Origin of the sequence: Sedimentibacter acidaminivorans (genome assembly GCF_017873955.1) — a bacterium.
Lineage (GTDB): Bacteria > Bacillota > Clostridia > Tissierellales > Sedimentibacteraceae > Sedimentibacter > Sedimentibacter acidaminivorans.
Window position 1 is genome coordinate 346,029 of sequence record NZ_JAGGKS010000001.1, and the last position, 351,278, is coordinate 697,306.

330 protein-coding genes, 1 tRNA gene, 5 pseudogenes, 2 riboswitches and 3 other annotated features (1 of these 341 only partly in view) are annotated in these 351,278 nt (G+C 30.8%); of the genes and pseudogenes, 55 read left to right on the top strand and 281 right to left on the bottom strand.

Annotated features, from left to right (window positions below):
* The 13 genes from J2Z76_RS01530 to J2Z76_RS01590 form a co-directional block, all read right to left on the bottom strand.
* Positions 1-4,793: the 5' portion of an S-layer homology domain-containing protein gene (locus J2Z76_RS01530; RefSeq protein WP_209510218.1), read on the bottom strand. It extends 1,525 nt beyond the left edge of the window; 4,793 of the gene's 6,318 nt are visible here — the first part of the coding sequence; the start codon lies at positions 4,791-4,793; its stop codon lies off the left edge, out of view.
* Positions 4,794-4,856: 63 nt separating this feature from the next.
* The gene (locus J2Z76_RS01535) at positions 4,857-10,874 is read right to left on the bottom strand and encodes an immunoglobulin-like domain-containing protein (RefSeq protein ID WP_209510219.1); all 6,018 of its coding nucleotides are present in this window, start codon (positions 10,872-10,874) and stop codon (positions 4,857-4,859) included.
* A 315-nt stretch (positions 10,875-11,189) separates the two neighbouring features.
* Positions 11,190-12,104, bottom strand: coding sequence for a S66 peptidase family protein (locus J2Z76_RS16945; protein WP_209510220.1), 915 nt, complete (start codon positions 12,102-12,104; stop codon positions 11,190-11,192).
* A 72-nt stretch (positions 12,105-12,176) separates the two neighbouring features.
* Positions 12,177-12,971, bottom strand: coding sequence for a M55 family metallopeptidase (locus tag J2Z76_RS01545; RefSeq protein ID WP_209510221.1), 795 nt, complete (start codon positions 12,969-12,971; stop codon positions 12,177-12,179).
* Between the two features lie 32 nt (positions 12,972-13,003).
* Positions 13,004-14,185, bottom strand: coding sequence for a M20 metallopeptidase family protein (locus J2Z76_RS01550; RefSeq protein ID WP_209510222.1), 1,182 nt, complete (start codon positions 14,183-14,185; stop codon positions 13,004-13,006).
* Between the two features lie 18 nt (positions 14,186-14,203).
* On the bottom strand, positions 14,204-15,358 hold the full coding sequence (gene alr, locus J2Z76_RS01555) for an alanine racemase (RefSeq protein WP_245210264.1): 1,155 nt from the start codon (positions 15,356-15,358) through the stop codon (positions 14,204-14,206).
* Positions 15,359-15,483: 125 nt separating this feature from the next.
* A complete protein-coding gene (gene lysA / locus J2Z76_RS01560) occupies positions 15,484-16,764 on the bottom strand; it encodes a diaminopimelate decarboxylase (protein ID WP_209510224.1) in 1,281 nt (426 codons plus the stop codon).
* Positions 16,765-16,857: 93 nt separating this feature from the next.
* Positions 16,858-17,790, bottom strand: a complete 933-nt coding sequence (locus tag J2Z76_RS01565; protein ID WP_209510225.1) for an ATP-binding cassette domain-containing protein — start codon at positions 17,788-17,790, stop codon at positions 16,858-16,860.
* Entirely contained in the window at positions 17,783-18,862 is a 1,080-nt protein-coding gene (locus tag J2Z76_RS01570) for an ABC transporter ATP-binding protein (RefSeq protein ID WP_209510226.1), read from the bottom strand. The genes J2Z76_RS01565 and J2Z76_RS01570 overlap by 8 nt, the downstream gene beginning before the upstream one ends.
* A 12-nt stretch (positions 18,863-18,874) precedes the next feature.
* Positions 18,875-19,843 (bottom strand): ABC transporter permease, encoded by a 969-nt coding sequence (locus tag J2Z76_RS01575; RefSeq protein WP_209510227.1) that lies wholly within the window; start codon positions 19,841-19,843, stop codon positions 18,875-18,877.
* Entirely contained in the window at positions 19,843-20,784 is a 942-nt protein-coding gene (locus tag J2Z76_RS01580) for an ABC transporter permease (protein ID WP_245210265.1), read from the bottom strand. The genes J2Z76_RS01575 and J2Z76_RS01580 overlap by 1 nt, the downstream gene beginning before the upstream one ends.
* Before the next feature lie 124 nt (positions 20,785-20,908).
* Positions 20,909-22,834, bottom strand: a complete 1,926-nt coding sequence (locus J2Z76_RS01585) for a peptide ABC transporter substrate-binding protein (RefSeq protein WP_209510228.1) — start codon at positions 22,832-22,834, stop codon at positions 20,909-20,911.
* Positions 22,835-23,453: 619 nt separating this feature from the next.
* Positions 23,454-25,313: a sigma-54 interaction domain-containing protein gene (locus tag J2Z76_RS01590; RefSeq protein ID WP_245210266.1), complete on the bottom strand. Its 1,860-nt coding sequence runs from the start codon at positions 25,311-25,313 to the stop codon at positions 23,454-23,456.
* A gap of 271 nt (positions 25,314-25,584) precedes the next feature.
* Between J2Z76_RS01590 and J2Z76_RS01595 the strand changes: the two genes are divergently transcribed.
* Positions 25,585-26,286 (top strand): gamma-glutamyl-gamma-aminobutyrate hydrolase family protein, encoded by a 702-nt coding sequence (locus J2Z76_RS01595; protein WP_209510229.1) that lies wholly within the window; start codon positions 25,585-25,587, stop codon positions 26,284-26,286.
* 77 nt (positions 26,287-26,363) lie between these two features.
* Here J2Z76_RS01595 and J2Z76_RS01600 read toward each other — a convergent pair whose 3' ends face one another.
* Together J2Z76_RS01600 and J2Z76_RS01605 are read right to left on the bottom strand one after the other, a co-directional pair.
* Positions 26,364-27,341: an LCP family protein gene (locus J2Z76_RS01600; RefSeq protein WP_209510230.1), complete on the bottom strand. Its 978-nt coding sequence runs from the start codon at positions 27,339-27,341 to the stop codon at positions 26,364-26,366.
* Between the two features lie 62 nt (positions 27,342-27,403).
* Positions 27,404-28,390 carry an LCP family protein gene (locus tag J2Z76_RS01605; RefSeq protein WP_209510231.1) on the bottom strand — a complete coding sequence of 329 codons (987 nt, stop codon included), beginning with the start codon at positions 28,388-28,390 and terminating at the stop codon, positions 27,404-27,406.
* 297 nt (positions 28,391-28,687) lie between these two features.
* On the opposite strand from J2Z76_RS01605, the gene J2Z76_RS01610 reads away from it, so the two are divergent.
* Positions 28,688-28,888 (top strand): cold-shock protein, encoded by a 201-nt coding sequence (locus J2Z76_RS01610; protein ID WP_209510232.1) that lies wholly within the window; start codon positions 28,688-28,690, stop codon positions 28,886-28,888.
* A gap of 162 nt (positions 28,889-29,050) precedes the next feature.
* On the top strand, positions 29,051-29,251 hold the full coding sequence (locus J2Z76_RS01615; RefSeq protein WP_209510233.1) for a cold-shock protein: 201 nt from the start codon (positions 29,051-29,053) through the stop codon (positions 29,249-29,251).
* A 73-nt stretch (positions 29,252-29,324) separates the two neighbouring features.
* On the opposite strand, the gene rbsK is transcribed toward J2Z76_RS01615, so the two are convergent.
* From rbsK to murB, 15 genes are all read right to left on the bottom strand, one after another.
* Complete coding sequence (rbsK, locus tag J2Z76_RS01620) at positions 29,325-30,221, bottom strand: ribokinase (protein WP_209510234.1); 897 nt, start codon at positions 30,219-30,221, stop codon at positions 29,325-29,327.
* Between the two features lie 29 nt (positions 30,222-30,250).
* Positions 30,251-31,198 (bottom strand): nucleoside hydrolase, encoded by a 948-nt coding sequence (locus J2Z76_RS01625; RefSeq protein ID WP_209510235.1) that lies wholly within the window; start codon positions 31,196-31,198, stop codon positions 30,251-30,253.
* A 21-nt stretch (positions 31,199-31,219) separates the two neighbouring features.
* Positions 31,220-32,143, bottom strand: a complete 924-nt coding sequence (locus J2Z76_RS01630) for an ABC transporter permease (RefSeq protein WP_209510236.1) — start codon at positions 32,141-32,143, stop codon at positions 31,220-31,222.
* A 1-nt stretch (position 32,144) separates the two neighbouring features.
* Positions 32,145-33,215 carry an ABC transporter permease gene (locus tag J2Z76_RS01635; protein ID WP_209510237.1) on the bottom strand — a complete coding sequence of 357 codons (1,071 nt, stop codon included), beginning with the start codon at positions 33,213-33,215 and terminating at the stop codon, positions 32,145-32,147.
* Positions 33,205-34,758 carry an ABC transporter ATP-binding protein gene (locus J2Z76_RS01640; protein WP_209510238.1) on the bottom strand — a complete coding sequence of 518 codons (1,554 nt, stop codon included), beginning with the start codon at positions 34,756-34,758 and terminating at the stop codon, positions 33,205-33,207. The genes J2Z76_RS01635 and J2Z76_RS01640 overlap by 11 nt, the downstream gene beginning before the upstream one ends.
* A gap of 138 nt (positions 34,759-34,896) precedes the next feature.
* Complete coding sequence (locus J2Z76_RS01645) at positions 34,897-36,063, bottom strand: BMP family lipoprotein (protein WP_209510239.1); 1,167 nt, start codon at positions 36,061-36,063, stop codon at positions 34,897-34,899.
* An 11-nt stretch (positions 36,064-36,074) separates the two neighbouring features.
* Positions 36,075-37,466: an ADP-ribosylglycohydrolase family protein gene (locus tag J2Z76_RS01650; protein WP_209510240.1), complete on the bottom strand. Its 1,392-nt coding sequence runs from the start codon at positions 37,464-37,466 to the stop codon at positions 36,075-36,077.
* A 47-nt stretch (positions 37,467-37,513) separates the two neighbouring features.
* Positions 37,514-38,215 (bottom strand): purine-nucleoside phosphorylase, encoded by a 702-nt coding sequence (deoD, locus tag J2Z76_RS01655; protein ID WP_209510241.1) that lies wholly within the window; start codon positions 38,213-38,215, stop codon positions 37,514-37,516.
* 277 nt (positions 38,216-38,492) lie between these two features.
* Positions 38,493-39,422 carry a CvfB family protein gene (locus tag J2Z76_RS01660; protein ID WP_209510242.1) on the bottom strand — a complete coding sequence of 310 codons (930 nt, stop codon included), beginning with the start codon at positions 39,420-39,422 and terminating at the stop codon, positions 38,493-38,495.
* Between the two features lie 50 nt (positions 39,423-39,472).
* Positions 39,473-40,753, bottom strand: coding sequence for a glucose-6-phosphate isomerase (locus J2Z76_RS01665; protein WP_209510243.1), 1,281 nt, complete (start codon positions 40,751-40,753; stop codon positions 39,473-39,475).
* Positions 40,754-40,774: 21 nt separating this feature from the next.
* The gene (locus tag J2Z76_RS01670) at positions 40,775-41,869 is read right to left on the bottom strand and encodes a SpoIIE family protein phosphatase (protein ID WP_209510244.1); all 1,095 of its coding nucleotides are present in this window, start codon (positions 41,867-41,869) and stop codon (positions 40,775-40,777) included.
* A complete protein-coding gene (locus J2Z76_RS01675) occupies positions 41,841-42,854 on the bottom strand; it encodes a gluconeogenesis factor YvcK family protein (RefSeq protein WP_209510245.1) in 1,014 nt (337 codons plus the stop codon). Before J2Z76_RS01675 ends, J2Z76_RS01670 begins: the two co-directional genes overlap by 29 nt.
* 24 nt (positions 42,855-42,878) lie before the next feature.
* Positions 42,879-43,733 carry an RNase adapter RapZ gene (rapZ, locus tag J2Z76_RS01680; RefSeq protein WP_209510246.1) on the bottom strand — a complete coding sequence of 285 codons (855 nt, stop codon included), beginning with the start codon at positions 43,731-43,733 and terminating at the stop codon, positions 42,879-42,881.
* Between the two features lie 12 nt (positions 43,734-43,745).
* Positions 43,746-44,483, bottom strand: a complete 738-nt coding sequence (locus tag J2Z76_RS01685; protein WP_209510247.1) for a PHP domain-containing protein — start codon at positions 44,481-44,483, stop codon at positions 43,746-43,748.
* 193 nt (positions 44,484-44,676) lie between these two features.
* Positions 44,677-45,603 (bottom strand): UDP-N-acetylmuramate dehydrogenase, encoded by a 927-nt coding sequence (gene murB, locus J2Z76_RS01690; protein WP_342455000.1) that lies wholly within the window; start codon positions 45,601-45,603, stop codon positions 44,677-44,679.
* A 229-nt stretch (positions 45,604-45,832) separates the two neighbouring features.
* Here murB and J2Z76_RS01695 point away from each other — a divergent pair, with 229 nt between their 5' ends.
* Positions 45,833-46,999: a M20 family metallopeptidase gene (locus J2Z76_RS01695; RefSeq protein WP_209510248.1), complete on the top strand. Its 1,167-nt coding sequence runs from the start codon at positions 45,833-45,835 to the stop codon at positions 46,997-46,999.
* A gap of 151 nt (positions 47,000-47,150) precedes the next feature.
* Here J2Z76_RS01695 and J2Z76_RS01700 read toward each other — a convergent pair whose 3' ends face one another.
* The 9 genes from J2Z76_RS01700 to greA form a co-directional block, all read right to left on the bottom strand.
* Complete coding sequence (locus J2Z76_RS01700; RefSeq protein ID WP_209510249.1) at positions 47,151-48,311, bottom strand: NAD(P)-dependent malic enzyme; 1,161 nt, start codon at positions 48,309-48,311, stop codon at positions 47,151-47,153.
* 26 nt (positions 48,312-48,337) lie between these two features.
* A complete protein-coding gene (locus tag J2Z76_RS01705; RefSeq protein ID WP_209510250.1) occupies positions 48,338-49,942 on the bottom strand; it encodes a M20/M25/M40 family metallo-hydrolase in 1,605 nt (534 codons plus the stop codon).
* Between the two features lie 11 nt (positions 49,943-49,953).
* Positions 49,954-51,336 (bottom strand): argininosuccinate lyase, encoded by a 1,383-nt coding sequence (gene argH / locus J2Z76_RS01710; protein ID WP_209510251.1) that lies wholly within the window; start codon positions 51,334-51,336, stop codon positions 49,954-49,956.
* 251 nt (positions 51,337-51,587) lie between these two features.
* Positions 51,588-52,124 (bottom strand): rubrerythrin, encoded by a 537-nt coding sequence (gene rbr / locus J2Z76_RS01715; RefSeq protein ID WP_245210267.1) that lies wholly within the window; start codon positions 52,122-52,124, stop codon positions 51,588-51,590.
* A gap of 125 nt (positions 52,125-52,249) precedes the next feature.
* On the bottom strand, positions 52,250-52,489 hold the full coding sequence (locus J2Z76_RS01720) for an RNA-binding S4 domain-containing protein (protein WP_209510252.1): 240 nt from the start codon (positions 52,487-52,489) through the stop codon (positions 52,250-52,252).
* A gap of 54 nt (positions 52,490-52,543) precedes the next feature.
* On the bottom strand, positions 52,544-53,614 hold the full coding sequence (prfA, locus tag J2Z76_RS01725; RefSeq protein ID WP_209510253.1) for a peptide chain release factor 1: 1,071 nt from the start codon (positions 53,612-53,614) through the stop codon (positions 52,544-52,546).
* Positions 53,615-53,656: 42 nt separating this feature from the next.
* Positions 53,657-54,538: a peptide chain release factor N(5)-glutamine methyltransferase gene (prmC, locus tag J2Z76_RS01730; protein ID WP_209510254.1), complete on the bottom strand. Its 882-nt coding sequence runs from the start codon at positions 54,536-54,538 to the stop codon at positions 53,657-53,659.
* Positions 54,532-55,479, bottom strand: coding sequence for a DUF1385 domain-containing protein (locus J2Z76_RS01735; RefSeq protein WP_209510255.1), 948 nt, complete (start codon positions 55,477-55,479; stop codon positions 54,532-54,534). Before J2Z76_RS01735 ends, prmC begins: the two co-directional genes overlap by 7 nt.
* 138 nt (positions 55,480-55,617) lie before the next feature.
* Positions 55,618-56,088: a transcription elongation factor GreA gene (gene greA / locus J2Z76_RS01740; RefSeq protein ID WP_245210268.1), complete on the bottom strand. Its 471-nt coding sequence runs from the start codon at positions 56,086-56,088 to the stop codon at positions 55,618-55,620.
* A 195-nt stretch (positions 56,089-56,283) separates the two neighbouring features.
* Here greA and J2Z76_RS01745 point away from each other — a divergent pair, with 195 nt between their 5' ends.
* Positions 56,284-58,992 carry a calcium-translocating P-type ATPase, PMCA-type gene (locus J2Z76_RS01745; RefSeq protein WP_209510256.1) on the top strand — a complete coding sequence of 903 codons (2,709 nt, stop codon included), beginning with the start codon at positions 56,284-56,286 and terminating at the stop codon, positions 58,990-58,992.
* Positions 58,993-59,075: 83 nt separating this feature from the next.
* Here J2Z76_RS01745 and J2Z76_RS01750 read toward each other — a convergent pair whose 3' ends face one another.
* The gene (locus J2Z76_RS01750) at positions 59,076-60,098 is read right to left on the bottom strand and encodes a branched-chain amino acid aminotransferase (RefSeq protein WP_209510257.1); all 1,023 of its coding nucleotides are present in this window, start codon (positions 60,096-60,098) and stop codon (positions 59,076-59,078) included.
* 196 nt (positions 60,099-60,294) lie between these two features.
* A riboswitch (THF riboswitch) is annotated at positions 60,295-60,388 on the top strand.
* Positions 60,389-60,455: 67 nt separating this feature from the next.
* Here J2Z76_RS01750 and J2Z76_RS01755 point away from each other — a divergent pair.
* The 6 genes from J2Z76_RS01755 to J2Z76_RS01780 all read left to right on the top strand — a co-directional run bounded on the left by J2Z76_RS01755 (position 60,456) and on the right by J2Z76_RS01780 (position 67,310).
* Complete coding sequence (locus J2Z76_RS01755; RefSeq protein ID WP_209510258.1) at positions 60,456-61,214, top strand: folate family ECF transporter S component; 759 nt, start codon at positions 60,456-60,458, stop codon at positions 61,212-61,214.
* A 207-nt stretch (positions 61,215-61,421) separates the two neighbouring features.
* Complete coding sequence (locus tag J2Z76_RS01760; protein WP_209510259.1) at positions 61,422-62,714, top strand: sensor histidine kinase; 1,293 nt, start codon at positions 61,422-61,424, stop codon at positions 62,712-62,714.
* On the top strand, positions 62,689-63,528 hold the full coding sequence (locus tag J2Z76_RS01765; protein WP_209510260.1) for a response regulator: 840 nt from the start codon (positions 62,689-62,691) through the stop codon (positions 63,526-63,528). The genes J2Z76_RS01760 and J2Z76_RS01765 overlap by 26 nt, the downstream gene beginning before the upstream one ends.
* Positions 63,529-63,707: 179 nt before the next feature.
* Positions 63,708-64,745 (top strand): TAXI family TRAP transporter solute-binding subunit, encoded by a 1,038-nt coding sequence (locus tag J2Z76_RS01770; RefSeq protein ID WP_209510261.1) that lies wholly within the window; start codon positions 63,708-63,710, stop codon positions 64,743-64,745.
* A 30-nt stretch (positions 64,746-64,775) separates the two neighbouring features.
* Positions 64,776-65,315 (top strand): DUF1850 domain-containing protein, encoded by a 540-nt coding sequence (locus J2Z76_RS01775; RefSeq protein WP_209510262.1) that lies wholly within the window; start codon positions 64,776-64,778, stop codon positions 65,313-65,315.
* 30 nt (positions 65,316-65,345) lie between these two features.
* Complete coding sequence (locus tag J2Z76_RS01780; RefSeq protein ID WP_209510548.1) at positions 65,346-67,310, top strand: TRAP transporter permease; 1,965 nt, start codon at positions 65,346-65,348, stop codon at positions 67,308-67,310.
* Positions 67,311-67,387: 77 nt separating this feature from the next.
* On the opposite strand, the gene fabG is transcribed toward J2Z76_RS01780, so the two are convergent.
* From fabG to J2Z76_RS01825, 9 genes are all read right to left on the bottom strand, one after another.
* On the bottom strand, positions 67,388-68,110 hold the full coding sequence (gene fabG, locus J2Z76_RS01785; RefSeq protein WP_209510263.1) for a 3-oxoacyl-ACP reductase FabG: 723 nt from the start codon (positions 68,108-68,110) through the stop codon (positions 67,388-67,390).
* 11 nt (positions 68,111-68,121) lie between these two features.
* Positions 68,122-68,736, bottom strand: a complete 615-nt coding sequence (locus tag J2Z76_RS01790; RefSeq protein WP_209510264.1) for a flavodoxin family protein — start codon at positions 68,734-68,736, stop codon at positions 68,122-68,124.
* A 23-nt stretch (positions 68,737-68,759) separates the two neighbouring features.
* A complete protein-coding gene (locus tag J2Z76_RS01795) occupies positions 68,760-69,770 on the bottom strand; it encodes a 3-oxoacyl-ACP synthase (protein WP_209510265.1) in 1,011 nt (336 codons plus the stop codon).
* Positions 69,771-69,787: 17 nt separating this feature from the next.
* Entirely contained in the window at positions 69,788-71,350 is a 1,563-nt protein-coding gene (locus J2Z76_RS01800) for an AMP-binding protein (RefSeq protein ID WP_209510266.1), read from the bottom strand.
* 81 nt (positions 71,351-71,431) lie between these two features.
* A complete protein-coding gene (locus J2Z76_RS01805) occupies positions 71,432-72,925 on the bottom strand; it encodes a sodium:solute symporter family protein (RefSeq protein ID WP_209510267.1) in 1,494 nt (497 codons plus the stop codon).
* Positions 72,925-73,392 (bottom strand): hypothetical protein, encoded by a 468-nt coding sequence (locus J2Z76_RS01810; protein WP_209510268.1) that lies wholly within the window; start codon positions 73,390-73,392, stop codon positions 72,925-72,927. The genes J2Z76_RS01805 and J2Z76_RS01810 overlap by 1 nt, the downstream gene beginning before the upstream one ends.
* A gap of 232 nt (positions 73,393-73,624) precedes the next feature.
* A complete protein-coding gene (locus J2Z76_RS01815) occupies positions 73,625-74,218 on the bottom strand; it encodes a TetR/AcrR family transcriptional regulator (protein ID WP_209510269.1) in 594 nt (197 codons plus the stop codon).
* Positions 74,219-74,385: 167 nt separating this feature from the next.
* On the bottom strand, positions 74,386-75,585 hold the full coding sequence (gene gltS, locus J2Z76_RS01820) for a sodium/glutamate symporter (protein WP_209510270.1): 1,200 nt from the start codon (positions 75,583-75,585) through the stop codon (positions 74,386-74,388).
* Between the two features lie 127 nt (positions 75,586-75,712).
* On the bottom strand, positions 75,713-76,945 hold the full coding sequence (locus J2Z76_RS01825; protein ID WP_209510271.1) for an ATP-binding protein: 1,233 nt from the start codon (positions 76,943-76,945) through the stop codon (positions 75,713-75,715).
* A 169-nt stretch (positions 76,946-77,114) separates the two neighbouring features.
* On the opposite strand from J2Z76_RS01825, the gene J2Z76_RS01830 reads away from it, so the two are divergent.
* A complete protein-coding gene (locus J2Z76_RS01830; protein ID WP_209510272.1) occupies positions 77,115-77,957 on the top strand; it encodes a response regulator in 843 nt (280 codons plus the stop codon).
* 97 nt (positions 77,958-78,054) lie between these two features.
* Here the strand turns inward: J2Z76_RS01830 and J2Z76_RS01835 are convergent, their stop codons facing one another.
* The 6 genes from J2Z76_RS01835 to J2Z76_RS01860 all read right to left on the bottom strand — a co-directional run bounded on the left by J2Z76_RS01835 (position 78,055) and on the right by J2Z76_RS01860 (position 85,802).
* Positions 78,055-79,245, bottom strand: coding sequence for a glycine C-acetyltransferase (locus J2Z76_RS01835; RefSeq protein ID WP_209510273.1), 1,191 nt, complete (start codon positions 79,243-79,245; stop codon positions 78,055-78,057).
* Positions 79,246-79,263: 18 nt separating this feature from the next.
* On the bottom strand, positions 79,264-80,298 hold the full coding sequence (tdh, locus tag J2Z76_RS01840; protein WP_209510549.1) for an L-threonine 3-dehydrogenase: 1,035 nt from the start codon (positions 80,296-80,298) through the stop codon (positions 79,264-79,266).
* A 184-nt stretch (positions 80,299-80,482) separates the two neighbouring features.
* Complete coding sequence (locus J2Z76_RS01845; protein WP_209510274.1) at positions 80,483-81,172, bottom strand: metallophosphoesterase; 690 nt, start codon at positions 81,170-81,172, stop codon at positions 80,483-80,485.
* 16 nt (positions 81,173-81,188) lie between these two features.
* Entirely contained in the window at positions 81,189-83,903 is a 2,715-nt protein-coding gene (locus J2Z76_RS01850) for an ATP-binding protein (RefSeq protein WP_209510275.1), read from the bottom strand.
* 2 nt (positions 83,904-83,905) lie between these two features.
* Positions 83,906-85,006 carry a metallophosphoesterase family protein gene (locus J2Z76_RS01855; protein ID WP_209510276.1) on the bottom strand — a complete coding sequence of 367 codons (1,101 nt, stop codon included), beginning with the start codon at positions 85,004-85,006 and terminating at the stop codon, positions 83,906-83,908.
* Positions 85,007-85,112: 106 nt separating this feature from the next.
* Positions 85,113-85,802: a Crp/Fnr family transcriptional regulator gene (locus J2Z76_RS01860; RefSeq protein WP_209510277.1), complete on the bottom strand. Its 690-nt coding sequence runs from the start codon at positions 85,800-85,802 to the stop codon at positions 85,113-85,115.
* A gap of 103 nt (positions 85,803-85,905) precedes the next feature.
* Here J2Z76_RS01860 and J2Z76_RS01865 point away from each other — a divergent pair, with 103 nt between their 5' ends.
* The gene (locus J2Z76_RS01865) at positions 85,906-86,622 is read left to right on the top strand and encodes an ATP-binding protein (protein WP_209510278.1); all 717 of its coding nucleotides are present in this window, start codon (positions 85,906-85,908) and stop codon (positions 86,620-86,622) included.
* Between the two features lie 75 nt (positions 86,623-86,697).
* On the opposite strand, the gene truA is transcribed toward J2Z76_RS01865, so the two are convergent.
* From truA to J2Z76_RS01885, 4 genes are all read right to left on the bottom strand, one after another.
* Entirely contained in the window at positions 86,698-87,435 is a 738-nt protein-coding gene (gene truA / locus J2Z76_RS01870; protein WP_209510279.1) for a tRNA pseudouridine(38-40) synthase TruA, read from the bottom strand.
* 93 nt (positions 87,436-87,528) lie between these two features.
* The gene (locus tag J2Z76_RS01875; RefSeq protein WP_209510280.1) at positions 87,529-88,305 is read right to left on the bottom strand and encodes an ABC transporter ATP-binding protein; all 777 of its coding nucleotides are present in this window, start codon (positions 88,303-88,305) and stop codon (positions 87,529-87,531) included.
* Entirely contained in the window at positions 88,305-89,171 is an 867-nt protein-coding gene (locus J2Z76_RS01880) for an ABC transporter permease (RefSeq protein WP_209510281.1), read from the bottom strand. The genes J2Z76_RS01875 and J2Z76_RS01880 overlap by 1 nt, the downstream gene beginning before the upstream one ends.
* A 138-nt stretch (positions 89,172-89,309) precedes the next feature.
* Positions 89,310-90,359: an ABC transporter substrate-binding protein gene (locus tag J2Z76_RS01885; RefSeq protein ID WP_209510282.1), complete on the bottom strand. Its 1,050-nt coding sequence runs from the start codon at positions 90,357-90,359 to the stop codon at positions 89,310-89,312.
* 250 nt (positions 90,360-90,609) lie between these two features.
* Positions 90,610-90,837: a binding site (T-box leader), on the bottom strand.
* Positions 90,838-91,161: 324 nt separating this feature from the next.
* Here J2Z76_RS01885 and J2Z76_RS01890 point away from each other — a divergent pair.
* Positions 91,162-93,156 carry a GTP-binding protein gene (locus J2Z76_RS01890; RefSeq protein WP_209510283.1) on the top strand — a complete coding sequence of 665 codons (1,995 nt, stop codon included), beginning with the start codon at positions 91,162-91,164 and terminating at the stop codon, positions 93,154-93,156.
* 79 nt (positions 93,157-93,235) lie between these two features.
* Here J2Z76_RS01890 and J2Z76_RS17035 read toward each other — a convergent pair whose 3' ends face one another.
* From J2Z76_RS17035 to J2Z76_RS01900, 3 genes and pseudogenes are all read right to left on the bottom strand, one after another.
* A complete protein-coding gene (locus tag J2Z76_RS17035) occupies positions 93,236-93,460 on the bottom strand; it encodes an alanine:cation symporter family protein (RefSeq protein WP_425347551.1) in 225 nt (74 codons plus the stop codon).
* Between the two features lie 83 nt (positions 93,461-93,543).
* A pseudogene (locus tag J2Z76_RS17040) lies at positions 93,544-94,023 on the bottom strand (alanine:cation symporter family protein); the annotation flags it as partial.
* Between the two features lie 26 nt (positions 94,024-94,049).
* Positions 94,050-95,678, bottom strand: coding sequence for a M20/M25/M40 family metallo-hydrolase (locus J2Z76_RS01900; protein WP_209510284.1), 1,629 nt, complete (start codon positions 95,676-95,678; stop codon positions 94,050-94,052).
* A 178-nt stretch (positions 95,679-95,856) separates the two neighbouring features.
* Between J2Z76_RS01900 and J2Z76_RS01905 the strand changes: the two genes are divergently transcribed.
* Together J2Z76_RS01905 and J2Z76_RS01910 are read left to right on the top strand one after the other, a co-directional pair.
* Positions 95,857-97,416, top strand: a complete 1,560-nt coding sequence (locus tag J2Z76_RS01905) for an amidohydrolase (RefSeq protein WP_209510285.1) — start codon at positions 95,857-95,859, stop codon at positions 97,414-97,416.
* Positions 97,409-98,737 carry an AfsR/SARP family transcriptional regulator gene (locus tag J2Z76_RS01910; RefSeq protein WP_209510286.1) on the top strand — a complete coding sequence of 443 codons (1,329 nt, stop codon included), beginning with the start codon at positions 97,409-97,411 and terminating at the stop codon, positions 98,735-98,737. The genes J2Z76_RS01905 and J2Z76_RS01910 overlap by 8 nt, the downstream gene beginning before the upstream one ends.
* A 40-nt stretch (positions 98,738-98,777) precedes the next feature.
* On the opposite strand, the gene J2Z76_RS01915 is transcribed toward J2Z76_RS01910, so the two are convergent.
* From J2Z76_RS01915 to J2Z76_RS01935, 5 genes are all read right to left on the bottom strand, one after another.
* The gene (locus tag J2Z76_RS01915) at positions 98,778-100,073 is read right to left on the bottom strand and encodes an amidohydrolase family protein (RefSeq protein WP_209510287.1); all 1,296 of its coding nucleotides are present in this window, start codon (positions 100,071-100,073) and stop codon (positions 98,778-98,780) included.
* Positions 100,033-100,239: a hypothetical protein gene (locus J2Z76_RS01920; protein ID WP_209510288.1), complete on the bottom strand. Its 207-nt coding sequence runs from the start codon at positions 100,237-100,239 to the stop codon at positions 100,033-100,035. The genes J2Z76_RS01915 and J2Z76_RS01920 overlap by 41 nt, the downstream gene beginning before the upstream one ends.
* A 119-nt stretch (positions 100,240-100,358) precedes the next feature.
* Positions 100,359-101,234: an AraC family transcriptional regulator gene (locus tag J2Z76_RS01925; RefSeq protein WP_209510289.1), complete on the bottom strand. Its 876-nt coding sequence runs from the start codon at positions 101,232-101,234 to the stop codon at positions 100,359-100,361.
* A gap of 10 nt (positions 101,235-101,244) precedes the next feature.
* Positions 101,245-102,357 (bottom strand): C45 family autoproteolytic acyltransferase/hydrolase, encoded by a 1,113-nt coding sequence (locus tag J2Z76_RS01930; protein WP_209510290.1) that lies wholly within the window; start codon positions 102,355-102,357, stop codon positions 101,245-101,247.
* A gap of 188 nt (positions 102,358-102,545) precedes the next feature.
* Positions 102,546-103,325, bottom strand: coding sequence for an REP-associated tyrosine transposase (locus tag J2Z76_RS01935; RefSeq protein ID WP_209510291.1), 780 nt, complete (start codon positions 103,323-103,325; stop codon positions 102,546-102,548).
* A 225-nt stretch (positions 103,326-103,550) separates the two neighbouring features.
* On the opposite strand from J2Z76_RS01935, the gene rsmH reads away from it, so the two are divergent.
* A complete protein-coding gene (gene rsmH, locus J2Z76_RS01940; protein WP_209510292.1) occupies positions 103,551-104,600 on the top strand; it encodes a 16S rRNA (cytosine(1402)-N(4))-methyltransferase RsmH in 1,050 nt (349 codons plus the stop codon).
* A gap of 114 nt (positions 104,601-104,714) precedes the next feature.
* On the opposite strand, the gene J2Z76_RS01945 is transcribed toward rsmH, so the two are convergent.
* The 8 genes from J2Z76_RS01945 to recQ all read right to left on the bottom strand — a co-directional run bounded on the left by J2Z76_RS01945 (position 104,715) and on the right by recQ (position 114,292).
* The gene (locus J2Z76_RS01945; RefSeq protein WP_245210269.1) at positions 104,715-105,170 is read right to left on the bottom strand and encodes a MarR family winged helix-turn-helix transcriptional regulator; all 456 of its coding nucleotides are present in this window, start codon (positions 105,168-105,170) and stop codon (positions 104,715-104,717) included.
* 155 nt (positions 105,171-105,325) lie between these two features.
* Positions 105,326-105,709 (bottom strand): MFS transporter permease, encoded by a 384-nt coding sequence (locus J2Z76_RS01950; protein ID WP_209510294.1) that lies wholly within the window; start codon positions 105,707-105,709, stop codon positions 105,326-105,328.
* A 464-nt stretch (positions 105,710-106,173) separates the two neighbouring features.
* Positions 106,174-107,943 (bottom strand): phosphoenolpyruvate carboxykinase (GTP), encoded by a 1,770-nt coding sequence (locus J2Z76_RS01955; protein ID WP_209510295.1) that lies wholly within the window; start codon positions 107,941-107,943, stop codon positions 106,174-106,176.
* Between the two features lie 220 nt (positions 107,944-108,163).
* Positions 108,164-109,519 carry a Na+/H+ antiporter NhaC family protein gene (locus J2Z76_RS01960; protein WP_209510296.1) on the bottom strand — a complete coding sequence of 452 codons (1,356 nt, stop codon included), beginning with the start codon at positions 109,517-109,519 and terminating at the stop codon, positions 108,164-108,166.
* Between the two features lie 135 nt (positions 109,520-109,654).
* Positions 109,655-110,452: a histidine racemase CntK family protein gene (locus tag J2Z76_RS01965; RefSeq protein ID WP_209510297.1), complete on the bottom strand. Its 798-nt coding sequence runs from the start codon at positions 110,450-110,452 to the stop codon at positions 109,655-109,657.
* A gap of 52 nt (positions 110,453-110,504) precedes the next feature.
* Positions 110,505-111,182: a DUF554 domain-containing protein gene (locus J2Z76_RS01970; RefSeq protein WP_209510298.1), complete on the bottom strand. Its 678-nt coding sequence runs from the start codon at positions 111,180-111,182 to the stop codon at positions 110,505-110,507.
* 19 nt (positions 111,183-111,201) lie between these two features.
* Positions 111,202-112,074, bottom strand: a complete 873-nt coding sequence (rsmI, locus tag J2Z76_RS01975) for a 16S rRNA (cytidine(1402)-2'-O)-methyltransferase (protein ID WP_209510299.1) — start codon at positions 112,072-112,074, stop codon at positions 111,202-111,204.
* The gene (gene recQ / locus J2Z76_RS01980) at positions 112,067-114,292 is read right to left on the bottom strand and encodes a DNA helicase RecQ (RefSeq protein WP_209510300.1); all 2,226 of its coding nucleotides are present in this window, start codon (positions 114,290-114,292) and stop codon (positions 112,067-112,069) included. Before recQ ends, rsmI begins: the two co-directional genes overlap by 8 nt.
* A 236-nt stretch (positions 114,293-114,528) precedes the next feature.
* Here recQ and J2Z76_RS01985 point away from each other — a divergent pair, with 236 nt between their 5' ends.
* Positions 114,529-115,185, top strand: a complete 657-nt coding sequence (locus J2Z76_RS01985) for a rhomboid family intramembrane serine protease (RefSeq protein WP_209510301.1) — start codon at positions 114,529-114,531, stop codon at positions 115,183-115,185.
* Between the two features lie 90 nt (positions 115,186-115,275).
* Here the strand turns inward: J2Z76_RS01985 and J2Z76_RS01990 are convergent, their stop codons facing one another.
* The 5 genes from J2Z76_RS01990 to J2Z76_RS02010 form a co-directional block, all read right to left on the bottom strand.
* Entirely contained in the window at positions 115,276-117,192 is a 1,917-nt protein-coding gene (locus tag J2Z76_RS01990; RefSeq protein WP_209510302.1) for a hypothetical protein, read from the bottom strand.
* A gap of 441 nt (positions 117,193-117,633) precedes the next feature.
* A tRNA-Leu gene (locus tag J2Z76_RS01995) sits at positions 117,634-117,716 on the bottom strand.
* Positions 117,717-117,791: 75 nt separating this feature from the next.
* Positions 117,792-119,045, bottom strand: coding sequence for a DNA recombination protein RmuC (locus J2Z76_RS02000; protein WP_342455001.1), 1,254 nt, complete (start codon positions 119,043-119,045; stop codon positions 117,792-117,794).
* Positions 119,046-119,224: 179 nt separating this feature from the next.
* Positions 119,225-120,238, bottom strand: a complete 1,014-nt coding sequence (locus tag J2Z76_RS02005; protein ID WP_209510303.1) for an aspartate-semialdehyde dehydrogenase — start codon at positions 120,236-120,238, stop codon at positions 119,225-119,227.
* A 210-nt stretch (positions 120,239-120,448) separates the two neighbouring features.
* A complete protein-coding gene (locus J2Z76_RS02010) occupies positions 120,449-122,221 on the bottom strand; it encodes a putative glycoside hydrolase (protein ID WP_209510304.1) in 1,773 nt (590 codons plus the stop codon).
* A gap of 301 nt (positions 122,222-122,522) precedes the next feature.
* Here J2Z76_RS02010 and J2Z76_RS02015 point away from each other — a divergent pair, with 301 nt between their 5' ends.
* Complete coding sequence (locus tag J2Z76_RS02015; protein ID WP_209510305.1) at positions 122,523-123,800, top strand: adenylosuccinate synthase; 1,278 nt, start codon at positions 122,523-122,525, stop codon at positions 123,798-123,800.
* 71 nt (positions 123,801-123,871) lie between these two features.
* On the opposite strand, the gene J2Z76_RS02020 is transcribed toward J2Z76_RS02015, so the two are convergent.
* The 16 genes from J2Z76_RS02020 to J2Z76_RS02095 form a co-directional block, all read right to left on the bottom strand.
* The gene (locus J2Z76_RS02020; RefSeq protein ID WP_209510306.1) at positions 123,872-124,372 is read right to left on the bottom strand and encodes a hypothetical protein; all 501 of its coding nucleotides are present in this window, start codon (positions 124,370-124,372) and stop codon (positions 123,872-123,874) included.
* Positions 124,363-124,956 carry a J domain-containing protein gene (locus J2Z76_RS16780; RefSeq protein WP_209510307.1) on the bottom strand — a complete coding sequence of 198 codons (594 nt, stop codon included), beginning with the start codon at positions 124,954-124,956 and terminating at the stop codon, positions 124,363-124,365. The genes J2Z76_RS02020 and J2Z76_RS16780 overlap by 10 nt, the downstream gene beginning before the upstream one ends.
* Positions 124,940-125,788: a DUF5685 family protein gene (locus J2Z76_RS02030; protein WP_280922352.1), complete on the bottom strand. Its 849-nt coding sequence runs from the start codon at positions 125,786-125,788 to the stop codon at positions 124,940-124,942. The genes J2Z76_RS16780 and J2Z76_RS02030 overlap by 17 nt, the downstream gene beginning before the upstream one ends.
* A gap of 89 nt (positions 125,789-125,877) precedes the next feature.
* Positions 125,878-127,053, bottom strand: a complete 1,176-nt coding sequence (locus J2Z76_RS02035; protein WP_209510309.1) for a M20 metallopeptidase family protein — start codon at positions 127,051-127,053, stop codon at positions 125,878-125,880.
* 115 nt (positions 127,054-127,168) lie between these two features.
* Positions 127,169-128,893 carry a sensor histidine kinase gene (locus J2Z76_RS02040; RefSeq protein WP_209510310.1) on the bottom strand — a complete coding sequence of 575 codons (1,725 nt, stop codon included), beginning with the start codon at positions 128,891-128,893 and terminating at the stop codon, positions 127,169-127,171.
* 5 nt (positions 128,894-128,898) lie between these two features.
* Complete coding sequence (locus J2Z76_RS02045; protein WP_209510311.1) at positions 128,899-129,582, bottom strand: winged helix-turn-helix domain-containing protein; 684 nt, start codon at positions 129,580-129,582, stop codon at positions 128,899-128,901.
* Between the two features lie 16 nt (positions 129,583-129,598).
* On the bottom strand, positions 129,599-130,246 hold the full coding sequence (gene phoU, locus J2Z76_RS02050; RefSeq protein ID WP_209510312.1) for a phosphate signaling complex protein PhoU: 648 nt from the start codon (positions 130,244-130,246) through the stop codon (positions 129,599-129,601).
* A 74-nt stretch (positions 130,247-130,320) separates the two neighbouring features.
* A complete protein-coding gene (pstB, locus tag J2Z76_RS02055; protein ID WP_209510313.1) occupies positions 130,321-131,079 on the bottom strand; it encodes a phosphate ABC transporter ATP-binding protein PstB in 759 nt (252 codons plus the stop codon).
* A complete protein-coding gene (gene pstA / locus J2Z76_RS02060) occupies positions 131,072-131,938 on the bottom strand; it encodes a phosphate ABC transporter permease PstA (RefSeq protein WP_209510314.1) in 867 nt (288 codons plus the stop codon). The genes pstB and pstA overlap by 8 nt, the downstream gene beginning before the upstream one ends.
* A 39-nt stretch (positions 131,939-131,977) precedes the next feature.
* Positions 131,978-132,856 (bottom strand): phosphate ABC transporter permease subunit PstC, encoded by an 879-nt coding sequence (pstC, locus tag J2Z76_RS02065; protein ID WP_209510551.1) that lies wholly within the window; start codon positions 132,854-132,856, stop codon positions 131,978-131,980.
* A 4-nt stretch (positions 132,857-132,860) separates the two neighbouring features.
* Complete coding sequence (locus J2Z76_RS02070) at positions 132,861-133,775, bottom strand: substrate-binding domain-containing protein (RefSeq protein WP_209510315.1); 915 nt, start codon at positions 133,773-133,775, stop codon at positions 132,861-132,863.
* A 234-nt stretch (positions 133,776-134,009) separates the two neighbouring features.
* Positions 134,010-136,256 (bottom strand): type IV secretory system conjugative DNA transfer family protein, encoded by a 2,247-nt coding sequence (locus J2Z76_RS02075; RefSeq protein WP_209510316.1) that lies wholly within the window; start codon positions 136,254-136,256, stop codon positions 134,010-134,012.
* Between the two features lie 8 nt (positions 136,257-136,264).
* Positions 136,265-136,471, bottom strand: coding sequence for a hypothetical protein (locus J2Z76_RS02080; protein WP_209510317.1), 207 nt, complete (start codon positions 136,469-136,471; stop codon positions 136,265-136,267).
* 2 nt (positions 136,472-136,473) lie between these two features.
* Positions 136,474-136,866, bottom strand: a complete 393-nt coding sequence (locus J2Z76_RS02085; protein ID WP_209510318.1) for a hypothetical protein — start codon at positions 136,864-136,866, stop codon at positions 136,474-136,476.
* Between the two features lie 9 nt (positions 136,867-136,875).
* Positions 136,876-137,106 (bottom strand): hypothetical protein, encoded by a 231-nt coding sequence (locus J2Z76_RS02090; RefSeq protein ID WP_209510319.1) that lies wholly within the window; start codon positions 137,104-137,106, stop codon positions 136,876-136,878.
* Entirely contained in the window at positions 137,103-137,966 is an 864-nt protein-coding gene (locus tag J2Z76_RS02095) for a ParM/StbA family protein (protein ID WP_209510320.1), read from the bottom strand. The genes J2Z76_RS02090 and J2Z76_RS02095 overlap by 4 nt, the downstream gene beginning before the upstream one ends.
* 195 nt (positions 137,967-138,161) lie before the next feature.
* Here J2Z76_RS02095 and J2Z76_RS02100 point away from each other — a divergent pair, with 195 nt between their 5' ends.
* On the top strand, positions 138,162-138,362 hold the full coding sequence (locus J2Z76_RS02100) for a helix-turn-helix domain-containing protein (RefSeq protein ID WP_209510321.1): 201 nt from the start codon (positions 138,162-138,164) through the stop codon (positions 138,360-138,362).
* A 1-nt stretch (position 138,363) separates the two neighbouring features.
* Positions 138,364-138,678, top strand: coding sequence for a hypothetical protein (locus J2Z76_RS02105; RefSeq protein WP_209510322.1), 315 nt, complete (start codon positions 138,364-138,366; stop codon positions 138,676-138,678).
* 16 nt (positions 138,679-138,694) lie between these two features.
* On the opposite strand, the gene xerA is transcribed toward J2Z76_RS02105, so the two are convergent.
* Positions 138,695-139,696, bottom strand: a complete 1,002-nt coding sequence (xerA, locus tag J2Z76_RS02110; RefSeq protein ID WP_209510323.1) for a site-specific tyrosine recombinase/integron integrase — start codon at positions 139,694-139,696, stop codon at positions 138,695-138,697.
* Positions 139,697-140,030: 334 nt separating this feature from the next.
* On the opposite strand from xerA, the gene J2Z76_RS02115 reads away from it, so the two are divergent.
* Positions 140,031-140,270: a hypothetical protein gene (locus J2Z76_RS02115; protein ID WP_209510324.1), complete on the top strand. Its 240-nt coding sequence runs from the start codon at positions 140,031-140,033 to the stop codon at positions 140,268-140,270.
* 124 nt (positions 140,271-140,394) lie between these two features.
* Positions 140,395-141,024, top strand: coding sequence for a hypothetical protein (locus J2Z76_RS02120; protein ID WP_209510325.1), 630 nt, complete (start codon positions 140,395-140,397; stop codon positions 141,022-141,024).
* A gap of 84 nt (positions 141,025-141,108) precedes the next feature.
* Here the strand turns inward: J2Z76_RS02120 and J2Z76_RS02125 are convergent, their stop codons facing one another.
* The 55 genes from J2Z76_RS02125 to J2Z76_RS02395 all read right to left on the bottom strand — a co-directional run bounded on the left by J2Z76_RS02125 (position 141,109) and on the right by J2Z76_RS02395 (position 175,605).
* On the bottom strand, positions 141,109-141,750 hold the full coding sequence (locus J2Z76_RS02125; RefSeq protein ID WP_209510326.1) for a peptidoglycan recognition protein family protein: 642 nt from the start codon (positions 141,748-141,750) through the stop codon (positions 141,109-141,111).
* 4 nt (positions 141,751-141,754) lie between these two features.
* Entirely contained in the window at positions 141,755-141,988 is a 234-nt protein-coding gene (locus J2Z76_RS02130; protein WP_209510327.1) for a hypothetical protein, read from the bottom strand.
* Complete coding sequence (locus J2Z76_RS02135) at positions 141,988-142,284, bottom strand: hypothetical protein (RefSeq protein WP_209510328.1); 297 nt, start codon at positions 142,282-142,284, stop codon at positions 141,988-141,990. The genes J2Z76_RS02130 and J2Z76_RS02135 overlap by 1 nt, the downstream gene beginning before the upstream one ends.
* 54 nt (positions 142,285-142,338) lie before the next feature.
* Positions 142,339-142,569, bottom strand: a complete 231-nt coding sequence (locus J2Z76_RS02140; protein ID WP_209510329.1) for a hypothetical protein — start codon at positions 142,567-142,569, stop codon at positions 142,339-142,341.
* Between the two features lie 100 nt (positions 142,570-142,669).
* Positions 142,670-142,810, bottom strand: coding sequence for a hypothetical protein (locus J2Z76_RS02145; protein WP_209510330.1), 141 nt, complete (start codon positions 142,808-142,810; stop codon positions 142,670-142,672).
* Entirely contained in the window at positions 142,810-143,190 is a 381-nt protein-coding gene (locus J2Z76_RS02150) for a hypothetical protein (RefSeq protein ID WP_209510331.1), read from the bottom strand. Before J2Z76_RS02150 ends, J2Z76_RS02145 begins: the two co-directional genes overlap by 1 nt.
* Before the next feature lie 19 nt (positions 143,191-143,209).
* Entirely contained in the window at positions 143,210-144,331 is a 1,122-nt protein-coding gene (locus tag J2Z76_RS02155; RefSeq protein ID WP_209510332.1) for a hypothetical protein, read from the bottom strand.
* A 4-nt stretch (positions 144,332-144,335) separates the two neighbouring features.
* A complete protein-coding gene (locus J2Z76_RS02160) occupies positions 144,336-144,923 on the bottom strand; it encodes a phage tail-collar fiber domain-containing protein (protein WP_209510333.1) in 588 nt (195 codons plus the stop codon).
* A 9-nt stretch (positions 144,924-144,932) separates the two neighbouring features.
* Positions 144,933-145,490, bottom strand: coding sequence for a phage tail protein I (locus J2Z76_RS02165; RefSeq protein ID WP_209510334.1), 558 nt, complete (start codon positions 145,488-145,490; stop codon positions 144,933-144,935).
* Positions 145,483-146,625 (bottom strand): baseplate assembly protein, encoded by a 1,143-nt coding sequence (locus J2Z76_RS02170; protein WP_209510335.1) that lies wholly within the window; start codon positions 146,623-146,625, stop codon positions 145,483-145,485. The genes J2Z76_RS02165 and J2Z76_RS02170 overlap by 8 nt, the downstream gene beginning before the upstream one ends.
* Positions 146,606-146,923: a hypothetical protein gene (locus J2Z76_RS02175; RefSeq protein ID WP_209510336.1), complete on the bottom strand. Its 318-nt coding sequence runs from the start codon at positions 146,921-146,923 to the stop codon at positions 146,606-146,608. Before J2Z76_RS02175 ends, J2Z76_RS02170 begins: the two co-directional genes overlap by 20 nt.
* Positions 146,924-147,322, bottom strand: a complete 399-nt coding sequence (locus tag J2Z76_RS02180) for a phage tail protein (RefSeq protein ID WP_209510337.1) — start codon at positions 147,320-147,322, stop codon at positions 146,924-146,926. It abuts the gene before it with no gap.
* A 9-nt stretch (positions 147,323-147,331) separates the two neighbouring features.
* A complete protein-coding gene (locus J2Z76_RS02185) occupies positions 147,332-147,589 on the bottom strand; it encodes a hypothetical protein (protein ID WP_209510338.1) in 258 nt (85 codons plus the stop codon).
* Complete coding sequence (locus tag J2Z76_RS02190) at positions 147,589-148,608, bottom strand: phage late control D family protein (RefSeq protein ID WP_209510339.1); 1,020 nt, start codon at positions 148,606-148,608, stop codon at positions 147,589-147,591. The genes J2Z76_RS02185 and J2Z76_RS02190 overlap by 1 nt, the downstream gene beginning before the upstream one ends.
* Before the next feature lie 5 nt (positions 148,609-148,613).
* Positions 148,614-148,826, bottom strand: a complete 213-nt coding sequence (locus J2Z76_RS16545) for a tail protein X (protein WP_209510552.1) — start codon at positions 148,824-148,826, stop codon at positions 148,614-148,616.
* An 8-nt stretch (positions 148,827-148,834) separates the two neighbouring features.
* Complete coding sequence (locus J2Z76_RS02200) at positions 148,835-150,583, bottom strand: phage tail tape measure protein (RefSeq protein ID WP_209510340.1); 1,749 nt, start codon at positions 150,581-150,583, stop codon at positions 148,835-148,837.
* A gap of 169 nt (positions 150,584-150,752) precedes the next feature.
* The gene (locus J2Z76_RS02205; RefSeq protein WP_209510341.1) at positions 150,753-151,046 is read right to left on the bottom strand and encodes a phage tail assembly protein; all 294 of its coding nucleotides are present in this window, start codon (positions 151,044-151,046) and stop codon (positions 150,753-150,755) included.
* On the bottom strand, positions 151,046-151,564 hold the full coding sequence (locus J2Z76_RS02210; protein WP_209510342.1) for a phage major tail tube protein: 519 nt from the start codon (positions 151,562-151,564) through the stop codon (positions 151,046-151,048). Before J2Z76_RS02210 ends, J2Z76_RS02205 begins: the two co-directional genes overlap by 1 nt.
* Positions 151,565-151,566: 2 nt before the next feature.
* The gene (locus tag J2Z76_RS02215; protein WP_209510343.1) at positions 151,567-153,024 is read right to left on the bottom strand and encodes a phage tail sheath family protein; all 1,458 of its coding nucleotides are present in this window, start codon (positions 153,022-153,024) and stop codon (positions 151,567-151,569) included.
* Between the two features lie 3 nt (positions 153,025-153,027).
* Positions 153,028-153,279: a hypothetical protein gene (locus J2Z76_RS02220; RefSeq protein WP_209510344.1), complete on the bottom strand. Its 252-nt coding sequence runs from the start codon at positions 153,277-153,279 to the stop codon at positions 153,028-153,030.
* Positions 153,276-153,749, bottom strand: coding sequence for a hypothetical protein (locus tag J2Z76_RS02225; protein ID WP_209510345.1), 474 nt, complete (start codon positions 153,747-153,749; stop codon positions 153,276-153,278). The genes J2Z76_RS02220 and J2Z76_RS02225 overlap by 4 nt, the downstream gene beginning before the upstream one ends.
* 1 nt (position 153,750) lies before the next feature.
* On the bottom strand, positions 153,751-154,314 hold the full coding sequence (locus J2Z76_RS02230) for a phage tail protein (RefSeq protein WP_209510346.1): 564 nt from the start codon (positions 154,312-154,314) through the stop codon (positions 153,751-153,753).
* Positions 154,311-154,628, bottom strand: coding sequence for a hypothetical protein (locus J2Z76_RS02235; protein ID WP_209510347.1), 318 nt, complete (start codon positions 154,626-154,628; stop codon positions 154,311-154,313). Before J2Z76_RS02235 ends, J2Z76_RS02230 begins: the two co-directional genes overlap by 4 nt.
* Before the next feature lie 2 nt (positions 154,629-154,630).
* Positions 154,631-155,044 (bottom strand): DUF7210 family protein, encoded by a 414-nt coding sequence (locus tag J2Z76_RS02240; protein ID WP_209510348.1) that lies wholly within the window; start codon positions 155,042-155,044, stop codon positions 154,631-154,633.
* Between the two features lie 10 nt (positions 155,045-155,054).
* Complete coding sequence (locus J2Z76_RS02245) at positions 155,055-156,116, bottom strand: major capsid protein (protein WP_209510349.1); 1,062 nt, start codon at positions 156,114-156,116, stop codon at positions 155,055-155,057.
* Positions 156,117-156,134: 18 nt separating this feature from the next.
* Positions 156,135-156,482: a head decoration protein gene (locus J2Z76_RS02250; RefSeq protein ID WP_209510350.1), complete on the bottom strand. Its 348-nt coding sequence runs from the start codon at positions 156,480-156,482 to the stop codon at positions 156,135-156,137.
* Positions 156,482-157,525 carry a head maturation protease, ClpP-related gene (locus tag J2Z76_RS16950; protein WP_209510351.1) on the bottom strand — a complete coding sequence of 348 codons (1,044 nt, stop codon included), beginning with the start codon at positions 157,523-157,525 and terminating at the stop codon, positions 156,482-156,484. Before J2Z76_RS16950 ends, J2Z76_RS02250 begins: the two co-directional genes overlap by 1 nt.
* A gap of 4 nt (positions 157,526-157,529) precedes the next feature.
* Complete coding sequence (locus tag J2Z76_RS02260) at positions 157,530-159,119, bottom strand: phage portal protein (RefSeq protein WP_209510352.1); 1,590 nt, start codon at positions 159,117-159,119, stop codon at positions 157,530-157,532.
* A gap of 14 nt (positions 159,120-159,133) precedes the next feature.
* Positions 159,134-159,349, bottom strand: a complete 216-nt coding sequence (locus J2Z76_RS02265; protein ID WP_209510353.1) for a DUF6148 family protein — start codon at positions 159,347-159,349, stop codon at positions 159,134-159,136.
* A 53-nt stretch (positions 159,350-159,402) separates the two neighbouring features.
* Positions 159,403-161,247 carry a phage terminase large subunit family protein gene (locus J2Z76_RS02270; protein WP_209510354.1) on the bottom strand — a complete coding sequence of 615 codons (1,845 nt, stop codon included), beginning with the start codon at positions 161,245-161,247 and terminating at the stop codon, positions 159,403-159,405.
* Positions 161,210-161,692: a hypothetical protein gene (locus J2Z76_RS02275; protein WP_209510355.1), complete on the bottom strand. Its 483-nt coding sequence runs from the start codon at positions 161,690-161,692 to the stop codon at positions 161,210-161,212. Before J2Z76_RS02275 ends, J2Z76_RS02270 begins: the two co-directional genes overlap by 38 nt.
* A gap of 244 nt (positions 161,693-161,936) precedes the next feature.
* Complete coding sequence (locus tag J2Z76_RS02280) at positions 161,937-162,116, bottom strand: hypothetical protein (protein ID WP_209510356.1); 180 nt, start codon at positions 162,114-162,116, stop codon at positions 161,937-161,939.
* A gap of 212 nt (positions 162,117-162,328) precedes the next feature.
* The gene (locus tag J2Z76_RS02285) at positions 162,329-162,772 is read right to left on the bottom strand and encodes a sigma factor-like helix-turn-helix DNA-binding protein (RefSeq protein WP_209510357.1); all 444 of its coding nucleotides are present in this window, start codon (positions 162,770-162,772) and stop codon (positions 162,329-162,331) included.
* A gap of 12 nt (positions 162,773-162,784) precedes the next feature.
* Positions 162,785-162,979, bottom strand: coding sequence for a thioredoxin domain-containing protein (locus tag J2Z76_RS02290; RefSeq protein WP_209510358.1), 195 nt, complete (start codon positions 162,977-162,979; stop codon positions 162,785-162,787).
* Between the two features lie 352 nt (positions 162,980-163,331).
* Positions 163,332-165,968: a hypothetical protein gene (locus J2Z76_RS02295; RefSeq protein ID WP_209510359.1), complete on the bottom strand. Its 2,637-nt coding sequence runs from the start codon at positions 165,966-165,968 to the stop codon at positions 163,332-163,334.
* Entirely contained in the window at positions 165,969-166,523 is a 555-nt protein-coding gene (locus J2Z76_RS02300) for an ERCC4 domain-containing protein (protein ID WP_209510360.1), read from the bottom strand.
* Positions 166,524-166,529: 6 nt separating this feature from the next.
* Positions 166,530-167,336: a DNA adenine methylase gene (locus J2Z76_RS02305; RefSeq protein WP_209510361.1), complete on the bottom strand. Its 807-nt coding sequence runs from the start codon at positions 167,334-167,336 to the stop codon at positions 166,530-166,532.
* Between the two features lie 12 nt (positions 167,337-167,348).
* Positions 167,349-167,579: a hypothetical protein gene (locus tag J2Z76_RS02310; protein WP_209510362.1), complete on the bottom strand. Its 231-nt coding sequence runs from the start codon at positions 167,577-167,579 to the stop codon at positions 167,349-167,351.
* A complete protein-coding gene (locus J2Z76_RS02315; protein WP_209510363.1) occupies positions 167,569-168,000 on the bottom strand; it encodes a YopX family protein in 432 nt (143 codons plus the stop codon). The genes J2Z76_RS02310 and J2Z76_RS02315 overlap by 11 nt, the downstream gene beginning before the upstream one ends.
* The gene (locus tag J2Z76_RS02320) at positions 168,000-168,350 is read right to left on the bottom strand and encodes a hypothetical protein (RefSeq protein ID WP_209510364.1); all 351 of its coding nucleotides are present in this window, start codon (positions 168,348-168,350) and stop codon (positions 168,000-168,002) included. The genes J2Z76_RS02315 and J2Z76_RS02320 overlap by 1 nt, the downstream gene beginning before the upstream one ends.
* A gap of 4 nt (positions 168,351-168,354) precedes the next feature.
* Positions 168,355-168,729, bottom strand: a complete 375-nt coding sequence (locus tag J2Z76_RS02325) for a hypothetical protein (protein ID WP_209510365.1) — start codon at positions 168,727-168,729, stop codon at positions 168,355-168,357.
* Positions 168,726-168,866: a hypothetical protein gene (locus J2Z76_RS02330; protein WP_209510366.1), complete on the bottom strand. Its 141-nt coding sequence runs from the start codon at positions 168,864-168,866 to the stop codon at positions 168,726-168,728. Before J2Z76_RS02330 ends, J2Z76_RS02325 begins: the two co-directional genes overlap by 4 nt.
* A 39-nt stretch (positions 168,867-168,905) precedes the next feature.
* Entirely contained in the window at positions 168,906-169,646 is a 741-nt protein-coding gene (locus J2Z76_RS02335) for an MBL fold metallo-hydrolase (RefSeq protein WP_209510367.1), read from the bottom strand.
* Entirely contained in the window at positions 169,646-170,395 is a 750-nt protein-coding gene (bet, locus tag J2Z76_RS02340; RefSeq protein WP_245210271.1) for a phage recombination protein Bet, read from the bottom strand. Before bet ends, J2Z76_RS02335 begins: the two co-directional genes overlap by 1 nt.
* Positions 170,396-170,560 (bottom strand): hypothetical protein, encoded by a 165-nt coding sequence (locus tag J2Z76_RS02345; protein ID WP_209510368.1) that lies wholly within the window; start codon positions 170,558-170,560, stop codon positions 170,396-170,398. It abuts the gene before it with no gap.
* Positions 170,561-170,860, bottom strand: coding sequence for a hypothetical protein (locus tag J2Z76_RS02350; RefSeq protein ID WP_209510369.1), 300 nt, complete (start codon positions 170,858-170,860; stop codon positions 170,561-170,563). It lies immediately after the preceding gene.
* Between the two features lie 3 nt (positions 170,861-170,863).
* Positions 170,864-172,837, bottom strand: coding sequence for an AAA family ATPase (locus tag J2Z76_RS02355; protein ID WP_209510370.1), 1,974 nt, complete (start codon positions 172,835-172,837; stop codon positions 170,864-170,866).
* An 8-nt stretch (positions 172,838-172,845) separates the two neighbouring features.
* Positions 172,846-173,154 (bottom strand): hypothetical protein, encoded by a 309-nt coding sequence (locus J2Z76_RS02360; RefSeq protein WP_209510371.1) that lies wholly within the window; start codon positions 173,152-173,154, stop codon positions 172,846-172,848.
* Between the two features lie 29 nt (positions 173,155-173,183).
* Positions 173,184-173,642 carry a hypothetical protein gene (locus tag J2Z76_RS02365; RefSeq protein WP_209510372.1) on the bottom strand — a complete coding sequence of 153 codons (459 nt, stop codon included), beginning with the start codon at positions 173,640-173,642 and terminating at the stop codon, positions 173,184-173,186.
* Between the two features lie 128 nt (positions 173,643-173,770).
* Positions 173,771-173,980 carry a hypothetical protein gene (locus J2Z76_RS02370; protein WP_209510373.1) on the bottom strand — a complete coding sequence of 70 codons (210 nt, stop codon included), beginning with the start codon at positions 173,978-173,980 and terminating at the stop codon, positions 173,771-173,773.
* Positions 173,977-174,168: a hypothetical protein gene (locus J2Z76_RS02375; RefSeq protein ID WP_209510374.1), complete on the bottom strand. Its 192-nt coding sequence runs from the start codon at positions 174,166-174,168 to the stop codon at positions 173,977-173,979. The genes J2Z76_RS02370 and J2Z76_RS02375 overlap by 4 nt, the downstream gene beginning before the upstream one ends.
* Complete coding sequence (locus tag J2Z76_RS02380) at positions 174,165-174,527, bottom strand: hypothetical protein (RefSeq protein ID WP_209510375.1); 363 nt, start codon at positions 174,525-174,527, stop codon at positions 174,165-174,167. The genes J2Z76_RS02375 and J2Z76_RS02380 overlap by 4 nt, the downstream gene beginning before the upstream one ends.
* Before the next feature lie 12 nt (positions 174,528-174,539).
* Entirely contained in the window at positions 174,540-174,848 is a 309-nt protein-coding gene (locus J2Z76_RS02385) for a hypothetical protein (protein ID WP_209510376.1), read from the bottom strand.
* On the bottom strand, positions 174,841-175,407 hold the full coding sequence (locus J2Z76_RS02390) for a 3D domain-containing protein (RefSeq protein ID WP_209510377.1): 567 nt from the start codon (positions 175,405-175,407) through the stop codon (positions 174,841-174,843). Before J2Z76_RS02390 ends, J2Z76_RS02385 begins: the two co-directional genes overlap by 8 nt.
* A complete protein-coding gene (locus tag J2Z76_RS02395) occupies positions 175,408-175,605 on the bottom strand; it encodes a hypothetical protein (RefSeq protein WP_209510378.1) in 198 nt (65 codons plus the stop codon).
* A gap of 72 nt (positions 175,606-175,677) precedes the next feature.
* On the opposite strand from J2Z76_RS02395, the gene J2Z76_RS02400 reads away from it, so the two are divergent.
* The gene (locus tag J2Z76_RS02400) at positions 175,678-175,887 is read left to right on the top strand and encodes a hypothetical protein (RefSeq protein ID WP_209510379.1); all 210 of its coding nucleotides are present in this window, start codon (positions 175,678-175,680) and stop codon (positions 175,885-175,887) included.
* Here the strand turns inward: J2Z76_RS02400 and J2Z76_RS02405 are convergent.
* From J2Z76_RS02405 to J2Z76_RS02420, 4 genes are all read right to left on the bottom strand, one after another.
* The gene (locus J2Z76_RS02405) at positions 175,874-176,068 is read right to left on the bottom strand and encodes a hypothetical protein (protein ID WP_209510380.1); all 195 of its coding nucleotides are present in this window, start codon (positions 176,066-176,068) and stop codon (positions 175,874-175,876) included. The genes J2Z76_RS02400 and J2Z76_RS02405 overlap by 14 nt on opposite strands.
* An 80-nt stretch (positions 176,069-176,148) precedes the next feature.
* Positions 176,149-176,322 (bottom strand): hypothetical protein, encoded by a 174-nt coding sequence (locus tag J2Z76_RS02410; RefSeq protein WP_209510381.1) that lies wholly within the window; start codon positions 176,320-176,322, stop codon positions 176,149-176,151.
* Positions 176,323-176,336: 14 nt separating this feature from the next.
* Positions 176,337-176,522 (bottom strand): hypothetical protein, encoded by a 186-nt coding sequence (locus J2Z76_RS02415; protein ID WP_209510382.1) that lies wholly within the window; start codon positions 176,520-176,522, stop codon positions 176,337-176,339.
* Between the two features lie 33 nt (positions 176,523-176,555).
* Positions 176,556-176,720: a hypothetical protein gene (locus J2Z76_RS02420; protein ID WP_209510383.1), complete on the bottom strand. Its 165-nt coding sequence runs from the start codon at positions 176,718-176,720 to the stop codon at positions 176,556-176,558.
* A 118-nt stretch (positions 176,721-176,838) separates the two neighbouring features.
* Between J2Z76_RS02420 and J2Z76_RS02425 the strand changes: the two genes are divergently transcribed.
* Positions 176,839-177,213 (top strand): helix-turn-helix domain-containing protein, encoded by a 375-nt coding sequence (locus J2Z76_RS02425; protein ID WP_209510384.1) that lies wholly within the window; start codon positions 176,839-176,841, stop codon positions 177,211-177,213.
* On the opposite strand, the gene J2Z76_RS02430 is transcribed toward J2Z76_RS02425, so the two are convergent.
* Positions 177,210-177,353 carry a hypothetical protein gene (locus J2Z76_RS02430; RefSeq protein WP_209510385.1) on the bottom strand — a complete coding sequence of 48 codons (144 nt, stop codon included), beginning with the start codon at positions 177,351-177,353 and terminating at the stop codon, positions 177,210-177,212. The genes J2Z76_RS02425 and J2Z76_RS02430 overlap by 4 nt on opposite strands.
* 232 nt (positions 177,354-177,585) lie before the next feature.
* On the opposite strand from J2Z76_RS02430, the gene J2Z76_RS02435 reads away from it, so the two are divergent.
* Both J2Z76_RS02435 and J2Z76_RS02440 read left to right on the top strand, forming a co-directional pair.
* Positions 177,586-177,897: a helix-turn-helix domain-containing protein gene (locus J2Z76_RS02435; RefSeq protein ID WP_209510386.1), complete on the top strand. Its 312-nt coding sequence runs from the start codon at positions 177,586-177,588 to the stop codon at positions 177,895-177,897.
* Positions 177,898-178,087: 190 nt separating this feature from the next.
* Positions 178,088-179,134: a tyrosine-type recombinase/integrase gene (locus tag J2Z76_RS02440; protein WP_209510387.1), complete on the top strand. Its 1,047-nt coding sequence runs from the start codon at positions 178,088-178,090 to the stop codon at positions 179,132-179,134.
* 170 nt (positions 179,135-179,304) lie between these two features.
* Here the strand turns inward: J2Z76_RS02440 and J2Z76_RS02445 are convergent, their stop codons facing one another.
* Positions 179,305-181,410 carry a sensor domain-containing diguanylate cyclase gene (locus tag J2Z76_RS02445; RefSeq protein ID WP_209510388.1) on the bottom strand — a complete coding sequence of 702 codons (2,106 nt, stop codon included), beginning with the start codon at positions 181,408-181,410 and terminating at the stop codon, positions 179,305-179,307.
* 254 nt (positions 181,411-181,664) lie between these two features.
* On the opposite strand from J2Z76_RS02445, the gene J2Z76_RS02450 reads away from it, so the two are divergent.
* Positions 181,665-182,774 carry a DEAD/DEAH box helicase gene (locus tag J2Z76_RS02450; RefSeq protein WP_209510554.1) on the top strand — a complete coding sequence of 370 codons (1,110 nt, stop codon included), beginning with the start codon at positions 181,665-181,667 and terminating at the stop codon, positions 182,772-182,774.
* Positions 182,775-182,833: 59 nt separating this feature from the next.
* Here the strand turns inward: J2Z76_RS02450 and nhaC (J2Z76_RS02455) are convergent, their stop codons facing one another.
* The 7 genes from nhaC (J2Z76_RS02455) to J2Z76_RS02485 form a co-directional block, all read right to left on the bottom strand.
* Complete coding sequence (gene nhaC, locus J2Z76_RS02455; RefSeq protein ID WP_209510389.1) at positions 182,834-184,267, bottom strand: Na+/H+ antiporter NhaC; 1,434 nt, start codon at positions 184,265-184,267, stop codon at positions 182,834-182,836.
* Between the two features lie 230 nt (positions 184,268-184,497).
* Entirely contained in the window at positions 184,498-185,934 is a 1,437-nt protein-coding gene (gene nhaC / locus J2Z76_RS02460; RefSeq protein WP_209510390.1) for a Na+/H+ antiporter NhaC, read from the bottom strand.
* A 413-nt stretch (positions 185,935-186,347) separates the two neighbouring features.
* Positions 186,348-188,246, bottom strand: coding sequence for a type I glutamate--ammonia ligase (locus J2Z76_RS02465; protein ID WP_209510391.1), 1,899 nt, complete (start codon positions 188,244-188,246; stop codon positions 186,348-186,350).
* A 154-nt stretch (positions 188,247-188,400) separates the two neighbouring features.
* Positions 188,401-189,033 (bottom strand): HAD-IA family hydrolase, encoded by a 633-nt coding sequence (locus J2Z76_RS02470; protein ID WP_209510392.1) that lies wholly within the window; start codon positions 189,031-189,033, stop codon positions 188,401-188,403.
* A gap of 160 nt (positions 189,034-189,193) precedes the next feature.
* Positions 189,194-189,790, bottom strand: coding sequence for a hypothetical protein (locus J2Z76_RS02475; RefSeq protein ID WP_209510393.1), 597 nt, complete (start codon positions 189,788-189,790; stop codon positions 189,194-189,196).
* A gap of 76 nt (positions 189,791-189,866) precedes the next feature.
* Positions 189,867-191,063 (bottom strand): hypothetical protein, encoded by a 1,197-nt coding sequence (locus tag J2Z76_RS02480; protein ID WP_209510394.1) that lies wholly within the window; start codon positions 191,061-191,063, stop codon positions 189,867-189,869.
* Positions 191,064-191,262: 199 nt separating this feature from the next.
* Positions 191,263-192,546 carry a glycosyl hydrolase family 18 protein gene (locus tag J2Z76_RS02485; protein WP_209510395.1) on the bottom strand — a complete coding sequence of 428 codons (1,284 nt, stop codon included), beginning with the start codon at positions 192,544-192,546 and terminating at the stop codon, positions 191,263-191,265.
* Between the two features lie 290 nt (positions 192,547-192,836).
* Here J2Z76_RS02485 and J2Z76_RS02490 point away from each other — a divergent pair, with 290 nt between their 5' ends.
* From J2Z76_RS02490 to J2Z76_RS02510, 5 genes are all read left to right on the top strand, one after another.
* Positions 192,837-193,928, top strand: coding sequence for a class II glutamine amidotransferase (locus tag J2Z76_RS02490; RefSeq protein WP_209510396.1), 1,092 nt, complete (start codon positions 192,837-192,839; stop codon positions 193,926-193,928).
* Positions 193,928-195,433 carry a glutamate synthase-related protein gene (locus tag J2Z76_RS02495; protein WP_209510397.1) on the top strand — a complete coding sequence of 502 codons (1,506 nt, stop codon included), beginning with the start codon at positions 193,928-193,930 and terminating at the stop codon, positions 195,431-195,433. The genes J2Z76_RS02490 and J2Z76_RS02495 overlap by 1 nt, the downstream gene beginning before the upstream one ends.
* A gap of 28 nt (positions 195,434-195,461) precedes the next feature.
* Positions 195,462-196,184: a GltB/FmdC/FwdC-like GXGXG domain-containing protein gene (locus J2Z76_RS02500; RefSeq protein WP_209510398.1), complete on the top strand. Its 723-nt coding sequence runs from the start codon at positions 195,462-195,464 to the stop codon at positions 196,182-196,184.
* A gap of 37 nt (positions 196,185-196,221) precedes the next feature.
* Positions 196,222-197,541, top strand: coding sequence for a glutamine synthetase family protein (locus J2Z76_RS02505; RefSeq protein WP_209510399.1), 1,320 nt, complete (start codon positions 196,222-196,224; stop codon positions 197,539-197,541).
* 66 nt (positions 197,542-197,607) lie between these two features.
* Entirely contained in the window at positions 197,608-198,177 is a 570-nt protein-coding gene (locus J2Z76_RS02510) for an ANTAR domain-containing response regulator (RefSeq protein ID WP_209510400.1), read from the top strand.
* 20 nt (positions 198,178-198,197) lie between these two features.
* On the opposite strand, the gene gatB is transcribed toward J2Z76_RS02510, so the two are convergent.
* The 25 genes from gatB to fusA form a co-directional block, all read right to left on the bottom strand.
* Positions 198,198-199,619, bottom strand: a complete 1,422-nt coding sequence (gene gatB, locus J2Z76_RS02515; protein ID WP_209510401.1) for an Asp-tRNA(Asn)/Glu-tRNA(Gln) amidotransferase subunit GatB — start codon at positions 199,617-199,619, stop codon at positions 198,198-198,200.
* The gene (gene gatA, locus J2Z76_RS02520; protein ID WP_209510402.1) at positions 199,616-201,088 is read right to left on the bottom strand and encodes an Asp-tRNA(Asn)/Glu-tRNA(Gln) amidotransferase subunit GatA; all 1,473 of its coding nucleotides are present in this window, start codon (positions 201,086-201,088) and stop codon (positions 199,616-199,618) included. Before gatA ends, gatB begins: the two co-directional genes overlap by 4 nt.
* A gap of 8 nt (positions 201,089-201,096) precedes the next feature.
* Positions 201,097-201,387, bottom strand: coding sequence for an Asp-tRNA(Asn)/Glu-tRNA(Gln) amidotransferase subunit GatC (gatC, locus tag J2Z76_RS02525; RefSeq protein ID WP_209510403.1), 291 nt, complete (start codon positions 201,385-201,387; stop codon positions 201,097-201,099).
* 16 nt (positions 201,388-201,403) lie between these two features.
* Positions 201,404-203,152 carry an aspartate--tRNA ligase gene (gene aspS, locus J2Z76_RS02530; protein ID WP_209510404.1) on the bottom strand — a complete coding sequence of 583 codons (1,749 nt, stop codon included), beginning with the start codon at positions 203,150-203,152 and terminating at the stop codon, positions 201,404-201,406.
* A 106-nt stretch (positions 203,153-203,258) separates the two neighbouring features.
* Positions 203,259-203,509 (bottom strand) — a binding site (T-box leader).
* Between the two features lie 82 nt (positions 203,510-203,591).
* On the bottom strand, positions 203,592-206,033 hold the full coding sequence (locus J2Z76_RS02535; RefSeq protein WP_209510405.1) for an ATP-dependent Clp protease ATP-binding subunit: 2,442 nt from the start codon (positions 206,031-206,033) through the stop codon (positions 203,592-203,594).
* Between the two features lie 28 nt (positions 206,034-206,061).
* Positions 206,062-207,063: a protein arginine kinase gene (locus tag J2Z76_RS02540; RefSeq protein ID WP_209510406.1), complete on the bottom strand. Its 1,002-nt coding sequence runs from the start codon at positions 207,061-207,063 to the stop codon at positions 206,062-206,064.
* Between the two features lie 29 nt (positions 207,064-207,092).
* Positions 207,093-207,581, bottom strand: coding sequence for a DUF7685 domain-containing protein (locus J2Z76_RS02545; RefSeq protein WP_209510407.1), 489 nt, complete (start codon positions 207,579-207,581; stop codon positions 207,093-207,095).
* 29 nt (positions 207,582-207,610) lie between these two features.
* The gene (locus J2Z76_RS02550) at positions 207,611-208,078 is read right to left on the bottom strand and encodes a CtsR family transcriptional regulator (RefSeq protein WP_209510408.1); all 468 of its coding nucleotides are present in this window, start codon (positions 208,076-208,078) and stop codon (positions 207,611-207,613) included.
* 275 nt (positions 208,079-208,353) lie between these two features.
* A complete protein-coding gene (rbsB, locus tag J2Z76_RS02555) occupies positions 208,354-209,289 on the bottom strand; it encodes a ribose ABC transporter substrate-binding protein RbsB (RefSeq protein WP_209510409.1) in 936 nt (311 codons plus the stop codon).
* A 28-nt stretch (positions 209,290-209,317) separates the two neighbouring features.
* Positions 209,318-210,262 carry a ribose ABC transporter permease gene (gene rbsC, locus J2Z76_RS02560; protein ID WP_209510410.1) on the bottom strand — a complete coding sequence of 315 codons (945 nt, stop codon included), beginning with the start codon at positions 210,260-210,262 and terminating at the stop codon, positions 209,318-209,320.
* A complete protein-coding gene (locus J2Z76_RS02565) occupies positions 210,263-211,756 on the bottom strand; it encodes a sugar ABC transporter ATP-binding protein (RefSeq protein ID WP_209510411.1) in 1,494 nt (497 codons plus the stop codon).
* A gap of 23 nt (positions 211,757-211,779) precedes the next feature.
* Positions 211,780-212,199 (bottom strand): D-ribose pyranase, encoded by a 420-nt coding sequence (rbsD, locus tag J2Z76_RS02570; RefSeq protein ID WP_209510412.1) that lies wholly within the window; start codon positions 212,197-212,199, stop codon positions 211,780-211,782.
* Positions 212,196-213,236, bottom strand: a complete 1,041-nt coding sequence (locus J2Z76_RS02575; protein ID WP_209510413.1) for a LacI family DNA-binding transcriptional regulator — start codon at positions 213,234-213,236, stop codon at positions 212,196-212,198. Before J2Z76_RS02575 ends, rbsD begins: the two co-directional genes overlap by 4 nt.
* Positions 213,237-213,412: 176 nt before the next feature.
* The gene (locus J2Z76_RS02580; protein WP_209510414.1) at positions 213,413-214,186 is read right to left on the bottom strand and encodes a GNAT family N-acetyltransferase; all 774 of its coding nucleotides are present in this window, start codon (positions 214,184-214,186) and stop codon (positions 213,413-213,415) included.
* Between the two features lie 30 nt (positions 214,187-214,216).
* Positions 214,217-216,652, bottom strand: a complete 2,436-nt coding sequence (locus J2Z76_RS02585; RefSeq protein ID WP_209510415.1) for an ABC transporter substrate-binding protein — start codon at positions 216,650-216,652, stop codon at positions 214,217-214,219.
* Positions 216,653-216,745: 93 nt separating this feature from the next.
* The gene (locus J2Z76_RS02590) at positions 216,746-217,576 is read right to left on the bottom strand and encodes a class I SAM-dependent methyltransferase (RefSeq protein WP_209510416.1); all 831 of its coding nucleotides are present in this window, start codon (positions 217,574-217,576) and stop codon (positions 216,746-216,748) included.
* Between the two features lie 27 nt (positions 217,577-217,603).
* Positions 217,604-218,257, bottom strand: coding sequence for a zinc dependent phospholipase C family protein (locus tag J2Z76_RS02595; protein WP_209510417.1), 654 nt, complete (start codon positions 218,255-218,257; stop codon positions 217,604-217,606).
* Between the two features lie 180 nt (positions 218,258-218,437).
* On the bottom strand, positions 218,438-219,211 hold the full coding sequence (locus J2Z76_RS02600; RefSeq protein ID WP_209510418.1) for a GNAT family N-acetyltransferase: 774 nt from the start codon (positions 219,209-219,211) through the stop codon (positions 218,438-218,440).
* A gap of 105 nt (positions 219,212-219,316) precedes the next feature.
* Positions 219,317-219,937 (bottom strand): flavodoxin family protein, encoded by a 621-nt coding sequence (locus tag J2Z76_RS02605; protein ID WP_209510419.1) that lies wholly within the window; start codon positions 219,935-219,937, stop codon positions 219,317-219,319.
* A 553-nt stretch (positions 219,938-220,490) separates the two neighbouring features.
* Complete coding sequence (locus tag J2Z76_RS02610) at positions 220,491-220,859, bottom strand: hypothetical protein (RefSeq protein ID WP_209510420.1); 369 nt, start codon at positions 220,857-220,859, stop codon at positions 220,491-220,493.
* 155 nt (positions 220,860-221,014) lie between these two features.
* The gene (locus J2Z76_RS02615; protein ID WP_209510421.1) at positions 221,015-221,209 is read right to left on the bottom strand and encodes a nucleoside triphosphate pyrophosphohydrolase family protein; all 195 of its coding nucleotides are present in this window, start codon (positions 221,207-221,209) and stop codon (positions 221,015-221,017) included.
* A gap of 366 nt (positions 221,210-221,575) precedes the next feature.
* Entirely contained in the window at positions 221,576-223,069 is a 1,494-nt protein-coding gene (locus J2Z76_RS02620; RefSeq protein WP_209510422.1) for a protein kinase domain-containing protein, read from the bottom strand.
* A gap of 136 nt (positions 223,070-223,205) precedes the next feature.
* The gene (locus J2Z76_RS02625; protein ID WP_209510423.1) at positions 223,206-224,063 is read right to left on the bottom strand and encodes an aminoglycoside 6-adenylyltransferase; all 858 of its coding nucleotides are present in this window, start codon (positions 224,061-224,063) and stop codon (positions 223,206-223,208) included.
* Positions 224,064-224,183: 120 nt separating this feature from the next.
* Positions 224,184-225,404, bottom strand: a complete 1,221-nt coding sequence (locus tag J2Z76_RS02630) for a hypothetical protein (protein ID WP_209510424.1) — start codon at positions 225,402-225,404, stop codon at positions 224,184-224,186.
* A gap of 945 nt (positions 225,405-226,349) precedes the next feature.
* Positions 226,350-228,413 (bottom strand): elongation factor G, encoded by a 2,064-nt coding sequence (gene fusA, locus J2Z76_RS02635; RefSeq protein WP_209510425.1) that lies wholly within the window; start codon positions 228,411-228,413, stop codon positions 226,350-226,352.
* A gap of 238 nt (positions 228,414-228,651) precedes the next feature.
* Here fusA and J2Z76_RS02640 point away from each other — a divergent pair, with 238 nt between their 5' ends.
* Positions 228,652-232,824, top strand: coding sequence for a DUF445 family protein (locus J2Z76_RS02640; protein ID WP_209510426.1), 4,173 nt, complete (start codon positions 228,652-228,654; stop codon positions 232,822-232,824).
* A gap of 146 nt (positions 232,825-232,970) precedes the next feature.
* Here J2Z76_RS02640 and J2Z76_RS02645 read toward each other — a convergent pair whose 3' ends face one another.
* The 6 genes from J2Z76_RS02645 to proS form a co-directional block, all read right to left on the bottom strand.
* Positions 232,971-234,215: a TolC family protein gene (locus J2Z76_RS02645; RefSeq protein WP_209510427.1), complete on the bottom strand. Its 1,245-nt coding sequence runs from the start codon at positions 234,213-234,215 to the stop codon at positions 232,971-232,973.
* Positions 234,216-234,249: 34 nt separating this feature from the next.
* Positions 234,250-234,828 carry a TetR/AcrR family transcriptional regulator gene (locus tag J2Z76_RS02650; protein ID WP_209510428.1) on the bottom strand — a complete coding sequence of 193 codons (579 nt, stop codon included), beginning with the start codon at positions 234,826-234,828 and terminating at the stop codon, positions 234,250-234,252.
* A 12-nt stretch (positions 234,829-234,840) separates the two neighbouring features.
* Positions 234,841-237,927 carry an efflux RND transporter permease subunit gene (locus J2Z76_RS02655; protein WP_209510429.1) on the bottom strand — a complete coding sequence of 1,029 codons (3,087 nt, stop codon included), beginning with the start codon at positions 237,925-237,927 and terminating at the stop codon, positions 234,841-234,843.
* A gap of 1 nt (position 237,928) precedes the next feature.
* A complete protein-coding gene (locus J2Z76_RS02660) occupies positions 237,929-239,035 on the bottom strand; it encodes an efflux RND transporter periplasmic adaptor subunit (RefSeq protein WP_245210275.1) in 1,107 nt (368 codons plus the stop codon).
* Between the two features lie 231 nt (positions 239,036-239,266).
* Complete coding sequence (locus J2Z76_RS02665) at positions 239,267-239,524, bottom strand: TIGR03905 family TSCPD domain-containing protein (protein ID WP_209510430.1); 258 nt, start codon at positions 239,522-239,524, stop codon at positions 239,267-239,269.
* Between the two features lie 95 nt (positions 239,525-239,619).
* The gene (proS, locus tag J2Z76_RS02670; protein ID WP_209510431.1) at positions 239,620-241,065 is read right to left on the bottom strand and encodes a proline--tRNA ligase; all 1,446 of its coding nucleotides are present in this window, start codon (positions 241,063-241,065) and stop codon (positions 239,620-239,622) included.
* Positions 241,066-241,103: 38 nt separating this feature from the next.
* Positions 241,104-241,305 (bottom strand) — a binding site (T-box leader).
* A gap of 193 nt (positions 241,306-241,498) precedes the next feature.
* Between proS and iorA the strand changes: the two genes are divergently transcribed.
* The 3 genes from iorA (at position 241,499) to J2Z76_RS02685 (ending at position 245,788) form a co-directional block, all read left to right on the top strand.
* Positions 241,499-243,268 (top strand): indolepyruvate ferredoxin oxidoreductase subunit alpha, encoded by a 1,770-nt coding sequence (gene iorA / locus J2Z76_RS02675; RefSeq protein ID WP_209510432.1) that lies wholly within the window; start codon positions 241,499-241,501, stop codon positions 243,266-243,268.
* Between the two features lies 1 nt (position 243,269).
* Entirely contained in the window at positions 243,270-243,842 is a 573-nt protein-coding gene (locus J2Z76_RS02680; protein ID WP_209510433.1) for an indolepyruvate oxidoreductase subunit beta, read from the top strand.
* 164 nt (positions 243,843-244,006) lie between these two features.
* Positions 244,007-245,788 (top strand): 5'-nucleotidase C-terminal domain-containing protein, encoded by a 1,782-nt coding sequence (locus J2Z76_RS02685; RefSeq protein ID WP_209510434.1) that lies wholly within the window; start codon positions 244,007-244,009, stop codon positions 245,786-245,788.
* Positions 245,789-245,883: 95 nt separating this feature from the next.
* On the opposite strand, the gene J2Z76_RS02690 is transcribed toward J2Z76_RS02685, so the two are convergent.
* Together J2Z76_RS02690 and J2Z76_RS02695 are read right to left on the bottom strand one after the other, a co-directional pair.
* A complete protein-coding gene (locus J2Z76_RS02690) occupies positions 245,884-246,720 on the bottom strand; it encodes a metallophosphoesterase (RefSeq protein ID WP_209510435.1) in 837 nt (278 codons plus the stop codon).
* Between the two features lie 114 nt (positions 246,721-246,834).
* Positions 246,835-247,092, bottom strand: a complete 258-nt coding sequence (locus J2Z76_RS02695) for a Veg family protein (protein ID WP_209510436.1) — start codon at positions 247,090-247,092, stop codon at positions 246,835-246,837.
* Between the two features lie 336 nt (positions 247,093-247,428).
* On the opposite strand from J2Z76_RS02695, the gene J2Z76_RS02700 reads away from it, so the two are divergent.
* The 3 genes from J2Z76_RS02700 (at position 247,429) to J2Z76_RS02710 (ending at position 250,414) form a co-directional block, all read left to right on the top strand.
* On the top strand, positions 247,429-248,364 hold the full coding sequence (locus tag J2Z76_RS02700) for a magnesium transporter CorA family protein (protein ID WP_209510437.1): 936 nt from the start codon (positions 247,429-247,431) through the stop codon (positions 248,362-248,364).
* 513 nt (positions 248,365-248,877) lie between these two features.
* Complete coding sequence (gene ispE / locus J2Z76_RS02705; RefSeq protein ID WP_209510438.1) at positions 248,878-249,762, top strand: 4-(cytidine 5'-diphospho)-2-C-methyl-D-erythritol kinase; 885 nt, start codon at positions 248,878-248,880, stop codon at positions 249,760-249,762.
* 52 nt (positions 249,763-249,814) lie between these two features.
* The gene (locus tag J2Z76_RS02710; protein WP_209510439.1) at positions 249,815-250,414 is read left to right on the top strand and encodes a TlpA family protein disulfide reductase; all 600 of its coding nucleotides are present in this window, start codon (positions 249,815-249,817) and stop codon (positions 250,412-250,414) included.
* A 33-nt stretch (positions 250,415-250,447) separates the two neighbouring features.
* Here J2Z76_RS02710 and J2Z76_RS02715 read toward each other — a convergent pair whose 3' ends face one another.
* The 11 genes from J2Z76_RS02715 to J2Z76_RS02765 all read right to left on the bottom strand — a co-directional run bounded on the left by J2Z76_RS02715 (position 250,448) and on the right by J2Z76_RS02765 (position 263,241).
* Positions 250,448-251,623 carry an electron transfer flavoprotein subunit alpha gene (locus tag J2Z76_RS02715; protein WP_209510440.1) on the bottom strand — a complete coding sequence of 392 codons (1,176 nt, stop codon included), beginning with the start codon at positions 251,621-251,623 and terminating at the stop codon, positions 250,448-250,450.
* A 4-nt stretch (positions 251,624-251,627) separates the two neighbouring features.
* Positions 251,628-252,422 (bottom strand): electron transfer flavoprotein subunit beta/FixA family protein, encoded by a 795-nt coding sequence (locus J2Z76_RS02720; protein WP_209510441.1) that lies wholly within the window; start codon positions 252,420-252,422, stop codon positions 251,628-251,630.
* Position 252,423: 1 nt separating this feature from the next.
* Positions 252,424-254,043 (bottom strand): FAD-binding oxidoreductase, encoded by a 1,620-nt coding sequence (locus J2Z76_RS02725; RefSeq protein WP_209510442.1) that lies wholly within the window; start codon positions 254,041-254,043, stop codon positions 252,424-252,426.
* Positions 254,044-254,254: 211 nt separating this feature from the next.
* On the bottom strand, positions 254,255-255,208 hold the full coding sequence (locus tag J2Z76_RS02730) for a hydroxymethylglutaryl-CoA lyase (protein ID WP_209510443.1): 954 nt from the start codon (positions 255,206-255,208) through the stop codon (positions 254,255-254,257).
* Positions 255,209-255,279: 71 nt separating this feature from the next.
* Entirely contained in the window at positions 255,280-256,146 is an 867-nt protein-coding gene (gene aroE, locus J2Z76_RS02735; protein ID WP_209510444.1) for a shikimate dehydrogenase, read from the bottom strand.
* Between the two features lie 89 nt (positions 256,147-256,235).
* Entirely contained in the window at positions 256,236-257,321 is a 1,086-nt protein-coding gene (locus J2Z76_RS02740; RefSeq protein WP_245210276.1) for a TRAP transporter substrate-binding protein, read from the bottom strand.
* A 78-nt stretch (positions 257,322-257,399) separates the two neighbouring features.
* Positions 257,400-258,692 (bottom strand): TRAP transporter large permease, encoded by a 1,293-nt coding sequence (locus tag J2Z76_RS02745; protein WP_209510445.1) that lies wholly within the window; start codon positions 258,690-258,692, stop codon positions 257,400-257,402.
* A 33-nt stretch (positions 258,693-258,725) separates the two neighbouring features.
* Positions 258,726-259,208 carry a TRAP transporter small permease gene (locus J2Z76_RS02750; RefSeq protein ID WP_209510446.1) on the bottom strand — a complete coding sequence of 161 codons (483 nt, stop codon included), beginning with the start codon at positions 259,206-259,208 and terminating at the stop codon, positions 258,726-258,728.
* Between the two features lie 437 nt (positions 259,209-259,645).
* Positions 259,646-260,386, bottom strand: coding sequence for an IclR family transcriptional regulator (locus tag J2Z76_RS02755; RefSeq protein WP_209510447.1), 741 nt, complete (start codon positions 260,384-260,386; stop codon positions 259,646-259,648).
* Positions 260,387-260,574: 188 nt separating this feature from the next.
* On the bottom strand, positions 260,575-261,306 hold the full coding sequence (locus J2Z76_RS02760) for an IclR family transcriptional regulator (RefSeq protein ID WP_209510448.1): 732 nt from the start codon (positions 261,304-261,306) through the stop codon (positions 260,575-260,577).
* 135 nt (positions 261,307-261,441) lie between these two features.
* Positions 261,442-263,241 carry a thiamine pyrophosphate-binding protein gene (locus J2Z76_RS02765; protein WP_209510449.1) on the bottom strand — a complete coding sequence of 600 codons (1,800 nt, stop codon included), beginning with the start codon at positions 263,239-263,241 and terminating at the stop codon, positions 261,442-261,444.
* 520 nt (positions 263,242-263,761) lie between these two features.
* On the opposite strand from J2Z76_RS02765, the gene J2Z76_RS02770 reads away from it, so the two are divergent.
* Positions 263,762-264,583, top strand: coding sequence for a sugar phosphate isomerase/epimerase family protein (locus tag J2Z76_RS02770; RefSeq protein WP_209510450.1), 822 nt, complete (start codon positions 263,762-263,764; stop codon positions 264,581-264,583).
* A 75-nt stretch (positions 264,584-264,658) separates the two neighbouring features.
* On the opposite strand, the gene ltaE is transcribed toward J2Z76_RS02770, so the two are convergent.
* From ltaE to J2Z76_RS02785, 3 genes are read right to left on the bottom strand one after another with little or no spacing between them, the layout of a single operon-like run.
* Complete coding sequence (gene ltaE / locus J2Z76_RS02775) at positions 264,659-265,681, bottom strand: low-specificity L-threonine aldolase (protein WP_209510451.1); 1,023 nt, start codon at positions 265,679-265,681, stop codon at positions 264,659-264,661.
* A gap of 49 nt (positions 265,682-265,730) precedes the next feature.
* Entirely contained in the window at positions 265,731-266,585 is an 855-nt protein-coding gene (locus tag J2Z76_RS02780; protein WP_209510452.1) for a bifunctional 5,10-methylenetetrahydrofolate dehydrogenase/5,10-methenyltetrahydrofolate cyclohydrolase, read from the bottom strand.
* Between the two features lie 21 nt (positions 266,586-266,606).
* Entirely contained in the window at positions 266,607-267,239 is a 633-nt protein-coding gene (locus tag J2Z76_RS02785) for a cyclodeaminase/cyclohydrolase family protein (RefSeq protein WP_209510453.1), read from the bottom strand.
* Between the two features lie 131 nt (positions 267,240-267,370).
* Between J2Z76_RS02785 and J2Z76_RS02790 the strand changes: the two genes are divergently transcribed.
* Positions 267,371-268,732, top strand: coding sequence for an MATE family efflux transporter (locus J2Z76_RS02790; RefSeq protein ID WP_209510454.1), 1,362 nt, complete (start codon positions 267,371-267,373; stop codon positions 268,730-268,732).
* 76 nt (positions 268,733-268,808) lie between these two features.
* On the opposite strand, the gene J2Z76_RS02795 is transcribed toward J2Z76_RS02790, so the two are convergent.
* Positions 268,809-269,363 carry a GNAT family N-acetyltransferase gene (locus J2Z76_RS02795; protein WP_342455002.1) on the bottom strand — a complete coding sequence of 185 codons (555 nt, stop codon included), beginning with the start codon at positions 269,361-269,363 and terminating at the stop codon, positions 268,809-268,811.
* Positions 269,364-269,562: 199 nt separating this feature from the next.
* On the opposite strand from J2Z76_RS02795, the gene J2Z76_RS02800 reads away from it, so the two are divergent.
* Positions 269,563-270,720 (top strand): MFS transporter, encoded by a 1,158-nt coding sequence (locus tag J2Z76_RS02800; RefSeq protein ID WP_209510455.1) that lies wholly within the window; start codon positions 269,563-269,565, stop codon positions 270,718-270,720.
* Between the two features lie 29 nt (positions 270,721-270,749).
* Here J2Z76_RS02800 and J2Z76_RS02805 read toward each other — a convergent pair whose 3' ends face one another.
* Genes J2Z76_RS02805 through J2Z76_RS02815 form a run of 3 tightly spaced genes read right to left on the bottom strand, consistent with a single transcriptional unit; the run spans position 270,750 to position 273,625 of the window.
* Entirely contained in the window at positions 270,750-271,415 is a 666-nt protein-coding gene (locus J2Z76_RS02805; protein ID WP_209510456.1) for a DUF6320 domain-containing protein, read from the bottom strand.
* Between the two features lie 11 nt (positions 271,416-271,426).
* Positions 271,427-272,698 (bottom strand): condensation domain-containing protein, encoded by a 1,272-nt coding sequence (locus J2Z76_RS02810; protein WP_209510457.1) that lies wholly within the window; start codon positions 272,696-272,698, stop codon positions 271,427-271,429.
* Positions 272,699-273,625, bottom strand: a complete 927-nt coding sequence (locus J2Z76_RS02815) for an alpha/beta hydrolase (protein ID WP_209510458.1) — start codon at positions 273,623-273,625, stop codon at positions 272,699-272,701.
* Between the two features lie 264 nt (positions 273,626-273,889).
* Between J2Z76_RS02815 and rd the strand changes: the two genes are divergently transcribed.
* Positions 273,890-274,048 (top strand): rubredoxin, encoded by a 159-nt coding sequence (gene rd / locus J2Z76_RS02820; RefSeq protein WP_209510459.1) that lies wholly within the window; start codon positions 273,890-273,892, stop codon positions 274,046-274,048.
* Positions 274,049-274,223: 175 nt separating this feature from the next.
* Here the strand turns inward: rd and mnmA are convergent, their stop codons facing one another.
* The 10 genes from mnmA to hcp all read right to left on the bottom strand — a co-directional run bounded on the left by mnmA (position 274,224) and on the right by hcp (position 282,361).
* Positions 274,224-275,306, bottom strand: a complete 1,083-nt coding sequence (mnmA, locus tag J2Z76_RS02825; RefSeq protein ID WP_209510460.1) for a tRNA 2-thiouridine(34) synthase MnmA — start codon at positions 275,304-275,306, stop codon at positions 274,224-274,226.
* A 160-nt stretch (positions 275,307-275,466) separates the two neighbouring features.
* The gene (locus J2Z76_RS02830) at positions 275,467-276,408 is read right to left on the bottom strand and encodes a hydroxyacid dehydrogenase (protein ID WP_209510461.1); all 942 of its coding nucleotides are present in this window, start codon (positions 276,406-276,408) and stop codon (positions 275,467-275,469) included.
* Between the two features lie 75 nt (positions 276,409-276,483).
* Positions 276,484-277,668, bottom strand: a complete 1,185-nt coding sequence (locus J2Z76_RS02835) for an anaerobic nitric oxide reductase flavorubredoxin (protein WP_209510462.1) — start codon at positions 277,666-277,668, stop codon at positions 276,484-276,486.
* A gap of 135 nt (positions 277,669-277,803) precedes the next feature.
* The gene (locus tag J2Z76_RS02840; protein ID WP_245210277.1) at positions 277,804-278,145 is read right to left on the bottom strand and encodes a GIY-YIG nuclease family protein; all 342 of its coding nucleotides are present in this window, start codon (positions 278,143-278,145) and stop codon (positions 277,804-277,806) included.
* The gene (locus J2Z76_RS02845; protein ID WP_209510463.1) at positions 278,145-278,627 is read right to left on the bottom strand and encodes a DUF6530 family protein; all 483 of its coding nucleotides are present in this window, start codon (positions 278,625-278,627) and stop codon (positions 278,145-278,147) included. The genes J2Z76_RS02840 and J2Z76_RS02845 overlap by 1 nt, the downstream gene beginning before the upstream one ends.
* Before the next feature lie 144 nt (positions 278,628-278,771).
* The gene (locus tag J2Z76_RS02850) at positions 278,772-279,116 is read right to left on the bottom strand and encodes a cupin domain-containing protein (protein WP_209510464.1); all 345 of its coding nucleotides are present in this window, start codon (positions 279,114-279,116) and stop codon (positions 278,772-278,774) included.
* 62 nt (positions 279,117-279,178) lie between these two features.
* On the bottom strand, positions 279,179-279,736 hold the full coding sequence (locus J2Z76_RS02855; protein ID WP_209510465.1) for a hemerythrin domain-containing protein: 558 nt from the start codon (positions 279,734-279,736) through the stop codon (positions 279,179-279,181).
* Positions 279,737-279,741: 5 nt separating this feature from the next.
* Positions 279,742-280,353 carry a hypothetical protein gene (locus J2Z76_RS02860; protein WP_209510466.1) on the bottom strand — a complete coding sequence of 204 codons (612 nt, stop codon included), beginning with the start codon at positions 280,351-280,353 and terminating at the stop codon, positions 279,742-279,744.
* Between the two features lie 76 nt (positions 280,354-280,429).
* The gene (locus J2Z76_RS02865) at positions 280,430-280,630 is read right to left on the bottom strand and encodes a DUF1858 domain-containing protein (protein ID WP_209510467.1); all 201 of its coding nucleotides are present in this window, start codon (positions 280,628-280,630) and stop codon (positions 280,430-280,432) included.
* A 93-nt stretch (positions 280,631-280,723) separates the two neighbouring features.
* Positions 280,724-282,361 carry a hydroxylamine reductase gene (gene hcp, locus J2Z76_RS02870; protein WP_209510468.1) on the bottom strand — a complete coding sequence of 546 codons (1,638 nt, stop codon included), beginning with the start codon at positions 282,359-282,361 and terminating at the stop codon, positions 280,724-280,726.
* Between the two features lie 237 nt (positions 282,362-282,598).
* Here hcp and J2Z76_RS02875 point away from each other — a divergent pair, with 237 nt between their 5' ends.
* A complete protein-coding gene (locus tag J2Z76_RS02875; RefSeq protein ID WP_209510469.1) occupies positions 282,599-282,877 on the top strand; it encodes a GNAT family N-acetyltransferase in 279 nt (92 codons plus the stop codon).
* A gap of 94 nt (positions 282,878-282,971) precedes the next feature.
* On the opposite strand, the gene J2Z76_RS02880 is transcribed toward J2Z76_RS02875, so the two are convergent.
* From J2Z76_RS02880 to J2Z76_RS02890, 3 genes are all read right to left on the bottom strand, one after another.
* On the bottom strand, positions 282,972-283,502 hold the full coding sequence (locus J2Z76_RS02880) for a glutathione peroxidase (protein WP_209510470.1): 531 nt from the start codon (positions 283,500-283,502) through the stop codon (positions 282,972-282,974).
* 80 nt (positions 283,503-283,582) lie between these two features.
* Complete coding sequence (locus J2Z76_RS02885; protein ID WP_209510471.1) at positions 283,583-285,322, bottom strand: ABC transporter ATP-binding protein; 1,740 nt, start codon at positions 285,320-285,322, stop codon at positions 283,583-283,585.
* The gene (locus J2Z76_RS02890; RefSeq protein ID WP_245210278.1) at positions 285,309-287,072 is read right to left on the bottom strand and encodes an ABC transporter ATP-binding protein; all 1,764 of its coding nucleotides are present in this window, start codon (positions 287,070-287,072) and stop codon (positions 285,309-285,311) included. Before J2Z76_RS02890 ends, J2Z76_RS02885 begins: the two co-directional genes overlap by 14 nt.
* Positions 287,073-287,321: 249 nt before the next feature.
* Here J2Z76_RS02890 and J2Z76_RS02895 point away from each other — a divergent pair, with 249 nt between their 5' ends.
* Positions 287,322-288,998, top strand: a complete 1,677-nt coding sequence (locus J2Z76_RS02895) for a methyl-accepting chemotaxis protein (RefSeq protein ID WP_209510472.1) — start codon at positions 287,322-287,324, stop codon at positions 288,996-288,998.
* 88 nt (positions 288,999-289,086) lie between these two features.
* On the opposite strand, the gene J2Z76_RS02900 is transcribed toward J2Z76_RS02895, so the two are convergent.
* The 5 genes from J2Z76_RS02900 to J2Z76_RS02920 all read right to left on the bottom strand — a co-directional run bounded on the left by J2Z76_RS02900 (position 289,087) and on the right by J2Z76_RS02920 (position 294,980).
* Positions 289,087-290,766, bottom strand: a complete 1,680-nt coding sequence (locus tag J2Z76_RS02900) for an S-layer homology domain-containing protein (protein WP_209510473.1) — start codon at positions 290,764-290,766, stop codon at positions 289,087-289,089.
* Between the two features lie 213 nt (positions 290,767-290,979).
* Positions 290,980-292,095 (bottom strand): GGDEF domain-containing protein, encoded by a 1,116-nt coding sequence (locus tag J2Z76_RS02905; RefSeq protein ID WP_209510474.1) that lies wholly within the window; start codon positions 292,093-292,095, stop codon positions 290,980-290,982.
* A 174-nt stretch (positions 292,096-292,269) separates the two neighbouring features.
* Positions 292,270-293,091, bottom strand: a complete 822-nt coding sequence (locus J2Z76_RS02910; RefSeq protein WP_209510475.1) for an EFR1 family ferrodoxin — start codon at positions 293,089-293,091, stop codon at positions 292,270-292,272.
* Positions 293,092-293,162: 71 nt separating this feature from the next.
* On the bottom strand, positions 293,163-294,098 hold the full coding sequence (locus J2Z76_RS02915; protein WP_209510476.1) for an EamA family transporter: 936 nt from the start codon (positions 294,096-294,098) through the stop codon (positions 293,163-293,165).
* Positions 294,099-294,131: 33 nt separating this feature from the next.
* Positions 294,132-294,980: a DegV family protein gene (locus tag J2Z76_RS02920; RefSeq protein ID WP_209510477.1), complete on the bottom strand. Its 849-nt coding sequence runs from the start codon at positions 294,978-294,980 to the stop codon at positions 294,132-294,134.
* A 228-nt stretch (positions 294,981-295,208) separates the two neighbouring features.
* Between J2Z76_RS02920 and J2Z76_RS02925 the strand changes: the two genes are divergently transcribed.
* Together J2Z76_RS02925 and J2Z76_RS02930 are read left to right on the top strand one after the other, a co-directional pair.
* Positions 295,209-296,192, top strand: a complete 984-nt coding sequence (locus J2Z76_RS02925) for a biotin--[acetyl-CoA-carboxylase] ligase (RefSeq protein WP_342455003.1) — start codon at positions 295,209-295,211, stop codon at positions 296,190-296,192.
* A gap of 17 nt (positions 296,193-296,209) precedes the next feature.
* Positions 296,210-297,808, top strand: a complete 1,599-nt coding sequence (locus J2Z76_RS02930) for an amidohydrolase (RefSeq protein WP_209510479.1) — start codon at positions 296,210-296,212, stop codon at positions 297,806-297,808.
* A 57-nt stretch (positions 297,809-297,865) separates the two neighbouring features.
* Here the strand turns inward: J2Z76_RS02930 and speE are convergent, their stop codons facing one another.
* From speE to J2Z76_RS02955, 5 genes are all read right to left on the bottom strand, one after another.
* Positions 297,866-298,714 carry a polyamine aminopropyltransferase gene (speE, locus tag J2Z76_RS02935; RefSeq protein WP_209510480.1) on the bottom strand — a complete coding sequence of 283 codons (849 nt, stop codon included), beginning with the start codon at positions 298,712-298,714 and terminating at the stop codon, positions 297,866-297,868.
* Positions 298,715-298,726: 12 nt separating this feature from the next.
* The gene (speD, locus tag J2Z76_RS02940) at positions 298,727-299,575 is read right to left on the bottom strand and encodes an adenosylmethionine decarboxylase (protein ID WP_209510481.1); all 849 of its coding nucleotides are present in this window, start codon (positions 299,573-299,575) and stop codon (positions 298,727-298,729) included.
* A gap of 156 nt (positions 299,576-299,731) precedes the next feature.
* Positions 299,732-301,237: a tripartite tricarboxylate transporter permease gene (locus J2Z76_RS02945; RefSeq protein ID WP_209510482.1), complete on the bottom strand. Its 1,506-nt coding sequence runs from the start codon at positions 301,235-301,237 to the stop codon at positions 299,732-299,734.
* 14 nt (positions 301,238-301,251) lie between these two features.
* A complete protein-coding gene (locus J2Z76_RS02950) occupies positions 301,252-301,725 on the bottom strand; it encodes a tripartite tricarboxylate transporter TctB family protein (protein ID WP_209510483.1) in 474 nt (157 codons plus the stop codon).
* 79 nt (positions 301,726-301,804) lie between these two features.
* A complete protein-coding gene (locus J2Z76_RS02955) occupies positions 301,805-302,839 on the bottom strand; it encodes a tripartite tricarboxylate transporter substrate binding protein (protein WP_209510484.1) in 1,035 nt (344 codons plus the stop codon).
* A 363-nt stretch (positions 302,840-303,202) separates the two neighbouring features.
* On the opposite strand from J2Z76_RS02955, the gene J2Z76_RS02960 reads away from it, so the two are divergent.
* Positions 303,203-303,667 carry a pyridoxamine 5'-phosphate oxidase family protein gene (locus J2Z76_RS02960; RefSeq protein WP_209510485.1) on the top strand — a complete coding sequence of 155 codons (465 nt, stop codon included), beginning with the start codon at positions 303,203-303,205 and terminating at the stop codon, positions 303,665-303,667.
* A 79-nt stretch (positions 303,668-303,746) separates the two neighbouring features.
* Here J2Z76_RS02960 and J2Z76_RS02965 read toward each other — a convergent pair whose 3' ends face one another.
* The 5 genes from J2Z76_RS02965 to J2Z76_RS02985 form a co-directional block, all read right to left on the bottom strand.
* On the bottom strand, positions 303,747-305,240 hold the full coding sequence (locus tag J2Z76_RS02965) for an aldehyde dehydrogenase family protein (RefSeq protein WP_342455004.1): 1,494 nt from the start codon (positions 305,238-305,240) through the stop codon (positions 303,747-303,749).
* A gap of 513 nt (positions 305,241-305,753) precedes the next feature.
* On the bottom strand, positions 305,754-306,140 hold the full coding sequence (locus J2Z76_RS02970) for an iron chaperone (protein ID WP_209510486.1): 387 nt from the start codon (positions 306,138-306,140) through the stop codon (positions 305,754-305,756).
* A 36-nt stretch (positions 306,141-306,176) separates the two neighbouring features.
* On the bottom strand, positions 306,177-306,704 hold the full coding sequence (locus J2Z76_RS02975) for a cysteine hydrolase family protein (RefSeq protein WP_209510487.1): 528 nt from the start codon (positions 306,702-306,704) through the stop codon (positions 306,177-306,179).
* A gap of 224 nt (positions 306,705-306,928) precedes the next feature.
* Positions 306,929-308,677, bottom strand: a complete 1,749-nt coding sequence (locus tag J2Z76_RS02980) for a methyl-accepting chemotaxis protein (protein ID WP_209510488.1) — start codon at positions 308,675-308,677, stop codon at positions 306,929-306,931.
* A 192-nt stretch (positions 308,678-308,869) separates the two neighbouring features.
* On the bottom strand, positions 308,870-310,177 hold the full coding sequence (locus tag J2Z76_RS02985) for a metallophosphoesterase (protein ID WP_245210304.1): 1,308 nt from the start codon (positions 310,175-310,177) through the stop codon (positions 308,870-308,872).
* 232 nt (positions 310,178-310,409) lie between these two features.
* Here J2Z76_RS02985 and J2Z76_RS02990 point away from each other — a divergent pair, with 232 nt between their 5' ends.
* Positions 310,410-310,976, top strand: a complete 567-nt coding sequence (locus J2Z76_RS02990; RefSeq protein WP_209510490.1) for a cupin domain-containing protein — start codon at positions 310,410-310,412, stop codon at positions 310,974-310,976.
* Between the two features lie 162 nt (positions 310,977-311,138).
* On the opposite strand, the gene J2Z76_RS02995 is transcribed toward J2Z76_RS02990, so the two are convergent.
* The 15 genes and pseudogenes from J2Z76_RS02995 to J2Z76_RS03060 form a co-directional block, all read right to left on the bottom strand.
* The gene (locus tag J2Z76_RS02995; RefSeq protein ID WP_280922354.1) at positions 311,139-312,320 is read right to left on the bottom strand and encodes an MFS transporter; all 1,182 of its coding nucleotides are present in this window, start codon (positions 312,318-312,320) and stop codon (positions 311,139-311,141) included.
* A gap of 244 nt (positions 312,321-312,564) precedes the next feature.
* Positions 312,565-313,062, bottom strand: a complete 498-nt coding sequence (locus J2Z76_RS03000) for a GNAT family N-acetyltransferase (protein WP_209510492.1) — start codon at positions 313,060-313,062, stop codon at positions 312,565-312,567.
* 144 nt (positions 313,063-313,206) lie between these two features.
* Positions 313,207-313,761 carry a rubrerythrin family protein gene (locus tag J2Z76_RS03005; protein WP_209510493.1) on the bottom strand — a complete coding sequence of 185 codons (555 nt, stop codon included), beginning with the start codon at positions 313,759-313,761 and terminating at the stop codon, positions 313,207-313,209.
* 150 nt (positions 313,762-313,911) lie between these two features.
* The gene (locus J2Z76_RS03010) at positions 313,912-314,112 is read right to left on the bottom strand and encodes a glutaredoxin (protein WP_245210281.1); all 201 of its coding nucleotides are present in this window, start codon (positions 314,110-314,112) and stop codon (positions 313,912-313,914) included.
* A gap of 419 nt (positions 314,113-314,531) precedes the next feature.
* On the bottom strand, positions 314,532-315,812 hold the full coding sequence (locus J2Z76_RS03015) for an MFS transporter (protein WP_209510494.1): 1,281 nt from the start codon (positions 315,810-315,812) through the stop codon (positions 314,532-314,534).
* A 280-nt stretch (positions 315,813-316,092) separates the two neighbouring features.
* The gene (locus tag J2Z76_RS03020; protein ID WP_209510495.1) at positions 316,093-316,809 is read right to left on the bottom strand and encodes a FadR/GntR family transcriptional regulator; all 717 of its coding nucleotides are present in this window, start codon (positions 316,807-316,809) and stop codon (positions 316,093-316,095) included.
* A gap of 217 nt (positions 316,810-317,026) precedes the next feature.
* Positions 317,027-317,989 carry a zinc-dependent alcohol dehydrogenase gene (locus J2Z76_RS03025; protein ID WP_209510496.1) on the bottom strand — a complete coding sequence of 321 codons (963 nt, stop codon included), beginning with the start codon at positions 317,987-317,989 and terminating at the stop codon, positions 317,027-317,029.
* A 38-nt stretch (positions 317,990-318,027) separates the two neighbouring features.
* Entirely contained in the window at positions 318,028-319,716 is a 1,689-nt protein-coding gene (locus tag J2Z76_RS03030; RefSeq protein ID WP_209510497.1) for a thiamine pyrophosphate-binding protein, read from the bottom strand.
* Positions 319,717-319,728: 12 nt separating this feature from the next.
* On the bottom strand, positions 319,729-320,523 hold the full coding sequence (locus J2Z76_RS03035; protein ID WP_209510498.1) for an SDR family oxidoreductase: 795 nt from the start codon (positions 320,521-320,523) through the stop codon (positions 319,729-319,731).
* Positions 320,524-320,599: 76 nt separating this feature from the next.
* Entirely contained in the window at positions 320,600-321,871 is a 1,272-nt protein-coding gene (locus J2Z76_RS03040; protein ID WP_209510499.1) for an MFS transporter, read from the bottom strand.
* 91 nt (positions 321,872-321,962) lie between these two features.
* Positions 321,963-322,862: a phosphate acyltransferase gene (locus J2Z76_RS03045; protein ID WP_209510500.1), complete on the bottom strand. Its 900-nt coding sequence runs from the start codon at positions 322,860-322,862 to the stop codon at positions 321,963-321,965.
* A gap of 29 nt (positions 322,863-322,891) precedes the next feature.
* Complete coding sequence (locus tag J2Z76_RS03050) at positions 322,892-324,268, bottom strand: aldehyde dehydrogenase family protein (protein WP_209510501.1); 1,377 nt, start codon at positions 324,266-324,268, stop codon at positions 322,892-322,894.
* 61 nt (positions 324,269-324,329) lie between these two features.
* Positions 324,330-325,415 carry a butyrate kinase gene (buk, locus tag J2Z76_RS03055; protein WP_209510502.1) on the bottom strand — a complete coding sequence of 362 codons (1,086 nt, stop codon included), beginning with the start codon at positions 325,413-325,415 and terminating at the stop codon, positions 324,330-324,332.
* Positions 325,416-325,811: 396 nt separating this feature from the next.
* Positions 325,812-326,036 (bottom strand): annotated as a pseudogene (locus J2Z76_RS16555) (hypothetical protein); the annotation flags it as partial.
* Positions 326,037-326,471, bottom strand: coding sequence for a GNAT family N-acetyltransferase (locus J2Z76_RS03060; RefSeq protein WP_209510503.1), 435 nt, complete (start codon positions 326,469-326,471; stop codon positions 326,037-326,039). It abuts the pseudogene before it with no gap.
* Positions 326,472-327,035: 564 nt separating this feature from the next.
* Between J2Z76_RS03060 and J2Z76_RS03065 the strand changes: the two genes are divergently transcribed.
* Together J2Z76_RS03065 and J2Z76_RS03070 are read left to right on the top strand one after the other, a co-directional pair.
* Positions 327,036-328,040 carry a permease gene (locus tag J2Z76_RS03065; protein ID WP_209510504.1) on the top strand — a complete coding sequence of 335 codons (1,005 nt, stop codon included), beginning with the start codon at positions 327,036-327,038 and terminating at the stop codon, positions 328,038-328,040.
* A 25-nt stretch (positions 328,041-328,065) separates the two neighbouring features.
* Positions 328,066-328,305 carry a thioredoxin family protein gene (locus J2Z76_RS03070; protein ID WP_209510505.1) on the top strand — a complete coding sequence of 80 codons (240 nt, stop codon included), beginning with the start codon at positions 328,066-328,068 and terminating at the stop codon, positions 328,303-328,305.
* A gap of 272 nt (positions 328,306-328,577) precedes the next feature.
* Here the strand turns inward: J2Z76_RS03070 and J2Z76_RS03075 are convergent, their stop codons facing one another.
* The 16 genes and pseudogenes from J2Z76_RS03075 to J2Z76_RS03145 all read right to left on the bottom strand — a co-directional run bounded on the left by J2Z76_RS03075 (position 328,578) and on the right by J2Z76_RS03145 (position 343,084).
* Positions 328,578-328,955, bottom strand: a complete 378-nt coding sequence (locus tag J2Z76_RS03075) for an FMN-binding protein (protein WP_209510506.1) — start codon at positions 328,953-328,955, stop codon at positions 328,578-328,580.
* 55 nt (positions 328,956-329,010) lie between these two features.
* Positions 329,011-329,463: a MarR family winged helix-turn-helix transcriptional regulator gene (locus J2Z76_RS03080; RefSeq protein ID WP_209510507.1), complete on the bottom strand. Its 453-nt coding sequence runs from the start codon at positions 329,461-329,463 to the stop codon at positions 329,011-329,013.
* A gap of 144 nt (positions 329,464-329,607) precedes the next feature.
* Positions 329,608-330,294: a radical SAM protein gene (locus tag J2Z76_RS03085; protein ID WP_209510561.1), complete on the bottom strand. Its 687-nt coding sequence runs from the start codon at positions 330,292-330,294 to the stop codon at positions 329,608-329,610.
* Positions 330,295-330,414: 120 nt separating this feature from the next.
* On the bottom strand, positions 330,415-330,735 hold the full coding sequence (locus J2Z76_RS03090) for a DMT family transporter (protein WP_209510508.1): 321 nt from the start codon (positions 330,733-330,735) through the stop codon (positions 330,415-330,417).
* Positions 330,736-330,826: 91 nt separating this feature from the next.
* Positions 330,827-330,922, bottom strand: a riboswitch (guanidine-I (ykkC/yxkD leader).
* A gap of 130 nt (positions 330,923-331,052) precedes the next feature.
* Positions 331,053-331,409, bottom strand: a complete 357-nt coding sequence (locus J2Z76_RS03095) for a DUF2200 domain-containing protein (RefSeq protein WP_209510509.1) — start codon at positions 331,407-331,409, stop codon at positions 331,053-331,055.
* A 73-nt stretch (positions 331,410-331,482) separates the two neighbouring features.
* Entirely contained in the window at positions 331,483-332,115 is a 633-nt protein-coding gene (locus J2Z76_RS03100) for a helix-turn-helix domain-containing protein (RefSeq protein WP_209510510.1), read from the bottom strand.
* 45 nt (positions 332,116-332,160) lie between these two features.
* Entirely contained in the window at positions 332,161-332,931 is a 771-nt protein-coding gene (locus tag J2Z76_RS16560; protein ID WP_245210282.1) for a vWA domain-containing protein, read from the bottom strand.
* A 320-nt stretch (positions 332,932-333,251) separates the two neighbouring features.
* Complete coding sequence (locus J2Z76_RS16565) at positions 333,252-334,211, bottom strand: AAA family ATPase (RefSeq protein WP_245210284.1); 960 nt, start codon at positions 334,209-334,211, stop codon at positions 333,252-333,254.
* Positions 334,212-334,281: 70 nt separating this feature from the next.
* Positions 334,282-334,632, bottom strand: a complete 351-nt coding sequence (locus tag J2Z76_RS03110) for a GIY-YIG nuclease family protein (RefSeq protein WP_209510511.1) — start codon at positions 334,630-334,632, stop codon at positions 334,282-334,284.
* Between the two features lie 429 nt (positions 334,633-335,061).
* Positions 335,062-335,592: a CDP-alcohol phosphatidyltransferase family protein gene (locus tag J2Z76_RS03115; protein ID WP_209510562.1), complete on the bottom strand. Its 531-nt coding sequence runs from the start codon at positions 335,590-335,592 to the stop codon at positions 335,062-335,064.
* Between the two features lie 140 nt (positions 335,593-335,732).
* Positions 335,733-336,413, bottom strand: a complete 681-nt coding sequence (locus tag J2Z76_RS03120; RefSeq protein ID WP_280922356.1) for a flavodoxin family protein — start codon at positions 336,411-336,413, stop codon at positions 335,733-335,735.
* 341 nt (positions 336,414-336,754) lie between these two features.
* Complete coding sequence (locus J2Z76_RS03125) at positions 336,755-338,731, bottom strand: diguanylate cyclase (protein WP_209510513.1); 1,977 nt, start codon at positions 338,729-338,731, stop codon at positions 336,755-336,757.
* Between the two features lie 450 nt (positions 338,732-339,181).
* The gene (locus J2Z76_RS03130) at positions 339,182-340,081 is read right to left on the bottom strand and encodes an EamA family transporter (protein WP_209510514.1); all 900 of its coding nucleotides are present in this window, start codon (positions 340,079-340,081) and stop codon (positions 339,182-339,184) included.
* Between the two features lie 371 nt (positions 340,082-340,452).
* Complete coding sequence (locus tag J2Z76_RS03135; protein WP_209510515.1) at positions 340,453-340,818, bottom strand: DUF4180 domain-containing protein; 366 nt, start codon at positions 340,816-340,818, stop codon at positions 340,453-340,455.
* A gap of 486 nt (positions 340,819-341,304) precedes the next feature.
* On the bottom strand, positions 341,305-342,378 hold the full coding sequence (locus J2Z76_RS03140; protein WP_209510516.1) for a GGDEF domain-containing protein: 1,074 nt from the start codon (positions 342,376-342,378) through the stop codon (positions 341,305-341,307).
* 401 nt (positions 342,379-342,779) lie between these two features.
* Positions 342,780-343,084 (bottom strand): annotated as a pseudogene (locus J2Z76_RS03145) (hypothetical protein).
* 254 nt (positions 343,085-343,338) lie between these two features.
* Here J2Z76_RS03145 and J2Z76_RS03150 point away from each other — a divergent pair.
* Positions 343,339-344,076, top strand: coding sequence for a LytR/AlgR family response regulator transcription factor (locus J2Z76_RS03150; RefSeq protein ID WP_209510517.1), 738 nt, complete (start codon positions 343,339-343,341; stop codon positions 344,074-344,076).
* Positions 344,077-344,098: 22 nt separating this feature from the next.
* Here the strand turns inward: J2Z76_RS03150 and J2Z76_RS03155 are convergent, their stop codons facing one another.
* Complete coding sequence (locus J2Z76_RS03155; RefSeq protein ID WP_209510518.1) at positions 344,099-345,361, bottom strand: sensor histidine kinase; 1,263 nt, start codon at positions 345,359-345,361, stop codon at positions 344,099-344,101.
* A gap of 694 nt (positions 345,362-346,055) precedes the next feature.
* Between J2Z76_RS03155 and J2Z76_RS03160 the strand changes: the two genes are divergently transcribed.
* Complete coding sequence (locus J2Z76_RS03160) at positions 346,056-347,168, top strand: hypothetical protein (RefSeq protein WP_209510519.1); 1,113 nt, start codon at positions 346,056-346,058, stop codon at positions 347,166-347,168.
* Positions 347,169-347,358: 190 nt separating this feature from the next.
* Here J2Z76_RS03160 and J2Z76_RS03165 read toward each other — a convergent pair.
* The 4 genes and pseudogenes from J2Z76_RS03165 to J2Z76_RS03180 all read right to left on the bottom strand — a co-directional run bounded on the left by J2Z76_RS03165 (position 347,359) and on the right by J2Z76_RS03180 (position 349,456).
* Positions 347,359-348,218 (bottom strand): annotated as a pseudogene (locus tag J2Z76_RS03165) (AraC family transcriptional regulator).
* Positions 348,219-348,450: 232 nt separating this feature from the next.
* Positions 348,451-348,633 (bottom strand): annotated as a pseudogene (locus tag J2Z76_RS03170) ((Fe-S)-binding protein); the annotation flags it as partial.
* 95 nt (positions 348,634-348,728) lie between these two features.
* Positions 348,729-349,178 carry an ASCH domain-containing protein gene (locus J2Z76_RS03175; protein ID WP_209510520.1) on the bottom strand — a complete coding sequence of 150 codons (450 nt, stop codon included), beginning with the start codon at positions 349,176-349,178 and terminating at the stop codon, positions 348,729-348,731.
* Complete coding sequence (locus J2Z76_RS03180) at positions 349,175-349,456, bottom strand: (2Fe-2S)-binding protein (protein WP_209510521.1); 282 nt, start codon at positions 349,454-349,456, stop codon at positions 349,175-349,177. The genes J2Z76_RS03175 and J2Z76_RS03180 overlap by 4 nt, the downstream gene beginning before the upstream one ends.
* Positions 349,457-349,606: 150 nt before the next feature.
* Between J2Z76_RS03180 and J2Z76_RS03185 the strand changes: the two genes are divergently transcribed.
* Complete coding sequence (locus J2Z76_RS03185; protein WP_209510522.1) at positions 349,607-349,843, top strand: GHKL domain-containing protein; 237 nt, start codon at positions 349,607-349,609, stop codon at positions 349,841-349,843.
* Positions 349,844-349,958: 115 nt separating this feature from the next.
* On the opposite strand, the gene J2Z76_RS03190 is transcribed toward J2Z76_RS03185, so the two are convergent.
* A partial coding sequence (locus J2Z76_RS03190; protein ID WP_209510523.1) for an S-layer homology domain-containing protein occupies positions 349,959-351,278 on the bottom strand: 1,320 nt, incomplete at its 5' end.

Below are 351,278 nucleotides of genomic sequence, written 5' to 3' on the forward strand. Positions count from 1 at the left end.
ATAACTAAAGTAGGTGCCTTATTATCATATTCCACCACATATTCCTCAACTAATCTATCACCATGTTCGTTTTCGTAGTTTATAATAAAATAGTTAATGCCCTCTTTTAAAGTTGTATTTTCACTAAAACTAGTAGTAAATTCCGTATTAGCTGAATCTAAATTTTTACCATCCTGCTGAATGCCATATTTTACAGGAATATTTGTATTTCCACTAATTATAATATGACTAGAATTAGTTACATATTTGTAATATCTTTGTTCTATACCATCATTATCTTTTTCTACATATGGTTGTTGGACTATTTTACTATCTGCTGATTTAACTTCAGAATAGACTATTATTTCCTCTGGCACCAATACATTAACAGAACCCGAAGCTGGTACACCTATGGTCCCACTTGAAGATGTAACATTTGGTATGGAATTTTTTTGTACTAAGGGTAATTTATTAACTACTACATTTGGCTTAGTACCTATTGCTCTAATATCGAAATAGTATGTTTTATCTTGGGGATTGTTTTCATCTAATTCATCCCCATCGATTACTACCTCAAATTTCTGAAGTTTTTCCTTAGGAAGATTCCCAGGCCAATTTTCAAACAAAGGTTCATAATCATCTGGATCATATACATTATACACAACTATTGGAGTGCTAGTATCATATTTGGCTACTGGACTTTCTTTTCTGTAAATATAATACTGATTCATGCTATAGTCTGCATCCCAAGAAATGCTTATTTGATTGTTACCAATATCTTTAACCAAAAATCCTGTTGGTGCATCTGGTGTTACAGGATTAGTAACTTCAACCAAATATACTTTATAATCTGCTACAGTGTTTTCTTTATCTGCCTTAGCATAAATGTAGTACGACCCTGTTGGTAGATTAATTGGTTTTGTTGTAAATGTACCCTCTTCTCCATCTGCTGTAGGTTTTGTATATATTACTTCATCCTCTACCTGTATAATTTCTCCAGTTGTTGGTTCAACATAATCTTTTGTTGTATTCGTTTGTCCATAAAGAAGAGTACCTGTTCCCCACAAAGCGGGTGGATTATCAATCATTTCATTATCCACTTCATCAGCATTTACAATGTAAAATCTAAATTTATCAGGTTCACCCTTTAGCTTCCAGTCTGCTGTAATTGTGCTATTTATCGAGTTATAGGAAGCACTGAAGTTTGTTATCTCTGGATTTTCCATTGCGGAGAATGGCAAAACTTCCATAGAACCATTTGTAATAACAGTCCACTGTCCATTTTCAGGAGATGCTATTGGTATTGAAACCATGTATTCATTTACAAGTCCTTGTTCTGACATATCTATAACCTGCTTAATAGCAACTATCTCATTTTCACCTACTACAGAATCATTTATAGTTCCATCACTATTTAACAACTCTGTATTGTTCATATATCTTATGTCCAGAACTCCACCAGTACCTGGTTTAACTAATTTAATTGAAGTTTCATCAAGATTATCAAATTGTTGTTTTGTCATTCTTAAAACTAGCATAACATTGCTGTTATCCGTCAAATTAAGTTCTGTTATGAATTGTGAATCTTCATCTGCATATTGAGTATATTCTAGTGGAATAAAATTATATCCATATTGAGCAATACAATTATTATCATATTCAACAATTATACCATTACCCAATTTTTCTAATTCATCTTTTAATTCTAGAAACTCTGTTTTACCAGTAGCAAAATAATATCTCACTCCTACACTGATTTCTAAAACAAATACAGACCCTGCAATACTATATTCTGTAACCTCTGCAATTACTCCTGCTAAATCTAATCCACCTATAACAGGAACTACACTTGGCACTGAAATTGCTAATGTAGCTCTACCCAGAAAGGACTCTCCATCAAAGTAGGATATAAATATGTTTCCTTTAAAGATTTTATAATGTATTGTAGCATCTATTCTAATTCCTCTTTTTTCAATTTCTGGGTCCCATGTTGCCCAGACAAATTTAGCACTAACTTCAGCTAAATCCATCATGTATAAATCCGCTTCTGCTTCACCTTCTAAGTGGAATGGTGAAAGTGCTATTTCACCCTCTGCAGACAAAAGATTGTATCCTAAAAATTCTATACCTGTAGAATCTTCAATAGCGATTCCAACGATTATAGTAATTGGAAATGCACCAGCAAAGGAAAGATTTTTAAGTCCTCCAGAAAAACCTGAAATTCCAATAGGAATAGGTGGTGCTACCGTATATGGCGTTGGAAAATCTGCACCTACATAAATTTCGTCAAATCTACCTTTCCTAAATCCAATCCGTGCTTTTGCACCTGCTGATTCCTCCACCATATCACCAAGGCTAACTGCTACTTCAACCACAAAATGCTCTTGTTTAGTATTTACCTCTAAAATAGCATTCGCTCCAGCAAATAAAGACATTACGAAAGGCATTTCAAAAGCAAATTTTCCTTCAATATCCATTCCATCTTGATTAACTGATATGTTATCTACTTCTGCCTCGAAATATCCTACAGCTAGCTCACTAAGAGAATCTCCAACTGCTTTATTTATATTGCTACTTGGAGTAAAATCATTTGTACCATATGTCAATGGATTAAGAATACCCATTGATCCTTTAATATCTATACCTTCTTTTGTAATTATAACTTCATCTAGAGATACAGGTACATTCTTGTAGGATACATCATAACTTGAACCCGAACCACCTACTTCATAAACCATTCGTACCTTTGTGTCCTCATCACCAATTTTACTTGTTTCTTCAAACTTAAATCCTGCTGTTGCTATTACAGCTTGAACGGATGTTTTATTCCTTTCATTTACGATATCGCACCATAACACCCCATCAGATGCCTCTATTGATGCATCTTTCGGATTTGTGTTTACTAATAATGTACCACGCGCAAATTTCAACGCATTGTTTATCTTTACAGGATTCTCTACAGTTGAGCCAATTGATGTATATGTACCATTCTTATTGTCAATAAATTTACCATATATTGTAACCGTTTCTTCTGGTGTATTATATCCATCATCGAGCATCACTATAGGGAATTCAATTTTACTAATAAGATTGTAAGAATATTTTATATCATCCGATACTACAACTGCATTTTTAAATGTTTTTTTATCATACTTATTACTTGTTGCATCTGAAACTGATACAAACAAATCGTATGTACCAACAGGTACATTATCTGGTACTCCTACACTTATTACCGTATCAGAAATTTTTCTAAATGTGCTCCAATCTATAGTAAATGACTTATTTCCTTGAATAAGTTTTGCTTCCATAACTTGACCTATTGCTCCGCCAAATGAATCAAATCCACTTCCATTTATAAACACACTTCTACTTATGTCTTCTTTATAAAAAGGTGTTTTAGGAGCGCTATCTAGAAATGTTATCTTTGGTAATCCCCCATCTTTGCCTTCCATAATGAGTACTTTTGTAATTCTTTGTGCTGGCATACCCTCGGCTCTTACAAGTACTGAGTAGGCTGAAATTGTAAACTTATCTTGAACTACTGGACTTATTTTCCACATACTTCTTTGATATGAACCTACGGTTAAAGTTTTTATAACTGTTTTTTGCTCTCCTTCAACTAATTCCAACTCATCTGGCAATTCTAAATCTATTTGAAGATTATCTATATTTTTAGAAGTATCAAAGTTGTTATCTATGTTAAATTCTGCATTTACATAATCAACTGTATATCCTGATTTATCAGCTTTCATATTAAGCTTATCAGTTCCTTGCAAACTAATTCTATAACCAGGATCATTGTCTTTTATAGATGCATCTCCTACTCCATAGGCTGTATCTATAGACTTAGTTTCTCCAATCTCTAATTCTACTGGATTCCAATACATAACAGCACAACTATCCTTTACAGCATAATCAATTGTAGCATTATCTGGATAAATACCATTTTCCTCGTCATAAGGTTGACCATCAACTGTAACTTTTATAATTTGTTTAGCAGGATCAATGTTATAATCCCATTTAGTTTGTGATACGTCTCCCCAAGCAGCAAATTGAAGTTTGTCAGGCTTTGATAAACCTTCCCCTGAAACAGCACCCATTGCAATCACTTGTGGTGTTACATATTTCTCAAGAGCATACCACATAGATGGTATTTCATCACCAACGTATTCTTTTTCCTTATAAATAAATCCATCACCTGGTACCGTTAACACTGGCGAATCAACTGATCCAATTTTAGTATCAAGTAACATTCTTATTCCTACTGATTTTGACTTTGTGCCCTTGTTCACAATGTCATAAGTCGCATATACATTACCAATGCTTGATAACTTAGGATTGTTCATTAATGTAAGCCTTTGTGTTATTACAATATCTTTAATTGACCACTCACTTATTATACTGTTTGTATCCAAATCAACATATGGCACCGTGGTGTAATGTCCTGCTAGCCCTAAGAATCCATAGTCATTTCCATAAATGTAATCCTCACCATTAATGCGAACTGATGTGTATGAAGTTTCTGGTCCTTCAAATCTATTTCCATAAAGTAAATCTTGGTAATCATCTGCACTTTTATTTGGCAAACCGCTAAGTGTTTCTGTTATGAAACGACCTGTTTGTTTATCTGCGGTTACTCTTATTACCTCGTTATTTATTTGTACTACAGGATATCCCCAGTTGCCATTTGTATCGCTCAAATCTGCCCCTGAGCCTACTTCATCAGCGTAGGCTATGGATGTAAGCCCATATGATAAAATCATAGATAAACTTAGTATCATTGAAATTACTCTTTTAAATCGTTTCGACATCTTTTCACCACCTATCTGGATAAGGGGACGTTTAATCAGTCCGTCCCCTCATTCAATATCTTTTTATTTAACAAAATTTAATGTAATCATCCTTGTATTTCTTTCTTGGTCTTGTACATACAATGTGTATACTCCCTCTTGTACAGTAAATGTTCCAAGTTTAGACATATAACTACCATTAGTTTTGAAATATGCATTATCATAATTTTCTCCACGTGCATATTTAACCGTATAATTACCATCAATTCCTACAAACTCGACAAATACTACGCCAGTATCAAGAAGTAATATGTCATTAGTTACTTGACTTTTTAAATCAATAACATTATCTTGAACTATTACTACTGCTGATTCTGTATCAAGAACATTTACATATCTAGTTTTTGAACTTGTGTTTCCAGAAGCATCTGTTACTGTGTATGTTACTTCATATGGCACGTTATTAGTAGGAATTGAAGTATTTACATTACTTGCAGCGGTTATACCTTTTGTAATGTCTCCGTCCTTATTATCAAGAGCAGTTGCTCCTTTATCATAATACTTATCATTTACTCTTAAATATACATTGCTTCTACCTGTAATATTTAATATAGGTTCTTCTTTATCTATACTATTTATTGGTACAACTACATCTCCAATATTTCCATATTTGTTGCTTACCTCAAACATATATGTACCGTTTTGATTTACAGTATATGTTCCAATTTTGTCGGTTCCTTTATCTGTCAATGAAATCGACTGTGAATTGTATTTAAGTCTAGCACCCTCTGCAACCCCATCTAGTACAGTAAATTTGATTTCAACTGATGAATTTGTAGCTTTGTTGCTATACTCAGTTTTTACACTTGGTACGCTCTTATCTATCCATGTTACATTTGCTGTAAGCTTTCCAGATTCTTCTTCTCCTGGAACAACTTCTATTTGCCTATAGTTAAAATCCTTAGTTCCATTTTCTTTGAAAACATATGTTGGAGACGCATCTTTTTCCACAGTTGTTACGTTTCCATTTTCATCTGTTACATTAATATTATCAAATCTCTTAATAGGTCTGTTTGCTGACATAGATACTACAACGTCCCTATTGGTATAGTTAGTTGTACTATAATTTAACTTTGTCAGTAAATCAGTTCTATCTATTTCATTAATTACTAGATTATAAACAAAAGAATTTGCTAGTGTGTCTGTGAAAACTAATTTTTCCCTGAAGACAGGTGTAGCATCTCCAGTAACTGTTGGTTTATATGCCATAACATATTTGTAAGCAAAGCCTTCAGTACTAGATAACTCTTCTACTGTGAAATTAGTTGTATCCTCCAATTTTACAGGTCTATCCGTTTCGTTAGCATGTGGAAATTCTATTTCAACTATAACATCATGTTTAGTTTTATAGCCCTTAGGTATTTCCGAACCTTTTTCGTCTGGACTTATTTTTCCATCTGAATTAAAATCATACCACACATATTTTTTAGCAACAGGTTCTGGGCAAACTTTATCTATCCAATCTACAGATGTTTTATATTCAATTAAGTTCCCCTCAGCATCTTTTTCAACAAAGCTGTAATTGCCGTTTTTATCAAATGAATAACTATTCTCATTATTATTGTTTAATACATTTATATCCGATAATAATACTACAACATTATCATTTGTAAGCTTTGGTCCCATAGGAGTATAAGTTATGGCAGATGATGATGTTACTGTTGTAAGAATTGGTGTATAGTTTTCACCAATATAACTTAAGTCAACTATGTAATCCAAATCTTCATCGTTGGCAAATTTTACATTAAATGAATATATAGCACTTCTTGTAGTAGTAAAGGAAGCAATTACTTCATCATTTACATTTGAAACATTATCAATAACACCGTATTTATCTTTGATTACAGAACCTAACGGCATTGCAATTGTTGCTGTAACAGGTTCTAACACCTTGCCTTCTACTGGTTTTTCAGGGCTTAGAGTTGTTATAATATCACTTAAACTGTACTCTATACCACTAACATTTATAATTTTTGCAAAAAGGTTTGAGTTGTTTTTATAAACTAGTAAATAATCACCATTCTCATAAATCTCTGTTTTTCCTAATTCATCAAAGTTAAACAGTTTACCTTCTCTTTGATACAAGGTATAATTAGTGTATTCGGAACTATTTTCTAATATAACAACTCTGTTTTCTTTTACTACATCTAATTTTTCTTCTAGTTCAGATGAGATTTCACCTATATTTGATGATATAATTGTTTTACCTGAATCAAATCCATTTATAGATACATTGCACCTTATTGCGCCACCACTTGTTACAAGGCTTGGAATGAATCCAACTATTTCATCTTCTGATATCTTAAACATCTTACTTACGTTAATGGCTGTAGAAGAAGTTACACTTAGTTGATCGTAGCACTCAACTTTTAAAATTTCATCAATTTCTGAAGCATCATTCACAGAAATCCTTATTAAAGTATTTTCCTTACTACCATTTTGCAAACCATAATACCCACTTACAGCTTCACCAATTTTTATATCTTTTACCGCAACTGTTTTAAGTGTATCTGGTTTTATTAGCTCTATTTTATCTGACCTATATACATTATTCCATGCTTTAGCAAAGAAATATATACTGTTGTTAATTATGCTAGATTTTTGTTCAGGAACAAAATCTATTCCTGTTATAGCACCATGTGTTGTAACCCATGAAACAGGAATTGCATAAGGATTTCTTGACCACTGATATGATATGCTATCCTCATCAGATTTAACATTTAGACCATTGATAGTTACAAAATGCTTAGGCAACGTATTCTTTATGTTGTCAGGCAATAAAGTTTTATAAACATTAGTATTATCTTCTGAATTATATATTTCTATATTTTTCAGTTGGATAGTACCTCCTATACCATCTGTATCTACAAGAGACACATACGGAATATTGATAACTGCTAGATTTGTTGTTTCACCTTCATTTACCCTGTCTTCAAAGCTTAAATCATAAGTTTTAACTACACTATGCTGCATGTCTTCAGTATTTTGCCATACAACCCTTAGTTTATCTGGCTTTTGAAGTTTATCAATCATATGTAGTTTATCATCTATCGCAATGAGAACTTGTTTTTCATCAAGTGCTTTATCCGTAGCAGTTATGTTGAACCTTTTATCATTTATGTTTTCATTTAAAACATAAAACGGCCCATATGCTTTTTCAATAAATTTGCCAGCTGTATTCTTTGCGTATACTGCTAGATAGTATGCTTTATATAGAATCTCACCTGTAACTTGTGGGATATCTTTTGGTATAAGCTCAATTGTACCGTCACCATCGCTATCTAATATTTCCGTTCCACTAATCGAATCATCTACTTGAACTAAGGAAGTGCTAGCACTTTCAACCCAATCATAATACGCTTTATCTAAGTTAACTATAGGCTCTGTTATCTTAATTGCAACTGCTGAATCAACAGCTAAGTTGTATTCAGTTGATGTTAAATAACTTCCCTGTTCTCCTCCAGTCAAACTTACACTTGGAGGAATATTTGATTTGTTTATAACAGCAATATTATTATGAAATGATTGAACATTATTTGATGTAGTATATCTAAGATGAACTCTCTTAGCTCCTGCCTTTTTAATAAATGCATCTCCCGATTTTTCCATATTGGACAATGATGCTCTAAATTCTGCTCTCATTAAATTCAAATCGTTTGCATCTTGTGTGAATTCGGTTCTAATGAAAGTATTATCACCAATTGAATCTTCCCAATTTTCTTTAGGAATTATTCCATTTATTTCAGGTATAGCATAAACGCTTATTTTATCTGAACCAGTTTCTACATCTTCAAACTCAGTAAAGTCCTTATCTGTTAATTCAATATTTATGTCCTCAAAACTTTCATCAAATAAAGTATTTTTATTGTAGGTAACTGTAAAGTCAAGGTTTTGAGTTGTTTGATTATACATTATATTGCTTATACCTATAACAGGGCTTTCAATGTTCACATTTATTTTTTGTACTGTTATATCTCCCATTTTAGAGTAAAGTGCCACCGTGACTACGTAATTACCCGTTTTATTGCTAATAGAGTTAATTGGTATATTGTATTGTCCATCACTATTTTTATTTATAGTTCCGCTACTTATGTAGGAATTAGTATTTGATCTTGGACTAATGAAGTATTTTATACTATTCAAACTTTCATTATTTTCACTAATACCAAACCCTATGTCCATTGTATGACTTCTAATTGCTCCATAATGTTCTTCTGCCGTGTCACCGGTATATGATTGACCTGTGCATTCACAGCCTCTATTAATAAATTGTCCTATTGCAGGCTTACTATCAACAAGATTAAATTTACCACTAGTATCACTTCCCGTTTCAGCAAATGCCATACTACTAGCTCTAAGCATTGCTGAAGCAGTAGTATCATCATCTATTTTAGGTATAATATAAAGATACCCTTCATTATATTTAGGTCCTAAATAATTAACTACTCCCTCTGACTTCATTTCTACTGGTATAGTTATTTGACTTGTAATATTTTTATTTACTTCAAATGATACTTGACTCCAACTTGAATTAGGATTGTTAGTTAATATACTTTCATCATAAATATTACTCCATTTGTAATAAATAGTAGCTCCTGATAAATATTTAGGATCTATATCTGTTTTTAAATACATGTTTGTAAGTGCATTCTTAGTGTTTGAACTAACATCACTTGGTATAATATTAAACATTGGATTATTACTGTTTTCTAATGTGAATTGAATTGGTTGCTTATTTGATATCATAAACAAGTTTTGTTCTTTTTTTGTGTAATTATTAACTAAATCCCACGCATCTATAGTTACTTTAAACATTCCTGTATTTGGAGTTGTGTTTTCTATAGTAAAATTTGAATTTTTTACTGCATTCACTACTGCTATATCCGTACCTGTTTCCGTAACTGATACAGGTGCATTATTAATATTATTTGAACTAATTGTTTTAGTTACCTTTGAAAGGCCAAAATAATCATCTACATTAAATATATTTGGTGTATTTCCAATATTAATAACAGGGGCTTTGGTATCAACTCTTTTATTACAAGATATATTTTTTGTATTAGTTGTAGTGTTTCCAATTGTATCTTTAGCCGAAATAGAATAAAGGGTAACCTTTTCAAAATGTTTTTGAACAGAAATATTTTCAGTCATTATTCTGAATTTGTATTTTACATCGCCATTGCTATAGTTGAAACTATCTTTATCTAAATATTGAAGTCCAACGTTATACGTACTTCCATCATTTGCTGTCAATGTTACTACCATATTAGAAAAACTTGAGATATCTTCACTCATAGTAATATAAACATTAGGCTCTAGTGCAGCTCTGTTTTGTTTAAGTTTTTCTGTTTCAGCTGACATGTGTGGGCTACCATTTTCTAATCTAACTATATCTGGCGGTGTAGTGTCTTTAATCATTCCATAAATGTTGTTAACATTCATGTCAAGGTCTTTATTTAAAAATCCTCCAGACCTTTTACCTCTCACCCCGAAAATTAGATAAGCTGTATTAGTTGGTACACTAATTGTCATGTTGTTATTTATCCAATTAGAAACATCATGATTATCTCCATTGCTCCTTCCAAGGAAACCTCCATTTCTATTATACTTTGCAATAAAAGGTGCACCATAATCTTTATCACCTTTATAATTGTCATAGTATGCATTTGCATATGCTTTAAGTTGCCCTTTTAATGCTGCTCCAAGCAATTTGTGATCTTCTAAACTCACACAAAATCCCATGGTTGCTCTATCTCTTTGTCCTGGCCATGCTACACCTTTTCCATCAATAGTATCTTTTTTCCATGTTCCAGTATTAAAATCTTCATTTGTTGGATTGTCATAAACTGGCCCCTTGCTATCTGGCATCTGGCTATAGCTACTAAAATTAAACCCAGCATGCATCAAATGTAACGAAGGAACTTTTGACATGCTAACCCTTTTCATACTTTTTACTTTTGGTGCTGCATATGCCTGATTCATTGGAATCATAGCTATTACCATCATCACAACAATAAATAAAGAAATTACTCTTTTAAACATTTTTCCCCTCCTCTCTTAAAAAAATAGTATCTACTTAAACCTTTAAACATCTATTCTTTTACCCTCCCTTTCATATCTTTTTTATACATACCGACTGTAGTCTGTTAGTATGATTATTATACTCCATGTACCATTATATGTCAAATCAAACATTATAATATTCTTTTTAAATCAAACATTATAATATTCTTTTTAAAAAACAAGTTACAGTTAATTAATTAACTGTAACTTGTTTTTTTATTATCTATTCTATCAAAATCGGAGCCTAATAATCTAATGCTATCTATACCTGCTTTACTCACCATATATAGTATTTTATTTCTTGAATTTAATTAACTTTTCTTTTGTGTCCAATATACACTTTAATCCTAATGGTATTGTTGACATAGGATGGCAGTGGCCTGATTTAATGTTATACATAACTGGTTTATTATAATCTGATAAAATATCTTTCATCAGTTCATCAACTCCATACAATTTGCAACTTTCATTATGACAATTTGCAAAGTCTCCAATAACAATTCCAACTGAATCATTCAATTTTCCTGAATATTTCATTTGATACATCATTCTGTCTATTTTTTCAACGGATTCATTCACATCTTCTATGAATAAAACTTTACCTTTTGTATCTACTTCATATTCTGTTCCAATCATAGATGTTAATAATGATAAATTACCACCTACTATAATTCCTTCTTCATAAGCATCTGTCATCACCTTAATATCTTCACCAGGTGGATTTTCTAATATAAATTCTTCTTCCATATTCAAAACTCTTTCAAAACTATTTTTAGTAAAATAATCATATTTATTTAGCATGTTTGATTTAACCATGGGTCCATGAAAAGTTACTAAATCACATTTTTGATTTAATGCGACATGTAAATTTGTCACATCACTATATCCAACAAAAATCTTAGGATTATTTTTTATCATTTCATAATCTAATCTATCCATCATATGAGAGCTTGTATCTCCACCCCTAATACACCAAATTGCTTTTATATTTTTGTCTGCAAACATTTCATTTATGTCTTCTGCTTTTTCTCTACCTGTACCAGCTGAATAACCATGAATAGAACGATATGCGCATTTACCCATCTTTACTTTATATCCCATATCTTCTACAAGTTTTTTGCACAAATCTGCTTGCTCTTTTGATACAGGAGAGGACGGTGCCACTATAGCAATAGTGTCGCCTTTTTTTAACTTATTTGGAAAAACCACAATACTCACCTCTTTGTTCTTTTAAAATATAAAATATTAAATTAAATTTACAGCCCCTACACTGAAATAATATTATAATATAAACATCCTTGTAGTCATGAATTCATTTATATTTTTTGCAGTGTATTGAACAACACGCGGACTAGCTTTAGTAACTCCTGGATAATAAGAAGCTCTCTTTGCCTCTTTATGGTCTTTGTAACTTATTTCAACCTCAAATTTTTCAGGTATATCTATTTTGCATGCTTCTATGTGCTTTAATGAATTTTTAACTCCCTCTTTTATTAACTCACACGCATAATCAGGGTTGATACTTATTGTAGCTCCCCCTACACCATCTTTAACTGCTACAGTTTCAATTCCATTATTAAATTGTTTAGCAGTTTCACAAAGCATTTTATCTCCACTAATAAATACTACAGGCACACCATAATTAGCTGCTGCATATGAATTCAGTATAAATTCAGATGCCATTTCTCCATTAACCATTATGTAGTTATTATTTGTATTCATAGTATGTGATAATGGGTTTCCATCATAGCCTGCACCTGCATGATAACCTATAAATATTGCAGCATTAAAAGTTTCATCAATGCCAGCCATCATTGACTCAGGACTATTTGCCCAACCTCTACATAATTTAACGCATCTTGGAAGTTTAGTGATATCTATGTTTCTAGCTGAATCATGGGCATCTTTTATAAATATCTCATTTGCACCCATTGCTATTGCACCTTCACATGCTGCAACAGTTTCCTTTGTCATTTGAAGCGCAAATTGTTCATAATCACTACTACCAAGCTCTGTTTCACTCCAAGCTGTCACACCTGTTACACCTTCAATATCAACACTAATATATACTTTCATTTTATCCTCCTAATATTAAAATATTATAATAGTTATTTATTTAATAGTGAAATTACATTTTCTACTTGCAAAAATACTCCCGTCTTAATGCACTCTTCATCAATATCGAAATCATCACAATGAATATTTGATGTTATACCCTTTTTACAATTACCACATCCTAGGTGAAAAAATGCTCCCTTAGCTTCATCTAAAAAATAAGAAAAGTCCTCTGCACCTAAGCTCGGAAAATCTTTAAAAACAACATTTTCCTTTCCTAAAAGACTATATGCATTCTCCTTAACTATATCGATAACCTCATCATCATTAATTAAAGCCTTATATCCTTCATTGAATGTTACGGTCCCATCTCCACCAAGTGCTTTAGCTGTATTAGATACTATCTCTACAATTCTATTTTTTGAAAAACTTCTAGTTTCTTCATCTAAAGCTCTAAGAGTTCCACTAATTACAACTTCATCTGCTATTACATTGCTTTTTACTCCACCGGAGATAGTCCCTAGGGAAAGAACAATTGAATTTAGCGGTGATATATTTCTGCTTACAAGTGATTGAACTGCTGTAATTACATACCCAGAGATCATAATTGCATCTATTCCTTTATCAGGATATGCTCCATGTCCAGACTTACCCTTTACTATAATTTTTATTGTGTCAGTTGATGCGTTTAGTTTGCCATATTTTAGTTCAACTTTCCCCGCATCTAAGTAAGACATAACATGCAAACCTAAGACATAATCAACATCAGGGTTTTTCATGCATCCTTCTTCTACCATACGCTGTGCTCCTCCAATTGTTTCCTCTGCAGGTTGAAACAAGAGCTTAACACTACCATTGAGAGAACCTTCTTCTTCCAATTCTTTTAATATCTTTGCAACCCCTAAAAGGATTGTTGCATGTGCATCATGTCCACAGGCATGCATTACTCCATTATTTATTGAACAATATGAAGTATTATTCTTCTCACATATTGGGAGTGCATCTATATCTGCTCTTAAGGCAATTGTTTTTTGATTTTTTTTACCTCTAATTATTCCTACTACTCCCGTTTCAGCAACCCCACGTTTATAATCTATTCCCCAGTTATCTAGATACTCACATATTTTAGCTGATGTTCTAAATTCATTTTGACTTAATTCAGGATGTGCATGAAAATCTCTCCTAATATCAACAAGTTCCATAAAAATTTCATTAACCCTTTTTTTAATATTCATAATATAATAATCTCCTACTTATAATAAATAGTTTGATACCTTTACTACTTTTTCACCTTTAATATATACCCTAGGAGTTCTTCTTGTTATCCTGCATGCAATTTCATTCTTATTAGTCGCTGCAAGCTGAGAAATCTGATGAATATCTAGTGTATTATTTAAACCATCTCCATATATTATCACTTCATCACCAACACACGCTTCCGGAATATCTGTTAAGTCAACCATACATTGATCCATACATATAACACCTATAATAGGTGCTTTTTTTCCATGAATTGTAACAATGCCCTTATCTCTTAAATTTCTTGGATACCCGTCTGCATATCCAAAAGGAAGGGTTCCAACTATACAGTTTTTATCTGCCTTCCAAAAATAGTCATAGCTTACACCCTCGCCCTTTTCAAGTGCTTTGATGTGATATATTTTTGTTTTAAATGTCATAGCTTGCTTTAACATTATGCTTTCATCTTTATAAGATTTAAGACCATAAATTATAGCGCCAGGTCTAATCATATTTAACCTAAACTCAGGATAATCTATACCTGATATACTATCACATATATGCTTAAATTTAAATTTCCATCCCCTTTGCTCTACTAAATTAACGGCCTCAACAAATTTATTATACTGTAAGTCATCTTCGATTCTTCCTGCTAGAGCAAAATGCGAGAATATTCCTTCTACATATATGTTTTTCAGCTTAAAAATTTCATCAATTTCATCTATACTTTCTTTACAATCTCTGAAACCAAGTCTATTAAATCCTGTATCATATTTTATATGTATTACGGGTTTTTTTCTATTCTTTTTTCCTAAATCATTTAATATTTCAGCTTGACTTAAAGAAAAAATTGTCTGTGTAATATTATTATTAACCACATAGTCCAAATATTCATCAGGTGTATAACCCATTATAAATATTTTATAATCCTCATATTTTTTTCTAAGTTCTAATGCTTCAGTTAATGTTGCAACAGCTAAATACTCGCCTCCATTTTCCATTATAGTAGGTGCAATATCAACAGCACCATGTCCATATCCATTAGCTTTTACAACTGCAGCAATAAAAATATCTTCACCAATTACTTCCTTAATCTTCTTCATGTTATATGCAATATTATCTAAATTAACTTCAATAATTGTATCCCGTAACAATGGCTGATTTTCCAATTTATCAAAACCCTCCCTTATATAATATAGTAAAGCAGCTGATTTAATCTGTTTATCTATTTTTTTTCGTTGTAAATGCGGTACACATATCATGCGTACCGCTTAATTTCTATTGTTAATTGTTATTATAATTCATTTTTAATCATATCTTCATAACTTTGTCTTTTTACTATTATTTTAGATTCTCCATCTTTTACAAGAACTACTGCTGGCAATGGATTTTTATTATAATTACTAGCCATACTATATCCATATGCACCAGTTGAAAATATGGCGAAAATATCTCCCCTTTGCAATGGCGCTACCTTTGCATCTTTAATAAGAATATCACCTGATTCGCAACACTTACCACATATAGTTACTGTATCGGTTTTTGGTTCTTCTGCTTTATTAGCTACTATTCCTTCATATTTTGCTTGATACAATGCTGGTCTCACATTATCCGTCATTCCACCATCAATTGAAACATATTTTCTTATACCTTTAATTTCTTTTATTGTTCCTACGGTATATAGTGTTATACCTGCTTCTCCTACAATACTTCTTCCTGGTTCAATAACCACCTCAGGCCTTGTTATACCTGCTTCTTTTGAGAATTCATCAATCCTTTTCATCATAGGATCCAGAAAATATGAATATGATCTTTTTTCATCTGATTCAGTATACCTGATACCAAATCCTCCGCCAATATTTATTTCCGGTGTTATATAATCATATTTTTCTATTGTTTCTTTAATTAGTTTTAATGAGGTTTCAAGTGCCTTCAAATGTGATGCATTGTCTTGAAGCTGTGAGCCAACATGGAAATGAAAACCCATAAAGTTTACATACTTTGATTTTATTGCTTGTTCTATGGCTGGAAAAATTATTTCATCATCTAATGGAATTCCAAACTTTGAATCCTTTTTTCCTGTTACAATGTAATCATGAGAATCACTTTTCACTCCTGGTGTTATTCTATAAAGAATATTTACCTTTTTATTTTTTTCTTTACATACACTTTCGATTAGTTTTAGTTCATCAAGTCCATCTACTATTATTCTGCCTATATTGTAGTCTATTGCCATCTCTAATTCTACTAGAGATTTATTATTACCATTAAACTCAATTTTCTCAGGTGGAAAGTTTGCCTTTATTGCTGTATATAATTCTCCTCCTGAAACTACATCAATACAAAGACCTTCTCTTTCAATTATATTGCACATTGTAGTAGTTAAAAATGCCTTAGCAGCGTATGCAGCTCTAGTTCTTTCATACTTTTGTAAAAATGTATCTTTAATTTCTTTGCACTTTTTGACCACCGCATTTTCTGAGATAACATACAATGGTGTTCCATATTTCTCAGCTAATTCTAATGTATTGCATCCGTCAAAATACAATATTCCGTTTTTAACTTGTCTATTCATAATATTTTCCTCACGCTTTATATAAAATTACTTAAACTTCTAAAAACAAATAGCTTAACAGCTTTTGATTTAATTATTACAAAACATTTCTTTTTACTTAATCATTCGCTTATATTGCTCTAACTCAATTTCATTTGCTAATATAAAATGTTCTGGCTCAATTTCAACCCACGATGGTGGATTATCTTCATACTTATGACAGCTAGGATCATATATTTCAATTTTCTTATTTTTCTCTAGTCTAGGATTCGGTGTTGGTATTGCAGATAACAGAGATCTTGTATATGGATGAAGAGGATTTGCAAATAGCTTTTCCGTCTCTGCTAATTCTACTATTTTTCCTTTATGAATTACTGCTATCCTATCTGAAATAAACCTTACTACAGACAAATCATGTGCAATGAATAAATAAGTCAAGCCTTTCTTTTCCTGCAAATCTGATAAAAGGTTAATTACCTGTGCTCTAATAGAAACATCCAGAGCAGATATAGGTTCATCTGCAATAACAAGTTCTGGTTCCATAACTAAAACCCTTGCTATACCTATACGCTGTCTTTGTCCTCCTGAAAATTCATGTGGAAATCTGCTTGCAAATTCAGGTAGCAATCCTACTTCTAAAAGTGCTTGTTCCACTATTTTTTTTCTATTTTCTTCAGATCCATAATTTTTCAAGTTATATAATCCTTCTGAAACTATATAGTCAACTTTCGCTCTCTCATTTAATGAAGCCATAGGATCTTGAAAAATCATCTGAATTTTTTTAGTTATTTCTTTATCTAAGTCATCGTCTATTTTTCCACTTATTGGTTTTCCATTATATAATATTTCTCCACCTGAAACAGGATTAATTCTTATAATAGCCCTGCCGATAGTTGTTTTTCCAGAGCCAGATTCCCCTACAAGTCCAAATGTCTCCCCTTTATAAATATTAAAGCTAACATCATTTATTGCAACAAACTTATTGTTTTTTTTACCAAACTCTACTTTTAAGTTTTTTACTTCTAATAATTTTTCTCTTTTATTCATTACTTACACCCCACTTTTCATCCATTTCTCTCATTTTAAGAATCATAGCTGGTGGCTCAATTTTTGGTGACCTTGGGTCCAACAACCATGTACGTGCCTTATGTGTAGGTGTAACTTCAAAGTATGGAGGTCTTTTAACAAAATCAATCTTTAATGCCTTTGGATTTCTAGGAGCAAATGCATCCCCTACTATTTCTTTAAATAGATTTGGTGGTGTTCCTTTAATAGAATATAAGGGTTCACCCTTAATACCCAACTGAGGTAATGATGATAATAATGCCCATGTGTATGGATGCTTTGGATCAAAAAACACTTCATCTGCTGTTCCTAATTCAATTATATCTCCTGCATACATTACTGCAATTCTATCAGCTACATTCGCAACAACACCAAGGTCATGTGTTATATATATTATTGTTAAATCATACTTTTTTTGTAAATTTTTCAGAAGTTGCAAAATTTGTGCTTGAATTGTAACATCAAGAGCAGTTGTAGGTTCATCGCATATAAGTATATTTGGATTACAAGCCACTGCTATTGCAATAACAACCCTTTGTCGCATACCTCCTGAAAATTCATGTGGATATTGCTTAAATCTTTTTTCAGAGTCTGAAATACCTACATCTGATAATATATCTATTGCAAGTTTTTTTGCTTCTTCACCTTTTAAATTTTGGTGTAGTTCAATTGATTCTTGTACCTGTTTACCTATAGTTTTCAGAGGATTAAGAGATGTCATAGGGTCTTGAAACACCATAGCTATTTCTTTTCCTCTAATTTTAATCCAATCGTCTTCTGTTTTGAATTTTGCTAAATTATCACCCTTATACATTATTGTCCCAGATTCAATTCTACCATTAGAATCTAACAATCCCATGAATGATTTAGTGAAAACAGACTTACCTGAACCGGATTCTCCAACTATTGCTAAACTTTCACCTTTGTGCAAATCTAAAGATGCCCCTCTTATAGCTGTTAGTTCTTTTCCCCTTAAATTAAATTTAATTACAATTTCATCAACAGATAAAACTATTTCACCATTTAATATTTCTTCAGTAGCCTTATGCTTCATAATCTGCACCTCCTATACATGATTTCTCGGGTCAGCAGAATCTGCAAACACGTTACCTATTACATAAAATGAAACTGTTACTATAGAAATTACCGCTGCTGGAAACAACAACTGATACCTAAGTGCAGGTGACATCATAAGAATTCTACCTTCATTAATCAAATTACCTAGTGATGGTATATCAAGTGGCAACCCCATACCAATATATGATAAAAATACCTCATTACCAATAGCTAATGGTATTGCAAGCGCCATTCTGAGCATAATTACAGATACTAAATATGGTAATAAGTTTTTTGTAATAATTCTACTAGTTGGTGTACCTAAACATCTTGATGCTAAATTGTATTCTCTATCCCTAATTATTATAATAAGATTTCTTACAAATCTAGCCATACCCAACCAACCCGTCATGCACATAGCAAAAATAATTGTTGGTATGCTTGGTTTCATAATATATGTTAAAATTATTAGTACTACTGTAGTAGGTATATTATCCCACACATTATAAATTTCAGTTATTACTGCATCTAGTTTTCTTACATAGCCCCATAGTGCACCTATTGTTATACCTACTAAAGCTTCAAATAATCCAACTGCAAAACCTATGAAAAGCGACGTCCTAGTTCCACTCCATATACGCGCCCACAAATCCTGACCTATAGAGTTAGTTCCAAACCAATATTCAGCATTAGGTGATTGATTTCTAAGCTGTAATCCAGTTGCTGGATCAAGATATATTTTGTTTGGCAGCTTTTGATTAGGTAAATATGGTTGAACTAAAGTAAATAAAACAACTAATCCTACTATTAGTAAAAGTACTACCGCCACTTTATTTTTTAAAAACACCTGTATTGTAGATCTCCAAAATGAATAATTTGAGTACCCTGTGAGTTCGGCTTTTGATTCATCATATTCTGCAAACTCAAAAAGTGAGGGATCAATGTTGTCTGCTATTTTATTTATAGTCTTAGTGCTCATTATCTTGAACCCCCTTCATTATGTAATTTTATCCTTGGGTCAAATGTTGCCATTAATATATCGCCTAACAATAATCCTATAATTCCTATAGAAGAATATACTAAAACTAATGCTTGAACTAAAGTATTATCCTGCCTTTGAATTGCTGTTACTAAAAGTCCACCAGTTCCTGGTATTGAGAATAATGATTCAACATAAATAGAACCTGATATGGTGTAAAGTATTGATGCTGGTAAATATTGCGCCATTGGTACAAATGCATTTCGCATTACATGTTTTATCATAATAGTTTTGTTTCTTAATCCTTTTGCTCTCGCCAACCTTATATAATCTTTATTTAATTCATCTACCATATATCGTCTAATCCACATGGCATAATATGCTGTACTCACTAAGGATAGACATATTACCGGAAGTATCCAACTCAGCATATTAACCTTTTCATATAACAGTGGTAAATCCAGCCATTTAGTTACAAATACCTGTATCAAAAGATAATAAATTACTGCCGGAACTGCATTTGCACCTACCACATATCCAGTTCCTAATTTATCCCAAATTTTTCCTTTACTCCTGGCCATAAGTATACCCATACTTAATCCTAATACCAACGACAGTGAAAGCGAAGCTAATCCAAATCGTAGAGATACTAAAAACTTGCTACCAATTATTGTTGATATTGCTACCTTTGGTCTATAGGTAATTGATTGTCCTAAATCTCCATGAAGAAGTGAAACATAAAAATCTTTTAATTGTATATACCAAGGATCTAGAAGACCTAAATTTTCTAATTTTGCTTGTTTTTGAAGTTCATCTAACTTGTCATAATTTGTCCCAAAATAACCTTCTACAGGCATCATACGCATGAGTAAGAACACTACTGTTACTACGATTAATAATGTTAAGACAGACCTCAACAGTCTAATTAAATAATATTTCAAATTATAAACACCTACCCTTCTAACTCGTTATGTTAAATAATGAATGTCAATATTAATATTTTTGTACTTTAGAACTATTTTATTAATGAAAACGGGGCCATATAAGCCCCGCTTAATTATATACTTATTTTTTAGCTGCTTCTTTTAAAGCGGCAGCTCGTTTTTCCTGCCATTCAGTCCTAGAAGCATAAAATTCTTCAGTATTCATAGGTTTTGCAAGTAATTTCTGACCCTTCCATCTTAATGTAGATATTCCAAATGAAGAAAACGGCATTTCAAATGGATGAATTTTAGAAGCAACATATCCTTCACTACCACTTACATTGTATGGTATAACAAATGCATTATCTATTAGCATTGCTTCTGCATTTGCAAATAATTCATAACGCTTTGCTAGGTCTGTATATTCACTTTTAGCTTCATTAACTATTCCCTCGTATACTTCATACAGATTTTTGCCATCAGTATCTACATCTGTAGTATATTCAGGGAAATTATAATTACCACCACGACGGAATGGATCTGTATATGTTTGTGGGTCAGCATAATCTGGTCCCCAGTTAACTTTCATTATTGAATAATTACCGGCTCTCCTTGTTCCATCAAGGAATCCAGTAGGAGCATGTGGCATTAATGTTATCTCAATATAATCCGTACCAAGTAGTGTTTCTAATTGTTGCTTTAAAACTTGAGCTTCGTTAGCCCAGTAAGTTGAATCTGTGTTATAAGGCATTAATATTTTTACAGGGAAAGTTGCACCTGCTTGAGTAAGCTCTTCTTTTGCCTTATCTCTGAATGATGAAGCTTCAGTTTCATTAAAAATTTCCTTATCTGTTATTGCTTTTAAGTTTGCTGTTTGTGTAAAATCTAAGCCACTTTGCGAAGCAAAGTCTGGAGGTGTGATAGTGTTTATAATTCTATATTCAGGATTAATTGGATCTTCAGTTGTCATAGTTGCAATTCTATTAAATCCTGACATTATGGATTTACGGAAATTAGAATTATTAACTGCTATCTTCCAATTTTCTGGCTGATATTCTTCATCAAATTTAGGATTAAAGTTAAATGTATAGAAGTAAGTATATGAACCTAATTTATCCGGTCTAACTTGATTAGCTAACTCAGGATTACTCATCCATTCGTCAAGACTTGACGGAGGAATAATAACATGTGAAATTTCACCACGCTTATACATTTCACCAGCAAGTGCTGTTTTTTCTTTGTTATATTTATAATTCAATTCTACTATAAATATATTATCTGCATCCCAATATGTTGGGTTTTTAGTAAGTATTCTTTGCATTTGTGGTTCGAAATCTGAAAGAATATATGCACCGTTATATAATAATGTTGAGTTGCTAGTACCAAAAACATCTCCCATTTCTTCTATGAATGGTCCATATACTGGAAAGAAACATACATATGTTAACATTGACTCAAAGTAAGGAACTGGCTCTTTTAATGTATATTCTAAGGTATACTCGTCTACAGCCTTAACTCCAACTTCTGCGAAATCAGTTATTTCTCCATTAAAATATGCTTCTGCATTCTTTATTACTCCATAAAATAAATTTGCAGTAGCTGACTCATTTACTGGTGTCAATAAATATTTAGCTGCATCCACAAAGTCATTAGCAGTAGTTTCCGCTACTTCATTTCCTTCAAAATCAACCCACTTAACACCTTTTCTTAAATTAAAGGTCCAAGTTAATCCATCGTCTGACACATTCCATGTTTCTGCTAAACCAGGCTGAACAATTCCATATTGATTATAATCTACTAATGTATCAACCAAATTTGCTACTATAAGTTGATCAACATTTGTAGCAGTTTTTAAATAGTTTATTGAAGTAACTTCTTCTGAATAGACTGTTTTATAAACCTGTTCAGAAGCATATCTTCCTCCCTCAGTTATATCATCCGTGGGAGCACTTTCACCTGTTTGAGATGGCGCCTCCGCTGATGGTGTTTGATCTGTATTTGATGTTCCGCCTGAGCATGCTGTTAATATCAAAGTTAATACTAACAACAAAGAAATAACTTTTTTCATTTTATCCTCCTAAATAGTATAATGTATTGTCAAAAACCTTAATTCAGATTTCCAACAACCCTATAATAAAATTTTATTTTATATAATATATTTACTACAAACATATAATAAATATTTATATACACTCTTTTACTATATATCTTATTAACAATATAACAGATATATGATTGACTATATTTTACTTGAAATTTAAATTTATAATAAACAATCGTTTGCACTGATTATTTCTTAATCCAAGCATGTCCCTCCTTCTTTATAACTAATTACTTATAGATAATAAAAATATCAACAAATTAACACATACCAATAATAATATATGACTTCGTTGTTATTTATGGTAAATATTTAATATGCAAAAAGCATGCCAATATAGACATGCTTTTTAAAATTTCATATATCATTCATCTTTGAACGTTTTAAATGCGAACGGTTATTGTTGCTGTTCTACTTTATTAGGAAAACATTTTTCCATTCCGAATATACGTAATAATTAGTCTCTCAAAAATTACAATTACTTAATTATAATAAAAAAAATGACTGTATATTGTAAATTCCGCGATTAAAAATTTCCATTTATATATATTCCTATTTTAAGTACCGATTCCCTTTTTCCGTAATATTATTTGCTCAAATTATACTTTTTTAATTTTTCGTAAAAACTTGTCTTAGAAATTTTTAATAAATTCATGGCTAACTTTTTATCTCCATGACTATATATTATTGCTTCCTCTATTGCTTTTTTTTCTACATCACATATGCTATCTTTTAGCGGTTTTATCTCTTCTTTTTTATTTATTTCTTCATCATTTGATTTACTAATTGCTAAATGTGTAGACATAATTATGTTTCCCTCAGTTAAATTAATTGCTCTTTCAAGAATATTTTCAAGTTCTCTTACATTTCCAGGCCAGTTATAGTCTGTTAACACACTAATAGCCTCTACCGATATTCTTTTTTCTTCACAGCCAATTCTAGTGCAAATTTTAGGTAAGGTATTTCTTACCAAAGGATATATATCGCTCTTTCTATCTCTTAATGGTGGTATCCAAATTGGAAATACATTTATTCTATAATATAAATCTTCTCTGAAATTTCCCAATAATATTTCTTTCTCTAAGTTTTTGTTTGTTGCTGCAATAATCCTCACATCAACTTTTATACTTTTATTTCCTCCTACTTTGTAAAATGTTCTATCCTGAAGCACTTGTAAAAGCTTTACTTGCAAAAATGTTGATATTTCTCCTATTTCATCTAAAAATATAGTTCCTCCTTGAGCTAATTCAAACAGGCCTACCTTCCCTACAACTTTCGCGCCTGTAAAAGCTCCTCCCTCATAACCAAATAATTCACTTTCAAGCAATGTTTCTGGAATAGAACCACAATTTACATGAATAAATGGATTATCTTTATTTTTACTGTTATCATGTATTGCTTTAGCTAGTATGCTTTTTCCTGTTCCACTTTCACCTAATATTAAAACTGTTGAATTAGTTCTAGTAGCTTTTATCGCTAGCTTCATGACATTAGTTATTTCTTTACTTTCACCAACAATTTCCGGCAATAGCTTTCGTATATCTAACTCTTCACTTAGCTTTCTTTCCATCTGTTCTAGATTATAAAGAGCTTCATCCCGCTCTCTAATAACTTTTTTTACTTCAGATATATCATCAACTTTTAGTGCAGCACCAACTCTTACACCATTTTTATTTACTGGAGAAAGAGTACAAATAGTTGGTCTACCATTTATTTCTTTAAATTCATTAACATAGCTAATATTTTTTCCAGTTGCTGCATCAAAAAATTCTTGTGCCGTAATATTACCCTTATGTATTTCAAATATATCTTTACCTATTACATTAAAAAAATCAGATGTTTCTCCTTTCGCTCTAAACTCTTTTCCTTTTAATAAATCAAAAATACCTTCTCCCCTTGCAGTATAACCATGTGTTTGGTAGAATTTCATTTTTTTAGTTTTACCATCCAGGACTACAATATGTCCAAAACAATTTATATAGCGAAGTAAATATTCTTCCTTATTAACCTGTATATTTATTACCCTGTCTTTAAAATCAATGCTACATTTTATGTCCTCATTAGCATAATTGCAATCTAATTTCAATTTTACAGAATCATAATCTGGTTTTATATATTCATAAACTGGGACTTCATTCCCCCCAAATATTCCAACTGCAACTATCGCATCACCGCTCTGTATTTTATTATCGAATATACCAATACAACTCAATGCCTCAGGAGTAAGATTTGCATCATCTTTACCTATGCAATTGTCACCAATAACAATAATATCTCCTTTTTCAATTTTACCGGAATTATGACTAACATCATAATTGTAAGAAATACCAAATATCTCTTTTGCTTTATTGTTATATATTTGAATTTTTCCTTTATTATCTATAAATATAAAACCTTCAGACATCATATCTGTAAACTTTTTAACGTAGCTATCTGTTTCAAACAAATTATACACTCCTCTTCTTGAATATACTTGTCTATTCTAATTGTATTATTATTTCCACCTATAGTCAATCTAATAATGGTTTATAAATGTTTTTTATACCTTTACATTTTACAATATTTATATCTATTCTTTCTATAATTTTAGCTACTAATCCTCATTTTAAAACAGAGAACTGTCACTTAAATGCTTACTAATTATTATATTATAATAGTTGTAATTATTTATAATTTATAATATAATTCAAATTAATTATATGGTCAAGGAGGGTAAAATGAAACCCAAAATAGGAATAGTAAGTAGTATTAGTGCTTTGAACAACAGTTATAATTTAAATTCATGCGATGTACAAGTTATAGTTGAAGCTGGTGGAACGCCATTGATTATTCCATATGATATCAATAGCATAAATGATTATTTATCAATTATTGATGGAATTTACTTTGCTGGAGGCGGGGATATAAATCCCTTATTATTAAATGAGGATCCCCATAAAAACATTGGTCCTATATGCCCAGATAGGGATGCATTTGAAATTGAGATTTGTAAAAAAGCTTTTCAAAAAAAAATCCCCATCATCGGTATTTGCAGAGGGGCACAAATTATAAACATAGCTGCTGGAGGCAGTATTTTTCAAGATTTAAACACTCAAGTAGAAAATCACATATGCCACAAACAGTTAAGCCCAACCCCACTTTCATCATATTTTCATAAAGTTTCATTGGTACCCAATACAATAATTCATGGTATTTTTCAGTCAAATTCAATTTATACAAACTCATATCATCATCAATCTATCAAGGAACCTGCGCCTGATTTTATCATATCAGCTAGAACTAGTGATGGTATTATTGAGGCTATTGAATATGCAGGTGATATATTTATATTAGGTGTACAATGGCATCCTGAAATATTAAATAGTATTCACAAAGAAGCACTTTTAATTTTTAATAAATTTGTTAATGAATGCAGATAACTGAATAAACTAAAAATACCCATATTATTTTACATATGGGTATTTAGCTCTTATATACTTTATTCCATTGTTTGTATTTATTCATTTTCTGTTTCATCAGTTAGTTGTACACCATAAAGTTTATACAACAACTTTGTTATTTCTTCCCCATCTGGGATATAAAAGGATAACCCGCCCATATATTTAGCAGTTCCCGGCATTATCGTCGTATTAATGTTTTCTTTTGAAAAACCTATAGCATCGCCTCCAAGTCCCAAAAGCTCTGTTAATGTAAAATTAGTTTTTACATAAGGATATACAGAATTAATTACACTAGGAAGTTTAAGACTTAAGGCTTTTCCTATTGCAGATTTCACAAATTCCTGTTGTGTCTCTATTCTTCCTACATCACCCTCAATATATCCAGGATATCCTGGGTCACCTTTTCTAAATCGCAAAAATTCCATAGCTTTATCGCCATAAATTATTTGATTACCTGCATTAATATTTATATATAATGGTGGTGTATCATATGGATCAGTATACTTCATATGAAAAGGAACATTAAATTCAACTCCACCTACAGCATCTACTGCTGCTCTTACACCTTCATAATCAATAGATACATATTTGTCTATTGGTATTTTTGTCAAATCTTCTACTGCTTCCATTACAGCTTGTTGTCTATTTTCATCTGTTCCATAAATTGAATTTATTTTCATGAATTCAGAATATTTAGCATATCCTTCTCTTGGATAATATGTGTCTCTAGGAACAGATATAATATCTACCTTTTTATTAATTCTATCATAACTTGCTATCATTAAGGTATCTGATCTATACCCCTCAAGTCCCAAAAGCAAAACATTTACCCTCTTACTTTTCTTCATAGCCTTTTCTAATGGAGTATCAAACTCCGTGATGTCATCTTTATTGTCAATATCGGAATCTTTATTAGGAACCTCTATTGCTATTCCCTCCGGGTTAAAGAACTTAACATATGTAAAAATCCCTGTAAATACAACCATAGAAAAAATTAGTAATGATACAAAAAAAACTTTAAAAAACTGATTCATTTCATGTGGTCCACCTTTCAGTAAGTAAATAAAAAAAATTATATCATAGTTGCCTTTATATTTCAATTGTTTTCGGAAGTACCTTGATTTTCTTGATTTTCTTCGCCATTGTTCATACCATACATATCATATGCAATTTTTTTTATACCATCGACATTTGGTATATAAAACGATAGTCCTTCTAATGGTGTTTCCTCGCCAGGCAATACTTGTACGCTAATGTTATCAGTTGTGAAACCTATAACTTTTCCTGCCAAGCTCAAAAGTTCGTTAAGAGAAAAATTTGTTTGGACATTAGAATACGCTTCCTTTATTACAGCAGGCAATTTAATACTCAAAACTCTTTTTGCTGCTGATTTAATAAACTGTTGCTGTGCTTCTATTCTACCCAGATCTTGATTAGCATATCCTTTTCTAAATCTCAAAAATTTTAGCGATTTTTCCCCATCTAATATTTGTAATCCCTCTGGTATATCTATATTAAGTGGAGGATCATCATACGGGTCACTATACTGCATATGAAAAGGAACATTTACTTCAACTCCACCTATAATATCAATGCATGATACAACACCAGCATAATCAAAAATAACATGTTTTTCAATAGGAATCCCCAATATTTCCTGAACTGCATTTGTTAGTCCTTCTATTCCTTCTTGAGCATATACTGCATTTATTTTTTTCGAATCTGGCCTATCATTATCCCTAGGGTAATATGTATCTCTTGGAATTGATATAAGATCTGCAATTTTTTCTTCTGAATCATAACTTGCTACCATAATGGTGTCAGTTCTCAAACTTTCAAGACCAACAACAAGGACATTAATCCTTTTACTTTTTTTTACAATTCTACCAAAGGCAGTGTTGTAATCATATGTAGATGAAAGCAAATCATTATTATCACTACTTATATCTACATTTATACCTTTAACTATGCCAACAACAATATCCTTATCAACAAATAAAATATATCCCAGCACTGTTACACTCATCAAAACTACAAATAAAACAATTGACGATAAAAATATCTTTAAAAAGTGTTTTATCATTTCCTCTTCCTTTAGTATGTAATATCTTTTAATATAAAATCGTATTATTATATCATTTTTTTTCAGCTTTTTCAAATTTAAATTTCATTAACGCTAAATTTATAAATATTCATTTTTACTCACCTTTTCCCATTCACGAAAAACATTTTCATTTGGTCATGTATTTTTTTTATTTACTCATACCAGCACATGTAACAATCTAGAATTTTTTTTAACTTTTTTAATAAATATGTATTGCATTTTTTCTAAAAAGCTGTTACAATCATGGTATATTTTTAATATCGGAGGATTTTTTTAATGAAAACAGGAACAGTTAAATGGTTTGATTCTAAGAAAGGTTTTGGATTTATCTCTTGCGATGATGGAAATGATGTATTCGTACACTTCTCTGCAATAATGATAGATGGCTTCAAAACCTTGGAAGAAGGTCAAAAAGTTAATTTTGAGATCGTTGACGGCCAAAAAGGACCTCAAGCAAGCAACGTTACTTTAGCGTAGTTGTGCTTTTTGTTTAGGAGAAATAATAAATTTTAATATAGATTGTTGTCATACATATATTAATATTGGTATTTCAAGGAAACATGTAAAGAACTACTAAGATGTAGTTCTTTTTCATTAAGTAACACAAAACTATATTTTAAAAAAATTTGGAGGGTTTTAATGAAAACAGGAACAGTTAAGTGGTTTGATTCAGCAAAAGGATTTGGATTTATTTCTAGTGATGAAGGAAAAGATGTATTTGTTCATTTTTCAGCAATCGTTTCTAATGGTTTTAAAACTTTAGAAGAAGGCCAAAAAGTTACTTTCGAAGTAGTTGAAGGTGCTCGTGGACCTCAAGCAGCTAATGTATCTGTAGCTTAGTCCAAAATCTATCACATTAATACAACAAGACACATATTTCTAAAAAATATGTGTCTTGTTTTTATTATAATTTTTAAAATAAATCTTCTAAGTTCTCTAATTGTTCAAGTGTTGGCATTCCACTTTGCGCTCCAAGCTTCGTTATTGATAATGCAGCTGCCTTATTAGCAAACTTAATTGCTTCTTCAAGATTTTCACCTCTTACTAATGCTGACGCTAATCCGCCATTAAATGTATCTCCAGCACCAGTAGTATCTAATATATCAACCTTATAAGCAGGAATAATTCTAATTTCTTCTCCGTCAAAGTATTTAACACCTTTTGATCCCATAGTTACAATTAACTTGTTTGGATATTGTCTTAATATATCATCTGTATTTTCCGAATTATCTTTTCCAAAAATTATTTTTAACTCATGTTCATTAGGAGTTATATATGTGGAATTTTGAATTAAATTATCACTCAGTTTTAAAGCTGGCGCTGGATTAAGCATAACTTTTATATTATACTTCTTGCATAATTCTACAGTATATTCCACAACTTCAACTGGTATCTCAAGCTGTATTAAAACTATATCAGCGTCTTGTATCACATATTTATTTTTATTTATAATTTCTTTAGTTAATTTATAATTTGATCCCGGTACTACTATTATGCTATTGTCACCTTCAGCCACAACAATATTTGCTACACCTGTTGGTACACTATTTATTTTTTCTATACAAGTAATATCGACATTCATTTCTTTCAAATTTTGTATAGAGAAGTCACCGTTACCATCAGAACCAACACACCCTATCATATAGCTGCTCGATCCTAATTTACTGGCAGCTACAGCTTGGTTTGCACCTTTTCCACCTGGTATAGTATAAAAATTTTGTCCAAGAACTGTTTCCCCTGCATTTGGCCTGATTGATGAAGTGAAAACCATGTCTACATTTATACTTCCTATAACTACTACTTTTCTCATAAAAACCTCCAGTTCTAGAAATACAAAAATTATTTCATTATGTTATCTAATTTATATAATTCACTAAGTAAAATTTCTGTAAATTTATCAGAATCTACCTCTAACAGAACTTTTGGATATGTTTCATCATAATTAACCCAATCTCTAACATCGGCGACTGTATTTCCCCTATTTAATCCTTCTGAACAATCTACTTCTACTTTCATATGTCTATATTTGTATATTTCTGGATATAGCAGATACATTATGCTACAAGCATCATGTATTGGTGTAAATTTTCCATTATTAACATGATCCCCTTTGAAATAAAAATCCAAGATTTTTCCACACATATGAGTAACTTTACCATTACTTTTTAACAGACTATCCACATCTTCTCTATATAATCCAGTTGTGTGAGTAACATTTAATCCACTCATAACTATTGGTATTCCAGATTTAAACACAATGTTTGCCGCCTCTGGATCAGCCCACACATTAAATTCAGCTGAAGGAGTATAATTACCTACATCTGTAGAACCTCCCATTATAGATAAAAGCTCTATTTTCTCCACTACCTCTGGAAAAGTTTTAATTAGAAGAGCTATGTTTGTAAGTGGTCCAATCGGAACTAAAGTAACCATATCTTCACAGTTTAAAATAGTATCTCTTAAAAATGTTATAGCATTGTCCGAACTTAACTGAATTTTAGGTTCTGGCAATTCATAATCACCCATACCATTTTCTCCATGTACTTTGCTCACTACACATTTTTCTCTTAGCAAAGGACCTTTTTGTCCTTTAGCAATCTTAATATCTTTGTTAAAAAATGATATCAATTTAAGAGTGTTAGAGGTTACCTTTTCGATACTTTGATTTCCTGCAACTGTAGTTATCCCAAGAATATTAAGCTTATCCTCATTTGCTATTGCAAAAGATAGAGCTATAATATCATCAATTCCTGGGTCGCAATCTATAATAATATTTCTTTTTTTCATTTTTATCTCCAATCTCTACCGTTACTTGCCGCTAAGTCTATGTCTTTTTTTCATTAAACTGTAGCTGTAAATTCCAAGTCCAATCAATGTAGTTGCATATGGAAGCATTTGAACTAATTCATATGGCAAGGATGCACCCATCTGCATTATATTTGAAAATGCTTGTGCTGCACCAAATAGAAGTGATACTAAAAAACCTCCTATAGGTGTATTTCCACCCATTGTACTTGCTGCTAAGGCAATAAAACCTCTTCCTGCACTCATATCTTTTGTAAAATATGTCATGTATCCTCCTGAAAGGAAAAATCCTCCCATAGCTGCAAGTAACCCACTAATAATCAATGCTGTAAATTGAATTTTTTGAGAACTTATACCAACGGATTCAGCAGCATCTTTATTTTCACCTACTGCTCTAATTCTAAGCCCTAATGGTGTCTTATATAAAAATATATGAACAACTACTACCATAATCAATGATATATATGTCAATATATTTTGATTTGAAATAATTTCACCTAAGAAAGGAATATTCTCTATTAATGGCAAAGCAACTCTAGGTAACTGTAAGCTTTTAATTGAAGATGAAACACCTCTGTCTCCTGATACTGTAAGCATTAAAAAAACCGTTCCGCCTGTAGCTATTAAGTTTATTGCTATAGCAGCAAGTATCTCATCAGTTTTAAGTTTAAGTACAAAAAACGCAAGTACAAAACCTATAAAACCACCTAAAATCATTGTTACAAAAAGACCTAACCACGCACTTTGAAATGCTGCACTAAATAAAACTCCAAATAAAGCTGAGAAAAGCATAATACCTTCAAGTGCCATATTAATTATACCTGATTTAGAAGCAACTGCCGAAGCCAATGTTGCAAATAATATAGGTGTTGTTGCTCTTAATGCTGCATTAAAAAATTCTGGTGATAAAAGAGCATTTAAAATCATATTATTCAACCTCCTTTACATTGCCTAAAGTAGCTTTTGCTTCTTTTGCTATCATTTTATGCTTATATTTACTTAAGAATTGTTCTGCTACAACTAAAAGTATTATTAACCCTTGTGTTATTATTACAATTTCAGTTGCTACATCTGTAGAACGAGACATTATTGATGCCCCTGTTCTTAAATAAGCCAAGAAAAATGCTGCAAATGGTACATATAAAGGATTCTTTTTTGCTAGTGTTGTTATTATTATCGCATCCCAGCCATATCCTAATAGAGAAGTCCAAGAAAATCTACTATACATACCAAGAATTTCAACTCCTCCACCTAATCCAATAACGAATCCACCAAGCAAGCTTGAAATTAACGTAATCTTTAACACATTAATACCTGAATACCTTGCAAAATCCTGATTTTCACCTGTAACTCTAAGTTCATAACCTAATTTAGTTTTGTATAAAAATACATATCCTAACAATGCTACAACAATAGCTATAAACAAGCCTATATGTATTCTTGTTCCAGCAAATATTGTACTAAACTGTGTCATTTCAGGCACTGCATATGATACAACGGAGCCTGCTGAAGGATCTTTAATAAAATAGCTTAATATATAATTTGAAAAATACAATATCAAATAATTCATCATCAAGGATGAAACTAGAATGTCTGATTCGGTTTTTATTTTTAAAACTGCTGGTATTGCAGTGACTAATGAACCTGCTATACCTGCTAATAATATACAAACAATCGGGCTTATTCCAGCAGGGAGTGTTGTATTTAGAGCTATTACAGTAGCAACAAGTCCTCCTATATGAAACGACCCTTCTCCAGCTAAATTTATTTGATTAGCTGAAAACATAATACTTACCCCTACACCTGTAAATATTAATGGAATCATTGCCTCAATAACATTTCCAAAACGTCTTGTGCTTTCAAGTGGTCCTGTAAGCAACTTAACAACGGCTTTTACTGGCTCATGACTTGTAAGAAGTATTAATATAAATGAAATTAATAATGCAATTCCAACAGATAGCAAAGTTCTAAGTATATTAAATTTAGTATTACTGTTCATATATGATTCCCTCCAATCTGTCATCATGCTTAATTCCTAGCATATACTTTCCTAACTCTATTTCAGTGACACTATCTACATCTTTAAATACACCTGCAAACTTTCCTTTATACATAACAGCTAATCTATCACTTAATTCAAAAACCTCATTCAAATCTGCTGAAATAAGTATAACAGCACATCCTGCATCTCTATACTCTATAATTCTTTGTCTAATAAATGATGCTGCACCAACATCTATACCTCTAGTAGGTTGATTTGCAATAATAATTTTGGGGTTAGTAGAAAATTCTCTTGCTACAACAACCTTCTGAATATTTCCTCCAGAAAGCATTCCTACATTTTGCTTAGATGATTTACATTTTACTAAATACTCTTTGATTAATTCGTTTACTCTTTCCTGAATTTTTTTAGACTTTAACATTACTTTTCCAGACAACTCTTTGCTATCAAATTGATTAGATAATATATTATCTAAAATATTCATGTTTTTTGCACAACCAAGTGTCATTCTATCTTCTGGTATATGCGCCATACCGCTTTCTCTAATTTGTTTAATACTATGTTTTTTTATATCTTCATCAAAAACAAGTATTTCACCGTTATATTTTTTATTAAGTCCTGTTATAGCCTCAACTAGATGACCTTGTCCATTTCCCTCAACTCCAGCTATTCCAAATATTTCTCCAGCCTTTAAGTCAAAAGATAAATCATCTACTCTTAAAACGCCTGTAGAACCTTTAACCGTTAGATTTCTAACTTTCATTACTGTATCTTTAAGTTCTATAGGTTTTTTATCAAAGGAAAGAACAACATCTCTACCAACCATGAGTCTAGACATTTCAGTAGTTGAAATATCAGCTACATTGTGAGTACCTTTGCTTTTTCCATTTCTCATTATTGTTGCCCTATCGCAAATTTCTTTTATTTCGTCTAATTTATGAGATATGAAAATTATTGTATGACCCTTTTCCTTAAGCTTTTTAAGCTGAATAAATAACTCATCTGTTTCTTGTGGAGTTAAAACTGCTGTTGGTTCGTCTAGTATTAAAACATCTGCACCTCTATACAACGCCTTTAAAATTTCCACTTTTTGTTTTATACCAACAGGAAGCTCTTCAACCTTAGATGTAACATCTATTTCAAAATTATACTTTTTAGCTATTTCTTTAGAAATTTCAACTGCCTTGTCCATATCAATAAACATTTTACTTTTTGCTGGTTCCACACCTAATACTATATTTTCTGCAACAGTTAGTGACGGAACAAGCATAAAATGTTGATGAACCATTCCAATACCTTTACTTATTGCATCTTGTGGAGATTTAACAGTAGTTTCTTTGTCATTTAAAATTATTTGTCCCTGTTCTGGAGATTCAATACCAAACAAAACCTTCATAAGTGTAGATTTTCCTGCTCCATTTTCTCCCAACAAAGCATGTATTTCGCCTTTTATAAGTTCAAAAGTAACATCTTCTACAGCAACTACTCCATTAGGGTATATTTTCATTATGTGATTCATCTGCAACACTTTATTGCTCAATCCTTATCCCTCCAATTTTTTTAATTAATAACTAACAATCGATAGCTAAAACTAGTTAGCAATTCTTAATTATTAATGATAGACTTGCAATAGTCAGGTGGATATACCACCTGACTCACAATCATAGATAACTATATACTATTTTACTGAATCCATAATTGCTTTTATTTCTTCAGTAGTTTTTCCAGCTGAAGTATCAACAACTATATCTCCAGAAATAATTTGTTGTTCAAACTCATCAATTTTTGTTCTGATATTTTCAGGAACCATTTCTTCATAATGAGCATCTTTTACTAACTCAACTCCACCTTCAGAAAATCCTAACTTTTCAACAGCACCATATTGAAGTTTTCCTTCCATGTCCATTTGAATAGCTCTGAATAATGAATTTCCAACATTTTTAAGTGCTGAAGTAGGAATGAATTCTGCTTTTTCTGGTAATAAAGCAGCTTGGTCTGAGTCAACTCCAATTGCATATCTTTTAGCATCTACTGCTGCATCTATTTGACCTAATCCTGCTGAACCAGCAACATTGTATCCAACGTCTACACCATTTTGATATTGTACTAATGCAAGGTCTTTACCTGCTGCTGAATCATAAAAGTTTCCAACAAAAGCTATTGCAACTTTTATTTCAGGCTCAACATGTTTAGCTCCTTGGATATATCCAACTAAAAAGTCTTGGATTATTGAGTTTTCCATTCCACCTAAGAAACCAATCATTTTATTTGATGGGTCTATCATTGGAAGATTTTCATCAGTAGTCATCATAGCAGCTGCTGCTCCAACTAAGAATGAAACTTCGTTTTGTTTGTACATTACATTATAAATATTATTAAAGTTTCCTGTATCGAACTCATTGAATGTTTCATCAAAGAATATAAATTTTTGATCTGGGAATTCTTGAGCTGCTGCAGAAAGTGCTTCATACATTTGCCAAGTTCCTATAATTATAACATCATATTCTCCAGTGTCACAGTAATCTAATAATGTAGGTTCCCATTTTGGCTCATCGGCAGCAGTAGCTCCCATTTGCTCAACTTTGAAATCAAATTTGTCAGCACCTAATTCATCTTTAAGTTTTTGAAGTCCTTCATTTGCTGAATCAAAGAATGATTTGTCTCCTAATGTTCCATTTAACAAAAGTGCTGCCTTGTATGGCTTTGCATCAGCTGCAGGTGTTTCTGTAGCTGGAGTTTCTGTAGCAGGAGTTTCTGTAGATGGTGTTTCTGCAGGTTTTTGAGCACAAGCAGCCAAAGAGAAAATCATAACTACTACTAGTAATAGCGATAAAACTTTTTTCATTTTTGTTCCTCCTAATTTTTTTTAGCATTCTTTATGTAATATAAAGTATCATCGACTAAATCTTCCAGATTAATTTCATCATAACCCCTCATATATGTTATGAGTTTGTCAAAAGCTGGATGAATGAGTCTTTTTGGAATGATACGCATTCCCTGTTGAATTCCTAGTACAGGCATAATCATACCTGCATTACAATCTGCGTCTATACCACACATTGTTACAATATTTAGTGTTTTTTCATAGTCGCCTTCACCATACATAAGTGCTATAACTTCACAGCAAGCATTTGGATACGCATGTATCCAGTTATATTTTATATATTTCTGTTCGCATTCTTCTAATGCATCATGCCAATCTTTATGTTTTAGACAGCTATCATATGCAAAGCGAACTACAGAATAATATTCACTATCAGCTGGTATTAAATCTATTGATGATTTAACTATTTCTTTTATGTCACTTGACACAAAAGCCATAGAAATTAAAACTGCATTAAATATCTCACCTAATATACCATTGTTGGCATGGGATACTTCTCCATCTTTCCAAGCTAGCTCTGCTGCAAGTAGTGGGTTTCCCGGCGCAACCATGCCGCATACTGCACCTCTCATTTGTGCACCAATCCACTCATTGAAAGGATTGTTAAATTTAGCGCTTTCTGGTGGCATCAATCCAGCCCTAATATTTCTTAAAGCTATTTCTTCTGCTGACCATCCACATGGAATTAAGCCAATCCACGATAAAGCGATATCTTTAGACGTCAAATTATAGCCTTTTTGCTTGAATGCATCAAGAAATGCAATTTCGAAGGTTATGTCATCATTATAAGTATTAGGTTCTCTTATATAATCTTTTACATCACCAAAGGCGTTATACAAATTTTTAGATGTATATCCTTCTACCATTGTTCCCATTGCTGCACCAATTAGTTGTGACATCCATGCAGCCTTTATTTGATCTTTAAATTTATCTGTATTTACATTAACTTCTACTGATTCTTTAAAAAATACACTTTTTTTATATTCTTCAAAGCTATTGTATTGTTTAAATTTCCAATAATCAGATTCTTCATTTTTCTTTACATTTAAAAATGTATTTCTCATTTCAGCTGAAATTTTTTGTAACTCTATATTATCTCCCTCTGAATGAGCCTTTACTCCTCTTTCTAAAAGTTCATATCCATTCTCTACGATATATCCTCTATTTTCTAGTGCTTGTATTGATGCCACCATTATTTTTTCTGGTGCTCCAGACCCTGGCACATTGCTTGACCAATCTAAAGACAATTGAGCGTCATAGAAATCAGAAACAGCTTTAAGAGAACTCCATCCTTGATCTTCACTGTTTAAAATTCTTGGTTTAGCATTTGAAAATATATCATATGCAATTTCCCATGCTTTCATATTTTCTTCCTTTCCGTTGTTAGTTTTCCTTTTTTGCAACAATGAGTTTATGCTAATTCCAAAGCAATTTTCATCATATCTTTAAACCCTTTTTCTCTTTGTTCTGGTGTGGTTTCTGATTGTCTTGCTATAGAATCAGATACTGTTAATATAGTAAGTGCATTAACTCCTGCTCTTGAAGCATTACAATATAGTGCGTAGCTTTCCATTTCAGCTGCAACAATACCCATCTTTGCCCATCTTTTCCAATCATCTGGACTGTCATGGTAAAACACATCTGATGTTACTATATTTCCAACTACTGTATGTATACCATTTTCATCAGCAATCTTTTTAGCATTTGATAAAAGTTCCCATGATGCTGTCGCAGAAAAAGTACCAGGCAAATCATATTGATATGCAAAGTTAGTATCTGTGCTTGCTCCTATAGCCAATACTATATCAAACAACTTTAGATTTTCATCATATGCACCGCATGATCCTATACGAATTAAATTTTTAACTCCATACATATGTATTAACTCATATGAGTATATTCCTATTGATGCACATCCCATTCCTGTGCCCATTACTGATACTCTTTTTCCATTGTAAGTACCTGTGTATCCAAACATATTTCTTACTGCATTAAATTGCTCAACATCCTGCAAAAAATTTTCTGCAATAAATTTTGCTCTTAGTGGATCTCCAGGCAACAATACTGTTTCTGCTATATTTCCTTTAATTGCACTATTATGTGGTGTTGTCATATTATATCTCCTTTATTTTTAGTTTTATCCTAAATATTTAGTTAAAAAAATCTATACTCTCCTTGATAATTTTTCCTTATTAAAGCCATAATGTATAATTGTTTAATAATATAATATTCAGCAGGAAAACTTTCATCAAGTGTATAGATTATCATTCATTCTTCTATTACCTTTTCTAATGTTATAAATAGTGATATTTTTAGTATATTCATAGAAAATACATATAAATTGTACTTCCATAATACCATTTTGTCAATAGTTTGAATTAAATGTCACTTTATTTTTTTAATTTTTTATTACTAGGGCTTTTAAAATTTTTGCCCATCTTGTTATTATCTTTGCTATCGAAAATAGGTTTTTCTTTTTTATTTGATAGTTTTATACCATCTTTGGTAATTTCAACCATTCCTCTTTTCATTAGCCTACCTACTCCTTTTTTAAATGAACTTTTACTCATACCAAGCATTTCACTTATTTTAGCTGGGTTACTATTATCATTTAAAGGAAGTTGTCCTTTATTCTTTGCAAGCGCATTAAAAATTCTATCCCCATCCCTATCTATCTGCAACTTTGGCGCATCCTTCAAGCTTAAGTCAAGTTTTCCATCTTCTTTAATATGACTTATTCTTACTTCAACATCATCTCCAGATCTCAAGGGTTTAAGTATTTCTCCCTCGTGTATCAAACCTAAATATTTTCCTTCTACAGCAACCATTGCTCCAAGTCCTCTTTTTAAACTAAATACAGTTCCCTTCACAATGTCATTTACTTTATATGGTGAATCCGTTCTAAGAACTTTAAATAAGTTCATAGTAGCACACAATCTATCTGATTTGTCAACGTATAGACCAACCATGTATTCACCATTATTTCTAATTTCACCAATTTGTTCTTTATATGGTAGAAACAAATCTTTTTCTAACCCCCAGTTTAAAAAGGCTCCTATTTTAGATAATTCTACAACTTTTAAAAATCCTATTTCCCCTATTACTATCTTAGGTTTGTTTACTGTAGATATTACCCTATCATTTGAATCTCTGTACACAAAAACAGATATTTTATCACCTATTTCTGTATTTTCAGGTACTTGTTTTTTTGGCAACAGTATTTTGTTTTCACCTTTTACATCTTCAGAGCTTTTTAAATAAACTCCAAAATCCATCTTCTTAACTACTTCAAGTTCTTGTATTTCTCCAAGTTTAATCATTTTCTCACCTTCCTTTCTACAGACAAGGAGACTTCCCCTTGTTTTCATTGCTATTTTCCTAACAATCTAAACATGTTTTTCTTATAATTTTCAACTCCAGGCTGTGTAAATGGATCTATATTGTTAGTATACCCACTAATTGCACATGTCATCATGAAAAAGTAAAAAAGTTTGCCTAAGTAAAATTCATTCATTTCTGGCACCTTTATTACTATGCCTGGTACTTTGCCTTCATTATGTGCCATAAATGTTCCTTCAAACGCCTTATCATTTATGTCATTAAATGTTCTTCCAGACAAATAATTTAATTTATCAAAGTCATTTGAGTCAGCAGGTACTACTATATCACCTTTGGGCTGTTCTGTCACTATAGTTGTTTCAAAAATTATTTTTTTACCTTCTTGAACAAATTGACCCATAGAATGTAAATCTGTAGTAAAGTTTAATGATGCTGGAAATATTCCTTGTTCATTTTTACCTTCACTTTCACCAAACAACTGTTTCCACCATTCTGCTATTGATATAATTGATGGCTCATACCCTACAAGTATTTCTACTTCCTTACCTTTTTTATTTAATATATTTCTTGCAGCCGCATACAAACAACAAATATTATTTTCAAAATCAGTAGTTTGATATTCATTCGATGCATCCCTAAGCCCTTCTATAAACTTATCAGTATCAAGTCCTGCTGCAGCCATAGGCAAAAGCCCTACTGGTGTAATTACAGAATACCTTCCTCCAATATTATCAGGTATTTTAAATGCTTTATAGCCATATAATTCAGAAAGACTCTTTAAAGCACCCTTTTTCTCATCAGTGACAACAAATATACGATTTTTTGATTGTTCTTTATACTTTTCGTCCATCATATCTCTTATTATTCTAAATACTAAAGCTGTTTCTAATGTAGTTCCAGATTTTGATACCACAATTATACATACTTTTTTAGTTTTAACAACTTCCAACAAATTTTTCAAATACGCTCCACTTAAGTTTTGACCAGCATAATAAACTTGTGGTTTACATAATTCATTGTGAAAATCCCCCCTTATAGCTTCTATGGAAGCTCTTGCCCCAAGGTATGATCCTCCTATGCCCAGTAGAATAATCGCGTCGCTATTATTTATAATATAACTAGCTGATGCTTTTATCTCTTCATATTCTACCTCATCATAGTTGTTCATGTAATCAACCCAACCTATCATATCGCTACTTATTCCACTACCATTCAAAAGAGTTTTTTGAGCCTCCATTATTTGTGGCTTCATGTTTTGCAATTCTTCATGTGTTACAAAGCTTCCTTTTAAATCAAGTGCAATTTTCTTCACTTAGATACCCCTCTCTTTATTTTATATAATTTCTGCCATAAGTATAGCGTAATCATCTTTTTGCACATCACTATAAGATGAAAGTGACGATTTCAATTCCTTTAAAATACTATCTGAACTATTAATTATTTTTATAAGTTTTTCAACACCAAATTCTTGTCCAAATATATCCCTCGCTTCAGTTATGCCATCGGTATAAAAAAACAATTTATCTCCTTCGTTTAATTTTACAGTTTTTATATCATACTCAACGCTATCAAATATATTACATATTGGATATCCTCTAGATTCAAGCATCTCTATCTCTTTTGTACCACTTCTCAAAAGAATTGGAATAGAATTATGCCCAGCATTTACAAATTGAAACTCATGAGTTATTTTATTGTATATTCCAAAGAAAACTGAAAAATATTTTTCTGTATCTAAATTAAGTGCTAAAAATGTTTTATGGAGGTCTGCAATTATTTGGTCTGCATTGTTCCTTCCTTTTGCTATTGTCCTAAGTGATTGTCTAACAAATATGGTAAGAAGTGCTGCTGTCACTCCATGCCCTACTACATCACATATATAAATCCCTACATTATCAGAATCCATATTAAAAACATCGAAAAAATCACCGCTTAAAGATTCAGATGATTCATATAAATAATCTATATTAACGCTATTGTAAATTCCTTTTGGAGGTAGCATTCTCATTTGCATGTTTCTTGAAAATGCAATATCTTCACTCATTTTTCTGTTCTTTTCGCTTATTTTTCGTGCTAACTCTTTTTCTACTGTCATGTCTCTAAAAACTTCAACAGAACCTATAATTTCATTTTTCTCGTTAATCATAGGTGATGATACAACCATATATGTTTTACCATTTAAATTTGTTTCTTTTCTATGAATGGTGCCATCTCTTAACGTTTTATTAGATATACAATTGTCACATTTTTTTCCAGTACAAAATACATCATAACACAGTTTCCCTACTATGCTATCTCCTAGGTCTTCCCTCATTTTCTTGTTAGCAAAAAAAACAATATTTCTTTTATCTATAACCCTAACCCAGTCAATCATACCATCAATTACGCTCAATTGGTATTCACTCATTATTTTGATTGATTGTTTCACATACACCACTCCTTCCTAAATTATTCTTTTCATTGACATAATTAAAAAGTACTTTACCTATTTTTTCTGCGTTATGTCTGATGTAATTTTTTCTTATATCTATAAAGTTACTGCTTATTACTTTTATATTTATTTCTTCAAGCTTCTTTTTTTGGTCTTCATCAATTAAAACCTGTCTAGCTCCCTTATATTTATAATTCTGAATAAGATCATCTGATATTAATTCGTCATTAGCTATTACATAATCTATTAAATTCCTAGAGCTATGTTTTATTATTGCATTAACATGGTCAACTACGTCAAAGTCATCTGTTTCACCTGGCTGTGTCATTACATTACAAATATAAAAAACAGTTGCCTTAGACTGAATTATTAGTTTTGGTATATCACTAACTAAAATATTGGGTATAACGCTTGTATATAAACTTCCTGGTCCCAAAATTATTATATCTGCATCATTTATATCATTTATGGTTTCGTCTAATGGTTTGCATATTTCCGGAACCAATGTAACCTTATCAATATAACTATTTGACATACTCACATACTCAGGAATATCTTTTTCTCCTAAAATACAGTCGCCATTACTTAAATAAGCTTTAAGTTGAGTGTCTTGCAATGTCATTGGTAAAACTTTGCCGGAAAGTCTAAATATACTTCCAATTTCTTTAAGTGCATGTTCATAATCTCCAAATATTTCATACATTGCAGCTATGAACAAATTTCCAAAGCTCTGCCCTGTTAAATAACCATCTTTAAACCTATGCTGTAACAATTTTATCATAGTAGGTTCAATGTCTGCTAGGGCTGTAATACAATTTCTCATATCCCCTGGTGGAAGCATACCTAAATCTTCCCTAAGAACTCCTGAACCACCTCCATTATCAGCTACAGTTACCACCGCGGAAATATCTTTTGTATATTTTTTAAGTCCTCTTATTAGTATAGAAAGACCCGTTCCCCCACCAAAAACTACTATTTTCATAAACGTCCCCACTTTTCTTCTAATTTACTTCATTGAATCTCTATGTGTCACTAGGACCCTGTAATTTTTTTCTTTTAAAAATTCTGATATTTTATTTGAAATTGTTACGGATCTATGCTTACCTCCAGTGCATCCTATAGATATTACTAAATTAGATTTTCCTTCTTTTACATAGAGGGGCATCAAAAATTCTAACATATCTAAAAGTTTTTCAACAAAAATAACACTTGTTTCAAATCCCATAACATATTCTTGAACTTTTATATCATTTCCTGTATAATACTTCAATTCTTCAATATAATATGGATTTGGTAAAAATCTTACATCAAAAACTAAGTCCGAATCTTGTGGTATGCCATATTTGTATCCAAATGACATAACGGTAACACTTAAATTATGCGAAATCTTACCAATTAAAAATATGCTTAATATTTCTTCTTTCAATCTGCCTAGTTTCATATTTGAAGTATCAATTATATAATCTGACTTCTGTTTAACTTCCTTCAATAATATTCTTTCTTCTTGAATTCCATCTATTATCGTTCCAGTTGTACTAAGTGGATGAGGACGTCTCAACTCTTTGTACCTTTTTACTAACTCATCGTCTGAGGCATCCAAATACAATATCCTATACTTTATGCCCTTATTTTTCAATATTTCCAAGCTGTTAAAAAGTTCTTTGAAAAAAAAGCCTCCCCTTATATCAGCAACTACAGCAACCTTATTTACTTCTTTAGATGATCCCTTACATAATTCAGCAAAATTAGGCAAAAGTGCTGGAGGCATATTATCCATACAGTAGTAATTAATATCTTCCAAAACTTTAATAGCCTGACTTTTCCCAGCTCCAGACAAACCTGTTAAAATTACAAACTCCATAATAACACTCCCTTATGCTAAATTTATTATTCTGTTTAAATCAAGTCCTGATTTTTGTGCTGCTTTTATTGCATTTGTGAATCCACCGATGCTATCTTTTATATGAGAATCACTATTTATTACAAATCGAACATCATATTTTGCTGCAATTATAATTTCCTCAGAATTCAAATGATGATGATGATTGTTTATTTCTAAAATCGTGTTTCTTTTTTCAGCTATACATGCAATCTTATCAATATCAACTGGTATCTTATCTCCAGGATGAGTTAAAATGTTTATATTATATTTATTCAAAGCTCCTATTATAGCTATTGTATTTTTTTCTATTTGTTTTTCTCTTATTCTTTTATTGAATTTTCCTAAAAAATTCATTACATGAAAATTCCACAAATCATTAAATGTTGAAAATACTACGCCTGAGTGATATCCACACAAAATTATGTCACATAAACTTAAAAGGTCGTCATTTAAATCTGTATTGCCATTTATGCTCAATATATTTGATTCCACACCAAATAATATTTTTATTTGAGGATATTTTTTTCTCATTTCCTCAATTTTATTTTTAGCCTCAACTATTTTATTTTTCTTTATTCCATAAAGAAAGTGCTTTGGTCCATGGTCTGTTATAGCAATCTCTTTAAGTCCAAGTTCAACTGATGTTTTCACTATTTCTTCTATAGTTGATTTCCCATGATTATTCTTTGAATACGTTGAATGTATATGATAATCTGCAGTTAATTTCATTTAAATCCCTTCTTTTTCACTATTACGGTAATAATATATGATATTTTATTTAACTTAGCGAATATTTTGTGAAATTGTACGAAATTCTAAAAACAGTTTTGGCTCATTTAGCGTAGCGGATGTGAGCCATTGTTTTTAGAATTGAAGTAACAATTTCCAAAATTTAAGCAGGAAAAATAAAATATATATATTATTACAGTTTAGTTCCTATTATTTTTATTTCTGGTTCTAGCATTACACCAAATTTATCATATACTGCACTTATTACTATTCTCATAAGTTCCAATACATCTTCACAACATGCATCATCAAAATTAACTAAAAAACCGCTGTGTTTATCAGAAACCATTGCCCCTCTATAAATAAGTCCCTTTAATCCTGCATCTTCAATTAATTTTGATGCGTAACCATCTTTAGGTCTTTTAAATGTACTTCCTGCACTTGGTAAATTTAAGGGTTGCTTAGAAATTCTTTTCTCATTTAAATCTCTAATTTTATCCTCTATTATCTTCTTATCTCCATATTCTAACTCTATTTCAACTTCTATAACAAATAAATTTGTATCAGAAACTCGGCTGTGTCTATAGCTAAAATTCATTTCTTCATTAGTAAAGTTATACATATTACCATTAGAATCTATACAATGAACTTTTTTAACAACATCTTTCATCTCTCCACCGTATGCACCTGCATTCATACAAACAGCCCCGCCTATATATCCAGGAATTCCGCTTGCAAACTCAAATCCTGCAAGGCTTTCATTTGTTAAATACTTGGATAATACTGATAAAAGGGTTCCTGCTCCAACAGTTATTAAATTATCTTGTTTTTTTATATAATTAAATTTATCTCCTATTTTTATAATTATACCTTTAAATCCCTCGTCTGAAAATAACAAGTTTGTTCCATTTCCGATTATATAATAGTTTACTTTATATTTTCTTATTAAATCAAATATTTTTTTTAATTCTTCTACATTGTCAGGCTCAACAAGTATATCTGCGCCTCCTCCTATTTTAAAATATGTATGATTCTTTAAGGGCTCATCGCTAAGCACCTTTCCATTTATATTTAAAATCAACTCTTCGTATAGTTCATTAATAATTCTTGAATGTTCCACTAAATCACCCTTTCCTAATTATATATACCTATAATTATATGTTTTATTTTAACATTTATTTTAATCTTTTTAAAGACATATTTTTTTCTTAATATTTATAGATATTATATTTTTAAACTTAATTATTGACATAGATTTATCATAATGCTAATATTATAGTATCATTATTACTTTTTTCTTATTTTTATTAATTATAAAAATATAAATCACACTATCCTTGGAGGTATCTATGAAAAAAAAAATATTCGAGTTAATTAACAAATTAACTCCAGAACTAAATGAATTAAGTTTGCAAATTTATAATCATCCTGAACTTGGTTACGAAGAGTACAATTCATGCAAGCTACATAAAGATATACTTAGAAAATACGGCTTTAATGTTACAGATAATTTTTCAGGTGTAGAAACAGGCTTTAAAGCTGAATATAAGGGGGATAAAGACGGTATAACTATAGCATACATGGCAGAATATGATGCCTTACCCGAGATAGGTCACGGATGTGGTCACAACCTCCTTGGTACCGTAAGTACTGGTGCTGGAATTGTATTAAAACAACTAGTAGATGAAATAGGTGGTACTGTAATAGTTTTTGGCACGCCTGCTGAAGAAACTAGTGGCGCAAAAATTACATATGTTGAAAATCATGAATTTGATGATGTTGATATAGCATTAATAGCACATCCAGGTAGTGAATATGCAAAAAGCGGTACATCACTTGCATTGGAACCTATTCAGTTTGAGTTTTTCGGACAAACTGCACATGCAGCTGCTGCACCTGAAAAAGGTATAAATGCATTGGATGCTGCAATAGCAACATTTAACAGTGTTAACGCAATGAGAGAGCATATGCGTAGTGATTCAAGAGTTCATGGAGTTATAATCGATGGAGGAAAGGCTGCAAATGTTGTTCCCGACTACAGCAAATGCCAGTTTTATGTTCGTTCTACAACTAAATCATACAATAAGGAACTCCTTGAAAGAGTTAAAAATTGTGCTAGAGGCGCGGCTCTTGCTACTGGAACTAAATTAGAAATTACAAAATATGAATTTAGTTATGACAACATGGTTACAAATCAAACATTGTCAAATGTATTCAATAAGCAAATTTTTGATTTGGCTAATATAACTATGAATGAACCTCCAAAAAGTACTGGATCAATTGATGCCGGACAAGTAAGTCAAGTATGCCCTACTATCCATCCATATTTTGATATTACAAATGATAAAAATGTAATTGGTCATACTAGAGAAATGGCTAATAGTACTTTAACACCATATGCTAAAGAACAAATGAAAAACACAATAGGTGCACTTGTTATGACTGCAATAAAAGTAATAAGCGACCCTAACCTTTATGAAAAAATAAAATTAGAATTTGAAAACACAGTTAAATAAACGAACTATTTACTCCTTCTAATTCCAATGAAACCAAATAATTTGGGCAGGTTCAGAAAAAACTAATTATAAATGGAAACCTAAGTAAATATTATAACAGCCATGTCACTAAACTATGTAACATGGCTGTTATAATATTTCACTTTTGTAATTACAACAAAGCTGCTGCTTTTTGAACTGCTTTTGATACAGCTTCTACTACTCTATTGTCAAACGGTCCTGGAATTATGTAGTTTTCTGATAATTCTTCATCACTAACTAATCCTGCGATTGCATAGGCTGCTGCTTTCTTCATTTCTTCAGTTATTTTTTTTGCCCTTGCATCTAACGCACCTCTAAATATTCCTGGGAAAGCAAGAACATTATTTATTTGATTTGGAAAGTCTGACCTGCCTGTTCCAATAACTTTAGCTCCTGCTTTTTTTGCTAAATCAGGCATAATTTCAGGAATTGGATTAGCCATTGCAAATATTATTGAATCTTTATTCATACTTTTTATCATTTCTTCAGTAACTGAATTTGGTGCAGATGTTCCTATGAATACATCGGCTCCTACTATAGCATCCTTTAAACTTCCATTTAATTTTTCTTTGTTTGTAATTTGAGCAAGCTCTATTTTGTATTGGCTTAGTTGTGCCTCTCGTCCTTCGACTACTATACCCTTGCTATCACATGCTACTATATTATTTACCCCTAGAGAAATCATCATTTTTATTATGGCTGTACCTGCTGCACCTGGCCCATTTAATACAACTTTAATATCACCAATAGATTTTTTAGTTAATTTCAAGGCATTTATAAGTGCTGCACAAACTACTACTGCTGTTCCATGTTGGTCATCATGAAAAACAGGAATATCTAGTAATTCTCGCAATCTCTTTTCTATTTCAAAACATTTTGGAGCTTGAATATCCTCAAGATTGATTCCTCCAAATACTGGAGCGATATTTTTAGCTGTGTTTATTATTTCTTCTGTATCCTGTGAAGCAACACATATTGGAAATGCATCAACATTTGCAAAATTTTTAAATAATACAGCTTTTCCCTCCATTACTGGTAAAGCTGCCTCAGCACCAATATTTCCTAAACCTAATACAGCAGAACCATCAGTTAACACCGCAACAAGATTTCCTTTTGCTGTGTATTTATATACATCGTCTTTGTTTTCATGGATTTTTCTGCATGGTTCTGCAACACCAGGAGTATAGGCGGTGCTTAAGTCATCTCTGTTTTGAACCCTTACTTTACTTATTACTTCTATCTTTCCTTTATGCTCTTCATGCATTTTTAACGCTTCTTCATTATAATTCATTTATTGTATTTCCTCTCATTTATTATCTAAATATTATTTATAAGTTCTCTTATTATACCTGGTACTGTTGTTTCAACATCTGGCATATAAACTCTTTCTGTAATAGTGTGATAGTCTTTTCCCCAAGGACCAACGACTATGAAAGGAGCCGATATTTTTTCTATGTCATCAAATGGTATATTGTATATAGCATTTGGTGTTACCATATTCGACATAACTTCTTCTTCGCTTTCTCTGTCAGTGCATGATGTATAGCTTCCATCACATATACCCATGAAATAATTTTCTTTTTCAATTTTTAGTCCAAAATCTTTAACTAAAGTATTTTCAATACACTCAACATATTTATCATTATTATTTTCTAAATAACTATTATTGGCTGACGGATAGTATGGTGGAATAAAACCAATTACAACTAAAGGTTCAGTAATCATTGATAGTTCAATTATAGATTTTATTATATAAACTCCCGCATCCTGTATTGTCATTTTATTGTTACTAACTAACTCATATATTTTCTCATATAATTCTTTTTTTAGTTCGCTATAATTATCATTGTTTTCTTCCGCTATTTTATCTATTTCCTCAAATGTATAAACTAAACAACCATATTCTCTTTTAATCTTACCATTTAAAGAAGCCTTTTTATTAAGAATATCAAACACTCTATTATATTTATCAATTATTGTATCAAATGATTCATTGCATATAGATTTTACATCTTCAAGAATTTGAATTGGTGTTTTGCTTTTTAAAAACTGATAATTCAAATATATTGCACTATACTCTGGTACGGAAACATCATATATTTCCTTTAAATCCCGTGCATACAAAACAGTAGGAGGCGGTGTAGTCATACCCATATCTGTAGAACACAAATCTGGATTTAATTCTAAATTAGTAATAATCTCAGACATAATTACTGTTGAATTAAGTCCCTCCATAACATCGCTACCATGTGCAATTCTACCTTTAACTACTATAGAAGGCATAATCTTACCAACTGTTCCCACAAACACTTTAAATTTATCTTCTTGGTCTCTAATGTGTGGCTCCGTAATTAATATAAGCTTGTAATCTAAGTCAAATTTTTCCTTTAATTCGCAAAATAGCTTTGCAGATTGTCTCATTCCTGCTGATAAATTTTCTTCATCATGAACTGCAACAAACAAAACATTTACATCTTCATTTATACTTGAAGCTACAGCATCTAGATTTATAGCAATGCCTGCTTTCATGTCGTTTATTCCTCTACCAAAATACCAATCAGGATTTTGAATATCTTTTTTAGCATCACTACCTATATTCATTGACTTTAGCTTTTCTCTTAATTCATCTGGATTTAATGCATATTCTTTAATAGCTCCATAGGAATCAATTTCAACTGCATCATAATGCCCAGTTAAAACTATTGTTCTTTTTGATTTTCCTCTATGTAGTGCCCAAACAACTGGTCTATTTAAAAAATCATTATTATAATACTTTCCACACAAATCTGGATTTTCTATAAAATATTTCTGTTCTTTTATTATGTCTAGTATACAATCTGCCATCTGAATTTCTCTCAAAGTTCCAGTATCACTTTGCACTGATACTAACCTGAATAAAATTTCTCTAATACTATTAATCATAATATCACATCCTATACTATTTCATCTAACCAAGCTTTTCCTACTCCTATTTGTCTTTTTACTTCAGATGGTGCAGTTCCTCCAAATGAAACCCTGCCATTAATACAACCTTCCATACTTAAATCTGGAAATGTTGATTTACTAAGCCTATTATCAATAGAATTTAATTCTTCATCTGTCAAATCAATAAAATCCTTTTGATTTACTTCACAATATTTTACCATTTTACCCACAATCTCATGTGCTTCTCTGAAAGGTATCTTCATTTTTACAAAATGCTCTGCTATATCTGTTGCATTTAAAAAACCTTTATTTAGTTGTTTCTTTATATTTTCTGTTTCAAATTCAGTTTTTTCAATCATCTTTGCAAAAATTAATAAGCTGTTTTTTAAGGTATCAATAGTATCAAACAAGCCTTCTTTATCTTCCTGAAAATCCTTGTTGTATGCAAGAGGTGTACCTTTCATAACTGTCATTAATTGAAACAAATTACCATATACTCTACCAACTTTTCCTCTTAGAAGCTCTGCCATATCTGGATTTTTCTTTTGCGGCATAATGCTGCTGCCTGTACAAAAGCTGTCGTCAATAGAAATATATCCAAATTCTTGTGAATTCCAATATACAAATTCTTCTGCAAACCTACTTATATGCATCATACAAATTGATGATGCGCTCATAAGTTCAAGTACATAATCTCTATCGCTAACTGAATCCATAGCATTTTCTGTAACATTATTAAATCCCAAAATTTCAGCAGTTCTATGTCTGTTAATAGGAATTGTTGTTCCTGCTAAGGCGCATGAACCAAGAGGGCAATAATCTGTTCTTACTAACGAGTCCATAAATCTTTCTATATCTCTCTTAAACATCTGAAAATACGCCATTAAATGAAAGCCTATAGTAACCGGCTGAGCATGTTGCATATGTGTAAATCCAATCATTATCTCATCATGATACTTTTCAGCTTTTTCAAGAAGTACGTGCTCCATGTATTTAAGGTTATCAATGATTAACCCTATCTCTTTTTTTACGTATAATCTAGTATCAACCGCAACTTGATCGTTTCTACTTCTTGCTGTATGTAGCTTCTTTCCTATATCTCCAAGTCTTTGAATCAGTATACCTTCAACTGCCATATGTATATCTTCATCATGAACTGAAAATTCGATTTTACCACTTTCGATTTCTTTTTTTATTTCATTCAATGTTTCAATTATTTTATTTTTTTCTTCTTCTGTTGCTATACCTTCCTCGCAAAGCATAATTATATGAGCAATACTACCATCAATATCACAATCATACAATCTTTTATCAAAACGTATAGATGCATTAAATTCTTCAACTATTTTATCCATACCTTTTTCAAATCTTCCACTCCATAGATTTGCCATATACCTCTCCTTTTGTTTCCACTTACAGGTTTTCCAAGGTCATAAAACCTACTCTGCAATAAAATATTTTTTTATAATTATAACATACTTTCTATTTTCTTCAAGTTATTATTTATAACCTTTTATTTTTAAATATCAAATAATGATATAAAATCCATATAAATTATTAGAATCATTTCGGTAATTATGGAGCTTGTATAAAACAACAAAGAGTTTAAGCTGTTTAGCTTAAACCCTTTTGATTATTAATACTAATAATTTTTAGAAAGTATTTGGAAATGAGCTTGTGGATGGTCGCAAACTGGACAAACTTTTGGAGCTTCTTTCCCTATGTAAACATGTCCACAATTAGCACATTGCCATACAACTGATTCTTCTTTTTTGAAAACTGCTTGTTCTTCTACATTTTTTAATAATGCTAAATATCTTTCTTCGTGTCCTTTTTCAATTTTTGCTACTGCTTCGAATAAATAAGCTATTTTATCAAAGCCTTCTTCTTTAGCTTCTTTTGCAAAATTTGCATACATATCAGTCCACTCATAGTTTTCTCCAGCAGCTGCATCTTTTAAGTTAGTTGCTGTATCAGGAACTCCGCCATGCAATAATTTAAACCATATTTTAGCATGTTCTCTTTCATTGTGTGCAGTCTCTGCAAACAACTCAGATATTTGCACATAACCTTCTTTTTTTGCTTTAGAAGCATAATATGTATACTTATTTGTAGCTTGTGACTCTCCGGCAAATGCTGCCATTAAATTTGCTTCTGTTCTAGTACCTTTTAATTCCATAATAACACCTCTTATTTTAATTTTATATGATATAGAAGCTATTTATAAAACAGCTTCTATATATCAATTACATAAAGCTAATGTAATATATACCCAACATTTTATAAGTTAAACATTAAATTTATCTAAATAATTGTATACATTTCTTTGGCATCATCTTTCATTACGTGTTCTGTAAGCTTTTCAACTCTTATCTTCATAGGTTTTGTACCAAAAACTATTTCGATTTCATCTCCTACGCTCACTTCTGTTCCAGGTTTTGCAGATTTACCATTTACAAATACCCTGCCTTGTTCACATGCTTCTTTCGCTATTGTTCTACGCTTAATTACTCTTGCATTTTTTAAATATTTATCTATTCTCATGTTTCCTCCTGCCTTATATGGTGGAAATTCTTTAATTAAAATACTACTACAGTTTTAATTAGAAACTTGTTTTAATTTTTCTGCTTGGTCTGAAGTTGTTAATGCATCTATCATCTCTGTTATATCCCCATCTAAAAACGAATCTAACTTATATAGTGTAAGTCCAATTCTGTGGTCGCTCACTCTTCCTTGAGGATAGTTGTAAGTCCTTATTCTCTCACTTCTATCTCCTGAACCAACTTGGCTTTTTCTCTCTTGAGCAAGTTCGCTATTTTGCTCTTGTAAATATTTATCATAAAGTTTCGCTTTTAGAACCTTAAATGCTTTATCTTTATTTTTTAACTGAGATTTTTCATCTTGGCATGATATAACTATACCTGTAGGTATATGTGTCAATCTTACAGCCGAGTCAGTTGTATTTACACACTGACCTCCGTTTCCAGAAGACCTAAAAACATCAACTCTAACATCATTAGGATTTACCTCTATATCTATGTCATCAACTTCAGGCAAAACTGCAACTGTAGCAGATGATGTGTGTATTCTACCACTTGATTCTGTATCTGGTACCCTTTGTACTCTGTGCACTCCACTTTCATATTTAAGTTTAGAATATGCACCTTTACCTTTTATTGAAAAAATAACTTCTTTGTAACCACCAATTCCTTGATCACTCATAGACATAAACTCAGTTCTCCAGCCTTGTCTTTCAGCATATCTAAGGTACATCCTCAATAAATTACCAGCAAAAAGTCCTGCTTCATCTCCACCTACACCAGCTCTAATTTCTACTATAACATCCTTATCATCATTTGGGTCTTTAGGTAGTAATAGTATTTTGAGTTCTTGCTCTAATACTTCTTGTTTTTCAGCAAGCTCCTTTATTTCTTCTTTTACCATTTCTTTGAAATCATCATCCAGCTTTTCCCTTAGCATTTCTTTAGATTCTGCATGCTGATTTTTAACTTCTTTATACTCTTTGTATTTTGTAACTATTGGTTCTATTTGAGCCTGTTCCTTCATGAGTTTTTGCAATTTTTGTGAATCACTCAATGTAGCAGGGTCTGATAATTTTTCACTTAGTTCTATATATTTTTCTTCTAGAAATTCTAATTTATCTAACATAATAACCTCTCTCATAACCTTATTCAATTTTTATTGTTTTTACTACATGCCTAAATATCCTGTAACAACTCTATCATTTCCAGATAAATCTTTATCTGATTCAATAAAAGAGAATATTCCTGCATCTTCAAATATTTTTAAGACTTCCTTTTTTTGATTATAGCCTATTTCTACAGATAGTATGCTTTTATCCGAATGGATAAACCCATAAACTTCAACTATACGTCTATAGTAATCAAGTCCATCTACTCCACCATCTAGTGCTAGCTTTGGTTCATACTTTGAAACCTCCGTCTGTAAATTTTCTATCACAGACTTTTCAATATATGGTGGATTTGAAACTACTATATCATACTTTTCATTAGATTTTGCATTTTTAACATCTCCAAAAACATCAGATTTTTTTATTAAAACATTACTTAATCCTAGTTTGTCTGCATTGATTTTTGCCGTTTCTATTGCTATATCACTAATATCAATAGCTGTAACTAATGAATTTTTCAAAAAATAACCAAGGCTCAAAGCAATTGCGCCGCTTCCTGTTCCTATATCAAGTATATTTATAGTTTTATTTCTCAATTCAGTATTATTTACTAAATTTATAATTTTTTCTACTAATATTTCTGTATCAGACCTAGGTATAAGAACACCCTCCTGCACAAAAAAATCAAGTCCCATAAATTCTTGTGAATTTATCATATATTGCAAAGGATACCCTATGTTTCTCCTTTCAACCATATCATAATATTTTTTCGATACATCACTTTTTACCTCTTCATCTTTATTCATATGCAAATATATTCTATCTTTATTAATTAAATGTGATAAAATTAATTGAACATCAAGAAAGGGATTATTATAGTCCCTTTTCTCAATCATATTTAAACCATCTTTTAGCAATTTTTCAATTGTACATTTTACCATTTATCATCTTCTCCATTTTGAGGTATTACCCTCTCCATTGCAGCAATCGCAACTTCAATCATTGAGTCATCAGGCTCACTTGTAGTAATTTTTTGAACTAAAAACCCTGGGTAAGTAATCATTTTAGTAAAAATATTATCACTTTCACATCTTCCTACATATTTATTTAACTCATATGACAAACCAGCAATTATAGGCAAAGTTGCAAGTCTAATTACCACTCTCATTAAAGGGTTTGGCCATCCAAAAAACGAAAACACTATTATACTAATAATCAGCACATTTACCATGAAGCTAGTTCCACATCGCGGATGAAGTGTTGAATATTTTCTTACATTATCTACTGTTAATTCTTCCATATGTTCATAACAATGGATTGTTTTATGTTCTGATCCGTGATACATGAACACTCTTTTAATATCATTTAATTTTGATATTAAGAAAACATACAAAACAAATAACCCTACTCTTACTATACCTTCTACTAAGTTTAATAAAAAAGTATTTTTTACTACATTTTTAAGAAAATTAGCTAAAAAGGAAGGCCCAAGTATAAATATTCCAACAGAAAAAAGCAACGCTAAAAATACTGAAACATAGATTATTGCCGTATCTGCCTTTTCCTTAAATACCTTTTTTAAAAATTTATCTACAGCATCTTCTTCATATTCTTCACCATAAAACTCTGCTGAATACATAAGCTCTTTCACGCCATTTATCAATGAATCTATAAGAACAAATGAACCTCTTATAATGGGGAGCTTTAATAATTTATGTTTAAATATAGGCTTTATATCGCTTTCTCTTACTATAATTTCTCCATCTGGTTTTCTAATTGCTGTTGCTATCTTATCAGGACCTTTCATCATAATTCCCTCAATTAAAGCCTGACCACCAATGCTAGTCTTTTTTACAGTATTTATATTATCCTTCTCGCTCATTTTGTCCCCTTTTCTTTAACATTAATTAATTATACAATTAATTTTATTATTCTTCAAGAATTTTTATTTATCTTATAACAAAAACAAAGCTTTATAATTATTATTACAAAGCTTAATGTAGTAGCGCAGTCTCATTCTTTAATTTACTTCAACAATTTTATACTTAACAATACCGCCTGGTGATGTTACATCAACATTTTCACCCTTTTTTTTGCCTAAAAGCTGACTTCCTAATGGAGATAAATTAGATATTTTACCTGCTACAGGATCAGCCTCTGTAGCACCAACAATCATATAATCCACAATTTCATCAAATTCTATATCCATAATTTTAACCTTGCTACCGATTTGGATAGTATCTTTGTTTTTTTCATTATGTTTAACAACTTTAACATGTTTCAATGTATGCTCAAGCACAATAATTCTTGATTCATTTTTATTTTGTTCTTCTTTAGATTCTGAGTATTCAGCATTTTCACTTAAGTCACCTTCTGCTAGTGCTACCTTTATTCTCGCTGATATTTCTCTTCTAGTTTTACCTTTTCTAATTTCAAGTTCATTAACCAATTCATTATATCCATCTTCTGTTACCAATATTTCTTTTTCCATTATTCCACCCTCTATATATTAATGTTTTAAAAAAATTTTTATATGATATATATTATAACCCAAAATTCAAATTTTTCAATACTTTATATAAAAATTGTCTTTTTAAAATTTAATTTCTTTGTACTAGCATCATACTTGTCCTCATATATTTAATACATATAATATTTTACTACAAGAATAATACGAGGTGAGAAAATGCATATTGTAAAAAACAGAACCAGAAGTTACAAAGGACTAAGTACTAGTGATGTAGAAAAATCCAGACAAAAATTTGGTGCAAACAAAATAACTATTAATAAAAGAAAAACATTTCTAAATCAATATTTTGAAAGCTTTGGTGATCCAACTATTAAAATATTGTTGGTAGCACTTGGACTAAATTTAATTTTCTTTATCAAAAATTTTAATTGGTATGAATCCGTAGGTATTGCAGTATCCATAATTTTAGCAACTTTTGTTTCAAGTATATCAGAATATGGGAGTCAACTAGCATTCGAAAAATTAATGGAGGACTCACAAAAAATTAAATGTAATGTATGGAGGGACAACCAGTTATTTGAGCTGCCTATTGCAGAAATAGTTTGTGGTGATTTTGTTCAATTTCAATCTGGGGATAAAATTCCTGCTGATGGTATTTTAATTGATGGTCAAGTAGATGTAGATCAATCTACTTTAAATGGCGAAACTAAAGAAGCACACAAATATGCAGCTAATAAAATTGATAGCAATGATAACAATAATACTGTCTTACTTGATGCTAATTCTTTATTTAGTGGAAGTGTAGTTTGCAATGGTGAAGGAACAATGTTAGTACAAAGAGTTGGAGAAAAGACTTTTTATGGTAAATTAGCACGTGAACTCCAGGAGGAAAATCATGATAGCCCTCTAAAACAAAGGCTTACTGTTTTAGCAAGAACAATTAGTTTCTTTGGATATACAGGTGCATTATTAGTATTATTTTCTTCACTGTTTAAATCTATAATTATAGACAACGGTTTCAATACAATTGAAATTGCAAATTATTTGAAAAATTCATATTTATTGTTAGGTGATATTTTAAAGGCAGTAACCTATGCTATAACAATAATTGTTGTTGCTGTGCCAGAAGGTTTGCCTGTTATGATAACTGTAGTATTATCATCTAATATGAAAAGAATGATTAAAGATAATGTTCTCGTACGAAAACTAGTTGGAATTGAAACAGCTGGAAGTCTAAATATTCTGTTCACTGATAAAACTGGTACTTTAACTAAGGGAAAGTTAGATGTTGTAACTTTTATTGATGGTGAAAACAACTTATATGATGATTTATATGATTTAAAAGAAAATGAAGAACTTTGGAAGTATATCTTTGTATCCTCCGTCTTTAACAATGGTGCAAAATCCGGATATAACGGCAGTGAACATATAGTAATAGGTGGAAATTCAACAGATAGAGCTTTATTGAATTTTGCTCTATGTTATCCAGTAGAAAGTGAAAATATTGTACAGGTTTCCTCTATTCCATTTAATAGTAACAATAAACATTCCGTAACTCAGGTATCAGGTGATGTAAATTTAACCCTAATTAAAGGGGCAACTGAAAAAATATTACCATTCTGTACAAAACGCTATGATAAAAATGGTAATATATGTAATTTAAACACAAAAAAAAATATTTATCAAAATATTGCAGATATGTCTTCTAAAGGTGTCAGAATTTTAGCACTTGCAACTTCAAATAAAAGTTTAAATGAATGCAAAAGCAATAAATTTTCTGATTTAGTTTTAGTTGGAATTGTTGGAATTAAAGATGAAGTTAGACCTAATGCAAAAAGCAGCGTAAATGAAGTCTTAAATGCTGGTGTACAAGTTGTTATGATAACTGGTGATAGCAAAGAAACTGCTACATCAATAGCTTTAGAAACAGGATTGATTAACGATGTCGAAAAAAACCAAATTATAACATCTTCGGAATTAAGTGATTTAAATGATAAACAAGTGAAAAAGTTGTTACCAAGCATAAAAGTTGTAGCTAGAGCATTACCAGGTGATAAAAGCAGATTAGTACGTTTATCCCAATCAATGGGTTTGGTTGTTGGAATGACTGGTGATGGTGTAAATGATGCGCCAGCCTTAAAAAAAGCGGATGTAGGATTTTCTATGGGGAGCGGAACCGAAATAGCAAAAGAAGCAAGTGACATAGTTATACTAGACGATAATTTTCTATCTATTGGCAAAGCAATACTTTATGGTCGAACCATTTTTAAAAGCATTAGGAAATTTATTATATTTCAATTATCAATAAACGTATGCGCTGTTATTATTTCTTTGATTGGTCAATTTATAGGAATTGACACACCAATAACAGTAGTTCAAATGCTTTGGGTAAATATGGTTATGGATACTCTTGCAGGTCTTGCTTTTGCAGGAGAATCACCTCTGCCTGAATATATGGAAGATAAACCTAAGGAAAAAAATGAAAAAATTATCAACAAATACATGGCTAATCAAATATTTTTTACTGGTTTGTACACAACTATTTTATGTATTTTATTTTTAAAGCTACCTCATATTAACCATATATTTAGATACTCATCTGATAATAAATATTTGATGACAGGATTTTTTGCATTATTTATGTTTTGCTCTATTTTCAACAGCTTAAATGCAAGAACACATCGCTTAAATTTACTATCACATATATTAAGAAATAAAACTTTTGTCATAATTATGGGGCTTGTATCAATAATACAAATAATTCTATTATATTTTGGAGGAAGTGTATTTAGATCTTACGGCTTGACCACTACAGAGTTAATAGTCATATTATCACTATCTTTCACTGTAATACCTTTTGATTTAATGAGAAAATCATATTTGCGTTTAAAGTATAATAAAGATGAAGTTTCAAAATTTCTGTAAAAACATATAGTAGAAAGATTAGGTAATAACAGAATTCCAATAAAAAACAAAGGATTTGTGCTTTGCACAAATCCAATTTTTATTTATTTTACTTTGTATATCCAACCTTTTGGTGCTTCTACATCACCCATTTGAATTCCATATAATGTTTCATATAACTTTTTAGTAACAGGGCCAACTTCTGTTTCGCTGTGGAATACATGCATTTTCCCATTATGCTCAATACCGCCTATCGGAGTAATTACGGCTGCAGTTCCACATGCTCCTGCTTCAGCAAATTTATCCAATTTGTTAATTGACACATCGCCCTCCATTACTTCCATATTTAAATATTCTTTTGCAACATGCAACAATGAGAATTTTGTTATACTTGGAAGTATTGAAGTTGATTCTGGAGTAATAAATTTATTATCTTTTGTTACACCGAAAAAATTAGCTGCTCCAACCTCATCAATTTTAGTGTGTGTCAATGGATCAAGATATATACAATCTGCAAAACCTCTTTTTACAGCTTCTAAATGCGATTGCAAGCTTGCAGCATAATTTCCACCAACTTTGTTCTTACCTGTTCCGTATGGTGCAGCTCTATCAACGTCAGTTGTTACAAAGTTTACAGGTGTCATTCCACCCTTGAAATATGGTCCAACTGGCATTCCAAAAACTCCAAATATGTATTCTGGTGCTGGTCTTACTCCAATGTTATCTCCAACTCCTATAACAAATGGTCTAAGATAGAATGTTGCACCTGTTCCATAAGGAGGAACATATGCTTCGTTTGCTTTTACAACTTGCATACATGCATCTATGAATTTTTCAACTGGTACTTCTGGCATTAAAACTTTTTCACAGCTTTTCTGCATTCTTTTAGCATTTTCATCAGGTCTAAACAATTGAATTCCACCATCTTTTGTGCTATATGCCTTTAAACCTTCAAAGCATTCTTGTCCATAATGCAAACATGTTGAACCTTCACTTATAGATATTTTATTATCTTCTACAAGCTGTCCATCATCCCATTTTCCGTCTTTCCAATAAGAAATATACCTTTTATCTGTTTTGATATAACTAAATCCTAACTCTGACCACTTAATATCATTTTTTTCCATAAACAACCTCCTCCTATATCACTGTTTTATTTTATCTTATATAGTACAAGTATATACCTTAACATAACATTTATCAATATATTTTAAAGTAGCTTTTTGACAAAAAACAAAAAATAATAACAAGAAAAAATATATCGACATATTTTCGACTATATGCTATTATAATTGCAATATAAATTATATTATTTATATATTATTCAGAGTAGATAAGATGCGTTAAGTGTTAAGAGATGGGAGGTCGCTCTTAAACGAAGGACTATAGTCTGCGGTATCTTGTCGCTTCCGCTGTATTTGAGGTTAATAACACTCCTATATTGTGCGGAAGTATTGCATTGCTCAATATTAGGAGGTTTTTTTATGAGTAGTAATACTTTAGGTGCAAGAAAAATTACAGCTTTAGCAGTTGTTAGAGCTGGGCTGTTTATAGCCATGAGCCTAGTGCTCAAAGTCGTTTTTGAAATATATATTCCACTTGGTGGAATACCTGCTTTAAGAATAAATTTTGCTCAAATTCCAATTATGCTTTCTGGTATATTACTTGGACCAACTATTGGATTTTGTTCAGGAGCTATTGCTGATATAATCAATTTTATGATTAAACCAGGAGGTCCATTTTTCCCTGGATTTACCCTTGTAAGTGCTTTAAGTGGATTTATTCCAGGACTTATTTTCAAATATATTAAGAAGGAACACAACTTTAACTTGCTCAACACATTTTTTATATCTCTTTTATCTGTAGGTTTTGTACTTGCTTTCATGATTAAAGGAGTTATGTCTTTTGAACAGAATATGATAATATACGATGGTAAGCCATTAAGTTTCATTTACATTATAGGTTTTGTAATATTAGTAGCAGCATATTTATATATACCTATTAAATTGACATCATTCGGAAATAATAATTTTAAAATAGATAAAGTTGTCTTCACTGTTAGCATTACGCAATTAATTACATCAATTCTGCTAAACACTTATTTTTTATCTATTTTATATGGAAAGGGGTTCTTGATGTTTCTACCTGCCAGAATATTAACTAGCTTCTTTATGATACCTCTTTATTCTATTTTAATAGCTGCAATTCTAGGAGCATTAAACAAAAGACTATTAAATCAATAAAATCACTTAATTAGTTCTAAAAAACAAAAATTATTTATTTGGATAGTTTTTGTTTTTTTATTGCATATTTCTTTTAATCAGATAAAAAAGTAATAAGCGTTTACATTTGATGCTAATGTAAACAAAAAAATATTTGTTATTAATCAAAACATACTATATAATATATTATATATATTATTTTAAACTAACAACTAAGAGGTCGAAATAATGAAAAAACTGCAAAAGACAATGCTCATCGGACTTATAATAGTTGCTACATCTCAATTGTATTTAAACTTTATAATTGATGGTTTTAGAGTATCTGCTTCTGTTATAATCTTTCCCATTTTACTTATTACGTATGATGACCTCAACTCAATTCACACTGCATTAGTTACAGCTATTTTAGTTTTCATTGCTCGTTTTAGTATACTCACTATCAGAGGTACTGAAATACTGCAAGCAATTTACAGTGTTTATCCAGGTTCCTTATTTTATATAGCTTATGGTTTTATATTTAAATTTAAGACACCTAGTCACAACTACTATCTATCAAAAATGTTTCTATTGATACTTATGTGTGATTTCATTTCAAACGTTTTCGAAGTAATGTTACGTATGAAATTAACATTTACAATTGAAGACTTTTCTTATTTGTTTATTTTATTTTTAATTGCTGCTACAAGAGCTAGTATAGTTTTAATGATTTTAACTATTATAAGAAACTATAAAATATTATTAACAAGAGAAGAACATGAAAAACGATATCAGAACTTGATTATTTTAACATCTAGCTTAAAAAGCGAAATTTATTTTATGAGAAAAAATTCTGAAGACATTGAAAAAATAATGAGCAACTCATATATACTATATGAAAAATTATCTTTATCTAATCAAAATGATGAAATAAATAGATTATCTCTAAATATTACTAAGGATATCCATGAAATAAAAAAAGATTACCTGCGTGTTATAAAGGGAATCGAGAGTATATTGGTTGATAAAATCGAGTTGACTGAAATGAGTATAAAAGATATTTTATATATTTTAAAGGAAAGCACTTACAGAATGCTAGAGGATAAAAAAATTAATATTTATCTTGATTTTAATTACGAAGTTAATTTTACAACTAAAAGCCATTTTCAACTCATGTCTATTCTTGGTAACTTAGTTAATAATGCTATAGAATCAATGGAACAATCTAAAAAAAATGGTTTTGTTAAAATCCAACATTCAAAAAATAATGATTATCATATATTTAATATAAGTGACAACGGAAATGGAATAAATCCCCAAAATTTATGTTATATATATAGTCCAGGATTTTCTACAAAGTTTAATTACCATACAGGTGATGTATATAGAGGTATTGGTCTTACACATGTTAAAACTTTAGTTAATAATCATTTCAACGGGTCAATAGATGTAATGTCTGTTGAAAAACTTGGAACGCAATTCGAGATTAAAATTCCAATAGCAAATATGGAGGTGTATTATGAAGATTTACATCATCGAGGATGATATCATAGTTATAAAAATGCTAGAAAATATTATAGAGGATAACGATTTAGGTACAGTTTGTGGATATGCTTTAAACGGTAATGATGGCATTGCTGAAATATCTGTATTATGCCCAGATATCGTTCTTATTGATTTGCTAATGCCCGAAAAAGATGGTATCGCTGTTGTAAAAGAATTAAAAAGCATGAACATAAACTCAAAATTTATCATGATATCCCAAGTATCATCAAAAAACATGGTAGGTAAAGCATACACTGAAGGTGTAGATTTCTTCATTAGTAAACCCATTAACGTTATTGAGGTTACAACAATTATAAAAAATATAATAGAAAAAATTAATTATAAAACAACACTTGAAAATATAAAAAATCTGTTTATTAACGATGGAGGAACTATAATTATATCTGAAGATACAAATTTGGGAAAAATAAAAAAAATACAACTTATTTTAAACAAACTTGGAATGTCAGGAGAAAAAGGTGCGAAGGATATAATTTCAATTTGTGAGTATCTAATAAATAGCAAACAAAACATGTCAGATATAAATATAAATAATATATGTAAAAAACTTAGCTCCAATTCAAAAAATATGGAACAAAGAATAAGAAGAGCTGTATCAAAAGGATTAACTAATATATCAAATCTAGGAATTGAAGATTATATGAATGAAATTTTTATTCTATATTCTAATAGCGTATATAACTTTGAGGATGTTAAATCAGAAATGGATTATATAAGAGGGAAAAGTAAATCAGGGGGTAAAATTAACATAAAAAAATTTATAGATGGATTAATGATACACGTTGATAATTAAAAAAAGATACTACGCAACTTCAGCTAAGGTAATATACCCTTGTTGTGAAAGTTGCTTTTTTTATGTTGCATTTCCATTTAGGGAAAATGTTTTTTTCTGAGTGTTATTGTATTTTTTTGATATTTACCAATATAATTGCATCATAAGGCTTATGCCTAAAATAACAAGGAGGAAATAAAATGAAAAAGAGATTATCAAATTATGTAGCATTGCTTTTAATAGCATTGTTAGCTATGAGTATGTTAGCAGGATGTAGCCAAAAACCAGCAGAAACTGCACCTGCAACAGACCAGCCTGCAGAAACTGAAACACCTGCTGAACCAGAAAAACCAGCAAAGCAAGTTTTTGTTAATATTGGTACAGGCGGAACTGCAGGAACATACTTCCCACTTGGAGGAGCTTTTGCAGAAGTTTGGAACAAAGATATCCCAGGTGTAAATGCAACTGCTACAAGTACTGGTGCATCAGTAGCAAACATTAATCTTTTAAAAGAAGGTAATGTTGAAGCTGTTATAATTCAAAATGATATAGCATCATATTCTGAAACAGGAACTATCATGTTTGATGGTGCTGCATTCCCAGAAATTAGAGGATTATGCACATTATACAGTGAACCATTACAGTTAGTAACTACAGATGATGATATAAGAACAGTTGCTGATTTAAAAGGAAAAAGAGTAGCTGTTGGTGCAATTGGTAGTGGTGTTGAAGCTAATGCTAGACAAATTATAGCTGCTGCTGGATTAGACTTTGAAAACGATATAAATCCTAAATTTTTATCATTCTCTGAAGCTTCAACTGGTCTTAAAGACAAACAGTTGGACGCAGCATTTTTAGTTGCTGGTGTTCCTACTGCTGCAATAGTTGACCTTTCAACACAAAATGATGTATACGTTGTTCCAATAGATGGAGATACTGCTAAAAACCTAATGGAAACTTACCCATTCTATACAGAATTCATAATTCCAGCGGAAACATACAAAGGTCAAGAAACCGATGCTAAAACATTATCAGTTAAGTCAATGCTTGCTGTAAGCAGCGAACTAGATGAAGAATTAGCTTATAACATGGTTAAAGCAATATATGAAAACGGAGACAGAATTACAGCTGCTCACAAAGTTGGAAAAGATATAACATTAGAAAGTGCTCTTGATGGTATGGGAATAACTTTACATCCAGGTGCACAAAAATATTTTGACGAAAATAATATTAAATAAAAATAAAATTAAGAAAAGGAATGAACTAAATTGAAACATACAAAGGGTGAATTTTTAAGAATCATAATTATTTCATTAATCATAGTATCCTCAATAGCTTTTATATTAGGATGTACCATTGAACAAGGTAATGTCTTAGTGATACAGAATAACAAAACAGGTACATCAACAGAGTTTTATCTACCTGAAAACGAATTTTCTCTTGGATATATACATTCTGTTATGAAAACGCCTGCAGAAGAGTTCTTCTATATTAATAAAAATAATGAAATCGTCTTGGATAAAACTGTTTACAAGTCATTAGGAGTAGGATTACCTTTTTTACCAAGCGAAGGTAGCCTTACTGTCGAAGATGGTGAATTCATCCTTTATATGAATCGTTCATTTAAAGAATTAAGTATGGTTATATCGCCTATTCCAAAACACTGGCTTAAAATAGGCGATACAACATATCCAATGATGGATATATTAAAAGAAGAAAATTGTTTTATAAAAATATACGCCCGTGATAAAAATATCATTAAGAATTTTTTTAATTTTTCTTCAGACATTTTAGATAACAATTACTAAAAATTATTCAAAGGAGGAAACAATATGACTATGAAAACAAACAATGAAATTGTTCAAAATATAGATGAAAATAGCGTAGATTCTGCTGAAGTCGATAAGATTCTAAGAAAATATGACAAAGGTTCAGATTTTAGAACTTTATCTGGAATTTCAAATAATATTGTTACAATAATACTGTTATGTTTTTCTTTATTTCAACTTTATACTGCTATTTTCCTAGGAATGGAACCAATGATTTTAAGATCAATACACTTGGCATTTGGACTTTCTTTAGTATTTTTACTTTACCCAGCAAGCAAAAATTGGCCAAAAGATAAAATACATCCTATAGATATTATTACAGCAGTTATTGCAGTTGTTGTATGTTTATATGTTGTTGTATTTTATAAGGATTTAGTTTACAGAGCGGGTATGATTACCACAATGGATATGTTTATTGGACTTTTAGCTGTATTATTAGTTTTAGAGGCTGCAAGAAGAGTAATTGGTATGCCGATGGTTATTATTTCTGTAATATTTATTGCTTATGCATTTTTAGGTCCTTACATTCCAGGTAGACTTGCTCACCGAGGCGTTGATTTAAACAATTTCGCCCAACATCTTTTCTTTACTACAGAAGGTATTATGGGTCTTCCTATAGGAGTATCATCAACTTTCATCTTCATGTTCTTATTATTTGGAGCTTATTTAGAAAAAACAGGAATGGGAGAATTTTTTATAAACTTAGCGAATGCTATAAATGGTAGTTCTCCTGGTGGACCAGCAAAGGTTGCCGTTATATCCAGTGGATGTATGGGTACGCTTTCTGGTAGTTCTGTTGCAAATGTTGTTGGTACTGGAAGCTTTACAATACCAATGATGAAAAGATTAGGTTACAAATCTGAATTTGCAGGTGCGGTAGAAGCAACAGCTTCAACTGGTGGTCAATTAATGCCTCCTATAATGGGAGCTGCTGCATTCCTAATGGCCGAAATAACAAACACTCCATATTTCACTATTATAAAAGCAGCTGCAATTCCTGCACTCTTATATTACTTTGGAGTTTGGGCTGGAGTTCATTTCGAAGCAAAAAAATTAAATCTTTTAGGATTACCTAAAGATCAAATTCCAAAATTAAGCCATGTAATGAAAACTAGAGGACACTTAATTATTCCTATAGTAGTTGTAATGTACCTCCTAATTCAAGGATTTTCACCAATAAGAGCTGCATTAGGTGCTATAGTAGCAACACTTGTATGTTCATCTTTTTCTAAAGATACAAGAATGACTTTTAAAGATATAGTAGATGGATTAATAAAAGGTGCAAGAAATGCCTTAACAGTTGTAGCTGCTTGTGCTTGTGCTGGTATAATAATCGGTGTTGTAACACAAACAGGTCTAGGTTTAAAAATGGGCTCTGTTCTAGTAGGAATAGCACAAGGAAAATTATTCTTGACTTTATTCTTCACTATGATTACTTCTATAATACTTGGTATAGGTGTTCCTACCACAGCTAATTATGTTATTACATCAACAATTGCAGCACCAGCATTATTAATGCTTGGTGTCGATATAATACCAGCTCACATGTTTGTATTCTATTTTGGTATAATAGCTGATATCACGCCTCCTGTATGCTTAGCCGCAGTTGCTGCATCCGGGATAGCAAAATCCGAACCTATGAAAACAGGTGTTCAAGCTACTAGGTTAGCTATTGCAGCATTTTTGATACCATATATATTTGTTAACAGCCCAAGAATGTTAATGATTAATTCAACTCCACTGTTACTTGTATTTGATATAGCAACTTCTCTTATAGGTATAACATGTGTTGCCGCAGCATTAACAGGATTCTTAAAAGCTCATATGAATTTAGTAGAGAGATTTTTATTTGCTGCTGGTGGAGTTTTAATGCTTATGACTAATCCAATATCTGTTGGAATTGGTGCAACCATGATAGTAGTTGCATATTTAATACAAAAAAATAAATTCTCTAAGAACAATGTCTTAGCATAGATTTATAAAATTATAACTTCATACAAAAATAAAAACGAATGAAATTTTTTTACAGTTTCATTCGTTTTTTGTTATTATCAAAGTCTCAATCCACCATTTACAGACAATAGCTGTCCAGTAATATATGATGATTCTTCACTGGCTAAAAACAGTATTGCATTTGCAATTTCTTTAGGATCACCTAATCGCTTAAGCATTGTTTTTTCTTTTATATCATTTAAAACTTTCTCAGGAACTGTTGCCATCATTTCTGTATTTGTGTATCCAGGAGCAACAGAATTTACTCTTATATCTTCACCTTTTCTAGAAAATTCCTTTGCCCAAGATTTAGTTAAGCCTATTATACCAGCTTTAGTAGCTGCATAATTTGATTGTCCTACATTACCATATTCTCCAACTACTGATGAAATATTAATAATAGAACCTTTACCATTCATTTTCATAACAGGTGCTATAAGTTTTGTTATATTAAACACTGCTTTAAGGTTTATATTTATTACGTCATCCCACATTTCCTCTGACATTTTTTCAATTAATGAGTCTTTTGTAATGCCAGCATTATTTACTAATATATCTATCTTTCCATATTTTTCTTTAACATATTCAACTAGTTTTGTTAAATCATCATTAGAACATAAATTTGCTTTATATCCTTCAACCCATTCTTTTGAGTATAATACACTTACAATATCTACAGCTATTACCTTTGCACCTTCATCAGAAAACACTTCACAAACAGCTCTTCCAATGCCCCTAGCCCCACCAGTAACAATTGCAACTTTATCTTTTAATCTATTCATATCTACCTCACTTATTTATTAAGTTTACTTATAACATCAACCATATTATCTGCTAAACGCCTCATTATACCTATTCCTTCTTCATCTTCATTTGCATTAACTGAACCACCTTTTCCAGCTACACCAACGTTCCAATATGTATTTCCAACAATTATACAATCATTAGTAGCAGCCCACAGCAATATCTCAGCAAATGCAAAATTTTGTCCTGCTCTACGCGCTACTGTAATAGGTGAAACTACCTTTCCTGATAAAACGCTACCTTTCCAATCATAGCTTTTATTAGTTTCTTTCATTTCATTTTTTGCCCATCTCCCTGAAAAACCCATACGGTCCAATACTGATTTAAGTTCAGGTGTTATACACGAATGATAAACTGGTGATGCTAATAATAATCCATCTGCTTCAACTATTTTATTATATATCTCCTGAAAATCATCTTCTATTATACATTTTTTTGCCTCAACGCATCCATAACAACCATGACAGCCTGATATCTTTTTACCGGCCAATTTTATTATCTCTGTATCCGCTCCCTTTGCTTTTGCTTCATCTAAAACCTCATTTAAATAATAATTTGTGTTGCTTTCTACTCTTGGACTTGAGCAAATTCCTAGTATTTTCATATATATCTCCTTTCTTTAACTATTTAATTTTCATGTCCCCATCTAACAGTTGTTGCTGCCCATGTATATCCAGTTCCAGCTCCAATAAGAACAGCTATATCACCATCTTTTAATCTCCCTAACGCAGAACCTTCCATAAGCGAAATAAATGCATCCGCTGACTGACAATGACCATAATTTTCAAGTACAAAAGAATTCTCTTCAGTCAAATTAAACTTATTAAGTATATTTTCTAATATGGATCTTTTCATAAAGATAGGTGCTATGAAATTAACATCTTTATTTTTATATCCACTTTTTCTTAAGGATTCTTCAATTACATTATTAAAATTACCTAATGTAATTGGATCTAACCTTTTTTTCATGTTTATAATGTCAGGAACATCTAAAAATCTATCTTCATAATTTATATTTTTTTGTTTGTTGAAATTCTTGCATCCTACGCCAAATACTGCAACATCTTCAGAAAATCTACCATCACTAATCATATGAGTTTCTAAAATAACATTTTTATTAAGCCCCTTTTGTAATAGAACAGCTGCTGCACCGTCACCAAAATTAAACATAAATCTCGAATTATGATTTAAATAGTTTACTATTTGTGTTTCTTTGGATGATGATACAAGTAGAACATTGTTTATTTTCTCATCACACAACATCATGCTCTTTAAAATTTTTAGAGAATATACTCCTGCTGAACACAGCGAATGTATTTCAAAAGCATTAGCATTTAAAGCACCTATTTCATTTTGTATTTTTGCTGCACAGTTATACAAATAATAATCTTTATATTCACTCCCACAATATACAACTAAATCCAGATCTTTAGGATCAAAACCATTTAGTGCGTTTTTAGCTGCTTCAATTCCCATTGCAGAAACGGTCTCTTCATCACTTGCTTCATGCACCTTAATAATCCCAAATTTTTCCCTAATTACCTCCTCTGGTATTCCAGATAGTTTAGATATTCTAAAGCTATCTTTTTCTTTGGATGGTACGTATATACCTATATTTTTTATTCCTACGATGCCCATAATAACCTCCTAATTGTCTATTCATCAGAACTCCCATATAATTCAATAATCTTAGAAGATACTATTTTACCAACATTATTCTTTGGAATATCATCTAAAAATTGTATGTACTTAGGAATCTTATATCCTGCTAATTTATTTCTTAATAAAGATTTAATTTCTTCCCTAGTAATTATCTTATCAGGTTTTAATGATATTACTGCTTTCCCTACTTCTCCCCACTTTTCATCTGGTACTCCGAACACACACACTTCATGTATTTCAGATATTTCATATAAAGCATTTTCAATTTCTGGAGGAAATATATTTTCACCTCCACTAATATACATATTTTTCTTTCTTCCTACTATATAATAATATCCGTCTTCATCAACCGTTGCCATATCACCTGTATAAACCCAGCCATCAACAAGGGTTTTATCCGTTTCCTTTTCATTTCCCCAATAACCTGAAAATATCTGAGGCCCACTCCATAAAAGTTCACCCACCTCATTAATTCCAACTTGATTACCCTTTTCATCAACTATTTTAGTCATAGTTAAATACATAGGTTTTCCAACAGATGCATATTTTTTCTTTATCGTCTCATCTTTCATAAATTGAGGTGTACTAGATAAGTTGTTAGGTCCAGCTTCCGTCATACCATAACCTAAAACAAATTTTATTCCTTTCTCCCAAAACCTTTCCATAATATTAATTGGAGTTGGTGCTGCACCTGCCATTACCCATTTCAAACTTGATAGATCTGCTGTCTTAAATTCTGGTAAATCAGACATCATCCGAAAAATAGTTGCAGCACCAAAAAGCAAAGTAGTTTTTTCTTTTTCAACTGTTTCTAATGTTAATTTTGGGTCGAATTGTTTATTTATTATTATTCGTCCACCAGCATGAAGTATAGGTAAAGTAAGTAAGTTCCACCCTCCAGTATGAAATAACGGAAGAATAATATGAGCACTATCCTCATAATTAATTCCCCAAGTACAAATTTCATTCATCGAATTAAAAATTTCAGAGCGATGAGAAATCATTCCACCTTTAGGAAGTCCTGTTGTTCCACCTGTATGTATAATAAGATGTATATCTTCAATATCTAGTTCACTGCAGAATACCATATTGTTATTTTCATAATTAATTACATTGTCATATGTTAAATCATCATAGCATTTATTTGTATCTTCGATCACTATATATTTTTCAATATTAACCCTATCTTGTATTTCATTAACTAAATCTTTAAATACATCTTCATAAAAAAGAACTTTTGGTGTTTCACTATTTATCAATTTCTCAAACTCATTTGATGACAATCTAGCATTGTAAGGTATTAAAATTGCACCTAATTTTGCGGTTGCATAATATGCATCTATAAGTTCAATTCTATTTCTTGATATAAATGCGACTCTATCGCCTTTAACTACATACAATTTATCTTTTAAATAATTTGCAAGTCTATTAGCTCTATCATCTAAATCATTATATGAATAATGAACATTGTTATCTAAATCGAATACAGCTTCCTTACTGCCGTTAATTCTTGCTCTAAAATATGAGTAATTTCCAATCCAACCATTATTTTTCATGATAACCTCCATTTATGAATTATTACTACCTAGAGGTGGTTGACTTTACGTCAACATCACCCCCTAAGTTTCAGATAAAGTTTACAATTCTAAAACAGCTTCAACCTTCTTATCAAGTCCTTGCTCTTTTGTTAATAATGAAACTACAACAGTTACAGTTATACTTATAGCAACAACATTAAAATACCATGGAAGTGCTCCAGGCCATTTGAATCCAGCAAAAGATATAACATTTAGTAGCAAGCCGATTAAACTTCCAAACATAACACCTTTTTCGTTTGCCCTTTTCCAAAGCAATCCAAGCACAAATACTGGAAAAGTAGCTGACATAAGTGTTCCCCAACCAAACGTTCCAAGAATTCCAACCATTTTGCCTTGTGTTATTGAAAAAATTATAGACACAATTCCAAGTCCGAGCATTGAAATTCTAGCTATATCTATTTGTTTTTTAGCTTCAAACTTAAATCCTAAAGCACTTGGTATATCTCTTGATATTACATTAGAACATATTGACAAGAACAAACTTGCTGATGACATAGCTGCCGCTAAAACTCCTGCATATACAAATAATTGAGCCCATATTCCAGCATAATCAGCAAAAGCATAAATTGCCCTATCTCCACTTGGTAAAGCATCAATTTTTCCAGTAGCTACTAAATATAATGCTCCGTTTGCAACAACAATTGTAAGCAATCCGACTATAGTATGCGCCAATGCAGTATATAATCCTAATTTTGGCATATCCCTTGGGTTTTTCAAAGCATACATTCTTGTAATAACCTGAGGTTGACCAACTGTCCCTAATATAGGTATTATCATCCAAGTCATTGCAATAACTCTTGGCAAGCTCCCCCATGCATTAAGCATATCAGAATTAAACTCTTTAGTTATATCATTTGTAGTAACTGTTCCAGCTTCAGCTGTAGCTTTTAAAACTTCACCAAAACCACCTGTAATTTTAAAAAATGCAATAACAATAATTAATCCTGCTACCACCATTACAAGTCCTTGAAATGCCTGAGTAAGCAACCCCCCAACTTCACCACTAATAGACATATATAATGCTAATACCCCAAATACAACAAAACCAGCCAAAAGAGGATCCCAGCCAAGTAAATGTGCAAACAACTCTGAACCTGCTTTTATTTGTGCTGATAAATAAGCTATACATCCTAAAAATAATGTAATAGACATAGTTAATTTAATTAATCTATTTTTATTATATCTTATATCGCATAGGTCGCCTAAACTTGCTACAGTTCCTATTTCAGCCATTGCCCTAACCTTTTTTCCAAGTATCATATAAGCCATAGCAAATGCTGCAGATGATAACATCCAATACGCCATAGCGTTTCCTGATGTATACATTAATCCAGGAACTCCTACAAGAGCAAAGGCGCTTGCCACAGCAGCAGTACTTGATAAGCCAACTACTAACGGTCCAAACATTCCTGTACTTCCAAAATACGCTTGAGTTGTTGTAACTTTTCTTTTTGCCCACCATCCTATAATAAAAGAAACCAATATCATTACAAATGAAAAAGATACTATTAAAGTTTTAGCCATTGAGCTCATCAATTCGCACCTCCTATATTACTTTCTTCAAATTTTTCTATTTTTTCTATTTTTTTAATAAAATCATTCCAATCTTTTTCAGATAACCACTCATCTTTAAATTTAAAATACATGGCGGTTAACGTTAACATTCCACCCAACCAATATCCCAAAATTGTAGTAGCAAATGATGGATGAAAACCAAAGACAGTAAACGAAGGTATTATTCCAGCAAACTTTGCAGCAAAATAATCTGCTAAGAAAAAACTTGATATCCAAATAACCGCCCAAGGAATTAAACAATACAATAATAATTTTTTTGATAATTTCCCCTGCTTAGCTAAGCCAAGCATCATATAGCAGAACATCAAAGCAACTCCTAAATACATAGAAACTAAATAATAATTATTCCAGCCTAAAACAGTTATTGCTACCCATAAAATAGTAGTAATTACTATAATTGCTGTTTTTTTGTTTGATAAATCCATTTTTACCTCCCATGACATTTTGATAACATGACACATGGTTCATGTCTCATGTTGATTATAATATATATAATATTCTTTGTCAAACGTTTTCTAAGTATTTAATATTATTATTTTTTTATAATGTTTTATTGTGTAGAAAAAAATATTTAAATAAAAAGCATATTAAAACCGACCTCCCTACTCTTTAGATTTTGGTCTAACTTTTGGGGGTCGGTTCAATTTAATATGCTTTTTATTTAAATGCACCATTCTTAACAAATTTCATCACTTCTCCTATTACTTCATCATAGTTATCATTTCCATCGAAAGCAATAAATTTTAATGCAGTAAAGTTAGCAATTCCTATTAAACAATAAGACAATACTACAGGATCAATATCATTCATTTCACCCTTTAATTGTGCTTGTATTATTCCTTTTACATATCCTTTTGAAAAAGATTCATAATACTCCTTAAATAATTCCATATCCACAAATTGAGCTTGCCAAACTATTTTAAATAATCCAATATGATTACCTACAAAATTTAAAAATGTCCTAATACCTAAAAATTCTTCATCATATCTATCTCTACTTTGTTTAGTATTAGTTTTGATATTCTTTCTCAATTCCTGTCCAAGGTTTTTAATTAAATACTTAAATATATTTTTTTTATCACTAAAGTATATATAAAATGTTCCTTGAGCAACTCCCGCTCTTGATGCAATGTCAATTATTCCTGTATCATAATAACCTTTTTCACTAAACAACTCTTCTGCTGCTTTACATATCTTATCTAATGTTTCTAATCCGCGTTTTGTTTTTGGTTCTTTTACTAATTCCTCCATACATTCACCTGCTTTTTTTATGCATATGTTATTATATCACCTGTTTTTATTGAAGTCAATTTTAAAATAAAGCATGATTTAATTTCAATATTTCATCTAAAACAAAATCCATCTTTAAACTTTTAAAGATGGATAATAATTATTAACATGGTATATATTTATACTTATTATACAAACAAATTCATGAAGAAAGTTACTATACCTGCATTAAAGAAGTCAATGAACAATGATCCAACTAAAGGAAGTACAAAGAATGCAGTTGGAGATGGTCCAAATTTTTCAGTAACAGATGTCATATTTGCAATACCATTTGGTGTAGCTCCCAATCCGAATCCACAATGGCCAGCAGCTAACACTGCTGCGTCGTAATCTTTACCTAATAAATTAAATGTAACAAAATTTGCAAACAAATACATAAAGAGTACTTGTGAAGCTAACATTACGAACAATGGCAATGCCAAATCCGCTAATTGCCACAACTTCAATCCCATCAATGCCATTGAAAGAAATAATGAAAGTGATATTCTTCCAACTAAATCAATTTCCGTCATAGGAACTTCATACGATTTTTTCCAATCAGAAATGTTTCTAATAATAGCACCTGATAGCATAGCTCCTATATATGATGGCAATGTTAATCCTGCTTTTTCGAAAAGACTAGATAACAATGTTCCAACACCCATTGCGATTAATATCTCAAAAATTGCAATATTAAAATTATTTTCAATTAATGGTTTTTGCTCATCACTTAGTTCTTCTAATTCTGAGAAATTATTTTTTTTAGCCTTCTTTTTATTCAATAAATCATGTTTTAAAATTAATCTATTTCCAACTGGCCCACCAATCATGCTACCTGATATAAGCCCAAATGTTGCTGCCGCTAATGCAACCGTATTTGCACCTAATGCACCTGCTTTTTCCATTAACGGACCAAAGGCTGCTGCTGTTCCATGACCACCTGTCATTGGAACCGAACCTGTTGCAAGACCAATCAATGGACTAAGATTAAATAAATTTGACAACAACACTCCAATAATATTTTGAAAAGCCACAAGTACTAGTGAACAAGCGAGGAAAATTGCAACTTTCAATCCACCCTTTTTTAAAATCCTAAAGCTTGCGCTAAATCCTACCGAAGTAAAGAAAACTGTCATAACAATTTTCTGAAGGGTCGTATCTAATTCAACTTCTAAAATATTACCTTGCTTAAGTATTAAAGCTAAGAGTGCATATACCAAACCTCCAACTACAGGAGTAGGTATACAATATTTTCTTAAAATGCTAAACCTTTTAACTAAAAATATTCCTAACAACAATACTATGACCGATAGAGCAATCGATTGCACCATGTCCAATTTCAACATCATAACTATTACCTCCGTATATTTTATTATTTCCTAATTAATTATACAGAGTCTCTTCAATGTTCTACATTTTTCGACATTTTTACAAAAAAGTTAATGAAATAAACACAACTTTATTTGCTTAATATTATCATGTCAGTAACGAAGCTTTAGGAATTACAACTGTAAATTCAGTCTTTTTAGTGTTTGACTCTACTTTTATTTCTCCATCTAACTCATCAATTATATTTTTAACATGAGAAAGACCTATACCTGTAGATGAGTTTCCTGTTTTCCTGTCAAATTTTGTAGTAAAACCTGGATTAAATATATACGGAATAACATTAGGATCAATGCCCCCTCCATCATCTATAATATATAATAAGATATTATTTTCAGTAGTAGTTTGTAATATTTTTATACTACCACTCATTTTAATAGCATCAATAGAATTTATTATTAAGTTATTTAATATTGTGAATAAAGAATAATATTTTTTAATATATATATTGTCATTAATTGTAACTACTATCTTAATATCCTTATTATTTTCTTTGATATATCTTTTGCTATTGCCTTCTATGATAAATGATAAGTCCTTAAAGCTCATGGTTTCATTTGTTTCAAATTCATTTAAGAAATTCTCAAATCCACCTAATACTCTATAATAATCTTTTTTTATTTCATGTACATCTCTAGCAATATCTAAGGCATTCTCACTTATGCTTGCATTATTTTTGTTATTTTTATAAAGCGAATAACTTTTATCCATTACACTTTCAATATCTGATGTTGATTTCTTTAAATAAAACAACTCTGCTTGTATATTAGAAACAAGAGTATTTAATTGCATATATCGTTTTTGATGTTCCTTTTTTCTAATAATATTATTTCTATTTTCTATTAATATATAAATACCACATGATGATATACTTCTCAATAAGCCTATTATAATGATGAATTTAAACAAGTAAGAATTTAAATTGCTCCTAGTAATTGCTTCAACCAAATTACATATTACATCTATAGAAAATAATGTCATTATCATCAAGTATGGATTTTCCTTGTTTTTTCTTACTGTAAAAAACACAGCTAAAATTCCAAATAAAATATAATATATGGTTGATGGGAAATTTGCCAATACAATTTCTATTATTTCATCTTTAATAGAAAATAAATCTATAATAAATCTTAAAGCAAAAACAGAAAGGCCAGTATAAATTGATAATAAAATAATATTGAAATCATCCACCAACATTATTACCAAACTAAAAGCTACAACACCAGCAGAAAATCTAAAGCTGCCATCAAATGGATAAAAATATAATTCGCCTATAAGAGTTATTGCAATAACTGTAATTAAATACTTTTTAATAATCTGCATTTACTACCTCCAACTTTAATAAGTATATCATAATACCAATTACATAAGTTATACTTATTTTATATAATATTTTAAAAATATTTGTTATGTAGGAAATATTCGTATATAATAATAATAGAATAATCTACTTATTATTTAAAATCAAATTACTCAAGTTTAGGAGGATTAATTGAAAATATTTATTATTGATGATGATATAGCTATTGTAAAAATGCTTGAAAGCATAATTGAAGATTATGATTTAGGTAAGGTATGTGGACACTCCTTAGATGGAAACTGTATAAACGACATAATATCACTTAAACCCGATCTAGTTTTAGTTGATCTTTTGATACCTAAAAAGGATGGCATAACTATTGTAGAAGAACTCGTAAAGATTGACAAGAATTTAAAATTTATTATGATATCACAGGTTTCATCAAAAAATATGATTAGCACTGCTTATACTGCTGGAATAGATTTTTTCATAAATAAACCAATAAATGCAATTAAAGTTAGAAATGTAATTCAAAACGTTTCTGAAAAAATAGGCTATGAAGAAACACTGAGAAATATAAAAAGTATATTTTCAAGCAACAACGAATCACATGAAGTAAATTCGTCTAAAGATATTCAAAATGTAAAAATTAAAAAAATACAGCTAATTTTAAACAAATTAGGAATGACTGGAGAAAAGGGAGAATCAGATATTGTAAACATATGTAAATATTTAATTGAAAACGATCTAAACCTCTCTGAGACGAGTATAACTGAAATCAGCAATTTTTTAAATCAAAATCCTAAAAGCATGGATCAAAGAATGCGTCGAGCAATTTCAAAAGGTTTATCTAATATAGCTCATTTAGGAATTGAAGATTATATGAACGAAATTTTTATCATATATTCAAGCAGTTTATTTAACTTTGAAGAAGTAAAAAACGAAATGGATTTTATAAGAGGAAAACGAAAGTCATCGGGAAAAGTACATATTAGAAAGTTCATCGATGGACTAATAATCAACGCAGATATTTAAATAAAATAGTAACACATTAATTTATATTTAAAATGCTAAAAAGCTCATGATAGTTATCATGGGCTTTAATAGTTAATTTGCATATAATATAATTTATCTATATTCCAAGTTCTTCTTTTACTTCTCTAAATGCATTTAAAGCAAAATCTAAATCTTCTTTCGAATGTGCAGCAGATATCTGCGTTCTTATTCTTGCTTTTCCCTTTGGTACTACTGGAAAATAGAAGCCAATTGCATATACACCCTTTTCTAGCAATATTTCAGCCATTTTTTGAGATAGCACTGCATCTCCTAACATTATCGGAACAATTGGATGTTCACTATCTATTATAGTCAAACCTATCTTTTTTATTTCTTGCCTGAAATACTTTGTACTTTCTTCTAACTTATCTCTATATTTGGTGCTACTAGTTAACATTTCTAAAACCTTTATTGAAGCTGCTGCAATTGCTGGAGCTAGTGTATTTGAAAACAAATATGGTCTTGAACGCTGTCTAAGCAAATCTATAATTTCTTTTCTACCACTAGTATATCCACCACTTGCTCCACCAAGTGCTTTACCTAGTGTGCCTGTAATTATATCAACTCTTCCAACTACTTCTCTGTACTCAGGAGTTCCTCTTCCAGTCTTGCCAACAAATCCAACAGCATGACTATCATCTACCATTACAAGTGCATTGTATTTATCTGCTAAATCACAAATTCCTTTTAAATTTGCAATAATCCCATCCATGGAAAATACTCCATCAGTTGCAATGAGTTTTATTTTAGCTCCGTCTTTTTCTGCTTGAATTAGCTGTTCTTCTAATGATGTCATATCATTGTTTTTATATCTATATTTCTTAGCTTTACTTAATCTTACACCATCAATAATACTAGCATGATTTAGTTCATCGCTAATTATTGCATCATCTGCTGTTGTTATGGTTTCAAACAATCCTCCATTTGCATCAAAACACGATGAATAAAGGATGGTATCATCTGTAGATAAAAATTCACTCAGTTTTTGTTCTAATATTTTGTGTATTTCTTGAGTTCCACATATAAATCTTACAGAAGATAGTCCATATCCCCAATTATCATATGCTTTTTTTGCTGCTTCAATAACTTCAAGATTATCTGCTAAACCAAGATAATTATTTGCACACATATTTAGAACTCCATCAACTTTAGTAGTATCAATTTTACTGCTTTGTGGTGTAGTTATAATTCGTTCTTCTTTCCAAAGGCCACTTACTTTTATATCATTTAATATCTCTGTATATAATTGTTTAGTTTCACCGTACATATTTTTATCCTCTCTTTATTATTTTTTTGTAGTCCAATCAAGTATTACCTTTCCTGATTTTCCGCTTGTCATTGCCTCAAATCCTTCAATGAAATCTGTATAGTGATATCTATGTGTAATAACTGAAGAAATATCCAACCCTGACTTTAACATTGCAGTCATCTTATACCATGTTTCAAACATCTCTCTTCCATAAATACCTTTTATATGAAGTCCATTAAATACTACTTTATTCCAATCTATAGATGTTCCTGTTTCTTGAATTCCAAGCATTGCTAGCTTACCGCCATGCGTCATATTATTTATCATGTCGTTTAAAGCTATTTCATTTCCTGACATTTCAAGCCCAACATCAAATCCTTCTTTCATCCCAAGTTCTTTCATAACATCACTAAGTTTTTCTTTCTTAGTGTTAACAGTTCTTGTAACTCCCATATTTTTTGCAAGTTCAAGTCTATAGTCGTTAATATCAGTTACTACTACATATCTTGCACCTGCATGTTTTGCAACAGCTCCTGCCATAATTCCAATAGGACCAGCTCCTGTAATAAGCACATCTTCTCCAAGTAAATCAAACGATAGTGCCGTATGGACAGCATTGCCAAATGGATCGAAAATGCTAAATACTTCTTCAGGTATTGATTTATCACAAAGCCAAACATTTGTAACTGGTAAAGCAACGTATTCAGAAAATATTCCCGTCCTATTTACTCCTACACCCTTAGTATCTTTGCACAAATGTCTTCTACCAGCCAAACAATTTCTACACTTTCCACAGACAATATGACCTTCTCCAGAAACTAAATCCCCTACATGCAAGTCTTTTACGCCTTTACCAAGTTCTACGATTTCACCCACAAACTCATGTCCAATAGTCATTGGAACAGGTATCGTATCTTGTGCCCATTGATTCCAAACATAAATATGCACATCAGTTCCGCATATAGCTGTTTTGTGAATTTTTATAAGAACTTCTCCTTCTTCAACAGTTGGTAAATCTACTTTTTCAAGCCATAATCCAGGTTTTGCATATTTTTTTACTAGCGCGTCCATTTTAGCCATACAATCACCATCCTAAAAAATTTGTTTTTTATTTAATTATTATAAATAAATAATACTATTATAATGTATTCATGTCAAGTGCTAAATATGCGATATGTTTTCAAATTATAAACAAGATGCAACTCCATTATTTTATATTAATAAAAGCACCACATCTTAAATGTAGTGCTGATACTCACATAATTCTTTTCAATTTAAAATCAATGTAGTCACTTGATACACAATATACCGATATATCATCAATAATTCCTTCTCTTATATTCTTATGACCATCTTCCCCATGAAGATGACCATATATGCATGTGTTTATCTCATAATCCTTCATTAATGAAAAAAATTCATTTGGCTCACCATCATTGCTAAATGGGGGGAAGTGAAGCATAGCTATTTTATGTTTTTTACTATAATTACATTGTTTTAGTGATATCTTGAATCTATTAATCTCCCTCAAAAAAATTTTTTCATTTGAATATTCAATAGAATGCTCTTCCATAGAATCCCAGCCTCTAGTTCCACAAACTATTACATCCTTGTACTCGTAAGAATTGTTTTTCAAAAATTTAATAGTTTTCATTCCAAGCATATCGAGCTTGTTGGAGGTTGCCCACCAATAGTCATGATTTCCTTTGCCTAAAATCTTAATTCCTGGCAACTCATCAATCTTTAGCAAATCAGCTTTTGCATCTTCTAATTTAGTTGCCCAAGATATATCACCTGGCACCAAAACTAAATCCTCTTTGCTAACAATATTTTCCCAATTTTTTATGATTTTTCCCTCATGATTAATCCAATTATCTCCAAAGATATTCATTGGTTTTTCATTCTTGTGATCAAAATGTAAATCTCCTATAGCAAATATTTTCATTATTTATATTCCTTAATTATAATTTTATTAAATTGAACTTCAAATTCATACTTTTAGCAATCTCGACTTCTCTTTCTTGACAAGTAAATAATATAACTTGTCTTCTTTCACTTTCCTTAGCAAGCATTTCAATTGACTTTTTTAATCTATTTGAATCATACTGGACGAAACTGTCATCAAGAATAATTGGTATATTTTGATTTCCACTTAATATATTACTTAAACTAATTCTAAGCGACAAATACAATTGATCTATTGTTCCACCGCTCAGACTATCGATACTTATATTTCTATTATTATTGTCCTCACTAACAATTGAAATATTCATATCTTCATCTATTGCAACTTCTTTATACTTACCACCCGTAACATAAGCAAAATTTTCACTTATAGATTTTTTTAACAAAGGCATGAAGTCTCCTTTAATTGAATCTGATATTTCAATTATTTTTTCTGAAGCTATTTTAGCCACTTGTATCTTTTCTTTGAAGAAGCTTATTTTATCTTCATAAAACTCAATTTCTTCTTCAACTTCTGCTAAATTTCTTATAGTGTTTTCAATTTCATCTATTTCTTTATCTATATTATTAATATTTATTTGTACTTGATTTCTTTCTTCATTTAGTTTAAAAATTTTAATTTGATATTCTTTTTCATCTATTTCTTTTGCATCAAAATTTTGTAGATCTTTAGTTTTAATTCTTAATTCTTCTAAGCTCCTTTTCCCAAGCAATGTACTAAGTAAATTTTCACAGTACACTTTTTTAGTTTTGAGATCCATGATTTTTTCATTTTGTGAAACTATTTCTTTAAATTCATCAAAACTACTCATTTTATTTGAATTTAATATTACACTGAACCTTTTTTCTTCAAATGATATTTCTTTATCCATTATATTAAGAACTTGGTTTTTCTCATCTGCTAAATTTTGTGTTTTTAAAATTTCCTCTTGTACTAAATCTTTTCTATTGTAAATTTCATTTGCCTTTTCAACACTTTCGCTTGATATTTCTAATATATCAAATATAGCCAAATCATTTAACATATTTTTCTCTAAATTACTATTAATAATAACTAATTTATCTAAACTTTCTTTATCAAAATTTATTAGCTTTGTTTTTTCTGTTATAATATTTTGTTCTTTTTCTTTTTTTTCATATGTACTTTTAAATTCCTCTATGTTCGTGCATCCTGTCTCTTTGAATATTTCATCATTTTCATTTTCCAATTCTTTTACAATTTTATTGTAATCGAGATGCTGACACTCTATACTTTCAATTTCTTTTCTTGCACTTGATACTCTTCTCCCAGATTTAATAGCCATTATATAAGAAATAATTCCAAGTAAAATTGTAGATAATCCACCATAATATTCTACTGCATTAAAATAATATACCATATATCCAGAATATCCTGCCGCTAACAAAAATAACGTTCCAAGTAATACAAACATAAATCCCTTTAAATTTTGTGACTTTATGAATTTCATCATTAAATCATAATTTTTATCACTGAGGAGCAATTTTATCATATCAATTTTATTATTGTTTTCTTCAACTACTTCATAGTGTTCAATAAATTTATTAATTTCATTAAAGTCATATCCTTTTAAGCTTTCTGTACCCAATAATATCTTATTTCTAAGCTCAGTAATCTTATTATTATTTTTTTGATAATTGATAAAATTATCATTCATTTTATCAATATCAAAATCATTTTTAATACGATTTGAAACATCTTCTCTAAGATTTTTAAGTTTTTCATCTAGTTCTTCTTTTTGAACTCTTAATTCATGTCTTTTACTGCGCATTAAATCTAACTCTATGTTTAATTTGGATATATCATCAAAATCTATATCAGAATATTCTTTTAAAATGTCGTTTTTATATTGAGATAATTCTTGATTTATTTCATCAAGTTCAGCTTTTATTGGAACAGATTTGGTGTATTTATCCTTTTCTATTAAGAGTTCACATGTTAAAAGATCTTTGTTTAAATCATTTATATGCATTCCTATTTCTTGAATTTTACCCATTAACTTCTTTTTTTCCATGCTTAAAAACATTACTTGTCTGTTTCTATTAATAATTATTTCTTTAGTATTATTAAGGTCCTTGAGTCTTATAGCATATTGCCCTAAAAGAGTTTTTGGATTATCTTCGCTCCCAGCCTCTTCTTTAATTCTATTTAGAGAAGCTAGTATTCTTTCAATTGAAATTGATTCATCTTTTGACTTGCTCAAATTAATGATCTTATTTGTAACCTCTACAGATAATTCTTTATCTGTTTTATTTCCAAGTTGTTTAATGCTAACTGTATTCCTATATGAAGTTTTATTCATATTAAAAAAATATGCACCAGGACAATCTGAGTTTTCTGCATCGCTTATAGGATTATCGAGATTATCAGAAACATCACTATCATCAAATTCTTTATTAAATATTTTAGTTGTTCCAAGCAAAAAATCTTTTGTAACTAAATATTTATTGTTATTAAATCCATCTATTGTAATAGAACCTTTATATAAATTGCTATCCCATGGCTTATATTTTTTATATAAATCTAAACCATTTGCATCATCAAAACCATATAAAACAGACTCGATAAAACTATGGATGGTGCTTTTTCCGGTTTCATTTTCTCCGTATATAATGTTTAACTTTTTCCCAAGATAAATCCTTTTATATACGAATTTGCCAAAAGCTCTAAGATATAATTTATTTATGTACATAACTATCTTACCACCTTTTCTTTTCTCAATACGTCAAGTCCTAATTTAAATGCTTCTCGTTCTAGCTTATCACAACGATTCTCAAATTGAAGCTTGTAACTTTCAACTATATTAAACTCATTCTCTTCATATTTTTTTTCATCAAAATTCTTATATGAAAAATTATCTTCGAACTCTATATAATAAAAAAATTGCTTTGCCTCATTTTTTATTTCATCTATTGATATGTCTATATTAACAGTCCCTGTCAAATTAACCCTAACATAGTCCTTAATATTTGAAAAAGTATCTCCTGAAAATTTAATTAAATCAAGAATTTTATTATAACCATAAGTAATATCTATATCTATATTTCTATTAATAAATTTTCTTTTAGCTATATTACAAAAATCAAAAGTTGGATTTTTTTTCTCAAGATATCCCTTTATTACACCATGTTCATCCCCTTCATTGAATGAAATTGGTTCAGGCGTACCAGAATATACAACATTATTTTTCAACTTATTATAATTATGTTTCCCTCCTAAAGCACAATAATCAAATTTATTCTTAATTAAATCAACATTAAGTTTATTATTTAAAATTTCATTGCCTGTTTTTTCTATATCACTGTATAACAATAATACATTTATTTTTTCCTCATTAACAGATATATCATAAACTGCTTGAAAATTTTGACTATCTACTGATTTATTAAAACTAATTGAATATATACTCAGGTTGTCCTCATCGAAATTAAGATTTTGAACATGTTCTGTATTCCTTATTAGATAAACATTTTCAGGAAAATCAACATAATCATACATGCTATTTATATTATACGGATCACTGCTACCACATGTGATAATTATCTTAGTATGTTCTATGCTTTTAAATTTCTGTATGATTCTTTTAAGACTTTTAAAATTAAAATATTCTGATTCAATCATGTCTCCAACAATGAACAAGTACTTTATTTTATCTTCTTTAACTATTTTAATTATTTCATCAAAAGTATCCCAAAGTTCTTCTCTTCTTTTTTCTCGTTCCTTCAAGCTGAAATTTTTATTATTAAATTTCATTCCTAAATGAATATCTGATGTATGTATAAACTTAGGCTTCATAGTTCTCTCCCCACCTATCACTGCTGTTTATTTTATAATGCTTTCGTTTTCAATAATATTAATATTGTATCATAAAACATTAATATCATCAATATATTACTAGTTTTTATTCTGAAAGTTCATATAATTTTTCTAGATCTAATATTTTAATGGATGACCTGTATATATCAATAATATTTTCATTTTGCATGGAAGAAAGCTCTCTAGATAAAGATGGTCTTGTTATATTTAAAAATTCAGCAAACTCCTGTCTTTTCATAGGTATATCAAATGATAGTTTATTTGTTTTTTTGTATAAAGACAAAAAATATACAGCAATTTTGCTCTTTATTGTTTCAGCATTTAATATTTTCATTTTTCCGTTAAGCATTATTATTTTATCTGATAAAATTGCCAACATATTATTTATAAGAACTTTATGAAAATTACAGCTATTTGGACACATGTCAATGAAAAATTTCTTAGGTATAAACAATGCTTTGCTTTCTCCTGAACTAATCAAATCATAAGGTGAAGTCCTTGCCGATGAAAATATTAATGCTTCTCCAAATAAGTCATTGAAACCTAAAGTAGTTACGATAACCCTACTTCCATTATATTTTTGAGATACTAAATTGAATTCTCCTTCCAGTACAATTCCAACATTTTTTACAATATCATCTTTTTCAAAAACGGCCTGATTATCTTTATATTTTTGTATATTAGCTTTGCAACACGTGAAAATTTTTTCTATTTCGTGAAAATCAAGTCCATTAAATAACTGATTTTCCTTAATTTTTCGAATTATTGCATCCATTTAAACCTCCTATTTATCGTAACATATGTTACATACATTGTAATTTTATTTTATTATAATATAATAAACAAGTAAAGAAAAATATATTTCAGGGGAGATAAATATGAAAAGAAAAATAGTTAAAATTCATGAAGAAAAATGTAACGGTTGCGGTCTATGTGTAAATGCATGTCATGAAGGTGCATTAGAATTAATAAATGGTAAAGCAGTTTTAATATCTGATTCATATTGTGACGGTCTAGGTGATTGTCTGCCAGAATGTCCTGTGGATGCAATTGAAATTATAGAAAGAGATGCTGAAGAATTTGATAAGGAGTTGGTTGAAAAGCGTATGAAAGAAAAAAAATTAAGCACTGAACCATTACCATGTGGTTGTCCTGGGCATCACGCAAAGGAAATTAAACACAATAAAGTTGATACTCCAGCAGTTTCAACAGAAAAAGTAAAAATCGCAAGTGAACTTAGACAATGGCCTGTTCAAATTAAACTTGTTTCTCCAAATGCACCGTATTTTAATGGAGCACATATTCTTGTAGCTGCCGACTGTACAGCTTTTGCTTATGCTAATATTCATCAGGATTTTATGAAAGGTAGAATAACTATAATAGGTTGTCCAAAGCTCGATGATATAGATTATTCAGAAAAATTAACTGCTATTTTAAAAAACAATGATGTTAAAAGCATAACTGTTTTAAGAATGGAAGTTCCATGTTGTACTGGAATTGTAAATGCCGTTAAAACAGCAATAATAAATTCTGGAAAAATGATTCCTTGGGGATATAAAATTGTTACTTCCGAAGGATCATTGATAGAAGATTAAAAACTATTAAATATAGTTATTCTCTAAAAATGGAAGGTATCATTACCTTCCATTTTTATATAAATTTATCAACTATTAATATTCAACATCCTTTAAAAATAATGCTTTAGCTGGGACCATAGGCCCTGCTTCTGAACGTTTCTTTGAACTCAATATATTTTGTATATCTTTTGGTTTTAAATTTCCTTTTCCAGCTTCAATTAACGTTCCTAAAATTATTCTAACCATATTCCAAAGGAAGCCATTTCCATTAACATCTATTTCAACAATACCCTTGTTTTGTGTGATTTTAATGTAATTTATAGTTCTAACTGTAGATTTAGTTTTGGATTTTAGAGTTGTAAAGCTTTGGAAATCATGTGTCCCTATTAAAATATCTGCACATTGTTTCATTAAATCTAAATCTAATTTGTCATTTATGTGATGAATATATTTTCTGTCAAACACATTTTTATATGTTGAGTTATTAATCCTGTACATATATGTTTTTGATAATATATTATATCTTGCATGAAATCTCTCGCTTGCATCCTTGATTGATTTTACATAAATATCATCTGGCAAAATCGAATTTAATAGTTTATATATTTCTTCTGTGCTTTTGTTGCATGTGGTATGAAAGTTAGCTGTATAATTTAATGCATGAACTCCAGTATCAGTTCTACCACATCCAACTAACTGTATGTCTTCTCCAGTTATTTTACACAACACCTCTTCTAGTTTACCTTGCAGTGTATTTATATCACTTGTTTGTTTTTGCCACCCTTTATATCTACTACCATCGTATTCTAAAATCATTTTTATATTTCTCATTTTTTTCTCCTGATATGAACTTATAATTATTATACACTAAATATTGAAACATACAATGTAATTTAATAGATATATTCTAATGTAGCAATTATCCTAAACTGCTTCTCTTAATGAGCTATCGAAATTTCTAGAATTGTAAATACTTACAAGTTCTTTTTCTGTAATATCTCCATTCCTAACATCTAGTACAACATTACCTTTATCTAACATAATTATTCTATCCGAATATTTTATAGCATCTCTCACGTTATGAGAAATCATCATCGTTGTTATTGAATGAGTTTTAATTAATTCCTGTGTTTTTTCCATAATCAATCTAGACGTTTTAGGATCAAGAGCAGCTGTATGCTCATCCAATAATAGCAATTCAGGTTTTTTCAATGTTGCCATCAATAAAGATAAAGACTGTCTTTGACCACCTGATAAAAACTTAACTTCTGTGTTTAATTTATCTTCAAGACCAAGGTCCAATGTTTTTAGTATTTCTTTAAAATCATCAATTTTATTTCTATTTATTAGTTTTTTCAAACCAAATTTTTGGCATTTTTTTTCTGAAAGCGATATGTTTTCAAGTATCGTAAGAGAAGGTGAAACACCCATTGATGGATTTTGGTGAACTCTACCAATAAATTGAGCACGTTCATTTTCTTTAAGGCTATTTATATTTTTGCCATTTAATATTACTTCGCCTTTTTCTTGTGATAATACACCGCTTATAATATTAAACAAGGTACTCTTTCCACATCCATTAGCTCCAAGGATAGATGTACATTCACCTTTTTCTATGCTAAGATTAAAATCATCAAATATAATTAATTCATTCTCGGTTCCCATGTTAAAGGTTTTTTTTATATTATTAATTTTTAACATTATAATGCACCTTCCTTTTTTTGTTTTTTTATTTTTAAGTCTGGGCTAAATGTGTTGTAGCTCAAGAATACTATTACTATCAACGCACTTATTGCCTTTAAATCAGTTGGCTCCAAACCTAAATCAATGGCTACAGCTCCAATAAGTTTATAAGTAACAGCCCCTATTATTGCCCTTGTAGTACCACGTAGCTTCCTAGAGTTTCTAAATACTGTATCTCCAATTATTATGGATGCAAGAGCTACTACTATAATCGAGGTTCCCATTGTGATATCTGCAAAGCCTTGAAATTGTGCCATCAATGCACCACTCAATGCAACCAGCCCATTGGATAGCATTAATCCTATTAATTTATATTTATTGCAATTCTCACCTAGTGATTTAACTAATGTTTCATTATCTCCAGTAGCTATTAATAAATAACCTACCTCAGTTTTTAAAAATAAATCCATTAAAATTTTGACAATTGCTACTATAATAATTAGTACAACTATTTCTTCCATATTATCGAAGATAGAACTATAATTAAATAATCCAACATTTGACTTTCCATTTATCCTCAAATTTATCGAATATAATAATGTCATTGTTAAAATTCCTGAAAGAAGTGCCTTAATTTTCAATTTTATATTTAATGTATAGGTAATTAGACCTGCTAATGTTCCTAACAAAAATGATAGTAATGTGCTTAATATAGGTGAAAGTCCTAATGTAATGAACCTTGCAAATATGAAAGCTCCAAAAGGAAATGTACCCTCAACAGATAAATCTGCGAAATCTAATATTTTGTATGTTATAAAAACTCCTATTGCAAGTATTGAAAATACTAATCCCTGCTCTACTGCTGTCAATAATAATGAATTCATACTTAACGTCCTTTCTAGAATTGATGAACAATTGAAAAACAGTTTGATAATAGTTAGAGAACAATTGGAATATTATTTTAATACCATTATTAATCTACTATCTCTATACCATTCTCCGATTGTTAATCTATTGTACTTCTATTGCTCTGTAAATTCTGCCCCTTCAAATGCCTTGTTATCTTTAGTAAATCCTAATGCTTCCATAACTTTTGTATTAACTTTTATCTCAAACTCTGGTGCTGATTCAACCGGAATATCTTTTATATCAACTTTATCTACAAGTATTTTTTTAGCCATTATTGCTGATTGCTTACCTATTCCATAAAAACTAATTCCTTCTGCCATCATTATTCCTTCATCTACATGTGTACTATCTGCTGAAACAGTAATTAATTTATTTTCCTCAGCAAGTTTTGCAACCAATGATATTGATGAAGCAACTAAATTATCTGTTATAATATATAATCCATCAACATTTTTAGATAGTGTAATAATTGCTTGTGGTATATCATTAACTGTTGTTATTCCTACAGTATCTATTGTGATTCCCATTTCTTTTGCAATTTCTTTAGTTTTATTGACTTGAACTTCTGAATTTGATTCTCCTGTATTGTATATTATACCCACACCCCTAATATCTTTTTTTAGCTTAGTGAATAATTCCAAATTTTCTTTAATTGGTGCTGCATCATCTACACCAGTAATATTGTTATCTGTAGTATTTCTATCGGTTACAAGTTGAGAGAAAACAGGATCTGTAACTGCTGTAAAAATCAATGGAACGTCAGTTCCTTCTATTGCTTTCTTTGCTGCTTGAGAAGTAAGAGTCGCAATAGTAAATATCAAATCAACATCATCTTTAACAAATTTTTCAGCTATAATTTGGGCATTAGCTACATCTCCTTGTGCATTTTTCTCATCAAACACAACATTTACTCCTAATTCTTTTAGCTGATCTATGAAACCTTGTCTCGATGCATCTAAAGCTGGATGCTCAACTAACTGAGATATTCCTATTTTAAATTCTTGCTTTGCTTCAGGTTCTGTAGATTCTGGAGCTGGCGTTTCCACTGCTGGTGTTTCAGCAGACTTTTCAGCTTGGTCTGCAGCTGGTTGACTACATCCTGTTAAAATCATAGGTACACATAATGATAAAGCTAATATTTTTTTTATTTTATTGAAATTCATAATAATCCTCCAAATATAATAGATATTTTTATTTATAAAAACTTTGGCCAAGTTTAAATACAAACTTAATTGATGCTGATGGATATCGCAGTCTCGTTCACCAATTTATCCACTCACTTTCGTTCGCATAAATTGGGAACTCGTTGCGTTTGACCTACCGCTATTTTTTCTTCCCTCCGGTCGAAAAATAGGGTTAGGGCATAAAAAAAATCTTTCATTCCTATAAACACATTTACATTGCAAATGTGCTTATAGGGACGAAAGATCCGCGGTACCACCCTAGTTATGATATAACTCATCACTCTTCGAAGTCAATTAACTTCTAACCCTGTAACGTGGGTATACGTGTTTGTCTACTCGGACATCCTTTTAACAAACCAGCTCCATAGTGTATATTATATTTCTTCGTTATCGGCTCTCAGCAATACCAATTCTCTGTAAACGTCTAAAATACTTTTCTCTACTTCAACGCTTTAATTATTTTTATTCATGATACACTAAATATCTACCCCTGTCAATAGTTTTTTTAAATTAATTTTTATTCATTGTTTTTAGTATATTTAAATTTTAAGACATATTTATTGATTAAACACTAATAATTAAACATATTCATGTATTCATCTCTTCATCTTCTAATATTAATATTTGTATTAATATTTGTATTAATATTACTTAAATTTATACCTATATCTTAACAATCTTTCTCGCATTCCTTGTTAAGGTAATTTATATCTGCAATAAACATATTGAAAATAAATTACAGATATTGTATAATTAGTATACTAAATTTTCGAGGTTATATATGAATAAAACAATAGGAATCGTTGCACATGTTGATGCTGGAAAAACTACATTTATTGAGCAAATACTTTACATCACAGACACAATAAGAGAAGTCGGTAGGGTTGACAAGAAAAACACAGTTCTCGATTATCATACTATAGAAAAACAAAGAGGAATAACTGTATTTTCAGACCAAGCTTCGTTAAAATATAATGATACCACTATACATATAATCGATACACCTGGACATGTTGATTTTTCATCTGAGATGGAAAGGTCTTTGAAAATTCTGGATTGTGCCGTAATAATTATTTCGGCTGTAGAAGGTATCCAAGGACATACAGAAACAGTTTGGAGATTACTGAGACAATATAACATACCAACTATATTTTTTATCAACAAACTTGATAGAATAGGTGCAGACTTTTACAAAACTTACGACGATATATATATTAACTTTACAAAAGATATATGTGTTTTTGCAAAACCTAATAATGATGATGGGGATGTATTTTCGTCTATTGTGCCATTGTTTAATGATACGGAATTCGATTCAAGTGTTGTTGATTTCTTAGTTGAAAGAAATGATTATTTATTAGAAAAGTACTTGAACGATGAAAAACTTACATTTTCTGAACTTAATGAAAGTATAAAAAAGCAATTTTCATCTTGCAATATTTATCCATGTCTTTGTGGCTCAGGATTAAAAAATATAGGTATAGATTTATTTCTGAACTTCATAGATAAATTTGAATTTACTAATTATTCATCACAAGATGATTTTGGTGCTGTTGTTTATAAAATAAAACATCATGAAACCAATAATAAATTAACATATATAAAAGTTATATCTGGGCTGATTAAAACAAAGGATACTATCATACACGACATAAACGATAGTATAATTGAGGAAAAAATTAACCAAATTAAAGTCTCAAGTGGTTCCATTTTCAATTCAGTTAATTCTCTTTCAGCTGGTGAATTTGGTATTTTGGTAGGCATAAACAACTCATATATAGGTGAGGGACTTGGGATATGTAATGATTTTATAGATTATTCACTAAAACCAGTAATGCAATCAAAAGTGATTTTTGATTCATCTCTTAATCCAAAAGAAGTACTAAGTATTTTTAAGCTCTTAAACACAGAAGACCCCTCTCTTGGAGTTGAATGGAATAATACATTGTCTCAACTTCAAATAAATGTTATGGGAGTTATACAGCTGGAAGTTTTAAAACATGAAGTAAAAGAAAGGTTTGGAATAGATGTTAATTTTGAGGAACCTGAAATTTTATATAAGGAGACTATAACAAATGACACCATTGGATTTGGACACTATGAGCCATATAAGCACTATGCAGATGTAAAATTCAAAATAACCCCAGCCAAAAGAAATTCAGGCATAAGCTACTCAAGCGATATTAATCATGATATTCTTTATCCAAGATGGCAAAAACTAGTTTCTAAGCTTGTTGTTCCTGCATGTAGAAGAGGTATTTTAACTGGTTCGCCTGTTACCGATATAAACATTGAACTCATAAAGGGCTCTGCTCATATTAAACATACTTCCGGAGGCGATTTCAGCCAAGCTACTTATAGAGCTATTAGACATGGACTTGAAAATGCACAAAATATATTATTAGAACCATATTATAAATTTAAGATTACTGCTCCACAGGAGCTATGCGGTCGAGTGATGACAGATATTACAAAAATGCATGGGTCTTTTAGCTCCCCTGTTACAGTTGGAAGCAATAGCGTACTTGAAGGTAGAATTCCTGTAGCATCTTCAATGAATTATGCATCTGAATTGTCGTCATTCACCAAAGGTAAGGGAAATATATCTCTTGTATTTGATGGATATGATGTATGTCATAATCAATGTGAAATTATAGAAAAATATAATTATGACAATACATCAGATCCTGAATTTACATCTAACTCCATATATTGCAACAAAGGGAATGTATATTCAATCCCTGGCAATGACGCAGAAGATTATAGGAGAGGTTAAAAAGAGTTGCTACGCAACTTCCTAATATATAAAAAAACAAGCTGAGGACTATGAATAGTCACCAGCTCATTTTTTTAGCCTATTTTTTAGCTAAAAGGTTCTTCCTACTATTTATATCTTTCAAATAGTATTCTTCTGATGTGAAAAATTCTTTTGTTTTAGCAACTACAACCCCCGATAAGCCAATTACACCAATCATGTTTGGTATAACTGATAATCCAAACAAAAAATCTAGGAATATCCATAAAAACTGTAATCCACCAATTGCCCCTGCAAAACACGCACCAAGATAAACATAGCGCATAACAAGCGAAAAGGTTTTGCCAAAAAGATATTCTGCCAATTTTTCACCATAAAATAGAATAACATATATAGTGGATATAACAAACAAAAGAATTGAAGGAATTTAGATTTTAAGCCATTTTTCAGATAGTACATAGGTCCGCCAACATACTCACCGTTAGAATTTTTTTCTCTAAATACTATACCAAGCACAACTTCTGAATACATAGTTATCATTCCTAAAATTGCAGTAATCCACATCCAGAACACAGCCCCTGGACCTCCAAAATAAATCGCTACTGGTACACCTACAATATTTGCTGCCCCAACAGTAGAAGCAAGTGCTGTAGTCATTGCCTGAAATGGTGTAAGACTTCCTTCTGCATCTTTTTCACCATCGGAATCCTTTTTCTTTTTAAATAGTGAACCTAATGTCTGTGACCAAATGTAACTAAAATGTGTTACTTGCAAAAACTTTAATCTGAATGAGAGAAACACACCGCCTCCAAGTAAAAGTATTAGCATGAAAGGTCCCCAAAGCATTCCTGTTGCAGTGTTAATAAAATTTACAATTACATCTTTCATTATTTACCTCCTATTTTATTTTAGATTTATGAAAATAATTTCTTTATTAATTCATTAATCAATGTATATGTGTTAGTATTTAAATCTTTAATGTATACTCTTTCTGTGAACTTGTGCAAATCCTTACCCCAAGGTCCAATATTTACAACTGGTATTGAAAGAGAATTAATCGTTTCAAACGGTATAGAATATAAATCATAATTCCAAAGCGGCATATTGTTTTTAATATATGGCACTGTTGCTTCATAGTTTTGCAATGCAGCATAACTCAAATCTGAAATCCCCATGAAGTAATGCTTTTTTTTAATATTACTTCCATATAACAATAAATTAATTTCATTTAAGCTATTTGATACTTCTCTAACTTTAGCATCCAAATGTTCAAATTTATCGTTTGAGATATGAGGATAATACGGAGGTGAAATTGCAATAACAACAGTTGGACCACTATACTGTGTGAAATTCATAATTTCTTTAATAATTTCAAAATTGCTCTCTGGCATAGAAATTTTTCCATCTTTTATACTCTCAGAAATTCTTGCATAAATTTTTTCTAGTACATTTTCAACTTTATCTTTATCATTTTTAATTGCATCTGATAAAAATTCATCATAAAGCTTTACATTTATGGGAAAAGAACACCTATGTTCTGAATCTCCATAAAAAATATCTGCATTTTTATTATAACTTTCCATAGACTCTAATAAAGAATCAGCACAAATTTTCTTCATTATTGATAAAATATCTTTAGGAGTTTTAGTTAAAGTTAAAAAACTCAAAAAACCACCTGCAGATTCTGGTATGGAAGCATCATAACACTCCTTAAAATCTCTTGCAAAACTCCAAGAAGGTGGGGGTGCTATTTCTCCTAAATCTCTATCACATAGTTCACTGTTTATTTCTGTATTACATATTATTTTAGAAAGGATTAAGTTAGGATTGAAACCGTTAAATATTTCGCCAATGTGGCTTTTTACACCTCTCACATAGACTGTTATCATTGTTTTTCCTACCGAACCCTCATATATTACAGGTATATTTTTATCCTCTCTACTATGTGGCTCTGAATTAATTATCAGTGAATATTTTAAATGATATTTTTCCTCTAAATTTTTAAGCAATATGCCTGCATGACGCATTCCCACCGAAAGCGTTTCCTCATCAGGTACAGATAGGAATAAAATATTTACATCACACTTATTATCTTCAGAAAAGTCTTCAAGAACTTTAAGCTGTATACACATCCCACCCTTCATATCTGCTGTTCCACGACCAAATATCCATTCTTCTGACAACAAATCTGTAGTTATTTCTTCACTTAACTTTATATTTTTTAAATTTTTTTCAATACTTTCTGTGTCATGTGCTATATTCTTTAAATTTCCATAGTCATTAACATCTACTACATCATGATGATTTAAAAGTATAATAGTTTTATCACTACTACCCTTTTTTAATGCCCAGACAATACTTCTGCCTAAATCATCTGTCGGAATCTTTTCCATACCATAATTTCCCGTAGTATCAAAATAAGGGATGTTAGATATGTGTTTTAATATTGCATTTTCAATATCAATTTCCATTTCCGTGTGAGTGTCACTTTGAATAGAAACAAAAAATTTTAGCATATTTATTATGTTATTACTTTCTTTCAATATTACACCTCCAAAAACCTTCATTCACTTAAGTGATGGTAATATAGATATTATATCAACTTTCCGTTTGATAAGAATTATATGAATCGTTTAAAAATCGTTTGAATATCATTTTTTATTATCATTTTTATTAATTTTGTTGTATAATAAATTATGATATAAACAAGGAGGATACATTTTGAATATAGATAAAATCTTATTTAATGGAAACATTATAACTATGAAACAAGAATCTGAGAGGATGGAAGCAATAGCTATATCCGGTGATAAAATTGTTGCTGTAGGAAAAAACAGCGAGATATTAAATTTAAAATCAGATAATTCTGAATTGATTAATCTATATAAAAAAACAGTACTTCCAGGTTTTTTCGATTCTCATCTTCATTTAGTTTCAACCATTCTAAGCAACATAGCCATAAACTGTTTTGAAGCAGAATCTATTTCTGAAATATTAGAGTTAATTGAAGCTAAAAAAAATAACATGGGAAATATGCCATTAATATATGGAAAGGGAATTTCAGATTTTACCTTAAAAGAGAAAAGGTTTCCTACTCGAAGGGAAATAGACCTTGTTGCACCTAATGTTCCTGTAATCCTTAGCAGTATAGAATTCCATACAGTTATTGTGAATTCCTATGCAATGCACTTATTTAACATTCCATTCACAACTAACTCTTTTGAAAAGGATTCACAAAATAGATTTACCGGAAAAATAAGCAATCGTGGAAGTTACATAGCTAGAAAAAAAATGTTTGAAATGATAAGCGATAAAATTTATTTAGATAATTTGGATAAAACGATGTCTCAAATTATAAAAAAAGGCATAACAACAGCAGTTACTGTTGAAGGCGGCTCCTTGTTTCATGATAATCATGCGGATTTCATTTTAAATAACAGAAACATATTTCCTATTGATGTTGAATTATTTTACTCTACAACAAATACATCTAAAATCTTAGGCGCTGGTTTGCCTAGAATAGGTGGAGATATTTTCTTGGACGGCTCATTTCGTTCACAAAATGCAGCTCTTTACGAACCATATAGCGATAATAAAAATTCAACTGGATTTTTATTCTTTAAACGCGATGAATTATTTGAATTTATATCACAATCTGACAATCTACGGCTTCAAATTGCTATACATGCTGTAGGTCCAAGAGCAATAGATATGCTCCTAGATTGCTATGAGCAAGCAATGAGAGAAAATAATACTAGTAATCAAAGACATCGAATTGAGCACTTTGAACTCCCTACAGAGAAACAAATACTGAGAGCTAAAGAATTAAATTTAGTATTGGCAATGCATCCTACATATGAGCTTTATTTCAGAGGAAAAGGAGATATGTATGACACTCGAATTGGTTATGAACGATCGATATTAACTAACCCTTTAAAAGATATTATAGATAAAGGTATTACCGTTGCAGGTTGTTCAGACAGTGATGTTCTGCCGATTGATACAATGCTTGGTATATATGCAGCCACAAATCAGATTAATGAAAATGCAAGAATTTCAACCTATGAAGCTCTTAAGATGTATACAATAAATGGTGCATATGGGATTTTTCAAGAAGATATAAAAGGAACTATAGACAAAAACAAATTAGCTGATATTATAGTTCTTTCATCTGACCCAATAGTAATTAAAAAGGAATACCTTAAGGATATAAAAGTTCTACTAACAATGAAATCAGGAAAAATATTACATAATTCTCTTGGAGGATTAAGGTATGATTGAATTTAAATTTCTTGGAACATATAAAATAATAAGCAACAGCGTTGACATAACACATAAATTTTCATTAAAGGATAAAGGATTGTTATGCTATATATTAGCGAATAATCAATATACATTTAATAGAGAGAAACTTGCTAATATGTTTTGGGATAATTATAAAAGAGAATCTGCTTATAGTAACCTTCGATATACAATATGGCATTTAAGAAAAATTTTTAACGAGCATGAAAATGATATCATCATTCATTCTCATGGAAAAAACGTTATTGAAATAGAAGAAAAAAACGTACAAATCGACTTAAGGGAATGGCAAAGGTTAACTGAAACTTATATATCTGGAAAAGATAATTCTCTAGATATTTTAAAGAAAATATCTAACACTTATAATGGAGATTTTTTAAAAGATTTCTATATTTATGATAATCTTGAGTTCAACGATTGGGTGTTCAATATGAAAGAACGTCTTCAGAGATTTTACTTCGAAGTACAAATGGATTTAGCGAAAATATATTCAGATAATAACGAAATCCGAGAATCAATTAATCAATTAAACAAACTTATCAAGATAGACCCACTAAACGAATCTATATATTATGCAATAATTAAGTACCAATACAAGTCAGGTAATAAAGTGGCTGCTGTCAATACATACAGAAATCTCAAGCTCTTACTGAGAAAAGAATTAAACATTAGCCCTAGCGATAAAATACAAGAATTTTATCATCATATTTTAAAAGATGAATTTAAAGAAGATTTTGTTGAAAATACATATATACCAGTTAAAAATCCTAAAAATACTCCAAACGAGTCAGAAAAAAAGAAAATTACTTTTTTTGTATCAGAAGATTCTATTTGTCTAAAGAAATTTCACCAAGAAATTGCTAAACAAGCTAGAACAAACAAAGAATATCTTATTGATATTTGCCAAAGTCCTGGAAAAAGAATAAATTACGAAGGGATATTTGAAATTCTAGATGAAGTTCATGATTATTTTGAACATTATGATGCTTCAAGAAAGTTAGAATATGATGATATTGTTTCATCAATAAAAAGTTCAAGTTCAATTGACTACTATTTATTTAACAATGTTACTCAAATTATAGATGTGTATATGAAAACAGCAATAATAATTAGAATTTGGAACTTTCATTTTCTAGATTCCAAATCAACTGATTTTATATCGTTTTTATATAGAAATATGAAATACAATGAAATACAAATTAAAATAATAGTTGATGAAAAGTGGATAAATGAAAGAATGAATTTTTTTATAGAATCTTTCTCAAAAGAAAATGGATTTAGCCAAATTGTGACCATATAAAAAATTCAGGTTGCAGCGGCTTTAATAGCACCGCTGCAACCTAATATTTTACTTTACTTTCCCCTGTTCCTCTTTCTATTATATCCTTTTGGATATCGTTGACTTTTTTTATTACATTATTTGTATATGCTTTTAATTTTCCATCATATTTTAAAAATTCACCTTGAACCATTGTATATTTAATATTATTTGATTCAGCGCTATATATTATTGAAGTTAATGGATTGTATACAGGAGACGTATTTAACATATTTAAATCCCATATTAGCAAATCTGCCTCACATCCTGCTTTTATTTTTCCTGTATTAAAAGATAAAGCATTATGACCATTCATAAGCGCTCTCCAGATTTCTAAGATGTTGAAACTTTCTGAGTTACCTAAAATAAACTTTCCGTTTAAAGCAAAAAGTCTTGCTTGTTCCAATGGACTTAAGGTGTTTGAGCTTGCCGCACCATCTGTGCCAAATGAATAATTTAATTTTTCTTTAAGTTTATATATATTTCCTTGTCCCATGCTTAATTTCATGTATGTTTTTGGGCATAAAGCAAAATTTACATTATCGTTTAAATATTTCAAGTCATCCTCAGTTGTCCAAAGTCCATGTGCAATTATTACATCTAAATCGAAAGCTCCACTATCATATAATATCTCTACTGGAGTTTTACCAGTTAATTTTAAGCTATCATCCACCTGCTCTTTAGTCTCCGAAACATGTATATGTATTCCTACATTGAGAGACTTTGCAGTATCTACTATTTCTTTTAGTATATCCCCAGGGCATGTGTATGGTGCGTGAGGGCCTAACCTTATATTAATTCTGCTATTTTTACCATTAAATTCTTTTATAAATTGTTCTGCATTTTTTAATTGTATTTTATAATCGTCTGCTAAACCAAATATAGTTGGTGCAATATCTCCCCTTATTCCTATGTCATTAATCGCTCTATATACTGATTCTTGACTGAAATAGTGGTCGGCAAATGCTGTAACTCCATTATTAATCATCTCAGCAGATGCCAGCATTGTTCCCCAATATATCTCTTCTGCTTTTAGTTTGCTTTCATATGGAAATATTTTTTTATTAAACCAATCATCTATAGTCACATCTTCTGCAATTCCTTTTAGTATATTCATTGGTGAATGCGCGTGAAGATTTACAAAACTAGGTGTTATGTAATATCCTGAACAATCTATCGTTTCGTAATCTGAAATTATTAGGTCATCCCTTTTGGATAGTTTTTCTATCTTTCCACTCGATATATATACATCCGTATTTTCTATTATCCTACCATTTTCATCTATAATTGTACCGTTTTTTAATAATATTTTCTTCATTTATTCTTCCTCCTTTTAGCTTTTTAGGGGACGGTTCTTTTCGTTTGACAAGGCTGGATTTTTTAATTTCTGAAACCCTATACACAATTAAATTAAATAATTCCACTATTTCTCTGTATATATTTAATTTTAGACTTTGAAGAATCTCTTCCATTTCATTCCCCATCTGGCTATAATAATGAGTCTTTTATAGTAAATCTATCTATAATTTATATCAAGATACATTTAAAGTCAATAATTGTTTGCAATAATAATATAGAAGAATATAGAAACAGTATGTATTTTTTATTTTAGTGGAATATATATGTCAAACTCTGAATTTTCATTGTTTTGTCCCAAAAACCTATCATCATACAATTCAAAGTCTGGTCTATTTGCAAGTTCTTCTCCTGAAATGACAAGCCATGTACCCCATATGTATTCATATGTTTTTTTCAAATTTTGCAAACTTCCTACATATGTAAAAACTGCATATCTACCGCCTGATATAGTATACTGCTTAAGATGATTGAGTGCGTTAGAAAAAGTTTTGACCTCTGCTCCAACAAATTCCAAATATGTAATTTCATCCCCTAGCAACAAACCATATGGTACTTGTTCTGCTAAGCAGATACCAAACGTCCTGTATGGTAATACTTTATCCGATATTGAATTAAATAACATTCTAAAATCCTGCCACAATTTTGGAATTTTGATTTCCTTTAGATTTGTTTTTCCCTCTATTCCTACCACCTTAATTTCATCAATTACTATAATCTTTGGTTTCAAGCAAATATTGGAATCTAAATGATCAATCAAATCTACTTCCGATATTCTCTTGTTTCCTTTCAATACATCTATTCTGTTTTGGCGATACACGTTAGGACTAACTTGATATATAGCTTTAAATGCACGACTATAAGCCTCTGATGATTCATAACCACATTCAAATGCAATATCAATAATTTTATCATCGGAAAACAATAATTTTTCAATACTCTTTGAAAGACGCCTTTTTCTAATGTAGTTTCCCACGCTTTCTCCGAGCACACTTTCAAATATTCTTGTGAAATGATAATACGAATACCCTATCTCTTTTGCTACAATCCTAATATCCAAATCCTGAGATAGGTTTTTCTCAATATATAAAATTGCCTGCTCCAAATGTTTAATATAATTCAAAATTATACTCCTATTGTTTTATCATTTTAAAGAAATTTTCTGGTGCAGTTTCTGAAATTAAATCTACCTGCCATTCCATATCAGAGTGATCTTCACTAACCTTGAAAGTTTTCCAACCTTTTGATGTGTTTCCACTCCAACAAATATCCAATTCCCCCAATGTCACATCTATTACTATGCTCTTTATAGTCCCAAAAAACTCATCATAATAGTAACAGCAAAGTCCTTCTGGATATTTTTTTCCTAAAAACTCTTGTATTTGCACTCTGTTTAGTTTCTTATTTGTTATGAATTTCTCAATAGATTTGTATCTGTGAACAGAATTATGCATTGCCATTGGTTCAATGCAACTCAGTTCATCTATGTGAATATGATTAGTAGAATATATGTATTTTCTCTCTGTATTAGCATCTATGAATTTAAATGATTTTCTTCCATCTAATGTTTCAAACAATGCAGCATTACCTGCTTTATCTGCTAGTAGAAGGTTAATATTGTAAGCAATTGGCATATCCTTGACATAATCTAGAGCTTCATTAACCGATTTACAGTTTTCAAGCAAAGCACGTATCACTGCCCAAAATTGCAATCCTGTGATTGCTGGTTTTCTCATTTGTCCAAAGTTACCAACCGGAAATCCTGCTGATGTCTGGCTAACTGCCAGACCATGTTCATTGATTCCCTCTGTTCTACCAAACTGTAGTATACCAGTTCCTAAATGTGCATACTTGTTTGATACTTTAGTCTTTAATAATAACATTTCTTCAGTTTCATGAGAAAATTCATAACTCCTTGCTACAAGAATATGTCCATCACTTGTCATCTCTGGAAGCAAAGCAAATTGACTGCATGCAGGCTTCAAATATGTTAGTGCATAATAAAGTATATTAAATTTATCAATCTTTACTGCATCTGCAAATCCTTCAATCTCTTCATTCAAACCTGGACAATACGTCTGAAATAGATTCGTCATATCCTTTTTTTCTGCTTTCGAAAACAACTTTGCTCCATTTGTAAAAGCATTAAGTCCTTTTGGAAACTTAGACATTGCTTCGCCTTCATTTTTACCAATCTCATAACTGTCACCATTTAAAACTTTATACCTTGCAACTAATTTATCCATTATTATATTCCTCCATTTTATTTTTCAAAGTATTTGAAATAAGAATATATATTCATCAACGATGTTCTTACTCAACACTTCAATTACTTACTAGTTTATCATGGAGAAATTATTAAACATGATATTTTGTGCTACAATTTTCTAGCGTTTTCGGGTTTTCGGGGACGGTTCTTTTTGTTTGACAAAAATTATATTTCCTTATTATTCTTTATTTCTGACACTCTATGTACAGTTAGATTACATAATTCCGCTATTTCTCTATATGTAATTAAATTTAAACTTAACAATTTCTCTGCCAACTCTTCTCTTTGTTGTTGTGTAATTTGTTTTTGATCTATTAGATAATTTTCATTTACATATTTCTCTATTACATTTCTTACTATATTTTGTATGTTTTCATCTTTCTCTTCTTTTGTATCTATATATATGTTATTATCATTTATATCATGAAATGCTATGAATTCATCATTATTTTTAAACAAGTCCATAACTTCGTTCAAGTATTTATAACTTATTATTTCAGACTTTTGATTTATATAATCTTTTGCGCTGCTCCATTGGTATTCCAATACATTTTTTACTATCCCTACTTTTACTGGGTTATTGTGTATATACCTGATAGCACCTAACATATATTTATCATCTTCTACTGCTTCACTTCTGAACCGGTCTTGAAATACATGCCCATTTCTTTTTTCTGCACTGTTATAATGCATTGCATATTTTACATTTAATTTTTTCATTAATGTTCTAAGCTCATTTTCTTCTGCCTTTATCAATAAATGTATATGGTTATCCATTATGCAGTATGCTATTGCATCAAATTGTACATCTTCTTTTAAAATTTTAATTATTTCTAAAATTTTTACTTTATTTATTTCTTTTTTAAAGATTTGCTCTTTATTTATCCCTCTAGTCATTATATGATAGATTCCTGTATTGCTTATAACTCTCGCTTTTCTTGGCATTTCTTCACCTCCAAGCTTTATTGTATCAACTTCTCATGAATTTGTCAAACAAAAAGAACCGTCCCTTAAACAATAGTTTGCTTTTATGAATTGTATTTGGTATTATGTTATTATAGCAACATTAAAAAGATAATAAAAAGGTGGAGGAAATAATGAGCCAAACATTTTATATAACATCAATTTTAAATTTTGAATTTATATGCTCAAAATTCCAATGGTTACAAAATGGGTAATCAAGAACAAAAACATCAAAGACGTGTTCGATATAAAGGAACTCATCCAAAAACATTTAAAGAAAAATATAAGGAACTACAACCAGAGAAATATGCTGATGATGTGGCAAAGGTTATTCAAAAAGGCAATACGCCTGCTGGTATGCATCGTTCAATTTGTGTTAATGAAATATTAGAATTCTTACAAATTAATCCTGGGCAAACAGGCTTAGACGCAACACTAGGTTATGGTGGTCATACATTAGAGATGCTAAAATGTTTAGATTCAAAAGGTCACTTGTATGCACTTGATGTAGATCCTATTGAATTACCTCGCACTAGGGAGCGTTTAAAACATTTAGGATATGGTTCTGAAATTTTAACAATAAAACATATGAACTTTTCCAATATAGATCAAATTTATTTAGAATCAGGACCATTAAATTTTATTTTGGCAGATTTAGGTGTTTCTTCAATGCAAATAGACAATCCTGAAAGAGGATTTACTTTTAAAAGTGAAGGACCATTAGACTTACGACTGAATCCTGAAAAAGGTATATCTGCAGCTGAACGTTTAAAAACTATTTCACAAGATGAATTAGAAGGTATGTTGTTAGAAAACGCCGATGAGCCAAATTCTAAAATAATTGCTCGTGCTATTGTTTCAAAAATAAAAAAAGGAACAGATATATCAACTACAACCGAGCTCCAACAAATTATTAAAGATACTCTGAAATTTATCCCAGAAAAAAACAGGAATGATGAGATTAAAAAAGCCTGTCAAAGATGCTTTCAGGCGCTGCGAATTGATGTCAACAGTGAATTTGAAGCGTTATACGAATTTTTAGAAAAGCTTCCCTCTGTCCTCGCTGAGGGCGGACGAGTAGCGATACTTTCATTTCATTCAGGAGAAGATCGTCTGGTTAAAAAATCTTTTCAGCACTTTTTACGTGAAGGTGTCTATCGTGAAGTAGCTCCCAATGTTATTCGACCATCAGCAGAAGAATGTAATTCAAACCCCCGTGCTCGTTCTGCAAAATTACGCTGGGCTATAAAAGCTTGATTGTAAGTTACACAACTCCATACATATGAAGTGGTGTAACTTATTTATTTTTATTTAAGCATTAACAATAAAATAATTTTTAGGGACGGTGTGACCCCCAATTCCTGCTTAATATCAATCAATTTCTATGTGAGTTTCTTCAAGATACTCACATACCTGTTCGAATAAAACAATTAATTTTCTACACTGTTCTTCTCCTAATTTTTCAACAAGGCCTTTAAATAGAACATTTAAATGATCTGTAGCTTTTTTAACTATTTTTTCGCCTTTGTCTGTTAGGGTAATATCGACAAATCTTTTGTCATTGGAATCAACAGCTCTTTCAACATACCCATTTTCATTCAAATTTTTAATAAGCTGGGTGACTGTCGGAGAAGTGACATGCATTCTCTTACTTATTTCTGAAACAGTAATGGCCTCATTTCCCTCAAGAGACAGATTCTTAATACAGAGCAAAATACGTGCTTCACTTCTTTTTACTCCCAATACTGGCTGTTTACGCCATTCAGCTTTCGCCAAGCGATCTAAAGTCTCTGCAAACCCTTGAATATCTATGTTTGATCCTTCCAAAACATTCACCTCGTTTTTAATTCATACATCAATTTACAGTCATTATACCTCGTTTATAAGAAAAGTTCAACAAAATTACATTATTTATTATCCAAATTTGTAAAGCTACTTATTTCCATTCATGACCTTCAAATCATAATAATGTCTAAAAAAATCTATGCCGCTTTTAGTTTATTTTTTTTATCTTTTATAACAATAAAGAAAATGGTAATGAAAATCACGCCTGAAATCAAAATTATAATACTTCTTGGTAAATAAGCGGAATTCATGCTTAGTAAAACTTCATTTCTAAACCAAGATTGAAATGGAAGACCTATACCAAGTAAAACTCCAAAGAAAAGAACCTTACTTTTCCAACCTTTGCCCTTCATTTTCTTAATCGAATTATTAACAAACAATCTTAGCACACCTAAACCACAACCAACTGCAAAGAATATTAATAAAAAGAACCTTATGTCTTCATTTACAATAAATGCCTTGCAAATCATGCCTAATGCGATTAAGAACATACTCACCATAACAAAATATAATTTTTTCACTATTATTCACCTCAACCTTTATTTTTATATGCCTAACGAATTTTCTTACAATTATAAATAGAAAAATTATGAAAACTAATTCCTCTAGTAGAGAAGTTCATTCAGCTATCTCCAGAATAGATAGGTAGATAACCTATCTATTCTGGAGTGTATATCTTACTATATTATAAAGAATTCGTCAAGGACTAATATTTTTAGTCTGATTTTATTTTTTCAAGCTTTTCTATACACTTAGGGCAAGTCGCATGGACCCTTAGGTTAGAGTCGTATTGTAGTTTACTCACAAAAAAACGAGATAATTTCAATAATTATCTCGTTTTTTTTCTTCTTAATATTTAACATTTGAGCAAACTGCAAAATCGCCCCTGAAGAATGAAGCCATGGCTACTTATCTTGTTTATGTTTGAATAACGCTAAGCGCCTCCACAAAGTGGCTTGTCAAACAAAAATAACCATCCCCTTAATTATATAAAATTATTTTTAAGGACTTCAAGTTCTTGTTTTAGTTCTTTTGGTAATCTTTCACCAAATGAACTGTAGAATTCTTCTATTCCCTCTATATTCTTAGCCCATGATTCTTTATCAATATCTAGTAACTCATTTAATTTATCCGCTGTTAAATCAAGTCCTTCTAAGTTTATATCTTCTGCCTTAGGCAAGAAGCCTATAGGTGATTCCACGGCTTCAACTTCATTCTCACATCTTTTTATTATCCAATCTATAACTCTAAAATTCTCACTATATCCTGGCCAGATGAATCCGCCCTTATCATTTGTACGGAACCAATTAACGTGGAATATTTTCGGAGGATTTGGTGTTTTCTTACCTATTTCCAACCAATGACCAAAATAATCTCCCATATGGTAACCGCAAAATGGAAGCATAGCCATTGGGTCTCTTCTAACTACGCCAACTTTTCCAGTAGCAGCCGCCGTTGTTTCAGATGCCATTGTTGAGCCAACAAATACCCCATGTTGCCAATTTCTTGATTGATAAACTAATGGTGCAGTTTTAGCTCGTCTTCCACCAAATATTATAGCCGAAATCGGTACTCCCTCTGGAGACTCCCATTCTGGGGAAATGCTTGGACAATTTTTAGCTGGAGCTGTAAATCTTGAATTTGGATGTGCTCCTTTTTCTTTAGATTTTTTTCCGTTCCATGGGTTTCCTTTCCAATCAAGTCCGTTTTCAGGTGGATTATTATCGAGTCTTTCCCACCAGACTGTTTCATCATCTAAATTTATTGCTACATTTGTAAATATTGTATCTTTGTATGTTGATGTTAGTGCATTTGGATTGGATTTTTTATTTGTGCCAGGTGCAACTCCAAAAAATCCTGCTTCTGGATTTATAGCCCACAGCCTACCATCTTCTCTTATCCTTAGCCATGCTATATCGTCTCCTACTGTCCATACCTTATATCCCTTTGATCTATATCCTTCTGGAGGTATAAGCATAGCTAAATTGGTCTTCCCACATGCTGACGGGAATGCAGCTGTAACATACTTAACCTCTCCTTTTGGATTTTCTATCCCTAGAATAAGCATGTGCTCTGCCATCCAGTTTTCCTTTAAACCTTGATATGATGCAATACGAAGTGCAAAACACTTTTTCCCTAATAAAACATTTCCTCCGTATGCTGAATTACATGACCAAATTGTATTATCTTCAGGGAAATGAAATATATATCTATTATTTTCATCTAAATTGCATTTAGAATGAACACCCTTTACAAAATCCTTTGAATCTCCTAGAACATTCAAAATCTTTTGTCCAACTCTTGTCATTATGCTCATATTTAAAACAACATATATTGAATCTGTAATTTCAAAACCAATTTTAGCAAATGGTGAACCAACTGGTCCCATTGAATATGGAATTATGTACATTGTACGGTCCATCATAGAATTTTCAAATATTTTTTTACCAAGCTTGTATGCTTCTGAAGGCTTCATCCAAATATTAGTAGGTCCTGCATCTATTTCTTTTTCCGAACATATAAGGGTTCTGTTTTCCATACGTGCTACATCATTTGGTTTAGTTCTATGATAGTAACATCCTGGGTATTTGTCTTGATTTAATAGTCTAATCTCTCCTGTCCTGCATGCTTCTTCACGCAAAGCAGTTAATTGCTCATCGCTACCGTCAATCCATATTACATTTGCAGGCTTTGTCATTAAAATTACATCATCTATCCATTTTAAAACATCTACGTTATTAGTTTGAGATTTCATACTTGCTCCTCATGTATAATTTTTATGTGTTATATTATTTCAAAAATTTCTTAATTGTGTTATAATATATACAACCTAAAGTATTATATAATGAGTTTATTTCACATGCAATACGTAATATTTATTTCGTTATTAGTAAACTTTTAGCCTAATTAACTTAAAATAAATAAGAATTAATAACACAAACAAAAAAACATTCACAATGAATGTTTTTAATAATTTATTTATGTTTTCTATATAATACAAATGCAACAACTATTGTCATAATTGGACATAAATAACATAAGACTGCATATGGAGCATATTGATTAGCTGAAATACCTGTTGTGGATTTAATTATAAAGGAATTTACATTCCAAGCCATCAATGGTGCTATAATTATTCCAGTATCAGAAATCGTTCTAGCAAGAACGGTGTTATCAAGATTTAATTCTTTATATTTATCTTGCAAAATTCGTCCAGGAAGTATTATACCCACAGTTTGATCACATGTAATTGCAGTCATAAAACTACTTATAAGTCCTGTTCTAATAATTAAACTCGTTTTTAATTTTACGCCTGCCATAAGTTTTTCCATTAAAGGCAGCAATATACCGCATTTTTCAAATAACTTAACTAAAACAACGCCTCCAATAACTACTAATATTACTTCTATCATAGAAAACATGCCACCACTAATCAACATATCATTTAATTGTTGTGATGATGTGTTACCGTGATAACCAAATAAAATCCCTTTCATTACTTCAAATAGTGTCATGTGCTGAAATAAAATGCTCAATATTATTCCTATAAAAAGACCTATACTTATAGTTATTATTAAGTTAATACCTACTATAGATAAAACTATTACTACTACTGGCAATGATAGTAATATCAACGAAGTATTAAATCCTTCTGAAATTGAATTTTTATAAAGTAAAAGCTGGCTGTAATCCCCATTTGAATATTGAAGTCCTATTATGTAATATATAATTGCTGTAATAATTAATAAAGGAATTAAAGATACCATTAGTCCTTTAATAATTTCCTTATAATTCTTATTAACGGTTGCCATAATCAAATTTACAAGTCCTGATAAAGGCGAAACTTTGTCTGCTATAAATGCACCAGAAATTAAAACTCCCACCATTACTTCAGCAGGTATCCCCAGTCCTAAGCCTATTCCATTTAACGCTATACCTACTGTACTCATAGTTCCCACAGCAGTACCCATAAATAAAGATACTAATCCCATAATGATAAAGGCAGCCATTAAAAAATTAATACCCTCCATATAAGTAAATCCATAATACATAATAGTCGGAACTACTCCAGAGGAAAGCCATATTGATGTTGTAGCCCCAATCAATAAAATTACAAGGCATAATTTTTTAACTTCCAATAATGATAATATATTTATTGCCATGAGTTCTTTAATACTAAATCCGCTTTTAATAAGCACTATCATTGTAAAAACAATGCCTAAAATAAATCCTATATATAGTGGTATTGATAATATAATACTTCCTACTATAAAAACTATGCTAATCCCCATTATAATTAATGGATTAATAATCAAATCTTTTTTGCCCAATTTTTCACCTCAAATTACTCTAATTAATACAACTCCATATTACTATACATGTAACTCTCGAAAATAGTACAATTTAAAGTAATCCATAAATTTAATTTTCAAAAAAACTATAAATTAAATACAATTGTTTTTAATTTATACATGAATTGTTTTTATATCTGACAAAGTCACTTTACCACCAATTGTTGCTTTAACTACTTTACCTTTTTCTTTATATACCTTAGTTTCTATAATTCCGCCAGGCTGATAAATATCATATGTAAAAACACCATCTTTTTCATTTTTAGCTAAATATATTGCTATAGATATTGACCCTGATCCACAACTTCTCTCATATACAAGACTATCAGTTTCTCTAACATATACCACAGGAGTTATATATAATTTATCTGATTTTAAGAACATAAGCCCAAATGCTTCAGAATTGTATTTATTTATTACTTCTTTTTTAACTTTTTCATACATTTCATTGCTCACTTCTTCATCTTCTACAATAACATGAACTATACCTTCAAATACTATGACAGGTAGAAGTTGTCCATTAACTAACTTTATATAATCAATCACTTTTGGTAAAGGCATTGATGTTCTTGCATAATCATTTGTTACATTTGTTTCAACATCTAAAGTATTAGAACAACCACTTATTTCAACAGTAATTGTTTTTTCAGAAGTTTCACCATTTTTATTAGCTATATAAAGACCAAAGCTTCTAGTGGCATTTCCACAAAATTCTCCACCCATCATCTCCAATCTAAGTTCACCACCAACAGTAGGTTTTTTAATAAAGCCAACTTGCTCTATACCAAATTCCTTTATGTCCATTAACTTATTCGCTAAATATATATAGTTACTTTTTTCAATATTTTGGTCAAGTACAAAAGCTGTTATATTTCCTGCTGGATTTGCTATTACAACACTAAATTTGCTCATATTATAACACAACCTTTCGTATATTTTATTTTTTCTAAAGTACTTAAATTGGTTATTTAAAAATCATAAAATATATAATAGGTATAAAAACAGCTGGTATCATATTACCAACTTTTATCCTTTTTATTTCTAAGAAATTGAGCGCAATAGCCATAATCAAAACACCACCAATTGCTGTCATTTCGCTAACAACAACATCGCTAAGTACCGATTGTAAAAACTGTGCCAACATGGTAATGGATCCCTGATAAATAAATACACTAACACTTGATAATACAACTCCAATACCCATTGTAACTGCCATAGTTATTGAAATAATACCATCTAGTACCGCTTTAGAAAACAATATTTCATGATTACCTGTTAAGCCACTTTGTATTGAACCAACAATTGCCATAGAACCAACACAATATATAAGTGTACAAGAAACAAATCCTTGTGTTATATTACTATCTTTATTTTTAAATTTACTTTCTACAAATTTTCCTAGTTTGTCCAACTTTCCTTCAATATTAACAAGTTCACCTATTAGGGTCCCTAAAATTAACGAAACAATCAAGAGAGTTAGGTTTTCTCCTACCAAACTAAGCTTTATTCCTACAAGTAATACTGCCATAGCAGATGCTTTTAACATTGAATCTGAAAGCCTTGCGGGTATAATGTTTTTAAAAAAGAATCCAGTCAATCCTCCAACTACTATTGCTAATGAATTTACTATTGTACCTAACATTATAATCAATCCTTTCTAGTTAGCTTTGAAAATCTTCTATGAATTTTTTTACTTCCAATGAAGCTTTATACACTTCATTTTTTGTTCCCATACCATCCTCAACAGTTTCATTTACCGCCTCTTTTAAAGAATATTCTTTATTTATCAATTTGTCAAATATAATTCCATGTATTCCAACTCCTAAATCAGAAGATTTGTCTGTTTCCTCGTAATCATTATTATATCCAACAACTACATATTCGCCTCTTTCTACATCTACATGATTTTTTAGTTTTTCTAATACAGTATCTATATCACCATAAAAAGAATTTTCATGAAGCTTTGATAACTCCTTGCAAACACACAATTTTGAATTAGGCATATGATTCTTAATATTTTCAACTAATTTAATTATGCGCTTTGGAGATTCATATATTACAAATGTTTTTATTGGATTTTGAGAAATTTTATTTAAATCTTCACCCATTTCACTTTTCTTTTTACGAAGGAACCCATAAAAAGCAAATTGATTTGTATCTATACCCGCTACCGAAAGTGCTATGGTAACAGCAGAGGCTCCAGCTAATCCTATGACCTCGATTCCATTTTCTCTAGCTAATTTTACAATTTCATATCCTGGGTCCGATATGCATGGTGTCCCCGCATCTGTTACAATTGCAACATTTTTTTCATTGCTTAATATTTCATTTATAATTTCTTCACTTCGCATCTTTTCATTAAATTTGTGATATGATATAAGATGAGTTTTAATATCGAAAAAATTTAATAGCTTTAATGTATGTCTAGTGTCTTCTGCTGCTATTAAATCGCACTCTTTTAATGTTTCTATTGCTCTTTCCGTCATATCTTTTAGATTTCCAATAGGTGTAGGTACTATATATAATTTACTCATTACTATCTCCTGTCAAGCTATATTTACATAATGCAAACTTTATTTCAGTGTATGTTATATCTGGTGGCAATGCTTCTTTAATTGGTTTTAGCTTATCTCCACCTATGTCTTTATAAATTTTTATTATAAGCTCTTCTTTATCCGATGATACAAAATCACTAAATTTTATTTCATATCCTAATTTGGCACAATAAATTAAATGACTTTCTATTGTAACTGCACTTAGAGCCCTTTGGGATGCTATTTCCTTAATAGTCTTGCCTTCTTGATACATTTTATAAGTAATTGTCCTTGTATCTTCCTTAATTTCTTTAGTTCCATTAGCATCTTTGTTTATGACTTTATTATTTTTATTATTGCTTAAATTATGACTTTCTAAATTATCATCTAAATCATCATTACTAGGTTTTATTATATTTATATCAAGGTCATTTTTGTCAATATAGTTTTTTATTACTTCTATAAATTTACTTCCATATTTTTCAGCTTTGTGTTCTCCAACTCCTACTACTTTAAGAATTTCAGTTTTATTTAATGGATATTTAACACACATATCTTTTAGAGTTGCATCAGAAAACACCACAAATGGTGGAACTTTTAAACTATCAGCAATTTCTTTTCTTAATTTTCTGAGCATTTCAAACAAATCATGTTCATAAACAATTGACGTATTGTCTTCTTTAGTTCTTTTATTGAATACTTTCTTGATGTATACTTCCTTTTTACCTCTCAAAACAGCATTACCTTGTGCAGAAATATTTAAAACAGGATATTTATCACCTGTAATATTTATAAACCCGTCAGAAATCAAATAAGAAATCATTTCTTTTAGTGTTTCTTTATCATAATCTTTCATTATTCCATATGTACTAAGCTGATTGAATTTAAAGCTTTTTATTCTTTGGCTGTTACTTCCCCTAAGAACATCTATTACTACATTTCCACCAAACCTCTCTCCCATCCTATATATACATGATAATATTTTTTGAGATTCTAGAGTAATATCCTTTTTCTCTATTTCGCTTAAACAATTGCTGCAGTTATTACAGTTTTCTTTATTGTAGCTATCATCGAAATAGCTTATCAAATGCTTTCTTAAACATTTATCAGTATTGCAATAATTAGTCATATCTCTAAGTTTTGCATATTCATTTGTTTTACTGCTTATGTCTCCACTGCTTTCTATAAGGAAGTTGTTCATCACTATATCCGATGGACTATACAGTAAAATACATTCTGATGGTTCTCTATCACGTCCTGCCCTGCCTGCCTCTTGATAGTAGCTTTCTATATTTTTAGGCATGTTGTAATGAATTACATATCTAATATCAAGTTTATCAATACCCATGCCAAATGCATTTGTTGCAACTATAATGTCTACATTATCAAACAAAAAATCTTCTTGGTTTTTGTTTCTCTCTGCATCACTTAATCCAGCATGGTATTTAACAGCTTTATGCCCTGCAGCGACTAGTTTATTGCATACTTCATCAGTCAATTTTCTTGTTAGGCAATAAACGATACCTGATTTACCTTTGTTTTGCTCAACATAATTTAAAACATATGGAACTTTCTTATTAATTTTAACCACTTCAAATTTTAGGTTTTCTCTGTCAAATCCTGTTATTATTTCAAAGGGATTTTCCAGACCTATGAGTTTATTTATATCTTCTTTAACAGAAGGAGTTGCAGTTGCAGTAAAAGCTGATACTATAGGCTTTTTACCGGATATGTCCCTTAAATTTTTAATTTTTAAGTAACTCGGTCTGAAATCATGACCCCATTGAGAAACACAATGAGCCTCATCTACCGCTATCATAGTAATAGTAATATTTTTTAATAGATCTATAAAGTTTTCTGATTCTAACCGCTCTGGAGCAACATAAAGTAACTTGTAGTTATTGCTTGCTGCTTCAAACATTATGCGTCTTATTTCACCTAATGGCAATGAACTATTGATAAATGCTGCTTTAATACCTAATTGCTGCAAAGTATCTACTTGATCTTTCATGAGTGATATAAGTGGTGAAATAACAATTACAGTCCCTTCCATCATCAATGCTGGTATTTGATAACAAATAGATTTGCCTCCACCTGTAGGCATTATTGCCAAGACATCTTTTTTCAACAATATGTTTTCTATTATTTCTTTTTGTCCCTCTCTAAAAGTATCATATCCAAAATATTTTTTTAGTAATTCTACAGCTTGACCTAGCATAATTGTACCCCTCAATAATATTTGCCAATACTAAATATAAATCGCAATTAGAAACATTTTTGCCTAAATATTCATTATTTCAATTATAGCATAGAGAAATTAAAATAAAAAGTCAAAATTATTTGACTCAACGCATAATTAATTTTATAATATAGTTATTCAAAGTTCAATGTTACTTATATTAGCATTATAATTTAAGCAAGTATTTGAATTTTAGTTACAGAAAGGAAATTTATATGAAATGGTTAAATAAACTTGAAAGAAAACTTGGTCGTTATGCTATACCTAATTTGATGTATTACATAATTGGAGTAACAATGGCAGTATATATGGTGCAATACATATTGAATATATCATTGTTTTACTATTTAGCGTTTATACCTAGTTTTATTATGCAAGGTCAAATATGGAGAATAATCACCTTTATTTTCATACCTCCTGCTTCTTCTATTATTACTATAGCATTTGTTATGTATTTTTACTATATGATGGGAACGACACTAGAACAAGAATGGGGAACATTTAAATTCAATATCTACTATCTCTTTGGTATGATTGGAACAATTATAGCTGCATTTTTAACAGGAGCTGGTACTAGTGTATATTTAAATCTTTCACTATTCTTAGCATTTGCTTATTTGTTCCCTGATATTGAAATATTGTTATTCTTCATACTTCCTATAAAAGTTAAGTATCTTGCATATTTGGACTGGGCATATTTCATTTTCAGCTTATTACTTGGAACAATGAGCACTAGGGTTGCCGCTATCGCATCATTAATTAATTTCTTCATCTTCTTTGGTGGTGATTTTATAAAATACATAAAATATCAAAGAAAATACGGAGCAACTAGAAGGAATTTCAAAAGAGAAATGAAAAAATATAAAAGATAATAGATAGAACTCGTTTACTTATGAATAAACGAGTTCTATTTTATTAATATTTAAGACATTCTGTATTAAAAAGTGATGTTACAAATGATATTAAAAATTACTATATTCCGTCCAACCAGTAAAATAATCTCCATATTGGTCATAAGTTTCAATGTAGCACCAAATTTTACCATGATCATCTACATAAGTATCATCTATAAAAAATTCATACCCAGAATTCAGGGTTCCTAGTATTTCAGAATCTAACCAAGGACTTTCATAAAAGTTTGCACTGCTTACCGAAACAACTTGATACGTGTATAAAATGTCATAAGCGACATCTTCTGCTTCTTCAATTTTATTTTGTAAAGCAATTTGTTCTTCAAGTATTCTTTGCTGTTCTTCATAGGCTTTTTTCTGCTCATCTAATTTAACTTGAAACTCATTTTTATCAATTTTCGTAAATTCTTTATCATTAACAATAAGTTTATTTTCATTAAGATACTCAATATATAAGTTAGTATCACTATCAAGGAAATACATTGAATTTTCATCAAATACTAAGGTTCCCGTAGTTAATGTTGCTTCTTCCATGACAGCGGTAGTTTTATCTTGAAGGGCTCCTTCAAAGTATATTTTAAACATATTATCGTTTGTAATTTCAATAAATAATTCATCGTCATTATCAGTTCCTAACCAAACACCTCTAATATCCTCTAATCTTAACTTGTTCTCAAATATGGTTATGTTTGAAAAATATACAGCTGGGAAATCCCTGATATTATCTAGAATTTTTATTGGATCTTCTCCTAAAACTTTTAAATATAACTCAGAATTTACATTGCAATAAGTCAAACTTTTATCAAATCTCGATACTGCATAATTCTGTATATCAGTAGCTAGTTTTTCTTTTTCTTTGCCAGACTCTTTTAAATAAAGGTCTTTATCATCTGTTAAAAACACGATAATATTATTTATTACATTCCAGCTTTTTATGTTGTCTCCAATTTTCTCTTTTTCTTTGTCACCATCTTGTAAATAAATACTCCCATCTAAATTCTCAAAAACAATTATATCTCCTTTATATGAAGATGAAAAATTTGAAATTTCACCTGAAATCTTATTTTTTTCTTCCTTACCAGTTACCACCGACAATAAATTGTTTTCTTCATTTAGATAATATACTAACTCACCATTATTACATAGCTGATAATCAGTTACATCTGAAGCAATTTTTTTAGGGGTATTATCCTCATTTATAAAGTACAGCTCTCCTCTTCCCTTATCAAAGTTATACTCATTCAAATAAGTAATCATTTTACCATCTGATGAAACTGTAATATCCATGATTTGCCCAGATGCAAGCTTTCTGTTATCGGGCTCTGACAGATTTCTTATATAAAGATTACTATCTGTACTTAAATAATAAACTATATTACCATCATCAGACATATAAAAGTTTATAACATTAGAAGCCAGTTTTTCTTTCTCAACATCTGACTTTTTAACGTATAAATCACCTTCAAAATTAGCAAAATAAATAGTATTGCCATCTTCCGTAACATCATAATAAGCTACATCAGAAGCAATCTTTTCCTTTTCTTTACCCTCATGTCTAATATAAAGCTCACTATCAGCTCCCTTTATGAAGATAAGTCCAGATTCATTTGAAAAAAACTTATAATTATAACTTGCCTCCGAAGTAATCAACTCTTTTTCTTTACCCTTTTCTTTAAGATATAGATTGTTATCTTTATCTATAAAAACAACAGATTCTTTTAATGCTAAAAAATAGAAATTATCCTTTTGAACATCAGAAGAAAGTTTTTCTTTCTCACCAGTTTCTTTTTTCAAGTATAAGTCTCCAATATATTCATTGTCATTGTTGCTGACAAATAGCAAATATGAATCCTCAACAATATTTTGTTGCTGAACATTTGCCTGAGTTGCACCAGTATTTTGATTGCAACCAGAAGTAATAACCAATAATGCCAATAAAACAATACTTAATATAGTTGTTTTTTTCATGTTTTTCCTCCAATAATTTTTACATTGTAAAGAATGCTAATAATACTTATTTTTTGTATGTACAACGTTTACTTTACAGAGTTAATAAATATTAATTTTATGACAAAAGTGGAAAAAACTTGGTCATAGGTAATTTCAGACGCTAAGAAAAGAACAATTAGAAGAGATTCGCAACAGATTAGATAGTAGATAGTAGTTATTTCTTCACTAAAAGGTAATTGATTATTATGTCAATATTTCTCCAAAGATGTCATTTATAATTATTATTATGTAATATATTAACGTCAAAAGAAGTAATTGTCAATGTACTTTTCTAGGTATTCCATAATACACCATTTTTAACAACAAGTATATTTAACTATATACGACAACGAGTTTTATTTAATATGCACAAAAAATAAAAACAGAGACCGTAAAGTCTCTATTTTTATTAATATATAGTGCCGTAGAAGGGACTTGAACCCCCACGGTGTTACCACCAACGGATTTTGAGTCCGTCACGTCTGCCATTCCATCACTACGGCTAATTGCTACTTTACGATATTAGCATATAACAAAGTAAAAATCAAGAACTTTTTTTAAAATTTATAATATTTTTATCAATCAAGCATATCAACTTCTTCATATTTATCTATTTCAACCTTTGATATACTCTCAAATTTCTTTTCTATTTTATTTGATGTAATATTTATTGTATCTACATCATCGGATACTCTTTTAATGTCGCGAGCTAGTGAGTCCCATCTGGTTTTGTATCGTTTAAATTCTTTGCCTAGTTTATTCAACTCTTCATGAATTATACTTGCATACTTTTCTCTTTCCATATTTCTAAGAACTACTTGAACAGTTGATAATACAGACATAATAGTTGTTGGCGAAGCCATCCACACTTTTTTATTTCCCGCATAATCTATTAAATCTTGGTGATATGCATTAATTTCAGCAAATATGGCTTCTGCCGGAATAAACATAATTGCCTGTTCTGATGTTAATCCTTGGATTATATATTTTGAAGAAATATCGTTAATATGTTTTTTTACATTAGTTTTAAAATCCCTTTCAAATTGTTTTCGTTCTACTTCTGTAATACTTTTGTCTATCATACGCTGATAATTTTCTAGTGGAAATTTTGAATCTATGCATAGCATGCCAACTGGTTCTGGTATATACAAAACTGCATCTGCAATTGTGTCATTCGATAATTTTTTTTGCAGTTCAAAGACTTTATCATTTTTTTCTCCAAAGATGGACATTAAAATATGATTTAATTGTACTTCCCCAAAAGTTCCTCTGCTTTTTTTATCTGTCAATACATCTTGAAGTGATACGATATTGCTTGATAAGCTATCAATTTTTTTCTGTGCTTCATCAATTTTTGATAGTCTTTCTAAAATATTAACGAATGTTTTATTTGTTTTTTCAAACCCTTCGTTTAATCTTTCTTCAACTCTTGCATTTATTTTTTCTAGATTTTCACTTATTTTATTGTTTAGTGATGTAAAATTATTGTTTAAGCTTTCTGTTAGCTTGTTGTTTGAATCATTAATTGATTTCGTTGTGTTTTCTCTAAATACACCAAATGATTCTGTCATTCTGGTTGTATTAATTTCTAATTTCTCTACCGTTTCAAGCTTGTTTGTAAGCAACTCTTTCAGCTGTTTTTCATCTGATTGTGATATTTTTTTTGTTATGGAATCAATTAAATTAAAATTATTTTGACCCAGATTTATTTTAAGTTCAGATATTATATGTTCCTCAGGGTTATTTCCACGCGAAAGCTTTATTAATATAATTATGTTAATTATTATTGATAGTATAAATATACCCAATATTATTATGTCCAAAATATACACCCCATTTCTATTGTCTCTTCAATACTTTATACCATAATCGAATGTTTGTCCATTATTTTCTAATATATTTTTTTAAAGAAAAAACACCTTTGCTTTTGATGTGACCCCAATAACTTAGATTTTTTAAGTCTAACTTATTGGAGTCACATCATTTTTACCAAAGATGTTTTTTTATATTGTTATATCAAATTTTCTTTTACTAGAACCTCTGCTATTTGTACTGCATTTGTTGCTGCACCTTTTCTGATTTGGTCTCCACAACACCACAATACAAGTGAATTATCACTACTTATATCTTTTCTAATTCTTCCTACATAGATTAAATCTTGGTCAGATGATTCTATCGGCATTGGATATTTTTTATTTTGTAAATCATCTATAAGTTTAACTCCTTCAGCATTATTAAGTAGTTCTCTAGCTTTTTCTACAGTGATTTCTTTTTCAGTTTCTATAGTTATAGACTCTGAGTGACTTCTATATACAGGAACTCTAATACATGTGCAATTTACTTTTAAATTAGGATTGTGTAATATTTTTCTACCTTCATTTTGCATTTTCATTTCTTCTTGTGAATATCCTATTTCATCAAAGTCACCTATTTGAGGTATAAGGTTATAGGCTATTTGATATTGAAATGCATTAGCTACTGCTTCTTTGCCTTCGTTAATATCTTTAACCTGTTTATCGAGTTCCTTAATTCCATTTATACCTGCTCCTGAAACAGCCTGATAAGTTGAAACTATCATTCTATTTATTTTAGCATAACTATTTAGTTCATTTAGTGCTGTCAATGCAATTATAGTTGAACAATTTGGATTTGCTATTATACCTTTGTGTTTTTTTACATCTTCAGGGTTTACTTCTGGTACTACTAGAGGTACATTTTCGTCCATTCTGTAAGCACTACTGTTATCTATTACTACAGCTCCAGCCATAACTGCAGCTGGTGATAAAGTTATACTTATGTCATTTTCTGCTGCACACAACATTACATCTATATTTTCAAAAGAATTCTCTGTAGCTTCTTCGATAATGTATTTCTTGCCTTTAAATTCAACTTCTCCTCCAGCACTTTTCTTACTTGCTAAAAGTTTCAATTCATTAATTGGAAAATTTCTTTCTCCTAAGATTTCAAGCATTTCTTTTCCTACTGCACCTGTTGCACCTAATATTGCTACATTATATTTTTTCATTTTTCCTCCTACGCCTTACGCTATTCAAGTTTATTATAAAATGATTATATCAGCATTTTTTTTATTGTCAAGAATTTTGTTTTTATTACAATTACACATGTTTGTTTCAAGAATACAATATTTGCGATGTGTTTTTTATTCAAATGTTTTCTGTACTAATATTTATTATGCAAAAGGACGCATGTTGTGCGTCCCTTATGAATTAATAAATTAATTAAAGTTGCTTTTTATTTTCCAAATACCTTTTTCTTTTATCGCAGTCCATTCTACATTATCTTTTTCTACAACTTCTGATACATCACCAGAAGCTTTTTCATATTTAATATACAAATCTACAGTTGCAATGTTTTCATCTTTAGAATCTATTTCATATCCGTATACTTTATATTTCAAAAGTTTAATGTTAGATTTTTCTTCTATTTCTTTAAATTTATCAAAGTCTTTATCTCTATCTGCTATAGGTGTCGTCAAATACATATAACTGTATCTTCCATTTAATTTTCCATTCAAATACTTATCTGCTGCATCAACGGGAGATTTGTCTCTATAATCATTCTCACCTTTATCTAAAGGATATATGCTATTCTTTTCTACATCTGATAATATATATGAATTTGGATCATATACGTTACTTGGATTCCAAACCATGTATTCAGTAAGTCCTAATTCTTTGGCAGCAATTATCTGACTCCTTACTTCTTTTGGTCCATATTCTTTACCTGCCCAATCAAAATCCTGTATCCAAGATCGAATAACTGGCGGTTTTTCCATGGATGAATTTTTTTCTAAAGCCTCTTCCATTGCACCTTTTATAACTTCATAAGGATTTGAATTTGGATCCTCTAAATTATACCAACCTGTTGAATAATGGCTTGGATAAACCATAGGACATATTATATCAGCATACTCACCCATCAAAATCCATGTTTGCCCTATATCTTCAGGATAATCGTCCCAAGTCCTTGTTATAAGTCCAAACACATCTGCACCTATATTTACATTATAAGGTTCAAGTTCCTCTCTTGAATATTTCAAGAAATCCCTAATGGCTTCATCTTTATCTCTACCATCTCTGCCTGGAAACTCTGTTATAGGGTTATATTTTTTAGCACCATCAGGGAATCTAACATAGTCAAACTGTATTTCGTCAAACCCTAATAAAGCTGCCTCTTTTGCTATTGAAATATTATAATCCCAAACATATTTATCAAATGGATTAATCCAAGGAATGTTTCCACTATTTGGGTCTAGCCATGTACCACCTGACTTTAACTGTATAGCGTGTTCAGGCTTTGCAACAGCCAAATGCTTATCTTTGAATGCAACTATTCTACCTATTGTATATACATCATATTCTTTTAAAACTTTAAGCATATTTTTAATATCTTTAATCGGTATAGGGGTTTCCTGATTCATTTCTTTAACTATATCAACTTGACTATCATATGTTATAAATCCATTGTCATCCTTTACGTTAATTACCAATCCATTTATTTCAGTTGCAACAGCAATCCCTACTATACGTTCAAATTTATTTGCCTTGTCAGCTTCTTTAGATAATTCATTAACTTTTTTAGTATCTTTGTCTGCAAGTGCTTTTACATATGCTCCATATGCATCAATTCTTTCTTTATTAAGTTCGTTTCCTGCTGTGTATCCTGTAGCATATAACGCTTTTACTTCTGTACTCTTCTTCTCACGTTCCTCCCCAATTTTTACAAGTGGAACATAAAACTCACCTTGTTCTTCTTTATGTTTTTTTTCTAAATCTTCTCTTTCTTTAATTTTCTTTTCTAGTTCTAATTTTGCTTTTTCTTCTTCAGAAATCACCGGCTCTGAAGGGTCTATTTCATTTGAAGTTTCTCCTACACTACTACCTTGTTCAGTTTTTATAGGTGAATTAGCCTCTACTGAATTAGTACATGATACCATAATAGCTGATAATAAAATTAATACAATTGCTGCTTTAAATTTTTGTAACATATTTCCTCCCCTAATTATTATTGTCAGTTCAATATAAGGCCAGTTTAGACTTGTACCAACCCCTGTTAATTATTGAGTTTTACTTACTTACTAATACACTTATATATACTGAATTACAAATACAATTTTAACATAAAACATTCTTAAGAGCAATATAGATTACATATTGTTTCATATTTCGACCTCTGTAATTTTTACCAAACTAACCATACTAATTGACTATATTAAGTATAAAACTATTCCTTGACATTGATATTTACCCATTATATAATAATTTATCAAAGAAAATAGGAGGCTAATTATGCTTACAGCAATAGTCGGAATTAATTGGGGCGACGAAGGCAAAGGAAGAATGGTGGATTTATTATCTGCTGATTATGATGTTGTTTGCCGTTATCAAGGAGGTAACAATGCTGGTCATACAGTAATTAATGATTCAGGGAAATTTATATTAAACCTTCTTCCATCAGGAGTATTAAGGCCTGAAGTTGTTAATGTTATGGGAAATGGAATGGTCATCGACATACAGCACCTACATGGTGAAATAGAAAGTTTAAAGAAAGCTGGTATTAAAGTTACACCTGAAAATCTTAAAATAAGTGACAGAGCTGTGATATGCTTACCATACCATGTAAGACAAGATATATTAGAAGAAGAGCGTTTAAAAGATTTGAAATTCGGTTCAACAAGAAGGGGTATAGCTCCTGTTTATAGTGATAAATATATGAAAAAGGGAATTAGAATGGGTGATTTAAAAAATAAAGATGCCCTTAAGAAACACCTTTTACAAATAGTTGAATGGAAGAACCTTTTAATTTCTGGTGGTTATAATTCAGAAAAAATAAATCCTGAAGAAATATGGAATTGGTTAATGAAATATTCATCTGATTTAGAAGAATTTGTATGTGATACAGGCATTTATCTTGAAAATGCAATTAAAGAAAATAAAAGAATAATGTTTGAAGCTCAGCTTGGAGCTCTTCGTGATATAGATTTTGGTATATATCCTTACACTACTTCATCATCAACTATAGCTGCATATGCTCCCGTAGGTTCTGGAATTCCAGGACGCAAACTAACAGATACAATAGGAATTATGAAGGCTTATTCTTCATGTGTTGGCGAAGGACCATTTACTTGCGAAATGTTTGGAAAAGAAGCAGATGCTTTAAGGGAAGCAGGTGGAGAATATGGTGCAGCAACAGGACGACCAAGAAGAGTTGGACCATTTGATGTTGTTGCATCAAGATATGGAACAAGAATTCAAGGTGCAGATACTTTAGCGCTAACAAAACTTGATATCTTATCTTATCTAGATAAAATCCCTGTTTGTACAGGTTATAGTGTTAATGGAAATGTTACTACAGAATTCCCGCTTGGAGAAGACCTCAACAACGCAACTCCAATCTATGAATATGTAGATGGTTGGCAATGTGATATAGGAAAATGTAGAAAACAATCTGATCTTCCTATAGAAGCTGTTAATTACATTAAATATATAGAAGAAAAAGTAGGATGCCCAATTAAATATATTTCTGTTGGTGCGGAAAGAGAAGACTACTTAATTATGGAAAAATAATTGTTTAAATTTAAACAAATAGACATTATAAAAGCAGGAATTTTCCTGCTTTTATTTTATTATTAAATTAATTATTTTCTAACCTTTGGTTTAATTTTATCTATGTAGTAATTAATAAACTTGGTAAATGCATAATCATATATAAAAAATAAAATTTGTGCTCCTAAAATCATCCACCAAAATATTTTCAAATTTATAAACATTCTAATTACTAAATACATAGCTAATAACGAAACATTAAAATAAACAAGTTTTATCAAGCTTTGAACAATTACATTATCTATTTTTATCTCAATCAAATATTTAACTAGACTATACATTCCAAAAAATATAATATACGTAATAATTTCAACTTTATTAAATGTTAAAAAAAATCCTAACAAACAAGAAGCTATATAAAACAAAGCACCTGCTTTACCTCCAAATTCAACTATTATAATACCTACTATTAAAGCTGCAGCTGCAAAAAGTATTATTGTATTTGTTTCTATTATAGATGATAATATAATAAATAGTTGATTTAATCCTAGCAATACTCCTAAATATGCGATATCCCTGCTTTTTAACAGCATGAAATCAAATCCCCTCCCAAACATTCACATAAACAATCTGCACAAATTAATTGAGTACAACAATCTGTACTATTAGAACCTCCTCTGCCATAATTGTATGTTCTGTTTTGATAGGTTCTTTGCATATTCATAATCTGATTTAAAAAATTTTGGTATTCCATATTTGCTGGATTCATACTAACAGCACGTTGAACGAATTGGACACCTTGTCCGGTTGAGCCTAAATTAACATAGCATACTCCCATTAAAAAGTTCCATTCTGCATTTCTATCTGAAATTTTGTTTAATGCCCTTATAGCATCTTGATATCTACCAACGTTAACCTGCTGTCTTACAGCAGTAAAACTGCTATTAGAATCATTGTTATAATAAGCATTATTTGTCTGATAACTAGAACTTGCTCCATTCATAATGTCATCATAAGCCTGTTGTATTTCTTTAAACTTTTCTTCTGCTAAATCCGCAAGCGGATTATCCACATTCATATCTGGATGATATTTTTTAGCTAGCTTCCTATACGCATGTTTTACCTCTTCTTTAGTTGCACTTCTTTGCAACCCTAATACTTCATATGGATCTTTCATCTACTTTCTCCTTCTTATTCTTATCTACTGATGTTTCTTTAATTTTCATAAGTATTCCTGAATACAATATATTATCAATAATTGTTTTGTCTTGAACTAGTGGTAATTTTTCTAGTTGTTCGCTTAAAAACGACAAATTTAGCATCAAAATTTCTTTAGCATACTCATCAATGTTTTGAACATTAATATTATTAAAAGGATTGTAAGAATTGTTTTTTTTATCCTTTTCCATATCCTCATAGGCATCTAGCAAATATATATATTTACCGAGAAAAAATCCAAGTTTTCTAAGTGTATTTTCCCAAACATCTATTTTATATAATATTATTTCTTCCATCAAATGTCCAAACTCATTAGAAACTCTATCTATGTCATTTGTGTTTTCTTTTTCTAATAAAGCAATATTTTTAATCTTTTCACTAATTTTCACTGATTTGGTAAGCAATTCAGAGCTTGCAGTTGTGAACTCTTTTTTTAAAAGTCTTGCCATCACAAGTGACTTAATATCCTTTTCATCATCCCAGTTATCTTTTAAGTTGTAATATGAAAGGATAATATTTATAGAAGCTGCATAATCGGTTATGTCGTTGCGAATAATCAACTGTTTTTTACTTGGATGTGCAATACACCTTGAATTATATGTTTTATTTGTTGGTTCATATAAAGAACTCAATAGCAATATCAAGAATGTCATATCATAATTTAATGTCATCCTACTTAAGTTGCTGTATTTATTTTTTAAAGACATGCACAAACCACAATAATACCCCTTGTAGCTGTAATATTCCTTAAATTTTAATTCCATTTTATCTATTGTCACGTATCCGAACATTTTTTACACTCATTTCTTGTTTCTTATTATATTATAATTAAATACACCATTTAATTGTAACAATATTTATCCTATTTTACAATATAAATTTATTTATTTAGCAATGAGAGAACATTTCTCGTTTGAAGTTCTACACCTAATTTAAGGCAACTTTCGTCTAAGTCAAACTTGCTTGAATGTAGTGGATATTTTTCTTTTTTGTCGTTATTTCCGCAACCCAGGTTGTAAAAACAAGATTTTACTGATTGAGAAAAATATGAAAAATCTTCTGTTCCCATTGTTGGAAACTCATCTATTAATACATTTTCTTTACCAAGTGTAAGCTCTATAGTTTCTCTGACTATATCAACTGCTTCATCATTATTAATAAGTGCTCCATAGCTTTCTCTGATTAACAGTTCACTTTCTCCTCCTAACCCAATAGACACATTTTCTACTATTGCCTTAATTCTATTTTTCATATATATTCTTGTATCCGGATCTAGTGTTCTTAATATGCCTGTCATTGTTACTTCATCAGATATAACATTTCCTGCCGTACCGCCATGTATGCTTCCAATTGTGAAAACTGATGAATTAAGAGGAGATATATTCCTGCTTACAACAGATTGAAGTGATACAACCAAATTAGAAGCAATTAATATAGGGTCAACTCCTTCGTGTGGGTGTGCACCATGGGATGATTTACCTTTAACAATTATTTTTATTTCATCTGATGATGCCATCATTTTTCCATATTTCATATTTACCTTTCCTGTATTGATACCTGGATCTACATGAAGACCTATAACATAATCAACATCAGGATTTTTTAGACAATTTTCTTTAATCATTCTTTCTGCCCCACCAGTCGTTTCTTCAGCTGGTTGAAAGAAAAATTTAACATTTCCAATTAATTCTGACTCCATATATTTTAATATTTTAGCAGTACCTAATGCTATTGTAGTATGTGCATCATGTCCACAAGCATGCATTATACCTGAATTTAATGACTTATATGATATACTATTATCTTCAGTAATTGGCAATGCATCTATATCAGCTCTAACTCCTACTGTTTTCCCGCATTCTTTACCCCTTATAATTGCAACAACACCGGTTCCAGCGATACCAGATTTATATTCTATATCCCAAGTATCTAGATATTCACAAATTTTTTTCATAGTTCTAAATTCATTGTTTCCAAGTTCAGGGTTCATGTGAAAATCCCGTCTTATATTAATTATTTCATCATTCATTTTATCTATAAATAATTTAATATCCAATTTAATATCTCCCTCTGTTAAATTAATAATTTATTATATTTCACTTTTAAATTATTTTCAATAGAATTTAAATAGATGCAAAAAAAGAAGTAGAAATCGCTACTAGCTCTACCTCTTAATTATCTAAAAATTTGATTTTTATTACTGTGCCAACTTCTTTTTTACTTTTAATCTCTATTGTTCCATGATAAGCTTCTACTATATGCTTCACTATGGATAATCCAAGTCCTGTACCTCCAGTTTCCTTGGATCTGCTTTTATCAACTCTGTAAAACCTTTCAAATATTCTGTCTAAATGTTCTTCCGAGATTCCGAGCCCATTATCTTTCACAACAATATTTACAGCGCCTTTATTTTTATTTATATTTACTTCTACTTTTCCACCATCATTATTATATTTAATACTATTATCTACAAGATTATATAAAAGTTCATTTATATAACTTTTATTTGCTTTCATACTAACATTTTCTATATTTGAAAGTAATTTAATATTTCTATCTTTAGCTTTATTGCTTAATAAGTTAAACACTTCATTACTAACATCCTTCAGGTTTATTATGTTATTATCAAGTTCTATACCTTCTTCAATTTTAGACAATCTAATAATATCCTCAATAAGTGTTATAAGTCTTAACCCTTCATTGTTAATCATACCGCAGTACTTTTTTATACTTTCTGAATCAGTTATTAAGCCTTCTTTTATCATCTCAGCAAAACCAATCATAGTCGTCAACGGAGTTTTTAATTCGTGAGACACATTAGCTGAGAATTCTTGCCTCATAATTTCTGAGTTTTTTTGTATGGTAACATCCTCAATTAGAATCATTAAACCATCAACATTACTATTACCTCTTTCAGAAACAGGGCTAAAATAATATCTATATTGATGTGAATTACAATCAACATCATAAACAATATGCTTGTTACCATTAATAGATGTGTCTATATTTTTTAATATTTCGGCATTTCTTGTAAGTTCAAGCATATTTTTATGCTCGTGAAAATTAAATTTTACATTTCCTATCATACGCTTTCCGCTTGCATTAATTGATAAAACTTCACTTTCTTTGTTTAGTAAAATAAATCCTTCTCTCATATTTTCAGTTATATTTCCAATAGTATCTCTTTCATATTCTACTGCTTTTATATATTCATTTAATTTTTGCTTTTGATCTTTCATTTTATGGGCAAATGGACGAAGTTCATCATACATATCTATTTGAACATTAAGTTTATCAGTTTCTAACAAATCATCTAAAGACTCTGCAATAAGATTTACAGGTCTTATTATTTTCCTAGTAATATTGGATGCTACAATAAAAGAAATTATTATAATAATAAGAAAAACACTTGCTAAAATTGGAGTTATCCCTATAAACATATTTCTTATGCTTCTAAGCTCTCTAGATACTCTTAATACTGTATTATCACCTAATTTTACTGCATAATAGTACGTATCATTTTTTAGTGTATTGGAAAATCTTGTATCTTCACCATAACCTATTCTAAAGGCTTTTTCTATCTCTGGTCTATTTATATGATTTTCTAAAATTTCATACTCTGCATAATTATCGTATGTTACTTTACCTGTTTCCTCTATAATAGTAACCCTAATTTTATAATTAACTGATTTTACAATACGATATACAGAATTCTGTATATGGGTGTTATCACTCCAATCATTTATATTATTAGATGTGAGATTAACAATAGTTTTAATTTGGTCCTTAGCTTCTTTTTCATAGAATTTATAATACACCAAGGATGTTAAAACACAAGTCGATGTTGCTATAATTACTAATAATATAATAATTGTATAAAATACCCTTTTTTTCATATCTATTACTCCTCGAATTTATAACCTGCACTTCTTACTGTTTTTATATAATTAGGACATCCTGATAATTCAATTTTTTGTCTAATGGTCTTTATATGCATATCAACTGTTCTAGTTTCCCCTTCATAATCATATCCCCATATTTTTTGTAGAATTTTTTCTCTAGAAAAAACTATTCCTTTATTTAGCATTAAATAAAATAACAACTCAAATTCTTTATATGTCAACATAATGGGATTATTTTCATAACTTACATCTCTTTTATCATAATCGAGTATAAGACCCCTGAATTCTAATATTTTTCGTTCTTCTTGTCTTTTTCCTGAACGTCTTAATACAGCCTTTACTCTTGCAATTAATTCAAGAACACCAAATGGTTTTGTTATAAAATCATCTGCACCCGATTCTAGTCCATTAACTTTATCTATTTCCATTGATTTAGCAGTAAGCATGATCACTGGTATATCACAATATAAAGAGTCTTGTTTTAATTTTTTTAGTATAGTCATCCCATCTGTTCTTGGAAGCATTATATCTAAAAGTATTAGGTCAGGTATTTTTTTCTTTAATTCCAAAAGAAAGCTTTGAGGTTCCTCAAACCCTATCACTGTAAAATCAGCTGTATTTAATGTACAAGATATTAGTTCTCTAATTCCAGGGTCATCTTCAACACAATATATTAACTTCATATTTTTCTCCTAAGTTTTATTGGTATTTATGTTCTCCTGTAATTGAAAATATTACCCACTCTGCAATATTTTCAGCATGGTCGCCTATTCTTTCAAAGTATTTAGCTATCATTAAAAGATCAATAGCTTGCTCACCATTATTTTTATCCTCTTGTATTTTCTCTATAAGCTCATTTTTTATTATTGTAAACAAATTATCAACTATATCATCAGATGCGCAAACTTCTAATGCTAATTCTTTATCCTTATTTACAAATGCATCTATGCTCTTTCTAACCATACCAATTGTTGCTTCTGCCATCTGAGGTATATGAACTAGATTCTTAATAAATTTTTGATTAACCATATATTGAGAAATCTCAGCTATGTCTTCAGCATTATCTCCTATTCTTTCCATATCTGTTATCATTTTAAGCGCAGTGCTAATCAATCTCAAATCCGATGCCACTGGCTGTTGCTGAAGCAATAACTTCAAACAATGACTTTCAATTGTTTTTTCCATTTCATCAATTTCAACTTCATATTCATTTACTTTTTTCACAAGTGACAAATCCTGATTTATTAAAGCCTTAACAGTTGTTTCAATTGAATTCTCTATAAGTCCACCCATTTTTATAAGTTCCAAATTTAGATTTTCAAGTTCTTTATCAAATCTACCTCTCATTTAATACCTCCATTAAATTACATATATAATTATACTATTTTATCCCAACGTTGCATAGCAATATTGAAAAAATATTAACCAAATCTTCCTGTTATATAATCCTCTGTCTTCTTATTTTTAGGCATTGAGAAAAGTTTCTCTGTTTCATCAAACTCAACAACTTCTCCATGGAGGAAAAATCCAGTTTTATCAGATATTCTCGTTGCTTGTTGCATATTATGAGTTACTATTACTATGGTATACTTCTTTTTTATTTCTAAAACAAGGTCTTCTATTTTCATTGTTGAAATAGGATCTAGTGCAGATGTAGGTTCATCCATCAATAGAACTTCTGGATTTACTGACAACGCCCTTGCAATACATAGTCTTTGTTGTTGTCCTCCAGATAATCCAAGTGCATTTTTTTTAAGTCTATCTTTTACTTCATCCCACATTGCAGCTGCTTTTAAGCTTTTCTCCACAATATCATCTAGTTGTGACTTTTTATTAATTCCATGGGTTTTTGGCCCATAGGCTATATTTTCATAAATGCTCATTGGAAATGGATTTGGTTTTTGAAATACCATCCCAACTTTTTTTCTTAATACTACTGCATCCATGTTCTTGTATACATCAATATTATCTAAGGATATTTCTCCAGTTATTTTACACCCTTCCACCAAATCATTCATTCTATTTAGTGATTTCAATAAAGTTGATTTTCCACAACCCGAAGGACCTATGAATGCTGTAATTTCTTTTTCTTTAATAGTCATATTTATATTTTTAAGCGCTTGAAAATCACCATAATATAAATTAACACCTGCTATTTTCATTTTTTCTAAATTATTCATTGTTTAACCTCCCAAGCTTGTTTGCAAGACGTGTTGTTGCAAAGTTTACTATAAATACAATTACTATAAGCACTGCTCCCGTAGCAAATGCCATATCCTTAGAATGAGGCAGTCCTTCACTTGCAAGCATATACATATGAATAGCCAACGTCCTTTGAGATGCGAATAAATTTAAAGTTGGCATCTTCATAACATTTGTACCACTTGTAAATATCAAAGCTGCTGTTTCACCTACAATACGACCTATCGCTAATATAATCCCTGATAATATACCTGGCATAGCAGAAGGAAGAACTATTTTAAATACTGTCCGTAACCTTGACGCTCCAAGCCCAAGACTTCCCTCACGATATATATCTGGTACAGATTTTATAGCTTCTTCTGATGAACTAATAATTACAGGTAAAATCATAATAGCTATGGTAAATACACCTGATAAAATTGATGTTTTAAAGCCAAGTAAAGTTACAAAAAATATCATTCCAAATAAACCATATATAATAGATGGTATACCAGCTAGTGTATCAACCGCCAATCTTATCAACTTAACTGCTTTATTTCCTCTTTTAGCATATTCTGTAAGATATATCGCACAAAATACACCAATTGGTACTGCTATTACTAGAGATAAAATAATCATTATAATAGTAGCTATTATTGAAGAAAATGCAGATAAACTTTCAGAATTATAACTGCCAAATAAAAATTCAATGTTAATATTAGGTATACCCCTAATTAAAATAAATAACAATATATATACAAGTACTGATACTGTCAATATTCCACAGAACCATACTAAACATTTCAAAAGAAATGATTTTGTTTTTCTTTTTTTAATGTTGCTTTTATTACTCTTCATAAGCTCTTCCATAGCATATTCCTTTCAAAGCTATTAATTTTAATTATTACTTGATTTAATCAAGCTCAACGTTGCATTTAATATTATTATAAAAACAAACAAAACCACACCGGTTGCTATTAATGATTCCGTATGGAGTCCTGAAGAATAACTCATTTCTGTAACAATATTAGCTGTCAAAGTTCTAATTGGTTTTAACAAGGCTATTTTATCAAGAGGCATGACTGAACCACCAGCAACCATAACAACCGCCATTGTTTCTCCAACCGCCCTACCAATTCCAAGAATTATAGATGTTAATATACCTGAGCTGGCTGCTGGTAATACAACTTTAAATACTGTCTCTTCTTTTGTAGCACCTATACCCAAAGATCCTTCTTTATATGTTTCTGGAACTGCTCTAATAGATGATTCACTAATTGATATAATTGTAGGTAATATCATTATACCAAGTATAACTGATGCTGATAGTATGCTGTAACCATTTCCACCAAATGATTCCCTAACAAATGGCACTACAATTTGCATCCCAAAAAATCCATATATTATTGATGGTATACCCGCTAATAAATTTACTGATGGCTTAACAAACTTATATAGGTGCGCAGGACAAAATTCTGCTAAGAATACTGCACACATTATTCCAATTGGCACACCTATTACTATTGCACCTGCTGTTACATACAAGCTTCCAACTATCATTGAAAGTATTCCAAATGATGGTGGTGTATCTACAGGTGCCCATTTCTGACCAAATATAAAATTTTTAAATCCAATTTCAGCAATAGCTGGGATGCCTCTCATGAGCAAAAAAAGACATATAGATACAACAGCTAATACTGACACTAATGCAGATGTGTAAAACACATACTGCATTAGTTTTTCTTTTAAGTTATTTGACTTATTTGAATTAACCATTATCTTACTTAGTAACTTCTGACCATTTTGTTGCTTCACCAGTAAATATTTTAGTAATATTTTCTGATGAAAGGTCTGAAGTTGGATTTTGATTGTTTAGTATTACTGCTATACCATCTATAGCTAGCACGTGCTCATTTAGTTTTGATTTTTCATCATCCTTTAATTCTCTAGAACTCATTCCTATATCATATGTTCCATCAATTGCTGCCTTAATTCCTTGAGAAGAACCTTGAGATTGCATTTCAAATGTAACACCTGGATTTAATTCTTGATATGCTTCTTGCAATGTTTCCATTACAGGAGTTACAGATGTTGAACCAGCAACTTTGATATTCCCTGACAAACTAGATACAACATAATCTACTGGCGAATCAACTGCTGATATATAATGTTTACTTTCAACTATTTCTTGCCCTTGTTTTGAATCGGCAAAACTTAAAAAGTTTTTAACTAATTCATTTTCTACTCCTTTTGTTACAAGTAGAAAAGGTCTTGCTACTTTATATGATTTGTTTTTTACATTTTCGATTGTTGCTTCTACAGAATCAACACTTGCTGCTTTAATTCTATCACTTACAGAGCCTAATGAAATATATCCAATAGCGTATTTATCACCTTCAACTGCTGTAATTACTTTATCCGTTCCATCAAATTCAAGTGCTCCAACCACCAATTTATCAATCTCTTTATCACCCTCTTTAACTTTTATTTTCATAAGTTCATGAAAAGCTCCTCTTGTACCAGATGCAGAATCTCTTGCAATTACCGTTATATCCTTATCTGAATTAAAATCAGATGCATTTGCATTTTCAGTTGGTTGTGAAGCTGATGTTTTTTCTTTGGCACATCCAGTAAACACCAATGTTACCATTAAGGCTAAAGATAATACTACTATTAATTTTTTTACTATTTTCATTTTAATATCTCCCTTTTTTTATTTTATCTTGTCCTAACTATATATCACCATAGTAAAAACAAAAGCATAGAAATGTAAACTTTATGTAAAGTTTATGATAAAATTTTTTTTATTATTATTTCAATGTTAGACTTTCTCTTGGTTTTATTATGACAACATATTGACAACACTATACAAATAATCAAGGAAATAATAGAACTAAAAGAACTGTCAATCACGGCAGCTCTTTTTTGTTTAAATTGGTTTTGGTAACGCTGTAATAAATTTTGCATATCCGTTACTTGTTTTTATTAGATTCAAACTGTTATATCTTTTCAAATTTAATAAATCCTGGAGTTCAAACGGTGCTAAATCTTCTTTCAACTCTTCGAAATTTTTCTTATCTGTACCCTGCATCAGCATGTAGCTTGATCCGCTTGCCTTTAACGCTTCCTTAATCGTATCTATTTGGCTAAGATAATGAGCTGAAAATATAAATTTAGTTTGAAATTTCCTCGCTTGAACTAAAACATCTTTTAAAATGAATTCAGCGGTTGGCGCTTGGAACACTTCATCTATTATGATATGCGTCCGCTTTGGCTCTTTATACATGCCGCCTCTAAGTTGAGAGGCTAGCCATATCTTACTGACAAAGAATGTAGTTAAAATGTTTTTATGTGTAACTGTAGGATATTTACTATCAGGTATTTTAATTAATATAATTTTTCCTTGATCCATGGATTTAATAAAATCTATATTACTATCCATAGGTTTATTAAACATGTATTTTAGCTTAATATCTTCCATAAGCAGGTTGATTCTATCTAGAATAAAATCAGATTTACTTGTTTTAGTTCCAGATATTTCACCAGTCTTTCCGTCAACTTCATTCATATCATCTAAATTAAAAATGTCGTCTTCTAAATATAGTTTCATATCCTCGGGTACCATAGCAATATACTCTAGCCTTTTTCTATGATTAGATAAACACTCATATACATTTCTCATACTCATGCCAGAATGAATAAAAACTATATTAGCGGCTGCAGCTAAAGATCTACGCATCCGAGGCGATAATTTTTGATCTATATTAATTGCATCTATAAATGCAATTAACAGCTGAGTTTGCATATTCGCTACTTCTAATCGTTCATAGCCAGTTCTAGGATTGAAATTAGCAACTTCATTGAAACTAAAAGACTGCATATTTTCCTGTTTAGACAAGTCAAGTTCTATTAATTTATTTTTCGGTACTACGTTTTTTATTTCCTCAGATAGTTCACAATTCTTGATAAAATCAATTACTATTAACGATTCGCCTGCAGTAATTACATCTTTACAATAATTAGCAAAATAAGTACTCTTACCGCATCCTTGTGGACCTAATGCTACAAGCCCTAGATTAGCTAAATTCTTATCCTTACTCATTGTAGTAGCAATTGCATTACCTTTAAAAGTATTGCAGCCTAACCTTATGTAACCGGTTCTCAGTTCTTCGGGAACTTCAACTTCAAGAGTATTAATATGTTCAATTTCAAAACGCTCTAATAATTCACGGCCTGGCAGTGATAAAAAGTTACCACATTCTTTTGTGCTGCATTTATTTAATTCTGTTCCAATATTCAAATCTATATAATTAAATTTCTTTGTGCTTTTATACTTCAGATAATTATCTTCGTCGATGGATCTGAAACTGTTGGCCAGAGATCTTAAATTATTTATAGTATTAAGCTTATTATGACTGTCGCCTATTAACGCTATTTGTGTATTGATTATGAACTCAGAGCCTTTATTTTGGGTTGTTTTCGATAGTTCATTGTTGCTTGATATGTTTATACTGGGCTTTGTATTAAACATATTTACCGTACTGTATAGTTCATTAAAGATAGATTTGAAGGCGTAAACTACATTAATTTTATTATTATCAACTGGAATTCCTTTTTTATATTTTTCTACCGTATTTTTAAAAGTTGCTCGCCAGGTATATTGATTTGTTGGTATGAAATTGTAAAATATTCCTACCTTGTCACCCTGTTGAAGTGTATCTATAATATTTAAGTTGTTACTTATTAAGTCATTATCTCGCCTGTCAACATTTAAACTTAACGCATCTTCTTTAGCGTATACAAGTTGTTTATACATAGAGTCAGATGAAAACTTAGGGAGTTTATCAACTGAAAATATAGTCACTGAACTCCACACACGACTTAATGCTTCTTTGAGAACACCCTTATATCTTTCGTCTACTATGAAATAAAATTCAACTGTTTTTTTAGAAATATAAATCATGTATGAAACTTTACAAGGCAATTCAAATTTGATTGTATCTGGAAGTGTTTTGTTTAAAATTTGTTTATAATCGTAAAATGTAAATCTATTTAGAAATGGTTTGTATATTGATTGAATAGCCTGTAATATTTTGTATGTATCGTTATTGCGTATAGAAGTTGATGGAATAATTTTTAAATAAATATAGTTTGGTTTGGATAATTCTATTTTCATAATGCACCTCACATCATATTGATTAAAATATATACTATTATAAATAAACCTGCGTATTTATAACAATTATCAAATCCTAATGCTCCTAATATGATTGCTATTCCTGCGCCCATTAAACAAATAGGGTAGCTTATGCTTTGCAGTGTCTCTATCGGATGCAATATAACATTAAATACTATATTCATGTTTTCAGCAAAAGTAGTTATTGCGTCCATAATTACATCTCCTTAAATATATTTTCAACTTCATTCATGCAAAATGGCAACGCAAAAAGTATCGCATAAGCAAATAAATAACCCATAAACATTTTTTTAGCTGCTTGGAAATCTCCAGAAATTACGCTTTGTATAATATCAATTGCACCCTTAAATATAATTACCCATTTGCCAATTCCAACAAGCTTATAGTACAATTTGTTCCCCGTGGCATCAACTCCGGCATACGCCAATGTCGAATTTAATAAAAATACGACACATAAAAATACTACGTTTAAGCATAAATTATCGTTGGACATGCATTTTTTGAGACTCTCCTGCATATTTTTGATTAAGTGAAGTTTACGAGCTAAGCAAAAAGACATGGCGCCATTGTGCGCTTTTTTTATTTCCATAATTACCTCCTATAAATTCAGAATATTTAATATGTTATCTTCATTTAATTCCTGATTATTGATTGAATCAATGCTACCTATGCATTCTTTTATTACCTGCCTAATATCTTCTTTTGTCAATATACTTTCTTTATTCTCTTCGTAAAACAGTATTGCCGTTTCTACCATCCTGCTTTTATGTTGTGCGCTTTCATATAATTCTAATACTTTAGGATTGGTCAACGATATACATTTAATCATCTAAATATCACTCTCCCCACCTTTTGTAATCCTTTTACGTTATCGAATAATGGATCCTCACTTATCTCGACATTACCAAATGCATCTTTTATGTATGCAGATAATGTTAAGCTTCCACCGCCTGTAAAAAATAATTTTAAATTATCAACGTTCCATTTTTTTAGTTTGAGATTATATTTTAAGTTGTCTATGAATTTATTGATTAAGTTGTCAATTATAAGTTTAATTTCGATATTCTTGGAACTAATTAAAGAATCAAATTCATAGTCCTGATAGTTGCTTAATTTTTTTATGTTTACTGTATCTATAATTTCTTTTTCCAGACGAAGCATACTACAATCTAATTGTGTAATGGATTCTAATATTGCCTTACCGTTATTGAATAATATGCAATTTGCAGTGTTCCCACCTATGTCAATTAGTCCTACAATTCCTTTATAATTATAGTTGAGCATTGCTGCAGCTCCTTCCATGAACACCTCAACTTTTTCAACTGTTATTATCTTTTTAATGCCATCTATCTCGTAGTTTAGAGTTCGGTTCATCAGCTTATTTTTGTAATCATTCTTTAATTCTGTATTTAGATACTGGTTTATTGGTAATGCTAATATTATATTTGTACTATCGATTCTGTCGCATAGATTTAAAATACTGTAAATTGTAATATAATCATTTACCATATTGTTATTCTTGTCATTTATATTTCTTTTTCCGTTGCCTATTTCTAATTTTCTATCATCAATTTTTATGTATCTTTTAGCATCTTCATTAAATTGTACTTTGCTTTCAAATATTTTCAGTTGTGATTCTGTTGCTATTTTCGTATTGTAATAACCAGCATTGATATAAATATTTTTCATAAAGCCCTCCTTATATAACTTTTATATAAAGCAATCGAAGCTTCAATTTACTTTATATAAGTCTTATATAACATTATTATGTTCATGAATAATAAAAATGCATGTCCGGCTAAAATATTTTAGTTGGACAAACTAAAATCGACACAATAATTAGGATTAAGTGAATATAATGAACTAAAAGGGGGAATGATACTAATGATAAGTTATGATAAGTTGAAAATTCTAATGGTGAAGAGAAAAATGCAATGGAAAGATATTATAGCAAATACCGGACTATCTCACACTGTAACAAGAAAACTTAATAATGATGAATATGTCGACTTAAGAAGTCTAGAAAAAATATGCATCTTTTTAGATGTAGACATAGGAGATATTTTAGAAATAAAGAAGGAGTAGCATGAAGAAAATTTTAGCGATTACTACAGCCCTATTAGTAGTATTGTTTCTATTAGGAACAGCCACCAATCCGTCTTATGCAGAATATAAAGAATGGTTTAAAGCTAATTTATATAAAGAAGCTAATGCTTCTACTGAGTTAGAAAAATCGGTAACTGGTTTTATAGCTGATATCGTAAGTGATGCAGGAGTAGTAAGAAAAGATTATAAATTTTATAGTTTGTACAAAATAGAAACTGAAGATTTTAATTATAAAGTCATAGGAATTTTCGATAATTTTTATGTAATAAAAGATGAAGAAAAAAACCAGGACTAATTATCCTGGTTTATCTTTATGCTGCTATAAATTTTTCATATGCGATTTGGAGTTGCCTAGTATTTGTCTTTGCATATATTTGTGTTGTGTTAATTTCACTATGCCCTAATAATTGTTGAATTATTGTTATATCCATGCCTCGCTGTAGAGCTAAAGTAGCAAACGTATGGCGGAAAATGTGAGGGCTGATAGATTTCTTTATGTTGGTCCTGGATGCAATTTTTTTAACGATTTTTTCTAGTCCTGCTTTTGTTAATGATCTATATGGACTTCTTTCGCCGATAAAGAGGGATTCATTATCACCGTTTCTGTTTTGTATGTATTCCTTCAGATATAATTTGCATTTAACGGAAAAGTAAACAGTTCTATACTTATCACCTTTACCATGTACTATAAGGCTATTACTATCCCAGTTAATATCAATTAACCTTGATTCAACAACCTCTGATACTCTGCAACCCGTACTGTAAAGAAATTCAATGAGTGCCTTTTCTCTAATGTTAATACATACATTTCTTATAATTTCTAATTCCTCTGTAGTCAAATGCTCCCTTAAAGACTTCACATCTACTTTAATATTCTTTATACGGACCGTTGGATCCTTGGGTATAACTTCCTCCCTATAAAGAGTTCCGAAAAAACTTCTTAATATTGATATTTTTCCGTTAATTGTTACTTTTGAATAATCTCTTGCCGATTGGATAGTAGCAAAATACCGCCTAATATCATTGACTGTTATCTGTGCTACAGGCTTTAAAACATACCTACCGAACATGCTAAGTTCTTCTTGGTATCTTCGTAAAGATTGCTTAGATAAACCTTCTAAACTCTTTAAACCTATAAAGAATTTTATCTTATCAGATAGATCCGAAACCATTAGAGCAGTTTCATTAGAAATTAAAGAATACTCGCTTAGATGTTTATCCAATAAGTTTTTAACATCCATGTTATTAATATCATACTTTTCCTGTAGCTCTGATAGTATTTTAATAATAACAAATTCCTTTTGGTCTTCCATATGACACCTCCCACAAAGTGTATTTATATTTTTCCCACAGATAAAAAAAACAGAGTAGGTAAGTGCCTGTGGGGACACTCTAGATGGCTCATGACTTCCACCTATTACCTACTCTAATTATATAATAATATATTGACAATGTAAAGTCAAATACAAACATTTGTTCATTATGTTTTTGTAATAATTAAATTAAAAATATGTTGAAAAATCAATAGGTACAAACATATCAAGACTTGTTTTTCGTGGCTTAAATCGCATTTAAAAGCCTCATTTTTCCACTTTTATTTTTAAAAATTTATGATATAATGAGAACAAAAGTTCGAAAGGTGATGTTATGAAAATAGTAAATAAACCCATAAAAGTTATGGCTATTTTTAATACAGATGGTAAAATAGAGCCGATAAAATTTAGACTAGATGATAAAGTTGTCAGGGTTGAAAAGGTTATGAAATGTTATGATGAAAAGCTAGTTGGCAACAAAAGATTAGTTTTTATATGTGAACATAACGGCAAGGATATATATGAAATTAAATATGAGATAGATTCTAGGGTATGGTACTTGTTCAAAAAATAATGAACAACCTATCATTAAAACGTTAAGCAATAAATAATAACAATTGACGTTTATGATATGTGATAGTATTATAAATATAATTCTAAAATAAAAAACTTTCATATCTTAAAAACGGGGGTTCTAAATGGAAATATTAAAAAAATTTTCACCATTATTAATATTGTTTCCTGGAATAATATTAGGCTTTATGGGCAAGCCAACAGAAATGGGTCTTAGTATTGCATCAGGGTGTTTGTTTTGTGTTTTTTTAAATTTGGATAAGTTCACAAAATTTAAAGGAGCTGGATTCGAAGCAGAACTTAAACAAACGATAAAAGAAGCAGAAGTCACTATTGAAAAAATGCGAAATTTAATGAAACCTATTATTATATTTACTTATAATCAATTAACATATAATGATAGAATGGGTGGAATACCGATTAATAAAATTAATACTTTATTTACTGACATAAACTCTATAGTTCAGGAACTTTCCCTTAATGATGACAAAAGCATAAAACAAGAACAGGAAAAACTTATTAAAAGTACAGCGTGGGGAAGTTTTTCTAATTTTTATACAGACTTATATTATACTAAACAAACAGATTCTATAAATGAACTACAAGAGCTTAATAATCTCGATACAATAAATTATCCTACCGAAGCTGTTATAAATAATATACTTAATAAACATAATACAATTCTCAATACAAACCAATCTAAAAAACTAGAAGAATACTTGAATTATATAAGAGAACATTTTAATATTGAATAACAGTTTAACTATATTGAACTAATCTATATTTAATCAAATACATCTAACCTGGCAATTACGCCTGGTTAGATGTAGGATCACTTCCTATTTAATTATTCTATCTAATAATGCAAAGACTTCTCCACGTGTCATAAAATCATCATATCTAGTATCATTTATTGCTATTCCTTTATTTTCGAGACTTAATTTATTTTTCTCTGCCCAGTGTGGTTTTTTTGTTATTTCTTTATAGTATTCATCAATAGATTTGATATAACTATCCCAATGCGGTAAAGTATATGCAGGACAATTTTTGCCACTCCAAATTTTATGTGGTAATACTTTTTCAATAGGAATATTATATTCTTTCATCAAATATGCCACAAATACCTTAGCAGTATTTTCAGATACTTCGTCTTCGCCTATTTCTAAACTTATGCTTGACCTATTGCCGGGTCCATTATAACCATCGCCTGCATTCCAAGATACTTCATTAAATGGCAACTCTTGAAATACGTTAATGCCTATGATTGTTAAATGCCAACTTTTATAACCGCTATAACTATCTGCGTAATCTGTTAGGTTTTGAGCAGTTGCATTTCCACTCGCTGGATTGTGTAAGGTTATATGCTGAGGCTTCATTGCCAACTGTGACCTGGCCAATTTATTGGTTATAGGTATCAAATCTTGTGCAAATTTAATTCCACTGATGTTAAATTCTTTTATTAATCCGTTTTCTATTTTCATTAGTTTACTCCTTCTTTGCTTGTGTTCCAAAATAAAAAGCTATAACAGTTACAAATATAGTCATAAACTGTTCTGTTGTAACTTTTCCTATAATGGATAAATGAGCATATACAGCAGTTAACGTTAATGTAACTAAGCTTTTAACACTAAATAATCTAGCAAATCTTTGAAGTAATGTTAATTCTCTATCACTATGTATAGCTTCTGCTTCTAATAATTCTTCTTTTATTTCATTCATTATTTATCATCCTTCCCTTTAATCTCGTCAATACGATGATGTGCTGATTTCGTAGACTCTTCAACAACCAAAACCCTATCTCTCAAATCTGTTACATCTTTATTTGTGCTTCTTTGTTCAACCTTTATATCTTCTATTCCTTTGCCGATGGTATCAAGTTTCACATTTATTGTTGCAGTCTCATATGCATCTTTTTTTATGTCAGTTGTATTATTTCTTTTCAAGTTATTTGCACCTGCATATATAGCAAAAAGTACAGATATTATAGATATGATTAATGTTAGCTCTATACTCAATAGTTGTCCCCTCTCATAAAATATTACAGGGGCTATTAACCCCTGTTCAGACTATTAACCTCTTAATTTAACTGCAGCATCTTCCATTTCTTTTATTTCTTTATCCATTAAGGCATAATCAAGATTTTCACATCCTACAAAGTCATATTTATAAGGTGTTTCAATGTTTCTGTTTTTTACGTGTGCAATTAGCATATCCGTAGCAACACCCATGTCAACATCTTTTTCTCTGCTTATTAGAGAGATTTCTGTTTTGTATTTCTTTGCAAATTCTTTTCTGTTCATAATTTTAATCTCCTTTTTAACGTCACTTGGACATTTTTTTTGTATAAGAAAAGGACCTCATTTCTAAGGTCCTTAGTCCGCTAAATTTTTCTTTTGTTCCCTAAGCTAATTTATTTCTTATTTCTGACTTTTCTTCTTCTGATAGATTAATATACATTGCTAAGATTTCTTCTAAATTTTCACCACGATTTAACTTAATCCTTATTCCTGCTAATATAATTCTTTTTTGTATAGATGTCATTATATAGCACCTCTTAGCATATCTGCTTGAAGTTCAATTAGCATATTAATATTAACATTTGCCAAAACTAATTCTTCTTTTGTTGTGTTTAATTCAGTTTGTAGCAACTGATTAGCTACTTTTAGGTTTTCAATTTGTAGTAATTCATCTGTTACTGTATTTTGATATTGTATTCGTATCCACATAAAAACTTTATTAATCTTATCATACATTGGATAATTTACACTCAAAGGATTATTTAGTGTAGGTGGTTCTACATAATCCTCAATTATAAAATAACTTAAACATGTTGGATTATTTTCTATTACTGCTTCATCTGCGATTGATAAAACTCTTACTACATTGTTATTTGATACTTCAATATTTATTGCTTTCCTCATTTTAATTTCTTCCTCCTTGTTATCCAAAATTATAACAATACCAATCAATAGGAGCAGTAGCCTGTCCATTTGCACTACTTGTATTTTCCAATGTTATTATAATTTGAGTTCTGTCTATTACTGTATATTCCATATATAAATTGTCACTGTAACTATTCGACACACTTGCTATATAATTAATCTTATTTACGCCTTTAAATTTTCCATCTACATTATCATATATCATGCTTATAGCTGGTCGAGAGTCAACTGACCACGTTCTTCTACTAACTGCTACTACTGCATCTGCTCCACCACTGGGAAGATTTAGTTGAAACGTTTTTGTACTATATCCTCCCAAACTTTGTGAAGCAATAGTTCCTGAAGTCATAGTTAAAGGCTTCAAAGTTCCAACAACACCACCTACATTAACACCACTTTTAATATTTTCTGAACTCAAATTGGCAAAACTTGCTGTTACTGTTCCTCCTGTTGTATAACCTGCAGGAATTGCTTTTGTTCCACCTTGCTTGGTTATTGTATCTGATTGAGCACCGTTATTTGGCATAGTACCTGTAATTAAAGCACCATCTACATATGCTTTCTTACCACTCAATACTTGACTTGCAACTGCATCTCCTGCTGAGGTGTCAACAATATTAGAATTGCCTGCTACACCAAATATATTAGCACCGGCTTTTATATTAGAAGATATTAAATCAGCATCACCTGCTATAGTTTGAATACCACTTAAATATTGACCTGCTGCTATTACTTGATTAGTTGTAGCTGGTATAATTGTTGCTGCACTTTTAATTGGTATTGTACCTTCAATTAAACCATCTTCTGTACCTATAGTTTTTCCTGACAACACGTCTGAGGCTGTTGCCGTTCCATATTCACCTCCTTCACCCAATAATTGAAAAACCGAACCTGTATAGACTAAGTTACATATCTGCGCTGCTTTTATACTTCCGCTTGTTAATGTACTACCATTGCCTTTTACTATTGATTTCGCACCTAAACTGTTAATATTTAAAGTGCTTACACTTGTGTTTGCATTTATAAACTTAATCTTAACACTTTGTCCTTCAACCAATGTATAACCACTAATTGTCGCAACATAAGTATTTGTTCCGTTTGCTACAGCATAGGCTGCCAAAGAGTTATTTTTGTTCCCTAAGTTCCTTTAAAGCTCCCTCTACATTTTCACTTGTAAAATAGGAATCCGCATCATTTATACCTACTAGACTAGCACCTTTATTTAATTCTTTAGATGAAATATCATTAATATCTTTTTTTGTAGCAAATACAGAACTTTCATCTATTGTTGCTGTTATATTAGTTGCGTTTCCTACAACTGTTTGTATGTCAATTGTTTTTTCTATAATATCACTACCGCCTGCAGGTATGTACTCAGCTAAATCTCCTGAATTACCATAGCAATATAATATTTCACCTACATCAGGATCAGTAGCAAATAAACCAATCTCACGAAAATAAAATCCTGTTACTAAATCCTGATTGGTCATTTGAGCTCCAACTACCGCTTTGCCATCACCTAAAACTTTTAATTTGCTTATATTTAATGTTTTTATTTGATTCTTTAATGCATTTAATTCAAGAATAGAAGTACTTCCAAGCTCACCGTCTCCTAGAGCGATACGGGTATAATTTAAATTTACACCTGTTTGTGCTTTAGATTGTAGGATTTTTCCTCTATTAGTTAAAACTAAACCGCCAAATGCACTCATTTTTACCACCTACCTATATATTTCATAATTTCCGCCTTGAACAATTCCGCCCCAGTAAAGGTTCATTTTTTCACTTTGTAATAAAATAACTCTATCTAGTGTGGACCGTACATTTTTAACCGTATCTAGTGCCCTTATGAATTCTGCTGCTCTATCTGTAGTCACAGATTCATTGCTTGTAATTATTCTAAATCTATACGGAGTATCTTCATAATCAAACCATTCTGATACTTCGCCCTCTCCAAATAAAGTAGTTATAAGAGTCTTTACTGCTAATGGAGTACCTTTAATTTGATGCATATACACGGAATCTTTGACTAAGCTTCTTTTAGTTTCTGTATCCAATGCTAGATCATAAAAATCTACATGGAAATAATAAGCTAAATGGTCCAATAATTCATCGCTTACATCATCAACACGCGGTATTATTATTACATTATCCGCCTCATTTGCTAAAGCTAAGAAACCTAAATCTACTGCTTTTGATGCGGCTATAATATCAGGGTCCTGCCGCAAATTTTCAGGTAAAAGCTCCAAAAGATTAACATCATGTATTGTTCTACTCATCTTCTAATCCTCCATATGTAACTGTTTTTAAATTCAAAACTGCCACAGATGAAGAGCTTATCGCAGTATATATGGGAGACACTATATCAACTCTTTTCGCTCCTGCTAATTGTATATTAGTAATAAGCTTTGAGGGATTTATATCTCTTCCAGTTCTAGAACGCTGCCATATTTCATAATCCAATATAGCTTGTTCAATTTTTGATTTTATTAAGGTTTCTTGTGAGGTATTATCGCTTGAAATGTAATAAGTCAACTCAATATCATAATCTACTATATCTGGCGCCGATACTTGAACCTTATCAGTAAGAGGTCGTCTTTCATCAGCGCTTAAATACGCTTTAACACCATCAATAAATGACACGTCAGGTAATTCGCCATCTTGTAGTAATATTCTGATATCAACAACCCCATCAGATGGCGAAGTGATTTTTACATCATTTACGAGAGAACTATATTGTCTTGCAAAATATTCATAGGCCCCACTTGGTCCGCCTACTGAAAACCCTTCAGGTGCCATATGAATTCTTTCACGATAATTTTCATCATCTTCCTCATCAGCTCCACCTTGACTTGTTTCCGTATTCTCTACTGCTGATATCCACGGTAATGGGTCCACTAAAATATTTATTTGGCCAGGTGTAAAATCATTGCCTATCTTGCCCTTTGTCAGGCATGTTGTATCTACTATAATCTCTTGTGTTCCTGACATTACAGTTGTGTCTGTATTAGTAGCAAAATACAATTCTCCTCCAGGAGAAATTCTTGTCCCTACTGGTATTAATGAATTGATTGGTCTTGCTTGACTTAATATAAATTTTATTTTTACTTTGGCTGCTACAGGTTGCAATCTATATGTACGACTGAATGCCGCAAGATTATCCAGATTAGAATCTCTTGAATACTTTAATAAATTCTGTTTTGCAGCATCATCAATTAGAACTCTAAGTTGAAATTCTCTCAATGCTTGAGAATACAAAAATATTCTAACAGGATCACCTGGATATAATTTTTTTATAACTCCGGTAGACTCATAATAGGCCTGTTCATATCCTGAAATCATATCATTTAAAATTGTATTTATATCAATTTGAGCGAAGCTTACTTCCGGTAAATCATTCAATGTTATCGGCATTTTCTATCACCACCTTTGGAATAAGAGTCCCATTTTCTTCGTTTGGTACGAAGAAAACTTCTTTAACTTTGACTCTAGGTTCATATTTTTTCGTTTTTTCAATATATTCAATCAATAACTTTCCTTGTGTTATAGGTAAGGAATAATCTAAAATGCTAAAATCAATTCCAAAATTTCTGTCAAAAGGAACTGTTCCAACTGGAGTAGTGTAAATGATTCTTAAATTTTGATATATTTCATCATAATTTTGTACTCCAAAATCAATTTTATCAATACTTACACTGTTTAAATCAATCATCTAAAGCACCTCCACATACTCTTCAAGCTCGATATCAACATCACTACTGAATACTTCGCCTTTATTTAGAATAGTATTCCACATTTGAGATACGGAAAGCACTTTCCATTTATCCATTCCTAAAGCCTTGTTTCCAATTACAAGGGTTTCTACTGTTCCTGCTCTACATTTTATAAGCCATCTATCCATTTCCTCTTGAGGTTTAATTCCGTATTGACCACTTAGATGTATTGTAAATGATATAGTATCTAAATTAGCTCCTAAAAACTCAGATGCTGGTTTTTTTCCAATGACTTCATGAGTCGCCCATCTACTAGAAATGTTTCGCTTGAAATTATTAAAATTCAAAATTCTTTTATCGCTAGTTTCAAATACTATATCTCCATAAAATCCAATCATTATTATCACCTAGCTTTCTATTATAAAACTACCAAGACAAAATCCTTGTTCTATTCCATTTCCTAAAAAAATGCATACTACCTGATCTCCTATCTTTGGTATATAGTATCCTGGATTTAATATTGGTAAGTAATTAGATACTATATTATCTTTGTCAGGAAAAGTAACTTTTACAGAGCTTTTATTGAAATTTATTGAGCTTACTTGTCCTACCTTTATAATATTTTTAACAAGTTTTAGAGCTTCTTTATTATTATTATCAACCATTAATATCCCTCCAAAACTTTCCTAGCTTCTATAGAAGTTGTAAATCCCGATCCTATACTATGAGTAGCCTTTTCTATTATATATTTACCACTAAACTTTCCAAAGTCCTCTAAATTAATTGTTACGCCACCTAGCAATTCTACGTTGCCAACGAAAGTTAATGAAGCAATATTCTCTGCTTTGTTTAATCTTCTTATTGTTTTTTGTGCCAATCTTCTTGCTTCAGATATATTGTCTACTTTTCTATTAAGTTCATAAATTTTACTGTTTTCATTTAATTCACTAATTAGATGCAGATACTCAATAACACTTCCCAGTTCACAATTATAATATTTTAGTCTAACACCTGCATAATTTGTATTTACAAGTCTACTTTTAAAATTGTATGAAAGAACATTACTATTTGATTCTTTATACGTTGCTACTACTTCCCTACTTTCAAAATCTCTTTCATCAAAAATAACAATCTTAGAATCAGTTACTTTCATTGACAAGCCTTCTTCGCTACATAGAGATAACAAAAAAGAAGAATCAGGCGTTTCAGATTGTTCCTTACTTTGATATATTGGATTATTCTCTCCTATATATTGTAATTGCAATCCAGCTTTATTTGATATATCATTTGCAATATCTTTTAAAGTTATATTTCTCCATACTTTGCTATAATCTACATCAGTGAAATTTTTATTAATTGGAGATGATACAGCGTTTATTGTAAATACACTTGGTCTACCGCTATATTCTGGCTCATCTATAAAAAAACTACCACATTGAAGTAGTTGTTTATCTCCATTTTTTCTCCAATTTACAGTTTTTATAGTTGTATCTATTAAATCTCCTTTTTCAGGAAACCAATCTTTTAACCAAATGTGCTTTTCGTCTTTAAGCGTTAGGCTAACACTATCACTTTCATTTGAAATATTATCAGTGTATTCAAAACTAACTAAGTCTTTTGCTATATCATCAGTTATATTTACACCTTGATACATAACACTTACCATCGCTTTTCTACTGTCCATTAACATTAATCACCTCTTTTCCAAGGTGGTAGTTTTATATTAGTGCTAGATATTCCCGATATGTCAGGAATATCTAGTTTAATGCCTTCACTGAAAATAATAATGTTAGCATAATCTATATTAGCTTTGATAATGTCTAATGCCTGTCTTTCGTTTCCATATTGTTTATATGCTATACTATCAAATGTGTCGCCTGATACTGTTTTATATTCGATAATTACACCCCCTAAAAAGAAAGTCTAACTTTATCACTTTCATATTTTTTCATCCATCTCTTAAATTCTTCATATCCTTTTCTTGATATTTCTTCTATTTCTTTTTTTGATACCCCTTCAGGTATAATATATTGAGGACTATATACTACTTGAATTTTTTGTTCATCATTTCGATTGTTATTTACTATTGAATTGCTTTCGCCAGTCTCACCTATAAAAGATTTTAATTTTGATATAGGTAATACAGCTTCATTCTCAGCACCTTCTCCAATCATTGCTAAAGTTGGTCCAGTAGCAATTCCTCCATTTTCTAACATTGGAATCCTTGGAAGATTTACAGTTGGAATCTTTGGTATGCCAAATTCCCCTCCTCCTAACCATTTAGGGAGGGATATACTAGGAATCTTATTTACAGCCCCACCTACAGCATTAATCATATTTTCATATGCTGTAATTATCCCATTGGCAAATCCAATTATTGTATTTGCTGGACCTCTAATAACTCCTACTATAGAATCCCATACTGCTCCTGCTTTTTCCTTCACCGTATCCCAATTTTTATATAAAAGAATACCTGCAGCTATTAAAGCCATAATACCAGCTATTACCCAAGTCATAGGGTTAGCTAGCATAGCACCATTTAAACCCAACATAGACAATTTAGCAGCTAAATTAGCTGCTTGAAACAACTTCATGAACCCGGTTACAGTTTGTACTATAGACATTGCAAGCATAGCTGATTTTACAATTAATATAGCGCCACCTAAACCAATTAATACAGGTTTAATTTTAGGCCAATTATCTTTTATTAGATTATAAAAGTCTAATCCTTTCTGTGCTAACCCTGAAATTGTATCACGAATTTTAATTATAAGAGGTTGATTTTCTTGAATAACACTTTTTATTGAATTAAAAGCTTTTAAACCATTTTCTCCTAACCATCTAAATACATTTCCTGCTACCGTCATAGCTGTTGAAATTTTTTCATTTAACATAGGTAGCTTTTCAATTCCATAATTTAAAAATTTTTGTAATCCAGGAAGTGCCTTTGAAGCAATAGTATTGAATAATCCTCCCATTGCTCTTTTAGCTTGATCTGTTGTATCTGTCCATAATACTGCAGCATCTACTGCCTCATCACCGAGAACAAGTCCTAAATCATGTGCTTGCTTTTTCATCGCTTCAACTGAATCGGCGCCAGCATTTAAAAGTGGGGCAAGCTCAGCGCCACTTTTACCTAGTAAGTCATTCGCTATTGCCGCTCTTTTGGTAGTATCTTCTACTCCTTGCAATGCAATAACAGTTTTTTCGAATATTTGCTCTTGCGTTAACCCTGCCATATCTTCATAACTCAAACCTAATTGACTAAATGCATCTGTAGCAACTTTGCCGCCTTTGCTAAGATCATCAACCTGATTGGTTAATGTCTTCATACCTGCTCCCATACTGTCAATAGATGTTCCGTTTTGCGAGAGAATAAAATCCCATTCCTGAAAGCTTTTTCTGGACATTCCTAGTTTTTGGCTTAGTTTATCGATGTGGTCTCCTGTTTCAGCAAATTTATTTGCCATTAATACTGCCGAACCGACAGTAGCCGTCGCTGCAGCTGCAATTCCAACAGCAAGTTTTGCTCCTGCTTTTATAGTGTTTTTTATATTGCTTTGCATATTACTCAATTGCTTACTAGCATTTCCAAATGATTTTTTAACAGATGGGTCCATTTTTGCGCCTAATTGAAAAGCTATGTCAAAATTTTTCATTTTTTATTTATCACCTGCCTAATTTCCTCAGCTACTTCAATAAGTTCAAAGATACCTAGGTCTAAATAATGTTCCATACTTGTGTAAGTAGAAATAGAAAGACGAATACATACTTTTCTTAGTAATCGTCTGTTTATTTCTTTTAATATTTTTTGACCATCACATTTTATTAGACCTCGGTATTTAAAAAACCCATGACTAAATTTTTCACCTTTAGTCCTTCTCTTATAGGCAAACTTTCAAAAAATTCTACCGGCAATTTAGCCACCTTAGAAGCAATAATGCACGAATAACCTGTCGTCATTTCATTCATAAGAGCTATTTGCCCGGAACTATTAAATATTTTATCTGCCTCAATTAAATCCCTAGTAGTTAGGTTTTCTATATTGGATAAATCTACTTCTTTATATTCACTACCTTCGAAATTATAAGGCTTTTTAAATGTAATTTTCATGTTACTCATTAAATCATCCTCCTAATTTCTCCAAGCAAGTCTACTCCATCAACAATGAATATGAAGTTTAATTTATCATATTCAAGCATTACTTTTCCATTTTCCTCTATCTTAATGTATAATACTTCAAGTACATTCGTACTTTCGGTCATGCCACCTACAGATAATGTACCTAAATTAAGTCCTTTAGGTTGATATCTAATAGTTATCTTTAAAGGTCTATGTTGAGTCTTTCCTTGAGCAACATCATAACTTTGTTGCGCAGCTCTTAAAACCAAAGACTTTCCACTATTCTTCATAAATGAAAAAGACTTCTCCATTAATACTCTAAATACAATTTCTATTGTTTGAGAAGAAAAGTGACCAGGTATTGCAGATTCATATTCCCCTGCTATTCCGGCTCCTGAAATTGTCTCAGTCATTGCTTCAAAGTTAGGCAGTGTTATCTCGCCTGAAATTCCTACAAGCTTGTCTGTATCATCATAAACATTATAATTAACTACTCTTTCTGGTATTGGGTTACTCATTATTATTCACCTCCATATAATGCACTTTGTAGCATACTAGGATCAAATTCAAGAACATTTACAATGTTCTCAGCTGGTGGAAAAGCCGCTATTTTTTGAATGAATTGTATTTGACCATTCAATATATTAGTTATTGGATTATCTTCTTGTCTAAACTCAATTTTAGCTCCAGCTATTTGTCCTCTTGCTTGGAATCCATTACCTCTGATATTCTCACTATCTACAATACTTTCTATTAACCTATAGCTTGAAGGGTCATCTACCTTTTGAAAATATGTTAGAATAAATGTGTTACCCCACCAATCAAATACTCTTCTTATTGGTATGAACCTATCTTTCGGATCTGTAGTACCTGGATATGCTGCTGTGTTATTGCCCCATGCTCTCCACCCGTTTACATTAATAGCCGTCATAATACCAGCACTGTTTAAAAAGTTTGCTTGTAATTGATCTAAATATACTTCGCTGTTATCAGCAAGTACTGTAGCTGTTATAGGTAAAGTTTTATTGCTTGGTGATACATATGGTACATTATCATTTTGAGCGTCTGTATAAGCTGTAAGTGCCGCAATTATGCTACTAAACCAATATACCTTATCTCCTATTTTAACCTTTGGCCAACAAAGGATAGTTCTTTTGCTTGTATAAGCGTTAGTATTTTTCCAAGTTGGAGCATCTTGATAAGATTTTACCGTTGTACTATCTATATCTAAGACATTCATACAGTTAAAACTGCCATTTATTGATTCGCTTTTAACATCAATAACTGAAGCAACTCCTGGTTTATGGCTATATCCAGGTGTTAATATTAATCCAGGTACAATTCCTAATCTAGGATATACCTGCCCTATAAGTTCAAGACCTGTATATTTACCAGTAACAACATCATAACCACCGATAATATCTTCATCATCCACAAGACTTGGGTCTAGTTTATTAAATTCAATTTTTAGTCCTGCAGTCTCTATAGGTATTAATCCCCCATCTATAATTGAAATAACAAGATACCCGTCAGAATTAAATGCAGCTGTATAATCCACATCTTTAGTATAGGTTGTTACTCCTTCTGAATCCTTGACTACAACTGAACTCAATATTATTCCAAATGCATCTAATGTTCCTTCTTCATCTGTTAAAGTTAATGTTTCCGTATCTGCTACTTTATGTACTTCCGGATCTAAAACATTTATAAAAATAACTGGTGCAACGCCTATTCGTCTAAAACTTGCATCCATCGCTTCACATAATGTGTAATTTTCCCAATCATCACTATAACCTAAATTTTCTATAGCTTCTGCCCATGAATAAGCTATTATTGGTTTGTTAACTGCACCTTGTAAATCTTTTGAAAGATTTATAGGAGCTGTTCCAACAATTACTTGAACTCCTGAATCAGACGTTACTGGAGGTATTATTGACGTTGGGTTTTCTTGAATGTATATTCCATGTTGATAAGACATTTATTACCCCTCCTTTTGGAATTTTAATATATTTTGATATAACTGATTTTCTTTACTACCTTGATTTCTTAATTTTTCCCTTGTTATTGCTAACTTGCTTATTGGAACAAATAACTTGCTTATAGACGGGCATTTTTCCATTTCTTTATCTATATATGGTGGAATTCCATTCTTGTAAATAGAAAATTGCTGTAATCTTCCCGCAAAGCTTGGTCCACAATAAACTAATGTTTCAATATTTTTCTTTTTACTCATATTAAATTTTCCACATCCTCTCTAATATAACTCGGAGTTTTCCAGTTTGTCTCTAGTCCTGCAAAGAAATAAGGGTCTGCATCTTCATCGTTATAAGCCCAATTAATAGGTAAGGTTAGTTCATATCTTCCACCTATAGTTGGTCTTTTTTTAAGGCTTTCCATTATCTTATTTGCTACAGTAAGCGCATCTTTATATCCTTGGTTATTACTATCTCTTTCAACAACTCCAATTATAAATTGAATGATAGCACTACTAGCTTCTGTTTCATTGATTTCACTTCCGTTTGCTATTCGGATAATAATACAAGGATAAGGATCATTATCATCTTCACTTTTTCTATGGTTCGGTAAATGCTGCGGAAAAAAACTTAATGGTACCATTTCATTCTTTATATTTTTTAAACGTATATTTGAAAATTCTTCTTTCATGCGTGATACTAAAGCATCTTGTAAGTCAAGAGGAATCATTTTAACCTCTCCCTTTTTCTAAAATTCTATCAATTTCATGTTCTAGTCTTTTATTAAATGTTTCATGACCTTCTGTTTCGATTATTTCTTTAACATTTTCATTTTCTAACATTTGTGGTACTGATGGTCCAAATAACTTTTTAATAGGCAGCCGTGATTTAGATGAACGTTGAAATACTTTTTTACCGCTTACATCAGCAACAAAAGCACCCATTACAGTTTTCAAACCATCTTTTTTAACTCCAATTTTTATTTGACTTTTACGTTTAGGATTAACTGTCATTGGAGATACCTTGAACCTGTCTAATGGAACTGATCTACCACTTGATTTTACTTCAGCTCTTAAACTTCCTTTAGTTGCTTTTGTTTTTGCTAATGTTTCGCCGATGTCTTGAGACTTAATATTATATTCTTTTCTAACTTCTTTTTTGATGTTTGAATTAACATTAGTAGCAGCCCTGTTTAAAGCATTAGAAATGGCTCCTGGTGCTCGTTTGTGAAATCCTCCAAGTTTATCCTGAACGTCATTAATCATTCTTTCGTCAACATCTATAGTTATGTTCATGACCTAGCAACTCCTATGGCTATCGTATAAAGACCTTCATCATATTGAATGTTGTTAATATAGTAAAGTTTTTCGTTGAAGAGTATGTCATGACCAACAAACGGACTAAATTTTAAGTCGTTTTTCTTAACATGAAAGAGGAGCTCACTATTAGCAAGCCCCTCTCCCCCATTACTAAGCTGTAATTCTTTTAATAAGTCACTATCCATAACGATATTTGTTTTAGTCCCATCTATGGTTATTTCTTCAGCAAATTCATTAGAATTAAAAAACACATTGTCAATATCAGCTGCTATTACATCTTTAAAATTCATTTTTATTCTTCCTCTACCAAGTCAAATATGGCTTCAGCTTTATTTTGTTCAATGATAAGAGAAATAAGATTGGCTTTTGATATATTACCGGCAAATTCTAAGCCGACTTTTTTAGCTGCATCTTTCAATTCGTTATAATTAAATAACTTTTCAATCTCTGCAGCTGCTTGTTCCGGAGTTAATTCAATTGTGTCTGGATTATTTCCGTCGTCAGTTGAATTAACATTACCACCATCGGTATTTAGGTTTTTATTTTCACCATCTTCATTATCTGATGGTGTATGAATAATTTCAGGAAAAAAAGCGACTCCTAAATTAACGAGTCGCTCCGCATCCTTTTCATTTAATTCAATTCTATCATTAGCAACATATTCTTTACGATTATGCCTAATATTTTCTTTAGCAATTACTATCATAGTATACCTCCTACAGAACTTTAGCAATGTACCACGCATCAACCTCATGAGGTACAGGTAAAGGACTGCTATTCAGTTGTAAAATTCTTGAAGCAGGATCTTTCTTGATCCATGAATCAGGAATTCTAGAACCTTCATAAGTCACAAAGTTGTTTGTACCCTGGTCTGTTAATGTTACAGCTCCATACAAGAAGTCTGAACGTGCACCGGATGAGCCTAACATAACAGTTCCAGCTGGAACCATAGGTAATTCCGTCTCAGTATCTTCGTCAAAATACCATTCGTTGTAAGAATAAATATCAAGGCCGAGTTTTGAAATAGCTCCTATATATGTTACTCCATTTGGTAAAACCGAAGGATTAATTTGTCCTAAAACAATTCTTCTATTGTCTAAAACTTCTGTTACAGCTGGATGTCTTGTAAATGCTCTTACTACATCCGCTGACATAATAACTCTATCAGGATTAACGCCAGATGACTTAATAACTGCATCTCTCCATGTTTCTAAATCATCTATAGGATTACTCTCATATTCTCCAGTTATTTCATCCTTTGCATGATTGCTCCATAATTCTGTACCGCTTAAAGTAGTTTTATTAGTAAAATCAAAATCCATTGTAGCATTTACACCTTCACCGATTATATCAACTTTTCCAGTAAACAGTATTTGAGCTGCCATCCATTCTTCTCTTCTTGTAATAGCTTCATCTAATTCAGTTAAGTCTCTAGCTATAAGTTCTGCAGCTCTTTCATCCGGACTTTTTACTGAATATATATTCTCACCCATTGAGCGCTTATTTATGTCATCACCAGTTATGATTCTTTGTGGTTTAATCATTGCAGGTTTAAAAGATTTAGTAGTAAATCCTTGCCTGTCCATTACTTTACCTGGCATTCTAGGTGATACAAAAGGAGCCATCTTTCTTCTGCCTTTGTAATAATCAACATCTACATTTTCAGTTATAAATGTTCTAGAGTTGGCGAAAAAAGTGTCCTTTAAAAATGTTTGTGCAGGCATCATCATTTCTATTGCCTGAAGCATTGTTCTAGTATTGTATAAATCTAATGGCATATATTTTATCCTCCCTTATTATGCTTTCTGATTTTGTTTCAAAAATATTCCGATATTTCTTAATGCAAGTCTGTGAGTATCAGCTGTATCAGTTCCACCGAATGTTATAGCATCTTCATTGAACTCACCTGTCAAATATAAAACTGCTGGGTCTCCATCAGCCGCAACATCATCAGCCAAAATTCCATAAGGATCTTTTGAGCCATCTACTGCAGCAGAATCAACCGCTTTAATTTTACCAGAAGCTGTAATCTTACCAACAACTGTACCTCTAACCATTGTTGCTCCCGCCATAGCGCTTTCTATCACAACTTCAGCGTCGCCAGCAAATAGCTTGTCATAGTTAAATGTTCCTAAAGTAGTCATTATTTAGTGCCTCCTTTTTCTCTTTTTTTATTTGCAAACTTAGCAATTAATGAAGCTCCCTCTTTTTCGTCTGTTTCTTTTGAATTTCCTTCAGGAGCCTCAGAGCCTTCGATACCATTAAGTTCTTCAGCATCTTTTTTAGTAGCTTCTAAATGGTCATTTCCAACTTTCTTTTGAGCTTTCAAAATATTTACTGCAAGAGTTTCAGCATTTTCCTTTGTATCGAATTTAGCTTTATTAACTAAATCTTCAAAACCCGGTACTCCTAAATCCTCAATTTCTTTGATACGCGCATTTTCAACTTTTACACCTTCGGCGTATCCTTCTTTCTTGATTTGATCATACAAATCGGGATGTTTTTCTTTTAATTCTTCTAAATTCATTACGTTATTCTCCTTATTCTTTGGATTTTTAATAATTTCCGTGTTGATTTTGTTTTTAAATTCATTCCTCATCTTGTTAATAACATTTAAAGGAATCATTTGTGAATTGCTTGAGCTTGCTACAAGCTTTTGATTATCATCAAACATGATTTCATCAACAAATTTTTTCTCTAGAGCTTGTTGTGCATTAAACCATGATTCTTGATCCATGAGGTCCAATAATTCATCTTTAGTCATACCGGTTTTAAGGATATAAGCATTAGCAATTGATGTATTATAGTTCTTTAATACAGTAGCCTCATGCTGTAGGTCTCTATAATCACCCGAAGCGTAACTTGATACATTGTGTATCATAATTTGCGCTGTAGGTGATATAATCAATTTACCACAAGCCATAGCTATTACTGAAGCTGCGCTTGCCGCAAGTCCCATAATTTTCCCTATGGTTTTTCCTGAGTATGCTTTAATAATTGTATAGATTTCTGAACCAGAATAAACATCACCGCCACCTGAGTTGATTTCAATTTCCAAATCCTCTCCATTAGCTTTTTCTAGTTGATCTTCTATATCTTTAGGACAAGTTGAGTCAACTTCAAACCAATCATAAATCCACTTATAATCATTAGGTATGATTACACCTTTAATTTTAATTCTTGCCAATTTTTCACCTCCTCACTATTTCATTAATATCTGTTTCATCCGGATCTTCCGTATCCTCATCTGTTGAATTGCTATTGTCTGAAGTTAATCCACCTTCTCTCCTAAGTTTTTCTTCCACAATTCTTAATCTATTATTTCTAAAGAAGTCACCATTACCCAGTTCTACAGTTTCTTTTGTTCTAGTACTGAAGCCTTCAGCAACTCTCTTAGATGCAGCATTTACTTCCTTAAGCGGATCTATTTGTCCTTGAGATGGACCATTCCATTCAGCTGTACAATAAGCTTTTCGCGCCAAGGGATCAGTAAAGAATCCTGGTGCACTTATTCTACCTTTACTAATAGCCTCCGCTAGGAACTCCTCATATATAGGCTGACAAAAGTCATTTGCCATCCACGAGCGTCTCATTCTAAACATCTTCCATGCTTCTAACAAAGAAGCTCTACTTGCTGAGTAGGACGCAGAAAAATGTTTAAGTAATAATTCATAAGGAACCTCAAGCGCAGAACCAATTTGCTTACACATTGATGATACAAATCCGTCAAAAGCTACATTAGGTCTTGCAGGGTTAGATATATCTATGCTTTCATTTTCTCCTAAAGCTACTATTGCGCCATTACCAAGCTCGTAATTTATATTATCGTCATCATCTTCTAACTGATCCACTGGACTTACATATTGCCCTGGTGCCTCTGTATCTGGGCTTTCAGTTTTAATAAACACGGTATACATGCCACTAATAACCGCAGCCATTAATTCTGCTTCAGTATACCTCGTCAATTGTTTTAATGACTCAATAACCGGCGCAAGAATAGGAACCCCTCTTCTTTGTTCTGGTCGCTCAGATTCCATCAAGTGTATTACGTTAGGTCTTCCGGTTCTCTCGCCAAATTTTCTAACTCTAACCCATTTATTTTTTGACAGCATAACTGTACCAGGATGTTTTTGAGCTATATGATACGCCACTACTTCACCATATGTATTTATCTCAACACCATTAACAATCTTGTTGTCAAAATCAATATAGTTATTAGGATTGCACACCCTATCAGCTTCAATAATATTAATCCTTAAGTCATAAGGCATATACACTCTAGGTATTAATGGTAGAGTAGCCAAACAATCACCCGACATCAGTTGAGATATTAAAGCTAGTTGCTGAAGCTCATAAAAGTTATTCATCCTTTGCGCATCACAGTGGATTGATTCAGCCCAAAGATTAAATTCTCTTTCAACTTTAGTTTCCCATGCATCCGCCTCTTCTAATGTCATGCCCAGGTATTCGTAATCTATTTGAGCATTTAATCTTAATCCACTTCCTACTACATTAGTCCTGATAGTTTTCAAGGCACCAGTAGCAAGTGGCGCACCCATATATAAATCTCTTGAGCGTCCTCTTAATTTTGGAATATTTTGTTCAATATCTTCCAACACTGAGCTGGACCTTATTAGCCATCCAACTAAGCTTTTCTTTTTGCTACTGGCGCCGTGTTCTCCGTATCCGGAATTAATCATTTTAATTTTTTGCCTTGCTACTTCTCTTTTAAGAGCAGTATTTGGTGAAACATAGCCTATAGCTTTGTCTAATACATTCAAATTTCTCACATCCTTTATAAATCTCTGGGAACTGCCCTAAATACCTTCCTTTTTCCTTGACCTGAAAGCCTTGAAACTTCCCTTTGCCAATATGTTATTCTTTCTTTGATTTCTGATAAATTAGCTCTAAAAAGTTGTCTAGTTCCAATCCTATATGACTGACCAGTTGATACTGCTAATTCTGCATTTAACCAGGCATCTAAATGCTGTTTTGCTGTAGTTAAGTCCATATTTGCCACCTCATTTTATAAAATTTAAATAAAAAAACACCTAAATAAGGTGCTTAACTTATGCCTTTTGAAACAACACGTCTTCGTTTCTTGATTTTCTTAGGAATAAAAGACTGTTCGCCATTTAATTGATTTAATATAGCATTTATATTAGGATTTAATATCTCTAATGCTGCTGTAGCATAGTTTCTTAAGTCAAACGGTTCATTCCTTGCTGAAATAGATTTCTTTTCCCATTTAATCACAGTTTGACCGTTTTTATATCGTGTAACTCTATGTTCTGCAGTTAAGCCTTTGAAATAAGCGTCATCATATCCTTTTTCTGTTTCAAAAGGGAAGTGACAATATCCATTTTGGTCTGGCTTCGCTGTTAGTCTTGATACAAGCGTATCTTTCCCTACATCAACACCTATAGTGAATAAATAGACTCCACTTTGCTCACGCCTTTTAGGTCTCTTTATAAAACTATGGCCTGAACCTCCTATACCTTTAATAGCCCATACTCTTTGCAACTCTCTATCTTTGCAATAAGCATATGCACTACTTGTATGATGGCCTCCAGTATCTACACAAGTTGACATTATATTAAGAGGTACGCCGTCGGCTCTTGAAAATGTTTTAAAAAGTACGTCGTCTAAAGCTTTCCAAACGAAACTTTTGCCGGGGTCACCCATAAGAACTCCATATTCAATTCCCCATGACTCTTTATTAATCCCCCAACCAACTACCTCATACTCTAAACGGTTATCTTGTACGTCAACACCTGCAGTAAGTACCGCTACATTTTCAGGCACATCACAGCTATATTCCTCACGCCTACTTAACAATTCATCAGATTCAAGTCCGACTCCTTTCTCTTCCCATGTCTCACCTAAAGAAGTATTGACCCAAACTTTTAAAGACTCTTTACCATCTTTTTTTGCTTGCTTAAAGTCTACGACAATTTCATCCCAGTGCTTCCACGGACTAGCTAATTCATTTATATGAAACCCGACAATACTAGAATTAGGATTATCAGCTATCCATTTACCTTCACCAGTCTTCCACTCATATTCACCATAAGCAAAACCGCAAAATTTACATCTGTGCTTAACACATATAACCTCTTCTTTAACATCATCATATTCGAATGTTATTTGGCCCCATTTTAATTGTTGATGTTCTCCGCAAGAAGGGCAAGGCAAATGCCAATGCTGTTGATTACTTGAATTGTAAAACTTTTCAATTCTACTTGCACCTTTAATCGTTGGAGTTGAGACAAATATTTTTTTTCTGTTAGAAAATGTTGTAGTTCTTTTCTCAGCTAGTGACACTGGGTCTCCCTCAGTGCCGGCGCTTGCAGGAAATCTATCAACCTCATCCGCTAGTAATACTCTTATTGGTCTACTAGCTAATGCTGAAGATGAATTCGCACCTACCATTACAATAACACCACCAGGAAAAGACTTCTCTAATATTGTATTACTGCTATTTCTAGACTTAATATCAGCTACTTTTCCTTTTAATGCTGGAGTGTCTCTCAACATAGGCGCAAGTCTTGTCTTTGAGAATGTTTCTGCCATTTCAACTGTAGGTTGCACAACCATTATTGGCGATGGGTCATAATCTATGAAATAACCTATCGCATTTAATATGATTTCAGTCTTCCCTACCTGGGCGCTTGTCATTAATATAATAATTTCAACTCTGGGGTTATTTATTTCATCCATTATTTTCTTTTGATATGGAGCACGTTCTGTACGCCATTGACCAGGTTCAGCTGAAGCTTCGGATGATAGCCTACGATAAACATCAGCCCATTCAGATACGGATAAGTTGGGCGGTGGCGCCATTATTTTAGAAATTCTTTTAAAAAGCTGCTTAGTCTTGTTTTCTATTTCGTTTATGCTTTTTATCATCTGGTGGCTCCTTATCTTCTGCCACTTTCATATCTTCATTCTCATCCGTAATCTTATTTTTACTTTTGGAATAAAACATATCAGGATCATAACAAGATAATTCCTGAAGGGCTTCATTCACATATTTTTTAATAATGGTTTTTATTAACTCAACTTCCGTCTGCGCTATTATTAAAGGTGCCACCTTGTTAGGCAAAACCAATAATTGAGCTCTAAAGGATGCAAGCATATCATTCATTATCGCTTCAACATCCTCAGACCGGTGAACATTTCCTTTAATGATATCAAGGTCCATTTCTGCTTTTTGTCTCCTGGCTCTAATCAATAAAATCTCTTCAGTAACTTTACTTAATTCTTCTCCAGTCTTACTTTGTTCTTTTATGTAATTTAAGTAGCTTTGAATAGACAAAGGCAGATCATAAACACCATGCGAAACTCTATCCAAGGCATCCTCTTTTGTAAGTTGCTGAATACGTCTTGAACTAAGTCCGAGAATTTCGGATAATTCAGTCGTTGAGACTTTATATTCTTTTTCTTTCAAACTATTGATACTCACAGCGTTTATTCACCTTCTTTTTATTTAAAACTTACATATAACTAAGAAACCGAAATGACTTTTTTTGCTTATTATCTAGCAAACATTTGGGCTCGCAAGCACCCGCAATGAAATAAAGTCCCCAAAGTACCTATTATTTATCCCACCTAGTCTGTTTGATTGCTCCCTTGTCTCTTTTATAACTATTAGATTTCATTAGATTTTTAGGACTATCACCAAGTTTTATTTTTTTACTTGTACTTGAATACTTTATTTGTTGTAACTTTCTATAAGTCTCCATATCTTTATATTTTATAAGCTCTCTTATTGTCATACTAATACCCTCCCCTATTCCCTATGCAGTCTAATTTATATCTGCATCGTCACAATAAAAAAGACACCCTTTTATTGAGTGTCTCTTGGTTCGTCGATTAAGCTGCTATCCTTGCCCGACAAATGATTTACATGAATCAATAATAACATTCTACTACATAATTTGGTACCTAACGTATCCAATTCGGGTACGATTCGTGTACAAAAAGTGTACTATTCATAAATCTTGTCCCCGTATAAAGCTAATGCAATAGCTCTAACTGCCTTATTCCTTTGCTTTTTACACCAACTCTCTGATGTATGTAACATAAAACTTATTTCAATCCAAGATTTATATTTGATATATTTATTTAATATTACTTTCCTTTGAAGTTCTGGAAGTACTTCGATGCACCTATCTATAGTATCAATAACTTTCTTACTGTTAACAACCATCTCACCTCTCATTATCCTTTGTAATGCTTTATCCTCTGTTGAGCTATGTATTGCATTAGTGAAACTTACTATTGATTGAGTATTGCTGGTACTAATACTCACATCATCATTCATAGTTTCAACATCCATGGCCAGAGTGTCAGAGTTTATCCTCAACATGTTGTAGTCCTCAAGTAGCCTTATAGTTTCTTCAAAGTAATACTTATTAACTTTCCTTTGCAACTTATCACCCTCTTATGTAATATTCATGTCAAGCTTGCCTATATCGTAATTCATTGCCTTTAACTTATTGCAAATATCATTACAATCAATAATTATATTGTCAAGCTCATGCTCTGCTTCAATGGTGCCTTTATTGTTTTTAAAATACCAATTCGCTTTTCGTATTCGATTTATGTTAATGTTAAACTTTTTTATTAATTCGTCCATAATGCCTCCTGCGTTACCTTTTTTAAAGTCTTGTTACCTGTTGAAGTAACGCGTCAACATATTGCAATTTCAACACAAAACAGCTCTTTTTACCTTTGTTACCTGTTCACAGAACTACACACCCCCTGTGAGAGAGAAAATACCTATATAGTGTGTAGTTATAAATCGGGTAACATAGGTAACATTATAGTATATATATATATATTTAATAATTTATTATATTATATATATAGTAAGGGCAATGCTTTCAGCGCTTTTTTTGGGAAATAATCGCGTTACCTATTTCCCAAAAAACAGGTAACAAACAGGTAACAAACGCTTAAAACAGGTAACAAAATCAAAATTATTTTCCTTAAAATGGAATTTGTTCTCCATTTTCTTCACTTACTGGCTCAAACATGCATATATTATCTAATCCCAAATCGTCCAATAAGTTTAAGTCCAATTTGTAACTTTTCTTAACTTTGTTGTTAATTCTAATATTCATAACTGATTTATCTAACAGATATTTGCTACCTTTGAGCTGCTTAATAAAATCATTTTTACTGAGAACTCCTGCTTCTCTGTTAAAATCCCTTATGTATTTTTTAATCGCTGGATAAATAATTGGAATATATATATATACACATTCATCATCTTTATCAACACGCAATCCATCTTTAAGGCCGAAGCCGTTTGAAATCATTTCGTCTAGTAATTCAAACATGTTCTCAACCTGTGATTTTGTTTCTCTCCTGTTTTGTAAGATGTTATTTATAATATTATTTGCAATGTATTCAGCTCCTAACTTTACATCAAGCTCAATGCCATATCTTTTAAAAGATTTTCTAATAAGATTCAATCCCTGGACCTCATTTATAAAAGTGTTCAATGGACGGTCCTTAAAATCAACTAGCTTTATGCAGCTGTTTCTAAATTTTTCAAAACTATTTATATCAATTTCTAGCGCTTCCTTGACAAGCAACTTGCCTATTTTATTTAGAATTTTTTTATGTTTTATAAGATTTCTTATAGCTACTAATGTGCCATCGTCTTTGTTGGCTCTTGAAATATAAACTATATCACTTCTTTCCATCAAAGCCGTTTCATCTTGCCAGTAACCCTCTTCACCCATGATAACTATAGGTCTTACTGGAGTTATTTTTATTGTTTGTAAATTCCTATTACCTCTGATACTACTATTTCTGTCATATGCATTTCTAAAGAAGTTACTTAGCTCCTGGTTCTTTTTTTCTTGGAAATATGATGGTTTATACTCATCAATAATAAATGGCAAAGTTTTATTCCTTGAAGATTCTCTTAAAAAAGCAAAATTAGTAACGTCTTTCATCATGGCCATATTATCAAAATTCATTAATGGCTGAATTATATTTTCAACAATTGTATTCTTGCCTGCTCCAGCTTCACCAAATACCGCAAGGTGATTAAGTTTAATGTCTAGTTCTTCATATTTTCCATTCAATAGCATTGCCCCAACATGGCCAAGTACAGTATAAACAACCTCACTTTTATTAAAGCTTAATAGGCTGTCGTATACTTCAATAATTTCTTCCTTCGTTGGAAGTTCTAAATCTTTAAATTTCTCAAAATCATCATCTTCATAATAAATATTTGCTTGATCATAAATAAAATTATTATCAAAAGAACCAAGACTGGTAACAAATCTCCACTCGCCGTTGATGAGACGTATACCACCAACATCATAGGCCGTCGTTGTATCTCTTTTTTTATATTTAAAACACCATTCCTTTAGATCTATCAGGACATCAATGGATCCTCTGAAAACTAGGTCTGAAGAGTTTAAAAAATCTCTAAATTTACGCACATCATTAAATACTAATATGCTGCCACGTCTTTTGAGCGTTCGGTTATCTTGTGTCCTAATAATCATTTCAAAATATTCCTCTTCAGTATCAACACGATTTATAATATTGATTCCATCTATAACGAAATTGGTAAGTTGCTTTTTATTTTTCGCATCCTCTTTGCCATCCGTACACTTCCAAATACCATAACTAAAATCTTTATGTTCCTGCAGCTTATATGTATTTTTAACATCTAAACAACTATCAAATACATAGTCCGTAAGTTCTTTGACATTATGGCCAGCATTTAACCAATCAGTTACATCTAATTTGCTCCCAGGTACTTTGCTTAGTTCCGGAAGATATTCAACGATATACATTTTCTCAACATCATCAAATAAAAAATTTCTGCATTTCTCTACATGGTTTCTGCCTGGCCCATCAAAATCCCCAAGTAAAACTAACTTTGCACCTCTCAACTGGCTTTTGTAATCATCAAACATGGACCCTGCACCGGTCGCAAAACTCGTGGCTGCAAGACCATTGTAAATTAGAGTATCAGCATCTTTTTCGCCTTCGACTAAGTAAATATAGTAACCTTTTCTAATAGCATTTTGTACAGCTGCAGCATTGTAAATATATTGCTTTGGTAGTTGGTCAACTGTTTCAGTTGATGCAGCTATAATCTTATTTTCTCTAATAACGCGCTGAATAAATCTTTTAGGTTTTTTATCTGCAACATGGTTAATGAGCTTGTACTTAATTTTTACTGATACCAGAGTTCCTCTCTCATCTGTATAAAAATATGCATTATCGAACTTATAATCTTTATCAACAACCCATACACCGGTATTTTCATCTTTTGTGACATTGCCAACATTGTTCTCTCTAATATAAGCTATTAGATTTTCTTTACTATAATACGTTTCATCCTTTTCAATAAAATCCATCTTATTTAGTCCAAGATCTGCAAGCATAGTATTAAGTCCGTAAGAGCTGCCACATGTACGACAACCTGCGACTATACCGCCATCTGATTTAAGAGCAATATAAGCTGATGCAGTTTTATCCTGGTGATGAGTGCATTTAAAACTATAGTTTTCTTTATCTTTACTATTGAAATTTTTCTTTTTGTCCTGAAGCAATGGCAAAATTGCATCAAACATTTTGTCGTAGTCAAACATCTACTCACCTTCTTCCAGGTCTCCCTTGTAGTTCAGTATTACTTCCCTTAAGTGATAATTAAATAATGCATGTATATACATTCCAGCATAATATTTACTTACAAAATTAATATCTATCTGATATCTAGCAATGTAAGCGTTCAAAGTTGCAAGAAAACTTACTGGATTATATTGTGTGTTATAATTTCCGCTCTGTATGTCTTCCCAGGAACCATCTTCTATCATTAAATAAAATTTAGAGTTTTTCTTTCTAATTAATTCTTTTTCGAACCTCTCTCTGTCTTTTGTGAGGTTACCAGATAGCTCTGTAAGGCTTCCTTTTCTCTCAACTACTAATTCATTGTCGAAAACCAAAGGCTTTAATATACCCATGTCAGGCATCGATGGGAGCATGAAGGAGTAATCTCCAAAGTCTAATTTCTTATTTTTGTACTTGACTTTCTTTTTATTGAAAAAATCTAATATATGATTATTAGCTTGCTCTCTCGTGTCAACCAGGATAGTTAGATTGTTTAGAATTTCTTTTGATTCTTTTTCTGTGTAATGGTATCTCATATTTGCCTAAACCTCCATTCTCAATTGACCTGCTTCATAATTCATCCATATTACTTCCGTTGCGGTCTTACCCTTTTCACAATTCGATTTATTGGTTTTAATAACCCAACCCTTTAACAGTTCCTTGTAAATATCATTCATATACCCAGATATTATTACCGGACCGGAATGCTCCTTTAAGACTGTCAGCAATTCAACGTGTTCATCATCTGTCATTTCATATCTATAAATTCTTTTGCTTCTTGTGCTTAGTACGTAAGGCGGGTCGCAGTAAATAAATACATACGGACGATTGTATGTTTTTATCAAGTCGATTGCAGATGTGTTTTCAATTTGTACAATATTTAATTTTTCACTTTTTAGTCTTAATGCCGTTTGCTGAATAGACGGTTCTAATCTGCACCACCTTGATTTTCCGTTATCTGCAGGTTTTATGCAATTTGCCCATCCTGTTATATCACTTGTTTTCGTTCCTATTGCCTGCCAGCATCTTACTAGAAAACATCTTGCATCTTCAATGCTATCACCATTAATTTCATACGATTCTCTATATTCTTGCCTTGACCATGGTGTAAATTTTATCAGCTTCGCTAATTCTTCTGGATGCTCTCTAATGACCTTAAACAGATTTACAACACTTCCATCTAAATCATTTATAGTTTCAATTTTTGAGCGATTCTTATTGAAAAATACAGCTCCACTTCCAAGATAAGGTTCGAGATATGTCATTTTTTCATAGCCATGTGGAAAATTTGAAATTATCCAATTTGCTGTTGACCATTTACTGCCTGGATATTTTAATACCGTATTCACCTAGTCCACCTCCTACTCATACCTTTTGCCTGTCTGTTTATCAATCAAAACCAATCTGCCTTCTAATTTAAAATCTATAATCTCTAACATTCGAATAATGATATGCATTGCATCTTCAACGTCCTTTTTCCTGTTTCTATCTTTCAGTTTTCCATTATAACCAACTTTTTTAATGGCAGCGTAAGCTGTAGGATCACTACAGCCACTACCGTTTTTACCTATGTTATTATTATTAGCTTTCATTGTATGCCTCCAACAACTCTGGATTTTCGTAAATGTTACCGATAATTTCAAACAACTCTAAATCATGCTTGCCTAAATAATTGTTAGCAATCGGAAATGTTTTTTTGTCATCACAAAGCCGTTTAAAGTAGAATCCTGTTATTTCAACTAAATTGTCAAAGATTTGTCGCTTTGCTGTACCGAACTCACAAACAACCTTTATCACTTCTAAATCTTCGTTTTTTAGCTGTATGATATCACCCTCATAAATTTCCTTGCCATTTTTATCTTTTAAACCTGTGTATTGCATTAATTCATAATTATTACCGTCTACCCAACCATCATTTTCGAATAAAACCAACTCATTTTTAATATCAATTTGTTCAATATTTTTAACTTTACCATCGATTCGGTCTAATCCTCTAAATTTAATCTCTCTCATTATTCAGCCTCCATTATCAAACAATCATAACCCTTTTCCTTGCACCAATCTTCATACTGATCTGCAGATGTTATCCCATCACCTATACATTCCAGGTGCTTATTAAAATATTCAATAAACTTCTCAATTCTTTTCTGGCCAAAACCATATGCTTCATATAAGCTAGTTGCTATCAAAGGCAACATCATTGTGCTTGCGTCCATTGTGGCTTGTATTTTAGCTTCTTCCATTTCTTTTGCATAAGCAGCGTGAAGCTTTTCAACCTCTGCATTTATTAGAGGCTTAAACTTCTTGTTGACAGCCTCATTAAACTCCTTTTTGTTGTTAAAATGATATGGATTTTTTTTCATTAAATCACGCTCCCCACTCTTTTTCCGTCATGATTCTAGGTCTATAAACTCGTTTACCTTGGTTTTCTTCTATTCGCCTCATATCACCTAAAATTTTTTCAAGTTTCTTTATTGCTGGTTGATTACCGTTAATAAATTCTATTAATTCTCTCAATACTTCAACCTTATCTTTGTGCTTACGTCTTTCATCTCTACATCTTTTCATTGCTGTAGTGGTTTTATTTCGTTCAGCTGCTGTTTTATCTTTGAATTCTAGCTTATGCAATAGGTCTTCCTGAAGCAGCTGCTTATCATCTGAACCTTTTAACGCAATATTGTACATACTTTGTGTATCTCTAAAATATTTCAGTATATCAGACAACATTTCAGATTCTTTCATAATCGACCTCTACTTTCTTTGCCTTTTGGCTGCTTTATCCTGGTATTAATTTTATTATAATTAACTTTACTTGGTCTAATTACAGGAGTGTCATGAATTCTAACGAAATGTGTATCCATATAATTATCGCCCATCATTTGTATTTTTCTGAACAGTTTTCAAAACATATGAACCTCCTAAAATTCATATAAATCAAAATCAATTTCTAATCCTTTATCAGCAATATATACCGGTCTTTTCATCCAATCGCTAATTGTGTTTTTGAATTCCTCTGCATTACTGTTTGCATTACTAAGATGCAGCAACACTATGTCTCTTACCTCTACAAATTCATTTGCTGTAAAGAAGTCTTTAACATCCTCTAATTCAAAATGCGACTGCATAATCCTGTCTTTCAATTTCTCTAGTTGATTATTTTGCTTTAGAATTTCCTTTGAGTAGTTACATTCAACCATTACATGATGTATGTCGAACTCGTTGAAGTTGCAAGGAATGTAATATGTGTCCGTGGCAAATAATATCGCTCCACATTCAAAATGCGTTATAATGAACCCTAGTGGCTCTAGTGCGTCATGCTTTACTCCAAAGGGAACTACTATAAAATTACCAATACGATAATATCCTGATTCCCTCAAATTATGATTTCTTAAAATATTTATACCTGGTTCAACAGCTTTCAAAGTTCCTGCTGACATATAAAGAGGTACACCCAACATGCCTAATTCATGTACATGCTTACTATGGTCCTTGTGCTCATGAGTCACCAAACACCCAATAACATTTCTAAAATCAAAATTCAAAGCCTTTTTTATTTCTTTTAAATCGACACCACACTCTATAATAAGAGTTTCACCTATTGATGATTGGAGAAGATAGCAGTTTCCACTGCTACCACTCCCTAATACTTTAAGTTTCATTAAAAGTCCGGTTCCTCATCGGGATCTATTATCTGTGCGTCCTGAATATCTTGTACTGGTGGCTTGTCTTCCTTTACCCTTAAAGTTTTTCTGTTAGCCTCTTGTTTAATTTCATTTTTAACTTTATCTTCAATTGGAGTAGCATCTTCAAAGTTCATTTCTTCCTCAACATACATTCCTCCCAAATTAGAAGGAAATGCTTCTCGTAAGGCTTGTACTATTGCAACCTTGCGAATCATTGTTTTTGGGATTGATAGCCATGTCGATTTACCTTTGTTATATTCGTCAAAATTTACCTTAGCTATAATAGGATGTTTTCTATCTTTCCTATAGACTTCACACCATCCACCAAGAAGCATGTCAGTTTTCAAACAAAAACTTCCTTCTACCTCAACAACTTCACCATCTCTAGCAAGAATAAGTCCTGCTTTGTATCCATCATATTGCTCGTGAATTTCAGCTCTTTTTTCAAAAGCTGCTCTTCCTATAATTTGGTCAGCTGGCTTATCTCCAAATTTTACAAGGTAAGCCTCTCCAATGAATGGATTTAATTTCTGATATTTACACATATTCATAAACAGAATAGCTTCTTGCCCCGTTATTGCGACATTTCCTTTTGTAAGATAATCTCTAACAGCATTAGGAGTAAGGGTTATTTCTTCACCGTTTGCTTGATATGTATAAGTCATTTCTGCTTTTTCTTTAGTTAATACCTCGTTTTTAATTGTTTCATTTTTAGCTTGTGTCATTTATAATTCCTCCTTAGTTTTACAACTTAATATTTGATCTTTGTGTCTTTTCAAAATATTCAAAATGTATTCTGCCGTATCGTTGCCACCATCTAAAATACTAGAAATCATATTAAAATTATCTTTGAAATCTGTTATAGCTTTGTCTATTTTCTTTTCAGACATTTATAATTCCTCCATAATCTGATTTATTTTTACAATTGTCATTCCTATAGTATCTATAAGATTGTCTTTAATTTCTCGCATCAACTCTTCGTATTCGTCTTTTATATGGTTGCAATTCGCTTTTCTTGCCACATCATCCGCTATGTATGGTCCGTCAACAAAAACTTCGCTTATAGATACATTAATATCTTTGTCCTTAATTAAATCCTGCTGAAAATCGTCTAAATGTTCTTTAAGCGTTTGAAGCTGCTCATACCTAGTAACTTTATTACTCAAATACTCATAATTTTTATTATCCATCTATTAAACCTCCACTCTCAGAACTTTATCCTGGCTTACTATCAAATTAATTACTTGGCTATCTGTATTTATTAGCTTATTAACAGCCTCACGATTATCTACAAATATTGGAGCTGTGATGTTATAGTGAGTTGTCAAAGTGTTTATAATGTCCATTCCAGCATTAATTTTAGCAGCATTATTTGCGTCCTGGAATGGTACCCCTTTAATAAGAGTATCGCAACATTCAACCAGTGCTCCATTGATTTGTTCATTAAACATTTTGAAATTAACCTGGCTGAATTTCTCATTGATTCTTGACTCCAACATATCAACTTTTGTACGGATGAACTGCTCTGCCAGGTACTCTTGACCTTCAAGGTCCATAACTTTATTAGCGATATCTCTTTGACTTTCCTCTAGTTGTTCAATACGCTTTTGAGTATCTGCTATGACTTGTTTATTGTTTAGAATTTTATTAATTTCTGAAATCCTGTTATTACAGTTCTGTTTTTTGTTAATCAAATCACTTGCGTCTATTTCGCTTGTTTCATTGTTTTCCAGTTCTTCTTCAAGTGTTTTTATTTCGGCTTCTAAAGCAATATAATTTTCGTCTGACTTATAATCAACTTGACAGCTTTTTGTTTTTTCCTGTTCAATCTGATTTGTTATTATTTCTAAATTTACAACAAGTTCATTTAGTTTTATTTGATTACTTTCATTTTCAGTCTCATATACTTCATTAGACTTTTTCAAACTATCAATATATTTTTTCCCCGATTTGCCCTTAAAGTTTATATTTTCTAATCTGGATTTTTTATCAGCATTAAAATTAATTTCTAATATTTCAATTTGCTTATCTATATTGTCGTCGGGAAGCTGCTGCTTACATGTAGGGCAAACAAAATCATTTTTATCTGGAATTTCAAAACCTGCTTTTGTAATTTCATTAAATTCAACTCTTAATTCTGCAAGTTCTTTTTCTTTTTTCTTAATAAGAGTTTCATTAAACACAATAGATTCTTCATTGCTCTTAATTCTGCTCTCTAATCCTTTTATTTGATTTTCAAAATCCATTTTCTTATATCTTAAATCATCAATAGCTTTGTATAATTTTCTAACAATGTCTGTTTCTAATTTATTGAGTTCATTTCTCTTTCCGGCAATAATGGATTGTTTTTTCTTGAAACTGTTCATAAGGTCCATAGCTATTTTTCTTTGGTCCGTAAGGTCCTTCTCCAAGTTGCCTACGATTATCTGCAGATCACTTTTTTCCTGCTCTAAAGCCTTATAGTCAACATCTGCATCTAAAGTAGGAATACCTCTGCTCAGTTCGTCTATCCTAATTGGTATAGATTTCAATTCATCATTGAACCTTTTCTTTTGTCCGGCAATCATGGCTTTAAATTCATCAAGAGTTTTATCCTGAAGCAACACAGAAAGTCTTTTAATTTTTTCATTGCTATCAATAATGTCTTGGTCACTAAAATCTCCTACTATCTCCATGATAACTTCTCTTCTTTTTTTCCAATCTAAATTCAAGTTGAAATGTAAAGGATTAGAAATAAGTTTAAATTTATCTTCATCAATCAAAGAATTAATTTTACTTTGATACTCATTTTTCTTTACTGGTACCTCGTTGATCCAGTAGTTAGTTTCATGGCCACTAAATATTTTCTCTGCAGATCCACGTTGCTTAACCCACTTTTCGGTAAAAACTTTTCTAAGATTTAATATTTTGCCATCAATCGTCAAGTCACCTTCTACTGAATGCTCCAGGCCATGAAGAGCTTCACCATCTTTAGCCAGTGTTTTTATATTAAAATCTTTTTTATTCGAACTATCCTTATCAAATAATAGCCAATTAAAAGCGTCAAATATAGTTGTTTTTCCTGTAGCATTTTCGCCATATATATTAGTTGTTTGCTTGAAATCTATTTCTAAATTCTTAATGCCTTTGAAGTTATTTATCTTTAGTTTTTGTAATTTAATTTCCATTGTTCCTCCTATTTTTCTTTAAATTTCTTGCATATCCTCGCACAATTACCATCAACATTGCGCTTCATATTATCAATATCTAAGCAATCTCCTAGTACGTCTTTAGGGAAATAACTTATACAATCTCTACATTTAACCTGAATACCCTTTTTAACTGTTACAGAGTCCTCTGTCTTTACTAGCTGTTTTTCTTTGCCATTCTTGATAACTACTAATTTAGCAAGGCAAAGGCAATTAATTTGCGTATGTTTGTTTATGTGATGCTCCATTCCACATTCAGGACAGTGCAGTTTAGTTATATTTTTATTTTTAGCCATCTTTACACCTCGTATATTCTCTGTTATACTTAACTAAGCATTTCTTTTAGTCCTTTATTGGACTCGACCGTTTCTGTTCCCGCAGAGCGGTCATTATTTTGTTTCCAAGGTGGTAATTTCTTGTCATTTCTATATCCAGTTACTGCCCTGTGATTTACATATAATCTTTTAGCAATCTCTTTATCAGATAACCCTTGCAAGTACAACCAATTAAAACGTTCATCTAAAGTTTCTGTAACTGTCTTTCCACCTCTTAATTTTAGATATAGATCTCTGTTTTTATTTCTTTTTTCTTTTAATTCTTCAGGCAATTTCTTTTCAGGTGGGACAGTTCCACCTACATATGCATCTATATACTCTCTACATGCCTTTTCTCGTTTTTTCGCCTCTTGCATGTCAGCCCAGGCAAAGCAATTAGGAATTTTTTCTTTTAAAATTTTACATTTGGTACCTTTGTCAAAAGCACACGTGCTGCAGTTTCTTTCCATGTTTCTTCCCTCCTAACTTTATTTTTACGTTACGATCCATCTTCCATTGACACCAGGGACAAATTAGTTATTTTCATTTATGTACTTGCTTGTGTCCCATTTCAGATTACATATAGTACATACAACTTTCAGCTTGTCCACCTCCCTCCTGTAGAAACTTTCAACAGTTCAGAAAACCCCTGCAGTGTTTCAATTAAATCTGGTATATCAGAAATTTTCATTCTAACTACTTCTGTCCTTATACAACATGGCAATGTTAAAATGAATTCATCTTTGCTTACATTAGAGTTATGAAAACATTCAATCGTTTCTGTTTCGTTTTTAGCTGTTACTTTCATTTGGTAGCCTCCGATTCTGCATTAAGTTTATCTGCGATACTCTGTGCTGTCTCTTTGCTTTCAATATATCCACCAGCCATTTCACGATTTCCAGAGTGGTCAACCTCATTAATATTTCTTATACGATAAACACCGTACATTTTCTCGCCACAGACTGTATTTGTTGTTACTTTCCACTTACTTTTCATTTAACTTCCTTCAACTCCTCTTCCAAATAATTCAGATTTCTGCATTCCCTATTTAGTGTCTGCTTTAAAAATTTCAAATATAATTCTTTTACGCTTTTCTCTTCTTCCTGAGTTTCTTTACTTATGAAAAAGTCTTGTAATCTTTCAAACTCTGTTTGAGTTATCTCGCCAAAACCATATCCCGTCTGTGCATCTTCATAGGTTTCATATTCGCATTTTAATTTGTCTAATTTTTGTTTGCGTCGTTCTATTTCTTTGCTTACAGGTTTTTCGCATTTTTTTATTAAACTTTCTAAATCTTTTATATAAAGCTTAGTGATAGCTAGTTCAATCTTTGTGTCATTAACTTGTTTTGCCATCAATTTTACCTCCTAGTCTTCATAAAATGTACAGCCATCTGTTTGCGGATTTATACTACTAATATTAAATTTTAAGCATGTGTTTTCTGAATCAATACAGTTGCAATCTTTGCAATTTCTAAAATATTCTTGCTTTTCTAAAGCTTGGATTGCTAATAAATAATACTTATCTCTATTTTCATAAATTGACGAACTATAATTAATATTGTTATTTCCGATTACTTTTTTCATCTCTATTTCTTTTTTAAAATCGTTTAATACAATAAGATTTTTCTCTTTTGAATTTTTAAAATGTCTTATTGCTTTTTCAACATCACTCATTTTTTGACCCCTCCAATACATAAACTTTAGCTTGTACAACACCCGCATCTAGCGCAGAAGAGTGACTGTCCATGTAAACATCTAACCTATTACCTTTGATAGCTCCACCTTTGTCCTCTACTGTCCTAAATCCAATACCTTCTATAAATATTTCTGTTCCAGGCGGTAACACTTCCCAATCTGCTGCTACTGTTTGTCCCTCTTTTGCTAATGTTCCACTTGCAGTAATTCCGTCTGTCTTGCCGCAACATTTCACGCATGGACAGTAATATGTAATTGTAAATTCGCCGATGTATGTTTCTTTTGGATCTTTCCTCACTTCATTTTCCAATTTTTCAATATACTCTTTTTCTAACTTGTCCCAAAATTTGTAGGATTCAATTTCACTATTTAGGTAATAAATCTTATGGTTTAAAACGCTGTTTTCTTTAGCAAATACATTTCTTTCTGATTCTAGCTCTGACATTTGAGCCTGTCCCTCTAGTCCGTAGACCAGGTGCATTAACATGCTTGCCGTTAATAGTATTATTAGAGTAAATCTTTGTTTTTTTAGATTCAATTAATCTACCTCCCTTAGCTCAATTTCTTCTTTCCCAAGTTCAATAAATTTTGAAATTACTGCATTTTTGCTCAATCCTGTCTTGTTAGATAACTCATCAATTAAGTTATAATCGTCTTCATAAACTCTAACGACCTTTGTTCCACGCTTTGCTATTTCTTTTTCTTTTCTAACATAAAATATTAATTTGCCTGCCATAGGTCTTTCCTCCTGTTTGTTTTTACATATTTTGGTTTTTGTGCTATAATCGACCTCAAGGGAGGTGATTATATGACTAATGATGTTACTAAGAAATTTTGCCCTTTAATTAAAGAAAGCTGCCGAACTGATTGCATGTATTTAACTATGATAACGAAAGAGAACTTCGAATGCGCTCTTATTTATCATATCAAAGACATTGGACTTGCTGTTGGCGGTATAGACTCTCATTTAAAAGAACTATTAGATCCTGCCTACATAGAGTTTCTTAAGGGCGAATAATAACTTCATTTGTTATCTTAAACTTGACTACTCTAAGTATTGTCTCTACTTCTGAGTAGCTTGTTTTTGAATTTAATAGAAGTTCCACGATTTTATCTGCTGTACTTTCAGCTATTTCTATTCTTTCATCTTCCATTGTTTTCACCTTCTTTCTTAGTTCTATTTTTAATTTTTGTTGCATATCATGTAGGTTAAGGGTTTGTCCTAATTAAAGTGTTTTTAAAAAGTGCAATTGCACTTTATTTGGCGTTTGTATTAAATTTAATGTAAAACAATATTGTCTTTACTAACATAAGTAACTGTAGCTTCATCGCCATTTCCGTCCTTGATTTTTACATTACAGCGATCAATTAATGTAACTTCTAATGTTTCTCTGTGAAAGTTTTCGTCAATCCACTTAAAAATATAAAACTGCTCTATTGTGTTTGCTTTCATTTTTAAACCACCTTTCAAAAATACTTTTTAAAAAATTCATCTGTCTTATTTAGATCCACTCTATACGCTCTTTTACTAACTCTTTGACATGGAAAATTTTTGTGGTGTATTAATGTATAAGCTAGTGTTTTACTTAAGTCGTAGTGTTCTATAAAACTCATTACGGTTACCCAGTTTTCCTGTGATTTTTCTTTTGCCATGTATTTCACCCACTTTCTTTTGATTTTTACGTACTAAGCTGTTTCTTTTTCTGTTGTATTTTCTTTCTCGCTTGTCAACAACATTTGCATTGCTAAATAAAATCCTTGGAACTTAAGTTTTTGTTCATCTGTCATGTCTTTAAAGTCTATGTAAATTTCAGATGTATCTATTAATGCTCTTTCTTTTATGTCTGCCATGTTTTTTCACCTCTTTTCTTGACTTATTCACATTATATTATGAATAAGTCATATTGTCAATATTTTTTCTTGACTTATTCAAGTTTTTTTTATATAATAATTTCGAGGTGAAAAACGTATGGCTTTTAGAGACCAGATTAAAAAAATAATGGAAGTTAGAAATTTAAAACAAGTTGAATTTGCGACTCTTATTAAAGTAGATCAATCGTATATTTCTAAAATTCTATCTAAAAAGCAAGATTTTGTTCCAAGTGATAGACTGATAGATGATATATGTACAACTTTTAAAGTAAGAGAAGAGTGGTTGCGTACTGGAGAGGGTGAAATGGTTGCTGATCTAGGAGATAAACGTTCAGAGTTGATTAGTAATTTGTTAGGAACTAAAGATGAATTTTTAATAAATATGTTTAGTGGCATTGCTAGAATGACAGTTGAAGAAAGAGAAATATTAAAAAAAGCAGCTAAAATCATAAAAGAAAGCAATATCTTTTAACGGATATTGCTTTCTTCATATTTTAGTACGTATAATTTAAGTGAAGATTTTAAGATTTTAATAGTTTCTCGTTCTTGAATGGCTTCAATCATATCATGAAGTTCTTTCTTTTCTTTTTCAAAACTTTCCGTATCCCCCATGCCGTCACCTCATTATGTATTATTAGAACGTTCGTTCGATTTATTTACATTATATACCTATTAAATAACTTTGTCAATAATATTAAATATTTTGTCGAAACGTGTTCATGTATCTATTGTAATACTCTACATGATTAATGTCAATCTTAAATAAAATCTTGAAGTATATTTAGTTGTATATATAAATTATATATATTATACTTTAAGGTGTAATGATATAGGGGCGTGTGACATGGATAATATATTTGGTGATAGATTGAAAAAGTTAAGAGCAGACAAACGATTACTACAGAAACAAGTTGCACAAGACTTAAATATTACTGTACAGAGATATTCTAGTTATGAAAATAATTCTAGACTGCCAGAGATAAAAATGCTTGTAAAAATTGCTAAATATTACAATGTGTCCCTTGACTATTTACTAGGACTTGAAAACAGAACATATCTAGACAAATTGAGTTTACAAGATCAAATTAAAGAATTAAAAAATGAGTTTAACAATCGAATGAATAAACTTGAAGAATATATTAATGATACTAAGTAGTCAATAGGCTGCTTTTTTTATTGCATAAAACGAATCAATGGTCTATAATATAAAAAAAACCACGCTACTGTTTTATAAGGAACAAGTTGCGTGGAAAAATCTAAAGGATTTTAATTTATGTACAAATAGATTATATCAAATCTTCCTTTAGATTGCAATAAAACTTTGTAATAGAAAGGATGTTTTTATTATGGCTAAACAAAAGAAAAGATCAGATGGTAGGTATTGCAAAAACGTAACTATTGGCAGAAACACAAATGGGACTTTAAAAAGAAAGATGATCTACGCAAATACACAAAAGGAACTGGATCTCAAAGTAGCAGAATTAACTTTGCAAGTGGATAAAGGTGTTATTATTGATGACAAAGGAATGACAGTTTACAAATGGTCCATAGATTGGTTAAAGGTATACAAAGGCGACCTTGACGATAATACACAGCATAACTATCAATGTACTATTAATAAGTATATTCAACCTAATTTTGAGCATATAAAACTAAAAGAACTGAAGCAAGCTCAGGTTAAAGCTGTTCTTAATCAAATCAAGTATGTTACTGCATCGAAAATGTTTTTATCGACTATGATTCAAATGCTAGACAAGGCGGTTGAAAATGACTATGTGTCTAAAAATGTTGCAATAGGATTAACTTCAAAAAAATATTATAAAAAATCAAAAGAACCTTTAACAAACGAACAAATTAATATTATTAAAAACACTCCTCATGAAATTCAAAAATTATGCTTAATGCTTATTTATAGTGGATTGCGTATTGACGAGTTGATAAATCTGACATGGTCCAATGTTGATATGAAGAAAAAATATTTGAGCGTAATTGAAGACGATGAAAAGAATGTTAAGACTGAAGCTGGTATTAGAAATATCCCAATAGTTCAACCGCTATTAGATATTTTGAAAGAATTAGATACTAAAAATATTAAAACAATAGATTCCTCAAAAGACTATATTTTTAAATATAAAAGCACGAAATATACAATGAGAAGATTAAGTTATTTAAGGTATAAATATTGTGATATATGTGATTTTGATTTTACTTACCACCAATGCCGACACACTTATGCGAGTATGCTTTATTATGCCGGTGTAAGAGTTAAAGAAGCACAAGAATGGTTAGGTCATGCCAGTTCTAGTATGACGATGGACATATATACGCACTTGCAAGAAAAAGACAAACTAACTTCTGCAAATAAAATTGACGAATATTTAAAAACAATATGACAACAATTTGACAACACTATATAAATATTTAAAGAACTAATGGAAATTAAAGAACTACTATTTTCAGCGCTCCCAAGTGATATTGTTTAAATTCAAATGTAATAAAAAGCATAAAAAAACTTTATGTAAAGTTTATACTTCTATGCTTTCCTAAATATATTATTATTAAATCAGTTTTTAGTATGCTTAGATTTTAATTTACTAACCACTTTATTTTTTGAACCCTTTTTAGCATTATATAAATATTTGTCAGCCATTTTCACCCCATCAATAAAGGACATATCATTCTTACCAAATTCATATACACCTAAGCTAAGTGTTATATTTACTGTTACTTCATCATCTATTACATAACTATTATTACATATAGTGTTCCTTATTCTTTCCGCAACCTCTATAGCTTCTTTCTGATCTGCTCCTGGGCATATTAACAAAAATTCGTCACCACCATATCTACCGATATAATCTGTAGTTCTTATACATTGTGATATTGAGCTTGTAACTTTATTTAGAGCTCTATCTCCATAGACATGTCCATAAGAATCATTTATTGATTTAAAATTGTCAATATCTATCATTATTACACAAAAACTATTATGCTTATTCCTATGCTTCTCATAAATAATTTCTCCAAGTCTAATAATCTCAAACCTCGTCAAGAAACCAGTCATGTTATCATAAGTTGCTATATCCTCTATTTTTTTATAAGACATAGCATTATCAATAGCTATTGCTGAATAATTAGCTATTATTTTTAGTGTGTTTAGGTCGTTTGTATCATATGTGTTCTCCATATAACTTTGTGCTGTCATGACACCGACAACCCTTCCCTTTATAATAAGTGTAGTATAAATTCTTGATTTTTCAAATTTGCTATCATTATGATTAACATAATCTGAACTTACATACTTACTATATTCTTGTTCTACATCGCCAATTATAATATCTGCTTTATTTTTTAAACAATATGCACCAAAGGATGATTCATCATTAATGTTAAATGGTATAGTCTCTATCAAATCTGAATTTCCCCTTACAAAATTAAATGCTACCTCTTCCATTGTAGTATCGTATACAGCAATACCAAAAATATCAGTTTTTATTAGTTTATATATTTCTTTATTTATAATATTTATAATTGAATTCAAATCTAGATTTGAAATAATTTTTTGACCTATAGAAGATAAAAGTTCAGTCTTATCATATAGAAGCTTGTATAAATTTGCTTCTCTTTTAGTATGATTTATATTCATTTTTGCCATTAACTGATTTTGTTCATAATCATATATTTGATCATCTATTGAAATATATTCTTCAAGATATCTAAGGGATTTTTTATGATTTCCTAGTTCTTTATACATTTCATATAATAGATGAAATGTATCTTTTAATATTATTATAAACTTAGAAGATTTTGCAATATCTGCTACTTCTTTAAGTACGTTTATAGCCTCATGCTGCCTTTTTATCAAATAACTAAGCTTTGCCCACTCTATTAAAGCACAGCATTTTTCGTAAGTGTAACCTTGCAAATTTGAAAAATCATAACTTTTTACAAATTCTTTTTTCGCCATTTCATATTCATTTATCTTAACATATGCCATACCTTTCAATTTAAATGCATCACTAGTATCAACAGTTAATTCATCATCCATTTTAGACACCTCGTCCAAATAAACAAGTGCAATTGCTGGATTACCTATGTTAATTTCTATTTCAGCTAAACATAGTTTACATGCTACAATCTGACGTTTGGTTAATTCATGGTTTAGCATTTTTATGCTATTTAAAATTTCTTTAGATTTATAATAATCTTTCATTTGTATATAATTTATTCCTATATTTATAAGTAGTATTACAAGCTCTTCTTTTTCCCCTATTTCTTCAGCCAAGTAAATCCCTTTTAAGCCCCATTCATTTGCCAACATAAACTGTCCAATTTGACAATAAATATTTGTCAAACCATTGCAAGAATAAATTACACCTTTTTTACATTCATGAGTATCAAAAACATCATGTGATAATAAAAAATTTTCTATTGCTTCATCGTATTTGGATAAGTCAAAGAAATACCATCCAAGATAATAGTATGACCAACCCTTGGAAATATTGAGATTATTTGCCTTAGCAAATTCAAGAACATTATCAAAAACTTCTTTAAATGCTTCAGGTGCTGTTCTTACACTCTCTTTTGCTAAATTTATAAAAAATGCAAAATTTTCTTCGCATTCGATAAGTTTGTTTAATTCATTTTCATATTTAAATTTAGAATTCATAATACTCTCCCATTACCCCCTGATAACATAAGATAATTATATGTCGGTATAATTATTTTGTATATTTGAACAAATTTAAGCTATAAAATATTTTAATGTTAATTACTTAATAGTACATCGAAAACGTTAACTTGTCAATATTTCTTTAAACTAATTTCAGTTCTTTAAGATATTTAATTAAAAGTTTTAGTAAAATTTGTATAATCGTGCTATAATACTATATATAAACTATTTAAATAATGAAAGGTAAAAAAATGAATTTTAAAAATTTAGGAATAGATGAAGATATTATAAATGTTTTGAAAAATAATGGAATAACAAGCCCTACAATTGTACAGGAAAAGTGTTTTGGTATTATTAATGAAGGTTCAGATTTAATTACAAAGGCACAAACTGGAACAGGTAAAACACTTGCATTTTTATTGCCAATTTTTGAAAATATATCTCCAACATCAAAAGATATTCAAGCACTTATTTTAACTCCAACGAGAGAACTTGCAATACAAATTACAGATGAAGCAATGAAGTTAAAAAAGGCAAAGGACCTAAACATTTTATCTGCATATGGTGGCAAAGACATTTCTGCACAAATAAGAAAACTTAAAGGCAATATACATATTATAATTGCTACACCAGGAAGACTCTTAGACCATTTAAGCAGAAAAACTGTTGATTTAAATAAGCTTAAAATTCTTGTCATTGATGAAGCTGACCAAATGCTTTTAATGGGTTTTAAAAAGGAAGTTGAAAACATAATTAGTCATACACCCAAAGCAAGACAGACGCTATGTTTTTCTGCTACCATAGATTCGCAAGTTAAAAAGCTTGCCTATAAGTATATGAATGACCCTATAAATATATCCATACAAAATGATAATGTAACACTTGATAATATAGTACAACAAGTTGTAGAAACTACAGACAGAAATAAACAAGATGCGTTATTTAATGTAATAGATGAGGATAGACCTTTTATGGCTATTATATTTTGTAGAACGAAAATTAGAGTTGATAAGCTTGAGGAATCAATGCATAGCAAGGGATATAACTGTAAAAAACTTCATAGTGATATACTTCAATCTAAACGGGAAAAAGTAATGAAATCTTTTAGGAGTGGTGATATTCAGTATTTAATAGCTACTGATGTAGCATCTAGAGGTCTTGATATAAGTGGTGTAGATCATATATACAACTACGATATGCCAGAAAACGCAGAATCATATATACACCGAATCGGCAGAACTGGTAGAGCAGGAGAAAATGGTTATACATGCTTATTTACTGCAAAAAAAGATATGGAAATTCTATCAGAAATCGAAAGTCATATAGGATTTAAAATTGAAAGAAGAAACATAAATATATAAAATTTAATATAATAAAAACAAAATCATCCTGTAATAAGTATGATTTTGTTTTTTATTTGTTATCTAGATTTTTTTGTACCAATATATTCAGGTGAAGACGGATCATTTTCCAATTTCAAAATTGTAATTCCTAAGAATCCAAATGTTACAGTTATAATAGGGCTCAAAATATTAAAGAATGCATATGGTAAATAAGCTAATGTAGGGACTCCTAAAAAGGTTGACATAGTAGCTCCACATGTATTCCATGGAACTAGTGCTGATGTTACAGTACCCGAATCCTCAAGAACACGAGATAAGTTTCTTGGAGCTAATCCCCTATCATGATAAGTATTCTTATACATTTTACCTGGTAGTGCTATGGCCAAATATTGATCTCCACAAAGTACATTTACAAACATCCCTGTTACAGCTGTTATCAAAATCAACGAACCTGTGCTTTTTGCAAATTTTAACAGTTTATTTGCAATAACTTCCATCATACCTGTCTTTTCAAGAACTCCACCAAAAGTCAATGCACACATAATTAAAGATATAGTCCACATCATACTCTGCAAGCCTCCTCTAGTTAATAGGTCATCGACCATTTCATGTCCAGTTTCAGTCACAACTCCATATTGAAGGGCATCCAATATAGCCCCAAAATCTCCTCCCTGGTAAACCGTACAAAGTGCTCCAAGAATTACCCCAACAATTAATCCTGGTATAGCTGGAATTTTCATAGCAACCAAAACAATGACTATTAAAGGAACTAACATAAGTAATGGGTTTATTGTATACACGCTTGATATAGCATCTAAAATTCCGTTTATTGCTGTAGTATCTAGTTCACTTCCAGCATATCTAAATCCAAGTATAAAAAATATAACTAAAGTTATCCCATAAGAAACTGAAGTTGTATAAAACATGTGCTTAATATGGTCAAACAATTCAGCTCCTGCCATAGCTGGCGCTAAATTTGTAGTATCTGACATTGGCGACATTTTATCTCCAAAATATGCCCCTGATATAATGGCACCTGCAGCTAATGGAACTGAAATTCCAAGTCCCGAAGCAACACCCACAAGTGCAACACCCACTGTTCCTGCTGTGGTCCAAGAACTACCAGTTGCTAATGAAACTATACTGCATAAAACAACTGAAGCAACTAAGAAAAAAGTTGGTGATAATATTTGTAATCCATAATAAATCATTGTTGGAACAATACCGCCTGCTATCCAAACACCTATTAACGATCCCACAATAGCAAGAATTAATATAGCTTGCATTGTACCACCGATAGAATCTAAAATTCCTTGTTCAATTTCTTTCCATGTATATCCTAACCCGAAAATTGCTATAACTGCTGCAACAATCGCCCCCATTATTAAAGGCATATGAACATCTGCTCCGTAGACTATAATTGACACAGATAACAATGCTATTGTTATAATTACAGGAATTATTGATACAAGCAACGTTGGCTGCTTTTTCTCTCTTGTTTCTTTACTCATTTATTTCCTCCAAAATTTTAATTATCTGTCACATACTAGCTTCATAATTTAACAATTAATCTTATTATTACAATGAAAAAATTAATTATACGTATTAAGCATTCAAAAAAACAATGAAAATTTATTATTATCATTGTGAATCGTTTTCATTTTACAAGTTATAAGTGACATAAAAAAACAAAACCCTGTTGTTAATCACAGGGTTTTGCATGTAATTTATATTTGCTAAATTAAGCTTTTGCTTTTTTAGGTCCAATATATTCTGGAGCAGCTGGATCATTTTCCAATTTCATAATTGTAATTCCTAAGAATCCAAATACAACAGTTGTTATTGGGCTCAAAATATTGAAGAAACAATATGGCAAATATGCTAATGTAGGAACTCCTAAGAATGTAGACATTGTAGCTCCGCAAGTGTTCCATGGAATAAGTGCTGAAGTAACAGTTCCTGAATCTTCAAGTACACGTGATAAGTTTCTTGGAGCTAAACCTCTCTTATGGAATTCATCTTTGTACATTTTACCTGGAAGAGCTATTGCTAAATATTGATCTCCACAAAGGATATTAATAAATAAGCAAGTAACAACTGTCACAAGTACTAAAGAACCTGTGCTTTTTGCATAACTTAATAATTTGTTTGCTATAACAGCCATCATACCTGTTTTTTCTAAAACACCACCAAATGTTAAAGCACACATAATCAACGATATAGTCCACATCATACTTTGTAATCCACCATTAGTTAACAATTCATCAACCATTTCATGTCCAGATTCAGCAACAACTCCATATTGTAGTGCATCAAGAATAAGTCCAAAGTCTCCACCTTGATAAACAGTACAAATTGCACCAAGGATTACACCTGTAACTAAACCTGGTAATGCTGGAACTTTCATAGCAACCATTACGATAACTATTACAGGAACTAGCATAAGTAATGGATTTATAATATAAATACTTGAAATAGCCTCTAAAATACCATTAATCGCTACTGCATCAAGTTCTTGTCCAGCATATCTAAATCCTATTACTAAGAAAATAACAAGAGTAATACCATAAGAAACCGATGTTGTATAAAACATATGCTTAATGTGGTCAAATAGTTCTGAACCTGCCATAGCTGGAGCTAAGTTAGTAGTATCAGACATTGGAGACATTTTATCACCAAAATAAGCTCCAGATATAATCGCACCTGCTGCTAGTGGTGTAGAAATTCCAAGTCCCTGAGCAACACCAATAAGAGCAACACCAACCGTACCTGCTGTAGTCCAAGAACTACCTGTCGCCAATGCAACTATACTGCATATTATAACTGATGCAACCAAGAAAAATGTTGGTGATAATATTTGTAACCCATAATAAATCATTGTTGGAACTATACCACCTGCAATCCAAACACCTATTAAAGAACCAACTATTGCAAGTATTAATATAGCCTGCATTGTACTTCCGATAGATTCTACAATACCTTGTTCAATTTCTTTCCATGTAAATCCCAAACTGAAAATCGCTATTGCTGAAGCAATTATAGCTCCCATTAAAAGGGGCATATGCACATCCGCTCCAAATTTCACAAGTGACACTGATAATAATGCAATAGTTAAAATTACAGGTATTATAGAAACTAATAATGTCGGTTGTTTCTTTTGCTTTGTCTCTTTATTCATTTTTTCCCTCCACAATATAATATTTATGTGATTGTTATTTTTTAAATATACAATAGGTTTATTATAAAATGATAAAAGAATAATTATAGCCCCAATTTGCTATTTTAAGTATAAGCCCACTAAAAATTTAAAAACGTTATCAATTTAGAATAAAACAACAATTCATAGATATTTAAAAAATTAAAATCACGCCATATAGCTAAAACACAACCTCAAAATCAAATTTTCATAAAGGAATACGTTTTAACCATAGCAATATAGTAGCACAAAAATATAAATTTGTAAATAGCTATTACAAAATATTTTATAATTTTCTAATAAATAATCATAATATGAATTTTTTTACATTGCTAGATATATTAAAAAAATTAAGGTGGAGTTAGTTAACTCCACCTTAATTTTTTTATATATTATTAGAAAATATTTTTCTTATATTCTATATATAATGCTCTAATTTCTGTCATTTTCTCATTCATTGATTTTTGCAAGTCTGAAGCTGTTTCATAATCTCCTTCATCTAGCGCATTTTTTATCTTCGTAAATATACATTTTTTAGTCATGCTATCTTTCATAAGCTTTGTCTTAAGATATACAATTTTCTCCCATGTAACAACATCTAAATCTGTTGCATGGTCTTGTTCGCTATGAAGTTTAACAAATGTTTTTAAAAGAGCTATATTGTTATGAATAATCCTTCCACTAAGTTCATTTTTCCATTTTTCAATAGTACATATTCTAAATGAATTAATAATTTCATCAGTAAAGACATCACCCACTTTAAGAACTTCCTGCTTAGATATGTTAGAATCAAATCCTTTCACATTTTCCCAAACCGTTGCAGGTGCTTTACCGTAAATCTTATCTCTTTCTTCCTCTGTGTAACATTCAAAAACATCTTCTTCACTTCTGTATTCCCTGTCTTTTTCTAAATATACTGCAACTTCTCCATATTTCTTTGATATTTCCTTTTCTAAATCTTGAGTAGACATTTTAGCATCGACTACGTTTATAATTCCATCTAGCATTGCTTGATATGATGATGCTATTACAAGATATGTGTTTGAAAATGGATTTGGCGATCTCAATTCAAATCTAGTAGCTTGAGGACTAGCTACATCTCTTATAACTCCAACTAATACTGACCTGTTTCTAGACGGCGCTTCTTTTGTTCCCCCCAAAGAAGTTACTATGCAAACAGGCGCTTCAAATTTAGGCTTAAGTCTGTTAAAAGCATCATTAGTTGATGTTACAATTGGATTTATAACTTCATAATTTTTAAGTAAACCCATCAATGAACCATATCCAATTTCACTTAAGTAATCTGTTTTCATATCATTAGGAACAAATAAATTTATTCTTTTTCCATTTTTTAATTTAACAGCAACACCGAGATGTGTATGTTCTCCATTTCCAGCAACTCCTTCAATAGGTTTTGCTTTGAATAAAACTTCCAAGCCATGATGTCTAAATTGATCTTCAATTAATTCTCTAACAATAATTTCATTATCAGCAGTTTGCAAAGCATTAGAAAATCTCCAATCTATTTCAAGCTGCTCCATAACATGAGTTATTCTACCTTTTGCATCAACTGTATTTGTAATTCCACCAACCTCTTTATGTGCCATTTCAGGTTTTAGATCATAACGCTCAAGTTGATCCATTATTTTCTCAAGAACAGTCCTAACCGTTCCCATAGTTCTTTTCCAATATTGCTCTTTTAGTGTTTGTGAAGTATATAACTCTTCGAAATCTGCACTTTGTTCTGGAGTTTTAACCCACATCTCTAATTCAGTTGCAGATGTTAATAAAACTTCATCTATATCTTCATATTTAAAACCGTATTTGTTTGTTAACTCAGGATTTTTTCGCAAAATTTCCTTCAAAACACCAGAAAAATTTTCAACAGATTTCTTCAATATTGATCTAGAACAAACTCTCTTGCCACTGTGAACAATAAATGAAGGTATTTTTAATGTACCAACTGGAAGACCATTTTCATCATTATAATACTCGTAATTGTAGTCAACAAACCATATACAATCCACATCAGGTAAAATATCTACTCTGGCATCATTCAATACTGCGATACCTTGAAGTTCAACACTTGAGCCATCTGTTTGTATCCCATGTGTTAACATTTCTTCCATGTCTTTTAAAAATAACTTTATTGGAATTTTTTCATCTGTACCATTTCCACCAATATCTATACCCATAAATGATACAAATTGTATTTCGGGGTGTTCCTCTAAAATTTTAGTAAGTTCAGAAACACTGTGATGCTCGGGTTTAATCGTATAAATCATTTTACTCATATAATACCTCCGTCTATTAATATTATAGTTTGTATTTTAGCATAACGAATTTATGAATGCAAGAAATAATATATGATTTTTTATATTTTTATAACAAAAAAAGAATAAATACGAATAATTTGTAAAGCAATTAGCCTTTAATTCGTATTTATTACTATTCTTGTTTGCATATATCTAACAATTCATCTGATTCATAAACTAAATATTTTGGTTTGTTTTTTTTAAGACTCTCAACTGTATTATAGCCCCACCCTACAGATGCAACATCTATTCCCGCCCTGTTTGCTGCATGAATATCTCTTATTTCGTCACCAACATAAAGAACTTCACTTTTTTTGAGTTTTTCCTTTTTCATAATTTTTCTTATTTTTGATTCTTTTCCAAACATTGTAGAACTTGAAATAAAATCGAAATAATCAGCATTATGTTCTTCTAAAAACATCTCTACATTTGTTTTAGAATTAGTTGTAATTATAGCAACTTTTACGCCTAAGCTTTTTATCTGTTTTACAATATCCAAAATATCAGACTTACACAACTTAACATTCCTTATATCTTGAGTTAAAAGTTTTTTTCCTCTTTTAAGCATGAATGGTAAATATCTCTTTTTTAATTCTACATACTCTATAATTTCTTTGGCACTCATTTTTTTCAGGTGACCTAATTCATCTAACGTAATATTCCTCAAATTATATTTTTCAGCTAATTTTTGATATATAACAAAATTAACCTCTTCTGTGTCCGCAAGCGTTCCATCAAAATCAAAAAAAACGTATTTATATTTCACAATTATCATCCTTATCTTTAAAAGAGTTTACTCTTTTATACTATATTATATTTTCTTTAAACAGTCAATTTAAAAATTAAATAAAAACCCCTTTAACGGAGTTTTTATTTTAAAGTTCATCACAAAGTTATAAACTAAATAAATAGTTCAAGTTAACTGTCTATAGAGATTTAATTATTTTGCTACAACTCTTACGTATGAAATTCATATATTCTACTTCTTCAATCAATTCTGTATAAATTTTTTCAGGTGTTAACTCTTCAAAATACTCTTTTAATATTTCTTTTGCCCTATTAACACTTATATGTTTTACTTCTTTTAAACCTATACTAAACTTATAATCATCAATATTAAAAATTATACTACTGTAATAATTTCCAACAGCTTTAATATCATAATGTTTCAAAGTGTTTTTAACTGCAATACCCAACTCTTCATCAGGAATATCTCGACAATTATGTACCGTCAACCTACTTGCATTAAACTTGTAGTATTCATCAAACCATATATGAGAATAGTATCCTAGAACAAATGATTTTTGTTGTAAATTCAACTTCTTCAAGTCGAATTTTTCATAAAATTCTCTTACATCAATATTTCCATCTTCGTCCAAACAATGAAATTCCTCAAAAGTATCATCATCGCTAAAAGTATCTGGTGATACAATACCAAGTATAAAACTAAGTATGTCTATTTCATCTTCAGAATTTTCAATAAAAATTTTACCAAAGTGCATATGAGTACTAATTGGCGGCATTTGTTTATTAATCTCCTTTATTTATGAATAGTTCTCGTATATTATAACAAACTTTTATTACTTTGTACAGTACTATTTACCCAACTATTTGTGGAGGTTCTGTTACTTCTCCTGTTCTTGAATCAACAAAAGCTAACCAAAATCCATAATCACCATTGATTTCTTTGTTTTTATATGACCAATTTTTAAACCCTGTAATTCCTTTATATGGCTGTTCCTCTCTTTTAAATTCACCAGGCACACCATAAACAAATTTTTTAATATTTTTATTATTATCTTTATATATTCCAAATAAATAATATCCATACTTTCTCATTAAGCTATGGCAAGTAGTTACCCTATTTGACATAGGATATGGATAATACGAACTTATTATTTGGTCGTAGTATGGTAAAAAACCGTTTTTAACGCCCCTGTCATCATATGGAATTTTCCACCACGACATACTTTTTATATCCACAGATAAAGGAGTTATTCGTCTATATTCTTTTAATATAGTATATAAATTTTCTTCAAACTTGTTTTTATACGCTGTTTTTTTCGAGGCACCTTCTACTGTTTCCTCTTCGTTATTGGTAATTTTCATTTCTGAATCCTTTTCTTGTAAGGACTTGGGCTCTTCTTGAATAATTTCATCTTTTTTAGAAACATTAACTTCATCAGAAACAACTTGTTTCTTTTCCCATTCCATTTTTTCTTCAACACGATTTTCCGCTTCATCCGATGTTTCATTTTCTGCTTCATTTTCTACTTCATTTTCTACTTCATTTTCTGCCCTATCTATTTCTTCCGTTTCTCCTGGTTCTTTTATTTCTTCATATTCTTCATTAACAGATACTTCATCCGCTCTAGATGTATTTTTATTTTCTTCATAACTTTCTTCAATACGCTTTACTTGTACATCTTCCTCAAGTTTCCTAACATCATTAAGATTTGCAGCATTGAATAAATTTGCATATAATACAATTTTGTTATCTTTAACAACGCCACAAATGTTGTAATCTTCAAAATTAGTACTGTTGTTTGCAAGAGAAATAGTCCTTTTGATCATCCCTTTTCTATTATTGACAGTTCCAACTTTAATTTTGTTATTTTTATCCTTGTACAAATAAACTTCACTCGATGACTTACCATCCCCTAAATTTTCTACAGATACGATTAAAGTTCCCCTTATACCTCTTATATCAAGTCGCACGTATCCCTTAGATTTATCTGATTTGTTCACAGGTTCAAGAAATTTCATAACTCTATAATTATTATTCTTATTGTTCATGTAAACCTCCTCAAAAATTAATACTATAATAATATATTAATTCTCAAAACATATTTTATTTTATATATATGCTTAACTTGGTCTAAAAATGACTGGTAAATAAAATATAACCATTTTTTAACAATTATAAGGATTTATTAAAACAAGACAGTCACAATCGCAGAGACTGTCTCACTCAAATTATTTAATTATAATTTATTTATATAACCTTTTTAATATCATACAATGAATTAATAACTAACCAACTTTGTGGAAAGTACTTCATAATATTCCAAAATGCTACACCGTCAAAATTATATTCATCATACAAATTCAATTTTTCTTCTATGCTTCTTGCATCTTCAAACCACACTCTATGCTGTCTTCCTTCTGAATCATAATAAATAAAATAAGGCGCTTTTGAGATTTCATCAAATTGAATCTGTGCTCCTACCTTTTTAGCTAGTTGAACGGCTGCGACATTTGAAAGTGAATTTGCTTTTGATTTTCCTTTAACATATGGAAGAATAAAATCATATCCATAGTTTGGTATTCCCATAATAATTTTTTCAGGATTTATTTCAGTAACGGCATAATCCAAAACTTCTCTGACTTTATCAATTGGCGCAACAGCCATAGCTGGTCCATAGGTATATCCCCATTCATAAGTCATAAGCAATACCTTATTTGAAACATCTCCTAATGCTGAATAATCATGAGCCTCATACAAAAGGCCTTTTTGATCTGAGGATATTTTCGGAGCCAATGCTGTAATAACTGGAAAACCTTCTGCATTTAATCTAGTTGCTATTTTTTCTATAAATTTAGAGTACTGCTCCCTGTCCTCTGGTAAAATGTATTCAAAATCCACATCCAAACCATAATAGTTTTTAGATTTTAGATTTTCTAAAATGTTATCTATCAAGTTATTTTGAACTTCTTCATTATTAAGAATTGCGCTTGCTAATTCGTTGCTAAATGTCCCCTCATCAGTTAATGTTGAAATGAGCATTATAGGAGCTACTCCATAATTTCTAGCCATTTGTATTAACTCTTCATCTTCAATATCTATTAACTCACCCTCTGGTGTTATACCATAAGTAAATATGGTCAAATAAGTCAGGTATGGTAAGGTTTTTAACAATACTTTTTTATCTATATTAGGATATGCATATCCATTAACATCTATAGATCCTCTCTTCGGTCCATCATAACTAATTACAAGCTCTTCACCCGGATATATAATATTTGCATTAGAAATGAACGGATTGTTTTGTAAAAGTTTAACCGTTGTAGTATTATACATATTTGCAATACCTTGAAGAGTTTCCAAAGGTTGAATAACATGAACTTGACTAGGAGAAAGAATTACAAGAGTTTGACCAACTACTAGATTATTTGGGTCCTCTAACTCATTATCTCTAATTATTTTTTGAGGTGATGCATTATATATTTGGGCTATTGAATATATACTCTCACCTGGTTTCACAACATGCGTTATCATATATATACTCCTTTCTTTAGACTAGTATATGCACGTTGCGAGACTATTGTTAAGGATAAGTAATCTATGGAACGAAAATAAAATAACAGCAGTTTTTTTATAACTAATGAATGCATGAATCAATCAGAAATGGTGATATTTAACCTTAAAAAAAACTTGACATTATTACTAACTTATAATATAATCACCAAAATGAACAAAGGCGTTCATTAAAATAATTTTTTGTTTTTGCAAAACATTGTTTTAGTGAGCGCTTTTTTATATGCAAATTTAAATCAAGGAGAAATCGTATGAAAAAAGAGGGACAAATCAGGATACCTTCAGGGTGTGCTATATCAGGAATTTTTTCAAAAAATAGAGAAAATATAAATGGAAAAAAAATAATAGATTCTATTACTACAATGCATGACCGTTCAAACGGCTTGGGTGGAGGATTTGCAGGATATGGAATATATCCTCAATACAAAGACTTATATGCATTTCACGTTTTTTATGAAAATTTAAATGCTAAACTAGAATGCGAAAAGTTTATAGAAAATCATTTTGATTTAGAAAATCTTTCAAAAATACCAATACGAAAAACAGCTTCAATTACTAATGAACCTTTAATTTGGAGGTATTTTGTAGCACCAAGGCACTCAAAATTAGCAGAAAGTCAACTAGATGAAAAAGAATTTACTGCAAGGTGTGTAATAAAAATAAATTCACAAATAAATGGAGCATATGTATTCTCAAGCGGAAAAGACATGGGTGTTTTTAAAGCTGAAGGTTATCCGGAAGATGTAGGAAATTTTTACAGACTTGAAGAATATAATGGTTACTGTTGGACATCACATGGTAGATACCCTACAAATACACCAGGCTGGTGGGGTGGTGCACATCCTTTTGCACTTTTGGATTACTCAGTGGTTCACAATGGTGAAATTTCATCTTATGATGCTAATAGAAGATATATGGAAATGTTCGGATATGAATGCACTTTGCTTACTGATACCGAGGTTATTACTTATATTATAGATTATCTTGTTAGAAGACAAGGACTTACCCTTCAAGAAATGGCTAATGTTATAGCCGCGCCTTTTTGGACAACTATAGAAAGAAAAGACAAAGAAGAAAAAGAAAAACTTAAATATCTCAGAAACACATTCAGCAGCCTTTTAATTACAGGTCCATTTTCTATACTGCTAGGATTTGATGGTGGTTTAATGGCCTTAAATGATAGACTCAAGCTTCGTTCTTTAGTTGTAGCTGAAAAACAAGACATGTTTTATGTAGCTAGTGAAGAATGTGCAATAAGAGTAATTGAACCAAACCCAACAAGAATTTGGTCTCCAAAAGGCGGAGAACCTATTATAGTAACATTGAATGGAGGCACTAACTAATGGTTATGAATTTATTTTACCCTGAATATGAAGTTATTAGAAATAAAGGCAAATGCATAAATTGCAAAATATGTCAAAACGAGTGTGCCAACGAAGTACATAATTATAATGACAAATTAAAAATAATGACTGATGATAGCATGAAGTGTGTAAATTGTCATAGATGTATTGCTACATGTCCTACTAATGCTCTTAAAATTGTTAAAGCGGATTACACATTTAAACAAAATTCAAATTGGACTAAAAGTACTATTGAAGAAATATATAAGCAATCTTCAAGTGGTGGAGTTCTTTTATCTTCAATGGGAAATCCTAATGATTACCCAGTATATTGGGATAAAATTTTAATTAATGCATCTCAAGTAACAAATCCACCTATTGACTCTTTAAGAGAACCTATGGAAACCAAAGTTTTTTTAGGGAAAAAATCTAATAAAATTAGTAGAGATGAAAATGGAAAACTTATTACAAAACTTGAACCTCAGTTAGAAATTGCAGCACCAATTATGTTTGCGGCAATGTCTTACGGATCAATTAGCTATAATGCCCACGAAGCCCTAGCAAAAGCTTCAGAGCAACTTGGTATACTTTACAATACTGGTGAAGGCGGTTTGCACAATAAGTTGTACAAATACGGTAAAAATACCATCGTTCAAGTAGCTTCTGGTCGTTTTGGTGTTTATAAGGATTACCTTGAAGCTGGAGCTGCAATTGAAATTAAAATTGGGCAAGGTGCAAAACCTGGTATTGGAGGCCACTTACCAGGAAGTAAAATTGTAGGAGATATTTCTGAAACAAGAATGATTCCAGAAGGTAGTTCTGCTATATCGCCTGCGCCTCACCATGATATATATTCTATAGAAGACTTACGACAGTTAATTTATTCATTAAAGGAAGCAACAGAATATAAAAAACCTATTATTGTAAAAGTAGCTGCTGTTCATAATATTGCAGCAATTGCAAGTGGAATAGCTAGATCTGGAGCTGACATAATAGCAATTGATGGATTTAGAGGAGGTACTGGTGCTGCACCTACAAGAATTAGAGATAATGTTGGAATCCCTATTGAACTAGCACTAGCTAGTGTTGACCAAAGGCTTAGGGAAGAAGGAATAAGAGGTAATATTTCTATTATAGCTGGTGGAAGCATACGAAACAGTGCAGATATAATAAAAGCAATTGCATTGGGTGCTGATGCTGTTTATATTGCAACAGCAGCTTTAATCTCTCTAGGATGCCATCTATGCAGAAGCTGTCATCTAGGAAAGTGTAATTGGGGAATAGCAACTCAGCAACCTGAGTTAGTTGAAAGGCTAGATTCAAACGATGGTTGTACAAAACTATATAACTTAATTACCGCATGGAAGAACGAGATAAAAGAAATGATGGGTGGCATGGGTATTAACTCTGTTGAAGCACTTAAAGGAAACAGATTAATGCTAAGAGGTATTGGATTAAATGAAAAAGAACTTGAAATATTGGGCATTAAACATGCTGGTGAATAAATAAAATAGGATATTGGAGGATATTAATATGGAAATACAATCATCAAATTTACATTTCAAAGAATTGAATGATACAATTAAAAGTTCATCTGATAAGATTATAAATATAAAAGATTGCATTGGTCAAAGATATATAGGTAGTGGTTTATCTAATAAAGACATAACAATTGAAGGAGTTCCTGGAAATGCATTAGGCTCTTATTTAAATGGTTCGAATATTATAGTAAAGGCTAATGTTCAAGATGCAGTTGGCAATACAATGAATGCAGGTAACATATTTGTCCATGGTTCAAGTGGTGATGCTACTGGATATGCAATGCGCGGAGGAAAAATTTATGTTAAAGGAAATGCTGGTTATAGAGCTGGAATACACATGAAAGCTTATAAAGATAAATTGCCTGTATTAGTTATAGGTGGGGCTGCTGGCAGTTTTCTTGGGGAATATCAATCCGGTGGATTAATAATAGTTCTTGGATTAGGTGCTACAAATGATCCTCCGGTTGGATTCTTTTGTTCAACAGGTATGCACGGTGGAAAAATTTATTTAAGGTGTAACAATCTACCAATAGACCTTCCATCTCACGTTTTAGGAAAAACCGCAGATGAATCGGATATGAATGATATAAGTGAATACATATCTGAATTTTGTGATGAATTTGGGTTAAGTAAAGAAGAAATATTATCTCATAATTTTTATGTATTAACACCTAATTTAGAAAATCAATATAATCAGCTTTATATTAACAACTAAATCGTGTATAATATACAAAATATCCGGAGGTGAAAAAATGGATTACACCATTAATGAAGTTATTCAATTTATAAGAGAAAATGATATAAAATTTATAAGGTTGTGTTTTTGTGATATTTTTGGAACACTAAAAAATATTTCAATTATTTCTGATGAGTTACCTCGTGCTTTTGATTCTGGAATATCCTTTGATGCTTCATCTATAAATGGTTTTCTAAATATTGAAGAATCAGATTTATTTTTATATCCTGACCCCAGTACTTTGTCTATATTGCCATGGAGACCGCAACAAGGAAGAGTTGCAAGGTTTTTCTGTGACATAAAATATTATGACGGAACACCTTTTGAAGGCGATTGTCGCTTCATTCTAAAAAATGCTATATCTACTGCAGCAAAATTTGACTACAAGGTTGAAATAGGTTCAGAGTGTGAATTCTATCTGTTTGAACTAGATGAAAATGGTATTCCTACAAAAAAACCTCATGACTATGCAGGTTATTTTGACATGGCTCCACTTGACAAAGGTGAAAATGTCCGTCGTGAGATTTGCCTTACCCTTGAACAAATGGGGATTATTCCAGAAAGTTCTCACCATGAACAAGGTCCGGGCCAAAATGAAATAGATTTTAAATACAGTGATTCTTTGTCTGCTGCTGAAAACCTTGTAACATTTAGAACCGTTGTAAAAACCATTGCTCAATTGAATGGTCTACATGCCTCTTTCATGCCTAAACCATTAAAAAATAATGATGGTAGTGGTTTGCATATTAATATGTCTATATTAAAAAATGGAATAAACCTTTTTGACAATCTACAGCATGGATCAGCTAAAGAATCAGATAGTTTTATTGCTGGAATTTTGAATAGAATTGGAGAAATTACTGTATTTCTAAATCCGCTTACTAATTCGTATGAACGTTTTGGAAGTCATTCAGCTCCTAAATATATAACATGGTCATCTCAAAACCGTTCACAGCTCATTCGTATACCCGCCGCAAATGGTAAATATTCCAGAATGGAAATTCGGTCTTCAGATCCGTGCTGTAATCCATATTTAACTTTTGCCTTGCTTATTTATGCTGGACTTGAGGGTATTAAAACTAATTTAGAACTTTGCGAACCTGAAAATACTAATTTTTATGATTTGAATATTAATAAGAACAAAATATATGAAATGATTCCCGATACACTCAAAAGTGCTATTAATTTAGCAGAACATAGTGAATTTGTAAAAAATCATCTTCCTAATAAAACTTTAGAAAAATATATTGGCGCTAAGCACAATGAATGGAACGATTATTCTATGTCAGAAAACAAAGAAGAACACGAGCAAAAAACATACTTCTACATTTTTTAAGTAATTTTTTCATAGTTATTTTGAAGTATTATGCATAATTTATAAGATAGTAGAGGTGATGATTTCATGGATAGTGTACTTATTGTATCTAGTTCTGACAAAAGCATAGGGTTACTCTCACAGCTAATTAACTCATGGGCTGTTACTAAAATAACTTCTACTAAAAGCAATGGAGAAGCAAGGAGATTAGTAAATACAATAGATTATGACTTAATTATAATTAATACTCCCCTCTCAGATGATTTTGGGGATGAACTTGCTACAGCTATAACTGAAATGAGTTCATCAGGAGTTATTCTTATTATTCAAAATGAAATTGCTGATGAAATATCAGCTAAAGTATCTGATTATGGTGTTCTTGTTGTTTCAAAACCTATTGCAAGACAAGTCTTTTATCAAGCATTAAAACTGGCCATAGCATCTAAGAAAAGAATGTCTGGACTTATAAGCGAAAACAACTTTTTACAGAAAAAAATTGAGGAAATTCGTCTTGTAACTAAGGCAAAATGCGTCCTCATTCAATATTTAAACATGACTGAAGAACAAGCACATAGGTATATTGAAAAACAGGCAATGGACATGCGTATTGCAAGAAAAGAAATTGCACAGAACATATTAGATAACTACGAAACGTAGAAATTAAAGCATTAAGATTTTTATCTTAATGCTTTAATTATTTCTTTTACTATTTCAGTTGCCAATGCAGCATCTGCTTTTCCTTTTGTTTGCTTCATTATATAGCCTATTATAGAACCGATTGCTTTTTCTTTACCTTTTAAATATTCATCCACAGCCTTTTCATTTTCTTGAACTGCTTTTTCACAAAGATTCCTAAGTTCATTATCATCAATTCCTTCCATATCACTTTCTGATATGAGATCATAAACAGACTTACCCGTATCAAGCATTTGCTCTAGTGTATTTCTAGCTAAATTCAAAGCTAATTTTTTCTTTTCTGTCAACATAACAAGCTCATTCAAATATTTAGGTGAAATAGTAATGCAACATTCTTCTTTGTCTATTTCAGTTGATAATCTTCTAAAAATTTGACCTAATATAAAATTTGAAACCATTTTACAATTCTCTACATTCTTACAAGCCTCTTCATAATATTCAGATATCTTCTTATATTTTATAAGCAGTACAGCATCATCGTATGGAAGTCCATATTGACTAATAAATCTCTGTAATTTAGCATCTGGAAGCTCTGGTAATTCATTTTTAAATTTATCTATCTGTTCATCAGTAATAGAAATTGTGACTAAGTCTGGCTCTCTAAAATATCTATAGTCATCTGCATCCTCTTTACCTCTCATACTTTCAGTAATATTGAGGTTGCTGTTGTACCTTCTTGTTTCTTGAACTATTTCTCCGTCATTTTCTAATATTTCTATTTGTCTATTTATTTCATAATCCATAGCCTTAGCAATAAATGCCAAAGAATTCATATTTTTTATTTCCGCCCTAGTTCCTAACTTTTCTTCTCCATCTTTTCTAATAGAAATATTTACGTCACATCTCAAGGACCCTTCCTGCATTTTAACATCTGAAACACCTATATATTTCATTATTAATCTAAGTTTTTCTATATATTCAATAGCTTCGTCAATACTTCTAATATCAGGTTCCGATACAATCTCTATAAGTGGTACCCCGCCTCTATTATAGTCAATATAAGTATCACCTCTTTCATGCATAAGCTTACCAGCATCTTCTTCTATGTGAATTCTTGTGATATTAATCCTCTTACCAGAATCTAATGTAATATATCCTCCTTCACAAAGGGGTTTATCAAATTGTGAAATCTGATAAGCTTTAGGTAAATCCGGATATACATAATTCTTACGGTCCATTTTAGATATTTTTCTTATTTTACAGTTCGTTGCAAGTCCAGCCTTTACCGCATAATTAACAACATTCTCATTTAACTTAGGTAATGTCCCAGGAAGTCCAATACAAACAGGACAGCAATGTGTATTAGGATCACCCCCAAATTCCGTTGTACAATTGCAGAAAATTTTCGTTTTTGTTGAAAGCTCAATATGAGTTTCAAGTCCAGCAACTAATTCCCAACTCATAGCCTCACTCCTATCTCAACTTCTTTATATGTTGATTTTTTAGTTTGTTTTTCGTATTGGTAAGCAAAATTAAGTAACTTTGCATCCTCAAATCTATTTCCTATTAACTGCATACCAATTGGTAACCCTTTACTATCAAAGCCACATGGAACCGAAACAGCAGGTAGTCCAGCAATATTAACAGGAACAGTGCATATATCTGTCAAATATGTTTCGATTGGGTCTTTTGATGTAAAATTTAATTCAAAAGCTGTAGTTGGTACTGTTGGAGTAAGAATAATATCACATATATCAAATGCTTCTTTAAATGCTTTTACAATAGAACCTCTTAATTTTTGAGCTTTTTTGTAATATGCATCGTAATAGCCAGAACTTAAAACATATGTACCTAGCATTATTCTTCTTTGAACTTCTTTCCCAAATCCCTCACTTCTGGTTTTACATATCATTTCATTTAAATCATTGTATTTTGGTGTTTTGTATCCATATCGTATACCATCATACCTACCTAGGTTTGATGAAGCCTCTGCACATGCAAGTATATAATAAACAGGTACTGCATATTTTATTTGAGGTAAATTAAAATAAACTATTTCGGCTCCTAACGCCTCATAAACTTCAATTGATTTTTCAATAGATTCTCTCACATCATCTCTGATACCATCAAAATATTCTTTTGCAATTCCTATTTTCATTCCCTTTATGCTGGTTGTCAATTTATTTTCAGAAACAATTCCTTTATTTCCTAGAGATGTAGCATCCTTAGGATCATATGAAGAAATGGCATCATATATTATTGCCGAATCCTCTACACTAGTTGTAATTGGTCCTATTTGGTCAAAGCTTGATGCATATGCAATAAGTCCAAACCTAGATACCGAACCATATGTTGGCTTTAATCCTACTAAACCGCAGAAGCTAGCAGGTTGCCTAACTGAACCTCCAGTGTCAGAACCAAGCCCATATACTGCAAGGTTGGATCCAACTGCTGAAGCAACTCCTCCTGAACTTCCACCTGCAACATATCCATGGTTATGAGGATTTAACGAGCCTCCGAAATATGATGTCTCACATGAAGAACCCATTGCAAACTCATCCATGTTAGTTTTACCAAGAAGCACTGCGTTTTGTTTTTTTAATATTTTCCAAACCGTTGCATCATAAACGGGCATATATCCCTTGAGTATCTTTGAACAACATGTAGTTTCTACATCTGTCGTTGAAATATTGTCTTTCAATGTCATTGGAATACCTTCAAGAGGCATTAACTTTTCTCCTCTAGCAATTTTTTCATCAACTTTTTTAGCTGTTTCAAGAGCTATATTATCTGTAACAGTAACATATGCATTTAGTTTTGAATTTACTGTTTCTATACTATCTAGATATTTATTTGTTAGCTCTGTACATGATATTTGCTTTGATTGCAATAAATCATTTATATGTTTTATTTTTCCTAAATACTTTTCCATGTTACCTCCTACTTTGCATTTCTTCTTTTTACTAGAAAGTAGCCATTATCTCCACCTTCTGCATTTTTTAAAATAAGTTCCCTATCATAAGACTCCTCTACTACATCTTCATGAAAGGCGTTTACTATTGTATTAATATCATCAAAATCTTCTATTTCTTCATCTTTTACTAGAGTATTTATTGTGTCTGCGAAATTAATTATCTCAATCATGTCATGAGTTAATGATTCAATTTCATTTTCATTTACAGATAATTTTGCAAGCTTTGCTATCTTTAATACTTCTTCACGTGTTATCACTAAATTCAACTCCTCATTATCTAATTTTTATATGAACATCTCTTAATTGTTGTTCTGTTACTTCACAAGGTGCTCCTGTCAATAAGTCCTGTGCATTGCTGTTCATTGGGAATGCAATAACTTCTCTTATATTTTCTTGCTCAGTTATTAGCATTACAATCCTGTCAATTCCAGGTGCCATACCTGCATGAGGTGGAGCTCCATATTTAAATGCACTATATAATGCTGAAAATTTGCTCTCTAAAACTTGCTCTGTGTATCCAGCAATTTCAAATGCCTTAACCATTATGTCTATATCATGGTTTCTTACTGCACCTGAAGAAAGTTCTATTCCATTACATACTATATCATATTGATAAGCAATAATGTCAAGCGGGTCTTTGTTTGTTAAAGCTTTTAATCCACCTTGAGGCATAGAGAACGGATTGTGTGTAAATACAGTAGCTCCAGTATTTTCATCTACTTCATACATTGGGAAATCAACTACAAAACACATTTCAAATCTATTTTCATCTATTAATTTTAACCTTTTTGCTAACTCAGTTCTTATTTGTCCAGCTAGTTTTGGAGCAAATTCTTTATCATCTGCTATGAAAAACAATACGCATCCTGGTTCTAATTGAGCTTTTTCAATTAACTCCGTTCTGTCAGTATCTTTTAAAAATTTATCTATAGGACCTAAAAATTTCATATTTTCATCTACTTTTACATATCCAAGTCCCTTCATACCAATGCTAGTAGCAAATTCAAGCATATTTTCAAAGAAACTTTTTGATTGTGAAGCACAATTCTTAACATTTATCGCTCTAACTGTTTTTTTCTTAAATGGTGCAAATCCTGTTTCTAGAAACATATCACTTATATCTATTATTTCAAGTGGATTTCTTAAGTCTGGTTTATCAGTACCGTATTTAAGCATTGATTCTTTAAAAGGGATCCTCTTAAATGGTGGTTTTGAAACATATTTATCTGAGAACTTAGTAAATGTTTCATAAAGTACTTCTTCTGCAACTGATAAAACATCTTCTTGTGTAGCAAATGCCATTTCAAAATCTAACTGATAAAATTCACCTGGTGAACGGTCTGCTCTTGCATCTTCATCTCTAAAGCATGGCGCAATTTGAAAATATTTATCAAATCCAGAAACCATCAATAACTGTTTGAAAATTTGTGGAGCTTGTGGAAGTGCATAAAATTTTCCGTGATGCTTTCTGCTAGGTATAATATAATCTCTAGCACCTTCCGGAGATGAAGATGTAAGTATTGGTGTTTGTATATCTAAGAAACCCATACTCTCCATTTTATTTCTGATAAAAGATATAATTTTAGAACGTATAATTATATTTTCATGAACCGTTTTATTTCTCAAATCTAAATATCTATATTTCAACCGCACTTCTTCTTTAATATCCTTTGATAAAGTTACTTCAAATGGCAATGGTTCTCTAACTTTACCTAGGACCTCAAATGTTTCAGCTAAAATTTCAACTGTACCAGTTTCTAACTTTTCATTTATAGTATCTTCATCTCTTTTCACTACTATACCAGAAGCACAAACTGCACTTTCTTTTGATACCTTATCCAGCATTTTTTCATCGTGAACTACTACTTGAACTATACCATATTGATCTCTTAAGTCAACAAATTTAACTCCACCATGGTCTCTTACATTTTCAAACCATCCTGATACTCTAACCTTTTTGTTAATATCTGATTCCCTAATTTCACCACACGTATGTGTACGATATTCATTTACTCTTTTCATCACTTAACCTCTTTCTACATTTAATTTGTTTTATTTTACAATCAGATAGTGTCATCTACCCTATAATTTCGTTCTTCCAAAAAATAATAAAACTCCTCCATCCCTGGAAAGGGACGAAGGAGTTATAATCATCGCGGTACCACCCTAATTAGCATATAATATGCTCACTCGAAAAACACTATCATGTTTTTGCCGCTTTAACGCTCGGATGCGTTTGAGCCTACTTTCACATATAAATATGCAATTTGGGTCAAAAGCTCAAGGATGTTCTTTGTATAAAATCATTGTAATAGACTCTCACCAACGCTATCTCTCTTTGACTAAATTCTATACTACTCTTCCTATCATCGCTTAAATATTTATTACTTATTTTTTACTATTATATCCATTATGAGAAAAATGTCAAGGGTTTTTTTAAAATATTTATTTTTTTTAGTGGCTAACTTTCACTTGAAAACACTAAATCCTTATCATCAGCTGTTATTTTAATAATATCTGATTTTTTAACAGTGCCCTTCAAAAGTTCCTCTGATAATCTATCCTCGATTTTCCTTCTTATTTCTCTTTGAAGTGGTCTAGCCCCATATACAGGGTCAAAACCTGCATCAGCTAACAAATCTTTAGCTTTATCATCTATTTCTATTTTAATATTGAGCTGTTCAAGTCTATTAGATAAATTGTTAATCATCAATGATACAATATGCTTAATATTTTCTTTGCTTAATGAATGGAATACAATAATTTCATCAATACGATTTAAAAACTCAGGCCTAAATGTTTCCTTGAGCTGCCCCATTACATTTTCTTTCATTTTTTCATACTCTGAAGTTTCCTCGTTAGTTGAACTTGCCATAAATCCTAGAGATTTTTGCTTTTTAATAGTATTGGCACCAACATTAGACGTCATGATTATCACTGTATTTTTGAAGTCTACAGTTCTTCCCTTTGAATCAGTAAGTCTTCCATCATCAAGTATTTGCAACAATATATTAAATACATCTGGATGTGCCTTTTCAATTTCATCAAACAAAACTACTGAATATGGTTTTCTTCTCACCCTTTCAGTTAATTGCCCACCATCATCAAACCCTACATATCCAGGAGGTGAACCAACTAATTTAGATACAGAATGCTTTTCCATATATTCAGACATATCAATTCTAATCATAGAATTTTCGTCTCCAAACATCGACTCCGCTAAAGCTTTAGAAAGCTCTGTCTTACCAACACCTGTAGGACCTAAAAATATAAATGAACCTATTGGTTTTTTGGGATCCTTCAATCCTACCCTTGACCGTCTTATTGCCTTAGCAATTGCTTCAACAGCTTTTTCTTGCCCAACAACTCTATTGTGTAATATATCTTCCATATTTAATAATCTATCGGATTCATCACCTTGAAGTTTTTTAATAGGTATACCCGTCCATTGAGCAATAATATCTGCAATTTCTTCATATTCTATTTTTGCATCTTTTGAATTGGTTTTAGTTGCCCATGCATCCTTTTGTTTTTCTAATTCATCAGTTAACCTTTTTTCTTCATCTCTAAAAGATGCAGCCTTTTCAAAGTTTTGATTATTTATAGCTACCCTTTTTTCATTTTTTAGTTCCTTTATTTTATTTTCAATTTCTTTTAATCCCTTTGGAGCAGTTGAAGATTTAAGTCTAACTCTAGATGCTGCTTCATCAATTAAATCAATTGCTTTATCAGGTAAGAACCTATCCGAAATATATCTGTGAGATAATTTTGCAGCAGCTTCTATAGCATCATCTGTTATGACAACTTTGTGATGAGCTTCATATTTATCTCTCAAGCCCTTTAATATTTGTATTGTGTCTTCTACACTTGGTTCTTCAACAGTTATTGGTTGAAACCTTCTTTCAAGAGCTGCATCCTTTTCTATATGTTTTTTGTATTCATCAATAGTTGTTGCACCAACTACCTGAAGTTCCCCTCTAGCTAATGCTGGTTTTAATATATTAGAGGCATCAATTGCTCCTTCAGAAGCTCCAGCACCAATTATAGTATGCATTTCATCTATAAATAGTATTATATCTCCAGATGCTTTTATTTCACCTATAGCATTTTTAAGTCTTTCTTCAAATTCTCCTCTATACTTTGCACCTGCAACCATCCCTGATAAATCTAAAGTTACCACCCTTTTATTTTTCAAAGTTTCCGGAACATCACCCTTAACTATTTCTTGAGCTAGCCCCTCAGCAATAGCTGTTTTACCTACTCCTGGCTCACCAATTAAACATGGGTTGTTTTTAGTTCTCCTAGATAATATTTGAATTACCCTTTCAATTACATTTTCTCTTCCTATAACAGGATCTAGTTTTCCCTCTTTAGCTTGTTTGTTTAAATCTATACCATACTTATCTATAGTTTTAGTTCCTGCATCTTTGCTATCATTTGTGCTAGATGCCAAATTTGGAGACCCTTCTTCCTCTTGACCCCCCTTTATAGCTTGAACTACTTCATTCTTTAAATCTTGAAAATTTACTTGAGATTTAATTATCTGAGCACCAATGCCTTCGCCTTCATCTATTAATCCTAAAAGTATATGTTCAGTTCCAATATAAGGAACCTTTAACTTAACAGAATATTGACGTGCTATTTCAATTATATTTTTACTTCTTGGACTTATTGTAATGAATTCAGGCATTATTTCTCCTACGCCAGATGTTTTTTTAACAATTTTCCTAACACTCTCTAAATCTAATTTATTTCTAAGTAACTTTCCAGCAATACCTTCTTCCTCTATCATCAACCCTAAAAGTATATGTTCAGTTCCCAAAACCTGATGTTTAAATCTTTTTACTTCTTCTTGTGCATTGTTAATTGCTCTTTTCGCAGAATTATTAAATTCATTTATCATATTATCATCTCCTGACTATGTTTATTTTTTAATCTTGAAGTTTATTTCTTATAAATTCAGCCCTTTTCATATCTCTTTCCTTAACAGTTAATTCTCCTTTAGAATTAGCTATAAGATTATTAGGCTGTACTTTTATCATCAAATCATACAAATTTTTATTTTTCAAACCTTCAACTATACCAATTTCTCTTCCTAATTTAACATATGATATAAGCTTCATTGCTTCATCAGTTGACATGCTCCTCGCATAAGATAGAAGTCCAAGAGCTCTATAAATTTCATCTGATATTTCATCCTTATTATTTTTTATAAGCAAATCACGCGTAGCTTTTTCTTTTTGTATAATCTGAACTACTATCTGTGAAATTTTCTCAATTAATTTATCCTCTGATGCTCCTAGAGTTCCTTGATTAGATATTTGATATAAGTGACCCATTGACTTTGTTCCTTCACCATAAACACCTCTAACAGCAACTCCAAGCTGTGATATAGAGTATAACAACTTATCTATTTGATTAGTTATTGATAATGCTGGTAAATGAAGCATGACAGAAGCTCTCATTCCTGTTCCTATATTAGTCGGACAAGATGTAATATATCCTAACTCTCTATCAAAGGCAAAATCCAACTTCTCTTCTAACACATCATCAATCTTAGTACTCTTTTCCCAACACTCATTTAAACACATACCAGTTCCTAGAGTTTGAATTCTAATATGATCTTCTTCATTTATCATTATAGAATTATTTTCATCAATACTTAAAAGTAATGCACCCCGGTCTTTACTTTCTGCCAAAGCAGGGCTTATCAAATGTTTTTCTATAAGAACATTTTTGTTTATATCAGATAAATCCTTCATATATAACAATCTATAGTTTAAACTTGAACTATCATTATTTAATGCTTCATTCGTATCATTTATTATTCTAACTGCTTCTTCACAAGTCATTTTCATAGGAAATTTATAATTTTTTAAATTTCTCGCAAGCCTGATTCTGCTCGTCATTACAATTTCTTTTTCATTATCCATAATATTAACCTCACTCTCCACAACTTTTATTACGATTTGTTTTCCATATCTCTAATTTTATCTCGAATTTGTGCAGCCTTTTCATATTCCTCTTGCTCTATCATTTGTTTTAATTGTAACTTTAGTTTTTCTATATCTTTTTGTACCTTGTAATCTCCGCCTGCTCTCATAGGAATTTTACCTTGATGAATATCGTATCCTTGAATATTTTTCACAACAGGCATCAATTTAGGCTTAAATGTTTCTATACAATGGCTACATCCGAATTTTCCCATATTTCTAAACTCATCGTAAGTCATACCACATGTAGAACACCCTTTGCTAGGCAAATATGTTGCACCATTAAATGCATTATTTAACATAGCAGAAAATAAATTTTCCATTGAAAAAGTTGAATTAAGAATCGATTGATTTTTTCTAGCACAATCTTCACAAAGATGATTTTCTGTTTTCTTTCCATTAATAATGTGAGTTACATGAACTGAAGCTTCATTTTTACCGCATTCATTACATAACATATCAATACCTCCTATATAAAATATATAACTTATTCTTCTTCTATTGTTGCCAATATCATTTCTTTTAATAAATCAGCTCTTATTTTATTCCTATCTTCATAAGTAATTCTACCTAGAGCTCTATCACTCAAAGTTCTTTTCATTATGTTTTTACCTTTATCTGTAACTATTCCTTTTTTATTTAATCTATCAATTAAATCAAAGGCTTTATTTATTGTTATGTTATCACCAATAGTTTCATTTAAAATTTTATCAAAATCATCATATTTTGATGTCTCAACTTTAAAAATTCTAATGTAACCTCCGCCACCTCTTCTAGATTCAATTATATATCCTTTATCATTGTTAAACCTAGTTGTAAGTACATAATTAATTTGAGATGGAGAACAATCAAATTGTTGTGCTAATAAATTTCGTTGAATTTCAATTACGCTATTACTATTAGCATTCATCAGTTCTTTAATGAAATCTTCTATTATATCACTTAATTTTGACACAGCATCGCATCCTTATCTAATATTTTAAATCTCTAACCTTAAATTAGTCTTTAACTTTGACTTTCTTTGACCTTAAGCTAATTATAGCATATTACAAATAGTTTTCAAACATTATTTTAAGCAAAAAAAAATAAAATATTACTATTTCTAGTTAGTAATATTTTATTTTCTTTAAATTACTCAATATTTTTATTAATTTCTTCCTTAAATACTCTTTTCTTAACTTGATGACATTAGACTAATGTCTTTCTTTTATATACTAGTTGTGTAAATGCTTACTTTTTAACAAGTTGCAATGCTACAGGTATTGATTTTTCTACTGATTCGCCATTTAATAGTTTAATTGCTGTGTCAACTCCCAATGATCCTATTTCTTTTGGAAGCTGTTCAACTGTTGCAGCCATTTCGCCGCTTTCAACTGCAGCCTTAGCATCGTCAGTTGCATCAAATCCAACTACTATTATTTCTCTTCCTGATGCTTTTATAGCTTCAAGTGCTCCTAAAGCCATTTCGTCATTGTGTGCAAATATAGCGTCTATTTCAGGTTGTGCCTGAAGAATATTTTCCATAACTGTCAAACCTTCTGCTCTATCGAAGTTAGCAGTTTGCTTAGCAACTACTACGATATCACTTTCAGCTATTGCAGCGTTAAAGCCTTCGCCTCTTTCTCTTGCTGCAGACGCTCCAGGTACTCCTTCAAGTTCAACAACATTTCCTTTTCCACCTAATAATTCTACTATGTATTCTCCAGCTAGTTTTCCACCAGCTACGTTGTCAGAAGCAATGTGAGATACAACTTCGCCGCCATTAGCGCTTCTATCAAGAGTTATAACAGGTATACCTGCCTTGTTGGCAGCTTCAACTGAACTCTTTACTGCATCTGAATCTGTAGGGTTAATTAGTATTAAATCAACGCCTTGATTGATTAAATCTTCTACGTTTGATATTTCTGTTGCTGAATCATCCTGTGAATCCAATGTTACAAGTGTTGCGCCAAGTTCTTCAGCTTTAGCCTTTGCTCCTGCCTCAAGATCAACAAAGAACGGATTGTTCAAGGTTGAAATAGCAAGACCGATTGTTTTTGCTTCTTCTGCAGGTTCTTGATTTTCTGCAGGCTTTTCAGTTTCAGGTTGATCCTGTGTGTTAGCGCATCCAACAAATAATGACATTATCATTATAGATGCTACTACAATACTTAATAATTTTTTCATAATACTTCCTCCATATTATACATTTTTTTTACCTTGATGATTTTTGTTTTCTATCTAATAAAACGGCAATCAGTATTACTATACCTTTTGCAACGTCTTGATAGTAAGATGATACTTTCATTAGGTTAAGAGCGTTGTTAAGAACCCCTATTATAAGCGCTCCTATTGCTGTTCCACCGATTGTTCCAATGCCTCCAACCATGCTTGTTCCTCCAAGAACAACCGCGGCAATTGCATCAAGTTCATATCCTGCACCGGAAGTTGGCTGAGCAGAGCCTAGTCTTGCTGTAAGAAGAATTCCTGCAAGAGCTGCCATCATACCTGATACTGCATATACAAAACGCTTAACGCGGGCAGTTTTAATGCCAGAATACATTGTTGCTTCTTCATTAGATCCTGTTGCGTAAATATATCGTCCTATGCGCGTATGGTTTAAAATGTAATAAGCTACAATGAAAACCAATACCATGATGTAAACAGGGATAGGTATTGGACCTATAAATCCTGTACCAATTTCTGAAAAATACTCAGAAGCTGGAGTTTTTCCTGTGCTGATAGGCCGCCCTTGGGTGAATACAAGTATTGCTCCTCTTAACAATGTAACGGTTCCCAATGTTGCAATGAAAGGCTGAAGTCCTCCTGTTGTTATCAAGGATCCATTTAAATAACCTATAAATGTTCCAAGCAACAAAGCTATCAGAACTGCCAGGACAACATTCATTCCTGAGGAAACCATTGTAGCTGCTACAGCTCCGCAAAGTCCGAGAACAGAACCAACAGATAAATCAATGCCTCCTATTAGTATTGCAAATGTCATTCCTGTTGCAATTACAGCATTAATGGATGTCTGCCGCAGCACTGTCACTATATTGCTCCATGTCAGGAATCTTGGGTTTAGAAGAGCTATTACTACAGAGGCTACAATAAGCACAATGAGCGGTTTGTTTTTTAATATCCTTTTTAGATAGTTCATCTATATCACATCCTTTCCTACTGCAAGAGTCATTATGATTTCCTGTGTAGCTTCTTCACTGTTAAGAAACCCTGAAACACGGCCTTCGTGCATTACCATTATTCTATCTGAAATTCCAAGAACTTCAGGAATGTCTGATGATACCATAATGATGCTCATGCCCTCAGATTTAAACTTGTTTATAAGGTCATAAATTTCTTTTTTAGCACCAACGTCAACACCTCTTGTGGGCTCATCCAATATTAGTATTTTAGGATTTGTCATAAGACTCTTTGCTATAGATACTTTCTGCTGGTTGCCGCCGCTTAAAAACCTAAGCATTTGCTTTGTTCCCGAAGTTTTAATTGACATTTTTTCAATATATTCATTTGATGATATTTCTTCTTTTCCCTTGTTCATAAATCCGAGGGTTCCTTTGAAAAGTTCTAAGGAAGAAAGTGTTATGTTTTCACGGACATTCATCTCGGTTATAATTCCATTGGCCTTTCTATCTTCTGTAACATAGGCAATCCCGTGGCGAAGTGAATCCTGTGGAGAATTTATTTTTATTTTTTCTCCATTTAAGTAAACAGAACCTTTTGCAGGATAAATACCGTAAATGCTTCTCATAAGCTCTGTTCTTTCAGATCCCATAAGACCGGCAACTCCAAGAGTTTCACCTTTCTTAAGTGAAAATGAAACATCTTTGACAAACTCATTGGATAAATTATCAACTTTAAGAATTTCTTCGCCTTGTTCAGTTTCTATTCTTGGGTATTGTTCACTTAATTTTCTTCCTACCATCATTTCTATGATTTTATCTTCATCAAGATTTTCGATTGATTCTTCACCGATAAGCTCACCGTCTCTTAAAACGGTTACATCATCACATATTTCAAAAATTTCATGAAGCCTGTGTGAAATGTATACTATGCTTTTGCCACTTTTTTTCAAATCGCTTATTACATCGAAAAGTTTATCGGTTTCAGCAGGAGTGAGGGCTCCTGTAGGTTCATCCATAATAATTACCTTTGCATCGATAGAAAGTGCCTTTGCTATTTCTACAAGCTGCTGCTTTCCAACACTTATATTTTTAACAAGTTCTCTTGGATTTTCCTTAAGTCCAAGCTTATCGAGCCAGTATCCAGCATCCTTGTGGAGTTTGTTCCACATTATTCTTTTTCCCTTTGAAACAGGCTCTCTTCCTAAGAAAATATTTTCTCCGATTGATAGGTCTTTTACAAGATTGAGTTCCTGATGTATTATTGCTATTCCCTTTGATTGGGAAGCACTGGTATCAGAAAAGTTAACCGATTCATTATCCAGGAAAATTTCACCCTGGGTTTTTAAATATACGCCCGTGAGTATTTTCATCAGAGTTGATTTACCTGCTCCGTTTTCACCAACAAGTGCCATTACTCTGCCTTTGTATATGTTGAAGCTTAAGTCTTTTAAAACTTTTACTCCTGAAAAATCCTTGCTAATATGCTGCATGGATACTACAATTTCTTTCACTAGATCACCGCCTGGTTAATATTCTAAAAGGTCACGCCAGAAACAAGAATGATGTTAGCAAAGGCTTTATATTCTCCTGTGCGTATTATAGCTTTCGAACTTCTTGTTTTTTCTTTAAACTCTTCGTGAGGCACGTACTCCACATCAATTTTCTTATTTTCTTCTATTTCAGTCAAATTTATGATTTCAATTATATTATTAAGAATATCAGGACTTTTATCCCTTATTTCTTCAGCAAGTATTATTTTTTCAACTGATAGTTCTTTAAGCACTGCCTCTAAGACAGGCATTAATTCAGGCAATCCTTTAATAACAGCCAGGTCTATTCTCTGAACTCCTTCAGGAACAGGAAGGCCGCAATCACCTATGGTAAGGGTGTTTGTATGTCCCATTTTGCTAATTATATATGAAATTTCTGAATTTAATAATGTTCCTTTTTTCATGGTTTCACCTTCTTATTTGTTTTTACTGAATTTCTTACAATGATTTCAGTATCAAGAGTGATTGTTTTCATTTCAGATGGAGCGTTATAGCTTCCAGGAGCCTTTTTAAGCCTTTCTTCCAAAAGTTCCATTGCCTTGTAACCCATCTGATAATTGGGTTGTCTTACTGTAGTTAGAGATGGCTCAACCAAACTTGCTATATAAATGTCATCATATCCCATCACTCCAATGTCTTCCGGAATGCGATACCCTTTTTTCTTAAGTTCCTTCATGGCTCCAATTGCAATAAGGTCATTACCGCAGAATATTGCATCAAAATCTTCCTGTTCCTCAAGAAGTTCTTTGACTCCTTTTTGTCCCCATTCAATCTTGTATTCGCCGAACTTTACGAGCTTCTCATCGAATTGAATTTCATTATCCCAAAGTGCTTTTTTATAGCCTTCAAGCCTTTCATAGGCGGTCCTTGTCTTTAATGGTCCTGAAAGATACGATATTTTTTTGTATCCCTGCTCAACAAGGTATGAAACCGCCATATGAGCTCCCTTTGAGTTATTAACAAGTACCTTACCGCATATACTTTCAGAATCAAAATCCCTATCTATTAAAATAATAGGAACCTTACATCTTTCCAATATTTCAGGCATTTTTTCACTGCTTGATGAATGTGCTATAATTATTCCGTCAGCCATTTTTTTTGTTAACGACTCAATATATTTCTCCTGGACTTCCAGCTTGTCATCTGTGTTGCAGAAAATTATGCTGTAGCCTTTTTCATTGGCCTTGTCTTCAGCTCCTCTTGCAATACCCGGAAAAAAAGGGTTTGTTATGTCAGGAAGCACCAGACCAATTATATGAGTTCTTTGGGTAACAAGACTTCCTGCCATGGCGTTTGGAATATAATTGTACTTTTTAACAACTTCAAGTACACGATTCCTTGTAACTTCTGTAATATTTTGATCTTTTTTATTTATGACCATGGAAACGGTTGCAATTGATACATTGGCTTCCTTTGCTATTTCTTTTATAGTTATCTTCATAATTTTCCTTTTTATTTAAACGTTTAAGTAGATTATAAAACGAAACTTATCTAAAGTCAACCCTATTTAGAAACATTTTCCTTATAATTTTTAACTAACACCTTGTTGAATTTAAATTTCAAAATTGCTTATCTCGTCTCACCCGAGTTATTTAAAACGCAGGACCTTATTAATTACTACTTACACCATTCTGGAAGTTCGCCTTTTATTGCCCACCATGACTTTAAATTGTGACCTTTAAAACCTAACTTGTTGTAAATACTTATAGCTTCTGGATTGCTAGAGTACAAATAAAACACAGAATCTTTGTAATGTGACAGCAATGAATTCATGACAGACAACCCATAACCCATCCTTCGCATAGAAGGAGTTGTATAAACATTAGATATGTAAACTACATCATTATATTTTTCACCCAGTGCCATTGATGCAGGGTTATTAAATTCATCATATGCAAAAAACATAATACCGCCGCTAGCAATTTGCTTATTAAGCTGAATTACACCATAAGTATCACCTTCGTCCTGTTCGACAGCAAGGTCATATTCTTTACCTTTTAAAATTTTATTTTCCTTTTTTATATCACAATTTTTTACATTGTTGATTTCTGCACAATATATCTTTCCCTTCATGTCAAGAATCATGCGTTCTAATTCAAATTCCCTAATCTTATAATCATTGTCTTTAAAATAATTCCTCAACACATCTAGTTCTAATGAATCAATACGGTTAAATATTTTTGGTTTGATTCCTCTATCATTATAGAATTTATCTATTTCTTTAATCGCATTTTCTAGATTTTTATTATTGTTTATCACAGCATAATTCGAAGCATAGCTGTCTTTATTCTCAATATCGCAAAACATTCTTCCCCATGAAGTTATTTGACAATTCAAATAAGATTTGGGAATATTTATTTCTGCTTGAGTTATCTCTCTTATATTTTCCATTTACGCACCTGCTTTCAGATAATTTATTGACTACTTTGATTTTTGTTCTAAAAATTTGATCCAGCAATCTCTAAATTCATCTTCTGATATGTTCAATACTTTCTGTATATCTCCATATTCCATTAGTAGCTCAACTAGTTTCTCTCTTCCATATTCTTCAATTATGTATTCAACCATGCTATATCCATAAATGTATTTATCTTTGTTATTCTTTTTTAATGTATACATCTGTGGAATACCATTCTTCAATAACTCTTCATAATATGGCTCAGATTTGTCTTTTTCTTGCGCTAGATACATGGCCACTCCTTCAAGAAGCCAATCAGGGTGATAATTATCTTGTGCCAATGCCATAGTTACATTGTGCGTAAATTCATGTTTTAATGTTGTAGGAGTGTCTACACTACTACCCTTATATTTATATGTATAATAGATTGCGTTACTATATACAGCCATTCCTTGAAGGCGCTCCATAGTATCTCCATCAAAAAATTTTTCCTTAATTAGACATTGCCTTAATGGCTCATATTCATCATACATACTGATTTTAATTATTGGCATATTTTTTTCTTCAACACTTAAAAATTCTAATATTCTATCATAGTCTTCTTCTAGCACTTCAATAGCATTTGAAGCATAAATTTTATTATTTTCATTGCTAGAACTATAATATATTTCAAAATGATTGCTTACAAGATATTTATCAAATCTATTGTTAGCACTATCATTAAAGTAACCATTCTTATCAATTTCCTCAATTCTATTTCTGTCATCAAACCCATATGCACCTTTGTTAATTAATCCATCCGTTTTATTATCTGTATTCAAACTACTTATATCTTTCAAATTTAATTTAGCATGCTTAATAATTAATTTTCCCATTACATTACTTTTTATATTTTCAACTAAATTTGTTTTAACTCGATAATATTTGTTATAGAAATATAATGGTGCAACTACCATATCGTCCATTAGTATGCTTTCTGCATTGATTAAGTAATTATCTCTGTTTAGCCCCTGAGATTTCATAGAATTTTCTATAGCACTATCATAATCCATGCTTGACCATCTACTAAAGTTTAAGCTTGAATTTGATTTGAAATTATCAAGGAATGTCATAAGATCATTATAATCTGCCACCCAAGATTCAATTATCATATCAAAATCACCTTTTAATTGTTTTTCTTTTAATTCCTCATATGATACTATAATTAGATTTACTTTTACATCTAAATTGCTCTCTATCATACTTTTTATACTATTTCCTAGATATTCATTTTGAGTAACTAATCTAACTTCTGGAAAATTATTATCATAACCAGCTAATTTTAATAATTTTCTAGAATTTTCACTTTGTACTTTGTATAAATTAACATCACTTTTTCTTTTAACTTCAATATTTTCGCCACTAGATAGTTTTATGTCTGAGGGAACTAAATTAGTTGCAGGTAAAGCTCCATAATAAACCTGTTCACATATATATTTTCTGTCAATGGAATATGAAAATGCTTTTCTAACATTTACATCACTAAATATATTACTATGGTTATTAAATACTATGTAAGTAGAGCCAATATAATTTGTTTTTAAAATATCTTCACTTTTTAGATCTCCATTGGCAAATATTTGCGTAACATGTATTTCATTTTTATCATACATAAGATTAATATTATCATTATTTGTATTTATAAGGCATTTAATATATGGTATTCTTACATTTTCACTGTCATAATAGTAGTTATTTTTTGATAAAAGTAAATCCGAGCTTGGATTATAACTAATGAGTTTAAATGGTCCATTAGATATGCAAGTTTCAGGATTCTTTTCCCACCCTATTCCAATTTTTTCAACTATATCTTTTCTCATAGGTATGAATTGCTGCCTAGCCAAAATTTCCATAAAATAGGGTGTTCGATTGTTTAACTCTATTTTTAGAGTATATTTGTCTATAGCCTTTACTTTCATATCGTCTTTACTACCAGTTCCATTGTTATATTTGTCCGCCCCTTTTATATATGTATTAAACAAATCAGCTGACGTTCCACCAATTGTTGGATCACATGCCCGTTTGAAGCTGTATTCAAAATCCTCTGCAGTTACATTTTTTCCATCTGACCACTTAGCGTCTTTTCTTAATTTAAATGTATATACTGTATTTTCTGCTCCTTCATCATTTGATGTAACTTCAAAACTTTCTGCTACTCCAAGTTCATACCCATTCTCCCCAAGGACAGTCAATCCTTCAAACAGTTGATTTATTATATCTCCACTTACACTGTAAGTATTAAAATGCGGATCCCAAGTATTAATATTGCCTGATGATAAATTCCAGACCAATGTGTTGTCTGAATTAGGTGTATCCATGACACCTTTCAACATACTTTTGTCTTGACAACCTACTGCTAATATACTCATAAAAATGCCTATTAAAATTAAAATATTAAACCCTTTTTTAAATATACACATACAAAATCCCCCCATTGATCTGTTTTCTTATTAATTATTAGTTACATATTAGTTACAATTTAAAAGCAAATAGTTCATTTTTTATTTTCTTAATCAGTGCGAATTCTTAATTGCCCTAGCAAGCAAAAATTCTCCATTATCCACCATCGTAGGTTTCATATATGTTTCAATTTCTATTTGCAGAATTGTATTTAATGCTTTTTTATCTTTGCCAAGTTCCTCAATTGATTGGGAATTACCACAACTGAAGCATGGGCTTCCTCCTAATGCAATCCCATCAAATCCATTTTCTAATATTAAATTATTAAGTTCAGAAGCTTCAAAGAAATGTCTGGCAGGTTGATTAACTTTCTCATGTTTTGGCAAATCTCCCGTTTTTATAACATTATCTATATACCAATACTCTGGTTTATTAAAAAAATCTGGATGCTTATTACCTAAAAGCATTTTAAGAATACCCCATTTATTATTTACACTAATGAATAATATTCCATTCTTGCTCAATACCCTATTAAATTCAAGCATAGCCTTGTCCCTATTTTTAATTACATATGATAAAGGAGCACCATAGCAAACAACAATATCAAATTCTTCATTTTTAAATTGGGATAAATCTCTAATATCACCTTGATATATTCCATCAATATTATCACTGACTTTAGCTTCTTCAATCTTTTCTTTAGCAATTTTTAGTTGTTCATCAGATATGTCAAATAAAGATAGCTTACAACCTTTTTTTGCAAATTCAACACTATATCTGCCTGCACCACATCCTGCATCGAGGATTTTTACTCCTTTATGTAAATAGTTTTCAATAAAGTGCATATGTAATAGAAAGTTAATTCTATTGTAAGTACTTTCTTCTAACCTATTCCACTCTCTAATGCCATATTTATTATAAAAATCTCTTACTTCATCATCCATAATATCCCCCTAAATATACATTAATCATTAATATTCATATAAAATATCTCTAATGTACCGAGATTCCACAGTAATAAATTCTTGAATACATGAAAGTGTAACATATTTATTCATAGAAACATCCACTACTTCTCTGTTTAAAAACTGCCTATGTAATATATCGTGCTTCATTTTATTTATTTCTTCACCAACAACAACATTTGGAATATCATAACCAGTTGCATCATCAAGCATTTGCCATATTACTTTTTGTCGTGGATTTGATATATATAGTGCATAATCCATATCATATGATTCTCTGTGATAAATACTTCCAACGCCATTTTTCAATGCTTCTTTATTTTCTAATAGAAATGGTGTCCAAATCTTTATGTTGTTTTGTATATCAGCAAGTATGTGTGAACAATATCCGTAAATGAAATCTATATTTTCCATATGTTTATTTTCTTTCAAAAAAGCAAGTACATTTTTTAACCATTCCTCATTATTTGTAAGTCTGCCCCATTTTTCGTCTCCAACACATAGATGACTTTTCTTTTTCATGTTACTATTATAATTATCTCTAAAATGAATTGAATCTGGTGCAATTGAGCCTAATATAAAATCACAAGGTTTCTTTATTTGTAGTGTATTACTTAATATTTCATCTGCAATATATAAATGAGTCATTGCAAAAGGCATTTTTACACTTCCTTTCTATAAGAACTATTTGTACATATCAATTTATAGTAATTTTACAAATTATTCTATATTATACCATTATTGCTAATTATATTCAAATTATATTAACATAAATGGAGTAACTATATATGCAATATGTTTCAAACAACGTCTTGCATACAACTTATTAATAATTAATTACTACTTACACCATTCTGGAAGTTCGCCTTTGATTGCCCACCATGACTTTAAGTTCTGACCCTTAAAACCTAACTTGTTGTAAATACTTATAGCTTTTGGATTGCTAGAATACAAATAGAAAATAGAATCTGTGTAATGTAACAGCAATGAATTCATTACAGACAACCCATAACCCATCCTTCTCTTAGAAGGAGTTGTATAGACATTAGATATATAAACTACATCATTATATTTTTCACCCAGTACCATTGATGCAGGGTTATTAAATTCATCATATGCAAAAAATATAATACCGCCGCTAGCAATTTGCTTATTAAGCTGATTAACACCATAAGTATCACCGTCATCCTGTTCAACCGCAAGGTCATATTCTTTACCTTTTAAATTTTTATTTTCCTTTTTTATATCACAACTTTTTACATTGCTGATTTCTGCACAATATATCTTTCCCTTCATATTGAGAACCATGCTTTCTAATTCAAATTCCCTAAGCTTATAATCATTGTCTTTAAAATAATTCCTCAACACATCTAGTTCTAATGAATCAATACGGTTAAATATTTTTGGCTTGATTCCTCTATGATTATAGAACTTATCTATTTCTTCAATTGCATTTTCTAGATTTTTATTATTGTCTATCACCGCATAATTCGAAGCATAGCTGTCTTTATTATCAATATCGCAAAACATTCTTCCACATGAAGTTATTTGACAATTCAAATAAGATTTGGGGATATTTATTTCAGCTTGAGTTATTACTTCAATATTTTCCATATAAACACCTACTTTCAGTTAACTTATTCATTAATTTATATCAAGCAAAATTTTTCTCATATCTTCTAACATAGTTAATAAAACAATATTAATTTAAATTAGTTTTCATATAATTTTAGTAGATTTCACCTTTTCCCTTAACATTAATGTTTTTGCTAATTTTTCACCAGCAAGTATTGCATGTTTTAATTCATCTTCGTAATTTAGTATGTCCCCTTTCGAATATACATGAAGTGCTTTTATATTATCTATAACCCTATAACCCACGGCTTCTATTGTTTTACTCAAGGTCAAAGATGTATATCCCATATCTTCTTCCCTTTCTTGTTCACAAACTGCAACCGTAACAGCATACTTTATGCCTATCACCTCATTGAGCCCCATCCAAACCGATCTATCATTTTCATCAAATATTTCATAACAATACAATCTATTAAGAAAATTTTTTGTTACACCTGTTACATTATAAAAATATGTTGGCGATCCAATAACTATAGCATCTGCTTTTTCAATAAGTGGATATAGCTTTTGCATATCATCTTTTTTAACACATTTAAACCCTACTTTACATCTTTCGCAACCGGTGCAGTCTTTTATATTAAAATCTGGCAAAAAAATATAATTAGTATCTAACCCATAATTCATGACTCCCTCTAGAACCTTTTGAACCAAAATATCAGTATTCCCAGATTTTCTGTAACTTCCTACTATGCCTAATATCTCCATACATATCCCTCTTTCGAATTAAATAGAAATATATTTCTATTATTTTGATTACCAATTGATTTTGTCGTTTTATAAATATAACAACATTATTGCTTTGTCAATTGTCCATAATTAGTACGTCCCACACTTATACATTACAACATTTTCTATAATTGTATCATAATTTTACCTTATCTTACAATTTTAATTATATAAAGAGGTATTATTTTTATCTCTTTATAAATTTTCAATAAAAAACAAGTACTTCAATTATATATAGAGATACTTGTTCAATTTGCTTAACATTAATGCAAATCTCTTTTGCAAACATTTTATATCCTCTTATATTTATCACATTATTGTGTAGCTAAATATTCACTAAATTATTCACATTTATGATATATAACTAAAAAAATGTCATACTATTATAAAAATACAGAGGTGTTCAGTATGAACAGCCCTGCCATTAATCATCAACCTGAGAAGGCTATCCAACCACCAGGCTTAGTGAACACTATGAACGATACCTTACAAGCATTATCGGTACAATGGTAGCTTGTGTTGGATGGTGGATTTATTTATCTTTATAAACTATTTCATTGGGAATAAGGCTGAGTGTTCTTGCCGATGCACTGCTCCAATTTGTACGAACATCGCATAAGATTGAACCCTCATTAAAATCCTCAATTAAATTCGCACTTTTACACAAATCACAATTACTCAATAGCTTTAGTGTAATTGTGATCCCTCTAATTATCTTACAGAAGTATTCTATACCTATATTAAATATTTTAAGTAAAAAACATTCTGAAGTTTTTGAAGTATCTCCAATACAACATAAAAGGACAATTTCTTTCGCCTCAAATTCTATAGAAAAATCTTTATTGTTATATTCATAAATTAACTCTTCTAAATAATTTTTATTAACATAACGGAAATTCACGATAGATTGGTCGTGCTTCGAGTTATGCTCATTGAATGTAGTTATTTATATTTCCTGCATGAAAATATTACCCTCATCTCCATCGTCTTATTCTATTATTTTATCATAAACATCATAAACAAAATGAGCAGTTTTAAGTGATCGAGAACTTGGATTTATCTATTTCGCTCAAGTATTATTTTTGAGTTATACTTTTCTCGATTTATATCCTCTTTCATTTTGATTATAGACTCAACATCTATATCATAGCAATTCGCAATTGCAAGAGCATAATAAATAACATCCCATATTTCTTCTTCTATAGTTTCCTTAATGCTATATGAATTTTCTAGAATAAGATTTTTTCTCATAGCTTTAACTTATTCTCCAACTTCTTCTGAAAGTTTTAAAAAATAATCCTTTGTTAACTCAGGTTGATAATCTTTTGGCTTAATGAATGACTGTAAGTATTTTATTGTAGTTTTTCCATCCATTCTACTGCCTACATAAATTTCTGTTCATCCGTGTATTATATATGTAATTTATATTTCAAATTGGTCCTGGAAATGACTGATTATAAACATAATTAGCAATTCATTAAACGATAGATCTGAAACGCAATGTGTGACTCTAATTATTTTTGTTGACAAATATAGCTTCAGGTTTCAGCGCCGATAAGGCTTTTCAGACCAATGCTTTTGAAATGTAAAATGAGATGAAAACCACTACAACAAGTACTAAATAATCTCTAAATTAGGGTAGTAAAGATTGATTTCGTCTAAACGATCTTTTGCATTATAGCGATAACTGGCACACCCTTCCAAAATACTATACGCAATTCGTTGCAGTTTAAGAGTACCTGATTTGCGTATAAATCGATACATAATTCCTGCAAATAAACCATAGTTCTCAAAATGCCCATATCCCGTCGCCTCTGAATATGTATCTTGGATATTTGACAATAACGTTGTCTGAGTAGTTTCATTAAACTCAAGAAGAAGCTCTCCAAAGTTGTTAAGTTGCTTTTTCACGATATAATTTGATAGCTGTCCTTGAGATGATAGTCGCAAAATAAAATTCTCTACGTCGGGAGAGTTTTTACCCTTTTGAATATCCTTTTCCAAAAGAGCTATTCGCTCTTCTTTAGAAATGTCCTTAAGCACAGAATTCAAATCTGTTAACAAATCACTCAAACTTAAATATCTTTTATTCCTATTTCTATCAGTTGCTTTATTGATTATATATGAAAGCTTACTATTTAATTCACTGCTACTTGTAATATAATCAATTATTTTTCCTATTGAAAAAACATCACTAAGTTTATCTAACTTGGTAAAGTCGGATAGTCCAATGGGATCCATAAAAAAATGCGAATTTTTCGGGGTTGATGTTGATTTCAAGCTATGATTTATCATAGTATCTTTGCTTAATCCAAAATCCGAAACAATAATATTATGACCCTTTAACAATATATTTCCAAGATGCAAATCACGATGTAATATTCCTGCTTGATGTACTTCATGCATTCCAGTTACAATTTGTGTAATAATGCTCACCAGTTCGTCATCACAAATAAATTGATTTTTCTCTAAATAGTCAAATAAATTACAATCACATTTTTCCATCAAGTATGAATTTCGGTCTCTATCATAGTCGAAAACTTTCAAAACATAAGGACATTCAGATAGCTTTTCCATGTTTTCATATTCGTATTTAAAGCGTTTTTTCCATGTTTCTTCGTTTTTGAACTTATCCTTTAACTGTTTTTTATAAAATTGAGTATTGAATAAGAAAATTTCGCTATATGAGCCTTCAAAAAGTTTTAGTTCATTTTTTACATAAATGTATTTATCCTTTTCCTCTACTTCTAAGCCAAACCTTTGCAGGAAAGCTTTAGATTTTTTTATTATTGTATCTTTGGATGTTTCTCTATACGAGGAAAAATTTATTAACGACAATATTGCTGAAATAACTTTCAGCTTTTTTTCTATATCTAAGTTTGAATATTGCGAAAACAAACTCTCTGTTTGATAGTACTTTACATCTGCCACTTTATCAAAATAATCATCTATCGAAAGGTAATCAATATCTAAGATAGAATTAGAGAGGTACTCATCAAACATCAAACCGTCATAGTGCATTCCCATTTTTCCAAAACGGTCAATTTCCACTCTTTCATCAAAAAATATTGTATCGTAATACTCAAACAATTTGTTTATTACTGATTCCATCACGTAACCTCCTCTTTAAATCTGTAAAATATCTCAATTGCTTATTATTGCTATAATCAATTATTGCACAGTTTTATATGAATATTACATTATAAGAAGATATCGAAGTAATTAATTAATATCTCAATTATTATCATTAGTTACATGTTCCTTTAAGATATTCTAAATGTTCTAATATAACAATTTCACTTTCTTCAGGAAATATAAATTCAAATTCATTTGCTACACATATTGCAGTTTCCTTAAATAACTTAATCATTATCATTAATACTTCCCATACCTCATAATACTCTGCTCTTGGATATGTCTTTTTATACATATTATATAACCGTTCATCTAAATATTCTTTATAATACTTCCCCAATTTACCTGTGGTAACTGAAAAATCATTATGAACTCCAATATACCAATCAATCATTCTATTTAACATATCGCGTACCGAAACGTTCAATAAAAACATTACATATGAAATTTCATCACGCATAATACCTTTACCTATATTTTGAAGTTCCCAAAAAAATTCTGCACATGTATCATTGTAAGCCTTTTCATTAGGTATCTTTATCGTAAATACATCATTAATTTTTCCTGCTATCTCTGGTAGAAAATTATTTTTATCAATTAATTTTATCATTGGTTGTCCTAATTCTTCCACCTCATAAATTCTCATAAATTTTTCTGTTGTACATATTCTCAAATCTATTCTATTTTCATCATCAAACAACATTAGATAAGCACATGTATTTTCAAATAATTCAGGATATATTTTATCAGGTCTAAATAATAATACCCTTTCACCAAAGCACTTTCTAAAGTAATCTGAGTCAACATATTTATCTGTTTCATTCACAATAAATATAATGTCATAATCCTGATATATATCTTTTTTTACCGTGTTATTTGCTCTCGAACCGCACAAAACAACTGCTTTTATATTTTCATCTACATTGGCAACATTGATAATTGTATCTAACATTTCACTTTCATTTCTCATAAATTCAACTCCTCAAAAAGACCTAATAATACTATTTGTTTTAACAACACATTATTCTTATCACCTAAATTACAGATAATGCAGCGGTGTATTGGATATAATCACAGGTAGAGAATTTAATTATTTCTCAGAACAATTGCTTATTACTTCAAAGGCTAAATATTTTAACAATGGGAGTTCATTCACGATTTTCTCATTGCTTAATGATGGTATCGCAATGTACTCCTCAACATCTCCTTTGGAATGAGCTATAGAGCATCTATAGCTGTATACTCTTTCTACTAACTGGTCTATCACTTTGCTGTCCACTCTAGAAATATCTATTTTTAGTTCTTCTGAATTGCAGTAAATATCCTGATATTCAGAATTAGAATACAACCAATTTTTAAATTTGGTAATATCTATAGCTCTTAGAAAAACAAGTCTTAACGCAGCTCTTTCATAACTCACTTTCTTATATCCTACTAACACTTTCCTGAGTTCGTTATGATTTACATTCTGCATATCAATTGTTGAAAGATTATCCAAAAAGTGATAGTTCTGAGTTCGAACAAAAAAGTATTCTATCACCTGATAATAACTTAAATACGATAGTCTCTCGTCAACTGAGTTAATAGCGTTTGTAAGATATAACATTGGAATCTGCTCAAACCCTGTAGGGATGAATTGCATATTACGTATTGAACATTCTCCACTTTCTTTGAACATTGAATCTACTTCAAAAATTTTAAAGTCCATCTCATATTCCATTGAAACACGTAACAATATCTCATTCACAGTTGTAGTCAATTCACTCAGCGAACATCCTTCTACATTAAATAGTTGAATTGATAAATATTGCTCGTGGTTGGAATATGTATGATTTATACTTCCATTATCATCCTCATTGATAAAGTATTCATAGAATGTGGTCCAAATCAAATCGCTTTTCGTTCCAATAGTAGCTATTGCATTCCCCTTGTTGTCTCTAATATGAATAGCTCCAGTATCAATATAATCAAATCCTTTAAAAATTTTTTTGTATGTTTTCATATTACTCGCAACAATAAGGCATTCGTAGAAATCAGCAATTCGAATTGAACTATTATCAATTCGGACAAATGCATTATAGAACATTTGACTGATGATATACTCACAATTTCTCCAGTCATCCTCTTCTTTGAGTGCATTGGCCAGGTCTGCAAATCCTTGGGTTTGAAGTTTCAAGATCTCACGTGTGTCCTCTCTTAATTCGATTAAGTACCCTCCAATATCAACTTGAGATATTTCATCAACAGATAAAGAATTTGCCCAACGCTTGAGCGCTTCGATGTTGATATTTGTATGTCCATACAAAGACATAACTCCACCTCCTAGTTTTTACCATTAAAAAGCCACATACTAGTTTCGTCTAATTGATATAATTCGTACATTGACGAACTGCACATTATTAGCCTAATCAGAATTATAAATTCCATTTATAATCTGCTTTTATTTTACAAATTATTCTATATTATACCACTATTCCTAATTTTATTCAAATACTATTCAACCTATTTGCTTTTATATTTATTTATATTTTAATAAAAAACAAGTACCTTACTTTTATAATAAGTATACTTGTTAAATAGTTAATATAAATAAACTTACAATGGTATATCTATCTACCTATCATCTGGTTAAATCAGATGAATCTATACCTGCGCTATTCTTTGAACTTACAATAATTGCATTGGTCTTTCATCTTACTTTAAGGATTTAATGATTCGATTGCATCTTTAATACTAAATTATTCTGCAGATTTTTGTTCTTTTAAATGAGTTATATTTGTTTAGGTAATATATCTAATTTGATTACTAACTCGTTTGAAGTATGATTAATGATGAATTATTTACAACTCTACAACCTAGATTTTTAAGATTATATAATTTATTATTTTTATACGTATAATATCATTATTATACGTCACTTTGTCAAAAAGTGTTTATTCTGATATTTGAATGTTTAATAAACTTTTGCAACTTATGATTTCTAAAAAAATGTACCTCATTAGTTTTATTGGCAAGTTTTCGATGCTTTGTAAGTTATGTTTTTTTATATTTATACATTATATAATCAATAATTTTATAAAGACATGCCTTATTTTATTCATAACTTCGAACTGTGTGATAAACACAAGTAAATGTATAAAATAAGGCCAACCAATTTATATATTGGCTGACCTTATAAAATATTTATATTATTTATATTATTTCCACTGTCTACTTGACAGGTGGCACTTCATTGTACCCAGCGCATTAATTAATTTTATTCTAATTTAGCTTTATATTCTGATATAACTTTTTCAGCCATGTTGGATGGCATTTCATCGTATCTTAGGAACTCCATAGTGAAGCTTCCTCTTGCTTGTGTCATAGATTTTAAATCTATGGCATATGTGTACATTTCAGCTTGTGGTGCTTCTGCCATAACTTTTTGTGTACCATCTGGTTGTTGTTCCATTCCGAGAATTCTTCCTCTTCTCTTATTCATATCACCCATTATATCTCCCATATACTCATCTGGGATTTCAATTTCCACTTTAGCTATAGGTTCAAGAAGTATTGGTTTTGCTTCTATCATACCTTTTTTAAATGCTAAAGAAGCAGCTACTTTAAATGCCATCTCATTAGAGTCAACATCATGATATGAACCATCGTACAATGTTGCCTTAACATTAACAACCTTACATCCAGCTAGAACACCTTTATCTAAACAATCTCTTAGACCCTTTTCTACTGCTGGTATATAGTTTCTTGGAACTGATCCACCAAATATTTCTTCCGAAAATACAAATTCTTCTGTAGATGGTTCAAATCTAATATGAACATCTCCATATTGACCTGCACCACCTGATTGTTTCTTATGTTTCCCTTGTACGTCTGATTTACCTCTAATTGTTTCTCTATAAGCAACTTTAGGATTTGTTAAATCTACTTCTACCTTAAAGTTATTTTTTAATTTACTTGCTATAACTGATAATTGAATATTACCTTGACCACCAATTATCTGCTCTTTAGTTTCAATATTTCTCTCTATTGTAAATGTTGGATCTTCTTCATTTAATTTATGAAGACCCGAACCTACTTTTTCATCATTGTCTTTTGTTTTTGCACTTATTGACATAAAATAACATGGTTTTGGAAAATTTACACCTTCATATACAATTGGATTACTTTTGGTAGAAATAGTATCACCTGTTTTAAAGTATGTTAATTTAGATGTAGCTCCTATATCTCCTGCTGTAACTTCTGAAGCCTCGACCTGATCTTTACCTCTCAGATAAAATACACTTCCAACTCTTTCTGTTTCTCTATTAACAGCATTATATATTTCTGTATCTTTTTTAAGTATACCTGACAACACTTTGAATAAAGTAATTTTACCTACAAATGGGTCAACTACAGTTTTAAAAACAAGTGCTGATAAAGGATCTGTTGGATCAACTTTTCTTGTTACTTCAACTCCATCATTCGTGCCTTTTACTTCTTTTAAATCCTCAACACTAGGTAAGTATTCATTAACCATATGCATTATACACTTTGTGCCCATCGCTTTTGATGCGGATGCTACTACTACAGGAACTATATCACCTACTAGTACTGCATTTCTCAAACCGTTATGAATTTCTTCATCAGTAAATTCTTCACCATTAAAGAACTTTTCTAACATTTCTTCATCGGTTTCTGCAACTGATTCCATTAAAACGCCTCTTAGCTCTTCAACTTTATCAACTAAATAATCTGGTGTGTCAATTTTTATATTATCTTTTGATTCAATTAGACGACCTTGCCTTGCAACTATATCTATATAACCTTTGAATGATTCTCCTTCGCCAATAGGAAGGGCAAATGGAACTACCTTTTTACCAAATTTATCTCTTAATTCTTCAAGAAGTTTTTCGAAATTAACGTTTTCTTTATCCATCTTATTTAATACAATTATTCTTGGTATGTTCTGTTGTTCTAGAGATTTCCATGCTTTTTCAGTACCAACTTCAATTCCAGAACTAGCATCAATAACAATAACAGCGCCACTAGCAACACGAAGTGCTCCGTAAACCTCGCCAACGAAATCAAAATAACCAGGAGTATCAAGAAAATTAATTTTCGTATCTTCATACTCTATAGGTATAATAGATGTGCCTATTGAAACTTGTCTATCTTTTTCTTCTTTATCGAAATCAGATACTGTATTACCATCTTCAACTTTTCCCATTCGGTTTGTTACTTTTGTTATGTATAAAAGCGCTTCCGTAAGTGTTGTCTTGCCACAGTTACTGTGACCAATCAATGCAACGTTTCTAATTTTGTCAATGCTATACGTTTTCATTTACTCTTTCCTCCCAATTATTTTGTGTAATTAACATTATTTTACTATAATTTTCACGAAAAATCAATACAATTTTAATTATTAGTTTATTTGGTATTATTTATTCAAAAAATATAAAAATATATAATAGAAAAATAAAAAATATACAATATTTTACAATTTATATAAATATTTTTGCATATTTGACGTTATAATGATATAATTTCAAAAGATTAATTTGAAAGGAAGAATCAATATTATGAATGACATAATATACAATTACATAATACAAGCGATACTTGGTGGTGCTTCAGGATATATAACTAACGAGTATGCTATAAATATGCTTTTCAAAGAGTATACTCCTTTAAAAATAGGTGGAGTTATAAAGAAAACAAGAAATGAATTTATAGATAACCTTAGCTCGCTTGTAGAAAATGATATAATTAATAAAGATAAGTTGAATAACATTTTAATTGACGAATCATTTAAATCTAAGTTTGAATCACTTACTGAGGATTTTTTTAATAATTGCCTTTATAATTCTGCTGATTCAGCCAATTTTTCAGATATTGATGAATTTGAGTCTTCAGTAAAACAGTCTGGTGATTTTTTTAAAAAAATAATAGATAACAACTCTGTTGAAATGACTAATTTATTATTTAATAACATAAAAATCGATGATTTTTTAACAGATAAACAATTAGAAAAGATATCTAGTTCTTTGTATGATTCCATTAATGATTTAATAAATGATTCAAATGTTGTAAGAGATATATCTTTGTCTTTATATAATGAATATAAAAATAATAAATTAATAAGTTTACTAGATGGAACAGAAAAAATAGGATTTAATATTACTGAAAATTTTATTCATAAATTAAATCAAGTTATTACTGATAATTTTAACGATAGATTAAATAATGCTGTAAAAGATATTTATTTATCTCTAGAGTTAAATGAAACTCTATTATCTATTAAAGAAAAGATGTATGAAAAGCCATTTAAAGACATAATTACAATAGATGAAGATTTAAAAATAAATATAGTAAAACTATTTTCTGAATATATATACTCAGAAAATGGGCAAGATTCAATTTTGCAATTATGTAACTCTATTTTTTCTTATGTAAAAAAGTATGATAAGACCCTTTTCAATTTATTTGATTCATCCTTTGAAATTAATTTAAAATCATATTTGTTAGATAATCTACCATCTTTAACGGAAAATATTATTGGCTGGATTTACAGCAACAGTAAAAACATAGATAAAATTATTGAAGAATCAGTGGATGAGGTCATAGATGAAGCCACTGGTATGAAGGGAAAACTTCTTAGCACTATAAAAAATTCATATTTAAATAATTTAAGCGAAAAATATAATATTGTTCAAAAAATAATTGATTATGTTAAAAATGAAACCGAACCTGAACAATTGAGCAATAATGTTAGCTCAAAATTTATTAACTATTTAAATACTGTATCTATTAGTGAAATTTTGACTAGTGCAGAAAATAGTAATATTATAACACCATCAATTGCTAGTAAATATTTAACGGAGTATCTAGAAACTAATTTTGAATCAATTTTTAATGAAATCATTAATTATGTAATGAATTTAAAATTAAAAGATGTTATGCCTACTGAAATTTATTCTGCTACTATTATCAAGGAAAATATATTAGAATTAATTATGGATAAAATTATTTCATCAGAAAGCATTTCTGATTCTTTATGTCAAAAAATTTATGCTAACTTCAATATTTTATTTAACAAAAACTTAAATGAACTGGTAGATGAAGAAAGTATTTACAACAATAATTCAAACATTAAGGGCTTTATTTATAATGTTTTTAATAATAATTCTGAATACATAAAAAATTCTATTAAAGTAACAATAAAAAACAATTTAAATATAAGTAAATTCCAGTCATCACGTGTCTATTCAGATATTCCTAATGGAATTTCAAAAGAGATTTTAAAAAAGTACAATGAAATGACTAATGGAACAGAGAATAAAAAATTATCATTAGCTATCGACAAAATCAATTCAATTGAAAACTTATATAAAAATAGTTCTGAACTACTTCGTTCACTAATGATAAATAATCTAGATACTCTACTTGGAGATTCAGTTAAGAAACTTGTTACTGAAAATTTAAATAAACTCAATGATGATGAATTAAGTAATTTAGCAAATGATTTTATAGGTAGAGAACTTAAACCTATAATGTTTTTTGGTGGAATTTTAGGTACTGGTGCTGGTATCACACTAGCCATATTTCAAAACTCCCCTATTAGTTTAGATACTATAAATATTGCAAATATGATTACTTATTCACTAGTTGGTTTTTCAACAAATGCTATTGCAATAAACATGATTTTCAGACCATATAAAGAAATTAAATTGTTGAGCAAAATACCTTTTTTACGTAATTTTTCCTTAGGTTATATTGTAAAAAACAAAAAGATTTTTGCTGAAAACATGTCTGTATTTATTGATAAAAACCTATTAAGTAAAGAAAGTATAAATGAGTTATTTGGTAAATATGAAGATAATTTAAATACTAAACTATTACGCAGTATTGAATCAAATAATTACATTTTACTAAATAATCTATTGAAAAATAATCAGGAAAATATAGTAGCAGGAACTTATACATTTACTAAAAATTTGCTAGCTAAAAATACTAATAATCTTAGTAATTTTGCAGTAAATAATTTAGATAATTTTGGTCTTTCAAGTTTACTTTCACCTGAAAATACAATGTATTTAAGTGCTTTCGCTAAAGAAAAAATATATAATTCAAAAGATGAACTTATTAATTTTATTGAAAATAAAATTAATTCAACATCAAAATTAGAAACTCAGATACCTAATAGTTTTGTTAACATAATTAAAAATTATGTAGCCACTTTAATTAAAAATTATTATGATATTACAAATAATAATCTCAACGACTCTAATAATATTAAGAAGTTTATGATGAAATATAACAAAAAATATACTAGAACAATTAATAAACCTTTGAAGGAAATTTTTAAATCTATTAATATTGAAGCTGTAAATAGTTTTGTATCTTATAGATTGTATAAAATTATTTCATCTAAACATTCAAGAAAAAAAATATCAGATACTATATCTAATTTGTTTAACAAATCTGTAGGTGGAAACAAGACATTTGGAGAACTTTTTGATGGAAAAATGAAAAATTATATTAACAATAATACACCTACATTAATTAATAAAATTACACATAATGTAAAAAGCAGTATAGCTCAAAGCAAGGGTGCTATATCAAGTAATGTTCAAAATGAAATTAAAGGTAGTCTTGGCTTTTTAGAAAAGGGGATGTACTCCTTAATGGGAGGCGATGCTATTGTAAGTGAATTAATTGAAAAAATTATAGTTGATAAAATTCCTTGTTTCATTGATGATAAAGAACAAGAGTTGCTAGATATTTTCAATAATATTATTGAAGAGAAATTTTACAAAGTTAAAGTAGATTCATTACAAAGTAGCATAAATAAAATTCAAGTAGATGAAATGGTGAACACTTATCTTTCTAACGACGAAAATGCTGAATTGATAAAAGAAAAGATAGCGAACACCATATCATTAACACAAAGCAAGTTAGAAAAATTTAATTTAAATGATATTTTAAAATTACTATCATTAGAGAGTATGAATAATATATTTAACACTTATAGCAATGAAATAAATATATTAATTACTGATTTATCTAAAAATATGACTACAAACAAAAAAGATATTATAAATATTATTATACCTTTAATAAATGAACTCACTGATGAATTTATTAAGGCAGTGTCGTTTAAAGATTTATTCAGTAAAATTTCAAATAAGGATACAAGTTTAATTATAGATAATTTAATGGATACTTTAAATGGCAATTTTCTAGAAAAAGAAATACAAAATATCATTAGTAATTATAAACAATTTATATTTAATAATGATAAGATATCTAATTTTATTGATAAAGAAGAATTAGTAAAATCCACTGAGATATTTATAACAGATTTTATTTCTAAAAATGAATTTGAATCTTTTGTTAAAAGTATTTATAGCTCAACGTTAAAAGAAGCTATTGATTTAAACTTTAATTTTATTGACGAAAAAACAAAATCATATATGTTAAATATTTTTGTTAAATCTGCTATTGAAAGTATAAAAGTAAATCTTGATACAATTCTAAAGGCTATTGAATTTGACCGTATAGCAAGAGAAGAAATATATGATATGGAGCCGAAAAAGATTCATGAAATGTTTAATTCCTTTGCTGATAAATATTTTAGAAGACTTATGGTTTATGGCTTAGGCGGTTTTGTGTTTGGAATAAATGCTTATTTCGGATTAGTCTTATCTGGATTTGCATCTATAAATAAATTTATTCACAAATCAAAAGATTAAAGACTATGAGCATGTTGGCTAACCATCAACTCTTTCATTGTAAGGTTATAATAATTTGTAAAATTTATATTATAAATAAAGAAAAGCATGAATTTTTCAGATTAGAAAATTCATGCTTTTTTAAAACTAAGTATAACCTTTATAAATTACTTTAAACCAATTAAGTTTGAATTATCAAACATCATTTTGCTTATATTGTAAGATACTAACAATTGATATCTTCCTATTTCAGCTTGAGCTAAATTTGTATCAGCTACTATTACGTCTGTTGAAGCAGCCATACCGTTCTCATATAGAAGTTTATTAATTCTTGAAGCTTCTTTTGCTAACTCTACTGTTTTATCCATATTCAAAAGAGCTCTTTCTGCTTTTACAAGAGCGAGATATGATTTTCTTACATCAAGCTCTACATCTTTATAAACCTGAGGAACATTTAATTCTGCATCTTTTAATTTTTCAACTGCTGCTTTATTTTCTCTTAAATTAGAAGTATAGTATGCAGTATATACATGAGTTTCAATTTCTTGTAATTCTAAATTATTTTGTGCTGTTAATATTTCTGGTCTATCTGTCTTTGCTTTTTCTAAAGCATCTTCTAAATTTATATCAACAGTAGGTACATAATTTAATTCTTTATCTGTTAATACAATCTCTGTATCAAATGGTAAATCAATTTTATTCAACAAATTTAATTTTGCTACTTCTAAATCATCTTTTGATGAATCTAAATCTGTTTGAGCGCTTTGAACAGCCATTTGCCCATTTAATACTTCTGCTTTTGTTGCAGATCCGTTATTAAATTTTAAATTGATTACTCTCAACTGCTCTTCTGCTTTACTAAGATTTCCTTGATTAACTTCTATAGTCTTTTCAGCGACTAAAACTTGATAATACAAAGATTTTGTTTCAATTTCAATTCCTAAATTTAAAAGCTCTCTGTTTTTTTCTGTTTCTTTAGTCCTTAAATCTGCAAATTTTATTCCATACTCATTTTTAGCTAGTAATGTTTTAATATCTGTAGCACCAGGTGAATAAGGATTATCAAGAGGAACAGACATACTGTCTTCAGCCAATTTCTTAGCTTTGCTAGCATCTTTTCTAGCATCATATAATTCTTTTAACCCATCATCAATTTTCCACATTTCTCTGCTGCTTTCTTTTGCAAGCTTAACAGCATCATCTATTGACAATTCCATTGCTTTTGAATCTTCAGCAGCAACTTCTTCTTTATCTGTATTTTCAGTATCTACTGAGTCCTTCACCGTTTCAATAGCCGAAACCGCTTCACTATCTATATTTGTATTTGTTTCATCATCAGCAAATGCAAAATTCATTTGTAATGTACTAAGCAAAAGCACCATTGTCATTAGCATAGCTATTTTTCTTTTCATGTAAACCTCCATATTTTTTACTTATGTTATATTCTTATTTTACACCAAAGCCATTAAAAAGCAAGTTAAAAATAGTTTCATCATCTATTCCAGAAGTATATTCTTTAAGCAATTTCAGTCTATAATACTCACCCATTGTTCCAATTAATGTGCACGCTATTATTTCTGAAGGAATATTTTTATCTACAACCCCTTCATCCTTGCCTTGGTCAATTATTTTAATTAACATTGCATACACATCTTTAATTAGCTTCATCATAGTTTTAACTACTTTGTCAGATATTACATTTTTATGAGAAAGCATTCTCTCTATTGTTATGTCTTCAAGCTCTGTAGATTTTTCTTTTTTCTCAAACATTTCAATAATCTTTTCTTTAAATGTTGTTTCTTGATTGCTTATTTCTTCAATTCCCGCTCTCATCAAATTAACATTTTCAATGCAAAATTCATCAAATATATCCTGTTTACTACTAAAATATTCATATAGTGTACCTTTCCCGACACCTGCATTTACAGCGATTTCATTCATCTTAGTTTTATGAAATCCCTTTTCAGTAAATAGAGCCTTGGCAGATGTCAATATAGCTTTTCTCTTTGGATTTTTTTCTGCCATGATGCCCTCCAATTATATTTCTTTAACAATTACATTTTCATCTTTATGCCTTTTAAATTTTCTTTTAAAGAATATTGTAATATCGTCAAAGATTGTGTACATAACAGGTACAATTACTAGTGTTAAAACTGTTGATAAAGCCAACCCACCAATAACAACTACTCCCATTGACTGTGTTAGTTCTCCACCTTCGCCATAACCTATAGCCATTGGTACAAGTCCTAATATTGTTGTAAGTGCTGTCATCATTATAGGTCTAATTCTAATTGGTCCTGCCTTTAATATAGCAACTGTCCTATCTTCTCCACTTAATCGCCTTTTATTTATATAATCTATCAAAACTATAGCGTTGTTTACAACGATTCCTATAAGTATAATAAATCCTATTATACCTACAACATTTAAAGGTAAACCTATAATAAACAGAGCTATAAAACCTCCTGACAATGCAAGTGGAACTGAAAACATAACCGATAGTGGTTGTATTAACGATTCAAACTGTGCAGCTATTATCATATAAACTAGTAATACAGCCATTGCCATTGCTAAGAATAAATCACCAAAGGTTTCCCTAATTTGCTCTGTTTCTCCACCAAAAGTATATGAGTAACCATTTGGCATTTCATATTCTTTCAACAGATTTGTTATATCAGTTGATACAGATTGAACATCTCTACCAGAAACACTGGCACTTACTGTTAAAATCCTTGTTTGGTTTTGTCTCATTATACTTATTGGTCCATTTTCTACTTTAATATTTGCAACTTCTGATAAAGGAACACTTCCTCCAGATGGTAATGTTATAGGTAACATATTTAATACAGAAATACTCTCTCCATATATGTTGTCACCTTTCAGATTAACATCTAACTCATCACCATCTATTTTAAATTTGGTTACATCTGAACCCGATAAAGTTCCCTTTATAGCAGATCCTATTTGAGCAGTAGTTAAGCCGTATTGAGATGCAAGAGACCTATCTGTTATTATTTGTACTTCTGGTATTCCATCTGCGTAACTGGATTCAACTTCCCTAGTACCATCAACATTTTCAATAATTTCTACAAAATCATCACCGATATTTTTAAGTTTATCTAAATCATCACCTTCAATGCTGATGCTTATAGCAGTACCACCCGATCCCATAGACATGCTTGATGCTTCAGAAACACTAATTTCCGCTCCTGGAATATCTTTTACAATTGTCCTTATCTCATCACTAATTTGTTTTGTACTTCTACTTCTATCTTTTAAATCTTGAAGCATTATAGTCATACTACCACTATTTGAACTGCTTCCAATACTCATTATTCCACCACTTCCGGAAGAAGTAAATACACTTTTTATTTCTGGAATTTGATTTATGGAATCTTTTATATTTTCTAATAACTCATCTGTTTTTTCAAGTTCTGCACCTGCTGGTAAGTTTACACTAACACTTATCTGACCCTCATCTGTAGCTGGGAAAAACTCTGCTCCAACCTGAAATACCATCAAAATACTTACTACAAACATTACTAAACTTAAAGCAATTGTAATTAATCTATGTCTTAAACTCCAACTTAAAATTCTCTTGTATGTTGTTACTATAATTCCATGCTTCTTTTCTTGTGCTTCTTCCGATTCCATATTCTTTACTGCAACTAGTTTAGATGCCATCATTGGAATTAATGTTAATGCAACAAGTAGTGAACTCACCAAAGCCATAACTATCGTTAACGCAAAGTCTTTAAATATAGTAGCTGCAAGTCCTCCAGTAAATACTATAGGCAAAAATACAGCTATAGTAGTCAATGTAGATGCTGTAACTGCCATTGAAACTTCATTCGTACCATCAATCGAAGCTGTAATTCTATTCATACCATTACTTCTGTGCCTATATATATTTTCAAGAACAACGATTGAGTTGTCTACTAGCATTCCTATACCTAGTGCCAAACCACCTATAGTCATCATATTTAAAGTAATACCTGAAAAATACAATAATATAAATGTTGTAATAATAGAAATAGGTATTGATAGGGCTATTACCAATGTAGTTTTAAAGCTTCTTAAGAATATTAAAAGTATTATTACTGCTAAAACAGCTCCAGTCATAGCAGTTCTTTTTAAGTTATTAATTGAAAGGTTTATATAATCAGCTTGGTCAAAAATTGTATCTACATTGAGATTTGGATATTCAGCTTTGATTTTTTCTAATTCTTCATTAACCTTTTTTGATACATTTACTGTATTTCCATCAGATTGTTTCATTACTGATAATTGAACAACATCCTGTCCATTAAGTTTTGTTATAGATGACCTATCCTTATTAACTAGGTTAACATCAGCTATATCTCTTAACCTTAACGTTCCACCTCTAGTAAGAGGAATACTAATATTTCTAATTTCTTCTAAAGATTTAAATTCTCCAATAGTTCTAACAGTTAGTTCATTTGTCCCCTTCATAACCGTTCCACCTGGAAGATTCAAATTTTCTGCTTGTAAAATTTGTGTTATATAACTCGAACTTAAATTATACCCTTTAAGCACTTCATCTTTGAGCATAACTTCAACTTCTCTCTCAAGTCCCCCTGAAACACTTGCGGAAGCTGTACCTTCGATCTTTTCTAATCGTGGCTGTACAACATCCTCAGCAATTTTTTGTGTAGTATAAATATCTCCCTTGCTAGAAATCGCCAATTGTATTATTGGCATACTGTTAGGATCTAACTTCATAACAGTGGGAGAGGTTGTTCCATCAGGGAGATAACCCTTTATCATATCTATTTTTTCTCTCATTTGAAGGACTGTCTCATCCATATCCGTACCAAAGTTAAATTGCATCATTACAATAGAACTTCCTTCATTTGAAATGGACATCATTGCATCTATATTTTCTACAGTCGCTAATACTTGTTCCAAAGGTTTTGATACTAAATTTTCTATTTCTTCTGGTCCTGCACCTGAATATGTTGTCTGCACCATCACATACGGAAGCTCTATTGATGGCATCAGATCAACGTGTAATTTACTAAGTGATACTGCTCCAAACAAGAGAACTATTAAAACCATCATTGTTATTGTAACGGGTTTTTTTACTGAAAATTTTGAAAGCATTCTATTCACCCCTTACAATCTTTATTCTACTACCATCATTTATATAGTCTTGACCTTTCACTATAACTTTATCTCCTAAAGTTAATCCCTCTTTAATTTCTATATAAGTACCCGTATCTAGTCCTGTTACTACTTCTTTTTCAGCGGCATAATCACCGTTTACAATAAAAACATATTTCTTTTCAGATTTCTCCATTACTGCTTCTGTTTTGACAGCAAGAGCATTTTCAATTTTATCAGTATTTAAATGAATTTTGGCAAACATACCTGGTTTAATTGAACCATTATTTGAAAGCAATATATTTACAGTGTAAAGGTTAGTAACCGGGTCAGCTGATGTACTTATACTGTCAACTCTAGATTCTTCTTTATAATTAGCAGCACTTATTTCAGCAGTTACAATATCACCTTGCTTAATTTTGTTTATCATATTACCAGGAACACCAAGTTCTACTGTAATACTGTCAGAATCAACAATTGTAATAGGTGGCTTACTAGCAGATGCATACTCGCCTTCTACTATACTTATGTCTGATATAACGCCTGATATAGGTGCTTTAACCACAGCATTTTCTGCATTAGACGCTGCATTTTCATATGCAACTCTTGCTTGTTCTACGCTTTTTTTAGCTACTTCTAATGATTCGTCTGAAGCTGCTAGTTTTGCTTGGTCATATTGAGTTTCTGGTACAGCCCCTTCCTCATATAGTTTTTCAATACGCTCAAATGATTTTTTAGCATTTTCAATTTGAGATACACTCACGTCATATCCAGCTTTTGCAGATTCATATGCTGCTAATGCTTGATTAACTTGTTTTTGAATATCATCTTTGTCCATGACAAATAATATATCATCTTTATTTACCCTATCTCCTACATTTACTCTAATGCTTTCCACTTTTCCTGCCATCATAGGCACAACATAAACATCCTTATCAGCGTAAGTTTTCGCTGTCATAATGTTTTCTATATGTAGTTCCATTGGTTTTAATGTTTCTACTTCTACGGCTGTATATGTCTCTTCAATTGCACTTACATCGGTGTTATTGTTTCCGCACCCAGTAATAGCTAAAGCCGTAATTAATAATAATGTCAATAATTTTTTCAAAATTGTCCTCCTAATATTTTCGACCGACCGGTCGGTTTCCACTTATTTTAGCACTAAGCTATTACAATGTCAACAGACTAAATGTAAATTTATAATATAAAAACTTTATTAATATTAGGTTACAATTTTATTAAGAAACTATTAAAATTGTTAAATTATTGCGATAAACATGATAAGTAAAAAGCGGAGGGATGCAACATGCTTCCTCCGCTTTTTACTTATCATACTCTCTTATTTATCATATTGCTCTTTAAACCCAAGCAATGCTTCTGCTAGTTGATCGGGGCATGACGTCTCCTTACCCCTACATTTTATTCCTTGAAACATCTTAATAACATCGTCTATATCTTTCCCTTCAATCAATCTACAAATAGCTCTAAGTCCACCTGAGCATCCTCTTTGAAATCTTACATTTCTAATTATATTATTCTCTACTTCAAATGAAATATCCTTTGAACATGTACCTTCAGGTTTATAAAAGAATTTCACATCAAACACCCCACAAAATATATCTTATTATATGATATTCTGTGATTATAACATTAGAACTCCGAGGAAATATTACATTGAATTTTCATGCTTGACTAATATGCTTTTGCAACATAAATCATATGCTTAGCTTCCTTGCCGCAAATATGACATTTATCTCCTAAATCTTCTTGTTCAAATGGTATACATCTAATTGTAGCACCTGTTTCTTCTTTTAATTTATCTTCGCATTCTCTACATCCACACCACATCATTTTTGCAAAACCTGGCTTAGTTGGCAAATCTTTTTTATATTGCTCGTAATCTGTTACCACATATGTGTGTGCTTCCCTATGTGCTTTTGCTTTTTCAAATAAATCGCTTTGCATTGTATCTAACATTTCACTTAAAGTTTCATCGATATTATCAAGAGAAATTATTTCTTTTTCAAGTTTATCTCTTCTAACTACTACTGCCTGATTATTTTCTATATCTCTTGGTCCAAGTTCTATTCTAATTGGATATCCTTTCATTTCATATTGATTGAATTTCCAACCTGTTGAGTTTCCTAAATCATCATCAAGCTCAACCCTTATTCCTCTTGCTTTTATTTTATCAAAAATTTCATTTGACTTTTCCAATACTCCTTCTTTTTTCTGAGCTATTGGTATTATAACTACCTGAGTTGGAGCAATTTTAGGAGGCAACACAAGTCCCCTATTATCCGAATGAACCATGATTAGTCCCCCAATCAATCTCGTTGAAATACCCCATGAAGTATGGAATGGGAATTCTTCTTTTCCTGTTCTTCCTTGATATTTAATTTCAAATGCTTTAGTGAAATGCTGTCCAAGGTTATGTGATGTTCCTGCTTGTAAAGCCTGACCATCATGCATTAATGCTTCCATAGTATATGTTGCAAATGCTCCTGCGAATTTTTCTTTTTCACTTTTTTGACCTACAACTACTGGCATTGCCATTAAATCTTCTGCTACTTCCTTATAAATATTTAGCATCTTAAGTGTTTCTTCTTGAGATTCTTCATAAGTCTCATGAAGAGTATGACCTTCCTGCCATAAAAATTCGGAAGTTCGAAGGAATGGTCTAGTTGATTTCTCCCACCTAACAACACTGCACCACTGATTATATAAATAAGGCAAATCTCTATACGAGTTAAGCCACTTTTTATACATGTGACAAATAATAGTTTCTGAAGTAGGTCTAACACAAAGCCTTTCACCTAGTTCTTGACTTCCGCCGTGAGTTACCCATGCAACTTCTGGAGCGAAGCCCTCAACATGCTCTTTTTCCTTTGTTAACAAGCTTTCAGGAATTAAAAGAGGAAAGTACATATTCTTGTGACCTGTTTCTTTAAATTTCTCATCTGCATAGCTTTGAATTTTTTCCCAAAGTGCATATCCATATGGCCTAATAACCATAAACCCTTTAACTGGTGAGTAATCTACTAATTCATTTTTCATTATAACATCTGTATACCATCTGCTAAAGTCTTCTTCCATAGGTGTAATTTCTTTAACAAAATCTTTTTCTTTTTTTGCCATATTATTTCTCCCTTATAAAAAATTAACCCGCCTCTAAACAAAGAGGCGGGATTCCGCGGTACCACTCTAATTACTGCAATAAAAATACAGTATCTCATTTTAATAACGGTTTTTGCCGTTTGGGTTGTTACTCCCAAATGCTCTAAGGTGGGTTCAACATATATTGGGACAAAAGCCTTTCACCACTAGCTTCCTCTCTAAAGACCATATATATTTACTATTCCTTTTCTTAGCCAAATCTTATTTATATTATTATCTACCACATTTAAAGATATATTATATTATTTTTATATTTTTGTCAATAATTTTTCAGCTAATTTCCATTTTAAAATTCAGACATATTTTTTACTAAAAATCAATCTATTGACTATATGTTGAATTAACCTTATAATTAGTATGTAATTATTATAAATACAAAACTAGGAGGTTGTATATGAAAGAGTTAATGACTGGTAATGAAGCCATCGCACGTGGCGCCTATGAAGCTGGTGTTTTAGTTGCTTCGGCTTATCCAGGTACACCTAGTACAGAGATAATGGAAAATTTTTCTCAATACGACGGTATTTACGCAGAATGGGCCGTTAACGAAAAAGTGGCTTGTGAGGTTGCTGTTGGCGCATCGATAAGAGGAGTTAGAACATTTGCAGCTATGAAGCATGTTGGATTAAACGTTGCAGCTGATGCTTTTATGTCTTTTTCTTATCATGTGGTTAATGGTGGATTCGTTTTAGTGACTGCGGATGAACCAAGCATGTTTTCTTCTCAAAATGAACAGGATAATAGATACTATGCATACTTTGGAAAAACTGCTTTGATTGAACCTTCAGACTCACAAGACTGTATAGATTATATGAAATATGCATTTGAAATAAGTGAAAAGTATGAAACACCTGTATTGTTCAGAGTGACAACTCGTATTTGTCATTCTAAATCAATTGTTACATTATCAGAAAGAATTGTTCCACCTACTAGAGAATTTAAAAAAGACATAAAAAAAATGCTAATGGTACCTGCACATTCTAGAATGAGACATCCTCAGATAGAAGAGCAAAGAATTGCTGGCTTACTAGAATATTCAAATAATTGTCCATTAAATACAATGGAAATAAATGATACAAAAATAGGAATCATTGCTAATGGTGTTTCTTATCAATATTCTAAAGAAGTTTTCAAAGATACAGTATCTTATTTAAAAATAGGACTATCTAATCCTTTACCAGATAAAATGATTAAAGAATTTGCACAAAAAGTAGATAAGCTTTATGTTATAGAAGAAAATGAACCATTTATGGAAACTCAAATAAAAGCCATGGGTATAGACTGCATTGGTAAAGATTTATTTCCTATATACTGGGAGTTTTCACCTGAATTAATTAGAGAAAAAATATTAGGAATAACTCCTTCTGTATCTTATCAAACTGATGCACAAGCACCTATTAGACCTCCAGTTCTTTGTGCTGGATGTCCTCACAGAGGATTATTCTATGAACTTGGTAAATACAAAGATAAAGCCTTTTTCAGTGGAGATATAGGTTGTTATACATTAGGCGCTGGCAACCCTTTAAATGCCATGGACTCTTCTATATGCATGGGTGGTTCAATAACTGGAGCTCATGGATTTGAAAAAGCAACAGAAATGAGTGGTGCTGATAAGTTTACAAAATCCTTTGGATTAATTGGCGATTCAACATTTTTCCATTCAGGATTAACTGGATTAGTTAATGCGGTTTATAACAATTCACCTATTACTACTATTATAATGGATAATAGCATAACTGGAATGACTGGTCATCAGGAAAACCCAGGAACAGGTAAAACAGTTATGGGTCAAATTTCACCTGTTATAAATATTAAAGCTCTATGCTTAGCTTGTGGTATTAAGGAAGAAAACCTTATTACTGTTGATCCATACGACTTAAAGGCAACAAAGGAAGCTATAAAAATGGGATATGAAGCCACTGAACCTTTTGTTATTATAACAAAAAGAGAATGTGCTTTATTAAAGCCAATAATCAAGGAGAGATCTAAGATGAAATGTAAAGTTGATCCAGATAAATGTAGACGATGCAAGATGTGCTTAAGATCAGGATGTCCTGCTTTACAACTAGGAGACAAGGTATCAATTGACCTAACTCAATGTAATGGATGTAGTGTTTGCTTACAAATATGCCCATTTGGTGCTATAGAAAGGGTAGGTGAATAATATGATAAAGAATATTTTATTAGTTGGTGTTGGTGGCCAAGGAACAATCCTTACATCTAAAATTATATCTAAAGGTTTCGTTGAAAATGGTTATGATGTAAAAATGGCTGAAATTCATGGAATGAGCCAACGTGGAGGAACTGTTACAACTCAAATAAGATATGGTGAAAAAGTGTATTCTCCAGTTATAGAAAAAGGTACAGCTGATATAATAATAGCCTTTGAAAAAACTGAAGCTTTGAGATTTTTAGATTATTTAAAAAAAGACGGAATATTAGTCATTAATGATTATGAAATTAAACCTTTTACTGTAGGTATTGGAATGTCTGAATATCCAGATAATGTTTTGGAAAAATATAAATCATCAGTAGATAATGTTCATTTTATAAATGCCAATAAAATTGCCAATGACATTGGGAACTCAAAAGTTATGAATATTGTTCTTTTAGGCAAACTCGTTAAAATGTTGCAGCTAGATGATATTGATTGGAAAAAAATCATATCAGAAACTGTACCAAAAAAAGCAATTGAATTAAACATAAAAGCTTTCGAAGTAGGATACGAAAGCAACTAACTTGATATTTAGATTGAATATTGGAATTAACCAATATTCAATCTATTTTTTTAATATACTATTATAATCTATAACAACGGAAATGAAAATGTTGTATTGCAAAATAATGGAAATGCTTGTATAATAAAATTATTGGTAGTATAAAAAAAATGGAGGAGAAAATTATGAAAAAAAGAATTCTAAGCTTAGTACTTATTTCATTATTAATACTAAGTAGCTTTAATTTTGCTCTAGGCGTGGACACAAATCAAGATGAAATTAAGACAATTACAATCATCCACACAAATGATACTCATGCAAGAGTATTAGACGGCGATGGTATATTGGGTTTTGCCAAAATTTCTACAATTATAAAAGAAAAAAAGGCTGAAAATCCAAATACATTAGTTCTTGATGCTGGAGACACACTTCATGGTATGCCTATCATTAATATTAGCAAAGGCGAAAATGCAGTAAAAATATTAGACGCTGCTGGTTATGATTTCATGACACCTGGTAATCACGATTTCAATTATGGTCAAGAACGATTATTGGAACTTAAAGATATGTCTAACTTCTCAATGTTAAGTGCTAATATTTTAGATGAAAGCGGAAAAAGTCTTTTCGAATCATACCAAATAGTTGATATGAATGGGGTTAAAGTGGGTGTTTTTGGATTAACAACTCCTGAAACAGCTTACAAAACTAGCCCTGATAATGTTAAAGGCATAACATTTGCTGATCCAATTGAAGTATCAAAGAAGATGGTTGAAGAGTTAAAAGATAAAACAGACGTTATTATAGCACTTGCACATATAGGACTAGATGAAAGTTCTGTTGTAACTTCAAAGAAAATTGCTGAAAGTGTTGATGGTATAGATGTTATAATAGATGGGCACAGCCACACCACATTAGAATCAGGAATGATGGTCAATAACACTTTAATTGCCCAAACAGGAAATTATGATAAGAACCTTGGCTTTGTAAATATACAAGTTAAGGATGGTCTAGTTATTGATAAAAAAGCTGAATTGTTATCTTCTGAAGCTGCTTCATCAACTGATTTAGACCCTGAATTGTCAGCTTTCATAGATAATATTAAAAAAGAAAATGAACCAATTTTTGCACAAGTAGTTGCTAAAACTGATATAGATTTAGACGGTACAAGAGAAAATGTTAGAACAAAAGAAACAAACCTTGGTAATTTATCAGCAGATGCAGTAAGAGCTGCTTCAGGTGCTGACATAGGCTTTGTTAACGGAGGAAACATTAGAGTTTCTATTCCTGTTGGAGATATAACATTTGGCAAGGTCGCTGAATTATTTCCATTTGGTAATACAGTTCAAGTTAAAAAAATAACTGGTGAAGATTTAATAAAAGCTTTGGAAGTTTCAGTTAGTGGATATCCAGCAACTCAAGGTGGTTTCTTACAGGTTAGTGGATTAACATTCGAATTTGACCCAACTGAACTATCTGGTTCAAGAGTTGGTGAAGTTCTAGTAGGTGGTAACGCACTAGACAAAGCTTCAGAATATACAGTTGCAATTAATGACTTTTTAGGTATAGGTGGAGATGGATACGAAGTATTTAAATCATATCCAATATACGCTGAATTTGGTACATATGAGGAAATTTTTGCAAATTATTTAAACACTAACGGAACAAAAGGCATAGATGTATCTGGAAGAATAAAAGTTGTAGAAAAACCTCAAACAGTAGAGCCTCAACCAACTGAAACAGTTGATGAGCCTGTTATCGAACCTGTTATTGAAATAAAAATACCTGAAACTGTAATGAATGAAACATCATACACTGTAGTATCAGGTGATGTATTGTGGAAAATTGCTGTTAAGTATAATACAACTTGGGAAGCATTAGCTAAGTATAATAATTTAGCAAATCCTAATTTAATTTTCCCTGGACAAATCATAAAGGTTCCAGTTATAGATGTAAATCCAGCAGCATAAAATAATTTAATAATATTATATATTAACTTTGCAGTTAGACGGTACGCATGGAATGCGTACCGTTTTTATATTTATTATTAGAGTTTTGTTATTTATTAATTTTTTAACATTAATACCGATAATTCTGGCACAGCCATAAACCTAAATGGTACTTGCGAAGTTCCTATTCCAATATTTACATATAATTTAGTACCTCTATAATTTTCAAATTCATACAACCCTCTAGTATACTTTTCTGCCAAAGGAGGTAAAATTGATGTTTTTAAAAATGGTATTTGAACTTGACCACCATGACTATGTCCTGATAAAAATAAATCTATATTATAATCTAACATCAAATTAATAACATCTGGTTCATGGCTAATTACAATATTATAAAAATCTTCATCAAGATTTTCATTAAGCTTTTCAATATCAACATTTCCAAAAATTGAATCATCTAATCCTATTATATTCAAGTTATAATTTTCTAATTTAATTGAGCTATTTACTAAATTAACAAAACCGCCTTTTTCCATTATCTCTGAATATACTTTTTCAGCACCACCACCATAATCGTGATTTCCATATACAGAGAATTTACCAAGAGAAGCTTTTATTTTCCCTAACATTTCACTTATTTGAGATATGTCACTTGTATAAGAATATTTCTTATAATGATCTATAAGATCTCCTGAAAATATTACAATGTCAGGATTCTCAGCATTTATCTTATTCACAACTTTTTCTAAATCAACTATGTCGAAAAATTCTGATAGATGAGTATCAGAAAATTGTAGTATTTTTATTGATGGTGTAGTATCACTTATTAATTTATTAGATATGTTTTCATAATGTACATTTAGCATATTTGGTTCAATAAATCTTGCATACACATATAAGCATATTAAAATTACAAATGTAACAGCTATAATCTTGAAAAAGTTTTTCACACTAATACTCCTTAAAATTAGTTCAACTATTTTAGTATAACAAAAAAATGCAATAAAATAAACTGTTGATTTTAAAAACCTCAGTTTATTTTATTGCATTTTAATATGATTACATTACACGATTCTTGTTTGTTCTTCATCGCACAAGAAAACCTCTACATAATTTGTCAATACATCAATGTAATTAAAAGAGATAACCCTTTTAAAATCCTTGTTATATACATGTACTGTAAAAATTGCAGGATAAGTTCCAGCTATTACACCTTCACTCATTTGAGACCTATTTTTTCCTTTTCTAACCTTGAACTTAATTTTTTTCCCTACACTGCTCTCAACCATTTCTTTGACTCTCAAAACAGACTTACTTGTCAAAAAATCACCTTCTGTTCGTTATTTTACCGCATAACGTTAAAATAACACTTATTTGTTAGTATCTTTACCAAAAACTTAAAAATTATGAGTTTTTTCTCATGATTACATATAATTATCTTGCAAAATTTAAAAAAATAGTCTATTATAGATAAGGCATAAAGTAATAATACTTTGTAATTAACCAATACTAAAAAGGATGTGAATGTAATGGATGAGGTCCCTACGGTCAAAAACTTATATGTTATAATACAACTTAATACTTCACTATTACAATCTAGTTTACATAAGTATTCAATTTTTTAATAGTGAAAATCTATTATTAAATTGAGGTGAAAAATGCTTGATATATTCAAAACAATTGATGATACCCTCTTCACATTAGAAGAGATAGAAGATGGTGCCTGGATAAACCTTGTAGACCCAACAACTGATGAAATAGATTTTATAGAACAAGGGCTGGGTGTAGACAAGGATTTCTTAAAAGCTGCGTTGGATGAAGAAGAAAGCGCACGTTTAGATGTAGAACACGACCAAGTACTCATTTTAGTTGATACTCCCTATGTTGAAAAAATTGATGATCATATTATATATGAAACTCTTCCAATGGGTATAATTTTAACAGAAAAAAACATTATAACTGTTTGTTTGAAAAACTCCATAGTTTTAGATCAATTTGAAAAAAACAGCATACGATCTTTTTCAACATGTAAAAAATATAGATTTCTTTACCAAATATTATACAAAAATGCGCAAAGGTATCTTTTGTATCTTAGACAAATAGATAAGATGAGCAATTACGTTGAAAACCAGCTTCAGAAATCTATGAAAAACAAGGAAATAATACAACTTCTTGACTTAGAAAAATCATTGGTATATATTACTACAGCACTTAAGGCAAATGAAATAGTACTTGAAAAAGTATCAAAAATGGATATAATAAAAAAATATACTGACGACATAGATCTATTAGAAGACGTAATGATAGAAAATAAACAAGCCATAGAAATGGCTAATATATATAGTGGAATATTAAGTATAAAAATGGACGCCTTTGCCTCCATAATTTCTAACAATCTAAATATAGTTATGAAACTTTTAACTTCTATAACTATTTTAATGGCTATACCTACTATGTTTTCAAGTTTTTATGGAATGAATGTTACAAATATACCTTTTTCTCAATCTCCATATGGATTTTGGTTGGTAATTGGGATATCAGTTGTTACAGCAGGTATTGTAGGCTTTATTCTTGCAAAGAAAAATTTATTTTAGAATATAAGCAAACAAAAGAGTAGCACCCTACTTTCCTAACTTAATGGAAAAATGAGTGCTACTCTTTTTGCACTAATAGTTCTGTGTTTGGTGGACTCACCTCTTCTCTTTTTATATAAAACATACTCTTTACTAAAATCAATTACAAACTGATTGATTTAAATCTAAAAATATTATTAATTACTTTACCTTCCTAACATACACTTCATTATACTCTATGTTCTCAAATCTAATCATATACTGATCTTAACAATGTACTATACATTTTTTGAAACTTAAAACCTTAATTTTAAACCAAATCTTATTTAAAATTTAAATCTAAAACCGTAATTTTAAATCTATTATAAAACTATATAATTAATAATATTAATCAGTTAAGATTTAGTAAATATATTATGTTCTATTAATAATATACCCACACAAAACAACTTTAAACATTATATTTAATATTTTTTAAAAAGCTTTTATATTGTCCTTTTAGATTTTTTATACTATAATTATATAAAACCAAAAATGAAAAAGGACAATAAAATGAAATTATATTCGTATGGAAAAATAAATTTATTTTTAGATATTGAAGGAAAACTTGAAAATGGTTATCACCTAATTAAAACTGTTATGCAATCAATAGATATTCACGATGAAATAATAATAAAAGAATTATCAAATGATGAAATAATAATAGAGTGTAGTGATAAAAGTATACCCACAGACATTAGAAATACATGCTTTAAGGCAACAAAAATTATTAAGGAGAAATATAATATTCGAAGTGGTATTTTGATTTCTATCAATAAAAATATACCCTCTGAGGCTGGATTAGCTGGTGGAAGCAGTAATAGTGCAGCAGTTATTAAAGGACTTAATAAACTTTGGAGTTTAAACATGAATAGCAATGAAATGATAGAAATTGCGTTGCAAATTGGTGCTGATGTACCCTTTTGTATAATGGGTGGTACATATCTTGCTCAAGGAATAGGAGAAAAATTAACAAAACTTGATGACTTTATTTGGGATAATATTTTATTGGTTAAACCTGAATTTAGTATGTCAACGTCCTTTGTTTATAAAAACCTTAATTCTCTTGATTATAATTCATATAAAAGCAACAATATTTTAAATTTAATAAACCAAAACAAATATAATGATGTTGCTTTATCAACCGCAAACACATTAGAAAAAGTTGTTGTACCTTTACATTCTGAAGTAAATAGCATTAAATCAATTATGTTAGAAAATAGCGCTATTTCTTCAATCATGACAGGAAGTGGTTCTGTAGTATTTGGACTATTTCCAGATTCTAAGAGCATGAATAATGCGTATAATATTTTAAAAAATACTTACACTCACATTTATAAAACTAAAACTATTAAGTACAGTATCGATTTTTTTGATTAATTATAAACAATTTGGGTATTTATATATCAATTATACTAAGAAAGGGTGTCTTATGAAAAAAATATTTATTATGTTATTAATAATAGCATTTGTAACAGTTGGATGTAATACAAACAATAGAACAAATGAAACAACCAATCAAAACGAGCAACAAAATAACCAAGTAACAGAAGATACACAAAACTCTGATGTTACATCTACAGATTCTGGTAGTACAAATACAAATGATACTGAAAATAAAATAATAATGGCTCCTGATTTTGAATTAAAATCACTTGATGGCACTATAACAAAACTTAGCGACCTCAAAGGTAAAAATGTTATTATAAATTTTTGGGCAACATGGTGTGATTTTTGTATAGCAGAAATGCCTGATTTACAGAAACTTCAAGACGAATACAAAGACGAAGATTTATTAATTTTAGCAGTGAATGTCGGTGAAACAAAGGAAGAAGTTGAAAAATTCATAGAAGAAAACAACCTGAACCTTACTATTTTGCTTGACAAAGATGGTGTCGTATCTAATAGTTACGGTGTGAGTTCATTCCCATCAACATTAGCAGTTAATAAAGATGGAGAAGTTGTTGTTGGTCACGTAGGAATGCTAACATATGAACAAATGGAAACATTATATGGATATTTTAACAAATAAAATTTTAAGATTTTGGTGATAATCTCCAAAATCTTATTTTATTTTTTTTATTAACATGGGCAATATTTCCCTACAGTCGCCCACTATACCATAGTGTGCAACTTTAAATATTGGAGCGTCTGGATCAATGTTTATAGCAACAATCGTTTCTATATCTGCAAGTCCAGCAATATGCTGAATAGCACCTGATATACCACATGCTATATATATTTTCGGAGCTACTGTTTTTCCTGTTTGTCCTATTTGTTGACTATATGGAATCCATCCTGAATCCACAACAGATCTTGAAGCTCCTAACGCTCCTCCTAAAACATCAGCTAAATCCTTTGCTAATTGAATGTTTTTTGCACTACCAATTCCCTTACCAACACTTACTATTATATCAGCATCTGCCAAACTAATAGTCTCATTGTTATCAATATTCTTTATTTTCTCCACAAATCTTTCTACAGGCGTAGGTATAGGCAAAATATTAATTATTCCTTCTCTACTATAATCAGGCTCCAATGGTTTAAACACTTTAGGTCGAACAGTCGACATCTGAGGACGGTGATTTTCACACACTATTGTGGCCATCAAATTCCCACCAAATGCTGGCCTTGTTTGCAATAACAATCGTTCTTCCTTATCTATATCTAAAACAGTACAATCTGCTGTTAGTCCTGTTCTAAGAGATGATGATATATGAGGTGCTAATGAACGTCCATTTGATGTGGCACCTATCAATACTATTTCAGGCTTGTAATCTTTTATAAGTTTAACCATAACCTCTCCGTAAACATGGTCATTGAAATCATTCAGCCAAGGTGCATCCATAACTAATACTTTATCGGCTCCATATGCTATCAGTTCTTTTGATAAATTATCTATACTATGACCTAACAACACTGCAGTAACTGAAGTATTTAACTCTTGTGCTAAACTTTTAGCCTTTCCTATTAATTCTAAAGAAACTGTTTTTAACTTACCATACCTTTGCTCTGCAAAAACAAATATTCCTTCATAATTACTGATGTCTACATTTTCTACTACATCAAATTCAAAATTAATTGCATTAAATTTACAGCTTTCCACACATACACCACAAAGAGTACAATTATCTTTAATTTCAGCCTTTTTACCTATTATTTCAATGGCACCAAAGGGACATGCACCTACGCATTTTTTACAACCAATACATTGTTCTTTTATTATATCTATACTTGCCATAATATCACATACCCTTCCGTATTGCTTTTGAATTTAGAACTTCCGCTAATCTATTTACTTTTTCTTCAGTAGTTCCTTCAATTATTTCACTATTAATTTCATGTGTTGGAACAAAGGTTTTACGAACCTTTGTAGGAGAACCCTTAAGTCCTAATTTATTTTCATTTGCATCGGTATCTGCAAATGTTACTATTTCGATTTTTGCCTGCCTTGCGTGCTTCATCCCCTTAATAGATGGAAGCCTAGGCATATTTATTTCTTTTACTACGCTTATAAGCGCTGGTAACTTAACTTTTAACTCTTCATACCCATCATCTGTAATTTTCAAGCAATGCATTATGTTATCTTTTATTTCAATTATTTTACTTACATCAGTGATGTATGCTATACCTAGAGTTTTAGCTAAACTTGGTCCAACCTGTGCTGTATCACCATCAATAGCCTGTTTACCACATATAATCAAGTCGTAATCACCAATTTTTTGTATACCTAAACTAAGAGCATAGGAAGTAGCAAGGGTGTCTGCACCTGCAAATTTTCTATCTGTTAATAGCATAGCTTTATCAACCTTTAATGATATTGCTTCCCTAAGCATCTCTTGGGATGATGGAATGCCCATACTTAATCCATAAATTTCCGCTCCCATTTTTTCTTTAATCCTAACAGCTTCCTCTATAGCATACGTATCAAATGGATTTATTATAGAAGCGATATTATCTCTGATGATAGTATTTGTTGCTGGATCTAATTTTACTTCATTTGTTCCAGGTACTTGCTTAATACATACAATAATTTTCATATTACTTAACCCCCTTTGATTCCACATACGGAAATATTGTTGCTCTATTAAATAATTGATCTGGGTCAAATAATTTTTTTAATTTTCTCATGTCATCTATTTTATCCTTAGTAAACATTTTTTGAAGAAACGGCACTTTCAACTTTCCCACACCGTGTTCAGCAGATACAGCTCCTCCCATTGAAACAATTTTTTCAGCCCAAGAAGAATATAATTCTTTTCCTCTATTATACTCATCCATATCTCTAGGAATAGTGTTTACATGAAGATGATTATTTCCAATATGACCGAAAATAACTGCATTTAAATTATTTTCCAAAATGCCATCATTATACATTTTCATTACATCTTTCAATTTATTATCTGGCACGGACATATCTGTCCCTAGTTTAGTAATTCTTGAATCGGATTTTCGTATTAAATCTATTTGCATATTCACACACTCAGGGCATGCATGCCTGAATGAATGTAATTTTTCTAAATTTGTAGGATTATTTGCTACCCATGTAGCATCTTCATCACCACCTAATTTTACAATTATTTCTCCAAGTTCCTCTACTCCTGCCCATATTTTATCATCTGAGTCATCCTCGATTTCAATATAAATTGCAGTATGATAGTTCTCTTTAATTTCTTGTATAGTTGCAAAAGCAGGATTTACACGCTGCTGTTCTCTTAGCATGTCCAAAGCATTATGACTAAAAAATTCTATAGCTGATGGATTTAAATTAATAGCATTTCTATCACAAAATATTTTTTCACCCCTAAGAGCCCTAACTAAATCCAAGGCTTTATCTTCATCAGGCATAAAAATAGTAATACCCCAATTGGACTTCTGTTTTTTATTTAATTCTATTTCAATTTCACTTATAACTCCCAAGGTTCCATCTGAACCAATAAACAAATCTATGATATCCATATTTAGTTTATTAAAATAACCCGAAGTGTTTTTCTTAACATTTGGCATTTCATATTTAGGAAGTCTGCCACTTATGATTCTTCCACCCTCTGTTGTAACCGAAAATAATCTGCCATCAGATATCACTTCTCCCCTTCTAAGTGATATAACATCTCCATCCGACAACACTGCCCTAATAGACTGAATATGGTCCCTAGTAGAACCGTACCTAAAACTCTTAGCCCCAGAAGCATTACATGCTACCATTCCTCCTATAGTAGCAGAAATTTCAGTGGGGTCAGTTGAATAAAACCATTCGCCTTTTTTCATATGATATAATGCATTTTTAGAAGAATCATTCCACCCATCGGTTATAAATGATTTATTAGCTAAATATTTCCTAATTTCTACAAGCAAAACTCCAGGCTGAAGTTTTATATAAAATTTATCATTTACCTCATCATATCGAATTCCATTCACTTTATTCATTCTACTTAAATTAATTACATGTCCCCCAAAAGGAACTGATGATGCTGCTAATCCAGTTCTAGCTCCTTGAATTGTTGTAGGTATTTTATTTGCGTAATTTTCTTTTAAAACACTTATTATTTCTTCTTCTGATTTTACAAAAGATATACTGTCTGCAAACCCCACCTGACGAGATTCGTCTCTTAAATATTCTCCATATTCTTCAGTAAATCTAATTTTAATTTTATTATCCATCTTTGTCCTCCACAATGAAGCAAGTAATTATATAAACTAATAATTAATTAACCAATATATTTTAACTTATAATCTAACATAAACATCGGCCTAAAGCAACCAAAAATATTTAACATATTTGTTTATATAAAGATTGTATACTACTAAACCCTTTTTAATAAAAACAATGGCAGAAGAATTAATATTCATCCGCCATTGCTTTTTACTTAAATTATTTAGATTTAACTTGGTTTTTAATTTGACCTGTTGGTAACTCTCTTATTAAATCCTTTGATTTTCCTGCTCTCAATAAATAACTATCAGTGGAATGTCCTACAATTTCAACTATTTTTTTACTAATCAGCATTGCTTTATCCAAATCTATTCCTGTTTCTACATTCATTTCATTACACATATGTATAACATCCTCTGTTGATACATTTCCTGCAGCCCCTGGAACAAATGGACAACCACCGACACCAGCAAATGATGTATCAAATTGTGTTATACCTGCTTGCATTCCAGCAACTATATTTGATATTCCCAATCCTCTAGTATTATGGAAATGTAACCACCAATTTACTTGGGGAAACTCTTTTTTCATTTCTGAACAAATTTCATAAACTTGAGTTGGATATGCCATTCCAGAAGCATCCGAAAGTGATATCTCTGTAACTCCTACATTTAAGTATGCTTGAACTATATCCTTAACATCTTGCACTGGTATTTCTTTATCCCATGGTGACCCAAAAGCCATTGAAATAGATCCTGAAATTTCTATATTGTTTTCTAATGCTTTATCAACACAAGCCTTAAACCCTGCAACACTCTCTTCTGGTGTCTTGTTTAAGTTTGCTAAATTATGCGCCTTGCTTGCAGATACATTTAACTTAACTTTCTTACAACCACATGCAGCTGCTCTTTCTACACCCTTTACATTAGCTATTAATGTTCTATATTCTACACCATCAACCATTGGTATTAACTTAAAAACTTCATCAGTATTTGCCATCTGAGGCACTGCTTTTGGGCTAACAAAAGATCCAACTTCAATAACTTTAAACCCAGCATCAATCATATCTTTAATTATTTCTACTTTTTGCTCTGTTGTAAGTATTGTAGCCTCATTTTGTAACCCATCTCTAGGTCCTACTTCACATATTTTAATTTTTTTTACTAAATCCATTGACACAGTTGTTTCCTCCTAGTTCTCTTTTTAAAATAAGGATTATGCTATTTAGCATAACCCCTACTCAATTATTTCTCTGATACTATTTTTTCTATACTTTTTGTAAATGTTTCTATTGGTTCAGGCAATCCTGTCCACAATGAATACTGAATTACACCTTGGTTAATTACCATTCCAATACCATTTAATATTTTACATCCTATAGATTCTGCTTCCACCAAGAACTTAGTTTTAAGTGGATTGTATGTTGCATCAAAACAAATTTGAGAAGAATTTAACGATTCTTTCGAAACCGGAACTTCATCAAGATGTGGATACATTCCAATTCCTGATGCATTTATAACTACATTAGAAAGCGAAACTTTCTTATTGATTTCTTCCACATTTTCAAATGATACTAATTCTGCTACTGGGGCAAATTTAGTATTTATATCTTCAACCAGTGACTTGCTTGATTCTTTAAATTTATCTACTATATATATTTTTTTAGCTCCTCTGAATGCTAATGTAGAGCATATTGCTCGGCCTGCTCCACCTGCTCCAAAACAAAAGAATACTGAATCTTCTAATTTACAATCAGTTTCACTTAATAGAGATCTTACGAAACCTTCTCCATCAGTGTTATAACCTTTTAATTTCCCATTATTATTTACTATAGTATTACAAGAGCCCATCTTTTCAGCTAGCTCGTCAATTTCATCTAAATATTGCATTACTTCTATTTTATTAGGTTTTGTTACTGCAAATCCTACAAAGTTCATATACTTTAATCCGTTGATTACATCACCTAAATGATCATTTTCAACTTCTACCGGAAAATAATGATAGTCTAATCCTGCTGCTTCATAAGCTTCATTTTGCATTCTTGGTGAGAATGATTGTCTCAATGGTTTACCTAACAAAGCTATCATTTTAGTATCTACTGTAATTGCCATTTTCTTACCTCTCTTATTAACTAATAATTAAAATTTTTAAAAAATTATATTTGGCGAGAACTTCCCGCCAAATATAACCAATGTTAATATTATTCTCCTAAATAAGCATCAACTAAATCATCACCAACTTGTGAACGAATTTCGTCGAATACAGGTTGAACAGCTGTTTTTATTTGTTCATATAATTCTGCTGATACTGGTACAACTTCTGTTCCACTATCTTTTATAGCATTCATTCTTTCTTCTGCTCTAGAATCTGCTTGCTCACGTGCATAAGCTTTTGCTTCTGTAACAGCTTCATCTATGATTGCTTTTTCAGCATCATTTAAACCATCATATAATGCTTTGTTTGTGATCAAAGATAATATGTGAGGAATGTGGTTTGTTTGTACAACATATTTTTGTTGCTCATATAATTTATTAGCAACTATAACTTCATATGGATTTTCCTGTGCATCTATAGTTCCTTGTTGTAATCCTATATAAACTTCAGCAAATGCCATAGGAGCTGGATTTGCACCTAATGCTTTCCAGAATGCTAAGTGGTTAGGATTTTCCATAGTTCTAATTTTTTGACCTTTAAAATCATCCATTGATTCAACTTTTTTGTTAGTTGACATAATTCTAAATGATTGATCTGCATATCCTAATAATTTGTATCCACCATCAGCATAAACTTGGTTAATAGTAGACATGAAATCACTATTATCTAATGCTGCTCTTACTTCATCTATAGTAGCATAAGCAACTGGTAAGTCAAATACAGCTAATTTAGGCATGAAGTTTACCTGTGGTGCAGTAGTTTGAACTATAAAGTTAACATCTCCACCTAAACAACTTTCAAGAGCCTCTCTGTCTCCGCCTAATGTACCATTAGCAAAGATTTGAATTTTCATTTTTCCACCTGAAGCTTCTGATACTAAATCAGCAAACTTCTTACCATATAAGAATGTTACAGTATCTTCTGGACTATCTATAGCTAGATTCCAGTTATATTCACCTACTTCAGCTGATGCATCTGGTGTTTCTGATGCAGGAGTTTCTGTTTCTGCAGGTGTTGCTGGTGTTTCTGGTGTAGTCTTTTCACCACATGCTGTCAGAGAGAGTGCCAACACTAAAACTAAAACGATACTAATTAAACTTTTCATCTTTTTCATTTTTCTAATTCCTTTCATTTTACAATATTTTTGTTATTTATCATAAACATCTTTATTATAATCTTAATAATAATAAAGATGTCTACTTCATTGTTATTAACCTAGCAATACCAAACTAATACCAGGGAATATAATTATTAATGTCAGTGCTATTAAGAACAGTAATATAAACGGCAATGCGTTCTTGGCCACATCCATGACTGGTATTTTGGTCAAGGAACTTGCAACAAATAAGTTTATTCCTATCGGTGGTGTAACAAATCCAATAGCTAAGTTAACTACCATAAAGATACCAAAGTGAATTAAATCAACTCCTATTAAATTCATTATAGGAACCATAATTGGTGTTAATATTAATATAGCTGGACCTCCATCCATTACCATACCAACAACTAATAAGAACAAGTTGATTACAATTAATATAACAGCTTTACTTGTAAATGTTCCAGTAATCCAAGTGCTTACAGTTTGAGGTACATTCATCAATGCTAAAACTCTGGCAAATGCAGATGCTGCAGCTAGTATAAACAACATAGGTCCAAACGTCTTGATACTTTCTCTGAATATATTAGGTATTTCTTTAAACTTAAGTGTCTTATAAACAAACAAACTTATAAATAAAGAATAAAATACCGATAATACAGCAGCTTCTGTAGGAGAAGCAACCCCACTATAAATACTACCTAGTATTATAACTGGTGTCAATAACGCCCAAAAGCTATCTAAAACTACTTTAATAAGTCCCTTTTTTCTTAATGCATCAACTGTTTCATTAATTTTAACCTTATCTTCACCATTTTTCTTACAGTAAAAAAATGCATAAGCCATTAAACAGCCCGCTATTAAAAATCCTGGTATAATACCAGCTGTAAACATGTCCCCAACAGACACTCCTGAAGCCATACCATACAAGATAAATGGTATACTAGGTGGTATTATAACACCTAAACTTCCAGAAACTGCAACAAGAGCTGTAGAGAATTTCACATCATATCCCAAATTAACTAAAACCGGGATTGTCATACTACCAACAGCAGCAACCGTAGCTGGAGCTGAACCAGAAATTGCACCGTAGAACAAACATGTTACTATAACAGCCGATGGCATTCCTGCTGTTAACTTACCAATAAAAAACGAGAATACATCAAATAACTTCTTTGATACTCCTCCTTTTGCCATTATTATTCCAGATAAAACAAACATAGGTATAGCTAATAATGGAAAACTATCAACTCCTCCTAACATTGCTCTTATTACATAAGTAGCACTTGCTGGAAATGAAGGGTCAACGAATCCAGGTAATACTGATACTATCCCCAGAGAACTTGAAACTGGAATAGCAACGAATAGACATAGAAAAAAAATTAGAAATAAAATGCCTGCTGACATAAACTTTCTCCTTTCAAATATAAAAAATCAAAATTAGTTGCCACTTACTAAAACCTTAAATTCAAATACTAAACCTTGTATCAATCTAATTATAGTTAAAATAAATCCAACTAATGGAGCAACCTGTATAAAGTACATAGGTATTCTGCAAGCAGGACTTATCTGTCCACTTAACACTGATGCCTGTACAAAATTATAAGCATACTTAATCATATATACAAAGAAAACTAGCATTACTGCTTTCTCAATTATTTTAAAAACCGCATGCAACTTTGTTGGTAACATTGATACTATTTGTTCAATTTTAATTGATATTTGTTTTTTTGTACAATAGCTAATACTGAGAAAAGCTGACCACACAAACATATAACGAGTAAGTTCCTCTGACCATGTCAAAGAATAATTAAATACATATCGAGCCACAACCTGAACGCCCATTACCATTGCCATAGCAGCTAACAAGAGCATTAATAGTAACTCTTCGAAATTATCATCTATCTTCTTGATAATTTTCATTACTTCACCTCCGTGATTTTTTAAACTTTTAATTTACAAAAATATTATAACAATAAAAACGAGAATAAATAATTACAAATAATCAACTCCTTGAATAATAGTAATATATTTTGGTAATGTTTTCATAATATACTTCTTAACAAGTAATTGACTCTAAAACATTCCCTAAGTAAATAATAATTTCATTATATGAAAAACATTATTTCATTTAATAAAATTATATTATTGTTTTATAGAATTGTCAAGATATTTATTTTGAATAACGTTTTCTTATTTGCTTTTTATTTCGTCAACTGAAAACAATATTTTTTCTATCTATATATAAACAATATAATATCCATTATATACCCCAATCCAGCTATTTTAATAAAATAAATAAAAAATATACCTAACTATTATAACCATTTACAATACTAGGTATACCATTTAAAAATAAATTACATGATTTTTTCATAGCCTAAATCTCTAGATATATCATTTGCTGCTTTAATTGTATCGTTTATCTTATCCGTCATTTCTTCATTAACAAATCTAACTGAAGGTCCAGAAAATGACAATACACCTATAAGTTTTCCTTGTGAATTCATTATAGGAGATGCTATTCCAACTAATCCTTCTTCTCTTTCCCCAACACTCAATGCATAACCTCTTTCAATTATTTTTTCAAATACCGAATCATCGAGTCTAGTATCTTTAATTACTTCCTGCCTACTAACAGGGTCCATATAAGCTAAGAACACCTTACCTGCTGCCCCTACTATGAGCAAGTGTCTTTCTCCTAGCCTAATAATTTGCCTTAAAGAACGAGTTGATTCTACAACTGCAATACACAATTTATACTCTCCGTCTAAAATAAACAATCTAACATTTTCGTTATATTTTTTATTTAATCTTAACATATGACTGTATGATATTTTCTTCAACTCATCATATTTTCCATCAGGTAATTTAGTTGATAATTGACTAATTTTATTGCCCAAAAAAATTTTTTTACTCTCAGGATCCTTTTCTAAATAATGTTTTGATTGCAAAGTTGCAATAATCCTGTGTGCTGTACTTGGAGATAGCTTAGTTTTTTCTGAAATTTGTGATAAAGTCAATTCGTTGTGGTCTAAAAAACATTCTAGTATTTCTAAAGCTCTCTCAACTGATCTCGTTGGTGAATTTTTACCTTCCATATGTCATCCCCTTTGCTTATTTGAATCTTATATTAGTATAGATGAGTTTTTATTTTTTGTCAACGTTTTATTTCATCAGATGAAATTTCAGCCTGGATTCTGTTCTAATTTCAATTTTTCCGAAACACAAAATAAAAGAGCCTTATATATATATATATGTGTGTGTATATATACTTGGACTCTTTTATCTAATAAAAGCCTAATTGATTTGATATTTCTTTGCAATATTTTACAATATCACTTATTTTATCAGACATCTCTTCGTTAATAAATCTAACAGCAGGTCCAGAAATAGATAAAGAAGCTATAACTTTACCTTCATTATTAAAAATAGGAGCCGCTATACCGACTAATCCATCTTCTCTTTCTCCCAAACTTAATGCATATTCATTTGCCTTTATCTTTTCCAACGCTTCATCCGTTAAGTTTGTTTCTTTGACAATATTATTCCTTAAATTTTTATCCAAATATGCCAAAAACACTTTACCTGCTGCACCCCTAATAATAGTATGTCTTTCGCCAACCTTAATTATTGCTCTATGCTCTCTTGTAGATTCAATAACCTCAATACACAATTTATATGAACCATCTGGTATATACAATCTTATATTTTCATTATACTTTTCCTTTAATTTCTCCATATAAGGATATACCATTTTTCTCAATTCCATATTTTGATCTTCTGTAATAGAGCTTGCTAATTTATTAATCTTATCTCCTATGGAAAATTTTTTATTTTTATCGTCTCTCTCAATAAAATGCTTATTTTGCAAAGTTTGCATTATTCTATAAGCTGTACTTGGAGACAATTTAGTCTTCTCGGATATTTCGTTTAAAGTCATCTTATCCTCAATTAAAAAACAATCTAGTATTTCTAGCGCTCTTTCTACTGACCTCGTTGGTGAATTTCTAATTTGCATAGTTTCCTCTTCACTTTTCTATTCTAATTCACTTATAATGTTTCATACAAAATTCTATTTAACAAAAACATATAGATGTAGGTTTTACTTTAATCCCATTCTATATGTTTTCATTAGAAATTTCAAATAATTTAATTATTTTGTAGCTACATGTGCAAATCTTGTTGCTTCACCTGAAACTAATTTACCTTCAACTACATTTTCCTTTGGATTGTATATATCATTTATATTCCAAATACCATCTGTAGGAACTGGTATATTTTCCATTGGTACATCCAACAAGTAAGGTACATTAGCATTAATCGCTTCTTCAAATGCACCTTTAAATTCATCTGCTGATGTTATTTTCTTTGATTTTACTCCATAAGCTTTTGCAACTTCTGCCCAGTCAGGATTATATTTTTCTCCATCTGGAGTATGGAATATGGTTCCAAATGAATGTCCGTATGCTCCACCCTCAAGTCCAGCTATGGTACCAAATGCACCATTATTCATAATTACCCAAACGCATGGAATATTTTGTTCTACTGCTGCAGCTAATACTGAAGGATTAGTTCCAAATCCACCGTCTCCTATCAAAGTGATAACTTTTTTATCTGGAGCTGCTAATTTAGCTCCTAGTATTGCAGCTGAACCAAATCCCATTGTTGCTAATCCACCTGGATGGAATATTGTATCAGGTTCTGTTATATCAAATTGTTGACTTACACCATTTTTATTCCAACCAACATCTGTAAAAATTAATCCGTCAGTAGGAAATACTTCTCTAACATCTTTTAATATTCTTTGTGGTGTCATCGGGAATCTTCCATCATCTGATATAGCTTTGTTTGATGCTTTGAATTCAGCTCTATATTTAGCTATTTCCGCTCTTAATTCTGGTCTATTGATTCCTTCTGGTTTCAATTCTTTTGCAGCTTCTAAAATAGCTGCCAATGCTAATTTAGGGTCTGCTACAGCGCCTATTTCAACAGGATAGTTTCTCCCAATTTCTTCTGGATCTATATCTATTTGTATAAATCTTGATTTCTGACTAAATGATATTCCTTCATACCAAGAACTTGCGTCTGCTTCTTTCATTCTAGTTCCAACAGCAAGTACTAAATCTGCAGTTGAAGATTTTCCATTAACAAAATAAGTTCCCCAGAATCCTGTTGTTCCAACAAATAATGGATGAGTATCTGAAATTCCGCCTTGACCCATCAATGATCTCGTTACAGGTAAGTCTAAGAATTCTACCAATTCTGTTAATTCTTTTGTAGCTCCACTATATACTGTATGACCACCAATGTGAATCAATGGATTTTCTGCATCAATAAGTTTCTTAGCAATTTGTATTGCTGTTTCTTTTTGCAAAGTAGGTTTTACAGTTTCGTGTGAATCTTTGTAAGTTCTTTCAAAGTTAGAATCATCAATTTCTCTTGAGAACATATCCATTGGTATTGAAATAAGAACTGGTCCAGGTCTTCCTGATTCAGCCAATCTAAATGCTTTATCAAGAATTTCCGGTAATAATTCAGGAGTATCTAATCTCCATGCTCTTTTTACAAATGGTTTGAAAATATCATATTGCGAGCCATCACAATGCATGTTTATTTCTTGATGCGGATGTTTACCATAGTAGTAGCTTGGAACATCTCCTGCTATTACTACCATTGGTATGTTGTCAGTAGCTGCATTTGCAACTCCTGTTACAGCATTTGTAAGTCCAGGTCCTAAGTGTGTCATACATACTGATGCTTTTTTTGTAACTCTTGCATAACCATCAGCAGCAGTAGAAGCTATTTGTTCGTGTCTTACTGAAATATATTTTAGTTTACTATCTTTCATAGCATCTAATAATGCTATTACAGTATGACCACAAAGACCAAATACATACTCAACGCCTCTTCTTTCTAAATAGTCAACCAATTGATAAGATATTAATTTTTTCATTAATCAATCTCACTTTCTATAAGTTATAATTTTTATTTATAATTTATAATCCCTGTGTAAAACAAGTGTTTTCACGAACTCTACATATTCATTATTCATGAAAACTAATTATAAAAATAATCAATAGTATTTCACACAATGGAATTTTTTTATTTTTGTTTGTTGAAATTATAGCATTATTATTAATGTAAGTCAACACATTATTTATTTTTTTAAAAATATTTTAATAGTAGTCATCTTAATTTTATGTTGATATTTAGGCAGTTATTAAATATAAACGTAAAATTATCAAAAAAAACTTTAATTTTTATTTACTTTGTTTTTAGTCATTACCCCTTTAATTTTATGTCTATATATTTTTACTCTATAAAATATATTGTGCCATTTTAGCAGTATTTTGGTTATTTGTGTAAATGTTATTAGGTTTTTAGTCTGTTAACTATTGACTTTTTTCATTAATTGAAATATAATTATTATAAATTATCACACAATAAAATTAAATTTATTAAAGGAGATAAAAATGAAAAGAGAATATTCTTTAGCACATCTTACTGTTTTGGGCTGTGCTCCACCAGAGATGATTTACATTGCTAGTTTAACCGGATATGACTATGTAAGCATACGTCCTATTTATATGGGATTACCAGGAGAACCAAATTACGACTTGGCTAATAATAAAGAAATGTATAAACTAACAAAAACTGCCCTTAAAGAAACAGGAATAAAAGTTAATGACATAGAACTTGCTCGTATATTTGATGGAATGGATGTTAAAAAATATGAACCAGCTTTTGAAGTAGCAGCTGAATTAGGTGCTAAAGGAATGATAAGTAGCGTGTGGACTCCCAATAGAGAATATGCTACTGAGAAATTTATAGAACTTTGCGATTTGGCAAAACAATATAATTTAGATGTTAATCTCGAGTTTGTAACTTGGGCAGATTTATCAACATTGAAAGAAGCTAAAGAGTTTCTTAAAACTGTTAACCGTGAAAATGTTGGTATTATGATAGATACTCTTCATTTCAACCGTTCTAGAGTTAACCTAGAAGAATTAGACAATATCCCTAAAGAATGGTTTAATTTTGCACATATTTGTGATGGTCCTGCTGAAATTCCTACAAACAAAGAAGGTTTAATACACACAGGTAGAGATGAAAGATTATATGTTGGAGAAGGTGCAATTGATATTGCTTCTATAATAAATAGAATGCCCGAAGATGTAGTTTTATCAATAGAACTACCTCATATTCAAAGGGTCAAAGATTTTGGATACACTGAACATGCTCGTCGTTGTATTGAAACAGCAAAAAAATACTTTGGAGAGCATCCTAGAGCCTAAACGATAACTTTTTCATAAATTCCCCTAAAAAAAGCTGCTATTTTTAACTAAATAGCAGCTTTTTTATCTATTCTTCTACATAATTTCTTTCATGCATTTAATGACAAAATCTATATCTGATTTTGTTACTCCTACATGTGTTACAAACCTGTATTCACCATCTTCAATTCCGTTTACCTTTATATTTTTTTCATAAAGTTTTTCTATAAAGGCTTTTTCAGATATAACTTCTTCTCCCATCTCAAAGTAAATCATGTCTATATCTGTTCTGTCAAATTTAACATTTACACCCGGTATCTTAGATAATTCTTCTGCAAAATATTTAGCGTTTTTATGATCTTCTTCTAGTCTTAGCGTCATTTTTTCTAGGGCAATGATTCCTGCGGCGGCTAGTATACCTATTTGCCTCATTCCACCACCCATTAACTTTCTATTTTTTCTTGCTCTATCTATAAACTTTTTACTTCCTGCTAGCATTGAACCAGCAGGTGCTGCTAATCCTTTTGACAAACAAAACATAACTGTATCAGCACATTCTGCAATTTCTTTTACCTCTACATTAAGCGACGTAGCAGCGTTAAATATTCTAGCTCCATCCAAGTGTACTGGTATAGAATTCTCTTGTGCTATTTTTTTTATTTCTTTTAAATTTTCAAGTGAAACGACTGCTCCGCATCCATGTGCTTCTTCTACACAAATTAATCCAGTTTCAGGTTCATGAATGTCATCTTGTCTAATCGCTTTCTTAACTTCGGCTGGATTCATTGTACCGTTAACTGTATCAATTGTTCTTAACTGAACTCCTGCTATTACAGCAGATGCTCCAACCTCATGTATCACAATATGATTATTTTTACCTACGATTACCTCTTGTCCTCTTCTAGTGTGTGTAAATAATGCTAATTGATTTCCAAATGTTCCACTAGGTACAATCAAAGCTGCTTCTTTACCTGTTTTTTCCGCCGCAAGTTTTTCAAGTTTATTTACTGTTGGATCATCACAGTAAACATCATCTCCAACCAAAGCATTTGCAATTGCTTCTCTCATTTCGTCAGTAGGCATAGTTACAGTGTCACTTCTTAAATCAATATAATTCATAAAATTACCTTCCTTATTTAGATTATTCTGCTTTATTAGATAGACGGTGTTAATATAAAATTGATAATTTTGTTGCTTTTACTAAATGTTTTGCTAAAACTGCTGTTGTTACCGAACCTACTCCTAATGGAACAGGTGTGATTAATCCTGATTTCTCCAGACAATCATCTGTATTTACATCACCAAAAAGATTACCATCTTGTTCTATATTAATACCTACATCAATTACAGTTGAACCCTGTTTTATGTAATCTTTTGTAATCATTTTTGCTTTTCCAACAGCTGCAATGAGTATATCAGCTTTTGATGTCAGTTCTTTTAAATTTTCAGTCTTAGAATGACACATTAATACAGTTGCATCTTCTTTAAGTAGCAACATAGACAATGGTTTCCCAACTACCATTGACCTACCCACAACTACTGCTAATTTACCCCTAATCTCTACATTATAGTATTTTAAAATTTCCATAGAAGCAGTAGGAGTACATGGAGAAAATCCTGTCTCATCACCTTCCATAACTTTTGATACATTAATAGGATTAAAACAATCAATATCTTTTTCTGCATTAATAATGTATTTTACTTTATCTTCATCTATATGTTTAGGAAGTGGTCTAAATAACAATATGCCATGTACTGTTTTATCATCATTAACTGATTTTAATTTTAAAATAAAATCCTCTTGACTTATTTCCGCTGGTAAAGCTACCACTTCGCAAGCTATATCACATGTTTGCATTCTTTTAAGTGCGGCTCTTTCATATGCTATGTCATCTTCTCTTTCGCCTATTCTAACAATTTTTAGTTTTGGAAATATATTATTTTGTTTTAAATGTTCAACATCTTTTTTTACTTCAAGTGTTATTGCATCTGCAACCGGTTTGCCCTTAATTAGTTTTCCCACTAGAATCCCACCTTTTACCTTTTATTCATTCATAATTATAACTACTTTTTCAAACACCTCATCTGCTAACTTTGCTCCATCTTCAACCATTTTTTTAGACTTTTCCCTTGTTTTCAAAACATACTCATCATCATTCATAGACTTGATATTTATTTCTACATTTAAGTATGCACTATACAATGCTGCTTTTAAACACTGAACTCCAACTCCTACATCACTTATAATTGTTTTAGATGAAATATCAACAATTTCATTATGCAACAGAATTGCTTCATATGTGTACTGAAGTATTTCTAAAGGTGCTGAGCACGCAATTTTTAAACATTTTTGTAATGTTTCTTCTTTTTTTATTTTTTCCTCTTCTGTAGAACTTGACATTGAGTATGCTTTTGACAATGGTTCAAAGTTTTCTGCATCTTTATCTATAAGATATATAAGTTTATTTCTTAACATTTCACCTCTTCTTATTATATCTTCATGCTTTTCTTTATAATCAACAAATTTTTTCTTCCCCACAGAAAAATTTGCTACCATGGTATTCAAGGCTGCTCCTAATGCTCCTACTAATGCTGCTGCTCCTCCCCCTCCTGGTACTGGTTTTTTAGATGCTAATTCAAAAGCGAATTCTTTACATGATAATTGTGTTAACTCCATAGTTCACCTCGTAATTTTTATATGAATAGTATATACCAAATACTATATATTTTTCAATACAATTATTTTTTTATTGACAATTGCCTTTATTTTGATAACATATAGTGAGAAACTTACAAAAGGAGTTTTAAATGAACAATCCAGAAAAGAAAAACAAAATGGCAACAGAATCTGTTTCAAAATTAGTTATAACTATGTCTTTACCACCAATTGTATCAATGTTTATTCAGTCAATGTACAATGTAGTTGATAGTATTTTTGTATCTCGAATAAGCATGGATGCATTAACTTCCGTTTCACTTGCATTTCCATTACAAATGATTATTGTATCACTATTTGTTGGAACTGGAGCTGGGATTAGCTCTCTTATATCAAGACGATTAGGTGAAGGTAACCAAGAAGCCGCAAGTAAAGCCGCTAATCATGGATTAGTAATAAATATATTTTATTCTTTGGTAATGGCCGTAATTGGAATATTTTTTGTAAAACAGTTTACATCTATATTTACAAATGAACCAAATTTGCAAAACCTAACAACTCAATATTTACAAATCATATTGATAGTTTCTTTTGGCAGCTTTATAACTCAAGCTGGAATAAGTATACTTCAAGCAACCGGAAATACATTTATCCCTATGATTACACAATTGGTTGGTGCCATAACAAATATAATTTTAGACCCTATATTAATTTTCGGATGGTTTGGAATACCCGCATTAGGCATAAGGGGAGCTGCAATAGCAACGGTAATTGGACAATTCGCCTCCTTTGTACTTACAATGAAAATTCTATTTAAAGATAGTCACCTTCTAAATTTAAATTTAAAAGGTTTTACTCTCAACTATAAAACAATAAAAGACATATATGTGGTTGGGCTACCTGCTATTATAATGCAAGCCCTTGCTTCTGTTATGGTAAGTGGGTTAAATATTATTTTAATTTCTTTTAGTTCAGCAGCTGTAGCAGTGCTTGGTATATATTTTAAACTTCAATCATTTATTTTCATGCCTATATTTGGACTAGCACAAGGATTTCGTCCTATAATTGGATATAACTTTGGTGCTAAAAATAAAGATCGTGTACTTGAAGCATTTAAAACAGCAATAATAATTTCAGTTAGTATAATGTTCATTGGTACTATTATTTTTCAAGTTTTCACAACGGAACTATTATCATTATTTGATAGCAATGATGAAATGATGTTAATTGGCATAAATGCTCTTAAAATTATTAGTTTGACATTTGTTGTTGCTGCAGTTGGAATAACAATAAGTACCACATTTCAAGCATTTGGCAAAGGAATATTGAGTTTAATGATTTCTTTTACCAGACAAATTATAATATTGTTACCTGCTGCATATATTTTATCAAGATTTTATGGTTTAAACGCTATCTGGTATTCATTTATCATAAGTGAAATAATTTCAGTTGGAATTGCAATACCTGTACTTTTTATATATTTAGAAGGAATATTTAAAACCTGGAAAAATTAGACACAATGCATGTTGCTTTCCCTACATTTAAAAAAATAGAAGTATACTTTAACTTTTGAAGTATACTTCTATTTTTTTAATCATTTGGATTGTATGTTGCATAATGTATATGGTCCTCCCATACTCCATTAATTTCTAAGTATTTTTTTGAAAAACCCTCTCTTTCAAATCCAAGTTTTTCCATAACTTTTAAAGATCTTTTATTTCTTGGTATTATATTAACTTCAACTCTGTGCAATCCATAATCATCAAACATTATTTGAACGGTTTTATTTATTGCTTCCGTCATATATCCCTTATTAATTTCATCTTTATCTAACTTATACCCTAAAAAGCATGATTTAAAATTACCCATAATTATATTACTATAACATGCATTTCCAATAATTTTATTGTTTTCTTTTTTAATTATCCAAAATCTAACTAATGTATGATTTTTAGCCATATAATACTCGTTTTTCAATTTATCTTTTTGATATGACACCGTATAAAAATCATCATGTGGTTTGGGTTCCCATTCTTTCAGAAAGTTATGATTTCTTTTATAATACTCCAGAACTGGTCTTCCATAATTAGGCTTAAGTATCCTTAAATACAATCTATCTGTTTCATAACGTGTTTGCATAAACATTTATACTAGTCCTCTCAATTCTTGATAATTATGTTCATTACAATATTCATTCTACATATAACAATACAATTAGTCAACTTATTTTGCTTTACTATAGCAAATAAGTATGATAATATCTATTCATTAGTTAATTATCATTTATTATATCACTTAAATTTTATATGTAATATTTATAGATATATTCACTCGGGGGTTTATTTTGAAAATAAGTAAAAGAAATATTTATCTCATTTTTACAACGTTCTATATATACTTTATCATGGCACTATTTGAAAGTTCAAGGGGTAATTTTATACCTTTTTTTATTGATGAATTTAATACAAACAATACAACAATAAGCTTTATTCTATCCCTCAACACTGTAGGATGTGTAATCGGAAGTTTCGCAGGAGGCCATTTATGTGAAAAATTTGGTCATAAATTTGTGTTTATATCTGGTAGTATAATATCAACTGCAGCTATTTTTATGGCTCCATTCATTTCTAATATTTATCTTTTAGGTCTTTTTTATTTTATTTTTGGAATAGGACGTTCTTCTTTAAGCGTATCTGTTGATTCAATAGTTCCTGTTTTGTCTATAGGATTTGAAGTTATTTTAATGAATATAACTCATTTCATGTATGGTCTCGGTAGCTTTGCTGGTCAGAGTATTTATGGCAAATTGCTTTTTAATGGTATATCTTGGAGAAGCATTTATCTTTATCTAGGAATATTTTTTATTGTATCTATTATATTTACACTTTTTATGAAAATACCAAACATGAAGATTATACAAGAGCATCAAGCTATTCAGAGAAAAGAACTATATAAAAACCCAATTATATTTTTATTTATGTTGGCTGTATCACTTCAAATTATGACCGAAGCAGTAGTTAATACTTGGTTTATTAATTATATTAGAACTAGTTATGCTTTAAATCCTGCCGATGCAGCTATATACGCATCTATATTCTTTCTTTTATTTGCCACAGGAAGACTTGCAGGAGGTTTTATTGTAAATAAACTTGGTGATGCAAAAGGATTGAGAATATTTTTATTATCAGCAGCATTATGCATATTTTTTGGCTTAATTTTAAAAAGGTCTGGATTATTTCTTATTTCAATATCTGGATTTTTTATTTCAATAGGATTTCCAACGTTAATGGTATTAGTAAACAAAACTTTTAAACAAAATGCTTCTTTTGCAATTGGTCTGATAACCACTATAGGCAATATAATTTTTGTTTTGTTATTCAACTTATCTGGCTTTCTTAATGACCTAATAGGAACATATTTGTCATTCTTCATGGCACCTGCAGCACTAATTGGTAGTTTCATAGTTATTACAGTAATATCAAAAAAAGCAAACCTTAATTGATATATAAAACAATAATTATTCTTCCACTTTTAAAGATGTAATCTTTTTTTCATTTCTGCTCTCATGCTGTCACCTTCAAATATTAGTATTGTTGATAAAGAAATAATACTAGTTGCTACACATATTAATGAAGGATAAATTACATCTAATATTCCAATTAAAATAAAAATCAATGGAGCAATTCCAAAAACTCCATCAATAATCAAATATAATATATAATCCTCCATTTTTAATTTCAATATTTTAGGAATAATTGCCATTGAAATCATTGCAAAAACACACAATATTGGAATTATATATTCTATTGACCATCCTTTCCAATTTGTCATATAATCCCACAATACTAACGCTATTGAAATAATTACTACTTGATATACTATATTTTTAGGAATATTGTTACGCTTATTAATTGCTGTTATCAAACTTACCCAAACAGATACCAAACCACCAATTATAAAAAGAGACCACGCTCCCCTTTGTGGAATCATAATGTTCAATGTAACAGATAATGTTGCTATTACTATAGAAACCAATATTAAAATTCTAAAAAACAAATTATGCAGTTTATACACAGAAGAAATGCGTGGAAATATTTCTTCTTGCTCCTCATCTCTTCCTAATAAAAATCCTTGACACAAAGGACAACTTTCTCTTTTACCTATAATATTAACTTTACACTTTTCACATTTTTTCACAAAGGCACATCCTATTCATCATCAATTTTATTGGTAATAATATCTACTGGAATATCCATAGAAGTCAACGTCCTAAAAAACCTCATTTGTATGTCTGTACTTACAAATGATGAAGTAAAGCTAACTCTTAATTTATCATCATATGAACAAACACAAGCCTGCAACTTATTTGTACTTACAAAAATATCAAAAGACTCTATAAACATATTAATTTCTTTAGGCATTTCTATCCTTCCAACATTTGAAAGAGTAGAAGTATTTCTTTTATCTACAATATTATTTGCAATTCTTAAGGATATATCTTTAATTTTAAGAGGAATAACTCTTAAAAAGTAATTATGTTCTAATGAAGCGAGACCATTTATCCTATTGTTTAATTTTTCAGGAGTTAATCTTTCTTTGAAGCATTTTTGAAGATGATCAATAACATCCTTTAAATCACCTTCATATTCACTGAAAGTATAGTCTACATTTATTACACCAAAAAAATTTCTAGCAGTTTCCGAATTAAAATACTTGCGTAAATTTACAGGTATACTAAGTACCACTGGATCTTTCTTATGTCGAATTGGTATATCTTCATTGATTGAACGCATTAAAATCGAGGCAAGAAAAATTGTTAAAGATGTATTATGTTCTTTAACTTTCTTCATGATATTATTTATTGGCATAACACCTTCTATAACTTTAATTCTATATTCAGCTAATTTTTGTCCTCTGATTTTATATGCAATAACTTTTTTCTTTTTAGAATTGTCCTTATTATTTGTATAATATTTTTGAAAGCTATCATCTAATTTTTGAGTTCTAGATGCATCATAGTCCATTACAGGCATTTTTTCTACAAATTTATCTTTATATTTAATAGTTATATAATGAAATACTAAAGTTCTTAGAAATTGAAGTGCCCCCGTTCCATCAGATAATGCATGATAAATTTCTACACTAATTCTTTTTTTATAATACATCACTCTAAAAAGTAAACTTTTCTTATTTCTATCATACAGAGGACTGCATGGTGGTATATCTTCCAAAGTCACAACTGGCTTTATATCACTTTTCTCAAAATAATACCAAAAGAGTCCACTTTTTATAACTGATTTATACAAAGGAAATTCTTCTATTGTAATATCTAAGGCTTGCTGTAAAATTACCTTTTCAACAGGCTCAACTAGTTCACAAGAAAATCTAAAAACTTTAGTATCACTCTTTTTACTATTAGGTGGAAATATTTTAGCGGCATTATCTAATTTACTCCACTCTGATATTTTTCGTCTCTTCAATCAATTCACCTCACATAGAAATTGATTTATTATATCGTAACACAATTTAACCTGCGGAAATCTAGGTGGAAGAGCAAAAAAACCATGAAGACCTTCCTTAATACGGTATATTTCAACGTTGTTCCCAGCATTCCTCAATTTCTTGCCATATTCTTCTCCTTCATCTCTTAATGGATCATACTCCGCAGTTATTATTAATGTTTTAGGCTGATTAGATAAATCATTTGATATTAATGGTGCAAAATACGGGTTATTTATATCATCTCTACTTTTCATATATAAATCCATATAATCACAAATTTTTTTTGATGTCAATAAATAGTCTTTTCCATTTTCTACAATTGAGGGAAATGGTGATTTATCGCTATGATCATTATATGTAGCAGGATAAATTAGTATTTGTCTATCAACTTTAAATTCTTTTTTATCACGCGCCATAAGAGATAAAGCTGCTGCTAAATTACCTCCTGCACTATCTCCTATGATTGTGATTCTTTTATTATATATTTTAAATAGTTCTTCTTTTGTAAACAATGTTCTAGCCACCTCATAGCAATCCTCTAATGCTGCAGGGAACCTGTGTTCTGGTGCTAAGCGATAATCAACTGATATTACAATATGTTTAGTTAATCTTGACATATTTGTACAAACCTTATTATAGCTGTCTATGTTTCCTGTCACCCAGCCCCCACCGTGAAAAAAAAGCAAAACAGGATAATCTCCTTCACCATCAGGAGAGAATACCCTTACTGGAATAATATGATCTTCTAAATATATTTTATGATCCCACGCTCTATAAAACGGCTTCATATAATGTCTATGTGCTAAGTTTACTAAATTTCTTTGTAATCTATAATTTTTTTTAACATCAATTTCTGCATACGAAAGTGCTTTGAGAGCAGTTCGAACAACTTTGTTTATCGGCATATCGGTCTCCATTTATTATCGACATTTTTCATCTATAATTCATATATTATAACCATTATATATATAAAACATTTTTGTGTCTACAATTCTTTTTTAGTTAGTTGTATTGTATTCCAATGCTAATTCACTAGTTAATATTTATAAACTTATTTCAATATTTTGAATTTGCAAATTTCTTCCTTAAAATATTAATGGTTGACAAATGTGTATTATATATTAAAATATAAATAAGACTTTACATTATTGTGGAAAGGAGGAAATATTATGGATAAATACGTATGTGACGCATGTGGTTATGTTTATGATCCAGCAGAAGGTGACCCTGATAACGGAGTTGCTCCTGGAACTTCTTTTGAAAATGTGCCTGATGATTGGGTATGCCCATTATGTGGTGTAGGTAAAGATATGTTCTCATTAGAATAAAATAATTATTTTGAATTTTAAATAATTAAGTATTTGATAAGTCACATTATTTTTATACAAGTATTCGAAAGTTTTAGATTTTAGCTAATTACTTATATAAGAGAAAAACAGGTGGATATATTAATATATCCACCTGTCCTATTTTATATAATATTAATGTATTTATTTTATCTCATTATTTTGATGTAATGGTTCCACCACCAATTACTACATCATCTTTATAAAATACCACTGCTTGACCTGGTGTTATAGCACGCTGCTTTTCTTTAAACTCCACTAAAATTTTATCTTCATTTATTGGAATAATAGTAGCTTCACTTTCATTTTGCTTATATCTAGTTTTAACCATCACTTTCATTGGTGAATTTAACTTTTCAATCGCAATTAAATTTATATTATCGGCATATAATTTATCCGAAAAAAGGTCTTCATTGCTACCTAATGTCACAGTATTATCTTCTTTATTTTTACTTATTACAAAAGTAGGTTTACCAAAAGCCATACCAAGTCCTTTTCTCTGACCTATCGTATAATGTATAATTCCATTATGTTTACCTAGTACTTTTCCATTTAAATCGATAAAATTTCCCTTTGGTGAATCTACACCCATGCTTTTTTCTAAAAATCCTGCATAATCTCCATCTTTTACAAAACAAATATCTTGACTATCTGGTTTGCGAGCATTTATCAATCCTTTTTCTTCAGCAATTTCTCGAGCTTCACTTTTATACATACCACCTAATGGAAAAAGTGTCCTTGACAAATCATCTTGAGTTAGTACATATAAAACATAGCTTTGGTCTTTGGATAAATCCACAGCTTTCTTAAGAAGATATCGCTTACTAGCATTATCATATTCTATTCTCGCATAATGACCAGTTGCTATATAGTCTTTTTTCATCAATACCGCTCTTTGTATAAGTTTGCTAAATTTTATAAATTTATTGCAATCTACACAAGGATTTGGCGTATCTCCTATTTCATAACTTCTAGCAAATTTATTCATAACTTCGTCTCTAAATGTATCTTTAAAATTAAAAACAAAATGTTCCATTCCTAATTTATAGCATATCCTTCGAGCGTCTTCTACATCTTCAAGAGAACAACAAGTTCTTGTACTACATGAAGTATCCTTATCCTCATCTGCAAATAATTTTAGTGTTACTCCACACAGATCATAGTTCTGTTCTTTAAGCAGAAGGGCTGCAACTGAACTATCAACTCCGCCGCTCATAGCGACCATAACTTTATTTCCCATTTTTTCTCCTATTCTAAAAAACAGGACTATCAAAGTCCTGTCTATAATTCATTTATTATATATTAATATTATACACTATCCTCTTTTTTTGTCAATCAAACTTCTACACCAAATACAACGAACGCATGAATGTTTTTATCACTACAAATTAAGAGTTTTCTTAATTAACTGGCCAACTTATTTTTTTACCACTTAGCACTTCATCAATTCCCATTGCAGCATGAAGACCCATTCTATCAAATGTTTCGATTGAATGTGCTCCAAAGTGAGGGCTGAAGATTATGTTATCCAATTTAAGTAACGGGTTATTCTTATCTGGTGGTTCGTTTGCCATTACATCTAAAGCTGCACCTTTAAACATATTATTTATCAATGCATCATACAAATCTAATTCATTTATTATTTCACCACGTGCACAATTTATCAAAAATGCTTCCGGTTTCATGATTTTAAAATATTTCATGCTAATAATATTTATAGTTTCATCTGTTGCAGGAATGTGTAGAGAAACAAAATCCGACTTCTTAAATATTTCATCAATTGTTCCTACTAACTCTATATAATCTGGCATTTCTTCTTTTTTGGCATGTCTGCTATATCCAATAACTTTCATTCCAAGTCCCAAAGAAGCTTTTTTAGCTACGGAAAGCCCGATTCTCCCTAGCCCTATAAGTCCTAGCACCTTATTGTTCACTTCTGATAGTTTAACTTGTTCTCTTGCTCCCCAATTTCCACCACGAACTTTTCTATCCATTTCAGTCAAATGATGTCCGCAGGCTAGTATAAATGCAATCGTGTGCTCAGATACAGATTCAAAATTTGATAGTGGGCCGTTTGTTACCTGTATTCCAAGTTCTGTTGCAGCTTGCAAATCAATTGCATCAACGCCTACGCCATGACGTGCTATAACTTTTAATTTTTTACTTGCTTCCATTATTTCTCTTGTAATTTTTGCAGTTCTTATCAATATTGCATCACAATCCACAACTTCACTCTTTATTGTTTCCTCATCTGATGCTGTTCCAATTTTTATTTCATAGCCCTTTTCAAGCAAATAATTTTTACCTGTTTCAGTTATAACCTGAGGTATTAAAACTTTCATATTTTCCTCCACTCATTTTGCTAAAAATTGAAAGCACTCCATCAGAGTGCTTTCTACATTCGTTTATAATACTTTTCATATTTTAACTAATGATTCTCCAAGAACTTTGCATCTTTCTAATCCTTCTATATCAGGATTCCATAATTCCCTTATTCCGTCTGAAACTATTTCAAAGCCTGATTCCTTAAGTTCTTCTGTAATAATCTTAACCGATTCTCCACTCCACCCGTAGCTACCAAAAGCTAAAGCTTTTTTATCAGTAAACTTTAGTCCTTTCATCATTTCTAATAATGCCGCAGTTGATGAAAGGATACCATTATTAATAGTAGAAGAACCAACAATAATCATTTTTGATTTAAACACATCTGTTATAATATCATTTTTATCCTTTTTAGATGAATTATAGACTTTTACAGTTACATTTTTATCTGAATGAGCAATACCTTGTGCTATAGATTCAGCCATTTTTCTTGTTGCATTCCACATTGTATCATATATTATTGTAATTTGATTTTCTTTATATGATTTTGCCCATTCCATGTATTTATTAACAATTTGCAATGGATTATCTTTCCAAATTATACCATGACTTGGACAAATCATATTAACAGGTAGGTTAAAACTTAATACCTCTTCAATTTTACCTACAACAAATTTACTAAATGGTGTTAAAATATTAGCATAATATTTTATTGCCTCTTGATAGAGTTCAGCACTGTCTACTTTGTCGTTATACATTTGTTCTGAAGCATAGTGTTGACCAAATGCATCATTACTAAACAAAATAGCTTCCTCTGACATATATGTAAACATAGTGTCCGGCCAATGTAACATTCTCGCTTCAATAAATGTAAGTTTATTTTTACCTATATCTAGTGTATCTCCTGTTTTAACTTCAACAAAATTCCAATCTTGATGATAATGTCCTTTTATTATTTTCATACCATTTTTTGTACAATAAATAGGTGTGCTAGGGATTTCTTTCATCAAATCTAAAAGTGCACCACTGTGATCAGGTTCGGAGTGATTCATAATAATATAGTCAATTTTATCTAAATCAATTTCTTGCTTTAATTTAGATACAAATTCTTTAGAAAACGGGTGCCAAACAGTGTCAATTAAAACAGTCTTCTCATCTCTAATTAAATATGAATTATATGATGAACCCTTGTGAGTAGAATATTCTTCTCCATGAAATTTATCTAATTCCCAATCTATTTTACCAACCCAAGTTACTGTTTCTGTAATTTTAAACGACATATTTCCTCCTGTATATAACATCTGTATTTTTTTATATTATAACCTATAATGCAATTTATATCAATCACTTTGGCATTAAAATACTTACTTTAACATGCAAAAGTCGCCAAAAACTAGTTCTTAACGACTTATATTTTATAAATATTTTGAACCACTTATTTTATCTTTCCATATTTCTTTAAGTATTTCCAGATCTTCAGTATAATCTGTTTTTGTTTCATCTTTATCATATTCCAAAATATCTAGTACTTCAATTGTAAATGCATCTTTTCCAATACTTTGAACTTCCTTTTGTAGTTCCTTATTGGGATGACTACCTAATTCTAAACTAAACCTAGTGCTATTTATTTTGCCTTTTAAGTTTGGGGTAGACCCTATATAGCACTTACCATTTGAATTACAACGAACAATGTATATACCCATTTCTTGTTTCATTTGCTTATATTTTTCTTTCAACTCTCTTTTTCTATCCACCATCAATACCCCATTTCTCTTAATACCGCTGAAAGAGTTCTAAGTCTTTCACCTAATAACTCGCTATCTTCTCCTAGTACATCTAAAAACATTTTGATATCATTATCAATCATAGGGTTTTCCGTACATACAGAAACAGTCATAGCGTCTCCCTGCAATCCTACACGCTCTATCTTTGGATTGTTTTCATCATATAATTTATTATGTTTATATGATTCTTCTCTAAAATACTTCATGCTTTTACTAATTAATATTGCTAAGTCTAATACACGGTGAAATGGTAGTTCCTCTGATTGCCTAGACCACTTCTCTCCCGTATACCTCCATACCTTTGCAGAAATATCAACTTTACCTCTATCATTCCATTGTGCTAGACCAAGAGACAAACCCTTTGCATCAGTTTTATAAGCCGTTCTTCCATCTATATTTTCATAATCTTCAACTGTTATTACTGGTTTATGTTTTAACGTTACTGGAATCTTCATTATATTACCCTCCATATTCTACTTGTTTACTAAATTAGTAATTTACTAAACTCAGTATACAGGTACTTACTCTTTTTGTCAAGTTGGTATTTCATATAAAAACAAAAAAAGCCCATCATCCGATAGGCTTATATTCATACTTCACTAACCAATTTCCTGTGCAAATTTTTTATCGTTTGGTCTTGGACTAATGGTAACAAAAAGTGATAAATTTTCTTCTACTAATGGTATTCCAAATTTATCTTTTCCATTTGCTAACGCTGCAGAACCTTTTTGAAGTTTTTGAACTTTATCATTTATTTGCAACTCACCTTTTCCTTGAAGTACATTTAACACAACAGATGAGTTTTCATGCTCGTGAACTGGCAGTGTTTGACCTCTCTTTAAATTTAAAACAAAACTTAAAATTTGTTCATTACTAAAAATAATTCTCTTAATCAATTGATCATCACTAAACTCAATACTATTTTCTAGGTTTCTAAAATCCATATATACCTCCATATTATAATCTATAATTATTATTTACAACTTAAAATTAATTATGTCACATTCTAATAAAGATATTTTTTTTCTAATTTCTGAAGTAAATTTAAATAATTTTTTTGGGTTCCTTTTGCTTCTGCATCTTGCTCAAATGTTTCTGCTTTTTTATTAATATCATCTAAAACTTCTTTAGACAAACTCTTTTCTGCAAATTTATATACTCCATCATTTTCTTTTGCTATATGTCTTTCTAATAGATGTGTATAGCTAATTGCATTTGCAATTACATCAAGCTTACTTTCTTCATCGCCATTTTTTACACGTTCAAGTGCATCTATCAAATTACTCACATACATTCGACCATAATCATGCTCTACTAACATACCATGAGTTATCAAATTGTTTCCAACAGACCCTAAGTTAGACTTCATCTCTTTGAAAAGAAATTTTTCTTCTTTACCATGATGGTGTTTGTCTGCGTAATTTCTAATAAAGTCTACCATATCATAGAAATCCTCGTAACAAATATCATCATCATTAAATATTCCATAACATGCACTTCTAACTACTTTTAGCATTCGCAAAATATTCTCATGCTCATCTACCATGATTTTTATACTGTTCATTTAAACTACCTCCTTCTTATTATACTTGTTACTTCATCTAATTTTTCATAAGTTGCATTAGCTTTTTTAAGCATACCTTTAATAAGTTCATCTCTCAATAAATAATAATTTTCAATATCCCCCCCTACTGAGTTCCAATAATCCTCATGTACACATAAATTTCTTTTCCATAATATTTCCTTTTCATCTTGTGATACTATAACACTTGCTCGGTCACAAGGCATACCATCTAAAAGTGTATCATTAATATTTTTATATATTTCATCAATGCTATCATTTTCAGATAATTCTGATACTTTAAAACCCTCATTTTTAAACAAATTCTTTAAATCTTCCAAAGCACCTGAACTTTCATTCAATAGAGATGTAACGGAATAAGCCAGCCTAGATTCTTCAATGGATATTTTATTTTGCAACCAACCATGTATATTATCTACATCTATAACTTCTTCTAGCGGTTTTATTTCTGTATCACCAAATTTTATTGATAACTTTTCTCTTATTTTTAACTGTGGGGTTGTTTCTTCTATTAATGATATAATATTTTCAACTATATCATGTTGTATTTTAATTTTATTGTATAACCAATAATGTATTGGTCCAAGAAATGCACTCATTTTGCCTCCTAATTTTGTAATTAAATTGATTTTTTTGAAAATATGAGCACGAACTTTGTCCGTGCTCATGATGTTATTATTTATCTTTTAAATAATTGTTAAGATTATCAATTAACTCATCTACGTTAAATCCATGAACCATTGCTGCATCCTCCACTGACTCCATTTGGGATGATGGGCAACCTAGACAATGCATTCCAGCATTCATTAATATTTCTTCTACACCTTTATCTAATTTTAAAACTTCACCTATAAACATATCTTTAGTTACTTTCATATTATCACAATCCTTTCATATTTTTCTCACTAATAATCCTTTATATTCTAATCCCACAACATTAGTTTTAATAATACATCATTAAATATACTATTAACCTAAAAATATTTTCATATCATCTTCTACTGTTGTAATTCCAGCAATCCCAAAATTCTCAACCAATACACTTGCAACATTTGGAGATAAGAAAGCTGGTAATGTTGGTCCTAAATGTATATTTTTTACACCTAAATACAATAGAGAAAGTAAAACAATTACTGCTTTTTGTTCATACCATGCAATATTAAATGCAATTGGTAATTCATTTATATCATTTAATTCAAATACTTCTTTTAGTTTTAATGCTATTAAAGCTAATGAATAAGAGTCATTACATTGTCCAGCATCTAATACTCTTGGGATACCCCCAATATCTCCTAATTCAAGCTTGTTGTATCTATACTTTGCACAACCTGCCGTTAATATAACAGTATCTTTTGGCAATGCACTTGCAAAATCAGTGTAATAGCTTCTAGATTTAGCTCTTCCATCACAACCTGCCATAACAAAGAATTTCTTTATAGCACCAGTTTTTACTGCATCTACAACTTTATCTGCTAATGCGAATACTTGATTGTGAGCAAATCCACCAACTATTTCACCCGTCTCAATTTCTGTTGGAGCTTGACACTTTTTAGCATGCTCTATTAATTGAGAAAAATCTTTTTTATCTCCAGTTTCGCCTGCTATGTGCTTGCATCCTGCAAATCCTGCAGCACCTGTAGTATACACTCTGTCTTTATAGCTACTCTTAGGTGGAACTATACAGTTTGTTGTCATAAGAATTGGACCATTGAATGATTCAAATTCTTCTTTTTGTTTCCACCATGCATTTCCATAGTTTCCTATAAAATTGCTATACTTTTTAAATGCTGGATAGTAGTGAGCTGGTAACATTTCTGAATGAGTATAAACATCAACTCCTGTGCCTTGAGTTTGTTCTAATAGTTTTTCTAAATCTTTTAAATCGTGACCAGAAACTAATATACCAGGGTTTTTACCAACACCAATATTAACTTTTGTAATTTCAGGGTTGCCATATGTTGTAGTATTAGCATTGTCTAATAGAGCCATACCATTTACACCAAATTTACCTGTTTCTAATGTTAGTGCAACTAATTCATCTACTGTTAAACTATCATCTAACAATTTAGCTAATGTGCTTTGCATAAATGCATTAATTTCTTCCTCATCAAATCCTAATACATTAGCATGTTTAACATATGCAGACATACCTTTTAATCCATAAGTAATAAGTTCTCTTAAACTTCTAACATCTTCATTCTCTGTTGCTAATACTCCTACTGTTTTTGATTTTACATCAAATTCCGATTCATCTTTAGCATCCCATAGAGCACATCCAGATAAATTTTCTTTATTATTTAATTTTTGTAATAATTCATTTTTTACGTTTAAAGTCATTTTAACTCTGTCATAAAATATCTTGTCATCAAAATTAGCATTTGTTATTGTTGTAAATAAGTTTAAAGTTATTAGATGATTAACATCGCCACTAACTTTCGTACCTTGCTCTCTCAATCTAGTTGTTACTTCAGATAATCCTTTAGTTGTATATATTAATAAGTCCTGCATTCTAGCAATATCTGGTGATTTACCACATACACCCACCTTAGTACATCCTGTACATCCCGCTGTTTCTTGACATTGATAACAAAACATTGTATTTTCCATTTCAAATCCTCCAATATTTTTTATTTATTATTTATGTACCCATAATAATACAAACCAAACTGTTTTTCCGTAACAATTGTTACAAAAGTAAAAAAAATCAAAATTTTTTAAATTATTTTTATGTACATATGACTATTGACAGTTATTAATTAATAATGTATTGTTTTATATAATACATTTATAGAAATTTATATTAAATTAACATATTAATCTTAATTTAAAATGGGAGGTCACAAAATGGATTTTATTCATGAATCAAATCGAATATACCTTAATAATGAGGATGGAAAAGCTATTGCAGAGGTTACTTTTCCTGATATTTCAAATAACGAAGTAAATATCGACCATACATTTGTTGATGGGTCGTTAAGGGGTCAAGGCATGGCAGCTAAATTAATGAAAGCGCTAGTTGATGATTTAAACAAAAAAAATAAAAAAGCTAAAGCAACTTGTTCTTATGCGGTCGAATGGTTTGAAAAGCACCCTGAACATAGTAATGTTTTAGTAGAAAAATAAGTTATATTAGTTCTACAAATGAAAAACCTATGATATTAATATCATAGGTTTTTCATTTTAGTCATAAATTATTTACTATCTATTTTATATATTTTTATAGGAGTTTTGCAATATGTTCATCTATTTCTTCTGGTTTTATATTTGGCGCAAACCTAGCTACTACATTTCCTTCTTTATCAATCAAAAATTTTGTAAAGTTCCATTTTATATCATTTTCGCCTATCCCCATTATATAATCTTTTACTTTTGCTAAAAACCCTACAGTTCCTTCATTTCTAGTTTCATCTATTGAAGATTTTAAGTATGTATATAATGGTTCAGCATCTTTTCCATTAACATCTATTTTTGAAAATTGATCAAAAGAAACACCAAAGTTTAATTTGCAAAATCCAGCTATTTCATCATTTGTACCTGGTGCTTGAGCTAAAAACTGATTGCTTGGAAAATCTAATATTTCAAACCCTTTATCTTTATATTTTTCATAAAGAGCTTCAAGTCCATCATATTGTGGTGTAAATCCACATCCAGTAGCACCGTTTACTATTAACAATACCTTTCCCTTGTATCTATCTAAAGAAACCTCGTTATTCTCTATATCTTTTACTTTAAAATCATATATTTTCATTTTATCCTCCATATTATTACTAAATTTATTTTGTATATGTATTATATTTACCCTTTTTTCATGACTCTAACCAAATTTATTTAATTCCAAGTCAATTTTTCTAATTCAATATGATTTCTATACCAATCATCACTTTTTAATAAAGTTTCAGGTGTTCCTGAATTTTTAATTTTTCCATTCTCCAAAATTATTATCTTATCTGATGATATCATTGATGATAATCTATGGGATATAGTAAGTATCGAATGATTTTGACTAGCTTTTTGTAATACTGTTATAATCTTTTCCTCTGTTATTGAATCAAGACTAGCTGTAATTTCATCAAGAAGCAAAATTGGTGGGTTAGTTACTATAGCCCTTGCAATAGCAAGTAACTGCTTTTGTCCTTGTGAAAAAAGATTATCTTTTTTAACTTCTGTATTATAGCCATTTTCAAGCGTTTTAATATAATCGGTTAGCCCTACAAAATCCAAAGATTCTTTTACTTGTTCAAATGTAACACTATTGTCTTTTAGACTTATTTGTTCAGCTACAGTACCACTAAGCATAGGAAAACTTTGGTCTACATATCCAAATATTTTTCTTTTTTCACTATTAGGTATATTGTAAACATTTATTCCATTTATAGTAATACTGCCTTTTGATGGTTTTAAAAGGCCCATTGCTAGTTTAAATAACGTTGATTTTCCTACTCCTGTTCTACCTACAAAAGTTATTCTTTCTAAAGGTTTTATTTTAAAATCAATATTTTCTAATACATTTTTATCATCTTCATAATTAAATGTTACATTATTAAAAGATAGTGATAAATTATTGCTACCTAAAATATTAGTTAAATCCACGCTATCCTTAGCATCTTCTGATATTTCATAAAATTCATTTACTCTATAAATTCCTGATATAGACTGCTGTATGTTTTGCAACTCCATGCCTAGATTTTCAATAGGTGTGAATAAGTTAGAAATTAATTCAATTGATGCAGCAATCATGCCTACTGAAACACCTAAAAAATTCAATTGTTCAGATGATAATATAACAATTAATGCTATAATTAAAGACCGTATTACCAATATTATAGGCGAAAATATCGAATCATAAAAAGTTACTCGTTCAATTGTTTCATAATTATCAACTAAATACTCATTATAATTACTTTCCATGTAGCTTTCTTTACTAAATAATTTAATCATTCTTATATTTTTTACACTTTCAGAAATATGATTGTTTACTTTTGAAACTGATACTAAATTATCTATTTGTGCTTTTAACATTCTTTTCTGAAAGAATCTTGTTATATAATAAATTATAGGCAATAACAAAACTGCAATAATACCAAGCTTTACGCTAAACAACCATATCGATACAACTACACCTATAATTTTAAAGCAATCAATAATCATTCCAATTATTACGCTTGTAAACATAGAATTAATTGCATCAACATCATTTGTAAAATTTGAAACAATTTTTCCGGATTCATTTTTAGAAAAAAACATTGCATTTATCTTTTCAAGTTTTTCCATCATTTTCATACGGACTTCTTTTGTAATTTTTTGGCCTATTATTGTTAATAGAGTTTCTTTAGCTAAATCAAACAATCCAATTAAAAATATCGCTCCCATATAAAGATATGCTAATAAAAGTAACCCTTCATTATTTCTTGGTGCCAAATTATTATCTATAATATACCTTAATATTTGCGGTGGAAGTAGACTAGAAATAACAAAAGCAAAAATAATAAATATCATCAATAAAATTATGGAAAAATTCTTTTTAATTACACTTTTTATTGATTCTCTCACTAAACTATTCTTCTCCATTCTCATCACCTACAGCACATTGCAAATTATAAATTGTTTGATATAATTTAGAGTTTTCCATAAATTCATTGTGCTTTCCGTACTCAACTGTTTTATCATTATGCAATAATATAATATGGTTTATTTTACGAAAAATAGTTAGTCTATGCGAAATTAATATTATTAAGCTTTCACTATAATTTTTCCTTAAGTTATCAATTATTTTTTCTTCTGTTTGCATATCAACAGCAGAAAAGGGATCATCCAAAATAATAATTTTATTTTTATTTAGTAACGCCCTTGCAAGTGCTATTCTTGATTGTTGACCTCCGCTTAATCTTACTCCTCCATTACCAACTAATGTATTTTCTCTATTTGGCATCTCATTTAAATCTATATCAAAGCATACATCTTTCAAAACTTGAGATATATCCTTTTGATTTCCTAGCGTTATGTTATTATATATAGAGTCAGACAATAGTTGCGGCTTATGACCTAAATATGAAATTATTTGACTTCTTTCATAGTCTGAATAATCGTTTAGCTCCTTATTATCTATTTTAATACTTCCAATGTATGGATAAATACCTAAAAGAGAAATACCTAGAGTAGACTTTCCCGAAACTATCGGACCTGTAACCCCAATTATTTCGCCATTTTTCCCGCTAAAAGTAATGTTATCAATGATATTATTTTTACCTAGAGGGTATATAAAACTTAGATTGTTAACATCAAAATTTGTATTATGTACATCAAAATCCATAGTTTTGTCTTTAATACTATATTCTGCGAGATATGGCTTTATCCGCTTCCAAGATACTTGAGATTTTTGTATTGAATTAAATAATTTAGCTGCACTACTTGTTTTTCTTGACATGGCACTAAACATCAAAATATATGTAGTAAAATTTCCTACCGTCCAAACACCACTAATTACATTTTTACCACCGAAATAAATAACGATTATTACTCCAAACATTGCAATAACATTGTATACAGGCCTCATCGAATTTTCTATTAAATTTGCTTTAATTGCTTTGTTGTATAAATCCTCTAACTCTTCGTTATATATAATTCTATTCTTTGATTCCATACCGTTTATACGATACAAAATTGCATTTTCTATGGTATTATATGTTATATCTGTAACTTTACTAATTTTGCTTCGATACTGCGTAGAATACTTATAAATAACCACTTTTAATTTATCTGCAAGCAACATGGCTGCAGGAATAAAAATCATTGATAGTAATGTTATTTTAAAATCATACATAATCATTGAAACTACATATGTAATCATCATTACACCTGTATCAAAAATCTCTGTTGAGAATTTTCTCATTCCCTCAACGCATAATTGAACATCCGAAATTACTCTAGTCATTAAGTTTCCAGTGTTTTCTTCATCTAATTCAGCGGCTGATTTATGCAGTATGTTATTATAAATCATAAACCTCATAGTCGCGCTTGTGGTGTTAGCAAAACGTCTAATATAAAACCGTTTAAAATATCTGAATATTTGTATTGATGCTATTATAATAACAAATGAGGCCGCTACAATAACAATTGAATTCATACTATTCCCATTAACAATTGCATCTATTAGTTTCCCTTGATAAATTGGACCTAATACTATTGAAATATCATAGGCTAAACCGAATATTATTATTAAAGATACAATAATTTTTTCTTTTTTCCAATAATTAATTATTTTATCTGGTTCTTTCATAGGATTAACTTTTAAATTTACCATTACATATTCCTCTCTCATTAATATCCTTCTTAAAAGATAATATCATGATGTAGCACTAATTTCAATTTATTAACTGATTATCGGTTACAAATAAAATGTAATTATATTTTAATTGTAACTATTTTTTACTATAACTAATAATTTTAACTAAACTAATATTTTTATATGCCGATATATAATTATAATAATACATAGTTAATTAAATTAATCATATTTAGCATAAATTTAATGTAACATGTATTATAAAAAAATGGAGGACAACAATATATGAATAAATTTAAAAACATGAAAATTTCCAAAAAACTAATTACTGGATTTTTGGTTATTTCTATCATTGCAACTTTTATAGGTGTAGTAGGTATTTTTGGTATACAAGTAATTGATAATGCTGATACAAAACTATATGAATTGCAGACTAAGCCCTTAGAGAATATATTTAATGTAATTGATAGTGTAGCTGAAATGAGAATTCAATTAAGAAATGCTGTAATTAATGTTGATAATAAAGCGGCTTTAAAAGCTTCAGAAGATGCTTTTAATTCTTATCTTGAAATCTATAGGAATAATGTTATAAAATATGAAGCAACTATAAATTCAAGCGGAAGCAAAGCATTATATGCAGAAGCAAAAAAAATATTTGAAGAAAATTTTATTCCTGCATCAAGAGAAGTTTATAGATTAGCTAATTTAGGTGATCCAAAAGGTGCATATAAAGCAATTACTGATGAAACGGATATCACAGTAAAGATGCTTAAGAATTTTGATCAATGTCAAAATAACAGAGTTAATGATGCTAAAGAAACTAGTGATTCAAATCACAAGCTTGCAGTTATCTTGACAATTGTATTAGTCATAGTAATTATCATAGGAGTAGCATCTTCTATTCTATTAGGAATTTATATATCTAGGATGATAAGCAAACCTATTGTTAAAATGGTTGAGGCAGCAAATAAACTTGCAATAGGTAATACAGATGTAGATGTATATGTAGATAGCAAAGATGAAGTAGGAATACTTGCTCAATCCTTTAATAAAATGATTGAAGGTATTAAAGAACAAGTTAATATTGTTTCTATAATTTCGGAAGGAAATTTATCTATTAAAGTAAACCCACGTTCTGAAGAGGATATTATGGCGATTTCACTTGATAAAACTATTAATCAGCTTAATGAAATATTTTATGATATTAATCAAGCATCAATACAAGTATCCGAAGGCTCTGATCAAGTATCTTATGGTGCTCAAGCCCTTTCCCAAGGTGCAACCGAACAAGCAAGTACAATTGAAGAACTTTCTGCATCTATAAACGAGGTTTCATCTCAAGTTAATTTAAATAATGAAACTGTGAAATTGGCAACAAAATATACTGAATTAGCTGGTGCTGGCGTAACTCAAAGCAACGAACAAATGTCAGATATGCTTATGGCCATGAAAGATATAGATAATTCATCACGTGAAATATCAAAAATCATAAAGGTTATTGATGATATTGCATTTCAAACAAATATATTAGCACTTAATGCAGCAGTTGAAGCCGCTAGAGCAGGGGCAGCCGGCAAAGGGTTTGCAGTCGTTGCGGATGAAGTTCGAAACTTAGCATCAAAGAGTGCAGATGCTGCAAAGCAAACAACTGCATTAATTGAAGGCTCCATTATAATAGTGAATACCGGAGCAAAAATTGCTGAGAAAACAGCAAAATGTCTATCTGAAGTAGTACAAAATGCAAGTCATGTATCAGTAAATATGGAAAAAATAGCATTGGCATCTAATGAACAAGCAAATTCTATCAATCAAATTAATGTAGGCATTGAACAAATTTCATCAGTTATACAAACTAACTCTGCGACAGCAGAAGAAAGTGCAGCAGCGAGTGAAGAATTATCAAGTCAAGCTAGTCTGCTTAAAGAGCAAATTTCAGTATTTAAACTTAGAAAATCAGAGTAACTCTTCCCTTACGGTCGAAAAAATAAAAATCCTCTTGAAAATCTTCAAGAGGATTTTATGCTTAAAAGCTTAAATTTTATAATAACTATTAATCTTCATTTACTGTTATTTCAATAATTCCCTCATAGGAAATACCCTCTTCATCATAAGCTGTATAAGCGATATCTACTGTTCCGTCAAAATTAGTGTATGGTACAAAAGTAACTTTAGAGATATACTTACTTGAATCAACAAAATATTTACCACTTTCCGTTACTACAGATTTATAATTTGATGTTTCTGAGTAATCATAATATAATTTACCTTCATTTCTAGCAGGAAGAATAAACTTCACATAGTTTAAGTCATTATCAGTTTCTTCTTCTAATACATCTATAAAATCTTCTTCATCAAAAGTGAAACTATTATTTTCATCAGTTTCATATTCTATTGTATCTAAAGAAGAATTATTTTCCTCAACAACTATTTTAATTATTCCTGTATAGGAGTCGCCATCTTCGTCATATGCTGTATATTTTATTGATACAGTTCCAGCATAATTAGTTTTAGCTACAAAAGTCACGTCTGAAATATTTGGGTCAGAATTATCATAATATTTAATAGTTGACTTAACTAAAGAATCATAATTTGTTGCTGAATTATAATCATAATATAGTTTACCATAAGATGTTGAAGGAAGCGTAAACTTCACATATTCAAATTCCTCATCATCAGTTGCATCTTCAAATGCATCAACTATATCATCTTCATCTAATGTTAATACAGTATTTTCTATAATCTTATATTCTATAGTATCTAAAGAAAAATTATTTTCCTCAACAACTATTTTAATTATTCCTGTATAGTAATCGCCATCTTCGTCATATGCTGTATATTTTATTGATACAGTTCCAGCATAATTAGTTTTAGGTACAAAAGTCACGTCTGAAATATTCGGGTCAGAATTATCATAATATTCAGTAGTTGACTTAACTAAAGAATCATAATTTGTTGCTGAATTATAATCATAATATAGTTTACCATAAGATGTTGAAGGAAGCGTAAACTTCACATATTCAAATTCCTCATCATCAGTTGCATCTTCAAATGCATCAACTATATCATCTTCATCTAATGTTAATACAGTGTTTTCTTTGATTGTGTATTCAATAGTATCTATATTAGTATCTTCAACTTCTTCTCCATTATATTCATCTCCCGTCAAAACATAATAAAGCATATTGGCAATATCACTTCTAGTTGCATATTCATCAAGTTCAGTATCATCGTATAAATCTTCTAAATCTACATCTTCAACTTTAACATTGCTATTAACAACAGCAGCAGAACGTTCAATTAGCAAAATTGCTTCATTTATAGTAACATAGTTTTTAGGGTTAAATGTTTTATTGCCATTACCTTTAGCTATACCTAAAGATTTTGCAGCAACAATAGCATCATAGTAATAACTTCCATATTCTACATCTTCAAAATTCTCTACATATTTATTAATGATAGTATTTATATTAAAAGCTCTAACCATCATAACCGTGATATCTCCACGTTTTACATAATCATCAAACCCAAAATCATTATTTCCATATCCCTTAATAATACCCTTTTCTTTCATAAAATTAGCTGATGTATTATAATCAAAATTATATCTTGCTAATTTTTTTGCTTGCCCAGGTGGTAACTTATCTTTCGGTCCAGCAAATGCTGCAAATGTTAAAGTAAAACTAAAAACTACCACAAGTGTAACTACACGTAAAATCTTTTTCTTATTCATTATACTACCTCCAAATTTAACTTATATAAATTGTATATCAATCTATGTTGATGTTCATACATTGAATTAGTACATACTATATATATGTACAGTTTCCTCTTTTATCACTCCTAACTTTATCATTTTACTTTTACTTATAAGTAACATGCCACTATTAAAAGTTTCGAAGATAATAGTTAAATTTTGGGGGTAGAAGATAAATTTTTAATAAAATTAATTATTCTTGTAAATTGTTACTTTGTTTTTACCTGTTTTTTTTGAAATATACATTGCTTGGTCAGCACATTCGATTAAATTTTCTGCACTCATATTAGGTTTCCATTCCACAATTCCAATACTTAAAGAAATTTTTATATCAATTCCCACATTAATTAAATCCAAATTAGAAATTTTGTCTAGAATTCTTTGCCCAATTAGAAATGCATGTTCCTTTGTTGTTTCTGGTAGAATAACTATAAATTCATCTCCACCATACCTAGAACATATATCTACACCTCTCATATTCTCTTGCATGATATTTGCAACGGACTTTAGAACCTTATCACCTATAATATGACCTCTATGATCATTAATATATTTAAAATCATCTATGTCTATCATAAAAACACAAAAGACTTTTTCTTTAAATAGTGAATCCCTTATTATAAAATCAAGCTCACTTTCATAATAATTTTTACTATATAATCCAGTCAAATAATCAGTCTCTAAAGATTTAGCTCTCATCCTTAATATCCTATCGACAAAAACAGTTATCAAAAAAATTATTATAAAAATAGCTGTGAGAATAATAGCTTTAATACTATTTATAATTTTATCTATATAAGATAATGAAATATCAACTCCTGCTAACGCAATTACTTCACCGCTTTTTTTATCAATTATAGGTGCAAAGCCGGAAATTAGTTCTCCCCAAACTGGATTATTTACTAACTTTGTTGAAACTGTAATCTTTTCATCAAATACCATTCGTTCTTCTTCATACAAAATATCTATGTATCCTAATGGTGAAAACAATTTGCTTTCTTGTTTCTCCCCATCAAAAATATAAGCTAATTCTGTATTAGATACTCTTTTTTCAACATAAACAAAAGAAACTCCAGTTTTCTCCTTTATATCTCGAAATGTTTCTTGCATTTTTTCATAATATGTTTCATCATAACTTCCTTTTATATATTTGCCGTTTGATGCTAGTTCCTTAAAAGGTTCTATATCCTGTTCAATAAAGCTTGCAACTGAACTGGCTATATTCATGGCACTTTTACCTAGTTCACTTATAATTACTCCCTTTATATCTTGATAAATCAAAAGAACTGGCAATGTTAAAATCATCGTTATTACTATAAAAATAAATATAAAATTTAAAACTCTACTTTTATATATCCTCACGACTTCACTACCTTTGCTATAATATCAATCAAGATTTAATATTTTTATTTACAAATAATAAATATATTAAATTATAATTACAAAAGTATTATATAAGTAAATATATATATTGTCAATTTAACGAAAAAATAATTCTGGCTCACGTCTAACCGCAAATTTTATTTCTAGCTCCTCTTTATGTTTCAAATACCCTATATCATCAAAAAATTTAGCTTTTAACGGGCACATTTTTATACATGCTCCACATTTAATACAAATACCATTTAATTTATGTATATCATTAATATCGATAGCACCCATAGGACATACTTTAACACACAGCTTACAGTCGTTACATATATCTTTTGTTTTAGGAGTTACTTTTCTTATATCTACTGGGTTTCCCATATTATCTTTCGGCATATAATATGGTCTAAGTGGCATATGACCTGAAACCTCTAAATATTCATTACATTTTCCACTTGATAATATTGAATTTATTATATCGCTAAAATGATTGATAATATCCATATCTTTATCATCTGGTCTTCCCTTGCCTAAAGTATAAGAGAAAGAATGCTCTCCAATGAATGCTGCTGCTGCAATAACATTAAACCCATTTGATTCCAAAATACTTTTTAATTCTATTAATGCGTCATCATAATTTCTATTTCCATAAACTACTACCGGTACAGCTAAAGAACCTGAACTTTTTAATTTATCTAAGTATTTCAACAAAACATTTGGAACTCTACCCGCATAAACTGGTACGCCTATGATTAGCAAATCTCCTTCTTTAAATAAAACCTCTTCAGTTCTATTTTCGAAAGAAGTAAAGTCGATATAATTAATTCTGTTTTCTAAATTTGAATTCTCTAAAATATTCTCTGCAATACCAGATACAACTTTTTTTGTTGTACCAGTTGGACTAAAATACATCGCATTAATTCTATAATTCATATTGCACCTCTCTAGATATTATATCCCAACCTTATATATCCCCTCGAAGTATATATTTTAATAAGCTTAATTTATTTAATTTCATTTTTTATTTTTTTCATATTAAAATAGCTTTTTACCATATCTAAATTTAAGCTAGTTAATATTAATCCAGTTAATATTATTACAACTCCAATCCACTGCATTCTTGAAAGTTGTTCTGAAAGAACAATTCTAGCAGTTAACAGTCCTGTTATTGGTACCAAAAGGGAAAGTGGAGCAATTTTACTAATAGTATATTTTGCAATCAACATATTCCACATTCCATATCCAAATAAAGTTGCTCCTAGGGATAGATATAATATAGAAAATATTGACATTGCATTTAAATTCATAACCGCACTTAGCAAAGCCTGAGGTGTATCTACTATTAAGGCAATTCCTAACATTGGAATTGGAGGAACAAGACTTGACCACACAACTAAACCTAGCATATCTAAAGTCTCTTCAACTGAAGAAGCTTTCTGTGATGCAAAGATTGCTATTATGTTTGCAAGCGCCCAAAAAAACGGTGCACAAATTGTCAAAAGAAGCGCATTAATTGGAATAGCTGAAACCCCTGTAGTTCCAGAACCAATTCCTATTATGAACAATCCTACTGCGCCTATAAAAAACCCTATTAATTGTTTGCTTTTAATTTTTTGCTTTAAAAATAATAAAGCAAGGAATGGTGAAATAAATGCTTGCAATTGCAATAGAATTGATGCTAAGCTCGCAGGCATTCCAATCTCCATTGCATAAAACAAACATGAAAATTGTCCAACCCCTACAGATAATCCATACAGAATTATATATTTCCAATTTATATTTGGTTTTTTAACAAAAAAAACTGCTATTGACGTTATCGCATATCTCAGCACAACTAACAACATAGATGGAACTCCATCTAATCCTAATTTAATAACAGTAAAATTTGCACCCCAAATCACAACAACTAAAAAAGCAAATATTGTATCGTTCTTTTTCAAAATCAAACCCCCTAAAAAAATTCTACAAATAAGCTAGTTATTTTCAGTCATAGTAATTATTCCAAGCGTACCAGCACCAGTATGGACACCAAGAACAGGACCTATTTCACCAAATCCAGTTTCTATTACATTAGGTAGCTTCGAAATATTCTCATAAAGTGCCTTTCCTTCTTTTAGTGCTCCACCATGCATAACCCAGATTTTAGCCTTTCCTTTATCTAGGGTTTCTTTAGCAATATCTACAAGTTTTGAAATGCTTTGCTTTCTTCCTTTTACTTTGGCATATGTATAATAAATTCCATCATCATTTATTGAAATAACTGGTTTGATATTTAATAATTCACCAAAGGTTCCAGAAACTTTTCCAATTCTACCGCCCCTAATTAAATATATAAGAGTATCTACAATAAAATAAACTCTTATTCTATTCTTAATAGAAGGAAGCTTCTCTGCTATTTCATCAAAGCTCTTGCCAGCTGCAATCATCTCAGCACATTCTAATACTATAGCACCAGAACCCATAGTGAGTGCTCGTGAATCAAAAACACAAAAATCAATATTTGGATACTGTTTGCTTACAAGATTTATACTATTATAGGTACCTGATAATCCAGATGAAATACAAATTACAATTATTTGTGTATACCCTTCTTTTTCTAACCTTTTAAAAAGGTTATTAATGTCCTCCATTGAAGGAAGAGAAGTACTCGGTATTTCTTTATCCATATTAGTATAAACTTCATCTGGGGTAATGTTTACCCTATCCACATACTCCCGATCTTTATATATTACCCTTAAAGGCAACATATATATATTCATTTTTTTTATTTGTTCGTTACTCAAATCGCTTGTACTGTCTGTTACTAAGGCTATTTTATTCAAAAAAGTTCCTCCACTCTATATATTAATTTTTTATGCTTAGCTAATACTATTTTTTTAATATAGTAAGTTTTTATTCGTCAGTATTAAAAAAGAATTAAATTATTATAACACATAAATATAAGTTATCGCACTATTTATTTTAAATATTACAAATAAAAGTTATAAACCTACTTTATATTTTTTGATTGATAATATTGGTAGGGTAATTTATAATAAATATGGAACGAGGTGTGTAAATTGACTGTCAAAAACAAAGTTTTACATATTATGGAAGAAAATCAGGATACAAGTATTTCTGGACAAGATTTAGCAGATATGCTATCTGTTTCTAGAACAGCTATTTGGAAGGCCATTAAATCTTTAAAAGAAGATGGATATATAATTAATGCAACATCTAATAGAGGGTATTTGTTGTCTTCATCTTCGGATGTTTTATCCTCCAAAGGCATAAGAGAATTCTTGTTTAATGAATATAAAAATATTCCAATCCATATTTATAAATCTGTTAGCTCTACCAATAATGAGGCAAAAATAGCTATTCTTAGTGGTGCTATTCACAGAACTGTGATTATTTCTGATGAACAAACTAACGGACGTGGTAGATTGGGTAGAAATTTCTTTTCACCCCCCAAATCAGGTATTTATATGAGTATAATTCTAAAACCTAAACTAAATATCACTAACTCAGTTCTAATTACAACTGCAGTTGCCGTTGCGGTATGTCTTTGCATTGAGAAATTTTCAGATAAACAGGCTGAAATCAAGTGGGTCAATGACATTTATATAGACAACAAAAAGGTCTGTGGAATTTTAACAGAAGCTATTACAGATTTTGAAAGTGGCAATGTTGAAAGTGTTGTTATAGGAATTGGATTAAATTTAACTACAAAAGAAAGCTCATTTCCACCCGAACTTAAAGCTATAGCTGGGTCAGTTTTACATACTGATGTTAGTTTTAGCACTAGAAATAGAATTGCTTCTGAAATTATTAATACAGTGCTTTTAATATGTGAAAATTTAGAAGATAGAAGTTTTTTAGAAATATATAAAGAGCATTCAATGATACTTGGACTAAACATTTTATATAAAAAAAATGGAGAATGGATTGAAGGGTATGCAAAGGATATAGATGAATATGGTGGTTTGATAGTTGTTTTGAATGATGGTCATAGTGTAATTCTTAATTCTGGTGAAATTACAATTAGAACATAATACAAGGAGATGATAGTTTGAAAACAGTATTAAAAAACGGCAAATTTTATGTAGAAAAAGGAAACTTTCAAGAAGCTATTTTTATTGATGATGGAATTATTAAACAGATTGGTTGCAATAATGAAATTCTCCTTAACAAAGCAGATATTGTAATAGACCTTGACGGAAAAACCGTATTACCTGGTCTCAATGATAGCCACATGCATATTTTATCAGTTGGTGCAGCCATGAATTCATGTAATTTAACATCTGCAAAATCTATTGAGGATACAATTCAAATAGGAAAAATTTTCTTAAAACAACACGAAAATACAATTGCTCTTCATGGTCTGGGTTGGAATCAAGACTATTTTACTTCTGGTGAAAAACGATTGTTAAACAGATTTGATTTAGATCAGATATCTAAAGATATTCCAATTGTTTATGAAAGAGTGTGTGGTCATGTTGCAGTAGGAAATACTAAAGCTTTAGAAATATTAAATATTGATGAAACCACAAATGTTGACGGTGGAGAAATTCAAATTGGTATTGACGGTAACCCAAACGGGATTTTTAACGAAAATGCAACAAGATTAGTTCAATCAGTTATACCAGAAAAAAGCAAGGAAGAAATAGAAAAAGAATTTATAAAAGCTGGAGAATACGCTTTAAGCGTTGGTATTACTTCTGTGCAGTCCTGTGATATCATGGATAAGAAATTCAAGAGCATGTTCGACATAATTCACAACATTTATGACAATAATAAACTTAAATTGAGATATTGTGCACAAAATAACTTTCAAAACATAAATGATTTTAAGAAATATCTTAATACTGAATTCATTAATGGTAAATATGATGAAAAATTTCTATCAAGAGGTGCTTTAAAACTTTTTAAGGATGGATCTCTTGGTGCTAGAACAGCATTAATGTTAAACGAATACAAAGATTCTCCAGGAAACAAAGGTGTAGAAGCACTTAACGATAAACAATTGCAGGAACTATGTGATTTAGCTTCCTCTCGCGGAATTCAAGTAGTCACTCATGCAATTGGAGATGGTGCCATTGAAAGTGTGATAAATGCCTATGAAAAAACTATGAAATCTAGACATAATCCTCTTCGCCATGGAATTGTCCACTGTCAAATTACAAGCTTGCAACAATTAGAAAGAATAGCTGATTTAAATATTTATGTTATGTACCAACCAATATTCTTGGATTATGATAATACAATTGTAGAATCGCGTGTTGGTGAAAAATTAGCAAGTACATCTTATGCTTTTAATACGCTTAATAATTTAAGAGCACCTATTAGTTTTGGAACAGATTCACCAGTAGAAGATTGTAATCCATTTCCAAATATTTATTGTGCCGTTACAAGACAAGGCTTGAATGGTAATCCATCAGGAGGTTTCAATCCTAATGAAAAAATGAAAATCGAAGATGTTGTAGATGCTTATACCATTGGAAGCGCTTATAATGAATTTAAGGAAGACTTTAAGGGTAGATTAAAACCAGGTTATGTAGCTGATCTAATAGTATTGGATAAGGATATATTTACCATTGAAAATAATCAAATTAAAGATATTAAAGTTGAACTGACAATGGTAAATGGAGAGTTTGTATACAAAAGATAAATTGTAAAAAATCCAGTTAACTAAATTAAATTTATGTTGACTGGATTTTTGAATATATTAGCTTTTTTCTAAAAGTTCCTTAACATAATTTGGAATAGCAAAAGCCCCTTTGTGAATATCGGTGTTGTAATATCTAGTAACAAGTCCTAATGAATTCCATCTATCTGCATCAAGGTCTGAAACAGGATCAAATGTTTTTGATGCAAATCCGAAAAGCCAATGTCCTGAAGCATATGTTGGTATATGAACTTGATAAACTTTTGATATTGGGAAAAATTCTTTAATTCTCTTATGCGACCTTTGCATAAGTCTAGCATACTCAGGATAAAAAGGACTTTCATGTTGATTAACAAGAATTCCATTTATTTTAAGTGCATTGTAACAATTTTTATAAAATTCACTTGTAAACAGCCCTTCACCAGGTCCTATTGGATCCGTGCTGTCAACTATTATTAAATCATATTCTTTTACCTTTTCACTTATAAATTTCAAACCATCTTCATAGTAAAGACTTACCCTAGAATCATCAAGTCCGCTAGTTGAATTAGGAAAATATTCTTTGCAAACATCAACAACAAGTTTATCAATTTCAACCATATCTATTTTTTTAATAGAATTATATCTTGTTAGCTCTCTAACTGTTCCACCATCTCCTGCACCTATAACTAATACATTCTCAATACTAGGATTTGTAGCCATTGGAACATGAACTATCATGTCATGATAAATGAACTCGTCTTTCTCTGTAATCATAATATAACCATCTAAAGTAAAAAATTTACCAAGTTCTTTTGTTTCAAAAACATCTATCCTTTGAAAATCACTCTTGCCTGAGTATAGTTGTTTTTCTATACGTACAGAAAACTTTACATCTTTGCTGTGATATTCTGAAAACCATAAATCCATTATAATCTCTCCTTACATTTTATCTAGATCAATATCTCTTGATTTCACTTCTTTTTTATTATAGATGTTAGTTCCACTAAATATTTCTATCATCTCGCGTCTAAGGTTATTAGAAATTTCTAGTCGCTCTCTTGGTGTAAATTCCCTAACATCTTTATTAAAAAAATAATCTTGAAGATTAAGCTCTTTAATCATCATTTTAGTATGGAATATATTTGATTGATATATATTAATATCACATATATCATACCCTTCTAAAGTTTTATTATCTATATAATCTTGGATAGAGGTTATATCATGGTCAATAAAAATTTTACTACCATCTTCTTCTCTAGTAAACCCCCTTACCCTATAATCTATTGTTATAATATCCGAATCAAAACTACCAATAAGATAATCTAATGCATTAAGAGGTGAAATCTGGCCACATGTAGATACATCAATATCAACTCTAAAGCTTGAAATAGATTGATCTGGATGATATTCTGGATAAGTGTGAACCGTTACATGGCTCTTGTCTAAGTGACCAACAACAGTATTTCTAGTTTCATATAAGCCCATCCCTAAATTGCATGATGGATCCAAAGAGCATCTTTCAACTGGCTCTTCTGATATAAGCATTGTAACACTTGCACCCTGTGGGTCATAATCTTGTTTTGAAATATTCAGCACATTTGCACCAATTATATCAGTAACATCTTTAAGAATATTTGTAAGTCTTTCAGAATTATACCATTCATCTATATAAGCTACATACTCATTCTGGTCTTTTTCGCCCTTTGCATAACAAACATCATAAATATTAAAGCTCAAAGTTTTTGTTAGATTGTTAAATCCATAAAGTTTTATCTTATTTGCCATGTTTTACTCCTTTTTCTTTTTCGATACTATTGTAGCTTAATATTAATTGAATTACAATGTAAATATTAGTATAATCATATAATTTTTGATAATATTTTTTGAGATTAAAACGATATATTTCTTTGATATAACAAAAATAAAAAACTTCTATTGATATTAGTTCAAAGTGTTGTTTTTGTCTTTAGATATGATATTCCTAACAGCGGGAATATTCGAAAAAAGTGTAACAATAATCAACATAATTAAAACTATAGTAATTGGTCTACCAAAAAGTGCAGAAATAAAATTACTTTCTGAAGAGGCCAATGATATAGCTCTCCTAAAGTTAGAGTCCATCATACCTCCTAGAACAATAGCTAAAGTCATTGGGGCTACAGAATAACCTCTTTTCCTCATGAAATATCCTACAATACCGAAAACAAACATTAAAATAACATCAAACATCCTATTATTCCCTGCAAATGAACCTACTACACATAATACGGTTACAATAGGCAACAGTATTCTCTTCGGAACAGTAATAATTTTCCCAATTTTCGGAGCAATTAATAGTCCTAAGAGGAGTAAAAACACACAAGCTATTAACCCAGCAGCTATAATAGCTTGAAACATTTCAGGGCTTTGTTTTAAAAACATAGGACCTGGTCTCAACCCATGAACATAAAATACTGACAAAATAATTGCTGTTACAGCATCACCTGGTACTGCTAGCGTAAGCATGGGAATTAAAGCTCCTCCTATACAAGCATTATTAGAAGACTCACTAGCAACAATACCTTCTACAGCACCATCACCAAATGGTTTAGAAGGATTCTTAATGATTTTTTTTGCAGTATTGTAAGCTAAAAATGATGCTACTGGGCCACCAGCCCCTGGTAATGCACCAACAAAAGTTCCAATTATAGAATAGTATAACGAATAAATCAAATGTTTTAAGATATCCTTCATCTTTACAACAGTTTTTGTCAATTTAGAGACCTCTGCCTCAAGATTTCCATCAGAAATATTTACCAATACCTCTGAAAGCCCAAAAAGGCCAATTAATGCTGGAACAGTATTAATTCCTGCTTGGAGGTCGTATATGCCAAAAGTCAACCGTGGAGTTCCCATAACAGAATCTATTCCTATTGTACTAACAAAAAGCCCAATCATAGCACTTATTAAACCTTTAGAAAAGTTATTCGTTGTTAGTGACCCAACAGTAGTTAATCCAAAAAATGCTAATAGAAAATAATCCATCGGAGTAAATTTTAATGCTAAACTTGTAATTGGTCTTGCAATCACCCATAATACTATTAAACCAAACATACTTCCAACAAAAGAATAAACAGTTGCATATTTTAATGCCTTATATGCTTCACCCTGTCTTGCAAGTGGATAACCATCTAATGCAGTAACAACTGATGATGGTGCCCCAGGAATATTAATTAATATGGATGAAATCGCACCCGAAAACACACCTACAACGTATACACCCATGATAGTGGCCATTGCATCTGTTGTAGACCATAAATATGTTATGGAAACAAGAAGTGCGGTTGCCATAGTTACAGAAAGACCAGGAATTGCACCAACAAATAAACCAGCTACTGCCCCTATTAAAACATAAAATACGTAACGAAAATCTAAAAAATATGAAAAAACATTAATGAATTCTGACATAACTACACACCTCCTTATGGTAACATTACATTAAGTAATACTGAAAACAAAAAATATATAATTACTGAAACAAGTATGGAAAGAAAAATTATAAAAAGTTTCCTTCGTTCTCCTAAAAGATATAACATATACCCTATAAACAAAATTGTTGATGGTATAAATGTAATTATTGGCATAATTATAATATAAACCATACATGCAATTACGGCTGATATAAGCTTCTTCCATGATACTTTCACATCATTTTCCACTGAAATACCTTCCTTAATTTGTCGTAGTCCATCTGAAAACAACAATATAGAAAGAAAAAAAAGGAATATAGATATTAATGCAGGAAATAAGTACGGAGACATTTTCCATTCAAGTTTCACAACTCCATAATGTTTTGTCAATGAGTATATAAATAGTCCAATGGACAATATAAAGAATAAAATACTTTCTTGACAACTTTTATTTGTTAAGAAGGGATTTTTTTTACTATTTTGCATACAAATCTCCTTAGTTTAATTTATAGCCGTCATTTATAATAAATTGACGGCTAGTTTTGTAATAGCTATTTGTTATTAATTAAGGTCTTTTGATGTTAAATTTTTCTGGGCTATTAGTAGCAGCACCAGCATCAAATATTAACCAACTAACTACAGACTCCCAATCTGAATAGAACTTTCTTGCAGATTCCTCATCTGGATATTTTTCATATAATGCATCAAGTGAATTTTCAGAAACGAAGTCAAGCCAATCAGCTTCTTTTACTGCACTATTCGTAGATTCTTTTAGTATTTTTTGAACATCTGCGGGTACGTCTTTATCAACTAAAAGAGATAAAGGTGTGAATGCTATATCCATATATTCCTTCGATTCTGGAATTATTTCAGAAAAAGTTGGAACATCTGGATAATTTGCTAGTCTTTCATTTGCAGAAACACCAATCAATTTCAAATCACCACTTTCAATATAACCCCTTACAGTTGAGAAGTTTGAATTTGTAAAATCCACCTGATCTCCCAATACAGCAACTATACAGTCACTTCCTCCAGTATAAGCAGTCATTGCCATATCTAAATCAAATTTATTATAAATTAAAGCTTGTACATGACCTGAACCACCAGGACCTGTATATGACATTTTTACTTTACCTGGGTTCGCTTTCATATCATCAACTAATTCTTGAAGAGTATTGTATTTTGATGATTTATTAACTACGATAACTTTTGGATCATTTGCTGTAACTATTATAGGTGAAAAATCTGCATAACTCATTTCTGATAAACCCATAGTTCTTTGTGTTCCTAAAGATTCTGCTGTAAACAGCACTGTATATCCATCCGAATCTGAATCTAAAACAGTTTTAGCACCTATCGAGCCCGAAGCCCCACCTTGGTTTACAACAGTTATAGTTTGACCAAGGCTCTTTTCCATATGAATTGCAAGTTGTCTACCAACTAAATCTGTAGTTCCTCCTGCACTGTATGGAATAATCATTGTAATCGGTTTTTCTGGATATTTAGTAGCATCAGACGGTGATGAATTTCCAGAACAACCAGTTAATCCAAGTATTAAAACTAATACAAGAACTAAAGATAATACTAATTTCTTTTTCATTATTAAGTCCTCCATTTTTAAAATAGTAATAAGCATTATTAAAATCGTCGTTACTTTATTAAATACCATTGTTTTCATAATAAAGACATTCTCCAGTAAACGTAACTTAATTAAGTATTTCCTGAATTATATTAACTTTATTTTAGTAATATCTAACAAAATATTATTATTGGAAGTATATATTATATTCAAACTATTTGTCAATACATTATGTTTATTATATTTAATTTATATCTATTTTGTATCAATTCAAATCAACTAACATATATACCAACCATATCTATTTACATGTTAGTAATTAAAGTATATAATAAAATTGATTTTACAACAAAAAACACAAAATTTTATTATGGAGGATTAATCATGTTCAAAGAAATGCGAAGAAGTGACAAAATGCTAAGTAATGAAGAAATGCTTGACATAATGAAAACCACTGAATTTGGAATATTATCTACAATTGGTAAAAATGGATTTCCTTATGGCGTACCTGTTAATTTTGTATACAAAGATAACTACATCTACTTTCATGCTGCTTTAACTGGACACAAATTGGAAAATATATCGTTCAACAACAAGGTTTCCTTTTGCGTTGTTAAAGATGTTGAATTAATTCCAGATGATTTTAATACCAAATTTAAAAGTGTAATAGCATTTGGTGAAGTAGAAGAAGTGTCAGAAGATAAGAAAAATGAAATTTTTATATTAATCCTAGAAAAGTTTTCGAAAGACTTCATGAAACCAGGTATTGAGTACGTTAAAAAATCTGGCTCTAGTGCAAAAATTTTCGCTATTAAGATAGAACATATAACTGCAAAAGGTAAAAAATAGTATTTTATATTTATAATTTGTTTATTAAAAAAATGACACTTTAGTTTTATAAAGTGTCATTTTATATTTACAATACTTTTTAATATGGTGAATACTGAACTTTTTCTAATTCTGGATCGTAAAACTCACCAAATAATTCTGAATCTATAAGTTGATCAGGTTTATCATACTCTCTTGAAACCCAAGTTACATTCATGTAATGATGTAAATGAATATTTTCAGAAGTTGCATTTCCAGCCCATGTACCGCAACCTATTGAAGAAGTCATAGGCATACCGTTGTTCATGCTACCTGAATTTGCCTTAGATTGTGGTTGACGAACCATAATACGTCCAACACGAGCAACCATTGCAAGTCTGTGAATGTGGTCATCATCAAATGAGAAAATACCAACAGAGTGACCTATTCCTCCAACTTCATGTATTGACATGATTGAATCTATAGCATTTTGGAATTCACCAGTATATTTATGAACAGCCAATAAAGTAGTTAATTTTTCACGACACCATATACCTTCATATGATGAGTTATAAACTCCTGTATCATATGATGCAATTAGGAACTTTCTGTCTTCTGGAATTTCAAATCCAGCAGCTTTTGCCATATCTTGAGGTGATAAAGCAACTGTATCTGAAAGTCTATGCATTTCTTTATCCCACATAGCATTTTTAACTGCTTCTTGTTCAGTTTCAGAAAGCTTATAACCACCAACTTCAACTAATTCTTTAAGCGCATCTTCCCAAATACTCTCATGAATAACAATGTTACCATCTGCAGAACAACCAGAACCAAAATCAGATGTTTTTGAACGCATTGTATTAAATGCAGCCTTATGCAAATCTTGACTAGCTGTTTCATCCCAAATCATAGTTGCATTACCAGCACCAACTGCATAAGAAGGAGTACCTGATTGATATGCACGACGTACAACCCCTTGTCCTCCAGTAGCAATAACCATATCACATTTAGTCATTAATGCTTCAGATGTAGCCTTATTTATTTTAGCTTTTTTACCTAGTATTTGAATTAAATCTTCAGGAGCTCCAACTCTCTTCAAACCTTCACGCATTAACTCTATAGTTCTTTGGCTTGTCTTTGCAGTACGAGGGTGTGGAGAAAAAATAATTGCATTTCTTGCTTTCAATGCATAAATTGCATTACCTGCTGGAGTAAGATCCGGATTAGTAGCTGGAATAATACATGCAATAACACCAACTGGCTTTGCATATTTAACAATTTTTTTCTCAGGAATTTCATCAATAATACCTACAGATTTTTCTCTCAAGCAATCACGAAGGATACCACGGATTTTAAATCTCTTAGCTTCACGGCTAATTGGATCCCCAAAGTTACTTTCTTCAATACCCATTGTAACTAATTCATGGAAATTTTTAGAATTTGCAACTATCTGTGCAACCGATTGAATCGTCCTATCAATTTGTTCCTGACTCCAAGTTTCAAACTCTTTTTGAGCTTTATCTGCTTTTGCAAATGCTTCATCAATTTCATTAGCTGCATCTTCATTAACTTTCAATTCAGCATAACGATCTTTCATATTATTTTGTCTACTCATTTTATTTCCTCCTTAAAATAATCAACTTAACTTCCCGCCTAACAATATCTAATTGAAATTATTATGATCACACACAACAATAATTTTATAATTATCGATTGCAAGCTGGTAATAAACATTTCAATATTTAAAGTTTGTTAATTTACTTTTATTGTATAATAAATATGTGAAAAAATCAATATAAATTTTAATATTTTTTTCAACGAATAAAAAAACTATCAATTTATGCTATGTTTTATTTGAATTAGTTTCATTCTATGGAATTTATATGTGTTATATAAATATCACAGATAGCAAAGTCAAACATTAATACATATATATTTACCATAATTACATGTGTTTATTATATCTTATTTAAGCAGCTATTCTTTTCACTATATTTTTCGCATAAAGACATATTTATATAATGCATGCAAAAAATACCTCTTTAAGTAGATAATTTTAATTGATTTACATTATCTACTTTGGAGGTATGATTTCTATTTTATAAGATTTTTTTTAATAGTTGATATTTTATAGTTTTCTTTTTTTTATTTCTTCTTCTTTTATATTTTCAGCTACCCTAAATTGTACAATATCACTAATCAGTTTTAATGGTAATGGTTTATCTAGAGGAAATTGAACTGCACCTTTTGAACTCTTATACTCATAAATTTTCTCTTTAAAATTTTCAATCCCACTAGTCCCAGGGTAAAACCCAATATGATTCTTATAAGCGGCAAAATGAACAAGATTCCCATATAAATAAAAAGTCGGCATCTGCCAGCTAATTTTCTCCTTAGCTTCAGGAGCAGCTTCTTTTATAGTTTTTCTCAGCATTTTGAGTTTTTCCTGTACTTCAACTGGAAATCGCAGTATATATTCATCAATTGTCTGAAAAGATTTTTTATTTTCTCCCATTATTCTGGTTTCTCCTAAATTTTCTAGTTATATTTATTATATGCCTGTGATTTTAATTTGCAAACTCTTCATAACATCCAATGCTGCTGTATTCAAATTACCATCATTACTTGCAACACATGTTGAATCTACAATGATTTGGGCTTCTGGCAAAGCAGCCTTTGCCAAAATGGCATTAGAAATTACGCAAATATTTGATACAACACCAACCAACTCAACTTGTTCATACTCATTTTGTTTAAGATACTCTGCCATTTCCATTGATCCAAATGTATTTTTTTCAAAACATCTAGTTTTATCATCACAAAAACCAGCGATTTTACCATATAACTCCCATCCATGTGTACCCTTTACACAATGTTGTATAGGAAGGTTTCTACCCTCCTGTGTATTAAGATAATCTATAGTGTGGGTATCAAAAGTAAACACTACTTCATCACCATTATTTTTATATTGCTCAATCTTAAGTGCTATAGAATCCTCCAGCTTTACCGCCTTTTCAAACCCAAGTGCCCCACTTACAAAATCATTCTGATAATCAATTACCACTAATATTTTTTTCATTTTATTCCTCCATTTTCCCAGACACGATTTCACTTCACCTGTCTTTTTTATTTATCGAGTTTTATTCAATATTCTTGCTTTATATTCTAATTCTTATATAGCAAATAATATTTTCAAATTGATAATCCATAATACACTACATGTTGGTTCGTAGTACTTATCTTCATAAAAAATCAAACAAATATGCGAGAAATATCTTCTTTAACGACTCGTCTTGTATGTACCTACTCTTTCAATTTAAAGTTGCTTATATACGTCTTTAACATCTGAGCCTGACTTGAGAGTTCTTCACTTGCAGCAGCACTTTCTTCAGCAGTAGCTGAATTTGTCTGAACAACAGCAGATATTTGTTCTACCCCTATATTAACTTGTGAAATTGACATAGCTTGTTCATTACTAGCTTCAGCAATAAACTGAATAATCTCATCTGACTTTTTAGTTCCTAAAACAATTTCTTCAAGAGATCTTGCAGTCTCACTAACTATCTTAGTTCCTTTTTCAATCGAAATTAAAGAACCTTCTATCAAAACTGCTGTATTTTTTGCACTCTCTGCAGATTTTCCAGCAAGATTCCTAACCTCTTCTGCTACTACAGCGAATCCCTTACCAGCTGAACCTGCTCTAGCTGCCTCAACAGCTGCATTAAGTGCAAGTATATTAGTTTGAAATGCTATATCATCAATATTTTTAATAATTTTACCTATTTCACTAGATGCAGTACTTATTTCATTCATAGCATTAATCATTTCTTGCATTTGAGCTTGTCCACGATTTACATATAAACTTGATTCCGAAGAAATTTTCTTAGCATTTTCTGTTTTTTCTGCAGTTTTTCTTATTTGAGTTGAAACTTCGTGAATAGTTGCTGATAGTTCTTGAATTGAACTTGCCTGTTCAGTTGAGCCTTGAGCAAGTGATTGTGAACCAGAAGAAACTTGTCCTGCACCATTAGCTACTTCAATTGAAGATAAATTTATTTGTGTTAGTATATCATTTAACATACTAGATGTATCGATTAATGCTTCTTTAATTATTGCAAAATCACCATCATATGAGTTTTTAAAATTTAATTGTAAATTTCCTTTTCCTAGTTCTTCTAAAAGACCAGATATTTCTCTTATGTAATCTATATAAATCCTTAATCTGTTAGTTAATAACTTCATGGAATTAGCTAACTCTCCGACCTCATCCTTAGTCTCAATATTAATTACCTCATCTAAATTTCCCTTTGCCAACTCATTAGTTACTTTGTTTAACTTTCTTATTGGAATAACAATACTAAGAATTATATATAAACCAAAACCAATCGTAATGCCTAAGCATACCAAAACAATCAAAACCATTCGCCTAATAGAATCACTAATTTGATTTTCTACAATACTTTTTTGTTCACCTATATAAGTATCAATGAAATCTGTATAGTTACCTGTTCCTATAATCCAATTAAATGGCTTAAATAAAAGAGAATAGCTGCGCTTTGGTGATGGTTCAGTTTCACCATCTTTAGGAAATTCATAGTCAGCGTAACCTCCTCCATCTTGCATTCCTGCAGCTTTTATTGCTTGAATATAAGCAACCCCATTAGCATCTGTTGCATCTGCTCTGTTTTTTCCTTCTGTATCTTTTCCAAGCAAAACAACACAAGTTCCATCCAAAGTATCTGCCCAAAAATAACCACTCTCACCGTACTTTAACTGTCTAAGTAAATTAGCGCCTAACTTTTCTGCCTCATCATATGTATATATACCTTTAGTATATAAGTCATACACACTTTGAAGCATTGAATGTGTATTTTGGACTTGCTCTTTAATATTTGTATCAAAATTTCCTCTAATCTGTTTTTCAAGAGTATTTAAAGACAAATCTTTTTGATTGTTCATTTCAAAAATTGACATTATACCTACAAAACAAATTGTAAGGATAACTATCATTAGAAGTATTACCATTTTTGTTCTTATTCTTAATGATTTCATGAAACATCTCCTTTCAAATTTAAATGTTAAATCGCTATATTGTAACATCGATAATTTAATCATACAATAAAATTAGTAAATGAAATTATTGGTAAGTTTAAATTTGAAATTTTTAAATATACTATATTTCTTCCCTTAATAAATTAACCTTAAATAAATATAGTATAATATCAAAAAATTATTATCTTATTGTCAATTATTTTCTGGTATAAACAATAGATTATTATTCGTTCTTTCATCATTTAATATAGCCATTACATAGTTTCTAATATTGCAGGGCGGAAGATTTTTCAACAAATTAAAACCTTTAGTATCTAACAAATCGTCTAATGCTTCATTTCTAAAACCAGAGAAATACCTCTTGTTAATTTCCGAAACAACACTAAACACTTCATTTTTTTGTTCCTCGCTCAGTTCTTCTAAATCACCTATACAAGTTTTCTGATTCTTGCAACAATTTCGCTTAAAAAATTCTTCTGAATATTTTTCAAAATTAATAAGTGCTTCATCATTAATTTTATTCATAAAAGCATACTTTTCCATGTCTAGTTTTTGTGTTCTATAGTTATATCCTTTATTCGGTAAATATTGAATTTCTCCATATTGATGTGGATAAACCACTAAACAGCTTGTTGCAATATCATATAATATCTTATCTCCATAATTATGAGACTTAATATCTTGCAAATGTATGTGACCTGTCAATACTACATCTATATTGCATTTATGAAAAACTTCTAAACATTCCTCACTATTGCAAATAGTATAATCTTTATTAATTATTTTACTATGGTGTATCAAATTATGATGCATTACAGCTATAAGAGATGCATTGTTATTTTCTGCAAGCTTTGAACATTTCTCTATCCAATACAATGTTGATGTTTTAATAGACCCTCCAACATCAGGATAATCATTTGTAGAATCAATCATCAACAGCCATTTCTTTTCAGTTGGTGCAACTAAATAGCTAAGCGATTCTTTATCTAGTGATATTGCATCGTTATATCCATAATCTGCATAAATTTTAGTAAATGACTCTTTTGTTATACTTTGCGAATTAAGTGACTTATCTTTATAAAAATACATAGAGTTACCATTCATAATATCATGGTTGCCAGGTATAACAAATATACTCGTACCTTCTTTTTCAATTTCTTTAAATTTTTTTGATAAATCAAGGTGACTTTCTTTTAAACCATTACAAGTTAAATCACCAGCTACTAATATAAAACTAGGTTTTTTCTCTATAACGTTTTCTTTTATAGCATTAATAAAATCATATGTGTATTGAACTAGTTTATCTCCAGACATAATAAAACTATTAAAGGCCTTTCCATTGTCATGAGCTTTCTTAGAGATAAAATGAGGGTCTGATATAATGAAAAAAAGAAACTCGTCATCTGACTTGATTAAATTAGAATGTGCAGTACTTTTAGATTCTAAAAATTTCATAGTTATTATAATTAATATTATTGCTAAAATAATTACAATAAGCATTTTTCTCACAAACAATCACCTTCCATAGATATATTTATATTAAAAATAAAGCCACTAATATTTATTATATTATATACCCTAATCACTAGAAAAGTAACATAAATTATTACAATAAATGAATTTAGACAAACACCTACCTTACGAAACAAATTTAAAAGATTTTTAATCCTAAAGAATAAATCACATATTGTAAACACCATTCATATTATAACTCTATAACACTGTGAAAGGAATGAATAAATTGTATAATTTTAATAAACCATATATAAATCCCCACAATATTAACACGCCAATGTGTGGTTCAGAATATTTTTATAATATCAGTAAAATATACCCATACCCTTTTGGGGTAAATGTTACTATGTATGACTCTGAATTTTCTAAGCAATCAGTAATGTTTGATGATTACGGTCCAGAACCCTTTGTTGTTAACATTGATGAAGCCACTAAACAAAACAATGCATTTCGTAGAGCTTTATGGACAGGAGACAATTTACAGGTAACTTTAATGAGTATCGAAGTTGGTGAAGATATAGGTTTAGAGGTTCACCCAGAACTAGACCAATTTATACGTATAGAAGAAGGTAGCGGGATAACTAAAATGGGAGATAATAAAGATAATTTAAATTTTCAAAAAGATGTATATGATGATTTTGCATTCATTATACCTGCTGGTAAATGGCACAACCTTATTAATACAGGAGATAAGCCACTGAAACTGTACTCTATTTATGCACCACCTCAACACCCAAAGGGTACAATCCATGAAACTAAAGCAGATGCTGAAGCTTCAGAATAAAGATAAGTTAAGGGAGACATTTATATGTCTCCCTTAACTTATCTTTATTTATATAGAACTACATATAAAATATAACCAACTAAACCAAATAACAGATACTATATTTCTATTGAATTCAACTGCTTTAAGTTTACAGATATTTTTTATCACTACCAATCTATTTTATTCTATTTTTATTTTCTTATATTTTCTATTTTCATATGCATTAAAACCATACATAATAATACCACAACCCAAAGCAATAAAAAAAGTTATTACCCATACATTTTTTATTGGGTTATTTAGCAAATACTTTCCTACTATTACCGGCCCCATTGCCTGCCCACTTCCAGATATAATGCCATATAATGAATTAAATCTCGCCCTATGTGACTTTGGAGAATTATTAGCAATATAAACTCCTACATTTGTTGCATGAAGTATCTCCCCTATTGTCCATATTATAGTTGAGATAATCATCATCTTAAATGACTTAACATAGTACAACATACCTAACCCTACGGCCCAAAATATTGCTGACAATGCTACATTAAAAGAGGCATCGAATTTTTTAGTATACCCTATTATAAAAATTGTCATTATAACTACAACAATACCATTTGTACTCATGAGGGCACCAAAAATTCTAGGTCCATCATTAAAACCAAATATGGCATTTGAATACAGTGGTAAAGAAAAATGAACTTGTGAATATGAAAAGGAAATAAGAATTGAAATTATTCCAAAAACTAATATTTGTGGTCTTTTTAGCAATGCTTGAATAGCTGAACCTTCTTCTGCACGTTCAAAATCATCAACCAAAATTTCTTCATCAATAACATACTGAGGCTTTGTTTCTGGAACGTTTATAAATATTATAATCACAGCTAATATTGTGGTAAGAGCATCACCAATAAATAATAAAGGTAAGTAATTTCTATATAAAAATCCTGCAATTAAAGGGCCTATAGAAAAACCAATATTGCCTCCAAGATATAAAAGCGAAAATGCCCCTTGCCTGTTATTTTTGTCTGATAAATCTGCTGTCATTGCAGCACTAGAAGTTTGCGCTGCACCAGAAAAAAATGAAGCCATCAATAAAAGCACTGGAACTATCATTGACAACTCAATGAATCCACATACCAAAAAACACAAAGCTTGCATAAGTGTTAATATACACAAAGTATTTTTCCTATTGAAGCGGTCTGATAAATATCCACCAATCATGGATGCAGGCACAAACATAGATGTTGAAATTGTAACAAAAAAACCAGCCTCTCCTGTTGATAAACCAATCTTATCTGTCAACAATAAAGTTATTAACGGTCCTACAAAAGCGCCCATAGAATTAATAATTCGTGACAAAAAAATATAATATATAGGCTTAGGAAGGTTCCTATAATCATCAAAATACCTCTTTGAATATTTTAAAATTTCAACTCACATCCTTTTTTCTAGCGATGAACAAATATGATAACAATATATGATTCGTTATACAAATAATTCCATATATAATTTATATTATCCTTTGATTCTATAAACTTGTCAACTAAAATCTTTAAAAATTCAAGCTTTGAGCATATCTTTCCATTTATCTACTTTTGCAATGTTAGTTATTTTTAGAAACGTTCTTTTGATATGCAATTCTTTCATCACCACTCTCTAAATAAATAATTCCACACTTAGTATAACCTGTCTTTTCTAATAATTTTTGCATTGGAATATTATCACGATGAGTATCTATACGTATATTTCCACACTGCTTAAAACACCAGTCCAAGCAAAATGTTGCAACCCCTCGTTTACCATCAACAGAAGCAATTCTATGAATTACACCATAAGAGTGATTATCAAGCCACTGTCCTTCATAAATTTTTGCATAAGTAGGCTCTTCGCCTACTATATAATAGAATGTTCCTACAATTTCATCATCTTCAATACACACGAAACTATTTCCACGTTCTACATCACATTCAATTAAAGATATCTCAGGGTATTCTTTTCCCCATTGATTTGGATTTCCATTATCTTTCATGAACTTTTTTGCTGTCGAATATACTTTCATTATTGTATTTATTTCGTTAGGCTTAGTTTTTCTAATATGCATAAAGTTTCCCTTCCTTCTTTTTAGGTTGATTTTAAGATACTAAAAAACATTTGTCAACTTATTTCTAAAAAAATGCATAAAATGATAGCAACCAATATATAATTGATTGCCATAATTAATTATTTGAAATGTAAAAATAATTATCTAAAAACTTTTAAATATATCCCTTTTAGCACCGCAAACTGGACATTTTTCAACGTTATCTCCTATTTCAGTATAACCACATATTGGACATACATAAATTTTTTCATCTCCAATATCTTTTTTATTTTTTGCTGAAATTTGTGCATCAGCAAACATCTTTGCGTGTATTTTCTCAGCTTCTAACGCATAGTGAAATGCTTTGTATGCATCTTTTTCATCTTGAAATTTTGCAGTTTCTAGATAAACTGGATACATTTGTTCTATTTCATGCAATTCTCCATTTATTGCACCTTGAAGATTTTCAACTATATTAGTATGACCGAATACAGCACCTGCTGCTACAGTATTATCACCTGCTTCATCTTTAAGTACGTTAAAATGGTTTTTAGCATGAGCCCACTCTGCGTAAGCGACAGCATCAAAAAGTCTTCCTATGTTAGGATAGCCGTCCTTTTTCGCTGATTCACCCCATATGAGATATCTCATATGAGCCATACTTTCTCCACCGTATGCTGAACGTAAGAAGTCCGCAGTCATTGCATTTTTAACTTTCATTATATGTACCTCTTCTTTTTATAATTAAATATCATTTAATATTATTATTTTAAAAGAAGAATTTTATTCTAAAAATTATAATTTAATTTTTCTATCTAAAAATAATATATTATATCACTCTAATTACTTTTAAGTAACAAAGCTAATTTATTATTTTAACTTATATAAATTTTTTTCAATATCAAAAATTATTTCTTCCCCATTATTTACAACAATACATGGTAACCCTACCCTATTGTTTAACTTTATTTCATTAAAAACTTCATAATTGTCTCTGAATTTTAAAAATCTTTTCAGATTAAACATATTTTCAGTAATGTCTAAATATAAATAACTTATATCATTTTGCAAAAGTAACTCTTTTGCTGGTGAACATTCTGGTCAATGCTTACTTCCAAACATCAAATTTTTTTTCATTTTTACCCTCACTAACTATTTTAATAACAATATTTTGATTATGGATAGTAATAAGAAAGACAGCTTACTAATACTGTCTTTCTTATTTACTATCATTATTATGCTAACCATTATATCATTTTTCATTATAATTATATCGATATCCGATATATCTGTCAATATTTTTACAAATTCAACAATAACACATAATAATAAATATTTTGTTAATATTAATTGAAACGTTGATGTACCATATCCATTCCCTTTCAACTTACTTAGAAAACGAAAGGCCTAAGGATAATTTTTTTACCAATTCAAATTATGAGCTTTGCTTCTTCCACCCAAAATCGATTGAATTATTTACTAAAAATAAATTATACTCTTTTTATTTCTACATTAACTTCTGGTTTAGTTTTAACATTTTCTATTTTTGCTGCTGAAATTTTAATTGCACATTCTATCAGCAAACAAGAAACTAAGCCAAAAACTGCTATTATTTTGAACCCCGATGTATATGTTCCTGTTATGTCACGCAAGCCACCAATTATAGGAGACACAATTGCCTGACCTATAAAAAAAGCTGCCATCAGTTCTCCACACACTTTATCATAGTTTTTGATACCAAAAGATTCCGTAGCAACAGTAGCAGGGATAGAGCCATATAACGGGTAAGCAACTGCTACCAAAATCACTGGAATTATAACATGAATTGTATCAATTTTATTATAAAATAGCAGCACACATATTATTCCTATAAAAAATGCAGAATGTAAATAAACAATATAAATTTTATTTCCAAATTTATCAGCTATATTTCCTGAAACCATAGTTGCTATAGTAGCAATTATCATAAAAATACTTATATATTTTGAAGATGCGAGTGCGGACATACCGTTAGATTGCCAAAACGATGGTACAAATGTTTTAAAACCTACTATCAAAGTTCCACATAATAGCATACTGATAAGCAACATCCAGAATGAAGCGCTTCTATGTATTTCTCTCATAGTCAACGAATTAGCATCTAATGTTAATGGTTCATTTGAAAAATTTTGTTTTATATCTATATAGTTACTCTTTACCTTGTTTTCTTTAAGAATAATCAAATTAATAGGAATTGCTATGAATAGGTGTAGCGCTGCAAAAATAAGGTATGTTGAACGCCAACCTATACTTTCAATCAAAATTCCAGAGATATACATCATTACTGCACTGCCGAATGCTGCACCACTAAACACTATCCCTATTACAGTTGCTTTTTTGTCCTTAAACCACTGCGAAATTATAGTTGCGTTACTAGTATGTGTACCAAGTCCAAACTTGACTCCCCCTATAATACTACCAATATATAAAAGCACTATTCCATTAGCCATAGCTGAGATCGAATAATGCAATATACCTGCAATAGAAGCTATAAAAATCATCATTCTTGCTGATATTTTTTTACTAAGTTTGCCTACCATCAAGCTAAAAACAAAACCGGTCAATGAACAAAATGTTACATTTAGTGAAACCTGACTTACAGGTACATTTAATGACTTAATTAACTGCGGTATAAAAAGTCCTGCTGTACCAAGTGTACCCAGGTGTATAAACATAATTACGAAACATCCAATCGCTACTCGAATTCCGGTTTTCTCAAATTTATTTTCCATCATTATTAATTCCTTTCATTATGACGAACTGTATTAGCGCGCACATTCTTTATTTTGAGTGTCTAAATTTTTGTCATACATACTACATACTACATACTACCATATTATCATTAAATTTAGTAAAGTGCAACTATTACTTTAGCATTTTTTATAATTTTGTAGACATTTTTATATGCTGTTAATTAATTCCATAATAAAAACCTCTAGACTGAAGCATATGATTTTAATCAGTTTAGAGGTTTTCATAATAATTGCTTAAAACTAATATAGTTTTAAGCAATTATAATAATAAATGTTTCCAGTATTCATATATTTTATCTAACACAGGATTAATATTTTCCACATCACGTGTCTTAACTAAATCCAACAATGCTTTACACACATTGGCTATCTCCTCAGTCTTACCTTCCTTAATAGCAGATCTTATACCACCCATTCGAGAGTATTTTGAGATCTTCATAATAACAGTATTAATCTGATACATATACCTATTATCACTGACTTTAGCTAATGTATCGTGGAACTCTTTGTTGGCTTCGTAGATAGCTTTTTCGTCATCAGGATGATTTTTAATTGTATCACATAAAAAAACATAACATTCCTGAAGATCATCAATATCTTTTTCTATTGCTTTAAAAACTGCCATATGCAGTACTGCACGTAAATTTGATAATTTAAACTCCAGAAGCTCACTCATATCTCCATTTTGCATAATAACACCATACACCATAGGGTCAAGCATTTTTTGACTAAATTCTTTTGCTATAAAAGTTCCTTCAGATTGTTTAACTTCTAGAACACCAAAAGATTCAAGTATCTTTGTAGCTTCTCTAACAGAATTCCTTCCTACCCCTAAACTTTCACTGAACTCTATTTCTGTTGGTATCTTGCTTCCAGGTTTCAATTCACCTGAAATAAGAGCATCTGTAATTCTGTCTATTATTAATTGCGAAACTGATCCTTTTTTTATTGGTACTAACATATTTTCCATTGACATTTTATCACCACTTTATATTTTATCTTTTAATAGAAATGAATTTCTGTAATGTATTACATACTACATTACATTAATTATACATCAACAGCAACATATAATGCAATGCTTTTTTCTTATATTGTATTTTAATTACCTTCTAAAAAGAATGCATAATACCTTGACTTTTATACTAGACAGAGTATTATGCATTTCTTTTATTTATTGATACATAATTATCTTATGGGGTAATAACAATTTTAATTTGGTCGCTTGTTCCACTATGAAGCTCTTCAAAACATTCCTGAATTTCATTCAAACCAATATTCTTTGTAATATATTTTTCTATATTGAAAGGTTGATATGCTAGTAATTCTAGAACCTTATCAAACACTATAGATGATCCAAATGTACCAATCATGGTTATGTTTTTCATTATAAGCTTAAGTGCGTCTATAGGCACTTGCTTATATGAAACACCAACAAACATAAGAGTTCCCATTTCCTTAATTACGTCCAGACTCATGTTTACAGAAGCCGGGATTGCAGTACATTCAATAACTTTATCAAACCCTCCGTTTGTTACATCTTTCAATAGCTGCACTATTTCAGAATTTCTTGCATCAAACACTTCATTTGCAACTCCAACTTCTTTCGCTTTTAATATTCTCTTATCATTTACTTCTGTCATAGCAATATATGTTGCGCCCATAACCTTTGCCCATTCAGCACATAAATGTCCTATGATACCTGCACCTGTAACAAGCACCTTATCCCCATACTTAATATTTGCTTTTAGTAAAGCATTATATGCAATAGCAGTAGGTTCTAACATATTTGCAGTATCATCACTTATTGTATCAGGTAGTCTTCTTAAATAATCTGCTGCTGCTGAAAAATATTCTGCATATCCTCCTTGAGCAACAACTCCTGGTGTTGAGTTATATCCTCTAGGACCTTTTGGAATAACAACAACTCTTTCACCAATTTTAAAATTACTTTTTCCAGGATCAACAACAATTCCACAAAATTCATGTCCCATTACAAGCCCAATCTTTTTTTCATTGCTCCACATGTGAACATCTGAACCACATATTCCAACCTTACTTACCTTAATTAGCACATCATCATCATATACTATTTTAGGCATTTCAAAATCTTTTACAACTAACTTATTTACTTCCTCTAATACACATGCTTTCATATATTAATCCTCCTAATTTTTAAAATCAATACGGATTTTTATTTTTTCTTAACCCCTGCAAATGCTGCAGTAGGTGGTGACATTGCCTCTTTATCACACTGAACATTGACAATACCTGGCAAACCAGAATCTCTAACTTTACGAATAGCCGGAATTATATCTTCGATTTTTGTAACCTTAACACCAACTCCACCCCATACTTCAGCCATTTTTTCGTACGATCTCATTTCTGCTAATGTTGTAGCACAATGACCATGTTCTTTAATATACTCTTCTCTCTTAGCCTGTTCTGAAAGTTTTATCATTCCCCATGATGAATCATTGCTAATTACACAAACTATAGGAACTCCATGTCTTACAAATGAATCAAATTCCATCGAATAGAAACCAAAACTACCATCACCGGTGTAATATAATACAGGTTTTTTATCTCCAGCCCATGCTCCCAATGAAAATCCAGGGCCTACTCCTATTGTCCCTAATGGACCGTATCTAACAACTTGCCCGGGATAACGAGCTACTGAATTAGCATCCATCCAACTTGCTGCATCTCCACCATCACAAATTACATGCCATTCCTGTGCTTCTTCATTAACAAATTTAGCGACTTCTGCAGCAATTCTACCAGGATGTACTGGAGTTATTTCAGATTTTGCAGCCTCTATATAAGGAGCTTTCATTTTTAATGTAATAGCTTTTGCTTCTTCAACCCATGCCGTATCAGTAATAGGTGATGTCTTAGCCTTTACAATATCTAAAATCTGTTTTGCAGCCGCACTTGCTCCTGCGATAATTGCAACATCAGCCGGTGCATTATATCCAACTTTTTTTCCATCAGGATGAACCATTATACGATATGCACTGCTGTTAATTCTTGGTGCTCTGCCTTTTCCAATTTTATAGCTATGATCTACGCCAAGTTCTAGTACTACATCAGCAGCAGCCATTCCGCCATCTCCAATTGTAAATAACTCATTTTTACTTTCATCAGCATACAAACCCCTTGATGTTATCATGGCAAATGTAGGAATTTTTAAATAGTTCGCCAACTCTTCAACTTCTTTAGCATATTCTGCAGAAAATCTAGCAGCTTCTCCGATAATCATTGCAGGTTTTTTTGCTGCAATAAGAGCATCTGCTGCTTTTTCTATAAGACCAGTCGCTCCAAAACCATGTTCTGTAGCTCTATAATCTCTTGGCCAATAAATCGTATCTTCTTCATATGAACCATGCAAAATATCCGCGGGAATTTCTAGATAGACTGGTCCCGGTGTTCCATCAAGAGCATTTCTAAATGCCATTGCAACATATTCAGGTACTCTGTTCGCGTGATAAATTCTACGTGACCATTTACAAAATGCACTCATACATTCAAAACTCGCAACATTCTGAAGTGGACCAGTTTCATTTTCTATAAGAGGAGAACCTCCACCAATATGAATAACTGGAATACCTGTTTCAAAGGATTCTGCCATAGCTGTTGTAGCATTTGTCACTCCAGGTCCTGCTGTTGTAATTAAAACACCTGGTCTGCCTGTTACTTTAGCATATGCATCTGCTCCATAACCACCAGAGCATTCATGCCTTACATCTATAATTTTAATTCCTTCTTCTCTGCAACCATAAAGTATTGGCATTATATGCCCACCTGATAGTGTGAACACACATTCCACACCTTCTTTTTTTAACGCTTTTGCGAACAATTGTCCGCCATTCAATTTTGCCATCATTTCTCCTCCTTAATTAAATCGTGATCCACCACATACATTCAAACTCTGACCCGTTATATTTTTTGCCAGATCTGAAGCTAAAAAACAAACTGCATAACCTACATCTTCAACATCTTGTTCTCTACCAGTAGCTATGTTATCCAAAGCTAACTTCTTCCATGTTTCTTCAGGTGTTTTATTTAATAGCTTGCTATATTTTTCAACACCTTGCTTCCACATATTTGTTAGCAGATAACCTGGACAAACTGCATTTACTCTAATTCCTTCTTTTGCATGTGCCCTTGCAACAGATTGTGTCATTGCAATTATCGCAGCTTTGGAGATAGAATAGTTTGCTGAACCTGCTGTACCAATTCTTCCTGCAATTGAAGCTATGTTTACTATATTGCCGGAATGCTTAAGCAGCATATATTTAAGTGCTGCTTTAATACACATACCTGTTCCATGAAGATTTATATCCATTGTTTTACGAGCAATATCCATGGGAGTTTCATAATAATTTTTACCTTCCTTTGCATATCCTGCACAATTAACCAGTATGTCAATACCATTGAAATCGTTTTTTATTAATGCAAATACGTCTTCTATATCTGTTTCTTTTGAAATATCTAATTCGTAAGCTTTTGAAACGACTCCATATTTTTCTGTTATTTCTTTTGCTTTAAGTTTTGCGATTTTTAAATTCATATCTACGATTGCAATATTTGCACTGCATTCAGCAAGACACATTACTATACCTGCTCCTATGTCTCCTGCACCACCTGTAACAATTGCAACCTTATTTGATAAGTCTATTTGTTTCATATGATTTGTCCCTTCTTATTTAATCATACAGAATCACACCAATATATAGTGCAGTCAAATTTCTTCGAAACTCTGATTAAGCTGCTCCTTTTTTCGTTTCATTCTTTTTAACAAATATACCGATAAAAATTAATACTGGAGCAATTAATTGTAATAAATAAAAATAAGATAGTACCTGACTCATTTGCATATTTGCCGAAGATATAAGCGTACCCAATGTTGCAATAAAGAAAGAGATACCTATTCGTTCAGCAGTTACATACAATCCTAATGCTGTACCAGCTCGAGGACCAGATACTTCAGGATGTGATAACATTAAAACTTTTGGGGCAGGAACAATTCCTCCGTAAAAAATACCAGACAATGCCATCATAACACTGATTATTGTAACATTATAGCTACTGTAACCTATTACAAAACAGATTGGTGCTACAATTCCACAAATAATAGCTATTTTTGTATAATGCTTTCTCCCAATCTTCGCTATGAATAAAGGAACTAAGATGTAAGCACACATAGAAAACATATTATTCCATGCTGGAATTCTACCTGAAACTGCCTTATCAATCATCCAGCCAGGATCTGTCTGAAGAACTAACTGTCCATATGTACCTCCTGCATATATTGATCCAAGAAAACACATGTTAGCTATAATCATTAACCATACATATGGAACTTTCAAAATTCCCTTAATATTTTTCCATAAGCCAATATCATTTACTGTAAGCGTGCTAGAAACAAGTGAGGCCTCAGTGCTTTTTCTATCTTTACCTAAAGCGAAGAATGCTACAGTAATTATTACAACACATATACCAATCATTGAGTAAAATGTTTGCCATCCACCAATAGCCATCATTATTTTAACTGCGAAATAATTAGCAGTAATTTGACCCATAGGGCTTGCTGCTGTAAGAAAACCATTTGCTAATGCAAGTTCATCAGAATCAAACCACAGAGTAATAATTTTTGTTGTAGCAGGCATGTAGAATGCGCTAGCAGCACCGAACAAAAACATTATTGAGAAGAAAAACATAAAACCTTTAGCCTGACCTCTTAATAAAATTAACACAGCACAGATAAGAACTGAGGATCCAAGCACTTTTTTAACACTGAACTTATCCATCATAATTCCTGCAACAAATACAAACCATATCATACCTGTTGACATTGCTGTAGCAACTGCTGTACGCTGTGTAGCTTCCCAACCCATATCGGTAGTAATTGTACCAAGTAAAATGTTAAATGATTGATTACAAAAACCGAGAATCAAGAAATAAAACAAGCAAACAAATAGTAACATGACCCATCTAAAAGAACTTTTACCCTTTGACTGCAATGTTGTTGACATAAATTAATTCCTCCATATTATAATTTTTTATTTATAGGCTCGACCTACTTTAAAATTTACTTGTTACTGATAATTTCGGATTATTTATATGCTATATGGCAATAGCAGCACTGATTGCAATTGACATATACTTGCTTCTTGTAGCCGTAGACCTCGATGTTAATACAATTGGAACAGTAGCACCCAGCACTAAACCAGCAACTGTAGATTGGCCAAATATTTTTAATGTTTTTACTGCAACATTTCCAACTAGCAAGTTAGGCATTAGAAGAATATCCGGATCACCTACAACTGTACTGGTAAATCCTTTTATTTTACCTGCATCTTTATCAAATGCAAGGTCCATAGAAATTGGTCCTTCCACGATGCAATTTTTAATCTCACCAACTTGATTAAGTTTTTTTAATTCATCTGCATCAACAGTTTCCTGCATTTTTAGATTAACGACCTCAACTGCAGTCAATGCTGCAACTTTTGGATCATCATATCCTAAGCTCAGCATTGCATTTACCGTATTCTCCAAAATAGCTTTTTTCTGATTTAAGTCAGGATTTGGAATTATGGCTGAATCAGTCACAGCGAATATTTTGTGATATGCTGGTGCTTGAACAAATAATACATGTGAAAGCAGTTCTCCCTTCATTATCCCTGTATCTTTATTTAATACAGACTTTATCAAAGTTGAAGTTTGAATATTTCCTTTCATCAATATATCAGCTTTATTTTCATGAATAAGTTTAACAGCTATATCAACAGGATTTTCTAAATTATGTATAATTTCATATTCTGAGCAATCTTCACCTAAATCATTGAGGATTTCATTAATTCTTACAGAGTCACCTACTAGAATTGCTGAAATTATACCTTCTTTTTTTGCGATGCTCACAGCTTCTAATGTATGGCTTTCATCAGCACCTGCAACTACCATCCTCTTTTTGTCAGAGCATTTTTGCATACTACTAACTATTTCATCAAGAGATTTAAAAATCATTGTTTAACCTTCTTTCTATTTGATAAATATTAAGCCCAAATTTCTTCTGCCGTTGGATTTGGTGCATCTTTTATAATGAAAGACACTCGTGTTTTATTCATCAAATGCTTATAAGTAAGATTTTCGGAAATACTGTTGTTGCCCCACGAACCACATCCTATGGATATTGTAGGATCAAGTCCATTGCTAAAAGTGTTGCCTGCTACATTGCTATTAGCTTGACATACCATAAATCTGGCAACTGGCATTTGACTTCCCGCTAATTGGATATTCACATCATTATTTGAATATATACCTGATGAGTGACCTGCCCCTTCCATAAAGAGATTAGTTCTAGCAATATTAATTGCATCTTCAAAATCATCATAAACAAAGCAACGGATAAATGGACACATTATTTCACGGCAAAGAACTTCATCGCTACCATACTTATCTAATTTAGTCATTAATAATTTCGTTCCTTCTGGCACTGAAATATTTGCATATTTTGCCACTTCTGCTGCTGGACGTCCTACAATATCTACATTTATTGGTCCATTGAAACCTTTCAAGAATATTGCTTCGCGTAATTTTTGAATATCTGCTGAATCTGTAACCATATAGGCGCCTTTTTCTTCAAATATTTTTATTATTTCGTCAGCTTTTTCTCTTGGGAGAATAAGTGCTTGTTCACCAGTACATGGCATACCATTATCATACAAACGACTTCCCATTACTTGTGCAACCATAAGTGGATAATTATCATAATCTCTATCTACTATTATCTGAACATTTCCAGGTCCAACGCCATAAGAAGGTTTACCGCTTGAATAAGCAGATTTAACCATTGCACTGCCACCTGTAGCTACTATGACGTCAACTTTACTCATAAGTTCATTTGTTAATTCTAATGAAGGTTCTTCAATAGATTGAATTAAATTTTCTGGTCCACCTAAAGATACAATCGCTTTGTTCATCAAAGATACGGCATGAGCTGTACAATTTTTTGCCTTTGGGTGAGGGGAAACAACAACTGCATTACGACACTTTACTGCATGCATAGCATTACCTACAGCTGTTGTTGTTGGATTTGTCGAAGGTGTCAAACATGCTACAACACCAACTGGTTTAGCATATGTATAAATCCCATTGACTTCGTCCACTTCTATTAATCCAACAGAGGGCTGGTCTTTTAAAAATGCCCAATGACTTGTTGTAACTTTATCATGTTTAGAAACTTTTCCAGCTAATACTCCAAGGCCAGTCTCAGATACAGCTTCTTGAGAAAGAATTTCTCTGTTGTCATAAATAATTTTACCTATTGCCTTAACTAAAGCATCAGTTTGTTCCTGATTGTAATCTTCAAGAAGGTTCTGTGCTTTCTTTGCATTTTCAATTAAACCATCAATATAAGTTTTGTTTTCCATAACGGAAGACCTCCTAAATGTTTTTTATTATTAATATATTGCATATTATTAAAATAATTTTTTAAATAATTATTGGTTCTTCTTCTTTCATTAGAACACGAAGAGCCCCAAAGGCAAGAGCTTCGGCCTCATATTCACCTGGAACAACTTTAATATTTCCCAATTCCTCAACATATTTTCTAATTTCAGTAATAAGTCGCTTAGAATTAGCCATTCCACCTGTAAATATAACTGCGTCTACCTGACAGCATAAAGAAGCATAACAGCTGCCGATTTCCTTAGCTACCTGATAAGCCATTGAATTAAATATAAGTTCTGCATGAGTGTCTCCGTTATCAATGCGTTTTTCAACTTCGCGCATATCATCAGTTCCTAGATGAGCAAGAGCTCCACCGTTATTTTTAATTATGCGGATTATTTCATCTTTTGTGTGTTTATTAGAAAAGCAAAATTCAACAAGAGGAACCACCGGCAATGTTCCCGTACGATTAGGCGAAAATGCTCCTCCGCCAGATATGCAATCATTAACCTCTGTCACACGACCCAGGTTATGAGCACCAACCGATATACCGCCACCCATATGAGCAACAATAAACTTGCATTCCTGATATCTTTTACCCCATTCCTCTGCTACTCTACGGGCCACTGCTTTACTGTTAAGAGCATGGAATACGCTTTCTCTTGTAAAAAACGGGTGTCCAGATATTTTAGCAATATCAGATAATTCATTAACACATGGTGGATCAGTAATAAATATAGGTATGTCAACCCTTTCAGCTTCACTCATACTTAATGCTATTGGAAGTGAAAGTCTTGAAGCATGAGGTGCTATTTTATCAAGATTATGTTGGCCAAAAATTTCGTTTCTTATTGTGTCATTTACTAAATAGGTACCACCCTTGCTACACCCTTTAATTTTGCAACCACGTATAGCAAAAGCATCAATATCCTTTAAGCTAAATCCTTCTTCTTGCATCCAATTTAGAATACCATTCCTTCTTAATTCGACTTGTTGCCATGTAAGTGGGTTTTGTGTTAATGTCTCTGTTGAATGCGCTATAGATTGTTCAGCTTTACATTTTCTGTCCTCATAAATTGCTGACTTTGTAGAAGTTGAACCTGGATTAATAACCAATATTCTATGCATTTTCTATTCCTTTCTATACTAAATTTCATTTACAGGAACTCGTTTTCTTAACATTCGAACTCCATCTTTATTTTCCAACTTCAAAGAACTTGAATATCAAATGCATTATGCATCATGCATTCGTTAAGTATTATGTACTACATACTACATACTATATTTGTATTGTATCACTAACTTTTTTAAAAAGCAATAATTATTTTATAAATATTATATAAAACTCCGAAGCAAACCATTCAGACTCTACCCGATGCCAATGCAAATCTATTAACAAGCCTTAATTTTATATAATTGTAAGCCCCCTAATGAAAATTCCCCCATACTTTTAGTCTGAGGGAACATAATCTTCACCAAAGTGAGATAGTATATATCTTCTTTTTCATAAATAACATTAATGTACTATTGCATTATATCACTTGCAAATAGCCTATACTTATAAATCTTATATGTTATAATTAAAGTGGAGAGAGTTAAATTTTCAATGATTAAAAATGTTGGTTTATCTTTGAGTGCATTGGGCCTTCCGTTTTCTAAACAGGTTTTATTTGCTTATACAGCAACAATCTCACCTAGAAACATAGTAAAATCAAATATTGATATAGTTTTTATTACCTCACAAAGATATTATTCTAAAACCATTTGGATATGTGGAATTCCATCTTCTAAAAACTCCTCTGATGTTTGCTTAAATCCTGCTTTTTCATAAAATTCTTTTGCGTAAGATTGAGCCTCTATTATTATTCTATCCGCATTCATTCTCTCCTTAGCAACCTTTATACCCTCAAAAAGAATCTTGTTTCCTAATCCACATCCTCTTTCTAGTGTCAATACTCTTCCAATTGATACATCTTCAAAAGACACCCCTTTGTCGATAACCCTTAAATAGGCCTTTATTCCTGTATTATCTTTTAGAACCACGTGATATGAATATTGATCTTTATCATCTACTTCCTGATATACACAATTCTGTTCCACAACAAATACCGCAACTCTGACTTGCAATATTTTGTATAATTCTTTAACAGATAATTCTTCAAATCGTTTCACAACTAAATCCATTTATTTACCTCCTATTTTTTTTAGTTCTTCACTATTTAATAAATTTTAATATTTGTAAGATACTATAAGCAAAAACAGTCCTGTATGCTTGTTTTCTATTCCTAAACAAATAAATATTTTTTCCCTATTGTTGGATATGACAAAGATGAATTCAGTACAGAAGCAAAAGGTTGAGATTTTGGTTAGGGAATTTTAGTTAGGGAACTGGTACTTTAATAACTAAAATACTAACCGAAGCAGCATATAGTGTCAATATATTTTATTATGCTTGTGTAATAATTTTAATTCATTACCATAGAAATCAATGTCAAAAATATTTTTAATGACATATTGACAATTATCTATATGTCGAATATAATGCATATATAGATAAACGTCTATGAGCAAAATAACTAAATATGAAAATTTTATGCGAAAGTGGTTTAGTAATGAGCCGAAAAGATGGGAACATGACCAAATATTCAATTAATAAATAATCTCTTAAAGGCTTGAAGAAATTCATCTATATCATAGACGAAAATGTGAATAATATATCATAATACAGAATATCAAAGGAGAAATACAATGTTTATATTTCAATGGTTGAATAACCAATTACTTAAAATGGAGTGGCTTTCAAAACTAATAAAGCTTTTAGTAGAAAATGTCTTTGGATTAAGTGTACAGGAAAGAATTGGCGGAAGCATTCACTTCTTCATATATGATGTTATTAAAATATTCATACTTTTATCAGTATTGATATTTATAATTTCATATATACAAAGCTTCTTTCCACCCGAAAGAACGAAAAAAATACTAGGAAGATTTAATGGTGTATCAGGTAATGTTCTAGGGGCATTGTTGGGTACTGTAACACCGTTTTGTTCATGCTCTTCGATTCCTTTATTTATAGGATTCACAAGTGCGGGATTACCATTAGGCGTCACATTTTCATTTTTAATTTCTTCCCCATTAGTTGATTTGGCGTCAGTTCTATTATTAGCAAGTATTTTCAATTGGAAAATTTCAATAGCCTACGTCGTGGTTGGACTTTTACTGGCAGTTATCGGTGGAACTATAATCAGCAAGTTACATCTTGAAGAATATGTTGAACCTTTTGTATATGGAAATAAGTCTGCTGATGTTGAAGAGGAAGAATTGACTGTTAAAGACAGAATAGCCTTTGGAAAAGAACAGGTACAATCAATAATTAAAAAAGTTTGGTTGTATATTCTTATAGGCGTTGGCATAGGAGCTGCAATTCACAACTGGATACCTGAATCTGTTATAAGCACAATACTTGGTCAAGATAAATGGTATTCGGTACTTATAGCAACATTTGTAGGTGTTCCAATGTATGCTGATATATTTGGAGCATTGCCTATTGCAGAGGCTTTAGTTGCAAAAGGCGTAGGTCTTGGAACCGCACTTTCATTCATGATGGGAGTTACAGCATTATCTTTACCTTCAATGATTATGTTAAAACAAGTTGTTAAACCAAGACTTTTATGGACTTTCTTTGGATTAGTAACTATAGGTATCATAATAATTGGATATACATTTAATGCCTTCGGGTATATGTTTATATAAATTTTATAACAAAGGGAGAATTAAAATGATAATTAAAATTTTAGGTTCAGGATGCAAAAATTGCGTTGCTTTAAAGGAAAACACAGAGGCTGCTCTTAAATCAACTGGTATTGAAGCAGAAGTGGTTAAGGTTCAAGACATGAAGGACATTGTATCTTATGGTGTTATGCAAACTCCGGCTTTAGTAATTGACGAAAAAGTGGTTTCATATGGAAAAGTATTAAAACCAAAAGATATAGAAAAAATTCTCGAAAAGGTAAAATAATATAAATTAATAATTCTTTAAAAACAAAATAACGAAGGGATATTAAATCTCTTCGTTATTTTATTTATTATTTAATATTAAACAAATAAAAGCTTAAAGAGGTATTAGTAAATCTTTCTCTTCCATAATTCTCCTCAGCTTTATAATTGTACACACTCCTTTTAATTTAAAAAGTGCGTAAGTTTTTAATTACTTACACACTTTATTTTACACTCCCGGTTGCCTTCAAAAAAAACTTCTTAACCTCTTCGAATATCTCACACCGTTCTATATTATTTCACGGCATCTTCTATAGATTTCAAATACGCCTTAGAAGTAGCTGTAGCACCAGACACTGTATCTACATCAACCTTTTGTTCCTCAATTACTTTTTCAAATAACTCATTACTTACATCTGGAATTAGAGGTGAAGAAAGAAGATCAATATCTGTAATTTTTCCATCTTTCACTAATACTCGTACTTCACTAAACCATCTACTTTTTTCATATATTCCTGTATATTCCCCATCTTGTAATGTGTTCATGTCTACGGCATTCACAGTTACAGCTATTATCTCATCAATATCCTTTGTCATAAAACAGAAACCAGTGATTCCTAATAAAAAAAGTCCTGATAACACTCCTACTAAAATCTTTTTCCCTTTTTTCATAGCTCTTCTCCTACTCTATATTAACCATATTTTGAAGCATATGTAACTATTATTTTCATCCTTTTGATAATTCATCTAATCTAAAAATATTTTCACTTAATTTATAAAGACCTTTGTATAAAGCACCTTTTTCTTCATCGGTAATATCTTTATAGACTTCATCAAGAAATAGATTTTCTCTATTTTCTCTTTTTTTGAAATACTCTATACATTGAACCGTAAGCATTATTCTTAGTGCTCGATTATCCTTAGGGTCTTTTTCAATTTTCAAGAATCCTTTGGCTTCTAGCTTTAATGCCAGCTGCTTCACATTTTGTCTAGAACTGCCAATAAAATCTGCCAATTCACTTAACGTCGGCGGAATCTCCCCCCAATGGGCAGTCATAACAAGTAAAAACCATTGTTTCATCGTAATTTCAGTATCCCATCTATCCCCTATTACCTGCAACCTATTAGCTAATAAAAACAATGAGCCAAATATAAACTTTTCCTTTTCTGGCAGGTTCACTCCATTAACCTCCTTATACAATAGGTAATATATTACTTATAATAGTAATATATTACCTATTTGATTGTTTGTCAAGATGTAATTCCAAAAATAGTACAAATTTAAATTTTTCATAATTTAGTTTTTCGGAAGTTTCCCAGGTACTTAACTTATTAATTCATTAGAAATTCCCTTGAACCTTTCATCAGTTATACCAAATTTTTTCTTAAATATTTCATCTTCCATTCTTGCAATAATTAACTTGTTAGGAGATATTTCCTTTATAATATTTTTTAACTTCTGAATGGCTTCTTCATCATCATTGTATCCCTTTAAAATAGTTAATTCTAGTATAAATTTGCCTTTATACTGCTCTTTAAAAACTTTCATATTTGAAATATGATTCTCAAAAGTATATCCTTCAATTGGTCTCTGGATCTTTTGAAAATCTTCATCTGAAATAACCTTTATCTCGCCAATCACTTCATCACACATGTTAGCAATCTCTTTATATTCTGACCTGTTTAGAATATAACCATTTGATAACAGTTTAACTGGCAACCCTTTACCTTTTATAACTTTAATTACATCAATAATTTTTTCATTAACTAAAGCTTCACCTTTTGAGTTAATAAAGACTAATTCTGCTTTAGTATTTTCTATCATGTTTTCTAATTCAATCAATGAACTATCTAATATATCAAATGACTTTTGTGTATCTATTTTATTTTGCGACCTTCCAATAGGGCAAAATATACAATCAAAGTTACAATACTTTTCTGGAAGTATGTTAACTTCTAGTACCCTTCTTCCATCTTCAATATAAATCTCTTTATAGTTGAAACCACACATCACTTTATCCTCCTCAAATTACTCTATTGTATTTAATGCTTCCTTTTCTGAATATATTTTCAATTTTCACTTACTTATTCTAACTAATATTATTCATATCTTTTACTATTTATAAAATTATTAGTCAGCTGATATTAATTTTAAACCAACGATTCCAATAACTATTAATACAATACAAATCATACGCATTACGTTAATCGGTTCTTTAAATAAAATAACACCTAAGCATACAGTACCAACAGTTCCTATACCTGTCCAAATTGCATATGCATTACCAAGTGGTAAACTTTTTAAAGACAATGATAAAAAATAAAAACTTGCAATCATTCCTAGAATAGTTGATATACTAGGTAATATTTTCGTAAATCCTTGTGAATACTTCAACCCCATCGCCCAGCCTACTTCAAAAAAACCTGCTGTAACTAAATAAACCCATTCCAAATCTTTGCCTCCTTAAGATTATTATAGTAAGATCTCCTCAATTATATAAATGAAAATAAAATAAAAAAGCCATAAGAAATATTAATAAAATATCTCCCAGGCTTTTATCCTTCCGTGTACACAAATAACTGTGCGTTTTCTCTCGGACCTGCCAGTTATTAACTGCGGAACCCTAGAAAACTTATATAAACTTTTTATAATTTGCAAGTTGAAACTTATAAATTCACTTTAGCATAGTAGCATATTTAAGTCAACTTAATTTTTTTGTAAAATTATACCACTTAGAATTAGTCATTAAAGGTGACAATAAACTTTCTTCAGTATTTCTTTGTCTTTCGCAAAATCTTCTCCATTGTTTTTCCTTTTGCCAACTCATCAATCAGCTTATCCATATAGCGAATTTCCTTCATTGTTGGCTCTTCTATATCTTCCACTCGGATACCGCAGACCACACCTTTGATTAAAATCCGCGAAGGGTTCAGCTGTGGCGCTTCTGCAAAGAAAGTTTCAAAGTCTGTCTGTTTTTCCAGTTGTAATTCTAACTCAAGTTGGGTATATCCTGTCAACCAACGGATAATTTCATCAACTTCTGTTTTGGTACGTCCTTTTTTCTCCGCCTTTGTAACATAATGGGGATAGACACTTGCGAAACTCATTGTATATATATTAGTCATTATAATTCTCCCTTAACAGCAGTACTACAGTTTCCACATACAGTGTATAGTAACTGCATAGTCTTTTAGTTATCTACGTTAATTTAAACATATTTTCAACGAATTTCATACAGTATTTGTCCAAAATTGATTGTTCCCATAATCCATGATGATTGCAGTAGGCATAAAGTTTACCAGTCCCATGCATCATTGGAAATCTAACTGCAGAAATTTGTTCTGGATATAATCGATTCAGAAGTACTTTATCATCTGCGACATAAGCTACAAAAGAAATAAAATGAGACTTATTCATTTCATGGTTAAAAGAAATGTAATAGTCAATATCCATTACTTGAATGTCAAGACTATGCCCTTTGATTTTTTTAGGAATCAATGCAGTTAGTTTTCTCCCACAACAAAAGATGGAAGCAGGACTTGTGCTAACTAAAATATTGCCACATAAGGGACAAACATAGAATTTAACTCTACGAATATTCCCATGGTCTGGGGAGTTAGGGTTAAGTTCTCCCTCTAGCATTTTCTGAATATCTACACCTAAGATACCTGACAATTCTGACCAAAGCGAAGCATCTGGGCAACCCATACCGCATTCCCATTTAGAAATAGTTTTGTTACTAATGTTTAGGGCCTCTGCTACATTCTTTTGAGTTAAACCCTTTTCTTTACGTAACTGTAAAATTAGTTTTCCAACCTTTGCACAATCCAACTGATTCACCTCCATTAATGCACAGCTTAAATCCAAATTAGTATATCAGCTGCTTAAATATCTTGCAATTATTTTTACCAATCGTACAGGAAGTTGTCTTAAATCAGTTATATCAAGAAAGGATTCTTTACCATAAATATCACAAATGGTATCTTTATCCTGTCCAATAGCAGCTGCCAAAAATGCAATTCCTTTTCGTCTATATTCCTTTAACACCATTTGCATATCACTAATCGCCACATCACCCGAATAATCTGGCATGGCTTTTGGCTGCCCATCACTGATGCTTATCATTAACTTCGTTTGTTCTTTTGCCATTAACAATTTTTCAGCCAAAATTCGTATAGACATTCCGTCACGATTATTACTTCTACCTTGTATATTCATTAATCTAAAGCGATCGCCCTGTTCTAAATGTACGAAATCACAATAAGCATATAGTGACATCTGTTCCAGCGAGGAACGATCAGCTGTATCCCCATAAATAATTATAGGAATCTTACACTGCTCACAAAACTCATAGACAGCTATAGCAGCACGTTTTGCCGCTTCTAATCTCCCAAATGCAGACATAGATGCTGATTCATCAATACGCAAGGCAACCACCAAGGATGGAGATTCATCAGGAGGGAGCTTTTTTGCAAAGTATCTGAAATCTTTCTTAGCAATACTATCCGCATTGAATTGACTACCATATAAATGATTTTTCGAAACAGAAGTTGAATTTTCATGTATCAATAATGGCATTGTTTTTCGGACAAGTTCACTGATAACGGGCATTAATTCACTAGACAACTTATAATATTTTTCTTTCAATTCTAGAGAAATCTCCGGTCGATGAACGATTAATTTAATTCCCTGATGATTCGTACCTGAAACTATATTACGAATACTCTTATTTAACTGTTTTCTGAAAGCTTGTTCCTCTTGTTTCTTTTCTTGTGTTAAGGATTCTAGTTGATGATAATATGGATTGCCATTTTCCCCTATATCAGTACTTATAGTAGTTTGTGTATCCTCTGAAGTTTTATTAGAATGCCCTTCACTATCGGCTGATTTTCTAAGTGGAATTGCATCCTCACTGATTGAAACATCATCCGTATCACTTATTGTTACATCATCCCAGGTACAAATCTCTATAGCGTCTTTATTCTGTTTTTTTTTACGTGGTTTGAAATCTCATCTAATTCTTCCATTATCCCTTGCTTTGAAAGCGACTCTTCTAAAATTTTAATTTCGTCAGAATCTGTTGTTATTTTATAAATTACTTTTTGGTACAAAGATTCTATTATATCAATACCATTAGCTACGGAATCTATCCAGAAAAAATATGAGCGCATTCCAGCAACTCCTTTAATTGCATTAGCTCGTGCAGTTTCATCCAAAATAATTATGACATTTGCCAACAATTTTAAAACTTGCTCATCTTTATATCGAGTCTTAGCAATAGCACGATCTATCATTACCTTAATAGAAGGCAAATCCATTTTTTCAACATGTTGAATACGATCTCGAAGTGCTTCATTAAGAAGACGGGTTCCATTATATCCTCTATTTGTAGTAATTACCGCTATAAAGTCAGGATGACGCTTAATTATGCGTGTTGGTAGATTTATTGTACCATCTGGCTCCAAAGCAGAGTTTAATGCCATAAGAACAGCTGCGTCACGAATAACAGTTGGTTCTTGAATCTCCAATAGATATCCATTTTCAAAAGCTCGCACAATTTCTGATGGATAAAAATTGTATGAAACATCTTTCTCATCTATTTGAGATTGTTCTTCTCCTGAAAGGACTGGTAAAATAGCGCCGATGATATCTGATTTATCCATATCAGCAAAACATGTAACCTTTGTATATGGTAAACCAAAATTGGTCGATAATGCTTTGGCCATCTCAGTCTTTCCTGATCCTGCATCTCCTTCTAATAGAATATTTGTTATTTTCATCTCTGTATTATTCCAATTTCTCTTTATTTCATTGCTTACACGAATTTCTTGCTCACTAATTTTATGTGATAATGGTTTTTTCCAGACAAACTTTTTCTCTTCTTCTGTCAACTGTCTATCTGAAGATAATACCCATTGTTCATTCATTTTTAGTACCCCATTTCTTTTAACATTCCGGAAAGGATTCTAATGACAAACTGGTAGATATTGTTTTCCATTATTTAATCCTCCTAGCATTTGGCAAGCTTCTTAATTTACGTTCATAAAGAGATTCTAATTCTTTAGTATAGTCGTCTTTATCTTTGTCCTTTTCGTCATAAGGTAAAACTTCAAGTACACCTATTTCAAAGTCATCCATTCCATTATCATTCCACATTTTCTGTAATTTATGATTAGAATGCAAATTACATCCTAACTTAAAACTACTACTATTAATATCAGCTTTTGTGTCCTTTGAAATACCAATAAAGATATCTCCCGTTGAAATGCATTTAAAATATATAATTCCCATTTCTGGTTTTCTGTACTTATATTTTAGCAAAAGTTTTTTCTTCCTATTTTCATCCATTTTTTCACCTCTATGCCATTATACCCACCTTCTTTTCTAATAACAATCCACGCTCCGTAGACTTAATGTTTAAGTAATAGCTATCTGTGAATTAAAATTAATAAATGGAACCTACGAGTATAATGTTAAATCGACCGATTTCTATTTAGAAATTCAGCCTGCTCCTTTATTACATTCCAAGAATAGGTCAGAGTATTCTTGTGTAAGGATAGTGAATTTTTCGTCCTAAAAACAAAGCTCCGCTGATTTAGATTCAGCAGAGCAATTGATTATATTTCAGTAAATTCAAAAAATTTATTTGATGTTTTTGCATATATAGTTTTTTCTTCTCGGTATGTATATGGCTGATACTCTGACTTCCTCCTGTACAGTAATTAAACAACTTGTCTGCAACAATCTCTTAGATGCATTCGAAAAATTCAAACCTCTTCACTTTAAAAATATTGATTTAATATTATATGAAAGCTTATTAGATGTTAGGTTTATTACCATCTCTTCGACTGCGGCTATACTTGCAAAACTACAAAGTAAAGCAGCTACAATTGATATACCAAACCAATAGTAAAGCAAGGGGAACGCAAACAATAAAACTCCTGTAATTTTATTCATATAGGTATGTAGAAAGGCAAGAGAATAATATTTTATAAAGCCCGTTAGTAAAGAAATTGCCTTAATCATTGATATACTTATCAACCATAATTGAATCCAGAAAAACATATCTATAATCGGTATCATTATAAACAGCATAATCATAATAAAAATAAAATCTGCAACGCTATCAAAAATTGCTCCAATTGCACTTGTATTTTTTGTCTTTCTGGCTATACTGCCATCCAAAATATCGGTTGCTCCACATACAATATATAAGACGAAAAATAAAGAAGATAGCGGTTCAACAAATAACAATATCACAGAAATAATAACTCGTATTGCAGTAAGGGCATTAGGTATATTCTTTATTTATAATCACCACCTTATAAATCGACTATTTATGCTTTCTTTGATATTTTCCAATTAACATTCCCTGTTGAAGGATATGATTTTCAGTAGATTTAAATACATCTTGTGGAAGCAATATAGATAGACTTTTCAAATATTTATTACGTTCTGTTTATCACTGCAAGGTAATCTTCCTTTGGAATCATAGGAGTTTCCAGTGCTTTTATTGTATCATCAGAAAGCGTATAATTCTCAGCAAACTCTTTACCTGCCACCACAAATTTATCTGCAAGAGGCTTGGCAACACATTTTGCCTCCGAAGCATTCATCATAGGTGTTTCCGGAACAAAAATCATAATAGGATCACGAAATGAGTTTTTAGACATAATTCTAAGACCTTCAAAATTACCATCCCAGTCCGGGAAACCGCATCCACTGATGACAATTGTTTTCTTTCTTGAAAAGTCAACTAGAGGCACATGGCAAACTGCTCCATCTACCTCAACCATTTTCTGTTGTATCAAAGGAATGGTTCTATCCAACACAGCCTTTAAATGTGACGGCATTGCATAGCAATACAGAGGAAAACTGAGAATAATAATATCTGCACCAACATATTTTTCAAGAATATCATTCTGATCATCTTCCTGAATGCACTTTCCATCTCCCTTTTCCCAGCATTTAAAGCATCCAATGCATGGATTTATGTTCTTTTTTATTACATCGATGACTTCTATCTTAAATTGTCCGCAATTATTCATTCCACCAAGAAACGCATTGGTTAAAACCATTGTGTCGCTCACGGCTTTAGGGCTTCCATTTAACACTAAAACTTTTTTCATAATTATCACCTCATCACTTTAAACAATCCATGATGGTTACAAAAGTAATAGATTGCTCTTGTCTTGCTTATTTTTAATCTGGCCTCAGCATTTCCCTCAGGATAGAGCTTCACTGACTGCGTCATTTTTTTCTTTTCACGAAGCTTCTTAATAATTGCTCCGGTTACATATTGATTAATTTAACCATCTCCTTTACAATATCAGAATAGCATTTACAATCCGATATGGGTACCTACGCAAAGTAGAAAACCAAATTATAAAATGGCAGGGGGACAGGGTGTTGGCACACGATGACAGTAAGACGAGGATGACAATACCCCGGCCCTGTGATACAAAGCAAATTAGGCATTGCTGATATAATTTACAAATTTCTCCACAAGATTCGGATCAAATTGAGTGCCTAAATTATCCTTTAATTCTTGTATAGCCATCTCTTTAGTATATATTGGTTTATAAGATCTTTCATGAGTCATTACATCATATGCTTCCAATATAGAGAATAATCTTGCTGTAAAAGGAATTTCTTCACCCTTTAAGCCTTGTGGGTATCCACTTCCATCCCAGTGTTCATGATGGGCAAATATACTTTTTCCAATATAAGAAAGCTTCGTTGACCCACTAACAATCTTAAATCCAAGTTCGGGATGACTTTTAATTTTTTGCCACTCCTCCATAGTCAACGTACCTTCTTTAAGAAAAAGTTCTTTTTCGATTCCAACTTTTCCTATATCATGTAACTCTGCTAACAAAGCGAGGCTTTCAATATCACTCTTTTCTAAACCTAATATTTCTCCCATTTGTCTGCACATCTCTACTAGCCTTTTACAATGCTCCTTGCTTTCATTATTATTTTCATATAGCTTTTTCTTAATAGCATTTATGATCATGTCATAGTTTCTTTCGCTATTAGCTATTTTATTAGCATACATCCTATCTTCTGCTAACTTAAAAAAACTGTTATAACCATTATTATCATAATCATACATAGTTGCACATCCTAAAGCTACAAGGGGTTTAATTGGATCCTTTTTTGCAATAAGGGTAGCATTTTGAATTTTTTCAACAATCTCAATAGATTCTCTTTCATCCGTTGATGGCATAAACACTACTATTTCATCTCCTCCAATCCTGCATGCAACATGATTCGATTTGATGTTTTCTTTAATTATTTCAGACACTCTAATTAACATCCGATCTCCAATTTCATGACCAAATGTATCATTTGTAATTTTTAATCCATTTAAATCTGCAACAATAATCGAAAAGGGTAAAGCGTTTTCTTGTTTTAATTGTTTTAAGGTTTCAGCCATATACATTCTATTATATAGTCCTGTAAGCTCATCATGATATGTTTTAAACATCAGTTCTTTTTTAGATTCTTCTATGGCCTGGGTTTTTTCTTTTACAGCTGCTTGCAGACTTGAGTTCCACACTGAAATAACAATTATGATAATTATTAACAGCAATATAAAGCACACTACACCTATCCAAAAATATATGTTCTGAAATAAACTTTGTCCTTGTAAAGACATCCACTTTTGCTCAATAACTTTTTTCTCACGATGTGTAATTTGAGCTAATCCTTTATTGAGGATATAGTTTAAAATAGGCCAATCACTTCTGGTTGCTATAGATAGGCTGGATTGATAAGGAGTCTCGACATTGACTATAAGATTTGAAATATTATCTCTTTCAATAGTCTCGGTAGCACTCATTATTTCTATTATCATTGCATCGGCCTCACCAAAGGCTACCATTCTCATTCCATCGTTAGGAGATTTCACTGTTCTATATTCCAACTTCGGATAACTTTCATTCAAAAATTCTATAATATCATAACCTTCCACTACTAATATGTCCATGCTTGTATTTTCTAACTTTTCGAATGTCAAATTCTCAGAAAAGTTTTTCCGAGTAATTATAACATTAGGGTTTTCTATGTAAGGTACCGTAAAATCTAAGTATCTACCTCTTTCAGTTGTTTTAGTAGCAGCTGTTATTCCTGTAAGTTCTTTTTTTTGAACCTGTTTAATGAGTTCATCAAAATTATCAAACTGCACCATCTGAAATTTAATACCTAGCTTCTGTTCCAAAAGTTTAAAATAATCCGCTGAAATCCCTACAAATTTTCCATTATCTAAGAATTCCACCGGGGGGTAATCTATTGTATATCCAATTTTAATCTCATCCTTATGTTCATCAAGCCATGTTCTTTCTTCATCCGTAAGAAAGATTTCCTCAACTTTAGCGCCCTTTGCGTTAATTAAAGAAAATATCGTTATAATTCCAATGAAAATTAATAGTATCAAAACCAGCATATTTTTTTTGAATTTTCTAAATTTTAAAATATTATTTCCTCCTCTCCAGCAATCCTTATTAGGTAAATGTTTTCAAAACAATTATACAAGTATAGCATTAGTTATTTTTTATATTAGCAATCAAAGTGCATTCTGCTTATAATTATCGATTTTATTGGTATTTTAACACTTTTAGATTAAAGAGTCAATAATTTGTCTAAAATAGTAGAGTTTAACCTAAAAGGTCACCGACATGTTGCAGTCAGTGCCTTTTTTCAATTGTTTAATTAGATATTGCCTTTGCTTCTTTATTCCCGCTTGAAAAATCTTATTGCCACAAAGGAACATATGATTGCAATTACTAACATAAAAATAACTAGCAACAGAATATTATTCATAGGTAATACCATAACCCCTCCTGCGTAAATTGAAATACTTACTAAAGCGCCAAAGGATTGTAGACTATAGATTTTACATCGCTTCTGATATCGCCAATAATAAAATACCGATCATAACGACAGCTATGCTAAGATATTGCCTATAAGTTAATCTTTCCTTAAGAAATATCCTTGATAACAATACAGAAAAGACACTGTATGAGGCAATAAGCGGAGCCGTAATAATTGCATTTCTAGACATTGCTAAGACGTAAAAAAACTGTCCAAGAGTTTCAAAAGCAGCAGCCGTACCACGATCTTTTTCGTCAAATGGGTTGAATCGCACTTTTTTTATCTTTAAATAAATATAAAAAATTACTGCACAAATAAAAAATGTAAACTCATAAGCCAGCAATGCCTCACTTTCACCAATCAACGATAATTCATCTAGGTAAATCGCATCTGCAAAAGTTCCTAAGCCATCAATAATACAATACAAAATCGGAAAGGTTATTGCCAGAATACCTTTTTGATATTTCTTTTCGTTTTCCTTCAAAATCAATGATTTATTGGAATCCATTTTTTCTAATATTGCAAGGGCTACTATTCCAGTTGTAATAATTATTATAGCAAAGATTTCTAAACGACTTAAAATATGAGTAAAAAAAATAAATATTAATAAAGAAGCTATCGCCCCAGAGGAATTCTGAATCGGAGAAGAAATTGATAATTCAATATACCGAAGACCAAAATATCCCAAAGCCATAGATAATATGTACATAAAAGATACCGGAAAGTAAGTTATCATATAAACTGGAGAGAAGGATATCCCTTTTACTATCATATAAAGAAATCCATGTAAGCCCATTACAAGTCCAACCATTATTACCGTTTTTATATGACTTGCTTCGTCACTAAGTACAGCTCCCTTTTTATAAAACAAATCAGAAAAAGCCCATGAAAAAGTTGTTATTATTGCATAAATTAACCACATAGTAATACTTATTAATACTCCTTTATAATCTTTATTTTTATTATTGCGGCATCCTCATAAAAATCCAAATTTATGTTGATATGTGTCAGCGCATTTTATACTCAAAACGCATATCCGATTACACTAAATAGTAATACTAATATTAAAACAATGAACTCAGAAAAAGCAAAACTCCTACCTGAATAATAATAAAAGTTCCATACATGGGATGCCGTACTTTTGCATAGTAGTCGGTTATGAGCAGTTTGTCAAGTACTATGTTTTCTTTATTTTTGGCATGTGATTAAGTATTGTTATTTTTAAAAGTCTTATGAATCCATAATAGGCAGGTACTTAACTTATTATAGAAATAATGTTCATTATCATTAGAACTAATCCATACTTAGTTTTTTAATAGCTTGTTTTTCATTTGGCAAAAATAATATATCTTTTCCTTTATTACATTCATAAATAAAATCTTTCAAACTCTTACTTGTATATATAGAGAAATCTCCTATGATAGCTACTCTTTTTCGATAATTTACAAATTTTTGCAAAATCTCCCCTGCAATCTTGGTGCTTAGATCAAAGAACTCTTCACATATTAACAATTTATTTATAATCATACGACTACATCCTGTTTCATAATCTACTGTTGCAAAAAAATCCAGTGCTGATTGCACATCTGTTATCAGTATATGTTCACTACATACTATTGCAATTTCAACATTATTCTCTTTAATAACACTTATTTGCATATTAATCCTCCATCTCGATAAATTATTTGTTGTTATAAAAATACTTCAAACCGTACCCTATGGTTTATTTGCCACAGATAACCGTCCATATAGCTTATTTTGTACATTCATTTATAAAGCAAGTAATAGCCTCTTCAGCAAGTCTTGCTCTACCGATCATATTTGGGCAAAAAACAATTTTTGAAACTTCATACGTATCATATTAATTTCCTTATATACGACTATAAGCGAGAATATAATTCGAAATTAGACAAGTATAAATCGACAATAATTAATAAAGTAGATATTCATGGAGCAAGTGCCATGGCAACTTAGTTCTGCTTTAGTACCATGAAAAAAAGGTCCATTATCTAAAACAACATTATTATTCATATTGATACACCTCTTATATTTTTTTGATTTATATATAACATTATAGACTGAAAATACAAATGTAATCTATAAAAATGTAGATGAATTAGATTCATGGATTAAGACTGAAAATAATTATGAATTTATCTCGATCCGATTACGTCCGTTCTGTTTTGCTTCATATAATGCTATGTCAGCACTCTTAATAAGTTTACTCATCGTATATGATTCTTTCATTTCTGAACACCCTATACTAATCGTCATATTCTCTTTAATTTCACCATATTCTAATGTTTTAGCACCTATTATGTTTATAAGTTTTTGTCCAACCGATTGAGCTATCTGTAAATTTGAATCTCTTAAAACAATGAGAAATTCCTCACCACCCCATCTTCCTATCGAATCTGTGGCACGCAGATTCTGTTGTAAGAGTCTGGAAACCTCAATGATTACTTGATCTCCAAAGTCGTGACCATATTGGTCATTAAATCGCTTAAAATGGTCGATGTCGACCATCAAAACGGAAAACAATCGGTCATAGATTTCATAAATATTCATTTGTTCTTTCAATGTATCTTCAATTTTCCCTCGATTATAGATTTTCGTTAGATTATCTGTATTAGCAAGATGCTGTGTTTTTACTAGAAGATCTTTTGTATAGTCGATTGATTGATCCAATTGGTGTAATAGTTTCATATAAATCATTTGCGTTATTGAAAATGTAAGATAAACCATAAGTAATAAACTAATCATTATGAATATTGACTCACTTTGATGTAAATAACTGTAATCAAATAATCTAAAGTTACTCAAACCAATATAAGCTCTTGAACCGTGAATGAGCACTAGTAGTGCATGAGCTATCGTTACATGAACCGCAAACCTTCTATGTTTTCTGTCCGCTTTAAATAAAATGATACAAATTGTATGAGTGAAAACAGGTAAAATCATAATCGTAAACACTATAAGCCTAATTCTTGTGTTAGGATAAAATAGAGTAAAAATACTATATAGACAAATAAAAAGTATACTACTGAAAATATAATGAACATTTTGGATTTTTATATTCATAAACTTTCCAACACCAAATAAAAGCAATATTGCACCAACATACATGAAGCTATTAGCTATAATTACAGAATAAATCGGAGATAAAACTGATTGAAGACTTGCTAGTGTAAGACCTATGGATTGGAATATGAAATCCATAAAAACGAGTAAAATACCACTATATTTATCCTTGATTCGATACCAAGCAAGGCCCAATATTAACGTACATGTGTAATTTACAAACATATAGATTTTAATTGTTGTAAATAAATCAAAATTCATAAAATAACCCTTTCATAAAATCCACTTATTTAACTTCTTTTACTCCTCGAAAACTCAGATAGATCTAATTTTTATTGATGTACACTATATATTATAATCATAGAAACAAAGAATAGCAATGAACAATTGGAAATTATTGATATGTATCAATTACCTCAATCATAATAGAGAGAATTGATTCTACTATTATCTTGTCAGTAACTTTAATATTTTTAATTCCAAATAAAAAGTACAGAACAAATCTTTAAATGCTCTGTACTTTTTTTATATTTTAAAATTTAGAAATTCTTTGCCCTTTCTTGAGTTTCTTTTATACCATTAGCTACAAGAGCTTCAACATCTACACCAGTACGATCTAATTTTTCAACGGCAATTGTGCTAACATCATATATTCCGAACAAAGCGAAAATTACCCTTACGAATTTATCTCCCATTTCATGTTATTTAATGATTTTAAATCTTCTTTATACAAATCTAAAACTATAACGTCATCATTAGGATGATTTTTTTTATATGTTTTAATAAAAGCATCAGAAACTTTAAAAGTTCTTGAAGTTCCTTCTGGTTTTGCATTTGCCTTAATATAAGAACCTTACTCATATATAATCTCCTTATTTTTTATTTTATTTTTTACATAAAGACTTTTATTATTCATTTAAAAATGTAATAAAGCAAAAATGGTAAGATTAGTAAAGTTTACTCTCAAATTATAGTAGAGTTATCCATAATAAAATGTCACTTGCATGAATTGGTACATTTTCGACATGAAACGACTATCTTATACGATTATTTCATGGTATAATATATTTGTTAAATAATAGAATTAGGCGGGTTTTTATGTTAAAAATAGCTATTTGCGATGATAATATTGCAGATCTCTCGAATATAGTTTCCATAATAGAAGACTATCAGGCTTTGCAAAGAGATAAGAATAATATTAAATATACAGCATTTCAGAATGCTGCTGATTTAATTGCAGCAATGGAGAGTGGACAAGAATATAACCTAGTAATATTAGATATTTTAATGCCTTTTATGACAGGTATGGATGCGGCGAAGGAAATACGGCAATTCAATCAGGCCGTCAAAATCATTTTTATAACCTCTTCTCCTGAGTTTGCAGTTGAGTCTTATTCCGTGGATGCGTATTATTACGCACTAAAGCCCATTTGGAAGAAAAAGCTGTTTATCCTGTTGGATAAGGTTATTTCTGAAATGGAAATCCAATCGGGTGCAAGTTTTTTTATAAAAAGCAAAACAGGTTTGACTAGAATTTATATCAACCGTTTAGAGTTTGCGGAGGTAACAGGCAGAACCATACTCTATAATCTAACGGATGGCTCTGTCATAGAGGCTATTGGTTCTTTGCGTGAACTTGAAAAGGAGCTTCTATCCAACCCATGCTTTATCAAGACACATCGCTCATATATCATTAATATGGAACATATCGACACCATCAGCCAAAGGGAAATTAAAATGCAGTCGTACGCCTTAGTGCCAATGGCAAAGGCGAATTACAACACAGTTAAGTCGGCTTATATCACATTTGCATTTAAAGGATCTAAAAACCTATGAAAATCTCTGAAAAAAACTGTCATTACAATATTCCACGCATTGTAAAAATGCCGTTCTCTTCAGTAAAGGAACATAGTCCTTGATATTTTTTCACGGAAGCCACGATGCTTTTTACTCCTAATCCATGATTTTGTTCTGTGGAGATAGGGATATCCCCTTCAAACCGAATTTTACCGTCAAAGTTGTTGCAGATCTCAATCTTCAGCTTATTATTTTGATACTTACAACTAACCCTTATTTTTCTGTTACTCTCATTTTCTATCTTGTTGCAGGCATGAATTGCGTTCTCTATTCCATTTGACAAAATTACACAAATGTCAGTGAAGTGCATAGAAATTTTCATTGGAACAACCGCATCAATTTCAATATCTATATTTTTGTTTTTTGCTTTAGTAGCATAGGCCGATAGAACTAAATTGATACTTGTATTTTCACAATATTGTTTGACCAATATGTCTGTAACATCTCTGTTAATCTTGGTAATATAGGCTAAAGCCTCGTCTGTGTGGCTTTCTGAGATGCAGGTACTTATATACTGCAAATGATGACGAAGATCGTGGCGATAGATAGCACCTTGCTTCTGAGATTCCTTATACTCCTCTATTTGAATTAAGGTGGTATCAATCTGCATTTCCAGTATCGTCTGTTCCATTTGCGATGCATAATTTTTATCCATTTCAATAAAGTACGCAATTATAAACGTATAAAATACAAAGTTAAAACCCACGCTAAATAATCCGACAACCAATATATTTGAGTTGTAAAGTGCATCCGTGTATACAGTTGTTGCATATGTAATAATATAGGATGAAGCAGGTACTACTGTTAAAAGGATAATTCGTGAACTTGAATATTTCAATATCCGATTCACATAGGGACACAGATATTGGTAGATTACAAACAACAATATAATAGAAGCTATGATCTTAGCTATGATTAATACCGTTGGATCATTGTTAAATAATAACGCAACCACTTCGCCAAACCATCTTCTAGGAGCCGTAAGAATATACGAAGTAAAAAGAACAAATAATACCAAATTCAATCTTTTTTTAAAAATATAACAGAAAAAGAAAACAAGTGGCAAGTGAACGACTAGTGGATAAGATGTTTCTATGAATTTCGCACCAAAAACATGATAAAGTTCAAACTGTAAAAATGCATTAAATAATACATAACACGATAAAATTAATATATTTTTCCTGTTTAATTTAATATCAAGAAAAAAAACCATAATCATTACGCCGTAAATAAGTACGCTAAAGTAATCTAAAACAAATAACATGAATTATTCACCTGCTTTCTAAAAAGTTTTTATGTAATCTCATATCAAAAGAACTTCATTTAATTATATTCATTTCTTCTTCGCAAACTAGAATTATTATTATAAGTAAACTTCACCAATACACATATAATACTATTACATTATATATTACCTTGCTCCATCCACCAACATTTTTTTATTCATATTTTTAAAAAGATTTAAAAATTCTTTTTTTTAAACCAACGTTCTAATTACATCCAAACTTAGTCATTTCATGTCTTAAAATCGCCATTTCATGCAAACGGCATATTTTTCAAAATAAATGTAGTATAATGTTACTAGGAAATTATATGCGCAAATAAAAGAAGTTAAAGGAGAATATTAATCATAAAAAGGAGTTTTATTTACGAAAAAATTTATTAGTATTATTGTAGAGTTAATAGTCTACAAATCAAGGAAAAATGTCAGAGGCTGATTATATTGCAAATGCTCTGAATTAATTCACGTGTATCAGAGTTAATTGATGCTTATAATAACGGCAATACAGCAGAAGGGGATAAAGAAAACGCTATTTCAGAAAAATTGTTTAACACTGCTACTGAGCTTTGGTATAGCTCAACAGAAACAAATTAAAGATATATGTAATCTTAGAATAGATACGATAAACCGCAAAATCAATTATTTTTTTAAATAACAAATAATTAGGAGGCCAACTATGTATGATTTTTTGAACATAAGTTTAGAAAAGAGAAAACAATTTATAAAGAGAAGTTTATTTTTGTATGCTATAATTTTTTCAGTAATATTATCTGGTTGCAGTGGTGAAGATTACGGAACGGAACTTACTTTTGCAGAAAACAACGAACTTTATTATACCGAGAATATAACTGTAGAAGAAGCAAAAGCGCTTGGAGACTATTTAGTCAAAGAAGAGTTCTTTACAAATGATGGCAATGGAATCAGTTTACAATTAAATAAGACTGTAGATATTTACGAATTTCGTATGGTAGTAAATGAAGGTACTGAGAAAGATCAAGATACAATAGATTCAATGAAAATATTCGCATATGAATTATCACAGGATGTATTCAATGGAGAAAGTCTAAATATCCATCTTTGCGATGACACCTTAAAAACCTTAAAAGTAGTGGAGCCTATTGATTATGGAACGAAACTTATTTTTACAGAAAATAACGAACTCTATTATACTGAGAATGTAACAGTAGATGAAGCACAAGCGCTTGGAGACTATTTAGTCAAAGAAGAGTTCTTTACAAATGATGGCAATGGAATCAGTATACAATTAAATAAGACTGCAGATATTTACGAATTTCGTATGGTAATAAATGAAGGTGCTGAGAAAGATCCAGATACAATAGATTCAATGAAAATATTCGCATATGAATTATCACAGGATGTATTCAATGGAGAAAGTCTGAATATCCATCTTTGCGATGACACCTTAAAAACTTTAAAAGTAGTGGAGCCTAATGATTATGGAACGAAACTTACTTTTGGAGAAAATAACGAACTCTATTATACTGAGAATGTAACAGTAGAAGAAGCACAAGTACTTGGAGACTACTTAGTAAAACAAGATTTCTTTGCAGATGATGGTAATCTTAGAAGTATACAATTAAACAAAGCTGGAAATACTTACGAAGTTCGTATAATAATAAAAAAAGGGCTTGAGGAAGATCAAAGTGTAATAGATTCAATGGAATTCTTAGCAACCGACCTATCAATCAATGTATTCAATAATAAAGATATAGATATACATCTTTGCGATGACAACTTTGAAACTTTAAGAGTAGTATTAGCTAATTAATTAGATTAATTCAGAAAAATATCCGTAATAAAAATATTAGATAAAGCCATATGTAAAATTCAATATGTGTCATTGATAAATTTTTAGGCGAAGAATTAGAAAAATTAAAGTCTAAATAAAATAAAAAAAGGGTGCTTTCTTATGATATTTGAAAGCACCTTTGATATGTGTTCCCTTAAATTTATAAAGATTATTTCTTTCTTGTTATAGGCAACCATACCTCACATTTGTAATCCGGTGATTGTTGATCCCCTTCATAATAAACCTCTATGTCAGGGGCATTTGCATATTCATAACCTGATGTTGGCAACCATTCTGTTACTATACGTTTTTGCAATACTTGTATGGCGGAGGGCATGGAACCGACGCATTCAAAAACTGCCCAAGTACATACAGGTACAGTATATTCTGTCAACTCTTCAGGTGTATCCTTGTCGGTGGCTGCTGCAATATAATAATCAAAATCCTTACCGTTCATGCAGGTGCTTACTCCTAACAATCCAAACGGTTCCTTGTCAATCAGATTGAGTATTGTTTGCACAACTCCGCTTTGTATAGTTTTTGCCAAAACAATGGTACTTCTGCAAAACATTCATCAACACTCATGCTGTAGTGCTCTTTCACTCCAACAATCTTAAATGCTTCCTTTGTTACAATTTTGTAATTCATCTCACTATCTCCTTTAATTGCTATTTTGAAGCTAATGTGAGGATATGCCTTCAGTGATACTCCCTGTTTTCTTGCTGCCGTCGGAGAAATACCATGAATATTGTGAAAAGCTCTATTAAAAGCAGTTGGTGAGCAATATCCATATTTAAGAGCTATATCAATAATCTTCTCTCTTCCAGCCTGCAAATCGAAAGCTGCCATTGTCAGTCTTCTTCGTCTTATATATTCTGAAAGCGGAACATCTGCAATATAAGAAAACATCCTTATAAAATGAAATGTTGAACAACACGCAATCTGTGCCAATTTATCATAACTGATCTCTTTGTCAAGGTTTTCTTCAATATAATCAACTGCTTCATTTAATCTGGATAACCATTCCATCACATCATCTCCTTCAATTAAAATCATATAGTAATTTCACATTAAAATCCTCTCATTTTTTGCACTAATTTGAGAGTTTCAAAATTAAATAACAAATTGAGACTTTTCTTCTGTCTTAAATGTTCACATTTATCAAACACCCAATTTTTCTATAATAATCGTTAATCGTATGTTGCACTTATCTCTTTAGTTACTATATAATCATTTTTCATGTGTAATATTTCTATATTAATTAGTCTAAATGTTTAGCACTTTTATTTGATAATAACTTATCCAAATATATGGATTTAAACTGTTTACTAGCCATCACTTGTTTTAAAGGTGGTAATTTAAGAATAAACCCAAGTACTGCCGCCATCGCACGATGATTGGCAAATGCTTGGTTATCAAATATAAGATTTTGAAGCTTGCTCTTTCATAATTCAAAATATGAATTGTGTTATCATTAGTCAAAATTGGCGCCTGCACATAAACTCGGTTATAAATCATGACGACGCACCTTTCGCTCTTTTATTCGGCGCGGTATACAACCTCAAATTCTTCGCAGACAACGAGCATATTCTCTGAAAATATTTGATCAATTTCGATTAGTTCTTTTGCAAAGCAAGATGCATGGACTTCCCTCCAAAAGCGTAAACTTCTGTCTCCTTCGCCTTCCAAGTAGGCGTGTTCTGCACTAACATTCAAAAACGGTACGACCTTTACAGATGTTGTCCTAATAATGCACAGAGCACTCCCGTCCGTTTTCAATATTATATTGTAATCTCCCACCTTCGGCAGATCGCAGTTTTCATATAAATATAACGGATAAGCGGAAGCCGTGGCGGTCTTAATTCCACTAAGAGTCAGCTGCAACAGCAGATCGGGATCATCGCTTCCATAACACCACGCTTCATATTGTTCATTTTTACAGGCAGGTTTTTCATCAGTGTACGCCTGCCAAAGTTCTTGTTCTTTCATAAGATCATATTTTCCTTTCTATATCGATACGCTCCTCCAGTGAATGTTCCTTTTTGATTATTTACCTCACAGTTACTATTTTTCATAGCACTGGTTACTTTTATTACGCTTTCAACTGTAGTTGCTCCGTTTTCGATTGCTCGAATGATATCTTTCTCTGAAACATGGTTGCAGTAGCAAACATATTTACCTATTACTATATTATTAGCTTCTTCAATACAGTAGCAACATTTTTTTTCATCCATGTTATCCTCCAATTTTATAATACTTCTATTCATTTCATCAAATTCACTAACCTCTTAAACTTTGTTTCTATCATATCATAAAAATGTCTAGTTAAAAATATTATTTTATGATATGATTCACTTGTAAAATAATGATATTTTATTACATTTGCATTTAAATGAGCTAAAAACACCATTTACAGTATGTTAACATCTGTATTTTATAGTCAAATTTTCTGTAAAGCCAAAAATAATAAACTACACATAGAAATAACGAATAGCTTTGAAGGCACGGTTATGCTTGTTGACAAAATACCAATAAGTATTTTAGAAAATCATGGCTATGGTACAAAAAGCATTGCAGCGATAGCAGAAAAATATAGTGGAGTATATTCCTTCACAGCAGAAAATAGAATCTTTAGAACGAGAATTATCTTGTAATTTATTAGGTCTTAAGAAATTAAATAAACAACAGCAAAGCTAGGGACTTCAATTCGAAAACAAACAATCCTCCCAGACGGATAATTTCCGTCTGGGAGGATTGTTTTTATAGATATTATTTCAAAAGTTCCTCAAGGTTCATTATAACCTGAGCTGTTTGTGCTCTGGTTGAAGTTGATTTAGGAGCAAATAACGGGTTCCCGTTTGGGTCGTTGCCCATGCCTTTCATGAGGTCTTTCATGGTCATAAACATGACGCCTTCATCAGCCCAAGAGGAAACCTTGTCAAGGTCTCCATATGTAAGCTGAATAGCCCATTCATCTTTTGGTCCCTGGTCTTTAAATTTCATGTAGTTTGTCATCATTACAGCCATCTGCTCTCTTGTTACGGCTGCGTTAGGTGCGAACTTATCTCCGCCTGTTCCGCTTACGATACCTTTGTCACTTGCCCATGCAATATATGGTGTATAATACTGATCGTTCTTCACATCGGAGAATGTATTTTTGTTTGCGTACATAGTAGCATCTATGCCTTCCATTCTGCCCAAAATTGTCACGAACATACTCCTGGTCATCGCAATTTTCGATCCAAATGTGGTGTCTGTCTGACCTTTCATCAACCCGTTCATATTTACAAAGGCTACTGCATTATAATACCATGCACTACTCTTTACATCGGTGAAAGGATTTACCCAACTAACCAAATCATCATATCCGATTATGTACTTTGAAAAGTGATCTACCACGAAGGCAACTGATTTGGTCTTTGTATCATAGGTACATTTAATTTCAGTCAAGCTTCCATCGTCAGCCATGTACCAAACCGTTAAATTGTCAGCTGTTTCGCCCTCTTTTAACTCGTAAGGAATACTGACATATACATTCCCTCCATTAAAATTTGAAATGAGCTTGCCACCGGATATAACCGTCAGGTCATAGACATTTTTGTCCCCAACCTTTGCTTGCTGATCCCCAGTTAATGTGGTCTTCACAACATCTTCTACGATTACTTTGATATTTGTTGCAGCAGCCTGTGTGCCCATTGCTGCCACTGCCTTGCTGTCAAAGGTCAGCGTGCCATTGTCTGTAACTACAGTCAAGCTGTTGTTGTTACCAGTAAGTGAGTCTAAACCAGAGGTTGGAAAAGTTACCTCACTGGTTTTGTTTGAATTGATGGTAACAGTTTCTCCATCTTTGGCTACGCCTGCTGCATTATTCAGCTGTTTTCCAGTTATGCTTCCTGTGTTGGTGTTAATTACAGTTGTTGCTGTGGAGCTAGATCCGCTAGTAGTTGTGGTCGCAGTTATGATTGCTCCTACTTTGGCACTTTCTACTGCAATACCTGTTGTTGTTCCTGCCGAAGCTACCGGCGTTACTTCAAAACTTATATATTTTTCAAGATCTACAGCCTGAAGCGAATAAGTAGTTGCTGTTGC

What these genes read in the sequence shown, in the direction of transcription:
- J2Z76_RS01535 (WP_209510219.1), bottom strand. Translation starts at nt 10,874, where the DNA reads ATGTTTAAAAGAGTAATTTCTTTATTTATTGTTGTGATGATGGTAATA.
- J2Z76_RS01545 (WP_209510221.1), bottom strand. Translation starts at nt 12,971, where the DNA reads ATGAAAGTATATATTAGTGTTGATATTGAAGGTGTAACAGGTGTGACA.
- J2Z76_RS01550 (WP_209510222.1), bottom strand. Translation starts at nt 14,185, where the DNA reads ATGAATATTAAAAAAAGGGTTAATGAAATTTTTATGGAACTTGTTGAT.
- lysA (WP_209510224.1), bottom strand. Translation starts at nt 16,764, where the DNA reads ATGAATAGACAAGTTAAAAACGGAATATTGTATTTTGACGGATGCAAT.
- J2Z76_RS01565 (WP_209510225.1), bottom strand. Translation starts at nt 17,790, where the DNA reads ATGAATAAAAGAGAAAAATTATTAGAAGTAAAAAACTTAAAAGTAGAG.
- J2Z76_RS01570 (WP_209510226.1), bottom strand. Translation starts at nt 18,862, where the DNA reads ATGAAGCATAAGGCTACTGAAGAAATATTAAATGGTGAAATAGTTTTA.
- J2Z76_RS01575 (WP_209510227.1), bottom strand. Translation starts at nt 19,843, where the DNA reads ATGAGCACTAAGACTATAAATAAAATAGCAGACAACATTGATCCCTCA.
- J2Z76_RS01585 (WP_209510228.1), bottom strand. Translation starts at nt 22,834, where the DNA reads ATGAAAAAAGTTATTTCTTTGTTGTTAGTATTAACTTTGATATTAACA.
- J2Z76_RS01595 (WP_209510229.1), top strand. Translation starts at nt 25,585, where the DNA reads ATGAAACCCAAAATAGGAATAGTAAGTAGTATTAGTGCTTTGAACAAC.
- J2Z76_RS01600 (WP_209510230.1), bottom strand. Translation starts at nt 27,341, where the DNA reads ATGAATCAGTTTTTTAAAGTTTTTTTTGTATCATTACTAATTTTTTCT.
- J2Z76_RS01605 (WP_209510231.1), bottom strand. Translation starts at nt 28,390, where the DNA reads ATGATAAAACACTTTTTAAAGATATTTTTATCGTCAATTGTTTTATTT.
- J2Z76_RS01610 (WP_209510232.1), top strand. Translation starts at nt 28,688, where the DNA reads ATGAAAACAGGAACAGTTAAATGGTTTGATTCTAAGAAAGGTTTTGGA.
- J2Z76_RS01615 (WP_209510233.1), top strand. Translation starts at nt 29,051, where the DNA reads ATGAAAACAGGAACAGTTAAGTGGTTTGATTCAGCAAAAGGATTTGGA.
- rbsK (WP_209510234.1), bottom strand. Translation starts at nt 30,221, where the DNA reads ATGAGAAAAGTAGTAGTTATAGGAAGTATAAATGTAGACATGGTTTTC.
- J2Z76_RS01625 (WP_209510235.1), bottom strand. Translation starts at nt 31,198, where the DNA reads ATGAAAAAAAGAAATATTATTATAGATTGCGACCCAGGAATTGATGAT.
- J2Z76_RS01630 (WP_209510236.1), bottom strand. Translation starts at nt 32,143, where the DNA reads ATGATTTTAAATGCTCTTTTATCACCAGAATTTTTTAATGCAGCATTA.
- J2Z76_RS01635 (WP_209510237.1), bottom strand. Translation starts at nt 33,215, where the DNA reads ATGAACAGTAATACTAAATTTAATATACTTAGAACTTTGCTATCTGTT.
- J2Z76_RS01645 (WP_209510239.1), bottom strand. Translation starts at nt 36,063, where the DNA reads ATGAAAAAAGTTTTATCGCTATTACTAGTAGTAGTTATGATTTTCTCT.
- J2Z76_RS01650 (WP_209510240.1), bottom strand. Translation starts at nt 37,466, where the DNA reads ATGAAAGCATGGGAAATTGCATATGATATATTTTCAAATGCTAAACCA.
- deoD (WP_209510241.1), bottom strand. Translation starts at nt 38,215, where the DNA reads ATGACAACACCACATAATAGTGCAATTAAAGGAAATATAGCAGAAACA.
- J2Z76_RS01660 (WP_209510242.1), bottom strand. Translation starts at nt 39,422, where the DNA reads ATGATTAAACTTGGAGAAATACAAGAACTTGAAGTAGTTAAGAAGATG.
- J2Z76_RS01675 (WP_209510245.1), bottom strand. Translation starts at nt 42,854, where the DNA reads ATGAAAATAGTAGTTTTTGGTGGGGGAACGGGTCTTTCTATACTAATA.
- rapZ (WP_209510246.1), bottom strand. Translation starts at nt 43,733, where the DNA reads ATGGAGTTTGTAATTTTAACAGGTTTGTCTGGAGCTGGGAAAAGTCAG.
- J2Z76_RS01685 (WP_209510247.1), bottom strand. Translation starts at nt 44,483, where the DNA reads ATGAAATTAACTGCAGATTATCATATACATTCAACGTATTCAAAGAAT.
- J2Z76_RS01695 (WP_209510248.1), top strand. Translation starts at nt 45,833, where the DNA reads ATGAAAAAAAAAATATTCGAGTTAATTAACAAATTAACTCCAGAACTA.
- J2Z76_RS01700 (WP_209510249.1), bottom strand. Translation starts at nt 48,311, where the DNA reads ATGAATTATAATGAAGAAGCGTTAAAAATGCATGAAGAGCATAAAGGA.
- J2Z76_RS01705 (WP_209510250.1), bottom strand. Translation starts at nt 49,942, where the DNA reads ATGATTAATAGTATTAGAGAAATTTTATTCAGGTTAGTATCAGTGCAA.
- argH (WP_209510251.1), bottom strand. Translation starts at nt 51,336, where the DNA reads ATGGCAAATCTATGGAGTGGAAGATTTGAAAAAGGTATGGATAAAATA.
- rbr (WP_245210267.1), bottom strand. Translation starts at nt 52,124, where the DNA reads ATGGAATTAAAAGGTACTAGAACAGAAGCAAATTTAATGGCAGCATTT.
- J2Z76_RS01720 (WP_209510252.1), bottom strand. Translation starts at nt 52,489, where the DNA reads ATGAGAATAGATAAATATTTAAAAAATGCAAGAGTAATTAAGCGTAGA.
- prfA (WP_209510253.1), bottom strand. Translation starts at nt 53,614, where the DNA reads ATGTTAGATAAATTAGAATTTCTAGAAGAAAAATATATAGAACTAAGT.
- prmC (WP_209510254.1), bottom strand. Translation starts at nt 54,538, where the DNA reads ATGGTAAAATGTACAATTGAAAAATTGCTAAAAGATGGTTTAAATATG.
- J2Z76_RS01735 (WP_209510255.1), bottom strand. Translation starts at nt 55,479, where the DNA reads ATGAGCGAGAAGGATAATATAAATACTGTAAAAAAGACTAGCATTGGT.
- greA (WP_245210268.1), bottom strand. Translation starts at nt 56,088, where the DNA reads ATGGAAAAAGAAATATTGGTAACAGAAGATGGATATAATGAATTGGTT.
- J2Z76_RS01745 (WP_209510256.1), top strand. Translation starts at nt 56,284, where the DNA reads ATGCATATTGTAAAAAACAGAACCAGAAGTTACAAAGGACTAAGTACT.
- J2Z76_RS01750 (WP_209510257.1), bottom strand. Translation starts at nt 60,098, where the DNA reads ATGGAAAAAAATGATATTAAGTGGTCAGAGTTAGGATTTAGTTATATC.
- J2Z76_RS01755 (WP_209510258.1), top strand. Translation starts at nt 60,456, where the DNA reads ATGAGTAGTAATACTTTAGGTGCAAGAAAAATTACAGCTTTAGCAGTT.
- J2Z76_RS01760 (WP_209510259.1), top strand. Translation starts at nt 61,422, where the DNA reads ATGAAAAAACTGCAAAAGACAATGCTCATCGGACTTATAATAGTTGCT.
- J2Z76_RS01765 (WP_209510260.1), top strand. Translation starts at nt 62,689, where the DNA reads ATGAAGATTTACATCATCGAGGATGATATCATAGTTATAAAAATGCTA.
- J2Z76_RS01770 (WP_209510261.1), top strand. Translation starts at nt 63,708, where the DNA reads ATGAAAAAGAGATTATCAAATTATGTAGCATTGCTTTTAATAGCATTG.
- J2Z76_RS01780 (WP_209510548.1), top strand. Translation starts at nt 65,346, where the DNA reads ATGAAAACAAACAATGAAATTGTTCAAAATATAGATGAAAATAGCGTA.
- fabG (WP_209510263.1), bottom strand. Translation starts at nt 68,110, where the DNA reads ATGAATAGATTAAAAGATAAAGTTGCAATTGTTACTGGTGGGGCTAGG.
- J2Z76_RS01790 (WP_209510264.1), bottom strand. Translation starts at nt 68,736, where the DNA reads ATGAAAATACTAGGAATTTGCTCAAGTCCAAGAGTAGAAAGCAACACA.
- J2Z76_RS01795 (WP_209510265.1), bottom strand. Translation starts at nt 69,770, where the DNA reads ATGGGCATCGTAGGAATAAAAAATATAGGTATATACGTACCATCCAAA.
- J2Z76_RS01800 (WP_209510266.1), bottom strand. Translation starts at nt 71,350, where the DNA reads ATGAAAAATAATGGTTGGATTGGAAATTACTCATATTTTAGAGCAAGA.
- J2Z76_RS01805 (WP_209510267.1), bottom strand. Translation starts at nt 72,925, where the DNA reads ATGAGCTCAATGGCTAAAACTTTAATAGTATCTTTTTCATTTGTAATG.
- J2Z76_RS01810 (WP_209510268.1), bottom strand. Translation starts at nt 73,392, where the DNA reads ATGGATTTATCAAACAAAAAAACAGCAATTATAGTAATTACTACTATT.
- J2Z76_RS01815 (WP_209510269.1), bottom strand. Translation starts at nt 74,218, where the DNA reads ATGGAGGAATTAGTAAAAGAACCAAAAACAAAACGCGGATTAGAAACA.
- gltS (WP_209510270.1), bottom strand. Translation starts at nt 75,585, where the DNA reads ATGATGTTGAAATTGGACATGGTGCAATCGATTGCTCTATCGGTCATA.
- J2Z76_RS01825 (WP_209510271.1), bottom strand. Translation starts at nt 76,945, where the DNA reads ATGCAGATTATTAAAAAGTATTTAATTACAGTTATTGCAATAACTCTT.
- J2Z76_RS01835 (WP_209510273.1), bottom strand. Translation starts at nt 79,245, where the DNA reads ATGTACGGTGAAACTAAACAATTATATACAGAGATATTAAATGATATA.
- tdh (WP_209510549.1), bottom strand. Translation starts at nt 80,298, where the DNA reads ATGGACGCGCTAGTAAAAAAATATGCAAAACCTGGATTATGGCTTGAA.
- J2Z76_RS01845 (WP_209510274.1), bottom strand. Translation starts at nt 81,172, where the DNA reads ATGAAAATATTTGCTATAGGAGATTTACATTTTGATCACAAGAATGAA.
- J2Z76_RS01850 (WP_209510275.1), bottom strand. Translation starts at nt 83,903, where the DNA reads ATGTACATAAATAAATTATATCTTAGAGCTTTTGGCAAATTCGTATAT.
- J2Z76_RS01855 (WP_209510276.1), bottom strand. Translation starts at nt 85,006, where the DNA reads ATGAAGCCTAAGTTTATACATACATCAGATATTCATTTAGGAATGAAA.
- J2Z76_RS01860 (WP_209510277.1), bottom strand. Translation starts at nt 85,802, where the DNA reads ATGGATGCAATAATTCGAAAAATTAAGGAAAATCAGTTATTTAATGGA.
- J2Z76_RS01865 (WP_209510278.1), top strand. Translation starts at nt 85,906, where the DNA reads ATGAAAAGAAAAATAGTTAAAATTCATGAAGAAAAATGTAACGGTTGC.
- truA (WP_209510279.1), bottom strand. Translation starts at nt 87,435, where the DNA reads ATGAGAAATATAAAAATGATTTTAGAATACGATGGTAGTAGATATAAA.
- J2Z76_RS01875 (WP_209510280.1), bottom strand. Translation starts at nt 88,305, where the DNA reads ATGTTAAAAATTAATAATATAAAAAAAACCTTTAACATGGGAACCGAG.
- J2Z76_RS01880 (WP_209510281.1), bottom strand. Translation starts at nt 89,171, where the DNA reads ATGAATTCATTATTATTGACAGCAGTAGAGCAGGGATTAGTATTTTCA.
- J2Z76_RS01885 (WP_209510282.1), bottom strand. Translation starts at nt 90,359, where the DNA reads ATGAATTTCAATAAAATAAAAAAAATATTAGCTTTATCATTATGTGTA.
- J2Z76_RS01890 (WP_209510283.1), top strand. Translation starts at nt 91,162, where the DNA reads ATGAATAAAACAATAGGAATCGTTGCACATGTTGATGCTGGAAAAACT.
- J2Z76_RS17035 (WP_425347551.1), bottom strand. Translation starts at nt 93,460, where the DNA reads ATGCGCTATGTTTATCTTGGTGCGTGTTTTGCAGGGGCAATTGGTGGA.
- J2Z76_RS01910 (WP_209510286.1), top strand. Translation starts at nt 97,409, where the DNA reads ATGATTGAATTTAAATTTCTTGGAACATATAAAATAATAAGCAACAGC.
- J2Z76_RS01915 (WP_209510287.1), bottom strand. Translation starts at nt 100,073, where the DNA reads ATGAAGAAAATATTATTAAAAAACGGTACAATTATAGATGAAAATGGT.
- J2Z76_RS01920 (WP_209510288.1), bottom strand. Translation starts at nt 100,239, where the DNA reads ATGGGGAATGAAATGGAAGAGATTCTTCAAAGTCTAAAATTAAATATA.
- J2Z76_RS01930 (WP_209510290.1), bottom strand. Translation starts at nt 102,357, where the DNA reads ATGGATAAATTAGTTGCAAGGTATAAAGTTTTAAATGGTGACAGTTAT.
- J2Z76_RS01935 (WP_209510291.1), bottom strand. Translation starts at nt 103,325, where the DNA reads ATGCCAAGAAAAGCGAGAGTTATAAGCAATACAGGAATCTATCATATA.
- rsmH (WP_209510292.1), top strand. Translation starts at nt 103,551, where the DNA reads ATGGGTAATCAAGAACAAAAACATCAAAGACGTGTTCGATATAAAGGA.
- J2Z76_RS01955 (WP_209510295.1), bottom strand. Translation starts at nt 107,943, where the DNA reads ATGAAATCTCAAACTAATAACGTAGATGTTTTAAAATGGATAGATGAT.
- J2Z76_RS01965 (WP_209510297.1), bottom strand. Translation starts at nt 110,452, where the DNA reads ATGAGCAAATTTAGTGTTGTAATAGCAAATCCAGCAGGAAATATAACA.
- J2Z76_RS01970 (WP_209510298.1), bottom strand. Translation starts at nt 111,182, where the DNA reads ATGTTAGGTACAATAGTAAATTCATTAGCAATAGTAGTTGGAGGATTG.
- rsmI (WP_209510299.1), bottom strand. Translation starts at nt 112,074, where the DNA reads ATGAGTAAATTATATATAGTACCTACACCTATTGGAAATCTAAAAGAT.
- recQ (WP_209510300.1), bottom strand. Translation starts at nt 114,292, where the DNA reads ATGCTAGGTCAAGCTGTAGAATTACTAAAAAAATATTTTGGATATGAT.
- J2Z76_RS01985 (WP_209510301.1), top strand. Translation starts at nt 114,529, where the DNA reads ATGAAATGGTTAAATAAACTTGAAAGAAAACTTGGTCGTTATGCTATA.
- J2Z76_RS01990 (WP_209510302.1), bottom strand. Translation starts at nt 117,192, where the DNA reads ATGAAAAAAACAACTATATTAAGTATTGTTTTATTGGCATTATTGGTT.
- J2Z76_RS02005 (WP_209510303.1), bottom strand. Translation starts at nt 120,238, where the DNA reads ATGAAAAAATATAATGTAGCAATATTAGGTGCAACAGGTGCAGTAGGA.
- J2Z76_RS02010 (WP_209510304.1), bottom strand. Translation starts at nt 122,221, where the DNA reads ATGTTACAAAAATTTAAAGCAGCAATTGTATTAATTTTATTATCAGCT.
- J2Z76_RS02015 (WP_209510305.1), top strand. Translation starts at nt 122,523, where the DNA reads ATGCTTACAGCAATAGTCGGAATTAATTGGGGCGACGAAGGCAAAGGA.
- J2Z76_RS02020 (WP_209510306.1), bottom strand. Translation starts at nt 124,372, where the DNA reads ATGCTGTTAAAAAGCAGGGATATCGCATATTTAGGAGTATTGCTAGGA.
- J2Z76_RS16780 (WP_209510307.1), bottom strand. Translation starts at nt 124,956, where the DNA reads ATGAAAGATCCATATGAAGTATTAGGGTTGCAAAGAAGTGCAACTAAA.
- J2Z76_RS02030 (WP_280922352.1), bottom strand. Translation starts at nt 125,788, where the DNA reads ATGTTCGGATACGTGACAATAGATAAAATGGAATTAAAATTTAAGGAA.
- J2Z76_RS02040 (WP_209510310.1), bottom strand. Translation starts at nt 128,893, where the DNA reads ATGAAAAAAAGGGTATTTTATACAATTATTATATTATTAGTAATTATA.
- J2Z76_RS02045 (WP_209510311.1), bottom strand. Translation starts at nt 129,582, where the DNA reads ATGAAGTTAATATATTGTGTTGAAGATGACCCTGGAATTAGAGAACTA.
- phoU (WP_209510312.1), bottom strand. Translation starts at nt 130,246, where the DNA reads ATGAGAGGTAGATTTGATAAAGAACTTGAAAATCTAAATTTGGAACTT.
- pstB (WP_209510313.1), bottom strand. Translation starts at nt 131,079, where the DNA reads ATGAATAATTTAGAAAAAATGAAAATAGCAGGTGTTAATTTATATTAT.
- pstA (WP_209510314.1), bottom strand. Translation starts at nt 131,938, where the DNA reads ATGAAGAGTAATAAAAGCAACATTAAAAAAAGAAAAACAAAATCATTT.
- pstC (WP_209510551.1), bottom strand. Translation starts at nt 132,856, where the DNA reads ATGGTTAATTCAAATAAGTCAAATAACTTAAAAGAAAAACTAATGCAG.
- J2Z76_RS02070 (WP_209510315.1), bottom strand. Translation starts at nt 133,775, where the DNA reads ATGAAAATAGTAAAAAAATTAATAGTAGTATTATCTTTAGCCTTAATG.
- J2Z76_RS02075 (WP_209510316.1), bottom strand. Translation starts at nt 136,256, where the DNA reads ATGAAAATAGAATTATCCAAACCAAACTATATTTATTTAAAAATTATT.
- J2Z76_RS02080 (WP_209510317.1), bottom strand. Translation starts at nt 136,471, where the DNA reads ATGGACGCAATAACTACTTTTGCTGAAAACATGAATATAGTATTTAAT.
- J2Z76_RS02085 (WP_209510318.1), bottom strand. Translation starts at nt 136,866, where the DNA reads ATGGAAATAAAAAAAGCGCACAATGGCGCCATGTCTTTTTGCTTAGCT.
- J2Z76_RS02090 (WP_209510319.1), bottom strand. Translation starts at nt 137,106, where the DNA reads ATGATTAAATGTATATCGTTGACCAATCCTAAAGTATTAGAATTATAT.
- J2Z76_RS02095 (WP_209510320.1), bottom strand. Translation starts at nt 137,966, where the DNA reads ATGAAAAATATTTATATCAATGCTGGTTATTACAATACGAAAATAGCA.
- J2Z76_RS02100 (WP_209510321.1), top strand. Translation starts at nt 138,162, where the DNA reads ATGATAAGTTATGATAAGTTGAAAATTCTAATGGTGAAGAGAAAAATG.
- J2Z76_RS02105 (WP_209510322.1), top strand. Translation starts at nt 138,364, where the DNA reads ATGAAGAAAATTTTAGCGATTACTACAGCCCTATTAGTAGTATTGTTT.
- xerA (WP_209510323.1), bottom strand. Translation starts at nt 139,696, where the DNA reads ATGGAAGACCAAAAGGAATTTGTTATTATTAAAATACTATCAGAGCTA.
- J2Z76_RS02115 (WP_209510324.1), top strand. Translation starts at nt 140,031, where the DNA reads ATGAAAATAGTAAATAAACCCATAAAAGTTATGGCTATTTTTAATACA.
- J2Z76_RS02120 (WP_209510325.1), top strand. Translation starts at nt 140,395, where the DNA reads ATGGAAATATTAAAAAAATTTTCACCATTATTAATATTGTTTCCTGGA.
- J2Z76_RS02125 (WP_209510326.1), bottom strand. Translation starts at nt 141,750, where the DNA reads ATGAAAATAGAAAACGGATTAATAAAAGAATTTAACATCAGTGGAATT.
- J2Z76_RS02130 (WP_209510327.1), bottom strand. Translation starts at nt 141,988, where the DNA reads ATGAATGAAATAAAAGAAGAATTATTAGAAGCAGAAGCTATACATAGT.
- J2Z76_RS02140 (WP_209510329.1), bottom strand. Translation starts at nt 142,569, where the DNA reads ATGAACAGAAAAGAATTTGCAAAGAAATACAAAACAGAAATCTCTCTA.
- J2Z76_RS02145 (WP_209510330.1), bottom strand. Translation starts at nt 142,810, where the DNA reads ATGACATCTATACAAAAAAGAATTATATTAGCAGGAATAAGGATTAAG.
- J2Z76_RS02150 (WP_209510331.1), bottom strand. Translation starts at nt 143,190, where the DNA reads ATGAGGAAAGCAATAAATATTGAAGTATCAAATAACAATGTAGTAAGA.
- J2Z76_RS02160 (WP_209510333.1), bottom strand. Translation starts at nt 144,923, where the DNA reads ATGAGTGCATTTGGCGGTTTAGTTTTAACTAATAGAGGAAAAATCCTA.
- J2Z76_RS02165 (WP_209510334.1), bottom strand. Translation starts at nt 145,490, where the DNA reads ATGAGTAGAACAATACATGATGTTAATCTTTTGGAGCTTTTACCTGAA.
- J2Z76_RS02170 (WP_209510335.1), bottom strand. Translation starts at nt 146,625, where the DNA reads ATGCCGATAACATTGAATGATTTACCGGAAGTAAGCTTCGCTCAAATT.
- J2Z76_RS02175 (WP_209510336.1), bottom strand. Translation starts at nt 146,923, where the DNA reads ATGATTGATTTAAACAGTGTAAGTATTGATAAAATTGATTTTGGAGTA.
- J2Z76_RS02180 (WP_209510337.1), bottom strand. Translation starts at nt 147,322, where the DNA reads ATGATTGGATTTTATGGAGATATAGTATTTGAAACTAGCGATAAAAGA.
- J2Z76_RS02185 (WP_209510338.1), bottom strand. Translation starts at nt 147,589, where the DNA reads ATGGTTGATAATAATAATAAAGAAGCTCTAAAACTTGTTAAAAATATT.
- J2Z76_RS02190 (WP_209510339.1), bottom strand. Translation starts at nt 148,608, where the DNA reads ATGGACAGTAGAAAAGCGATGGTAAGTGTTATGTATCAAGGTGTAAAT.
- J2Z76_RS02200 (WP_209510340.1), bottom strand. Translation starts at nt 150,583, where the DNA reads ATGAAAAATTTTGACATAGCTTTTCAATTAGGCGCAAAAATGGACCCA.
- J2Z76_RS02205 (WP_209510341.1), bottom strand. Translation starts at nt 151,046, where the DNA reads ATGAGTAACATGAAAATTACATTTAAAAAGCCTTATAATTTCGAAGGT.
- J2Z76_RS02210 (WP_209510342.1), bottom strand. Translation starts at nt 151,564, where the DNA reads ATGAGTAACCCAATACCAGAAAGAGTAGTTAATTATAATGTTTATGAT.
- J2Z76_RS02215 (WP_209510343.1), bottom strand. Translation starts at nt 153,024, where the DNA reads ATGTCTTATCAACATGGAATATACATTCAAGAAAACCCAACGTCAATA.
- J2Z76_RS02220 (WP_209510344.1), bottom strand. Translation starts at nt 153,279, where the DNA reads ATGAGTAAAAAGAAAAATATTGAAACATTAGTTTATTGTGGACCAAGC.
- J2Z76_RS02225 (WP_209510345.1), bottom strand. Translation starts at nt 153,749, where the DNA reads ATGATTCCTCTTGACTTACAAGATGCTTTAGTATCACGCATGAAAGAA.
- J2Z76_RS02230 (WP_209510346.1), bottom strand. Translation starts at nt 154,314, where the DNA reads ATGAACATAACTATAGATGTTGACGAAAGAATGATTAATGACGTTCAG.
- J2Z76_RS02235 (WP_209510347.1), bottom strand. Translation starts at nt 154,628, where the DNA reads ATGAATTTTAAAGATGTAATAGCAGCTGATATTGACAATGTGTTTTTT.
- J2Z76_RS02240 (WP_209510348.1), bottom strand. Translation starts at nt 155,044, where the DNA reads ATGATAGTAATTGCTAAAGAAAATATTAGGCATAATCGTAAAGAATAT.
- J2Z76_RS02245 (WP_209510349.1), bottom strand. Translation starts at nt 156,116, where the DNA reads ATGCCATTAGATTTATACAATACTAGAACAATGCTTCAGGCAATAGAA.
- J2Z76_RS02250 (WP_209510350.1), bottom strand. Translation starts at nt 156,482, where the DNA reads ATGACTACTTTAGGAACATTTAACTATGACAAGCTATTTGCTGGCGAC.
- J2Z76_RS02265 (WP_209510353.1), bottom strand. Translation starts at nt 159,349, where the DNA reads ATGGACTTAACTACAGCAAAACAGCATTTAGATGCCTGGTTAAATGCA.
- J2Z76_RS02270 (WP_209510354.1), bottom strand. Translation starts at nt 161,247, where the DNA reads ATGATAAAAAGCATAAACGAAATAGAAAACAAGACTAAGCAGCTTTTT.
- J2Z76_RS02280 (WP_209510356.1), bottom strand. Translation starts at nt 162,116, where the DNA reads ATGACAATAAGAGAGCTTATAAAATATAAAGATATGGAGACTTATAGA.
- J2Z76_RS02290 (WP_209510358.1), bottom strand. Translation starts at nt 162,979, where the DNA reads ATGGACGAATTAATAAAAAAGTTTAACATTAACATAAATCGAATACGA.
- J2Z76_RS02295 (WP_209510359.1), bottom strand. Translation starts at nt 165,968, where the DNA reads ATGTTTGACTACGACAAAATGTTTGATGCAATTTTGCCATTGCTTCAG.
- J2Z76_RS02300 (WP_209510360.1), bottom strand. Translation starts at nt 166,523, where the DNA reads ATGAGATACCATTACACAGAAAAAGAATCAAAAGAAATTCTAAACAAT.
- J2Z76_RS02310 (WP_209510362.1), bottom strand. Translation starts at nt 167,579, where the DNA reads ATGAAAGCTAATAATAATAACATAGGTAAAAACGGTAGTGGCTGTAGT.
- J2Z76_RS02315 (WP_209510363.1), bottom strand. Translation starts at nt 168,000, where the DNA reads ATGAGAGAGATTAAATTTAGAGGATTAGACCGAATCGATGGTAAAGTT.
- J2Z76_RS02320 (WP_209510364.1), bottom strand. Translation starts at nt 168,350, where the DNA reads ATGAAAAAAAATCCATATCATTTTAACAACAAAAAGGAGTTTAATGAG.
- J2Z76_RS02325 (WP_209510365.1), bottom strand. Translation starts at nt 168,729, where the DNA reads ATGAAAGAATCTGAAATGTTGTCTGATATACTGAAATATTTTAGAGAT.
- J2Z76_RS02330 (WP_209510366.1), bottom strand. Translation starts at nt 168,866, where the DNA reads ATGATGGGCGATAATTATATGGATACACATTTCGTTAGAATTCATGAC.
- J2Z76_RS02335 (WP_209510367.1), bottom strand. Translation starts at nt 169,646, where the DNA reads ATGAAACTTAAAGTATTAGGGAGTGGTAGCAGTGGAAACTGCTATCTT.
- bet (WP_245210271.1), bottom strand. Translation starts at nt 170,395, where the DNA reads ATGACACAAGCTAAAAATGAAACAATTAAAAACGAGGTATTAACTAAA.
- J2Z76_RS02345 (WP_209510368.1), bottom strand. Translation starts at nt 170,560, where the DNA reads ATGTCTGAAAAGAAAATAGACAAAGCTATAACAGATTTCAAAGATAAT.
- J2Z76_RS02350 (WP_209510369.1), bottom strand. Translation starts at nt 170,860, where the DNA reads ATGGATAATAAAAATTATGAGTATTTGAGTAATAAAGTTACTAGGTAT.
- J2Z76_RS02355 (WP_209510370.1), bottom strand. Translation starts at nt 172,837, where the DNA reads ATGGAAATTAAATTACAAAAACTAAAGATAAATAACTTCAAAGGCATT.
- J2Z76_RS02360 (WP_209510371.1), bottom strand. Translation starts at nt 173,154, where the DNA reads ATGGCTAAAAATAAAAATATAACTAAACTGCACTGTCCTGAATGTGGA.
- J2Z76_RS02365 (WP_209510372.1), bottom strand. Translation starts at nt 173,642, where the DNA reads ATGGAAAGAAACTGCAGCACGTGTGCTTTTGACAAAGGTACCAAATGT.
- J2Z76_RS02370 (WP_209510373.1), bottom strand. Translation starts at nt 173,980, where the DNA reads ATGAAAGTAACAGCTAAAAACGAAACAGAAACGATTGAATGTTTTCAT.
- J2Z76_RS02375 (WP_209510374.1), bottom strand. Translation starts at nt 174,168, where the DNA reads ATGAAAAGTAAGTGGAAAGTAACAACAAATACAGTCTGTGGCGAGAAA.
- J2Z76_RS02380 (WP_209510375.1), bottom strand. Translation starts at nt 174,527, where the DNA reads ATGGCAAAACAAGTTAATGACACAAAGATTGAACTAGCTATCACTAAG.
- J2Z76_RS02385 (WP_209510376.1), bottom strand. Translation starts at nt 174,848, where the DNA reads ATGAGTGATGTTGAAAAAGCAATAAGACATTTTAAAAATTCAAAAGAG.
- J2Z76_RS02395 (WP_209510378.1), bottom strand. Translation starts at nt 175,605, where the DNA reads ATGGCAGGCAAATTAATATTTTATGTTAGAAAAGAAAAAGAAATAGCA.
- J2Z76_RS02400 (WP_209510379.1), top strand. Translation starts at nt 175,678, where the DNA reads ATGACTAATGATGTTACTAAGAAATTTTGCCCTTTAATTAAAGAAAGC.
- J2Z76_RS02405 (WP_209510380.1), bottom strand. Translation starts at nt 176,068, where the DNA reads ATGCAACAAAAATTAAAAATAGAACTAAGAAAGAAGGTGAAAACAATG.
- J2Z76_RS02410 (WP_209510381.1), bottom strand. Translation starts at nt 176,322, where the DNA reads ATGAAAGCAAACACAATAGAGCAGTTTTATATTTTTAAGTGGATTGAC.
- J2Z76_RS02415 (WP_209510382.1), bottom strand. Translation starts at nt 176,522, where the DNA reads ATGGCAAAAGAAAAATCACAGGAAAACTGGGTAACCGTAATGAGTTTT.
- J2Z76_RS02420 (WP_209510383.1), bottom strand. Translation starts at nt 176,720, where the DNA reads ATGGCAGACATAAAAGAAAGAGCATTAATAGATACATCTGAAATTTAC.
- J2Z76_RS02425 (WP_209510384.1), top strand. Translation starts at nt 176,839, where the DNA reads ATGGCTTTTAGAGACCAGATTAAAAAAATAATGGAAGTTAGAAATTTA.
- J2Z76_RS02430 (WP_209510385.1), bottom strand. Translation starts at nt 177,353, where the DNA reads ATGGGGGATACGGAAAGTTTTGAAAAAGAAAAGAAAGAACTTCATGAT.
- J2Z76_RS02435 (WP_209510386.1), top strand. Translation starts at nt 177,586, where the DNA reads ATGGATAATATATTTGGTGATAGATTGAAAAAGTTAAGAGCAGACAAA.
- J2Z76_RS02440 (WP_209510387.1), top strand. Translation starts at nt 178,088, where the DNA reads ATGGCTAAACAAAAGAAAAGATCAGATGGTAGGTATTGCAAAAACGTA.
- J2Z76_RS02445 (WP_209510388.1), bottom strand. Translation starts at nt 181,410, where the DNA reads ATGAATTCTAAATTTAAATATGAAAATGAATTAAACAAACTTATCGAA.
- J2Z76_RS02450 (WP_209510554.1), top strand. Translation starts at nt 181,665, where the DNA reads ATGAATTTTAAAAATTTAGGAATAGATGAAGATATTATAAATGTTTTG.
- nhaC (WP_209510389.1), bottom strand. Translation starts at nt 184,267, where the DNA reads ATGAGTAAAGAAACAAGAGAGAAAAAGCAGCCAACGTTGCTTGTATCA.
- nhaC (WP_209510390.1), bottom strand. Translation starts at nt 185,934, where the DNA reads ATGAATAAAGAGACAAAGCAAAAGAAACAACCGACATTATTAGTTTCT.
- J2Z76_RS02465 (WP_209510391.1), bottom strand. Translation starts at nt 188,246, where the DNA reads ATGAGTAAAATGATTTATACGATTAAACCCGAGCATCACAGTGTTTCT.
- J2Z76_RS02475 (WP_209510393.1), bottom strand. Translation starts at nt 189,790, where the DNA reads ATGCCGCCAATTAGTACTCATATGCACTTTGGTAAAATTTTTATTGAA.
- J2Z76_RS02480 (WP_209510394.1), bottom strand. Translation starts at nt 191,063, where the DNA reads ATGAACAATAAGAATAATAATTATAGAGTTATGAAATTTCTTGAACCT.
- J2Z76_RS02485 (WP_209510395.1), bottom strand. Translation starts at nt 192,546, where the DNA reads ATGATAACGCATGTTGTGAAACCAGGTGAGAGTATATATTCAATAGCC.
- J2Z76_RS02490 (WP_209510396.1), top strand. Translation starts at nt 192,837, where the DNA reads ATGAAAAAAGAGGGACAAATCAGGATACCTTCAGGGTGTGCTATATCA.
- J2Z76_RS02495 (WP_209510397.1), top strand. Translation starts at nt 193,928, where the DNA reads ATGGTTATGAATTTATTTTACCCTGAATATGAAGTTATTAGAAATAAA.
- J2Z76_RS02500 (WP_209510398.1), top strand. Translation starts at nt 195,462, where the DNA reads ATGGAAATACAATCATCAAATTTACATTTCAAAGAATTGAATGATACA.
- J2Z76_RS02505 (WP_209510399.1), top strand. Translation starts at nt 196,222, where the DNA reads ATGGATTACACCATTAATGAAGTTATTCAATTTATAAGAGAAAATGAT.
- J2Z76_RS02510 (WP_209510400.1), top strand. Translation starts at nt 197,608, where the DNA reads ATGGATAGTGTACTTATTGTATCTAGTTCTGACAAAAGCATAGGGTTA.
- gatB (WP_209510401.1), bottom strand. Translation starts at nt 199,619, where the DNA reads ATGAGTTGGGAATTAGTTGCTGGACTTGAAACTCATATTGAGCTTTCA.
- gatA (WP_209510402.1), bottom strand. Translation starts at nt 201,088, where the DNA reads ATGGAAAAGTATTTAGGAAAAATAAAACATATAAATGATTTATTGCAA.
- aspS (WP_209510404.1), bottom strand. Translation starts at nt 203,152, where the DNA reads ATGAAAAGAGTAAATGAATATCGTACACATACGTGTGGTGAAATTAGG.
- J2Z76_RS02535 (WP_209510405.1), bottom strand. Translation starts at nt 206,033, where the DNA reads ATGATAAATGAATTTAATAATTCTGCGAAAAGAGCAATTAACAATGCA.
- J2Z76_RS02540 (WP_209510406.1), bottom strand. Translation starts at nt 207,063, where the DNA reads ATGGATAATGAAAAAGAAATTGTAATGACGAGCAGAATCAGGCTTGCG.
- J2Z76_RS02545 (WP_209510407.1), bottom strand. Translation starts at nt 207,581, where the DNA reads ATGTTATGTAATGAATGCGGTAAAAATGAAGCTTCAGTTCATGTAACT.
- rbsB (WP_209510409.1), bottom strand. Translation starts at nt 209,289, where the DNA reads ATGAAAAAATTATTAAGTATTGTAGTAGCATCTATAATGATAATGTCA.
- rbsC (WP_209510410.1), bottom strand. Translation starts at nt 210,262, where the DNA reads ATGAACTATCTAAAAAGGATATTAAAAAACAAACCGCTCATTGTGCTT.
- rbsD (WP_209510412.1), bottom strand. Translation starts at nt 212,199, where the DNA reads ATGAAAAAAGGAACATTATTAAATTCAGAAATTTCATATATAATTAGC.
- J2Z76_RS02575 (WP_209510413.1), bottom strand. Translation starts at nt 213,236, where the DNA reads ATGAAGATAACTATAAAAGAAATAGCAAAGGAAGCCAATGTATCAATT.
- J2Z76_RS02580 (WP_209510414.1), bottom strand. Translation starts at nt 214,186, where the DNA reads ATGGAAAATATAAGAGAGATAACTCAAGCAGAAATAAATATTCCCAAA.
- J2Z76_RS02585 (WP_209510415.1), bottom strand. Translation starts at nt 216,652, where the DNA reads ATGTGTATATTTAAAAAAGGGTTTAATATTTTAATTTTAATAGGCATT.
- J2Z76_RS02590 (WP_209510416.1), bottom strand. Translation starts at nt 217,576, where the DNA reads ATGGATGATGAAGTAAGAGATTTTTATAATAAATATGGCATTAGAGAG.
- J2Z76_RS02595 (WP_209510417.1), bottom strand. Translation starts at nt 218,257, where the DNA reads ATGCCTTTTGCAATGACTCATTTATATATTGCAGATGAAATATTAAGT.
- J2Z76_RS02600 (WP_209510418.1), bottom strand. Translation starts at nt 219,211, where the DNA reads ATGGAAAATATTGAAGTAATAACTCAAGCTGAAATAAATATCCCCAAA.
- J2Z76_RS02605 (WP_209510419.1), bottom strand. Translation starts at nt 219,937, where the DNA reads ATGGAGATATTAGGCATAGTAGGAAGTTACAGAAAATCTGGGAATACT.
- J2Z76_RS02615 (WP_209510421.1), bottom strand. Translation starts at nt 221,209, where the DNA reads ATGAGAAAAAATCTTATTCTAGAAAATTCATATAGCATTAAGGAAACT.
- J2Z76_RS02620 (WP_209510422.1), bottom strand. Translation starts at nt 223,069, where the DNA reads ATGGAATCAGTAATAAACAAATTGTTTGAGTATTACGATACAATATTT.
- J2Z76_RS02625 (WP_209510423.1), bottom strand. Translation starts at nt 224,063, where the DNA reads ATGAGAAATGAAAGTGAAATGTTAGATACAATTATCAATGTTGCCAAT.
- J2Z76_RS02630 (WP_209510424.1), bottom strand. Translation starts at nt 225,404, where the DNA reads ATGTCTTTGTATGGACATACAAATATCAACATCGAAGCGCTCAAGCGT.
- fusA (WP_209510425.1), bottom strand. Translation starts at nt 228,413, where the DNA reads ATGAAAACGTATAGCATTGACAAAATTAGAAACGTTGCATTGATTGGT.
- J2Z76_RS02640 (WP_209510426.1), top strand. Translation starts at nt 228,652, where the DNA reads ATGAATGACATAATATACAATTACATAATACAAGCGATACTTGGTGGT.
- J2Z76_RS02645 (WP_209510427.1), bottom strand. Translation starts at nt 234,215, where the DNA reads ATGAAAAGAAAAATAGCTATGCTAATGACAATGGTGCTTTTGCTTAGT.
- J2Z76_RS02650 (WP_209510428.1), bottom strand. Translation starts at nt 234,828, where the DNA reads ATGGCAGAAAAAAATCCAAAGAGAAAAGCTATATTGACATCTGCCAAG.
- J2Z76_RS02655 (WP_209510429.1), bottom strand. Translation starts at nt 237,927, where the DNA reads ATGCTTTCAAAATTTTCAGTAAAAAAACCCGTTACAATAACAATGATG.
- proS (WP_209510431.1), bottom strand. Translation starts at nt 241,065, where the DNA reads ATGGCAAAAAAAGAAAAAGATTTTGTTAAAGAAATTACACCTATGGAA.
- iorA (WP_209510432.1), top strand. Translation starts at nt 241,499, where the DNA reads ATGAAAGAGTTAATGACTGGTAATGAAGCCATCGCACGTGGCGCCTAT.
- J2Z76_RS02680 (WP_209510433.1), top strand. Translation starts at nt 243,270, where the DNA reads ATGATAAAGAATATTTTATTAGTTGGTGTTGGTGGCCAAGGAACAATC.
- J2Z76_RS02685 (WP_209510434.1), top strand. Translation starts at nt 244,007, where the DNA reads ATGAAAAAAAGAATTCTAAGCTTAGTACTTATTTCATTATTAATACTA.
- J2Z76_RS02700 (WP_209510437.1), top strand. Translation starts at nt 247,429, where the DNA reads ATGCTTGATATATTCAAAACAATTGATGATACCCTCTTCACATTAGAA.
- ispE (WP_209510438.1), top strand. Translation starts at nt 248,878, where the DNA reads ATGAAAAAGGACAATAAAATGAAATTATATTCGTATGGAAAAATAAAT.
- J2Z76_RS02710 (WP_209510439.1), top strand. Translation starts at nt 249,815, where the DNA reads ATGAAAAAAATATTTATTATGTTATTAATAATAGCATTTGTAACAGTT.
- J2Z76_RS02715 (WP_209510440.1), bottom strand. Translation starts at nt 251,623, where the DNA reads ATGGCAAGTATAGATATAATAAAAGAACAATGTATTGGTTGTAAAAAA.
- J2Z76_RS02720 (WP_209510441.1), bottom strand. Translation starts at nt 252,422, where the DNA reads ATGAAAATTATTGTATGTATTAAGCAAGTACCTGGAACAAATGAAGTA.
- J2Z76_RS02725 (WP_209510442.1), bottom strand. Translation starts at nt 254,043, where the DNA reads ATGGATAATAAAATTAAAATTAGATTTACTGAAGAATATGGAGAATAT.
- J2Z76_RS02730 (WP_209510443.1), bottom strand. Translation starts at nt 255,208, where the DNA reads ATGGATTTAGTAAAAAAAATTAAAATATGTGAAGTAGGACCTAGAGAT.
- aroE (WP_209510444.1), bottom strand. Translation starts at nt 256,146, where the DNA reads ATGGCAATTACAGTAGATACTAAAATGATAGCTTTGTTAGGTAAACCA.
- J2Z76_RS02740 (WP_245210276.1), bottom strand. Translation starts at nt 257,321, where the DNA reads ATGAAAGGAATTAGAAAAATGAAAAAGATGAAAAGTTTAATTAGTATC.
- J2Z76_RS02745 (WP_209510445.1), bottom strand. Translation starts at nt 258,692, where the DNA reads ATGTCAGCAGGCATTTTATTTCTAATTTTTTTTCTATGTCTATTCGTT.
- J2Z76_RS02750 (WP_209510446.1), bottom strand. Translation starts at nt 259,208, where the DNA reads ATGAAAATTATCAAGAAGATAGATGATAATTTCGAAGAGTTACTATTA.
- J2Z76_RS02755 (WP_209510447.1), bottom strand. Translation starts at nt 260,386, where the DNA reads ATGGAAGGTAAAAATTCACCAACGAGATCAGTTGAGAGAGCTTTAGAA.
- J2Z76_RS02760 (WP_209510448.1), bottom strand. Translation starts at nt 261,306, where the DNA reads ATGCAAATTAGAAATTCACCAACGAGGTCAGTAGAAAGAGCGCTAGAA.
- J2Z76_RS02765 (WP_209510449.1), bottom strand. Translation starts at nt 263,241, where the DNA reads ATGAAAAAATTAATATCTTATCAATTGGTTGACTATTTAGAAAGAAGA.
- J2Z76_RS02770 (WP_209510450.1), top strand. Translation starts at nt 263,762, where the DNA reads ATGAAAAGAGAATATTCTTTAGCACATCTTACTGTTTTGGGCTGTGCT.
- ltaE (WP_209510451.1), bottom strand. Translation starts at nt 265,681, where the DNA reads ATGAATTATATTGATTTAAGAAGTGACACTGTAACTATGCCTACTGAC.
- J2Z76_RS02785 (WP_209510453.1), bottom strand. Translation starts at nt 267,239, where the DNA reads ATGGAGTTAACACAATTATCATGTAAAGAATTCGCTTTTGAATTAGCA.
- J2Z76_RS02790 (WP_209510454.1), top strand. Translation starts at nt 267,371, where the DNA reads ATGAACAATCCAGAAAAGAAAAACAAAATGGCAACAGAATCTGTTTCA.
- J2Z76_RS02795 (WP_342455002.1), bottom strand. Translation starts at nt 269,363, where the DNA reads ATGTTTATGCAAACACGTTATGAAACAGATAGATTGTATTTAAGGATA.
- J2Z76_RS02815 (WP_209510458.1), bottom strand. Translation starts at nt 273,625, where the DNA reads ATGCCGATAAACAAAGTTGTTCGAACTGCTCTCAAAGCACTTTCGTAT.
- rd (WP_209510459.1), top strand. Translation starts at nt 273,890, where the DNA reads ATGGATAAATACGTATGTGACGCATGTGGTTATGTTTATGATCCAGCA.
- mnmA (WP_209510460.1), bottom strand. Translation starts at nt 275,306, where the DNA reads ATGGGAAATAAAGTTATGGTCGCTATGAGCGGCGGAGTTGATAGTTCA.
- J2Z76_RS02830 (WP_209510461.1), bottom strand. Translation starts at nt 276,408, where the DNA reads ATGAAAGTTTTAATACCTCAGGTTATAACTGAAACAGGTAAAAATTAT.
- J2Z76_RS02835 (WP_209510462.1), bottom strand. Translation starts at nt 277,668, where the DNA reads ATGTCGTTTAAAATTACAGAAACAGTAACTTGGGTTGGTAAAATAGAT.
- J2Z76_RS02840 (WP_245210277.1), bottom strand. Translation starts at nt 278,145, where the DNA reads ATGGTGGATAGAAAAAGAGAGTTGAAAGAAAAATATAAGCAAATGAAA.
- J2Z76_RS02845 (WP_209510463.1), bottom strand. Translation starts at nt 278,627, where the DNA reads ATGAAGATTCCAGTAACGTTAAAACATAAACCAGTAATAACAGTTGAA.
- J2Z76_RS02850 (WP_209510464.1), bottom strand. Translation starts at nt 279,116, where the DNA reads ATGGATTTTAGAAACCTAGAAAATAGTATTGAGTTTAGTGATGATCAA.
- J2Z76_RS02855 (WP_209510465.1), bottom strand. Translation starts at nt 279,736, where the DNA reads ATGAACAGTATAAAAATCATGGTAGATGAGCATGAGAATATTTTGCGA.
- J2Z76_RS02860 (WP_209510466.1), bottom strand. Translation starts at nt 280,353, where the DNA reads ATGAGTGCATTTCTTGGACCAATACATTATTGGTTATACAATAAAATT.
- J2Z76_RS02865 (WP_209510467.1), bottom strand. Translation starts at nt 280,630, where the DNA reads ATGAAAGTAACTAAAGATATGTTTATAGGTGAAGTTTTAAAATTAGAT.
- hcp (WP_209510468.1), bottom strand. Translation starts at nt 282,361, where the DNA reads ATGGAAAATACAATGTTTTGTTATCAATGTCAAGAAACAGCGGGATGT.
- J2Z76_RS02875 (WP_209510469.1), top strand. Translation starts at nt 282,599, where the DNA reads ATGGATTTTATTCATGAATCAAATCGAATATACCTTAATAATGAGGAT.
- J2Z76_RS02880 (WP_209510470.1), bottom strand. Translation starts at nt 283,502, where the DNA reads ATGAAAATATATGATTTTAAAGTAAAAGATATAGAGAATAACGAGGTT.
- J2Z76_RS02885 (WP_209510471.1), bottom strand. Translation starts at nt 285,322, where the DNA reads ATGGAGAAGAATAGTTTAGTGAGAGAATCAATAAAAAGTGTAATTAAA.
- J2Z76_RS02890 (WP_245210278.1), bottom strand. Translation starts at nt 287,072, where the DNA reads ATGAGAGAGGAATATGTAATGGTAAATTTAAAAGTTAATCCTATGAAA.
- J2Z76_RS02895 (WP_209510472.1), top strand. Translation starts at nt 287,322, where the DNA reads ATGAATAAATTTAAAAACATGAAAATTTCCAAAAAACTAATTACTGGA.
- J2Z76_RS02900 (WP_209510473.1), bottom strand. Translation starts at nt 290,766, where the DNA reads ATGAATAAGAAAAAGATTTTACGTGTAGTTACACTTGTGGTAGTTTTT.
- J2Z76_RS02905 (WP_209510474.1), bottom strand. Translation starts at nt 292,095, where the DNA reads ATGATTTTAACATTGCCAGTTCTTTTGATTTATCAAGATATAAAGGGA.
- J2Z76_RS02910 (WP_209510475.1), bottom strand. Translation starts at nt 293,091, where the DNA reads ATGAATTATAGAATTAATGCGATGTATTTTAGTCCAACTGGTACAACA.
- speE (WP_209510480.1), bottom strand. Translation starts at nt 298,714, where the DNA reads ATGGATTTATGGTTTTCAGAATATCACAGCAAAGATGTAAAGTTTTCT.
- speD (WP_209510481.1), bottom strand. Translation starts at nt 299,575, where the DNA reads ATGGCAAATAAGATAAAACTTTATGGATTTAACAATCTAACAAAAACT.
- J2Z76_RS02945 (WP_209510482.1), bottom strand. Translation starts at nt 301,237, where the DNA reads ATGTCAGAATTCATTAATGTTTTTTCATATTTTTTAGATTTTCGTTAC.
- J2Z76_RS02950 (WP_209510483.1), bottom strand. Translation starts at nt 301,725, where the DNA reads ATGCAAAATAGTAAAAAAAATCCCTTCTTAACAAATAAAAGTTGTCAA.
- J2Z76_RS02955 (WP_209510484.1), bottom strand. Translation starts at nt 302,839, where the DNA reads ATGAAAAAGAAATTAGTATTATCTTTAGTTCTTGTATTAGTTTTAATA.
- J2Z76_RS02960 (WP_209510485.1), top strand. Translation starts at nt 303,203, where the DNA reads ATGTTCAAAGAAATGCGAAGAAGTGACAAAATGCTAAGTAATGAAGAA.
- J2Z76_RS02965 (WP_342455004.1), bottom strand. Translation starts at nt 305,240, where the DNA reads ATGAGTAGACAAAATAATATGAAAGATCGTTATGCTGAATTGAAAGTT.
- J2Z76_RS02970 (WP_209510486.1), bottom strand. Translation starts at nt 306,140, where the DNA reads ATGGGAGAAAATAAAAAATCTTTTCAGACAATTGATGAATATATACTG.
- J2Z76_RS02975 (WP_209510487.1), bottom strand. Translation starts at nt 306,704, where the DNA reads ATGAAAAAAATATTAGTGGTAATTGATTATCAGAATGATTTTGTAAGT.
- J2Z76_RS02980 (WP_209510488.1), bottom strand. Translation starts at nt 308,677, where the DNA reads ATGAAATCATTAAGAATAAGAACAAAAATGGTAATACTTCTAATGATA.
- J2Z76_RS02985 (WP_245210304.1), bottom strand. Translation starts at nt 310,177, where the DNA reads ATGCTTATTGTAATTATTTTAGCAATAATATTAATTATAATAACTATG.
- J2Z76_RS02990 (WP_209510490.1), top strand. Translation starts at nt 310,410, where the DNA reads ATGAATAAATTGTATAATTTTAATAAACCATATATAAATCCCCACAAT.
- J2Z76_RS03000 (WP_209510492.1), bottom strand. Translation starts at nt 313,062, where the DNA reads ATGCATATTAGAAAAACTAAGCCTAACGAAATAAATACAATAATGAAA.
- J2Z76_RS03005 (WP_209510493.1), bottom strand. Translation starts at nt 313,761, where the DNA reads ATGAAAGTTAAAAATGCAATGACTGCGGACTTCTTACGTTCAGCATAC.
- J2Z76_RS03015 (WP_209510494.1), bottom strand. Translation starts at nt 315,812, where the DNA reads ATGGAAAATAAATTTGAGAAAACCGGAATTCGAGTAGCGATTGGATGT.
- J2Z76_RS03020 (WP_209510495.1), bottom strand. Translation starts at nt 316,809, where the DNA reads ATGTCAATGGAAAATATGTTAGTACCAATAAAAAAAGGATCAGTTTCG.
- J2Z76_RS03025 (WP_209510496.1), bottom strand. Translation starts at nt 317,989, where the DNA reads ATGAAAGCATGTGTATTAGAGGAAGTAAATAAGTTAGTTGTAAAAGAT.
- J2Z76_RS03030 (WP_209510497.1), bottom strand. Translation starts at nt 319,716, where the DNA reads ATGGCAAAATTGAATGGCGGACAATTGTTCGCAAAAGCGTTAAAAAAA.
- J2Z76_RS03035 (WP_209510498.1), bottom strand. Translation starts at nt 320,523, where the DNA reads ATGAAACAAATAGACTTATCAAATAAGGTTGCAATTGTTACAGGTGGT.
- J2Z76_RS03040 (WP_209510499.1), bottom strand. Translation starts at nt 321,871, where the DNA reads ATGTCAACAACATTGCAGTCAAAGGGTAAAAGTTCTTTTAGATGGGTC.
- J2Z76_RS03045 (WP_209510500.1), bottom strand. Translation starts at nt 322,862, where the DNA reads ATGATTTTTAAATCTCTTGATGAAATAGTTAGTAGTATGCAAAAATGC.
- J2Z76_RS03050 (WP_209510501.1), bottom strand. Translation starts at nt 324,268, where the DNA reads ATGGAAAACAAAACTTATATTGATGGTTTAATTGAAAATGCAAAGAAA.
- buk (WP_209510502.1), bottom strand. Translation starts at nt 325,415, where the DNA reads ATGCATAGAATATTGGTTATTAATCCAGGTTCAACTTCTACAAAGTCA.
- J2Z76_RS03060 (WP_209510503.1), bottom strand. Translation starts at nt 326,471, where the DNA reads ATGGATTTAGTTGTGAAACGATTTGAAGAATTATCTGTTAAAGAATTA.
- J2Z76_RS03065 (WP_209510504.1), top strand. Translation starts at nt 327,036, where the DNA reads ATGTTTATATTTCAATGGTTGAATAACCAATTACTTAAAATGGAGTGG.
- J2Z76_RS03070 (WP_209510505.1), top strand. Translation starts at nt 328,066, where the DNA reads ATGATAATTAAAATTTTAGGTTCAGGATGCAAAAATTGCGTTGCTTTA.
- J2Z76_RS03075 (WP_209510506.1), bottom strand. Translation starts at nt 328,955, where the DNA reads ATGAAAAAAGGGAAAAAGATTTTAGTAGGAGTGTTATCAGGACTTTTT.
- J2Z76_RS03085 (WP_209510561.1), bottom strand. Translation starts at nt 330,294, where the DNA reads ATGTGTGGTTTCAACTATAAAGAGATTTATATTGAAGATGGAAGAAGG.
- J2Z76_RS03095 (WP_209510509.1), bottom strand. Translation starts at nt 331,409, where the DNA reads ATGACTAATATATATACAATGAGTTTCGCAAGTGTCTATCCCCATTAT.
- J2Z76_RS16565 (WP_245210284.1), bottom strand. Translation starts at nt 334,211, where the DNA reads ATGAATGAACAATGGGTATTATCTTCAGATAGACAGTTGACAGAAGAA.
- J2Z76_RS03110 (WP_209510511.1), bottom strand. Translation starts at nt 334,632, where the DNA reads ATGGATGAAAATAGGAAGAAAAAACTTTTGCTAAAATATAAGTACAGA.
- J2Z76_RS03120 (WP_280922356.1), bottom strand. Translation starts at nt 336,413, where the DNA reads ATGAAAAAAGTTTTAGTGTTAAATGGAAGCCCTAAAGCCGTGAGCGAC.
- J2Z76_RS03125 (WP_209510513.1), bottom strand. Translation starts at nt 338,731, where the DNA reads ATGCTGGTTTTGATACTATTAATTTTCATTGGAATTATAACGATATTT.
- J2Z76_RS03130 (WP_209510514.1), bottom strand. Translation starts at nt 340,081, where the DNA reads ATGTGGTTAATTTATGCAATAATAACAACTTTTTCATGGGCTTTTTCT.
- J2Z76_RS03135 (WP_209510515.1), bottom strand. Translation starts at nt 340,818, where the DNA reads ATGCAAATAAGTGTTATTAAAGAGAATAATGTTGAAATTGCAATAGTA.
- J2Z76_RS03140 (WP_209510516.1), bottom strand. Translation starts at nt 342,378, where the DNA reads ATGGATTTCATATTCCAATCCATAGGTCTTACACTAGCAAGTCTTCAA.
- J2Z76_RS03150 (WP_209510517.1), top strand. Translation starts at nt 343,339, where the DNA reads ATGTTAAAAATAGCTATTTGCGATGATAATATTGCAGATCTCTCGAAT.
- J2Z76_RS03155 (WP_209510518.1), bottom strand. Translation starts at nt 345,361, where the DNA reads ATGTTATTTGTTTTAGATTACTTTAGCGTACTTATTTACGGCGTAATG.
- J2Z76_RS03160 (WP_209510519.1), top strand. Translation starts at nt 346,056, where the DNA reads ATGTATGATTTTTTGAACATAAGTTTAGAAAAGAGAAAACAATTTATA.
- J2Z76_RS03175 (WP_209510520.1), bottom strand. Translation starts at nt 349,178, where the DNA reads ATGAAAGAACAAGAACTTTGGCAGGCGTACACTGATGAAAAACCTGCC.
- J2Z76_RS03180 (WP_209510521.1), bottom strand. Translation starts at nt 349,456, where the DNA reads ATGAATAGAAGTATTATAAAATTGGAGGATAACATGGATGAAAAAAAA.
- J2Z76_RS03185 (WP_209510522.1), top strand. Translation starts at nt 349,607, where the DNA reads ATGTTAACATCTGTATTTTATAGTCAAATTTTCTGTAAAGCCAAAAAT.